This is a genomic window from Leisingera sp. M523 (assembly GCF_025141335.1).
Taxonomy (GTDB): domain Bacteria; phylum Pseudomonadota; class Alphaproteobacteria; order Rhodobacterales; family Rhodobacteraceae; genus Leisingera.
In genome coordinates, this window is the sequence record NZ_CP081036.1 from 3562501 (window position 1) to 4012515 (window position 450015).

The 450015-nt window shown below is 60.2% G+C and carries 430 protein-coding genes, 7 tRNA genes, 14 pseudogenes and 2 riboswitches (2 of these 453 cut by a window edge); of the genes and pseudogenes, 247 read left to right on the top strand and 204 right to left on the bottom strand.

Annotation, left to right across the window (positions count from 1 at the left end; genetic code table 11):
• Window positions 1-597, bottom strand: the 5' portion of a protein-coding gene (gene msrQ / locus K3557_RS17695; protein ID WP_259995343.1) for a protein-methionine-sulfoxide reductase heme-binding subunit MsrQ. Its footprint begins 27 nt before the window's first position; only the first 597 of its 624 coding nucleotides appear in the window; its start codon is at window positions 595-597; the stop codon falls past the left edge of the window.
• Between the two features lie 13 nt (window positions 598-610).
• Window positions 611-1516 (bottom strand): protein-methionine-sulfoxide reductase catalytic subunit MsrP, encoded by a 906-nt coding sequence (gene msrP, locus K3557_RS17700; RefSeq protein WP_259995345.1) that lies wholly within the window; start codon window positions 1514-1516, stop codon window positions 611-613.
• A gap of 276 nt (window positions 1517-1792) precedes the next feature.
• Between msrP and K3557_RS17705 the strand changes: the two genes are divergently transcribed.
• Both K3557_RS17705 and K3557_RS17710 read left to right on the top strand, forming a co-directional pair.
• Window positions 1793-2230: a DUF302 domain-containing protein gene (locus K3557_RS17705; RefSeq protein WP_259995348.1), complete on the top strand. Its 438-nt coding sequence runs from the start codon at window positions 1793-1795 to the stop codon at window positions 2228-2230.
• A gap of 99 nt (window positions 2231-2329) precedes the next feature.
• Window positions 2330-2896, top strand: a complete 567-nt coding sequence (locus tag K3557_RS17710) for a hypothetical protein (RefSeq protein ID WP_259999672.1) — start codon at window positions 2330-2332, stop codon at window positions 2894-2896.
• 16 nt (window positions 2897-2912) lie between these two features.
• Here the strand turns inward: K3557_RS17710 and K3557_RS17715 are convergent, their stop codons facing one another.
• Window positions 2913-3188, bottom strand: coding sequence for a helix-turn-helix transcriptional regulator (locus K3557_RS17715; RefSeq protein WP_259995350.1), 276 nt, complete (start codon window positions 3186-3188; stop codon window positions 2913-2915).
• A gap of 366 nt (window positions 3189-3554) precedes the next feature.
• On the opposite strand from K3557_RS17715, the gene K3557_RS17720 reads away from it, so the two are divergent.
• Window positions 3555-3707 (top strand): hypothetical protein, encoded by a 153-nt coding sequence (locus tag K3557_RS17720; RefSeq protein ID WP_259989041.1) that lies wholly within the window; start codon window positions 3555-3557, stop codon window positions 3705-3707.
• A 60-nt stretch (window positions 3708-3767) separates the two neighbouring features.
• Here K3557_RS17720 and clpB read toward each other — a convergent pair whose 3' ends face one another.
• A complete protein-coding gene (gene clpB, locus K3557_RS17725) occupies window positions 3768-6386 on the bottom strand; it encodes an ATP-dependent chaperone ClpB (protein WP_259995352.1) in 2619 nt (872 codons plus the stop codon).
• A gap of 337 nt (window positions 6387-6723) precedes the next feature.
• Here clpB and pyrF point away from each other — a divergent pair, with 337 nt between their 5' ends.
• Window positions 6724-7440 carry an orotidine-5'-phosphate decarboxylase gene (gene pyrF, locus K3557_RS17730; protein ID WP_259995354.1) on the top strand — a complete coding sequence of 239 codons (717 nt, stop codon included), beginning with the start codon at window positions 6724-6726 and terminating at the stop codon, window positions 7438-7440.
• A 496-nt stretch (window positions 7441-7936) separates the two neighbouring features.
• Here the strand turns inward: pyrF and K3557_RS17735 are convergent, their stop codons facing one another.
• Window positions 7937-8152, bottom strand: coding sequence for an NUDIX domain-containing protein (locus K3557_RS17735; RefSeq protein ID WP_311198478.1), 216 nt, complete (start codon window positions 8150-8152; stop codon window positions 7937-7939).
• Window positions 8153-8246: 94 nt separating this feature from the next.
• On the opposite strand from K3557_RS17735, the gene K3557_RS17740 reads away from it, so the two are divergent.
• A complete protein-coding gene (locus K3557_RS17740) occupies window positions 8247-9500 on the top strand; it encodes a DNA polymerase IV (RefSeq protein WP_259999674.1) in 1254 nt (417 codons plus the stop codon).
• Window positions 9501-9519: 19 nt separating this feature from the next.
• Here K3557_RS17740 and K3557_RS17745 read toward each other — a convergent pair whose 3' ends face one another.
• Window positions 9520-10380: an N-formylglutamate amidohydrolase gene (locus tag K3557_RS17745; protein ID WP_259995356.1), complete on the bottom strand. Its 861-nt coding sequence runs from the start codon at window positions 10378-10380 to the stop codon at window positions 9520-9522.
• Between the two features lie 162 nt (window positions 10381-10542).
• On the opposite strand from K3557_RS17745, the gene K3557_RS17750 reads away from it, so the two are divergent.
• From K3557_RS17750 to K3557_RS17765, 4 genes are all read left to right on the top strand, one after another.
• Window positions 10543-10617: transfer RNA gene (locus tag K3557_RS17750), tRNA-Val, on the top strand.
• Window positions 10618-10695: 78 nt separating this feature from the next.
• A complete protein-coding gene (gene ykgO, locus K3557_RS17755) occupies window positions 10696-10821 on the top strand; it encodes a type B 50S ribosomal protein L36 (protein WP_005648635.1) in 126 nt (41 codons plus the stop codon).
• Between the two features lie 396 nt (window positions 10822-11217).
• A complete protein-coding gene (locus K3557_RS17760; protein ID WP_259989031.1) occupies window positions 11218-12234 on the top strand; it encodes a Fe(3+) ABC transporter substrate-binding protein in 1017 nt (338 codons plus the stop codon).
• 219 nt (window positions 12235-12453) lie between these two features.
• Window positions 12454-13314, top strand: a complete 861-nt coding sequence (locus K3557_RS17765) for a GTP-binding protein (protein WP_259995358.1) — start codon at window positions 12454-12456, stop codon at window positions 13312-13314.
• Between the two features lie 61 nt (window positions 13315-13375).
• Here the strand turns inward: K3557_RS17765 and K3557_RS17770 are convergent, their stop codons facing one another.
• From K3557_RS17770 to K3557_RS17795, 6 genes are all read right to left on the bottom strand, one after another.
• Window positions 13376-15055 carry an iron ABC transporter permease gene (locus K3557_RS17770; protein ID WP_259995360.1) on the bottom strand — a complete coding sequence of 560 codons (1680 nt, stop codon included), beginning with the start codon at window positions 15053-15055 and terminating at the stop codon, window positions 13376-13378.
• Between the two features lie 162 nt (window positions 15056-15217).
• Entirely contained in the window at window positions 15218-16435 is a 1218-nt protein-coding gene (locus K3557_RS17775) for a phenylacetate--CoA ligase family protein (protein WP_259995361.1), read from the bottom strand.
• A 17-nt stretch (window positions 16436-16452) separates the two neighbouring features.
• Window positions 16453-17301, bottom strand: coding sequence for an ABC transporter ATP-binding protein (locus K3557_RS17780; RefSeq protein ID WP_259989023.1), 849 nt, complete (start codon window positions 17299-17301; stop codon window positions 16453-16455).
• Window positions 17302-17418: 117 nt separating this feature from the next.
• Window positions 17419-18702, bottom strand: coding sequence for an ABC transporter substrate-binding protein (locus K3557_RS17785; protein ID WP_259989021.1), 1284 nt, complete (start codon window positions 18700-18702; stop codon window positions 17419-17421).
• Window positions 18703-18795: 93 nt separating this feature from the next.
• The gene (locus K3557_RS17790; RefSeq protein ID WP_129369246.1) at window positions 18796-19872 is read right to left on the bottom strand and encodes a branched-chain amino acid ABC transporter permease; all 1077 of its coding nucleotides are present in this window, start codon (window positions 19870-19872) and stop codon (window positions 18796-18798) included.
• A 74-nt stretch (window positions 19873-19946) separates the two neighbouring features.
• A complete protein-coding gene (locus K3557_RS17795; RefSeq protein WP_129369245.1) occupies window positions 19947-20210 on the bottom strand; it encodes a hypothetical protein in 264 nt (87 codons plus the stop codon).
• A gap of 102 nt (window positions 20211-20312) precedes the next feature.
• Between K3557_RS17795 and K3557_RS17800 the strand changes: the two genes are divergently transcribed.
• Window positions 20313-20657, top strand: coding sequence for an SHOCT domain-containing protein (locus tag K3557_RS17800; RefSeq protein ID WP_259995363.1), 345 nt, complete (start codon window positions 20313-20315; stop codon window positions 20655-20657).
• Between the two features lie 27 nt (window positions 20658-20684).
• Here K3557_RS17800 and K3557_RS17805 read toward each other — a convergent pair whose 3' ends face one another.
• Together K3557_RS17805 and K3557_RS17810 are read right to left on the bottom strand one after the other, a co-directional pair.
• Window positions 20685-21671, bottom strand: a complete 987-nt coding sequence (locus K3557_RS17805; protein ID WP_027257202.1) for a branched-chain amino acid ABC transporter permease — start codon at window positions 21669-21671, stop codon at window positions 20685-20687.
• Window positions 21672-21773: 102 nt separating this feature from the next.
• Window positions 21774-22592 (bottom strand): ABC transporter ATP-binding protein, encoded by an 819-nt coding sequence (locus tag K3557_RS17810; RefSeq protein WP_259995365.1) that lies wholly within the window; start codon window positions 22590-22592, stop codon window positions 21774-21776.
• A gap of 88 nt (window positions 22593-22680) precedes the next feature.
• On the opposite strand from K3557_RS17810, the gene K3557_RS17815 reads away from it, so the two are divergent.
• Window positions 22681-22866: a hypothetical protein gene (locus K3557_RS17815; RefSeq protein WP_027257200.1), complete on the top strand. Its 186-nt coding sequence runs from the start codon at window positions 22681-22683 to the stop codon at window positions 22864-22866.
• Window positions 22867-22919: 53 nt separating this feature from the next.
• On the opposite strand, the gene K3557_RS17820 is transcribed toward K3557_RS17815, so the two are convergent.
• Entirely contained in the window at window positions 22920-24884 is a 1965-nt protein-coding gene (locus K3557_RS17820) for an AMP-binding protein (RefSeq protein ID WP_259999676.1), read from the bottom strand.
• A gap of 447 nt (window positions 24885-25331) precedes the next feature.
• Between K3557_RS17820 and K3557_RS17825 the strand changes: the two genes are divergently transcribed.
• From K3557_RS17825 to K3557_RS17835, 3 genes are all read left to right on the top strand, one after another.
• Entirely contained in the window at window positions 25332-27233 is a 1902-nt protein-coding gene (locus K3557_RS17825; protein WP_259995367.1) for a PAS-domain containing protein, read from the top strand.
• Window positions 27230-27934: a response regulator transcription factor gene (locus K3557_RS17830; RefSeq protein ID WP_259989011.1), complete on the top strand. Its 705-nt coding sequence runs from the start codon at window positions 27230-27232 to the stop codon at window positions 27932-27934. The genes K3557_RS17825 and K3557_RS17830 overlap by 4 nt, the downstream gene beginning before the upstream one ends.
• Window positions 27935-28153: 219 nt before the next feature.
• Window positions 28154-28381, top strand: a complete 228-nt coding sequence (locus K3557_RS17835; protein ID WP_259995369.1) for a WGR domain-containing protein — start codon at window positions 28154-28156, stop codon at window positions 28379-28381.
• Between the two features lie 86 nt (window positions 28382-28467).
• On the opposite strand, the gene K3557_RS17840 is transcribed toward K3557_RS17835, so the two are convergent.
• Entirely contained in the window at window positions 28468-29667 is a 1200-nt protein-coding gene (locus K3557_RS17840; RefSeq protein WP_259995370.1) for a hydantoinase/carbamoylase family amidase, read from the bottom strand.
• Window positions 29668-29811: 144 nt separating this feature from the next.
• Between K3557_RS17840 and K3557_RS17845 the strand changes: the two genes are divergently transcribed.
• From K3557_RS17845 to K3557_RS17860, 4 genes are all read left to right on the top strand, one after another.
• On the top strand, window positions 29812-30462 hold the full coding sequence (locus K3557_RS17845; RefSeq protein WP_259995372.1) for a histidine phosphatase family protein: 651 nt from the start codon (window positions 29812-29814) through the stop codon (window positions 30460-30462).
• 23 nt (window positions 30463-30485) lie between these two features.
• Entirely contained in the window at window positions 30486-31100 is a 615-nt protein-coding gene (locus K3557_RS17850) for a glutathione S-transferase family protein (RefSeq protein WP_259995374.1), read from the top strand.
• 11 nt (window positions 31101-31111) lie between these two features.
• Window positions 31112-32164, top strand: coding sequence for a saccharopine dehydrogenase (locus K3557_RS17855; RefSeq protein ID WP_259995376.1), 1053 nt, complete (start codon window positions 31112-31114; stop codon window positions 32162-32164).
• Between the two features lie 145 nt (window positions 32165-32309).
• Window positions 32310-33452 carry a saccharopine dehydrogenase family protein gene (locus tag K3557_RS17860; RefSeq protein ID WP_259995378.1) on the top strand — a complete coding sequence of 381 codons (1143 nt, stop codon included), beginning with the start codon at window positions 32310-32312 and terminating at the stop codon, window positions 33450-33452.
• Between the two features lie 67 nt (window positions 33453-33519).
• Here the strand turns inward: K3557_RS17860 and K3557_RS17865 are convergent, their stop codons facing one another.
• Window positions 33520-33843, bottom strand: a complete 324-nt coding sequence (locus tag K3557_RS17865) for a DUF3775 domain-containing protein (RefSeq protein ID WP_027257190.1) — start codon at window positions 33841-33843, stop codon at window positions 33520-33522.
• Window positions 33844-34543: 700 nt separating this feature from the next.
• On the opposite strand from K3557_RS17865, the gene K3557_RS17875 reads away from it, so the two are divergent.
• The 3 genes from K3557_RS17875 to rpsO all read left to right on the top strand — a co-directional run bounded on the left by K3557_RS17875 (window position 34544) and on the right by rpsO (window position 36578).
• A complete protein-coding gene (locus tag K3557_RS17875; protein ID WP_259995380.1) occupies window positions 34544-35056 on the top strand; it encodes a DUF1643 domain-containing protein in 513 nt (170 codons plus the stop codon).
• Window positions 35057-35163: 107 nt separating this feature from the next.
• Window positions 35164-36147, top strand: coding sequence for a calcium-binding protein (locus K3557_RS17880; protein WP_259995381.1), 984 nt, complete (start codon window positions 35164-35166; stop codon window positions 36145-36147).
• A 161-nt stretch (window positions 36148-36308) separates the two neighbouring features.
• Window positions 36309-36578 carry a 30S ribosomal protein S15 gene (rpsO, locus tag K3557_RS17885; RefSeq protein WP_129369234.1) on the top strand — a complete coding sequence of 90 codons (270 nt, stop codon included), beginning with the start codon at window positions 36309-36311 and terminating at the stop codon, window positions 36576-36578.
• 173 nt (window positions 36579-36751) lie between these two features.
• Here rpsO and K3557_RS17890 read toward each other — a convergent pair whose 3' ends face one another.
• Both K3557_RS17890 and deoC read right to left on the bottom strand, forming a co-directional pair.
• Window positions 36752-39088, bottom strand: coding sequence for an aldehyde dehydrogenase family protein (locus K3557_RS17890; RefSeq protein WP_259995382.1), 2337 nt, complete (start codon window positions 39086-39088; stop codon window positions 36752-36754).
• A gap of 11 nt (window positions 39089-39099) precedes the next feature.
• Entirely contained in the window at window positions 39100-40089 is a 990-nt protein-coding gene (gene deoC / locus K3557_RS17895; RefSeq protein WP_259988992.1) for a deoxyribose-phosphate aldolase, read from the bottom strand.
• 246 nt (window positions 40090-40335) lie between these two features.
• On the opposite strand from deoC, the gene mutL reads away from it, so the two are divergent.
• Genes mutL through K3557_RS17910 form a run of 3 tightly spaced genes read left to right on the top strand, consistent with a single transcriptional unit; the run spans window position 40336 to window position 44992 of the window.
• Complete coding sequence (mutL, locus tag K3557_RS17900) at window positions 40336-42267, top strand: DNA mismatch repair endonuclease MutL (protein WP_259995385.1); 1932 nt, start codon at window positions 40336-40338, stop codon at window positions 42265-42267.
• 31 nt (window positions 42268-42298) lie between these two features.
• Window positions 42299-43681 (top strand): DNA recombination protein RmuC, encoded by a 1383-nt coding sequence (gene rmuC / locus K3557_RS17905; protein WP_259995387.1) that lies wholly within the window; start codon window positions 42299-42301, stop codon window positions 43679-43681.
• The gene (locus tag K3557_RS17910; RefSeq protein WP_259995389.1) at window positions 43682-44992 is read left to right on the top strand and encodes an adenylate/guanylate cyclase domain-containing protein; all 1311 of its coding nucleotides are present in this window, start codon (window positions 43682-43684) and stop codon (window positions 44990-44992) included.
• A gap of 9 nt (window positions 44993-45001) precedes the next feature.
• On the opposite strand, the pseudogene K3557_RS17915 reads toward K3557_RS17910, so the two are convergent.
• Together K3557_RS17915 and truB are read right to left on the bottom strand one after the other, a co-directional pair.
• Window positions 45002-45775, bottom strand: a pseudogene (locus K3557_RS17915) (IS5 family transposase).
• Between the two features lie 92 nt (window positions 45776-45867).
• Window positions 45868-46779 (bottom strand): tRNA pseudouridine(55) synthase TruB, encoded by a 912-nt coding sequence (gene truB, locus K3557_RS17920; RefSeq protein WP_134830941.1) that lies wholly within the window; start codon window positions 46777-46779, stop codon window positions 45868-45870.
• 164 nt (window positions 46780-46943) lie between these two features.
• On the opposite strand from truB, the gene K3557_RS17925 reads away from it, so the two are divergent.
• Window positions 46944-47597: an RluA family pseudouridine synthase gene (locus K3557_RS17925; RefSeq protein WP_259995391.1), complete on the top strand. Its 654-nt coding sequence runs from the start codon at window positions 46944-46946 to the stop codon at window positions 47595-47597.
• Between the two features lie 8 nt (window positions 47598-47605).
• On the opposite strand, the gene K3557_RS17930 is transcribed toward K3557_RS17925, so the two are convergent.
• Window positions 47606-48136, bottom strand: coding sequence for a helix-turn-helix domain-containing protein (locus tag K3557_RS17930; protein WP_259995393.1), 531 nt, complete (start codon window positions 48134-48136; stop codon window positions 47606-47608).
• Between the two features lie 131 nt (window positions 48137-48267).
• Here K3557_RS17930 and K3557_RS17935 point away from each other — a divergent pair, with 131 nt between their 5' ends.
• Both K3557_RS17935 and K3557_RS17940 read left to right on the top strand, forming a co-directional pair.
• Complete coding sequence (locus K3557_RS17935) at window positions 48268-48981, top strand: AzlC family ABC transporter permease (RefSeq protein ID WP_259995395.1); 714 nt, start codon at window positions 48268-48270, stop codon at window positions 48979-48981.
• The gene (locus K3557_RS17940) at window positions 48974-49267 is read left to right on the top strand and encodes an AzlD family protein (protein WP_259995397.1); all 294 of its coding nucleotides are present in this window, start codon (window positions 48974-48976) and stop codon (window positions 49265-49267) included. The genes K3557_RS17935 and K3557_RS17940 overlap by 8 nt, the downstream gene beginning before the upstream one ends.
• A 178-nt stretch (window positions 49268-49445) precedes the next feature.
• Here K3557_RS17940 and K3557_RS17945 read toward each other — a convergent pair whose 3' ends face one another.
• On the bottom strand, window positions 49446-50885 hold the full coding sequence (locus K3557_RS17945; protein ID WP_259995399.1) for an aldehyde dehydrogenase family protein: 1440 nt from the start codon (window positions 50883-50885) through the stop codon (window positions 49446-49448).
• Between the two features lie 277 nt (window positions 50886-51162).
• On the opposite strand from K3557_RS17945, the gene K3557_RS17950 reads away from it, so the two are divergent.
• A complete protein-coding gene (locus K3557_RS17950; RefSeq protein WP_134830944.1) occupies window positions 51163-51816 on the top strand; it encodes a peroxiredoxin in 654 nt (217 codons plus the stop codon).
• Window positions 51817-51880: 64 nt separating this feature from the next.
• Here K3557_RS17950 and K3557_RS17955 read toward each other — a convergent pair whose 3' ends face one another.
• The 10 genes from K3557_RS17955 to K3557_RS18000 form a co-directional block, all read right to left on the bottom strand.
• Window positions 51881-53047 carry a rhamnan synthesis F family protein gene (locus tag K3557_RS17955; protein WP_259995400.1) on the bottom strand — a complete coding sequence of 389 codons (1167 nt, stop codon included), beginning with the start codon at window positions 53045-53047 and terminating at the stop codon, window positions 51881-51883.
• Window positions 53048-53089: 42 nt separating this feature from the next.
• Entirely contained in the window at window positions 53090-53950 is an 861-nt protein-coding gene (locus K3557_RS17960; protein ID WP_259995401.1) for a glycosyltransferase family 2 protein, read from the bottom strand.
• A gap of 100 nt (window positions 53951-54050) precedes the next feature.
• Complete coding sequence (gene pnp / locus K3557_RS17965) at window positions 54051-56195, bottom strand: polyribonucleotide nucleotidyltransferase (protein WP_259995402.1); 2145 nt, start codon at window positions 56193-56195, stop codon at window positions 54051-54053.
• 245 nt (window positions 56196-56440) lie between these two features.
• Entirely contained in the window at window positions 56441-57760 is a 1320-nt protein-coding gene (locus K3557_RS17970; protein WP_259988965.1) for a pitrilysin family protein, read from the bottom strand.
• Entirely contained in the window at window positions 57757-59100 is a 1344-nt protein-coding gene (locus K3557_RS17975; RefSeq protein WP_259988963.1) for a pitrilysin family protein, read from the bottom strand. The genes K3557_RS17970 and K3557_RS17975 overlap by 4 nt, the downstream gene beginning before the upstream one ends.
• A gap of 165 nt (window positions 59101-59265) precedes the next feature.
• Window positions 59266-59787 (bottom strand): DUF3035 domain-containing protein, encoded by a 522-nt coding sequence (locus tag K3557_RS17980; RefSeq protein WP_129369217.1) that lies wholly within the window; start codon window positions 59785-59787, stop codon window positions 59266-59268.
• 55 nt (window positions 59788-59842) lie between these two features.
• Window positions 59843-60325 carry a signal peptidase II gene (lspA, locus tag K3557_RS17985; RefSeq protein WP_259995406.1) on the bottom strand — a complete coding sequence of 161 codons (483 nt, stop codon included), beginning with the start codon at window positions 60323-60325 and terminating at the stop codon, window positions 59843-59845.
• Between the two features lie 18 nt (window positions 60326-60343).
• Window positions 60344-61933, bottom strand: coding sequence for a bifunctional phosphoribosylaminoimidazolecarboxamide formyltransferase/IMP cyclohydrolase (gene purH / locus K3557_RS17990; protein ID WP_259995408.1), 1590 nt, complete (start codon window positions 61931-61933; stop codon window positions 60344-60346).
• Between the two features lie 24 nt (window positions 61934-61957).
• On the bottom strand, window positions 61958-63700 hold the full coding sequence (locus K3557_RS17995) for a heparinase II/III family protein (RefSeq protein ID WP_259995415.1): 1743 nt from the start codon (window positions 63698-63700) through the stop codon (window positions 61958-61960).
• A 100-nt stretch (window positions 63701-63800) separates the two neighbouring features.
• Complete coding sequence (locus K3557_RS18000; protein WP_259995416.1) at window positions 63801-65063, bottom strand: RsmB/NOP family class I SAM-dependent RNA methyltransferase; 1263 nt, start codon at window positions 65061-65063, stop codon at window positions 63801-63803.
• A 77-nt stretch (window positions 65064-65140) separates the two neighbouring features.
• Here K3557_RS18000 and K3557_RS18005 point away from each other — a divergent pair, with 77 nt between their 5' ends.
• Complete coding sequence (locus K3557_RS18005) at window positions 65141-65332, top strand: DUF1674 domain-containing protein (protein WP_259995417.1); 192 nt, start codon at window positions 65141-65143, stop codon at window positions 65330-65332.
• A gap of 169 nt (window positions 65333-65501) precedes the next feature.
• Here K3557_RS18005 and dapB read toward each other — a convergent pair whose 3' ends face one another.
• Window positions 65502-66311 (bottom strand): 4-hydroxy-tetrahydrodipicolinate reductase, encoded by an 810-nt coding sequence (dapB, locus tag K3557_RS18010; RefSeq protein ID WP_259995421.1) that lies wholly within the window; start codon window positions 66309-66311, stop codon window positions 65502-65504.
• 95 nt (window positions 66312-66406) lie between these two features.
• Here dapB and rbfA point away from each other — a divergent pair, with 95 nt between their 5' ends.
• Window positions 66407-66802, top strand: a complete 396-nt coding sequence (gene rbfA / locus K3557_RS18015) for a 30S ribosome-binding factor RbfA (RefSeq protein WP_259988948.1) — start codon at window positions 66407-66409, stop codon at window positions 66800-66802.
• Entirely contained in the window at window positions 66799-67548 is a 750-nt protein-coding gene (locus tag K3557_RS18020) for a phosphodiester glycosidase family protein (protein WP_259995429.1), read from the top strand. Before rbfA ends, K3557_RS18020 begins: the two co-directional genes overlap by 4 nt.
• A 5-nt stretch (window positions 67549-67553) precedes the next feature.
• On the opposite strand, the pseudogene K3557_RS18025 reads toward K3557_RS18020, so the two are convergent.
• The 5 genes and pseudogenes from K3557_RS18025 to mutM all read right to left on the bottom strand — a co-directional run.
• Window positions 67554-67967: pseudogene (locus K3557_RS18025) on the bottom strand (EamA family transporter); the annotation flags it as partial.
• A gap of 259 nt (window positions 67968-68226) precedes the next feature.
• Complete coding sequence (dnaA, locus tag K3557_RS18030; RefSeq protein ID WP_259995439.1) at window positions 68227-69639, bottom strand: chromosomal replication initiator protein DnaA; 1413 nt, start codon at window positions 69637-69639, stop codon at window positions 68227-68229.
• A 553-nt stretch (window positions 69640-70192) separates the two neighbouring features.
• A complete protein-coding gene (rpsT, locus tag K3557_RS18035; RefSeq protein WP_134830955.1) occupies window positions 70193-70456 on the bottom strand; it encodes a 30S ribosomal protein S20 in 264 nt (87 codons plus the stop codon).
• Between the two features lie 216 nt (window positions 70457-70672).
• Entirely contained in the window at window positions 70673-71449 is a 777-nt protein-coding gene (locus tag K3557_RS18040; protein WP_129372784.1) for an enoyl-CoA hydratase, read from the bottom strand.
• A gap of 63 nt (window positions 71450-71512) precedes the next feature.
• Window positions 71513-72364 carry a bifunctional DNA-formamidopyrimidine glycosylase/DNA-(apurinic or apyrimidinic site) lyase gene (mutM, locus tag K3557_RS18045; protein ID WP_259995448.1) on the bottom strand — a complete coding sequence of 284 codons (852 nt, stop codon included), beginning with the start codon at window positions 72362-72364 and terminating at the stop codon, window positions 71513-71515.
• An 86-nt stretch (window positions 72365-72450) separates the two neighbouring features.
• Between mutM and ubiE the strand changes: the two genes are divergently transcribed.
• The gene (gene ubiE, locus K3557_RS18050; RefSeq protein ID WP_129372782.1) at window positions 72451-73203 is read left to right on the top strand and encodes a bifunctional demethylmenaquinone methyltransferase/2-methoxy-6-polyprenyl-1,4-benzoquinol methylase UbiE; all 753 of its coding nucleotides are present in this window, start codon (window positions 72451-72453) and stop codon (window positions 73201-73203) included.
• 3 nt (window positions 73204-73206) lie between these two features.
• Entirely contained in the window at window positions 73207-74736 is a 1530-nt protein-coding gene (ubiB, locus tag K3557_RS18055) for a 2-polyprenylphenol 6-hydroxylase (RefSeq protein ID WP_259988935.1), read from the top strand.
• A gap of 101 nt (window positions 74737-74837) precedes the next feature.
• Here ubiB and K3557_RS18060 read toward each other — a convergent pair whose 3' ends face one another.
• Window positions 74838-76013, bottom strand: a complete 1176-nt coding sequence (locus tag K3557_RS18060) for an acetyl-CoA C-acyltransferase family protein (protein ID WP_259995449.1) — start codon at window positions 76011-76013, stop codon at window positions 74838-74840.
• Between the two features lie 173 nt (window positions 76014-76186).
• On the opposite strand from K3557_RS18060, the gene K3557_RS18065 reads away from it, so the two are divergent.
• Window positions 76187-76753, top strand: coding sequence for a helix-turn-helix domain-containing protein (locus K3557_RS18065; RefSeq protein WP_027257153.1), 567 nt, complete (start codon window positions 76187-76189; stop codon window positions 76751-76753).
• Between the two features lie 325 nt (window positions 76754-77078).
• Entirely contained in the window at window positions 77079-77285 is a 207-nt protein-coding gene (locus K3557_RS18070) for a cold-shock protein (RefSeq protein ID WP_024092327.1), read from the top strand.
• A gap of 86 nt (window positions 77286-77371) precedes the next feature.
• Here the strand turns inward: K3557_RS18070 and K3557_RS18075 are convergent, their stop codons facing one another.
• Window positions 77372-77773 (bottom strand): VOC family protein, encoded by a 402-nt coding sequence (locus tag K3557_RS18075; RefSeq protein WP_259995450.1) that lies wholly within the window; start codon window positions 77771-77773, stop codon window positions 77372-77374.
• 162 nt (window positions 77774-77935) lie between these two features.
• Between K3557_RS18075 and K3557_RS18080 the strand changes: the two genes are divergently transcribed.
• From K3557_RS18080 to K3557_RS18090, 3 genes and pseudogenes are all read left to right on the top strand, one after another.
• Entirely contained in the window at window positions 77936-79123 is a 1188-nt protein-coding gene (locus tag K3557_RS18080; protein WP_259988928.1) for a glycine C-acetyltransferase, read from the top strand.
• Between the two features lie 14 nt (window positions 79124-79137).
• Window positions 79138-80166 carry an L-threonine 3-dehydrogenase gene (tdh, locus tag K3557_RS18085; protein WP_259999678.1) on the top strand — a complete coding sequence of 343 codons (1029 nt, stop codon included), beginning with the start codon at window positions 79138-79140 and terminating at the stop codon, window positions 80164-80166.
• Between the two features lie 49 nt (window positions 80167-80215).
• Window positions 80216-80836, top strand: a pseudogene (locus K3557_RS18090) (transposase); the annotation flags it as partial.
• A gap of 46 nt (window positions 80837-80882) precedes the next feature.
• Here K3557_RS18090 and K3557_RS18095 read toward each other — a convergent pair.
• From K3557_RS18095 to K3557_RS18105, 3 genes are all read right to left on the bottom strand, one after another.
• Window positions 80883-81611: a metallophosphoesterase family protein gene (locus tag K3557_RS18095; protein ID WP_259995451.1), complete on the bottom strand. Its 729-nt coding sequence runs from the start codon at window positions 81609-81611 to the stop codon at window positions 80883-80885.
• Window positions 81612-81704: 93 nt separating this feature from the next.
• On the bottom strand, window positions 81705-83300 hold the full coding sequence (gene serA / locus K3557_RS18100) for a phosphoglycerate dehydrogenase (RefSeq protein WP_259995452.1): 1596 nt from the start codon (window positions 83298-83300) through the stop codon (window positions 81705-81707).
• 98 nt (window positions 83301-83398) lie between these two features.
• Complete coding sequence (locus K3557_RS18105) at window positions 83399-84553, bottom strand: phosphoserine transaminase (RefSeq protein ID WP_259995453.1); 1155 nt, start codon at window positions 84551-84553, stop codon at window positions 83399-83401.
• Between the two features lie 279 nt (window positions 84554-84832).
• Between K3557_RS18105 and serB the strand changes: the two genes are divergently transcribed.
• From serB to K3557_RS18130, 5 genes are all read left to right on the top strand, one after another.
• On the top strand, window positions 84833-85708 hold the full coding sequence (serB, locus tag K3557_RS18110) for a phosphoserine phosphatase SerB (protein WP_259999680.1): 876 nt from the start codon (window positions 84833-84835) through the stop codon (window positions 85706-85708).
• Window positions 85709-85716: 8 nt separating this feature from the next.
• Entirely contained in the window at window positions 85717-86475 is a 759-nt protein-coding gene (locus K3557_RS18115) for a TSUP family transporter (protein WP_259995456.1), read from the top strand.
• A gap of 136 nt (window positions 86476-86611) precedes the next feature.
• On the top strand, window positions 86612-86932 hold the full coding sequence (locus K3557_RS18120; RefSeq protein ID WP_259995458.1) for a helix-turn-helix transcriptional regulator: 321 nt from the start codon (window positions 86612-86614) through the stop codon (window positions 86930-86932).
• A 13-nt stretch (window positions 86933-86945) separates the two neighbouring features.
• Window positions 86946-87383 (top strand): SRPBCC domain-containing protein, encoded by a 438-nt coding sequence (locus K3557_RS18125; protein ID WP_259995459.1) that lies wholly within the window; start codon window positions 86946-86948, stop codon window positions 87381-87383.
• A 32-nt stretch (window positions 87384-87415) separates the two neighbouring features.
• Window positions 87416-87736 carry a YciI family protein gene (locus tag K3557_RS18130; RefSeq protein ID WP_259995461.1) on the top strand — a complete coding sequence of 107 codons (321 nt, stop codon included), beginning with the start codon at window positions 87416-87418 and terminating at the stop codon, window positions 87734-87736.
• A gap of 36 nt (window positions 87737-87772) precedes the next feature.
• Here the strand turns inward: K3557_RS18130 and K3557_RS18135 are convergent, their stop codons facing one another.
• A complete protein-coding gene (locus K3557_RS18135) occupies window positions 87773-88771 on the bottom strand; it encodes an asparaginase (RefSeq protein ID WP_259995462.1) in 999 nt (332 codons plus the stop codon).
• 193 nt (window positions 88772-88964) lie between these two features.
• Here K3557_RS18135 and K3557_RS18140 point away from each other — a divergent pair, with 193 nt between their 5' ends.
• The 3 genes from K3557_RS18140 to rlmN all read left to right on the top strand — a co-directional run bounded on the left by K3557_RS18140 (window position 88965) and on the right by rlmN (window position 91290).
• Window positions 88965-89495, top strand: coding sequence for an invasion associated locus B family protein (locus tag K3557_RS18140; RefSeq protein WP_259988911.1), 531 nt, complete (start codon window positions 88965-88967; stop codon window positions 89493-89495).
• Between the two features lie 222 nt (window positions 89496-89717).
• Complete coding sequence (locus K3557_RS18145; protein WP_259995464.1) at window positions 89718-89993, top strand: lysozyme inhibitor LprI family protein; 276 nt, start codon at window positions 89718-89720, stop codon at window positions 89991-89993.
• 109 nt (window positions 89994-90102) lie between these two features.
• On the top strand, window positions 90103-91290 hold the full coding sequence (gene rlmN / locus K3557_RS18150; RefSeq protein ID WP_259995471.1) for a 23S rRNA (adenine(2503)-C(2))-methyltransferase RlmN: 1188 nt from the start codon (window positions 90103-90105) through the stop codon (window positions 91288-91290).
• Between the two features lie 42 nt (window positions 91291-91332).
• Here rlmN and K3557_RS18155 read toward each other — a convergent pair whose 3' ends face one another.
• Window positions 91333-92574 carry a reprolysin-like metallopeptidase gene (locus K3557_RS18155; protein WP_259995472.1) on the bottom strand — a complete coding sequence of 414 codons (1242 nt, stop codon included), beginning with the start codon at window positions 92572-92574 and terminating at the stop codon, window positions 91333-91335.
• A gap of 340 nt (window positions 92575-92914) precedes the next feature.
• Between K3557_RS18155 and K3557_RS18160 the strand changes: the two genes are divergently transcribed.
• A complete protein-coding gene (locus K3557_RS18160) occupies window positions 92915-93115 on the top strand; it encodes a hypothetical protein (RefSeq protein ID WP_409201190.1) in 201 nt (66 codons plus the stop codon).
• Between the two features lie 31 nt (window positions 93116-93146).
• Here the strand turns inward: K3557_RS18160 and K3557_RS18165 are convergent, their stop codons facing one another.
• Complete coding sequence (locus K3557_RS18165; RefSeq protein WP_259995473.1) at window positions 93147-93995, bottom strand: TIGR00730 family Rossman fold protein; 849 nt, start codon at window positions 93993-93995, stop codon at window positions 93147-93149.
• 147 nt (window positions 93996-94142) lie between these two features.
• On the opposite strand from K3557_RS18165, the gene K3557_RS18170 reads away from it, so the two are divergent.
• The 4 genes from K3557_RS18170 (at window position 94143) to K3557_RS18185 (ending at window position 98249) form a co-directional block, all read left to right on the top strand.
• Window positions 94143-95063, top strand: coding sequence for a threonine/serine dehydratase (locus K3557_RS18170; RefSeq protein WP_259995474.1), 921 nt, complete (start codon window positions 94143-94145; stop codon window positions 95061-95063).
• 38 nt (window positions 95064-95101) lie between these two features.
• Window positions 95102-95701: a GntR family transcriptional regulator gene (locus K3557_RS18175; RefSeq protein WP_259995475.1), complete on the top strand. Its 600-nt coding sequence runs from the start codon at window positions 95102-95104 to the stop codon at window positions 95699-95701.
• A 110-nt stretch (window positions 95702-95811) separates the two neighbouring features.
• The gene (gene dapD, locus K3557_RS18180) at window positions 95812-96639 is read left to right on the top strand and encodes a 2,3,4,5-tetrahydropyridine-2,6-dicarboxylate N-succinyltransferase (protein WP_259995476.1); all 828 of its coding nucleotides are present in this window, start codon (window positions 95812-95814) and stop codon (window positions 96637-96639) included.
• Window positions 96640-96881: 242 nt separating this feature from the next.
• On the top strand, window positions 96882-98249 hold the full coding sequence (locus tag K3557_RS18185; RefSeq protein WP_259995477.1) for a formimidoylglutamate deiminase: 1368 nt from the start codon (window positions 96882-96884) through the stop codon (window positions 98247-98249).
• Here the strand turns inward: K3557_RS18185 and K3557_RS18190 are convergent.
• Entirely contained in the window at window positions 98246-98779 is a 534-nt protein-coding gene (locus K3557_RS18190; RefSeq protein ID WP_259995479.1) for a HutD family protein, read from the bottom strand. The two genes, K3557_RS18185 and K3557_RS18190, sit on opposite strands and share 4 nt — an antisense overlap.
• A gap of 141 nt (window positions 98780-98920) precedes the next feature.
• Between K3557_RS18190 and K3557_RS18195 the strand changes: the two genes are divergently transcribed.
• On the top strand, window positions 98921-99268 hold the full coding sequence (locus K3557_RS18195) for a hypothetical protein (protein WP_259995482.1): 348 nt from the start codon (window positions 98921-98923) through the stop codon (window positions 99266-99268).
• Window positions 99269-99277: 9 nt separating this feature from the next.
• Here the strand turns inward: K3557_RS18195 and K3557_RS18200 are convergent, their stop codons facing one another.
• The 3 genes from K3557_RS18200 to K3557_RS18210 form a co-directional block, all read right to left on the bottom strand.
• A complete protein-coding gene (locus tag K3557_RS18200) occupies window positions 99278-100333 on the bottom strand; it encodes a transporter substrate-binding domain-containing protein (protein ID WP_259995484.1) in 1056 nt (351 codons plus the stop codon).
• Between the two features lie 108 nt (window positions 100334-100441).
• Window positions 100442-101518, bottom strand: a complete 1077-nt coding sequence (locus K3557_RS18205; protein ID WP_259995486.1) for a Hint domain-containing protein — start codon at window positions 101516-101518, stop codon at window positions 100442-100444.
• 5 nt (window positions 101519-101523) lie between these two features.
• On the bottom strand, window positions 101524-103095 hold the full coding sequence (locus K3557_RS18210) for a Hint domain-containing protein (RefSeq protein ID WP_259995488.1): 1572 nt from the start codon (window positions 103093-103095) through the stop codon (window positions 101524-101526).
• Between the two features lie 316 nt (window positions 103096-103411).
• On the opposite strand from K3557_RS18210, the gene dapE reads away from it, so the two are divergent.
• The 4 genes from dapE to rnr are packed head-to-tail and all read left to right on the top strand — an operon-like array spanning window position 103412 to window position 107878.
• Window positions 103412-104557, top strand: coding sequence for a succinyl-diaminopimelate desuccinylase (gene dapE, locus K3557_RS18215; protein ID WP_259995496.1), 1146 nt, complete (start codon window positions 103412-103414; stop codon window positions 104555-104557).
• Window positions 104554-104979, top strand: coding sequence for a GNAT family N-acetyltransferase (locus K3557_RS18220; RefSeq protein WP_259995498.1), 426 nt, complete (start codon window positions 104554-104556; stop codon window positions 104977-104979). The genes dapE and K3557_RS18220 overlap by 4 nt, the downstream gene beginning before the upstream one ends.
• Window positions 104976-105548, top strand: a complete 573-nt coding sequence (locus K3557_RS18225; protein ID WP_259995510.1) for a TIGR04282 family arsenosugar biosynthesis glycosyltransferase — start codon at window positions 104976-104978, stop codon at window positions 105546-105548. Before K3557_RS18220 ends, K3557_RS18225 begins: the two co-directional genes overlap by 4 nt.
• Before the next feature lie 50 nt (window positions 105549-105598).
• On the top strand, window positions 105599-107878 hold the full coding sequence (gene rnr, locus K3557_RS18230; protein WP_259995517.1) for a ribonuclease R: 2280 nt from the start codon (window positions 105599-105601) through the stop codon (window positions 107876-107878).
• A gap of 36 nt (window positions 107879-107914) precedes the next feature.
• Here rnr and K3557_RS18235 read toward each other — a convergent pair whose 3' ends face one another.
• Together K3557_RS18235 and K3557_RS18240 are read right to left on the bottom strand one after the other, a co-directional pair.
• Window positions 107915-108337: a DUF1801 domain-containing protein gene (locus tag K3557_RS18235; protein WP_259995518.1), complete on the bottom strand. Its 423-nt coding sequence runs from the start codon at window positions 108335-108337 to the stop codon at window positions 107915-107917.
• Entirely contained in the window at window positions 108334-109032 is a 699-nt protein-coding gene (locus K3557_RS18240) for a glutathione S-transferase family protein (RefSeq protein ID WP_259995519.1), read from the bottom strand. The genes K3557_RS18235 and K3557_RS18240 overlap by 4 nt, the downstream gene beginning before the upstream one ends.
• 84 nt (window positions 109033-109116) lie before the next feature.
• On the opposite strand from K3557_RS18240, the gene K3557_RS18245 reads away from it, so the two are divergent.
• Window positions 109117-109833: a YafY family protein gene (locus K3557_RS18245; protein ID WP_259995521.1), complete on the top strand. Its 717-nt coding sequence runs from the start codon at window positions 109117-109119 to the stop codon at window positions 109831-109833.
• Window positions 109834-109894: 61 nt separating this feature from the next.
• Complete coding sequence (locus tag K3557_RS18250; RefSeq protein ID WP_409201191.1) at window positions 109895-111220, top strand: lytic murein transglycosylase; 1326 nt, start codon at window positions 109895-109897, stop codon at window positions 111218-111220.
• A gap of 125 nt (window positions 111221-111345) precedes the next feature.
• On the opposite strand, the pseudogene K3557_RS18255 reads toward K3557_RS18250, so the two are convergent.
• From K3557_RS18255 to K3557_RS18280, 6 genes and pseudogenes are all read right to left on the bottom strand, one after another.
• Window positions 111346-112191, bottom strand: a pseudogene (locus K3557_RS18255) (ABC transporter permease); the annotation flags it as partial.
• Between the two features lie 14 nt (window positions 112192-112205).
• Window positions 112206-113477, bottom strand: coding sequence for an ABC transporter permease (locus K3557_RS18260; protein WP_259995524.1), 1272 nt, complete (start codon window positions 113475-113477; stop codon window positions 112206-112208).
• 83 nt (window positions 113478-113560) lie between these two features.
• A complete protein-coding gene (locus K3557_RS18265; RefSeq protein ID WP_259988865.1) occupies window positions 113561-114661 on the bottom strand; it encodes an extracellular solute-binding protein in 1101 nt (366 codons plus the stop codon).
• 79 nt (window positions 114662-114740) lie between these two features.
• The gene (locus K3557_RS18270) at window positions 114741-115841 is read right to left on the bottom strand and encodes an ABC transporter ATP-binding protein (protein WP_259995526.1); all 1101 of its coding nucleotides are present in this window, start codon (window positions 115839-115841) and stop codon (window positions 114741-114743) included.
• Window positions 115842-116208: 367 nt separating this feature from the next.
• Complete coding sequence (locus K3557_RS18275) at window positions 116209-117603, bottom strand: aspartate aminotransferase family protein (RefSeq protein ID WP_259995528.1); 1395 nt, start codon at window positions 117601-117603, stop codon at window positions 116209-116211.
• Between the two features lie 66 nt (window positions 117604-117669).
• The gene (locus tag K3557_RS18280; protein ID WP_259995530.1) at window positions 117670-118356 is read right to left on the bottom strand and encodes a GntR family transcriptional regulator; all 687 of its coding nucleotides are present in this window, start codon (window positions 118354-118356) and stop codon (window positions 117670-117672) included.
• A gap of 142 nt (window positions 118357-118498) precedes the next feature.
• Here K3557_RS18280 and K3557_RS18285 point away from each other — a divergent pair, with 142 nt between their 5' ends.
• The 5 genes from K3557_RS18285 to K3557_RS18305 all read left to right on the top strand — a co-directional run bounded on the left by K3557_RS18285 (window position 118499) and on the right by K3557_RS18305 (window position 123844).
• Window positions 118499-119587 (top strand): polyamine ABC transporter substrate-binding protein, encoded by a 1089-nt coding sequence (locus K3557_RS18285; RefSeq protein ID WP_259988858.1) that lies wholly within the window; start codon window positions 118499-118501, stop codon window positions 119585-119587.
• Between the two features lie 117 nt (window positions 119588-119704).
• Window positions 119705-120832, top strand: coding sequence for an ABC transporter ATP-binding protein (locus tag K3557_RS18290; RefSeq protein WP_259988856.1), 1128 nt, complete (start codon window positions 119705-119707; stop codon window positions 120830-120832).
• The gene (locus tag K3557_RS18295; protein WP_259995531.1) at window positions 120832-121713 is read left to right on the top strand and encodes an ABC transporter permease subunit; all 882 of its coding nucleotides are present in this window, start codon (window positions 120832-120834) and stop codon (window positions 121711-121713) included. Before K3557_RS18290 ends, K3557_RS18295 begins: the two co-directional genes overlap by 1 nt.
• Complete coding sequence (locus tag K3557_RS18300; protein ID WP_134830980.1) at window positions 121710-122525, top strand: ABC transporter permease; 816 nt, start codon at window positions 121710-121712, stop codon at window positions 122523-122525. Before K3557_RS18295 ends, K3557_RS18300 begins: the two co-directional genes overlap by 4 nt.
• Window positions 122525-123844 carry an FAD-binding oxidoreductase gene (locus K3557_RS18305; protein WP_259988851.1) on the top strand — a complete coding sequence of 440 codons (1320 nt, stop codon included), beginning with the start codon at window positions 122525-122527 and terminating at the stop codon, window positions 123842-123844. The genes K3557_RS18300 and K3557_RS18305 overlap by 1 nt, the downstream gene beginning before the upstream one ends.
• Here the strand turns inward: K3557_RS18305 and K3557_RS18310 are convergent.
• The 3 genes from K3557_RS18310 to K3557_RS18320 form a co-directional block, all read right to left on the bottom strand.
• The gene (locus tag K3557_RS18310) at window positions 123817-124548 is read right to left on the bottom strand and encodes a phosphotransferase (protein ID WP_409201222.1); all 732 of its coding nucleotides are present in this window, start codon (window positions 124546-124548) and stop codon (window positions 123817-123819) included. The genes K3557_RS18305 and K3557_RS18310 overlap by 28 nt on opposite strands.
• A gap of 193 nt (window positions 124549-124741) precedes the next feature.
• Window positions 124742-125419 (bottom strand): flagellar hook capping FlgD N-terminal domain-containing protein, encoded by a 678-nt coding sequence (locus tag K3557_RS18315; RefSeq protein ID WP_259995534.1) that lies wholly within the window; start codon window positions 125417-125419, stop codon window positions 124742-124744.
• Window positions 125420-125423: 4 nt separating this feature from the next.
• Window positions 125424-127481, bottom strand: coding sequence for a flagellar hook-length control protein FliK (locus K3557_RS18320; protein WP_259995536.1), 2058 nt, complete (start codon window positions 127479-127481; stop codon window positions 125424-125426).
• A 128-nt stretch (window positions 127482-127609) separates the two neighbouring features.
• Between K3557_RS18320 and K3557_RS18325 the strand changes: the two genes are divergently transcribed.
• The 5 genes from K3557_RS18325 (at window position 127610) to flbT (ending at window position 130140) form a co-directional block, all read left to right on the top strand.
• Window positions 127610-127903, top strand: coding sequence for a rod-binding protein (locus K3557_RS18325; RefSeq protein ID WP_259988844.1), 294 nt, complete (start codon window positions 127610-127612; stop codon window positions 127901-127903).
• Window positions 127896-128255: a flagellar protein FlgN gene (locus K3557_RS18330; protein WP_259995538.1), complete on the top strand. Its 360-nt coding sequence runs from the start codon at window positions 127896-127898 to the stop codon at window positions 128253-128255. The genes K3557_RS18325 and K3557_RS18330 overlap by 8 nt, the downstream gene beginning before the upstream one ends.
• A 203-nt stretch (window positions 128256-128458) precedes the next feature.
• Complete coding sequence (locus K3557_RS18335; protein ID WP_259995548.1) at window positions 128459-129283, top strand: flagellin; 825 nt, start codon at window positions 128459-128461, stop codon at window positions 129281-129283.
• 78 nt (window positions 129284-129361) lie between these two features.
• Complete coding sequence (gene flaF / locus K3557_RS18340; RefSeq protein WP_259995561.1) at window positions 129362-129733, top strand: flagellar biosynthesis regulator FlaF; 372 nt, start codon at window positions 129362-129364, stop codon at window positions 129731-129733.
• Window positions 129734-129735: 2 nt separating this feature from the next.
• Window positions 129736-130140: a flagellar biosynthesis repressor FlbT gene (gene flbT, locus K3557_RS18345; protein WP_259995565.1), complete on the top strand. Its 405-nt coding sequence runs from the start codon at window positions 129736-129738 to the stop codon at window positions 130138-130140.
• A 720-nt stretch (window positions 130141-130860) separates the two neighbouring features.
• Here flbT and K3557_RS18350 read toward each other — a convergent pair.
• Together K3557_RS18350 and K3557_RS18355 are read right to left on the bottom strand one after the other, a co-directional pair.
• A pseudogene (locus K3557_RS18350) lies at window positions 130861-131463 on the bottom strand (TRAP transporter large permease subunit); the annotation flags it as partial.
• Between the two features lie 262 nt (window positions 131464-131725).
• A complete protein-coding gene (locus K3557_RS18355; protein ID WP_259995566.1) occupies window positions 131726-133054 on the bottom strand; it encodes a FliI/YscN family ATPase in 1329 nt (442 codons plus the stop codon).
• Window positions 133055-133142: 88 nt separating this feature from the next.
• On the opposite strand from K3557_RS18355, the gene K3557_RS18360 reads away from it, so the two are divergent.
• The 9 genes from K3557_RS18360 to K3557_RS18400 are packed head-to-tail and all read left to right on the top strand — an operon-like array spanning window position 133143 to window position 137713.
• Window positions 133143-133532 carry a FlgB family protein gene (locus K3557_RS18360; protein ID WP_259992714.1) on the top strand — a complete coding sequence of 130 codons (390 nt, stop codon included), beginning with the start codon at window positions 133143-133145 and terminating at the stop codon, window positions 133530-133532.
• A gap of 13 nt (window positions 133533-133545) precedes the next feature.
• Window positions 133546-133938, top strand: coding sequence for a flagellar basal body rod protein FlgC (gene flgC, locus K3557_RS18365; protein ID WP_024092263.1), 393 nt, complete (start codon window positions 133546-133548; stop codon window positions 133936-133938).
• A 22-nt stretch (window positions 133939-133960) separates the two neighbouring features.
• Window positions 133961-134257 carry a flagellar hook-basal body complex protein FliE gene (gene fliE / locus K3557_RS18370; RefSeq protein ID WP_259995575.1) on the top strand — a complete coding sequence of 99 codons (297 nt, stop codon included), beginning with the start codon at window positions 133961-133963 and terminating at the stop codon, window positions 134255-134257.
• A gap of 3 nt (window positions 134258-134260) precedes the next feature.
• Window positions 134261-134533, top strand: coding sequence for a flagellar biosynthetic protein FliQ (locus tag K3557_RS18375; RefSeq protein WP_027257092.1), 273 nt, complete (start codon window positions 134261-134263; stop codon window positions 134531-134533).
• Window positions 134533-135249: a flagellar hook-basal body complex protein gene (locus K3557_RS18380; RefSeq protein WP_259988829.1), complete on the top strand. Its 717-nt coding sequence runs from the start codon at window positions 134533-134535 to the stop codon at window positions 135247-135249. Before K3557_RS18375 ends, K3557_RS18380 begins: the two co-directional genes overlap by 1 nt.
• Window positions 135250-135259: 10 nt before the next feature.
• Window positions 135260-136045, top strand: a complete 786-nt coding sequence (flgG, locus tag K3557_RS18385; protein WP_259988827.1) for a flagellar basal-body rod protein FlgG — start codon at window positions 135260-135262, stop codon at window positions 136043-136045.
• Window positions 136045-136467: a flagellar basal body P-ring formation chaperone FlgA gene (gene flgA / locus K3557_RS18390; protein WP_129372534.1), complete on the top strand. Its 423-nt coding sequence runs from the start codon at window positions 136045-136047 to the stop codon at window positions 136465-136467. Before flgG ends, flgA begins: the two co-directional genes overlap by 1 nt.
• Entirely contained in the window at window positions 136467-137207 is a 741-nt protein-coding gene (gene flgH, locus K3557_RS18395) for a flagellar basal body L-ring protein FlgH (protein WP_259995585.1), read from the top strand. Before flgA ends, flgH begins: the two co-directional genes overlap by 1 nt.
• 8 nt (window positions 137208-137215) lie before the next feature.
• Window positions 137216-137713 (top strand): flagellar basal body-associated FliL family protein, encoded by a 498-nt coding sequence (locus K3557_RS18400; RefSeq protein WP_259995589.1) that lies wholly within the window; start codon window positions 137216-137218, stop codon window positions 137711-137713.
• Window positions 137714-137795: 82 nt separating this feature from the next.
• Here the strand turns inward: K3557_RS18400 and K3557_RS18405 are convergent, their stop codons facing one another.
• The 9 genes from K3557_RS18405 to fliL form a co-directional block, all read right to left on the bottom strand.
• On the bottom strand, window positions 137796-138194 hold the full coding sequence (locus K3557_RS18405; RefSeq protein ID WP_259995591.1) for a hypothetical protein: 399 nt from the start codon (window positions 138192-138194) through the stop codon (window positions 137796-137798).
• On the bottom strand, window positions 138191-139279 hold the full coding sequence (gene flhB, locus K3557_RS18410; protein WP_259995593.1) for a flagellar type III secretion system protein FlhB: 1089 nt from the start codon (window positions 139277-139279) through the stop codon (window positions 138191-138193). Before flhB ends, K3557_RS18405 begins: the two co-directional genes overlap by 4 nt.
• Window positions 139276-140055 carry a flagellar biosynthetic protein FliR gene (locus K3557_RS18415; protein ID WP_259995602.1) on the bottom strand — a complete coding sequence of 260 codons (780 nt, stop codon included), beginning with the start codon at window positions 140053-140055 and terminating at the stop codon, window positions 139276-139278. Before K3557_RS18415 ends, flhB begins: the two co-directional genes overlap by 4 nt.
• Complete coding sequence (gene flhA, locus K3557_RS18420) at window positions 140052-142085, bottom strand: flagellar biosynthesis protein FlhA (RefSeq protein WP_409201223.1); 2034 nt, start codon at window positions 142083-142085, stop codon at window positions 140052-140054. The genes K3557_RS18415 and flhA overlap by 4 nt, the downstream gene beginning before the upstream one ends.
• A 513-nt stretch (window positions 142086-142598) precedes the next feature.
• The gene (locus K3557_RS18425) at window positions 142599-145034 is read right to left on the bottom strand and encodes a hypothetical protein (protein ID WP_259995604.1); all 2436 of its coding nucleotides are present in this window, start codon (window positions 145032-145034) and stop codon (window positions 142599-142601) included.
• Entirely contained in the window at window positions 145031-145900 is an 870-nt protein-coding gene (motA, locus tag K3557_RS18430; RefSeq protein ID WP_027257081.1) for a flagellar motor stator protein MotA, read from the bottom strand. Before motA ends, K3557_RS18425 begins: the two co-directional genes overlap by 4 nt.
• Window positions 145901-145978: 78 nt before the next feature.
• A complete protein-coding gene (locus tag K3557_RS18435) occupies window positions 145979-146593 on the bottom strand; it encodes a MotE family protein (RefSeq protein WP_129372541.1) in 615 nt (204 codons plus the stop codon).
• The gene (locus K3557_RS18440; protein WP_259995613.1) at window positions 146593-147039 is read right to left on the bottom strand and encodes a hypothetical protein; all 447 of its coding nucleotides are present in this window, start codon (window positions 147037-147039) and stop codon (window positions 146593-146595) included. Before K3557_RS18440 ends, K3557_RS18435 begins: the two co-directional genes overlap by 1 nt.
• Before the next feature lie 9 nt (window positions 147040-147048).
• On the bottom strand, window positions 147049-147573 hold the full coding sequence (fliL, locus tag K3557_RS18445) for a flagellar basal body-associated protein FliL (protein WP_259995615.1): 525 nt from the start codon (window positions 147571-147573) through the stop codon (window positions 147049-147051).
• Between the two features lie 119 nt (window positions 147574-147692).
• Between fliL and fliF the strand changes: the two genes are divergently transcribed.
• From fliF to fliP, 4 genes are read left to right on the top strand one after another with little or no spacing between them, the layout of a single operon-like run.
• Window positions 147693-149366: a flagellar basal-body MS-ring/collar protein FliF gene (gene fliF, locus K3557_RS18450; RefSeq protein ID WP_259995617.1), complete on the top strand. Its 1674-nt coding sequence runs from the start codon at window positions 147693-147695 to the stop codon at window positions 149364-149366.
• Entirely contained in the window at window positions 149366-149965 is a 600-nt protein-coding gene (locus K3557_RS18455; RefSeq protein WP_259995619.1) for an ABC transporter ATP-binding protein, read from the top strand. The genes fliF and K3557_RS18455 overlap by 1 nt, the downstream gene beginning before the upstream one ends.
• Window positions 149958-150254: a FliM/FliN family flagellar motor C-terminal domain-containing protein gene (locus tag K3557_RS18460; protein ID WP_027257075.1), complete on the top strand. Its 297-nt coding sequence runs from the start codon at window positions 149958-149960 to the stop codon at window positions 150252-150254. The genes K3557_RS18455 and K3557_RS18460 overlap by 8 nt, the downstream gene beginning before the upstream one ends.
• Window positions 150251-150994 (top strand): flagellar type III secretion system pore protein FliP, encoded by a 744-nt coding sequence (gene fliP, locus K3557_RS18465; RefSeq protein ID WP_409201192.1) that lies wholly within the window; start codon window positions 150251-150253, stop codon window positions 150992-150994. The genes K3557_RS18460 and fliP overlap by 4 nt, the downstream gene beginning before the upstream one ends.
• Before the next feature lie 103 nt (window positions 150995-151097).
• On the opposite strand, the pseudogene K3557_RS18470 reads toward fliP, so the two are convergent.
• Together K3557_RS18470 and K3557_RS18475 are read right to left on the bottom strand one after the other, a co-directional pair.
• A pseudogene (locus tag K3557_RS18470) lies at window positions 151098-151964 on the bottom strand (IS3 family transposase); the annotation flags it as partial.
• Between the two features lie 216 nt (window positions 151965-152180).
• Window positions 152181-153014 carry a LysR family transcriptional regulator gene (locus tag K3557_RS18475; RefSeq protein ID WP_259995621.1) on the bottom strand — a complete coding sequence of 278 codons (834 nt, stop codon included), beginning with the start codon at window positions 153012-153014 and terminating at the stop codon, window positions 152181-152183.
• Between the two features lie 70 nt (window positions 153015-153084).
• Between K3557_RS18475 and K3557_RS18480 the strand changes: the two genes are divergently transcribed.
• Both K3557_RS18480 and K3557_RS18485 read left to right on the top strand, forming a co-directional pair.
• Window positions 153085-154014: an MBL fold metallo-hydrolase gene (locus K3557_RS18480; protein WP_259995622.1), complete on the top strand. Its 930-nt coding sequence runs from the start codon at window positions 153085-153087 to the stop codon at window positions 154012-154014.
• Between the two features lie 368 nt (window positions 154015-154382).
• The gene (locus K3557_RS18485; protein WP_259995624.1) at window positions 154383-155318 is read left to right on the top strand and encodes a DMT family transporter; all 936 of its coding nucleotides are present in this window, start codon (window positions 154383-154385) and stop codon (window positions 155316-155318) included.
• Window positions 155319-155324: 6 nt separating this feature from the next.
• On the opposite strand, the gene K3557_RS18490 is transcribed toward K3557_RS18485, so the two are convergent.
• A complete protein-coding gene (locus tag K3557_RS18490; RefSeq protein ID WP_129372550.1) occupies window positions 155325-155579 on the bottom strand; it encodes a DUF6552 family protein in 255 nt (84 codons plus the stop codon).
• Window positions 155569-156267, bottom strand: a complete 699-nt coding sequence (locus K3557_RS18495) for an SDR family oxidoreductase (RefSeq protein ID WP_259995626.1) — start codon at window positions 156265-156267, stop codon at window positions 155569-155571. The genes K3557_RS18490 and K3557_RS18495 overlap by 11 nt, the downstream gene beginning before the upstream one ends.
• Window positions 156268-156399: 132 nt before the next feature.
• Between K3557_RS18495 and K3557_RS18500 the strand changes: the two genes are divergently transcribed.
• Window positions 156400-157206: a LysR substrate-binding domain-containing protein gene (locus K3557_RS18500; protein ID WP_259995628.1), complete on the top strand. Its 807-nt coding sequence runs from the start codon at window positions 156400-156402 to the stop codon at window positions 157204-157206.
• A gap of 3 nt (window positions 157207-157209) precedes the next feature.
• Here the strand turns inward: K3557_RS18500 and K3557_RS18505 are convergent, their stop codons facing one another.
• The 4 genes from K3557_RS18505 to K3557_RS18520 all read right to left on the bottom strand — a co-directional run bounded on the left by K3557_RS18505 (window position 157210) and on the right by K3557_RS18520 (window position 160018).
• Complete coding sequence (locus K3557_RS18505; protein ID WP_259988787.1) at window positions 157210-157581, bottom strand: hypothetical protein; 372 nt, start codon at window positions 157579-157581, stop codon at window positions 157210-157212.
• Window positions 157582-157724: 143 nt separating this feature from the next.
• Window positions 157725-158684, bottom strand: coding sequence for an AraC family transcriptional regulator (locus K3557_RS18510; protein ID WP_259988786.1), 960 nt, complete (start codon window positions 158682-158684; stop codon window positions 157725-157727).
• Between the two features lie 136 nt (window positions 158685-158820).
• On the bottom strand, window positions 158821-159045 hold the full coding sequence (locus K3557_RS18515) for a hypothetical protein (RefSeq protein WP_259995630.1): 225 nt from the start codon (window positions 159043-159045) through the stop codon (window positions 158821-158823).
• A gap of 106 nt (window positions 159046-159151) precedes the next feature.
• Window positions 159152-160018, bottom strand: coding sequence for a branched-chain amino acid aminotransferase (locus tag K3557_RS18520; RefSeq protein WP_259995632.1), 867 nt, complete (start codon window positions 160016-160018; stop codon window positions 159152-159154).
• Window positions 160019-160180: 162 nt separating this feature from the next.
• On the opposite strand from K3557_RS18520, the gene K3557_RS18525 reads away from it, so the two are divergent.
• From K3557_RS18525 to dxs, 6 genes are all read left to right on the top strand, one after another.
• A complete protein-coding gene (locus tag K3557_RS18525; RefSeq protein ID WP_129372557.1) occupies window positions 160181-160684 on the top strand; it encodes a MarR family winged helix-turn-helix transcriptional regulator in 504 nt (167 codons plus the stop codon).
• Between the two features lie 5 nt (window positions 160685-160689).
• Window positions 160690-161391, top strand: a complete 702-nt coding sequence (locus tag K3557_RS18530; RefSeq protein ID WP_259988780.1) for a response regulator — start codon at window positions 160690-160692, stop codon at window positions 161389-161391.
• 80 nt (window positions 161392-161471) lie between these two features.
• The gene (locus K3557_RS18535) at window positions 161472-162398 is read left to right on the top strand and encodes a histone deacetylase family protein (RefSeq protein ID WP_259995634.1); all 927 of its coding nucleotides are present in this window, start codon (window positions 161472-161474) and stop codon (window positions 162396-162398) included.
• The gene (locus tag K3557_RS18540; RefSeq protein WP_259995636.1) at window positions 162395-162637 is read left to right on the top strand and encodes an exodeoxyribonuclease VII small subunit; all 243 of its coding nucleotides are present in this window, start codon (window positions 162395-162397) and stop codon (window positions 162635-162637) included. The genes K3557_RS18535 and K3557_RS18540 overlap by 4 nt, the downstream gene beginning before the upstream one ends.
• Window positions 162638-162640: 3 nt before the next feature.
• Complete coding sequence (locus K3557_RS18545) at window positions 162641-163525, top strand: polyprenyl synthetase family protein (RefSeq protein WP_259995638.1); 885 nt, start codon at window positions 162641-162643, stop codon at window positions 163523-163525.
• A 52-nt stretch (window positions 163526-163577) separates the two neighbouring features.
• The gene (dxs, locus tag K3557_RS18550; protein ID WP_259995648.1) at window positions 163578-165506 is read left to right on the top strand and encodes a 1-deoxy-D-xylulose-5-phosphate synthase; all 1929 of its coding nucleotides are present in this window, start codon (window positions 163578-163580) and stop codon (window positions 165504-165506) included.
• 18 nt (window positions 165507-165524) lie between these two features.
• Here the strand turns inward: dxs and K3557_RS18555 are convergent, their stop codons facing one another.
• A complete protein-coding gene (locus tag K3557_RS18555; RefSeq protein WP_259995650.1) occupies window positions 165525-165749 on the bottom strand; it encodes a hypothetical protein in 225 nt (74 codons plus the stop codon).
• A 114-nt stretch (window positions 165750-165863) separates the two neighbouring features.
• Complete coding sequence (locus tag K3557_RS18560) at window positions 165864-166733, bottom strand: SDR family oxidoreductase (protein WP_259995652.1); 870 nt, start codon at window positions 166731-166733, stop codon at window positions 165864-165866.
• Between the two features lie 74 nt (window positions 166734-166807).
• On the opposite strand from K3557_RS18560, the gene K3557_RS18565 reads away from it, so the two are divergent.
• Complete coding sequence (locus K3557_RS18565) at window positions 166808-167443, top strand: class I SAM-dependent methyltransferase (protein ID WP_259995654.1); 636 nt, start codon at window positions 166808-166810, stop codon at window positions 167441-167443.
• Between the two features lie 189 nt (window positions 167444-167632).
• On the opposite strand, the gene K3557_RS18570 is transcribed toward K3557_RS18565, so the two are convergent.
• The 4 genes from K3557_RS18570 to K3557_RS18585 form a co-directional block, all read right to left on the bottom strand.
• Window positions 167633-168418, bottom strand: a complete 786-nt coding sequence (locus K3557_RS18570) for a carnitinyl-CoA dehydratase (protein WP_259995662.1) — start codon at window positions 168416-168418, stop codon at window positions 167633-167635.
• 49 nt (window positions 168419-168467) lie between these two features.
• Window positions 168468-170498, bottom strand: coding sequence for an acetate--CoA ligase family protein (locus tag K3557_RS18575; protein ID WP_259995664.1), 2031 nt, complete (start codon window positions 170496-170498; stop codon window positions 168468-168470).
• 225 nt (window positions 170499-170723) lie between these two features.
• Window positions 170724-171023, bottom strand: coding sequence for a SelT/SelW/SelH family protein (locus tag K3557_RS18580; protein ID WP_259995666.1), 300 nt, complete (start codon window positions 171021-171023; stop codon window positions 170724-170726).
• Between the two features lie 3 nt (window positions 171024-171026).
• Window positions 171027-172190 (bottom strand): acyl-CoA dehydrogenase family protein, encoded by a 1164-nt coding sequence (locus K3557_RS18585; RefSeq protein ID WP_259995675.1) that lies wholly within the window; start codon window positions 172188-172190, stop codon window positions 171027-171029.
• Between the two features lie 79 nt (window positions 172191-172269).
• Here K3557_RS18585 and K3557_RS18590 point away from each other — a divergent pair, with 79 nt between their 5' ends.
• Window positions 172270-173208 carry a GlxA family transcriptional regulator gene (locus K3557_RS18590; protein WP_259995677.1) on the top strand — a complete coding sequence of 313 codons (939 nt, stop codon included), beginning with the start codon at window positions 172270-172272 and terminating at the stop codon, window positions 173206-173208.
• On the opposite strand, the gene K3557_RS18595 is transcribed toward K3557_RS18590, so the two are convergent.
• Together K3557_RS18595 and K3557_RS18600 are read right to left on the bottom strand one after the other, a co-directional pair.
• Window positions 173205-174395 carry a hypothetical protein gene (locus tag K3557_RS18595; RefSeq protein WP_259999687.1) on the bottom strand — a complete coding sequence of 397 codons (1191 nt, stop codon included), beginning with the start codon at window positions 174393-174395 and terminating at the stop codon, window positions 173205-173207. The genes K3557_RS18590 and K3557_RS18595 overlap by 4 nt on opposite strands.
• A gap of 82 nt (window positions 174396-174477) precedes the next feature.
• Window positions 174478-174900 (bottom strand): VOC family protein, encoded by a 423-nt coding sequence (locus tag K3557_RS18600; RefSeq protein WP_259995679.1) that lies wholly within the window; start codon window positions 174898-174900, stop codon window positions 174478-174480.
• A gap of 141 nt (window positions 174901-175041) precedes the next feature.
• Between K3557_RS18600 and ade the strand changes: the two genes are divergently transcribed.
• From ade to msrA (K3557_RS18640), 8 genes are all read left to right on the top strand, one after another.
• The gene (gene ade / locus K3557_RS18605) at window positions 175042-176844 is read left to right on the top strand and encodes an adenine deaminase (RefSeq protein ID WP_259995689.1); all 1803 of its coding nucleotides are present in this window, start codon (window positions 175042-175044) and stop codon (window positions 176842-176844) included.
• A complete protein-coding gene (locus K3557_RS18610) occupies window positions 176841-178307 on the top strand; it encodes an AMP nucleosidase (RefSeq protein WP_259988756.1) in 1467 nt (488 codons plus the stop codon). The genes ade and K3557_RS18610 overlap by 4 nt, the downstream gene beginning before the upstream one ends.
• A gap of 139 nt (window positions 178308-178446) precedes the next feature.
• Window positions 178447-178734, top strand: a complete 288-nt coding sequence (locus K3557_RS18615) for an HU family DNA-binding protein (protein WP_027256921.1) — start codon at window positions 178447-178449, stop codon at window positions 178732-178734.
• Between the two features lie 168 nt (window positions 178735-178902).
• Complete coding sequence (locus K3557_RS18620; protein ID WP_259995691.1) at window positions 178903-179526, top strand: LysE family translocator; 624 nt, start codon at window positions 178903-178905, stop codon at window positions 179524-179526.
• Between the two features lie 71 nt (window positions 179527-179597).
• The gene (locus K3557_RS18625) at window positions 179598-180503 is read left to right on the top strand and encodes a DMT family transporter (protein WP_259995693.1); all 906 of its coding nucleotides are present in this window, start codon (window positions 179598-179600) and stop codon (window positions 180501-180503) included.
• Window positions 180504-180614: 111 nt separating this feature from the next.
• A complete protein-coding gene (locus tag K3557_RS18630; RefSeq protein WP_259995695.1) occupies window positions 180615-181178 on the top strand; it encodes a DUF4202 domain-containing protein in 564 nt (187 codons plus the stop codon).
• A gap of 106 nt (window positions 181179-181284) precedes the next feature.
• Complete coding sequence (gene msrB / locus K3557_RS18635; protein ID WP_259988748.1) at window positions 181285-181734, top strand: peptide-methionine (R)-S-oxide reductase MsrB; 450 nt, start codon at window positions 181285-181287, stop codon at window positions 181732-181734.
• On the top strand, window positions 181731-182246 hold the full coding sequence (gene msrA, locus K3557_RS18640) for a peptide-methionine (S)-S-oxide reductase MsrA (RefSeq protein ID WP_259995705.1): 516 nt from the start codon (window positions 181731-181733) through the stop codon (window positions 182244-182246). The genes msrB and msrA (K3557_RS18640) overlap by 4 nt, the downstream gene beginning before the upstream one ends.
• 147 nt (window positions 182247-182393) lie before the next feature.
• Here msrA (K3557_RS18640) and K3557_RS18645 read toward each other — a convergent pair whose 3' ends face one another.
• From K3557_RS18645 to K3557_RS18675, 7 genes are all read right to left on the bottom strand, one after another.
• The gene (locus K3557_RS18645; protein WP_259995707.1) at window positions 182394-184400 is read right to left on the bottom strand and encodes a hydantoinase/oxoprolinase family protein; all 2007 of its coding nucleotides are present in this window, start codon (window positions 184398-184400) and stop codon (window positions 182394-182396) included.
• A gap of 72 nt (window positions 184401-184472) precedes the next feature.
• Window positions 184473-185510: a tRNA epoxyqueuosine(34) reductase QueG gene (queG, locus tag K3557_RS18650; protein ID WP_259995709.1), complete on the bottom strand. Its 1038-nt coding sequence runs from the start codon at window positions 185508-185510 to the stop codon at window positions 184473-184475.
• Window positions 185511-185588: 78 nt separating this feature from the next.
• Window positions 185589-186254, bottom strand: a complete 666-nt coding sequence (locus K3557_RS18655; protein WP_129372581.1) for a glutathione S-transferase family protein — start codon at window positions 186252-186254, stop codon at window positions 185589-185591.
• Between the two features lie 66 nt (window positions 186255-186320).
• Window positions 186321-187058, bottom strand: a complete 738-nt coding sequence (gene mtgA, locus K3557_RS18660) for a monofunctional biosynthetic peptidoglycan transglycosylase (protein WP_259995711.1) — start codon at window positions 187056-187058, stop codon at window positions 186321-186323.
• Window positions 187059-187157: 99 nt separating this feature from the next.
• A complete protein-coding gene (gltB, locus tag K3557_RS18665) occupies window positions 187158-191690 on the bottom strand; it encodes a glutamate synthase large subunit (RefSeq protein WP_259995713.1) in 4533 nt (1510 codons plus the stop codon).
• Window positions 191687-192121 carry a GFA family protein gene (locus tag K3557_RS18670; protein WP_259988735.1) on the bottom strand — a complete coding sequence of 145 codons (435 nt, stop codon included), beginning with the start codon at window positions 192119-192121 and terminating at the stop codon, window positions 191687-191689. Before K3557_RS18670 ends, gltB begins: the two co-directional genes overlap by 4 nt.
• Before the next feature lie 108 nt (window positions 192122-192229).
• On the bottom strand, window positions 192230-193669 hold the full coding sequence (locus K3557_RS18675; protein WP_259995715.1) for an NAD(P)-dependent oxidoreductase: 1440 nt from the start codon (window positions 193667-193669) through the stop codon (window positions 192230-192232).
• A 241-nt stretch (window positions 193670-193910) separates the two neighbouring features.
• On the opposite strand from K3557_RS18675, the gene K3557_RS18680 reads away from it, so the two are divergent.
• Complete coding sequence (locus K3557_RS18680) at window positions 193911-194717, top strand: undecaprenyl-diphosphate phosphatase (RefSeq protein WP_259995717.1); 807 nt, start codon at window positions 193911-193913, stop codon at window positions 194715-194717.
• A 61-nt stretch (window positions 194718-194778) separates the two neighbouring features.
• On the opposite strand, the gene K3557_RS18685 is transcribed toward K3557_RS18680, so the two are convergent.
• On the bottom strand, window positions 194779-195768 hold the full coding sequence (locus tag K3557_RS18685) for a complex I NDUFA9 subunit family protein (RefSeq protein ID WP_259995719.1): 990 nt from the start codon (window positions 195766-195768) through the stop codon (window positions 194779-194781).
• Window positions 195769-195996: 228 nt separating this feature from the next.
• Here K3557_RS18685 and K3557_RS18690 point away from each other — a divergent pair, with 228 nt between their 5' ends.
• Both K3557_RS18690 and K3557_RS18695 read left to right on the top strand, forming a co-directional pair.
• Window positions 195997-196407 carry a globin domain-containing protein gene (locus K3557_RS18690; RefSeq protein ID WP_259999689.1) on the top strand — a complete coding sequence of 137 codons (411 nt, stop codon included), beginning with the start codon at window positions 195997-195999 and terminating at the stop codon, window positions 196405-196407.
• Window positions 196408-196530: 123 nt separating this feature from the next.
• Window positions 196531-196617, top strand: a tRNA-Leu gene (locus K3557_RS18695).
• 95 nt (window positions 196618-196712) lie between these two features.
• On the opposite strand, the gene K3557_RS18700 is transcribed toward K3557_RS18695, so the two are convergent.
• Both K3557_RS18700 and K3557_RS18705 read right to left on the bottom strand, forming a co-directional pair.
• A complete protein-coding gene (locus tag K3557_RS18700) occupies window positions 196713-198200 on the bottom strand; it encodes an NAD(P)/FAD-dependent oxidoreductase (RefSeq protein WP_259995721.1) in 1488 nt (495 codons plus the stop codon).
• Window positions 198201-198211: 11 nt separating this feature from the next.
• Window positions 198212-198655: a cupin domain-containing protein gene (locus K3557_RS18705; RefSeq protein WP_259995723.1), complete on the bottom strand. Its 444-nt coding sequence runs from the start codon at window positions 198653-198655 to the stop codon at window positions 198212-198214.
• 125 nt (window positions 198656-198780) lie between these two features.
• On the opposite strand from K3557_RS18705, the gene K3557_RS18710 reads away from it, so the two are divergent.
• The 3 genes from K3557_RS18710 (at window position 198781) to K3557_RS18720 (ending at window position 200480) form a co-directional block, all read left to right on the top strand.
• Window positions 198781-199833 (top strand): AraC family transcriptional regulator, encoded by a 1053-nt coding sequence (locus tag K3557_RS18710; protein WP_259995725.1) that lies wholly within the window; start codon window positions 198781-198783, stop codon window positions 199831-199833.
• Between the two features lie 38 nt (window positions 199834-199871).
• A tRNA-Thr gene (locus tag K3557_RS18715) sits at window positions 199872-199947 on the top strand.
• Window positions 199948-200393: 446 nt separating this feature from the next.
• Window positions 200394-200480, top strand: a tRNA-Leu gene (locus K3557_RS18720).
• Between the two features lie 140 nt (window positions 200481-200620).
• On the opposite strand, the gene K3557_RS18725 is transcribed toward K3557_RS18720, so the two are convergent.
• From K3557_RS18725 to K3557_RS18735, 3 genes are read right to left on the bottom strand one after another with little or no spacing between them, the layout of a single operon-like run.
• Window positions 200621-202096, bottom strand: a complete 1476-nt coding sequence (locus K3557_RS18725; protein WP_259995727.1) for a heme biosynthesis protein HemY — start codon at window positions 202094-202096, stop codon at window positions 200621-200623.
• A 10-nt stretch (window positions 202097-202106) separates the two neighbouring features.
• A complete protein-coding gene (locus K3557_RS18730; RefSeq protein ID WP_259995729.1) occupies window positions 202107-203432 on the bottom strand; it encodes a hypothetical protein in 1326 nt (441 codons plus the stop codon).
• Window positions 203433-203483: 51 nt separating this feature from the next.
• Window positions 203484-204194 carry a uroporphyrinogen-III synthase gene (locus tag K3557_RS18735; protein WP_311198506.1) on the bottom strand — a complete coding sequence of 237 codons (711 nt, stop codon included), beginning with the start codon at window positions 204192-204194 and terminating at the stop codon, window positions 203484-203486.
• An 88-nt stretch (window positions 204195-204282) separates the two neighbouring features.
• Here K3557_RS18735 and tsaD point away from each other — a divergent pair, with 88 nt between their 5' ends.
• The 6 genes from tsaD (at window position 204283) to K3557_RS18765 (ending at window position 208426) form a co-directional block, all read left to right on the top strand.
• Window positions 204283-205380, top strand: coding sequence for a tRNA (adenosine(37)-N6)-threonylcarbamoyltransferase complex transferase subunit TsaD (tsaD, locus tag K3557_RS18740; protein WP_259995732.1), 1098 nt, complete (start codon window positions 204283-204285; stop codon window positions 205378-205380).
• Window positions 205377-206339 carry an NAD(P)H-dependent glycerol-3-phosphate dehydrogenase gene (locus tag K3557_RS18745; protein WP_259995742.1) on the top strand — a complete coding sequence of 321 codons (963 nt, stop codon included), beginning with the start codon at window positions 205377-205379 and terminating at the stop codon, window positions 206337-206339. Before tsaD ends, K3557_RS18745 begins: the two co-directional genes overlap by 4 nt.
• Window position 206340: 1 nt before the next feature.
• Window positions 206341-206613, top strand: a complete 273-nt coding sequence (locus tag K3557_RS18750; protein ID WP_065268630.1) for a YciI family protein — start codon at window positions 206341-206343, stop codon at window positions 206611-206613.
• Window positions 206613-207035, top strand: a complete 423-nt coding sequence (locus K3557_RS18755) for an EVE domain-containing protein (protein ID WP_259995744.1) — start codon at window positions 206613-206615, stop codon at window positions 207033-207035. Before K3557_RS18750 ends, K3557_RS18755 begins: the two co-directional genes overlap by 1 nt.
• A 46-nt stretch (window positions 207036-207081) precedes the next feature.
• On the top strand, window positions 207082-207477 hold the full coding sequence (locus K3557_RS18760) for a DUF1761 domain-containing protein (RefSeq protein ID WP_259995746.1): 396 nt from the start codon (window positions 207082-207084) through the stop codon (window positions 207475-207477).
• Between the two features lie 301 nt (window positions 207478-207778).
• Window positions 207779-208426, top strand: a complete 648-nt coding sequence (locus K3557_RS18765; RefSeq protein WP_259995748.1) for a DUF899 family protein — start codon at window positions 207779-207781, stop codon at window positions 208424-208426.
• Between the two features lie 71 nt (window positions 208427-208497).
• On the opposite strand, the gene ahcY is transcribed toward K3557_RS18765, so the two are convergent.
• Complete coding sequence (ahcY, locus tag K3557_RS18770; RefSeq protein WP_259995754.1) at window positions 208498-209886, bottom strand: adenosylhomocysteinase; 1389 nt, start codon at window positions 209884-209886, stop codon at window positions 208498-208500.
• A gap of 151 nt (window positions 209887-210037) precedes the next feature.
• Entirely contained in the window at window positions 210038-210352 is a 315-nt protein-coding gene (locus K3557_RS18775) for a hypothetical protein (RefSeq protein WP_259988702.1), read from the bottom strand.
• A gap of 235 nt (window positions 210353-210587) precedes the next feature.
• On the opposite strand from K3557_RS18775, the gene K3557_RS18780 reads away from it, so the two are divergent.
• Window positions 210588-211184, top strand: a complete 597-nt coding sequence (locus K3557_RS18780) for an HD family hydrolase (protein WP_259995756.1) — start codon at window positions 210588-210590, stop codon at window positions 211182-211184.
• A 3-nt stretch (window positions 211185-211187) separates the two neighbouring features.
• Here the strand turns inward: K3557_RS18780 and K3557_RS18785 are convergent, their stop codons facing one another.
• Both K3557_RS18785 and K3557_RS18790 read right to left on the bottom strand, forming a co-directional pair.
• On the bottom strand, window positions 211188-211742 hold the full coding sequence (locus K3557_RS18785; RefSeq protein WP_129372688.1) for an ActR/PrrA/RegA family redox response regulator transcription factor: 555 nt from the start codon (window positions 211740-211742) through the stop codon (window positions 211188-211190).
• Between the two features lie 80 nt (window positions 211743-211822).
• Entirely contained in the window at window positions 211823-212443 is a 621-nt protein-coding gene (locus tag K3557_RS18790; protein ID WP_259995758.1) for an SCO family protein, read from the bottom strand.
• A gap of 116 nt (window positions 212444-212559) precedes the next feature.
• Here K3557_RS18790 and regB point away from each other — a divergent pair, with 116 nt between their 5' ends.
• The 10 genes from regB (at window position 212560) to K3557_RS18840 (ending at window position 225334) form a co-directional block, all read left to right on the top strand.
• Window positions 212560-213954, top strand: a complete 1395-nt coding sequence (gene regB / locus K3557_RS18795; protein WP_259988696.1) for a sensor histidine kinase RegB — start codon at window positions 212560-212562, stop codon at window positions 213952-213954.
• Between the two features lie 89 nt (window positions 213955-214043).
• Window positions 214044-215591 carry a PAS-domain containing protein gene (locus K3557_RS18800; protein WP_259988693.1) on the top strand — a complete coding sequence of 516 codons (1548 nt, stop codon included), beginning with the start codon at window positions 214044-214046 and terminating at the stop codon, window positions 215589-215591.
• Window positions 215592-215640: 49 nt separating this feature from the next.
• Window positions 215641-216117, top strand: a complete 477-nt coding sequence (gene tsaE, locus K3557_RS18805) for a tRNA (adenosine(37)-N6)-threonylcarbamoyltransferase complex ATPase subunit type 1 TsaE (RefSeq protein WP_259988691.1) — start codon at window positions 215641-215643, stop codon at window positions 216115-216117.
• Complete coding sequence (locus K3557_RS18810; RefSeq protein WP_259995762.1) at window positions 216114-217112, top strand: aminoglycoside phosphotransferase family protein; 999 nt, start codon at window positions 216114-216116, stop codon at window positions 217110-217112. The genes tsaE and K3557_RS18810 overlap by 4 nt, the downstream gene beginning before the upstream one ends.
• Window positions 217112-217804, top strand: a complete 693-nt coding sequence (locus tag K3557_RS18815) for a nucleotidyltransferase family protein (protein WP_259995764.1) — start codon at window positions 217112-217114, stop codon at window positions 217802-217804. Before K3557_RS18810 ends, K3557_RS18815 begins: the two co-directional genes overlap by 1 nt.
• On the top strand, window positions 217794-220727 hold the full coding sequence (gene addB, locus K3557_RS18820) for a double-strand break repair protein AddB (protein ID WP_259995766.1): 2934 nt from the start codon (window positions 217794-217796) through the stop codon (window positions 220725-220727). Before K3557_RS18815 ends, addB begins: the two co-directional genes overlap by 11 nt.
• Window positions 220724-224077, top strand: a complete 3354-nt coding sequence (gene addA / locus K3557_RS18825; protein WP_259995774.1) for a double-strand break repair helicase AddA — start codon at window positions 220724-220726, stop codon at window positions 224075-224077. Before addB ends, addA begins: the two co-directional genes overlap by 4 nt.
• Window positions 224078-224139: 62 nt before the next feature.
• Entirely contained in the window at window positions 224140-224460 is a 321-nt protein-coding gene (gene trxA, locus K3557_RS18830; RefSeq protein ID WP_027256960.1) for a thioredoxin, read from the top strand.
• 158 nt (window positions 224461-224618) lie between these two features.
• Window positions 224619-224966 (top strand): Lin0512 family protein, encoded by a 348-nt coding sequence (locus K3557_RS18835; protein ID WP_259995776.1) that lies wholly within the window; start codon window positions 224619-224621, stop codon window positions 224964-224966.
• Window positions 224963-225334 carry a Lin0512 family protein gene (locus tag K3557_RS18840; protein WP_259995778.1) on the top strand — a complete coding sequence of 124 codons (372 nt, stop codon included), beginning with the start codon at window positions 224963-224965 and terminating at the stop codon, window positions 225332-225334. The genes K3557_RS18835 and K3557_RS18840 overlap by 4 nt, the downstream gene beginning before the upstream one ends.
• A 52-nt stretch (window positions 225335-225386) precedes the next feature.
• Here the strand turns inward: K3557_RS18840 and K3557_RS18845 are convergent, their stop codons facing one another.
• Window positions 225387-225578, bottom strand: a complete 192-nt coding sequence (locus K3557_RS18845; protein ID WP_259988677.1) for a DUF1127 domain-containing protein — start codon at window positions 225576-225578, stop codon at window positions 225387-225389.
• Window positions 225579-225798: 220 nt separating this feature from the next.
• On the opposite strand from K3557_RS18845, the gene hslV reads away from it, so the two are divergent.
• The 4 genes from hslV to K3557_RS18865 all read left to right on the top strand — a co-directional run bounded on the left by hslV (window position 225799) and on the right by K3557_RS18865 (window position 229951).
• Window positions 225799-226362: an ATP-dependent protease subunit HslV gene (gene hslV / locus K3557_RS18850; protein WP_259995784.1), complete on the top strand. Its 564-nt coding sequence runs from the start codon at window positions 225799-225801 to the stop codon at window positions 226360-226362.
• A 1-nt stretch (window position 226363) separates the two neighbouring features.
• The gene (locus K3557_RS18855; RefSeq protein WP_259995785.1) at window positions 226364-227434 is read left to right on the top strand and encodes a hypothetical protein; all 1071 of its coding nucleotides are present in this window, start codon (window positions 226364-226366) and stop codon (window positions 227432-227434) included.
• A gap of 13 nt (window positions 227435-227447) precedes the next feature.
• Entirely contained in the window at window positions 227448-228758 is a 1311-nt protein-coding gene (hslU, locus tag K3557_RS18860) for an ATP-dependent protease ATPase subunit HslU (RefSeq protein WP_259988657.1), read from the top strand.
• Window positions 228759-228835: 77 nt separating this feature from the next.
• Window positions 228836-229951: an alpha/beta hydrolase gene (locus K3557_RS18865; RefSeq protein ID WP_259999691.1), complete on the top strand. Its 1116-nt coding sequence runs from the start codon at window positions 228836-228838 to the stop codon at window positions 229949-229951.
• 6 nt (window positions 229952-229957) lie between these two features.
• Here K3557_RS18865 and K3557_RS18870 read toward each other — a convergent pair whose 3' ends face one another.
• The 3 genes from K3557_RS18870 to K3557_RS18880 are packed head-to-tail and all read right to left on the bottom strand — an operon-like array spanning window position 229958 to window position 232251.
• Window positions 229958-230545 (bottom strand): Smr/MutS family protein, encoded by a 588-nt coding sequence (locus K3557_RS18870; RefSeq protein ID WP_129372673.1) that lies wholly within the window; start codon window positions 230543-230545, stop codon window positions 229958-229960.
• Window positions 230546-231598, bottom strand: a complete 1053-nt coding sequence (locus K3557_RS18875; RefSeq protein WP_259995787.1) for a murein transglycosylase A — start codon at window positions 231596-231598, stop codon at window positions 230546-230548.
• Window positions 231595-232251 (bottom strand): Tim44/TimA family putative adaptor protein, encoded by a 657-nt coding sequence (locus K3557_RS18880; protein ID WP_259995798.1) that lies wholly within the window; start codon window positions 232249-232251, stop codon window positions 231595-231597. Before K3557_RS18880 ends, K3557_RS18875 begins: the two co-directional genes overlap by 4 nt.
• Before the next feature lie 114 nt (window positions 232252-232365).
• On the opposite strand from K3557_RS18880, the gene K3557_RS18885 reads away from it, so the two are divergent.
• Entirely contained in the window at window positions 232366-232866 is a 501-nt protein-coding gene (locus tag K3557_RS18885) for an FxsA family protein (RefSeq protein ID WP_259995799.1), read from the top strand.
• Between the two features lie 56 nt (window positions 232867-232922).
• Window positions 232923-233411, top strand: coding sequence for a protein-export chaperone SecB (gene secB, locus K3557_RS18890; RefSeq protein WP_259995804.1), 489 nt, complete (start codon window positions 232923-232925; stop codon window positions 233409-233411).
• Between the two features lie 73 nt (window positions 233412-233484).
• On the opposite strand, the gene dnaQ is transcribed toward secB, so the two are convergent.
• From dnaQ to K3557_RS18910, 4 genes are read right to left on the bottom strand one after another with little or no spacing between them, the layout of a single operon-like run.
• A complete protein-coding gene (gene dnaQ, locus K3557_RS18895; RefSeq protein WP_259995813.1) occupies window positions 233485-234210 on the bottom strand; it encodes a DNA polymerase III subunit epsilon in 726 nt (241 codons plus the stop codon).
• On the bottom strand, window positions 234203-234796 hold the full coding sequence (coaE, locus tag K3557_RS18900) for a dephospho-CoA kinase (protein WP_259995820.1): 594 nt from the start codon (window positions 234794-234796) through the stop codon (window positions 234203-234205). Before coaE ends, dnaQ begins: the two co-directional genes overlap by 8 nt.
• Complete coding sequence (locus tag K3557_RS18905) at window positions 234793-235626, bottom strand: shikimate dehydrogenase (RefSeq protein ID WP_259988643.1); 834 nt, start codon at window positions 235624-235626, stop codon at window positions 234793-234795. Before K3557_RS18905 ends, coaE begins: the two co-directional genes overlap by 4 nt.
• Window positions 235623-236222 carry a nucleoside triphosphate pyrophosphatase gene (locus K3557_RS18910; RefSeq protein ID WP_259995821.1) on the bottom strand — a complete coding sequence of 200 codons (600 nt, stop codon included), beginning with the start codon at window positions 236220-236222 and terminating at the stop codon, window positions 235623-235625. The genes K3557_RS18905 and K3557_RS18910 overlap by 4 nt, the downstream gene beginning before the upstream one ends.
• A gap of 409 nt (window positions 236223-236631) precedes the next feature.
• Here K3557_RS18910 and K3557_RS18915 point away from each other — a divergent pair, with 409 nt between their 5' ends.
• The 7 genes from K3557_RS18915 to K3557_RS18945 all read left to right on the top strand — a co-directional run bounded on the left by K3557_RS18915 (window position 236632) and on the right by K3557_RS18945 (window position 244075).
• Complete coding sequence (locus tag K3557_RS18915) at window positions 236632-237087, top strand: CopD family protein (protein WP_259988639.1); 456 nt, start codon at window positions 236632-236634, stop codon at window positions 237085-237087.
• A 174-nt stretch (window positions 237088-237261) separates the two neighbouring features.
• Window positions 237262-238533 carry a transcription termination factor Rho gene (gene rho / locus K3557_RS18920; protein WP_259988637.1) on the top strand — a complete coding sequence of 424 codons (1272 nt, stop codon included), beginning with the start codon at window positions 237262-237264 and terminating at the stop codon, window positions 238531-238533.
• Between the two features lie 31 nt (window positions 238534-238564).
• A complete protein-coding gene (mnmE, locus tag K3557_RS18925) occupies window positions 238565-239851 on the top strand; it encodes a tRNA uridine-5-carboxymethylaminomethyl(34) synthesis GTPase MnmE (protein ID WP_259995822.1) in 1287 nt (428 codons plus the stop codon).
• A gap of 13 nt (window positions 239852-239864) precedes the next feature.
• Complete coding sequence (mnmG, locus tag K3557_RS18930) at window positions 239865-241739, top strand: tRNA uridine-5-carboxymethylaminomethyl(34) synthesis enzyme MnmG (RefSeq protein ID WP_259995827.1); 1875 nt, start codon at window positions 239865-239867, stop codon at window positions 241737-241739.
• Entirely contained in the window at window positions 241736-242353 is a 618-nt protein-coding gene (gene rsmG / locus K3557_RS18935; protein WP_259995836.1) for a 16S rRNA (guanine(527)-N(7))-methyltransferase RsmG, read from the top strand. Before mnmG ends, rsmG begins: the two co-directional genes overlap by 4 nt.
• Window positions 242346-243155, top strand: a complete 810-nt coding sequence (locus K3557_RS18940) for a ParA family protein (protein WP_259995838.1) — start codon at window positions 242346-242348, stop codon at window positions 243153-243155. The genes rsmG and K3557_RS18940 overlap by 8 nt, the downstream gene beginning before the upstream one ends.
• Before the next feature lie 26 nt (window positions 243156-243181).
• Window positions 243182-244075 (top strand): ParB/RepB/Spo0J family partition protein, encoded by an 894-nt coding sequence (locus K3557_RS18945; RefSeq protein WP_259995840.1) that lies wholly within the window; start codon window positions 243182-243184, stop codon window positions 244073-244075.
• On the opposite strand, the gene K3557_RS18950 is transcribed toward K3557_RS18945, so the two are convergent.
• The 4 genes from K3557_RS18950 to rph are packed head-to-tail and all read right to left on the bottom strand — an operon-like array spanning window position 244065 to window position 246894.
• Window positions 244065-244418, bottom strand: a complete 354-nt coding sequence (locus K3557_RS18950; RefSeq protein WP_259995841.1) for a YbaN family protein — start codon at window positions 244416-244418, stop codon at window positions 244065-244067. The genes K3557_RS18945 and K3557_RS18950 overlap by 11 nt on opposite strands.
• Window positions 244419-244422: 4 nt before the next feature.
• A complete protein-coding gene (gene hemW / locus K3557_RS18955) occupies window positions 244423-245577 on the bottom strand; it encodes a radical SAM family heme chaperone HemW (protein WP_259995845.1) in 1155 nt (384 codons plus the stop codon).
• Window positions 245570-246184 (bottom strand): RdgB/HAM1 family non-canonical purine NTP pyrophosphatase, encoded by a 615-nt coding sequence (rdgB, locus tag K3557_RS18960; RefSeq protein WP_259995856.1) that lies wholly within the window; start codon window positions 246182-246184, stop codon window positions 245570-245572. Before rdgB ends, hemW begins: the two co-directional genes overlap by 8 nt.
• Window positions 246181-246894, bottom strand: a complete 714-nt coding sequence (gene rph, locus K3557_RS18965) for a ribonuclease PH (RefSeq protein ID WP_259988621.1) — start codon at window positions 246892-246894, stop codon at window positions 246181-246183. Before rph ends, rdgB begins: the two co-directional genes overlap by 4 nt.
• 143 nt (window positions 246895-247037) lie before the next feature.
• Between rph and hrcA the strand changes: the two genes are divergently transcribed.
• Together hrcA and K3557_RS18975 are read left to right on the top strand one after the other, a co-directional pair.
• Window positions 247038-248102, top strand: coding sequence for a heat-inducible transcriptional repressor HrcA (hrcA, locus tag K3557_RS18970; RefSeq protein ID WP_259988619.1), 1065 nt, complete (start codon window positions 247038-247040; stop codon window positions 248100-248102).
• A gap of 9 nt (window positions 248103-248111) precedes the next feature.
• Window positions 248112-248675, top strand: a complete 564-nt coding sequence (locus K3557_RS18975; RefSeq protein WP_259988617.1) for a nucleotide exchange factor GrpE — start codon at window positions 248112-248114, stop codon at window positions 248673-248675.
• Between the two features lie 89 nt (window positions 248676-248764).
• Here the strand turns inward: K3557_RS18975 and mutS are convergent, their stop codons facing one another.
• Together mutS and K3557_RS18985 are read right to left on the bottom strand one after the other, a co-directional pair.
• The gene (mutS, locus tag K3557_RS18980) at window positions 248765-251395 is read right to left on the bottom strand and encodes a DNA mismatch repair protein MutS (RefSeq protein ID WP_259995858.1); all 2631 of its coding nucleotides are present in this window, start codon (window positions 251393-251395) and stop codon (window positions 248765-248767) included.
• A gap of 101 nt (window positions 251396-251496) precedes the next feature.
• The gene (locus tag K3557_RS18985) at window positions 251497-252330 is read right to left on the bottom strand and encodes a flagellin (protein ID WP_259995867.1); all 834 of its coding nucleotides are present in this window, start codon (window positions 252328-252330) and stop codon (window positions 251497-251499) included.
• Window positions 252331-252630: 300 nt separating this feature from the next.
• Between K3557_RS18985 and K3557_RS18990 the strand changes: the two genes are divergently transcribed.
• Both K3557_RS18990 and K3557_RS18995 read left to right on the top strand, forming a co-directional pair.
• A complete protein-coding gene (locus tag K3557_RS18990; RefSeq protein ID WP_259995869.1) occupies window positions 252631-254886 on the top strand; it encodes an NADP-dependent malic enzyme in 2256 nt (751 codons plus the stop codon).
• A gap of 6 nt (window positions 254887-254892) precedes the next feature.
• Window positions 254893-255765, top strand: coding sequence for a ribokinase (locus K3557_RS18995; protein WP_259995871.1), 873 nt, complete (start codon window positions 254893-254895; stop codon window positions 255763-255765).
• Window positions 255766-255842: 77 nt separating this feature from the next.
• On the opposite strand, the gene msrA (K3557_RS19000) is transcribed toward K3557_RS18995, so the two are convergent.
• On the bottom strand, window positions 255843-256472 hold the full coding sequence (gene msrA, locus K3557_RS19000) for a peptide-methionine (S)-S-oxide reductase MsrA (RefSeq protein ID WP_409201224.1): 630 nt from the start codon (window positions 256470-256472) through the stop codon (window positions 255843-255845).
• Window positions 256473-256657: 185 nt separating this feature from the next.
• Here msrA (K3557_RS19000) and K3557_RS19005 point away from each other — a divergent pair, with 185 nt between their 5' ends.
• A complete protein-coding gene (locus K3557_RS19005; protein WP_259995878.1) occupies window positions 256658-257566 on the top strand; it encodes a D-amino acid aminotransferase in 909 nt (302 codons plus the stop codon).
• On the top strand, window positions 257566-258279 hold the full coding sequence (locus K3557_RS19010; protein ID WP_259999693.1) for an HAD family hydrolase: 714 nt from the start codon (window positions 257566-257568) through the stop codon (window positions 258277-258279). Before K3557_RS19005 ends, K3557_RS19010 begins: the two co-directional genes overlap by 1 nt.
• Window positions 258280-258352: 73 nt before the next feature.
• Here K3557_RS19010 and K3557_RS19015 read toward each other — a convergent pair whose 3' ends face one another.
• From K3557_RS19015 to K3557_RS19025, 3 genes are all read right to left on the bottom strand, one after another.
• A complete protein-coding gene (locus K3557_RS19015; RefSeq protein ID WP_259995882.1) occupies window positions 258353-258637 on the bottom strand; it encodes an SCP2 sterol-binding domain-containing protein in 285 nt (94 codons plus the stop codon).
• A gap of 79 nt (window positions 258638-258716) precedes the next feature.
• Window positions 258717-259181 (bottom strand): DUF1810 domain-containing protein, encoded by a 465-nt coding sequence (locus K3557_RS19020; protein ID WP_259995885.1) that lies wholly within the window; start codon window positions 259179-259181, stop codon window positions 258717-258719.
• Window positions 259178-260404: an argininosuccinate synthase gene (locus tag K3557_RS19025; protein WP_259988600.1), complete on the bottom strand. Its 1227-nt coding sequence runs from the start codon at window positions 260402-260404 to the stop codon at window positions 259178-259180. The genes K3557_RS19020 and K3557_RS19025 overlap by 4 nt, the downstream gene beginning before the upstream one ends.
• 137 nt (window positions 260405-260541) lie before the next feature.
• On the opposite strand from K3557_RS19025, the gene K3557_RS19030 reads away from it, so the two are divergent.
• Both K3557_RS19030 and ilvA read left to right on the top strand, forming a co-directional pair.
• Window positions 260542-261315, top strand: a complete 774-nt coding sequence (locus K3557_RS19030) for a hypothetical protein (RefSeq protein ID WP_259995887.1) — start codon at window positions 260542-260544, stop codon at window positions 261313-261315.
• 72 nt (window positions 261316-261387) lie between these two features.
• Window positions 261388-262614, top strand: coding sequence for a threonine ammonia-lyase IlvA (gene ilvA, locus K3557_RS19035; protein WP_259988596.1), 1227 nt, complete (start codon window positions 261388-261390; stop codon window positions 262612-262614).
• A gap of 14 nt (window positions 262615-262628) precedes the next feature.
• Here ilvA and K3557_RS19040 read toward each other — a convergent pair whose 3' ends face one another.
• Window positions 262629-262952, bottom strand: a complete 324-nt coding sequence (locus tag K3557_RS19040; protein ID WP_259995888.1) for an Hpt domain-containing protein — start codon at window positions 262950-262952, stop codon at window positions 262629-262631.
• Between the two features lie 187 nt (window positions 262953-263139).
• Between K3557_RS19040 and K3557_RS19045 the strand changes: the two genes are divergently transcribed.
• Window positions 263140-264393: a PP2C family protein-serine/threonine phosphatase gene (locus K3557_RS19045; RefSeq protein ID WP_259988592.1), complete on the top strand. Its 1254-nt coding sequence runs from the start codon at window positions 263140-263142 to the stop codon at window positions 264391-264393.
• A 78-nt stretch (window positions 264394-264471) separates the two neighbouring features.
• On the opposite strand, the gene K3557_RS19050 is transcribed toward K3557_RS19045, so the two are convergent.
• Complete coding sequence (locus tag K3557_RS19050; protein ID WP_134831078.1) at window positions 264472-264915, bottom strand: NUDIX hydrolase; 444 nt, start codon at window positions 264913-264915, stop codon at window positions 264472-264474.
• Between the two features lie 77 nt (window positions 264916-264992).
• On the opposite strand from K3557_RS19050, the gene K3557_RS19055 reads away from it, so the two are divergent.
• From K3557_RS19055 to K3557_RS19090, 8 genes are all read left to right on the top strand, one after another.
• Window positions 264993-265979, top strand: coding sequence for an Hsp33 family molecular chaperone HslO (locus tag K3557_RS19055; RefSeq protein WP_259995892.1), 987 nt, complete (start codon window positions 264993-264995; stop codon window positions 265977-265979).
• Entirely contained in the window at window positions 265972-266580 is a 609-nt protein-coding gene (locus tag K3557_RS19060) for a CoA pyrophosphatase (RefSeq protein WP_259995902.1), read from the top strand. Before K3557_RS19055 ends, K3557_RS19060 begins: the two co-directional genes overlap by 8 nt.
• Complete coding sequence (locus K3557_RS19065) at window positions 266580-267731, top strand: CCA tRNA nucleotidyltransferase (protein WP_259995903.1); 1152 nt, start codon at window positions 266580-266582, stop codon at window positions 267729-267731. The genes K3557_RS19060 and K3557_RS19065 overlap by 1 nt, the downstream gene beginning before the upstream one ends.
• A gap of 217 nt (window positions 267732-267948) precedes the next feature.
• Window positions 267949-269787 carry an ABC transporter ATP-binding protein gene (locus tag K3557_RS19070; protein WP_259995906.1) on the top strand — a complete coding sequence of 613 codons (1839 nt, stop codon included), beginning with the start codon at window positions 267949-267951 and terminating at the stop codon, window positions 269785-269787.
• Window positions 269784-271628, top strand: coding sequence for an ABC transporter ATP-binding protein (locus K3557_RS19075; protein WP_259995908.1), 1845 nt, complete (start codon window positions 269784-269786; stop codon window positions 271626-271628). Before K3557_RS19070 ends, K3557_RS19075 begins: the two co-directional genes overlap by 4 nt.
• 54 nt (window positions 271629-271682) lie before the next feature.
• Window positions 271683-272930 carry a class I SAM-dependent RNA methyltransferase gene (locus tag K3557_RS19080; RefSeq protein ID WP_259995911.1) on the top strand — a complete coding sequence of 416 codons (1248 nt, stop codon included), beginning with the start codon at window positions 271683-271685 and terminating at the stop codon, window positions 272928-272930.
• Between the two features lies 1 nt (window position 272931).
• Window positions 272932-273741, top strand: coding sequence for an ion transporter (locus tag K3557_RS19085; RefSeq protein WP_259995914.1), 810 nt, complete (start codon window positions 272932-272934; stop codon window positions 273739-273741).
• 67 nt (window positions 273742-273808) lie between these two features.
• Window positions 273809-274336, top strand: a complete 528-nt coding sequence (locus K3557_RS19090) for a murein L,D-transpeptidase family protein (protein ID WP_259988575.1) — start codon at window positions 273809-273811, stop codon at window positions 274334-274336.
• A 65-nt stretch (window positions 274337-274401) separates the two neighbouring features.
• Here the strand turns inward: K3557_RS19090 and K3557_RS19095 are convergent, their stop codons facing one another.
• The gene (locus K3557_RS19095; RefSeq protein ID WP_259988573.1) at window positions 274402-274884 is read right to left on the bottom strand and encodes a CAP domain-containing protein; all 483 of its coding nucleotides are present in this window, start codon (window positions 274882-274884) and stop codon (window positions 274402-274404) included.
• A gap of 170 nt (window positions 274885-275054) precedes the next feature.
• Between K3557_RS19095 and K3557_RS19100 the strand changes: the two genes are divergently transcribed.
• A complete protein-coding gene (locus K3557_RS19100) occupies window positions 275055-275672 on the top strand; it encodes a L,D-transpeptidase (RefSeq protein ID WP_259995915.1) in 618 nt (205 codons plus the stop codon).
• A 138-nt stretch (window positions 275673-275810) separates the two neighbouring features.
• A complete protein-coding gene (locus K3557_RS19105) occupies window positions 275811-275993 on the top strand; it encodes a hypothetical protein (protein ID WP_024092111.1) in 183 nt (60 codons plus the stop codon).
• A 79-nt stretch (window positions 275994-276072) separates the two neighbouring features.
• Here K3557_RS19105 and K3557_RS19110 read toward each other — a convergent pair whose 3' ends face one another.
• The 3 genes from K3557_RS19110 to K3557_RS19120 form a co-directional block, all read right to left on the bottom strand.
• Window positions 276073-279081, bottom strand: a complete 3009-nt coding sequence (locus tag K3557_RS19110; protein ID WP_259995917.1) for an aminotransferase class III-fold pyridoxal phosphate-dependent enzyme — start codon at window positions 279079-279081, stop codon at window positions 276073-276075.
• A gap of 72 nt (window positions 279082-279153) precedes the next feature.
• Window positions 279154-280215 carry a ferrochelatase gene (gene hemH, locus K3557_RS19115; protein WP_259995919.1) on the bottom strand — a complete coding sequence of 354 codons (1062 nt, stop codon included), beginning with the start codon at window positions 280213-280215 and terminating at the stop codon, window positions 279154-279156.
• A 105-nt stretch (window positions 280216-280320) separates the two neighbouring features.
• On the bottom strand, window positions 280321-281142 hold the full coding sequence (locus K3557_RS19120) for a methyltransferase domain-containing protein (RefSeq protein WP_259995922.1): 822 nt from the start codon (window positions 281140-281142) through the stop codon (window positions 280321-280323).
• A 13-nt stretch (window positions 281143-281155) separates the two neighbouring features.
• On the opposite strand from K3557_RS19120, the gene K3557_RS19125 reads away from it, so the two are divergent.
• The 4 genes from K3557_RS19125 (at window position 281156) to K3557_RS19140 (ending at window position 283510) form a co-directional block, all read left to right on the top strand.
• Window positions 281156-281884 (top strand): ComF family protein, encoded by a 729-nt coding sequence (locus K3557_RS19125; RefSeq protein ID WP_259995923.1) that lies wholly within the window; start codon window positions 281156-281158, stop codon window positions 281882-281884.
• Between the two features lie 82 nt (window positions 281885-281966).
• The gene (gene grxC / locus K3557_RS19130; protein WP_129372625.1) at window positions 281967-282224 is read left to right on the top strand and encodes a glutaredoxin 3; all 258 of its coding nucleotides are present in this window, start codon (window positions 281967-281969) and stop codon (window positions 282222-282224) included.
• A 15-nt stretch (window positions 282225-282239) separates the two neighbouring features.
• The gene (locus K3557_RS19135; RefSeq protein WP_259995924.1) at window positions 282240-283070 is read left to right on the top strand and encodes a carbon-nitrogen hydrolase family protein; all 831 of its coding nucleotides are present in this window, start codon (window positions 282240-282242) and stop codon (window positions 283068-283070) included.
• A complete protein-coding gene (locus K3557_RS19140) occupies window positions 283070-283510 on the top strand; it encodes a MarR family winged helix-turn-helix transcriptional regulator (RefSeq protein WP_129372623.1) in 441 nt (146 codons plus the stop codon). Before K3557_RS19135 ends, K3557_RS19140 begins: the two co-directional genes overlap by 1 nt.
• Window positions 283511-283811: 301 nt before the next feature.
• On the opposite strand, the gene ubiG is transcribed toward K3557_RS19140, so the two are convergent.
• Window positions 283812-284558, bottom strand: coding sequence for a bifunctional 2-polyprenyl-6-hydroxyphenol methylase/3-demethylubiquinol 3-O-methyltransferase UbiG (ubiG, locus tag K3557_RS19145; protein ID WP_259995925.1), 747 nt, complete (start codon window positions 284556-284558; stop codon window positions 283812-283814).
• Between the two features lie 50 nt (window positions 284559-284608).
• Here ubiG and pip point away from each other — a divergent pair, with 50 nt between their 5' ends.
• Together pip and K3557_RS19155 are read left to right on the top strand one after the other, a co-directional pair.
• A complete protein-coding gene (gene pip, locus K3557_RS19150) occupies window positions 284609-285589 on the top strand; it encodes a prolyl aminopeptidase (RefSeq protein WP_259995931.1) in 981 nt (326 codons plus the stop codon).
• Window positions 285586-286431, top strand: coding sequence for an ABC transporter substrate-binding protein (locus K3557_RS19155; protein ID WP_259995932.1), 846 nt, complete (start codon window positions 285586-285588; stop codon window positions 286429-286431). The genes pip and K3557_RS19155 overlap by 4 nt, the downstream gene beginning before the upstream one ends.
• 24 nt (window positions 286432-286455) lie before the next feature.
• On the opposite strand, the gene K3557_RS19160 is transcribed toward K3557_RS19155, so the two are convergent.
• Complete coding sequence (locus K3557_RS19160; protein ID WP_259995933.1) at window positions 286456-287394, bottom strand: c-type cytochrome; 939 nt, start codon at window positions 287392-287394, stop codon at window positions 286456-286458.
• Window positions 287395-287564: 170 nt separating this feature from the next.
• Here K3557_RS19160 and K3557_RS19165 point away from each other — a divergent pair, with 170 nt between their 5' ends.
• The 6 genes from K3557_RS19165 (at window position 287565) to infB (ending at window position 294293) form a co-directional block, all read left to right on the top strand.
• The gene (locus K3557_RS19165) at window positions 287565-288002 is read left to right on the top strand and encodes an RNA polymerase sigma factor (protein ID WP_259988550.1); all 438 of its coding nucleotides are present in this window, start codon (window positions 287565-287567) and stop codon (window positions 288000-288002) included.
• Window positions 287999-288748, top strand: a complete 750-nt coding sequence (locus tag K3557_RS19170; protein WP_259995935.1) for an anti-sigma factor — start codon at window positions 287999-288001, stop codon at window positions 288746-288748. Before K3557_RS19165 ends, K3557_RS19170 begins: the two co-directional genes overlap by 4 nt.
• Before the next feature lie 190 nt (window positions 288749-288938).
• Window positions 288939-289529, top strand: a complete 591-nt coding sequence (rimP, locus tag K3557_RS19175) for a ribosome maturation factor RimP (protein ID WP_134831092.1) — start codon at window positions 288939-288941, stop codon at window positions 289527-289529.
• Entirely contained in the window at window positions 289529-291145 is a 1617-nt protein-coding gene (nusA, locus tag K3557_RS19180) for a transcription termination factor NusA (RefSeq protein WP_259995937.1), read from the top strand. Before rimP ends, nusA begins: the two co-directional genes overlap by 1 nt.
• Window positions 291146-291171: 26 nt before the next feature.
• Window positions 291172-291792 carry an RNA-binding protein gene (locus K3557_RS19185; RefSeq protein WP_259988542.1) on the top strand — a complete coding sequence of 207 codons (621 nt, stop codon included), beginning with the start codon at window positions 291172-291174 and terminating at the stop codon, window positions 291790-291792.
• A gap of 8 nt (window positions 291793-291800) precedes the next feature.
• Window positions 291801-294293 carry a translation initiation factor IF-2 gene (infB, locus tag K3557_RS19190; RefSeq protein WP_259988540.1) on the top strand — a complete coding sequence of 831 codons (2493 nt, stop codon included), beginning with the start codon at window positions 291801-291803 and terminating at the stop codon, window positions 294291-294293.
• Between the two features lie 641 nt (window positions 294294-294934).
• On the opposite strand, the gene mutT is transcribed toward infB, so the two are convergent.
• Genes mutT through K3557_RS19205 form a run of 3 tightly spaced genes read right to left on the bottom strand, consistent with a single transcriptional unit; the run spans window position 294935 to window position 297410 of the window.
• Window positions 294935-295333, bottom strand: a complete 399-nt coding sequence (gene mutT / locus K3557_RS19195; protein WP_259995943.1) for an 8-oxo-dGTP diphosphatase MutT — start codon at window positions 295331-295333, stop codon at window positions 294935-294937.
• Window positions 295330-296556: a bifunctional glutamate N-acetyltransferase/amino-acid acetyltransferase ArgJ gene (argJ, locus tag K3557_RS19200; protein WP_259995945.1), complete on the bottom strand. Its 1227-nt coding sequence runs from the start codon at window positions 296554-296556 to the stop codon at window positions 295330-295332. Before argJ ends, mutT begins: the two co-directional genes overlap by 4 nt.
• Window positions 296557-296558: 2 nt before the next feature.
• Window positions 296559-297410, bottom strand: coding sequence for a peptidylprolyl isomerase (locus tag K3557_RS19205; RefSeq protein WP_259995947.1), 852 nt, complete (start codon window positions 297408-297410; stop codon window positions 296559-296561).
• Between the two features lie 177 nt (window positions 297411-297587).
• Between K3557_RS19205 and secA the strand changes: the two genes are divergently transcribed.
• From secA to K3557_RS19220, 3 genes are all read left to right on the top strand, one after another.
• On the top strand, window positions 297588-300290 hold the full coding sequence (secA, locus tag K3557_RS19210) for a preprotein translocase subunit SecA (RefSeq protein WP_259995957.1): 2703 nt from the start codon (window positions 297588-297590) through the stop codon (window positions 300288-300290).
• 313 nt (window positions 300291-300603) lie between these two features.
• Window positions 300604-301506: a hypothetical protein gene (locus K3557_RS19215; protein WP_259995959.1), complete on the top strand. Its 903-nt coding sequence runs from the start codon at window positions 300604-300606 to the stop codon at window positions 301504-301506.
• Window positions 301507-301530: 24 nt separating this feature from the next.
• The gene (locus K3557_RS19220; RefSeq protein ID WP_259995961.1) at window positions 301531-303084 is read left to right on the top strand and encodes a phosphate ABC transporter substrate-binding/OmpA family protein; all 1554 of its coding nucleotides are present in this window, start codon (window positions 301531-301533) and stop codon (window positions 303082-303084) included.
• Window positions 303085-303185: 101 nt separating this feature from the next.
• Here the strand turns inward: K3557_RS19220 and radC are convergent, their stop codons facing one another.
• From radC to dnaK, 3 genes are all read right to left on the bottom strand, one after another.
• Window positions 303186-303950, bottom strand: a complete 765-nt coding sequence (radC, locus tag K3557_RS19225) for a RadC family protein (RefSeq protein WP_259995963.1) — start codon at window positions 303948-303950, stop codon at window positions 303186-303188.
• A gap of 251 nt (window positions 303951-304201) precedes the next feature.
• On the bottom strand, window positions 304202-305362 hold the full coding sequence (gene dnaJ / locus K3557_RS19230; protein WP_027257040.1) for a molecular chaperone DnaJ: 1161 nt from the start codon (window positions 305360-305362) through the stop codon (window positions 304202-304204).
• A 78-nt stretch (window positions 305363-305440) separates the two neighbouring features.
• Window positions 305441-307363 (bottom strand): molecular chaperone DnaK, encoded by a 1923-nt coding sequence (gene dnaK / locus K3557_RS19235; RefSeq protein ID WP_259995967.1) that lies wholly within the window; start codon window positions 307361-307363, stop codon window positions 305441-305443.
• A 214-nt stretch (window positions 307364-307577) separates the two neighbouring features.
• Here dnaK and K3557_RS19240 point away from each other — a divergent pair, with 214 nt between their 5' ends.
• The gene (locus K3557_RS19240) at window positions 307578-308180 is read left to right on the top strand and encodes an alpha-ketoglutarate-dependent dioxygenase AlkB (RefSeq protein WP_259988520.1); all 603 of its coding nucleotides are present in this window, start codon (window positions 307578-307580) and stop codon (window positions 308178-308180) included.
• A 75-nt stretch (window positions 308181-308255) separates the two neighbouring features.
• Here K3557_RS19240 and K3557_RS19245 read toward each other — a convergent pair whose 3' ends face one another.
• Window positions 308256-309077 carry an ABC transporter permease gene (locus K3557_RS19245; protein WP_259988518.1) on the bottom strand — a complete coding sequence of 274 codons (822 nt, stop codon included), beginning with the start codon at window positions 309075-309077 and terminating at the stop codon, window positions 308256-308258.
• 112 nt (window positions 309078-309189) lie between these two features.
• Between K3557_RS19245 and cysQ the strand changes: the two genes are divergently transcribed.
• The 8 genes from cysQ to K3557_RS19285 all read left to right on the top strand — a co-directional run bounded on the left by cysQ (window position 309190) and on the right by K3557_RS19285 (window position 318254).
• A complete protein-coding gene (cysQ, locus tag K3557_RS19250; RefSeq protein WP_259995970.1) occupies window positions 309190-309987 on the top strand; it encodes a 3'(2'),5'-bisphosphate nucleotidase CysQ in 798 nt (265 codons plus the stop codon).
• On the top strand, window positions 309987-310787 hold the full coding sequence (locus K3557_RS19255; RefSeq protein ID WP_259988514.1) for a 3-deoxy-manno-octulosonate cytidylyltransferase: 801 nt from the start codon (window positions 309987-309989) through the stop codon (window positions 310785-310787). Before cysQ ends, K3557_RS19255 begins: the two co-directional genes overlap by 1 nt.
• 177 nt (window positions 310788-310964) lie before the next feature.
• Entirely contained in the window at window positions 310965-311858 is an 894-nt protein-coding gene (gene galU, locus K3557_RS19260; protein ID WP_259988512.1) for a UTP--glucose-1-phosphate uridylyltransferase GalU, read from the top strand.
• Between the two features lie 44 nt (window positions 311859-311902).
• Window positions 311903-312886 (top strand): UDP-glucose 4-epimerase GalE, encoded by a 984-nt coding sequence (gene galE / locus K3557_RS19265; protein WP_259995972.1) that lies wholly within the window; start codon window positions 311903-311905, stop codon window positions 312884-312886.
• 7 nt (window positions 312887-312893) lie between these two features.
• On the top strand, window positions 312894-313934 hold the full coding sequence (locus K3557_RS19270; protein ID WP_259995974.1) for a glycosyltransferase family 2 protein: 1041 nt from the start codon (window positions 312894-312896) through the stop codon (window positions 313932-313934).
• A 193-nt stretch (window positions 313935-314127) separates the two neighbouring features.
• Complete coding sequence (locus tag K3557_RS19275) at window positions 314128-315114, top strand: glycosyltransferase family 2 protein (protein WP_259999695.1); 987 nt, start codon at window positions 314128-314130, stop codon at window positions 315112-315114.
• The gene (locus K3557_RS19280) at window positions 315111-316811 is read left to right on the top strand and encodes a beta-1,6-N-acetylglucosaminyltransferase (RefSeq protein ID WP_259995976.1); all 1701 of its coding nucleotides are present in this window, start codon (window positions 315111-315113) and stop codon (window positions 316809-316811) included. The genes K3557_RS19275 and K3557_RS19280 overlap by 4 nt, the downstream gene beginning before the upstream one ends.
• Before the next feature lie 6 nt (window positions 316812-316817).
• Window positions 316818-318254, top strand: coding sequence for a sulfotransferase domain-containing protein (locus K3557_RS19285; protein ID WP_259995979.1), 1437 nt, complete (start codon window positions 316818-316820; stop codon window positions 318252-318254).
• 230 nt (window positions 318255-318484) lie between these two features.
• On the opposite strand, the gene K3557_RS19290 is transcribed toward K3557_RS19285, so the two are convergent.
• From K3557_RS19290 to K3557_RS19330, 9 genes are all read right to left on the bottom strand, one after another.
• On the bottom strand, window positions 318485-318949 hold the full coding sequence (locus K3557_RS19290) for a PTS sugar transporter subunit IIA (protein WP_129372596.1): 465 nt from the start codon (window positions 318947-318949) through the stop codon (window positions 318485-318487).
• A 56-nt stretch (window positions 318950-319005) separates the two neighbouring features.
• Window positions 319006-319566 (bottom strand): ribosome hibernation-promoting factor, HPF/YfiA family, encoded by a 561-nt coding sequence (gene hpf, locus K3557_RS19295; protein ID WP_129372595.1) that lies wholly within the window; start codon window positions 319564-319566, stop codon window positions 319006-319008.
• A 270-nt stretch (window positions 319567-319836) separates the two neighbouring features.
• Window positions 319837-320595 carry an LPS export ABC transporter ATP-binding protein gene (gene lptB, locus K3557_RS19300; RefSeq protein WP_129372594.1) on the bottom strand — a complete coding sequence of 253 codons (759 nt, stop codon included), beginning with the start codon at window positions 320593-320595 and terminating at the stop codon, window positions 319837-319839.
• On the bottom strand, window positions 320595-321107 hold the full coding sequence (lptA, locus tag K3557_RS19305; RefSeq protein WP_259988500.1) for a lipopolysaccharide transport periplasmic protein LptA: 513 nt from the start codon (window positions 321105-321107) through the stop codon (window positions 320595-320597). Before lptA ends, lptB begins: the two co-directional genes overlap by 1 nt.
• 3 nt (window positions 321108-321110) lie before the next feature.
• A complete protein-coding gene (lptC, locus tag K3557_RS19310; protein WP_259995981.1) occupies window positions 321111-321710 on the bottom strand; it encodes an LPS export ABC transporter periplasmic protein LptC in 600 nt (199 codons plus the stop codon).
• Between the two features lie 23 nt (window positions 321711-321733).
• On the bottom strand, window positions 321734-322702 hold the full coding sequence (locus K3557_RS19315) for an SIS domain-containing protein (protein ID WP_259995983.1): 969 nt from the start codon (window positions 322700-322702) through the stop codon (window positions 321734-321736).
• Complete coding sequence (locus K3557_RS19320; RefSeq protein ID WP_259988492.1) at window positions 322699-323313, bottom strand: ribonuclease D; 615 nt, start codon at window positions 323311-323313, stop codon at window positions 322699-322701. Before K3557_RS19320 ends, K3557_RS19315 begins: the two co-directional genes overlap by 4 nt.
• 848 nt (window positions 323314-324161) lie before the next feature.
• Window positions 324162-324569 carry a hypothetical protein gene (locus K3557_RS19325; protein ID WP_259995985.1) on the bottom strand — a complete coding sequence of 136 codons (408 nt, stop codon included), beginning with the start codon at window positions 324567-324569 and terminating at the stop codon, window positions 324162-324164.
• Between the two features lie 162 nt (window positions 324570-324731).
• Window positions 324732-324818: transfer RNA gene (locus tag K3557_RS19330), tRNA-Leu, on the bottom strand.
• A gap of 217 nt (window positions 324819-325035) precedes the next feature.
• On the opposite strand from K3557_RS19330, the gene hemN reads away from it, so the two are divergent.
• The gene (gene hemN / locus K3557_RS19335; protein WP_259995987.1) at window positions 325036-326391 is read left to right on the top strand and encodes an oxygen-independent coproporphyrinogen III oxidase; all 1356 of its coding nucleotides are present in this window, start codon (window positions 325036-325038) and stop codon (window positions 326389-326391) included.
• Between the two features lie 325 nt (window positions 326392-326716).
• Here the strand turns inward: hemN and K3557_RS19340 are convergent, their stop codons facing one another.
• Both K3557_RS19340 and nirK read right to left on the bottom strand, forming a co-directional pair.
• A complete protein-coding gene (locus K3557_RS19340) occupies window positions 326717-327508 on the bottom strand; it encodes a formylglycine-generating enzyme family protein (RefSeq protein ID WP_259995989.1) in 792 nt (263 codons plus the stop codon).
• A 77-nt stretch (window positions 327509-327585) separates the two neighbouring features.
• Window positions 327586-328710: a copper-containing nitrite reductase gene (gene nirK / locus K3557_RS19345; protein WP_259995991.1), complete on the bottom strand. Its 1125-nt coding sequence runs from the start codon at window positions 328708-328710 to the stop codon at window positions 327586-327588.
• A gap of 305 nt (window positions 328711-329015) precedes the next feature.
• Here nirK and K3557_RS19350 point away from each other — a divergent pair, with 305 nt between their 5' ends.
• The 10 genes and pseudogenes from K3557_RS19350 (at window position 329016) to K3557_RS19395 (ending at window position 338895) form a co-directional block, all read left to right on the top strand.
• On the top strand, window positions 329016-329852 hold the full coding sequence (locus K3557_RS19350) for a flagellar motor protein MotB (RefSeq protein WP_259995993.1): 837 nt from the start codon (window positions 329016-329018) through the stop codon (window positions 329850-329852).
• 124 nt (window positions 329853-329976) lie between these two features.
• On the top strand, window positions 329977-331284 hold the full coding sequence (locus K3557_RS19355; RefSeq protein WP_259988482.1) for a flagellar hook protein FlgE: 1308 nt from the start codon (window positions 329977-329979) through the stop codon (window positions 331282-331284).
• Between the two features lie 46 nt (window positions 331285-331330).
• Window positions 331331-332779 carry a flagellar hook-associated protein FlgK gene (gene flgK, locus K3557_RS19360; RefSeq protein ID WP_259988480.1) on the top strand — a complete coding sequence of 483 codons (1449 nt, stop codon included), beginning with the start codon at window positions 331331-331333 and terminating at the stop codon, window positions 332777-332779.
• A 3-nt stretch (window positions 332780-332782) separates the two neighbouring features.
• Entirely contained in the window at window positions 332783-333787 is a 1005-nt protein-coding gene (locus K3557_RS19365) for a flagellin (RefSeq protein ID WP_259995999.1), read from the top strand.
• Window positions 333787-334893, top strand: coding sequence for a flagellar basal body P-ring protein FlgI (locus K3557_RS19370; protein ID WP_259988476.1), 1107 nt, complete (start codon window positions 333787-333789; stop codon window positions 334891-334893). Before K3557_RS19365 ends, K3557_RS19370 begins: the two co-directional genes overlap by 1 nt.
• Before the next feature lie 337 nt (window positions 334894-335230).
• Window positions 335231-335426 (top strand): annotated as a pseudogene (locus K3557_RS19375) (transposase); the annotation flags it as partial.
• Entirely contained in the window at window positions 335412-335549 is a 138-nt protein-coding gene (locus tag K3557_RS19380; RefSeq protein WP_259999722.1) for a hypothetical protein, read from the top strand. The pseudogene K3557_RS19375 and the gene K3557_RS19380, both read left to right, overlap by 15 nt.
• A 177-nt stretch (window positions 335550-335726) precedes the next feature.
• Window positions 335727-336674 (top strand): annotated as a pseudogene (locus tag K3557_RS19385) (tyrosine-type recombinase/integrase).
• A gap of 13 nt (window positions 336675-336687) precedes the next feature.
• Window positions 336688-337966 (top strand): annotated as a pseudogene (locus K3557_RS19390) (IS91 family transposase).
• 518 nt (window positions 337967-338484) lie between these two features.
• Complete coding sequence (locus K3557_RS19395) at window positions 338485-338895, top strand: AMP-binding protein (RefSeq protein ID WP_311198479.1); 411 nt, start codon at window positions 338485-338487, stop codon at window positions 338893-338895.
• 41 nt (window positions 338896-338936) lie between these two features.
• Here K3557_RS19395 and K3557_RS19400 read toward each other — a convergent pair whose 3' ends face one another.
• Window positions 338937-339575, bottom strand: coding sequence for a cation transporter (locus tag K3557_RS19400; protein ID WP_259996011.1), 639 nt, complete (start codon window positions 339573-339575; stop codon window positions 338937-338939).
• Between the two features lie 73 nt (window positions 339576-339648).
• Between K3557_RS19400 and K3557_RS19405 the strand changes: the two genes are divergently transcribed.
• Window positions 339649-340065, top strand: a complete 417-nt coding sequence (locus tag K3557_RS19405; protein WP_259996013.1) for a helix-turn-helix domain-containing protein — start codon at window positions 339649-339651, stop codon at window positions 340063-340065.
• Between the two features lie 51 nt (window positions 340066-340116).
• On the opposite strand, the gene aroC is transcribed toward K3557_RS19405, so the two are convergent.
• Window positions 340117-341217, bottom strand: a complete 1101-nt coding sequence (aroC, locus tag K3557_RS19410) for a chorismate synthase (RefSeq protein WP_259996016.1) — start codon at window positions 341215-341217, stop codon at window positions 340117-340119.
• 221 nt (window positions 341218-341438) lie between these two features.
• Window positions 341439-341530: riboswitch (TPP riboswitch) on the top strand.
• Window positions 341531-341562: 32 nt separating this feature from the next.
• Here aroC and thiB point away from each other — a divergent pair.
• The 3 genes from thiB to K3557_RS19425 are packed head-to-tail and all read left to right on the top strand — an operon-like array spanning window position 341563 to window position 344763.
• Window positions 341563-342552, top strand: a complete 990-nt coding sequence (gene thiB, locus K3557_RS19415) for a thiamine ABC transporter substrate binding subunit (RefSeq protein WP_259996026.1) — start codon at window positions 341563-341565, stop codon at window positions 342550-342552.
• A complete protein-coding gene (locus tag K3557_RS19420; RefSeq protein ID WP_259996027.1) occupies window positions 342528-344084 on the top strand; it encodes a thiamine/thiamine pyrophosphate ABC transporter permease ThiP in 1557 nt (518 codons plus the stop codon). Before thiB ends, K3557_RS19420 begins: the two co-directional genes overlap by 25 nt.
• Window positions 344071-344763 carry an ATP-binding cassette domain-containing protein gene (locus K3557_RS19425; protein WP_259996031.1) on the top strand — a complete coding sequence of 231 codons (693 nt, stop codon included), beginning with the start codon at window positions 344071-344073 and terminating at the stop codon, window positions 344761-344763. Before K3557_RS19420 ends, K3557_RS19425 begins: the two co-directional genes overlap by 14 nt.
• 57 nt (window positions 344764-344820) lie before the next feature.
• Here K3557_RS19425 and K3557_RS19430 read toward each other — a convergent pair whose 3' ends face one another.
• Window positions 344821-345261, bottom strand: a complete 441-nt coding sequence (locus K3557_RS19430) for a 6,7-dimethyl-8-ribityllumazine synthase (RefSeq protein ID WP_259992700.1) — start codon at window positions 345259-345261, stop codon at window positions 344821-344823.
• 74 nt (window positions 345262-345335) lie between these two features.
• Window positions 345336-345485, bottom strand: a riboswitch (FMN riboswitch).
• A 48-nt stretch (window positions 345486-345533) separates the two neighbouring features.
• Window positions 345534-345830, bottom strand: a complete 297-nt coding sequence (locus K3557_RS19435) for an antibiotic biosynthesis monooxygenase (RefSeq protein WP_259996033.1) — start codon at window positions 345828-345830, stop codon at window positions 345534-345536.
• A 114-nt stretch (window positions 345831-345944) separates the two neighbouring features.
• Here K3557_RS19435 and K3557_RS19440 point away from each other — a divergent pair, with 114 nt between their 5' ends.
• From K3557_RS19440 to K3557_RS19455, 4 genes are all read left to right on the top strand, one after another.
• Window positions 345945-346547 (top strand): glutathione S-transferase, encoded by a 603-nt coding sequence (locus K3557_RS19440; RefSeq protein ID WP_259988458.1) that lies wholly within the window; start codon window positions 345945-345947, stop codon window positions 346545-346547.
• A gap of 211 nt (window positions 346548-346758) precedes the next feature.
• Window positions 346759-347319, top strand: a complete 561-nt coding sequence (gene petA / locus K3557_RS19445; protein WP_129372721.1) for a ubiquinol-cytochrome c reductase iron-sulfur subunit — start codon at window positions 346759-346761, stop codon at window positions 347317-347319.
• Between the two features lie 12 nt (window positions 347320-347331).
• Complete coding sequence (gene petB / locus K3557_RS19450) at window positions 347332-348666, top strand: cytochrome b (RefSeq protein ID WP_259988454.1); 1335 nt, start codon at window positions 347332-347334, stop codon at window positions 348664-348666.
• 19 nt (window positions 348667-348685) lie between these two features.
• Window positions 348686-349474 carry a cytochrome c1 gene (locus tag K3557_RS19455; RefSeq protein WP_259996035.1) on the top strand — a complete coding sequence of 263 codons (789 nt, stop codon included), beginning with the start codon at window positions 348686-348688 and terminating at the stop codon, window positions 349472-349474.
• A 151-nt stretch (window positions 349475-349625) separates the two neighbouring features.
• Here the strand turns inward: K3557_RS19455 and K3557_RS19460 are convergent, their stop codons facing one another.
• On the bottom strand, window positions 349626-350063 hold the full coding sequence (locus K3557_RS19460) for a glyoxalase superfamily protein (protein ID WP_259996037.1): 438 nt from the start codon (window positions 350061-350063) through the stop codon (window positions 349626-349628).
• A 263-nt stretch (window positions 350064-350326) separates the two neighbouring features.
• Between K3557_RS19460 and K3557_RS19465 the strand changes: the two genes are divergently transcribed.
• Window positions 350327-350740, top strand: a complete 414-nt coding sequence (locus tag K3557_RS19465; RefSeq protein ID WP_259996041.1) for a nuclear transport factor 2 family protein — start codon at window positions 350327-350329, stop codon at window positions 350738-350740.
• Window positions 350741-350757: 17 nt separating this feature from the next.
• On the opposite strand, the gene mtaB is transcribed toward K3557_RS19465, so the two are convergent.
• Window positions 350758-352020 carry a tRNA (N(6)-L-threonylcarbamoyladenosine(37)-C(2))-methylthiotransferase MtaB gene (gene mtaB, locus K3557_RS19470; protein WP_259996053.1) on the bottom strand — a complete coding sequence of 421 codons (1263 nt, stop codon included), beginning with the start codon at window positions 352018-352020 and terminating at the stop codon, window positions 350758-350760.
• Window positions 352017-352859 (bottom strand): diaminopimelate epimerase, encoded by an 843-nt coding sequence (gene dapF, locus K3557_RS19475; protein ID WP_259996057.1) that lies wholly within the window; start codon window positions 352857-352859, stop codon window positions 352017-352019. Before dapF ends, mtaB begins: the two co-directional genes overlap by 4 nt.
• 187 nt (window positions 352860-353046) lie before the next feature.
• Here dapF and K3557_RS19480 point away from each other — a divergent pair.
• Both K3557_RS19480 and K3557_RS19485 read left to right on the top strand, forming a co-directional pair.
• Window positions 353047-353122: transfer RNA gene (locus K3557_RS19480), tRNA-Lys, on the top strand.
• 341 nt (window positions 353123-353463) lie between these two features.
• Window positions 353464-353832, top strand: coding sequence for a DUF3768 domain-containing protein (locus tag K3557_RS19485; RefSeq protein ID WP_259996058.1), 369 nt, complete (start codon window positions 353464-353466; stop codon window positions 353830-353832).
• A gap of 42 nt (window positions 353833-353874) precedes the next feature.
• On the opposite strand, the gene K3557_RS19490 is transcribed toward K3557_RS19485, so the two are convergent.
• Entirely contained in the window at window positions 353875-354276 is a 402-nt protein-coding gene (locus K3557_RS19490) for a hypothetical protein (RefSeq protein ID WP_259996060.1), read from the bottom strand.
• 576 nt (window positions 354277-354852) lie between these two features.
• Between K3557_RS19490 and K3557_RS19495 the strand changes: the two genes are divergently transcribed.
• Together K3557_RS19495 and K3557_RS19500 are read left to right on the top strand one after the other, a co-directional pair.
• Window positions 354853-355056, top strand: coding sequence for a hypothetical protein (locus K3557_RS19495; protein WP_259996062.1), 204 nt, complete (start codon window positions 354853-354855; stop codon window positions 355054-355056).
• A 6-nt stretch (window positions 355057-355062) separates the two neighbouring features.
• The gene (locus tag K3557_RS19500; RefSeq protein WP_259996064.1) at window positions 355063-357519 is read left to right on the top strand and encodes a DNA cytosine methyltransferase; all 2457 of its coding nucleotides are present in this window, start codon (window positions 355063-355065) and stop codon (window positions 357517-357519) included.
• On the opposite strand, the gene K3557_RS19505 is transcribed toward K3557_RS19500, so the two are convergent.
• The 7 genes and pseudogenes from K3557_RS19505 to K3557_RS19535 all read right to left on the bottom strand — a co-directional run.
• Window positions 357470-358765, bottom strand: a complete 1296-nt coding sequence (locus K3557_RS19505) for an McrC family protein (RefSeq protein ID WP_259996066.1) — start codon at window positions 358763-358765, stop codon at window positions 357470-357472. The genes K3557_RS19500 and K3557_RS19505 overlap by 50 nt on opposite strands.
• Window positions 358766-358770: 5 nt before the next feature.
• Complete coding sequence (locus tag K3557_RS19510) at window positions 358771-360237, bottom strand: McrB family protein (protein WP_259996080.1); 1467 nt, start codon at window positions 360235-360237, stop codon at window positions 358771-358773.
• On the bottom strand, window positions 360234-360500 hold the full coding sequence (locus K3557_RS19515; RefSeq protein WP_259996082.1) for a helix-turn-helix domain-containing protein: 267 nt from the start codon (window positions 360498-360500) through the stop codon (window positions 360234-360236). Before K3557_RS19515 ends, K3557_RS19510 begins: the two co-directional genes overlap by 4 nt.
• A gap of 300 nt (window positions 360501-360800) precedes the next feature.
• A complete protein-coding gene (locus K3557_RS19520; RefSeq protein ID WP_259996084.1) occupies window positions 360801-361043 on the bottom strand; it encodes a helix-turn-helix transcriptional regulator in 243 nt (80 codons plus the stop codon).
• Window positions 361044-362035: 992 nt separating this feature from the next.
• Complete coding sequence (locus tag K3557_RS19525; protein ID WP_259996086.1) at window positions 362036-363070, bottom strand: ACP S-malonyltransferase; 1035 nt, start codon at window positions 363068-363070, stop codon at window positions 362036-362038.
• A complete protein-coding gene (locus tag K3557_RS19530; protein ID WP_259996089.1) occupies window positions 363067-365256 on the bottom strand; it encodes an alpha-ketoacid dehydrogenase subunit alpha/beta in 2190 nt (729 codons plus the stop codon). Before K3557_RS19530 ends, K3557_RS19525 begins: the two co-directional genes overlap by 4 nt.
• Before the next feature lie 338 nt (window positions 365257-365594).
• Window positions 365595-366123: pseudogene (locus K3557_RS19535) on the bottom strand (transposase); the annotation flags it as partial.
• A 235-nt stretch (window positions 366124-366358) separates the two neighbouring features.
• On the opposite strand from K3557_RS19535, the gene K3557_RS19540 reads away from it, so the two are divergent.
• From K3557_RS19540 to K3557_RS19560, 5 genes are all read left to right on the top strand, one after another.
• Complete coding sequence (locus tag K3557_RS19540; RefSeq protein ID WP_259996091.1) at window positions 366359-367057, top strand: fumarylacetoacetate hydrolase family protein; 699 nt, start codon at window positions 366359-366361, stop codon at window positions 367055-367057.
• A gap of 326 nt (window positions 367058-367383) precedes the next feature.
• A complete protein-coding gene (locus K3557_RS19545; protein ID WP_259988440.1) occupies window positions 367384-368427 on the top strand; it encodes a TRAP transporter substrate-binding protein in 1044 nt (347 codons plus the stop codon).
• A gap of 81 nt (window positions 368428-368508) precedes the next feature.
• On the top strand, window positions 368509-369090 hold the full coding sequence (locus K3557_RS19550) for a TRAP transporter small permease (RefSeq protein ID WP_259988438.1): 582 nt from the start codon (window positions 368509-368511) through the stop codon (window positions 369088-369090).
• Window positions 369087-370592 carry a TRAP transporter large permease gene (locus K3557_RS19555; RefSeq protein ID WP_259996092.1) on the top strand — a complete coding sequence of 502 codons (1506 nt, stop codon included), beginning with the start codon at window positions 369087-369089 and terminating at the stop codon, window positions 370590-370592. The genes K3557_RS19550 and K3557_RS19555 overlap by 4 nt, the downstream gene beginning before the upstream one ends.
• Window positions 370593-370605: 13 nt before the next feature.
• Window positions 370606-371049, top strand: a complete 444-nt coding sequence (locus tag K3557_RS19560; protein WP_259996094.1) for a thioesterase family protein — start codon at window positions 370606-370608, stop codon at window positions 371047-371049.
• Window positions 371050-371053: 4 nt separating this feature from the next.
• On the opposite strand, the gene K3557_RS19565 is transcribed toward K3557_RS19560, so the two are convergent.
• The 3 genes from K3557_RS19565 to K3557_RS19575 form a co-directional block, all read right to left on the bottom strand.
• Complete coding sequence (locus K3557_RS19565; RefSeq protein ID WP_259996096.1) at window positions 371054-372259, bottom strand: winged helix-turn-helix domain-containing protein; 1206 nt, start codon at window positions 372257-372259, stop codon at window positions 371054-371056.
• Window positions 372259-373284, bottom strand: a complete 1026-nt coding sequence (locus tag K3557_RS19570) for a LacI family DNA-binding transcriptional regulator (RefSeq protein WP_311198480.1) — start codon at window positions 373282-373284, stop codon at window positions 372259-372261. The genes K3557_RS19565 and K3557_RS19570 overlap by 1 nt, the downstream gene beginning before the upstream one ends.
• A gap of 365 nt (window positions 373285-373649) precedes the next feature.
• Window positions 373650-374051, bottom strand: coding sequence for a protein NO VEIN domain-containing protein (locus K3557_RS19575; protein WP_259996098.1), 402 nt, complete (start codon window positions 374049-374051; stop codon window positions 373650-373652).
• 135 nt (window positions 374052-374186) lie between these two features.
• Here K3557_RS19575 and K3557_RS19580 point away from each other — a divergent pair.
• Window positions 374187-374263: transfer RNA gene (locus tag K3557_RS19580), tRNA-Arg, on the top strand.
• Window positions 374264-374541: 278 nt separating this feature from the next.
• Here the strand turns inward: K3557_RS19580 and K3557_RS19585 are convergent.
• The 5 genes and pseudogenes from K3557_RS19585 to K3557_RS19605 all read right to left on the bottom strand — a co-directional run bounded on the left by K3557_RS19585 (window position 374542) and on the right by K3557_RS19605 (window position 380901).
• A pseudogene (locus K3557_RS19585) lies at window positions 374542-375558 on the bottom strand (IS5 family transposase).
• Window positions 375559-375820: 262 nt separating this feature from the next.
• A complete protein-coding gene (locus K3557_RS19590) occupies window positions 375821-377938 on the bottom strand; it encodes a N,N-dimethylformamidase beta subunit family domain-containing protein (RefSeq protein WP_259996100.1) in 2118 nt (705 codons plus the stop codon).
• A gap of 3 nt (window positions 377939-377941) precedes the next feature.
• Window positions 377942-379342 (bottom strand): TRAP transporter large permease, encoded by a 1401-nt coding sequence (locus K3557_RS19595; RefSeq protein WP_259993013.1) that lies wholly within the window; start codon window positions 379340-379342, stop codon window positions 377942-377944.
• Entirely contained in the window at window positions 379339-379821 is a 483-nt protein-coding gene (locus K3557_RS19600; RefSeq protein ID WP_259996103.1) for a TRAP transporter small permease, read from the bottom strand. The genes K3557_RS19595 and K3557_RS19600 overlap by 4 nt, the downstream gene beginning before the upstream one ends.
• A gap of 81 nt (window positions 379822-379902) precedes the next feature.
• Complete coding sequence (locus tag K3557_RS19605; RefSeq protein WP_259993010.1) at window positions 379903-380901, bottom strand: TRAP transporter substrate-binding protein; 999 nt, start codon at window positions 380899-380901, stop codon at window positions 379903-379905.
• 108 nt (window positions 380902-381009) lie between these two features.
• On the opposite strand from K3557_RS19605, the gene K3557_RS19610 reads away from it, so the two are divergent.
• On the top strand, window positions 381010-381933 hold the full coding sequence (locus K3557_RS19610) for a LysR family transcriptional regulator (protein ID WP_259993009.1): 924 nt from the start codon (window positions 381010-381012) through the stop codon (window positions 381931-381933).
• Between the two features lie 47 nt (window positions 381934-381980).
• Here the strand turns inward: K3557_RS19610 and K3557_RS19615 are convergent, their stop codons facing one another.
• Complete coding sequence (locus K3557_RS19615; protein ID WP_259996106.1) at window positions 381981-382301, bottom strand: monooxygenase; 321 nt, start codon at window positions 382299-382301, stop codon at window positions 381981-381983.
• Between the two features lie 143 nt (window positions 382302-382444).
• Here K3557_RS19615 and K3557_RS19620 point away from each other — a divergent pair, with 143 nt between their 5' ends.
• Window positions 382445-383350, top strand: coding sequence for a LysR family transcriptional regulator (locus K3557_RS19620; RefSeq protein ID WP_259996108.1), 906 nt, complete (start codon window positions 382445-382447; stop codon window positions 383348-383350).
• 286 nt (window positions 383351-383636) lie between these two features.
• Here the strand turns inward: K3557_RS19620 and K3557_RS19630 are convergent.
• Window positions 383637-383942: pseudogene (locus K3557_RS19630) on the bottom strand (transposase); the annotation flags it as partial.
• Window positions 383943-384077: 135 nt separating this feature from the next.
• Here K3557_RS19630 and K3557_RS19635 point away from each other — a divergent pair.
• A pseudogene (locus K3557_RS19635) lies at window positions 384078-385361 on the top strand (transposase).
• Between the two features lie 224 nt (window positions 385362-385585).
• Here the strand turns inward: K3557_RS19635 and K3557_RS20660 are convergent.
• Window positions 385586-386066: pseudogene (locus K3557_RS20660) on the bottom strand (hypothetical protein); the annotation flags it as partial.
• A 104-nt stretch (window positions 386067-386170) separates the two neighbouring features.
• On the opposite strand from K3557_RS20660, the gene K3557_RS19645 reads away from it, so the two are divergent.
• Window positions 386171-386368 (top strand): transposase domain-containing protein, encoded by a 198-nt coding sequence (locus K3557_RS19645; RefSeq protein ID WP_259996110.1) that lies wholly within the window; start codon window positions 386171-386173, stop codon window positions 386366-386368.
• A gap of 16 nt (window positions 386369-386384) precedes the next feature.
• On the opposite strand, the gene K3557_RS19650 is transcribed toward K3557_RS19645, so the two are convergent.
• From K3557_RS19650 to K3557_RS19660, 3 genes are all read right to left on the bottom strand, one after another.
• Window positions 386385-387944 (bottom strand): DUF427 domain-containing protein, encoded by a 1560-nt coding sequence (locus tag K3557_RS19650; protein ID WP_259996113.1) that lies wholly within the window; start codon window positions 387942-387944, stop codon window positions 386385-386387.
• Between the two features lie 142 nt (window positions 387945-388086).
• Complete coding sequence (locus tag K3557_RS19655) at window positions 388087-388788, bottom strand: hypothetical protein (RefSeq protein ID WP_259988426.1); 702 nt, start codon at window positions 388786-388788, stop codon at window positions 388087-388089.
• The gene (locus K3557_RS19660) at window positions 388760-389053 is read right to left on the bottom strand and encodes a hypothetical protein (protein WP_134831124.1); all 294 of its coding nucleotides are present in this window, start codon (window positions 389051-389053) and stop codon (window positions 388760-388762) included. Before K3557_RS19660 ends, K3557_RS19655 begins: the two co-directional genes overlap by 29 nt.
• Before the next feature lie 169 nt (window positions 389054-389222).
• Here K3557_RS19660 and K3557_RS19665 point away from each other — a divergent pair, with 169 nt between their 5' ends.
• From K3557_RS19665 to K3557_RS19680, 4 genes are all read left to right on the top strand, one after another.
• The gene (locus tag K3557_RS19665; protein ID WP_129372478.1) at window positions 389223-389738 is read left to right on the top strand and encodes a hypothetical protein; all 516 of its coding nucleotides are present in this window, start codon (window positions 389223-389225) and stop codon (window positions 389736-389738) included.
• Between the two features lie 97 nt (window positions 389739-389835).
• A complete protein-coding gene (locus tag K3557_RS19670; protein WP_259999699.1) occupies window positions 389836-390453 on the top strand; it encodes a ribonuclease HII in 618 nt (205 codons plus the stop codon).
• Window positions 390454-390560: 107 nt separating this feature from the next.
• Window positions 390561-391664 (top strand): site-specific DNA-methyltransferase, encoded by a 1104-nt coding sequence (locus K3557_RS19675; RefSeq protein WP_024092002.1) that lies wholly within the window; start codon window positions 390561-390563, stop codon window positions 391662-391664.
• A 192-nt stretch (window positions 391665-391856) separates the two neighbouring features.
• Entirely contained in the window at window positions 391857-393245 is a 1389-nt protein-coding gene (locus K3557_RS19680; RefSeq protein WP_259996116.1) for an adenylate/guanylate cyclase domain-containing protein, read from the top strand.
• A 2-nt stretch (window positions 393246-393247) separates the two neighbouring features.
• On the opposite strand, the gene K3557_RS19685 is transcribed toward K3557_RS19680, so the two are convergent.
• Together K3557_RS19685 and mutY are read right to left on the bottom strand one after the other, a co-directional pair.
• Entirely contained in the window at window positions 393248-394381 is a 1134-nt protein-coding gene (locus K3557_RS19685; RefSeq protein WP_259996118.1) for an alkane 1-monooxygenase, read from the bottom strand.
• An 85-nt stretch (window positions 394382-394466) separates the two neighbouring features.
• Window positions 394467-395531 carry an A/G-specific adenine glycosylase gene (mutY, locus tag K3557_RS19690; RefSeq protein WP_259996127.1) on the bottom strand — a complete coding sequence of 355 codons (1065 nt, stop codon included), beginning with the start codon at window positions 395529-395531 and terminating at the stop codon, window positions 394467-394469.
• A gap of 84 nt (window positions 395532-395615) precedes the next feature.
• On the opposite strand from mutY, the gene K3557_RS19695 reads away from it, so the two are divergent.
• Both K3557_RS19695 and K3557_RS19700 read left to right on the top strand, forming a co-directional pair.
• Window positions 395616-396143, top strand: coding sequence for a DUF721 domain-containing protein (locus K3557_RS19695; RefSeq protein ID WP_134831128.1), 528 nt, complete (start codon window positions 395616-395618; stop codon window positions 396141-396143).
• Window positions 396140-396811 (top strand): DsbA family protein, encoded by a 672-nt coding sequence (locus K3557_RS19700; RefSeq protein WP_259996130.1) that lies wholly within the window; start codon window positions 396140-396142, stop codon window positions 396809-396811. The genes K3557_RS19695 and K3557_RS19700 overlap by 4 nt, the downstream gene beginning before the upstream one ends.
• 102 nt (window positions 396812-396913) lie before the next feature.
• On the opposite strand, the gene lpxK is transcribed toward K3557_RS19700, so the two are convergent.
• The 5 genes from lpxK to K3557_RS19725 form a co-directional block, all read right to left on the bottom strand.
• Window positions 396914-397915 carry a tetraacyldisaccharide 4'-kinase gene (gene lpxK / locus K3557_RS19705; RefSeq protein ID WP_259996141.1) on the bottom strand — a complete coding sequence of 334 codons (1002 nt, stop codon included), beginning with the start codon at window positions 397913-397915 and terminating at the stop codon, window positions 396914-396916.
• Entirely contained in the window at window positions 397902-399023 is a 1122-nt protein-coding gene (locus K3557_RS19710) for a 3-deoxy-D-manno-octulosonic acid transferase (protein ID WP_259996143.1), read from the bottom strand. The genes lpxK and K3557_RS19710 overlap by 14 nt, the downstream gene beginning before the upstream one ends.
• Window positions 399024-399205: 182 nt before the next feature.
• On the bottom strand, window positions 399206-400009 hold the full coding sequence (locus tag K3557_RS19715) for a 3'(2'),5'-bisphosphate nucleotidase CysQ (RefSeq protein WP_259996145.1): 804 nt from the start codon (window positions 400007-400009) through the stop codon (window positions 399206-399208).
• On the bottom strand, window positions 399996-401342 hold the full coding sequence (locus K3557_RS19720) for a TldD/PmbA family protein (RefSeq protein WP_259996147.1): 1347 nt from the start codon (window positions 401340-401342) through the stop codon (window positions 399996-399998). Before K3557_RS19720 ends, K3557_RS19715 begins: the two co-directional genes overlap by 14 nt.
• Window positions 401343-401464: 122 nt before the next feature.
• Window positions 401465-402988, bottom strand: a complete 1524-nt coding sequence (locus K3557_RS19725) for a DUF2125 domain-containing protein (protein WP_259996148.1) — start codon at window positions 402986-402988, stop codon at window positions 401465-401467.
• A 135-nt stretch (window positions 402989-403123) separates the two neighbouring features.
• Between K3557_RS19725 and K3557_RS19730 the strand changes: the two genes are divergently transcribed.
• Genes K3557_RS19730 through K3557_RS19740 form a run of 3 tightly spaced genes read left to right on the top strand, consistent with a single transcriptional unit; the run spans window position 403124 to window position 405164 of the window.
• Window positions 403124-403873, top strand: a complete 750-nt coding sequence (locus K3557_RS19730) for an SDR family oxidoreductase (RefSeq protein WP_259996149.1) — start codon at window positions 403124-403126, stop codon at window positions 403871-403873.
• Window positions 403870-404481, top strand: coding sequence for an enoyl-CoA hydratase/isomerase family protein (locus K3557_RS19735; protein WP_259996150.1), 612 nt, complete (start codon window positions 403870-403872; stop codon window positions 404479-404481). The genes K3557_RS19730 and K3557_RS19735 overlap by 4 nt, the downstream gene beginning before the upstream one ends.
• On the top strand, window positions 404478-405164 hold the full coding sequence (locus K3557_RS19740; RefSeq protein WP_259996152.1) for a VOC family protein: 687 nt from the start codon (window positions 404478-404480) through the stop codon (window positions 405162-405164). The genes K3557_RS19735 and K3557_RS19740 overlap by 4 nt, the downstream gene beginning before the upstream one ends.
• A gap of 43 nt (window positions 405165-405207) precedes the next feature.
• On the opposite strand, the gene K3557_RS19745 is transcribed toward K3557_RS19740, so the two are convergent.
• The 3 genes from K3557_RS19745 to K3557_RS19755 all read right to left on the bottom strand — a co-directional run bounded on the left by K3557_RS19745 (window position 405208) and on the right by K3557_RS19755 (window position 408403).
• A complete protein-coding gene (locus tag K3557_RS19745; RefSeq protein ID WP_259988395.1) occupies window positions 405208-406758 on the bottom strand; it encodes a TRAP transporter large permease subunit in 1551 nt (516 codons plus the stop codon).
• Window positions 406755-407252, bottom strand: coding sequence for a TRAP transporter small permease subunit (locus tag K3557_RS19750; protein WP_259996172.1), 498 nt, complete (start codon window positions 407250-407252; stop codon window positions 406755-406757). Before K3557_RS19750 ends, K3557_RS19745 begins: the two co-directional genes overlap by 4 nt.
• 65 nt (window positions 407253-407317) lie before the next feature.
• Complete coding sequence (locus K3557_RS19755) at window positions 407318-408403, bottom strand: TRAP transporter substrate-binding protein (protein ID WP_259996174.1); 1086 nt, start codon at window positions 408401-408403, stop codon at window positions 407318-407320.
• 204 nt (window positions 408404-408607) lie between these two features.
• Here K3557_RS19755 and K3557_RS19760 point away from each other — a divergent pair, with 204 nt between their 5' ends.
• Both K3557_RS19760 and K3557_RS19765 read left to right on the top strand, forming a co-directional pair.
• Window positions 408608-409309: a GntR family transcriptional regulator gene (locus K3557_RS19760; RefSeq protein ID WP_259996176.1), complete on the top strand. Its 702-nt coding sequence runs from the start codon at window positions 408608-408610 to the stop codon at window positions 409307-409309.
• A 135-nt stretch (window positions 409310-409444) separates the two neighbouring features.
• A complete protein-coding gene (locus tag K3557_RS19765; RefSeq protein WP_259996177.1) occupies window positions 409445-410644 on the top strand; it encodes a TIGR03862 family flavoprotein in 1200 nt (399 codons plus the stop codon).
• Here K3557_RS19765 and K3557_RS19770 read toward each other — a convergent pair.
• The 5 genes from K3557_RS19770 to K3557_RS19790 form a co-directional block, all read right to left on the bottom strand.
• Window positions 410617-411207 carry a glutathione S-transferase family protein gene (locus K3557_RS19770; RefSeq protein WP_259996187.1) on the bottom strand — a complete coding sequence of 197 codons (591 nt, stop codon included), beginning with the start codon at window positions 411205-411207 and terminating at the stop codon, window positions 410617-410619. The two genes, K3557_RS19765 and K3557_RS19770, sit on opposite strands and share 28 nt — an antisense overlap.
• Before the next feature lie 75 nt (window positions 411208-411282).
• Window positions 411283-412311, bottom strand: coding sequence for a DNA polymerase III subunit delta (gene holA / locus K3557_RS19775; protein WP_259996189.1), 1029 nt, complete (start codon window positions 412309-412311; stop codon window positions 411283-411285).
• Window positions 412308-412823 carry an LPS assembly lipoprotein LptE gene (gene lptE, locus K3557_RS19780; RefSeq protein ID WP_259996203.1) on the bottom strand — a complete coding sequence of 172 codons (516 nt, stop codon included), beginning with the start codon at window positions 412821-412823 and terminating at the stop codon, window positions 412308-412310. Before lptE ends, holA begins: the two co-directional genes overlap by 4 nt.
• Window positions 412810-415374 (bottom strand): leucine--tRNA ligase, encoded by a 2565-nt coding sequence (leuS, locus tag K3557_RS19785; RefSeq protein WP_259996216.1) that lies wholly within the window; start codon window positions 415372-415374, stop codon window positions 412810-412812. The genes lptE and leuS overlap by 14 nt, the downstream gene beginning before the upstream one ends.
• Before the next feature lie 88 nt (window positions 415375-415462).
• Window positions 415463-415951, bottom strand: coding sequence for a DUF3576 domain-containing protein (locus tag K3557_RS19790; protein WP_259988378.1), 489 nt, complete (start codon window positions 415949-415951; stop codon window positions 415463-415465).
• A gap of 331 nt (window positions 415952-416282) precedes the next feature.
• Here K3557_RS19790 and K3557_RS19795 point away from each other — a divergent pair, with 331 nt between their 5' ends.
• Window positions 416283-417278 carry a porin gene (locus tag K3557_RS19795; RefSeq protein WP_259996218.1) on the top strand — a complete coding sequence of 332 codons (996 nt, stop codon included), beginning with the start codon at window positions 416283-416285 and terminating at the stop codon, window positions 417276-417278.
• A gap of 122 nt (window positions 417279-417400) precedes the next feature.
• Window positions 417401-418051, top strand: coding sequence for a YggS family pyridoxal phosphate-dependent enzyme (locus K3557_RS19800; protein ID WP_259996230.1), 651 nt, complete (start codon window positions 417401-417403; stop codon window positions 418049-418051).
• A gap of 57 nt (window positions 418052-418108) precedes the next feature.
• On the opposite strand, the gene K3557_RS19805 is transcribed toward K3557_RS19800, so the two are convergent.
• Window positions 418109-418603 (bottom strand): L,D-transpeptidase, encoded by a 495-nt coding sequence (locus tag K3557_RS19805; protein ID WP_259999700.1) that lies wholly within the window; start codon window positions 418601-418603, stop codon window positions 418109-418111.
• Window positions 418604-418617: 14 nt separating this feature from the next.
• A complete protein-coding gene (gene ribA / locus K3557_RS19810; RefSeq protein WP_259996233.1) occupies window positions 418618-419706 on the bottom strand; it encodes a GTP cyclohydrolase II in 1089 nt (362 codons plus the stop codon).
• A gap of 173 nt (window positions 419707-419879) precedes the next feature.
• Between ribA and K3557_RS19815 the strand changes: the two genes are divergently transcribed.
• Window positions 419880-420566 (top strand): response regulator transcription factor, encoded by a 687-nt coding sequence (locus K3557_RS19815; RefSeq protein WP_129372450.1) that lies wholly within the window; start codon window positions 419880-419882, stop codon window positions 420564-420566.
• Window positions 420567-420800: 234 nt separating this feature from the next.
• A complete protein-coding gene (locus tag K3557_RS19820) occupies window positions 420801-421589 on the top strand; it encodes an exodeoxyribonuclease III (protein ID WP_259996235.1) in 789 nt (262 codons plus the stop codon).
• A gap of 179 nt (window positions 421590-421768) precedes the next feature.
• On the opposite strand, the gene K3557_RS19825 is transcribed toward K3557_RS19820, so the two are convergent.
• Window positions 421769-422290: a DUF6653 family protein gene (locus K3557_RS19825; RefSeq protein WP_259996237.1), complete on the bottom strand. Its 522-nt coding sequence runs from the start codon at window positions 422288-422290 to the stop codon at window positions 421769-421771.
• Between the two features lie 74 nt (window positions 422291-422364).
• On the opposite strand from K3557_RS19825, the gene K3557_RS19830 reads away from it, so the two are divergent.
• From K3557_RS19830 to K3557_RS19840, 3 genes are read left to right on the top strand one after another with little or no spacing between them, the layout of a single operon-like run.
• Entirely contained in the window at window positions 422365-423291 is a 927-nt protein-coding gene (locus K3557_RS19830; RefSeq protein ID WP_259988367.1) for a tetratricopeptide repeat protein, read from the top strand.
• A gap of 27 nt (window positions 423292-423318) precedes the next feature.
• Window positions 423319-423963, top strand: a complete 645-nt coding sequence (locus tag K3557_RS19835) for an LON peptidase substrate-binding domain-containing protein (RefSeq protein ID WP_259996239.1) — start codon at window positions 423319-423321, stop codon at window positions 423961-423963.
• Window positions 423960-424148, top strand: coding sequence for a Trm112 family protein (locus tag K3557_RS19840; protein ID WP_259988363.1), 189 nt, complete (start codon window positions 423960-423962; stop codon window positions 424146-424148). The genes K3557_RS19835 and K3557_RS19840 overlap by 4 nt, the downstream gene beginning before the upstream one ends.
• Before the next feature lie 26 nt (window positions 424149-424174).
• On the opposite strand, the gene K3557_RS19845 is transcribed toward K3557_RS19840, so the two are convergent.
• Window positions 424175-425401: an FAD-dependent monooxygenase gene (locus K3557_RS19845; protein WP_259996241.1), complete on the bottom strand. Its 1227-nt coding sequence runs from the start codon at window positions 425399-425401 to the stop codon at window positions 424175-424177.
• Between the two features lie 111 nt (window positions 425402-425512).
• On the opposite strand from K3557_RS19845, the gene K3557_RS19850 reads away from it, so the two are divergent.
• The 4 genes from K3557_RS19850 to K3557_RS19865 all read left to right on the top strand — a co-directional run bounded on the left by K3557_RS19850 (window position 425513) and on the right by K3557_RS19865 (window position 431933).
• Window positions 425513-426844, top strand: coding sequence for an amidase (locus K3557_RS19850; RefSeq protein WP_259996251.1), 1332 nt, complete (start codon window positions 425513-425515; stop codon window positions 426842-426844).
• Between the two features lie 109 nt (window positions 426845-426953).
• A complete protein-coding gene (locus K3557_RS19855; RefSeq protein WP_259999702.1) occupies window positions 426954-428132 on the top strand; it encodes an aminotransferase class I/II-fold pyridoxal phosphate-dependent enzyme in 1179 nt (392 codons plus the stop codon).
• 116 nt (window positions 428133-428248) lie between these two features.
• Window positions 428249-431269, top strand: a complete 3021-nt coding sequence (locus K3557_RS19860; RefSeq protein WP_259996258.1) for a DNA translocase FtsK — start codon at window positions 428249-428251, stop codon at window positions 431267-431269.
• A 79-nt stretch (window positions 431270-431348) separates the two neighbouring features.
• Window positions 431349-431933, top strand: coding sequence for an outer membrane lipoprotein carrier protein LolA (locus K3557_RS19865; RefSeq protein ID WP_259996260.1), 585 nt, complete (start codon window positions 431349-431351; stop codon window positions 431931-431933).
• A 175-nt stretch (window positions 431934-432108) separates the two neighbouring features.
• Here K3557_RS19865 and K3557_RS19870 read toward each other — a convergent pair whose 3' ends face one another.
• Both K3557_RS19870 and K3557_RS20500 read right to left on the bottom strand, forming a co-directional pair.
• On the bottom strand, window positions 432109-432696 hold the full coding sequence (locus K3557_RS19870) for a lytic transglycosylase (RefSeq protein ID WP_259996262.1): 588 nt from the start codon (window positions 432694-432696) through the stop codon (window positions 432109-432111).
• 183 nt (window positions 432697-432879) lie between these two features.
• Window positions 432880-433071: a hypothetical protein gene (locus tag K3557_RS20500; protein WP_311198481.1), complete on the bottom strand. Its 192-nt coding sequence runs from the start codon at window positions 433069-433071 to the stop codon at window positions 432880-432882.
• A 333-nt stretch (window positions 433072-433404) separates the two neighbouring features.
• Here K3557_RS20500 and hspQ point away from each other — a divergent pair, with 333 nt between their 5' ends.
• Complete coding sequence (gene hspQ, locus K3557_RS19880) at window positions 433405-433731, top strand: heat shock protein HspQ (RefSeq protein ID WP_035920248.1); 327 nt, start codon at window positions 433405-433407, stop codon at window positions 433729-433731.
• 36 nt (window positions 433732-433767) lie between these two features.
• Here the strand turns inward: hspQ and K3557_RS19885 are convergent, their stop codons facing one another.
• The 3 genes from K3557_RS19885 to K3557_RS19895 form a co-directional block, all read right to left on the bottom strand.
• On the bottom strand, window positions 433768-435342 hold the full coding sequence (locus K3557_RS19885) for a gamma-glutamyltransferase family protein (protein ID WP_259996264.1): 1575 nt from the start codon (window positions 435340-435342) through the stop codon (window positions 433768-433770).
• 303 nt (window positions 435343-435645) lie between these two features.
• A complete protein-coding gene (locus tag K3557_RS19890; protein ID WP_259999704.1) occupies window positions 435646-436095 on the bottom strand; it encodes an ATP-binding protein in 450 nt (149 codons plus the stop codon).
• A gap of 35 nt (window positions 436096-436130) precedes the next feature.
• Window positions 436131-436475, bottom strand: a complete 345-nt coding sequence (locus tag K3557_RS19895) for an STAS domain-containing protein (RefSeq protein WP_129372437.1) — start codon at window positions 436473-436475, stop codon at window positions 436131-436133.
• Window positions 436476-436570: 95 nt separating this feature from the next.
• Here K3557_RS19895 and K3557_RS19900 point away from each other — a divergent pair, with 95 nt between their 5' ends.
• The 11 genes from K3557_RS19900 to K3557_RS19950 all read left to right on the top strand — a co-directional run bounded on the left by K3557_RS19900 (window position 436571) and on the right by K3557_RS19950 (window position 449710).
• Window positions 436571-437743 carry an acetyl-CoA C-acyltransferase gene (locus K3557_RS19900; RefSeq protein ID WP_259996266.1) on the top strand — a complete coding sequence of 391 codons (1173 nt, stop codon included), beginning with the start codon at window positions 436571-436573 and terminating at the stop codon, window positions 437741-437743.
• Between the two features lie 93 nt (window positions 437744-437836).
• Window positions 437837-438292, top strand: coding sequence for a GAF domain-containing protein (locus K3557_RS19905; protein ID WP_259996268.1), 456 nt, complete (start codon window positions 437837-437839; stop codon window positions 438290-438292).
• Window positions 438293-438493: 201 nt separating this feature from the next.
• A complete protein-coding gene (locus K3557_RS19910; protein ID WP_259996270.1) occupies window positions 438494-439063 on the top strand; it encodes a helix-turn-helix domain-containing protein in 570 nt (189 codons plus the stop codon).
• Between the two features lie 9 nt (window positions 439064-439072).
• Complete coding sequence (locus tag K3557_RS19915) at window positions 439073-439444, top strand: GFA family protein (protein ID WP_259996272.1); 372 nt, start codon at window positions 439073-439075, stop codon at window positions 439442-439444.
• A gap of 15 nt (window positions 439445-439459) precedes the next feature.
• Window positions 439460-441907 (top strand): FAD-dependent oxidoreductase, encoded by a 2448-nt coding sequence (locus tag K3557_RS19920; RefSeq protein ID WP_259996282.1) that lies wholly within the window; start codon window positions 439460-439462, stop codon window positions 441905-441907.
• A gap of 124 nt (window positions 441908-442031) precedes the next feature.
• On the top strand, window positions 442032-442928 hold the full coding sequence (locus K3557_RS19925; RefSeq protein ID WP_259996284.1) for a homocysteine S-methyltransferase family protein: 897 nt from the start codon (window positions 442032-442034) through the stop codon (window positions 442926-442928).
• Window positions 442929-442951: 23 nt separating this feature from the next.
• The gene (locus tag K3557_RS19930; RefSeq protein WP_259996286.1) at window positions 442952-443965 is read left to right on the top strand and encodes a GlxA family transcriptional regulator; all 1014 of its coding nucleotides are present in this window, start codon (window positions 442952-442954) and stop codon (window positions 443963-443965) included.
• 84 nt (window positions 443966-444049) lie between these two features.
• Entirely contained in the window at window positions 444050-446500 is a 2451-nt protein-coding gene (locus K3557_RS19935) for an FAD-dependent oxidoreductase (protein ID WP_259996288.1), read from the top strand.
• A gap of 295 nt (window positions 446501-446795) precedes the next feature.
• On the top strand, window positions 446796-447917 hold the full coding sequence (gene dnaN, locus K3557_RS19940; RefSeq protein ID WP_259996292.1) for a DNA polymerase III subunit beta: 1122 nt from the start codon (window positions 446796-446798) through the stop codon (window positions 447915-447917).
• Window positions 447918-447995: 78 nt separating this feature from the next.
• Window positions 447996-449093 carry a DNA replication/repair protein RecF gene (gene recF, locus K3557_RS19945; RefSeq protein ID WP_259996294.1) on the top strand — a complete coding sequence of 366 codons (1098 nt, stop codon included), beginning with the start codon at window positions 447996-447998 and terminating at the stop codon, window positions 449091-449093.
• Window positions 449090-449710 (top strand): LysE family translocator, encoded by a 621-nt coding sequence (locus K3557_RS19950; protein ID WP_259988327.1) that lies wholly within the window; start codon window positions 449090-449092, stop codon window positions 449708-449710. The genes recF and K3557_RS19950 overlap by 4 nt, the downstream gene beginning before the upstream one ends.
• Here the strand turns inward: K3557_RS19950 and K3557_RS19955 are convergent.
• Window positions 449707-450015, bottom strand: the 3' portion of a protein-coding gene (locus tag K3557_RS19955) for a TetR/AcrR family transcriptional regulator (protein WP_259996296.1). Its footprint extends 285 nt past the window's final position; 309 of the gene's 594 nt are visible here — the last part of the coding sequence; the start codon falls outside the window, past its right edge; its stop codon occupies window positions 449707-449709. The genes K3557_RS19950 and K3557_RS19955 overlap by 4 nt on opposite strands.

Below are 450015 nucleotides of genomic sequence, written 5' to 3' on the forward strand. Positions count from 1 at the left end.
AGACTGCCGCTTCCGGAATTGAGCAGCAGGCAATCGAAGGGCCAGCAGGACAACCACTGCTCCAAGATAGAACAGCGGTTCAACTTGGAAGCCTTTCACCAGCATTACATAGTGCAGCGCCCCTAGAAGACCTGCCGCATAGGTCAACCTGTGCAACCGCGGCCAGGCACGCCCCAGCCGCCGGACAGAGAAATTGTTGGAGGTCAAAGCCAGCGGAAGCATCAGGACAAAGCCCGCCATACCAATGGTGATGTAAGGACGCTTGGCAATATCAGCGAGGATCTGGCCAAGGATCTGCACGTCCAGCACCAGCCAAACCAGCAGATGACAAGACACATAGAAGAAGCACAGCAGGCCGATCGACCGGCGGAACTTCATCAGGTTCAATCCCAGCAGCCGGCGCATCGGGGAAATGGAAAGTGTCAGAACCATCAGCTGCAGCGCCAGTTCGCCATATTCATGCTCCAGCGCCTTGATCGGCTCTACCCCCAGGCCGCCAGTGAGGCCGAGGTAAAAGAGCCAGAACGCAGGCAGTGCCCCGAGCAGGTAAACTGCCCAGACTGGAAAGCGGCGGAAAAACTGGTTTACCGTGTCCATCAGGCGGCTCCGGTCAGAAGTGCTGGGCAAGGTCCATCCCGTCATACAGGGTGGCCACTTCGTTCCCGTAGCCATTGAACATCAGCGTCGGCTGGCGCTTGGCGAACAGCCCGCCGCCGATACGGCGCTCGCTGGCCTGGCTCCAGCGCGGATGCGAGACATCGGGATTCACATTACTATAGAAGCCGTATTCCCGGCCATTGGCCATATTCCAGCTGGTCGGCGGCTCCTGATCCGTCAGGGTGATGCGGACGACGGACTTGATTGACTTGAAACCGTACTTCCACGGAACCACCAGCCGCAGCGGTGCGCCGTTCTGGTTGGGCAGCGGCTTGCCGAAGATACCTGTTGCCATCATCGTCAGCGGGTTCATCGCCTCATCCAGGCGCAGCCCTTCACGATAAGGCCAGTCCAGCACCTTATAGGCGGTGCCCGGCATTTCAGACGGCCGGTACAGTGTCTCAAATGCAACGTATTTGGCGCCGTCCTGCACGCCTGCAAGGTTCAGCAAATCGGCAAGTTCGAATCCTTGCCAGGGCACCACCATGGACCAGGCCTCGACACAGCGGAAACGGTAGATACGCTCTTCCAGTGTCACTTCGCCCAGGATCTGCTCAAAGGAATAATCACCCGGCTTGTCCACCAAACCGTCAATCTTGACGCTCCAGGGCGTGGTTGTCATCCGGTCCGCGTATTTGGACGGGTCGCCTTTGCCGGTGCCGAATTCATAGAAGTTGCAGTAGTTGGTCACCTCTTCCCAAGTATTGGGTTCCAACGCCTCCTCCGCACGCACGCCGGTGCCTAGCGCCGCGGCCAGCCCGCTGCCTGCCAGCCCCGCCATGATCCGGCGGCGGTTCCAGAACGCAGCCTCCGGGGTTGCATCTGCAAGGGTCAAATCATTGGTCCAGCGGCGCGCCATCTGCGTCTCCTGAGTTTACTGCTCCCTTTCAGGTAACGGTCCCGTGCGCAAAACCCAAAACATATCCTGTAACGACTGCGCGAGAGAACTGTAACGTTGCACAGCCTTCTTCATTCCGCGTTAACAAAAGAGGCTTTCAGCGGCGCGGCGCCTGAACCGGCTATACGGAAACTTTCCGGTGGCGGTTGCCCCCATCTCATGCAAAAAATGTAATATGTTAGCGCACGGCCCTGCTGGGCAGCACGCGCGGATCAGCAAACACCAGGGAGATGCCCGATGAAGATGTATGCAGTTGCAGCAGCCCTTGCCCTCAGCACCGGCACGGCTGCGGCGCAGGACATGGTGAGCTACACCACCCCCCTGTCCTTTGATGACGTAACCTTCGGGCTTGAAAGCGCCATCACCAACCGTGGCCTGCGGATCGACCACATCAGCCATGTGGGCGACATGCTGGAACGCACCCGCGCCGATGTCGGCTCGGATATTGTGCTGTTTGAACATGCGCAGGTCTTTTCTTTCTGCTCCGCCAAACTGTCGCGCCAGGTGATGGAGGCCAACCCGATGAACATCACCTTCTGCCCTTATGACATATTCGTGGCCCAGCCTCCTGGCGCAGAAGACGTCACCATCGGCTTTCGCGCCTTCCCCGAGGGCGAGATGCAGGTGATCCACGATCTGCTGGACGGCATCGTGCAGGAGGCGATCGAGGAGTAAGCTCCGGAGTATCTCCTGGCTGCAAAATTCCCCGCTGCACTGCCTGCGCGTTTTCACTATGCTGGCCGGAAACTGAAATTCCGGCACGGGCAGACCATGATGAAATCCCTTTTTGCTTACCTGATGATGCTGGCAGCCGCCACGCTGGCTGGCTGCGCCACCGGCCCCGCGGCGACCAAGAACGATGTCCAAGAACTCTCGCTGGCGCTGCAAGCCCTGGATCCGAAAGTGGACCCGGTTGAGGCCCGCCGTGCGGCCGAGATCGCCTACAGCTACTCCGCCAGGCTGGCCGAGCAGTATAATGTCACCACCTCGCCGATCCTGCACAACACGATGGTGAACACCGGGGTCAAGGACCGCGGCCTTTGCGTGCATTATGCCGAGGACATGCAGGCGCGGCTTAGCCAGGAGAACTTCCAAACGCTCACGATGCTGCGCGCCATTGCCGAACCTAAAAACGATTTCCGCATCGACCACAGCACTGCGGTGATCGCCGCCAAAGGCGACGGAATAAATGAGGGCATCGTGCTTGACCCCTGGCGCTATGGCGGCAAGCTGTTCTGGTCCGCCACTGCCGAAGACGGACGCTACAATTGGGAACCCCGCCTGCAAGTCCTGCGCCGCAAATATGAACGGCGGGTGGCCAAGGACGCGGTAGCACAGTGAGGCTGCATCCCCAGGACTACGGGTCAGCTGCGGCAATAGCCGCCCGGAACTGACCCGGGGTCATCCCGAACTGCTTTTTAAATGCGCTGATAAAATGGGACGTGCTGTCATAGCCGACGGCCAGCCCGATGCCGGTGACCGCCTCTCTGGTGTTTTCCAGCAACCCCTTGGCCTGATCCAGCTTACGTTGCTTGCGCCATTGCGCTGGCGACGCACCAAAAATACGCCGGAACTCCCGGTTGAATGTCGGAACAGAGCGGCCGGACAATGCTGCAAGGTCGCCAGTTTGCAAATCGTGATCCTGAAACGCCCTGGCCACATACGCGGCTGTCCGCGGCTTTGACGGCGCCCTGTCGGTCACACTCTATTATGATGACGAAACCCGCGGCCTGCTGATTGTTGAGGAATGGCTCTCAAAACAGCACCACGCCGCCTACATCCAGGCCATTTCCGAAAACGGTGTCCTCGCCAGCATGGCCGCATTCATGACCGCGCCGCCAGAGGTTCGTTACTACAAAAGGCTGGTGATCTGATGGCAAGCTGTTCCAAAGGCATTTTGCGCCGCACGGCCCTTAGCTGCACAGCCGCTGCCGCCGCGGCGGCTTGGTTTTCGCCGGCGATTGCAGCGACGGCACCCACGGAGATCCGTTTCCATACCGTGAGGCTCCGCAAATCCGGCACGCGTGACTACCTTTTGGGCATGCGCCGCAACCGGTCTTCAATCAGCCAACTGGTACTGGAAGGCGAGGACTATTGCCTGATCCTGGCGGGGGAGCGCACCCGGACGGGCGCACGCCGACAGGAGCTGTAAGGCGCTCCCATTCATGACAAAGGCCCGCCATCGCTGGCGGGCCCTCTTTATTACTTCCCCTTAATGCACAACCGCATCGTCGGGCCTGGGCCGCTCTGACGTCCCCAGCCGGCCGCCGATGATCAACCCTTCGCTGCCAACCGAGACCGGGACGGTGTCGCCGTCTTTGATCTCGCCACCCAGCAGGGCCTCGGCGAGCGAGTTTTGCAGGGCGCGCTGGATCACCCGCTTCAGGGGGCGGGCGCCGAACACCGGGTCATAGCCTTCATCCGCCAGCCAGGTCTTGGCCGCCTCGTCCAGCTCCAGCGCGATCTTGCGCGCCGCCAGCCGCTTCAGCAGCCGCGCCAGCTGGATTTCGACAATGCCGTCCATATCCGCCCGCGCCAAACGGTCAAAGATGATGGTCTCATCCAGACGGTTCAGGAACTCGGGCCGGAAATGCGCCTTGACCGCATCCATCACGTCGCGCCGCGCATCCGAGGCATCCGCGCCCTCGGGCAGCTGGCTAAGCGCCTGCGCGCCCAGGTTCGAGGTCAGGATGATCAGCGTCTGCTTGAAGTCCACGGTGCGGCCCTGACCATCGGTCAGCATGCCGTCGTCCAGCACCTGCAGCAGCACGTTGAACACATCCGGATGCGCCTTTTCGACCTCGTCAAACAGCACCACCTGATAGGGGCGGCGGCGCACGGCCTCTGTCAGCATTCCGCCTTCGTCATAGCCGACATAGCCCGGAGGCGCACCGATCAGCCGGGCGACCGAGTGTTTCTCCATGAACTCGGACATGTCGACGCGGACCATCGCGTGCTCGTCGTCGAACAGGAAACCGGCAACCGCCTTGGTCAGTTCGGTCTTGCCAACACCGGTCGGCCCGAGGAACAGGAACGACCCCAGCGGCCGGTTCTCGTCATTCAGGCCTGCACGTGCCCGGCGTACAGCATTGGCCACTGCAGTCACCGCAGTGTTTTGGCCGATCACCCGGCGGTGCAGATCATCTTCCATGCGCAGCAGCTTCTCGCGCTCGCCCTCCAGCATTTTGGAGGTCGGAATACCGGTCCAACGCTCCACAACAGCCGCGATCTGCTCCGGCCGCACGGCCTCTTCGACCATCAGGCCCTTTTCTTCGCGGCTCTCGGCATCGGACAGCTGCTTTTCCAGCCCTGGAATAACGCCATAAGACAGCTCTCCTGCCTTGGCGAGGTTGCCCTCCCGCTTGGCTATGTCCAGGTCGGCGCGGGCACGGTCCAGCTGCTCTTTCAGATCGCGGGCCCCTGCCAGCTTGTCCCGTTCCGACTGCCACTGAGCGGTCATCTCGGCAGACTGCTCCTGCAGGTCCGACAGTTCCTTCTGCAACGTCGTTAGCCGGTCCTTTGAGGCCGCGTCGTCCTCAAGCTTCAGCGCCTCTTCCTCAATCTGCATCTGCAGGATCTGCCGGTCCAGCGCATCCAATTCCTCGGGCTTGGAATCCACCTGCATGCGCAGGCGGCTGGCGGCCTCGTCCATCAAGTCGATGGCCTTATCCGGCAGGAAGCGGTCGGTGATATAGCGGTTCGACAGTGTCGCCGCTGCGACCAGCGCCGCATCGGCAATCCGCACACCGTGGTGCAGTTCATACTTCTCCTTGATACCGCGCAGGATAGAAACAGTGTCTTCCACCGTCGGCTCGGTTACCATCACCGGCTGGAACCGGCGGGCCAGGGCCGCGTCCTTCTCCACATATTTGCGGTATTCATCCAGAGTGGTCGCGCCGACACAATGCAGCTCGCCGCGCGCCAGCGCCGGCTTGATCAGGTTGGCGGCATCCATCGCGCCGTCGGATTTGCCGGCGCCGACCAGCGTGTGCATCTCGTCGATGAACAGAATGACTTCACCGGCGGCTTCGGTCACTTCGGTCAGCACCGCCTTCAGGCGCTCCTCAAACTCGCCGCGGTACTTCGCACCGGCAATCAGCGCGCCCATATCCAGCGACAGCAGCTTCTTGTCACGCAAGGACTCCGGCACATCGCCATTGATGATACGCAGCGCCATGCCCTCGGCAATCGCGGTCTTACCGACGCCCGGCTCACCGATCAGCACCGGATTGTTCTTGGTCCGGCGCGACAGCACCTGCATCGAACGGCGGATTTCCTCATCCCGCCCGATGATCGGGTCGATCTTTCCCTCCCGCGCCGCCTCGGTCAGGTCACGGGCGTATTTCTTCAGCGCATCATAGCCTTCCTCAGCGGTGGCTGAGTCAGCGGTGCGTCCCTTGCGGATGTCATTGATCGCCTCATTCAGCTTCTGTGCAGAGACAGCACCGGCTTCCAGGGCGTCCTTCGCCTTGGACTTCACCATGCACAGCGCCATCAGCAGGCGTTCAACCGGTACAAAGCTGTCGCCTGCCTTCTCGGCAATCCTGGCAGCCTCGTCCAGCACCTTGGCAGTCTGGCCGTCCAAATAGATCTGCGCCGCGTCTCCGCTCACCTTCGCCTGCTTGGCAACAGCAGCCTCGACAGCCTCAACCACGCGCGCCGGTGCGCCGCCCGCGCGGGAGATCAGGTTGCTCGCCAGCCCCTGATCATCATCCATCAATGCTTTCAGAAGGTGCTCTGGCACCAGCCGCTGATGCCCTTCGCGCATCGCAATCGTCTGCGCCGCCTGCACGAATCCGCGTGCACGCTCAGTGAACTTGTTCAAGTCCATCTTGCTCTCCTTTTTCAAGCGCCCGATGTTTGGCAGCGCCCGCCCTGCGGCACGCCCCTGTCCGGGCCTCAAGGTTCAATGTGGGAAGCAAACCAGCCGCTTCAAGATCAGTAAACACCGAAAAGATGAGCAAATCCCTGACCTGCGTCAACTTCCCCGGCGCCACAGGAGTGACCGCGCCGCGCGCCAGTGCGGCGCCGGGCCCAAAACTGTATTCTGCCCCCGCACCGGGGCAGCTTCAGTTGCGGGAGCCCAGTCTGCACCTTGCCCAACCGAAGCCCCTTGCGTATGAAACGCCAGTTTCCAGCCAAACCCGCCTGCCAAATGAGGACCCACCATGACCCAAGCCCCGCGCGTCGACGACCGTCTGATTGTTGCCATGGATGTCCCCAACGCGCTGAATGGCCTGAAGCTGGCCGAACAGCTGGGAGATGCGGTCTCCTTCTACAAGATCGGCCTAGGCATGCTGACCGGAGGCGGGCTGGCGCTGGCAAATGAGCTGAAGCAGGAGCACGGCAAGCGTATCTTCCTCGACATGAAGCTGTTCGACATCGGCGCCACCGTGGAAAATGCGGTGCGCGGCCTAGCCCAGTTCGATCTCGATTTCCTCACCGTTCATGGCGACCCTTACGTTGTGCAGGCGGCCAAGGAAGGCGCTGCCGGCAAGGACCTCAAGATCCTTGCCGTCACCATCCTCACCTCATTGGACCGCCAGGACTTGGACGGCGCTCTGATCAAAGAGGGTGCGGTGCAGGATCTGGTACTGGAACGCGCAGGCAACGCCTTTGCCGCCGGCGCCGACGGGGTGATCGCCAGCCCGCAGGAAGCGGCCTTGATCCGCGCCCTGCCCGAAGCCGAAGGCAAGCTGATCGTCACCCCCGGCGTCCGCCCCGCCGGTGCCGACCTCGGCGACCAAAAACGGGTCGCGACACCTGCGAGCGCTATAGCTGACGGTGCTGACCATATCGTTGTTGGCCGTCCGATCTGGCAGGCAAACAGCCCCCGCGCCGCGGCTGAAGCCATCCTGGCTGAGCTGGCCGGTGTGCAGGATTAATACCGAACATCCACAGGCTGCCTGCGCTGCAAACGCTTCCCGTGCCTTCATGCCTAAAAATTAGGCGGGAATAAATCTTTTGCGCTATGCACAATCCGCCAGTGGGAGCCATGGTTCAAAAGTATAGTGACGCAGCGTCAAGCATTTCTTTTCGCTGAGAAATCCGCCGGGAGCGGCAAAATCTGCGCCAAATTGCCCTGTGCCTTCAAAAGCACACCACGCAGCTCCGCAAACTCTGCCCGCTGCCGCGGACTTTGCGAATTACCGCCGACTGAGCGAGTCTAGGACTTGAGACACTCCCCAGACGGGCTTTTCTTCCTGAGACCCGTCACCTCCCCCCGCTAATTAGCGGGGGATCTTTCTTTCAGCCCCATGCAAACCGCCCGCTCCGCAAGGCAGTGCCTTAGTCGTCCGGCAAGATGCGGCACCGCCAAAGAGTGCGCGCTTTAGGTATCCCGCGGCATCATCGCCCATCCCTGCCCCTCCTCTCCGAATTTCACCTGTCCGGCCGCTGCATTAGGCCAACTTCTTCCCGGGCCTCCCGCAGCGCGCAGGCTTCGGGACTTTTGCCGCCTTCGCGCCCGTCGCCCGGCAGGTCCCAAAACCCGGGGTATGGGGTATCCGGCTTGCCGTCCCGCTGGATCCCCAGCACATCCTGCCCCAGAAAAAGAGCCGGCTTTGCACCTGAAAAATCTTCGTCTGCTCGTGCCATGATCTGTCACTTGGACACGGGCCGCGTTAAAGACAAGGCCTCCGCCGCAAGCTATACTAGCCCGTCCCTGAATCCAGCAGAATCCTTGCCCGCCATGCATGCCCTGTGCCGAGACTGCCTGAGCCAGATTGCCCCTACCCGGCGCTGTCCGCATTGCGGCAGCCCGCGGATCAAGACGCATGCAGAGCTGTTTTCCCTCACCATCGCCCATATGGACTGCGATGCCTTTTATGCCAGCGTCGAAAAGCGCGACAATCCAGAACTGGCCGCCAAGCCGGTGATCATCGGCGGCGGCAAACGCGGTGTGGTTTCCACCGCCTGTTACGTCGCCCGCATCCGCGGCGTGCGCTCGGCCATGCCAACGTTCCAGGCCTTGAAACTCTGCCCCGATGCAGTCTTCATCAAACCGCGGATGAGCGTCTACGTCGAGGTCAGCCGCGAAATCCGCAAGTTGATGAACGAGCTCACCCCGGAGGTGGAGCCGCTGTCGCTGGATGAAGCCTTCATGGACCTCAGCGGCACCGAAAAACTGCATGGTGCGCCGCCCGCCGTGATGCTGGCCCGGCTGGTCAAACGGATGAAGGACGAATTGGGGGTCACCGGTTCCATCGGCCTGTCGCATAATAAGTTCCTGGCCAAAGTTGCATCCGACCTCGACAAACCGCGCGGGTTCTCGGTGATTGGCAAGGCAGAAACCGCTGATTTCCTGCGCGAAAAACCGGTGCGGCTGATTTGGGGCATTGGCCCCGCTGCCCAGGCAAGTCTGGAAAAGGCAGGCATCCGCACTTTCTCGGACCTTTTGCGTTGGGACCGCGAGGCCCTGCACAGCCGCTTCGGCTCGATGGGGGACCGGCTCTGGCACCTGGCCCGCGGCCAGGACCGGCGCCGGGTTTCGGCCAATGCCCCCGTCAAATCGATTTCCAAGGAAACCACGTTTTTTGAAGACACCGCCAGCATAGACATTCTGGATGGTCATCTGTGGCGGCTTGCAGAACAGGTTTCCGACCGTGCCAAGGCGCGGGAGCTTGCAGGCCGGGTTGTCACCCTCAAACTGAAACGCGCCAATCATTCCGCATTGACCCGGCGGGTGACACTGCACAGTCCCACCCAGATCGCCGACCGCATTTACCGCACCGCACGCAATCTTTTGGACCAGGCGGGCAACCAAGGGCCCTACCGGCTGCTGGGCTGCGGCATCTCTGATCTCGTGCCCGAATCGCAAGCCGACGAAACCGGCGACCTGCTGGATCCGCAGGCCGGCAAGCGGGCCGAGGCAGAACGCGCCACCGACGCCATCCGCAAGCGATTTGGAGAAAACGCGATTCTGAAAGGCCGCGCGCTGCGCTGAGCCGCGCAAGCGTTTTTTCTTACTCCGCCGCCAGCGGCAGTTCCTCACGCCCAATCGCCGCAATCTCGGCAATCACTTGGCGCAACAGCTGCTGCAGCGGTTCAAAGTTCCCGTTGGGACGGATTTTAGCTTCATCCATATACAGTGCCCGGTCTATTTCAATCTGAACCGCGTGCTGCCGCCGCGATGGGCGACCATAGGTCTGGGCGATATAGGCCCCGGCAAACGGCGTATTGCGGGCGACGTTCAGCCCGACCGCAGCAAAGGCAGCCTCGATCCGGTCCACAACGCTGCTATCGGCTGCGGCGCCGAAGCGGTCGCCCAGTACCACCTCTGGCTTGCCGCCCTTGCACGGAACCATGGTGTCGATCGCCTCATGCGGCATCGAATGGCAATCGACCAGGATCGCTTGGCCGAAATGCTGATGCGCCTGCTCCAGAAGCCCCTTCAGCGCCTGGTGGTAGGGATGCCAGCAGCATCTGATCCGCTGCTCAGCTTCCGCCGCCGGCAGTTTGCCGCGGTAAATGGCACGGCCATTGGCCACCACCCGGGGAATCACTCCAAGGCCCGAAGCCACCCGCGGGTTCTGCCCGCGCCGCTGCACCCCTTCGATCACCGCCGGATCCAGCTCATCCGGAGACCGGTTCAGATCCAGGTAGGCACGCGGCTTGACTGCCATCAGCAGCGGCGATCCAAACTCTGGCGCGGTCTGGAACAGCCGGTCGACAAAGGCGTCCTCCGAGCTGCGGATCTCCCTCCGTCCCAGAATCGACTGGGCCAGAAAGGATTCGGAATAGTCCGTGCCGCTGTGCGGAGAGGCAAAAACCACGGCGGACGCCAGTTTCTGCGGTGAAATCACGGAAAACGCTGTATCAGGCATCCTTGCTCCGGTGCTTCTTGTGCAAGAAACAGCATATCGCGGAAATTTCTGCGGTCAAAAGCTCTTGCACCCCTGAGCGACTCTATTTATAGACCCCCTCACCGGCGCGGCACCCCGCGCCCCTTTCACTTCTAAGGGGCAGGACGGCGCGCAGGCCAGAGTGGGCGATTAGCTCAGCGGTAGAGCACTTCGTTGACATCGAAGGGGTCACAAGTTCGATCCTTGTATCGCCCACCATTCATTCACGGCTTCGGCTCCGGCCAGGCCACCCGCTAACCCAGGCGCTGGTTCGCGCCGCAGACAAGGAGAGAGACCATGAAGGTCAAGAACTCGCTCCGTTCGCTGAAGAACCGGCACCGCGATTGCCGGGTTGTGCGCCGCAAGGGCCGCGTTTACGTGATCAACAAGACCCAGCGCAAGTTCAAAGCGCGCCAGGGCTAAGATCCGATACAGCGACACGCAGAAAACCGCATCACCTGATGCGGTTTTTTTGCGTTTGGCAGCTGCGGTTTCCGGAAAAGACACAGGCAAACGCTCCCGCGCCCGCAGATCCCCCGGCCAAAACCGGGCGAGTCTTCGCGGCCTTGGGCGTGGCACCGCGTAGGGCGCGGTGCCACGCCCAACCGGAGCGGGCTTTGCCAAAAGTCCGGCGACAGGCGGGAGCGCGCCCCGACATCTGCCCCTCCTCTTTAGCTCCTGCCCGCCTGTTCTCAGTTGCCGCCAGCCCAGGCCGGGAACTCACCAAGTGTTTCAGTCGGAAATCCGTTGCATCTTCTGCCAATTGCTTTAATTGACTATTTCAGTCGGAATAAAAGCCACAGAAGAACGGGACATACAATGCTGAAAGCCACCACCGTACTGGCCGGCGCCCTGACCGCTGCCATTGCCACCTCAGCTGCCGCCGAAGGCGAGCTGAACATCTATTCGTCGCGCCACTATGACACCGACGAACAGCTCTATTCGGAATTCGAAGCGGCCACCGGCATCACCATCAACCGCATCGAAGGCAACGCGGATGAGCTGATCGCCCGGATGAACGCCGAAGGTGAGAATTCCCCTGCCGACATCCTGATCACCGTCGACACCTCGCGTCTGACGCGCGCCAAGGACGCCGGTGTGCTGCAAAGCATCGACAGCGATGTACTGGAAGCCCGCGTGCCCGCCTATCTGCAGGATGAGGACAATCAGTGGTTCGGCTTCAGCCAACGCTCACGGATCATCTTCTATGACAAGGATGAAGTGGCCAACCCGCCGCTCACCTATCTGGATCTGGCAGACCCCGCATACAAAGGCCAGGTCTGCATCCGCTCTTCCAAGAACACTTACAACCAGACCCTTTTGGCCTCGATCGTGACTCACCACGGCACCGAAAAAGCCCGGGAATGGGCTGAGGGCGTCGTCGCCAACATGGCCCGCGACCCGCAGGGCGGCGACACTGACCAGATGCGCGGCATCATCTCAGGCGAATGCGATATCGCGGTGGCCAACACCTACTACTTCGCACGTTCGATCCGCAAAAACGTCAAGGGCATCTCGGACGGCCGCGATCAGATCGGCTGGCTGTTTCCCTCGCAGAATACAGAAGGCGCGCATATGAACCTCTCGGGCGGCGGTGTGGCAGCCCATGCGCCGAACAAGGAAAACGCCATCCAGTTCCTGGAATATCTCGCCGGTGATTCCGCCCAAGCGTATTTCTCGGCCGGGAATGACGAATACCCGGCGGTGCCCGGTGTCGGCCTGGCCCCCTCGATCGCAGCGCTTGGCCACTTCAAGCCGGATGACGTGAGCCTTTCGGACGTTGCCAAGAATCTTCCCGAAGCACAGAAGATCTTCAACAACGCAGGCTGGAAGTAAGTCCAGCCGTCAGCCAACACGAAAAAAGCGCGGCTTGGGCCGCGCTTTTTTACAGCTGCTGGTTCCACAGAAACACAGGCACGTCCCCTGACGAAAGATTGAAGCTGACAGAGCTTTTGCTAGACCCGTTCGGGCCACCGGCATATAGATTCCCGCATCTTGAATTTCGGGGGGAATCATGCAGTCGAGAGCTTTCCGCGCTCTGGAGGAACAGAGCGTATGAACCGGTTGCCGGTAACGATAATCAGCGGCTATCTGGGCGCTGGCAAGACCACGTTAATCAACCGTCTTTTAGCCGAAGATCACGGACTGAAACTGACCGTGATCGTGAATGATTTTGGTGCAATCAACATTGATGACGCCCTGATCCAGGACACTGCTGGCGGCACGATTGCTCTCACCAATGGCTGTGCCTGCTGCACCATGGGCGATGACCTGTCTCTCGCGTTGCGCGACATCCTGAACCGGCCAGGCCGTCCGGATCATCTGGTCATCGAGGCCAGCGGCATTTCCGACCCGGTCGCCATCGCCAATTCGGTTCTGAATGAACGAGGGCTGAGTTATGGCGGCATCGTCACTCTGGTGGATGCAGAAAATGCCGGAACCCTGCTGAACGACCCGCTGGTTGCACCGCAGGCGGAGCAGCAAATCCGCGCCGCTGATCTGGTGATCGTCTCCAAATGCGATGGCATGAACCAGACGGTCTCCGCCTTGCTGGCGAAGGCCGGCGCCCGCACTCCTACCGTGCTGAATGGGTCGCCCGTGGCCGAGCTGCTGTTCGACGTGGTGCCGCTGCCCAAGGGCACCGCTGTTGCCGCACATCCCGCCTATACCACCTGGCAGCACCGCAGCAACGATGTGCTGGACCGCCGCGCACTGGGAAACAAGCTGGCGGACCGGCCTGCGGGGCTTTACCGGATGAAAGGCTTTGTGCTGACTTCCGGAGGCGCATATGAGCTGCATGTAGTAGGCCGCCATGTTGAAGCCAAGCGCTGTCAGGCTGAGGAAACCGTGCTGGTGGGCTTGGGTCCGGCAAACCGGATTTCCCGCGATGAGATTGAGGCCTGGTGGGCAGCCTAAGCTGCACCCGGGCTAAGAAAATTCAAATTTTCTTGGCAAGAATTTTCCAAAATTCTTGTGCCTAGCGCCGCCGGCCCACCTGACGGCAGATCAGTATCACCGGCAGCAACCCCACCGCCATGATCACCAGCGAAGGCACCGCGGCGCCCTCCAGCCGCTCATCCGCCGCCAGCCGGTGCGCCTGCACCGCCAGCGTGTCGAAATTGAACGGCCGCATAATCAACGTCGCGGGCAACTCCTTCATCACATCGACAAACACAATCAGCAGCGCAGTCAGCAGGCTGGGCGTCAGGATCGGCAGATGCACCCGGCGCAGCATCCCAAGCGGCCCCTGCCCCAAGGAGCGCGCCGCCGCATCCATGTTGGAATGCATAGTGGCCTGACCGCCCTCATAAGCACCAAGCGCGGCGGCCATGAACCGCACGCCGTAAGCCGCGACCAGCAGCCAGATCGATCCTGTCACCAACAGCCCGGTGCGGATGCCGAAACTCTCCCGCATCCAGGCATCCAGCGCGTTGTCAAAGGCGGCAAATGGCACGATCAGCCCCACCGCGATCACCCCGCCCGGCACCGCATAGCCCAGCCGCGCAAAATAGGCCGCAGTTGAGGACACCTGCCCGGGCCGCAGCCGCTGGTAAAAGCCAAGGCACACTGCGGCTGCCACGGTCAGAACTGCAGCAATTGCCGCCAATGTGATCGAGTTGGCAGTAAAATCGATGTAGCGCCGGCTGAACAGGTTCTGCTCAGACTCAAAACTCATCAGGAACAGCACCGCCACAGGCAGCAAAAATCCCAGCACCACCGGCACCGCGCAGAAGAAGGCCGCGACCGCTGCCTGGAGCCCCTTCAGCTCGGCCGGCGGCATCTGGTTATGATGCTTGCCTGCGTGATGGTACTTCGCCCGCCCCCGTGTCGCCCGCTCCGCTACGGCGAGCGTCAGGGCAAAGCCCAACAGGCACAGAGCCAGCTGCGCCGCCCCGCCCCGGTCGCCCAGCGAAAACCAGCTGGTGTAAATCCCGGTGGCAAATGTCTGCACGCCGAAATAGGAGACCGTGCCGAAATCCGCGATGGTCTCCATCACTGCCAGCAGCACGCCCGAGGCGATCGCCGGCCGCGCCATCGGCAGGCTCACCATCCAGAATGCCTGCCAGGCGTTCTTGCCCAACGCCCGTGCCGCCAGAAAAGCGCCCGCGCTCTGCTGCAGAAACGCCGCCCGCGCCAGCAGGTAAACATAAGGGTAAAGCACCAGAACCAGCATCGCCGCTGCCCCGCCTGTGGAGCGGATCTCAGGGAACCAGTAGTCCCGCGGCCCCCAGCCGGTCACATCCCGCAGCGTGGCCTGCACGAAACCGGGGTGGTCCAGAATATGGGTATAGGCATAGGCCAGAACATAGGCCGGAAACGCCAGCGGCAGGACCAGTGCGATTTCCAGAAACCGTGCGCCGGGAAAGCGCGTCATGGTCACCAGCCAGGCAGCACCGGTGCCGATTGCAAATGTGCCAAGCGCGACCAGCGCGACCAGTGCCAGAGTCGTCAGCGAATATCCTGGCAGCACCGTGGCCGCCAGATGGCTGATCGTCTCCGTCCCGCCGAATGCCGCTGCCAGCGCCACCGCCAGCATCGGCAGCACGCAAGACAGGGCCACCGCCCAGGCCAGAACTGCAAAAACACCACCGCGGCTCCTTCCACCGCTGCGGCGCCCGTTGGGGGCATACTTTATGGGGTCATTCGCGGCAGTCATTTTACGGCAGTCACAGGTCCGGCTGATGTTTCGCGTTGCCCTATTACGACTATTCCAGTCAGAAATTCCAGCCAGAAAGCACTGCTTGCGCTCTGCCTGCCTGCTGAACAGAAAACGGGCGCCTGTTGCCGGCGCCCGTACCTCTTGGATCCAGCGAAGAAATCAGTCGTAGTTCCGCTGATCCTCGATCACCAGTCCGTCCTTGGGCAATGCGTCCGGTGCCACAACCTCAACCTTGCCCTTGAGCTTCAGCACCTCGATCACCGAGCGGGCATAGGCTGCCTCGTCGCCGCCCTGCGCCTCAATCTGCACGGTCATTGCATCCATCTCGCCATCGCGGCTGGCAACCACACGCGCCTTGACGATCTCGTCATGTTTGTCGACCAGCGCCGCCACCTGCTCGGGCCGCACAAACATGCCTTTGATCTTGGTCGTCTGATCCGCCCGGCCCATCCAGCCCTTGATCCGCAAATTGGTGCGGCCGCAGGGCGAAACGCCCGGCATCACTGCCGACAGATCGCCGGTGGCAAAACGGATCAGCGGATAATCCGGGTTCAGCGTTGTCACCACAACCTCACCCACCTCACCTGGTGCCACTGGATTGCCGGTGCCGGGGGTGACAATCTCGACGATCACATGCTCGTCGACGATCATCCCTTCCATAGCCGGGCTTTCATAGGCGATATTGCCCAGATCAGCGGTGGCGTAGCACTGCAGGCAGGAGATCCCGCGGTCGGCATACTCCTGACGCAGGGAAGGAAACAGCGCGCCGCCGCCCACCGCCGCCTTGGTAAAGGCCAGTTCCACACCCATGGCGCCGGCCTTGTCCAGGATCACCTTCAGGTAATCCGGCGTGCCGGCATAGGAGGTGGCACCGACATCACGCGCGGCCGTCACCTGCAGCTCTGTCTGGCCGGTGCCGGCAGGCAACACCGCCGCGCCCACCGCCCGCGCACCGTTTTCAAAGATCATGCCCGCAGGTGTCAGATGGTAGCCGAAACAGTTCTGCACCACATCGCCCCGGCCGATCCCGGCAGCGTTCAGAAACCGCCCCATCCGCCACCAGTCGCCATCCACCCCGCCCGGCTCATAGATCGGGCCGGGACTTTGGAAAACATGGGCAAAGCCGGTCGCAGGCTTCACGGTGAAACCGCCAAAGGGCGGGTTCCCGGCCTGCGCCCGGCTCAACTCCGACTTGCGCAGCACCGGCAGCGCCGCCAAGGCCTCCGCCGAGACCACCGCCGCCGGATCCACACCGTCCAGCAATTCCGCATATCCGGAGGCAGACTGTGCACGGGCGATCTGCTCCGGCAAGGCCTTGGCAAGATCTGCGGCGCGTTCATCGGCGCTGCGGGTCTCAAGCGTGTCAAAATAGGTCATCACGTCATCTCCCCGCATCAGCTCAGCCACCTCTTGCGGCGCCGGTAAGACCGCACGTCGCGAAAGCTCTTGCGCCCTTCATCCGACATCCCGAGGTAGAATTCCTTTACATCCGGGTTCTCCCGCAGCTCAGCCGCAGGTCCGTCCATCACCACACGGCCCGACTCCAGGATGTAACCGTAATGTGCATAGCGCAGGGCCACGTTGGTGTTCTGCTCGGCCAAAAGGAAGGTCACCCCTTCCTTCTCGTTGATCGACTTCACGATCTCGAAAATCTGCTCCACCAGCTGCGGCGCCAGCCCCATCGAGGGCTCGTCCAGCAGGATCGTCTCTGGCCGGGACATAAGCGCACGGCCCATCGCCACCATCTGCTGCTCGCCGCCCGAGGTATAGCCGGCCTGGCTTTTGCGGCGCTCCTTCAGACGCGGGAAATAGTGATAGACCATCTCCAGATCGTCCTGAATCTTTGCACTGCTGTCCGAACGGGTATACGCACCGGTCAGCAGGTTTTCCTCCACCGTCAAATGCTCAAAACAATGGCGGCCTTCCATCACCTGAATGACGCCCTTCTTCACCAGCTCGGCCGGGTCCTGCTCATGGACATGCGCGCCGCGGTACTTGATCGAGCCTTTGGTGACCTCGCCGCGTTCCGAATGCAGCAGGTTCGAGATCGCCTTCAGCGTGGTGGTCTTGCCAGCCCCGTTGCCGCCCAGCAGCGCGGTTATGCCGCCCTTGGGGACATTCAGGCTGACGCCCTTCAGAACGAGGATCACGTGATTGTAGATCACCTCGATATTGTTGACCTCCAGCAGGGTCTCGGCCTGCACATCAGAGGTGTCGGCGGCGGTATTCGCTGCATCCAGCATCAAAGCGTGTCCTCATGACTGTCCCGGACCTGAACCGGAACCCTGTTGAGTGGCGCGGCAGCTCTCTGCCGCGCCGGTTGTTTCCGGCCCCGCCAAGGCAGGGGCCGGCCAAAGCCCTTACTTGCAGCGGGACTCAATGTTGTTTTCAGCCGCATAGGCGCCCGAATCTTCTTCGATCAGCTTACCGATCACTTCGGTATCGGACGGTTTGAAGTCCGAAATCAGCGACCAGGTTTTGCTCTCTGCATCCCACTGGGTCACACCCACCAGGCCAGGGCCGCCGTGGTTGTCGCAGGAAACATTGAAGCTCGGGCCAAAGTTCGGCATCCCCAGTGCAGCCATTTTGGCTTCGTCGATAACCAGCGCTTCCATGCCGTCCCGCATCATCGCAGCGTCGATATCCCCGGTGCCGTGGATCTCCTGCGCGGTTTTAGCGGCCTCGGCAGCCAGCATCGCCGCGTACATGCCGCGGTTATACAGAACGTTGCCTACCTGATCGCCGGCACCTGCGGCCTTGCCCGCGTCCACGACATACTTCTGGATGTCGTCAAATACCGGGAAGTCGCGGCCGACGTTGTGGAAGGTCACCGCCTTGTAGCCGTCCGCCTTGTCACCTGCCGGCATCACGTCATGCTCTGCACCAGACCACCAAACGCCGATGAAATTCTCCATCGGGAAACGGATGTTGGCAGCTTCCTGAATTGCCACCTGGTTCATCACGCCCCAGCCCCACATCACGACATTGTCGGGACGCTCGCGGCGGATCTGCAGCCACTGCGACTTCTGCTCCTGGCCCGGGTGGTCCACCGGCAGGGCGATCAGCTCGAAACCGTGTTTCTTGGACAGCTCCTCCAGGGTGCGGATCGGCTCCTTGCCATAGGCGGAGTTGTGATAGATCAGCGCGATCTTCTTGCCGTTGATGTCGCCGCCGTTGGCTTCGAGCAGGTAGTTCACAACGCCCGAGGCACCGTTCCAGTAGTTGGCCGGATAGTTGAACACATGGCTGAACACTTCGCCGTTCGCCGCCGAGGTGCGGCCATAGCCCATGGTGTGCAGCGGGATGTTATCTGCGGTCACCTTGGGGATCAGCTGATAGGTGATGCCGGTGGACAACGGCTGATAGATCAGCGCGCCCTGACCCTTGGTCGACTCGTAGCATTCCACACCTTTCTCGGTGTTATAGCCGGTCTCGCATTCGATCACCTTGGCCGGAACACCGCCGATGCCGCCATCGCGCTCGTTCAGCAGGGTGAAATAGTCGTTATAGCCGTCCGAGAACGGAATGCCGCCGGCCGCATAAGGCCCGGTGCGGTAGCTGAGGTCCGGGAACACCAGGTCCGCCATTGCCGGCCCGGCTGCCATCGCGGCGCCCAGCGCCAGTGTGGTCAGTGTCTTTTTCATCGGCTTAAATCCTCCCTATGGTCTTATCCGATTGTTTCTTAAAACGGGGGTGGTCTTGCTTTTCTCCCCGCCGGTTTCCAGGCCGTGCCCGCATCAGTGCGGGAAGGGCCAAAGTCTCAGTTTTTCCTTGGCGACGCGCCACAGCTGCGCCATGCCGTGCGGCTCGGCGATCAGGAACACCACAATCAGCGCCCCCACGATCACCAGCTGGAAATGCGCCACGATATCAGTCGGCCAGCCCAGAAGATCGACGCCCACCACCTTCAGCACCACCGGCAAGAGCACCAGAAAGGCCGCGCCGGCAAAGGAGCCGAAGATCGACCCCAGCCCGCCCAGGATCACCATGAACAGCACCAGGAACGACTTGTTGATGCCAAAGGCCTCGCCGACCTCGACCGCACCCAGGTAGACCGCAAAGAACAGCGCGCCGGAAATCCCGATGAAAAAGCCGGACACGGCAAAAGCTGTCAGTTTGGCCTTGAGCGGGTTCACCCCGATGATTTCAGCCGCGATATCCATGTCGCGGATCGCCATCCAGCTGCGGCCCACGGTACCGCGGGTCAGGTTGCGGGCCACCAGCGCGCAGAACGTCAGGAAAATCAGGCAGAACAGATAGGTGGCCCAGGCCGGCGCATTGGGGCCGGTGATCAGGATGCCAAAGGTATCGCGCTCCGGTGCGTTGATCTGGCCCGAAGCCGAATAGTTGTAGAACCACGGCACCCGGTTGAACAGCCACACCAGGAAGAACTGCGCCGCCAGCGTCGCCACCGCCAGATAGAAGCCCTTGATGCGCAGCGAGGGCAGGCCGAAGGCCATGCAGACCACCGCGGTGATGCCGCCCGCCAGGATCACATGGATGAACATGCTGACCTCGGGAAAGGCCGTCATCAGTTTGTAGCAGGCATAGGCCCCCACCGCCATGAACCCGCCGGTGCCCAGGGACACCTGCCCGCAGTATCCGACAAGAATGTTCAGCCCGATCGCCGCAATTGAATAGATCAGGAACGGCAGCAGGATCGCATTGGCCCAGTAATCGTTGACCAGGAACGGGATGATGCCAAAGGCCACCGCCAGTACCACATAATAGCGGACGCGGTCGAACTTGATCGGGAAGGTCTGGCTGTCATCGGCATAGGAGGTTTTGAAGTCTCCGGCTTCACGGTAGAACATGTCTCAGATGCTCCCTTTCTGTTGCAAACAGGGCCCGGTCCGGGTGTTTGTCTTGAATGTTTCAGCGGCGGCAATCATTCGATCTGCCCCCATTGCGCCTGTGCCGCGTCGCGCTGCGCGCGGGTTATCCGGTTTGACGGTTTGGCATAGCCGCTGCGCTCGCTGCCGCGCACCAGACGCAGATATGCAATGATGCCGGTAATCAGTCCTGAGGCTGCCAGCAGCGACGCGGTGACAATCTGGGTTTCCGTGAACCCTTCCGCGGTCAGCGCCAGATAGCCGAACGCCCAAAAGCCCGCCCAGGCAATCACGTTGATGACGGCAATCGCCTTGGTCATGCCGCACCGCCGGCGTTAACCAATTTGTCAGAAATCCGTGCATGGCCACATTTTGCCCATTTCTTTCTGCCACCCTGTTCTTGGGTAAAGTGAGTGGGATCAATGACCGCGATTTTTGAGGAAATCCGGCGGCTGGAGGCCGCGCGGAAGAAGGGTGACATTTCAGCAGCCGAATTTGCAGAGGCCAAGGGCCACCTGCTGGCAACGGTGGAAGACGCAACAGTGCTGCCGCCGTTCGAATTCGAGCCGCCGCGCCGGGAGGCACGCAGGGAAACCTCCGGGACCGCACCCGGCCCTTGGGGGCTGATGCTGATGGGGCTTCTCGGGGCCGGGCTGCTAACGCTCCTGGCCGGGCAGCTGATCGGCGATCTGACCATTGCCTTCACGCTGGTCGCCACGGTATTCGCCGCCATTGTCATCGCCGCATTCCGCAAGCTGGAAAGCTGAACAGGCCGGGAGCAGGTCATATGAGCGTCAGACCCGTTCAATGATCTTCTCCCCGAACAGACCCTGCGGACGGAACACCAGGAACAGCAGTGCCAGCACATAAGCAAACCAGTTTTCGGTGGCGCCGCCAACCATCGGACCGATGGCAAACTCGAACAGTTTCTCGCCCACACCGATGATCAGCCCGCCGACAATGGCGCCGGGGATCGAGGTGAAGCCGCCCAGCATCAGCACCGGCAGCGCCTTCAGCGCGATCAGCGACAGCGAGAACTGCACACCGGACTTGGTGCCCCAGACGATGCCCGCAACCAGCGCCACGAACCCTGCAACAGACCAGACCAGCACCCAGATGAAGTTCAGCGAGATGCCGACCGACAGCGCCGCCTGATGGTCATCCGCCACCGCGCGCATCGCCCGGCCCTGCTTGGTGTATTGGGCAAAGCAGACCAGCCCGGCCACCAGCAGCGCCGCAATCACCGTCGCCACAATGTCCAGATTGTCGATAAAGAAGCCGTAGCCGAAGATGTTAAAGGTGGTCTCGTCGATCCACAGGTTGATGCCCTGCGGCAGGCCCACATCCAGCGTCTTGATCTCGGACCCCCACATCAGGTCGGCAACGCCTTCCAGGAAATAGGCAAGACCAATAGTGGCCATGAACAGGATGATCGGCTCCTGCCCTACCAGATGCTTCATCACCAGCACCTGCACCAGCCAGGCCAGCAGCACCATCACCCCGACAGTCAGGGCAATTGCCAGCACGCCTGGAACGTTCCAGCCGAAATGGGTGATATGGCCGCCAAAGACCGCATTTATGATATGCGCAAAAGGAACCTGCCCCTGCATGATCCCCACCAGCGTCATTGCGGCAAACAGCGCCATCACGCCTTGGGCATAGTTGAAAATGCCGGAAGCCTTGTAGATCAGCACAAAACCCAGCGCGACCAGCGCATACAGAACGCCTGCCATCAGGCCGTTCAGCGTCACTTCCATCGCAAAGACGAGTTGTTCGGGCATTAGAGGCTCTCCACGGAATTCTGCACTGCGGCGGTGCTCAGGGGCTGCACAGGGGATGTACGGGTGTCACCCCGCCGGGGCTGGGTGTTGCTGCATTGCAACTCAGTCATGGCTGACCCCCAGATATGCGTCGATCACATCCTGGTTGTTGCGCACCTCATCCGGGGTGCCGTCACCGATTTTCTTGCCGTAATCCATCACCACGACGCGGTCGGACAGATCCATCACCACCCCCATATCGTGCTCGATCAGGGCGATGGTAGTACCGAATTCATCGTTCACATCCAGGATAAAGCGGGACATGTCCTCCTTCTCCTCGACGTTCATGCCGGCCATCGGTTCGTCCAGCAGCAATAGCTTTGGTTCGGCAGCCAGGGCACGTGCCAATTCAACCCGTTTCTTCAGGCCATAAGGCAGCCGTGACACCGGGGTCTTGCGGATGTGCTGGATCTCCAGAAAGTCGATGATCCGCTCCACAACCTCGCGGTTCTCTGTCTCTTCCTTTTCCGCCTTGCCCTTCCACAGAGCCTGCGAAAACAGGCCTGTTTTCATATAGTTGAGCCGTCCGGTCATGACGTTATCCAAGACACTCATGCCTTCGAACAGCGCGATGTTCTGGAATGTGCGTGCGATGCCCTGGCGGGCCACCTCATAGGGGCGCATCTGCGGGCGCTTCTTGCCGTGAAACAGCACTTCGCCTTCCTGCGGCACATAGAAGCCTGAGATCACGTTCAGCATCGAGGATTTGCCAGCCCCGTTGGGACCGATGATCGCGCGGATCTCGCCCTCGCGGATGTCAAAGGAGATATCCTTGATCGCCACCACACCGCCGAACCGCAGGGTGATGTTCTTCATCTCCATCACCACACCGCCGATGGTGCGGCCGTCTTCGGTGACAAAGCTTAAGGAATTGTCAAGCATAACAACGGCCTCCATTATTCTGCCACATAGAAATTTTAAGGTTTCCATGCGATACTTGAAAAAAACGAGCAGCAAGGAGACCAAAACAATGTTTGGCGAACTTGAACATTCCTGCCTTCTGAAGATGGCCGTCGAATGCAAGCAGATGGGCCTCAGCCAATCCGAAAGCCTGACCTCGATCATCGAGCAGACACACGGGTTCAGCTCTCCCTTCAAGATCCAGCAGGTGGTCAACACGGCCTTCAATCCCGGCCTCAATCCCGACTTGATCTGAGATCCGCCCGGCCTGCCCGGCACGGGGCAGATTTTTTTCCGGAAATACGTGCATCATTCCGCGGCCACCTTGTGAACCGCAGCCGGTTTCACGTCCGCATCGACAATAGTCAGCGTCGCGCTGATGGACCCTTTGCGGCCGTCTTCATAGGTCACTTCCGTTACGGTCGAGACCTGCTCCGAACCGTCGTACAGCGCGGTAATGATATCGTCGAACTTCTCCTCAACGATGCGGCGGCGCACTTTGCGGGTGCGGGTCATTTCGCCGTCATCGGCGTCCAGTTCCTTGTGCAGAACCACAAATCGGTGAACCTGGCAGCCTGACAGCATCGGGTCTTCCGCTACCGATTGGTTCACCGCCGACACATGCCCGCGGAGTGACTCCAGAACCTGCGGATGCCCGGCCAGTTCCTGATAGGATGCATAGGCGATATTGTTGCGCTCTGCCCAGTTTCCTACAGCCGTCAGGTCAATATTGATGAAGGCCACACAGCGGTCCTTGCCATTGCCAAACAACACTGCTTCCAGAATGTCCGGGTAGAATTTCAGCTTGTTTTCTACATATTTGGGCGCAAACATTGCACCATCAGCCATCTTGCCCACGTCCTTGGCACGGTCGATGATCCGCAAGTGGCCGGAGCCTTCCTCAAAGAAACCGGCATCGCCAGTGGCCACCCAGCCCTCTGCGTCCTTGGTCGAGGCCGTGGACTCCGGATTGTTGAAATACTCCACAAACGTGCCCGGCGAGCGGTAGTAGATTTCACCGTTGTCGCCGATCTTGATCTCCACCTCCGGTGCAGGAACACCCACGGTATCGGCGCGAACCTCGCCATCCGGCTGCACGGTGATGAACACCGTGGCTTCGGTCTGGCCGTAAAGCTGTTTCAGATTGATACCCAGAGAGCGGTAGAAATCAAAGATCTCCGGCCCGATTGCCTCCCCCGCGGTATACCCCACACGGATGCGGCCATAGCCAAGCGTGTCCTTGAGCGGGCCGTAAACCAGCACATTGCCCAATGCGTATTTCAGCCGGTCCATCAGACCCACCGGCTTGCCGTCCAGAATGTCGCCTCCGACTTTCTTGGCATGGGCCAGAAAATGGTGGAACATCTTGCGCTTCAGGGCGCCCGCGTCCTCCATCCGGATCATCACATTGGTCAGCTGGCCCTCAAACACCCGCGGCGGTGCAAAAAAGTAAGTCGGGCCGATCTCTCGCAGGTCGGTCATCATTGTGTCGGCGCTTTCCGGGCAGTTCACGCAGAAACCGCACCAGTAGGCCTGACCGATTGAGAAAATGAAATCGCCCACCCATGCCATCGGCAGGTAGGACAGGATGTTCTCACCCAAAGTCAAATGGTCGAACTCAGCCGAGTTCTTGGCGCTCTGGATCACATTCCGGTTCGACAGCACCACGCCCTTGGGCTTGCCGGTGGTGCCGGAGGTATAAAGCATTACGCAGGTGCTATCGTAGGTCAGCTTGGCCTGGCGCGCCTGCAGCTCACCGGTCAGTTCGTCGCGCGCCGCGCGGCCCTGATCCTGGATATGGCTGAACTGGTGCAGCTGGGTATGCTCGTATTTCCGCATCCCGCGCGGGTCGAGATAGATCATATGCTCAAACTGATGCAGCTGATCCTGGATCTCGATCACCTTGTCGGCCTGCTCCTGATCGCCCACGATTACAAAGCGTGCGCCGCAATGGCCCAGCACATAGGCCATCTCTTCGGCCACCGCGTCCTGATAGAGCGGTACCGGCACGGCACCCACCGCCTGTGCAGCAACCATCGACCAGTAGAGATAAGGACGGTTGCGGCCGATGATAGCGACAAAATCGCCCTCATTCACGCCAAGGTTGATGAGGCCCAGCGCCAACGCCTCGATTTCCTTTGCCGCCTCGGCCCAGGTCCAGCATTGCCAAATGCCGAATTCCTTTTCCCGGTAGGCCGGTGCATTAGCGAATTGCACCGCATTGCGTTGAAGCAGCGCCGGCAGGGATAACATCCCTTCGGCGCCCATCTGCATCTGAGCCAACTTTCTTTCCTCCCTTTCCGGCGTTGCTGCCGGACCTGACCGCTGCCCGCGGTTCTGGCCCCGAGTAGGGACGTGCAAAGAATAGCCCGTCAACTTTTTCCTGATGGTTTCCCAAATCTTACGAATTGTAACAATGCTGTTCCCCTTGTTTTACGGGCTGTTACGCAAGCTGCCGAGCCACCGGGCACACAAAATCCTGCAGCCTTTGCAACGACACCTGGGCAAAGCGCGCGGGATGCGCACGAACTGGCCGGAATTCGAATCAAACGCAGCGGACAGTCGTTTCAAGTTTCGCATCACTTGCACCATCTTCCGCTCACCGCGTCCGGCAACCCTAAGGAGATCGCCGGTCTGACGCCACGGCATGGCCTTCTCCCGCGGCTGAATGGCAATTTGCCCCGCACCCGCCGCGGTGCTAGCCATGAAGCGGGGAGAACCATGAACCGAATAAGCAAGCCGCACGCCGCCATGACCACCGCCGGGCTGAACCTGATCGCCCAGGCACTGTCGATCTATGACAACGATCTGCGCCTGGCGGTCTGCAACAGGCGTTTCCAAGAGATGTTCTCACTGCCTGATCATCTGGTGCAGCCGGGGGCGTCCTTTGCCGACACTATCCGCTTTCTTGCGGAGGCCGGTGAATACGCGCCGGAAACAAATACCAAGGACATCGTGCAAAGCCGGGTTGCTCAGGCACTGGATTTTGTGCCGCATTACCTGGAGCGTGAACGGCCCAACGGGCAGATGATTTCGATCGAAGGCTCGCCATTGCCGCAGGGTGGCTGGGTCACTGTCTATACCGACATCACCCGCGCCAAGCAGGCCGAGCAACTGTTGCGCGCACGGTCTGCGGAACTGTCAGAAAAGCTGATCACCCATACCGAGGAATTATCCGCCGCCAACCGCCAGCTGGAAGCCACAAATACAGCCCTGGAAGAGACCAAGCGCCAGCTGACCGAGATCGAAGGCCGTACCCGGCTGACGACCGAGATGATGCCCGCCCATATCGCCCACGTCGATGCGGACGGCTATTACACCTATACCAACCGCCGCCTCAGCTCGGTGTTTCCCAGCCGCCCCTCCGATATCCTCGGCATGCATATTGCGGACGCGTTGGGAGAGACTGCCTTTGACCGGATTGAGCCGCATTTGCTGGCCGCCTACAAGGGCAGCAGCCCGGTATTCGAGTTCACCGAAAGCCACGGCAGCCGCCGCATCCGGGTGGCCTTTACCCCGGACCAGCACGGCGGCGTCTATATCCTGTCAATGGATGTGACTGAGGAAACCCAGGCCCGGGTTGCCCTGCAGCAGGCCCGCCGCCGCGAGATGGCGGCGCAGATGACCAGCGGCCTGGCACATGATTTCTCAAATCTCTTGACCATAATACTCGGCATGCAAAGCAAGTTGGAGAAAATGGGGCTGAGCAGCGAGGCAACCGAACTTGTCCAAGGCACGCTTTCTGCCGCCAAGCGCGGCGGCCGGCTGCTAAACCGGATAGCTGAAATGACAGGCCAGCGCACCTTGCGCCCGCAGGCGGCCGACATGCATGCGCTGCTGGGTGAATTGAAGATCCTCGCCTCTCCCTCTCTGCCGCAAGGAATTGGGCTAAGCATCCTTGATAACATGCCGGACGAGGTGCTGCTTCTGGACAGCGGCAAGCTGCAGGATGCGCTTTTGAACCTGATCCTGAACGCCCGCGACGCTTGCGGAACTTCGGGCCAGATTACTGTCAGCGCCCATGCGGTCGGGCAGACCTGGGTGGAAATCACGGTGACCGACAGCGGCCCCGGTTTCTCCCCCGAAGCGCTGGACAAGGCGTTGAACCCTTTCTTCACCACCAAAGGCAGCGAAGGCTCCGGTCTTGGCCTGCCAATGGTTTACGACATGGCCAAGCTGGCCGGCGGCGACATGCGGATCAGCAACACCCAAACCGGCGCTTCGGTGACCCTGCGGCTGCCCTACCGGCTGGCACCTGATGCCAAGGGCGGCATGGCCCTGCTGGTCGAGGACAGCCAAGAACTGCGCGCTGCTTTTCGCGATATGCTGATTGATCTTGGCTACTCGGTGATCGAAGCGGCCAGCGTGGATGAAGCCAGTGCGCTCACCGCCGACTTGCCAGACATCGCGCTGGTGCTCTCCGACATCAAACTGGAGGGGACTGCCACCGGCATCGACTTGGCCACCCGGCTTGACGGCTCAAACCTGCCTTGCATCCTGATGACGTCCCTTCCCGTCAGCGACCCGTTGTTCCGCAAGGCCTTGAAATGCGGGCCGGTTTTGCGCAAACCATTCACCACGCATCAACTGTCCGCGCTGATCAAACCGGAGCCCGCCGCATGACATCGCCCTTGGTCACCATCCTGGATGACGAGCCGGAAATCCGCCGGATCCTGACCAGCACACTGGAGGACGCAGGCTTCCGTACCCAAAGCTTCGCGCGCGCGCGCGAATTCGAGGCGGCTCTGAACCGGATGGCACCCGATGTCTGCCTGGTTGATCTGTCGCTGCCCGATACTGACGGGCTGGCGTTGGTGCACCGGCTTGCACTGGAACAAGGCGCGGCGGTCATCATCATCTCCGGCCGTGCCCAGGTGCAGGACCGGGTGACGGGGCTGGAGCTGGGAGCTGATGATTACATCACCAAACCGTTTGATCCGGCCGAAGTTGTCGCCCGGGTCCGCGCCCGCCTGCGCAGCGCCCCCCGCACAGCGGCCCCTGCCAGCGATACCGCCCGGTTCTCCGGCTGGACCGCGCATTTCGACCGCTATTTGCTGGAAGATGAAACAGGCAGCGAAACCCCGTTTTCCCATGCCGAGGGCGAAGTTCTGCGGTTGTTCCTCGACAGCCCCAAGCGGCTGATCTCCCGCGCCCAGATGCAAGAGGCACTTGGCGGTGCGGCTGGAGAGAGCTTTGACCGGGCAATGGATGTGCGCGTCTCCCGCCTGCGCACTAAGTTGCGCGAAGACCCCAAGAATCCACGTCTGATCAAGACGATCTATGGCGCGGGCTACATCTTCTTGGGCGATGTGGACTGGGGCTGACCCTGTTCCGGGACAAAACCAACTTTCCCGCAGGACGCTCTTTCTTCCAGATAAGAAGAGCGAAAGAAAACGCAGCTGCAGTATTTTGCCGGCCTTGTCCATTCTGGCCAAGCTGGTGTTCGCCGCGGCGGCGCTGTCTTCCGCGCTCTGGGGCCTCACTTTTGTCAGCGCAGCATAGAGATTCTTGCCGCGGCGAATCGCTTGGCATAGAATCAATCCATGGCCACCTGTCTGCTCTACCGCCAAGCCCCTTCGCGCCCGTCCCGGTTCTACCGGATTGAGCTGGCGATGAACCTGTTTTCCGAGGTCTCCGTGCTGCGCGAATGGGGCATAGCCGGCGGCAACGGGCAAAGCGTCATCAACATCTACGGCAATCTGCGCGAGGCTTCCCTGGCTGCCGATAATCACCGCAACCGGATGCTCAAACGCGGCTACGGACGGGGCTGACTGCGCCGCGCCAGCGGCGCCCGGCCCAACTGTGAGAGGGCATCCTGCAGGATGTCCGGGAACAGGCGGGAGAACCCGCCTGCAATTCACCCCGCCAGCGCCCGGGCCGCGCGGTCCAGCACCTGCAGTCCCAGCACCAGATCTGCTTCCGCTGTATCTTCGTCAAAGGCATGGCTTATACCGCCGATCGAGGGCACAAACAGCATTGCCGCAGGCATCACCGTCGCAAGATTGGCCGCATCATGCAAAGCACCCGACGGCATCTTTTGCCACTTTCGTGGTGCCAACGCCTCTGCAGCGGCCCCCAACTCCGCCTGAAACCGCGCATCCATCGCCGCCGGTTCTATGCCCATCACCGGGCCAAGCTCCGATGCCGCACCGTAATCGGCCGCAATCTCCCGCGCTGTCTCCTTGATGAGCGTTTCCATCCGCACCAGCCGGTCTGCATCAGCATCGCGCCATTGCACTGAAAACCCGACGCGTCCGGGCACAACAGAAGACGCATTGGGGTGCAACGCCACATGACCGATAGTCCAGACTGTGGCAGGCGTCACCACATCAGCAAACCGGCTGTTCAGCGCAGCGTTGAAGGCAGACAGCGCCTGAAACGCATCCCGTCGCAGGTGCATCGGCGTGGTGCCTGCGTGGTTCTGCCGGCCCAAAAACGTGATCCTCATGTCCCGGATGCCGACGATATCAGTCACCACCCCAAGCTTAAGCCCGGTTTCTTCCAGATAGGGGCCTTGCTCGATATGCATTTCCAGAAAACCGCAGAACCGTTCAAGCGGCAGGAAATCCCCCGAAAGCCCCGCCATCTGCGCCCGCATCCCGGCCAGGGTATTGCCGGCGTTGTCAGTGAACCCATCCGCCTCATCCAGCGCCAGCTTGCCGGTCCAAACATCCGATCCGGTCAGCACCCCGAACCGCCCCTCCTCATCCTGAAAGCTGACGCAGGAAATGAGCGGCCCGCCGGCTTCCCGGGCTGCGCGGGCAATCTCCAGCCCGGCCACTACACCCAGCGCGCCGTCCAGCCAGCCGCCCTCGGGCTGGCTGTCGCTGTGCGACCCAACCAGCAGGCTACACTCCCCGGCCAGCCCGAACAGATTGCCAAGCGGGTCGAAATGCGGCTCTAACCCGCACTCTGCCATCCGTTCGGCCAGCCATTTCCGCGCCGCGATATCTGCTTCTGAAAACGCCTGCCGCACCACTCCCTTGCCTGCACCCGAGGCACCAAAGCTGCGCAGTTTATGAAGGTCATCCAGAAAACGCTGAGGGTTAAGGGGCATCGCATATCTCCCAATTGACAGATGCACATTGCTCCAGTTTTGCCCCTGCCCTCAATCAAATTGATCAAACCTGCACCCGGCCTGGTCTTCCCTCTGCCCTGAACCTCCCCTAAGACTTCCCCGGTAACAACGGAGCCGCCGCCCATGTCCCACATAACGCTGATCCGCCACGGCCAAGCCAACACCGGCGCCCGGGACGAGGCAAGTTATGACCGTCTCAGCGATCTGGGTCATCAGCAGGCGGCCTGGCTGGGGGACCATCTGCGCTGCACCGGCAGCCACCACCCGCGCGTCTACTGCGGGACCCTTAGGCGGCATATCGAAACCGCGGCCTCTATGGGATTTGCCGATCCGGCACAGGACGCGCGGCTGAACGAGATGGAGTATTTCACCCTCGCCGAGGCGATGCGCGATCAGCACGGCCTGCCAATCCCGGAAGAGCGCGAGGGCTTTGTCGATCATTTACCCAAGGTTTTCGCCGCTTGGGCCAAAGACGAAATCGCCGATCCCTACGAAAGCTGGGCCAGTTTCGAAACCCGCACCCAGGCCTGTCTGGAGGAAATCGCCGCAGGCGACGGCCCCGCAATGGTTGTCACCTCCGGCGGGCTGATCTCGATGGCCCTGCGGCAAGCGATGGGGCTGGACTCCGCCGCCATGGCCCGGGTCACGCTGGCGATCATGAACACCTCGATGCATCGTCTGTTCCCCATCGGCGGCCACCTGAGCCCGGTTTTGTTCAATGCAGTGCCGCATCTGGAAGCGCCGGACCGGCATTTTGCCCAGACACATCTTTGAACGACCGAGAGGGAGGAAAAGACATGCAGCTTTATTACGCCCCCAACACGATCTCCGTGGCTGTGGCCATCGCACTGGAAGAAGCCGGGATCGAATATGAAGCGGTGAAGATCGACTTTGCCGCCAAGGAACAATCCGGCCCGGCCTATGCCCAGATCAACCCCAAGGGCCGGGTGCCCGCGCTGGCGGTTGAGGGCGGCATCCTGACCGAGACCGGCGCGCTGCTGGAATACATCGCTGATATGGCGCCCGAGGCCGGCTTGCGCCCGCAGGACCCGGTATTGCAGGCGCGGATGCGCGAGGTGATGTTCTACCTCGCTTCAACCATGCACGTGAACCATGCCCATATGCGGCGCGGCGCCCGCTGGGCCAGCAAGACCTCCAGCTACAAGGATATGCAGGCCAAGGTGCCGCAGACGATGACGGCCTCCTGCGAGTACATCAGCCAGGCCGGCCTGCGCGGACCCTTTGTGCTGGGCGATACGGTCAGCCTCGCCGATTGCTACCTCTATGTGATCTGCACCTGGCTGGCGGGTGACGGGGTGAAGGTGGACGGCTTCCCCAAAATCCAGACTTTCATGACGGCAATGGAGCAGCGCGAGTCGATCCGCGCAGTCTATGCCAAGGGAATGCTTTGAAGGACATGACGATGACGCATCTGTGGGTACGGGCCGAACAGCGCCCGAATGAGGAGCGGGTCGGCCTGACCCCCGAAGGCGCCAAGGCGCTGCTGTCAGGCGGCATCAGGGTCACGGTTGAGGAAAGCTCGGTCAGGGCGCTGCCGCTGCAGGGTTACATTGATGCAGGCTGCGGCATTGCACCGGAAAACTCCTGGCCCCAGGCCCCCGCGGACGCGATTATCTTTGGCCTCAAGGAACTGCCCGAGGACGGCACCCCGCTGCCCCACCGTCACATCATGTTCGGCCATGCCTTCAAGGGCCAGCATTCCGGCAAGGCACTGCTGGAGCGTTTCAAGGCCGGCGGCGGCACCCTTTATGATCTGGAATATCTGGTGGATGAAAGCGCCCGCCGGGTTGCTGCCTTTGGGTATTGGGCGGGCTATGCCGGCGCCGCGGTAACACTGAAATCCTGGACCGCCCAGCAGCGCGGCGGAATCTGCGGTCCGGTTGGCGTCTATGGCGGCAAGGATGCGCTGCTGACGGATCTGGGTGCGGAACTTGATGCCCTGAACAAAGACCGCCCCTCTGCTATCGTGATCGGCGCGCTTGGCCGGGTCGGCACGGGTGCGGCTGATCTCTGCGAAGCGATGGGGGTCAAAGTCACCAAATGGGACATGGACGAAACCGCAAGCGGCGGCCCTTTCCCGGAGATCCTGGACCATGACCTGTTTCTCAACTGTATCTTCGCCCGGCCCGGCACACCGGTCTTTGTCCCGCGCGAGGCGCTGACTGCGGACCGCAAGCTGACCGCCATCGGCGATGTCGCTTGCGACCCTGACAGTGACTACAATCCGGTGCCGGTCTATGACCGCGCGACATCATGGGAGCAACCTGCTCTGCGCGTCGCCGAACACCCGGTGCTGGATGTGATGGCAATCGACAACCTGCCCTCCATGCTGCCGGTGGAAAGCTCCGAAGACTATGCCGCTCAGCTGCTGCCTTCGCTGCTGAGCCTCACCGATCTGGACAGCGGCGTCTGGGGCCGGGCCAAGGCCACCTTCCTGGAGCATCTGCCCAAATGACGGGTTTGTCCGTTCACGGAGAGGGCAGCGCCCGTCCGCGGGCGGAAGCAAAGCGCCCGCCCATGGGGGCGGACGGGCGCTGCCCGGCTTTCGGCCGGGCAAGAGGTTTCTTCTGCCCCCGCAATAATCGCAAGGGAGAACTCTCATGACAATTCACTGGTGCGGCACCGGCCTCTCCGCTATCCCCGGCCTCCGCCGCCTGCTCGAAGCGGGCCATGACGTGGCGGTCTGGAACCGGACCACCGACAAGGCGCGTGAGGCCGTCGGCGATCTGACCACTAACATCCATGCCTTCAGCATCGCCAACCTGGGCCGGATGCTCAGCCCAAAGGACGTTATCGTCTCCATGCTGCCCGGCGACTGGCACGTGCCGCTGGCCGAGCTGGCGATAGAGCACTGCGCGCATTTCGTCTCCTCCTCCTACATCGCGCCGGAAATGCGCGCGCTGGACCAAAAAGCCAAGGATGCAGACGTCTGCCTGATCAACGAGGTGGGCCTGGATCCCGGCATCGACCACCTGATGGCGCATGCGCTGGTGGCGGACTACAAGGCGTCGGATGCCTTTGACGCGGAAAACGAAATCAGCTTCATCTCCTATTGCGGCGGCATCCCCAAGACCCCGAACCCGTTCCGCTACAAGTTCAGCTGGTCGCCGCTGGGCGTGCTGAAGGCGCTGCGTTCGCCCTCAAAATCGATCCGCGGCTTCAAGGAGCTGGACGTCGCCCGCCCCTGGGATGCGATCTCCTCCTACGAGGCTCCCCTGCCCGCACCCGAAAGCTTTGAGGTCTACCCGAACCGCGACTCGATCCCGTTCATGGCGCAGTATGAGTTCGGCGAGGACTGGAAAGTGAAGGAATTCGTCCGCGGCACCCTGCGCCTCAACGGCTGGGCCGATGCCTGGGCGGATGTCTTCAAGGAGGTCGAAACCCTCAGCGGTCCCGAAGGCGACACCCGGCTTAAGGAAATGTCGGACCAGTTCTGGACCGAGAACGCCTATGACGAGGGCGAGCCGGACCGGGTGGTGCTCTGTGTTGGCCTGAAGGCGGAAAAAGACGGCACCGAAGCCTGGCATAAGACCTATGTGATGGACGCCTGGGGCGACGACCGCGGCACCGCAATGGCACGCCTGGTCTCCTATCCGGTGTCCTTCGCAATCGAGGCGGCCATGAACGGCAAGATCGCCGCCGGTGTACATGCCGCGCCCAGCGACCTGGGCCTGGTCGAAAAGTGGATGGGCGGGATCGGCAAGCTGGCCCAGCACCTTGAGGTCGTCGACAGCAAGGCCTGAGGACTGCTGGAAACAACAGGGGGCGCCGGATTGCGGCGCCCTTTTGCATTCCAAACCGATGCGGCCCCTAGCGGCCGATCACATCGTCCTCAACATCGTTCACATCAATGCCCAGCGCTTCCATGCCAGCCTCCAGATTGTCAGCCAGATGCGGCGTTCCAAGCAAGTAATCGACGGTCGGCGTGGTCGCTTCCTGCCGGGCGGTATAGATCGCTTCACCCAGTTCTTCCGGCTCAAAACTGCCGCGGCCGACCCACATGATACCAACCAATTCCGACTGCTGATCTTCCCCCATCCGGTCGATGAAGGCGCGCAATTCCCCTTCAGCCCGGCCCAGTTCACGGGCCATCATCGCCACTTGTGCCACCTTACGGGCTGAAATCTCCAGCATTGCTCCAATCCTTCTGTTCGCTGCCTCAGCATAGCAAACAGCAGGCCAAACGCCTAAGTCTTTGATCTGTGGCAAATGAAGCGCTGCTTAGCTGTTTGATCCCAAAGGTTGATAGTGCGATCCATTCATTGGAATGGAAGGACGCCTTATGGGACAGATATGCCACCTCTGCGTCGGTCCTGTCACCCGGCAGCGCATTGCGCAGCTATGTCCCGAGAAGTGCAAGCTTCAATCACGGAACTGAACCAGGAACCTGGCATCACCCGAAGCCGGTTGCGAAGCGGCGGGCTGCTGAGGATCAGAAGACCCGTTCCAATGTGTCCCGCTCAATCGTCCCTGGTGAAGAAGATGAAGCCATGATCGTTGCTTTCAGGTGGCCTGCTCTCCGACCACTGGACGACGGCCTTTGCACCCGCCCTCTCAAGGCACTCAGTGGACGCGCGCCGTACAGATACATCTGCAAGATCCGGACTTCAGAGCCAGACAGTTTCCTTGTGGATCCGATCCACCGGAAGCCGGGACTGAACACTTTGGTGAGCAGCATCAATTCCATGCAAAACCGGTCCGAAAGAAATACAAACGCCAACGGCTGCAATGTGTCGTGGTGCCCGGCAATGCACATAAAGGGCGCTTCTTGGGGTGACCTTAAAACTTGGACAGTTAGCTTGGACAGTCTAAATAGCCCTGCTACAGACGGCTGATGATCACCCGCAGCCACACCAAGGGCGATGCGCCCTCAACCGCCGTCTATTCCGATTGCGAAACCTATCGCTACAGCCTGACCCGGGTCTGGGATCCTGCCGGGCCGCGGGTGATGTTTGTGATGCTGAACCCGTCAACCGCAACCGAAGTACAGAATGATCCGACCATTGAACGCTGCGAGCGCCGCGCACGGGCATTGGGGTTCGGCGGTTTCCGGGCCACCAACATCTTTGCCTGCCGGGTCACCGATCCGCGCGGGATGCGGCAGCTGGCAGAGCCGGAAGGCCCGGGCAACATGGCGGCCATTTTAAACGGTGTTGATTGGGCTGACATGGTAATCTGCGCCTGGGGCACCCATGGTGAGCACCGCGGGCAAGGGGCCCGGATTGCCGCGGCGCTGCGCGCAACCGGAAAGCCGCTGCACCACCTTGGTCTCAGCAAGGCCGGCCACCCAAAGCATCCGCTTTACATCGCCTACTCCCAGCAACCGGCGCTTTGGCAGCAGCGTTAGCGGGTTCTTCAACGCCTGTTAACTCATGTTCCCCATTTGTTTTGCCTTTTCAATCCAGGCGTGTGACCATTCAGGTGGGTGTATGTTTTGTTGAGGTTGAGCGGGCAATGTTGTGGCTGGCAAGTGTTCTGGGCCTTGTTGCGGTAGGCAGCGCAGTCCTGGTTGATACAGACTCCCCGGATGAGGCGAATCCGGCCTCCGGCCCCGATCCGGAAGCAGACACTGGCGGGGATGGGCTGGATGGCGGGTTCATCGAGCCGGGCGGCAGCACCGTAACCGGCACCGATGAAAATGACGTCATCGCGGGAACCGGGGCGGCTGACAGCCTTAGCGGCGGTGATGGCGATGATCAGCTTGGCGGATACAGCGGCCATGACTGGATCGACGGGGGGGCGGGCAGCGATGTTCTGCATGGCGGTAGCGGAGATGACAGCCTGTCCGGCGGCACAGGCCAGGACCTGCTGCACGGCGAAGACGGTGATGACGTGCTGCAAGGCGCCGCTGGAGAGGACAGTCTCTTGGGGCATTTCGGGGATGACACGCTTCAGGGCGGCGGCGGTGCGGACCTGCTGCATGGCGGCCAAGGGCAGGACTGGCTGGAAGGCGGTGAAGGCCGGGACACACTGCATGGCAACGACGGCGATGACAGCCTAGTGGGCGGCAGCGGCGCCGACGCGTTGTTTGGCGGATATGGAAATGATGTGGTGTCCGGCGCCGGGGACGGCACGGATCAGGATTATCTTAATGGCGGTGCCGGTGAGGATACACTGATTGCCGGGGCAGGGGATGTGCTGACCGGCGGTGCCGGCGAGGATCAGTTCATGGCTGGCAACTGGACCGGGACCGAAGAGGCGGTGCAGCTGATGGATTTCGATACAGATGAAGATAAGCTGGTTCTGGTTTGGGATTTTGAGGACGGCGAAGAACCTTCTATAGAGTTGCAACAAAACCCCGAGGCAGGTGACGAGCAGGTTATCCTTGTCGACGGCGAGCCTGCCTTGCGGGTCACCGGAGCCAGCGGGCTGACGGCGGCGGATCTGGTGCTGATCGACACAGCTTCGGCCGCAGCGACCGGACTGCTGCCGCAGTAGGCCCGCGCAGATCCACCCTCTGGCAGTTAATCTTTGCCTTTAACATGAAAACATCATATACGCCCGCATCTGCTGCGATTCTGCGGCAGATATCTCCATGGGCCTGTGCTGGACGACATCCCGGCCTGAGCCATCCACTCTAACCCTTTAAGGAGACCCCGATGTCGATCACTGCAGAAGAAAAAACCCGCCTGATGAAAGAATTCGCAACCAAGGACGGCGACACCGGTTCGCCGGAAGTCCAAGTTGCAATCCTGACCTCGCGCATCAACACCCTGACTGAGCACTTCAAAACCCACAAGAAGGACAACCACGGCCGCCGTGGCCTTCTGAAGATGGTTGCTCAGCGCCGCAAGCTGCTGGACTACACCAAAGGCAAGGACGTGTCCCGTTACCAGGACCTGATCAAGCGCCTGGGTATCCGCCGCTAATCCGCGCTTATCCCGGATTTTTTACACCCGTTCCGAAAGGAGCGGGTGTTTTCTTTTGCTTGCAAGGTCCGTCTTGGGCCCGGGACGCCGGCAGGGCCGGATAGAAAACGCCGCCCCGGATGGAGCGGCGCTGTATATCTTGACCAGAAGCGGGAAAGCCCTGGGGACCTGTTTCACTCGCCGTAGGGCACCCAGATATTTTTGATCTCGGTGGCTTCTTGCAGAAAACGCTTGCTGTGATCCTGCGTCCAGTCCATCGCGGTGGCGTTGTTGACCCAGGTCCGTTTCAGATTGCCCGCCGATGCGACTTCGATCGCTGCCGACAGATCGGTGGAGGAAAAGCTCCAAACGGCATCCACGTTCAAATGCGACGCCAGCGGCTTGGCCATCTCGGCGTGGCTGCCGGTCAGGATGTTGACCACGCCTGCGGGCACGTCTGATGTTTCCAAAACCTGGTAAAAATCAGTTGCCGCCAGCGGGTAGGGTTCGGAGGACGCCAGCACCACCCGATTGCCCATGGCGATGGCAGGCGCCATTGCCGAGACCAGTCCCAGCAGCGGTGCCTCATCGGCGCAGAGCACGCCAATCACACCGGCGGGTTCCTTCATTGCAAGCGCCACGCCGCGGATCGGTACGCCATGGACCTGACCGTCATATTTGTCGGCCCATGCAGCCGCAGTGAACAGGCGCTGGATCGAGGCCTCGACCTCAGCGGCGCCGGTCTTCTTGCCGGTCATTGCGTCAATGCGGGCGGCAAACTCCGCAGCTCGGGCCGAGAGGTTCTCGCCGATATAGTATAGGATCTGTGCCCGAAGATGGCCGGTGGCCTTGGACCATTTTCCGGCACCGGCGGCGGCTTCAACCGCGTTGCGGACATCCTTGCGACTGCCGAGGCCGACGTGGCCCAGCAGCGCGCCGGATTTGCCATAGACCGCCTGGGAATAACCGCTGTCCGGGCGGGTCTGCTTGCCGCCGACATACATCTTGGCGGTACGGTCCAGCGGGTCTGCCGGGGCGCCAACGCCCTCGAACAGCTCCACCCTGGCCAGCGGTTTGGCTGCGGTCTTGGGGCGGGTATAGGCGGTCAGGCCCTCCCAGCCGCCTTCGCGTCCAAAGCCGCTTTCACGCACACCGCCAAAACCCGCAGCGGCGTCGAACATATTGGTGCCGTTGATCCAGACAACGCCGGCCGCCAGTTTCGGCGCCATATCCAGGGCCAGGTTCACGTTCTCGGTCCAAAGCGTCGCAGCAAGGCCGTAGCGGGTGTTGTTGGCTAGCTCCGCCGCCTCTTCGGGAGTGCGGAAGGTGCAGGAGACCAGCACCGGACCAAAGATCTCCTCCTGCATCAGCGGATCGGCAGGCGACAGGCCTTCAATCAGCGTTGGCGGGTAGAAACAGCCGCCTTCTGGCATTTTCACCTGGGCCTGGTGCATGGTGCCGGCGGTATTGGCTGCGACCATGCTGCTGATGGTATCCAGCTGCACCGGGTCGACGACGGCGCCGACGTCGATGCATTTATCCAGCGGGTTGCCGATACGCAGCCCGTCCATCCGGGCGCGCAGCTTGGTGTGGAAGCGTTCAGCGATGCCTTCCTGCACCAGCAGACGCGAGCCGGCACAGCAAACCTGGCCCTGGTTGAACCAGATCGCATCGACCAGCCCTTCGATAGCTGAATCAATATCGGCGTCGTCAAACACGATATAGGGGGACTTGCCGCCCAGCTCCAGCGTCAGCGCTTTGCCGCTGCCTGCGGTGGCCTCGCGGATCCGGCGGCCAACGGAGGTGGAACCGGTGAAGGCGACCTTATCCACATCTGCCGCAGTGATCATTTCGCCCACGGCACCGTCGCCGGTGACGATGTTGACAACGCCCTTGGGCAGGCCCGCCTGATGGCAGATGTCGGCAAACAGCAGCGCGGTGAGAGAGGTGTACTCAGCAGGTTTCAGCACCACCGTGTTGCCCATGGCGATTGCAGGCGCGATCTTCCAGGCCAGCATCAGCAGGGGGAAATTCCACGGGATGATCTGGCCGCAGACGCCCAGGGCCTCGGCATCCGGCAGTTCGCTTTCCATTAGCTGGGCCATGCCTGCGTGATAGTAGAAATGCCGCTGGGCCAGCGGGATATCGATGTCGCGGGATTCGCGGATCGGCTTGCCGTTATCGAGCGTTTCCAGCACTGCAAACAGGCGGGAATGTTTTTGCAGCAGCCGGGCAATGGCATAGAGATACTTGGCGCGGCCCGGCCCGCCAAGACCGGCCCAACTGCCCTGCACCTTGCGGGCTGCTTCAACGGCGCTGTCGACGTCTGCTTGCGTGGCTTGGGTCAGGGTCGCCAAAACTTCACCGGTGGCTGGGTTTTTACTGTCAAATCCTTCACCAGGGGCGGTGAACTCACCGTTGATGAAATGGCCGAACCGGCTGCCCTGATCGACCAGCCAGGCCAGTGCCTCGGCAGCGCTTTCGGGGGCGGGGCCGTATTCCATGGTGTCGAAAATCTCTTTGATGGTCATGTGTTCAGCCCTCAGCCCATGGAATGGCGGTAGCCGGCGGAGTATGCCCCGGTGACATGGTGTTCCAGCTGACGCTCGATATCGCCCAGCAGTGACGAGGCGCCAAAGCGGAACAGATCAGGCTGCAGCCAGCGGTCGCCCAGTTCGTCCTTCATCAGCGCCAGATAGACGAGTGCATCCTTGGCCTTGGAAATGCCGCCCGCTGGCTTATAGCCGACGCGGTGGCCGGTACGGTCGTAATAGTCGCGGATTGCGCGGATCATCACCAGGCTGACAGGCAGAGTAGCGTTGACGCTTTCCTTGCCGGTGGAGGTCTTGATGAAATCGGCCCCTGCCATCATGCAGATCAGCGAGGCACGGGCGACGTTTCGCAAGCTGCCCAATTCGCCGGTCGCCAGGATCGCCTTCACATGGGCGTCGCCGCACGCTTGGCGGAAGGCCTTCATCTCGTCATAAAGCGCCTGCCAATTGCCGGTCAGAACATGGCGGCGGGAAATCACGATGTCGATTTCCCCGGCGCCTGCCTTGACGCTTTCCTCAATCTCCGCCAGCCGCAGGTGGAAGGGCGACAGGCCGGCCGGAAAGCCAGTGGAGACCGCGGCAACCGGAATGCCAGTGCCCTGCAATGCGGCAACAGCCGTGGGGATCATGTCGTGATAGACGCAGACCGCCCCGGTGGTGAGGCCTTCCATGCCCAATGTGCGCAGAACACCGGCGCTGACCGGCTGCCGTGCCTTGGCGCACAAGCGGCGGACACGGCCCTCGGTGTCGTCACCAGAGAGTGTGGTGAGGTCAATGAGGCTGATGGCTTTCAAAAGCCAGGCAGCCTGATGATCTTTCTTTACACTGCGGCGGCCCGGCAGGGTGGCGCAGCGGCGTTCGATGGCCGACGTATTGGCCTGCACGGCGGCGACCCAGTCCAGGTCCAGCGCCATGCCCGGATTGCGCGGCTCGGCTAGCTGCGGCAGCTGCGCGCTTCGTTCAGCGATTTGGCTTTCCATTCGGGGAGTCCTCAGCAGAGTTCCGTGCGAAATTCGCACGGGTGCGGCATATTGGCAAGCAAGGCCAAGGATTGCAGGCGGATTTTTTGACTGATTGGACAAAATATTGGTGCGCGGGCTGCAATGACGCTCAGAAAACCGGGAGGATACACGTGGTTTGGTGCGAAAATCTTCTTTTACGCGTCTCCTGCCAAAGCCGCGCGCATTCCAGTGGCAGAATCAGCTCCGCATGCTAAATTTAGCGGTATGAGCAGTGCAGAACCCCATATCAGCGAAAAAACGCGACCAATCATCCGCCAGCTGGATGACAGCGCCATCAACCGGATTGCCGCTGGCGAGGTGGTGGAACGCCCCGCTTCAGCGGTCAAAGAACTCGTGGAGAATGCCATTGATGCCGGCGCCGCCCGCATCACCGTAGAAATCGCCGATGGTGGCAAGACTCTGATCCGGGTGAGTGATGACGGCTGCGGCATGACGCCGGAGGACTTGCCGTTGGCATTGTCCCGCCACGCGACGTCCAAGATCGACGGCTCGGACTTGCTGAACATACACACCTTCGGGTTCCGCGGCGAGGCGCTGCCTTCTTTGGGGGCTGTTGGGCGGCTGACAATCACCAGCCGCGCTGCAGGGCATGAGGCGGCGCAGATCCGGGTCTCCGGCGGCAGGCTGGAGCCGGTGAAACCCGCCGCTTTACGGGCAGGCACCATTGTCGAGTTGCGCGATCTGTTTTTTGCCACACCGGCGCGGCTGAAATTCATGCGCACCGACCGGGCCGAGAGCCAGGCGATTTCAGACACGGTGAAACGGCTGGCAATGGCAGAGCCTTCGGTAGGATTCACGCTGCGCGATGTATCGGGCGGCGGTGAGGGGCGGGTGACCTTCCGCGCCGATCCTTTGCCGGGCGATTTGTTTGATGCGCTGCACGGGCGGCTGGCTTCGGTTCTGGGGCGTGATTTTGCCGAGAACGCGTTGAAGATTGATGCCGCCCGCGAGGGGATCCGCCTCTTTGGCTATGCGGCGCTGCCGACCTATTCGCGCGGTGCTGCGGTGGCGCAGTTCCTGTTCGTGAACACGCGCCCGGTGAAGGACAAGATGCTGACCGGGGCGCTTCGGGCCGCCTATTTTGATTTCCTCAGCCGCGACCGGCATCCGGCCGCAGCGCTGTTCATCGATTGCGACCCGCAGCTGGTGGATGTGAATGTGCATCCTGCCAAATCCGAGGTGCGGTTCCGCGACCCCGGACTGGCACGCGGGCTGATCGTGTCTGCCCTGCGCCATGCGCTGGCAGAGGCCGGACACCGCGCATCAACCACAGTGGCAGGCGCCACGCTGGGGGCAATGAAACCGGAACAACCTACAGCTACCGGTGCGCCGCGGATCTATCAGATGGACCGGCCGTCCATGGGCGCACGCAGCCGCGCCTACGCGGCGCAAGCCCCCGGGTTGCCGCAAATGTCTTCCTTCGATGCGCCGCCATCGCCAGGTTTTGCCGAATTGCAGGGGTCCTACAGCGGGCGGGTCACAGAGGTGCCAGTGGCTCCAATGGCCCCGGGTCAGGCCTCGGATGCGTCCGGGGCCACCGCCCCCGGGGCCGAACAGCTGCCGTTGGGGGCGGCGCGCGGCCAGGTGCATGAGAACTACATCATCGCCCAGACTGCCGACGGCATGGTGATCGTCGACCAGCACGCAGCACATGAGCGGCTGGTCTATGAAAAGCTGAAACATCAGATGGCTGAAAATGGCGTTGCGGCCCAGGCGCTCTTGATACCGGAGATTGTCGAGCTGAGCGACAATGACTGTGCCTGCTTGCTGGGCATGGCTGATGAGCTTGCGAAATTCGGCCTTGGCATTGAGGCCTTTGGCGGCACTGCCATTGCTGTGCGGGAAACCCCCGCGATCCTGGGCGAAGTCAACGCTGAAGCGATGATCAAGGATATTCTGGACGAACTGTCCGACCAGGGCGGAACCCAGCTGGTTCAAGCCAAGATCGAGGCGATCCTGAGCCGGGTGGCCTGCCATGGCTCAATCCGCTCAGGAAGGCGGATGCGGGGCGAGGAAATGAATGCTCTGCTGCGCGAGATGGAGGCCACGCCCCATTCCGGCCAGTGCAACCACGGCCGTCCCACTTATGTGGAACTGAAACTGGCAGATATCGAGCGCCTGTTCGGGCGCACCTGAACAAGAACCCCCGAAAAAGGGAGGACGAGCAGTGACACTGGAACAAGCCCAATGGGCCATTTACGCGTTGGCCGGTCTGGCCGCTGTTATTGCCTTGGCTGGGCTGCGGCTGCGAGGCGCGGCCCGGCAGTTGGAACAGGCCAATGCAGGTCTGAGCCAGGAGGCGGCCGGGCTTCGGGCGGAGGTCAAGCGGCTGCCGGAGCTGAACGATGAGCTGGCAACCCTGCGCCGCACCAGCGATAATGAACGTGCCGCCCGGTATCAGGCTGAGGCACAAGTACAAGCGCTGAAGGCAGAACATGCGGCGCGGCTGGAAGAGCTCAAGCAGATGAATGCGCAGATGGAGCACAAATTTGCGGCGCTGGCCTCGGGCGTGCTGAAGCAGAACTCGGAAAGCTTCCTGAGCCTGGTCAGCGAACGGTTTCAGGCGCATAGCAAAACCGCTGATGCGGATCTGGCCAAGCGCCACGCAGCGATTGAAGGCTTGGTAAAGCCGCTGGATCAGAAGCTGGGTCAGTTTGGTGAGCGGATCAAGGAAATCGAGAAGGCCCGCAACGAGGCCTATGGCGCGATCCAGACGCAGGTGAAACATTTGGCCGATGGCCAAGCCGCACTAGGCGGCGAGACCCGCAAACTGGTGCAGGCGTTGCGCGCGCCCAAGACCCGCGGCCGCTGGGGCGAGATGCAGCTGCGCCAGGTTTTTGAGATGGCCGGGATGGCCGAGCATGTTGACTATGAGCTGGAGAAAAGCGTCGGCACCGATGACGGTCTGCGCCGCCCCGATGCAATAGTGCGCATCCCCGGCGGCAAGAGCATCGTAGTGGACGCCAAGACCCCGCTGGAGGGTTATCTGGATGCGCTGGAGGCTGAGACGCCCGATCAGCAGCAGCAGGCATTGCTGCGCCATTCGGGCCATGTGAAAACCCATGTGCGTCAGCTTGCGTCGAAATCCTATCAAAGCGCGCTGGGAGAGACACCGGACTTTGTGGTGATGTTCATCCCCGGTGAAACGTTTGTGTCCGCGGCGGTGGAGACGGATCCAGGGTTGATTGAATATGCCTTTGAAAACAAGGTTCTGATCGCCACGCCGACCACCCTGATGGCGCTGGTCAAGTCCATAGCCTATGGCTGGCAGCAGGAGAAGATGGCGGAAAACGCAATCGAAGTGCAAAAGACTGCCAAGGAACTCTATGACCGGCTGGCGACGTTTTCCAAGAACCTCGCCTCCGTCGGCAAGTCACTGTCGTCATCGGTGAACAACTACAACAAGGCCGTTGGCTCGCTGGAAGCCCGCGTGCTGCCCTCGGCCCGCCGGTTCGAGGCGATGGGCGTGGTGGCTAACGGCGCGGAACTGGAAGATCCTGGCCAGGTGGAAGTCGAGCCGCGCCAGGTGGCACTGCTGGCGGAGGAATAGATGCGGTTGCCGCTGGTTTCAGGCGCGGGCAACATCAACCCCGGCGGGGCGGTGCTGCTGCGTGCGGCGGAATTAGAAGCCGAGCGCATTGTGGCACTGTTGCGGATTGCCGTGTCTGCCGGGCTGCTGGCGGCCTTGGTTCTTGCGGTTGATGCAGTGCAGACGGTGGGCCAGGACTACCTTTGGCACCAAGTCGGCCTGGCGGCGGCAACCCTACTTGCCTATCTTACGGTTGGTGTCCTGAGTTTTGCGGCTATCCGCAAGGGCGTGTTCCGGCACTGGATGATCTGGGCAGCAGTGACCGCGGACGGTGTCTTTCTTTTCCTGAATTCCTGGTTGTCTTTGGTGAATTCCGGGCTGTCCGGCGAAGTTGTCTTTGCCATGCCTTCGGCCTGGATGGCACCGCTGATCCTGGCTTTTGGCGTGTTGCGTTTCAACCCGCTGCTGCTGGGATACCAAGTGCTGCTGGTTGCGGCCGGACTTTTGTGGCTGGTTCTGTGGGAACCGGCGATCGTCTCTGACGCTGCCATGCAGCGGGTGCATCTGGCCATGGCCACACCCCCCAATCTGATGCGGGTGCTGATGGTGGCGCTGGCTGGTTTGGTGCTGATGGTTGCAGCGCTTCGGATGCGGGGACTGGTGCACCGCTCCATAGAAGAAACGCGGCAGAAGGCCAATCTGACCCGCTATCTGCCGGCCCAGATGGCGGGCCGTCTTGCCGGCGGCGGGCTGGAGGCGTTGCAGGAAGGCCGCCAGCAGAAAATGGCGATTCTATTCATTGATATCCGCGGCTTCACCAGCTGGTGCGAGGGCCGCGAGCCGCAAGACGTCAGCAGACTGATCACCGAGTTCCGCACCCGTGTCGAATTGGTGGCGGGCCGGACTGGCGGTCTGATCGACAAATACATCGGCGACGCAGCGATGATCCTGTTTGAGGGTGAGCGGGCTGCAGCGCGGGCGCTGGATTGCGCCGAAGGGCTGCTTGTGGAGATGGAGGCTTGGCGCCAGGAACGGGAGGCTTCTGGAGAGACCGGTCTGGCCGCAGGGATCGGTGTGCATTGGGGTGAGGTGTTTTCGGGTGTCACCGGCACACCGGCACGGCTGGAGTATTCCGTGTTCGGAGACACGGTAAACACAGCGGCGCGGCTTGAGCAGCTGACCAAGACAAATGGCATGGCGTTGATCGCGTCTGCAACCTTGCTGCAGGAAGCCGGCACAGAACCCGCGCGTGGCGGCTGGACCGCGCTGCCGGCGGAGCAATTGCGCGGGCGCCGCAGCGGGCTCGCGCTGTTCGCAAAGGCGCAAGCCTAGGGTCAGGCCTCATAGCCAATAGATGACGGTTGCGGCGAGAGCGATAGCGGAGAGGAAGACCTTCGGGCATCTGCCGTATCGCGTTGCCACACGCCTCCAATCTTTGAGCCTGCCAAACATGATCTCGATCACTGCCCGGCAGTGCATTGCGCAGCAATGTCACGAGAGGGGCGGTGGCGCCGTTTGTAGCGGCGTTTGTCGTATCTGACCTGTGTCTTGCGCTGCTCCCGGCCCGGGATGCAGGCGCGTATCCCTTTGTCTTTCAATGCTTCCCGGAACCAATCGGCGTCATAGCCGCGATCTCCAAGCATCCAGTCGGCATCCGGCAAACAGCTGAGCCGCGCCCGTGCCCCGATGCAGTCGTTGACCTGTCCAGCGGTGACGAGCAGGCTCGGCGGGCGGCCCTGGCTGTCGCAGATGGCATGCAGCTTGGTATTCATGCCATCTTTGGTCCGGCCCCTCTCGGGGCATCACGGTCTTCTCTTCGCCATGTCCGCCTGCCTAACCGGCCATCATCTGCGCAAAGATACCCTTGTCACTCCAGCGTTTCCAACGGTTGTAAAGCGTTCCCCGGGCTTACGCCGCCCCACCGGGGCGACGGTCCTGCCTCACTGTGCGGGCCGTATTCCTCTGGTGCATCCATCCACCCTAAGCCATTGCGGTTTATGAAGATAACTCCACTCAAGACACGCCGGTCATCAACACATGGCTTTCTATGGGACTTCGGGAAATAAGGCTCCAGCCGAGCATCTGCGCATCGGTCAGCCAAAAGAGATCAGACAGGTTCACCGCTCGATTTTTCGACCGGTGAATCATGACGATCAATCGAAATCAATGGGTCCTGACCCTAGCGGTCTGGACCGGTTGCAGGCAGGTCATTCCGGCTGCACAAACACCCGGCTCGGGTGCAATTCACCAGCCTTGTAGATCCCCACAGCCACCGCCTGCCCGTCCAGCGAAGCCCAGGCTTCATCACCGTACTCCACATCCGCGGCCATCACCATGCCCGGGTTGCCATTGCGCAAGCGCACTGCACCCTGCGGGGTGCATTTCAGCTCGGGCAGGTCGGCAAGCCCTTCTTCCAGAGGCCGCAAATATTGGTCCAGATCAGTGGATTTCGCCAACTCATCCACCAGTTCCAACGAGACGCCGTCTTCGGCATCAAACGGGCCGGACCAGGTCCGCCGAAGCTGTTTCACATGGCCATGGCAGCCCAGCGCCGCACCCAGATCGCGGGCGATTGAACGCACATATCCGCCTTTGCCGCAGGTCATCTCCAGCACCACGTGGTCTTCGTCGGGACGGTCCAGCAGGATCAGCTCTTCGACCCACAGCGGGCGGGCAGAAAGCTCTACTTCTTCCCCGTCACGCGCCAGTTTATAGGCACGCTGGCCGTCAATCTTCACCGCAGAGAACTTGGGCGGCACCTGCATGATCTCGCCCAGGAACGGCAGCAGCGCATCCTTGATTTGTTCGTCGGTGGGGCGCTCGGCGCTTTCGGCAATCACCTCGCCCTCGGCATCGTCGGTATTGGTTGCAGAACCCAGCCGCACAGTGAAGGTATAGGCCTTCAACGCGTCGGTTATATAGGGCACAGTCTTGGTTGCCTCGCCCAGCGCCACGGCCAGAACACCGGTTGCCTCGGGGTCCAGGGTGCCCGCATGGCCTGCCTTCTTGGCATCCAGCGCCCAGCGCACCTTGTTCACAACTGCCGTGCTGGTCAGTCCCGCGGGCTTGTCCACCACCAGCCAGCCGGAAATATCGCGCCCTTTGCGTTTGCGTGCCATGCCTAGTCCCCATGTGTATGTGAGGCGCGCCAGTTACCGGATCGCCGGGACAGTGTCAATTTAGCAAATGCCCGGTCCCGAAGGAAAGCCTGGAAAGAAGCACGATAGGGACCGGTACAGGCCAGTGCTTGCCCCTGCCAGCCAGTGGCGCTAGGCAGGCGGTCATGGCCGTTTCAAGCGAATACACCCCGCCGCAGGACCCCCTGGAGATCCTGCACCACGACGCCGAGCTACTGGCAGTAAACAAGCCTGCCGGGCTGTTGTCGGTACCTGGCCGCGGCGCGCATCTGGCCGATTGCCTGATCACCCGCATTCAGGCCGTATTCCCCGAGGCGTTGCTCGTTCATCGGCTGGACCGGGATACGTCAGGTGTGATGGTGTTCGGTCTCACCCCGCATGCGCAGCGGCATCTGTCGATGCAGTTTGAAAAGCGCACGGCGAAAAAGGCCTATGTGGCGCGGGTGGCTGGCAGGCTGGAGCCGCGCAGCGGCACGGTGGATCTGCCGCTGATTGTTGATTGGCCGAACCGGCCCAAGCAGATGGTCTGCAATGAGAGCGGCAAGCCTGCCGTCACCGGCTGGCGGGTAATGAAATACGAGGACGGTGCGACGCGGGTGCGGCTGACACCGAAGACCGGGCGCACGCATCAGCTGCGGGTGCATATGCTGTCGCTGGGCCACCCGATCCTGGGCGACCCGCTTTATGCCAGCGGTGCAGCAATGGAGTATCCCAGGCTCATGCTGCATTCCCAGGAGCTGCGGATCAAACACCCGGACAGCGGCGAGTCGCTGAAATTCCGGGTGACGCCGGAGTTCTGAGGCCCCGGTCAGGGCGCCTCCATCACCATCAGGAACAATGTGCCGGACCGCGTCGCCTCATAGCTATGCGGGTGATCGCCGGGAAAGCTGTAGTAATCGCCCGGGCACAGCAGCTCCTCCTGCCCTTCCAGCCCTGCCCGCATCTGCCCGGAACAGACCAGCATATGCTCTACTGTGCCGCGCGGGTGCGGCGCGGCGCGGCGGATCTCTCCCGGCTGCATCACCACGCGGTAGACATCCCGGCGCACATTCGGCGGGCTGCGGGACAATAAAACGGCAGCGAAGTCTGACTGCTCCGACTCCAGCACTTCACCTTCGCTTGCGCGGATCAGCTTGGTCGCGGGTGCCTCCGTTTCAAACAGCAAACTCAGCGGTACGTCCAGCGCTGCGGCCAGTGCCCAAAGCGTCTCGACACTGGGATTCCCGTTCCCGGCTTCAAGCTGCGAAAGGGTTGATTTTGCAATTCCAGCCTGTGCGGCCAGCCCCGACAGCGACATTCCCGCGCGGCTGCGTTCACGCTGGATGGCGGCTGCAATCATTTGATGGGGCGCTGACATGTTCGGTATTTCACCCTTTTGTTCGACTTGACGAACGACCGTGTCGTTCGGTATACAAAACTTGCGTTCGGTTTAAGCGAAAACATGCCCCGTTTCCAGAGGAACTGCCCTCAATGGCAATCCAGAACATCTCCGCCCGGTCCCCCGCCTTCAGCCAACTGTCTTCCGGACTGCGGGATATCCTGCCCTTGGCTGCCGGCGTTGCTGTCTATGGGCTGGCATTCGGCCTTCTCGCAGCACAGGCAAGCATGGACGGGCTGCAGACCGGAGTAATGGGCACCATCGTCTTTGCCGGATCCTCACAGATCATCGCGGTGGAGCGGCTGGTTGCCGGCACCGGCGCGGGTGCCGCCATTCTGGCCGGGCTGGCACTGAACCTGCGGCTGCTTCTGATCACCGCTTCGCTGCGGGATGAGTATTCCGGACGGCCCTGGTGGCAAGTGCTGCTAGGGGTGCATCTGGCCACCGACGAGAATTGGGCCCTGATGCACGCGATGCGCGCCCGCGGCCATCAAGCCGGTTACTGGTACTTGATTGGCGGCGGCATCGGGCTGATTGCAGTCTGGGTGCTGTCCACAGTGGCAGGCGCGGGTTTTGCCAGCACTGTGCCTGAACCCAAGGCCCTGGGCATGGATTTTGCCTTCACCGCAGCTTTCATCGCCATTCTCCGGTCGCTGTGGAGCGGCTCAACCATGGTGTTGCCCTGGGCCTGTTCTGCGGCCATCGTTTTGCTGACCGGCCTGTTAACGCCGCTGGACCCTACCTGGACACTGATCCTGGGCGGTCTGGGCGGAGCGGTCCTTGCCGGAGTGCTGAATGATGACTGAAACATGGATCCTGATTTTCGGGCTGGCAGCGGCTACTTTTGCGGTACGGCTGTCCGGTTATCTCCTAGGCCAACGGCTGCCGGATCACGGCCCTTGGGCGCGCGGTCTGCAGGCGCTGCCGGGCTGCCTGATCCTGTCGCTGGTCACCTACCTCTTGATGCAGAGCGGCCCGCAGGAATGGGCAGCCGGAACGGTGGCCCTGGCAGTGGCTCTTGCCACCCGCAGCCTGCCCCTGACCATGGCTGCCGGAATAGCTGCAATCTGCCTGCTTAGAGCCTATTTCTGACCAACCCCGCGCAGGCCCCCTGCCCGTGCGCAGCACGGGCCACGCCCAAGGCTGAGGGCCGCCCGGCGCAGCCGGGGGGATTGAAGACGCGGGAGCACTGCCGATGCCCCAAAAGCAACGCCGCAAAAAAGAAAGCCGCCCGGGCAGGCGGCTTTCCATGACTTCGAAGGTTGCAGACTTATTCAGCCGCCCAGCCGCCGACGGCCTTCACTTCCAGGAAGTCCTCGATGCCCCACTTGCCGCCCTCGCGGCCCTTACCGGACTGCTTCATGCCGCCAAAGGGCGAACCGGCCGAGCGCGACTTGCCGTTCATCTCGACCATGCCAGAGCGCAGCGCGCGAGCCATGCGGTTGGCGCGGGCCCCGTCCTGGGTCTGCACATAGTTGGTGAGGCCATAAGGCGTGTCGTTGGCGATCTCGATCGCTTCTTCCTCATTTTCAAACGGCAGGATTGCCAGCACCGGGCCAAAGATCTCTTCGCGCGCAATAGTCATCTGGTTGTTCACATCGGCAAAAACGGTGGGCTTTACATAGTAGCCCTTGTTCAAACCGTCCGGGCGCCCAGTGCCGCCGGCAATCAGCTTGGCGCCTTCATCGATGCCCTGCTGGATCAGATCCTGGATCTTGGTCCACTGCATCTCGTTCACCACAGGGCCGATGTGACGGCCTTCCTGGCTGGCCGGGCCGACCTCGATCTTGGCTGCCACTTCTGCGGCTTCGGCAACCACGCGGTCGTAGATGCTGTTCTGCACCAGCATCCGGCTGGGCGCATTGCAGCTTTGACCGGTGTTTTGCATCATGTGCAGCACACCGCGCTTCACGGCCTTCTCATCTGCATCCTCAAAGATCACATTGGCGCCTTTGCCGCCCAGCTCCAGATCCACCTTCTTCAGGGTTGGCGCGGCAGCCTGGGTGATTGCAATTCCCGCTCGGGTGGAGCCAGTGAAGGAGATCATGTCCACATCCGGATGGGTGGTCAGCTGCGAGCCAACGCCCATGCCGTCGCCGTTCACCAGGTTAAACACACCCGCAGGGAAGCCGGCCTCGTCCATCAATTCGGCAAAGATCATCGCATTCAGCGGGCTTTGTTCCGAGGGCTTCAGCACCATGGTGCAGCCGGCAACCGCTGCTGCACCGACCTTGAGCGTCACCTGGTTCATCGGCCAGTTCCACGGCGTGATCAGCGCGCAGACGCCCACCGCCTCGTGGATGATGCGGTCGTTGGGGCTGCGGTCGTTCAGCGGCGCGTCAAAGTCGAATTCTTTGGCCGCAGCGATGAAGTTGCGCAGGTGCCAGCTGCCGGCACCGACTTGCGAGCTGCGCGACATGTCGATCGGCGCGCCCATTTCCAAAGACATCGCCTGGGCCAGGTCCTCGGCGCGGGCTTCATAGACATCGACCAGCTTTTCCACCAGCGCAATGCGCTCTGCCACCGGGGTCGCCATCCAGCCCGGCAGCGCTGCCTTGGCTGCGGCAACCGCGGCGTTGGTGTCAGCCTCGGACCCCAGCGAGATCACCGCGCAGGGTTCCTCGGTCGAGGGGTCAATCACTTCGAAGTCATTAGCGGCAGAGGGGACGACCCACTGGCCGTTGATGTAAAATTCGCGTTTCTCGATCATCTGGGAACTCCCAATTCAGACGTATTTCTGGTATCGGCTTGCCGGTTTTGCGGTCACTCTGTCACTGCACCTCACAGGGAGCAAGGGTCTTTGCCGCATAATTTGATCAAATTATTGCAGGCCCTGTCAATGGCCGCTTGGACCGGTTGCATTCTTTCGCCATGACTGCTTGCAGCAATTTATCGTGGTTTCCCGGCACGGGGGCTGTATCGTTGCGCTAGACTACTTAGGTTGCAGTCAAGACGACTCAAAACACATCTGACAAGGAGATACCGCCATGGGTTTGCGCATTAACGACACGGTCCCGGATTTTACTGCGGAAACGGATCAGGGCACCATCACCTTCCATGATTGGATCGGCGACAGCTGGGCGATTCTGTTCTCGCACCCCAAGGATTTCACCCCGGTCTGCACCACCGAGTTTTCCGCCGTGGCGCAGCTGAGCGAGGAATGGAGCAAGCGCAACACCAAAGTCCTTGGCGTTTCGGTTGACGGGGTGGAGGATCATAAGAAATGGAAAAAGGACATCGAGGAATACGGCAAGGCTGCGCCGGGCTTCCCGATCATCGCTGATGACGGTCTGGCAGTTTCCAAAGCCTTCGACATGCTGCCCGCCGAGGCGTATCTGCCCGATGGCCGCACGCCTGCAGACAGCGCCACTGTGCGGTCGGTTTTCATCATCGGCCCGGACAAGCAGCTGAAACTGTCGATGACCTATCCGATGACCGTGGGCCGCAACTTTGCCGAGATCCTGCGGGCGCTGGACGGTTTGCAGATGTCGCTGGGCAAGGGCGTTGCCACCCCTGCGAACTGGATGCCCGGCGAGGATGTGATCATTCCGCCGACGGTGTCGAACGAAGACGCCAAGGCGAAGTTCGGCGAGTTCGAGACCATCTTCCCCTACCTGCGCAAGACCAAAGCACCTGAGTAACCGGCGCTTTCCATCGCAGTGATTACAAGCCGCTTTCGGGCGGCTTGTTTTTTGTCTTTACTTACTAATGCCCGTCCGGTGCCGGTGGAAAATCCGGTGCCCGGCTTTGACGCAATTGCCGCGCCTCTGCCGCTATGGCTTGGCCGGCCTCGCCCTTCAGTTCGGCAGCAAATCGCAGGGTTATGTCCGACCCGTCCCGGGTCAACCAGCACGGCGACTTCTTGAGGAAGGTGAACCCTGCCTCGGCATGCAGATAAGCTGGCATTGTGTAACTGACGCCCTGGGTTGCGACCGCTGTCAGGATGAAAGCCAGGTAATCCTCTGCCTGGGCGCCGTCTGACAGCAACCTTGCCTTCAGCGCCGCCAGGCTGGGGCGGCCAAAGATGACGGTTTCCTTGGCGATACGCCGGATCTCCTCCTGTGGCAGCTGCGCCAGCCGCTGATCCAAATCTGCAGTCTTCAGCACGGCGCCATGCGAAAAACCATGTGCCAGAACCCATTGGGTAAGGCCGGTTTCACCGCGGCGGACGATGAATTTCTTGTTGTTGGTCAGCGGGAAGCGCTTCCAGAACCTGAGGAAGCCCGGATCCTCCATCAACCGCCCTGACAGCATCAGCGCATAAGAGCAGTACTGGAAATTGCGGCTGGCGGTGGAATACCCCCAATTGATGCTGCGGAAATTTTCTGCATCCACCCGCGGGTGACCGTAGTTGCAGGCGGCAGCCGCAAAATCCGCATCCAGCGCCTGTGCTTCCGTCAGCCAGTCGCCTGCCCCTGGCAGCGGAAACCAGGAGGAATCATTCAGCAGCACCAGCCGGTCAATCTGTTCCAGCCGCGCGCGCGCCGCCAGCAGCCCGTCGCGGTAACCGCCAAAGTCATATCCGAAATTCGGGCGTTCCATGCACAGCCAGCAGACGTCGCTCAGCCGTTGCCGGTCTTCCTCGCTAAGCGGGATGTTGGAGACCACAACCGGGGCATAGCCGCTGGCGATCAGATAGCGCAGCGCGATGAAATGCGAGGCTTGCAGTCCCTGGCTGGGGAAAATCAAGTAGACCGCAGGCTGCGGCCCGGCCGGAATGGCGCCTTCGGTGCAGCGGATGTTGCGGGCCAGGAACGCGTCGTAATACCAGCGCCCCAGCAGCAGCGATCCGAGGCGGCTGGGCAGCTGAGTGATCTGCTGAAACGGGCGTTTCAGCTCGCGGGTGATTTTCCAAAACGGGGACCGTCTCATGCGGGACACCTGTAACTTTAAACTGCTGGAAGGCCAGCCCGGTCAGTCTTGCTGCCATGGCGGAGGGAGGTCTGCGGATTGCTGGACAGAACTGCAAAGAACCGCACGGAAGTAATACCAGTTCTTCGACCGTTTGCGCGCTGAAACCAGGTTCAGCGGTGAGACCAATTGCAGCGACGCCTCCCCCAAGGCCCGCAGAAACCCAAATGGCAAGCCGTGCTTGCGGGCACCATAGACGCGCGACTGGCCCATGTACCAGGCTTTCAATGCCGCGGTTTTGGCGGAGCGCTCGGTGGAATGGCCCAGCAGATGCCGGACTTGCGCTGCGTAAACATAACGCAGCGGCCCGCACTCCGCCTTCAGCCGCAGGCTGAGGTCGTCGTCTTCGTGGAACAGGAATATTTTGGGGTCAAAGCCACCGACCTGGTCAAAGGCGGATTTACGCACCAGCAGGGCACCGCCCGAAAGCACCGGCACCTCGCCGTCCTGCTTCGCGGCATCACGACCCAGCCACAGCGATTTCGCAATCAGCTTGCTGCGGCGTTTGAAGAACAGCGATCCGTCACCTTTGACAATGCGGGTATTGAAAGCGGATGCTTCGGGGTGTGCATCGGCGGCTTCTAACAGACGCTCCAGCGTGTCCTCGAACAGTTCGGCATCGGGGTTCACAAAAAACAGAAACTCAGTTCCTGCCTGTGCAGCCCCCTGATTGCAGGCCGGGCCAAAGCCGGTGTTTTCCGGATTTTCAATGAACCGGGCACCATGCGATGCGGCCAGCGCACGGGTGTCTTCCGCATCCCGGGAGGCGTTATCGACCAGAATGCAAGGCACCGAAGCTGGAATGGAGCGCAACAGGTTCTCAGCTACGGCTGAAGAGTTGTAGGTGACCGTAATGATGGTCACACGGGGCGGCAAAGACTGTTCCATAAGCGTCCCGGCGGAAATGGAAAACCCGGGGCACGGATCGCGCGCCCCGGGTTGTTTATGTGCAGTCAGACTGGGATCAGTCCTGCTCTGCTTTTTCTTTCGCTTCCGGCGCGATTTCTTCGCCGGTTTCCTGATCGACGATTTTCATCGACAGGCGGACCTTGCCGCGATCATCAAAGCCCAGCAGCTTGACCTTCACTTCCTGGCCTTCCTTCAGAACGTCCGAAGGATGGTTCAGGCGGCGGTTTTCGATCTGGGAAACATGCACCAGGCCGTCGCGCTTGCCGAAGAAGTTCACGAAGGCGCCAAAGTCGACGATCTTCACAACCTTACCGGTGTAGACTTGGCCTTCTTCCGGCTCTGCCACGATCGAATAGATCATGTCATAGGCCTTTTTGATGGCTTCGCCGTTCGGGCTGGCGATCTTGATGATGCCATCGTCGTTGATGTCGACTTTGGCGCCGGACACTTCAACGATCTCGCGGATCACCTTGCCGCCGGAACCGATCACTTCACGGATCTTGTCGGTGGGGATCTGCATGGTCTCGATGCGCGGAGCGTGGACCGAGAAGTCGGAGGCTTCGGTCAGGGCTTTTGCCATCTCACCCAGAATGTGGATACGGCCGTCTTTGGCCTGGGCCAGGGCTTTCTCCATGATCTCGGGCGTGATGCCTGCGACCTTGATGTCCATCTGCAGCGAGGTGATGCCGTTTTCGGTGCCTGCCACTTTGAAGTCCATGTCGCCCAGGTGGTCTTCGTCACCCAGAATGTCGGACAGGATCGCGTAAGAACCGTCGTCTTCCAGGATCAGGCCCATCGCAACACCGGCAACCGGTGCCTTCAGCGGCACACCTGCGTCCATCATCGACAGCGAGCCGCCGCAGACAGAAGCCATCGAGGACGAACCGTTCGATTCGGTGATCTCGGAGACCAGGCGGATGGTGTAAGGGAAGTCAGTTGCCGCGGGCAGAACCGCCTGCAGCGCACGCCAAGCCAACTTGCCGTGGCCGATTTCGCGACGGCCGGGGCCGCCAACACGGCCAACTTCACCCACCGAGTAGGGAGGGAAGTTGTAATGCAGCAGGAAGTTGGACTTGAAGTTGCCGTGCAGCGCGTCGATGAACTGCTCGTCGTCGCCGGTGCCCAGCGTGGTCACAACCAGACCCTGGGTTTCACCACGGGTGAACAGCGCCGAACCATGGGTCCGCGGCAGCAGGCCGGTTTCGGACTCAATCGCGCGGATCTCGTCGGTTTTACGGCCATCGATACGCTTGCCGGTTTTGACAACATCGCCGCGCAGAATGCCGGCTTCCAGCTTTTTCAGCGCGGAACCCAGGTTTGCATCGCCCAGCTGCTCTTCGGACAGAGCACCCTTGATGGTTTCACGGGCGGCAGCAACAGCGGCGGTGCGCTCCTGCTTGTCGCTGATCGCAAAGGCGGCGCGCATCTCGGTTTCGCCAGCCGCTTTGACAGCTTCGTACAGCTCGGAGTAATCCGGTGCCTGGAAGTCGAACGGCTCTTTCGCGGCTTCTTCGGCCAGCGAGATGATCAGGTCGATAACCGGCTGGATCTGCTCGTGGGCAAATTTCACCGCACCCAGCATTTCTGCTTCGGACAGCTCGTAAGCTTCCGATTCCACCATCATGACGGCGTCTTTGGTGCCGGCAACAACCAGGTCCAGACGCTGCTCGGGGTTCAGGCGCAGGTCCTGCATGTCGTCAACGGTCGGGTTCAGGATGTATTCGCCATCCTCGAAACCAACGCGGGCACAGGCAATCGGGCCCATGAACGGCGCGCCCGAAAGGGTCAGCGCAGCGGAGGCGGCGATCATTGCAACCATGTCCGGGTCGTTGACCAGGTCGTGCGACAGCACGGTGCACATCACCAGCACTTCGTTCTTGAAGCCGGGGACAAACAGCGGGCGGATCGGACGGTCGATCAGACGCGCGGTCAGGGTTTCTTTTTCGGTCGGGCGCGCTTCGCGCTTGAAGAAGCCGCCGGGCACTTTGCCCGCAGCATAGTATTTTTCCTGGTAATGCACGGTCAGCGGGAAGAAGTCCTGGCCGGGCTTCTGCTGACGGGCAAAGGTCACGTTGGCCATGACCGAGGTTTCGCCCAGCGTGGCAATCACAGAGCCATCAGCCTGGCGGGCAACCTTGCCGGTTTCCAGTGTAAGCGTCTCTTCGCCCCACTGCATCGATTTTTTCGAAACGTTAAACATCTAGCGTATCCTAATTGGGAGCACTCCCGGCCCTCCGGGTCTCCCGTTTGCGTGGCGGCCCCATTGCCGCCGGCCCCCTCTATCTTGCTTTCGCGTGCCGGGGCCTGGCACATCGTCTCAGACAAGCCCGCGCATACATGAGTTTGGGGTAAATTGAAAGGGAAAGCGGCAAGCGTCAGCCACCCTGGGCAGCAGTGTGCTGTGCGGGTTCCTTGGCGGGGCGTCGCGGCCCCGCCTGAAAGCTGTCAGTTGGTGGTTTCCAGCCCCTCGGGGCGTCCGGCAATGGCGAAATGCAAACCGTCTGGATCCATGAAATCCGCGGCAAAGCGGTTCACATCCTCCAGCGTGACCGCGTTGATACGGTCGTTGCGGGTTTCCACATAGCTGATCGGCAAATGGTCCATCTGCATACCCGCGAGGATTGAGGCAATACGGCCATTGCCGTCAAAGCGCAGCGGATAAGCGCCAGTCAGATAGGTCTGCGCATCCTTCAGCTCTTTCTCCGTCACGCCTTGTTCGGCCATGCGGCGCCATTCATTGCGGATCACCTCGACCGCTTCGGCCATCTTGCCGTTAGCCGAGGCCACCGATCCCATATAGACCGCCGCCAGATCACGCGGCACCAGATAGGAGTAAACCCCATAGGTCAGCCCGCGCTTTTCCCGCACCTCGGTCATCAGCCGGGTTTCAAAGGAGCCGCCGCCCAGGATCTGGTTCATCACATAGGCAGTGAAGAAATCCGGATCCTCGCGCTTGATCCCCTTTTGGCCGAACAGCGCCACAGATTGCGGGGTGTCGAAATCCACAACAGTGACACCGCCCGCGATAGTAACCTCAGCCGGGCCCGGAATCGGGTCGCCCTCTGCCGGCAAGGCGCTCAGCAGCTCATCCAGGAGCACACCAAGCTCCTCGGCGGTGATATCGCCCACCGCACTGACGTACAGTCTGTCACGGGCAAAAACCGCCTCATAGGCATCAAAAATATCCTGCCGGCCAAGCGCGGAAACGGTCTCCTGCGTTCCCTTGCCGTCACTGGCATAAGGGTGGTCGCCAAAAGCCATCCGGGAGAAGGCCTCGCCTGCGATTGTGTTCGGGTTCTTGGCATCAGACCGCAAACCCGCCAGCACCTGGGCCCGGACCCGGTCCAGTGCATCCTGGTCAATCCGCGGCTCAAACAGGGTCTGGCGCAAAAGGGCCACTGCATCCTTGCGGTTTTCGGTCAGGAAGCGGGCGGAAATGGACACTGAATCCTTGTCAGCATCATAGGAAAACTCAGCCGCCAAAGATTCCAGTGCGCGGGCATAATCCTGCGCCCGCAGATCACCGGAGCCTTCCTCCAGCAGTCCAGTCATCAGGTGCACCGCCCCGCGTTTGCCGGGGGCATCCAATGAGGTGCCGCCGCGAAAGCGCAGCTCAAGAGCGGAGAAGGGAATCGCGTGGTCCTCGACCAGCCAGGCGGTGATACCGCCGGGTGAGGTGACTTCTTCGATCTTGATCCCGGCCATGGCAGGCAGTGCCAAGCAGCAGGCCAGCAAAGACGCAGCGATAAATTTCAGCAAGGTCATTGTGTCACCTCCTGGCCGCGCGTCATCCAACCGGTGACTGACGTTTCAGGCCGCAGAACCTCATTGGCGGCGGCGATGATCTCATCCGCCGTGACCGATTGCAGGATCTTCGGCCAATCCTGCACATCCTGCACTGTCAGCCCGATGCTGAGCGCCTGGCCATAGCGGTTGGCAATTCCGTTCACGTTGTCGCGGTCATAGATTTCAGCGGCGCGCAGCTGCAGCTTGATGCGCTCCAGCTGGGCTTCGTCCACTCCTGCTTCCAGAAAGCGGGCGATAGTGGCATCCAGCGCCTGCTCGGCCTGATCCATGCTGACACCCTCAGCCGGAACCACAAGAAAGGTGAAGGACGTATCATCCAGCGAGCTGCCCGAATAAAAGGCACCGGAATAGACGGCGACCTGCTGGTCGAACTGCAGCGCATTGGCCAGGTAAGAAGTGCTGCCGCCGCCCAAGAGTTCGGCCAGCAGGTAAAGTGCTGCAGCTTTTTGCTGGGCGCCGCTGTCGCGTTCAGGCGCCAGATAGGAGCGTTGCACATAGGGCTGGGCAACCCGCGGATCCTGAAAGGTGATGCGACGGGCTGCCGTCTGCGGCGGCTCCTGGCTGCGGAAGCGTTCCGGCAAGTCAGGGTTGGCTGGGATCGCGCCATAATACTGCTCAGCCAGCGCCTTAACATCTTGCGGCTTCACATCGCCGGAGACCACCAAGATGGCGTTATTGGGCGCATAATAGGTGCGGTAAAAGGACAGCGCGTCCTCCATATCCAGGCTTTCCATCTCGTGGCGCCAGCCGATCACCGGCTGGCCGTAACGGTGATTCAGATATTGCACCGCCTGCAGCTGTTCGCGAAACAGGGCCACCGGGTCATTGTCGGTGCGCTGGTTGCGCTCTTCCAGGATGACCTCACGCTCGGTGGCGATATCTTCTTCGCCGAGCCGCAGATTGGTCATCCGGTCGCTTTCCATCTGCATCATCAGCTCCAGCCTGTCGGCGGCGACGCGCTGGAAATAGGCGGTGTAATCATAGCTGGTAAAGGCGTTGTCCTGGCCGCCATTGGCGCGCACGGTGGCCGACAGCTCACCCGGGGCAAGCTTGTCGGTGCCCTTGAACAGCAAATGCTCCAGGAAGTGGGCAACCCCGGACTGGCCCGGCGGCTCATCCGCGGAGCCGGCCCGGTACCAGACCATCTGCTGCACCACCGGCGCGCGATGGTCCTCAAGCACCACCACTTCCATGCCGTTGTCCAGGGTGAACGCGGTCACCGCCTCATCTTCTGCCCATAGCGGGCCAGTCAGGGCAGCAGTCAGCGCTGCGGCGGCCAATGTGATCCTTTGGATCATCTGGCATCCTCCAATTTCTGCACATTTGCCCTTGCCTGGCACAGTGCGGTTACTGCTCGTTTGTTTAATGCAGCCACAATTCGCCACCCATTGCCAGCAGAAAGACTGCTGTCAACCTACGCTGCTGCTGGCGTCTTACAAGACTGGCTGGCAGAAAAGTGAGGATCAGAAACCGTCAACCGGCGGTGCGGATGGGGTAGCAGCCCCGGCACGGCGGAATTGTTCGTTGGCGGCATGCGGGTCCAGCGTCTGCTTTTTGTAAAGCTGCTCGTAGCGATCCACCGGCAACAGTTTGATCCGGCCCACACGGCGGTTGCGGTGGCGGAATTTGGCGTCCTCTTCGGCGACCGTTTCGCGCACGCCCGGTTCCACACCATAGCGGCTGGATGCTGTCACAAGGGCCGCATCGCTGGATGGAATGCCGCTGCCAGGAACCAATGCGCCAGGTTTGCCGCCCAGGGCAGCAACTGCTTCTGCCTGCGGATTGGGATCCGTCAGATTGGCGCCGCCCGGCGTCGGGGCCGGCAGGCTGCTGTAGCTTTCCGGCGTGCTTAGCGGCTTGGAGGGCAGAACCAGGAATTCATCCGGACCGGTGCCGGGCTTCTGGATGAGGCGCAGCCCCTTTTGCCCGCAGCCGGCCACTGCCAGCGCGCCTGCCAGAACAATCACTCCGAACGGGATCCGCATTACCCCAAACTCCTGCCTGTTTCTTAGCGCTTCTAGCGCAATTGCCCAGCGAGGTCTACGCAGGCTTTTTGCGCCGCCCGTCAAAGTAGATCAGCCCTGCTGCGCCTGCAAAGATGAAGATATCGGCGACATTGAACACAAACGGATTCTGGATGCCGCAGCACGATGTGTTCAGGAAATCCAGCACGTATCCGTACAGCAGCCGGTCTGCGACATTGCCCAGCGCGCCGCCGATCACCAGTCCGGCCGAGAGCTGCATGCCCTGCGACGCCTTCTGCGCGCGGGCGATCCAGATCACAAGGGCCAGGCAGATCGCCAGTGACATCCCGATCAGAATCCAGCGCGACGCCTCATCTCCGCCGCCGAACAGGCCGAAGTTGATGCCGGTATTCTCTCCGTAGCGGAAGTTAATAAACGGCGGCAGCACGTCGATCCGGTGGCGCTGGTCCAGCCCCATCCAGTGGATTACCAGGTATTTACTTGCCTGATCCGCCAGAAACGAAAGGCCGGCGCCCCAGATCATCCAACGTGCTGCCATTGTCTTAGCTCTGCCTGCTTAGTGGCGGAAGTGGCGCATGCCGGTGAAGACCATGGCCAGGCCCGCCTCGTTGGCCGCCTTGATCACCTCGTCGTCACGCATCGAGCCGCCCGGCTGAATGACGCAGGCCCCGCCTGCAGCTGCCGCTTCCAGCAACCCGTCCGCAAAGGGGAAAAACGCATCCGACGCGACTGCGCAGCCCTTGGCGAGGCTTTCTTCCAGACCCAGTTCGGCGGCCATGCGGCCGGCCTTGGCCGCAGCCACATTGGCGCTGTCCAAGCGGCTCATCTGGCCGGCGCCGACGCCAACGGTGGCGCTGTCCTTCACATAGACGATGGCGTTGGATTTGACGTGTTTGGCGACTTTCCAGGCAAACAGCATGTCCTGCATCTGGGCATCAGACGGAGCTTTTTCGGTCACCACCTTCAAGTCCTCCATGCCGACGTAGCCCACATCCTTGTCCTGTACCAGCATACCGCCGGCCACCTGTTTGTAGGCGGTGATGGCTTTGCGCGGCTCGGGCAGGCCATCCGTCAACAGCAGGCGCAGGTTCTTTTTGGCAGCGAAGACCGCCTTAGCCTCCTCAGAAGCACCGGGCGCAATCACCACTTCGGTGAAAATCTCGGTGATCTTGGCGGCGGTTTCGGCGTCCAGCGGCTGGTTCAGCGCGACGATGCCGCCAAATGCGGAGGTGCGGTCGCAGTCGAACGCCTTTTGATAGGCCTCGGCCAGGGTCGCGCCCTTGGCCACGCCGCAGGGGTTGGCGTGTTTGATGATCGCGACGGCAGCGCTGTCGGCGGGGTCGAACTCCGCCACCAGCTCATAGGCTGCGTCAGTATCGTTGATGTTGTTGTAGCTCAGTTCCTTGCCCTGGAGCTGAGCTGCGGTGGCCACGCCGGGACGGTTGGAACCATCGGTATAGAAGGCCGCTTCCTGGTGGCTGTTTTCACCGTAACGCAAGGTCTGCTTCAGCTCGCCGGCAAAGGCGCGGCGGCGCGGGGTCTTTTCTTCGATTGCCGTGGCCATCCAATTCGACACAGCTGCATCATAGGCTGCGGTGCGGGCATAGGCAGTCTGCGACAGGCGCTGGCGGAAGGCGTAGGAGGTCTGGCCATCGTTGGCGTCCAGCTCTGCCAGCAGCGCCTCATAGTCCTGAACGTCGGTCACAACGTTCACGAACAGGTGGTTCTTGGAGGCCGCACGGATCATTGCCGGGCCGCCGATGTCGATGTTCTCAATCATCTCGTCATAACCGGCACCGCGCGCCAGCGCCGCTTCGAACGGGTAGAGGTTCACCACCAGCAGGTCGATGGCGCCTATGCCATGTTCGTTCATTGCGGCAACATGGGTATCATTGTCGCGCAGCGCCAGCAGGCCGCCATGCACCATCGGATGCAGGGTCTTCACCCGTCCGTCCATCATCTCCGGAAAACCGGTCACTTCCGAGACATCCTTGACCGCCAGGCCGGCTTCACGCAGCGCCTTGGCAGAGCCGCCGGTCGACAGCAGCTCAACACCGCGCGCAGACAGCGCCTTGCCCAGCTCGATCAGGCCGGTCTTGTCGGATACGGAAAGCAGCGCACGGCGTACGGGGTGAAGGTCGGTCATGGCAGGGCGGTCCTTTTCAAAGGCTCAGTCAAACGTCTCGGGTTCGTCCCGGTTCAGGTCTCGCACGGCAATGGCAGTCTCCTGCGCTTTGCTGAGCGTCCACCGGATGCGCGTCGCATAACCCATCGCGCGTCCGGATAAAACGATCTGCTTTGCCGCACGCGGCTTCAAGCGGGTCTTTTCCAGGAAAACGCTCGGCTCCAGCCGCAGCCGGCAGGTTCCGTCATGGCGGAACACCCAGATTTCCCCGCTCTTGAGCGCCATGGATACCGCGGCGCCGCCCAAGTCAAGGGCCGCGTCCACCTCAGGGTGCAGATGCAGGCGGAGGTCAAAGCCGATGCCGCCCTCAGCACTGGAATCCCGCACCTTGGTGAACTGACGCTTGGCAGCATCGTCCAGCGCCACCAGCATGTCTTCGCCGCTCAGGGCCCGCCCGTCAAACGACAAATCCAGGGTGCGCGCATGGGTCAGCCCGAAATGAGAAGTATAACCATTGTGCCCGCCCTGAAAACGGCAGCCATCAGCCAGGTCGCTGACCTCCAGTGGCACCTCATCAGGGGCTTCGATCAATTCTTCATGGCCAGTGGTCTTATGCGGCGCGGCCAGCCGGGCGCTGGAGTGCCCCTCGATACACAGCGTAGAATGCGAAGGCGTGGCACGCCCGGCCCGGCGCCATTCGACGCCAAAAGTTTCGCCCGATCCGCAATTCACAATCAGAGGCCGCCGCCCTGACGTCAGCTCAAACGCCAGGGTCGAGGCGTGGCCATAGTTCGACGCCTTGCCCTTGGGCGGCGCCGAGGCATCGACAAGTACCGAGGTCCGCCGCGCAGACAGCCGGGCAAATCCCATTGCCAGCCCGTCCGCATGGCGCTCAGCCACATGGCTGGCCGCGAGGGCATGGTCCAGCCGCCCCTCCAATCCGCGGCCGCCGCCATGGAACCGTGCCAGCCCGCCATCGCTGTGGCGCAGGGTGCGCAAAGTGGGGGCGATCCGCTCGATCGCATTGATATGCGCAGGCGGCACTGCGCGACCGGCTTCATGCAGGGCCGCCGCAGCCCAGGTCAGCAGGGTGAAAACCTCCAGCAGTTCCTCAGGGTTGCGGGTTGGCAGCCCGCCCTGGTCATCAATCTGCGCCTCGCATTCTGCGGCCAGCGCGCGGACCGCCGGGTCCGCCAGCTCTTCGCGCCCCTGCAGGGCAAGACCGGCGTAGATCAAGCCGCATAATGCCTCGAACCGGGGCAGGCCCGGCGCCGCACCCTGCCAGCGCTGTGCCAGGAACCAGGTCTGCTGTGCCAGCGAATGATAAAAGGCTTCGGTCTCGTCTTTTTCCTTGCCGCTGAGCAGGAACAGCGCGTGGTTGATCCAGCGGATCACCCGCCGCCCGGTCAGATCGGGCAGCCACGCCAGCCCGCCGCTGCGTCCGTGCTGTTGGATCCAGCCCCAGACCCATTTCTGCGCTTTGGCGCGGGCCTTGAAATCCCCGACCGCTGCCAGGTCATCGAGCCAGGAAAAACCTTGCCGCTCCGCATCGAAAGCCGCATCCGGCGCGGCGACCTCCCACAATCCGGTGTCAGGCGATTCGACCAGGTACCCGGCAAACAGCAGGTTGCCAGCCACCAGCTGACGGCCACGGGCAAAGCTGCCGATGGTGCGCGGCTCGGGCTGCGAGACAAAGCCGGTAGCAGCCGGCTGGCTGCGCGCCCGCCAAGCGTAATAGCTGTTCAGCAGCCGGGTGCCGCGGCCGGCCATTCTGTCAAAAGTAGACATGCTCTTTTTGCCTCACGCCGGATTTTGCCAGGGCGTTTTGGCGCGAGCATAACGCGAGGGGCGGATCAAGTCACCGGCGAATACCGGGGACGCCCCGGGGTCACGCGGATTTGCGCAAAAGGGCCATGTAGAACCCATCCATACCGCCGCGTTCCGGCCAGTAGTCGGGGCGCAAGCGCAAGCCGCCCTCTTCGCTGATCCAGTCCGGAACCACGCCGGGCACCTGCAATCCTTGGCGGTCGACTGACATCTCCGGGAACATGTCCAGCGCTTCCTCCACCTGGCATTCGCCCTCATCCGGCAACAGGGAGCAAGTGCAGAACATCAGCCGCCCGCCAGGTTTCACCAGGGTCCAGGCGTGGGCCAGCATCTGCGCCTGCAGTTCGATCAGGGCGCCAAAGTCACTGCCATCTTTGGCCTGCGGCAAGTCCGGGTGGCGGCGGATTGTGCCGGTGGCCGAACAGGGGGCATCCAGCAGCACGGCATCGAACTGGCCCTGCTGTTCCAGTGCATCGCCCACAACCAGCTCCGCTTGCAGTCCAGTGCGGGTCAGGTTTTCCTGGAGCCTGGACATCCGGTTTTGGGAGACATCCACTGCGGTCACCTTGGCACCCGCGGCCGCCATCTGCATGGTTTTACCGCCCGGCGCTGCACAAAGTTCCAGCACATTCTCACCTGGGCGAACATTCAGAATGCGGGCGGGCAACGCGGCGGCAGCATCCTGGATCCACCAGTCGCCGGTCTCATATCCCGAAAGCGCCGATACCTGCCCGGCATTTGCGATCCGCACAGAACCGGTGGGCAAGATTTCCCCGTTCAAAGCGCTCAAGTCCGAATTGGGTTTAGCCGTCACATCCAGCGCGGCACCGGCGTAATGCGCGGCCTCCATGCCCAGCATCGCCTCCGCTCCCCAGGCCTGCACCAATGGTTTGCGCAACCAGTTCGGCAGGCGCGGCACACGCAGCTTGGCCCATTCCGCCGGACCGTCCTCTGCCACCTTGCGCAAGACCGCATTGACCAGCCCCTTGAGCTGCCCGTGGCGGCGGTGCTTGGAGACGATGGCCACCATAGCATTCACGACACCGTGCGCCGCGCCGCCTGAACACAATTCCACCGTTCCCAGCCGCAACACATTCAGCACAGTTATTGGCGGTGTTTTCTTCAGATGTTTCTTCAGCACCCGGTCAGCGCGTTCCAGGTTGCGCAGGGTTTCCCCAGCCAGCCGCTGCGCCCGTGCCCGGCCTTCCGGCGCCAGCTTCTCCAGGGCACCTGCGGCATAGCATTCCGCCAGCAGCCGCCCCTCTCCCATAACCTGATCCAACAGGTGTACCGCGGTGCGGCGGGCGTGATTGGCGTCTGACATCTGGCAACTCCTCAGGGCGCGGCTTGTTTGCGCGGGACAGGGGCGTATATCATGGGCCAAGCATAAAGGAACCCGCGATGAGCGACGATACTGCACTTGGTACAAATGGCCTGCCTCCCGCCGCCCTGCGCGCATTGGCCGAAGCCGAAGAGCGCCGCAAGGCCGCTGCGCTGCAGGAGCCGCGCCCCAAGGAGCTGGGCGGACGTGATGGACCCGATCCAGCCCGCTATGGCGATTGGGAGAAAAAAGGCATCGCCGTCGATTTTTGAGCCGCGGCCGGGGGCTTTGCCCCCTCGCAGGCGCTGCCTGCTCACCCCCAGAGTATTTTCCCAAAGGTGAATGACCTTCATCTTTTCAAAAATACTCACATCCCGCTGCCGGCAGGCGGCTTTGCCGCCGAGAGGCGAGGAGCGGCCCCTCGGGGCCGCATTTCAAACCTCAGAGCCCCAGCACATCCACCATGTCATACTGTCCCGCCGCCTTGTCCTGGCCCCAAAGCGCAGCCTTCAGCGCACCGCGGGCAAAAATGGCGCGGTCGGTGGCCATATGACGCAGCACGATACGTTCGCCAGCGGCGGCAAACAGCACGTCATGCTCGCCCACGATGTCACCGCCGCGGATGGCGGTGAATCCAATGTCGCCGCGCTTGCGGGCGCCGGTGATGCCATCACGTCCGGAATCGCGCACATCTGACAGATGAACGCCGCGGCCTTCGGCTGCGGCTTCGCCCAGCATCAATGCAGTGCCAGACGGAGCATCGACCTTGTGGTGGTGATGCGCCTCGATCACTTCGATGTCGAAATCCTCGTCCAGCGCCGCGGCGACCTTTTTGGTCAGCTGTGCCAGCAGATTCACACCAAGGCTCATGTTGCCGGCGCGCACGATCACTGCGTGCCGGGAGGCCGGCTCCAATTGGGCGATCTGCGCATTCGTCATGCCGGTGGTGCCGATCACATGCACCGCGCGCGCTTGGGCTGCCAGCTTGGAAAAGTTCAACGTCGCTTCCGGCGATGTGAAATCAATCACCGCCTGCGCGTTGGAAAAAGCCTCCAGCGCATCCGACGTGACGGTAACGCCAACGGGCGCCCCGCCCATTGCTTCGCCCGCATCGCAGCCAACCCAGGCATGCCCTTCACGCTCCACCGCGCCGATCAGCCTGGCCTTATCGCTTTCCAGCACCGTCTTGATCAGCATCTGCCCCATACGGCCTGATGCGCCGGTAATCACGATCCCTGGTTTGCGGGTCATTGGCCCATTCCTTTTTCAATCTGGTTCAAGCTGGATTTTTCCTACATTGCCGGGCAGCGCTTGGCAAAGCCCGCAAACCGGCATAGATCGGAAATATGGCAAAGAACAAATTCCAAGATGGCCCCGGCCCTTCCCAGCGCCAGCTTCGCGTCGGCGAACTGATTCGCCGCTCTCTCTCTGAGGTGCTGGCACGCGGGGATGTGCATGACCCGGACCTGAACCGCATGTCGATCACCGTAGGCGAGGTGCGCACCTCGCCGGATCTGAAAATCGCCACTGCCTTTGTGCTGCCTTTGGGCGGCAAGGGACAGGAGGACGTGCTGAAGCTCCTCGCCCGGAACAAGGGTGAGCTGCGCCGCGCGGTCGGCAAGAAGCTGGGGCTGAAGTTCGCCCCGGATCTGCGCTTCCGGCTGGATGAAACCTTTGATCAGATGGACGATACCCGCCGGATGCTGTCCCAGGACGCGGTGCGCCGCGACACGGAAGAGTGATCCGCAAGGCCGCTTTGCTGCTGGCCGCGCTCTGGGCCGCCCCGGCCGCAGGCGCGGTGGAATGCAGCGATGCGGCCTATGAAGGCAACCGGTATTCGATCTGCGAGGTGGATGCATCACGGGAGCAGCTGCGGCTGTTCCTGCGCGATGGCGACGGGCAAGTCTACGGGCACTTTTCCACGCTGGACACGGCGCTGGCGGAAGAGGGCAAAGCGCTGGTATTTGCCACCAATGCCGGGATGTATCACCGCGACCGCTCGCCCGTGGGTCTTTATGTCGAAGACGGCGCCGAGGAAATGCGGCTGGTAACCAATGCAGGCCCTGGCAACTTCGGCCTGCTTCCCAATGGCGTCTTCTGCATCCGCGAGGGCCGGGCTGATGTTTTCGAAACCTTTGCTTTCGGCAAAGCCGCCCCCGCCTGCGCCTATGCCACCCAATCCGGGCCGATGCTGGTGATCGATGGAGAGCTGCATCCGCGCTTCCTGCCGGATTCGGACAGTTATTATGTGAGGAACGGGGTCGGCACCTCAGCCGATGGCCGCCGCGCCGTCTTTGCCATCTCGCGCAATGCGGTGACGTTTCACCAGTTCGGAAGCCTGTTCCGGGATTACCTGAAGCTGCCAAACGCGCTGTATTTCGACGGCAATATCTCGCGCCTGCACGCGCCTGAGCTGGGCCGCAGCGATGCGGGCTTCATGATGGGGCCTGTTGTGGGCGTGGTCGAGGACGCAGCTGCCGGCGAATAGCCCTCTTAACCCGGGCGTTTTCGCATCTGCCGCACCATCGGAATCGAGTAGATAACCAAAGCCGCCCAGATCATCGGGAAGGCGATCATCCTGGCACGTCCGAATTCCTCGCCAAACAGCAGAACCGCGGCCAGCATGATCATAGTCGGTGCGATGTATTGCAGGATTCCTCTGGTCGACAGCCGCACCAGCTTGGCCCCGTTGGCATAGATGATCAACGGCACCGCGGTGACAACACCGCACCCCAGAAGCAGCGAGGTGTCGCTGAAAGAGGCGCCAAAGCTGCTGCTGCCGGTCGCGGCGAGATAGGCAAAATAGCCCAGCGCCGGGAACAGCAGGATCAGTACCTCCAGCAGAAAACCCTGATTGGGGCCGATCGGCAGCGATTTTTTGAAAAACGCATAAAAAACCCACATCAGGTAGGCCGCAATGGCAAAAGCCAGCCCGCGGGGCGTGTCTGTGATTTCGAAGGCCGGCTGTGTCATGCGGAAGTTCCTGTCCAGGACACTGTTATGGCTGGTTTTGACCGGGTTGAAACTTTGTTTCCGTGATAACGGGTATTCGCTGCCTTTATGGGTCTGCCGGCATGCCGTTCCGGACTCATTGCGCAACAAAACGGCCCCGGAAACCGGGGCCGCAGTGCAAATTGGGGTGAGCAGTTCAGGCTAAAACCGCCCGTCAGGCTTCAAGCGACCGGCGCAGCATCTCCACATCTTCGGCGATCTGGCCGTCAGTGGTTTTCAGCTCCTCGATGCGCTTCACACCGTGCATGACAGTGGTGTGGTCGCGTCCGCCAAAGCGACGGCCGATTTCCGGCAAGCTGCGGCTGGTCAGCTGCTTGCACAGGTACATCGCCACCTGACGCGGGCGGGCGTAAGAACGCAGGCGCTTGGGGCCGATGATGTCGGACATGCGGATATTATAGTACTCGGACACCTTGCGCTGGATCTCTTCGACAGTGATCTTTCGCTCGGAGGCCCGCAGCACGTCGGCCAGGCAGTCCTGGGTCAGATCCATGTCGATCTCGCGGCCTACCAGCGAGGCAAAGGCGAACAGGCGGGTGAGAGCGCCTTCGAGCACGCGCACATTGGTCGAGATGCGGTGTGCCAGGAATTCCAGCACGCCAGCGGCGATGCACAGGTCCGGATAGGTTTTGCGCTGGTGCTCCACCTTGGTCTGCAAGATGCCCAGGCGCAGCTCATAGTCGGTCGGGTGCAAATCCACCACCAGGCCGCACTGCAGGCGGGATTTCACCCGGTCTTCCAGATCCTTGATCTCGCCCGGGGCGCGGTCGGCTGAGATGATGATCTGCTTATTCTGATCCACCAGCGCGTTAAAGGTGTGGAAAAATTCCTCTTGGGTGGAATCCTTGCCGGCGATGAACTGCACGTCATCCACCATCAGCACGTCAACCGAGCGGAACAAGTGTTTAAAGTCCATCATCTTGCGCTCGCGCAGCGCTTGCACAAAGCGGTACATGAACTGTTCCGCCGACAGATACAGCACGTTCAGGGACGGGTTCTTTTCCTTCAGCTCCCAGGCGATGGCGTGCATCAAGTGGGTCTTACCCAGACCGACGCCGCCATAAAGCACCAGCGGGTTGAAGGTGACCGGGCCGCCTTCGCCAACGCGGCGCGCGGCAGCATGAGCCAGTTCGTTCGGCTTGCCCACAACAAAGCTGTCGAAGGTAAAGCGCGGGTCCAGCGGAGCCGCCTGCAGCGCTTCAAGCGTGTCCTTGCCACCCGCCGATGCCGGAACAGCAGCGGGTGCTGTCATCACCGCCACGTCGCCCTGTGCGCCGCCATAGGCATCAGCCGCTCCGGCGGTGTCTGCAGGGCGTGCCGGGCTGTTGGCAGCAACCCGGAAGGCCAGGCGCTGGACCGGCTCACCGGACATGGCCAGCTCATGCAGAATCAGATCCGCAAAGTTCTGGCTGACGTAGTTCCCCATGAAATTCGTCGGCACCTTGAAGACGGCAACGCCGCCGTCCACGGTGTCAAACTCCAATGGCTCAATCCAAGTTGTGAAATTGTTCTGGCCGACCGTCTTCAACAGCCGGTTTCTGAGCTGTCCCCATTTTTCTTCTGTCATGCTGCGCCTCACGCGTCCCCAAAAAAGCAGCGGCCCCTTGGCCGGGCCAGTTCTATTCTATCTTCACCCCCAACCACCCGGGGGGCATTCACGCACAGGGGTTATGTGTGCGGACCAGCAGTGGCCGCATTACCCGAAGGCTGAAAGCTCGCACAAAACAGCAAAAACAGCCGCAAGAAGCGGCGGATTTGCCGTGACGAACAGTATCGCACACAATTGAGACAAGGCTGCTGTCCTATACCAACACAGCAGTGGATCCCGGCCAGAACAACGCACATATGTGCCGTCTGTACCGGATAACCTGGCAACCTTGATGCCCGTCAAGATTGCCGCAAGCAGCCTGTCCCCCCAGCGAGTGAATCGCTGTCCTATTGGTAGCAATTCGAGGGGGGCGGCAGCAACGAAACTATGATGTTGACTCTGCCTTTGGCGACAAAGAATCTCTCGCGCCTGCAGAACACCGCCGAGGGTTTTCCCAAAAAACAAGGCGCTGCAATCTGCAGCGCCCTGACAACTTTTCAACTCTGCTTGAGCTTGCCCAGCAGCGCGAATCTCAGGCCAGTGCCTTCACGCGTGCGGACAGGCGCGAGATTTTGCGGGAAGCGGTGTTTTTGTGGTACACACCCTTGGTGACACCGCGCATCAGCTCGGGCTGAGCAGCGCGCAGAGCTGTGGTTGCAGCTTCTTTGTCGCCGGAAGCGATAGCTTCTTCAACTTTACGCAGGTAGGTGCGGATGCGCGAACGACGGGCTTTGTTGACGGCAAAGCGCTTTTCGTTCTGACGTGCGCGCTTCTTGGCCTGGGGCGAATTTGCCATGGTATCTGACCTTATCTCGGGTTCTGTTTCTATCGGACGCAATGCCAGCCGGACCCGGGTCACAAAACCGGTGTGATTCTAGCCAGAGCGGGCTGCACGCGCATGTATGGGGCGGCGTTTATCCAATCCAGTGCAGAATTGCAAGGGCGCTGGAACGGAAAGCAAAACGGCGGGCTCATCCGCCCGCCGCTCCGTTACTTCAATCGCAAGCCGGGTTCATTTGTCCCGGAACTGCGCTTCGCGCTTTTCCAGAAAGGCAGCCATGCCCTCTTTCTGGTCTTCGGTGGCAAACATCGAGTGGAATACCCGGCGCTCGAACAGCAGCCCCTCGTTCAGCGGCAGCTCGTAAGAGCGGTTCACCGTCTCCTTGACCGCCATCGCGGTCAGCAGCGATTTTTCGGCGATCTTCTGTGCCGCTGCGGTGGCTTCCTCGATCAGCTTCTTGGCCGGCACCACGCGCGACACCAGGCCGGCACGTTCGGCTTCCTCGGCATTCATGAAGCGCCCGGTGAGGTTCATATCCATCGATTTGGACTTGCCCACAAACCGGGTCAGACGCTGCGTGCCGCCAATGCCTGCAACGACGCCCAGATTGATCTCAGGCTGGCCGAATTTGGCAGTCTCAGCAGCGATAATGAAATCGCACAGCATCGCCAGCTCGCAGCCGCCGCCCAGCGCATAGCCGGCCACCGCCGCGATCACCGGCTTGCGAATGGCAGAGATCCGGTCATTGGCATCGGCAAACAGGTTCGTGGAGAACACTTCGGTAAAGCTCATCTCCGACATCTCTTTGATGTCGGCACCGGCGGCAAAGGCCTTTTCCGAGCCGGTCAAAACGATGCAGCGCACCTTGTCGCTGGCATCGGCCTCTTCCAAAGCCGCGCACAGCTCGCCGATGAGTTCCTTGTTGAGCGCGTTCATCGCCTCTGGGCGGTTCAGTTTTATGAGGCAAACGTGGTCCTGCACATCGACGTTGATCGTCTCGTAGGCCATGATTTCTCTTTCGGTTGTTCCGTTCAGTCCTGAGTCCTTACCAAAAGGGGCACTCTGATCAAGCTATCTTTGGCACTTTACACAGTAGAAGGTAGAGCGTCCGGACTGAGTGATTCTCCCAATTGCCCCGGTGCAACCCGCGCGACGGCAAGGTTCGCCCTCGCGCCCGTAAGCATCGAAAGAATGTTGAAAATATCCAAGTTCACCAGAGGCTTGCCGAAAATCCTTGAGCGACGATCCGCCTGCACGGATGGCATCCTGCAACACGTCCCGGATGATCGGAACCAGCGCCGCAACCCGATGCGCGGCAATCTGCCCAGCCTTGCGGCGTGGCGAAATTCCCGCACGGAACAAAGCTTCGCAGACGTAAATGTTACCAAGGCCAGCAATGATTCCCTGATCCAGTAATGCAGATTTCACCGGCGTGTTGCGACCCTGGAAGGCGGCAACCAGATGATCCTCGTGAAAATCATTGCCCAGCGGCTCCGGCCCCAGCACCGCCAGCAATTTGTGGGACCCGGCAGTCGCCGTCTCCAGCAGATCCATTGCACCAAAGCGGCGCGGATCGTTGAATGTGATACGGGCGCCGTTGTCCATATCCAGAACCACATGATCGTGCTTTACTGCCTGAGGATGCTCATGCGTGAACTGCCCCAGCGGATCACCCGACACCGTCATCCGGCCCGACATGCCAAGGTGAATGAGCAATGTCTCATCCGTGTCGAGGTCGGCAAGAATGTACTTTGACCGCCGCCGCAGCCCATTGACCCGCGCACCGGTCAGCCGCTCGGCCATCCGCTCCGGAAACGGCCAGCGCAGGTCCGGCCGGTTCACAGCCGCATTTGTGATCACCGCCCCCTCCATTGCAGGCGCCAATCCGCGTTTCACTGTCTCGACCTCGGGCAATTCTGGCATTACACCCCTCCTGAACCAACGGGCCGCATTGTGCCTGCCCTCCAGCGCCTTATAACAAGGGCGGAATTCAGCAAACGGCAAGCCTCATGAGCGATAGCAGCGACAACACCACCCATTTCGGGTTCGAAACCGTCCGCGAGGAGGAAAAGGCCGGCCGCGTGCAGGGGGTCTTCAACTCGGTCGCCTCGAAATACGACATCATGAACGACGTGATGAGTGTGGGTATCCACCGGGTCTGGAAAGACGCGATGATGGACTGGCTGGCGCCGCGACCCGGTCAGCGGCTCTTGGATGTGGCGGGCGGCACCGGTGACATTTCCTTCCGCTTCCTGAAACGCGCAGGGTCCGGCCACTCCACCGTGTTTGATCTCACCCGCCCGATGCTGGAAGAAGGCCGCAAACGCGCCGAGGCCGAGCAGATGGCGCACAGCCTCGACTGGGTAACCGGCGATGCGATGAAGCTGCCGTTCAAGGACAACACTTTTGACGTCTACACCATCTCTTTCGGCATCCGGAACGTAACCCGCCCGCAGGAGGCCTTGAACGAGGCTTACCGGGTGCTGCGCCCCGGCGGGCGGCTGATGGTGCTGGAGTTCTCGCAGCTGCCGAATGACGGGCTGCAAAAGCTTTATGACCTCTACTCCTTCAATGTGATCCCGCGGATGGGGCAAATGATTGCCGGCGATTACGACAGCTACCAGTATCTGGTGGAATCGATCCGCAACTTCCCCGATCAGGAAACTTTCCTCGGAATGCTGCGCAAGGCAGGGTTCGAGAACGCCAAGTACCGCAACCTGTCGCTGGGCATCGCCGCCTTGCATTCCGGCTGGAAGATCTGACCTATGCGCGGCCCCCACAACATTCTGCGCTTGATCCGCACAGGCGCCACTTTCGAGCGCACCGGCGCCATGCATTCGGTTCTGGAGGCGTTCGAGGCCCCAAAGCCCCTGCGTATCCTCGCCCGCACCCTGGGCTGGCCGTTTAAATGGCTGGGCTACAAGGGCGATCCCGCAATGCCGCCCGAAACCCGCGCGCTGAACGCCCTGGGGCCTGCCTATATCAAATTCGGGCAGGTTCTTTCGACCCGGCCCGATGTGGTGGGCAAGGATCTCGCCCGCCAATTGCGGGTGCTGCAGGACAAGCTGCCGCCGTTCTCCCGCGCCGAGGCACTGGCCGAAGTGGAAAAAGAACTGGGCCGCCCGGTCTCAGAGGTTTTCTCGGAGTTCAGCGACCCCATCGCCGCAGCCTCTATTGCGCAGGTGCACCGGGCTACGCTGGCGGACTCCGGCGATGAAGTGGCCGTCAAGATTCTGCGGCCCGGTATTGAGCGCGCTTTCAACAAGGATGTGGACGCCTTTTACTTCGCTGCCCGCATAGCCGATCTTTTTGCGCCCGGTGCCCGCCGCCTGAAGCCGATGGACGTGATCGAGCATTTCGACGGTGTGGTGCAAGGGGAATTGGACCTGCGCCTGGAAAGCGCCGCCGCCTCGGAATTTGCCGCCAATACCGTGAATGACGAAGGCTTCCAGCTGCCTGAGATCCGCTGGGGCTATTCCGCCCGCCGGGTAATGACGATGGGCTGGGCGGACGGCGTTGCGCTGGGTGACAATGACGCGCTGGATGCAGCGGGCCATGACCGCCGGGTGCTGGCCGACCGGGTGCTGTCGCTGTTCCTGCGCCACGCGCTGCGCGATGGTTTTTTCCACGCCGACATGCATCAGGGCAACATGAAGGTCGCGGCAAACGGTGACATTATCGCCTATGACTTTGGCATCATGGGCCATATTGATGAATACACCCGCCGGGTCTACGCCGAGATCCTCTATGGCTTCATCAAACGCGACTACAAACGCGTCGCCGAGGTGCATTTCGAGGCCGGTTATGTCTCCGCCTCCCACGATGTGGATGAATTCGCCCGCGCCTTGCGCGCGGTGGGAGAGCCGATCTTCGGCATGGACGCCTCGCAGATCTCCATGGGGCGGCTGCTGAACTATCTGTTTGAAGTCACCGAGCGTTTCGGCATGGAAACCCGCACCGAGCTGATCCTGCTGCAACGTACCATGGTCGTGGTCGAAGGCGTCGCCCGCTCGCTGGATCCGCATATCAACATCTGGGAAGCCGCCCAGCCGGTGGTCGAGGATTACATCAAGAAATCAATCGGCCCGCGCGCCGTGGTTTCCGACCTGTTGGACACCGCCAAGGTGATGGCCCGGTTTGGCCCCCGGCTGCCCGCGCTGGTGGAACAGGCGCTGATCGCGCAAGCAGCGCAGAACGGGACACAAAAACGCAAGCTGAACAGCTGGGTAACCCCGGCTGTTCTAGGCGCAGCCGGCGGAGCAAGCCTCTGTGCCGTTGTTGCCCTGCTGCTGTGAGCGCGCAAAGGCCCCAATGGCCACGGTCTTCTTTCTGGTCTGAAATACCCCAGGGGTGAGCGCCGCAAGGCGCGAGGGGGCAGCGCCCCCTTCGCTTTCTCTTACAGCCGCTCGATTGCCAAAGCGATGCCCTGACCACCGCCGATGCACATTGTGATCAGACCTTTCGATCCGCCGGTCCGCTCCAATTCATAAAGCGTTTTCAAGGTGATGATAGCACCGGTTGCACCCACCGGATGGCCCAGGGCAATCGCTCCGCCGTTTGGGTTCACCCGGGCAGGGTCCAGCCCCAGCTCCTTATTCACCGCCAGCGCCTGAGAGGCAAAAGCCTCGTTCGATTCAATGACGTCGAAATCGCCCGCCGACAGGCCGGTCTTTTCGAACAGGTTACGCACCGCAGGAACCGGGCCGATCCCCATCACCTCGGGACGCACACCGGCATGGGCATAGCCCAGGATCCGCGCCTTGGGTTTCAGACCCGCCTTTTCTGCGGCGGCGGCTGTGGCCAGCACCACCGCCGCCGCACCATCGTTGATCCCGCTGGCATTGCCGGCGGTAACCCGGCCATCTTTCTGGAACACCGCCTTCAGCCCGCCCAGCACCTCCAGGGTGGTGGCTTTGGGGTGCTCGTCCACCTCAAACGGTACCATGTCGCGCTTGACCTTCACCTCAACCGGCGCGATCTGCGATTTGAAATGCCCGGCCTCGATTGCTGCCGCCGCGCGGCTCTGGCTGGTGACGGCAAATTCATCCATCTGGACGCGCGTAATTCCGTGCTCATCGGCGACGTTCTCGGCTGTAACCCCCATATGGCCCGTGCCGAACGGGCAGTTCAATGCCCCCAGCATCATGTCCAGCGACTTTACATCGCCCATCTTTGCCCCCCAGCGGCTTTGCTGGAGGATATAGGGGCTGCGCGACATGTTTTCGGCACCGCCGGCCAGTGCGAACTCCGCATCGCCTAAGGTAAGTGACTGAAAGGCTGATACAATTGCCTGCACGCCGGAACCGCAAAGCCGGTTCACGTTCATCGCGGGCACCGCATCAGGCACCCCCGCCTGCATCGCTGCAACCCGGCTCAGGTACATGTCGCGCGGCTCGGTGTTGATGATGTGGCCGAACACGGCGTGGCCGATTTGCCCGCCCTCAACGCCAGAGCGCTCCAGTGCTGCTTTTGATACGGTTGTGGCCAGATCAATCGGTGCAGTACCTGCCAACGCACCGCCAAATGTGCCGATGGCAGTGCGGGCGCCGTCCAAAATCACGATATCAGTCATTGTCTTTCTCCTCACTCCTGCGTTGCCGCCATTATGCGCCCGCAGCATGACCCTGTCTGCCGGGACGTGCCGTCATGGAAACGCCGCGTAACTCCCCGTACACCGCCACTGCGCAACATTCCGAAAGACCGCAGGATTTGACAAATCCTGCCTGACAGCGCAGAGAATCCGTCATGACGGAAAACACAGACGATATCCTGACCCTGCTGCCCGCCCGCCTGAAAGAGGCCCGCCGCACCCAAGGGCTAAGCCTGGAGGCGGTGGCGAATCTCTCCGGTGTCAGCCGTTCTATGGTAAGCCAGATTGAGCGCGGTGAAAGCTCCCCCACCATCGCAACACTGTGGAACCTGACCCGTGCGCTGCAGGTGGATTTTGCCGGGCTGCTGGAAACAGGGGACATGAAGGACCGGATTGAGGTTCTGCGCGCAACAGATGTGCCCAAGATCGAGAACATGGGCCAAGGATGCCGGATCCGCATTCTGTCGCCGCCAGAGGACGCCGGCGGGCACGAGGTCTATGATATCCGGTTCGACAAGGGCGGTGCACTGATCAGCCAGCCCCACACCCGCGGCACAGTGGAACAACTGACCGTTCTAGAGGGCGAAATTGCTCTTTCTTCGGGCAACGCCAATAACTTGCTGCAAACAGGCGACACTGCCCGCTATGCCGCTGACGTTGCGCATTCGGTTACCGCCCCCGAGGGGCCGGCGCGGGTGTTTCTTATTGTGAAAACCGCTTGAGGTATGCCCTCAAGCCCGGCTGCACCCCTTGTTTCAATATCAATCCAGGCATTGGCAGACCTTTCAGACAGGCGGGAGATTTCGGGTTTGAGCCGGATCTTTTTCGCTGAACCAGCGTAAACGCACCGGCAAGAAAGCCCCTCTCTCCACCTTTCCGGAACAAAGCCCTTGAAAGACTCACGGCATCGGACCATATGTGGATCGCTAACGTTATTCTTGTCGATCCACTGTCTCCCGCTTTGCGGCGTTTTCAGTCTCTCGATCCAGACCGACTACGCCAGGCTGCCGCACTTCCGCGGGCAGCAAATACTAGGAGACTACGGATATGGCCACCGGCACCGTAAAATGGTTCAACACCACTAAAGGCTTCGGCTTCATCGCACCCGACGGCGGCAGCAAAGATGTGTTCGTGCACATCTCCGCTGTTGAGCGTTCCGGCCTGACCGGCCTGGCGGACAACCAGAAAGTTACTTTCGACATCGAGCCCGGCCGTGACGGCCGCGAGTCGGCTGTGAACCTGGCGCTGGCATAAGCTTTTCAGCTTAGCAGTTCTGAAACGCGGTCCCTGCAAAGGGGCCGCGTTTTTTTGTGCCTGCCTTTAAGGACACAAAGGGACAGTCAGCCTTTGTTCTTCTCATCCCAAGGCGCAGGCTCCCACAGCTCCACCTTGTTGCCTTCTGGATCCATGATCCAGGCAAAGCGGCCGTTCTCATGGGCGTCAGGCCCTTTCAGGATGGGAATGCCTGCGGCCGTCAGCTGCGCAACCATGCCGTCCATGTCATCAACCCGGTAATTGATCATAAAGCCCGAGGTACTGGGATCGAACCAAGTCCCGTTCTGATCAGCAGCGGCCCATACGGTGAGGCCGCCGTCGCCGGCCTTGTCCTCCGGCCACTTAAGGACGGCGCCGCCGAAATCCGCCAGCTCCAGCCCCAAACAGTCGCGGTACCATTCTGCCAGCTCCTTGGCGCCGCCGCGCGCCTTGATGAATACTCCGCCGATACCCGTGATGCGTGCCATGACTATTTCCTCCCTGTTTTGGGATGAGATAGTCCGGCCGGGTGGAATTTCAGCCTTAAAATCCGGTTTCACGGAATTTTTTCCGCCATACTGAAATCCCGTATTTCGGAAACATGTCCGCTATGATAGACACGCGACTCGAAACACCCAGGGAGCCAGCTCATGTCCAACGCATTTCTGACCGACATCTCCAACACGCTTGCCCAGATCGAGGCTGAGGGGCTGTACAAGCGTGAGCGAATGATCACCTCCCCCCAAGGGGGCGGGATCACGGTTGGCGGCCGCGAGGTGATCAACCTCTGCGCCAACAACTATCTGGGTCTGGCCAACCACCCTGCCCTCATCAATGCAGCCAAGGACGCGATGGAGCCCAAAGGATTCGGCATGGCCTCAGTCCGCTTCATATGCGGTACCCAGGACATTCACCGGGAGCTGGAGCAGCGGCTGGCCAAATTCCTCGGCAAGGATGACGCAATCCTGTTTGCCGCCTGTTTCGATGCCAATGGCGGGCTGTTCGAGCCGCTGCTGGGGCCGGAGGATGCGATCATCTCGGACTCGCTGAACCATGCGTCGATCATCGACGGGGTGCGCCTGTGCAAGGCCAAACGCTATCGCTATTTGAACAGCGACATGAATGATCTGGAGGCCTGGCTGAAACAGGCGCGCGAGGACGGGGCGCGGCATATCATGATCGCGACTGACGGGGTGTTTTCGATGGACGGCTACCTGGCCAAGCTGCCGGAGATCCGGGCGCTGGCGGATAAATACGATGCGGTGGTGATGGTGGATGACTGCCACGCAACCGGCTTCATGGGGGCGACAGGTGCGGGCACGCCGGAGCATTTCGGAGTGGACGTGGATATCGTCACCGGGACATTGGGCAAAGCACTTGGGGGGGCCATCGGCGGTTATATCGCCGGGCCGCAGCCAGTGATCGACCTGCTGCGGCAGCGGGCGCGGCCCTATTTGTTCTCCAATTCGCTGCCGCCATCGATTGTTGCTGCCGGGCTGGAGGCGATCCGGCTGGTGGAAGAAGGGGACGGCTTGCGGGCGCAGCTGTTTGAGAATGCTAAGTACTGGCGCGCCGGGCTGGAAGGCTTGGGCTTTGACCTGCTGCCGGGTGAGCACCCGATCATTCCGGTGATGCTGGGCGAGGCGCAGCTGGCACAGGACATGGCGGCAAAGCTGTTTGACGAGGGCGTTTATGTCTCCGGCTTCTTCTTCCCGGTGGTGCCGCGCGGCCAGGCGCGGATCCGCACCCAGATGAATGCGGCGCTGACGCGGGACGAGCTGGACCGGGCATTGACCGCCTTTGGCAAGGTGGGCAAGGCGCTGGGGATCGTGTCATGAGCCGCCCAAATACAATGAAGGCGCTGGAGAAGAGCCAGCCGCAAGAGGGCCTGTGGATGGTGCAGGCGCCGGTGCCGGAAATCGGCCCGGACGAAGTGCTGATCAAAATCAAGAAGACCGGCATCTGCGGCACCGACATCCACATCTGGAACTGGGATGAATGGGCTTCGCACACCGTGCCGGTACCAATGATTACCGGGCATGAATTTGCGGGTGAAATCGTCGAGATCGGGCGCAATGTCACCGATTTGGCGGTCGGGCAGCGCTGCTCTGGCGAGGGGCATCTGATCAAGACGGACTCGCGCCAGAGCCGCGCCGGCAAGTTCCACCTGGACCCCGGAACCCGCGGCATCGGGGTGAATGAGCAAGGCGCCTTTGCCCAATATCTGAAACTCCCCGCCTTTAACGTGGTGCCGCTGCCGGAGGAAATCCCGGATGAGATCGGTGCCATTTTGGACCCCTTGGGCAATGCTGTGCATACGGCGCTCAGCTTTGATCTGCTGGGCGAAGACGTGCTGATTACCGGCGCAGGCCCCATTGGCATCATGGCGGCGGCGGTGGCGAAACATGCCGGCGCGCGCCATGTGGTGATCACCGATATCAACCCGGACCGCCTGTCGCTAGCGGAACATGTGGTACCAGCGGTGCGCGCGGTGAACGTGGCGCAGGAAGACTTGCATGACGTGGTGCGCGAGTTGGGCCTGAAACAGGGGTTTGATGTCGGGCTGGAAATGTCCGGTTCGCAAGCGGCATTGGATCAGATGGTCGAAGCGCTGGTGATGGGCGGCAAGATTGCCCTGTTGGGCATTCCGCCGGGAAAATCGCCGGTCGACTGGTCGCGCATCGTGTTCAAGGCAATCACCATCAAGGGCGTCTACGGGCGCGAAATGTTCGAAACCTGGTACAAGATGATCGCCATGCTGCAGAACGGGCTGGATGTGAGACGGGTCATCACCCATCGCTTTGCAGTGGACGATTTCACCAAAGGCTTTGCAGCAATGAAGTCCGGCTCTAGCGGCAAAGTGGTACTGGACTGGACCTGATTGTGATCTAGGCTGTGTTGACAAAAGGGATTCACATTGGGTGCCGGGGATGATTCACGCCGGGATCTACGAGGAAGACCAGCTTGGCACGAGATTTTTGCCGGACGAGGAATGGGCGTTTTTTGACCGATTTATCCCGACAACACGCACCCCGAACCGGCGCAAACCCACCAATCACCGCCTTGTTCTCAATGGAGTTTTCTGGATCGCCCGCACCGGCGCGCCATGGCGTGACCTGCCTGAAGAGTACGGCAAGTGGCCGAGTATCTACCGGCAGTTCCGGCGCGGGACGCTGGCAGGGTTGCGGGAGGGCATCATGGACGCCCTGAACCAAAGCGGGACGGTGCCGGATGCCCTTCAAATGATCCCTCCCGGCGTCACCGAAGCAGGCCTGCCAATGAGGACCGAGATCACACCGGGCCAGACATCCGATTGCCTGGGGTTCGACATGGCCATGGCCGACAATCTGCCTGAACCGAGCGTCCTGTTGGTTGACCGAGGCTATGACGCTAACAATATTCGGAAAAGGATGGAGGCGCGGGACGTGCTCGACCAGATTCCCATGCGCAAATCACGCAAGATGCGGGTCGGTGTGGAGCATTCGCTGTATTCCTTGCGCAATCTCGTCGAGCGGTGCTTCAACAAGCCCAGGATTGCGCGCCCCTTCGCGCCGCTGGCGCTCACCCCCAGGATGTTTTGGCCAGAAGAAGGGAAAATTACGGGGTCAGCGGCTGGCGGCCGTTTTCCGTGAGCAGCCAGCAGTTGCGGCCTTCGAAGACGGCGGCACTGACCGGGCGGCCGTAGCCGGCGCCGGTGTCGAGGTTGATGCGGTTGCCGTAATGGCTGGGCCGGTCCACTGGCGTGTGGCCATGCACAATCAGTTTCGGGTGCGGGCCGGTGTGGTCGTGAAATGGCTGCCGGATCCAGACCAGATCGTTCTCCTGCTGCTGGGGCAGCGGTACGCCGGGGCGAATTCCGGCGTGCACAAAGGCAAGGTCCGGCGTCTCATAAAGGGGCATGAGGCGACGCAGGAATTCAGTGTGCCGGGCCGGGATCACCTCCTTGGCCCGGGCCTGCAGGGCGTCGAGCCGGGTGCGGTCTTCGAATGTCAGCCCGTAGCTGGCCAGGGTCTCAACTCCGCCGATCCGCTCATGCAGCCAGTGGTAGCCGACCAGTAAATGCGGGTCATGGCGGGGCGTGTCCTCCATGAACCAGGCAAACATCCGGTCATGGTTGCCTAACAGCGTTATCCAGTCGCGCCCCTCCTCCTGACCTGTGATCAGCCGGTCCAGCACCCCGCGGCTGTCCGGGCCGCGGTCTGTGTAATCGCCCAGAAAGACAATCCGTGCGTCCGGGCCGCCGTCGGCCTCGATCCGGGTCAAAGCCTCCTCCAGCATGGCAAGCTGGCCGTGAATGTCGCCGATCGCATAGAGGGGCGCAGTCATTGCAAGATCCTTTGTCTGGAGAGGGCCGGATATGAAAACGCCGCCCTTATAACCGGGCGGCGTTCCTGATTGAACCAGTTACGCAATCAACTTTCAGACGACGTCGAATGCCAACGGTTTGATCTGGTTGAACAACCCGGTTTCGGCCAGCTTGGCGCGGACCTCTGCTGGCACCTCGTCATCCACATACAGCAGTGCGATGGCTTCGCCGCCGGCTTCGGAGCGGCCCAGGGTGAAATTGGCAATGTTCACATCGCTTTCGCCCAAGGTATGGCCCAGGGTGCCGATGATGCCAGGCACGTCCTCGTTAGTGGTGTACAGCATATGCGCACCGACCTCGGCCTCGATATTGATGCCCTTGATCTGGATGAACCGCGGCTTGCCGTCGGAGAACACGGTGCCAGCCACCGAGCGTTCGCGCTTGGAGGTCACTGCGGTCACCTTGACATAGCCGTCGAAGGTGCCGGATTTGTCCTGGTTTGTGGTCGAAATCTGGATGCCGCGCTCCTTGGCGACCACCGGGGCGGAGACCATGTTCACCTCGGGGTTGGCGCGCTTCATGATACCGGCAATCACCGCACAGTTCAGCGCGTCCAGGTTCATCTCCGAGGCGGCACCATCATAAAGGATGTTGATCGCCTTGATCGGTTCATCCGTCATCTGCCCCACGAAGCTGCCCAAGTGGTCGGCCAATTTGATCCAGGGGCCCATGACCTTGGCTTCTTCCGCCGTCACCGAGGGCATGTTGAGCGCGTTTTCAACCGCGCCGGTCAGCAGGTAGTTGGACATCTGCTCAGCCACCTGCAGTGCGACGTTCTCCTGCGCCTCGGTGGTGGCGGCACCCAAATGCGGGGTGCAGACCACATTGGGCAGGCCGAAGAGGGCGTTTTCCTTGGCCGGCTCGACCGAGAACACGTCAAAGGCCGCACCTGCCACATGGCCGGAGGTCAGCAATTCCGCCAGCGCGCCCTCATCCACCAGGCCGCCGCGGGCGCAGTTGATGATGCGCACGCCCTTCTTGGTCTTCTCCAGGTTTTCCTTGGACAGGATGTTGCGGGTCTGGTCGGTCAGCGGCACATGCAAGGTGATGAAGTCGGCACGGGCCAGTAGCTCGTCCAGCTCAACCTTTTCGACGCCCATCTTGTCGGCCTTCTCAGTGCTCAGGTACGGGTCATAGGCCACCACCTTCATCTTGAGGCCGCGGGCGCGGTCGCAGACGATGCCGCCGATGTTGCCGGCGCCGATCACACCCAGGGTCTTGGCCGTCAGTTCGGTGCCCATGAACTTGGACTTCTCCCATTTGCCCGCATGGGTGGACGCCGAGGCTTCGGGCAGCTGACGGGCGGTTGCAAACATCATGGCGATGGCGTGTTCGGCGGTGGTGATCATGTTGCCGAAGGGGGTGTTCATCACAATGACGCCGCGCTTGGAGGCGGCTTCTTTGTCGATGTTGTCGGTGCCGATGCCAGCGCGGCCGATCACCTTGAGGTTTGCGGCACTCTCCAGGATCTTTTCGCTCACTTTGGTCGCCGAGCGGATCGCCAACCCGTCGTACTGGCCGATGATTTCCGCCAGTTTTTCCTTGTCCTTGCCCACATCAGGCAGGAAATCGACGTCGATGCCCCGGTCGCGGAAGATCTGGACGGCAGCTTCGGACAGCTTGTCGGAGATGAGAACTTTGGGAGCCATGTTGGTGGTCCTTTTCATACGGGGGCCTGTGCGGCCTGATATTGTGAAGGGTTCCCTGGAAGGGAGTTCCGGGGCGGTGCCCCGGAGCAGAGCCGAATTCAGGCGGCTTCAGTCTGGAGGGCGATCTCAGCCTCGAAGGCCCATTTGATCCAAGGCATCAGGGCGGCCACATCAGTGGTTTCAACCGTGCCACCGCACCAGATCCGCAGGCCCGCAGGCGCGTCGCGGTAGGCGCCGATGTCATAGGCTACGCCTTCATTTTCCAGCCGTTTGGCCACGGCCTTGGCAAACGCTGCGCCGTCCTGAATGCGCTCATCCGTAAATTTTAGGCAGACAGAAGTGTTGGAACGGTACTCCGGCTGTTCAGCCAGGAACGCGATCCAGGGATTGTCCTGCACAAAGCTTTGCACTGCGGCGAGGTTGGCGTAGGCGCGTTCGCGCAGGCCTTCCATGCCGCCAACCGAGCGCGCCCAGTCCAGCGCCAGCAGGTAATCCTCAACCGCCAGCATCGAGGGCGTGTTGATAGTCGCACCCTGGAAAATGCCGTCGATCAGCTTGCCGCCCTTGGTCAGGCGGAAAATTTTCGGCAGCGGCCAGGCGGGGGTGTAGCTTTCCAGCCGTTCGACCGCACGGGGGGAAAGGATGATCATGCCGTGCGCCGCTTCGCCGCCCAGCACCTTCTGCCAGGAGAAGGTGGTCACATCCAGTTTGTCCCAGGGCAGGCGCTGCGCAAAGGCGGCAGAAGTGGCATCGCAGATGGTCAGCCCTTCGCGGTCCGCCGGGATCCAGTTGCCGTTGGGAACCCGCACGCCGGAAGTCGTGCCGTTCCAGGTGAAGACGACGTCATTGGCGAAATCGACAGAGGCGAGGTCCACGATCTGGCCGTAGTCGGCGGTCTTGACGGTGGCGTCCAGTTTCAACTGCTTAACCGCGTCGGTCACCCAGCCAGAGCCGAAGCTTTCCCAGGCCAGCATCTCGACACCGCGGGCCCCCAGCAGGTTCCACATCGCCATTTCCACCGCGCCGGTATCCGACGCAGGGACAATGCCGATCTTGTAATCAGCAGGGATGTTCAGAATTTCGCGGGTGCCTTCGATCGCCGCCTTCAGACGCTCCTTGCCAACCGCAGCGCGGTGCGAACGGCCCAGCGGCGCGCCGGCAAGTTTGGCGACGTCAAAAACAGGAGGTTTGGCGCAAGGGCCAGAAGAAAAACGCGGATTTACCGGCCGCGATGCCGGTTGTGCAATAGCCATGAATGCTACCCTTCCAGATAAGCGCCCCTCGTTGGGGAGGGGTGTCCCGCCACCAGAGCTAGGCCGCTGCAGCGCGGCATGCAACAGGAAAGTCGGAAAAATACGGCCATACACACTCTTTTTGCGACACGTTTTTCCACCATCGGAAACAGGCGTCCTGAATTCGCTGCTGGCGGCCTGCCTTATAACGCCCCCTGTTTTCCACAGCATCGAGCAGGCTGGCCGATCCAGCGGCGGACCGTTATGACAAGGCGAACCCCGATGAAACGGAGCCTGCCGATGTTTGCTGCCACCCTGCTTTGCAACCCTGCCAGCCCGGTTCTGGAGCCTCCGCTGATCGAATCGCTGCGCAATGCCTGGGGCGGTGGCGAGGCTGTCTGGCTGGCGCCAGGTGCCGCAGCTGAGTTTTCGCTGGAGCAAATGCCGGACAACCGGTGGAACGTCTGGGAGGATCTGCAGAAGCTGGGCGTGGATCTGGTCATTCAGCCCAACGCCGGGCGCAAGAAGAAGATGCTGCTGGCCGATATGGACTCCACCATGATCCAGCAGGAGTGCATTGACGAGCTGGCAGAAGAAGCGGGCGTTGGCGCACGGGTCAAGGACATTACCGCACGGGCAATGAACGGCGAGCTGGATTTTGAAGGCGCGCTGACCGAGCGGGTGGGACTGCTGAAAGGGCTGCCGGAAACGGTGATCGGCAAGGTGCTGGCCGAGCGCATCACTTACATGCCCGGCGGCAGGCATCTGCTGGCCACGATGAAGGCAGAGGGCGCTTATGCGGCGCTGGTGTCGGGCGGGTTCACGGCGTTCACCGCACAGGTGGCGGCAGAGCTGGGGTTTGACGAAAACCGCGCCAACACCCTGACCGTGGAAGACGGCAAGCTGACCGGAGAAGCAGGCAGGCCGATCCTGGGCCGGGAAGCCAAGGTGGAGGCGCTGGAGCAGATCACCGCCCGGCTGGGGATCGGTGCGGCGGATGTCATTGCGGTAGGTGACGGCGCCAATGATCTGGGGATGCTGAAACGCGCGGGCGCCGGGGTGGCGCTGCATGCCAAACCTTCGGTTGCGGCAGAATGCGACATCCGCATCAACCACGGCGACCTGACTGCGCTGCTGTACATCCAGGGCTACGGTCACGGCGATTTCAAAGGCTGATCAATCACATGCTGGAAGTGGGGATCGAGACCCTGATGCTGCTGCTGGCAGCCGGGTTTGTTGCGGGCTTCATCGACGCGCTTGCCGGCGGCGGCGGCCTGGTCACCTTGCCTGTTCTGCTGCTGGCTGGGGCCAGCCCTGTCACAGCCTTGGCGACGAACAAGATCCAGGGGCTGTTCGGAGCCGCCACCGCGGCGGCCACCTATGCCCGGGCCGGCCATGTTGATCTGAATTCGCAGCGTAAACCTGCGCTGATCGCCTTTACCGCATCGGTTGCAGGCGCCTTTCTGGTGACCTTCTTGCCCACCGAGTGGATCCGCCTGTTCCTGCCAGTACTGCTGATTGCCATCGCCATATTCTTTGCGGTCAAGAAAGGGCTGGATGATCTGGACCGGCAGAGCCGCCTATCGCCTGCCCTGTTTGCCGCAACAATGGTTCCCTTGTGCGGTGCTTATGACGGGCTGCTGGGGCCGGGGGCAGGCAGTTTCTACATGCTCGCCTTTGTCTCCCTTGCCGGTTATGGCATCCTCAAAGCCACGGCCCATACCAAACTGCTGAACTTTGCCTCCAATGCGGGCGGGCTTGTTGCCTTTTCCTTTTTTGCCACCCCTTGGTGGATCACCGGCCTGCTGATGGGATTGGCCCAGATTGCCGGCGCGCGTGCAGGAGCCGGGCTTGCAAACAAGCAGGGTGCGAAGCTGATCAAGCCGCTGCTGGTGCTGACTTCAATAACGCTGGCGGCAAAACTTCTTTGGGACATGCGGTGATCTGCTGACCCGCACCTGCCGGTGCCGGACTTTGGACCGCGCGGTTTTGTCTTGCTGAATACGGGTCAATTGCACCCAAATGTCTACTGCCATTTTTTAACATGACACTTAATTAACAAAAGTGATAATAATAGATATGATACCGATTCTGAAATCATTTGCCGCGCTGTCGGATGAAACCCGTATGTCGATCGTCGACCAGCTGATTGCAAAAGGCGAGCTGCCTGCAGGCGATCTGGCACCGGGTGCGGGCATTTCGGCGCCTGCGATCTCGCGCCATCTGAAGGTGCTGCGCGAGGCCGGGCTGGTCACCCAGCGCGCCGATGGCACCAGGCGGCTGTATTCGGCCCGGCCCGAAGGCCTGCGGATGATTGCCGAGTGGACCCAGTCCCGGCGCGCCTTCTGGGAGGGCGGCCTGGACCGGCTGGAGGCAGCTTTAATGGCAGATGACACCTGATGGAGGAAACCGCATGAGTGATCTGCAGCTGCAAAGGGTTTTTCCCGTCAGTCCGGAACAGCTGTTCGCCTGGGTGACCACCCCGGACAAGCTGCTGAAGTGGTGGGGCCCGGAGGGGGTGCATATCCCGGAACATAATCTGGACCTGAGCCGTACCGGCCCTTGGTATTCTGTCATGCAAAACAGTGACGGCCAGCGGTTTCACGTCTCGGGCCAAGTGACCCATGTGGATGGGCCGAAATCCGTCGGCTTCACCTGGGCCTGGCATGACGAGGACGGCAGCCGCGGCGCTGAAAGCCATGTGACCTTCACCATCGCTGCCACCGAAGACGGCGCCATGCTGCTGATTGACCACCGTGATCTGGACGGCACCGAGATCGCATCGCGCCACGAACAGGGCTGGACTTCGACCCTGCGCAAGCTGGAGGCGCAACTGGCCGAACAAATCTGAATCACGTCCACCGCAACCAAGGGAGAAGACCAATGCCACAGTTCATTTTTGCCTATCACGGCGGCAAGAAGCCCGAGAGCGAAGCAGAAGGCGCCAAGGAAATGGAGGCCTGGAAGAATTGGATGGGGTCGATGGGCGACGCACTGAAGATCCCCGGAGCGCCGGTTGGCATGTCCAAAACCGTCAGCGCCGGCGGCGTGGCGGACAATGGCGGCGCCAATCCACTTTCGGGCTACACGGTGGTAGAAGCCGCCGACCAGGATGCTGCCTGCGAAATGGCCAAGGGCTGCCCGATGGTGGTGAGCGGCAACGGTTCAGTCGAAGTGGCCGAGATCATCGACATGGAAATGTAGGCTGCATGCCCCGGGGCCGGCCCGGGGCAGCTATTTTCAAAACAGCAGCTCGGCTGCCGGGCGGATGGATCCGCACTCCAGCCCGCGGCGGCTGTAAAGTGTCTTGTTCATGTATTTGCGGGTTTCCGGGTGCTCGGCCTCCAGCACACCAAGGCTGACCATCAGCGCGGCAATCACGCATTCGCTGGCGCGGGTGGCGCCGTCGGTGATCTTCACGGCTACGCCCATCTTCTGTTCAGGCAGGATCGCGATGAACACCGCCTCGGCGCCGGTCTTAATCGCTACTTTGCCGCCCATCGCACGCATCAGGTTGGTGCAGCAGCGGCTTTCGCCTGCGACCAATTCGGGATGCGCCGTCATTGCCGCCACCAGCTGCTGCGCCGCTTGCGATGCGCGGTCAGAGCGGTCTGCAGCACTGGCAAACCAAGCCATGGACCGTGCGAGGCCAGATACGGTGGTGGCAAAATTCGGCGCTGAGCAGCCGTCGATGCCATAGCCGGGACTATCCTGCCCGGTGGTTTCCTCAAACGCCGCCAGACAGGCCTGCTGCACCGGGTGATCAACTTCGATGTACTCGGCCCCTGCCCCCAGATATTGGGTCAGGGTCAGAAAGCCCGCGTGTTTACCAGAGCAGTTGTTGTGAACCTGGCAGGGGCTGTTGTCGGACTTGATCAGCTCATTGCGGGCCGGGATGTCGTCTGGCAATTGCGTGCCGCAGCGGAAGTCGTCATCGCCAAGGCCCAGCTGATCCAGCCAGGTATTCACCCGCTCGGTGTGGATATGCGCACCGTTGTGGGACGCACAGGCAAGCGCCAGCTGTTCGGACGTCAAGCCATAGCGCGCGGCAGCGCCGGAGGTGATCAACGGCAGCGCCTGGATCATCTTGGCAGAGCTGCGCGGGTAGATCACCGCATCCGGATCCCCCCAGCTGCGCACCACCTTGCCCGTGTCATCACAAATGACGGCATGACCCAGATGCAGGCTCTCCAGCAGCGGGCCGCGCCAGACTTCGGCCATGGGCACAGGTTTCGGCATGATATCTCCCCTTGTGTTTCCGTGCGGTTTTCTGGGCGAAAACCTGCCAAAACGCACTTTCGCCCGTGGTGCTAGTTACGTTAGTGTGCTTGTGTAGCGCAAGCGAGGGGATCGGGACCAGACGGCGGTTGAAACGCTGCGGACCCTTTGTTTGGTATTTGAGGTTTAGAGAACAGTCTTGGAGTCGGGACAAATGGCATTGAAACTTGCCCGCGTGGCTGCGGGCCTGTGTCTGGCAGCATTGGCAACCACCGCATCTGCGCAAGCAACGTCGAACAACCGCGTTGCAGCCAAAGTGGACTGGAGCGTCTTTGAAGGCGACAATCCCAACGAGTGCTGGGGGGTTTCCGCACCAAAGGAAACCGTGAACACCCGCGACGGCCGCGTCGTGGCGGTGCGCCGCAGCGAGATCCAGCTGTTTGTCACCTTCCGCAGCAGCGATGCCCCCAAAGGCGAAGTCAGCTTTACCGGCGGCTACCCCTTTGCGCCGGGTTCCACCGTGAACATGGCCATCGGCGAGTCCGAGTTTGAACTGTTCACCGAGGGCGAATGGGCCTGGCCGGCGACACCTGCGGATGATGCCAAGATCGTTACCGCTATGAAACGCGGCGCAAATGCGGTGCTGACCGCGCGGTCCGCCCGGGGCACCCAAACCAAGGACAGCTTCTCGCTGCTGGGCTTTACGGCCGCCTTGGATGACGCGGAAAAACGCTGCAGCAAGTAATTTCGGCTGCCTAGCGGAAACACACCAAACCCCGGCCTGTGCCGGGGTTTTCTTGTTTGAGGCCCGCAAGCGGCGTAGCATGGGAAGCAGGAGGTGCTTGCCATGCCGAACTCAGCCAGTCTCCCGTGCGCTTGCCTCGCAGTTGCGCTGCTTTTCCCGCCCGCGTTTGCCAATCCGGCGCTGGAATGCGGCGCAGGAAGCCGTGAGGAAATCGGATCCTGTGTGGCGGACGATGAAGAAGGAGTGGAAGCCGCATTGCTCAACGCGCTGGAAGCCGCAATGGTCGCCGCCGCAGAGCGTGACAACTCCAATGGCGGGACTGCGGTTGAAGCTGCACTGATGCAGAGCCAAACAGCCTGGGAAGGATTCCGGAGCGCGCATTGCGCTTTTGCCGGCGAAGCCCATGCGGTGCGTGAAGACGCCGGAATTGCAACGCGGGCGTGCTGGACGACCCTGGGACGTGCCCGGGTCGAGGAACTGGTGCGGTTTGCCAAATAGGCACTGGTCAAATCCGCGGTCTGAAACTTGTGTTCAAGGATTCCTTTTGATCTTCCGCGGGAATCCTATATAGAGCCGCATCCGCCCACCAGCACCGAGGCTAAAGCCAATGACCGCCAGCGCGCCGATCACCCAGGACGTATTGACCCTGCCCCGCAAGGATCCCGAGGGCGGCAAGGTCAATCTTGTCGGCCTCACCCGTGAACGCATGCGCGAGGTGCTGATCGAACATGGCACCCCGGAAAAACAGGCCAAGATGCGGGTCGGGCAGATTTGGCAGTGGATCTACCAGTGGGGCAAGCGCGATTTCGCGGATATGACCAACCTGGCCAAAGCTTATCGGGCGGAACTGGCGGATACCTTCGAAGTCCGCATCCCGGAAGTGGTGAGCAAACAGGTCTCCACCGACGGCACCCGCAAGTATCTGGTGCGCATCAATGGCGGCCACGAGGTCGAAGTGGTCTATATCCCCGAAGACGGCCGCGGCACGCTGTGCATCTCATCTCAGGTGGGCTGCACCCTGACCTGCTCTTTCTGCCACACCGGCACCCAGAAGCTGGTGCGCAACCTGACCCCGGCCGAGATTGTCGGCCAGGTGATGATGGCGCGCGACGATCTGGAGGAATGGCCGGTGCCGGGCGCGCCCAAGGACGAAACCCGCCTGCTGTCGAACATCGTGCTTATGGGCATGGGCGAGCCGCTGTATAATTTCGACAACGTCCGCGACGCGATGAAGATTGCGATGGACCCCGAGGGCATCTCGCTCAGCCGTCGCCGGATTACCCTGTCGACCTCAGGCGTGGTGCCGGAGATTGCCCGCACCGCCGAGGAAATCGGCTGCCTGCTGGCAATTTCCTTCCACGCCACCACCAACGAGATCCGCGACAAGCTGGTGCCGATCAACAAGCGCTGGAACATCGACACGCTGCTGCAGGCGCTGGCGGATTACCCCAAAGTGTCGAATTCCGAGCGGATCACGTTTGAATATGTGATGCTGGACGGGGTGAACGACACCGACGCGGACGCGCACCGTTTGATTGAGCACATCAAGCGCTACAAAATCCCGGCCAAGATAAACCTGATCCCGTTCAATGAATGGCCGGGCAGCCCGTACAAGCGGTCTTCGAACAACCGAATTCACGCCTTTGCCAATATCGTCTATCAGGCCGGCTATGCCTCGCCGATCCGCAAGACCCGCGGCGATGACATCATGGCTGCCTGCGGCCAGCTGAAATCGGCGACCGAACGCGCCCGCAAAAGCCGTAAGCAGATTGAGGCCGAAACCGGGTTGAAGTAACCCGGCTCCGGCCCCGGCGCGGCAGGGTCCCCGGCTGCCGTATCAGGTAAACAGGAAGTGGTCCTCGGTGAGTGTGCCGGTGTAGCCGGTCAACTCGATCTCGTGACTGCCGAAAAATCCGATCAGGGTGTTGCCATTTACCTGTGTGATGGTCAGATCGCCGAATTCTTCCACTGAAGTGTCAGAGAATTCGATCCGGTCATCGCCTCTGCCGAAATCCGTAATGACTTCGTCTTCCCAATAATCGGCAGACACGAACACAAAAACATCCGCGTGTTTGCCTCCTGTCAAGACGTCAGACCCTTCACCGCCGACTAGGCGGTCTTTACCGTTGCCGCCGATCAGCCTGTCACCCCCCTGACCGCCAAACAGCGTGTCCCTGCCGCCATTACCTTTCAGAAAGTCGTCTTCACCGTAGGCGCCTGAATAGTCGGTCTCATCCAATCCGCCGATCAGAACGTCCGACCCCTTACCGCCCGCCAGCCTGTCTTCGCCATAGCCACCGGTCAGAGTGTCAGCGCCGCCGCCGCCGAACAGGCGGTCATCCGCTTCGCGCCCAATGACGGTATCTTCGCCTCCCCTGGCATAAATCTTGGTATCCTGCCCGGTCGCCAATACAGTTTCTGCACGGCTGCTGGCCTTGATCACCACGTCGCCCGCCGTATTGGCGTAAGCTCTCCATCCTGCGGTGCTGCCAGTATCGCCATAAAGATGGGTCAGGGCTTGCACATCAAACGTGCCCAGTTCCGTGACGTTGTACCCGGCATAGTTATAGGTCATCACGGTGTGTTCCTGGTCGTCCAGGTGGTCCGCCAGCGTAGTGTCACCGTCATGCGGATGTTCAAGGCCCAGCGCATGGCCGATCTCGTGCAGCACCGTTTCATAGCCATAGGAGCCCGGCGCCATATTGCTGCTTTTAATCGCCAGTTCGCCCTCATTGGTGGAATATGAGGTGGACCAGGCAAGATCCGCCCAGCCTGCAGCAGAGCCGCCGTTGTAGCCAAAGGCGTTGATCATCGCCGGGCCGTCCGTTTCGACAAACAGCACGCCGGCCGCCTCTTCAAACTCCGCAAGAGCCAGGCGGAAATAGTCGCGCTGCGTGCTGTTGAAGGACCAATAGCTGCTGGCGCCATAAGGGTCGTCAGCCGCATCCCCCAAGTCGCCGCTATCGACAAAGCTGTATGTCACCACAGTTTGAGTGCCGGGATCAGCCAAGCTGTTCCAGCGGAGGCTGCTGTTCGATGTATAGGCTAATAGCGCCGTGTAATCTGAAACTTCGGGCATCAACGGTCTCCACTATCCTGTCAACGGTAAGTTTTTGTTTGTAAATGTGGCCAAGTTTGGCCCGTTTCCGGCCTCAAGCCGAGCGAAGAAATGACAATTTTCTGCAATTGGCAAATTCCTGCGCGAAAACCGTCTGATGAAGTCCGGTTTCCCGCCGGTTCTACCGCCCGCATTGCCGCGGCATCACCACGCCTGAGAACTGTTGCGCAAGGGCCGCACTCAGGGACACAGGCCAGCCTGCCGTACTCTTTTCACAATACAGCTAAAATTCCGCCCTTTGCCGGGAACAATTTCCAAAACGCAGACAATTCATTTTCAGAAGGACTCACAGATGGCTCCAATGGAACGCAAGACTGCCCCGATTGACCCCAGCGTACTGGACCTGATCCGCAGCGAACGGGAAAAGGCCCTTAGTCCGCGGGAATGGCAGTTCCGCCTGCGCGGTTACGGCTATTCAGTAAAAACCGTGGAAGGTGCCCAGATCCTCACCCGGCTGACCACCGGCGACGAAATTGGCAGGCTGCCGCCGGAATTCGCCTGATCCCGGCAGCAGCTGTATTTGTTAACGGCGCTTAGCGCTCGCGTCCGGGCAGGCTGTCGCGCGGCGGCGCAGGCTCCCAGTTGTCGATGATTTCCACCGCCTCCTGTGCGGTGTCGACCACGCGGAACAGGTCAAGATCCTGATCCGAAATGGTGCCGGCGTCACCCAGCGCCTCCCAATTGATGATCTTGTCCCAGAACGCCTTGCCGAACAGCAGGAACGGCACCCGCTCCATCCGGCCGGTCTGGATCAGCGTCAGGCTCTCGAACAGCTCGTCCAGGGTGCCAAAACCGCCGGGGAATACGGTGATCGCCCGCGCCCGCATCAGGAAATGCATCTTGCGGATCGCGAAGTAGTGGAAATTGAAGCTGAGGTCCGGCGTCACGTACCCGTTGGGCGCTTGCTCATGCGGCAGCACGATCGACAGGCCAATGGACTGGCCGCCCGCGTCCAGCGCGCCGCGGTTGCCCGCCTCCATCACACCGGGGCCGCCGCCGGTTACGATCACGTTCTGACGGCCGCCGCTCTCCTTCGATTTTATGGTCATCAGCCGGGCAAACTCGCGCGCCTCATCATAGAAATGCGACAGATCCGCCAGCGTCTGTGTCCGCGCCTGATCTTTATGCTTGGGATCCGGGATCCGGGCGCCGCCGAACATCACGATGGTGCTTTCGATGCCATGCTCATTCAGCATCAGCTCCGGCTTCAGCAGCTCCAGCTGCAGCCGCACCGGGCGCAGTTCCTCGCGGCACAGAAACTCTTCATCGGCAAAGGCAAGCCGGTAGGCAGGCGCCTGGGTCTGCGGCGTGGCGGGCACATGTTCGGCCCGGTCCCGGTCGGAATGGGCATCGCGGAAACGGCTGTGGCGGTCTTCGGTCATAGAAAATCCCAGATTAATCAACAGGACTCCCTTTGTAGCCGCCCTTGGCCGTTAGCGCCAATCAAGAATGCAGGAAATGCCACTGCCCGCTTGCGCCCGGCGGTAGCGCGGCTAAGGTTCCGGCGCAGCAGGCAGGGAGATCGGCGCATGAACTGGCAGAATGAAATCAGGAATGCAGCAGAACGCGTTGGCCCACATGTGCAGCAGACCCCGGTGATGCAAACGCAGGGCTTCGGCCTGGATTTCCCGGTGGAGCTGAAGCTGGAGCACATGCAGCACACCGGCAGCTTTAAGGCCCGCGGTGCCTTTAACACATTGCTGAGCCAGCCAGTGCCGCCGGCGGGACTGGTGGCAGCTTCTGGCGGCAACCACGGCGCCGCCGCAGCCTATGCCGCGCACCAGCTGGGCCACAAGGCCCGGATTTATGTGCCCGAGATGGCAGGCCCGGCCAAGATTTCTCTAATCGAACGCACCGGGGCTGATCTGCAGGTGGTGCCCGGCGCCTATGCCAACGCGCTGGAGCGGGCCCAGGCCTATGAGGCGGAGACCGGCGCCATGCAAGTCCACGCCTACGACGCCCCCGCCACTGTTGCGGGTCAGGGCACCTGCTTTGCCGAATGGCAGGCCCAAGGCCTTGAGGCGGATACCCTTCTGATCGCGGTGGGCGGCGGCGGGCTGATTGCCGGCGCGCTGGTCTGGTTCCAGGGGGCAAAGAAGATCGTGGCGGTGGAGCCCGAAACTTCTTGCGCGCTGAATGCGGCATTGCTGGCCCGCCAACCGGTGGATGTGGACGTCTCCGGCGTCGCGGCCAACGCTCTTGGCGCCAAACGCATAGGCGCTATCTGTTTCGAACTCGCTTCGGCACCGGGCCTGACTTCGGTGACCGTACCGGACAGCGCCATCACCAGGGCCCAGACCGCGCTGTGGCGCGAACGGCGGATCCTGGTCGAACCCGCAGGCGCCACCGCCCTGGCTGCACTGTTGTGCGGAGCCTACCGCCCTGCGCCCGGCGAGCGTGTGGCGGTGCTGATCTGCGGCGGCAACATAGCCCCGGACCCGCTGGGATAATCCTTGCGGCCCTCCATCAGCCCCGGTATCGCCAAGATATGTCGGCAACCATCGCAGATACCATCTACCGCAGCCTGAGCGAGCGCATCATTACCGGCAGCCTGCCTGCTGGCGAAAAGCTGCGCCAGGATCATATCGCGCGCGCGTTCGAGGCGAGCCATGTGCCCGTGCGGGAGGCACTCCTGCGGCTTGAGGCACATGGGCTGGCGGTGTCCGAACCCCGCCGCGGCACCCGGGTCAGCGCCCTGGACCCTTCCGAAATCCGTGAGGTGATCGAGATGCGGGTGGCGCTGGAGGTGCTGGCCCTGACCCACGCCTTCGCCCGCCTGACACCAAAGGATATCAAAGCCGCCGAGGCCGCCCGTCTCGCCTGTGATGCGGCACAGGACATGGCCGGTTGGGAACGGCTTAACCGGGCCTTTCACAAGACGATCCTTGCTCCTTGCGCGATGCCCCGGCTCTTGGCCTCGATTGACGATCTGCATATCGCCGCTGCCCGGCATCTGTTTGCCAACTGGCAGCATCAATGGACCCGCCGGACAGACAGTGATCATGCCGCGATCGTGCAGGCGATGGAGCGCCGCGATCCCGCTGCGGCTTGCGAAATCCTGCGTCGGCACCTGCGCCGGGTGCGCTGACTGCCGGCAAAACGCCGTCGGGGGCGGCAATTTGGACGCAATCCGGACATGACCTGCGGGCAGATTGCCGTTATGTAACCCCGAATCTAACGAATGCCGGAGGAACCCCCATGTCCAACGCCCAGCTGGAAGCAGCGATCGAAGCCGCCTGGGAGGCGCGCGACACCATCACCCCCGCCACCACCGGCGAGACCCGTGAAGCCATTGAAGACACCCTGAATGCGCTGGACTCCGGTTCCCTGCGTGTGGCCGAAAAGCTGGACAGCGGTGACTGGCACGTGAACCAATGGGCGAAGAAGGCGGTGCTTTTGGGCTTCCGGATCAAGGACATGGAAATCCACGAAGGCGGCCCGCAGGCCGGCGGCTGGTGGGACAAGGTCGACAGCAAATTTGCCGGCTGGGGTGAAGAGCAGTGGAAATCTGCTGGCTTCCGCGCGGTGCCCAATTGCGTGGTCCGCAAATCCGCCTACATCGCGCCGGGCGCGGTGCTGATGCCGTCTTTCGTGAACCTCGGCGCCTATGTCGGCGAAGGCACCATGGTCGACACCTGGGCCACCGTAGGCTCCTGCGCCCAGATCGGCAAGAACGTGCACCTGTCGGGCGGCGTCGGCATCGGCGGTGTGCTGGAACCGATGCAGGCGGGGCCCACCATCATCGAGGACAACTGTTTCATCGGCGCCCGTTCCGAGGTGGTCGAAGGCTGCATCGTGCGCGAAGGCTCGGTTCTGGGCATGGGCGTGTTCATCGGCAAATCGACCAAGATCGTCGACCGCGAAACCGGTGAAGTGACCTTTGGCGAAGTGCCGCCTTACTCGGTTGTGGTCGCAGGCTCGATGCCGTCGAAAAACAACATCAGCCTCTATTGCGCGGTCATCGTGAAGCGGGTGGACGAAAAGACCCGCTCCAAAACCGGCATCAACGAGCTGCTGCGCGACTGATCCGCGCTGCATTGCAGAAACAATAGAGCGCGCCCCATCCGGGCGCGTTTTTTATTGGGGCTTTGCCCCAAACCCCAGGATATTTCGAGCAAGAGGAAGAAACAGGGGTCCGCTATTCCTCTTGCCGGAAATATCCCGGGGTGAGGCCGCGAGGCCAAGGGGCAGCGCCCCTCCAGCGCAATACTCTTGCAGCACAAAAAACATGCCGCTAATAGTATTACATCTACACATAAGAGAGTTAGATGCAGACCATATTCGCCCAGCACGCCCGCCTGCCCCAAGGATGGGCAGAGAACCTCCGGCTGACGAAAGAGAGCGGCCGGATTTGCTCATTGGAATCCGGTGCCCAGCCGCAGCCGGGCGACGCGCGGGCAGATGTGCTTCTGCCGTCGCTGGGCAATCTGCATTCCCACAGCTTTCAGCGCGCGATGGCGGGAATGACCGAATACCGCGCTGCGGGCAAGGACAGCTTCTGGACCTGGCGCGAGTTGATGTACCGGTTCGTGGACCGCATCACCCCGGAGCAATACGAGGCTATCGCTGCGCTGGTTTTCATGGAGATGCTGGAAGCCGGCTATGCCTCCGCGGGCGAGTTCCACTATGTCCATCACCAGCCGGGCGGTGCGCATTTTGCATCACTGACCGAGCTTAGCGAGCGGGTGTTTGCCGCCGCCAGCCAGACCGGTATCGGTCTCACCCATCTGCCTGTGCTCTATACCTACGGCGGGGCGGGAAAACAGGCTCTGAATGGGGGCCAGCAGCGGTTTGGCAATTCGGTTGCGGAATTCTCTGAATTGGTCGCCCGGGCCCGCAAAATTGCTGCGCGGGATCTGCCGCAGGACGCCTGCGTCGGCATCGCACCGCACTCGCTGCGCGCCACCTGCCCCGAGGACCTGGCAGCAGTGCTGCAGATCCAGGACGGGCTGCCGGTGCATATCCATATCTCCGAGCAGCCAAAAGAAGTCGCCGACATCAGTGATTGGCTGGCTGCACGTCCTGTCGAATGGCTGCTGGACAACGCATCCGTCGATGGCAAATGGTGCTTGATCCATGCCACCCACATGACAAGCGCTGAGACCGCCGGCATGGCGCGTTCGGGAGCGGTCGCAGGGCTGTGCCCGATCACAGAGGCAAACCTGGGCGACGGCCCGTTCAACGGGGGAGAGTATCTGGCGAATGATGGCGCGTTCGGGGTTGGTTCAGACTCTAACGTGCGGATTTCGCTGCCCGAGGAGCTGCGCACGCTAGAGTATTCCCAACGTTTGCGCGACCTGGCCCGCAATGTGCTGGTACCGGGAGCAGGCTCGGTAGGGGAAACGCTGTATTTGGGCGCAGCTAAAGGCGGCGCGCAAGCTTTGGGCCGGGATGCCGGCCGGATCGAGGAAGGCGCACTGGCGGATCTAGTGGCCATCGACAGCAGCGTCCCGGCGCTCTGCGCGCTGAAGCCGGAGCAGATGCTGGACGGGCTGTGTTTTGCGGCAGGCGACGACACTGTGACGGATGTCTGGAGCGCCGGCCGCCATGTTGTGCAACAGGGCCGCCATATCGCCCGCGACAGTGTGGTTGCGGGATACCGGACCGCGATCAGGGATCTGTTGAACAGTCTCTAAACAGGCAAAAACCGCAGCTGGATAACCACGCCGCCATCGGAGATCCTTCCGCTGACGGTGCTTTCCAGGACGATCCCTTCGCCTGGGGCAAGGTGCCCCTGGCCTGCAAGATTCAGGCTGCCGGATACAACAAAGAACACTTGGCTGCCTGCAGCATCGGGCAGCGCGCCGTCTCGCAAAATTGCCGCGTCTGCCGTGACCCGCACCGGATCGTAGATCACGTTGAAAGCCTTGCAGGGCCCTTCGCGCAGACGGCTGTCAAATTCCATGCCGCCATCGAAACGCAGCGGTTTCAGCGGCCACGCTTGCAGCTGTGTTTCGCTATTTGACAGTGTGTGGCCCGCGCCCTCCACGATGCAATGGATGCGGGCAAGGCCTGGAAAGGCGGAAAACGGGCCGCTGCGCGAAATATCCGCCAGGCTGAGACGCCAGACCATCTGGCCGTCTTCCTGATGCAAGGCCAATTCGCGGGTCACACCGCCGCCGTTTTTCCAAGGCACCGGCTGGGCAGTCAAAGCGGAGATGCGCATCAGCGGGTCCTTTGGGAAACTGATTAAGCGTGGACATAAATCCTGATCACGCCTGCTTGCAAGCCTTTCGCCAGCCCGGACAGTTTCCCCGCTGCCGCTATTTGATTGACCACCCCCCCGCCCCGGCGCTATGGCGGCGGCATGGAAAAGAAGAAACCCTCCCGCCAGCAAGTCTATACCCTGCTTGTCCAGATCGGACGCAAGGACGGCGACGGCCTGCCTGATGGCGCCACTGGCGCGGCGCTGATGATCTATGCCTCCGGCGTGGACGAGGCCGAGGCGGTGCGCGAAACCGTGGCGATTCTGAAACAGGCCGACACCGCGCCGCTGGATGTGACCGGATACGGCACCCTGGAAGAACGTGAGGCCGAAGGCCATGAGATCGGTGATGAAGAAAGCGCGCTGATGCAGCGGGCACTAGAGGAAAACGCCGTGATCGTTGCCCAGATGACCCCGTTCTTTGACGGCGAGGAGCCGGTTTTCCACTAACTCCACAGGTCAGTTCTGGCTGCCGAACCATTTACGGTAAAGCGCGTCATAACTGCCGTCTTCCTGCATCGCCAGCAACACCCGGTTGGCATCTTCCACCAGCGGTGAGCCGGCCGGGAACACCAGCCCGTAATTCTCGCGCAGGAAGGGCTGGCCAATGGTTTGGCCGTATTGATGCCCTCCTTGCTGTACATAGAAATTCAGCACCGGCGCATCAAAAACCAATGACTTCACCTCACCGGCTTCAAAGGCGGCCAGCATCTCTTCCAGACCGCTAAAGGCGGAATAGTCGATCTCGCGCCGGTCAAGGAACCCGGCTGCCGTCGACCCGCCAATGGTTGCAACCGATCTTCCATAAAGATCGTTGACCGAGTTCACCGAGCCGCTGATCGCCTCCACCGTCATCACAGCAGTGATCTTGGCGACAAAGACCGAGACGACGAACAGCGACGACACAACCAGCACCACGCCGAACATCCGCCCTACCGGCGTGCGCGGCACCCGTTCCTCAAATCCGCCGTTCACCACCAGATTCAGCGCCCACCAGAAGGACGGAAACCAAGCCTCTTTCAATGGGCGGTCAAAATAGGGCTGGGCGCGGCGCTCGAAAACCCACATCAGCATGCCGCCGCCGAACAGCAGCATGAAGGCAATGCCGATGGCGGCAGCCAGATCCCAGGACAATAATGCCCGCATCAGCGACGGCTGGCGGATTTCATCGGCCTGCACCAAGATCTGCAGTCCGCTTTCAAAAATCGGATGGCTGAAATCCATCGCAATTTCGCGCGATGCGGTGATGGAGATATTGGCTGCGGCCAGATCCGCCTCGCCGCTGCGCACCCCCTCCAGCATCTCCGCAAAGCTGTTCGTGCGGTTAACCTGGTAGTCCCAGTCCAGCCGCGCCGCCAGAATTTTCAGAAGTTCCAGGGAAAAGCCCGTGTCGCGCCCCTCCTCCAGCATGGAAAAGGGCGGCCGGGTAACCGTGTTTACCGTCAGCACCTGCGCAGACAGCAATTGCCCCCAAAGCAGGAACAGGGCGGCGGTGGTCAGGCGAAGATACAGCACGGAAACGCTCGGGTCAGGCCTCTGGGATGGTTTTAACGTCCTTAGGCGGTTCCCCTTTTTCACGCAAGCACCTTGGCAGCAGAGACCTGATTCGAAGCCGCGGATGTGTCAGGCGGTCCGCCGTTCGGCCAGCACTGCGGCGTCAAAGGCCCGCAGCACCGGGAATTTCGGCTGCCGGTGCTCGGGCAGGGCTGCGGCGCCCAGCGGTGCCAAAAGGCTGGCAGCCAGCCGCTGGAGATCGCGGCGCAGACGGCCTAGAAACAGGCTTTCGGTCATGGCGCCGGCCGCCAGCAGCGGCTCATGATCCGGCAGCACCGCCTGGCAGTAAGTGATCAGCGGGCTGCTGCCTGGCGCGCCCGGCAACGCGGTGCCGGTCCCCAGCAGATTGCCCGCCGGCACCAGAACCGCGGGCTGGCCGAACAAATACTCCACCTCGGATCCTGACAGCACCAGCCGCTGAAACGGTGCCACGTGAATATCCCGCTGCAGCCCGAAATAGGGCGCCCTGAGCCGCACCGGCGCAAAGGAGCCTAGCGCCGGCACCTGCCGTTCGATCACATGCAAGACCGGCACCGCCTCACCGTTGCTGGTCAGAACCAGATCACCCCGCTGCAAACCATTCAGCGCACTGTAGCCTTCAGGTGTGGCAATCGGGGTGGACGGCAGCAGCGCAGGGGCCGGACCGGCCGGCTCCATGCAGCTGGAGAACGCCACGTATTCTACTGCCGGCGCCACATAGCCCAACGGTCCGGTCAGCGCCTGCAGATCCCGCAGCCGCCAGGGTTTGGGTCCGGCCAGGGCAGCAATCTGCATCTGGCTGCCGTCCGGCTGTTCCAGCGTCAGCCGCCCTGTGCGGGCAGGTGCATCCCAGGCATAAAGCAGCCGCAGCCGGCCGGTGCGGCCCAGGCTGGTTGGATTAAGCGTCTGGTGCAGCACGGAACCGCTTTGCTCCAGCACAAAGCTTAAGCCGCCGCCCGGCACCGCTTGCAATGCCAGCCGCAACGGCCAATCGCCGCATTGAGAATAAAGCAGAAGCGGCTCTGGCCGTGCGCTTTCCGGCAGCTGGAATTCCAGCATGATTGTGCCGCGCACCAACAGGCCGTCGCTGTCAGATACCCCCGCTGTCAGCAGCACCTGCGGATCGCTCCAGCTGTGGCCGCTGCCAAAGACCGCAAACCAGCCCACCGGCGTCAGGCCGCCTGGATCGCGGCCAGCAGCCGCCCTTCATAGGCTTTAAGCGCTGGCCGCGCTGCGGCGCTGTAACCAGCGCCCGTTTCCGGATCAAGCTCCGGGAACAGCGCGCAGATCTCCTCTGCCACCGGCCGGTCGAACAGGTTGACAATCTGCGGGCCGGGCAAAAAGCTCTCAGTAGCAAGACCTTCGGAGTAAATCACTTGATGACGGTCGAACATCAGATGCACATAGGTGACTTCGCCGCCCGGACAACGTGCCACACTGCGCCCATTGACCAGATCCTTGGCGGCCACCAGCACCTCTTCCTCGCCAAAGAACAATTCAGCATGGGCGCCGCGCACCAGCACCCGGTGCTGCGGAGAAACCATCAGTTCGCCATGACGGCCAAACGTATCCGCGGCAATTCGGATCGGCGCAAAATCATCTTCTGCCGCCACCGATCGCCCGCCGGTCCAGCACAGCACCTGCGCACCATCGTCGCGGGTCTCCACCAGATCACCGGGCATCAGATCCTCCACCGGCACCTCGCCATAGGGGGTCCGGATCCGGGTGCCGGCCACGAAACAGGGGATCGAGCTGGCATTGACAAAGCCGGTATCGGAATTGACGCCATTGGTCACGCCATAGGTAAAGTTGAAGTCCTCAACATCGCCATCACCGATCAGGGTCAGCGTGCCATCCGCGTTCAGCTGCACCTCTTGACCGGTATTAAGCGTTACCACCGACCCGGCTGTCACCGCGGTGCCGTTGATATGGGTGATGGTCAGGCTGCCGCCGGAATTGTTCACGTCATTGGCCAGCACGTCGATTGTCTTGCTGCTGTCCGGTGCAACAAAAACCTTGTCGGTCATTGCCACCAGATCGGTCTGCACCGAATCTGCGGCGATCAGCAGGTTACTGTCGTAGCGGCTGTCGCTCACATCGGCGATGCCGATGCGGATGTCGTTCACCTCACCGGGGTTGACACGCATCGTCAGCGTCATGGTCAGGGTAAGCCCGTCCATCTCGGTGTTGAAATCGTCGCCGGCGTTATCGAGATACAGATTCTCGTTGATAGAGGAACTGATGTTGCTGGGATTGGCCTGGCCGTTGCCGATTTCCATCAACACCTGTTCGCCATTGACCCAGACCGCCACCACGTCCTGATAGACCGAGTTTTGGAATTCCGGAAATTCTTCGGAGGAAAAGACGAATTGCATCGTCATCACATCCGAATCGGGAATGAAGCTCACATCCAGATAGGAAGCATCATAAGTATTGGTGCCCGCTGCGGCATTGAAATCCGCATTATTGCTTTCGCCAGGTGTGTTGGTCGAGGTTTGGGTGGACCGGTTAGGGTCGCCGCCGGAGCGGGTGAAATGGCTGGCCCGCCCGGTCGACAGAATGACACCTGAATCGCCGGGTGTTGCGCCCGGCGCCAGGGCATCGCCATTTGAATAGATCGCCGAGGACTGGCTCCACCCCGAATAGGAAGCGCCGACAACAGTGGCTCCATCGCCAAAGATTGTTTGCGCCATCTGCGTTGCAGAGGCGTTCGTCTGATAATTGAGTTCAGCGCCTGTTGCCATGATTTGCCCACCTCTTGCCAGTCAGAGGCCGGACAAACGAGAGACGCAGGCCTGCACCTGCTGTCAATTACAGGCGCGCCGCGGCTGCGCACAGCTTGCTCCTGCTTGGCCTTTGCGGCCCTTGTTGCTCGTTTGGTTGCCCTGCCTCGGGTCATTATTAACAAAGTCTTAACATAAAATTTTACGTGAGTCAGATTGACCTGGGCGCATCTGCAAAACCGCAGCTTTTGCGCCACATTCCCTGCTGCAGCGACGAATTGCACCGCGCCCCGATCCGCGCTAGGCCTGTGCGCACTCGTAATTCAGGAGCCCGCCGATGCCGCAAACCGATCCCGCCCGCCTGACTGCCGACCTGATCCGCTGTCCGTCGATGACGCCCGAGGAAGGCGGCGCGCTGGTGCTGCTGGAGAAACTGCTGAGCGGCGCAGGTTTTGAGTGCACCCGCACTGATCGCGGCGAGGTCAGCAATCTGTTTGCCCGCTGGGGCGCCAAAGGACACGTCAAGACCTTCGGCTTCAACGGCCACACTGATGTGGTGCCGCTGGGGGATGAGGCCGCCTGGACCATGCCGCCCTTCGGCGCCGAGGAGAAAGACGGGCTCATGTACGGCCGCGGCGCCACTGACATGAAATCGGGGGTTGCCGCCTTTGCCGCTGCCGCGATTGATTTTGTGCGGGATTCACCGCCGGACGGCGCCATCATCCTGACCATCACCGGCGACGAGGAAGGCGATGCAGTGGACGGCACCACCGCGTTGCTGGACTACATGGGCCGCGAGGATGAGCAGATGTCTGTTTGCCTGGTGGGCGAACCGACATGCCCCAACGAGATGGGCGAGATGATCAAGATCGGCCGCCGCGGCTCATTGACCGCCTGGTTCACCATCACCGGCGTGCAGGGGCATTCGGCCTATCCGCACCGCGCCAACAACCCGCTGAACGCGATGGCGCGGCTGATGGACCGCCTGGCCAGCCATGAGCTGGACCAGGGCACCGATCATTTTGATGCCTCGACGCTGGCGGTCGTTACCATCGACACCGGCAACCCGGCCACCAATGTGATCCCGGCACAGGCGGCCTCAACCGTCAACATCCGCTTCAACGATTCTCATAGCGGCGCCAGCCTGAGCGCGTGGCTGCAAGGCGAGGCCGGTAAAGTAGCCGCCGATTTCGGTGTTGAAATCGGGATTAAGGTGAAAGTCTCCGGCGAAAGCTTCATCACCCCGCCGGGTGCGCTGTCAGATCTGGTTTCAGCGGCGGTTGAGGCGGAAACGGGTCGCAAACCTGACCTCTCGACCACTGGCGGCACGTCGGACGCGCGGTTTGTGAAAAACCACTGCCCAGTGGTAGAATTCGGCCTGGTCGGCAAAACCATGCATCAAGTGGATGAACGGGTGGAGGTCGCCCAGATCCACCAGCTGAAATCCATCTACACCCGCATTCTGCAGGATTTCTTTGCATGAGCCTGAGCATGGCTGTCACCGACGACCTTGAGACCTGCATTGCTCTGCGCCACCAGGTGTTTGTGGTAGAGCAAGGCGTGCCGGTGGAAGAGGAACAGGACACGCTGGATGCCTCTGCCACCCACCTGCTGGCCGTTCAGGACGGTGATCCGGTGGGAACCGCGCGGATTGTCTTCAAAGGCGACACCGCCAAGATCGGCCGGGTCTGCGTGCTGCAATCCGCACGCGGCACCGGGCTGGGCGCCAAGCTGATTGAAGCGGCGGTGGAAACCGCGCGGACCAAACCGGGCATATCCAAAGCCAAGCTGGGCGCGCAGCTCCATGCCATCGGGTTCTATGAAAAGCTCGGGTTCACCGCCTTTGGCCCGGTCTATGACGATGCCGGTATCGATCACCGGGACATGCTGCGCGATTTCACGTGAAACGCACCCTGATCATCATGGTCAAGGAGCCGCGCCCGGGCCGGGTCAAGACCCGTCTGGGCCGGGGTATCGGCGTGATTCCGGCAACCTGGTGGTTCCGCCACCAATCCGCCCGGCTGATACGGCGATTGCGCGATCCGCGCTGGCAGATTGTGCTGGCGGCAGCTCCCGACATCGCGGTGAATTCAAAGGTCTGGCCCGCTGATCTGCCCCGCCTGCCGCAAGGCAGCGGCGACCTGGGTCAGCGGATGAAGCGGATGCTGCAATCTGTGCCTGGTCCTGTCTGCCTGATCGGTGCTGACATCCCCGGCATCACCCGCGTTCATATCGCCCGCGCCTTCGAAGCGCTTGGCAATCACGACGCCGTCTTCGGCCCTGCGGAGGATGGCGGTTACTGGCTGGTGGGCGCCAAACACCCGGCCCGCCTGCCCCACGGTCTGTTTCAAAACACCCGCTGGTCAACGGAACATGCTCTGGCTGATACGCTGCAGACCCTGCCCGGATACCGTATCGCCCTGACTGATACTCTGCGCGACGTCGACACCGCTGCCGATCTGCCTCGCCGCTAAGCTGCGCTTTTCACCATGACGCCGCCCCCGCGCCATGCTACGCGGGAAGTATGAGCCGTATTCCCTCCAAGGCCGAAATCCTCGACTGGATCTCCGCCAACCCGACCCATACCTCCAAGCGCGACATCGCCAAGGCCTTTGGCATCAAGGGCGCCGACCGCATCGACCTCAAGCGAATCCTCAAGGAGCTGGAGGGTGAGGGCCATTTGCAAAAGCGCAAGAAGACCTACCGCGACCCGGACCAGCTGCCGCCGGTGACCGTGCTGCAGGTAAAGGCGCCGGATGCGGATGGCGACCTGTATGGCCGGCCGCTGGAATGGCATGGCGAAGGGGTGGAGCCGGTTATTCTGGTCCTCCCCCGCGCCTCAGATCCGGCCCTGGGCGAAGGCGACAAGATCCTGGCCAAGCTGCAGCTGGTGCCGGATCAGGACCACAACTATGAGGCCCGGCTGATCCGCCGCATCGGCAGCAACCCGAAACGGGTGCTGGGTATCTTCCGCGCCGGTTCCGAAGGCGGGCGGATTGTGCCGATCGACAAGGCCGCCTCCAGCGAATGGACTGTGGCCCCGGACGCCGTCAACGGCGCCAAGGACGGCGAGCTGATTGAGGCCGAACAGGCAGGACCCAAGGGCCGCATGGGCCTGCCGCGCGCGCGGATCGTGGAACGGCTGGGCGACCCGGCAGCGCCCAAGGCGGTGTCGCTGATTGCCATTCATCAGCATGGTATCCCCGATCACTTCCCCGACCCGGTCATGGCCGAGGCCGATGCCGCCAAACCGATGGGCCTCAAGGGCCGCGAAGACCTGCGCGAGCTGCCGCTGGTCACCATCGACCCGGCGGATGCGCGCGATCATGACGACGCCTGCTTTGCCCAGGCCGATGACGACCCCCAAAACCCCGGCGGCCATGTGATCTGGGTGGCGATTGCCGATGTGGCCGCCTATGTGCGCCCCGGCTCTGCCCTGGACCGCGAGGCCCGCAAACGCGGCAACTCCAGCTATTTCCCGGACCGGGTTGTGCCCATGCTGCCGGACCGGCTGTCGGGCGATCTGTGTTCCTTGCATGAAGGGGTGCCGCGCGCCTGTATCGCGGTGCGGATGCAGGTGGACGCCGATGGCAACAAAATCGGACATCGGTTTGTACGCGGGCTGATGCGCTCTGCCGCCTCGCTGCATTACGCCGAGGTGCAGGACGCCATTGATGGCACTCCGAATGAAAAAACCACGCCTTTTGTGGAAGATGTGATCAAGCCGCTTTTTGCCGCATATCAGGCTCTAAAAAGAGCGCGTGCGGTGCGGGAACCCCTGGACCTGGACTTGCCGGAGCGAAAAATCATCCTGGATGACGCTGGTCAGGTCACCTCGGTTGCCTTCCGCGACCGGCTGGATGCGCACAAGCTGATCGAGGAGTTCATGATCCTCGCAAATGTCGCCGCGGCAGAGACGCTGATCAAGAAACGCTCGCCGCTGCTGTTCCGGGTGCATGAAGAACCGGCGCAGGAAAAGCTGGAAGCATTGCGCGAAACCGCCCGCGCGGCGGGGTTGAATCTGGCCAAGGGCCAGGTGCTGCAAACCCGGCATCTGAATGCGCTGCTGAACCACGCGGCGGGAACCGATGAGGCGGAGCTGATCAACATCTCCACCCTGCGGTCGATGCAGCAGGCCTATTACAACCCGGAGAACTTCGGCCATTTCGGCCTGGCACTCAAGAACTACGCGCATTTCACCTCGCCGATCCGCCGCTATGCGGACCTGATCGTGCACCGCTCGCTGGTCTCCTCGCATGGCTGGGGCGACGATGGGCTGGACGAAGCCCAGATCGAACGGCTGGAGGACACCGCCACCCATATCTCTGACACCGAACGGCGGTCGATGATTGCTGAACGGGACACCACCGACCGTTATCTGGCGTCCTACCTCAGCGAACGGGTGGGCAATGAATTCGAAGGGCGGATCAGCGGTATTGCCCGGTTCGGGGCCTTTGTGAAACTGGATGAGACCGGCGCCGACGGGCTGGTGCCGGTGCGCTCGATCGGGCGGGAGTTTTTCCATTTCGACGCCCAGGCCGGCACGCTGATGGGGGCCGATACGGGCATGACCCTGGCCATCGGCCAACGGGTCACCGTGCGGCTGGTGCAGGCGGCACCCGTGACCGGCGGGCTGGAGCTGGAGTTGCTGGCAATTGAAAACCTGGAACTGCCCAAGGGCGGCGGATCCCGCAAAGGCGGACGGCGCAGCCCGGCAGGCCGGACTGTCAAGCGCAAGGCAGCAAAGTCCAAGCACAAAGGCGCCAAAGTAAAACGCAAAGTTGAGCGCAAACGGCGGAAATAGGCAGCTGTCCCCGCGGGGACAGCCTGGTTTTTTTGATCAGGCTGAGATCTCTAACGGCGGCCGGATACGGTAGGTCAGCGCGCGCTTGATCAGCCAGCCATGGCGAAGGGGTTCGACTTCGGCGGGATCGTTGAACAGAACTGCACGGGTGCCCTCGAACCGGTCCCACGCCGGGAAAGCGCTGGCAAACTCCGGGATCAGCCGGCTTTGGCAATGCACAAACAGCGCAAAGCGCGCGCCCTTGTGCACCCCCAGCCTGAGGGTGGTGCCGGTTTTGCGCTCGGCGGTGAGATAGGCGGGCTGGCCCCAGCGCAGGGCTTCCTCGATCCGCCCGGCCTCTGGCGTTTGCGCGGCGGTGTCGAAGATCAATCTGCGCAGCGCCAGCAGGCCGGCGCGGGCCTGCGGGTCCAGCACATCAAAGGCGGCCTCAATTCCGGGATTGGCAAAGGGCGGGGTCATGGCAACGGCACCGTTTCAAACACACGATCAACATAGGGCTGCAGGACCTTATCGTCGAGGATACGGCTGACCAGCGCGGTGCGGACAGGTGTTGTCCCCATCGCCTGCAGCATGGAAGCGACGCTGAAGTCGGCACTGGAGATCTGGGCGCCAAACAGGAAATCCTGCCCTTTCAGCAAATCGGCGAGGGCCCGCAGATCCTGGTCCAGACGCTGACTGCGTTCGGTCTCGCTGAACCGGGCAGTGCCCTGGAACATCAGCCCGTTATGGACCGACTTGCGGATTGAGCTGGTCACCGGGCGGCGGATCAGGGCCGGGATCTCGTGAAAGTAGCTGTCGCGGATCGTCGGCCAGACCGTATCATTGTCCCAGCGGTCGCGCACCACGTGGAAATAAAGCGTATCCTCGGACATGCGGATCAGCACTTGCGCCTGGGCCCGGTCCCGCGTTCCGAGCGCAGCATCAAAATCCGTGCCCTGCTGTTCCAGCCAAGCGCGGATTGCATTGCTGTCCGGTACCAGCCCGCCTGGCGTGCGCAGCACCGGCAGCTTGCGGTGCGGCATCTTCCGGGGGTCGTTCAGGTCTTCACGGGTCCAGGTTTGGCCAGCATAGGCCAGCAGCAAGGCTGCCTTGACGCAAAACGGGCTGAGGCTGAAAACGGTGCCATTTCGGGGATAGGTAAGAAGGGTCAGCATTCCGGGCTCCTGTCATCTCGGGTTGCTGACAACCTAAATCAGCATGGTGACAAAAACTGTCATCAGTCGTAGAGAGAATGGGCCATGTCCCGAACCCACCGCCTCTTCCAGCTGATGCAGGCCCTGCGCCTTGGACCTGGACCGCATACTGCGGCACGGCTGGGCGAGGAACTTGGGGTATCTGCCCGCAGCATTCACCGTGACATCGCCACCCTGCGTGAGATGGGTGCCGTGATCGACGGCGAGGCGGGTTATGGGTTTACCCTGATCGAGGACAACGCGCTGCCGCCGATGGGGTTTCGCGACACCGAGCTGGAGGCGCTGGTCCTCGGCCTGCGCGAAGTTGAACAGATCGGCGATCCCGAGCTGGCCACCGCGGCCTCGGAAGCGCTGCGCAAGCTGCAGGCGCGGCTGCCGCCGCGACAGGCGCACCGGCTGCGCCACGCGGTGCTGGCGCCCTACCGTTTCGACCGGCCCATTCCGCCCGCGATTTCGGCGCAGGAGTTACGTCAGGCCACCTGGGACGAGGTGGAGGTGCGCTTTGGCTATACAGACGGGCATGGCGCAGTGACCGAGCGGCAGGTGAAGCCGCTGAGTGTGGTCTATTTCGACCGCTCAACAGTGCTGATTGCCTGGTGCTGCCTGCGCGAGGCGATACGCGTGTTCCGTCTGGACCGGATGCAGACCTTGGAAGTCACAGGGCAAAGCTTCCGCCCGCACCGGGTGCCGATGCTGCGGGACGCGCTAGAGCAGTTCCGCCAGGAGCACCGGCAGGCGGCCCGCCGCACATGCATTGACTGACCTCTTTACCCGGACGGCACCGCCGCTAGACTGGAGGGGAGCAGTGATAATGAGGTGCAACATGCGCAAATGGGTTGCAGCGTCCCTGGTAGCAGGCGGCGCCATGGCGGCAGAGGCCGCACCGGACAGTTCCCTGAGGCCCGCCCAGCGGCCAGGGCTTCTTGAACAAGAGGTACAGGGCAAAGCCATTCAATTGGCTGCAGCCACAGCCCTGCGACCTGCGGCAAGGCCAGCGGCCGCCATCCAAGAGCCTGTGCTTGCCGCTGCTGACTTGAATTTCCAAGGCTGGATCAAAGCGTTCCGCAGCCGTGCCAAGGCGCAGGGCGTCAGCGCACCGGTGCTGGACAGTGCCTTTGCCGGGGTCAGTTATGACGCTGAGGTGATCCGCCGCGACCGCAACCAGTCGGAATTCACCAAGACGATCTGGGACTATCTGGACAGCGCCGCCTCGGAGCTGCGGGTGAAGAACGGCAAGGCGGCACTGCAGGCACAGCGCGCCCGGCTGGATCAAATCGAAGCAACCTATGGCGTCGAAAAAGAGATCGTGGTGGCGGTCTGGGGATTGGAAAGCAGCTATGGCACGTTCCGCGGCAAGATGGATGTGATCCGTTCCTTGGCAACGCTGGCCTTTGACGGGCGGCGCGGGGCGTTTTTCGAGGGTCAGCTGGTGGCCGCGCTGAAGATCTTGCAGGCCGGAGATGTCGCAGCCCGCAAAATGACCGGCAGCTGGGCCGGTGCCATGGGGCACACCCAGTTCATCCCGACATCGTACCTGGATTATGCAGTGGATTTCACCGGCGACGGCAAGCGCGACATCTGGTCGGACAATCCGGCTGATGCGCTGGCCTCAACCGCGGCTTACCTCAAGAAATTCGGCTGGGTGAAAGGCCAGCCCTGGGGTGTGGAAGTGGCGTTGCCTAAGGAGTTTGACTACACTCTGGCAAACCGGGAGATCGAGAAGCTGCCCGCCGACTGGGCAGCACTTGGCGTCAAAGGATTGGATGGGCACCCGGTCGCTGATCACGGGCCCGCCGCGATCCTGTTGCCTGCGGGCAGTACCGGTGCAGCCTTCATGATCTTTGGAAACTTTGCGGTACTGGAGCGCTACAACACTGCCGACGCCTATGTGATCGGTGTCGGTCATCTGGCCGACCGGATCAAGGGCGGCGCGCCGATCCAGGGCAGCTGGCCGCGCAACGACCGGGCGCTGACCCTGTCCGAACGGGAAGAGATGCAGCAGCGGCTGACCCGGGCGGGTTTTGACACCGAGGGCATTGATGGCAAGATCGGGCCAAAAACTATTGGCGCGGTGCGTGCCTATCAGGTCGCCAAAGGCCTGACGCCGGACGGATATGCCTCACCAAGGCTGCTGGAAGACCTGCGGTAGCAGGAGGGGGCCAGCCCCCTCTTGGCCTTACGGCCAATTCACTCCCGGGATATTTTTCGCCAGATGAACAAGGGAAAGGCCCCGCTTGGCGGGGCCTTTGCTGGTTTGAAGGTCAGGCAATCAGATCAGCCCGGGGACATGCCGCGCAGGCGCTCGGAACGGCGGCGCAGCATCTCTACCGCAGCCAGCAGCATGATGGAGATCGCAACCAGCAGGGTTGCCACAGCCAGAATGGTTGGCGAAATCTGTTCGCGCAAGCCGATGAACATCTGCCAAGGCAATGTCTTCTGCCCGGCTGAACCAACAAAGAGCACCACGACAACTTCGTCAAAAGAGGTGATGAAGGCAAACAGGCCGCCCGAAATAACCCCGGGCAGGATCAGCGGCATTTGCACCCGGAAGAAGGTGGTGACCGGATCCGCACCCATATTGGCCGCGGCGCGGGTCAGGGAACGGTCAAAGCCGACCAGGGTTGCGGTCACCGTGATGATCACAAACGGAATGCCCAGCGCCGCGTGCGCCAGCACCACACCAATGTAGGTCCCCTGCAGGCCAATACGGCTGTAGAAGAAATACATGCCTGCCGCGGAGATGATCAGCGGCACGATCATCGGCGAGATCAGGATCGCCATGATTGCCCGGCGGAAGGGCACATGCGGCTGGCTGAGACCGATGGCGGCGAGCGTGCCGAAAGTGACCGAGACAATGGTCGCCATCGGCGCGATCTTCAGCGAGTTCCACATCGCGGACTGCCAGGAGTCATTGCTGAAGAAGTCGCGGTAGTGTTTCAGCGAATATCCTTCGGGATCCAGCCGCAGCATTTCCGGCGTGAACGTGAAGAAGTCCTGCGCGTTGAAGCTGAGCGGGATGATCACCACGATCGGCGCGATCAGGAAGAAGAACACCAATCCGCAGATGACCCGGAAGGAATAGTACCAGGCACGCTGGCCGGTGGTTGCATAAGGAGGAAGTGCGCTCATGTCCGTTATCCCAGCTTCACGTTATCGATGCCGACGATCTTGTCGTAGACCCAGTAGAGGGCCAGAACGACCGCCAGAAGGATTGCGCCCAGTGCCGCGCCCAAACCCCAGTTGCCCGACGTCGAGATGTGGTAGGCGATCAGGTTCGAAATAAAGGTGCCTTTGGTGCCGCCGACCAGAGCCGGAGTGATGTAGTAGCCAACAGCCAGGATGAAGACGAGGATCGACCCGGCGCCGATGCCCGGCACGGTCTGCGGGAAGTAGACGCGCCAGAATGCGGTCCAGTCGGTTGCCCCGAGGGATTTGGCGGCACGCAAGTAAGACGGGTTGATTGTTTGCATCACCGAATACATCGGCAGGATCATAAACGGCAGGAGGATATGGGTCATCGCAATGATGGTGCCCAGCTCGTTGTTGATAAGAACCAATCGGTTGGCATCATCCACCAGTCCGATCCAGACCAGCGTGTCGTTGATCACCCCCTGCTGCTGCAGCAGGATTTTCCAGGCGGAGGTCCGCACCAGAAGCGATGTCCAGAACGGCAGCAACACCAGGATCATCAGCAGGTTTGCCTGGCGTGTGGGCAGGTTCGCCAGGATCCAGGCAACCGGGTACCCCAGCATGATGCAGCTGAAGGTGATGATCAGGGACATCCGCATGGTGCGGATCAGCATGGTGTTGTAGATCCGTTCGTTCTCCGGGCGGATCTCAGCGCCTTCAGCCCCCAGACGCATATCGACTGCGTTCAGAAAATAGCCTGAAGTGAAAGTGCCGGAATAGGTCTTAATCGTCCGCCAAAGCTCAAGATCGCCCCAGCCGTCGTTCAGTTCTATAAGTTTTTCGCGGAAGGGGCCGTCGTTTGCGATATCCCAATTCTTGACCTTGCGGCCGGACTTGCGGAACACAGACGAGAGGCCCGGGTTTTCATAGTTCAGACGCTTGGCAACTTTGGTGTGGGTCTTCACGTTTGCCGCCTCTTTAAGGTCGGCGGCCAGAGCGGCAAAAGCAGCCTCCTCCGGCAGTTGACCCGATGCAGGGTCCCAGTCTGCCAGAACTTCAACCGTGCGGGGCAGTGTATCCTCGACAATCCGGTTCTCTACCGACCGGAACAGCATGTCCGCAACCGGCAGGATGAATGTTATAAGGATGAACAGCAAGAGCGGCGCGATCAGCAGCAGTGCGCGCAGCTTCTGCATGCGCAGTGCGCGCGCCAGGCTGCGCTTCAGCGGCCTGCCGTCGGCCGCCAGCACCGGGCCGGATTGGGTAATATCACTCATTGGGTTCCCCGTCGGGTCTTTATTTTTTTGGGCAGGGGGCCTGTTTCGTTCAGGCCCCCTGCAGTATCTCGGAAACGGTCAGATTACTTGGCCAGCCACGCCTGGAACTTGCCGTTCAGGTCATCGCGGTTATCTGCCCACCATTCGTAGTCATAGACATGCACGTTGCCTGCATTGGCCGGATCAGTCGGCATATGCGGGGCCATGTCGATACCCAGTTCGGCATGCTTGCCAACCAGCGGCGCCGAGGAGGCACGGGCCGGACCGTAGGAGATGTAAGCGGCCTGATCAGCCAGACGCTGTGTGTCGGTGGCGAACTTCAGGAAGTCCATCACGCGCGCCTTGCGGTCTGCAGGCAGTCCAGCCGGAACAACCCAGCCGTCCAGGTCAAAGGACTGCATGTCCCAAAGCATGCCAATCGGCTGGTTCTGTTCTGCGATTGCCGAGAACAGGCGGCCGTTAAAGGTCGAGCCCATGACAACTTCGCCGTCGGCCAGCAGCTGCGGGGTTTCCGCACCGGCAGTCCACCAGACGACTTGGTCCTTGATGGTGTCGAGCTTGGCCAGCGCACGCTCCACACCTTCGTCGGTGCCCAGAACGTCGTAGATCTCATCCTTGGCGACGCCGTCGCAGTAAAGCGACCATTCCATGTTGTCGATCGGGCGCTTCTGCAGCGAGCGCTTGCCCGGGTATTTTTCGGTATCAAAGATCGCGCAGACGGTTTCCGGCTTGTCGATCAGGTCGGTGCGGTAGCCGAATGTGGTCGAATAAACGATCTGCGGCACAAAGCAGTCACTGACAATCAGGTCGCCGAAATCTTCGGAGGCCAAGGAGCCGTCGGGCGCCGCTGCCAGATCTTCGTCATGGTTGATTTCTTCGGCCAGGCCTTCGTCGCACAGACGCATGGAGTCGGAGGCCACAGCGTCCACCAGGTCCCAGGTCACATTGCCGGCTTCGTTCATGGCGCGGATCTTCGCCACGGCCTCAGCCGAGCTTTCGTCCCAGATCACCTTAACGCCGGGGTTAGCGGCCAGATAGGGTTCCACATAGGCTTTCTGCTGGCTGGCCTGGTAGGCGCCGCCCCAGGATACCAGTGTCAGCTCATTGGCCATTTCTTCGGCAAAGGCCGAAGGGGCGCAAAGGGCGGTGGTCACCGCCAGTGCAGACATTTTGCTGAGTTTCATAGAGAGTCTCTCCTTGTTGAAATTCACAGATGTGAGAATCCCCCCGGTCATTCGTCTGCCGGGGGTTTGCGCGTGCGGATCAGGCGTCCAGCGCGCGGCAGTCTTCCGGCAGCCAGCCGATTTCGATCTGCTGACCGGGCTGAAGACGGACTTGGTCCGGGGCGTTCCGGGTCTTGATGATAAACTCATCATTGCCGGCCACCCGCAGACGGGTGCGGAAGATGTCGCCCATATAAATGAACTCCAGCACTTCCGCCTTAAGCGTATGAACACCTTCCTGCAGGCGTTCCTTGTTGTATTCCACCCGTTCGGGGCGGATCGACACGCGGGTGCGCTCGCCCGGGCGGGACACGTTGACCGGTTTGCAGTCAATCAGTTCGCCATCGTCCAGCTGCACCAGGGCAATACCGTTGTTGATTTCCTTGACGGTGCCTTCCAGCGTGTTGTTTTCACCAATGAACTGGGCAACAAAGCTGTTATCCGGGCTTTCATACAGCTGGTCCGGCGGCGCGATCTGCTGGATCCGGCCATCGTCGAACACGGCGACACGGTCGGACATTGTCAGCGCTTCGGTCTGGTCGTGGGTCACGTAGACCACGGTGATCCCCAGGCTGTGCGCCAGATGGGTGATTTCGAACTGCATTTTTTCGCGCAGCTGCTTATCAAGCGCGCCAAGCGGCTCGTCCATCAGAACCAGTTCCGGTTCAAACACCAGCGCGCGGGACAAGGCGACCCGCTGCTGCTGACCGCCCGAAAGCTGCGACGGGCGGCGGCCGCCAAAAGCGCCCATTTCCACCATGTCCAGCGCACGCTTCACCTTGGCTTCGCGCTCGGACTTGCCCATCTTGCGGACTTCCAGCGGAAACGAAAGATTCTCTGCAATCGTCATGTGCGGGAACAGCGCATAGTTCTGGAACACCATGCCGATGCCCCGCTTATGCGGCGGGATGTTGTTGATTGACGTTCCGCCCAGGCGAATGTCGCCATGGGTAGCGGTTTCAAATCCTGCCAGCATCATCAGGCAGGTTGTCTTGCCCGAACCGGACGGGCCAAGCATTGTCAGAAACTCGCCCTTGGGCATGGTGAGGTTGAGGTCTTTGACAACGAGATTTTCGCCATCATAGCTCTTTTGGACACGTTCGAATTCAACGAACGCATCGACGTTTGACGCATCAGCCAAAGCAGGCTCCCCGTAGTTTTGTCATTCTGGCAGATTTGCTCTGCACTTATTCGAAGTTAATCACACCGAAGCTATCAAGCGCTAGGTATGAAAAAAATATTCTTTCCATGGCGAGTGTACGAAATTCGTACTTCGGCCGCTCCCCAAGCGGAAATGAACATCCTTAGGGAACCCTAGTCCTGTTCCGGCATGCGACATCGGACTTTTTGCGACGCAGCTCGGACATTTTGCGCCACACCCTGCAAAACACCAGCCTGAAAACGACCTTTTCCTTTCCTCTACCGAAGAAAACGGCCCGGCAACACTGCTGCCGGGCCGGGATGAGTCGCGGATGGAAACGGCACCATTGCGGTACCCGGGAGGGGAATCAGGCGCTGTGCAGCAAGTCCTGCGTCTTCAGTTCCGCATAGCATTCATCCAAGGATTTGGAGGCGCGTTCGATCAGAACGTCGATTTCCGCGGGCGTGATCACAAGCGGCGGCGAAATGATCATCCGGTCCCCGACATGACGCATCACCAGGTTGTTGGCAAAGCAGCGCTCGCGGCAGATATAACCGACAGTGCCCGCCTCCGCGGCAAAACCCGCGCGGGTCGCTTTGTCCGGGGTCAGCGCGATGGAACCCATCATGCCGGCGATCCTGGCCTCTCCTACCAGCGGATGATCCGCCAGCGCTTCCCACTTTTGTTTGAGATACGGCGCGGCCACATCGCGCACATGGCCAAGGATGTTCTCCTCCTCCATGATGCGCAGGTTTTCCAGCGCGACAGCCGCCGCCACCGGATGGCCGGAATAGGTGTAGCCGTGGTTGAACTCATCCCCCGCAATCACCGAGGCAACTTCGTCGCTGACAATCGAGCCGCCGATCGGCGCATAGCCGGAGCTGAGCCCCTTGGCGATTGTCATGATGTCAGGGCGGATGTTCAGGGTCTCGCTGCCGAACCAATTGCCGGTGCGCCCGAAACCGCAGATGACCTCATCTGCAATCAACAGGATCTCGTATTTGTCGCAGATGCGCTGGATTTCCGGCCAGTAGCTGTCCGGCGGCACGATCACCCCGCCTGCCCCCTGCACCGGCTCCGCAATAAAGGCGGCAATGCGGTCTTCACCCAATTCCAGGATCGCCTCTTCCAGTTCGCGCGCACGCTGCAGGCCGAATTCTTCCTCCGGCATGTCGCCGCCCTCAGCCCACCAATGCGGCTGGTTGATATGGTGGATATCCGGGATCGGCATACCGCCCTGGGCATGCATACCGCTCATCCCGCCCAAGGAACCGCTGCCGACCGAGGAGCCGTGGTATCCATTCTTGCGGCTGATGATGACCGATTTCGCAGGCTTGCCCTTCAGCGCCCAATAATGACGCACCATGCGGATGTTGGTGTCATTGGCCTCGGAGCCGGAACCGGCAAAGAACACATTGTTCAGATCACCCGGCGCCAGTTCGGCAATCTTGGCGGCCAGCGCGATGGCCGGAACATGAGTGGTTTGAAAGAAGGTGTTGTAATACGGCAGTTCACGCATCTGACGGGCGGCGACCTCGGCCAGCTCGTCCCGGCCATAGCCGATGTTGACGCACCACAGGCCCGCCATCGCATCCAGGATCCGGTTCCCCTCGCTGTCGGTCAGATGCACGCCATCGGCGCGGGTGATAATGCGGGCGCCCTTCTGCGACAGTTCGCCATTGGCGGTGAACGGGTGCATGTGATGGGCGGCGTCCAGCGCCTGCAGCTCGGCCGTCGGCATATGATTGGTGATAACGGTCATGGGACTCGCTCCTGAGAATGACTGATTGGCACCAGAATATGATCAAATTCTCAGGTGTCAATCGAATCAGTTTGCAGCCTGCAGCCCCTGAACCACATGCTCCATACCCTCGTAGACGTCCCGCTCCATCGCCAATGCGGCCATTTCCGGGTCCTGCCGCCGCAGCGCCTCCAGTATGTCCTTGTGACGGTCCGGGAAGCTTTGCGTGCCGAGCCGCCCGCTGACCACCCGCAGCGAGGGGCCGAAGCGCAGCCACAGCCGGTCGGCGATATCACTGAGAATAGGTGCATCCGCATGGGAATAAAGCGCCGTATGAAAGCTGTAGTTTTGCACCAGGTATCCCGCCACATCGCCTGTCGATATGGCCTTGTCCAACGCAGTATCGATGGCCACCAGCTGCGCGATACTCGCTGCGGCAATGCGCATTGTTGCCCGGCGTGCAAGTTCGCATTCTATTGTTTTTCTGGCAAAAATAAGCTCCTCAAGGTCACCGGGCCCCAACAAGGGCACCGATACGCGGCGGTTGCCCTGGAACACCAGCGCCCCGTCCGATATCAGCCGCCGGATTGCTTCTCGGACAGGTGTCATGCCGGCTCCCAGCGTCTCCACCAGCCCCTGGATTGTCACCGCTTGGCCGGGCACCAGTTCGCCAAATAGAATCTGCGACCTGAGTGTCTGATAGACGATCTCATGCGCGGGCGGTTTTGCAGGGCTTTCCTGTGCCGCAACGGGTGGTGAAGTGGTCTCGGTCACCTGGGGTTTTCCTCCTCGGTTTTGGCCAGCTTGCACCATCCGGAGCCAAGTGAAAACATAAAGAGTATTGCCGAACGCGACAAAACTTGATCAAATCCTTTCACAGCCGGACCCGGAAGCCGGCATGCACAGGGAGAAATTCATGACACTGAAAACGATGACCATGACCGCCGTCGTTGCCCTTGGCACGGCCGCCGCTGCTACTGCGGAAGAGGTACGCGTCTACAATTGGTCGGACTATATTGACGAAAGCCTGCTGAAAAAATTCGAAGCCGATACCGGCATTGACCTGATCTATGATGTCTTTGACAGCAATGAGGTTCTGGAAACCAAGATGCTGGCCGGCGGATCGGGCTATGACGTTGTTGTGCCGACCGGATCGTTCATGGCGCGCCAGATCCAGGCCGGCGCCTTTCAAAAGCTGGACCCGTCGAAACTGGCCAATGCCGGCAACATGTGGGACGCGATCGAAGAACGCACCGCCCTCTATGATCCCGGCAATGAGTATTCCATCAACTATATGTGGGGCACCACCGGCATCGGCGTGAACATCGCCAAGGTCAAGGAAGCCCTGGGCGAAGATGCCCCGATCGACTCGCTGGAGCTGGTGTTCAACCCGGCCAACATGGAAAAGCTGGCCGGTTGCGGCGTGCATTTCCTGGACGCCCCGGATGAGATGATCCCGGCGGCGCTGAAATACATTGGTGAAGACCCCAACAGCATGGACGCCGATGTGGTCGCCAAGGCGGAACCGGTGCTGCAGGCGATCCGCCCTTATATTACCAAGTTCCACAGTTCTGAATACATCAATGCACTGGCCAACGGCGATATCTGCGTGGCCTTCGGCTGGTCCGGCGACATTCTGCAGGCGCGCGACCGCGCAGCCGAGGCGGAAAATGGTGTCGAGATCGCGTTCAACGCCCCCAAGGAAGGCGCGCTGATGTGGTTCGACCAGATGGCAATTCCGGTCGACGCCCCGAACCCCGAAGGTGCCCATAAGTTCCTGAATTTCATCATGGACGCGCATAACATGGCGGCGGCGTCCAACTATGTCTATTACGCCAACGGCAACAAGGCGAGCCAGGAGTTCCTGGAACAGGATGTGATCGGCGATCCGGCGATCTATCCTGGCCCCGAGACCGTCAAAAACCTGTACATCAAGGAAGGCTACCCGCCGAAAGTGCAGCGCAAGGCCACCCGCATGTGGACCAAGGTCAAATCCGGCACCTGATCAGCCGTACCTGACCCGCGGGGCGCATCCGCCGCCCCGCATTTCCTGACGCGCCTGGGTTGCCCCACGCGCGGCCATCCGAGACATTCGCGCGACACTTCGCAGAAGAGGCCCGGCTTGACTGCTTCCGTATTTGAACCCTGGAATGATCCTGAGGCAAAGCCCTTGATCCACTTTCAGAACGTCACCAAACGCTATGGCGAGTTCACCGCCATCGACGATTTGACCATCGGCATCTACGAAAAAGAGTTCTATGCGCTGCTGGGCCCTTCGGGTTGCGGCAAGACCACGCTGATGCGGATGCTGGCCGGGTTTGAAACCCCGTCTGAGGGCACCATCCGGCTGGCCGGGCAGGATATTGCGCCGGTGCCGCCGAACAAACGCGCCGTGAACATGATGTTCCAGTCCTACGCGCTGTTCCCGCATTTGTCGGTCTGGGAAAACATCGCCTTTGGCCTGAAGCGCGAAAAGATGCCCAAGCACGACATTAACGACCGGGTCGACGAGATGCTGCGGCTGACCCGGCTGGAGCAATTTGCCCGCCGCAAACCGCATCAGATCTCCGGCGGTCAGCGGCAGCGGGTCGCCCTGGCGCGGTCGCTGGCGAAACATCCGAAACTTCTTCTGCTGGATGAGCCGCTGGGCGCGCTCGACAAGAAGCTGCGCCAGGAAACCCAGTTTGAACTGATGGATATTCAGGAGAAGACCGGCACCACATTTGTGATCGTGACCCACGACCAGGAAGAGGCAATGACTGTGGCTTCCCGCGTGGCAGTGATGGATCACGGCAAAATCATCCAAGTGGCCACGCCGGACCGGATCTATGAAAGCCCGAACTCGGTCTATGTGGCTGATTTCATTGGCGATGTGAACTTGATTGCAGGCACTGCAAAACCCAATGGCAGCGACACCTATGCAATGTCCTGGCACGAGGGCCACGCGCCGCTGACCGTGCAGTCCCCGAATCCGCTTTCCGACGGGCAAAATTGTCAGCTGGCAATTCGGCCGGAAAAGGTATCGATCAGCGCCGAAAAACCAGAAAAGGCGGACAATACTGTTCAAGGCCGGATCCTGGATATCGCTTATCTGGGCAATATCTCCACCTACCACGTAGAACTGCCAACCGGCGCGGTGATCAAGGCGCAGACCGCAAACACCCGCCGCATCGCCCGCCGCGCCTTTACTTGGGAAGACACTGTCTGGCTGTCATGGACCGCCACGGCAGGCGTTCTTTTGGCAGACTGATGCGCCGCTTTGTCCTGATTGCCATCCCCTATGCCTGGCTGTTGGCGCTGTTCCTGGTGCCCTTTGCCATCGTCCTGAAAATCTCGCTGTCGGATTACGCGATTTCGATCCCGCCCTATGTGCCGCAATTTGATCCGGAAACCGGTATCAAAGCACTGATCGACGCGCTGGACTTTGAAAACTTCATCTGGCTGACCGAAGATGACCTGTACTGGAAGGCTTACCTCAGCTCCCTGAAGATCGCGGTAATCTCAACTTTCTTCACCCTGCTGGCAGGTTATCCGATCGCCTACGCCATGGCACGCGCGCCAGCAGAGTGGCGGCCCACCTTGATGATGCTGGTGATCCTGCCGTTCTGGACGTCGTTCCTGATCCGCGTTTATGCGTGGATGGGGATCCTGTCGAACGAAGGCTTCCTCAACCAATTTCTGCTGTGGACCGGGATAATTGCCGAGCCGCTTACCATCCTCAACACAAATACCGCGGTCTACATCGGCATCGTCTACACCTATCTGCCGTTCATGATCCTGCCGGTCTATTCGGCACTGGAACGGCTGGACGGATCGTTGATAGAAGCCGCCGAGGATCTGGGCTGTTCGCGTCTGTCTGCGTTCTGGCTGGTGACAATTCCCTTGTCGAAAACCGGCATCATTGCCGGCAGTTTCCTGGTCTTCATCCCGGTGCTGGGTGAATTTGTCATTCCCTCACTGCTGGGCGGATCAGACACGCTGATGATCGGCAAGGTGCTGTGGGAGGAGTTTTTCTCCAATCGCGACTGGCCGGTGGCATCCGCGGTGGCGGTGGTTCTGCTGCTCCTTCTCGTCATCCCGATTGTGCTGTTCCAGCGCAACCAGCAGAAACAGCAGGAGGCAGAGCAATGAACCGTATGAGCTGGTTTAATGCCGTATCGCTGACCCTTGGCTTTGCATTCCTTTACATCCCAATGGTGATCCTGATCATCTTCAGTTTCAACGAAAGCAAGCTGGTAACAGTCTGGGCCGGGTTTTCGACCAAGTGGTACGGCGAGCTGATGCAGAACGAGGCGTTCCTGAATGCCGCCTGGGTGACCATCAAGGTCGCCGTGTTCTCCTCTACTATCGCCACCGTGCTGGGCACTATCGCCGCCTATGTGATGGTGCGCGGCGGGCGGTTCATGGGGCGGACGCTGTTTTCCGGCATGATCTATGCACCGCTGGTGATGCCCGAAGTAATCACCGGCCTGTCGCTGCTCCTTTTGTTTATCGGCATCGGACTGGACCGCGGGGTGCTGACCATCGTCCTGGCGCATACCACGTTCTCCATGTGCTATGTCTCGGTTGTGGTGTCCTCGCGGCTGGTGACCTTCGACCAGTCGCTGGAAGAAGCCGCGCTGGATCTGGGCTGCTCCCCGGCAGAGGCGTTCCGGCTGGTGACCCTGCCGATCATCGCACCCGCGGTGATATCCGGCTGGCTCTTGGCCTTTACCCTGTCGCTGGATGATCTGGTGATCGCCTCCTTCACCTCCGGCCCCTCGGCCACCACCTTGCCGATCAAGATTTTCTCCGCCGTGCGTCTAGGCGTCAGCCCCGAGATCAACGCGCTGTCGACGATCATGATCAGCATTGTGACCGTTGGAGTCATCACTGCCTCGCTGGTGACCAAACATCAGATGACCCGCCAGAAGCGGGAGGAACAGGCCGCGGAGCGTATCTGATGCGCCGGGTATTTTCCGAATACGCCTACGGTCCCGGCCCCCGCACGAACTGCTGGTGGGATGAAACCAATGCAGCACCGGACTGGCCGGTGCTGCAGGGCGAAGTCTCCGCCGATGTGGCCGTCATCGGCGGCGGGTTCACCGGCATGTCAGCCGCTCTGCATCTGGCAGAAAGCGGCGCGTCCGTTGCGGTACTGGAGGCCGAGACACCGGGTTGGGGCGCATCAGGGCGCAATGGCGGTTTCTGCTGTTTGGGCGGATCAAAGCTTTCAGGCAACACGATGCGGCGGGTTTTTGGCATATCTGCGGCTGATACGTATCACGCCAGCGAGGAAGCCGCGGTGCATCTGGTTCGCGATCTGCTGCAGACCCATGGCATCGATGCCGACACTCATTCACGTGGCGAAACCCAGCTGGCGCACAACGAAAAGGCAGTGCGCCGCCTGCAAGCAGAAGCGGATGCACTGCGTCAGGCGGGAGAGGAACCGGAATTTCTGACCCGCGGCCAGCTCGCGGACAAAGGGCTGAATGGCAGCTTCCATGCGGCGCTGACAACACCGGTGGGGTTTGCGCTCAATCCGCGCAAATACCTGTTCGGCCTATCCAAGGCCGCGCAGGATGCCGGTGCCCAATTGTACCAGCGCAGCGAAGCGCAGTCGGTACAACAGGCAGGCAGAGGCTATATAATAGAGACTAAACAAGGGGGCCTGAGGGCATCGAAGGTCATCATCGCAACCAATGGGTATTCTTCGGAGGACCTGCCCGGCTGGCTCGCCGGGCGTTACATGCCTGCACAATCCACCGTCATGGTGACCCGGCCGCTGACCCGGGCGGAACTGGACGCGCAGGGCTGGTTCTCGCATCAAATGGCCTACGACACCCGCAATCTGCTGCATTACTTCCGGCTGATGCCGGACAACCGGTTCCTGTTTGGAATGCGCGGCGGGCTGCTGGCTTCTGCCCGGGCTGAAGCAGGGATACGCCGTAACCTGCGGCAGGATTTTGAGGCGATGTTCCCGGCATGGCGTGAAGTGGAATCCACGCATTGCTGGTCAGGCATGGTTTGCCTGTCGCGCAACTTAGTTCCCTTCATTGGCCCTGTGCCGGAGCGCCCCGGCATGTTTGCCGGGCTGTGCTATCATGGCAATGGCGTGGCGATGGGCAGCTATGCCGGACGGCTGCTGAGTGATCTGGTTCAGGGGAACACGCCCAAACTGCCCTACTCACCCATAGTGCAGAAAATGGCACGCTTTCCGTTTGGCCGCGCCCGCCGGATGCTGATGCCTCCGGCCTATGCGGTTCTGGGCCTGATGGACTGAAGCGCCGCGCGCTCCAGTCCCGAGGCCTGCAAGTCCTGCGCGCCCCCGCGTTCGGCCCGCCACTGGCAATAGGCTGCCATGCGCCAGTGGAACCAAGGCTTCAGCGCCAAGGCCCGCCCGGCAATCCGCGGATCAGGATAGGCGCGCAAAAAGGCGTCTTCTTCATCCTTGGACAGCGGCGCCCCCCGGTACATCAGCTGCATCGCAGGCGACAGGAACAACGCCAGGTCCTCTGCCGGGTCGCCGATTTGCGGGCATTGCCAGTCAATCAGCGTCAGCGTGCCATCATGTGCCAGCAGGTTGCCAGGCACCGGGTCGCCATGAATCAGCACCAGCTGGGACAACGGCGGAACCCGGCCCAACGGGCGAAGCGCCGCCAGCTGATCGCGATTGCGGCAGCTGCTCAGAATTTCAACGGTTTGCTGTTCCAGCGCCGCGCTGCCATTCACGCCGCAAGGCAAGCCCGGCGGCGGCGCCAGGTCGTGCAAACGCCCCAATAGCTGTGCCACATGGCCAGTGTCCTGCTGCCAGGGACTGCCGTTGACATGCGCATAGCCCAGCCACTTCCTGCTTTCAAATTCACCGGTCTGGACCAGCGGCGGCACCATGCCGGTGCCTGACAGTGCCGTCAGCACAGCAACCTCGCGGGCCGGATCATTGGCAAACAGCGGGTTGGCGCCTTCGGCTGCATAAAGCTTGATCACCAGCGCACCGGCCCGCCAGACATGATTGGACCGCCCTCCTGCCAGCCGTCTAGGAGCGGGCACATGAAGACCCAATGCAGACAAATGCGCAAAAAAGCGGGGTTCGAACTGGTCAGGAAGCGGTTGCAGGGCGGTCTCCGATGTTATGCCGCCCTGTTCTTAGACAGTTTTCCCGTCGTCGCATACAGTTGGATCAAGCCTCAGGATCACGCAGCGCGTTCACCGACGAGGCCAGGACCACGGACCCCCCTTCGGTGATCAACCCCACTTCGCCGCCCTGCATCCGGGTTTCGTTCACCTTGAAATAAATCTCGGCATATTCCTGCAGCAGCAACTCGTCGCCTTTGCTGCTTTCGATCACGAAGGCGTATTCCCCCGCCTCTAGCGGGTTGCCGTCATCATCCAGACCGTTCCACTGGAAAGGCTCAGCCGAGACCGGCAGGGCGACGCGCTGCACTTCGGTGCCGTTTTTGTCCTGTACGACCAGTGTCACCGAATCCGCGGCAGCCGCCGGGTTAGGCGCAATAGTGATTTCATTGCTGCCATCAAAGTAGCCCGGAGCCACGGCCCGTGCTTCCATCCCGACCCAGCCTGAAAGTGCCGCCATATTCGCCAGGCCAAGCTGTGATTGCAGCCCTTCCAGCAGGTTGTTGCTCTTGGTCTGTTGCTCGACCATCGAGAACTGCGCCAGCTGCGCGGCATATTCAGTCGAATCCATCGGTTCCAAAGGATCCTGGTTTTTCGCCTGCGCGGTCAGCATTTTCACAAAAGTATCAAAATCCGAGGTCAGACCGGAAGCCTGCTGCGACGACGGCTTCGACGAATTGGATTGCCCTGCGTTGAATCCCGTAGAAGTAACTGGTGTTGTCATGTGTTCAAACCCTCATGTCCACACCGGCTGTTCCGAGCCGGAGGTTTTGTGTTGCTGCTTCGCCGGCGTCCTTCGCATCGGCGCCGCGTGTCTCTGCTGTGCCGCCGGACAGGCCGGAACCGCCGTCCGCTTCATCGCCGGGGTGACCGGTGCCGGCCTGTCCGCCGCTGAATTCAAATGAGATATCTTCATATCCCATGCGGCGGAATTCCTCGGCCAGTTCATGGATGTGCCGGCGCATCAAATCACCGGTTTCCGGACGTTCCGTCTGAATGATCATGGTGATTCCTGTTTCGCTGGCCATCACGCGCATTTTCACATGGCCCAACTCCTGAGGGTTCAAACTCACCTCAACCTTTTGCTCGCCTTTGGCAGCAAATGCCTCAGCCATCTGGGCCGCAATCATGCGCGGCGTTTCAGGCCGGTGCGCCCCATGTGAGCCAATTGAGGCTTCCGTCAGCAGCTGCGTCAATCCGGGCGCTTCGCTGGATAATCCCAGTGTTCCGGCCAGTGATCCGGCCAGCGCCTCATCAGTTCTGGACAACAGCTCTGCCGATGTTTTTCCAGCAGTCATCCCGCCAGCAAGCAAAGGCTGCAGCTGAGAAGCTGCCGACTGAATGATTTGCGGCGCTGCAGGCACTGTAGCCGTCCGGACATCACTGCCTTTAAACGGATCGGCTAACGGATTCTCAATTCCGGCTGGTTCCGCTTTAATCTGCGCTCCATTTCCGTTCGAAACAGGTGTGGAAGCTAGATCACGCCTTTGACCCGGCCCCTTCAAAGCAACCTGGTTGACCGCAATGCCCGGATTTTCTCCTTGCGCAGCCGGATTGCCTGCCTTCGCTATGCTGTCAGACTTTTCACCCATCGACTGAGGCACCGTATGGGTACTTGAACTTGAACCAGTCTCGAGGGATTTCGACTGTGCCGCACTGATTGCATTTCCGTTTTTGCTTTGCCCCGTGCCATCGGTAACTTGTGCCCTTTCCGCCGGAGCCTTTACATTGGCTGGGACAGCTGTTTGAGCAGCAGTCTCAGGCGAAACGCGGGCAGTGTTTTCCGGGCGATTTCCAGTTTCCCTGACATCAACCCTGCGGACACCGGGTTCAGTACTATCCCCCTGTATCTTTGTGGCTGAGTTCTCTGGCGCAGCTGCGGGCGTTTTTGTTGCTGCCTGTGTTGCTGAACGCACTGAAGGCTGCGTTTTCTCTGTGTTTCCAACTTCCCCTGCCTTCACAGCAGGTTGCACATTGCCCTCAACGGACGGACCGTGATGAATCACTGCCCCTGCTTTGACGCCGGCACCCTGATCAGTGGGACTTGCGCTGGAGGCTGCTTTGGTCATGGCGCCTGGCTGATCATCTTCACCGACAGGTGCACCTTCTCCGGGCTTAATTCCGGCCCCCGGGTCCTTCACAATCGGCAGTCCGCTTTGCTTCTCAGCGGCCCGTGTCTCAACTCTTTCTCCAGTTGCTGTAATGACGCCGTGCGGGGACTTAACCTTAGTCTCTGCGGCAGCGGCCTCTTCAGCGGAGGAAGTTCCACTACTTTGCAACCCTGAAGCCATTTCCGCATCGGAAAGTACTGGTTCAACCCCAAAGGGGTTCCTTGCCGATGTTTGCCGCTCCACCTCAAAAAGTGTGCTTCGGCTTGCCTGAACCGGTACGTCCTCGGGTACGTCCTGCCCTGTCGCAATGCGAGTTCCTTGGCTTGCCTGAACCGGTACGCCCTCAGGTACGTCCTGCCCTGTCGCAACGCGCGTGCCTTGGCTTGCCTGAACCGGTCCGCCCTCGGGTACGTCCTGCCCTGTCGCAATGCGTGTGCCTTGGCCTTCCTTGCTGCCCTTGTCCGTACTCTCCTGCATCCTGTGTTCAGATTCGGCCTCGACCGATTCGCCCGTAGCTGATTGTTGTTCGGCCGCCGCCTCGCCAGGGCCGGACTGAGCAGACAAAACATCTGAAAAGTCTCTGGAAGTGTTTGATTTTTTTGAACCATCCGGAGAACCGGACGGTGACTTACCAGCAGAGCCGGCTTCCAAGCCAAGGATCGAATTCATATTCATGATCGTTTTCCAGACATTCTATCTCGACCCGGACAGACATACCCCAAAGCGGTTACGGCAATTTTAACCGGTTCCTGCGCAGTCTTAGAAAAATCGATGAAATTCGACTTTCAACCGGAGAACCGGACATGTCAGATCTATTGCCAAACCTGCTTCAGGCCGCACCTTCAACTACCCCGGTGCGTCCTGCAATTAGCGACCCCCTGCGGGAGGCCGCAATTGAACTCGAAGCCTCCTTCCTTGCAGAAATGCTGAAATCCGCAGGGCTCGGTGAAGCCAGCGAAGGCTTCGGCGGCGGCGCTGGAGAAGAGCAGTTCTCCAGCTTTCTAATTCGCGAACAGGCCACGCAGATCGCCCGCTCTGGCGGGATCGGTTTGGCTGAATCACTTTATCACGCACTAAAGGAGACCCAAGATGAGTGACCCGAAACCTCAACAGCTCATTGATGAACTTGATCAGATCCTGGACCGCGAGCGCAAGGCGCTGATGGCCGGCGACCTTGGCAAACTGGAAGATCTTGTGACCAAGAAAGAGAAAGTCATCGGCAAGCTGAATTCCGTGTCAGAGCTTGAACGCGACTCTCTGGCGCAAGTCCAAACCAAAGTCTCGCGAAACCAGCAGCTTCTGGACAGCGCCATGGACGGTATCCGTGCCGTCGCCGCCCGAATGGCCGAGACTCGCCGCATCCGCAAGGGATTGGATGTCTATGACCAGGCCGGCAAGCGGGCCCGTCATAGCACCCGAGGCGGCGGCAAGCTTGAAAAACGGGCCTGAGTGCAATTTTGGGAAAATTCTAGAAATACCAAATCCCGGCATTAGCACTCCCTTAGCAACTCCTGCGCCAATGTCGCCTTGCACCTTATGAAGGGTGGCGCGGAAGCCGGACGGCGGAACGCACAGTCAGAAAGACGTCACACAGCGCCCCTCGGGGCAAATAATATTGGGGCTAAAGTGCCCCGCAATTAAAGGAAAAAGCTATGACCAGCATTCTGACCAACAACGGCGCAATGGTTGCTCTGCAGACTCTGCGTTCGGTAAACAACGATCTGAGCGACACGCAGAACCAGATTTCGACCGGTAAAGAGGTCGGCATGGCAAAGGATAATTCCGCTGTCTGGGCTATCTCAAAATCCATGGAATCAGACATCGAAGCCTATGAAGCCGTAGGTGATGCGCTGAACTTTGGCGAAGCCACCGTTGCCGTTGCCTCGTCCGGCGCAGAGCAAATCGTCGAAGCTCTGAAGGAGATGAAAACCCTTATTGTTTCTGCAAATTCGGAAAACGTTGATCATACCAAAATTCAAAATGACATCGTCAAAAAGCAGGAACAGATCACTGCAATCATTGAATCTGCAGAATTCAACGGTGCCAACCTTCTGAAAGACACCGTTGATGGAACAGCAACGTCATTGACAGTTTTGGGGTCTGTTGACGGAGCGACCACAATCAGCGTGGACGCTGTCGACATGGTGACCGACCTTGATTGGACCGCCACCGTTCTCACGCCAATCACTGATTCAGCCACTGCAAACACTGCTCTTGGTGAAATCGACGGTCTCATCGCGGACGCAATTGATGATGCTGCGGCTCTTGGTGCGGATTCAAAGCGTATCACGGACCAAAATGACTTCGTTTCGAAGCTGACCGACTCTCTGAAAACTGGTGTCAGTGCGATGACCGACACCAACATGGAAGAGGCATCGGCACGGCTGAAGGCCCTGCAAACTCAGCAGCAGCTGGCGGTCCAGTCGCTGACCATCGCGAACCAGGCGCCGTCCACATTGCAGCAGCTGTTCCGTTAACAGCCCTAACCGGGGCGCTGACGGCGCCCCGGTCTTCCCCTCTCAGAGAACCTGAAGAATAATACGTTAGGAAAACACGTGAATGCCCTTCTGAAGGCGAAGAGTGCCTATTCGGCGGCAAAGGCCCCGACCCGGACAGCAAAGAATTTCGAATACGAAGTGATCGCCCGCGTCACCCGCCGACTGATCACAGCGGCGCAAAAAGGCCGTAATGAGTTTGCTGAACTTGCAGCAGCATTGAATGACAACCGCAAGCTTTGGTCAATTTTTACCGCTGATCTCGCGTCAACGGGCAACCCCCTGCCGGATGAACTCAAACTCAGCCTGTTTGAGCTGGCGGAATTCACGAGGCAACACACCAGAAAAGTGCTTCAACGCAAGGCCGATGTCCGGCCGCTGGTAGAAATTAATACGGCCATCATGCGTGGCCTCCGTGGCGGAGCATCCTGAATATGAGCGGACTTGTCCTGAAACTTGCCCCCAAGGAGCGTGTCCTTGTGAATGGCGCGGTGATTGAAAACGGCGACCGCCGCAGCCGCCTGTCCATTGTCACCCCTGATGCCAACATCCTGCGCCTGCGCGATGCGATCCATCCGGAAGAAGCCAATACGCCGGTGCGCCGGGTATGCTATGCGGCGCAATTGATCCTGTCCGGTGATGCCGACCCCGAGGAAGAGCGTCTGCCAATGCTGCGCCGGATCGAAGAGCTGAGCCAAGTCTTCACAGATCCGGACAGCCGCGCATCCATTGCCGAGGCAACAGACGCAGTGATCGGCAACAACCACTACCGCTGCCTGAAGGCGCTGCGCACCCTGCTGCCGCGCGAAGACCGGCTGTTTGCTGTCAGACCATCCTGATAGCTTCCAGCTCCTCCAGCCTGCTACAAGAATTGCGGGCTGGAACTCCCATTCGGCTGAACCTGGAAAGCAGCTTCCAGCAATGTGCAGGATTGGTGCACAGTCTTAACATTGGCCGTCGGAAATAGCGTGCATCTGATACTTGCAGGCGACGCAGAGAATGTTGACGAGCAGGCAGTGCAGTCCCTGCACACGAGGACTGGCGCGCTGGCCGCCGCCAACAATTCAGATCACGAAGGTTCAAGACGTGGACCCTGATCAGAGTTAAATATCCCGGGCGGGCAGCGCCGGGCCAGCGCTTTCTTCAAGGCCTTGATGCAGAACCCGGTGTTCCTCGTGCCGGATAGCCCCCAGATCAGCACTTTCCGGCTGTGCCAGCCCATGGCTGCGGCCGAAAAAAGGCCCCCGGCGCATGGGAATGCAGGTTGCATCAGTGCACCAGGCCTGATTGGGGCGGGTGATCGCCAAGTCTTTGAGCAAACATGGGTGAATCTTGTGTTCCGGGTGTTTTTAGCCGGTCTTTGGCGCCTTGCAGATCGGCACAAGACGCATGATCCGCATCAGCCACCGCACGCGGTGCCGCCCGCAACTGTGCCCCTGCCCACACATGCCGCCAACATGGTGCAGCCCAATTCGACGCCCAGTCGTGCATAGAATAGGCACCTGCCGATAATGCGGCAGGTTATCCGCGAATTTGCTGACAATGAAGCTGGCCTCTACCGCCTCGGTCGGCAGGTAGAGCACAATTCCCAGGAAGGCGACCAGCAGCGCGATTGTCACGGCGTCGGCGATGAAAAACGGGGTCACGCCTTTAATAACATTCTGTACGCTCAGAACATCGCGCACGCCGGTCACCACAAAACAATTCAGCCCGATCGGCGGGGTGATCAGGCAGAATTCGGCCATCGTTACCACCAGGATGCCGAACCAGATCGCGCACATGGTGCCGCTCATGCCAAAGGCGCTGTCTGCGGCCGCCACGCTCTCGCCACCGTTCAACGCCATCCCGGCAGGGTAGACCACCGGCAGCGTCAGCAGCAGCATCCCGATTGCATCCATGAACACGCCCAGAACCGCATAGGCCAGCAGGATGCAGATCAGGATCACTATCGGCGGCATTTCCAGCGCGGTGATCCAGTCGGAGAACGCCCCTGGCAGATCAGCAAAGCCAAGGAAGCGCACATAGATCAGCACGCCCCAGATGATGATGATCATCATCACCGTCAGTTTCGCCGTTTCCAGCAACGCCGAGTTCAGCTCGACCCACTTCATGCCCTTCAGGACGGACATGCAGAACACCGCAAAGGCTCCCAGCGCGCCGCCCAACGCTACGCCTGCAAAGGATTGGACGCCTGTTTTTATACCAAGGCACGCTACTTACGGTCGCTTCAGGTTCCAAAGTCTCAGAAACAATCAACGCCTTCAGATCATCAGGCCAACGCAGATGTCCGCGCGGACCCGTTACAACACAGAAGCATGTAAATACCTCAGTAAGGGCATATTTGGAGCATCCCTGTGAGAAAATCCATCGCCGCAGTTACTCGCCGGTCAAATGATCAGACGGCAGGTGAAGCCAACGCGCCGCTCACCGTCCCGCCTTGGCCCGGCGCAGCAACAGAAGCAGCCGATTGAAACTGCTGGTGATTCCTTCCGGATCTTCGCGGCCGAAAAAACCGTCCAGTTCCGGCCACAGTTTCACTGCCTTGTCCAGCACCGCATCATTCCCCTCAGCATAGAGACCGGCCCTGATCATCACTTCCGACTGTTCATAAGCGCCCAAGAATTTGCGCACATCCTGGATTGCCGTGTTTTCGTCGGCAGTGGCCGCAGCAGGCAGACTGCGGGAGACTGAGCGTGAGACGTCAATCGCCGGGAACCTGCCGCGTTCGGCGATTTCCCGGTTCAATACAATATGACCGTCCAGAACACCGCGAAGAATATCTGCAATCGGCTCATCCATGTCGGAACCGGCCACCAGGACGCTGAATATGGCGGTGATATCACCCTGCCCGTCTGCGCCAGGTCCAGCCCGCTCGCACAGGCCGGTGATCAGCGGAGTTACAGATGGTGGGTATCCGCGCAAGGCAGGTGCTTCGCCCGAAGCGGCTGAAATCTCCCGGTGCGCCTCGGCGAAACGGGTAACCGAGTCGGCAAGGAACAGGACATTCTTACCCTGATCGCGAAAATGCTCGGCAACTGTCATGGCGGCCCAAGCGCAGCGGCGCCGGACCAGCGCGGACTGATCGGACGTGGCAGCCACCACAACCGCCCGGCGCATGCCATCGGGTCCCAGGACCTGTTCGACAAAGTGATTCACTTCCCGGCCGCGTTCCCCGATCAACGCCATGACCACCACATCCGCTTCCATGCATTTGGCCAGTTTTGCCAACAGCGACGATTTTCCGACGCCGGAGCCCGCAAAAAGACCCACCCTTTGGCCGCGCACAATTGGGAGAATCGTGTTCAATACCGCCTGCCCGGTCGCCAAACGCTCTCCCATCGGCCGCCTGCCGGCGGCTTTGGGCGGGGACGCCATCAGATCCCGCGGCGCGGATCCCGGCAACAAGGGGCGGCCATCCAGCGGCTCCCCAAAGGGATCAATCACCCTGCCAATCCAGTGATCGCTGGGCAAAAACTCAGGCGAGGGGTGCAGCACCACCGGATCACCGACAGCGGCGCCATCAGGCGCCCTATCAGGCAACATACTGATATTATTTCCACTAATTTTCAGAACTTCGCCATGCAACTCGTCCTGCGGGCCGCGCCGCAACACCAGCCGGTCACCGATCCGCGCGGCAGCAGCCAAACCGCTGACTTCGATTTCCCCGCCAGAGATCGCGGTAACCCTGCCCATCTGTGTTGCCAGGCGTTTTCCGGCTATTTGACGGGTCAGTGCTTGCAGCTCTGCTTTCATTGCAGCGGCCTCCATTGATGTCCTGAAAACAATTTCTAAAGGAATCGGGGTTAAGCCTTGATTGAAATCGATCAAGGGAGAAGCCCTGGTGTTCACAGAACTGAACGTATTCAAAATTTCTCACGCCATGGCAGTTCATGCCGGGACGCGCCAGGCATTGGTATCCCAGAATATCGCCAACGCCGATACGCCTGGTTACCACGCCAAGGACATCAAGCCATTCAAGGAAGTCTTTGCAGCCGGGGCCCGCCCGAGCAGCATGATCGCAACCCGCGGCAGCCATCTGAACGGCACCGCCGGCAACGGCATGGACTGGGCCGTTACTTCAAGCGAGGACGGCAGCGATCCCAATGACAACTCAGTGTCTGTCGAAACCGAACTTCTGAAAGGCGTTGAAGTTTCCCGGCAGCACAAGCGGGCCTTGGCCATCTACAAATCCTCGATGAATATCCTGCGCGCAAGCCTTGGCAAAACCTAAGGGAGGATGAGAGATGAGTGAATTTTCCAGAGCCCTTTCCGTCACTGCCAGCGGCCTCAAGGCGCAAGCCTCGCGTCTGCGCCACGTGTCGGAAAACATCTCCAACGCTGACACCCCGGGCTACCGGCGCAAAACGGTGCCGTTTGAAGCGGTGCGCGAACTGCAAACCGATGTGGAGCATGTGCGCACCGGCCGGGTCACGCTGGACCGCAGCGATCTGGAAGAAGTCTACGACCCTTCGCATCCAATGGCTGATGAAAGCGGGCATTACGACGGCTCTAATGTCGATCTGATGATCGAGATCGCCGACGCCCGTGAAGCCCAGCGCAGCTATGAAGCCAACCTGAAGATGTTCGAGCAGACACGCACGATGTCCGCATCACTCATGGACCTATTGAGACGTTAATCAACACATTTGGAGATCCAGAATGGATATTCGCAGTCTTTCCGCCGCAACCGGCTATGCCGCTGCCCGCCCCGCCACCAAGGCCGATCCCGAATATGCGGGCACTGGCGCAGGCCCCCGCCTGAAAGAGAGCTTTGAGAACTTCGCGGCGACTTTGCAGCAAAGTGAACAGGTCTCAATGCAGGCGATGACCTCAGGCGCAGACCCCCACGCTCTGGTGCAGGCCCTGGCGCAGACCGAACTGGCAGTCGAAACTGCGGTTACCGTGCGCAACAAGGTCGTCGAAGCTTACCAGGAAATCCTGAGGATGCCGGTCTAAGCCATGATGAGCGAAAGCCTCTTCTATGACACGCTGCGCCAAGCGCTGTGGGCCGCCGTCACCATGTCGACGCCGATCCTGGTTGTTGCACTGGTTGTCGGTCTGGCCATCGGCCTGTTTCAGGCTCTGACGTCGGTGCAGGAAATGACCCTGACCTTCGTGCCCAAACTGACAGCGATCCTGGTCGTGTTCTGGATGACAATGGGCTTCATGACACAAACGCTGGTGGCCTTCTTCCACGGCCACGTTGTCCCGATGATTGCCGGAGGTTCGTAATGGAAAATGCAGGCTACGCAACCCTTTCACGCCAAACGGGCCTGATGCGGGAAATGCGCGTCATTGCCAACAATATCGCGAACTCGGCCACCACTGGCTACCGCCAGGAGGGCCTGATCTTCTCAGAATTTGTGCAGTCCTCGCCCGGTCAGCAGTCGCTGTCAATGTCGCGCGCGAATATCTTCAATACCTCGATGGAGCAGGGTCAGCTGACCAAAACCGGCGGCTCCTTTGACTTTGCAATCGAGGGCGACGCCTTCTTTATGGTGGAAACGCCGCAAGGCGAAAGGCTGACCCGTTCGGGTGCCTTCTCCCCCAATGCCGATGGCGATCTGGTGACCATGGATGGATACCGGGTGCTGGATGCAGGCCGCGCGCCGGTCTTTGTTCCGCCGGATGCCGGCAAGATCGAAGTCGGGGCGGATGGTTCGCTCAGTGCAAACGGGCGGCTGCTGGGGCAGCTTGGCCTGTTCAAGCCGATGGAGCAGCACACGCTGGTGCGCGAGGACGGAGTGATGTTCCGCGTCGACGGCGAGATTGAGGACAGTTTTGAGGCGAAGGTGCTGCAAGGCTTTCTCGAAGGTTCCAACGTGAATGCGATTTCCGAAGTGACCCGGATGATCGAAGTCCAGCGCGCCTATGAAATGGGCCAAAGCTTTCTGCAGGCGGAAGACGAACGCATCCGCAATGCCATCAAAAACCTGATCAAGACCTAGGAGAATCCAGATGCGTGCCTTGAAAATCGCAGCGACCGGCATGAGCGCTCAGCAATTGCGGGTGGAGACTATCTCCAACAACCTCGCCAATATGAACACCACAGCCTACAACGCCCGGCGCGCCGAGTTTGCCGATCTGCACTATCAGCAGATCTCGCGGGCCGGTAGTGTCAACGCATCGGATGGCACGGTGCTGCCGACCGGTGTGCAGGTTGGCCTGGGTGTGCGCCCCGCCGCCGTCTCGGTGCATTTGTCGCAAGGCGCGCTGCAGCAGACCAACAATGATCTGGATCTCGCCATCGACGGCAAGGGCTACCTTGAGGTCACACTGCCCTCCGGCCAGTCCGCCTATACCCGCGACGGCGCTTTGAAACGCTCAGCCGAGGGGCTGATCGTGACGTCGGACGGTTTTGCAGTTTCTCCCGAAGTCACCATTCCTGATGATGCTGTCAGTATCTCGATAAACGCTGAGGGCGAAGTCTACGGGTACTTTGATGAAACCTCTGCAGGCCAGCTGTTGGGCCAGTTTACTCTGGCGGGTTTCACCAACCCCAAAGGGCTTGAGGCGATCGGCAGCAACCTGTTCACCGAAACAGAAGCCTCTGGTGCTGCCACTGTGTCTACGGCCGGCGAAGACGGGCTTGGCACCCTGCGCCAGGGATATCTGGAGGCCAGTTCCGTGGATGCGGTGCGCGAAGTCACCGAGCTGATCGAAGCCCAGCGGGGCTATGAAATGAATGCCAAGGTCATCTCGGCTGTCGACCAGATGATGGGTGCAACAACACAGGTGCGCTGATGAAACTTGCTCTTGCCTGTCTGACCGCCGCGGCGCTTTGCGCGCCGCCCGCCTGGGCGGAATATCTGATCCCGCTGCGCACGATACGCGCAAAGGCGATCGTCAATGCCGAGGACCTGGCCCTGAAAAAAGGCGAGATCCTTGGTGCACTGTCGGACCCGGCTGCGGTTGTCGGTCAGGAGGCGCGCGTCGCCTTGTACGCAGGTCGGCCGTTGCGGGCTGGCGACATCGGCCCGCCGGCCATCATCGAACGCAATGACCTGGTCACTTTGACCTTCCGCCAGGGTGTCCTGACCATAGCGGCCGAAGGCCGCGCCTTGGGACGCGGCGCTGCTGGTGAGGCCGTCCGGGTCATGAATCTTAATTCCCGCACCACCGTAACCGGGCGGATCGCGGCAGACGGTTCCGTTGAGGTAAACTGATGAAAAAGAAACTTTCTCCCGTCAAACCGCTGCTGTTCGGGCTCGCCCTGCTGGGTGCCTGCGGCCGGATGGATCATATGGGTAAACCGCCCTCTTTCACCCCGTCCAATGAAAGCTCTGAACATGTTGCGATGCTGTACCAGGGATTGCCTGCACAGACACAGAACCGGCGCACCGTTGATGGTGCATCCCTGTGGAGCGGTTCCCAGCAATCGCTGCTAGGCGACCGCCGCGCGATCAAGCGCGGCGATATTCTGACAGTGGTGATCGAGATCGATGAAGAGGCCGAAATTTCCAACGACACCCAGCGCTCACGCTCGGGGGCTGAAAGCCTGAACATGCCGCATCTCCTTGGCCTGCCGCAGCGTCTTGACAGGAAGCTGCCGGAAGGTGCCACCTCCGCCGACGCCGTGGAACTGGGCAGTTCCAGTTCTTCCGGCGGCAAAGGATCCGTCAAGCGCAGCGAAAAGCTGGAATTGCGAGTTGCGGCGACTGTTGTCGACGTTCTGCCCAACGGCGTGCTGGCGATCAGCGGCACCCAGGAACTGCGGGTGAATTTCGAGCTGCGCGAACTTTTGGTGACCGGCTATGTCCGGCCGCAAGACATCAGCCGCCAGAACGAGATCACCTATGACAAGATCGCTTCGGCCCGTGTGTCCTATGGCGGCCGTGGCCAAATCACTGACGTTCAGCAGCCGCGCTACGGCCAGCAGCTGCTCGACGCCATTCTGCCGTTCTGAGGATTGCCATGCTGTCTAAACTCCTTCCAGTCATCCTGCTGATCATCGGGACCGGAGGCGGCATTGGCGCCGGCATCATGCTGGCGCCTCCGCCTGAAGAAAATCAAGCCGCTGCCGGCGGCGAGGTCGCCCCAGCCCCGAAAGAGGCCGCAGAGGAAACCGAAGAAGAAAGCGAAGAAAACCAGCGCGAATACATCAAAGTCGGCGACCAGTTTGTAGTGCCGATTGTGGAGCGCGACCAGATGACATCCCTGGTGGTGATCTCGCTCAGCCTTGAGGTAAAGAAAGGTATTGCCGAAAAGGTGCATTCCTACGCGCCCAAATTGCGGGATGTTTTCCTGCAAGTTCTCTTCGACCACGCCAATATGGGCGGTTTCCGCGGAGCGTTTACCCGCTCAGATGTCTTGGAGCCCCTGCGCACAGCGCTGCGCGAGGCGGCACAGAAACATATCGGCAAAGGCGTCTATGACGTTTTGATCATGGAAATATCGCGGCAGGACGTCTGATCGGCGAGCAGCAGATCTAATATAGAAAAGGCCGGTCCCGCAAAGGACCGGCCTTTTTGCTCAGGCAATACTCAAGGTATTTTCAGCTGTCCAACAGCCGGTCCATGAAGGTTTTTGCCTGTTCCGCCTTGTGCCGCTTGCGTTCGGAGGCCGCCATGGTTTCCACCGCGTGTTTGCGTCCAAAGGCTTTGCGCAGCTGATCCATCATCCGCAGCTTTTGTGCCGTGGCCTGCGCCAGTTCCAGGTTCAATTGGCGCCGGGTGCGGGTATGCCAGCCTTGCCACAACAGATCTGCCCCCAAAGCCTTCATTGTGTGATCGCTGTCTGCCTGTTCCCGGACTGTCTGCACCTGGCTGTTCAGTTTGGCCAACTGGCCGCGAAGCTGCGCTTCCCGGGCCAGAGCCGGCTGTATTTTCGCATGTTCCTGCATATACTGCGCCGCAGTCACTGCCGCCATCTGATCCAGCATCTTCTGCTTCATGTGATCTTTCCTTTAGCACGCTTGCGCATCTCTTCGGCAAACCGGATGGCCGCCGCCACCGGTGCGTAATGCTCTTCCAGAATTTCGCCGCCGATCTCAATCGTGGCATGCAATGCCCGCGCCGTCGGCGGATCACTGTGAATCGGAACGCCGTTTTCATTGGCAACACGCCGGATCGCCGCGGCCACTTCATCAACCCCCTTGGCAACGCAGACCGGCGCGGAACCCTTTTCGCGGCTCCATTGCAGCGCCACCGCATAGTGAGTCGGGTTGACAACCACCACGTCGGCTTTGGGCACATCGGCCATCATTTGCCCCATCGCAATCTGCTGGCCGCGCTGACGGCGCTGGCCTTTCATATGGGGATCGCCTTCGGATTCCTTCATTTCGTCCTGGATCTCCTTCCGGGACATCATGTTCTTGCGATGGTGTTCCGCATGTTGAAAGGCCGCATCCACAATACCGATCGATAACGCGATGAGCAGCGCCAAAAACAAAAACTCCATCGCCAGCTGCGCCAGCATCAAGACAACTGACTGCGGGCCAGTGCCTGACGAAGCGATCATGTCCGGAAGCCGGTAAGACAGGTAGACGCCCAGACAGATCGAATAGAGCACCAGCTTCACAAAACTTTTGAAAAACTCGAACAGCCCGGATCTGCCAAATTTATTCTTGGCTCCCGAGATGAGAGAAATACGAGACAGCTTCGGCTCCAGCTTACTGGGCGCAAAAACCAGCGCACGCTGTCCGACAATCGACAGCAGAACCAATGCAAAGGGAACCAGAAACCATGGCAGAGCAGGGCGCACGGTACTTCCGATGAAGCCCCCCACAGGTGCCGCAGCCGGCCCTTCAAAGAACAGCGGGGCCAGCTTGTCCGGCTGGTCCAGGAAGGCCATCAGAGCGGTGCCTATCCCCTCAACGCTGCTGCTGCCGGCAGTGTAGACTGCGATGATCAGACCCAGATAGGCTGCGGCGACGGACAGATCCGTAGATTTGGCAACTTCGCCTTTCTCCCGGGCCTTGCGGAGTTTCTGTTCCGTCGGCTCGAATGATTTGTCTGAATCGTCGTCCTGACCGCTCATGGCATGCCGCCTCCAGGATTCGACATAAAGGTCATCAGAGCCCTGGACCAAACATCCAGGATCATCGGACTGCCGACCATCAGGATAAACAGACCGCCGAAGGTAATCGCCGGCGCGCCGACCATGGCCACCATCAGCTGCGGCATAGCCCGGTTAATCACGCCCAGCGCCAAGTTGTAGATCACCGCTGTAATGACAAAAGGCGCCGCCAGTGTGAACGCCAGCGAAAAGCTTTGCGAAACCCGGTACACACCCCATTCCGCCAACCCGGAAGCCGCAGGAAACTGACCAGCAGGAAACAGCTGGTAAGAGCCAATAAGCAATTCCGCCGCCCGGATATGCAGACCCATCATGACAGCAAGGGTCACACCGGAAATCATCAGAACGGCACCCAGAGCCGGCATCGGCTCTGCTCCGATGCCGCCCAGAACCTGTGACAACGACGTGCTTTGCGCCGCCATTGTGCCGGCCGTCTGCAACGCCAATACAAAGATCCGGACACCAATGCCCAGAGCCAGGCCGATGATCGCTTCGGCAACAGCAATCCGGGCAAATTCTATGGCACCATCCGGCTCAGGGAGGGCCGGAAGTGCAGGCGCAACCACAAAAGTAAAGGCCGCAGCAACTGCAAGTTTGACCCGGGTGGGAACATACAGCTCACCCACCGCAGGCAGGACCGATACCATGGCCGACACCCGCAGAAATACGAGTGCAGCATGCCAGAACCCTGCCCCCAGCAGCGCTATAAGCTCTGGCGGCAGAAAGCTCAGGTTCATGCTTGCACCATTCCAACCAGGGCAGGCCGCGCCTCAAGGCCGATTTCTTCGAACGATAGAACCGGGTTGCTGATACCCCGCGACTTCAAAATGGTCTTCAGGTAACGGCGGCGGCGGGTCGAGGTCACAACAGCCGCAAACACACCTTGGTCGGTGATTGCCGACAGCTTCTCGGTCAGCCCGTCCGCAAGCATATTGAACAAGTCGGGCGGCAAGGCAATGTCCAACCCGGCACCCTGCGCATCCACTTGATAGGTAGAAAATTTGTCTTCCCATTCCGGCGCCAGCTGGATCAACGGAATGGTCCCGTCCTCGCGTTTCATCTCGGCCACCAGCTGGAAGCCCAGCCGCTGGCGCACATGTTCACAGATCAGCTCGGGCTGGGTTGTGTGCTGCCGGGCTTCGGCAATCGATTCCAAGATCAGCGGCATATTGCGGATGGAAACCCGCTCCTCCAGCAGCAGACGCAACACCGAGTGAAGCGTATCCATCGGAACCTTGTCCGGCACCAGCGCATCCAGCAGCTTGCGGTTCGCTTCGGACCGGAAGTTATCGGAAAGCTGTGTCATCTCATCCAACAGGCGGCGCAACGATTTGAGAGTCAGCAAGCGGGAGAAATTCTGTTTGATGATCTCCAGCAGATGGGTCGCCAGGATTTCCGGCGGTGTGACTACGGTAGCCCCGGCCAGGGCGGCCTGTTCCTGCGACTTGGCAGAAATCCAGCGGGCCGGCGCGCCGTAGACCGGCTCAGTCACATCAGTGCCGGGTGGCAGCGCGTCATGATTGTCCGGCATCAAGGCCAGAACCATGTCGGGATGCAAAGTGCCGCGCACCTGCTCAACCCCCTGCACTTTGACCACATAGGTGCCTCTTTCCAGCTCATGCTGATCAGTCAGCCGGATTTCCGGCAGGATCAGACCAAAGGTGGTGGCAATATGGGACCGCATGTTGGCTATGCGGGCATCAAGCCCGGTGCCGGCATCAAGAACCATGCTGACCAGATCGGGGGAAAACTCCAGATGCAGATCATCCAGATCCAGAATATCACCAAGCGGCCGGGTTGCCGTAGGGTCTGCAGCTTCTTCGATTTTTTCCTCGATCTCCGCCTCTGCTTCGTCCTGCTTCTTCTTTGCCATTCGGAAAGCTGCGTAGCCCAGCACACTGCCACCGGTCACGAAGGGCAGAAATGGCAGACCGGGAACCAATGCAAACAGGATCATCAGCACAGAAACAGTTGTCAGCGCGGCGGGATGGCGGCCGAATTGCTCGAACAGGGCGGTATCTGTGGCGCCGGTGGTGCCGCCGCGGGCCAGCAGCAGAGCTGCCGCAATGGAAATGATCACAGATGGGATCTGCGACACCAGACCATCGCCCACGGTCAGGATAGCATAGGTTTCAAACGCGCTGCCAACAGGCATGCCATGGACCAGAACGCCCATGATCAGCCCCATGACCAAGTTCAGCAAGGTGATCAAAAGCCCGGCAATGGCGTCGCCTTTGACAAATTTCGACGCACCGTCGAGTGAGCCAAAGAATGTGGTTTCCTGCTGATCCCGCTCACGGCGCTCCTTGGCGGTCTGGTGGTCGATGGCGCCCGCTGACATGTCGGCGTCGATCGCCAGCTGTTTGCCTGGCATACCATCCAGTGCAAAACGGGCACCCACTTCGGCCATCCTGGCAGCGCCCTTGGTGATCACCATGAAATTGACGATCAACAGCACCCCGAACACCACAAGACCCAGGAATACGCTGCCCCCCATCACAAACTGGGCAAAACCTTCGATCACATTGCCGGCCGCGTCGGTGCCGGAATGCCCCTGGCCGATGATCAGTTTGGTGGAGGATATGTTCAGTGACAGCCGAAGCATCAGCGAGGCCAGAAGGATCGTCGGGAATGAGGAAAAATCCAGCGGCCGTTCTATAAACAGAGTGATGGTGAAGATCAGAATGGCGAGCCCAAAGGAGGCCGCCAGGCCAACATCCAGCACCCAGGCCGGCATCGGCAGGATCATCATCACAATGATCGCCATCAACGCCAGCGCCAGCAGGACGGTCGGACTGAATAGTTGTTCAGTGGTAAGCTTAGGCACAGGTCAGGCCCCGCAAATTGCTAGATTCAAGCTGATGGAATGCCTGGATTGGTGCCCAAGGATCCAATCTGAAGCGCATGTCCGTTTTCCGGGGCTTTGTCAGCACCTGCGGTTGCCGCGCAAACAGCCGTCTGCCACCCAACCGGTGCCGACGATCAGACTTTGCGATACCGGTTGCCGGCAATCGGTGCCTGTCAGTCTTAATCAAGTGAGATTTCAGAACGGAACTCATTACTGAGCGCGTCCAGAATTCTGCGCCTATTGCGCGCAGAAACAGCCCTTTCAGGCAAAGTACTAAATAGTTTTCCGGCATTCTGCCCGTCCAAATCAGGATTCACCCGATCATCACGTTACCGGCAGCCCGTTGACAAAGTGTTATCAGCACAAACAAAGGCCGCCCTTGATCCGGGCGGCCTTTGTTTGGGTGAACATTCTGTCAGATCACTGAAAATTCTAAGGACTCTCCAAGTCTGTGCCAACTTTGTTCAACAGATCAGCAATGCCGCCACGTGTGCCCGCACTGCTTTCAACCAAGGCCCGTGCGTGAGCCAGCGGAGACAAGCCCTCTGGATCTTGCGCAGTTTCGCCAATTTGCGTGGTGACAGAGGCAACGGCACCGAATTGCGCGTCATCTCCAGTCTCCATCGCTTCGATGGCGCTCAGGTTTTCGGAATGCCAAAACCCGCGGGCGGCTGCGTTGGCCTCATCTTCAGCAAGAAGATACTCTCCGGCCCGGTCATATTCGCCATTGCGCCACAAGGCTGCCGCACGCATTTTGTTGGCTTCGGAACTTTCCAGCCCCATCAGCTCGACAAGGGCCTGATGCGGCTTGTCCAACTCCAACGCGGCCTCGGCCATCATCAGGCGGCGGGCTTCGTTTTCCGGCTCCAGCGCAAGCTTGGTAAGCAGGCCCTGTGCTTGTTCGGCAAATCCAAGGTCCAGCAGCCTGCGGGCGACGGCCGGAGCTACCGATGCAGCTTCAGTCGCGCTGGCCTGGCCGGAGAAAACCAGTGAGTACTGCAAAAAAGTCACGTCATCTGCACGTTCTGCCAACAGCAGCATCAACGGCTCCAGCGCCGCTGACCGGGCATTCGGGCCGTCCTGCTCAGACAGGTTGTTCAGTTCTTGAAATGCATCCTGAAACTGCCCCATCAAGGCAAGAGAAGCGACCTGCGCCTGACGCAACTCGGCTCCGAGCTCTGTTTCGCGGTTTTCAAGTTCATAAGAGGCAATCAAATCCGGCACGTCAGGAGACAGCGCCTTGCGCTCCTTGACGCTGAGAGCAACCAGATCGATCAGTGCTGCCGGTGCATTTCCGTTCCGTTCTGCAACCTCGCTGGTCAGTTCTTCCGCCACCTTTTCGGTATCGCCTGCCAATTCGGCAATCGCCGCCTCAGCAAGATTGATTTCCGGAACGTCCTCAACCCCGGTCCGGTCAACCGCTCTCAGCACTGCCTCGGCGATATGGTTATCTCCGGCTTCGGCAAACATCTTGCTGATCCGAGGTCCCAGGTGCACCCGCAGATGAGTCGGCATTTTGGAAAACGCTTGCTGAATGGCGTCGGTGTTGGCGCTCTTCTTGACCAGACCATCCGCCAAAGCGCCCCACAGGGCACTGTCGCCTTCGCAGCCTTGCTGACCTGAGAACGGGTGATTAACCGGCAAAACAGCTCCATCCATCAGCATCGCCATTGCATCAAGAAAGGCTATATCCGGCGCATCTTGATTTTCTGGAGGGAGAATAGTCAGAATGGAGCGAGCTTCGGCGCCAAAGCCGAAATAGAGATACATCCGTGCGAGCGCAAATACACTCGCTGGATTCACATCATCAAATTCCCGGACCAATGCGCTGCGCACCGGTGCCAGCTGATCCGCAAACGGGCTTTCATTGCCCCAGGAATGGATGGCAACATCACGGTTTTGCAAACAATGCTCTGCTTCTCCGCTGCCACCAGTCAGGGCAGCCTTCAGCCCGGTTTCACGATCGATAGCAGAGGTCACGGAAATGTGATCCAAAGGGTTCAACGGCCTGTCTGTACGTCCCAGAGGATCCAATACAGCGGCGCTATCGGCACCAGGAAGCCCATTTGCTGCAACACTCAGAAGTCCTTGATTTGCAGCCCGTCCGATCTGTTGCAGCAACCGTTGCTCGGAATCTTGGACCGCTGCCGCGCGCTCAGTTTCTTCCAGGTTGAGCAGCACTCTGGTCTCAGGGAGCCCGGAAGCCGCATTGGCTTCGGCGGTTTCTGTCTGAACCGGAAAGCTGTTGCCATCCAACGGCAAAACTACTTCTACAGCTTCTTCTTGCTGTTTGGTTGCACTCAGGTCCGGAGCTTCTTCAGCGTCCTGCGGCCGGACTGTTTGCGCCGGATCCGCTCGCCCCGCAACAGCCGCTGCCAATTCCAGGGCCATCCGCGCGTCAGCTGCGGCCGATTGAGAGAAACTGAACCTGTAACCGCTCTGTGTGGCCTGCGGAGTGAGTGGCAGAATACTGCTGGTAGCAGAATACTGCCGCTGTGTTTCCGGTTTACCGCCATCACGTATATCAAGCACCAAGTAGCCATTCTTCTGAACATAAGACGTGACCGTGCAGTCACAGCCTAGCTGCAATCGAAGCGGCTGACCTGGCCCGTTCTGCACAAGTGATTGCAGGCGGGTGCGAGGGATCAGGTTGAAGACACGTGAAGTATCGAAAACTGCCTGTGGCGCGTCAATGTTCACTGTCGCCGTCGTGCCGCTTTGAGCCAGCGACCAATCCGCGCCATCCGGCAGGCGCATCACCAGGCGGGTAAAGCCGTTGTGCTCTCCTGACCGGGTCACAATTGTCTGCGCCTGGACAGCTCCTGCCGTCAGAAGCGCGGCTGCAGTGGCAAGTGCTCGCCAAATCATGCTGCGTCCTGTTTCACCGATTTGAGGGCTTCTTCAAGTTCAGCAAAGCCGGGACGGAAATGCGAAGGTGTGTTCTGGCGCCCGACTTCGATGCAGATTGCCGCTGCATGGTTGTGCAGATTGGCCACCAGAACCTCACGGATAAGCTGATAAAAATGCGCGTCTTCCTCGGTTACCGCTTTTACCTTGGTCGCAAAGGGACCCACGAGGCCATAAGCCAGGAACACGCCAAGAAAGGTACCAACCAGAGCGCCGCCGATCAGTTTACCCAGAACTTCCGGAGGCTGATCGATAGAGCCCATAGTTTTGATGATACCAAGCACCGCCGCAACAATTCCCAGCGCCGGCAGCCCGTCTGCCAGGGTTTGCAAAGCGTGGCTGGAGTGCATTGCATGGTGCAGGTTGGCCTCCATGCGCTTTTCCAGCACTTCTTCCACCTGATGCGGATCGTCATAGTTCATCGAGGCCGACCGCATGGTGTCGCAAATCAGGTTCACCGTTTCCTTGTCTGCCAGAATCTTGGGGTATTTATTGAAGACAGAGGAGTTTTCGGGGTCTTCAATGTGTTGCTCCACTTCAACCGGATTCGCCCGCGCGATCCGGATCAGGGCAAACAGAAGGCACAGCAGGTCGCGGTAGTCGTCCGGCTTCCACTTAGGGCCCTTAAAGACCTTGCCGACGTCCTTCAACGTATGCTTGATGCCGCCCATGTCGTTGCCGATCAGAAAAGCACCGGCTCCGGCACCACCGATCATCATCAACTCAAAGGGCATGGCCTTAATAATGATCGCCATCTTGCCGCCGGCCAGGAGATAGCCGCCGAACACCATGACAAAGATCACCACTATGCCTACAATCCCGATCATGGGTTCACTCCGAATTCCATTGGTTTTTATTAGCTTAGGCGAGTCTTCCTAAGGAAAGACTAAGCGGCGGCGACCGAATTATTCCTTCGGCACTGCTCCGTTGCGGCCAGCCAGAACAACGCTGATAGTATAGGCGGCTTCCGGGCTCAGCCCTGCCATGATTCCCGCGGCAGCCTCGGGCTGCATCCGGGCGAGGAAACCAGCCGCAAAGGCAGGATCCATTTCCTCGAACAAAGCCGCAGCTTCCTTGGGTTTCATCTGTTCATAGACCGACGTCAGGCGCGTCACATCCGCTTCGGTCGCACCATCCGCCAACGCGAGGGTTGCCCGTAAATTCTCTTCGGCCTGTTCCAGCGAAGCCAGTTTCTTGTCGATTGCCTGATCGGCAATTTCCAGGGCTTTCATCCGGTCCTGAATTTCCGCTTCGCGGGCGGCCAGAGCCTGTTCCCGCTCCTTGAAGGCTGCCAGCATTGTTTGCAGCTCTGCAGAAGTGGGCATCGATTCGCGCTGCGGCTCCCCCTTGTGAGGCTGCGCGTCGCCGCCGGGTTCCTGCAGGCTGGCCACTTCACGGGCAATTGCAGGCCCCGCCTCAAGAGCCAGCCGGACCGCGGCGGATCCCATCAGCAGCACCGCCAGCATCATCAAGGTGCCGCTGCGCCGGAACCGCCTGGTTTTCTTTGCTGCCTTTGCCATCACGCCACCCGGTTCTGGCTGCGGTTATGCCGGACAAACATCAAGCCGGAAGGCTTTGCCTCGTCCTGTTCTTCACCAGACGGCTGCGAATCGGCCTCGTATGCGGCAGCCATCGCGTCGTCCTCGGCCGGAGGTTTGCCTGCCGGAGCCGCAGATCCGGCCTCGGGGATGTCATGCATGGATGCCATCATCAGTTCCAGCCGCTGAGCCACTGTTTCGGCCCGGCCCGTCAGTTGCTGCAGCGCCTTGCTGGAGCCGTCGGACACCTGTTGCGCCGATTGCAGCGACTTGTTCAGATCATCGACCTGGGCAGACAGGACGGCAACTGCACCGCCCACGCCCTTTTCCAAATCATTGAACCGCTTCAGCCTGCGCGACAGCACCAGACAATAGAATCCGGCACCCAGCGCACCGGCCGCAAGCAGGATATCAGCAATAATTTCCATCCTGTCCTCCTAATTCAGTACGAAATCCATAATCAGCAGATCACGCACCCGGCCCTGGCCGGTTGCAATATTGATCCGCCGCAGCATCTGCGCCCTCAGTTTCGGCAGCGCCATCGGATCAGTCAGATCCTCTAGCTCCAGTGCTCTCAGGTAGCTGTTCAGGACATCGATAACCCGCGGGAGGATTTTCTCGACCTCGGCCTGATGAGCCAGATCGACCTCAAGTTGCGCGCGGAACCGCAAATGCTTGATACCGCTGGCTTTACGCAGGGTAATCACAATCGGGTCCATTTCGATAAAAGCAAGATTGGCGATATCCTCCGCCGTCTCACCACTGTCCACGCCTTCTGGCGCCTCTCCGGCCGCATGCGCCGGTTCTGGCGCTGCTTTCTGACCAAAGGGAAGAAGGCCTGACTGTACGGCAAAGAATCCGCCGCCGCCGCCAGCCAATGCCAGCACCACCCCGATAATCAGGGGCAGTTTGCTTTTCTTGGCCGGGGCTTCTGCTTCCGTATCTACTGCAGCATCTGTCATGGCTATCCCTAAAACGTCGTGCAGCATCTTCATAACCTGCGAGGAACTAACCGAATGTTAAGGCCGATCCGTCAAAAGGGTTGCACGCCGGAGAGAACGCCGGTGCGACGGAGGTTAATGTGCAGCAGATCAAGAATGTCTGGGCTGAAATGGACATGCGAAAGCGTCTGATAGCCGTGGGTGCCACGGTAATCATGATTCTCAGCGTGATCGCGATGTCCCATGTGGCAAGCAAGCCAACAATGACACTGCTCTATGCCGGGCTGGAAAGCGGCTCGGCAGGAGATGTGGTGCGGGCGCTTGAACAGCGCGGTGCCCAATATGAAGTGCGTGGCAGCTCAATCTACGTGCCGTCAACGCAGCGTGACGAATTCCGGATGACACTGGCCAGCGAAGGCCTGCCCGCCAATGGCGGCAAAGGGTACGAGCTGCTCGATTCGCTCAGTGGCTTTGGCACCACCTCGCAGATGTTTGACGCCGCTTATTGGCGCGCAAAGGAAGGCGAGCTGGCCCGCACTATTGTTGGCAGCCCGCATGTAAGCCAGGCACGGGTGCATATCGCAAATGCCGGCTCGAACCCCTTTCAACGCACCGTAGAACCCACCGCGTCGGTTTCAGTCGTGCCGATGGGATCCCCAGTAACACCTGCACAAGCTAACGCGATCCGCTTCCTCATTTCGTCTGCGGTGAGCGGCCTTGCCGTTGAAAACGTTGCAGTGATTGATGCCAACGGCGCGTTGATCGGGTCTTCGGATGCCACTGCAGCCGCCGGTGCCGGAACCGATGACCGGTCCCAGACGCTGCGCGAACGCGTCATGCGATTGGTTGAGGCACGCGTCGGCCAGGGAAATGCGGTGGTCGAAGTGAGTGTCGCGACTGTTACCGACACCGAATCAATCCGGGAAAAGCGGGTAGACCCGAAAAGCCGTGTCGCCGTCAGCACTGACGTCGAGGAACGCGCCGACTCCTCTACCAACCAATCCGGAGAGGTCACGGTTGCCTCCAACATTCCCGACGGTGACGCGGCCTCTGGCCAGGGGTCAAAAGCCAATACCAGCGCCACCCGGGAGCGAATCAACTATGAAATTTCGGAAACCGAGAAAGAGATCCTCCGTGGTCCTGGGGCCATCAAACGCCTGACTGTTGCAGTGCTGGTCAATGGCTCTGCAGTGACAAACGACGCAGGTGAAACTGTCTTCCAGCCCCGGCCGGAAGACGAATTGGCCGCCTTGCGGGAGTTGATTTCCGCCGCTGTCGGTTTTGACGCAGACCGCGGGGATGTGATTACGCTCAAGTCCATGGAATTGCCGACAGTGGAACCGCAGGGTTCCGTGGCCACCGCAGGGTTCATGGACAACCTATACTTTGATGCAATGTCGCTGATCCAGCTTGCGGCTCTGGCCCTGGTCAGCCTGATCCTTGGACTGTTCGTTGTACGCCCGATCCTGTCGAATCAGGCAGCTCCGGTGGCGGCGCTGTCTGGTCCGGATGGTGGCGGGCTGCCCGGGCTGCCAGGTGTTGGCGGCGACGGGTTCATGACTGCCTCGGATCTTGGTTCGGGACTCGCACTTGAGGGTGAAATTGAAAACAACGAAACCGGACAGTTCGAACCATTGGGCGACCTGCCGGCGATGGGTACTGGCGGTGACATGATGGGAGCGGCCGGCTTCCCGGCACTGGGCGGCAGCATGGATGACCCGGTCGACCGTCTGCGCAACTTGATTGGCGAGCGGCAGGAAGAAACCGTCCAGATCCTGCGCGGCTGGCTGGAAGAAAACAAGGAGCAAGCCTAATGACGATTGCACATTTGCTCGAAGACTTCGCAATGAACACCTCGGCAGAGCCTGCGCTGCCCGCAGTTTCCGAGGAACTCATAGAAGAGCAGCGGCTGGCTTCCTTTGAGAACGGCTACAGCGCCGGGTGGGATGATGCCGTAACGGCCAAAGACCAGGAAAGCAGCCGGATTTCGGCCGAGCTGGCCAATTCTCTGGAAGACCTCAGCTTCACTTATCACGAAGCCCAAAGTCAGCTGCTCGATTCGCTGGACCCGATGTTCAAAGTGCTGACCAGTGCAGTGCTGCCAGATGCCATGGCTGCCTCTTTCGGGCATCATATCGTCGATCAGCTTGCTGATATGGCAAAAGGCCAGACCGACCAGCCGATGCAAATCGTGGTCGCTCCCGGGGAGGCGGCACCAGTGCGCAGCCTGTTGCCGGACAATTTCTCCGTTCCGGTCACAGTGCAGGAAGACAGTGTGCTGTCTCCTGGCCAAGCCTATCTGCGCATTGGCAGCACCGAATGCGAAATCAATTGCGACGCCCTTCTAGAATCGATCCAGGACTCGATAGAGGCCTTCACTTATCACGCGAAAGAGGACAGCCAGTATGGATGATGCTGCCGACCTGAATATGAAATCCGCTGATGCAAACAATCCCTTTGTTTCGGTTCCCGTCGAAGTGGTTGTCTCGGTCGGCAAAGCCCGGCCGCTGATCCGTGACCTGGTCAGCCTTGGCGAAAATGCGATTCTCACTTTGGATAAACGGGTTGAAGACCCCGTGGATCTTTACGTCGGCGACCGGCTGGTCGCCCGTGGCCAGCTCGAAGAGCTGGAGGGAGATCAGGCTGGCCAGCTGGCCGTGCGCCTGACAGAAATTGCTGATCTTCAAAGCGGTTTGGGATGACACACAAGACTTTTGTGCGGGCGGTCCTGGCAGCAGCAATCCTGCTGGCCATGCCGCACACCGCCCTGGCTCAAGAACTGAGCCTTTCGCTGGCAGACGGCGAATCAATCTCGGCCCGCTCGATCCAGCTGATCCTGCTGATTACTGTGCTCAGCCTGGCTCCGGGCCTGCTGATCATGATCACCTGTTTTCCATTCCTAGTGACAGTCCTATCGATTCTGCGCCAAGGCATCGGGCTGCAGCAAGCACCGCCCAACATGCTGATCATCAGTCTGGCGCTGTTTCTGACCTATTTTGTGATGGAACCCGTCTTTACCGAGGCCTGGACCACTGGCATCAATCCGCTGCTGGAAGAAAGGCTGGAACCGGGCGTGGCCATCACCCGCAGCTTGGAGCCCTTCCGTGCCTTCATGGCGAACCGGCTGGATCCGGACACATTTTATGCAATTGCGGATCTCAGACCGGAAACCCAGGGCATGGATCCCGTGCCCGAAGCTCCGTTATCGGCGCTGGTCCCTAGCTTCCTGCTGTCGGAAATTTCGCGCGCTTTTCAAATCGGGTTTCTCGTCTTCCTGCCTTTCCTGGTCATTGATCTTGTTGTTGCTGCAGTCCTGATGTCCATGGGGATGATGATGGTGCCGCCTGCTATCGTGTCCCTGCCCTTCAAACTGGCATTTTTTGTAGTTGCAGATGGCTGGAGCCTGATCGCCACCGCTTTGGTACGCAGCTACTACCCCTGAACCCTGCCAATGGTCTGGATAAGGTATGGGTTGTGAACTACCCACGGCAATCAAACGCGATCAACGCAAACTGAAACGTCAGCCCGGTCGTGACAGGAAAATGGTAGCCGCGCGCCTGGGCGTTATTGTCGAGCTCCCGCGCAACCCGCAGACCGGATAGCGATGTGTCGACCAGGCAGTTCAGGCACTCCCGGCCGAAGTTATCGATGGCGCACAGAACCCGGAAACGGCGCCCGTCTGGCAGACTGTCAGACACGAAGCCCAACGACCATCTTTGGTTCGGGCCTTGCGGGATTGCCCCCTTTTGGCAGCATGCTGTGCATGCGCCTGCCGGGCAGTGATAAGCGCACGGGTGCCAATCGCCCGTTTCCGGCCGCCACGCTTGCGCACAGCCAGGCCATCTTCACGTTAGATCCGATAGAGTTTCTTCCAGTTCACCTACCAGCCCTCTCGCCCAAGCAACAGGTGCTGCCGCCGGTAACCGAACCGCCGCCGTTCACCGGACAGTTCCTTCAGCCTCTCTCGCAACTCCGTGTCCGAAGGCCTGGTCGGCCGACGCCTGTAGACGCGCGGATCAATCCCGGCCAGGGCACAGGCCCGCCGCTGGTTGCAGTTCTTCTCTGTCATGGCCCAATCCGCCGCTCTTCGCCTTGCACCGGGCTTCAGAAGATTTTTCCCAGCATCTCCTTGAGCGTGGCCACATCCAGCATGTGCTCAGCCAGAAACTTCTTGAGCTTTGCGTTCTCAGCCTCCAGAGCCGTCAGCCGTTTGACCACTGACACCTCCATGCCGCCATCCTTCGAGCGCAACTTGTAGATCGTGCCATCGCCCCTCTCGGGACATTGCTGCGCACTGCCCTGCCGGGCAGTGGATGCCGTACTTGCGGCACAATTCCCTGGCCCCGATGCCGACTTGGGGTTCCTTCAGGATGCCAATGATCTTGCTCTTCGCTGAATCGGCTTTTCCGCATTTTCTGTCTCCTCGTGTGGAGAACAGGCTAACGTCAAAACGCGGACATTTCTGGGGAGCAGGTCAGTCAACATGACCTAATCCAAACAATTTGCTTTGACGATTTCGAATGTCCAGCAATTCCTTCGAAATCGTCCTGCACCATTTGGGAGGCGTGGAACGGTTCAAAAATACCTGAATGACAGGGCTTGCGCCAGCTTGAGGGGCGCTCAAAAACTCAGATTTCGTGCGTCGGTATAGATAATTCCTGAATGAGAATATCTTTGAAGAGCTGAACCCTTTTGGGCTGGTGTTGCTTGTGATGATAAACAAGAAACAGCGGCAGCGGAACATGCGGCCCGTCTGGTCCGTCCCCTTCTTCCATTTGTTCTGCAGCCAATGCCGCTTCGCACATCGATCGGGGAAGGTAGGCTCGAGCTTGGCCGCTTGCAACAAATGCGAGAGAAAGCTGCAAGGAGCGCGTGGAAAGTCCGTTCAGCTTGTCTTTAGCTCCAAAACGTTTTTCTAAGGGCCGCAACACCGGAAGGCTGTCGTCCCCGAGACGCCCTGGCGGGCCGACAAAGATGACTTCCGTGTCGTTCAAATGCCGCGCTATTAGGCTGTCGCCTCCAGGCGCCCCGCCCCGCAACGCCAAATCGACCCCGTCTTCTATGAAGGACGCCGGCCGGTCATCCACGTAGACTTTGATTGAGATGTCTGGATAGGTGGAGCGGAACCTGCCGGTGATCCCAGCAAACTGTGCCATCGGAAAAGCTGCCGGGATTGACACACGTACCTGCCCGGTGGCCTCTTGTGCCGCGCCAACGGCTTGGTGTGCCAGCATAAGTTCGTGCAAAGCTATCTGGCTATGCGCCAAAAATATCTTACCTTCTGCGGTCACGGCGACTGTTCGTGTCGAGCGGTCGAACAGGCGCACACCGAGCTGAGCTTCAAGTGATTTGATTCTTGTAGTCACCGTCGCGGCAGGCAGCCCGAGGCGGCGTCCTGCATCCGCGAAACTGAGGCAGTCAGCTACTTCTACAAAAGTTTCCAGGGTTCGCAGATCTGACACTATTCAGATTATCCGTTTAATGAATTCAGTATTTCGTTGGTTATGTGTGGTGAGAAACTGGAATAGGTCAATGGAGAAACACAAGGAGATGACAATGCACAGAAGAGATCTGCTCAAACTTGGCACCGTCGCCGCAGCAAGTGCCGCTCTCACGCCACTTTCCTCCGCAGCTGGCATTTCTGCATCTGATGTAACCGTCCGCTGGCTTGGAGGCGCGATGCTGGAACTCCGCATCGGCGATATATGTGTTCTCACTGACCCATGCCTGGGTGAGGGGACCGAGGCATTTGAGATGGGGGACCCGAATGAAATGTTCGATCTGTCCACAGGTCCGAACATCAAGATGCACAAACGGCTTACACCATTTCCAGGCATGGCGGTGCGGGAGTACGATGTTGTGCTGCTCAGCCATGCGCACGAGGACCATTTCGACCAGAAAGCACAGGCATGGCTTGGCGCCAACGGCCCCGTTCTCTGTTCCGCTCAAGATGTGAACGCCCTCACCAAGAAGGGCTTTGCAGCTCAGGCACTGAACCACGGAGAAAACCGCGCCTTCAGACGGGGCGATACAGAGGTTTCGATTACATCAATTCCTGCAGTCCACTCGCTTAACACAGGCATTTCCGGCATTCTCGGGCTTGGCAATGGTTACTGGCTGCAAGCGACAATTCGCGGCAAGACGAGCCATATCTACTGGGCCGGAGACACTTTCATGGCAGAGCCGGTGCAGTCAGCAGTTCAACAGTTTCCGGCGCCTGATCTGCTGATACCTCATATTGGGGCAGTTGGTACAAATGGGACATTAGGCCAGTTGTCGATGACTGGTCATCAGGCTGTAGAATTCGCGGAATTCCTCAAGGCGGGCCTGATTTTGCCTGCTCACCACTCGACATACGCGCTCTATCAGGAACCCGTGTCTAAGATGATAGAAGCGCACGCGATCTCAGGCATTCCATCGGTGCTGAACGTTTTGCGCGAAGGATCAGCGCTAACTCTTTAAGGCTGCCGCCTGAATTGAGTACTGCGCGGAACGAGAGCTCCGGCCCCGGTGCGGCCTTTTAGCAGATCGGACACCTTTTCAACGCTGAATACGACCGGCGGCTTCATGGGCGGGGGAAATTGCATGCACCGCTTCACACTTGGCCGCTACGCGGGCCAACCACCCGCCCATTTCCTCACTACGGCGGTCTGCCTCACGTTCTCGTGCCTTATGGGAAGGCAATTGGAGCGGTACAGGCAGTGACCTGACGGATCAGGTGGTTGGCATCGTGTATCGGCGGCTCCCGTCTAAACCGGCGCCATTTGCGCCTTCTCCTCACCTGAAATCAAACCATTGATCTTTGCGGCGCATGGGCGCAGGTTCACGCCATGGCAAAATCCTTAACATCGCATCGGCCTATGCTGGCGATCCTCCTGAAGGTGACAGCAATTGCCCTGTTCACCGCTCTGTCCGGGATCATCAAGGCGACATCAGAGCATGTGCCAGCAGGGGAAGCGGTGTTTTTCCGGTCGTTTTTTGCAATTCCAGTGATTGTGGTCTGGCTGTCCATGCGCGGAGAATTGCGGTACGGGCTGATCACCCAAAAGCCGATGTTTCACGTGTGGCGCGGCCTTGTTGGAACGTCGGCAATGGGGATGACCTTCATGGGGCTGGCACTGCTGCCGCTGCCCGAGGTCACCGCCATCGGCTATGCCACGCCGATCTTCACCCTGATTCTGGCGGCGCTGTTATTGGGAGAGACGATCCGGTTGGTGCGGATTTCCGCAGTGGCGATCGGTTTGCTGGGCGTGATGATCATGATCTGGCCGCGGCTTGGCGGGGACATGAGCGACGGCGCCATGCTGGGCGTGCTGCTGGTGGTCGGGGCGACGGTGGCCCGCGGCTTTGTGCAGATCCACATCCGCCGCATGGTGCAATCGGAACACACCGCGGCGATCGTTTTCTATTTCTCGCTGACCGCCTCTGCTCTGGCGCTGCTCACCGCGCCGTTCGGCTGGGTCATGCCGGATGCGCAAACCGCCGCACTGCTGGTCGGCGCCGGGATAGTTGGCGGGGTGGCGCAAATCCTGGTCACCTCATCTTACCGCTTTGCGCCTGCGTCGATGCTGGCGCCCTATGACTATGCCTCAATGATTTTTGCAATCGTCATTGGCTATGTCTGGTTCGAAGAATGGCCGACGCTGGTGATGCTTGCCGGTGCAGCGCTGGTCATTGCCGGCAATGTTCTGGTGATCTGGCGCGAGCACCGGCTTGGCCTGCAGCGCGGCAAGGCTAAGCCGATGATTGATCCCAAGGGGGGATAATTGGCTCTAACTTGACCAAATACCTGCAATCATCGCGCCAAGCGCTACAGCATGGATCAGCATAATTGCCCTGTCATTCCACAAAACGCCAACCAGGAACCATCCTGTTAGCCCGGCCAGGAACAGATAGATGTTCCAGGGATGAAGCCCCCAAGCGGTGGCAGAATAGCCAAGGATCTGTACGATGGACGCGGCCCATTTCAATAAAAAGGCCGGATTGACCTCGGTATTTCCGGGCAGGACCTGAGCGTCAGACTGCACGGGTCAATCCCCCGTCGACGCGGATGTTCTGGCCAGTTGTATAAGCGGCATCTTCCGAAGCCAGATAGGCAATCAGCGCAGAAATCTCACGCGAGGTGCCGTAACGGCCCATCGGAATGCGGGCCTTGCGGTCCTCGGTTTCGGGCAGGCTGTTGATGAAACCCGGCAGCACATTGTTCATCCGCACGCCTTGGGCGGCGAATTTGTCGGCAAACAGTTTGGTAAAGCTCGCCAGACCGGCCCGGAAGACGCCGGAGGTCGGGAACAGCGGATCGGGTTCAAACACCGCAAAAGTCGATATGTTGATGATCGATCCCTTGCCCTGTGCCACCATGATGGGTGCCACCAGACGCGCCGGGCGGATCACGTTCATCAGGTAGAATTCCATCCCCAGATGCCAGTCGTCATCGCTGATTTTCATGATGTCGCCCTTAGGGCCGTGGCCCGCTGAATTTACCAGCACATCGATGCGGCCCCAGCGATCCATCGCTTTGTCCACCAGCGCCTGAAGGTCGCTTTGCTCCAGATTTGAGCCTGTATGCCCAATCCCGCCCAGCTCCTGCGCCAAGGCCTCGCCCTTGCCGGATGAAGAGAGGATCGCGACCTGATATCCCTGCTCGTGAAGATGGCGGGCAGCGTCTGCGCCCATGCCGCTGCCTGCAGCGGTGAAAAGTGCAACTTTGGTCATTTTAGAACTCCTTTGCTTGGCCCCAAGGATGTCGGTTCAATCGCCGCTTGACCAATCATGTCTCATCGCGCCAGACTGTAGGAAAACTACTGGCTGACTCGGATGCGCCTGCCTAACCTCAATGCCCTGCGGATGTTTGACGCCGCCGCCCGACACCTGAATTTCGGCCGGGCGGCTGAAGAATTGCACTTGACCCAGGGCGCTGTGGCCCAGCAGGTGCGCAGGCTGGAGGCGGACCTGGGCCACAAGCTGTTCCGCCGCCACGCGCGCGGGCTGAACCTGACCGATACCGGGCGCAGCTATCACGCGCCGGTCAGGCAGGCTCTGGAACTGATTCACGATGCCACCGACAAGCTGGCACCGGCGGTGCAGCGTGTGACGCTTTCGGTGCCGCCGTCCTTTGCGTCGAAATGGCTGGTGCCGCGGCTGCCGGAGTTCGAGGCCGCGCATCCGGACATCGACCTGCGGGTGGTGGCGGAGGAAAGCCTGACCGATTTCAATCGCGACGGCATCGACATCGCCATCCGCCAGGGCGGTAAACCGCAAGAAAGCGGGCTGAATTCCGCCCTGCTATCGCTGGTGGATCTGGTGGCGGTGGCCAATGAAGATATGGCTCTAACTAACGAAAAACAGCCCGAACTGGCGGGTCTTACGACACAAACCCTGATCCAGGACGGGCACCGGCACTGGGACCTGCTGCTGCGGCAAGAAGGTCTGGCGGCAACGGGGCGGATTCTGCAGTTCAATCAAACCGCGCTGGCGATGGATGCCGCGATGAATGGCCAGGGCATTGCGCTGGTGCCACGGATTTTCCTGGGCACCCAGCCGCTCCGGATCCTGTGGCAAGCCCCACGCCAGGGGGACCAAGGGTTCTATGTGCTTTGGCCCAGCCAGAAAGGCCGGGCCAAAGCAGTTGTCGACTGGCTCCTGCGCCAGTAGATCTCAGGCCGAGGCCGTCTCAGCCCCTTCCGGCGCGCTGAGCGAGATCACTGCCAGAACCGCAGCCCCGTTCAACAGATAGAAGGCTGCGTCCAGCCCGGCAAAACCAAAGAGAAACGGTGCCGCCAGAAAGGTGAGACCGACAATCAGGTCAACCGTCAGATGCAACTTGTAGGGCAGCACCCGAATCAAACCCAGGTGGTGGTCGGTCAGCACCGTCAGGACAAAGGCAGCGATGCCAGTTGCCACCGACAGCCACAACGCCAGCGGGTTGCTTTCGCCGAGGCCCAGCAGGAACGGCAGCCCCATCAGGGCAATGGCCACAGGGTAGTCGAGATAGGCATGGATGGTACGGGTCACGAAACGCAAAGGCATGGGTCAGATCCTTGTTACTGAGAAAATCCTAGCCGCGTCGTTGGCGGCTCTGACCCCAGAATGCCTTACCCGGATCGAACCGTGAATTTCAGATAATCTCGCATATCTTGCAGATCGTTCAGAGATCCGGCCTTGGCTGTCATTCAAGCGGCTGCATGCTGCTGCCGGTAGGCCGCCGGCGAAATCCCCACCTGCTTGCGGAACACACGGGAAAACGCTGCCTCGGAGGCATAGCCGGCAACCTCAGCAGCATCCGCAACACTCAACCCTTGTTCCGTCAGCCCCTGGCAGGCGATCTGCATCCGCCAACCGGTCAGATACTGCATCGGTGTCACCTCCATCTTGGCGGTGAACTCCTGGGCAAAGGCGGTGCGCGACATGCCGGCCTCACGGGCCAGGCCTTCGACGCTCCACTCCTGTGCCGGGGATTGGTGAAACGCGGTCAGCGCCCGCGAAATCCGCGGATCGGCAAAGCCCGCCAGCGCCGAACCGCTGGGGCTTTGATGCTCCAGATAGGCGCGGATCGCCTGGGCAAACAGCACCTCTGACAGTTTCAGCGCAATCAGGTCGCCGCCTATGCGGGCGCCATGCACCTCGGATCCGATCATCCGTAGGGTCGCCTCAATCCAGGCGCCGGCTTCCTCGCCGTAGTTCTCGATCACAATAAAGGGCGGCAGGCGGTCGATCAGCATATGCCCGGTGCCGCGCCGCGCCGGCACACCCGCGAACGAAAAATGGCCGCAGATCAGCTGGGTATCGCGCCCTTCATCAGCACCGCCGTAAACCAGCACCCCGCCACCGTCATAACCGGCGTCCTCCAGCACCCGGTCAAGCGGCAGGGCGTCCAACGGCTGCACTTCGTTGCACAAAAGCATATGGGCCGCACCATGCGGGATCAGCACCAAATCGCCCTGTTTCAACCGCAGAGTTTCGCCGGTGGCGGGCACATGCAGCTTCAACTCTCCGCGTTGCACAAAATGGAACCGCGCCACGTTTTCGAACGGCGGCACTTGGATCCCGAAAGGCGGTGTAAAAGAGGTACGGAAATAGAGCGTGCCTTTGAGGGAAAGCCGGGTGAGGATATCGCTGAGCAGGTCCAACATGCCGCCTATGATAAGCACACGGCATCCAGCGTCCACGGTTCAGGACGAACTGCAAGGAAAATTGAACGGATCGCCAAGCCACAACACACGCAGGACCAGCAGGTCCGCCGCCTGCCCAGTGGCCACGGATCAGATGCTAGGTTTCAACAATACCGATTTGATAGTTTAAAAATTCCCGTTCCGGGATTTCCCGCAAGGCGTGGTATTCAGCATTTTGAAACACCTTGTCCACGGCATCCCTGTTAGGGTAGCGGACAATTGTCACCTTATCCGGATCCGTTATGCCACCGTGAAGGCAGTATTGTAACTGTTCATGATCAATCGCGGATTTCCGGCCGGTCTGACTGCCGCGGGTGCGCATCAATGGGGGCCGCCTCTTCCAGCTGCTATTTTCAGGTCGGCTCAGCGGCGGTAAAACAAAACCCCCGCTCGCAGGCGGGGGTTTTCAGTCCGGAAGTGAGGTACGTTTACGCGCGGACCAGTTTCTCGTAATCCTCGGCAATCTCGCGGGTGAGGGCGCCGACCTCGAATTTATACGGGCCGATCTCGCCGACCGGAGTCACCTCGGCGGCGGTGCCGGTCAGCCAGCACTGTTCGAATCCTTCCATCTCTTCCGGCATGATCCGGCGTTCATGCACGGTGATGCCCTTATCTTTGAGCATGCCGATCACGGTCTGGCGGGTAATGCCGTTAAGGAAGCAATCTGCCAGCGGCGTGTGCACTTCGCCGTCTTTCACGAAAAAGATGTTGGCGCCGGTTGCCTCGGCCACATAACCGCGCCAGTCCATGAACAGCGCGTCCGAGCAGCCCTGCGCGGTCGCTTTGTGTTTGGAAATGGTGCAGATCATGTAAAGGCCTGCTGCCTTGGCATGGACCGGGATGGTTTCGGGCGACGGGCGTTTCCATTCGGCAATCGCCAGCTTGGCGCCCTGCATCTTGGCATCGCCATAGTAGGCGCCCCAGCCCCAGACCGCGATCGCCATCCGCACCGGGTTGGCAGCCGAGGCCACACCCATATCATCGCCGGAACCGCGCCAGACCAGCGCCCGCACATAGGCGTCCTGCAGGCCGGAAGCCTTGAGCGCCTCATCCTTGGCCGCCTCGATCTGATCGACGGTATAGGGCATCGGCATATCCAGCGCCTCGGCGGAAGCTATCAGGCGCTCGGAATGTTCACGGCTTTTGAAGATCTTGCCGTTGTAGGCGCGCTCCCCTTCAAACACCGAGGAGGCATAATGCATCGCATGGGTCAGGATATGCACCTTTGCATCCCGCCAGTCGACCAGCCCCCCATCCATCCAGATCACACCGTCGCGGTCGTCATAACCTGCCATGCCGCACTCTCCTAAAATTCTGCGGGATTTCCATTTATTGCGCACATTATGTCCGAACGGAACATAATCTTGCGTCAAAGCTGAGATTCGATACATCTTCACCCTTGGAATGTCAACAACACTGACATAAACTGCATTGCAATACAGACGAGGGGGCACCGAATGCCTGAAGGCCGGACAGGGCAGGGATACGGCGGCGAAAGCCTGCTGTTTCTGACGGATGAGCAGCTGCGCCAGGGGATCGAGGCAATGTTTTTTGCCTACCGCGGCTTTACCGCCGATCCGGACCGGATTCTGGCGGAATTGTCCTATGGCCGGGCGCATCACCGGGCGGTCCACTTTATCAACCGCTCACCGGGAACGACGGTGAACAACCTTCTCAGCATTCTGGGCGTGACCAAACAGTCGCTGAACCGGGTGCTGCGCACATTGATCGGCGACGGTTTGGTGATCAGCAAGGTGGGTGAGCTGGATAAGCGCGAGCGGCATCTGTATCTGACCGAACAGGGCGCGGCGCTGGAGGCCACGCTATCAGACGCGCAGCGCGCCCGGATGCGCGCCGCCTACAAAGATGCCGGCCCCGAGGCGGTGCAAGGCTTCAAAAAGGTGCTTGAGGCAATGATGGATGCGGATATGCGCCGTGCCTATGCCAAGTTGCGGGATTAAGGCGTATGAGCATGCATGACGCCCATCTGCTGATCATTGACGACGACGAACGCATCCGCGGGCTGTTGAAGAAATTCCTGATGCGCTCCGGCTTTCTGGTCACCGCAGCGCGCGATGCGGCCCATGCCCGCCGGGTGCTGGCGGGCTTGGATTTCGACCTGATCGTCATGGATGTGATGATGCCCGGCGAGGACGGTATCTCGCTGACAACTTCCTTGCGCGAAACCATGTCCACACCGATCCTGCTGCTGACCGCCAAGGGCGAAACTGAGGACAGGATTGCGGGGCTGGAAGCTGGCGCGGATGACTACCTGCCGAAACCCTTTGAACCCAAAGAGCTGCTGCTGCGTGTCAACGCAATCCTGCGGCGGATGCCGGACACGGTTGCACAGGAAAGTGCGCCCAAAGTGCTGCATCTGGGTGCCATCCGCTATGACATCGAACGCGGTGAAATGTGGCAGGGGGATGAGCTGATCCGCCTCACCGGCACCGAAAGCCAGTTGATGAAGATCTTCTCGGCCCAGCCCGGCGAGCCGGTCTCCCGCACCAAGCTGGTCGAGGATCTGGGCCGCGACCGCGGCCAGGCGCAGGAACGCGCGGTAGACGTGCAGATCACCCGCCTGCGCCGCAAGATCGAGCCGAACCCGAAACAGCCGCAATACCTGCAGACGGTGCGCGGTGCTGGCTATATGCTGGCACCGGACTGAGCTGAGAGACCAGAAGCCGCTGCGCAGCGTTTTCAGGCCTCCGGCGGGGATATTTTTAGCCAGATGAACAGGGGATCTTTATGGCAACCGCGCTGATTACCCACGCAGACTGCTTGTCTCATGTGACGCCGGACGGTCACCCGGAACAAGTTGCCCGTCTTGAGCATATCCTGCACGCGCTGGAACCCTTGGACCTGAAACGCGTAACCGCGCCGATGGCTGCCGAGGACGACATCCTGCGCATTCACCCAGCCGGCCACCTGTCAGACTTGCGCAAGGCCTCTCCGGCAGAGGGCTGGGCGCAGATCGACGGGGATACCTTCCTGTCCCCTGGCTCGCTGGATGCTGCCTTCCGGGCTGCAGGCGCGGTGGTGCGCGGTGTCGATATGGTGCTGGGCGGTGAGGTGCAGAATGCTTTTGCTGCGGTGCGCCCGCCGGGGCATCATGCCGAAACAGATACCGCGATGGGTTTCTGCCTGTTCGGCAACGCAGCACTGGCTGCAAAGCACGCGCTGGATCATCACGGGCTGAAACGCGTCGCGGTGGTGGATTTCGATGTGCATCACGGCAATGGCACCCAGGATCTGCTGTGGGACGAGGTGCGCGCGCTGGTGATCACCAGCCAGCAGATGCCGCTCTGGCCCGGCTCGGGCCGCCCTGAGGAGGACGGCGCGCATGGCAATATCCTCAACATGCCGCTGGCACCGGGTTCGGGCCGGGCTGAAATGCAGGCGGCCTATGAAGGCCAAGCCTTCCCGCGCCTGCGTGCCTTCAAGCCAGAGTTGATTATCATTTCTGCCGGCTTTGACGCCCATCAGGACGATCCGCTTGCCAGCCTCAACTGGGCAACAGAAGATTTCGCCTGGATCACTGCCGAACTGTGCAAACTGGCAAGTGAGCTGTGCCAGGGCCGTATCGTCTCGACTTTGGAAGGCGGATATGATCTGAACGCGCTGGCCGCCGCAACGCGCGCGCATGTGGAAGAATTGATAAAGGCACCGGCATGACTGAGACCCCCGTAGACCAGATGAGCTTTGAACAGGCAATGCGTGAGCTGGAAGGCGTGGTGGACCAGCTGGAGCGCGGCGACGTGGCGCTGGATGCCTCGATCGCGCTTTACGAGCGCGGTGCCGCGCTGAAGAAACGCTGTGAGGATGAGCTGAAACGCGCCGAGGAAAAGGTCGCCGCCATCACTCTGGACTCCAACGACACCCCCAAGGGCACCCAGCCGCTGGATGCCGGCTAAGCCATGACCGTCGCAGCAGACGCCCGAACGCGCCCCTTTGCAGATGCATTGAAGAACGCACAGGCCAGCATCACCGCACATATGGAAATGCGGCTGGCAGGCAGCGACGAGCTGCACACCGCGATGCGCTACGCCATCACCGGCGGCAAGATGCTGCGCGGCTTTCTGGTGCTGGAAAGCAGCCGTCTGCACGGCGTCCCGGCTGAAGCTGCCCTTGAGGCAGCGCTCGCTATTGAATGCATCCACGCTTATTCGCTGGTACATGACGACCTGCCATGCATGGACGATGACGATCTGCGCCGCGGCCAGCCTACTGTGCACAAGAAATGGGATGAGGCGATGGCAGTTCTTGCCGGCGACAGCCTGCAGGCCTTTGCCTTTGAGCTGCTGGCAGACACCAAGGCTGGCCCCCACGCCCTGACCCTGATCCGCGGCCTGGCGCAGTCCTCCGGCAAAGACGGCATGGTGTCGGGCCAGATGCTGGACATTGCGGCAGAGACCGCCGACGCGCCACTGACGCTAGAGCAGATCACCAGGCTGCAGGGCCGCAAAACCGGCTGCCTGATCGAATGGTCCGCCACTGCCGGCGCGGTGCTGGCGGGCAAAGACCCTGCGCCGTTGCGGCAATTCGCACGCGCCCTTGGCCTTGCCTTCCAGATCGCCGACGACATCCTGGATGTGGAAGGCGATGCCGCCAAGGTCGGCAAAGCCGTTCGCAAGGATGCCGATGCCGGCAAGGCAACCTTTGTCTCTCTGCTTGGTCTGGCAGAGGCAAAAGCCCGCGCACAGTCTTTGTGCGACGAGGCCTGCACCGCGCTGTCGCCTTATGGCGAGGATGCAGCAACCTTGAAGGAAGCCGCGCGTTTCGTTATTGCGCGCGACAGCTAACCCCGCGCGCCACGCCCCGGCACCCCTGCCCGGCGCAGCCCAAGGAGACACCATGTCCGACCGGCCCAAGACCCCGCTTCTGGACCAGATTACCCGCCCCGCGGATCTGAAGGGGCTGACGGATGCGCAACTGGTGCAAGTGGCGCAGGAACTGCGGCAGGAAACCATTGCTGCCGTCTCCGTCACCGGCGGCCATCTGGGCGCAGGCCTGGGTGTGGTGGAGCTGACCACCGCCCTGCACGCAGTCTTTGACACTCCGCGCGACAAGGTGATCTGGGACGTCTCCCACCAGTGCTACCCGCATAAGATCCTGACCGGGCGCCGCGACCGCATCCGCACCCTGCGGATGAAGGACGGGCTCAGCGGTTTCACCAAACGTTCCGAGTCGCCCTATGACCCGTTTGGTGCCGCCCACAGCTCCACCTCGATCAGCGCCGCGCTTGGTTTTGCCGTGGCGCGCGATCTGGGCGGTGTAATCCCCGAGGGCAACGGCGACGCCATCGCGGTGATCGGCGACGGCTCGATGTCGGCCGGCATGGCGTTTGAGGCGATGAACAACGCAGGCCATTTGGGCAAGCGGCTGATCGTCATCCTGAACGACAACGAAATGTCGATCGCCCCGCCGGTCGGCGCGCTGTCCTCCTACCTGTCGCGGCTTTATGCCGGCGAGCCTTTCCAGGAGCTGAAAGCGGCGGCCAAGGGGGCCGTCTCGCTGCTGCCCGAACCCTTCCGCGAAGGTGCCAAACGGGCCAAAGACATGCTCAAGGGCATGGCCGTCGGCGGCACTCTGTTCGAAGCCTTGGGGTTTTCCTACCTCGGTCCCATCGACGGGCATGACATGGACCAGCTGCTGCCGGTACTGCGCACGGTCAAGGCCCGCGCCACCGGCCCGACCCTGATCCATGTACTGACCAAAAAGGGCAAGGGTTACGCCCCGGCCGAGGCTGCCCGCGACAAGGGCCACGCTACCGCCAAATTCGACATGGTGACGGGGGAGCAGAAAAAGGCGCCCTCCAACGCACCCTCCTATACCTCTGTGTTTGGCAATGAACTGGTGAAGCTCGCAGCCGCGGACGACAAGATCTGCGCCGTGACCGCGGCGATGCCCGACGGCACCGGTCTGAATCTGATGGCAGAACGCTACCCCTCGCGCACTTTTGACGTGGGCATCGCCGAACAGCACGGCGTGACCTTTGCGGCCGCCCTTGCGGCCGGCGGCATGAAGCCGTTTTGCGCGATGTACTCCACTTTCCTGCAGCGCGGTTATGACCAGGTGGTGCATGACGTGGCGATCCAGCGCTTGGCCGTCCGCTTTGCAATTGACCGCGCGGGCCTGGTGGGCGCCGATGGTGCCACCCACGCAGGCAGTTTTGACATCGGCTTCATGGCCAACCTGCCCGGCATGGTGGTGATGGCCGCCGCAGACGAGGCCGAGCTGGCCCACATGATCGCCACCGCAGCCGCCCATGACGACGGCCCCATCGCCTTCCGCTACCCGCGCGGCGAGGGGGAGGGCGTCGAGATGCCGGAAACCCCGGAGGTTCTGGAAATCGGCAAGGGCCGGATGATACAGGACGGCAAACGCGTGGCGCTGCTGTCCTTCGGCACCCGTTTGGGTGAGGTCAAAAAGGCCGCCGAAGCATTGGCCGCCAAGGGCATCACCCCGACAATTGCTGACGCCCGCTTTGCCAAGCCGCTCGACCGCAATCTGATCCTGCAGCTGGCCGCGGACCACGAGGCGCTGATCACCATCGAGGAAGGCGCGGTGGGCGGTTTCGGCTCCCACGTGGCGCAGCTGCTGGCGGAGGAAGGCGTCTTTGACAGCGGCCTCAAGTACCGCTCGATGGTGCTGCCCGACACCTTCATCGACCAGGCCAGCCCGGCAGATATGTATGAAACCGCCGCGATGAACGCACCGCAGATCGAAGCCAAGGTGCTGGAGGTTCTGGGCGTGGCGACGATTGGTGAAAAGCGGGCTTAAGCCTAGTCTCTCAGCCTGTCAGTTTCTGGAAAGTCCAGTCAGCCGGCTAAGCAACCGATAGCCCGGCGCTGACCAATGCCTGTTCAAAGCAAAGACAAGCTGCGCAATGGTTTCGTCTCCCATCCACGCGGGCTGTATCTCATCCTGACGGGCAACAAATAGATTCAGCAATGCCGCGCGGTCGGAAACCACGGTAAAAATTGACGGTGAAAACGCGATATCGAGCCGTCTGGTGAAACCCAAATCAGACCAGATTGTTTCCAAGCTGTTTGGATAAACCGCTCTCAATCGCCGGCGCAACCGCCCCAGCCTGCGAAACTGCAGGAATACAAACAGAAGGTGCCAGCTTCCCAAACCCTAAACCCCCGGCGGCTCCGCAGGCGGCACAAAGCTCTCCATGTCCTCGGCTTCCAGCACTGCGCGCAACCCCTCGCGGTAGGTCGGATAGAGCAGCTCCACACCCAGCTCTTCCTTGATACGGCGGTTGCGGACGCGTTTGTTCTCGCCATAAAAGCTGCGCGCCATAGGGGTCATGCCAGCCTCGTCAAACGGCACTTCGGCCGGCACCGGCAGGCCAAGCAGCTCGGCGGCGTGGCCCAAAACATCCTGCGGCGGCGCGGGGTCGTCATCGCAGACGTTGTAAATAGCGCCGGGGCTGGGCCGCGCGATGGAGGCCGCCAGAACCTGTGCGATGTCATCGACATGAATGCGGGAAAACACCTGCCCCGGCTTCACGATCCGCCGCGCCTTGCCCGCCATCAGCTTGGCAAAGGGACCGCGGCCGGGGCCATAGATACCGGCCAGCCGGAAGATATGCAGCGGCAGACCGGGGATGGCCTGCCATTGCGCCTCGGCCCGGGCGCGCCAGTCGCCGCGCTCGCTTGACGGCGTCACCGGCGTGGCCTCATCCACCCAGGCGCCGTCGTGGTGGCCATAAACTGCCGTAGTCGACAGATACCCCGCCCATTCCAGACCGGGGGCAGCAGTGATTTGACCAGCCATCGCGGCCAGCACCGGGTCACCCGCCATGTTCGGCCCTATCGAGCTCAGCACATGGGTGACCCCGTCCAGCGGCACGTCCTGCCCGGGCCAGGTGATCATCTCCACGCCTTTGGCCTCCACAGCCTCGCGCGAAGTGCCGATAACCCGCCATCCCTGCGCCAGAAGGCGCGGCGCAAGCGCCCGGGCGGTATAGCCAAATCCAAGACAAAGCAGCGTTTTCCTCATGGCTCCTAGATGCGTTGACCGCGCCTGCTGTGCAAGGGTTGATTCGAATCCCGATCAGCCTTTTCATGACGCGCATGGATAAACAGAAACCGGGACTTTCAAACGCCTACGCCCTGCAGACACCTGCCGATTCCAAACGGCTTTACAGGGACTGGGCCAGCACATACGACCAGGATTTCGCCGCCGGGCAGGGCTACCTCCTGCCCGGGTTGACCGCCAAGGTATTTGCCGCCGCCGGCGGAGCCGGCCCGGTGCTGGACGTCGGTGCCGGCACCGGTCTGTGCGGCCAAGCGTTGCGGGCGATTGGAATAGAACCTATCGACGCCACCGATCTAAGCGCCGCGATGCTGGCCGAAGCCTTGCGCAAGGATGCCTACCGCGACGTGATCGAAGCTGATCTGCTGGAAGGCATCCCGGTGCCGCGCGGGTCCTACCGCGGCGTGGTCTCTTCCGGCACCTTCACCCATGGTCACCTCGGCCCGGAAGTCCTGCCCGCCCTGTTGCGGGTGGCCGCACCCGATGCCTGGTTTGCTTTGTCGGTGAATGCCCGGTTCTACGATAAGGCGGGGTTTTCCGAAGCCTTCGGCCGGCTGCTGCGCGGGCACTGGATCAAGAATCTCACTCTGCCGGAACTACGCATCTACGGACCTGGCGCGACCGGGGCGCACAAGAACGACACCGCCCTGATCGCGCGATTTCAAAAAGTATAGCGCCCCTTTGCCATTATCATTTTGGACAGGCAGGGATCCAAACGCCGCGCAAAGCGCGGCGCCGGGCCCAACTGTGCAGGGACATCTTCAGATGTTCCTGAAACAGGCGGGAGCTCCCGCGTCTTTGGACGGCATCTGCGATGCCACCCGCGCCTTTGGGCCCGGCAGCGCACCTGGCGGCGCGCCGCCTCAGCGCCCCTTCCAGACCGGATCGCGCTTTTCGGCAAAGGCGCGGGCGCCTTCCAGGTTGTCCTCGGAACCATAGAGAACATCCACCGACTTCAGTTGCCGCTGCGTAACCCGGTTCATCGCGTCCTGGAATTTGGAATCTTCAGCGTCGCGCACGATCTCCTTGATTGCCGCATAGACCAGCGGCGGGCCGGAGGCGAGCAGCCGCGCCAGCTCCCAGGCCCGGTCCATCAGCTGGTCCGCCGCCACGATCTCGTTCACCAGGCCCCAGCGGTTGGCCTCTTCTGCGTCAAACCAACGGCCCGTAAGCAGCAGCTCCATTGCGATGTGATAGGGAATGCGTTTGGGCAGTTTCACACTGGCCGCATCCGCGACGGTGCCGGAGCGGATTTCCGGCAACGCAAAGGTGGCGTGATCGGCAGCGATGATCACATCCGCTGACAGCGCCAGCTCCAGCCCGCCGCCACAGGCGATGCCATTCACGGCGGCAATCACCGGCTTGTTCATGTCGCGCAGCTCCTGCAGGCCGCCAAAGCCGCCGACGCCATAATCGCCATCCACCGCATCGCCGTCAGCCGCCGCTTTCAGGTCCCAACCCGGGCAAAAGAACTTTTCTCCACCGCCGGTCAGGATCGCCACCCGCAGGTCAGGGTCGTCGCGGAAATCCCGGAAAACCTCGCCCATCACCCGGCTGGTCTGAAGGTCGATGGCATTTGCCTTTGGCCGGTCCAGTGTCACTTCCAGTATGGCACCATCACGGCGGGTTTTCACGGGGCTGTCGGTCATATCAATTCCTCTTGGCACGGTAGTACCGCTCATGTTTCAGGCCGAAGCCTCAGTATTTCCGCCGCATCAGCGCATCTGCTGCAACGGCGTCAGCTGGCGTGCAGAGAAGCGGGTTGATCTCGATCTCTTCCAATCCCAGCGCGTTTTCCATCACATAGGCCTCGACTGCGCGGATGGCGCGCAGAATCGCCTCCCTGTCTGCTGCCGGGGCACCGCGGTAGCCGTCCAGCAGTTTGGCAATGCGCAAAGAGTTGAGCGCAGCTTTGATCTCTGCATCCGAGGCTGGCAGCAGAAAGGAAGCACTGTCTTTCATCAACTCGGTCAGGGTGCCGCCCGCGGCCACAGTCATGACAAACCCATGCGCTGGATCCTTGACCACCCCGATCAGAAGCTCAACCACCGCACCGGTAACCATTTCTTCCACCAGAAAGCACGAGGCCGGCATGTTGAAAGCGGCATCACTCACGTCCTGCCCCGAGTTCAGATTCAGCACCACTGCCCCTGCCTCGGTCTTGTGGGCAATGCCTTCGCCCTTCAGCACCACCGGGAAGCCGACATCCACCGCAACGGCGCGGGCATTGGTGGCCGAAGCCGCCCGTTTGGATCGCGGGATGCGCAGGCCATAGTCTGCCAGCTGCCGCTTTGCCTCGGCTTCAGGGACCAGATCAGGTTCCACCGCAGGGGTTGGCAGTAACAGCGGTGAAGGTGCTGCCTGCAATGGCAGGCTCGCAGCCTCGCAGGCAGCAATTGCCTCGCTAAGCCCAGCGAAAGGCACCACTCCAGCATCCATCAGACGGGTTGCAACATCCTCCGGCAGCAACTCGGGAAGCGTCGCCACCAGACCAACGTTTGCTCCTGTCCGCTCACGCGAACCAATCGCTGCTTGGATTGCGCATTCCCAATCCGAGGCATCGCAGCGGTCATTGCGCGGGAAGTCGACGATCAGCATAGTCATCGCCAGCTGTGGATCCATCATTGCCGAGAATGCCTGTGTCATCGCCTCGGCATCCCGCCAGATATAAGTGTGGTAGTCGAGCGGGTTTGCCAGCGCCACCATCGGGCCCAGCGCTTCCCGCAAATCCGCCTTTTGGCGATCATTCAGGGGCGGGAACACGACATTGCGCGCATGGCAGGTGTCCGCGGCCAGGCTAGCCTCCCCTCCGGAGCAGCTGATCGTTGCAATGCGGTTCGAAGGCAGCCGCCCCGTCACATGCAGCAATTTCAGTGTCTCCAGGAAGGACGGCAAGTCATAAAGACGCGGAATGCCAAGGCGTGAGAGCAAAGCCCCCGCACCCGCGTCACCGCCCGCAAGCGAGGCGGTATGAGAAACAGTCGCGGCCTGGGCCTCGGCGGATCTGCCGACCTTAAGGGCAACGATCGGCTTTCCCAATTCGCGTGCTTTGGCCGCCAATGCCTCAAACGCACGCAAATCACCAAAACCTTCGATATGCAGGCCAAGTGCTGTGACGCGGTCGTCTTCCAGCAGCGCTTCGCCGATGGCAGCGATGCCCGACTGTGCCTGGTTGCCGGCCGTCACTACATAGGCCACCGGCAGGCCGCGTTTTTGCATGGTCAGGTTGATGGCGATGTTGGAGCTTTGGGTGACCAGCGCCACGCCCCGTTCTGCCCGCGCCCCGCCATGCTGGTCCGGCCACAGCAGCGCCCCGTCCAGATAATTGATGAAACCATAGCAGTTGGGGCCAAGGAAAGGCATATCTCCAGCCGCTTCCAGCAACTGCGCCTGCAGATCAGCGCCTTCGGCATCCTCTGCCGCTGCCTCCAGGAAGCCGGAAGCAAAACACACCGCCCCGCCGGCACCGCGCATCGACAGCGCGCTCACTACCTCGATGGTGGCAAAGCGGTTCACTCCGACAAAGGCTGCATCGGGTGCTGCCGGCAGGCTGTCCACGTCCTTAAATGCTGGCAGGCCCGCGACCTCGTCTGCCTTGGGATGAACGGGCCAGATGGTGCCCTCAAACCCCATCTTTTGACACTGCTCAATCACCAGGCGGCACCATGCGCCGCCGCCGATCACAGTAATGGTTTTAGGTCGGAAGAGGCGGGAAAGGTCGCGTGTCATTTTCTAGCGGTTCCGCTGGTAGAGAGTTCGGGAGCCTCCGGCGGGGATATTTCCCGCATGAGGAAGTAAGCTTTGGTTAACCAGAATCACACTCAATAGTTGTGCGGTACAGGCGGGGACGCCGATGGCCGTGCAAGGGGAAGAGAGCCTCTCTCTTTACCGGGGCGGCTCTTGCGGGCCGCCCTTTTCCTCTTGCCGTAAATATCCCCGCCGGAGGCATCCGGCTTACCCGTCCGCGCTTCGGTCGAGATGGCCCAGATCCCTGCCGGGGTCAATCCGGTCACGCACGCGGGTCTTCAGCTCTCTCACATCAGGAAAGCCGCCGTCCCGTTTGCGTTCCCAGATCAGCTCCTTATCAACATGGATCTCAAAGATCCCGCCCATTTCTCCGGGAACCAGTGTCACCCCGCCCAAGGTGCCTTGGAAGGTCTGCAGCAGCTCCTGCGCCATCCAGCCTGCCCGCAGCAGCCAGTTGCAGCCGGTGCAGTAGGTAATGGTCACAACAGGTTTCCCGGCTTGGGTCATGGATTAGCCTCCGACGGCGCGCAGCATCTCGCGGCTGATAATGTGCCGTTGGATTTCACTGGTGCCTTCCCAGATACGCTCGACCCGCGCGTCGCGCCAGATGCGTTCCAGCGGCAGCTCGTCCATCAGCCCCATGCCGCCGTGGATCTGGATCGCTTCATCCGCCACCATGGCCAGCATCTCGGTCGCCTTCAGCTTGGCCATCGACATGTCGCTCTCGGTGACGGTTCCCTGGTCGAATTTCCAGCCGGCTTCCCAGGTCAGCAGGTTCGCCGCTTTCAGCTCCAGCGCCATGTCGGCCAGCTTGAAGGAAATGCCCTGGAACTTGCCGATCTGCTGACCGAACTGCTTGCGCTCGGCGGCGTATTCGATCGAGTGCTGCAGCGCTCGCTCAGCCCGGCCCAGGCAGGTGGCCGCGACCTGCAGGCGGGTGGCGCCCAGCCAGGTGTTGGCCACCTCAAAGCCCTTGTCGATCTCCCCCAGAATGGCAGAGGACGGCAGGCGGCAATCGTCGAACTCCAGCACTGCGTTGGTGTAGCCGCGGTGGCTGACGTTGCCGTAGCCGTCGCGCACCTCAAAACCGGGCGTGCCCTTGTCAACAAAGAAGGCGGTGATTTTCTTCTTCGGCCCGCGCGGTGTTTCCTCAACCCCGGTGGCCATGAAGCAGATCGCGAAATCCGCAATATCGGCGTGGCTGATGAAATGCTTGGTGCCGTTCAGGATCCAGTCGTCACCGTCCTTTCGCGCGGTGGCTTTCATACCGCGCAGGTCGGACCCCGCGTCCGGCTCGGTCATCGCCAGGCAGTCCCATTTCTCTCCCTTCATGCAAGGGTAGAGATACTTCTCTTTCTGCTCATCCGTGCCCGCCAGCAGGATGTTTGACGGGCGCGCAACACCGGTCCAATGCAGCGCATAATTGGCGCGGCCCAGTTCCTTTTCATACATCAGCCACGACAGCGTATCGAGGCCGGCACCACCTGCTTCCTCAGGCATGTTGGCGGCATAAAGCCCCGCTTCCATCGCCTTTTTCTGCACATCACGGATCACATCCATGTCCAGATGACCGGTGCGCTCGATCTCTGCCTCATGCGGATACAGCTCCTTTTCCACAAAGGCGCGGGTGGTCTCGACGATCATCGACTGTTCTTCAGTCATCCCGAATTGCATGGCGGTCTCCCTTCGCAAATCTGTTGCCAGCCAGACTAGGCGGCTTGCCCTCGCCCATCGTGCAGAGTTAGAAGAAATCATGCGAAGTTGGGCAAAAGATAACGCTGCGGTGCAGCAATTGGATGTACTGCTGTTCGACGCCTTTTCGGCCCATTGCCTGGCCAATACGGTTGAGCCGCTGCGCGCGGCCAATACCTTTGCCGGGCGCCGGGCCTACGCCTGGCGGTTCCTCACGCTGGACGGCAGGCCTGCGGTGTCGTCCTCGGGCATGGAGGTGCGGGCGCATGGGAAATTGGGTGATTGCAGCGGCGATCTGCTGATTGCCATGCCATCTTATGACTTTCTGCGCCATGCCACTGTGGCTGCCGCCCGGGCGCTGAAATCTGCGGCACACCGCTATAAGGTAGTTGCAGGGTTTGACACCGGCGCCTGGCTGCTGGCGGAGGCGGGTCTTTTAGACCGGCGGCGGGCAACGATCCATTGGGAGGAACTCAGCCGTTTCACGGAAACCTTCCCCGAAGTGCAGGCCGAGCGCGCCCGGCAAGTCATGGATGGCAACCGTATCACCTGCACCGGCGCCCTGGCAGCCTTTGACACCATGATGGAGCTGATCGGAGAGCATCACGGGGCAGCGCTGCGGCTGGAAGTGGCCATGCTGTTCATGAGCCCCGAAGCCACGGAAACCCAGGACCCGATCCTCGCCCGCAGCAAATCCGTCGCCCGCGCAGTTGCCATGATGCAAGCAAACCTGGAGGCGCCGCTTCCAATTGCAGCGGTCGCCCGCCAGGCTGGCCGCAGCCAAAAAGACCTTGAGGCAAGGATGAAGGCGGAACTTGGTGCAACTCCCCAAGCCGTTTACCGGCGGCTCCGGCTGATACAAGCCAGAAAGCTTGTATTGGAGACTGACTTGAGTGTCTCCGAGATTGCCCTGCGCAGTGGGTATAATGATCCCAGCGCCCTGACCCGGTCCTTCAAAGCCGAGTTCGGCGCCACGCCCCGCAGCCTTCGCAACAGCTAGATCTGCTGGGCTGCCATCCATTGGTTCAGACGCCACAACCCCCAGGCCAGCGGAATCGCCGCCAGCCCGCCGATCACATAGGCCAGCGGCTCATCCGCGAAGGACTCGAACATCTGGGTATAGGCGTGGATCGCAGCAAAGGTCAGCGCCGCATTGAACAGTCCGCGCTGATGCCGCTGCGCCGCCCAGAAGATCACCACCGCCAGCACCGCTGCCCAAAGCACGGAATAGACGTTTTCGGAGATGAACAGCGTGCTGTCGCGGAAAGCATCGCGAGCCGCGGAATAGGCTTCCCAGTCCTCGTAACCGTCGCTGTAACGGCCCGGCCCCCAGACAGTTTCGCCCACCACGTCGCCCCAAAGCGAGCCGACCAGTGCGCAGAGATTGGCCACCACAAACCCCAGGATTGCCAGAATGCGCAGGTGCCGGGCGTCGCGCTCGGCCAGCCGGGACGCGCCCCAGACACAAAGCACGATCAGCAGCACCATCTGCAGGATCGTCAGCGTCGATTCCGGCGAATAGAACACATAGGCCGCGTGGAAATAGCCGGTGCCGGTCTCCAGCATCTGGGCAAAAGGCGCAATCGCCAGCGCAGTGACAAAGCGCACATCCACTTGCCAGCCAGCCAGGGCCAGCGCGGCGGCATAATAGAGCAACGCCAGGTTCCGCAGCGGCGAGCCGATCTCGTATTGCTGCAGCAGCAGCTCAATACCCGCCAGATGCATTGCCAACCCCATCAGCAGGATCGCCCCCAGCACAAACCCCGTCGACCAGGCCCCGCGCCGCCAGCGCCAGACACAAATCGCTGCCACCAGCGCGCCGGCAGGCAGCATCAGCCAACCGGCGATATCCTCGTATTTGTCCACCAGCTCAATCCCGGCGCCGCCCATCAGCATGCCTGCCCCGATCAGGGTGGCGGAATTGCCAAACATCCGCAGCATCTCGCGACCGCGCGCCAGCACCGCCAGCCCGCCGCCCAGCATCAGGATGCCGGTCACTGCCACCGCCAACGGATCGGCCAGCCAGAAGATAAAGCCGGCGGTGGCCGCGATGATGCCGAAACACAGGATCGCATTCACCGCCAGTGACACCATCACTTCGCGTGAACGCGCCTCGATGGTGCAGGCCTGATCCGGGGTTAGCACTCCCTCCTCGACCAGCGCGGTTGTGTCGGCAATGGCGTGCATCAGCGGTCCCTCATGGTATCCAAAGGATACCGCCAGCATGGACCGGCGTTCTTTCAGTGGAAAGGGGAGGAATTCCCGCCGCTTATCCTTTCGGCCGGCTTGGAACCCAGGCGTAGCCGTTTTCACACAGGATATATGCCTCCCGCAGGCCATGCGGCTTGTCCGCGGGCGCCTGCAGAATGGTGAATCCCACCGCCTCTGCCCGGTCGACAGCCTCATCCGGGTCGGTATCATACAGGCGGATCTCAATCCCCGCCCCGCGCGGCGGGTTTTCCGGCAGCAGCCCAAGCAGCGGATTTTCCGCATAGGTGCCGTCGCTGTGCAGCTGAAAGACCTGACCGCCATAGGTGACGATAGCAAAATCCTTGCTTACCTGATGGCCTCTCATATCAAAAACAGTCTCTAAAAAGACTACTTCCGCCGGAACATCCCGCACCAGCAGATTGATCCCGATCCCACGCAGGGAGCGGCCGAAACTGTCCGCATCTATTGCTTCATAATCCATGAACCCAGTCTTCCCCGCAAACCGCCCGGCGGCAACGCCAAATACGTCAGCCCTCGGCGCCTTTCCACCGCCCGTATGAAGCTTTGATGGCAAAGCCAGCAATCCGCTTGCCTTCCCGCGCGCAATCGGAACAATTGGAATATGTCAGAAAACATTTTTCCAAGCTGGCCCGACTCCGCCCCTCAATTGATCGACGTCGCAGCCGGCCGCGTGCCGGCGGATACAGTGATCCGGCAGGGTATCTGGGTCAATGTCCACACCCGCGAGCAGCTGCCGGGCCATGATATTGCGATCAAGGCCGGCCGCATTGCCTATGTCGGACCGGATGCCTCTTATTGCACCGGACCGGAGACGCAGATCATAGAGGCGCGTGGCCGCTACATGATCCCCGGCCTGTGCGATGCCCATATGCACATCGAGAGCGGTATGCTGACCCCGGCGGAATTCGCCCGCGCGGTGATCCCGCACGGCACCACCTCGATGTTCACCGACCCGCATGAGATCGCCAATGTTCTAGGTCTGGACGGGGTGCGCTATATGCATGACGAGGCGCTGATGCAGCCCGTCAACATCTTCACCCAGATGCCCAGCTGCGCGCCCTCGGCACCGGGGCTGGAGACAACCGGTTATGAAATCTCGGCCGAAGATGTGGCAGAGGCGATGAACTGGCCGGGCATCATCGGCCTGGGGGAGATGATGAATTTTCCCGGCGTGGCCAATGCCGACCCCAAGATGCTGGCTGAAATCGCAGCCACCCAGCGCGCGGGCAAGACAGTGGGCGGCCATTATGCCTCTCCCGATCTTGGTCCTGATTTCGCCGCCTATGTAGCCGGCGGTCCGGCGGATGACCACGAGGGCACCTGCGAGGCCGACGCCATTGCACGTGTCCGCCAGGGGATGCGGTCGATGATGCGGCTGGGCTCGGCCTGGTATGACGTAGAAAGCCAGATCACTGCGGTGACGGAAAAGGGGCTGGACCCGCGCAATTTCATCCTTTGCACCGACGACTGCCACTCCGGCACCCTGGTCAATGACGGCCATATGAACCGGGTGGTGCGCCACGCGATTGCCTGCGGCTGCGATCCGGTGATTGCGCTGCAGATGGCCACCATCAATACCGCCACCCATTTCGGACTGGAACGTGAGATCGGCTCGATCACCCCTGGCCGCCGGGCTGACGTGATCCTGACCTCCGACTTGCGAGAATTGCCTATCGAACTGGTTGTTGCGCGCGGGCAGATCGTCGCGGAATCAGGCTCTATCAAGGTCAAATGCCCGCACTACACCTGGCCCGCCAGCGCCCGCGGCACAGTGCATCTGGGTCACGAACTTACGGCGAAAGACTTTGAGCTTGCCGCACCCGAGGGCGCCAATGCGGTCACCGCCAATGTGATCGGCGTGGTCGAAAACCAGGCCCCGACCAAGGCGCTGCAGGCAGAACTGCCGGTTGTGGACGGGCTGGTCGAGGGCGCGGGCGATGTCTGCCAGATCGCGCTGGTCGAACGCCACCGCGCCACCGGCGGCGTCACCAACGCCTTTGTCTCGGGCTTCGGCTACACCGGTAAGATGGCGATGGCCTCAACCGTGGCGCATGACAGCCACCACATGATCGTGGTCGGCACCGACCGCCACGAGATGGCGCTGGCGGCCAACCGCCTGGCCCAAGTGGGCGGCGGCATCACCCTTTACAAGGACGGCAGGGAACTGGCTCTGGTCGAGCTGCCGATTGCCGGCCTGATGTCCGACAGCCCCGCAACCGAGGTGGCTGCCAAGGCGCAAGTCATGATGGAAGCGATGGAGACCTGCGGCTGCAGCCTGAACAATGCCTATATGCAGCACTCGTTGCTGGCGCTGGTCGTGATCCCGGAGCTGAGAATTTCCGACCTTGGTCTAGTCGATGTGCGCACTTTCCAGAAAATCCCGGTAATCGAGCCTGCTCAATGATAACAACAAAACACCCCGGCCATCCGCCGACCGAAACGTTCAACGACGCAACCGAAGCGGTGGACCGGCTTGAGTTGCTTTACCGGCAGGCCACCGGCTTCATCTGCGAGGAATTCAGCCGGGCGATGGCTGACGGGGCGCCGGACAACCAGCGCATCCGCGCCTATTACCCGGAGATCCGGTTCTCCACCACGAGTTTTGCCCAGGTAGACAGCCGCCTCAGCTTTGGTCATGTCTCTGCGCCCGGCACCTATGCCACCACGGTGACGCGGCCGGACCTGTTCCGCAATTACCTGATCCAGCAGATCACCCTGCTCATTCGCAACCACGGCCAGCCAGTGACCATCGATGTCTCTGACACTCCGATCCCAGTGCACTTTGCAGTCGCTTCACGCCCCGATTTGACGGTGCCGCAGGACGGTGCAGCCGGGTTCACCCTGCGCGACGTATTTGACGTGCCGGATCTGTCGACCACCAATGACGATATCGTCAACGGCACCTATCAGCCGCCTAATGGCACCGGACCGCTGGCACTGTTCACCGCACAGCGCATCGACTACTCGCTGGCCCGGCTCAGCCATTACACCGCCACCAGCGCCGAGCATTTCCAGAACCACGTGCTGTTCACCAATTACCAATTCTATGTCGCCGAATTTGAAGCCTACGCCCGCGCTCAGCTGGCGGATCCGGACTCCGGATATACCAGCTTTGTCAGCACCGGCGACCACGAGATCACTGACCCCGCTGCCGTAATACCGGTGATAGGCAAGCTGCCGCAGATGCCCACCTACCACCTGAAGCGCGCAGACGGAGGCGGCATCACCCTGGTCAACATCGGTGTCGGGCCCTCAAACGCGAAGACTGCCACCGACCACATTGCGGTGCTGCGCCCGCATGCCTGGCTGATGGTCGGCCATTGCGCAGGCCTTCGGAACACTCAGGCATTGGGAGACTTTGTGCTGGCGCATGGATACTTGCGCGAAGACCACGTGCTGGATGACGATCTGCCGGTTTGGACACCGATCCCGGCGCTGGCGGAAATCCAGGTCGCACTCGAAGAGGCCGTGGCCGAGATCACTGAATACGAGGGTTTTGACCTCAAACGGATCATGCGCACCGGCACCGTCGCCACCATCGACAACCGCAACTGGGAATTGCGCGACCAGTCCGGTCCGGTACAGCGCTTGTCCCAGTCCCGCGCCGTCGCGCTGGACATGGAAAGCGCCACCATCGCCGCCAATGGCTACCGCTTCCGGGTGCCTTATGGCACGCTTCTGTGCGTCTCCGACAAACCGCTGCATGGGGAGCTGAAGCTGCCGGGCATGGCCTCGGACTTTTACCGGACACAGGTTGCACGGCATCTGCAAATCGGCATAAGAGCAATGGAACGGCTGCGCGGAATGCCTCTGGAGCGGCTGCACAGCCGGAAGTTGCGCTCGTTCGATGAAACGGCCTTCCTTTAAGGCTGAATTTTGCAGTTTTCCTAGAAAAAATGCCTATTTTTGCCTGCCCGGCGCGCACAAGAAGTTGTGTTATCATACAACATAACGATAATATCCGGCGATGAGGCCCTAGAGTTCGGGCAGTTTAAGGAGACGAAGAATGTCCAAACCGATGACCAAAACCCAGCTTGTTGCCGCTCTGGCTGACGAAATGGGCAGCGACAAAAAAGTCGCAGGTTCCGCTCTGGAAGCGGTCTGCTCGCTGATCACCCGCGAAGTGTCGGGCGGCGGTGCCGTGACCCTGCCGGGCGTCGGCAAGATCTATTGCCGCGAGCGCCCCGAGCGCGAAGTGCGCAACCCGGCCACCGGCGAGAAGTTCACAAAAGAAGCTGACAAGGTTGTGAAAATGACCATCGCAAAGGCGTTGAAAGACAGCGTGAACGGCTGATACCGGCGACAAACCGGACGGTTTCAGGGCTGCCCGCACGGGCGGCCCTTTTCTTTTGCCCGGATGTTTTCCGGTTGCGGAAAAGCTTCGCCCGCGGCCGCAGCGTTGTTGCTTGCCTATTGCCCCCGTCAAGCGCACCCTTCCGTCACACCGGAGGAGGACTGCTGCATGACTGACGTGAACCTTATCCTGATCCTAGGGGCCGCGCTCTTGGCCGGTGCCAGCCCCGGTCCCGCGACGCTGACCATCGCCGGCACCGCCATGCAGCGCGGCCGCTCCGCCGGGCTGGCCGTCGCCGCCGGCGTCAGCAGCGGCTCGCTGATCTGGTCCGTTTCCGCAGCCTTTGGCCTCGGCGCAGTGATGCTGGCCAATGCCTGGATTTTTGAGGGCGTTCGCTATTTCGGTGCAGGCTACCTGATGTATCTCGCGTTGCGCTCGGCCCGTTCTGCGCTGCGCCCCGGAAACCCGGAACTCAAGGTTTCTGCAGCCGGGTCCTTGCGCGCGGCTTATGCAAAGGGGCTGGCCCTGCATCTGACCAATCCCAAGGCGGTGCTGTTCTTTGGGTCGCTTTACGCCATCGGCATCCCGCCCGGTACTGAACCATCAGCGCTGCTGACGGTAATCGCCGCCATCGCCGTGCAAAGTACGCTGATCTTCCACGGCTATGCCATTCTGTTCTCCAGCACCACTGCCAGCCGGGTCTACATCCGCCTGCGCCGCGGGTTTGAAGCCCTTTTTGCCGCCGCCTTTGGCGCTGCCAGCTGGCAGATCCTAATGGCCAAGCTCAGCTGATTCCGGTTCAACCCAGCTTGATCTCCTCTATCAATTCCCCGAAGGTCCGCTCCGGGAGAAAGGTACTCAAAATGGATGCGCGCGCTATAGCCATGGGGCTGGCCTTTGCCTTGATGTGGTCCTCTGCTTTCACCTCCGCCCGGATCATCGTCCAAGACGCCTCGCCGCTGTTTTCCCTCGCCGTGCGGTTCTTGATTTCCGGCCTGATCGGTGTCGCCATCGCCCGCGCCATGGGCCAGACATGGCGGCTGACGCCGGGCCAATGGCGCGCCACGGTGATCTTCGGCATCTGCCAGAACGCGCTGTACCTCGGTTTGAATTTCGTTGCCATGCAATGGATCGAGGCCTCGCTCGCCGCGATCATCGCCTCCACCATGCCGCTGCTGGTTGCGCTGGCGGGCTGGGCGCTGTTCGGCGAACGGCTGCGCCCCCTGGGCTATGCCGGGCTGGCGGCAGGCGTCCTCGGCGTGGCACTGATCATGGGCACGCGGCTTGGCGCCGGGGTAGACCTGTTCGGAGTGTTCCTCTGCGTGATCGGCGTGCTGGCGCTTACCACTGCAACGCTGGCTTTGCGCGGCGCCACCTCAGGCGGCAATTTCATGATGGTGGTGGGGCTGCAGATGCTGATCGGCTCCGTCATCCTGTTTATAGCAGCCCCTCTGACCGAGGAGATCTTCGTCCGCCCCACCCTGCGGCTGGCGCTGGCCTTTACCTATACCACGGTAGTGCCGGGGCTGATGGCCACCCTCATCTGGGTTATGCTGCTGAACCGCATCGGCGCGGTGCGGGCTGCTACCTTCCACTTCCTCAACCCGGTGTTCGGTGTGGCCGTCGCCAGCGTGCTGCTGGGTGAAAAACTGGGCCCGCTCGATTTGCTGGGGGTGGCCATTGTCACCGGCGGCATACTCGCGGTTCAGCTTGCCCGCCGCCCCGCCTTGCCGCCAGCGGCGCTCTCCCGCGCGGCAAAGCCGGGCTGACGCCCGTCGCTGCCCCTTGGGCCCGGCACGCCTGACGGCGTGCCGGGCCGTTGCAACCCGCCGCGCTTCCGCATTATTCTGGCCCTCAATGACTAAACAGGAGGACGCAGCATGAGCGCGCAATTGACCCAGGTTCTGGACGCCATCGACGCCGCCAATGCCCAGGATCCCAGCCTGGAGGACGGCCAGCCTGCCGCGCTGCTTTATGGCCAGCGTATGAGCGAACAGCAGATGCGCCTGTTCCCCGATGCCTCCGACGCGCTGCAAATTGCCGCCCGCGGCCAGCATGTGGAGCGCTGGAAGCTGCAGCGCAGCAGCTATCCTGAAGGCCGCGCCGGCTATCTCGCCTGGCGCAAAGCCGAAGCCGAACACCACGCCCAGGTGGTCTCTGCCCTGATGCAGGAGGCAGGTTATGGCGCAGACGATGCAAACGCCGCCGCAAGGATGCTGCGCAAGGAAGGCATCAAGCGCGACGATCAGGTGCAGGCTCTGGAGGACATCATCTGCTTTGTCTTCCTGAAGTGGTATTTTGCCCCCTTTGCCGCTAAACACCCGGCGGACAAGGTCCAGCGCATTGTCGAAAAAACCGCCCGCAAGATGTCGCCTGATGCCCGCGCCCGGGTGCTGACAGAGTTCGACCTGCCCGGAGATCTGGCCGGCGCCTTCACCGCCTGACCAAACCCGCCGCCGCACACGGCTTTGCGAGCCGCTTGTAACAGGGCATTGCATTTGCGCCCTCACACCCCATGTTCTGCGACAAGTAAACAGGCGGGAGGACACCATGACCAAATACACCAAAAATCCGGACGCCATTGCCGCCCTCTCCGAGGAAGAGTTCTATGTGACCCAGAACGCGGGAACAGAACGCCCCGGCACAGGCAAGCTGCTGAGTAACAAGGAGCCTGGCATCTACGTCGACATTGTCTCGGGCGAGCCGCTGTTTGCGTCCTCCGACAAATATGAATCGGGCTGCGGCTGGCCCAGCTTCACCAAACCCATTGAGACCGCACATGTGCAGGAACTGGAGGACCGCACCCTCGGAATGATCCGCACCGAAGTCCGCTCCACTCATGGCGACAGCCACCTTGGCCATGTCTTCCCAGATGGTCCAATGGACCGGGGCGGCCTGCGCTATTGCATCAACTCCGCCTCCCTGCGCTTTGTCCATCTGGACGATATGGAGGCCGAGGGCTATGGCGCCTACATCAACCAAGTGGAGGTCGTGAATTGAGCACCACCGAACGCGCCGTCCTAGCAGGCGGCTGTTTCTGGGGCATGCAGGAACTGATCCGCAAGCGCCCCGGCGTCATCAGCACCCGCGTCGGCTACACCGGCGGTGATGTGCCCAATGCTACCTATCGCAATCACGGCACCCACGCCGAAGGGATCGAGATCACCTTCGACCCCGCCGTCACCTCCTTCCGGGAGATGCTGGAGCTTTTCTTCCAGATCCACGACCCGACCACGCTGAACCGCCAGGGCAACGATTTGGGGATGAGCTACCGCTCGGCCATCTACTACGTGGACGAGACGCAAAAAGCCGTGGCCGAGGACACCATCGCCGATGTAAACGCCTCCGGCCTCTGGCCCGGCAAGGTGGTGACAGAGGTCGAGCCCGCGGGCGCTTTCTGGGAAGCCGAGCCCGAGCACCAGGACTACCTGCAGCGCCTGCCCAACGGCTACACCTGTCATTTCGCGCGTCCCGATTGGGTGCTCCCGAAACGGAACGCCGCCGCAGAATAGGCTCTAACAAGCCAGTATTCAGCCCCGCCCAGTACGGCGGGGCTTTTCAAATCGAGGCCATTCCAGGCCCCGGCGCTTCTTCTGGCCTAAAATATCCCCGGCGGCGGCAGCGGGTTTTCATGGAAAACCCGCATTTCTAAAGCTGGCCTAACCAGCCGCCACCCGCGGCCGCCCGCTGGCTTCCACCGTCAGCGTACCCTCAACAAAGACCTCCCGCGATTCCACCTGTGCTGTGCGGATATCCCGCTCCACATGCACGTGAATATCCTCGGCACCGGCCTCTTCCGCCGCACCGCGGGCCTCTTGCGTCAGGGCCGTCTCCAGCGCCTCCAGCGCTTCTCTGGACTCCGGATAATCCGCCGGCCCGCTCTCCAAATGAACCCGGTACTTGCCCTCAGCGGGCGAGGTTACGGTGCCGCTGCGCCGCATAGTGACGCGGCCCACCACGGCACCAATGGCATTGGCGACCCCGGCATGTTCCGGCAGGATCATATTGCAATGCAGCCGCTCCGCCACCGCCGGGTAATAGCTTGGGGCAGAGGCGCCAAGCCCGACAACATCCACATTCAGCACAGCATCAAGCGCCAACAGGCCACGGTGCCGGGCCAGCCCCTTTTGCAGCAGCACATGCCGGGCCAGCTCTTTCTCCGGCAGGCCAAAGCTTTCCGCTTCTTCGGCAAAAGCAGACTCTAACAAGGTCAAAGCGGTTTGCTCGGTCAGCTGAGCAATGATCATCTGTGCCAACGCCCCAGCATCCTGTGCCACCATATCACCGCTGCCAACCCGGCGGCGGGCAAACAGTGTCAGCGCTTTCTCCGCCGCCTCGCGGTCCCAGGCGTCCACCCGGCCCAGAACGTGGCTCGCATCCGAGGGAGACACGCCAGAGACCTGCACCAGCCCGCGGTCCACCAGCCGGTTCAAGGAGCCGTGCTCCATCCGGGTACGCAGGATCTGCCCCAGAGGATGCACCTGCATCCCGATGCGTCCCAGCAGCCCGGCTTCGCGCTCGCTCAGACCCGCAACCGGCACGCCCGGCACCGCCCGCACAAACCGGCCGTCATACTCGCCCACTGTGCTGTTGCGCAGCTGTTCATCCAGCGCGGCGTGCACAACCTCAGGCGCATCCGTGGCAATCAACGACACCGGCACCACCCGGCGCGGCCCCAAGGTCAGCCCGCCCGCCAGGCCGCTGGTGTTCAAATGCACCTGGCTGTCGCCGCCCAGGCCGGTGGTGCGCATCGCCACCGCCTCGACCATGGTGCGGAATTCGCCAACCCGGGCCCCCGCCGGATCAATCGCCGGCTTGCCATCCTTGATCAGAGCCACATCCGTTGTGGTGCCGCCAATGTCGCTCACCAGCGCATGATCCGCGCCGGTCATCCAGCGCGCGCCGACGATTGAGGCCGCCGGGCCGGACAGGATGGTCTCAATCGGCCGCTCCCGCGCCTGCCCGCCGCTCATCAGCGCGCCGTCGCCGCGCACGACCATCATCGGCGCCTTGATACCCAGATCGCGCAACGTGTCCTGCGCCCGCCCGATCAGCCGGTCGATCATCCCGATAAGCCGCGCGTTCAGCACTGCGGTCACTGCCCGCTTAGGCCCGTTCAACTTGGCCGACAGCTGGTGCGAACAGGTGGCAGGCGCCCCGGTCATCTCGTGAATGATCCGCGCCGCCTCAATCTCATGCGCTGGATTGCGAGTGGCAAAAACCCCGGCAACCGCAAAGCCGGTTACCCCCTGACCCTCGGTGCGCAGGAACATCTCCAATGCCTCCACGTCCAAGGGCGACGCCTCGCTGCCCGCATGGGTATGCCCGCCGGCAAGCACAAGCACCGGATCCCCTTTCAAGGCATCCTTCAATCCGGGCCGGTCCAGATCGCTCTCGGCAAAACCAATATAGATCAGCGCCACACGGCCGCCCTGGCCCTCGACCAGCGCATTGGTGGCCAAGGTGGTGGACAGCGCCGCCAGCGACACCTCCTCCGGCTGAACTCCCGACTGTTCCAGCACCGCCCGGATCGCACCGCCAACGCCAATCGCCAGATCCTGCCGCGTGGTCAGCGACTTGGCCGAGGCGATTACCTCTTTCTCGTCGCGGATCAGCACCGCATCGGTATAGGTTCCGCCCGTATCCACACCCAAGAGCAGCGTCATGCCCGGTCCTCTCCGCTTCTGTTCGCCGGACAGGGTCTAACGCCTATTTGCGCCGCGTCCATCCTGTTTGCGTCACGAAAGCTGCTGAACTGCCCATCGCGCAGCGTCCGCAACTGCCGGATCAGGGTCCTCTGTCAGCCCGCGCGCCACGTCCCGAAGGTCCGGCTGGCCGGAATTGCCGATAGCATAGAGCACATTGCGCACAAACCGGTCCCGCCCAATCCGCTTAATCGGTGAGCCGGAAAACACTGCCCGGAAAGCCGCGTCGTCCAGAACCGCCAGCTCCGCCAGTTTTGGCGCCTTCAGTTCATCGCGCGCAGCATAGCGCATGTCACTCGCCGCCACCGCAAACTTGTTCCAGGGGCAGGCCGCCAGACAGTCATCGCAGCCATATATCCGGTTGCCCAGTTTTCCGCGCAGCTCTTCATCCACCGGCCCCTTGTGCTCAATGGTGAGGTAGGAAATGCAGCGCCGCGCATCAACCTGATAGGGCGCCGGAAAAGCATCCGTCGGACAGCTGTCCAAACAGGCCCGGCAGGACCCGCAGCGGTCCCGCTCAGAGTCATCGGCAGGCAGCTCAATTGTGGTGAAAACAGAGCCTAGAAAAGCCCAATTCCCCCAATCGCGGCTCACCAGATTGCTGTGCTTTCCCTGCCAGCCCAGTCCAGCCGCCATCCCCAGCGCCTTCTCAGGCACTGGCGCGGTATCAACAAAAACCTTGACCTCGCAGTCCTCCCCTGCCTCCGCAATCAGCCAGCGCGCCAGCCGCTTCAGCCGTTTCTTGACCAGGTCGTGATAATCCTTGTTGCGGGCATAGACAGACACCGCACCGCGGTCGGCCTGGCCCACCACTGCCATCGGGTCCTCGTCCGGCGTATAACTCTCCGCCAGCATGATCACCGACCGCGCATCCGGCCACAGCAGCGCCGGGTCGCCCCGCCAATGACTGCGCTCCGCCATCCAGCCCATCTGCCCGTGATACCCGGCGTCCAGAAAAGTCTGCAGGCGCCCGGGCACCTGCGGCACGTCCCACGGACGGCAGATCCGGCAGGAGACAAACCCCTCGGCCAGTGCCTGTGCCACCAGCCGTTCTTTCAGCGCTGCACTCATCTTCTTTCTGGTCCCAAATACCCCGGGGTGAATTGGGCCAAAGGCCCAAGAGGGGCAGCGCCCCTTGCCCCGTTGATGTCAGAAATCCAGATCAGTGTAATGCGGCGGAGGCCGGAACCCCGGCACCTGATCCGCCAGGATCGACCGGAAAGCAGGCCGCGACTTGATCTTGGCGTACCAGTCCTTGACCACCGCCGAGCGGTTCCAGTCCACATCCGAGATATAATCCAGCGACGACAGATGCGCAGCCGCCGCAAAATCCGCCAGCGTCATCATATCGCCCGCCAGCCAGCGCCGGTGGTCCAGCAGCCAGGCCATGTAATCCAGATGGTATTTGATCGCCTTGGCGCCGGCTTTCACATTGCGGCTGTCAGGATAGCCCTCACCGGTGATTTTCTTGTTCACCCGCTCATACAGCAGCTTCGACGTCACCTCGCTGTGGAACTTGTCATCGAACCAGCTGACCAGCCGGCGCATCTCATAGCGGCCTTCGGCATCTCGGGGCATTAGGCATGGCTCAGGCCGGGTTTCTTCCAGGTATTCGCAGATCGCCGCGCTTTCGGCCATCATCTTGCCATCCAGGCGGATCACCGGGATCTTTGCCGCCGGGTTCCGGCGCAGGAAATCAGCATCCTGCTCCCAATAGCGCTCCTCGACCAATTCCACCTCAATTTTCTTTTCCGCCAATGACAACCGCACCTTGCGGCAAAACGGGGACAGGGGAACATGATAAAGGCGCGCCATGGCTACAGAGGGTCTCCAAAAAACTTACAGCGGATGGCCCAGCAATGCCCCGCCAGCAGGAAAGATTCAATCCTCGAAACAGGCCGCCCGCCCGTCTGCGCGAATGGTGGCCGCCCCATCGGCGATCTGTGCGGCGCGGCGCTGCACAAAACCGCTGGGCCGGCGGGCAGAGCGGTCCTTGGGATTGGGCAGCACAGCGGCAATCAGCGCTGCCTGACGTGCACTCAGCTGATCCGGGCCAACACCGAAGTATTTGCGCGCCGCAGCTTCGGCGCCAAACACGCCCTCGTCCATTTCCGAGACGTTCAGGTAAACCTCAAGAATCCGCCGTTTGCTCCAGACAATCTCCACCGCCGGAGTCAGCAGCGTCTCCAGCACCTTGCGCGGCCAGCTGCGGCCTTGCCACAGGAACACGTTTTTGACCACCTGCTGGGAAATGGTAGAACCGCCGCGGGCACCGCCTGCCTCAATCGCCGCCTGGATGGCGCGGGCATCAAACCCCCAGTGACGGCAGAACTGCGCATCCTCGGCGGCCACCACCGAGCGCGCCAGAACCGGAGCGATCTCCTCCAGCGGCACCCAAATCCGGTCCACCTCACCCAAGCGGCGCTGTTCTGCCCAGATGGTGTGGGTGATCGGCGGGTTCACCACCGAAAACAACAGGATGAGGAAGGCGAATCCCGCCGCCGCAGCCAGCACCGCCCGCAACAGCCAGCGCCGCAGCCAGCGAAGGGGCTCGACCTTCAGCTTTACCGCCTTCTTACTGCTCTTGGCTTTCTTCTTTTTCGCAACTGCCTTTGCCATGCCCCTCTATAGGCCAGCATGCCCCCGGTGACCAACCGCCAAAAAGAAAACCCCGCAAGCATTTGCCTGCGGGGTCCAGTTACCAGCCTCTAACTTGGCTTATTCCGCCGGAACTGCCGCCTGTTCCTGCATCACCGGATGCGCCAGCTTGCCAAGCATCTCTTTCGGGCAGACCTGCAGAAAGTTTGCCTTTTCGATGTCCCAGTGCTGCAGGATCTCTGCGGCCTTGCGGCTGCCGGTTTCCTCCAGATGGCGGGCGATCAGGGTTTTCAGCTCACCCTCCCAATGCGCCACGGTGACCGGGCAGGTGACCAGCGATTCCATGTTCATCATGGTTTCAGCCTTGCCGTCGGGATCATAAAGGTAGGCCATGCCGCCGGTCATGCCCGCACCAAAGTTGGCGCCGATTGTGCCCAAGATCACGGCCACACCGCCGGTCATGTATTCACAGCCGCAGGCACCGCAGCCCTCGATCACAACCGAGGCGCCCGAGTTCCGCACCCCGAACCGCTCGCCTGCGCGGCCGGCTGCAAACAGGTAGCCGTCAGTGGCGCCGTACAGAACGGTATTGCCGATGATGGTGTTTTCAGACGCATTCAGCGGGCTGACCTGCGGCGGGCGCACCACGATAGTGCCGCCCGACAGGCCCTTGCCGACATAGTCATTGGCATCACCCGACACTTCCAGCTTCAGCCCCGGTGCAGCAAAGGCACCCAGCGACTGCCCGGCCGACCCCTGCAGCTTCACCGTCAGATGATCCGGCTGGAACGAGTTCCGCATGCCGAAATTGCGCACGATATGGCTGGAAGTGCGGGTGCCCACGGTGCGGTGAGTGTTCTGCACCGCATAAGACAGCTGCATCTTCTCGCCATCCTGCAGGAAGCGGGCCGCGTCGCGCACAATCTCCGCATCCAGCGTATCCGGCACTGCATTGCGGTCCTTGTCGCGGTTGTAAACGATGTTGGCCGAGCCATCGACAGTGATCAGCAACGGGTTCAGATCCAGATCGTCCAGATGGGCGGAACCGCGCGACACCTGCGCCAGAAGATCCGCCCGGCCGATCACCTCATCCAGGCTACGCGCGCCGATGGAGGCAAGGATTTCCCGCACTTCCTGCGCATAGAAGGTGATCAGGTTCACCACCTTGTCGGCATTGCCGGTGAACTTGCCGCGCAGCGCTTCGTCCTGGGTGCAGACCCCCACAGGGCAGGTGTTGGACTGGCACTGGCGCACCATGATGCAGCCCATCGCGATCAGCGCTGCGGTGCCGATGCCGTATTCCTCGGCCCCCAGCATCGCCGCCATCACGATATCCCGGCCGGTGCGCAATCCGCCGTCGGTGCGCAGGGTCACCCGCTCGCGCAGGTTATTCATCGCCAGCACCTGATGCGCTTCGGTCAGGCCCATCTCCCACGGCAGGCCCGCATATTTGATCGAAGTCGCAGGCGACGCCCCGGTGCCGCCGTTGTGGCCCGAGATCAGAATCACATCCGCCTTTGCCTTGGCCACGCCGGCGGCAATTGTGCCAACGCCAGAGGACGCCACCAGCTTCACCGTCACCTTGCAGCGCGGGTTGATTTGCTTCAGGTCGTAGATCAGCTGTGCCAGATCCTCGATCGAGTAGATATCGTGGTGCGGCGGCGGCGAGATCAGAGTCACCCCCTTGGTCGAGTGGCGCAGGCGGGCGATAAGGTCAGTGACCTTCATCCCCGGCAGCTGGCCGCCCTCGCCGGGCTTGGCACCCTGGGCGACTTTGATTTCCAGCTCTTCACACTGGTTCAAGTATTCCGCGGTCACGCCAAAGCGCCCCGAGGCCACCTGCTTGATCTTGGCAGACGGGTTGTCGCCGTTCGGCTCCGGCACGAAATGCGCCGGATCTTCGCCGCCTTCGCCCGAATCCGACTTGGCGCCAATCCGGTTCATCGCCACGTTCAGCGTCTTATGCGCTTCGGGCGACAGCGCCCCCAGCGACATGCCAGGTGTCACGAACCGCTTGCGGATCGAGGTGATCGATTCCACCTCCTCAATCGGTACGGCATTGCCCAGCGGTTTGATGTGCAACAAGTCGCGCAAGTGGATCGGCGGGTTCGACTGCATCTTGGCCGAATACTGTTTCCACAGCTCAAATGAGGCTCTGTTGCAGGCCATTTGCATCATATGCATCGAGGTCGCTTCCCAGGCGTGGGTCTCACCCGACTTGCGCGCCTTGTAGAAACCACCGATCGGCAGCACGCCTTCGGCTGCGGTCCAGGCCTTGGCGTGGATCTCCTCCGCCTTGGTCTGAATGCCCGTCACACCGATGCCGGAAATGCGCGAAGTCATGCCCGGGAAATACTCGGCGCACATGGCACGCGACAGGCCCACGGCTTCAAAGTTCAGACCGCCGCGATAAGATGACACCACCGAAATCCCCATCTTGGCCATGATCTTCAACAGACCCTGGTCAATGGCTTCACGGTAACGCGCAACGTTTTCGGTCAGCGAGCCGTCCAGCAGACCGCGGTCAATCCGGTCAGCCAGCGAATCCTCGGCCAGATAGGCGTTTACCACGGTTGCACCGCAGCCGATCAGCACCGCAAAATAATGCGGGTCAATGCACTCAGCAGACCGCACATTCAGCGAACAAAAGGTCCGAAGCCCCTTGCGGGTCAGATGCGAATGCACGGCAGAGGTCGCCAGGATCATCGGCATCGCCACCTTGCCCGCGCCTGAAAACTGGTCGGTCAGCACGATATGGCCGGCGCCCGAGCGCACGGCTTCTTCGGCCTCGGCCCGGATCCGCTCCAGTGCTGCGCTCAGCGACCCGCGGCCCGGCGCAAAGGAACAGTCGATCTCGGCCAGCGGCGCGTTCAGCTGGTCCACCAGCTTGTCCCACTGGGCGTTGCCGACAAACGGGCTCTCCAGCACAATGATCTCGGTCTGGCTGCTGTCTTCGTCCAGCACGTTCTTGAGGTTGCCGAACCGCGTCTTCAGCGACATCACCCGGAATTCGCGCAAGCTGTCGATCGGCGGGTTGGTCACCTGGGAAAAGTTCTGGCGGAAGAAGTGGCTCAGCGGGCGGTACATTTTCGACAGCACCGCAGACGGCGTATCATCGCCCATCGAGGCCAGCGATTCCTTGCCGTCCTCGGCCATCGGGGCCAGGATCTGCTCCAGCTCCTCGATGGTATAGCCGGCGGCAACCTGACGGCGGCGCAGCTCTTCGCCGGTGAACAGCGGCTGCTCAGTGGCGCTGGCCAGGGTAGTGTCCAGATCGTTGATCCGCTTGACCCAATCGCCGAACGGCAGCGCACGGGATAGTTTGTCCTTGATCTGCTGGTCGTTGAACAGCTTGCCCTTCTGCATGTCGACAGCCAGCATCTGGCCCGGACCCAGCGCGCCCTTCTCGACCACGTTTGCCTCGTCGATCGGAACCATGCCTGCTTCGGAGCCGGCAATCACCAACCCGTCGCCGGTCACCACATAGCGCATCGGGCGCAGACCGTTGCGGTCCAGGCCGGCACAAACCCAGCGGCCATCGGTCATCGCCAGTGCTGCGGGGCCGTCCCAGGGTTCCATCACCGAGTTGCAGTAGGAATACATGTCGCGCCAGGCCTGCGGCAGTTCCACCGCCTGCTTGGACCAGCTTTCCGGCACCAGCATGGTTTTTGCCATCGGCGCCGACCGGCCCGCACGCACCAGAACTTCGAACACACCATCCAGAGCCGCCGAGTCCGACGCGCCGCCCGGCACGATCGGCTTGATGTCTTCGGCATGATCGCCAAAGGTCGCCGAAGCCATGCGGATTTCATGGCTCTTCATCCAGTTCAGGTTGCCCTTCAGCGTGTTGATTTCGCCGTTATGGGCCAGCATCCGGAATGGCTGCGCCAGCCACCACTGCGGGAAGGTGTTGGTGGAATAGCGCTGGTGATAGATCGCAAAGGCGCTCTCGAACCGCGCATCCATCAGGTCGGGGTAGAATACCGCCACCTGTTCAGCCAGCATCATGCCCTTGTAGATGATCGACCGGCAGGACAGCGATGCAATATACAGGCCCGAAATCGCTGCGGCATTGGCCGCCTTCTCAACCCGGCGGCGGATCACATACAGCTCGCGCTCAAAGGTTTCCTCGTCCACGCCCTTGGCGTTGGAGATCAGGATCTGCTCGATCTCGGGGCGGGTCGCGTTGGCCTTTTCACCCAGGCAGGTCACGTCCACCGGCACATGACGCCAGCCATATATGGAATAACCCATGCGCAGAACTTCGGTTTCCATGATGGTCCGGCAGCGTTCCTGGGCGCCGAAATCGGTGCGCGGCAGAAACACCTGACCCACCGCCATCAGCTCATCCTGGCGCGGCTCGTGGCCGGTGCGGCGGATCTGGTCGTAAAAGAACGGAACCGGGATCTGCACATGGATACCGGCGCCATCGCCGGTCTTGCCATCGGCATCCACCGCGCCGCGGTGCCAGATCGCCTTCAGCGCATCGATGCCGGCCTCAACCACCCTGCGGCTTTTCTTGCCGTCAACGGAGACCACCAGTCCCACACCGCAAGAGGAATGCTCTTCTTCCTCGGAATACAGGCCGTTTTCAGCCATCCACTTGCGCTTGGTTTCTTCGGCGCGCACCCAATCGGCATCAAATTTGGTCATTGGCTGGTTCCTTCTACGGAGGGGGCAAACATCTCGATCACGTCAGCGCCGGTCAGCTTCCGGCTGCTGCTGTCGAAGGCGTAACCCGCTGGCTTCTTGTCGATGTAAAGTTCCAGGCGCAATTCATTGCCGCCTGCGTTTTCAAACAGGCCAGCCGACATCTGCGTCTGGCCCTTATGTTCTCCTGTGGTCATCCGGTACCACAGCGCCGATCCGCATTTGCCGCAGAACGCCCGCTCAGCCCAGCCCGAGGACTCATAGGTCTGCACCGGACCCAGCGCGGCGTAACCGCTGGCCGCCTGAAAGCTCAGGAACGGGCCGCTGGCCCAGCGCTGGCACATCTCGCAGTGGCAGGCGGAAATGGAGGCGCGCGCGGGCGTGGCGGTGACAGTCACCGCACCGCACATGCATTGTCCCTGCAATTCGCTCATGTCCATCTTCCTTCTGCTGGCTGGGTCAGCAATGCTGACCTTGCTGCGGCTCGTCGCTGCTCCGCCGGTGCACAAGGGGTGCACAGACGATGTACAGGGGGTGCCGGGTTATTCCGCCGCCACCGCGGCCTTGCTGTTGAAGTTCTCCAGGATCGCTTCCGCGCAATCGCGGCCGTCCTTGATCGCCCAGACCACCAGCGACGCGCCACGCACGATGTCACCCACTGCATAGACGCCACCCAGCTCGGTAGCGCCGGTCTTGAACGCCGCCTTGACGGTGCCCCAGCGGGTCACCGGCAGCTCCGGCTGGTTCCACAGCACGGGCAGCTCTTCCGGCTCAAAGCCCAAGGCCTTGATCACCAGATCGGCCTCTTCCACGTAATCCGCGCCTTCGATCACTTCCGGCGCCTGGCGGCCCGAGGCATCCGGCTGGCCCAGGCGCATCTTCTGCACCATCACGCCGGCCACCTTGCCGCCCTCATCGGTAAAGCCCTTGGGCGCCGACAGCCACTCAAAGATCACCCCTTCTTCCTCGGCGTTCTGGGTCTCGCGCTGCGAGCCAGGCATGTTAGCACGGTCACGGCGGTAGAGGCATTTGACCGATGTCGCACCCTGGCGGATCGACGTCCGCACGCAGTCCATCGCGGTGTCGCCGCCGCCGATCACCACAACCTTCTTGCCCGCTGCATTCAGGTCGCCGTTGTCGAACTCAGCAACTTCGTCGCCAAAGCTCTTCTTGTTCGAGGCGCACAGGAAGTCGATTGCCTTGACGATGCCTTCGGATCCGCTGCCCGGCATCGCCAGGTCACGCGATTTATAAACGCCGGTGGCGATGATCACCGCATTATGTTTGGCGCGGATCTCTTCAAACGAGATGTCTTCGCCCACGTTGCAGTTCAGCACGAAGGTCACACCGCCATCGGCCAGCAATTTATTGCGGCGCTCCACCACGTCTTTTTCAAGCTTAAAGCTGGGGATACCGTACATCAGCAACCCGCCGGCGCGGTCATAGCGGTCATAAACAGTGACCTGCACACCGGCCTTGCGCAGCATGTCCGCCGCCGCCAAACCGCCGGGGCCGCCACCGATGATGCCCACACTTTCGCTGCGTTCAGCCAGCGGTGCTGCGGGCTTCACCCAGCCGTTCTCCCAGGCGGTGTCGGTGATGTATTTCTCGACCGACCCGATGGTCACGGTGCCATGGCCCGACTGCTCGATCACACAGTTGCCTTCGCACAGGCGGTCCTGCGGGCAAATGCGGCCGCAGATTTCCGGGAAGGTGTTGGTGGCCTGCGAGGTCTCGTAGGCTTCTTCCAGACGGCCGGTTGCGGTCAGGTGCAGCCAGTCGGGGATGTTGTTGTGCAGCGGGCAGTGGCTCTGGCAATAGGGCACACCGCATTGGCTGCAGCGGCTGGCCTGCTCTTCCGCCTTTACTGCGGCATACTCCGCGTAAATCTCATTGAAGTCTTCCTTGCGCACACTTGCGTCACGCTTTTGAGGCATGTCGCGTTCGATCTGCACGAATTTCAGCATCGGTTGCTTGGCCACGGGCTGGACTCCATCGTTTGTCTGGCTGCGCTGGCACCTTTTAGGGTACGGGTACGCTTTATGTCAATATTGCTGACCTATTTAGACAGCTCTTGAATTCTGATACCGTGTTTCACGGAAATGTACAGGATTATTAGGCCCGAACCGGACCTGAATATCCGCTTTCCAATCCAGAGCCGGGATTTATACAGAGTCGCGACAGTTTACGGCCCATCCGCGGCCAACGAAGGATGATTTCAGCATGCCGCTTTTTCAGCTGATCCTGATTGCGTTGATCCAAGGCATCACCGAATTCCTGCCAGTTTCCTCCTCCGGCCACCTGATTCTACTTCCCGGATTGACCGGTCTGGAGGATCAAGGCCAGGTGATCGACGTCGCTGTGCATATAGGCACGCTGACGGCAGTGATGATCTACTTCTGGAGCGACGTGCGTGAGGGGCTTGCCGGCCTGCCTCGTGCCCTGACCGGCCGTACGGATACGCCGGGATCCAAACTCGCCTTGGGTCTGATCATCGCCACCATTCCCACAGTCCTGTTCGGGGCTGTGCTGCATTTCACCGGCCTCAGCGATGCGCTGCGATCAATGACAGTGATTGGCTGGACCATGCTGGGCTTCGGGTTGGTGCTGTACTGGGCCGACCAGAAAGGCGCCGAAGTGAAACAGGCTGGCGACTGGGGCGTCCGCGATGCGCTGGTCATGGGGCTGTGGCAGATGCTGGCGCTGATCCCAGGCACCTCGCGCTCGGGCATCGCCATCACTGGTGCGCGGCAGCTGGGCTATACCCGCGAGGACGGCGCCCGCATTGCCATGCTGATGTCGATCCCGACCATCATCGCCTCAGGTGTGCTGCTGGGAACCGAGGTGGCACTGGAGGCCAACACCGCACTGATACGCGATGCGGGCATTGCCGCAGTGCTGGCGATGGTGGCCGCGCTGGCCGCACTTAGTCTGATGATGCGGCTGCTGCGCTCGGTCAGCTTTACGCCTTATGTGATCTACCGGGTGATTCTGGGTGTTGTCCTGCTGGCCATCGCCTACGGCAGTTGACCCTGAAATCAAAAGCGCGGGGAGATCCCCGCGCTTACTAATCCTTAAACCGGTAACAATATCAGGCGCCGTTGCGCAGATTCCGGGCCGAGTTCGTCATTTCGTCATACTGGCCGGAGGGGCGGAATTTCCACAGGTAATCCGGCAACACCGAACCCACAGTCACCGGGCTGATACCCAAATCACCGAAACCCTTGGCGCCCTCGGACACCACATTGTCCGCCTTCAAGCTCCGCAGCTGGTCGCGTGTCAGCACTTTGTTCTCAATCAACTGAAAACTGGCCGCCTGCAGCATGTCGAACCCAAAGGCCAACAGCCAAGCGGCAGGGCGCGGCAGCGACAGGATCATGCGGCGCCGGTGAATCACCTCAAGCATCTGCACCATAAGCGCCCGGAAGCTTTTCACTTCAGGACCGCCAAGTTCGTAAATGCCGGGCTCGGCCTGGCCCAATGCCCCCTTGACCGCGGCCCTGGCCACATCATCGGCAAATACCGGCTGGAATTCGATGCTGCCCGCAGCGATCGGAAGAACCGGCGACAACCGGGTCATGCCGGCAAAACGGTTAAAGAAGCCGTCCTCGGTCCCGAAGATTACCGACGGGCGCAAAATCACCGCACCGGGAAAGCTTTGCAGCACCGCGGCTTCTCCAGCGGCTTTGGTTTTGGCATATTCGCTGGGACCGTCCGCATCGGCGCCAATCGCCGAGATATGCACCAGGCTGGCCACCCCCTGCTGCGACGCGATGCGCGCAATACGGCCTGCGCCTTCCGCATGGATGGCACCAAACGAGTTTTTACCAAGTTCGTTCAAGACACCTACGCAATTCACAACTGCATCTGCGCCCTGCATCACCGCAGCAACAGACATATCATCGCGGATATTGCAGAACACCGGTTCAACCTGGCCCGGAACGCCGTAGGGCTTCACATGCATGGCTTCGTTGGGACGGCGCACGGCCACCCGCACCCGCCAGCCTTCCTTGGCCATGCGCCGCGCAATGTAGCGGCCCACGAAACCGGATCCGCCATAGATCGTGACCAGTTTGGACATCATTTGGCTCCTGAACTTAGCTGCCCCTAAGCTCTAGCGCCGCAAGGGGCGCCAAACAAGGCGCAAAACCGGGGCTGCGGCTGCAATGACGGCAGAAACTGCAAGAGCCGTTAACAGCTTGCGGTCAATTGGGCGGATTGGTTAACCCCGCTTTCAACCCTCCAACACTAGAATGGGGTGATGCAGCGGTAACATCAGTATCTGCACGTGTTCAGGAGGTCAGTCTTGATGGTTAGTGAGCAGGACAAAAAGTTGATCCGGCAAAGCTTTGAAAGCGAGCGGATGAACATCGAAGCCTTTGTGCCGGCATTCTACGGAAATTTCTTTGCTGTCTGCCCCGATATCCGGAGCCTGTTTCATGACGATCTGACCCAGCAAGAGGGAAAACTGCTGGCCTCGCTGACCCATATCGCCGAAGCGCTGGATGACTCCGGCCGGTTGGATTCGATCTTGCAACAGCAAGGTGAAAAGCATCGCAAACTTGAGGTGTCAGATGCCCATTTCCATGGCTTCATAAGCAGTTTCACCAGTGCCCTTGCCGACACGCTGGGCCCGGACTGGAACAGCGAAACACAGCAGGCCTGGGTAAGATTCCTGACTCATGTGGCATTTAAGATGGACTTTCTCACACGTCGATAGGGCGGTCTGGCTCACTCGTCGATAGGGCGGTCTGGATCGGCATTCCAGCTTAGGTTGGATGTTCGGCGGTTTTCTGTTTGACGCCCCCAACGAAGCACCTTATACGCCGGTCTCACGACACCTGCCCAGGTGGCGGAATTGGTAGACGCGCTAGCTTCAGGTGCTAGTGTTCGTAAGGACGTGGAGGTTCGAGTCCTCTCCTGGGCACCATTCCCCGAAGAAAAATTCTGCATTTCGCAGCTTCAGACAGGCATATGCTGAAGCGTGAATGCGCCCGCCGTTTCCGGCAGGCACAAGGGCAGATTTCAGGCCGCCGTGTATTGCGGGGCCGTCGCCAGAAACCGGCCATAAGCGCCGGCATCCGGCGGTGCAAATTGCTCAACCAACGGGTTGGAACGCTTCCACTGCGCCGCCCCCATATCCATTAGCAGCTCGTCAAAATGCTTGAAATGGAACGGTGCCGAGCACAGTCCGCCATAGATCTGCGCGGCAGGCCGTTCCTTGCGGCGCCAATCAAGCATCATTTGGATGTTGTCCTCCATCTCTGCCCGCGAGGGCTGCTTCTCCAGCTTGCCGTCGGCAAAGCGGACCAGCCAATTCGCCACCAACTCCGCCGATAGGATCGTGCAAAAGCTGGAGTTGAAACCGACAAAACCCATCTCCGGCAAGTCCGGGTTCACCGACAGACGGTAGGTCCGGTACTGGCCATCAGCCTCGATCAGCTTGTCCAGATGCCGCTGGGCCAGATAGGGGATGCCCAACTTCCAGCCCACTGCCGAGATCACCAGGTCAGCGCCGATTCTGTCGCCGTTTTCAAGTACCGCCTCATCGCCCTCATACCGCGAAATCGTTGTGCGCCGCGGAATGATCGAGCCGCTTTTGAATCCTTCGAACAGACCCGGCGTCACAATCGGAACCGAACAGGATACATCCTGTTCGATCGGCATATCGGGCACCATATCCCACTTCTTCAACCCCAGCTGCAGCTTCAAAAGCGTCTCTAACCCGCGGAAATTGACCCAGATCAACGGTTTTGCCAGGCTATAGATTGCCTTGTGCAGCCAGCTGCGGCCCCAACCGTTGAACTGTGCCTCTTGGGCCCGCATATAAAGCAGCTTCTTGAAATTGATGCCGCCGACGAAATACGGAATCCGCCAGACATTCTGCCGGTAGACCAGATGCACCTGCCGCGCACCATTCTGCACAGCATTCACCGCCACATCGGTGGCGGACTTTGAGCCGCCCAGCACCACCACCCGCTTACCGCGTGCATGGCCTGGGTCGAGGTACTCTGAGGAATGCATAACTTCCCCGCCTTGCGCCGTAAAATCTTCCTGTCCGGGATGGCTGAGGATGTTCTTCTCTGAAAACTGGCCTGTGCAGACGACAGCAAAATCCACGTCCTGCACGCGGGTTTCGCCGTCCGTCTCGACCACCAGCCGCCAGCCCGGCTGCCCGTCCGGGCGCCGGTCCATCTCCTGTACAGCGGCGTTCAACTGAAAATGCCGGTGCAGGTCGTGCTTGTGAGCGTAAGAATGCAGATAGGCATGCACCTGCGGTCCCTTGGGCCATTCAGGGTACTCCTGCGGCATAGGGTGGTCGGTATAGCAATAAAGTTCCTTGGGCGATTGCGTCTGCACCCCAGGATAGGAGCGCGATGGCTCCCATACTCCCCCCAGGTCATGGCTGCGTTCAAACCCCAGAACCTGATGCCCCTTTTCCGCAAAGGCCTTGGCTGCCGCCAGACCGCTTATTCCGCCGCCGATCACGGCAACCGTTTTGCGCTTTACCATGTTCCGCTCCCTCATTCCGCCGGGGGCGGCAGGAAGTCGACCTCATGCAGCGCCGAGATCCGCACCAGTTCTTCCGGGTCGGTCACGCCGTCCAGCGCACAAAACAAATCGAACAGCCTGCGCGACGGAGCCACGCCAAAGACACAAGAGGCCGCAGCGCCCGAACGGTTAAAGATGCCATGCGCCACACCCATTGGCATCCGCACAGTGTCGCCCGGCCCGGCCCGGAAAACATCACCGCCGAATTCCACCTCCAGCGCGCCCTCTAACAGGGTGATCCACTCATCCTGCACGGGATGAATATGCGGCGGCACAAATGTGCCATCCGGGATCAGTGCGTGCCAGATAAACGCGTTTTCGCTATGCAGCTTGGGCGTATAGGTGTGGCCAACTACGTTCCAGGACAGGCCTTCCAGCCCCTCGGCTGCCTTGGTAATTCCCCGATCCAATGCCATGCTTTCCTCCCATTTTTTTCCTCCCAGCAGCCTAGGGGCGGCTCCACAAATGGATTATCCAAAATGCGCAAAATAGCGCAGACTGCCATGATTGCCTGACCCGGCAACCGTGTTAGGCTGCGTCAATGACCACACAACAGGCATCAACCAGGCGCGAGCCCTTGCGCGCGTGGCGGCAATTCCACAGCCGCGACATTGATGAGGCCCGCTCGCTTGTCGCGCAAAAATTCTGCGATCACCGGCTGGAACCAGCGGGGCAGGCCCGCGGTTTTGGTACCCGCCACAACCACGTCTGCGGACAGCACCTCTCTCTAAATTACCTCAGCTATGGATCCACCGTGCAGATCGACCCTGGTGAGCTGCAGGATTTCTATCTGGTGCAGGTACCGGTCAGCGGCCATGCGCATGTGGCCAACGGAGCAGAAACCGAAGAGTCGGACTGCCGCGTTGCCACCGTGCTGAACCCGACACGGGCCACCCGGATGACCTGGCATGCCGATTGCCGGATGCTGCTTATGCAGATCGACCGGAAAGCTTTGCATGAAATCGCGGAACGCGCTGCCGGGCTTACACTGGCCGAAGCCGTGATTTTCAACACTGCCGTTCCCGTATCAAAAGGGCCTTTGCACTGTTGGGCACGTCAATTTGCCGCCTGTGTCCACGCCACCGACGCGCAGGCAGGGTTCGGCACCTGGAGCCGCCTGCAGCAAAGCTTGATCGAAGAGCAGCTGATCCTGGGCTTCCTGACCTATCAGCAAAGCAACATCTGCCATCTTCTTTCACCGCGGACAGCAGCCGGCAGCAGCCATCAGATCCGCCGTGCACGGGACTTCATTCACACGCATGCAGGAGATCCTGTAACCGTTTTAGAAATAGCCGCCGCGGCAGGATGCAGTATCCGCAGCCTGCAAACCGGCTTCCGTCAGACCTTTGGTTTGACGCCGGTGGCGTATCTGCGCGATTTGCGGCTGGATCTGGCTCGCTATCTGCTGTTGTCCCGGCCTCCTGAAACGTCGGTCAGCAGCATTGCATATGACTGCGGCTTTTCTCACTTAGGCCGGTTTTCCCAGCTCTACCGCGACCGGTTTGGCGAGCTGCCCAGCACTACCTGTGCTGCACGGGGAAAACCAGAAAAACCCGCAGGATCCCCACTTGCGCGGTATTCGAGCAGCGTTTAAACGGGCAGCACCGTTTTCCGCTACAGGCAGAAAACAACGCCGGTGTAGCTCAGCTGGTAGAGCACGTCATTCGTAATGATGGGGTCGTAGGTTCGAGTCCTATCACCGGCACCACCCCCTCCATATTCCATACCCCCGTTGACCTAGGGCAACGATGCCTGCCCCGGAACATGGGAACTCCTTCGCAACGTACATGGGCAACACTTCTCCAGCCCCTTGGTATAGGAATTAGCAATCCATGTTCGCGACGTGGGAAGGATACACGTGCCGCATTGTAATCTAACCAATACAGACGTCACACACCTACCTTGGCCGACTGATGACAAGCCCCTTCAACAACCAGGGCCAGGCCTCATACTGTGTATGTTTCTTGTCATCATGATGGCCTTGCTCACAAGCCGATCCGCCTTAGGCACTGGTCCGAAATTCCACGGCCAACTCGTCTTAACTTGTGCAATATACGGTCGTGATTATTGAAGTCCGGGTTTTGCCAGGCAGGCCGGTCCATTTTCGTTTGACGCTGCCTGCGACTCCGCTTATACGCCGGTCCCACGACACCTGCCCAGGTGGCGGAATTGGTAGACGCGCTAGCTTCAGGTGCTAGTGTTCGTAAGGACGTGGAGGTTCGAGTCCTCTCCTGGGCACCATTCCCCGAAAAATGCACTTCGCCTCCAGCCCGGCACTCGCCCTATCCTCGGATTTGCTTGTTTCTGCAGGCTGATGGCCGCCCATCTCTGAGAGCTAAAGGAACGGCAGGAAACCCCGCCATTCCTTGCTATATGCTGTCTCAATTGGGCTCTTTGATCTGCTCCTGAGCCTCTGACACTGGTTCCTGAACGGATTCCAGAACCTCAGCCTCTTCCACCGTCTCCGAGACCTTTTCTTCCGGAGCACCAATAATCAGCGGCAGCATATGTGCTGCTGCAAGACTGGCAACTTCCGGCGTTTCCGGCCGCTTCCAGGACAGGGTGTCAAAGCTGGCACAATGCTCGCAAACCGGCGCCCATTCCGCGTGAATATGGTTGCAGCTATCACAGACCCATTGCGGTCCGCGCGGAGAGGTCAGTGCCTTGGCCAGCCAACCCTGCACAACCTTGTCACCGGCCCCTTCGCCGCGCTCGATCGCAGCCATCAGCGTCAACCCGCGGGCGTCGGGTGCACGCTCGGCCAGATCATTCAGCCAGCGGCGGGCTTCGGGGAAGTCTTCGGCGACAATGTTCAACTCGGCCATCATCAGCCGGGTCTCGTCATCCTGCGGTTTGAGCCGGGCCAGCTGGTCAAAGCGTTTGACGCGCTCTGCAGCGCTTTCCTCCGGTTCGATCTCTGCAAAAGCATGGGCCAGATCGGGGTGCGGCTGGCTTTCCCAGGTCTTTTTCAGCAGCCGGGCCGCCGGGCGTTTCTTGCCCTTGGCGATATAGGCGCGGGCGGCCATTGCCGCGGCCGGCACCAGATCCGGCGACAAGCGGTTGGCCTCGATTGCCTGCTCCTGCTGCTCGACCGTCGCGCCTTCGTCCAGAATCCCCTTGGAGGCCGACAGCGCCAGCACCGCGTCGCGGCGCTTGAACACGTCGCGCGGCAGGGTGCCGGTCTTGAGCTTGGTGGACAGTGTCTTGCGGGCACCGGCCCAATCCTCGGCCTGGGCTTGCAGACGCAAAAGCGTATCCTGCACTTCCTCATGTTTCGGACGCAGCGCCAGTGCTTTCTCGGCCAGCTGGAGAGCTGTTTCCGTGTCGCCTTCGGACAGCTTCTGTTTCATGATCCCGCGCACACCGACAAAGCGGGTCGGCTGGTTCGACAGCAGCCGCTTATAGGCTTCGGCAGCTTTGCGAGTGTCGCCGCTCATCTCTGCGGCCTGTGCCACCAGCAGATCGGTCAGATCCGGCTTTTGCAGGTATTTCTCGGCCCGCGCCGCCTTGGCCAGCGCCAGACGCCCCTCGCCGGAGGCCAGCGCCATCAGACCATCGGCCAGCGCCTGATAGCCTTTGCGCTCGCGCCCCTTGTCCCAATACCGTGACAAGGCGGTTTCATCACCATTCAAAAAATGCAGCGTGGCAACCAGAAGCGACAGCAGCTTGAGGAACAGCCAGACTCCAAAGACCAGTACGCCCAGCGCAATCACCGATTGCAGCGCACCCAGAGTGTATTCAGTGCCGGCTACGGTGATCTGCACCCCGCCGGCAGTTTCCATCAGCAGACCCGCGCCAAATGCCAGAAGCGCGATAATCGCGACGAAAACGAGGATCTTCAACAACGACCAGAGCATGGCGGCTTCCTTATTTGGCTTGCAGGCTTTGGGCCAGATCAGTGGCGGCAGTCACGGCTGCCACCCGCGCATTTGCAGCGGCTTCCCAGCTGGACAGGGCAGCGCGGGCAGAGGCGGACAGGGCAGAAAGTTCTGCCAATGCTTCCTGCAGCTTACCCCCGGCCACAGCCGCTTCGGCGCGGGACAGGACCGCATCCGTATCGTCCCCGTCCCTCGGAGTGACAGAGCGGGCACCCAGATGGCGGTTCACGTAATCCAGCAGGCCGCTGCCGTCCTTTGTCTCCTCGCGGGCAGAGGCCAGCGCCTCGCGGGCAGCCGGTGCGAACCCGTCCCGCAAGGCAGACAACGAGGCTACTCCGCTCTCCGCAGGGCCGGACAAGGCTGCCGGAACATCAACGCCGAGGGCCGCAAGCTCCTGCACACTGGCCGCATAGCTGTTACCGGTGTCCAAGGCAGAACGCAGCTGCGCCAGCTGCGTCTGGGCGCTGGCAATCCGCGCGGCCTCAGCACTTGCCGCGTCCATAGCCTGGGCGTCTGCCAGCATCTGTTCGACTTCGGAACGCTGCGCAGCCAAGCTGTCTTGCAGCTTGCCCAGCTCAGCTTCAAACGCGGCGACAGCTTCGGGCGAGGCGCCTTCCAGCGGCCGGGTTTCCAGCGCCGCAACACGGGCGGTCAAAGCCTCCAGATCCGCACGCAGCACCGCATCCGGGGCCTGCGCGGTTTTCAGCGGTTCGATGTCGGCGGCAAGAGTTTGGATCTGCGCAGTAAGGGGCGTTATGTCCGGGGGCTGGCTGGCCTCTACCTGCTCCTTCAATGCGGCCAAAGACGCCTGCAGGTCCGACTGGCCGGTTTCCAGAGCCGTCAGGTCTGTGCCCTGATTTTGCAGCGAAGCCGGCAGAACGCTGTCAAGCCAGCCGCCTTGGCCGGCGACAAACCCAATGACCGCAGCCACGGCGCCGCCCAGCACGGCTGAGCCGAATCCACCGCGCTTTTCTACCACCCGTTCGATTTCGCGGGGCGGCTCTGCGCGAGCAACTGGCTCCACTGTTTCAAAGACAGCATTTTCTTCCGGAGCCGCCTCCCAGTCAGAAGCCGCAATTTCGGTCTCGGTCTCGGTCTCGGTCTCGGTCTCGGTCTCGGTCTCGGTCTCGGTCTCGGTCTCGGTCTCGGTCTCGGTCTCGGAAACTGCGAACTCTGTGTCCTTAGAATCGTCAACCGTTTCGGCGGCGCTTTCGTCAATCACATCCTGTTGAAGCGCTTCAGCGGTGCCTTCAACCGGTTGGGATTCACCGGGGCCAGGCTCAATCACGTCTTCCGGATTTTTCTTGTCAGCCACGCCGGCCTCCCCCTCGATTCCAAATATACATTCGTGCGAACACGCCGGACACTACTCTGCGCGCCCCTTGCCCTCAAGCCGGGACAGCTGGGCTGCGGCATCAAAGACAGCCTCTGCCATGGCTTCGGCATCAGGTTCCTTACTTACGCGCAACACCTTGCAATTCAAGCTTTTCAATGGTTCTGCAACAGCCTGGCTCAGCGCAATCAGGTGCAAATGCGCAGCATCCCCGCATTGACTGGCAAAATGACTCGCCGTTCTGGGAGAGAAAAGCGGCACGATCACATCTTTCTGTGCAGAAAGCACCGCTTGCGCCTCCTCTGACAACGCTAGAAGAACCTGATCATACACGGTTTGCGCACGGCAGGGGATACCGCCATCAGTAAGCCGTTGCGCAATCCCGCCCCGCGCATGGGCGCCCCGGAGATGCAACAGCGGTGCTTCCGGCGGCTGTTGCAGCATTCTTTCGACCAATTCATCCGCGCATTGCCCCAGGCTCACCGCCTGCCAGCCGGCCTCTGCCGCAGCCTTGGCCGTGCGCTCACCGACACAAAAAGCCGGCAGGCGCGCGGCAGTTTCACGTGAAGCGGCTTCCACCCCGTTGGCCGATGTGAAGATCACGCCTTTCACGCCATCCAGGCTGACCTGTGCCTGTATCGGCCGGATCTGCATCAGCGGCGCATAGACCACCTGCAACCCGGCACGGGCCCCTTGGGGCAGCCCGGCCACAAACCGCTCTGCCGCTGCCAGCGGGCGTGTCATCAGCAAAGGCACCATCGCGGGCTCCCGGGATTGTTTGCAATCCGCTTAGGTGGTAGCCCCGGCGGCAAAGCGATGCAACGGTAAGGCCATGACAAAGACCCTGACAATTCTGGGGCTGGAGAGCAGCTGTGACGATACCGCCGCCGCGGTGGTGCGGCAATCGGAGGGCGCCCAGCCCGAGGTTCTGTCTTCGGTCGTGTTCGGCCAGGCCGAGCTGCACAGTGCCTTTGGCGGCGTGGTGCCGGAGATTGCTGCCCGTGCCCACGCCGAGAAGCTGGACATTTGCGTGCTGGATGCGCTGGCTGATGCCGGGTTGAGCCTGAAAGACATGGATGCGGTCGCTGTGACAGCCGGCCCCGGGCTGATTGGCGGAGTGATGTCAGGCGTCATGTGCGCCAAGGGGATTGCTGCCGCCACCGGCCTGCCGCTGGTGGGCGTGAACCATCTGGCAGGCCATGCATTGACGCCGCGGCTGACAGACGGGATTGCCTACCCTTACCTGATGCTGCTGGTCTCTGGCGGGCACTGCCAATACTTGCTGGTGCGCGGGCCTGAGGATTTCACCCGCCTCGGCGGCACCATAGACGACGCCCCGGGCGAAGCATTTGACAAAACCGCCCGCCTGCTGGGCCTGCCGCAACCGGGCGGGCCGTCCGTGCAGGCAGAGGCTGAAAACGGCGATCCCAAGCGCTACCGCTTTCCCCGCCCCTTGCTGGACCGGCCGGATTGCAACCTGTCCTTTTCAGGCCTGAAAACTGCATTGATGCGGATGCGTGACCAAATCGCGGCGGAAAAGGGCGGCCTTACCCGACAGAACCGGGCCGATCTGTGCGCCGGTTTCCAAGCCGCTGTGGTGGATACGTTGGCCGAAAAAACCCGCCGCGCTATCCGCCTGTATCTGGAGGAACAGCCCGAACAGCCAACCGTGGCCGTTGCCGGCGGCGTTGCAGCAAACACCGCCATTCGCGCCGCGTTAGAGACTGTTTGCGCCGAGACAGGTGCCACCTTTACCGCACCGCCGCTGCGGCTGTGCACTGATAACGCCGCGATGATCGCCTATGCCGGGCTGGAACGGTTCAAGGCGGGCGCCCGTGACGGGCTGGACCTGACCACCCGCCCCCGCTGGCCGCTGGACCAAAGCAGCCCGGCACTGATCGGATCGGGCCGAAAGGGAGCCAAGGCATGAGTGTTTCAGTTCTGGGATCCGGTGCCTTTGGCACAGCTTTGGCAATCTCGTTGGCTGGCAAGGGCCCGGTGACCCTGTGGGCGCGCAACGCGATGAAAGCCCAGGCGATGCAGGACAGCCGCCGCAACGGGACCCGGCTGCCAGGTGTTGAGCTGCCCAAGAACCTTGCGGTCACTTCCAATATCGGGAAAGCCTGCGAGTCCGGTGTTCTGCTGCTGGCGGTACCGATGCAAACGCTGCGTGGCGCCTTGGAACAGCACAAGGATCACTTGACTGGAAAGACGCTTGTCGCCTGTTGCAAAGGGATCGAGCTGGACACTGGCCTAGGCCCGGTGGCGGTCATCCAGGAAGTTCTCCCGAATGCCAGCGCAGCGCTGCTGACGGGGCCGAGCTTTGCCGCCGATATTGCGCGCGGGCTGCCAACCGCACTGACCCTTGCCTGCAACGAGGCAGAGCAGGGCAAGGCACTGCAGACGCAATTGACCACGGCCAACCTGCGCCTCTACCGCACCACGGACACCATTGGAGCCGAAATCGGCGGCGCATTGAAAAACGTGATGGCAATTGCCTGCGGAGCGGTCATTGGGGCCGGGCTGGGTGACAGTGCCCGCGCCGCACTGATGACGCGCGGGTATGCTGAAATGCAACGCTTGGCACTGGCCTGTGGTGCGAAATCTGAGACGCTGGCCGGGCTTTCGGGCTTTGGTGATCTGACATTGACCTGCAGTTCCGACCTGTCCCGAAACTACCGCCTGGGACTTTCCATTGGCCGGGAGGAGGATTTTGACTCCACCATCACGGTCGAAGGGGCAGCCACCGCGCGGGCAGTCGCGGAACAAGCGCAGAGGATGAATTTGGACATGCCGGTCACTCTTACGGTAACCAATTTGCTAGATCAGCGCTTGACGATCAGCGAAGCAGCGGCACATTTGCTTAAAAGACCACTAAAAGAGGAATAAAATGCTGATCGCATTGATTGCCCGTGACAAGCCCGGCCATTTGCAGACCCGGCTGGACAACCGCGACGCCCATCTGGCCTATATCAACGACACCGGTGCCGTTGCGCAGGCAGGTCCGCTGCTGGATCAGGATGGCAATATGGCCGGATCTCTGGTTATTCTGGATGTCGAAGACATGGCAGCAGGTGAAGCCTGGGCAGAGAACGACCCCTACAACAAGGCCGGCCTGTTTGAAGCTGTCGAATTGATCACCTGGAAAAAGGTCATCGGCTGATGCGCTACTGGCTGTTCAAATCCGAACCCTCTACCTGGGGCTGGGACGACCAGGTCTCTAAAGGTGATGCGGGTGAAGAATGGGACGGCGTGCGCAACTACCAGGCGCGCAATTTCATGCGTGAAATGAAGATCGGCGACCGCGGGTTTTTCTATCATTCGCAGAAAGAAAAATCCGTGGTCGGTATTGTTGAGGTCTGCGCCAAGGCCCATCCTGACAGCACCACCGAAGACGACCGCTGGGAGTGTGTTGACATCAAAGCTGTGCGGCCTTTTGCTAAGCCGGTTTCATTGGACCAGATCAAGTCCGACCCGCAGCTGGAAGAGATGATATTGGTCAGGAACTCCCGCCTGTCTGTGCAGCCGGTGAGCGACGCGGAATGGGCCACCATCTGCGCGCTGGGGGAGACAGATCCCAGCTGATCTGCCAATCTGTTCCTAAATGGCTGAAACCATTGAGGAGAACAGCATGGAATTCTTAAGTGTGATCGTGGCGGCTGCGGCGGCATTTGCGCTGGGAGCAGGATATTACGGCGCCCTCGCCAAACCGTGGGTCGAGGCCGCTGGTGTTGAATGTGATGAAGACGGAAAACCGAAGGGCGGTCAGAGCCCGATGATTTTTGCGATGGCTTTTGTGCTGCAGCTGATCGTTGCTGGCATGATGCGCCATGTGTTCACCCTGTCCGGCATCGAGACCCTGGGCACGGGTCTGATTGGCGGTGCAGGTGTCGGATTGTTCTTCATCAGCCCCTGGATTGCCCTGAACAACATGTATGGGATGCGGCCGGTTAAGCTGACGCTGATTGATGGCGGCTATGCGACGCTGGCCTGCGCAATTGCTGGCCTGGTGCTGAGCCTGTTCTGAATTGAAAAAGGGAAGGACCTGAGGACAATCAGGACCTTCCCTTCCACCCCGCGTGCTCCACTATCCACCACACGCGTTTGAAAATCTGGTACCTGGCCGTCCTGGCCGGTGTCTTATGTGTAGCTCTTTGAAACACGATTCCGCAAATCAATAACCCTGACAATGCGAGCTAAATCAGCGACGCTGGAAGCTAGCCACATAATCTGCGTCACACCGCAGAACATGAGAAGCTTCTTGACAGATCGCCATATTAATTAACATAATTGTTAATTATAGAGTCACCAGTCAGGAAAGGCACGCAATGCCCGTAAGCATCCCTAACGAGAGCGCCGCCTACCGCACAGCCCGCAATGAACTGTTGCAAGCTGAGATCGGTTTGCGCGCGCAAACTGAAAAAGTTGCCGCCTTGCGACGGGCTTTGCCAGCCGGCGGGCGGGTTGCAGAGACTTATGAATTCCGCAGCACAAGCGGCGCTTCGGCATCCTTGCTGGACCTGTTCGGCAAGCACAGTGCCCTTGCGGTTTATTCTCTGATGTACGGGCCGGACAGCGAGGCAGCCTGCCCGATGTGTGCAGCGATTCTGGATGGCTGGCGCGGGCAAGTGTCCCATGTGCACGCGCGCATGGGGTTCGCGGTTGTCGCGCAATCATCGCCGGAACGGCTTGCAGCACTGCAGACCGCAAAGGGCTGGCAGGATCTGCCGCTCTATTCTGCTGCGGGCACTAGCTATCAGCAGGACTATTTGGGTGAAAGCAGCGAGGGCGCGCAGCTGCCGATGCTGCATGTCTTTACCCGATCAGACGACGGCATCCGGCATTTCTGGGGATCGGAGATGCTCTTTGAGCCCAGCCCCTGGCAGCCGCGCCATGTCGATGCGTTGTGGCCGATGTGGAACCTGTTCGACCTCACCCCTGAGGGGCGCGGCGACCATATGCCCAGCCAGCGCTGATCTGCGGCCCGGCAATAAAAAACGCCGCAGGATTGCTCCAGCGGCGCTGATTTTTTGAAAAGAGGAACCGCTTAGTAGCGATAATGCTCGGGCTTGAACGGGCCTTCCGGCTTGACGCCGATATAAGCGGCCTGTTCGGCGCTCAACTGAGTCAGCTTAACGCCGATGCGGCCCAAGTGCAGGCGGGCGACTTTCTCGTCCAGATGCTTGGGCAGGATATAGACGTCGTTTTCATAATGGTCGCCGCGGGTCCACAGCTCCATCTGGGCCAGCACCTGGTTGGTAAAGGAGGCCGACATCACGAAACTCGGATGGCCAGTGGCATTACCGAGGTTCAGCAGGCGGCCTTCGGACAGCAGGATCATGCGGTTGCCCGAAGGCATCTCGATCATGTCCACCTGTTCTTTGATGTTGGTCCACTTGTGGTTTTTCAGAGCGGCAACCTGGATCTCGTTGTCGAAATGGCCGATGTTGCCGACAATCGCCATGTCCTTCATCTCGCGCATGTGCTCGATGCGGATCACGTCCTTATTGCCGGTGGTGGTGATGAAGATATCGGCGGAACCGACTTCCTCTTCCAGCAGCACCACTTCAAAACCGTCCATCGCAGCCTGCAGGGCGCAGATCGGGTCGGCCTCGGTGACTTTCACCCGGGCGCCTGCACCGCGCAGGGAGGCGGCAGAGCCCTTACCCACGTCACCGTAACCGCAGACCACAGCGACCTTGCCGGCCATCATGGTGTCGGTGGCACGGCGGATGCCGTCGACCAGCGATTCCTTACAGCCGTATTTGTTGTCGAACTTCGACTTGGTGACCGAGTCATTCACGTTGATCGCCGGGAACGGCAGCTGGCCGTTCTTCTGCAGATCATAGAGGCGGTGCACGCCGGTAGTGGTTTCCTCGGACACGCCCAGGATCGCATCGCGGGTTTTGGTGAACCAGCCCGGGGATGCTTCCATGCGCTTCTGGATCTGCACCTTGATGACCGCTTCTTCTTCGGACTGCGGCACGGGAATGATATCCTCGCCCGCTTCGGCACGCGCGCCCAGCAGAACATAAAGGGTGGCATCGCCGCCATCGTCGAGGATCAGGTTGGGGCCTTCCTCGAACATGAAGGATTTATCCAAATAATCCCAATGCTCTTCCAGCGACTGGCCCTTGATCGCAAAGACCGGAATGCCTGCTTCGGCAATCGCCGCGGCAGCGTGGTCCTGGGTCGAGAAGATGTTGCACGACGCCCAGCGCACATCGGCGCCCAACGCCACCAGCGTCTCAATAAGCACAGCCGTCTGGATGGTCATATGCAATGAGCCGACAATGCGCGCGCCCTTCAGCGGTTTGCTTTCGCCGTATTCCGCGCGCAGGGACATCAGTCCCGGCATTTCGGTTTCGGCGATGTTCAGCTCTTTGCGGCCGAACCCGGCCAGCGCGATGTCCTTGACGATATAATCCCCGGCCATTGCCAGCTCCAATCCAGTTGCAAGTACAGTTGCAGGAGGGCCTAGCACTGCAATTGTTGATATTCAACGAAGATACCCGCAGCCGGAGCTTATGGCTCTGGCTTTTTATGGTGGAGCAGGCTGTTGGGGGGAGCCTGTCAGGCGGCCAATGTCAGCTTGGCGTGCCTGGGTCGGACGTATTTTCCGAAATGTGGAAGAATGAGGAACCGGTCGCAACAACGCAGCTGACCCCATTCGCATGTGTGACCAGAACCGTAAAAGTTCCGGTTTCATCCGACGACCAGACCTCGATCACAGTGGCCTCAGGGCGGCTTTTCTGCAATCCGCCGGCGGTCAGCCGTTCGGAGTATCCGCTTTCCAGCTTTTGGGTCATGACCTCGCGGTCGCCGCAGCTGGCTGCCAAGGCTGGCGGCGCCGTCGCTGCCATGCCGAATAACAGAGAAATACCAAGAAGACGCTTAAACATGACAAACTCCTTTCCATTGCGTGTCACGTCACGAAAAGGGGTTGCCGCAGAGAGGGGGCGGTGCCCCTTGTATACCTATAATATTGGGCCGCGCAGTGCCCGTTTCAAACTCACAAGGCATAAACACTCCGTTTTTTGCCTGTGTTCAGGCATCCGGCAGCCAAACCCGGCAAGCATTGCCCGGTTGCCGCGCAACGGTTAGTCAATGGGGTAAGTGCAGCGACAGGAAACCCTCATGCCCGCAAAACCCGCCCGCGCATGGCAGCGCATGCTGTCCGGCCGCCGCCTGGATCTGCTGGACCCGACACCGGTGGATATCGAGATAGAGGATATCGCCCACGGACTGGCATTTGTTGCCCGCTGGAACGGCCAGACCAGGGGGGATTTTGCTTATTCCGTGGCTGAGCATTCACTGCTGGTTGAGGACCTTTTCACCAGGATGAACCCAATGGCACCGGTCAAATGGCGGCTGGCAGCACTGCTGCATGATGCGCCGGAATATGTGATCGGGGACATGATCTCGCCAGTCAAAGCTGCGGTGGGGCCGGGATATGGCGAATTGGACTTGCGGCTGACGGCGGCCATTCACCTGCGGTTTGGTCTGCCCGCTGCCTTGCCCAAGACCATCAAGGCGCAAATCAAGCGGGCCGACAAGATCAGCGCCTGGATGGAAGCGGTGCAGATCGCCGGCTTTTCGGAAAAGGAAGCCAGCCGGTTCTTCGGCCGCCCGAAACCGGAGGTTACCGCGGGGTTGAATATCGTGCTGCGTCCGCCGCTGGAAACCCGTATGGCGTTTCTGGGCCGCCATACAGCGCTGATGGCGCAGCTCTGATCCTCAGCGCGGGCTGCGCTTGGCCAGTATCCGCTGCAGGGTGCGGCGGTGCATGTTGAGCCGCCGTGCGGTTTCCGAGACATTGCGGTCGCACAGCTCATAGATCCGCTGGATATGCTCCCAGCGCACCCGGTCGGCGCTCATCGGGTTTTCCGGCGGCGGCGGCAGCACATCCTCGTTGGCCAGCAAAGCGTTCATGATGTCGGTGGCATCGGCCGGCTTGGACAGGTAATCCGTCGCACCGATCTTGACCGCTGCAACAGCCGTGGCGATGGCACCATAGCCGGTCAGCACCACAACCCGGCTATCCGGACGTTTTTCCCGCAGCACTTCGACCACATCCAGACCGTTGCCGTCTTCCAGCCGCAGATCCACCACCGCAAAGGCCGGCGGGCGGGCCGTTGCAATGGCACTGCCTGCGGCAACCGACCCCGCAGTCTCCACTGAGAAACCGCGCTTTTCCATTGCCTTGGCCAGACGCCGCAGAAACGGCTCGTCATCATCAACCAGCAGCAGTGTCTTGTCTGGTCCAATATCCTGCAGAGCAGTTTCGGCCATGCCCGGTCCTCCGCGAAGTTTTTGTCTGTTCACGCAAGAATATGTCCGGGCAGGGGGAAAGGTCAAACAGCTATCCTGCCTCAGATTTTTTCGATGAAGCAGGCGGTCTTGTCGGCCATCTGCTCCGCCGTTTCATCGCGGCGGAAGAATTCCACAAAGCCATCCTCGGGCAGTACCAGATAGGAAAAGGTCGAATGGTCGACGAGGTAGTAATCCTCATCCCCTTCGTTCTTCTTAAAGTAGGTCTTATACGCCTTGCTGGCGGCCTTCACCTGGTCCAGAGACCCGGTCAGCCCAATCATCTTTTCATGCAGGTTTTCGGCGAAATCGCCAACAGCTTCAGGGGTATCGCGGCCCGGGTCGATGGAAATGAACACCGGCGTCACGCTGATGCCGCGCTCTGCCAGCACATCGACCGCATCCGCGTTGCGGGCCGAATCCATCGGGCAGACGTCAGGACAGAAAGTGTAGCCGAAGTAGACAATCGACGGCTCGGTGATCACATCCTTGTCGGTGACAGTCTCGCCCTTGGCATTGACCAGCTCGAACGCCCCGCCGATGGTATCGGTGCCGCCAGCGATCTGGCTGCTGCGGCACTGTGCGAATTTGTCGCCTCCAGCCCCTCCGCGGGTCATAAACCAGGCACCACCCACAAGGGCAGCAACAAAAGCAACAGCAAAGAGAGCATAGACGCGGGTCATGAGATCACACTTTTCGTAAGGGAAGGGTTGTTGATCGTTTGCAGCGCCAGACCTATCAAGAAACACAGCCGATGCAACTGGCGCACGGCGTCACATCTGCGGGAGCAACGAACCTTATGAGCGATCGCATCTTCAGGCTGACAAGCGGCCAGGAACACAGCCATTGGATCCGCCTGCGGACCCTGATCCTGCTGCGCTGGGTGGCCATTGCCGGACAGATCACCGCCATTGCCGTGGCGCAGCACCGCTTTAACCTGCAGTTGGAGCTGGGCCTGTGCTATCTGGCCATTGGCATTTCAGCCGCCGGCAACCTGATCGCCATCTTCGCGTTCCCGGAAAACAAACGCCTGACCGAGTTTGAGAATTTCCTGATGGTGCTGTTCGATCTGCTGCAGCTGGCCTTCCTGGTGTATCTGACCGGCGGGTTGAACAACCCCTTTGCTTTACTCGTGCTGGGGCCGGTGACGATTTCCGCCGCCGTCATGGGGCTGCGCTCCACGCTGATCATCGGTGCCACCGCTGTCATTCTTGTCACCCTGATGGCAGAATTCCACCTGCCCCTGCGCACCGAACAAGGTTTCATCCTGCGCATTCCCGATGTGTTCATCTTCGGCAATTGGATCGCCATTGTCATCGCCATTCTGTTCATCGGCGCCTATTCCTTCCGGGTCAGCAACGAAATGCGCTCTATGTCGGATGCGCTCAGCGCTACCCAGCTGGCGCTGTCGCGCGAGCAAAAGCTGACCGACCTGGGCGGCGTGGTGGCGGCAGCGGCGCATGAGCTGGGCACACCGCTGGCCACCATAAAACTCGCCAGTGCCGAGCTGATCGAAGAGCTGGACGACCGCCCTGACCTGCGTGAAGATGCCGCGCTGATCCGTGAACAGGCCGACCGCTGCCGCGACATCCTGCGCGGCATGGGCCGGGTCGGCAATGACGATCTGCATTTGCGTCAGGCGCCGTTTTCAACCCTGGTGACCGAAGCGGCAGAGCCGCACATGAACCGCGGCAAATCCGTTATCTACCATGAGGAACCGCTGGAGGGAGGTGACTTTCAGCAGCCAACAGTTATGCGTAAACCCGAGATCATCCACGGGTTGCGCAACCTGGTGCAGAATGCAGTGGATTTCTCCCACTCCACCGTCTGGATCGATGCTGCCTGGAACAACGACCGGATCATTTTGCGGATCTGCGACGATGGCCAGGGATTTCCGCCGCATCTGCTGGGCCGCATTGGCGATCCGTTTGTGCGTCGCCGCCGGGGCGAAAACGAGCTGAAGCAGCGGCCCGAGTACGAGGGCATGGGCCTGGGTCTCTTCATTGCCAAAACGCTGCTGCAGCGCACCGGTGCACAGCTGAGATTCGCCAACGGCGCAGACCCTTTCCAAACCCTCAGCCCCTACCGCGAACGGCGCGGCGCCATTGTCGAGGTTGCCTGGCCACGCAAAAAAATCGACGCCATGGCAGACGGCGGCCCTGTCATTGGGAAAAATATACCTTTAGAAATTTAACTATTCACTTTTGGGCAACCAATTAAACTTGATTTAACCATTATTAGGGAACCATGCGGGTAAACGAGAGCTGAACTGGGCAGGACGACATGCAGGACTTCGCTTCGATCGAATGGTTTGTACTGGCAGCGCTTTGTGCTGCAACAGCGGCGGCGGCGGTCTGGTGGCTGTCACCCAATCCGCGCCGTAATGGCATGGAACATGATCTGCTGGCCGGCGACGGCCGCACAGATGCGGTGTTCCTGTTTGACGAAAACAGCCTGATCGGCTGGTCTTCGGGCGCGCGGAAATTCATTGGCGACCAGGCGGAGAACTTTGACTGGGGCATGCTGCGCGACCAGCTGGCCCGCAGCTACCCGGGCCTGCCGCAGTCACCGGGCTTTCTCAAGGATGTCGGCCCGCTCGTTCTTTCCGGCACCGCTTCTGCCGAAAGCCGCGAGGCGCATTGCGAATGGATCGACGGGGTCACCCGCGTGCAGCTGCGCCGCAGCACCTTGGAGGAACAGAACAAATCCCTTGATCAGGAACTGACCACACTGCGCGCTGCCGTGCATCAGGCGCCCTACCCGGTCTGGCTGCAGTCGGAGGAGGGCAACGTTACTTGGTCCAACCTCGCCTATGACGACCTCAGCCAGAAGATACGCGGCCGCAATGCCGACTTTGCCGAGCCCCTGTTCACCGACCTGCACGACCCGATGAACAGCGGCAAGCCGGAGCGGATCTACATCCCGCTGCCGGAAAGCAACAAGAAACTGTGGTATAACGTTTCCACCACAGAAACCGAAGCCGGCTGGCTGTGTCACGCGGTGGATGTGAATGCGGTGGTCGACGCCGAGGTTGCCCAGCGCAATTTCGTGCAGACCCTGGCCAAGACGTTTGCCCAGCTGTCGATCGGTCTTGCGATTTTTGACCGCAACCGCCAGCTGGTGCTGTTCAATCCGGTGCTGATCGACCTCACTGCCCTGCCCGCCAATTTCCTCAGCTCGCGGCCCAATCTTCTGACCTTCTTCGACCGTCTGCGCGACCAGCGGATGATGCCGGAACCCAAAAGCTACTCCAGCTGGCGCCACCAGATGGCCGACCTTTTGGAGGCCGCCGCTGAAGGCCGCTATCAGGAAACCTGGTCGCTGCCATCGGGATCCGTCTACAAGGTTTCGGGCCGGCCGCACCCGGACGGCGCCATTGCCTTCCTGTTCGAAGACATCACCGCCGAGGTCACACTCACCCGCCAGTTCCGCTCAGAGCTAGAGATGGGCCAGTCAATCATGGACCAGATGGACGAGGCGATTACGGTCTTTGCCAGCGATGGCAGCATGACCTTCTCTAACAGTGCCTATGGCAGCCTCTGGTCAATGGACCCGGAAGCCAGCTTTGCCAAAGTCTCGATCATGGATGCCAGCCGGATCTGGCAGGACACCTGCGCGCCGACCCCTGTCTGGGGTGAGATCCGCGATTTTGTCGCTGGCGGAGACGGGCGCGAAGCCTGGTGGTCGCATGTCCAATTGCGCGACGGCACGCGCATGATCTGCAAGGTCTCCGCAATTCAGAACGGTGCGACGATGGTCAGCTTCCGGGCACCGGAAACCGTGGCCTTGCCGGCAGGCCAGCAGCGCTTCCCCGCTATCAGCAAGGGCTAGGCCCGGAAACCGGCTTGCAGCAGACCGGCGGCGGCGCCATTCTAGCGCCATGACCACGGATACCGCGTCCTGCACGCTGAACTCACCGGACGAAACGGCCCGATTGGCCGCACAGATCGCCGGGGCCCTGCGCCCCGGCGATTGCCTGTTGCTGGAAGGGGTGATCGGCGCCGGTAAAACCCATTTCGCCCGCCATTTGATCCAATCGCTTATGGATGTGCCGGAGGACGTCCCTTCGCCCACTTTTACACTGGTGCAAACCTATGACGTGCCCGCCGGTGAGCTGTGGCACACCGACCTTTACCGGCTGTCGTCTCTGGATGAGCTGGAAGAACTGGGTCTGATCGAAGCGTTTGACAGCGCCATCTGCCTGGTCGAATGGCCCGACCGGCTGGCCGAACTGACCCCCGCTCACGCCATCCGCCTGAAACTGGCGCTGGATCCGGAACATGAAGACCGCCGCCATCTGACGCTTAGCTGGAGCGACATGAAATGGCGGCCCCTGATGGAGCGCATCTGCGCATGACTGACCGCAACACCCTGTGCGAAACATTTCTCTCGGCCACGCCTTATGGCAACTGGCAACGCGGCCCGCTGGCCGGCGATGCCTCCAACCGGCGCTATGAACGGCTGACGGCTGACAATGGCAAAACCGTTGTGCTGATGGACGCGCCGCCGGAAAAGGGCGAAGATGTCCGCCCTTTCATTCGCATTGCCGAATACCTGCGTGCCCAGGGTCTCAGCGCCCCGGAGATCCTGGTTCAGGACGTTGAAAATGGCTTTTTGCTGCTAGAAGACCTGGGTGATGATCTTTTTGCCCGTGCCATCCTGCGGAAACCGGCGCTGGAAAAGGAACTCTATGAAGCAGCCACCGATGCGCTGGTTTCCTTGCACCAAGCAACGACGCCGGATCTGGAACCATATGGCCCGCGAATGATGGCAGAAATGGCCGGTCTGGCGCTGGTGAAATACCGCGACGGCATCCTCGGCGGTCATGATCCTGACTTGCAATCCAGGTTCGAGGATCACTTCGAAGACATCCTGCGTGAAACTGTCAAAGGTGATCTAGTTCTGGTTCAGCGTGACTACCACGCCGAAAACCTGCTGTGGCTGCCGGACCGCGGCGGGGTGGCGCGCGTCGGTTTGCTGGACTTTCAGGACGCCCGCGCCGGCCACTGCGCATATGATCTGGTGTCGCTGCTGCAGGATGCCCGCCGCGACGTGCCGGCCACCGTCGAAATGCGGATGATTGACCGGTATTTGTCTGCCACCGGAGTGGATGAGTCTGGTTTCCGAACCGCCTATACCGTTCTGGGCGTGCAGCGGAATCTTCGTATCCTTGGCGTCTTTGCCAGGCTCAGCCTGGAATACAGCAAACCCCATTACGTGGACCTGATCCCGCGGGTGTGGGACCATTTCATTCGCGGGCTGGAGCATCCTGCACTGGCTCCGGTTGCGGATCTGCTGCGTGAAAGCCTGCCACCCCCAACCCCGGACAATCTGGATAGGCTGAAGCCCTGATGCAGCGCTATCCTGATGCCGTCATGCTGTTTGCCGCTGGATTTGGAACCCGGATGCGGGAGCTGACCCGCGACAAGCCGAAACCGATGATCGAAGTCTCAGGACGGCCGTTGATCGCCCATGCGCTGGAGCTCACCCAAGCCGTCCGGCCAGCCCGGATAGTGGCAAACCTGCATTACAAGCCAGAGCCGCTAAAGGCCCTTTTAGAGCCTCAAAATGTACGCATCAGTCTCGAATCCCCCGAGATTCTCGACACCGGCGGCGGTCTGCGCCAGGCTTTGCCGCTGTTGGGAGACGGGCCGGTTTTCACCATGAACACCGACGCCATATGGAAGGGTCCGAACCCATTGGAATTGGCCCTGCAGGCTTGGGACCCCGACCGCATGGACGCACTGCTGGTCTGTGTGCCGCTGGAACGTGCAGCGGGCCGCACCGGTGGCGGGGATTTCGCGGCTGATGCCGAAGGCCGCATCAGTCGCGGCGGACAGTTAGTCTATGGCGGGGTTCAGATCCTGAAAACACAGGATCTGTACCAGATTGAGGAGCAGGTGTTCTCACTGAATGTCCTGTGGAACCGGATGGCCGAAGCAAACCGGCTGTTTGCTCTGGAATATCCTGGCCGCTGGTGCGATGTGGGCCATCCAGAGGGGATCACACTGGCCGAGGATCTGATAGCCGCAGATGATGTTTGAACCTTCCGCAAAACCGCGCGTCTTTGCCCTGCCCTGCGGTGCCGACTTCCCGCATGCACTGGCCGATGGGCTGCGCATCCGCAGCCAGGACCAGCCGCCCGAGGCGTTGGCAAGGGTTGAACTGATCATCAACACCTCCCGTATGGCGCGGCGTGTCCGTAGTTTGTTTGACAATGGCCCCGCCCTGCTGCTGCCGCGCATGCTGCTGCTGACTGATCTGGCACAGCGTGCCACGCTGGACGGGCTGCCGCCTGCTTTGCCGCCGCTGCGGCGGCGGCTGGAACTGTCTCAATTGATCGCAAAATTATTGGATGCGCAGCCCGACCTGGCCTCCAGGGCGTCGCTTTATGACTTGTCCGACAGTCTTGCCGCGCTGATCGACGAGATGCAGGGTGAAGGCGTCAGTACCGATGCGATCCGCGATCTGGATGTCGCGGACATGTCCGGCCACTGGGCGCGGGCGCAGGCCTTTATCGGGATCGCCGATGAGTTCACTGGCCTGCATGAAGGTGCGATGGATGCCCAGGCGCGGCAGCGGCAGGCGGTGCTGAACCTGATCGGGCAATGGCAGGAGAATCCGCCGCCGCATCCAGTGATCCTGGCCGGCTCCACCGGTTCGCGCGGGACGACACTGATGCTGATGCAGGCCATCGCCCGGCTGCCGCAGGGCGCGGTGGTGCTTCCCGGCTTCGACTTTGACCAGCCGGAACATGTTTGGGACAGGCTGGATGATCCGATGATCTCGGAGGATCATCCACAGTACCGTTTCCACAAGCTATTGAAAGACCTGGATCTTTCACCACGTGACGTGCAGCGCTGGACTGATGCACCGCCAGTCTCTTCTGAACGCAATCAGCTGGTCTCTCTTGCCTTGCGTCCAGCCCCGGTGACCGATGCCTGGATGAGCGAAGGCCCAAATCTGTCTGGTCTGAAACCGGCCACAGATAACGTTACCCTGATCGAGGCCCCCAACCCCCGCGCCGAAGCGCTCGCCATTGCTCTTCGACTGCGCCAAGCAGCGGAAGACGGGCAAACAGCCGCGCTCATTACGCCGGATCGGATGCTGACCCGCCAGGTCTCGGCAGCGCTGGACCGCTGGGATATCCTTCCTGACGATTCTGCCGGCCAGCCCCTGCAGCTGTCGCCTCCAGGCCGTTTCCTGCGCCATGTGGCAGGTCTGTTCTGCAAACCGCTGGCATGCGACAGTCTGCTGACACTGCTGAAACACCCGCTGACCCACGATGGCGCGGACCGTGGCAATCACCTGCGCCAAACCCGCGAGCTGGAGCTGTCGCTGCGCCGAAACGGTCCGCCCTTCCCCGATGCCGCAGCATTTGCCGGATTTGAAAAGGGACGCAATCTGACCCCAGGCTGGACGTCCTGGCTCAGCGCCTGTTTCGCAGATCAGGAGATCGCAGGCACCCTTCCCTTGACCGATTGGGTCCGGCGTCTGCGTGAGCGCGCTGAATACATCGCTGCCGGCAGCCAATCAGACGGCAGCAGTACACTGTGGGACAAGAAGGCTGGTCAGGCCGCGCGCTCTTGCATTGAAAACCTGGAAGCCGAAGCCCCCTATGGCGGCGACATGTCCGCCCGCGATTTTGCCGATCTGCTGGGTGCGTTGCTGAGCCAGGGCGAGGTGCGCGACCGCGATGCGCCCTATGGTTCAATCATGATCTGGGGCACCTTGGAGGCGCGGGTGCAAGGTGCCGATCTGGTGATCCTCGGCGGCCTCAACGAAGGCAGCTGGCCAGAGGCCGCCAGCCCCGATCCCTGGCTGAACCGCCAGCTGCGCAACCAGGCCGGCCTCTTGCTGCCCGAACGCCGGATCGGCCTGTCAGCGCATGACTTTCAACAGGCCATCGCTGCACCCGAAGTCTGGCTGACGCGCGCCGAACGCTCGGAAGAAGCAGACACCGTGCCCTCGCGCTGGCTGAACCGGCTGACCAACCTCTTGTCCGGACTGCCGGATCAGGGCGGCCGGGATGCGCTGGAAGCTATGCGGACGAAAGGCCGCCAGTGGCTCGGCCGGGCAGAGGTACTGGAACAGCCAACACCGATCCCGCAAGTGCCGCGCCCCTCGCCGCGGCCACCGGTTGCCGCCCGCCCGCGCCGGCTCACCATCACGGAAATCCCCCGCTTGATCCGCGACCCTTATGCGATTTACGCCAAGCACGTACTGCGGCTGAAACCTCTGAACCCGCTGGTGCAAGAGCCGGACGCCTTGCTGCGCGGCATTGTGGTACATGAGGTGTTTGAGCAGTTCATCAAAGAAGCCCAAACGGATCCTTCCCTGCTGACTGCCGGTCACCTGATCGGCAAAACCCGCCAGCTGCTGGAAAGCCACGTCCCCTGGCCGGTTGCACGCATTCTGTGGCACAGCCGCATCCGCAAGATCGCCGGAGACTTTGTGCTGGCTGAGCGGGAACGCCAGGCACGTGCCAAACCGGTCGCCTTTGAGGCCAAAGGCAGCACCCGGCTGGACCCTCTGGATTTTACCATCGCCTGCCGGGCCGACCGGATCGACATGGACGACCGCGGGTTCCTGCATCTCTATGACTATAAAACCGGCGCGCCACCCTCGGAATCGCAGCAGAAGAAGTTCGAAAAGCAACTGCTGATCGAAGCCGCCATGGCCGAGCAAGGCGCCTTTGACGGCCTTGGCCCCGCGGAAGTGGCCCGCGCCCTGTTCATCGGGCTTGGATCCAGCATGAAAGAAGTGCGTGCGCCGCTGGAAGAAGAACCGCCCGCCAAGGTGTGGGACGAGCTGCACACTCTGATCGGGGCTTATTTCGAGCCTGAACAAGGCTATTCGAGCCGCCGCATGGTATATCGCGACGACATCGCCGGCGACTATGACCACCTTGCGCGTTACGGCGAATGGGATCGCAGCGCCACGCCGCAGCCGGAGAACTTGTCATGACCATCCGCGACGCCGCCTCCGAGGCGCAGTTCCGCGCCGCACGCCCCGATGCCTCTACCTGGCTGGCGGCCAATGCTGGATCCGGCAAGACCAAAGTTCTGACCGACCGGGTGGCGCGGCTCTTGCTGAAGGGCGTGCAGCCGCAGCACATCCTGTGTCTGACCTACACCAAGGCCGCCGCCAGCGAGATGCAGAACCGGCTGTTCAAACGGCTGGGCGAATGGGCGATGCTGAGGGATCCGGCGCTGGTCTCTGCCTTGACCGAACTGGGCGAGGTCAACACCGGCGCCGGCGACCTGGCACAGGCCCGCACCCTGTTTGCCCGCGCGATTGAGACGCCAGGCGGGTTGAAAATCCAGACCATCCATTCCTTCTGCGCCTCGCTTCTGCGCCGCTTCCCGCTGGAGGCCGGCGTCAGCCCGCAGTTTTCAGAGATGGACGACCGATCAGGCCAGCTGTTGCGTGCGGAAATCATGGAGGATTTCGCCCAAGGGTCCGAGGCCCATCTGGTCGACTCCCTGGCGCGCCATGTCAGCGACAGCGATTTTGAGACCCTGACATCCTCCATCTGCCAGCGCCGCGCCGATTTCGGCCAGCCGTTGGGTTGGGAAGGGCTGCTGGAGCTGTTTGAGCTGCCTGAGGGTTTTGACGAAGCCGCACTGGAAGCCTTGGTGTATTTAGGCGGCGAGGAAGAACTGCTGCAGCGCACTCGCCAGATGCTGGGGCAGGGCGGTGCGACCGATCAAAAGGCAGCTGCAAAGCTGACTGGCATAGCCAAGCCGGCACTTGCCGACTTGAGTACGCTGGAAAGCATCTTCCTCACCGGCGCCAGCGCCAAAGAGCCGTTCACTGCCAAAATCGACAAATTCCCAACCAAAAAGCTACGCGAATCGCATCTCTCGCTTATGGACCAGCTGGAACCGCTGATGCTGCGCATCGAGGATGCCCGCACCAAACGCCTGGCCCTGGCTGCCGCTCGCAAAAGCCATGATCTGCATCGCTTTGCCGCCGCCTTCCTGCCGGAGTATGAGCACCGCAAACAGCTGCGCGGCTGGCTCGACTTTGACGACCTGATCCTGAAGGCCCGGCAATTGCTGAACGATCCAGGCGTTGCCGCCTGGGTGCTGTACCGGCTGGATGGCGGCATCGACCACATTCTGGTGGACGAGGCACAGGATACCAGCCCGGTGCAATGGGACGTGATTGAGAAACTGGCGCAGGAATTCACATCCGGCGTTGGTGCGCGATCGGATGTCGAACGCACGATCTTTGTGGTCGGTGACAAGAAACAGTCGATCTATTCTTTCCAAGGTGCCGATCCGGATGCCTTTGACCGGATGCAGCAAGAGTTCGGGCACCGGCTGGCGGAAACCGGAGCCGGGCTGCAGGATGCCTCGCTCGATTTCTCTTTCCGCTCTTCTGCTGCGATCCTGAAACTGGTGGATCTCGTCTTCCGGGACAGCCCGCGCGCGGGTTTTCGCAAGGAAGCGCTGCACCGGGCCTTCAAATCCGACCTGCCGGGCCGGGTGGACCTTTGGCCGGTGGTCGGAAAGGTCGAGGACGACGAGGATCCTGACTGGACCAGCCCCGTTGACCGTCCCAGCAGCCGCCATCACACAGTGATCCTGGCCGAACGCATCGCCCAGTCGATCAAACAGATGATCGGCACCGGTGTCACAATCCCTGAGGACGGTGCTGAACGCGGCACCTTCCAGCGCAGGCCGGTTCAGGCAGGTGATTTCCTGATTCTGGTGCAGCGCCGGTCTGATCTGTTCTCTGAGATCATCCGTGCCTGCAAAAAGGCCGAGCTGCCCATTGCCGGCGCTGACCGGTTGAAAGTAGGTGCGGAACTGGCGGTGAAGGACATCGCAGCACTGCTGCGGTTCCTGGCCCTGCCGGAGGATTCCTTATCACTGGCGGAAGCACTGAAGTCGCCGCTGTTCGGTTGGAATGAGCAAGCACTGTTCGACCTCGCCCACCGGCGTGAGGCGCTGTACCTGTGGCCGGCGCTCCGCGAGCGGGCAGGGGCGTTCCCCGAAACCATGGCGGTGCTGGACGACCTGCGCGCCAATGCTGATTTCCTGCGCCCCTATGACCTGATCGAACGCATCCTGACACGCCACAGCGGCCGCCAGAAACTGCTGGGCCGGCTGGGGCCGGAAGCCGAGGACGGCATCAACGCGCTGTTGTCGCAGGCACTGGCATATGAACGCACCGATGTGCCCAGTCTTACCGGGTTCCTGGTTTGGATGCAGACCGACGACCTGGAAATCAAACGCCAGATGGGTGCCGCCGGCAATATGATACGGGTGATGTCGGTGCATGGCTCCAAAGGCCTGGAAGCGCCTATTGTAATCCTGCCGGATACTGCCAAACGCCAAGCGCCGCGCGATGCGGAAATCATGCTGGCAAATGGCACCCCGGTGTGGAAGCTGTCCAAAGACCAGATGCCGGCCACCATGCTGGCCGCCCGTGAAACCGCCCAGGAAAAACTTCAAAATGAACGGTTGCGCCTGTTGTATGTGGCTCTAACCCGGGCAGAAAAGTGGCTTATTGTCGCCGCAGCCGGCGACGTCGGTGAGCAGAACGACAGCTGGTACCGTATGTCGGAACGTGCATTGCGGGACGGCGGAGCGGTGAAACTTGAAACCGAAGGCGGTACCGGGTTACGTCTGCAACACGGTGATTGGGAAGGGCTGCCGCTGATTGAAACGGCTGCCCAGGACGTTGAGAAACACATCTTGCCTGACGTCTTTAACCGGCTAGCGAAACCTTATGCGGCACCGGATCCGGCGCTCAGCCCTTCGGATTTGGGCGGGGCCAAGGCATTGCCGGGTGATCAGGGCTTGGACGAGGAGGCCGCCAAATCCCGCGGCAGCAGGCTGCACCTGCTGCTGGAGCATCTGCCCGGCCGACCCGAGGAAGATTGGCCCAAGCTAGCAAAAAACCTTCTGCAAGATGCGGAAGACAGCGCCAATCTTCTGGCCGAAGCCTCAGCCGTTCTCAAAAACGCTGATTTGTTTCATATTTTCAAGCCGGACACTCTGGCCGAGGTGCCTATTACCGCAGATTTGCATGGTTCGCGCCTGCATGGGGTGATCGACAGGCTGATCGTAACCCCGGAAAAAGTCCTGGCAGTGGATTTCAAATCCAACGCAACTGTACCTGAAACGCCTGAAAGATGCCCCGAAGGCCTGCTGCGGCAGATGGGCGCCTATGCCCATGCGCTTGCACAGATTTATCCGGATCGCGCCATTGAAACCGCGTTGCTTTGGACCTGCAATGCAACCCTGATGCAGCTGCCGCACGAGCTTGTGACAGGCGCGCTTCTGCGGCGGATGGAACCTTGACGATCGGTTAAGCCGTACCTAGGTTCCAACTCCAGTTGCCACACACTCATGGAGACATGCATATGTCCACCGTAGCCGTCACCGACGCCACTTTTGACGCCGAAGTCAAGAACTCCGACATCCCCGTTGTGGTGGATTTCTGGGCTGAGTGGTGCGGTCCCTGTAAGCAGATCGGCCCCGCTTTGGAAGAGCTGGCCGCAGAATTCGGCGGCAAGGTGAAAATTGCCAAGGTCGATGTCGACAACAACCCGAACTCCGCCGCCGCCATGGGCGTGCGCGGAATTCCGGCGTTGTTTATCTTCAAGGACGGGCAAGTGGTTTCGAACCGCGCCGGCGCCGCGCCCAAAGCTGCGCTGCAAAGCTGGATCGAAGACTCGATCTGAGCCTGATCCCATTTTTTGGATTTCAGAGGGATGTCCCCGCGGGGACATCCCTTTTCTTTTGCCCGCATGCGCTGGCGTATCTGCGGACGGCAAACTGGCTCTTTCCATTGCCTCCATTGCCTGCAACGGTCCGGCCCGGAACAGGTACAGGAGGCACTATGGCCAAGACTCGGGTATTGGTGGAATTCGGCATGGGCACATCGCTCAGGCGCGAAGATTACACCGAAGCTGCCCGCCGCGCGATCAAGGACGCGCTGTGGCACAACTCCGTCAGCATGGCGGAACTGTTTGATTTTTCAAAAGAAGACATGATCATCGACGCAGAGATCGGTGTTCAGAAACCCGAAGCCGTGGACAAGGATGCGCTGCTGAAGATTTTCCCCTACGGCCAGCCCAGCATCCAGGTTGTGGAGGGTGGCCTCAATATCGAAAAGCCCCACGGCGGCTGCACGGTGATCGCCAATGCGGCCGTGGTTGTGTCCTTTGACATGGAGGCAGCGGAATGACCGAAAAACGCATCATCCTGGAAATGGGCACCGGCAATGACCTGTATGGCCAGGATTACACCAAGGCGGCCCGCCGTGCGGTGCAGGACGCGTTGCATCATTCCTCGATCACGCTGTTTGCCAAGCTCGGGATTGATCACAGCGAAATGCGGGTGGACGTGACAATCGGTGTGCAGCAGCCGGAGGCAGTGGATTGCGATCTGGTGGCCCAGGATTTGCCGCGGGGCCGCGCCAGTGTGCGCGCCGTGATGGGCGGGCTGGATGTAGAGGACGCAGAAGCCGGAACGCGTCATGTGGTCGCCACGGCTGCGATCGAGGCCTGGCTGCCGGATCAGGCTGGCAAGTATAAAACCAGCGTCCAAAAATGAACAAAGCCGCCCGGTTGCGGGCGGCTCATTCAAAACTGTTGATCATCTGATATCAGATATTGGCGATATCAGCGCGGTTCATGCCGATGTCTTCCAGCTGAGCGTCCGACAACCGGGCCAAAGCCTTGCGGGTTTCACGGGTCTCGTTCCATTCCACGAGAGCAGTTTTCACGTTGATCAGTGTGTCGACCACACGGAGAACGGTGACTGCTCCGAGCGGCGCATAGATGTTTGCGGTAGTCATAGCGCTAGTCCTTCTGAGAAACAGCCGACCCTGTGCCGGTTGTGAGCCCCATGTAGGATACCCACCTGAGTCTCACAATTGCCGGTTCATCAGCCCCGAATTGCATTTTCTGCATAGCAGTGAACAGCCATGCAGCTGCTGCCCGGCAGTGGACTTTGCGCGTTCTCTTGTGCCGGCGGTGGGATGGTTCCATATAGAGGGCAATAAAGCGGAGGCACAAATGGCAGACGATCAATTCCCCGGCTGGCACGGCACCACCATCATCGGCGTGAAGAAGGATGGCCAGGTTGTCATCGCCGGCGACGGCCAGGTGTCGCTGGGCCAGACGGTGATCAAGGGCACAGCCCGCAAGGTGCGCCGCCTGTCGCCGGGCGGGTTTGACGTGGTGGCGGGATTTGCCGGATCAACAGCCGATGCATTCACCCTGCTGGAACGGCTGGAAGCCAAGCTTGAGGCAACCCCAGGCCAGCTGGCGCGGGCAAGCGTGGAACTGGCCAAGGACTGGCGCACCGATAAATACCTGCAGAAACTGGAGGCCATGCTGATCGTCACCGATGGTGCCGACATGTTCGTGATCACCGGTGCCGGCGACGTGCTGGAGCCTGAGCACAACGTGGCTGCCATCGGCTCCGGCGGAAACTTTGCCCTGGCGGCCGCCCGCGGCATGATGGACAGCGGCAAATCCGCCGAACAAGTGGCCCGCAATGCCATGGCCATCGCTGCCGAAATCTGTGTCTACACCAATGGCAACCTCACAGTTGAGAGCATAGGCCAGGAAGGCTGACATGACCCAGATTGATCAAATTGATCTGCGGGCTGCTGTAGGGTCCGGCTTGCTGTCCGAGGCCCAAGCTGCCTCGCTTCTGGCATTGGCGCACAGCCGCAGAGGCGCACGGGAAAACCTGGCGCCTGGCGATGAACCCTTTGAACTGTTCAAAGGATTCAATGAAATCTTCATTGTGATCGGGCTGTTAATCCTGGCCGCTGGCTGGATGGCCTTCACAGCGGTTGATCTGGCCGGGTCAATCGGCGGCTACCAGGACAAGGCCGTCTATTCAGCCATCGCCGGTGCAGCCGTGCTGTGGATGCTGTCTGAATACTTCATCCGCCGCCGCCGCATGGTGGCACCCGCGATCGCACTCTCGCTTCTGTGGGCCGGCAACGCCGGTACCGGTTTTTCTGCTGGCTATTCCCAGCCCTTCATGATCGCGCAAAACGATTTTTCGAGCCTGCCGCTGCCATTTGCGCTGGCCACCGTTGCCATTGCTGTTTTCTGGCTGCGCTTTCGCGTTCCCTTTGCCATGGCACTGATCGCCTTGGGTGTCTTTGTTCTCGCCCTGTTGTCAGGATCGATACAGGCAGGCACTCCTGCCGGCATAAGCGACCTTTTCCTGCTGTCGGCCAGCGGGCCGTTTGCCTGGATCACGCTCGCCGTCGGATTTGCTGTATTTGCAGCAGCCATGGCCTTTGATCTCAGCGATCCGCACCGGGTAACCAGGCGCTCGGCCCAAGGTTTCTGGCTGCACGTCGTTGCGGCGCCGGCCCTGGTGAATACTATTGCGCTCAGCTTGCTGGAGGCCGGCACCTCAGGGTCCAACATGCTGCTGCTCGGTGTGCTGCTGCTGTTTGCCATGATCGCAATCATCATTGACCGGCGTTCGTTCCTGATTGCCGCAATCGGCTATAGCGTTACCCTTGCAGGAACTGTTTTCAACGGTGAAGGCACCGCAATTACGATCCTGGCGCTCGGCGTGTTCCTGGTCGCTTTGGGGGCTTTCTGGAGCCATATCCGTGCTGCGCTGCTCTCCCTCTTGTCTGGCGTGCTGCCGCTTGACCGGCTGCCGCCATCCCACTGAAACGGAAGTACCAATGACTGATTTGACCCCACGCGAAATCGTTTCTGAGCTGGACCGTTTCATCATCGGCCAAAAAGAAGCCAAACGTGCCGTTGCCGTGGCCTTGCGCAGCCGCTGGCGGCGTAAACAGCTGGCTGATGACCTGCGGGATGAGGTGTACCCGAAGAACATCCTGATGATCGGCCCAACCGGTGTTGGCAAAACCGAAATTTCCCGCCGTCTCGCCAAACTGGCACGCGCGCCCTTCATCAAGATTGAGGCGACCAAGTTCACTGAGGTCGGATATGTGGGCCGCGATGTGGAGCAAATCATCCGGGATCTGGCAGATAGCGCCATCGCCCAAACCCGCGAATTCATGCGCGAGGATGTGAAAGCCAACGCGCAGAAAGCTGCCGAGAACCGGGTTCTGGAAGCCATTGCCGGCTCAGACGCGCGCGAAGCCACCCGCGAAATGTTCCGCAAGAAGCTGAAATCGGGTGAACTCGACGACACCGTGATCGAACTGGATGTTGCAGACACATCCAACCCGATGGGCAATATGTTCGAAATCCCCGGCCAGCCCGGCGGCAACATGGGTGCGCTGAACCTGGGCGATCTGTTCGGCAAGGCGATGGGCAGCCGCACCACCCGCAAGAAGCTGACCGTTTCCGAAAGCTATGAGGTGCTGATCAGCGAAGAGGCAGACAAGCTGCTGGATGATGAAACAGTGACCCGCATCGCGCTGGAGTCGGTGGAGCAGAACGGCATCGTTTTTCTGGACGAAATCGACAAAGTCTGCGCGCGCCAGGAAACCCGCGGCGGCGACGTCAGCCGGGAAGGCGTGCAGCGCGATCTGCTGCCGCTGATCGAAGGCACCACTGTCAGCACCAAACACGGGCCGGTCAAGACCGACCACATCCTGTTCATTGCCTCCGGCGCATTCCATATTGCCAAACCCTCGGACCTGCTGCCGGAGCTGCAGGGACGTCTGCCGATCCGGGTAAGCCTGCGGGCGCTGACCGAAGCGGATTTCGTGCGTATCCTGACCGAGACCGACAACGCTTTGACCCTGCAGTACACTGCTTTGATGGGCACGGAAGAGGTTGAAGTGACCTTTACCGAAGACGGTATCGCCGCATTGGCCAAGATTGCCGCCGAGGTAAACCAGGCCGTGGAAAACATCGGCGCACGGCGGCTTTACACAGTAATGGAGCGGGTTTTTGAGGAGTTGTCATTTACAGCGCCGGACCGGTCGGGCGAAGCGGTCACTGTGGACGCAAGTTTTGTGAAGAAAAACCTCGGCGAGCTTGGCCGTTCCGCGGATGTCAGCCGTTACGTGCTCTAAAACACCTTACCTATCGCAGCCACTGGACTTTGGCGGCAGGTGCAGTAGCCTGCCGCCTATTGATTGAGGTGAACAATATGCACGGGCTGCGCCTGATTTCCGGTGTGATCATGGTCCTTCTGGCGGCCTGTACTGACAGATCTTTTACGCCAACAGTTCCAGAAGCGCTGGAACTGGGCACTCCCAAGACCATTTTCGCAGCCACAAACCGCGAACCGCTGCCGGATGGCACCTTTGGGTCAGAGCGCACCGATGGGGTCAGCCTGCTTGAACTCACAGTTTCAATCCCGCCGGATCATAAGCCCGGCTCGCTGAAGTTCGGTTACGCAAAGCCGGACCCCTCCACTGAATTCACCATGGCTGGACGAAAGACATTCGCGACAGAGGCGGCCTTTTCCGCCCGGCTGCAGCAAGAGCTGGCAAAGTTTCCCAAAAAGGAGCGCGAAGTCACGGTTTTTGTTCACGGCTTCAACTCCACCCAGGCCGAGACCGCTTTCCGGGCTGCCCAGCTTACTCATGACATTAATGTTCCCGGGGCAACGGTCATTTATTCCTGGCCAAGCAAGGGCCGCCCGCTGGGATATGCCTACGATGGCGACAGCGTGCTGTTTGCCCGCGACGGGCTGGAGGCGCTCTTGCGCAAGTTGCGCGCGTCCGCGGTCGAACGGATTGTGGTTGTCGCCCATTCCATGGGCGGGCTGCTCACGATGGAAACCCTGCGCCAGATTGAGATCAAAACACCTGGCTGGACAGCGCAGAACCTGGGCGGTGTCATCCTGATGTCACCTGATTTGGATGTCGACGTGTTCAAATCCCAGATGCAGAGATTCAAGCAGGTGCCGCAGCCGTTCCTGATTTTCGTTTCACGAAAAGATAACGTCCTGACCCTGTCCCAGCGCCTGCGCGGTCTGAATGGCCGTGAAAGACTGGGAAATCTGGACAGTATTGACGCGGTCAGCGGTCTGCCGGTGGAAGTGATCGACACCACAGCCTTTGCAGATGAAGCGGAATCGCAGCATTTTGTGGCAGCCTCGTCGCCGGCGCTGATTGCCCTGTTGAACGGTGCGCGGGAAACCGCAGACACCTTCACGCACAGCCAGGACCTGTTGCAAAAGATTCTGCCGGGTCAGATTGTTATTCAGGACAGCACCATCAAGGTTGCACTGGAAAGCACGCCCGCGGACAACAGATAAGCGCCGTCAACGGCTGCGTCTGAGATAAACGTAATAGGCGCCTTCACCGCCATGGCTGATATGGGCAGGGGTGACCTGCATCACCGCTTGCGCCAGCGGCGGCAGTGACAGCCATTGCGGCACCTTGTGGCGCAGCACCCCGCGCGGGACCGGCATCGGGCCTGGCTCATCACGGTCCTTGCCCTTGCCGGTGATCACCAGCACCAGCCGTTTTCCGGAGGCCTGGGCAGACAGGATAAACCGGGTGAGGGCAGGGTGCGCCGAATCGATCCTCATGCCGTGCAGGTCCAGCTTGCCTTCCGGCCTAAGTTTGCCGCGCTTCATGCGGCGGAAGGATTTCTCATCCATCTGCACCGGATTGCCGGCCAGGCTGCGGGCAATCGAAGGCTTCAGATCGTGTTTCAGCGGTTTGGGCTTGGCGCGGCTTCCAATCTCAAACGGATCCAATCTCGGCTCAGGGTGTTTGACCGGTTTGGGTTTCGGCATCGGCGGAGCAGGGGGCGTGGAATGCGCGCCCGGATGTATACGTTCTGCGTGTTTCACGACCTTGTGCCAGAGGTCGATCTCATCTCCTGTCAGTTTCCGCCGTGTCATTCAAAGGTCTTCCGGCAGCATCGCATAGGCCCGCTGGATCGGCAGCAGAACCACCATCCGCCCAGGGTCTTTCATGGTTCCAGCAATCTCGCCGGCGGCATCACCCGTACCGACAAAAATGTCAGCCCGCTGCGCGCCCTTTATTGCGGATCCGGTATCCTGCGCCACCATCAGACGGCGCAGCGGCATATACCCGTCCTTCTCCACCCAGACCGGCGCACCCAGCGGAGTGTATGCAGGATCGGCGGCAATGGTGCGCATAGGCGTGACCGAGCGGTTCATCGCGCCAAGCGGCCCTTTGGAAGCGGCCACTTTGCGCACTTCGCGAAAGAACACATAAGACGGATTGTGGAACAGCAGCTCCTTGCCGTCCGACGGATTGCGCCGGACCCAGGATTTGATCACTTGGGCGCTGACCTGATGGGCGTTGTAGACACCGCGGCGCACCAATTCCTTGCCGATGGATTTATAAGTGTGGCCATTGGCACCGCCATATCCCACCCTGATCATAGCGCCATCCGGCAAGCGGATCCGGCCAGAACCCTGGATCTGCAGAAAAAACAGCTCCACCGGGTCATCCACCCAGGCAATCTCCAACCCGCGGGCTTCCATAACACCACTGGTCAGAATATCCCGCCGGGGCAGCCACAATCCGGTGCCGCGGGCCTCGGGCGGCATCTTGTAGACGGGATAGCGAAACCGGCCTGTCGGGTAGCGGGACCCGTTCAGCTCCGGCTCGAAATAGCCGGTGAACAGAGCCTGATTGCCATCCTCAATCAGAACCGGGCGGAAGAACAGTTCGAAAAACGCCCTTGCCCCTGCGGGGGTCTGCGATTGCGCTGCCTTGCACAAGGCAGACCAGTCGGGATCCTTCAAGTCCTTGCAGGTTCCCAGAAAAACCTGAAGTGCCTGAGCATGATCGTCTTTTGCCCAGCCATCCAGCTGGGCAAAGTCCAGAATGCTGGACACGGCTTCTGAATGCGCCCCGGAGGCGGTCATCGCGGCACCTGCGATTGCAGCTGCCCCAAGTACCCCCCGAAGCGCCGCAATCATGCGTCCGTCGCTACCAGCTGCCAGTTGGGGTCATCGACGCCCATGTTGCGGGCAAAGACCCAGGTGTCCTTCTGACGCTTCACCGCCTTGGGGTCGCCTTCGACAATGTCGCCGCCGCGGTCGCGGACAACGGAGGTCATCTCACCAACAAAACGCATGGTGATCTCAGCGCGGCCCGTTTGTGTGTCAAGCGTGGCATCCGCCAGGGTGGTTTCACGCACGCCGATAAACTCAGCCTCGATCTTGAACCCCTGATCCTCACGCTGCGCAACGGCATCTACAAAGCTTTCGAACACATCCTCGGCCAGGAACGGCTGGATGTCGTCCAGATTGCCATGCTCAAAGCCCATCAGGATCATTTCGTATGCACCGCGTGCACCCTGAACGAATTCCTGGACCTGGAAGGATGGCTCAACCCGCTTCATCGCAGCCAGGGCCTGGGCTTGCGGGCTGTCTTCGGCCACATAATCGGTGATGTCGCGGTCCGGGCCGCCTTCGATCACTTCCAGATCGGGGCGGCGGCCCCGCGCTTCGGATTGCGGCAGCGGTGGCTTTTCGAAACCTTCGCGTGTCCCAAGTACGCTTTTCAAGCGCAAGATCAGAAACACGGCGATACCGGCCAGAACCAAAAGCTGAATCACAGGCGACTCCATGGATACCTCATGCTAGGCGTTCGTGCTTTGTTTGAAACCAAAGCGGTCAGACCTTATGTAGGTGACGTGCGGGGGCAAGTCTACCGCCCGGGCGTATGATCGTAAGGAAACTCCATGTATCTCTTCCTGGCCTTTCTGATGGTTCCCATCATTGAAATTGCTTTGTTTATTCAAGTTGGCAGCGCAATCGGGCTGTGGCCGACGCTGGCCATCGTGGTTCTGACTGCAGTGCTGGGGACTTGGCTGGTGAAAACCCAGGGCCGCATGGCAATGGGGCAACTGCGCACGTCGTTCCAGCAAATGTCTGATCCGGCCGAACCTTTGGCCCATGGGGCTATGATCCTGTTCGCCGGCGCGCTGCTGCTGACCCCTGGATTCTTTACCGACGCCTTTGGCTTTGCCCTGCTGATACCGCCGGTGCGGCTGGCAGTTTACCGCTACATTCGGGCCCGCGTAACAGTGGCGCAGTTCCAGATGGGCCCCGGCGGCATGCAGGGCCGCAACTACCCTGGAACCGCCGGCAAGCCGGATGATATCATTGACGGAGATTTCGAAGATGTGACCCAAGGTGAACGTCCAAACACTCCGTCAGGCTGGGTTGACGGCCCCCGTTGAGCTACCCGGACCAAGCTGCTAAGCACGGTCAAAAGCATATTTTCAGGAGTATCCCGATGGCCGAAAACGGCGAAGCCCAGCAGCAGCCGCAAGTCCAGATGAACGTTCTGGGACAGTTCATCCGCGACATGTCGTTTGAAAACGTGATGGCGCAAAAAGGCACCGGCGGCGAGGTGCAGCCCGACGTCAGCGTTCAGGTGAACTTGGACGCCAAAAAACGCTCGGCCGAGAACCAGTATGAAGTTGTCACCAAACTGACTGTTGAATCCAAGAACAAGGAAGGCGGCAACGTCCTGTTTGTTCTGGAGCTGGAATATGTCGGCGTGTTCAACATCGCCGGCGTGCCGGAAGACCAGTTGCACCCGTTCCTGCTGATCGAATGCCCGCGCATGACCTTCCCGTTCCTGCGCCGCATCGTGTCGGATGTGACCCGCGATGGCGGCTTCCCGCCGTTGAACCTGGACAACATTGATTTTGTGGCGATCTATCGCAACGAACTGGCCCGCCGTCAGACCGAAGCGGCAGCAGCAGCCCCTACCCAATAACGTTTCAGATATTCGGAATAGAAAACGCCGCTGGGTTTCAGCGGCGTTTTTCTTTTGCAGATCTGACCTAGGGTCAGGAGACGTTCCACAAAGCCTCTTCGCCCAGCTTGGCCACGAACTCTTCATGCGCTGCCAGCTCCTCTGCGGTGATCCGCTGGGGCAAAGCCGAGGGGCGAGGGGCAGGGCGCCAGTCATCTTCCACCTTTGCAGTGCCGGAAGCCGACTGTGCGGACAGGCCAAAGTCCGGCTGGCGGCCGCCGATAAGCTCCAGATAGACATCGGCCAGAATTTCAGAGTCGAGCAAAGCCCCGTGCAAGGTGCGGTTGGTGTTGTCGATGTTGAAGCGCCGGCACAGCGCGTCCAGCGTCGCCGGCGAGCCGGGAAACCGCTTACGCGCTATCGCCAGCGTATCAAGCGCCTGATCCATCGGCAGTTTTGGCAGGCCCATCCAGCCCAACTCGGCGTTCAGAAACTTCATGTCAAAGCTGGCGTTGTGAATGACCAGTTTTGAGTCCTGCACGAAATCCAGGAAACTCTGCCCAACCTTGGCAAAAACCGGCTTGTCCCGCAGCGTCACGGCGCCGGGTTGAGGCTTTTGCGGCGGCTCCAGCAGGTCAGGACCGATGCCGTGGACCGAAAACGCCTCGGCCGGCATCATCCGTTCCGGATTGATATATTCGTGGTACGTCTTGCCAGTGGGCATGTGGTTAAACAGCTCTACCGCACCGATTTCAACAATCCGGTCACCGGAAAACGGATCAAACCCGGTGGTTTCGGTATCAAGAACGATTTCACGCATTGGCCTGTTTGCTCCTGATGTCTGCAAGGATTGCTGTCACCTGCGCCTTGGCGTGCTCCAAGGTGTCTGTTTCGATCACGTAATCGGCGCGGGCGCGTTTTTCCTCAATCGGCATCTGCTTCTGCAGGATATGCTCGAATTGCTCAACCGTCATTGTTCCGCGGGCAAGAACCCGTTCCTTTTGTGTCTCTGCATCCACGAACACGCAAGCGACCGCATCCATTTCTGCATCACCACCCGTTTCAAACAGCAGCGGAATGTCAAAGACTAGGATATCGCTTTGCGCTTCTTTGCGGAACTCTGCCCGGTCCTGTGCGACAAGCGGATGCACGATGGCTTCGATATGCTTCAGTGCATCAGGGTTTTCCCCGATGATACGTTTCAACACAGCACGGTTTACCGCGTCATCCTCGATCGCATCAGGAAAAGCTGTTTTCATTGCCTGAACCGCTGCGCCTCCCGCGCTGTAAAGCCGATGCACGGCTGCATCTGCATCCCAAACCGCACAATCCCTGGCGGCGAACAGCTTGGCAGTGGTACTTTTGCCCATTCCGATAGAGCCGGTAAGACCGAGGCTGAAGCTCATCGTAAAGCTGCCGCCCGCGTTGCGGCATCCACATCCGGGCGGTGTCCGAACCAGCGTTCGAACCCTGGCACCGCCTGATGCAACAGCATGCCCAGCCCATCAACCACAGTGCAGCCAGCCTCCTCAGCCGTCTGCAGCAAGTCGGTTTTCAACGGTGCATAGATCAGATCAGTCACAACCGCATTCGACTGCAAACCATCCATTGGAACACGCAGACGCGGTTTGCCGATCATTCCCAAAGAGGTGGTGTTCACAATCAGCGCACCCTCCTCGATGACATTGCCGGCCTGTACCCATTCTACCACCCGGATACGGTTGCCGAAGTCCGAACGCAACTGGTCAGCCCGGCCGCGGGTGCGGTTGGTCAGCAGGATCTCCGGCACTCCGGCTTCCAGCAGTGAGGCAACAACCGCGCGGCAGGCGCCGCCAGCACCCAACAGAACTGCTGGGCCGGATTGCGGATCCCAATCCGGTGCTCCCTGATGCAGATTGGTGATGAAGCCGTAGCCGTCGGTGTTGTCAGCCAGGATTGTTCCATCCCTGCGAAAGATCAGCGTGTTTGCGGCGCCGATCAGTTTAGCCCGGTCTGTGACCTGGTCCGCAATCTCCATCACCGTTTCTTTGTGCGGAATGGTGACGTTTGCACCAACAAACCCCATTTTAGGCATCATCCGGACGGTCTCGGCCAGATCATCAGGTTCCACATGCATCGGCACATAGTGGCCGGAAATGCCATAGGTGTTCAGCCAGTGACGGTGCAGCTGCGGTGATTTGGAGTGTCCAACTGGACAGCCGATCACGCCGGCGAGCGGGACTTTTGCTGTTGTCATTGCTCGATTACCCCTTGCAAACCCAAGTAACTGATAAGCTCCATCAGCGGCAAGCCCAAGACATTAAAGTAGCTGCCATCAATGCTGGCAAACAGCCGCACACCTTCTTCCTCCAGCTTGTATGCACCCACCGCATGGCGGATGCTTTGCCAGTTCCGGGCGGCATAATCCTCAAGGTATGTATCAGTGCATTTCCGCATGACCAGACGGACTTGTCCGACATGGCGCCAGATGGGCTCACCGTCGCGGTAAATCACGGCAGCAGACAACAGTGTGTGCCGTTTGCCCCGCATCTCCTTTAACTGAGCCACCGCTTCGTCGGCACTGACAGGTTTTGAAAGAAGCCTTCCCTCGAATTCAAGTACCTGATCACATCCCAACACAAGCTTTCCAGGACGCTTCCCGCTGATCTTGCGTGCCTTGGCTTCCGCCAGTGCATCGGCGACATCGCGCGGCAGAGCCTCTTCAGCCAAGAGCGCGGACTTGATCGCCTGCTCGTCCAGACGCGGTACATCAGTTTCAAATTCTATCCCGGCCTGACGCAGCAGTTGCGCCCGGATTTCGGAACCTGAAGCCAGCACTATGTGGGCAGTCATGTGGAAAACCCCGTGGGAAAGAAGCAGACGGTTTCAGAACGTTTTGTATGGTTTTCCGCGGTTAAGTAAAGACTCCCGGGCTTGACGCAAATTCCGGGATTCAATTCGCTGAGTCGTCCTTTGTGGGGCAGGATAACTTTATTTTCGTGGATATGCCGGCTCTCCCCGGATCATCCCGGCGTTATCCCCAAGCATCGAGGAGTGAACACAGCATGAATGCACCTTATTTCTAAGGCGTTTAAAAAACTTCATGCCTCCTGTCCCGTCCCATCTGGAATCTTATCCCTGCTGGGGATAAGCGGAGGAGGATTCACTTATCCACCGGAATCCATGCACACTACAAAAACATCATCCTTCTAATATATCTTTAATTATTAGGGTGATCAGATCTGACCGGGGAGAACTGCCCATGGACCTGAGCGACCTGATGTTCACGCTCTACCCGTATGCCAAATCACTGCACATCATGGCGGTGCTCAGCTGGATGGCAGGGCTATTCTATCTCCCCCGTTTGTTCGTGTATCACGTGGAGCAGGCAGAGAAGGTCCAGGACACAGTGCCGATCTTTCTGCAAATGGAAGATAAGCTCCTCCGGATCATCATGCGCCCCGCAATGTATGTGTCTTGGGCCGCAGGGCTGTTTATCGTACTGACTCCAGGGATCGTTGACTGGACCTATGTTTGGCCGTGGAGCAAGGGCGTATCCGTGATCGCCATGACCTGGTTCCACCATTGGCTGCTGTTCCGCTATCGCGACTTTTCTGCAGGAAAGAACGGACTATCGGGCCGGCAGTTCCGGATGATGAACGAAGTGCCAACCGTCCTGATGGTGGTGATTGTTGTCTCGGTGATCTTCAAATTCTAGCGCAGAGGCACGGAAAGGGGCCTGGCAACCCCGGAACGCCTGCAGCCGGCGTTTGACTCATCTGAAACGAGTCCCTATGTATGGCACTCAGCGGGCCCGTCCGGGCCACCGTGTTTTCCAATCCTGTCGTGTGACCAACCCCTGGATAAACGGGGGAGTAGAGGCCGTATCTATATGACCGTGCAATCCCTGAATCTCGCTGACCTCAAGGCGAAAAGCCCAAAAGCTCTGTTGGCTATGGCCGAGGAACTGGAGATCGAAAACGCCTCGACTATGCGTAAGGGCGAGATGATGTTCCAGATCCTGCGTGAACGCGCGGATGAGGGCTGGGATATCAGCGGTGACGGCGTGCTCGAAGTGTTGCAGGACGGTTTTGGTTTCCTGCGTTCGCCTGAGGCTAACTATTTGCCGGGGCCAGACGACATTTATGTGTCACCCGACATGATCCGCCAATACTCTCTTCGTACCGGCGACACTGTTGACGGCCAAATCAAGGCGCCGCTCGAGACAGAGCGCTACTTTGCGCTGACCAATGTTACCTCGATCAACTTTGAGGAGCCTGAGAAGGCACGCCACAAAATTGCTTTTGACAACCTCACGCCGCTGTATCCGGATGAACGGCTGAAGATGGAAGTCGAGGATCCCACCATCAAGGATCGCTCGGCGCGGGTGATCGATCTGGTGGCACCGATCGGCAAAGGCCAGCGGTCGCTGATCGTGGCGCCGCCGCGGACCGGTAAAACGGTGATCCTGCAAAACATCGCGCATTCGATCGAGAAGAACCATCCTGAGTGTTACCTGATCGTACTGCTCATCGACGAGCGCCCGGAAGAGGTGACGGACATGCAGCGGTCGGTGAAAGGCGAAGTTGTGTCTTCCACCTTTGATGAACCTGCCACACGCCATGTAGCGGTGTCCGAAATGGTCATCGAAAAAGCCAAACGTCTTGTAGAGCATAAACGAGATGTTGTTATCCTTCTGGATTCAATAACAAGACTTGGTAGAGCCTTTAACACTGTTGTGCCTTCGTCAGGCAAGGTTTTGACCGGCGGTGTTGATGCAAACGCCCTACAGCGGCCCAAGCGGTTCTTTGGCGCTGCCCGGAACATCGAAGAAGGTGGTTCGCTGACCATCATCGCCACCGCGCTGATCGATACCGGCTCGCGTATGGACGAAGTGATCTTCGAAGAATTCAAAGGCACCGGCAACTCGGAAATCGTGCTGGACCGGAAGATTGCGGATAAGCGGGTGTTCCCTGCCATCGACATCCTCAAGTCCGGTACCCGGAAAGAGGAGCTGTTGGTCGACAAAATCGATTTGGCCAAGACCTTTGTGCTGCGCCGTATTCTGAATCCGATGGGAACCACAGATGCGATTGAGTTCCTGCTGTCCAAGCTGAAGCAGACAAAGTCGAACACCGAGTTCTTCGACTCGATGAACACCTGATCGGGGCGGGCGAGTAAAAAAGGGCCATCCCATGGACACGATCTTTGCGCTGGCCTCCGCACAGGGGAAGGCCGGAGTTGCGGTGATCCGCATCTCAGGTCCATTGGCGCATGAAGCCGGCGCGCAGCTTTGCGGAGGCGTTTTGCCGGTGCGGGGCAAAAGCCTGCGTATCTTACAAGACGATTCAGGTGAGCGCCTGGATGAAGCTTTGGTGCTGAGCTTTACGGCACCCAAGAGCTTCACTGGAGAAGATACCGTTGAATTTCAAGTACATGGAAGTACGGCTGTTGTAACAGCGGTGCTGGAAAATCTAGGCCGTCTTACGGGTTTGCGGATGGCTGATCCGGGCGAATTCACTCGTCGCGCTTTAGAAAACGGTAACCTGGACTTGGCTCAGGTCGAGGGGCTCGCGGATTTGATTGACGCGGAAACGGAGGCGCAGCGCAAGCAGGCACAGGTTGTTCTTGCCGGCGGGCTTGGGAAGCTGGCTGAGACCTGGCGAGCCAGCCTGATTCGCGCGGCTTCCTTGATCGAAGTAACAATTGATTTCGCTGACGAAGAAGTGCCGGTTGATGTAACCCCGGAAGTCTCCGCGCTGCTGTCTGAAGTTCAAGCCGGCCTCGAAAGAGAGACAGACGGGGTGAAAATTGCGGAGCGAATCCGCAGCGGGTTCGAAGTGGCGATCATTGGTGCACCCAATGTCGGAAAATCCACATTGCTGAATGCGCTGGCCGGTCGCGAGGCTGCGATCACGTCTGAGTTTGCCGGGACCACCCGCGATATTATCGAAGTGCGTATGGATCTGGCCGGCTTGCCAGTCACTTTACTGGACACTGCAGGTTTGCGGGATACCGACGATCACGTCGAGGGTATTGGCATCGCTCTAGCGCGGAAGCGCGCCGAAGATGCGGACATGCGTGTGTTTTTGGCGGAAGATGGTGATATTCTGGACGTCGAGATGGAGAATGGTGATATCCGTCTTCGCCCTAAGGCCGACCTCCGCGAAAACGCGGCAGATGCGATCTCAGGCAGGTCGGGTCAGGGAATCGACAAGCTTGTCGAACACATTTCATCGGTTCTTCAAAAGCGCTCGACTCAAGCCGGAATTGCGACTCGGGCTCGCCACCGGGATGCTATGCTGTCTGCGTTGGTTAGTTTGGCCGAAGCACAGGTTATCCTGTCGCGTGGTTCGGAATTCTATGATATTGCCGCCGAAGAAATGCGCTCGGCGATCCGAGCGCTGGAGACGCTAGTGGGCCGGATCGGTGTGGAAAATCTCCTTGATGAGATTTTCTCGAGCTTCTGTCTGGGAAAGTGAAGGAGTGTTTCACGTGAAACATTCGAAGTACGATGTGATTGTCGTAGGTGGTGGCCACGCCGGCACGGAAGCCGCTCACGCTGCCGCACGAATGGGTGCGAAGACGGTTCTGATTACACTGAGCCGCAGTGGGATCGGTGTGATGTCCTGCAATCCCGCTATTGGCGGATTGGGTAAGGGGCATCTTGTCCGGGAAATTGATGCCTTTGACGGCGTAATGGGCCGTGTTGCTGATTTGGCCGGGATACAATTCCGTCTCCTGAATCGTCGGAAAGGACCAGCGGTTCAGGGGCCAAGAGCGCAATCCGATCGAACGATTTACCGTCAAGAAATCCTGAGGCTAACCGAAGCGCAACCGAACCTGGATATTCTCGAAGGTGAAGTAACTGATTTCCTCATGTCGGGAACAGCAGTTACTGGGGCTGTGCTGTCTGATGGAAGTGAAATTCCAGCAAAGGCAGTTATTCTCACCTCTGGAACATTCCTACGTGGCGTTATTCACATCGGAGACATCTCCAGACCTGGAGGCCGGATTGGTGACAAACCTTCCGTTCGGCTAGCTGAACGCCTGGACAGTTTTGAATTGCCGCTAGGCCGGCTGAAGACGGGAACGCCACCCCGGCTGGACGGGCGTACAATCGACTGGGATGGCCTGGAGGCTCAGCCAGGGGACGATGACCCGGTCTTCTTCTCATTTATGACAAGCGCAATAAGCGCCAAGCAAGTTTCCTGCGGTATTACTCACACCAATACTCAGACGCATGACATCATCCGGAAAAACCTGGAGCGGTCAGCGATGTACGGCGGGCACATTGAAGGTGTTGGCCCACGATACTGTCCGTCGATAGAAGATAAGATTGTACGTTTCTCTGACAAGGAATCGCATCAGATCTTTCTGGAACCAGAGGGTGTTTCGGATCACAAGGTCTACCCAAATGGCATCTCTACAAGCTTGCCGCAAGACGTTCAGGAGGCGTATGTCCGGTCTATCAAGGGGCTTGAGAGAGCAACTATCCTTCAGCCCGGGTATGCAATTGAGTATGATTATGTAGACCCACGCGTATTGAAGCTGGACCTGTCCCTGAAGGACATTCCAGGCTTGTACTTGGCCGGGCAGATAAATGGGACAACCGGGTATGAGGAAGCTGCAGCACAGGGATTGGTTGCCGGCTTGAACGCTGCTCGTATGGCACAGGAAGAAGAGCCGGTTACGTTTGGCCGGTCAACCAGCTACATCGGCGTAATGATCGATGATCTCACTACAAACGGTGTCGCTGAGCCCTACCGAATGTTCACTTCCCGGGCTGAGTTTCGTCTGTCCTTACGGGCAGATAACGCTGACCAAAGGCTAACACCCATGGCTATAGAACTGGGTTGTGTTGGCGATGGCCGGCGGATAGCGTTTCAGGAGAAGAATGAGGGTCTAATCTCAGGGCGGAACATCCTGGAGTCCCATGCATTTACACCCAAGGAAGTTACCTCGGCCGGAATACGGGTTAACCAAGATGGAAACCGTCGCAGCGGAATGGATGTTCTTGCGTTTCCTGAAGTCTCCTTCGAGGACGTCATTCCGCTGATGCCGGACTTAGCACGGGTGAAAAAGGAAAATCGCCGGCAGTTGGAGCGTGATGCTCTCTACGCTAACTATATTGCACGCCAAGAACGGGAAGTTTCTGCGATGAAGAAGGATGAGGGATATCGTTTCCCCGCCGAATTTTCATTTGAAGGAATTGACGGTCTTTCCAAGGAATTGCAAATTAAGTTGTCCCAGTCCAGACCAGAAACACTGGCGCAAGCCGCCCGCGTTGACGGAATAACACCGGCTGCGCTTGCGCTTCTGCTCGCGCGTTTGCGCCGTGGCCTACTGAGAAAGGGGAAATCCGCGTGAAAAATGGGATACTTCCTCAAGGACTTGATGTTTCACGTGAAACATTGCAGAGGCTTGAAACCTTTGAGCAGGTCATACAAAAGTGGAACCCGAAAATAAATCTCGTTTCGAAATCGAGCTTGGAACATCTTTGGATGCGCCATATCGCTGATTCCATTCAAGTATTCCGCTGTGCAGATCCTGTTGGACATTGGGTCGATATAGGTAGTGGTGGCGGTTTCCCGGGGCTGATTGTTGCTATATTGGCTGCAGATGAAGCACCAGACATGAAGGTAACATTGATCGAAAGTGATCAGAGGAAATCTGCGTTCCTTAGAACAGCTGCACGAGAATGTGCTGTCAAGACGACTGTTTTGACCGAGAGAATTGAAAAGACTGAACCTCAAGAAGCAGATATCCTGTCTGCGCGTGCCTTGGCGGACTTGTCAACATTGCTTGAATTTTCAGAGCGCCATCTGTCATCCGAAGGGGTGGCGTTGTTCCCTAAGGGGGAGAGCTGGAAAAAAGAAGTGGATAACGCCAGGCAGCAATGGCAGTTCGTAGAAGAACAGGTTAAAAGCCTGACAGAACAAGAAGCAGTAATCTTAAAAATAAGGGAAGTGGCACGTGTCTGATTATTCCCGCCCTGAGGGGCCTCGTATTATCGCGGTCGCAAATCAGAAAGGCGGGGTTGGGAAGACAACGACAGCCATAAATCTGGCGGCTGCTTTGGTAGAAACCGGGCTTCGTGTGCTGGTTGTCGACCTGGATCCGCAAGGGAATGCTTCAACTGGCCTTGGGATTGAACCGTCGGATCGGGATCTGACTACATATGATCTTTTGGTTGAAGACTCATCTCTGAATGACGTCATTCAAACGACGGAGATTGAGGATCTGTGTATCATCCCAGCGACTGTTGATCTCAGCTCGGCTGATATCGAACTGTTTACCAATGAAAAACGCAGTTTCCTTCTGCATGATGCTCTGCGCCAAACCGCGATGGACGAATATGACTGGGACTACGTTCTGATTGATTGCCCGCCTTCTCTGAACCTATTGACGGTCAACGCAATGGTCGCAGCACATTCGGTTCTGGTTCCGTTGCAAAGTGAGTTCTTTGCCTTGGAAGGGGTGACCCAGCTCATGCTGACAATTAGAGAAGTTCGGCAGTCAGCGAATCCAAACCTTCGAATCGAAGGAATTGTCCTGACAATGTTTGATCGTCGCAATAACTTGTCGCAGCAAGTGGAACAGGACGCCCGGGATAATCTGGGTGATTTGGTGTTTCAAACAAAAATCCCCCGCAATGTCCGGGTGAGCGAGGCACCTTCTTATGCGCAACCGGTTCTAAACTATGACACAAACTCTCTTGGCGCACAGGCATACCGGGCGTTGGCAGAGGAAATCCTCACTAAACATCACAAGATAGCGGCGTAAATGCAGAATACCTACCGGAGGCAATCATGGCAGACAAAAAAACAAAACCACGCGGACTGGGCCGGGGATTGTCAGCGTTGATGGCAGATGTGAACCCTGCACCGGTGAGCACGCAGGCAGAGGCACCACGGAATGCAGAAATTCTGGTGCCAATTGAAAATGTCGTTGCCAATCCAAATCAGCCGCGCCGGCAGTTTTTGCAAGAAGATTTGGATGATCTGACAGCCTCGATTAAGGAAAAGGGCGTTCTGCAGCCGCTGATCGTTCGGCCGCGGCCGGGCGGAAAATTCGAGATTGTGGCGGGGGAACGCCGCTGGCGCGCCTCACAGGCCGCGCAGTTGCATGAAGTCCCGGTACTGATCCGGGACTACTCGGATCTTGAAATGATGGAAGTGGCCATCATCGAAAACATCCAGCGCTCGGATCTTAATGCGCTGGAAGAGGCGCAAAGCTACAAGCAACTGATGGAAAAGTTCGGCCATACGCAAGAACGGATGGCCGAAGCACTTGGTAAAAGCCGGAGCCATATTGCTAATCTAGTGCGCTTGCTGCACCTGCCGGATGATGTTCAAAACCTGGTGCAGGAGCGTAAGCTGTCGGCTGGCCATGCCCGGGCACTGATCACTTCGGACAATGCTTCAGATCTTGCCATGAAGATCGTCAAGGGGGGGCTGTCTGTCCGCGCGACCGAAGCATTGGTTAAGAAAGATGCCGCTGGAGTTCAGACGTCTGCCGAAAAGAGACCGAGAAAGCCGCAGGAAAAGGATGCGGATACCCGTGCTCTTGAAGGAGATCTGTCGGCAGTTCTGAAAATGAAAGTGGCTATTGATCATAAGCCTGGCGGTGAAGCCGGCGCCGTAACGATCAGCTACGAAAGCCTGGATCAACTGGATGAGCTGTGCAATCTGCTCAGCCGCTAGGCCGGGTCCAGATGAAAAGAAGAACAGAAGAGAGAACAACCGCCTGGATCCCTACTATGTAGCCAGGGGCACCAAGAAGCAGAGATAGTCCGAAGACGGCGGCAATCGAAACGGTTGCCGCCTTTTTTGCGCCTGGCCGGATGGCGCCGTGGTCGCGCCAATCCAGGATCATAGGACCAAAAATGTTGTGATCAACGATCCAACTGTGCAGGCGTTCAGATGAGTTGGCAAAAAAGAACGCGGCAAGGAGAAGGAAGGGGACAGTTGGAAGCAAGGGCAGAACAATACCGATGACGGCCAAGCCGACACAGAACAGTCCTAGGCCGGCATAGATAAAACGCATTGTTTCAATCCATCAACAGTTCGCGGAGCACTGCATTCAATAGTGCGCGTCCTTGATCAGTCGCGCGGAGCCTCTTCCCTGAGATAGTGATCATGCCCATCTGTACAAGATCCTCAAGTCGACTCTCGGGGAGATTAACGCCTGAAAGTTGAGTGTGCCGTGCTAAATCCAGACCTTCGGAAAGGCGCATCCCCATCATCATGTATTCAGCCACAGCATCTTCCTGCGAAAGAGAATCGCGCAGGGATTCCCCATTTCCCTTACTGACCGCTTCCAGCCAGGCACCTGGGGCCAGATGGGTTTCCGTGGCATACCGGGTACCATCAATACTCAAACGGCCATGGGCGCCGGGGCCGATCCCGGCGTAGTCACCGTATCGCCAGTAGATTAGGTTATGACGGGATTCCGAACCCGGCTTGGCGTGGTTGGAGATTTCATAACCGGCCATGCCAAAAGACGCGCAGATGTCCTGGGTCGCCTGATACATATCCGCAGAGGTATCGTCGGCCGGCAGGCCGCGCAGTTTACCCCGGGCGTAGCGATCACCAAAAGCGGTGCCATCCTCAATTGTCAGCTGGTAGAGCGACAGGTGGTCAATAGCCATGGAAAGTGCTTCGCGAAGTTCCGCTTCCCAGGTTTTTAGTGTTTGGCCCTGACGGGCATAAATCAAATCAAAGCTGACCCGGTCAAAGCATTTGCGGGCGATATCAAAGGCTGCTTTGGCTTCGGAGACACTGTGAATACGTCCCAGCCGGCGCAGGTCCTCGTCATTCAGGGCTTGAATACCCATAGAGATCCTGTTGACTCCGGCGTCGCGGTAGCCGGCAAAGCGACCTGCCTCAACCGAGCCGGGATTTGCTTCAAGAGAGATCTCTATGTCATTGGCAAAGGGCCAGATTTCACGTGCCCGATCGATAACAGCGGCGACAGTTTCCGGCTGCATCAGAGAGGGAGTGCCGCCGCCGAAGAATATTGAGTTGAGGACACGGCCTGAGAGCTGTTCCGAGAGTCTGTCGAGTTCGCTCAGGTAGGCTCTAACCCACAGCTTTTGGTCTATTTTTGCGGAGACATGACTGTTGAAGTCGCAATAGGGGCATTTGGCCTGACAAAAGGGCCAGTGCACATAGAGGCCAAAGCCCCCATTGCGCCAGTCATCCACCGAAACAGCCCCGGATGAACTGGGCAACTGCCTTGCCGCGATGGCTTATCTTGTTCTTTTCCGCTGGATCCATTTCGGCGCAGGTGATGTTGTAACCGTCCGGCTGGAACATCGGATCGTAACCAAACCCATGCGCGCCGCGGATCGGCCAGACCAGCTGGCCCGGCATCACGCCTTCGAACACCTCGTCGTGGCCGTCGGGCCAGGCGATGACAAGGGTGCAGCGGAACTGGGCTGTGCGGGGGGCCTCGGGGCCGGCCGCGTTCAGCTCGTCATTGGCGCGGGTCATCGCCATTTGGAAGTCACGGCCATTAGGGGTTTCTGCCCAATCGGCGGTGTAGACGCCCGGGGCACCATTCAGAGCGTCGATAGTGATCCCGGAATCGTCGGACAAGGCTGGCAGGCCGGTTGCCATGGCCGCTGCATGGGCCTTGATGCGGGCATTGCCGACAAAGGTGTCTTCGGTTTCCTCCGGCTCCGGCAGGTTCATTTCGCCGGCGCCGGCAACGCTGACGCCAAAGGGGGAGAGTATCTCGGTGATCTCGTTCAGCTTGCCCTTGTTGTGGGTGGCGACAAGCAGCTTGCCGCCTTCCAGTTTGCGGATCATTTGCAGGCGGCCTTTTGCATCTCAGCCAACTCTGTGGTGCCTTTGGCGGCCAGATCCATCAGCTGGTTCATCTGATCGCGGGAGAACAGGGAGCCTTCGGCGGACATCTGCACTTCGATCAGTTTGCCGGAGCCGGTCATGATAAAGTTGCCGTCAACGCCGGCCTCGGAATCCTCCGGGTAGTCCAGATCCAGCACCGGCTGGCCTGCATAGATGCCGCAGGAAACAGCAGAAACCGGATCCATCAGCGGGTCGATGTGGACGTCGCCGGCTTTCATCAGCTTGTTAACCGCCAGGCGCAGGGCGACCCAGCCGCCGGTGATCGAGGCGCAACGGGTGCCGCCATCGGCCTGCAGAACGTCACAGTCGACGGTGATCTGACGCTCGCCCAAAGCCACGCGGTCGACGCCGGCCCGCAGTGCGCGGCCGATCAGACGTTGGATTTCAACCGTGCGGCCGCCTTGCTTGCCCGATGCAGCCTCGCGGCGCATACGGGTATTGGTGGCGCGGGGAAGCATGCCGTATTCAGCGGTGACCCAGCCAAGGCCGGTTCCCTTGATAAAGGGCGGCACCCGGTCTTCGATGGTGGCGGTGCACAGGACGTGGGTATCGCCAATCTTGATCAGGCAGGAGCCCTCGGCGTGTTTGGTGAAGCCGGTCTCAATCGACACGGCGCGCATTTCATTCAGTTCTCGTCCTGAGGGTCGCATGGCACATCCTTTATTTGCTGGCTTGGGGATATCCCCCGGACGCCAAGCTATGCAAGCCCGATTGACCTTTTCCCATGCTGCTCTTTAATGACAACCTAGCTTCGGGTTCTTATGTTGAATCCGCAAGAAACGCTGGAAAATCGATGAGCGACGCGAACAATATCCTGCAAGACCTGAATGACCGCTCGCGGGAAGTTTTCCGGACGGTGGTCGAAAGCTATTTGGAGAGCGGCGATCCGGTTGGCAGCCGCACGCTGACACGTTCACTGAGCGAAAAGGTAAGCGCAGCCACGGTTCGCAACGTAATGCAGGACCTGGAATTCCTTGGCCTTCTGGACAGCCCGCATGTAAGCGCTGGCAGGGTACCCACCCAGATGGGCTTGCGGATGTTTGTCGATGGGTTGCTGGAGGTTGGCGACCTGAACGCAAACGACCGGAAGAAGATCGACGCGACGCTGGGCAAAAATGCCGGCGATGTGGGAGGCATGCTGGACCGGGTCGGAGCGGCGCTGTCCGGTGTGACGCAAGGTGCTTCATTGGTGCTGACACCCAAACATGAGGCGGAGATCCGGCATATCGAGTTTGTCTCTTTGGCGCACGACCGGGCGCTGGTGGTGCTGGTGTTCTCAGATGGCCATGTTGAAAACCGCCTGTTTAAGCCGCCGCCGGGACAGACACCCAGTTCGATGCGCGAGGCTGCGAATTTCCTTAATGCGCTGATTGAAGGGCGCACGCTGAGCGAGGTGCAGCGGGAGATCCAAAAAGAGATCTCGGCACGGCGGCAGGAAATCGATAGCTTGGCACATGCGATGATCGAAAGCGGGTTGGCCGTCTGGGAGGATGACGACAGTGATCAGGCCCGGCTGATTGTACGCGGGCGGGCGAATCTTCTGGCCGAAACTGGTGCGGCGGAGGAGCTGGAGCGGATACGGACCTTGTTTGACGATTTAGAGCGCAAGCGTGATATCGCCGAATTTCTGGAACTGACCGAAGACGGCGATGGAGTGCGCATTTTTATCGGTTCGGAGAACAAACTTTTCTCACTTTCGGGTTCCTCTTTGGTGGTGTCTCCCTATATGAACGCGGATCGAAAGATCATCGGTGCGGTGGGGGTGATTGGCCCGACGCGCCTGAATTACGGACGGATTGTGCCGATTGTAGACTATACGGCACAACTGGTCGGCAAACTGTTGTCGGACCGGAGTTAGAGGTGAAACATGGCAGAGCTCAAGGACGAAGACTTTCTGGATGATATCGCTGCCGCCGAGGCAGAAGAGCTGGCGGGGCAGACCGAGGAATTTGATGATGCCTCGTTGGAAATCGATGCACTCCGGGCGGAACGGGATGAGCTGAAGGACCGGTTCATGCGGGCGCTGGCGGATGCTGAGAACGCCCGCAAGCGCGGTGACAAAGCACGCCGGGAAGCGGAGAATTACGGTGGCTCGAAACTGGCCCGTGACATGCTGCCGGTTTACGACAACATGAAGCGCGCGATCGAAGCGGCGACCGATGAGCAGCGCGAAGTTGCGGCGGCGCTGATCGAAGGTGTGGAACTGACCATGCGCTCGCTGCTGGGTGTGTTTGAAAAGCACGGCATCCGGGTTGTGTCGCCAGAGGTTGGCGACAAGTTTGATCCGCAGGTGCATGAGGCGATGTTCGAAGCACCGGTGCCGGGCACCAAGGCTGGTGACATCATCCAGGTGTCCGCCGAAGGATTCATGCTGCACGACCGCCTGCTGCGGGCCGCGCAGGTTGGTGTGTCTTCCACGCCGGCCAGCTGATGTGAACAGACCCTGACGGGCCTGTGCCTTCGGCGAGAGTATTTTCGGAAAGATGAAAGGGCGGGTCCGTTTGGATCCGCCTTTCTTTTTTAGATTGCAGCTTCTTTTAGTTTGTAGATCATTTCCAGTGCTTCTCGCGGGGAGAGATCGTCCGGCTGTATACCGGCGAGGAGTTCTTCGGCCGGAGAGGGCCCCGCCGGCGCCGTGGGTTGTGGTGGCGGGGCTGCTGCGAAGAGGGGAAGGTCGTCGATTTGCACCTTCGTTCCGCCTTCGCGGCTGCTTTGCTCTAGCATGCCGAGTACATCTCGCGCACGTGCAACTACTGATGCCGGGAGGCCGGCCAGCTGCGCCACCTGTACACCATAGGACCGGTCAGCAGCGCCTTTGTGCACTTCATGCAGGAAGATCACTTCGCCTTCCCATTCTTTGACCGCTACTGTGGCGTTGTCGACGCCTTCCAATTTGGCGGCAAGCTGGGTCAGCTCGTGGTAATGGGTCGCAAAAAGCGCGCGCGAGCGGTTAACCTCATGCAGGTGTTCCAGCGTGGCCCAGGCGATGGAGAGGCCATCATAGGTGGCTGTGCCACGGCCGATCTCATCCAGAATCACCAGAGCGCGGTCGTCGGCCTGATTTAGAATGGCTGCAGTTTCCACCATTTCCACCATGAAGGTGGAGCGGCCGCGCGCCAGGTCGTCCGAAGCACCGACCCGGCTGAAAAGCTGGCTAACGACGCCGATATGGGCACCTTCCGCGGGAACGTAACTGCCCATTTGGGCAAGCAAAGCGATCAGAGCGTTCTGGCGCAGGAAGGTCGACTTACCGGCCATGTTCGGACCGGTAAGCAGCCAAACCGCTGCACCTTCCTGGGCTGACAGATCGCAGTCATTGGCCACAAAAGTTTCGCCGCCCTGCTGGCGCAGCGCTTGTTCCACCACCGGATGGCGGCCGCCCTCCACGTGGAATGCACGGCTTCCATCAACCTTCGGACGGGTCCAGTTTTCGCCGCGTGCCAAATCGGCCAACCCGGCCAGAAGATCCAGCTCGGCCAGCCCGCGGGCGGCGGTGTTAAGACGGGCGGCAGTTTCCAGAATTGCCCCGGAAAGCCCTGCATAGAGCCTTTTTTCAATCTCCAGCGCCAGGTTTCCGGCATTCAGGATGCGGGTTTCGATCTCGCTCAGCTCCACCGTGGTGAAACGGACCTGATTTGCTGTTGTCTGGCGGTGAATGTAGGTCTCATTGAGAGGTGGCGACATCATCTTGTCCGCGTGGGTTGCGGTGGTTTCGATGAAATAGCCCAGCACGTTGTTATGCTTGATCTTCAGTGAGGTTACGCCGGTGTGTTGGGCGTATTGCTGCTGCATCGAAGCAATCACCGAGCGGCCTTCGTCGCGCAGAGTGCGGGCTTCGTCCAGTTCCGGATCGTAACCGGTTGCGATGTAACCGCCGTCCCGTGCCATAAGCGGCGGTTCGGCTACCAGGGCCGCATCGAGTAGAGACAGCAAATCGTCGAAACCTTGCAGATCCGACATGGCCCCGGCCATCAGCGCAGGCAGTTCCAGGCCGGCGCAGAACCCGGCAATTGCTTCGGCCTGCGAAAGCCCGTTGCGGATAGCAGCCAGATCGCGCGGGCCGCCGCGCTCCAGCGCCAGACGGGAGAGTGCCCGGTCCAGGTCCGGTGTTTTGCGCAAAGCCGCGCGCAGGTCTTCGGCGGTCTGAGATTGTTCAACAGTGAAATCCAATGCAGCTAGGCGCTGGTGGATCACATCGAGATTACGGGAGGGGCTGGACAGCCGTTGTTCCAGCAAGCGGGCGCCGCCGGGAGTGACCGTCCGGTCAACAACTGCCAGCAGCGAGCCGGCGCGACCGCCGGACAGCGAACGTGTCAACTCCAGATTGCGGCGGGTGGCGGCGTCGATCTGGACCACCCGGTCCTGCGCCTCCTGCTGTGGCGGCTGCAGAAGTGGCAGCTTGCCCTTTTGGGTGATCTCCAAATAGTCGATCAGCGCGCCCATGGCTGAGACCTCGGCCCGGGTGAAAGTGCCGAACCCATCCAATGCGCTGACGTTGAACAAAGAGCAGATGCGCCTTTCCGCAGCGGTGCTGTCAAAGCTCGCCTTGCCCAGCGGAGTGAGCGGGATCTTGTATTCTTCAGCCAGAGGGAGGGCAGCGTCATAGGCCGGACCATCAGCAACGATCAGCTCTGATGGCGCCAGGCGGGCGAGCTCGGGCGACAAGCGGACCCGCGCGACCGGCATCACGTGGAACGCTCCGGTGGAGATGTCCGCCCAAGCCAGCGCCGCCTCGTCCCGCAGTTCAGAGTAAGAAACCAGAAAATTGTGGCGGCGCGCTTCTAGCAAAGACTCTTCGGTGAGGGTGCCCGGGGTCACAAGCCGCACCACATCCCGTTTCACCACCGATTTGGATCCGCGTTTTTTAGCCTCGGCCGGGCTTTCCAGCTGCTCGCCTACGGCCACGCGAAAGCCCTTGCGGATCAGCGTCAGCAGATAGCCTTCGGCGGCATGCACGGGCACGCCGCACATCGGAATGTCTTCGCCGTTGTGCTTGCCGCGTTTGGTCAGCGCGATGTCCAAGGCTTCTGCGGCGTTGACTGCGTCCTCAAAGAACATCTCGTAAAAGTCGCCCATCCGATAAAAAAGCAACGCATCCGCGTGCGCCGCCTTGATCTCGAGATACTGCGCCATCATGGGCGTTACGGTCATGAAAATTCCCCCGGGTCGTCGTTGTAAAACGTGTACATTGGGGGCGGTCCGAGGAAAACCCGGATGTGACTGCCGCCAGGAACACTGGCGGCAGTCTGCTGTCAGTAAAGGTTGCGCAGTGTGTCGGGCATTGTGTTGACGATTGAGAGCGACAGGGTGCTCAGCTGTTGCTGCGCCTGCAGCGCCAGAAGTTTTGTCGCCGCTTCCTCCATGCTGGTGTCGATCATCGAACTGACTCCCTGGGTGATCGAATCCGACAGCTTGCCGACATACTGGTTCTGTTCGGCAATGCCGCCGGCGCTGGCGCCAAGAGCAGCGGAACTGTCGATTGCGTAAGCCAGGAACCCCTCGATTTCTCCCAGGGCGGTCAGCGCGCTGGCGCTGTCGGTGATGGCTGTCCGGTTGCCAATGTCAAACTGCGGGCTGCCTTCGAAGTCCGCGCCATCAACGCTGAGCGTGGTCACGCCTCCGGTCGCGGATAGTGCTGACGGGACAGTCAGCGCTGTGCCGCCATTGCCGTCCACATCAGTTTTCAGCAGGTTCACACCATTGAAACTGGAGGATGAGATTATGGAATTGATCTGCTCGGTCTTTTGCGACAGGGCGGCTTCGAATTTGCTGAAATCCCCCATCCCGCTTGCCGCCATAACTGCCAGTGACCGCATTTCTGTTAAAGTGTCAGTGATCTGTTCCGCTCCGGCAGAAGCAACCGCCACGGTGGCTTCACCCAGCGACAACGTGTCTGAGACAGAACGCAACCCCGAAATATCTGAATCCATCAGTTCGGAGATCGCCCAAAGCGCGGCGTTATCCTGCGCCGTGTTGACTTCTTTGCCGGTGGATATGCTGTCTTGCACGGTGTTGAGCTGGCTATTGACGCCACCCAATGTCTGCAAGGCAACCATCGCGCCGGAATTGTTTTGGAAACTTATCATTCCTCATTATTCCTTTGATCCTAGGCCCGTGTTCCGGGCGGACAGATGTCATTCTGACACGTGCTTCTCAGGCTCATGAGTTCGAGCGCGCAGCGCCACCTGGCTTGCAGGTGCGTGTTAATACCTATTAATAAATTACAGCAGCCGGGCGTCTACTTTAAGGTGAAAACTTGGCGTTATCCATCGTCCTTTGGTCGCATTTATCTCAATTCTGGCTATACAGATTCTTGAAAGCCCGGATTGAGGGGCGCGGTTGGCTGGGCTAAGACGGACCGCGACGAGGAGAGGACACGAGATAAAATGCCCAAAACAAAGATCACCGATGAGGAAGCCCTGGCGTTTCACCTGGAGCCGTCTCCGGGCAAATGGGAGATCAATGCCACTGTCCCGATGACAACGCAGCGGGATCTGTCTTTGGCCTACTCTCCGGGGGTTGCGGTGCCTTGCGAAGCAATCGCGGCAAATCCTGAGACCGCCTATGATTACACCAACAAGGGCAACTTGGTTGCGGTGATATCAAACGGCACGGCGGTGCTGGGTCTGGGCAATCTGGGGGCTTTGGGCTCTAAGCCGGTGATGGAGGGCAAATCTGTCCTGTTCAAACGCTTCGCTGACGTGAACTCGATCGACATCGAACTGGATACCGAGGATCCGGACAAGTTCATCGAAGCGGTTAAGCTGATGGGGCCGACCTTTGGCGGCATCAACCTGGAAGACATCAAGGCGCCAGAGTGTTTCATCATTGAGCAGAAGCTCAAGGAAGAGATGGACATTCCCGTCTTCCACGATGATCAGCACGGCACTGCGGTGATCTGTGCGGCCGGCCTGATCAACGCGCTGCATCTGTCGGGCAAGAAGATTGAGGATGTGAAGATCGTCCTGAATGGGGCAGGGGCAGCCGGCATTGCCTGCATCGAGCTGTTGAAAGCCATGGGCGCGCGGCACGAAAACTGCATTGTCTGCGACACCAAAGGCGTGATCTATCAGGGCCGTACCGAGGGCATGAACCAGTGGAAATCCGCCCATGCGATCAGCACGGATCTGCGCACTCTGGAAGAAGCGATGCGCGGTGCCGACGTCTTTCTGGGCGTATCGGTCAAGGGCGCGGTAACCCAGGAGATGGTCGCCGCGATGGCCGACAATCCGGTGATTTTTGCGATGGCAAACCCGGATCCGGAAATCACTCCCGAAGAAGCGCATGAGGTGCGTGTCGATGCAATCGTCGCCACCGGCCGGTCCGATTACCCGAACCAGGTCAACAACGTGCTGGGATTCCCCTACCTGTTCCGCGGCGCGCTGGACATCCACGCCCGCGCCATCAACGACGAGATGAAGATCGCCTGTGCCCATGCTCTGGCAGCACTCGCGCGTGAGGATGTGCCGGATGAAGTGGCGCTGGCCTATGGCAAGTCGCTGTCCTTTGGCCGCGACTATATCATTCCGACGCCCTTTGATCCCCGGCTTATCCATCGGATCCCGCTGGCGGTGGCAAGGGCAGGCATGGACACCGGTGCCGCCCGCCGTCCGATCGTGGACATGGACGCCTATGAGGTGGGATTGAAATCCCGCATGGATCCGACCGCCTCTATCCTGCGCGGCTTGAATGCCCGTGCCCGGTCCGCCCAGTCCCGGATGATCTTTGCCGAAGGTGATGACCCGCGCGCGCTGCGCGCTGCAGTGATGTACCAGCGTTCGGGTTTTGGGAAATCACTGGTTGTAGGCCGTCAGGAGGATGTGCGCACAAAACTGGAAAAAGCCGGCCTTGGCGATGCCGTGCGGGAGCTGGAAATTGTCAACGCTGCCAACACGCCGAATTTCGATTTGTACAAGGACTTCCTGTACAGCCGTTTGCAGCGTAAAGGCTTTGATCACAAAGATATTCACCGGCTGGTAGGACGTGACCGGCACGTGTTCGCCAGCCTGATGCTGGCGCATGGGCATGGCGATGGTCTGGTTACCGGTGCAACCCGGAAATCGGCCCATGTTCTGGAGCGGATCAACCATGTGTTTGATGCCGATGCCGATCATGGTGCCGCTGGTGTAACTGCACTGTTGCATAAAGGCCGGATCGTGCTGATCGGGGACACGCTGGTGCATGAATGGCCGGATGAGAACCACCTGGCAAACATCGCTGAACGTGCCGTGGGCGTTGCCCGCCATATGGGGCTTGAACCGCGGGTGGCCTTTGTCAGCTTCTCCACCTTCGGTTACCCAGTGTCGGAGCGCGCGGAAAAAATGCATGTCGCCCCCGCCGTTCTGGATAAACGCGGTGTTGATTTCGAATACGAAGGCGAAATGACCGTTGATGTGGCACTGAACGAGCGGGCGCAGCGGTACTACCCGTTCCAGCGTCTGACCGGCCCGGCCAACATTCTGATCGTGCCAGCCCGCCACTCGGCCTCGATCTCGGTCAAGCTGATGCAGGAGATGGGCGGCGCCACTGTAATCGGCCCGATCCTGTCTGGCATCGACAAGCCGATCCAGATCTGCTCGACCACCTCCACCACCAATGACATTTTGAATATGGCGGTACTGGCAGCCTGCAACATCGGGTGATCTGAGATGGCAATCTGGAACCTGGGATCAATCAATGCGGACATGGTCTATGCCTTGCCGCATCTGCCGGCGGCGGGGGAAACCCTTGCCGCTAGGCGCCTTGACCGCTTTTTGGGCGGGAAAGGCGCCAACATGTCCGTTGCCGCCGTCCGCGCTGGCAGCGAGGTTAATCACATTGGCGCTGTTGGACCTGACGGGTCTTGGGCAATTGAGCGGTTGAAGGAATATGGCGCCGGAATTCGCGACATTGCCCAGGTGGACATCCCAACCGGCCACGCCATCATTGCGGTGGAGCCGGAGGGTGAAAACCAGATCATCCTGTTTCCAGGCGCCAACCGTGCGCTGACCCAAGACCAGCTTGATCAAGCGCTTTCACGGGCAAATGCAGGCGACATTCTGGTGATGCAGAATGAAACCAATATGCAGGCGGAAGCTGCCCATGCGGGCCGGGATCACGGGATGCGGGTCTGCTACGCCGCCGCCCCCTTTGACGCCGACGCCGTCCAAGCGGTTCTTCCGTTTCTCGACCTCTTGATCCTGAACGAGGTTGAAGCCGGACAGCTTAAGGAGGCCTCTGGCAAGTTGCCGGATGAGCTTGGCATCAAAGACGTGATTATCACTCTTGGTGCTAAAGGAGCCCGGCATATCGACGGCGAAACCGGCGCGGTTCTGAATGTTCCCGCTCTTCCGGTAACGCCCGTGGATACCACGGGGGCAGGGGACACTTTCACCGGATATGTCCTCGCAGGTCTGGATCAGGGTTTGCCGCTGGCACAAGCTATGCCACTGGCCGCACAGGCTGCGGCACTGATGGTCACGCGGCATGGCACGGCAGATGTGATTCCTGAGCTGAAAGAAGTGCAGGAAGCCGGTTTTTAATCTGCGGCAGCCTGCTTCTTTCTGGTCAAAATACTCCGGGGGAATTGGCCGTCAGGCCAAGGGGGCAGCGCCCCGTTTCAATGCCCGTCTGCAAAAGGCGCGGCATCGCCCCACAGTTGCGCCACCCGCTCATCGCGCCCGCAGGCCTGGCGGTATCGCTTATAGGCCTCCGCCTGCCGTTTGGGGCCAAAGCGGGTGAACACCAGGTTTTTTCCCTTGTAGTAGTCCTGATGATAGTCTTCGGCTTCATAGAAGGTCTTTGCTGAAAGGACAGGCGTCACGATTGTTTTCCCCAAGGCATCCTGAGCTTCGGATACAACCCTCCTGGCTAGGGCCTTCTCGCCCTTGTTAGAGACAAAAATTGCGGTGCGGTAGCTCTCTCCGCGGTCGCAGAACTGGCCGCCTGCGTCGGTCGGATCAATTGAACGGATAAACAATTCCAGCAAATCCCCGCGCGAGACTTTTGCCGGATCAAAAGTAATTTGCACCGCTTCGTAATGGCCGCTGCCGCCGCGGCTGACGTCTTTGTAAGTCGGGTTTTTGGTCTTGCCACCGGTATAGCCCGACACGGCTTCGATCACCCCGGGCACGCCTTCAAAATCGCTCTCCACACACCAGAAGCACCCCCCGGCCACGGTCAAAACTTCATTTGCTTGCGCCTGCACCGGATTGGCATAAGCAACCGTACCGATGGCAATAAGGCCCATCAAAGTCAAAAGTCTCAGTCTTTCCAGTGTACGCATCTTGGGCCTCCATTCTGCTTTGCTGCCACCCTGCCGGCTGTTGCTGCGTCTCTCAACCCGGCAGCGGCGGATTTCACGGACTGGTGACAGCAAGTTACTGCTTGGAAATTGGATCCAATATTACTAACGTGCCGGCAAAGGAGGATCCCATGACTGAAAAGATGAGCACTCACCAGGCTGAGGAAGATCAGCGCAACGAAGAAATCCTGATCTATCTGAATGGAAAAACTGTCCCCAAGGCTGAGGCCAAGGTGAGTGTTTATGACAGCGGTTTCATGCTGGGCGACGGCGTGTGGGAAGGGTTGCGGTTGTACAATGGAACCTGGGCCTTCTTTGACGAACATTTGGACCGGCTGTTTGAGGCTGCCAAGGCGATTGACCTGGACATCGGGTTGAACCGGGAGGGCGTAAAAAACGCTGTGTTAGAGACACAGAAAGCCAATGGAATGACCACTGATGCCCATGCCCGGCTGATGGTCACGCGCGGGGTAAAGACACGTCCTTTCCAGCACCCTTCGCTGTCGCAGCAAGGTCCGACGATTACCATTATCATGGAGCATTCCCGCCCCAATCTGCCGCGGCCGATAAAATTGGCCACAGTGCCGCATATCCGCGGGCTGCCGATGACGCAGGACCCCAAACTGAATTCCCACTCCAAGTTGAACTGTATCATCGCCTGTATCGCAGCCGAAAAGGCCGGCGCAGATGAGGCGCTGATGCTGGACGTGAATGGCTTTGTGAACACCACAAACGCCTGCAACTTCTTTATCGTGCGCAAGGGGGAGGTTTGGACTTCGACCGGGGATTATTGCATGAACGGCATTACCCGGCGGAAAGTGATCGACTTGTGCCGCGCCAACAGTATTCCAGTTCACGAGCGGAACTATTCGCTGGTGGATGCATACGGTGCCGACGAAGCCTTTCTGACTGGCACTTTCGGGGCGCAGACACCGGTGGGCAGCATTGACGGGCGGCAGATCGGCAGCGGCCAGATGGGACCCATGACCGAAAATCTTCGTGCCCTCTATAAGGATCTGATCGAAAAGGAGTGCGCATGATGCGGATTGCCATGTGGTCCGGGCCGCGGAACCTGTCGACGGCGTTGATGTACGCCTTTGGCAACCGGGGTGACTGCGCAGTGGTGGATGAACCGTTTTACGCCGCCTACCTGGCGATGACCGGCCTGAGCCACCCGATGCGAGCGGAAATTCTGGACAGCCAGCCGCGGGATCCGGACGAGGTAGCAAAGGCGCTTCTGGGAGATGTTCCAGGCGCCAAGCCGTACTACTATCAAAAACATATGACTCAGCATATGATCCCCGGCGTTCCGCGGCAGTGGATGCAAGAGGTCACTAATGTCTTTCTGATCCGTCATCCTGCCCGTGTGATCGCCTCATATGCGGTGAAACGGGAAAATCCTACACTGGAAGACATTGGATTCCGCCAGCAGGCGGAGCTGCTCGAACTGGTGCGCAGCTGGGGACATGCACCGGTTGTCGTGGACAGCCATGACATTCTGAATGATCCGGCAGGCAAACTGGAACAGTTGTGCGAGACGGTTGGCATGCCGTATTCCCCGAAGATGCTGACCTGGCCAAGGGGCGGACATAAGGACGACGGCGTGTGGGCGGCGCATTGGTACGGTGCGGTCTGGAATTCAACCGGATTTGCTGGCCCGGAAGGCCCGCTGCCGGAGGTGCCGGAACACCTGCAGCCCGTGCTGCAGGCGGCGCTGCCTTTATATGAGCAAATGAAGGCAGCGAAAATCTGAGGGGAGAAGGGGGCGTTGCCCCCTCGCGCCTGCGGCGTTCACCTCCAGGATGTTTTCAGCCAGAAGAAGAGGCTCAGCCGATCAGCTTGCCCAGTTTCATGGCAACACCCATGTCGCCGGAGATCTTGATTTTGCCCATCATTACGGCCGTCATCGGGTTGAGCTTGCCGGCGAGCAGCTTTTTCAGGTTCTCTCTGGAAAGCTGCAGCGTGCAGTCGGTGTCACAGTCATCGGTGCAGGCAGCGCCATTTGCGAGCACGATAACGCCGTCCTTCCCGCAGTCGAATTTCAACGTGCCGTCAAAGTTCTTTCCAGCCAGACCTGTGCGGATGTCCTCGGCGATGTCCTGAAGTGACATATGTTCCTCCCTTGCTTGCGGTGAGGGTTAGGCACGCAAGGGATGCCGGGCAATAGTGACCAAAGGGGAGGGCGCCGGGTTACGTTTCGGCAAGGGCTGCCTTGGTCAGCGGACAGGGCTGGCCGCCATAGAAGGTTTCAAGCACCTGCCGGAATTCCGCCGGCGCACCGGGCACAGCTGCAAACAACGTCATCGAGGAGCGTAGTTTCTTAGCGTCGGTACTGCCCAGGATTTGCGCGGGATCGGTACCCTTATGCTGCAGTACCAGTTGGCTGGCGTCCACCAGGCGGCTGCGCAGTTTTTCGTGGTTCAGATAGGCGATGGCCTCGGCTTGGTCCTCGATCCCGTAAAGCTGTGCCATGTGGGATTGGCCTAGTTCGGCCAATTGGGGAAAGACGAACCACATCCAGTGGCTCGTCTTTTTTCCTGCAGAGAGTTCAGTCAGGACAGCCGCCCAAACGGTGTCCTGAGCTTCAACGAACATTTCCAGTTCTTCCGCGAAATCGTCCTCGAAACCGCCGTCTATGCCATCGTAGTCACTCACTTTTTGAGCCGGCGCTCGCGTGCGGCCAGCAGTTTGAGGCGCAGGGCATTCAGCTGAATGAAACCTGCAGCATCGGTCTGGTCATAGGCGCCGGCGTCTTCCTCAAAAGTCACATGCGCTTCGGAGTAGAGCGAGTGATCCGACCAGCGGCCCACGCAGGCTGCGGAGCCTTTGTAAAGCTTCAGGCGCACGGTTCCGGTGACATGTTCCTGGCTCTTGTCGATAGCAGCCTGTAGCATTTCGCGCTCGGGCGAATACCAGAAACCATTGTAGATCAGCTCTGCGTATTTCGGCATCAATTCATCTTTGAGATGCATTGCCCCGCGGTCCATGGTGATCGATTCAATGCCGCGGTGGGCTTCCAGCAGCAGGGTGCCGCCCGGGGTTTCATAAATGCCGCGGGATTTCATGCCGACAAAACGGCCTTCGACCAGATCAAGACGGCCGCAGCCATGCTTGCCGCCCAATTCGTTCAGTTTGGTCAGCAGGTCTGCCGGGCTCAGCGTTTCACCATTAATGCTGACAGCATCGCCCTTTTCAAAACCGACCTCGATGAACTCAGGCTCGTTCGGTGCGTCCTCGGGGTGAACGGTGCGCTGGTAGACATAATCAGGCGCCATGACCGCCGGGTCTTCCAGAACTTTGCCCTCGGAGGACGTGTGCAGCAGGTTTGCGTCAACTGAGAAGGGAGCTTCGCCGCGTTTGTCCTTGGCCACCGGGATCTGGTTTGCTTCGGCAAATTCCAGCAGACGGGTACGCGAGGTCAGATCCCATTCACGCCAGGGCGCGATCACCTTGATGTCCGGGTTCAATGCATAGGCTGCCAGCTCAAAGCGGACCTGATCGTTGCCCTTGCCGGTGGCGCCATGGGCGACCGCGTCGGCGCCGGTGGACTCGGCGATTTCCACAAGACGTTTGGAGATCAGCGGGCGGGCAATCGAGGTGCCCAGCAGATACAGGCCTTCGTAAACCGCATTGGCGCGGAACATCGGGAAGACGAAGTCGCGGACAAATTCCTCACGTACATCCTCGATGAAGATGTTTTCCGGCTTGATGCCCAGCATTTCCGCTTTTTTGCGGGCGGGCTCCAGTTCCTCACCCTGGCCGAGATCGGCGGTGAAGGTGACAACTTCGCAGCCGTATTCGGTCTGCAGCCATTTCAGGATGATCGAGGTGTCGAGGCCGCCGGAATAGGCGAGCACAACTTTCTTAGGCGCGGACATGGAATTCCCTCTCAGGTCAGAACGCCTGCGGCGTAGCGGGTTTTGCCCGGAAGGGCAAGGTTAACCGGGGTTTTCTAATCTGCCAGGCACGCATAACGTGCGCGGAGAAGCAGAACAATCTATTGGAGAATGCCCGCATGAAAGGCTGGTCGATTTTCGCTCACTCGGTGAGCATGGTTCTTAGGAACTTCGAATGGGCGGTTAGAATTGCCCTTGTGCCCGTCTTGATCGGAATTGCTCTTATTTTTGTTGTACTCAGTGCAGGAGGGCAGCCGATCGCAATGTTTTGGGATGAGCAAGCTTTGTCAGATGCATTGCAATCCGGCAAGCTCGGCCTGTCATTTGTCACCGCCACACTGATATTTATTGCGGTTCAGTTTTGGGTCTTTGTAGCATGGCACCGACTCATTCTGTTGGAAGAGTATCCAACAAGCTGGCTCCCTGCTTTCAAGGGAGATCGGATATTATCCTATTTTGGGCACATGCTGCTCATAGGATTTCTTGTGTTTGTGCTTTTTATCCCGTTGATATTCCTTGTGAATGGACTTATCGCGGCGATGGGATCGGGAGCGCTGGTTCCTATGCTTCTAGTGATTGCTGGGTACTCTGTTTTTGTTTTGATCGCGATGTATCGTATGCTTCCTGTATTGCCGGCAGTAGCCATTGGTCGACCGCTTTTGCTGCGCGAGTCATGGCAAGCGACTTCCGGTGCCTCTGGCACGGTCTTTCTCGTGCTTGTTCTGTTGGGCGTGCTGCAGCTTTTGATGCAGTTCGTTTCCGGCTTGTCTTTTGCAGTTTTTGCCCCTCTTGGTTTCGTCTTTTCTGCGTTTGCCATGCTGGCCATGTCTTTGGTGAGTGCCAGCGTTCTTACTACTTTTTATGGACACTATGTCGAAGGCCGCCCGATCTAACTTCCGGTATTCTTATGTATGCTTTGCACCCGCCCCTTGCCTTGGGGGCGGGCTTGCGCCACTGAATGTTCCATGAGCGATTTCAAGTCCCAGGCCCGTGCCGCAGAACAGGCGATGCGCGATGTGTTTCCCGCAACTCCGTTGCAGCGCAATGTGCATCTGTCCGAGCGTTTCGGCGCGGATATTTATCTCAAGCGCGAGGATCTGAGCCCGGTCCGCTCCTACAAGATCCGCGGGGCGCTGAACGCGATGCGCAAGCAGCCGGATCAGGAGCTGTATGTTTGTGCCTCGGCCGGCAACCATGCTCAGGGCGTTGCTTTCATGTGCCGTCATCTAGGCAAGCGCGGCGTAATCTTCATGCCGGTCACAACGCCGCAGCAGAAAATCCAGAAAACCCGGATGTTCGGCGGCGACAATATCGAAATCCATCTGGTTGGCGACTATTTCGACATTTGCCTGGCTGCTGCGCAGGAGTGGTGTGCCAAGGAGGGCGGGCATTTCCTGTCGCCCTTTGATGATGCCGATGTGATTGAAGGCCAGGCCTCCATCGCCGTGGAGATCGAGGCGCAGTTGGGTAAAACACCGGATCACGTGCTGCTGCCGGTTGGCGGCGGCGGCATGTCGGCCGGTGTTTCCTCCTGGTTTGGTGACGGGGTGCATAGCCTGTTTGTTGAGCCTGAAGGCGGTGCTTGTTTGCGGGCAGCGCTTGCTGCAGGCAAGCCGGTTGCGTTGGATCATGTCGACACTTTTGTCGATGGCGCTGCGGTGGGGCGGATCGGCGCGCTGCCCTTTGATATTCTAAAAGACGTGCCGCTGCCGGATGTCCTGGCCATCTCCGAGGACCGGATCTGCGCCACCATTATCGAGATGCTGAACGTGGAAGGCATCGTGCTGGAGCCGGCCGGCGCGCTGTCGGTCGAGGCGCTGCAGGATGTGCGCTCCTGGATCCGCGGCAAGACGGTGGTTTGCGTCACATCCGGCGGCAACTTTGATTTTGAACGTCTGCCAGAGGTCAAAGAACGGGCGCAGCGCTATTCCGGAGTTAAGAAGTACTTCATCTTGCGCCTGCCGCAGCGGCCTGGAGCGCTGAAGGAGTTTCTTGGCATCTTAGGCCCGGAGGACGACATCGCCCGCTTTGAATACATGAAGAAGTCCGCCCGCAATTTCGGCTCGGTGCTGATCGGGATCGAAACCAAGCGGCCGGAGAATTTCGAGCAACTGTTTGCACGGCTTGATGCGGCCGGGATGACCTTTACGGACATCACTCAGGACGAGACTTTGGTGCAGTTTGTGATCTGACACCGGAAGCGGAGTCAGAATTTTTCGGACATCCCGGTCAGGAAAGCAGATCTGGACGCTTGGAAATTGGTGATGATGGCAGCGACATCGACATTTTCTGATTCACCTTGTGCCGACTTCCGCTCGCCGTCCAGGCACAGCCCCGAAAATTCATCAAACCCGAGGTTGAGCGCGCTGCCTTTCAGGAAATGCAGGTCCTGCTCCAGCTGACTGCAATCACCGCCTTGCAGCCTGCCGATAACTTCCTCGACTTCTTCGAGAAAAATTTCAACAACTTCCTCGAAATCCTCGGCGCCAACTTCTTCGCGCAGCTCGGTCACTCGCGGCCAGTCAATCATGTCATATGTCCCTAAGATCAGTCGCCATGCGCAATTTCTTAAGTTGATTGCAGTAAAAATATAGTGAAATAAAGAGGGAAGCTCAAATTTTAGGTTTCACCGCCTGTTAAATTTCTGGACCGATAGTATCACAAGATCGTCTGATTTTGCCATTTGTGAGGTGCCTTCGGTGCTGCCAGAAAGTTCGATGGACAACGAGGACCACACAGTGGCCGGATCAATACGCCGTGTGCTGGTTGTTGACGACAGCCGCCTGCAAAGACGCATTCTAGTTGCTTCTCTCAAAAAATGGGGATTTGAGGTCGTCGAGGCTGAGAGCGGCGAGGCCGCGATGGAAATTTGCCAGACAGAAACTCCTGACCTGATCCTCAGCGACTGGATGATGCCGGGCATGAATGGGCTGGAGTTTTGCCGCGCGTTCCGTACCCGCTCCAGCGAGGAATATGCTTATTTCATCCTGCTGACCTCAAAGAGCGAAAAGAACGAGGTTGCAGAAGGGCTTGATGCAGGCGCCGACGATTTCCTGACCAAGCCGGTCAGCTCGGATGAACTGCGGGCGCGGATTTCTGCGGGTGAGCGGATCCTGAGAATGCAGCGGGAACTGTCCGAGAAGAACCGTATCGTGTCCGAAACTCTGGGGGAGTTGCAGCGGGTTTATGATGCGATCGACAAGGACCTGATCCAAGCCCGCAAGATTCAAGAATCTCTGGTGCCGGAACTTTCCAAGGATTTCGGATCCTCCACCGTCAGTCTGCTGCTGAAACCCTGCGGCCATATCGGCGGCGATCTGGTGGGAATGTTCTCTCCTGGCGTGAACCGAATCGGCTTTTACTCTATTGACGTGTCCGGTCACGGCATCACTTCGGCGATGATGACAGCGCGTCTCGGCGGTTATCTGTCCTCGAATTACTTCGATCAGAATGTCGGGATGGAGAAACGCTTCAACCGGTTTTACGCTCTGCGCCAGCCGGAGGAAGTCGCCAGCCTGCTGAATGCACGGCTGATCGCTGATACCGGGATCGAAGAGTACTTCACCATGGCCTATTGCATCGCCGATTTGCGCAGCGGTGTTGTTAAGATGGTGCAAGCAGGCCACCCGCATCCGCTGTTGCTGCGCAAGAACGGTGAACTGGAGTTCATTGGCAAGGGTGGTGTGCCGGTGGGGCTGGTTCCCGATATCGGCTACAGCCAGGAAGAATTTGTCATGGAACGTGGCGACCGCCTGCTGCTGTTCTCTGACGGCTTTACAGAGGCGCGGCTGGAAGATGGCTCCATGCTGGAGCCGGAAGGTCTGCTGGAGCTGGTTGAAAAATGCGGGTCAGAGCAAAGCAGTAAGGAATTTTTGGATGATCTTTACTGGCATCTGACGCAAGTTATGAGCAAGGAACACGGGCTTGAGGATGACGTCTCGGCCACATTGTTCGAGTATCAGGGTCCGTAAACCATTCAGATTGGTTGTCTGATGTTGTCCTGGCTTCGGCTGGGATGTTGTATTTTCGGTGGTTGGCGTCTCAGACCCTTACAACCGGGCTGCCAGCTGGGCTGCAAAATGCCGGTCGCCAGCATTGCCCAGCCGGAGGGCGGCTTCCTGTGGAGTGACCCACAGCGCTTCATGCCCTTCTTCTGCAGGCGGGCCGATCCGGCGCAACGGGCGGGCGATATAGATATGGCAAATTTTTTCGGCCCAAAGATCATACTCCGGCATATAGGCAAAGCGCCGGAACACACCCATCTTGTGCGGCGCGGCAATTTTCCAGCCGGTTTCCTCATAGACCTCTCTGTGCAGTGCGGGAATGGGTGACTCGCCTGGATCGATACCGCCTCCTGGCAGCTGCAGGTCTGGATGAGGAGCATACTGGCAGGTAATCAGCAGCTTGCCGCCCCGCGGCAGCAGAGCATAGGCGCCCGGGCGCATCCGGTAACGCTGGCCGTTTTCCGGTGTCTTGCCAAATCGCCTGATCACGGGCCGGCCCCTTCACTCCAGTATCAATTCTCCTATATAGCCCCGGTATGCCAATCCCCGGCGCGTAAGGAAACCCCATGACACTTGGTTCGAAAATCGCGTGGGACGACACCGTCCTGCCCTTCCAGCTTGATGCATCGGACATGCGCGGCCGCGTTGCGCGGCTGGACGGCGTGCTGGATGGCATCCTGAAACAGCATGATTACCCGCCGGTGGTTGAGGCGCTGGTCGCTGAAATGGCGCTGTTGACGGCACTGATCGGGCAGACGATTTCCCTGCGCTGGAAGCTGTCGTTGCAGGTGCAGTCAAAGGGCGCTGTGCGGATGATCGCGACCGACTATTACGCACCGCAAAAAGAAGGCGAAATCGGCCGGATCCGTGCCTATGCAAGCTTCGACCGGGACCGGATTACCGATAGCAACCCCTTTGATCAGGTTGGCGAAGGGTACTTTGCTATCATGATCGACCAAGGCCAAGGCACCAAGCCGTACCAGGGCATCACACCGTTGTCCGGCGGGTCGCTGCGCGCCTGTGCCGAGGCTTATTTTGCGCAATCCGAACAGCTGCCGACCATGTTCAAAATGAGCTTTGGAAAATCATCCGAGCCTGGAGTTGACGAGCATTGGCGCGCGGGGGGCATCATGCTGCAGAGCATGCCCAAAGCGTCACCCTTTGCTGCTCAAAGCGAAGGGTCAGGTGAAGTTTTACAGGCCAGCGATCTGGTGTCCGGTGATCAGGAGGAAAACTGGAATCGGGCCACTATGCTGTTGAATACCGTGGAGGCATTGGAGCTGATCGGACCGTCTGTGTCCCCGGCTGATCTGTTGATCCGATTGTTTCACGAGGAACAACCGCGGGTCTTTGATGTCCAGGCCGTCCGTTTCGGCTGCACCTGCTCCGAAGACCGAGTACGCCAAAGCCTGTCGATCTATTCGGCCAAGGACATTGGCACCATGACAAACGAAGATGGCCGGGTTACGGCGGATTGCCAGTTCTGCAGCGCGCATTACGATTTGGACCCGGCAAGCGTGGGGTTTGAAGCGGAAAACCCGTCCGGTGAGTGAGGCCGCGCAGAACCTCGCCAACAGAATTTCCGCCGTGCTCAAACACCAGGGCGGCGGCTCTTCCGACTTTGATCTCAACCCCGGTACCGAGCTGCCAGAAGGGCGCAAGCTGCGGCCGGCCGGGGTGCTGGTGCCCATTTCTGTCGCCGGAAATACGCCGCGGCTTATTTTGACCAAACGCTCATCGGCACTGAAGCATCATCCGGGCCAGATCGCTTTTCCCGGTGGCAAGGTGGATGCCGGCGACACGGACGCCTGCGCCGCGGCACTGCGCGAAGCCTGGGAGGAAATCGGGCTGCCGCAGGAGCTGCCGAAGATTATCGGTTGCCTGCCGGAGCATGAGACGGTGACCGGATTTTCGGTGACGCCGGTTGTGGCACTGATCCAGGAGGATTTTACCGTGCGTCCGGAAGCGGGGGAGGTGGCCGAGGTATTTTCCGTCCCGCTGGCCCATGTGCTGGATCCAAAAAAATACATCATTGAATCCCGCCGCTGGCGTGGCACCCGCCGCCGCTACTATACCGTTCCATACGGCTCCTATTACATATGGGGGGCCACAGCGCGGATGCTGCGCGGTTTTGCGGCACGGATGGAGATGTAATGCGGATTGACCAATCCTGGTTGAAGGATCCTGCGACTCAGGCTGTTTGCAAGGCGGTCAATGCAGACGGCGCGCAGGTTCTGTTTGTCGGCGGCTGCGTTCGCAATGCGCTGCTGGGGGAGGCGGTCTCCGACATGGATATCGCCACCGATGCACTGCCGGACCAGGTGGTGGCGCTGGCGGGCCGAGCTGGGATCAAGGTGGTTCCAACCGGTATTAATCATGGTACTGTGACGCTGATCAAGAACGGTATCCCGCATGAAATAACCACATTCCGCAGGGATGTTGCGACTGATGGCCGCCGGGCAATTGTCGCATTTTCAACAGATATCACTGAGGATGCCCGCCGCCGCGATTTCACTATGAACGCGATTTATGCGCGTCCGGATGGCGAGATTGTCGACCCTTTGGACGGCATGGCAGATTTGCAGAAACGCCGTATCCGGTTCATCGGCACAGCAGAGAATCGCATACGGGAAGACTACTTGCGGTCCTTGCGCTATTTTCGCTTTCACGCTTGGTACGGCGATCACGCGCTGGGCTTTGACCCGGATGCGCTGGCAGCGATTGCAGCTTGTCTGGAGGGGCTGGCTACGCTCTCCAAGGAACGTGTCGGGGCTGAGATGCTGAAACTGCTGGCGGCACCTGATCCTGCGCCCTCGGCCGCGGCTATGCGGCAGGCTGGTGTTCTGGCACAGATTTTGCCTGGCGCCGATGACCGCGCTCTGGCGCCGCTGATTCACCTTGAGGCCGGGCGAGCTGCATCCAGCATCCGGCGGCTTGCCGCGCTCGGAGGGGAGGGCCTTCAGGAGGCCTTGCGGCTCAGCAAGGCGCAGACATCTCATCTGCAGGCGATCCGCGAAGCTGCGGCCGGCACGGCCGGGGCAGGGGAGTTGGGCTACCGATTGGGTGCGGAACAGGCGCTGGATGCGCTGCTGTTGCGGTCTGCATTGCTGGAACAGCCGGTTTTGCCCGATTTGGAAAGCGATATCGCGCTGGGCGCAAAAGCTGTTTTTCCGGTGAAAGCCCGGGATCTGCTGCCGGACTGCAAAGGCCCGGAACTGGGAGCGAAGCTGCGGAAGCTGGAGGCGGATTGGATTGCTTCGGGCTTCTTGCTCAGCCGGGAACAGCTGCTGGACTCCTTCCACTGACATAGGGTGTCAGCAGCGTCAGAACCTTTAGGGGTGACAAGAAAAAATATCTTGCGTACGCATAGGGCAGCCACCACATGACGGAGGAATGCTGATGTATTCTGGGATCTGGTTTCCTTAACGCCTGAGACCTTGCCCCGTTTGACATGGGAGCCATAGGCGGCCCGCTGTCTTCATCTGTATTCCAAATCAATGCTCGAACACTTGGAGCACCCGCATGTTTCGCTTCTTTGAAAACCTCATTGACCCATATTGCGCCCACCCTGAGACCAACACGCCGCCAACGCGGCTGTGGCCGTTCCTGCGCGACTATTCAACGCCGTTCAAAACAGTCTTTATCCTGACCGCGCTGATGTCGGTCATTGTTGCCGCGATCGAGGTCGGGCTGATCTACTACATGGGCAGGATTGTCGACCTGATGTCCGGCAGGCCTGAGCAGGTCTGGGAGGCGCATGGAACCGAGCTGATCCTGGTTGCATTGTTCATTCTGTTGCTGCGGCCATTGATCCAGCTTCTGGATGTGGTGTTGCTGAACAATGCGATCCTGCCGAACTTTGGCACGTTGATCCGCTGGCGGGCGCATAAACATGTGCTGCGCCAATCGGTGGGCTGGTTCGAGAACGACTTTGCAGGCCGGATTGCCAACCGGATCATGCAAACCCCGCCGGCCGCGGGGGAGGTGATATTTCAAGTCTTTGACGCAATCACCTTTTCGCTGGCCTATCTGGCAGGCGCTGCGGTGCTGCTGTGGGTAGCAGACGTTAGGCTGATGCTGCCGTTGGGGATCTGGTTTGCGCTTTACGCTTTGTTGGTGATGTGGACGGTCAAGCGGGTCGGCCCGGCCAGCCAGGCGTCATCTGATGCGCGCTCTACCGTGACGGGGCGGGTAGTTGACAGTTACTCCAACATTCACTCGGTCAAGATGTTCGCCCATCACGACAACGAACTGACCTATGCCCGTGAGGCGATCGAGAACACCCGCAAAACCTTCCAGGCAGAGATGCGTATCTTCACCGTTATGGATGCCGCACTGGTTACGCTGAACGGGCTGCTGATTGTTGGCGTGGTCGGTTGGGCGATTATGCTGTGGTCGCAAGGGACTGCCTCGGTGGGCCTGGTGGCGGCGGCCACGGCGCTGACCCTGCGGCTCAACGCGATGACCGGTTGGATCATGTGGGCACTGACCTCGTTCTTCCGTCAGCTGGGTGTTGTGGCTGAGGGGATGGAGACCATAGCCCACCCCATTGATCTGGTGGATGCGGCCAATGCGGATCCGTTGCAGCTGACCAAGGGTGAGATCGAACTGCGAAGCCTCTCGCACCATTACGGGCGCGAGGCCGGCGGGCTCGACAAGATCAGCCTGACAATCCAGCCGGGCGAGAAGATCGGCCTGATTGGTCGCTCTGGTGCCGGCAAGTCGACACTGGTGAAGCTGCTTTTGCGGTTTTATGACGCCGAAAGCGGCCAGATCCTGATCGACGGTCAGGACATCCGCGCGGTGACGCAGGCCTCGTTGCGCAGCCGTATCGGTATGGTCCAGCAGGACAGCGCGCTGATGCACCGTTCGGTGCGGGACAATCTGCTTTATGGCCGTCCGGACGCCACCGAAGAACAGATGATAGCCGCCGCCAAACAGGCGCAGGCGCATGAGTTCATCCTGGATTTGGAAGACCCTCAGGGCCGCAAGGGGTATAACGCCCATGTGGGTGAGCGCGGGGTGAAATTGTCGGGCGGCCAGCGCCAGCGCGTGACACTGGCCCGGGTGATCCTGAAGGACGCGCCGATCTTGATTCTGGACGAGGCCACCTCGGCGCTGGATTCCGAAGTCGAGGCGGAGATTCAGGAAACGCTTTACGGCATGATGCAAGGCAAGACGGTGATCGCCATCGCACATAGGCTGTCCACCATCGCGCAGATGGACCGTATCCTTGTGATGGATCAGGGCCGTATTGTTGAAGAAGGCTCGCATGAGACGCTTTTGCAGGCACAGGGACTTTATGCACAGCTCTGGGCGCGCCAGTCCGGAGGCTTCTTGAATATCGAGGCAGCAGAATGAAGATTGGCAATCTGATCGACGCCTTTCGCCCGGCGGATGGCCCGCCGCCGCAGCGGCTGGGGGCTTTTCTGCACTGGTGCTTGACCGGGGCCTGGCCAATGCTGCTGCTGGCGGCGGCATTCTCGGCGCTGGCCGGCGCGATGGAGGCGGGCACGGCCTATATCCTGGGAATTGTGATCGACACCGCAATAACCAGCGGACCTGAGCAGTTCTTCTCGACCGGCAATGTGGCGGTGATCGCACTGGCATTGGGGTTTTTCCTGTTTGTGCGGCCGGTGCTGTTCGGATTGTCTGCAGCCTCTAATGCAATAATTGTCCAGCCCAACGTGAACCCGCTGGTGCTGTCGCGGCTGAACCGCTGGACGCTGGGCCAATCGGTGCGGTTCTTCGACGATGATTTTGCCGGCCGGATCGCTCAGAAACAGATGCAAACGGCGACGGCTGTCACCTCGGTCACCACCGAGATGATAAGTGTTGTTGCGTTTGCTCTGGCGTCTCTTGCGGGGTCATTGGCCTTGTTAGGCTCTATTGATTGGCGCATTACTGGCGTGTTTCTGGTCTGGCTGGTTGGCTACTTCGGGCTGATCCATTGGTTCCTGCCGCGTATCCGCAAGCGCTCTGGCACGCGGGCAGGGGCGCGGGCGATGGTAACCGGGCAGGTTGTGGATTCCATTACCAACATCAAGACGGTCAAATTGTTTGCACATGCTGATCACGAAGAACGCACTGCCCAGGATGCTATGGTCAGCTACCGTGAAAAGTCGCTGCAATTCGGTTATCTCTCGGCCAGCTTCCGGTTCTGCTTGATGTGCCTGGCCGGCATCCTGCCGGTGCTGCTGATCGGCGCGACGCTGTTTTTATGGCAGGCGGGCAGCGCAACCGAAGGCGATATCGTGGCCGCTGGCGCAGTCTCGATCCGGATTGCGCAGATGACAGGCTGGGTCAGCTTCACGCTGATGGCGATCTATTCCAACATTGGTGAGATCGAAAACGGAATGAAGACCCTCTCGGCACGCGAAAGAGTTGAGGATACATCCGGTGCTGAACCGCTGGTTGTCAGCAAAGGCGGCATCGAGTTTGATCAGGTGGAATTCGCCTATGGCCGCGACGTGGGCGGGGTGCAGGGCATCAGCCTGAACATCAAACCAGGTGAGAAGCTGGGGATTGTCGGTGCTTCCGGGGCAGGCAAGTCAACGCTCGTTTCACTTCTTCTCCGGCTCTATGATGGAGAAAACGGGCGTATTCTGATCGACGGACAGGATATTTCCGGTGTAACCCAGAATTCGCTGCGCAGCCAGATCGGCATGGTTACCCAGGAAACCGCCATGTTCAACCGCTCGGCCAGGGACAATATCTTGTATGGACGGCCGGATGCGCCGGAGGAAGAATTGATCGCCGCTGCGAAGAAAGCTGAGGCGCATGAATTCATCACCGAGCTGGAAGATGGGCAGGGCAACAATGGCTATGACGCTTTTCTGGGTGAGCGCGGTGTGAAGCTTTCAGGCGGTCAGCGGCAGCGGATTGCTCTGGCCCGGGCTATCCTGAAGGACGCGCCCATTTTGGTTTTGGACGAGGCAACCTCGGCGCTGGATTCCGAGGTTGAGGCCGCCATTCAGGCCGCCTTGCACCGGGTAATGGAGGGCAAGACGGTATTGGCGATCGCCCACCGGTTGTCGACACTTAGCGAGATGGACCGGATTATCGTGATGGATAAAGGACGGATCGCTGAAAGCGGCAGCCATGAAGAGCTGCTGGCCAAGGCGGGGCTCTATGCTGCTTTCTGGGCGCGCCAGTCCGGTGGCTTTATCTGCACGGCTGAGAACAAGGCGGCGGCTGAATAAAAAATCCGGCGCATTTTGCTTTTGCTGACCGGCTTGCCGCTGTAATGAGCGGCCATGACTGACGCAGCCAGAACTACAGCAACGATCAGCCGGCTAGGCCATCAAGGCGATGGCGTGGCCGATGGACCCTTGTTTGCCCCGCGCACACTGCCGGGAGAAACCGTTTCAGGTTTCGCAGAGAACAGCCGCCTGACCAGTATCCGGATCGAGACCCCGTCCGAGCACCGGGTGCAGCCACCCTGCCGCCACTACAAATCCTGCGGCGGTTGCCAGCTGCAGCACGCAAGTGACGGATTTGTGGCTGAGTGGAAAACAGACGTTGTGCGTACCGCGTTGATGGCACAAGGGCTGGAGGCTGAGTTTCGCCCGATCCACACTTCGCCGCCCGGCTCCCGCCGCCGCGCGACGCTGGCAGTACGGCGTACCAAAAAGGGTGCGATGGCCGGATTTCATGGTCAGGCGTCGGATGTGATCACTGAAATTCCCGACTGCCAGCTGGTGGAACCTGCGTTAAAGGCCGCGATTCCCGTTGCAGAGGCGCTGGCGATGGCCGGGGCAAGCCGGAAGACACCGTTGGCGGTGACGGTTACCACCTCAGATGCTGGGTTGGACATACTGGTCAGGAACGGCAAGCCGCTGGACGGGCCATTGCGGATCAAACTGGCGCAGCTGGCAGACCAGAACCGGATTGCCCGGTTGACGTGGGAGGATGAACCGGTTGCGATGGAACAGCCGCCGGTGCAACCCTTTGGCGCAGCGCGCGTTTGCCCGCCGCCGGGGGCTTTCCTGCAAGCCACCCGGGATGGTGAGGCGGCGTTGCTGGCGGCGGTTCAGGAAATAACAAGCGGAGCCAAGCGGATCGCCGATTTGTTTGCAGGCTGCGGTACCTTCACCCTGCCTTTGGCCCAGACCGCCGAAGTGCATGCGGTGGAGGGTGAACATTCAATGCTGGAAGCGTTGGATGCAGGCTGGCGCAGGGCGGCAGGGCTGAAGAAAGTCACCACCGAGGTCCGCGACCTGTTCCGCAATCCGTTGCTGCCCGAGGATTTGAACCCGTTTGGTGCAGCTTTTGAAGCTGCTGTGATTGATCCGCCGCGCGCAGGCGCTGAGACGCAGACTGCCCAGCTGGCCAAAGCCCGAACACCTGTGGTTGCCTATGTCTCCTGCAATCCGGTGAGCTTTGCCCGCGATGCCAAAGTGCTGGTTACAGCGGGTTACAGCCTTGACTGGGTGCAGGTTGTTGATCAGTTCCGCTGGTCCGCCCATACCGAGCTGGTTGCGCGATTTACTGTGAAAGACTGAGATGACTGATACCCAAGCGTCCACCCCGATCCGCCGCCTGGCAGCTATTCTGGACAGTGACCGGTTCGGCCGGTTTATTACCGCTGTCATTCTGGTCAATGCAGTCACCCTGGGGCTGGAGACCGCCCCATCTGTCATGGCTAAGATTGGCGGTCTGATTCACCTGATCGACAATATTTGCTTGTCCATTTTTGTGGTGGAGATACTGGCCAAACTCTTTGTGCGCAGGTTGCGGTTTTTCCTGAGCGGCTGGAATGTGTTCGATTTCGTGATCGTCGGCATTGCGTTGGCGCCAGGGACACAGGGGCTGTCAGTGCTGCGGGCGTTGCGTATTTTGCGGGTGCTGCGGGTTATTTCAGTTGCACCGCGGCTGCGCCGGGTGGTCGAGGGGTTCATCACCGCGCTGCCGGGGATGGGATCGGTTTTCCTGCTGATGGCGATTATTTTCTACATCGGGTCCGTGATCGCGACCAAGCTGTTCGGCCAGGACTTCCCGGAATGGTTCGGCGATCTGGGCCGCAGCGCCTATTCGCTGTTCCAGATCATGACGCTGGAAAGCTGGTCGATGGGTATTGTTCGGCCGGTGATGGAAGTGCATCCGCACGCCTGGGCGTTCTTTGTGCCGTTCATCATGGTGACGACCTTTGCCGTGGTGAACCTTCTTGTCGGTCTGATCGTCAATTCCATGCAGGATGCCCATGGCGAAGAAGAGGTGGAACGCACCGATGCCTATAGGGACGAAGTGCTGAGCCGCCTGGAAGCAATTGAACAGAGACTAAGCAGTCAATCGGCCCCGGACAGGAAATTGTGAATTTCCTTAACAGGCAATTCGCGGTAAAGGCTGAATAGAGGCAAAAAAAGAAATACAGGCATTGAGAATGGACAGACGGGCATTTGGTTTCGGTGCGGCCGCGAGCCTTGCGCTGGCTGGTTGCAGCACCTCCGGCAGCGCAGTGAGCCGGTTTCACTCATATGACGGACCGCAAGTGACTTCGATCGTGATCAACAAGGGTGCGCGTAAGCTTTACCTGATGCACAACGAAGATATCCTGCGCGAGTATGAAGTCGACCTGGGGTTCGCACCCTTGGGGCACAAGGCGTTTGAGGGTGACGGAAAGACACCTGAGGGCACATATGTGATTGACCGGCGAAATCCCAACAGCCGCTATCATCTGTCGGTCGGAATCTCTTATCCAAACGGGCAGGACCGGGCAAATGCGCATGCTCAAGGCAAGCGTCCGGGTGGTGAGATTTTTATCCACGGAGAGCCGAACAACGGCAAGGAGCGCAAACGCGCAGCCCGGGTTAACGACTGGACCGCCGGTTGTATCGCGGTGTCAAATGAAGAAATCGAAGAAATCTATGCCATGGTGCAGGACGGCACGGCCATCGCTTTGCGGCCCTGAATACCTGCCAGGGCCGCCGATTCTGCAGATGCGGCGGCGCCGTGCATCAGCAGACGCGTGGCGGCTCAGCTGCCCATAACCATCGTCCACCAGATTTTGCCGTTCGGCTCCTGGAACCAGGAGAACCCCATATTCACGGCTTTTGGATCGAGAATCACCGCGCGTGTGGCCGGGCGTTCCAGCCACGCAGACAGGGTTTGCTGCTCGTTCTCGTAGGTTTCGGAGATATTCTCCCCCAGAAGCGAGCCGGTGTAACCTGCACGCGACACCCGGTCCAGCGGCGAGGAGCCGTCGGATCCGAAATGCCAGGGCCGGTTTTGCACTGACATATCCCGGGAATGGGTCGCCGCGGCCGCAGTCAGCTCGGCATTCAGCTGGACAGCTTGCGCACCAGCCGCCTGACGCAGCGCATTGACTGAATCAAGCATCCGGATCTGCACTTTGTCTGCATTTCTAATACGGTAGGTGCTGCCGGATTCTGTTGCGGGCGTACATGCTGCCGCAACAGTTACAAAGGCAGCAGCCATCAGCAGAAAAACACGTTTCATATTGCTCTCTCGCTCCGTCGGTTGCTGATGCACTTATCCTTCCTGTTGCAGAGGTGCAAATGGACCGGCAGAAATATGCAGACTTGCCGGTCGGATTGATTTGCGACTGCGGCTTTCCGGTCATAAAATGGCGCAGCCATTGATCCTGATTGCGCAAGTTGGAAAGAGTGATGCCCCAAAACCCCTTTGATACCTTCAGCAGGCGGCATTTTCTTGCCGGCAGCGCTGCTTTGATCTCGTCGCCATCCTTTGCGCAAGAGTCCGGCGACGAGGCGCAGCAGGCCTTTGATCCGTTGCGCCCGCCGCCAGAGCCGGAACCGGCTGTCCAGCGCAACATCTCTGCATTCCGGGCCAAATCCTGGAGACCATATTTTGATAATCTGCGGAACGGGGCGATTCTGGTCGATATCGACAGCCGGGCTCTGCACTATTGGTCCCAGGATGAAAGCGTTTACAAACTTTTCCCGTCTTCTGTGCCGCTGTCCGACGATTTGACCCGCCGCGGCCGGACCAAGATTGTTCGCAAAGTTGACGGCCCAGGCTGGGCTCCAACACCGAATATGCGCAAGCGCAACCCGGAATGGCCTGCGTTCATTCCGCCGGGGCCGGATAACCCGCTTGGCACCCATGCGCTGTATCTTAGCTGGAAGTATTACCGCATCCATGGAACCCACGATACGCGGAAAATCGGCCGCAAATCGTCCAACGGCTGCATCGGGCTTTACAATGAACATATCGCCGATTTGTTCAGCCTGACCAAAGTCGGCACCCAGGTGTTGCTTATTTGACGACACGTGGCGGGGCGCTAAGCTGTTAACTATAACAAGCAATTGCAATCCCGCGGTTTTGCTGGTTAGAAAAAAATACGAGATAAGTCTTGGGTGCGTGGTTCAGTTGTATGATCCGTGCGAATTCTGGAGGTTAACATGAAAAAACTCGTTATCGCTGCTGCGCTGACTGCTGCTGCTTCGACTGCCACTGCTGGCAACCTGTCCGAGCCGGTTGTAGAACCGCCGGTCATCGTGGAAGAAGCTCAGGGTTCTTCCAGCGGCATTCTGCTGCCGCTGCTGCTGCTGGTTCTGGTCGGCGCAGCTGTTGCATCGAACTAAGTTCGGTACACGGTTACGGAAAGGGCGGTGGTTTTCCACCGCCTTTTTTGTTGCCTGATCTGCGGGTCAGGAGGGGCTGTCAGGCCGCCTCCACTTCGCGCAGGATACTATCCAAGACATAGAGGATCATGTCTGCGTCTTCTGCATCTATTGTCAGCGGCGGGCGGATCTTCAGAATGTTGTCCTTGGGGCCTTCGCTGCCGATCAGGATCCGGTGATCACGCATCCTGTTTTTGACGTAGGAGCAAATTCCGGTGGCCTCAGAGCCATCCGGATTGATCAGTTCCAACCCCAGGAACAGCCCCATTCCACGCACATCGCCAACGCAGGCGTATTTCTGCTCCAATCCCTGCAGCCCTTTGATCAGCCGGGCGCCTATCACCCGGGCGTTGTCCTGCAGGCCCTCATCGTCAACGATATCCAGCACCTCCTTGCCGGTCCGGCAAGACAGGGTAGACCCGCCAAAGGTCGAGAAAAACTCGATCCCGTTGTCAAAGCTTTTGGCAATCGCCTTGGTCGTGACAAGCACCCCCAGCGGGTGGCCGTTGCCAACCGGCTTGCCCATCACCACGATGTCGGGAACTGCGCCCTGGTGTTCGAAGCCGAAGTAGTATTCGCCTAGACGGCCCAGGCCGGTTTGCACTTCGTCGGCGATACAGACACCTCCTGCCGCGCGGATCTTTTCGTAAACTGCAGGCAGGTATCCCTTCGGCGGGATAATCTGACCGCCGACTGAGGGGAATGTTTCAGCGATGAAGCCAGCGATGCCGTGGCCCTTGCCTTGCAGGTTCTTGATTGCCGGATCGACCAGATCTGCGAACTTTTGCGCGCGCTTTGGATCACCGCGGCGGAATGAACCGCGGTAGTCGTCTGCAACTTCCACCAACTCCACCCAGTCTGCCTGGCCTGCTCCGCCGGGCTTGTTGAACTTGTAAGCGGAGATATCGATCGCGCCTGTGGTATTGCCATGATAGCCGTGATCGGGCGTCACCATGCCTTTGGCGCCGGTATGAGCGCGGGCGAGGCGCAGGGCCAGCTCATTGGCCTCGGTGCCCGAGTTTACGAAAAAGCAGACCTCAAAAGGATCTGGCAGCTTGGACAGCACCTTGTCTGCAAAGGCGGTTTGTGCCGGATGCAGGTAGCGGGTGTTCGAATTCATCCGCTTCAGCTGATCCGCTGCCACCGCCTGGATGCGCGGATGGGCGTGGCCCACATGCGGCACGTTGTTATAAGCGTCCAGATAGGGCCGCCCCCATTCGTCAAACAAGTGGTGCTTCCAGCCGCGCACCAGCATCACCGGGTCATTGTAGGTGAGACTGAGGTTACCGCCAAAATGGGTGCGGCGACCGGCCAGAACCGCACCTTTGTCGGTTGGGTGATAGCGGACCTTTTCATCCGGCAGGTTGAGCAGGGCCGCGGGGTTGGGGCAGATTGCGCGCCACAGGTACATCTCATCCGGGTCGCCTGCGCCGGGCCAGCCGGCCTCGATCCCTTCGGTGGTCAGGGCCAGCTGGAAATGCACATGCGGTGCCCAGCCGCCGTTCTGGCTGGGGTCACCCAGGCGGCAGAATTCCTCACCCTTTTCCACCATATCACCCGGTTTCAGACGGCTCAGGAATTCCGGATCCAAATGGCCGTAGAGGGTAAAGAACGGATCGCCCATAGGTGTTTCATGGCGCAGGATGATCACCCCTCCGTAGTCCAGATGCCCGTTCCGGTACTCTGCCGCGAAGACTTCACCACGCATGGGGGCAAATACCGGCGTGCCAGCGCCGGCAAAGGCATCCACCGCCAAATGCACAGTGCGGCGGTCGCTGGCTTTCCAAGGGCCTTTGCGGAAAGCGGGCTCTGTATAGATCAGCCGCGGTTCGTGGTAGTAGCCGAGCCAGATGCGGCCCTGGTCCTCGTATTTCTCGCCCACGCGGGCGGCTTCTTCCAGCGGCATGTGAAATGGGTTCTGCGGCCAGGTGGAGTGTTCCACCGACAGTGATCCCATCGGCGCATCTGCCAGGTCCTGACCCATCAGCGGGGCGAATTTGCCGCGATTCTGTTCTAGCCAATCCATCACCCGGTCTGCACCATCAACAACAGGCAACCCGCAGGCCGCGCGCAGCCGGGCAGTCAGCAGCCCGCCGTGCAGTGTGTTTCCCTCCAGGAATCGCCAGGCCGGAGCCTGCGAGATCGTCACATAGGGATCATCCGGATTGTCCGCTGCCATCATGGTGGAATTGACAACACTTACCGCCAGCCGGGCACGCAGCAGCGGCCAGACCATGTCTACCTCGGCAGGCGTCAAAGGATAAGCCTCGTGATACCCCGTAACCAGTGCTGCCATTGCTGCCTCCGGCGCCGGGTGGTCCAGCATGATGTAAGCCGCAGCAATTGCCAGGTCGCAGATCCGCGGTGCAGCGCACATGTCGCCTAGGTCGATGAGGCCTGACACCCTGCGGGTTTCACCCAGTTCTCCCGCCACCATGATGTTGTAGTCATTGGCGTCATTGTGGACGGCCTGCTTGGGAAGTTTCGCTAAAACAGGCTCTAACTTCGCGAAATCTGCAGAAATTCCTTCAAGGATCGCACGGCGTGCTGGATCGGTGATGCACAACAGCTGATCCTTGATCCAGCCCGCGCGCATCAGGTCCCATTTGAAATCACGCTCCAGCCCATCGTGCCGGAAATCGGCCAGCGCCTTGGCCGAGCCGCCGAGAACCTGACCAATCTCATGGATCAGCGCATCGCTTTTGGGTTCTGCCTTGGCATAGCACCGCCCGGCAAGTTGGTTCAGCAGCCAGACCAGCCGGTCTTGCCCTTTTTCATCCGGGAGTGTCAGCAGCGATCGGCCATCCGCAGCGGCGGTCACCCGCGGGCAGGGCAGATCCGGCTGGCGCGCGGCGATATGCTCAAACGCCTTTACCTGCATGTCGACCAGCCAGGTTTCGCAGCCGGGGCGCATCGCCTTGAGAATATAGCCCTGGTCATCGGCACCTTTGGCCAGAAAGTTCAGGTCATATTCTCCATCCAGGCGGCTCAATTCCGCCTCGATGCCCCAATGCTGTTTCAGGGCTGCTGCCCAATGCGCAAGCGTCATCCAAAACTCTCCCCGGTTTGCCGGTCTGCACGGCGATCCAATTTTGGATCCTATTTGAACCGGGAGAGCGCTTTAGTCCAGCCAGCCTTGCAGATTCTGCTCAATCACACCGGCCAGTGCCGCAACGTGATCGTCATCATCGTTGAGGCAAGGGATATAAAGGAAGTCCTCGCCGCCCGCGTGCTCAAAACTCTCACGGATCTCTTCGTTGATCTCTTCCAGCGTCTCGATGCAGTCGGCCGAGAAGGCCGGCGCGATCACCGCGATGTTCTTTTTGCCTTCTTTGGCAAGCGTCGCGACGTGATTCACCGTGTAAGGTTTCAGCCATTCCTCGGGTCCAAACACAGATTGGAAAGTGGTTGTGATCCGGGTGTCGTCCCAGCCCAGCCGCTCCTTCAGCAGGCGTGTCGTTTTCTGGCACTGGCAGTGGTACGGGTCGCCCTGCATCAGGTAGCGCTTCGGCATGCCATGATAGGAGACCACCAGGATATCCGGGCGCTTTTCAGCTTTGGCATAGGCCTCTTCCACCGATCGCGCCAAAGCGTCGATATAGGCGGGCTGGTCGAAATAGGGTTCGATCGTGCGAGCGGCGGGCTGCCAGGGTTCGTCCATCAGGGCGCGGAAGAACTGGTCGTTGGCGGTGCCTGAGGTGGCGCCGGCGTATTGCGGATACAGTGGCACAAACAGGATTTTCTGGCAGCCGGCCGCAACCATTTCCCGCACCTTGGATTTGGTCGAGGGATTGCCATAGCGCATGCAGAAATCGACCATCACCTGATCGCCATAGCGTGCCTTCATCGCCGCCGCCATCTTGGTTGTCTGGTCCTTGGTGATGGTCATCAAAGGGCTTTCACCCTTGTCGTGGTTCCAGATCGATTTGTAAGCGGCGCCCGAAGAGAACGGGCGTTTGGTCAGGATGATCAACTGCAAAAGCGGCTGCCACTTCCACGATGGGTAGTCGATCACCCGCTTGTCAGACAGGAATTCGTTCAAGTAACGGCGCATCGGCCAGTACGAATAATCATCCGGCGTGCCGAGGTTGGCCAGCAGGATGCCGACTTTCTCTGCCGGGATCTTTGGGTGATCGGCAGGGGCGTGGGCAGGGCATTTGGCGGTCCGGGCGGCGTCCAGCATGGGCAGGTCCTGTGGGGCTTGGAATTCAGTTGTTGGCGGGACGTTACTGTCTTTGCGCGCAGAAGGCCAATTGGATCACATTGGCGCAGCCATAACGGAAATTTATCAGGGCTTGAGCTTGGATTCCGGCACCTTCAACGCATCGGCCAGGCGCATCCGGGCAGAGCCGGGGCGCAAGGGTTTCTGCTGGCTGTCCGACGGCGACCAGCCGGTAAGGCAGACCAGCTCAAATGTCGCTGGCAGCCGGCCGTCAGCCGTTGCGAAATGCTCGCGGTAGATGTGATCGGCCAGCTGGAACAGGGTTCGCGGAGCCGGGTGCTTCAGGCGCTGGGCGAGGGCGTTGGTCTCTCCCATGCCGCGCAGATCGTGGATCAGGTGGGTCAGATCACGGTATTCAGCAGTCAGCGGTACCAGGTCCGCTACCGGCAGGGCAAAACCCGCCCGCTGCAGCAAACCGCCCAGGTCGCGGATTTCCCCCATGGGCGCGACGCGGGGCGACAGCCCGCCCAACACCATGGTTTCGGCTTCAGCCATGGCGGCGCGCAGTTCCTGCAGGGTTTGGCCGCCCAGCAGGATGACCAGCAGCAGCCCGTCTTCCTTCAGGGCACGGCGGCATTGGATCAGCTGGCCAACCGGGTCATTGGCCCAATGCAGGCACATGGCGTGGATCACCACATCATGCGCACTTTCTGCCAAAGCCAGGAGATCGTCATCCGGCACCACTGCTGCACCCGGCAGAAACCCCTCCCAGACTTCCGGGAAAGGGCAGACAACGGCAGGCGCTGTAAAGGTTCTGTTAACCAGATTCAGGCGATCCTCGGCCTCATCCCGCGCCATTTGGTGCAGGAACAACGCATCCGCGCGCCGGCGTGCGCGGCGGGCTGCCAGGGTGCGGCGGTCAAAAAGCTGTGCGGGTGCTTGTGTCATGAGGGCTGTTTAGATGCTGCTGACCAGGATTCAAACTGCTGTTTCGCTGATCTATCCGCCGCAATGCATGGGCTGCGGGGGGCTGGTTGGCAGCGACTTTGGCCTGTGCGGTTCTTGCTGGGCCGAGATGCATTTCATCAGCGGCACGGTCTGCGAGGGCTGCGGCGCTCCGCTGCCGGGCGAGGCGGACGGCTTTCGGCTGGAATGCGACAGCTGTCTGCGCCATCCGCGTCCTTGGAGCCAAGGGCGATCTGCGCTGCTCTATGAGGGGCGGGGCCGCAAGCTGGTTCTGGCTTTGAAACACGGGGACCGGACGGAAATTGCACATATGGCCTCTGGATGGCTGGAGCGGGCCGTGCAGCCGATGCTGGCAGAGACTCCCCTGATATGCCCGGTGCCGCTGCATTGGACCCGGCTGCTGAAGCGCAAGTATAATCAATCCGCCTTGCTTGCTGAAGCAGTGGCGGCCCGGATTGGCCTGGAGCATTGCCCGGATCTGCTGCGCAGATTCCGGCGGACCCCCGCGCTGGAAGGAAAGACACGGGGCCAGCGTTTTCAGCATTTGGGTGCAGCAATTGCAACCCACCCGGGCCGGGAGGGGCGGATCAAAGGGCGCACGGTTCTGATCGTGGATGACGTGATGACCTCCGGTGCCACTCTTAGTGCCTGCACTGATGCCTGCCTGCAGGCCGGTGCGGCGGAGGTGCGGGTGGCGGTGCTGGCCCGGGTCACGCAAGCGTGAGGCTGCCCGCGGGCCTCTGGCAATTGTTGCATTGAACCCCCAATTCATCCACAACCTTCGAAACCAGACTATGGGGTCCTGAATGAAAACCGTTGAAATCTACACCTCGCCTCTGTGCGGATACTGCCACGCCGCCAAGCGTCTGCTGAATCAGAAGGGTGTTACCTTTTCGGAAATCAACGTGCTGGCGCAGCCGGATCGCAAGGCAGAGATGATCCAGCGCGCCAATGGCGGCCGCACGGTGCCGCAGATCTTTATCGGTGAAACCCATGTCGGCGGCTGTGACGATCTTTTTGCGCTGGAACAGGCGGGCAAACTGGACCCGCTGCTGGCGGCCTGAATCCGGAGAGATAAAATGCGCACAGCTCTGCTTCAGATGACATCCACCGACATCCCGGCTGAAAACCTGGAGACCGTGAAGGCGATGATGGCGGAGGCTGTGCGCGGCGGGGCGGGCTTTGTACTGACGCCCGAAGTTACCAATTGCCTCTCCGGCAGCCGGACCCATCAGAACCGTGTCTTGTGTCACGAAGAGGATGATCCGACGCTGGCCGCCCTGCGTGACAAGGCGGCAAAACACGGCATTTGGCTGCTGCTGGGGTCGCTGGGCCTCAAGACCCACGACAATGACGGGCGCTTTGCCAACCGGCAGTTCCTGATCAGCCCGCAGGGTGAAATCAAGGCGCGCTACGACAAGATCCACATGTTCGATGTCGAGGTCACACCCGAGGAAACCTACCGCGAGTCCGATGGCTACCGCCCGGGCACCCAGGCGGTTGTGGCAGAGACGCCTTTTGCCAGTATCGGCATGACCATCTGTTATGATGTGCGTTTTCCGCAACTGCACCGGGCACTGGCCAAAGGCGGGGCGCAGATCATCACTGCGCCGGCGGCGTTTTCTTATGTCACCGGCGCCGCACATTGGCATTCGCTGCTGCGCGCCCGTGCAATTGAAACCGGCTGCTTTGTGCTGGCGCCTGCGCAGACTGGCAAACACCCGGCCTCCCGCGGGCCCAGCCGCAAAACTTTTGGCCATTCTCTGGCCGTAGCCCCCTGGGGCGAGGTGCTGGCCGATGCCGGTCAGGAACCGGGCGTGACTTTCGTTGATCTCGACCTCGAAACAGTGGCAGAAGCGCGAAAACGCGTGCCTTCCCTGACCCACGACCGGGAGTTTGACGGACCCTGATGGATGAGACACATTCCCTGGCGGTATCGCTGTTCAGCGAGATTCTGATGGCTGACCAGCTGGCCCGGTCACGTCTCAGCAAAGTGCTGCCCAAAGGGATGGAGCTGTCGCATTTCTCGGTGCTGAACCACTTGGCCCGGGCCGGGCTGGAACGCTCGCCCGCGCAGCTGGCCAAGGCGTTTCACGTAACCCGCGGGGCTATGACCAACACCCTGGGCAAGCTGGAAGTTGCCGGATACATCCATGTCCGCCCGGATTGGGACGATGCGCGGCGCAAGATGGTGGCGATCAGCCCGGCCGGCAAACAGGCCCGGGATGCGGCACTGGCCGGAATCATTCCGGTGATTTCAGAAGTTGTGGGTGAATTGGGCAGCGATCGGGTCCGGGCGACCTTGCCTATTCTGCGCGAGCTGCGCGGCAAACTGGAAGAGAGCGGCTGAGCGGCTGGACCCAAACAGTCACCTGCCCGGGTTAAAAAGGGACGCCTGCAAGCAGGCGCCCCTCTTCCCCATCAGTCCCCATCATGCCGTGAACGGCGATCGTTTAACCATTGGGCAGACCCCCCAGTCACAATGGCAAGCAGTTACTTGGTACTTAGCTTGCGCCCAATCGCGGCTTGAAAAAATACTCCAACCCCGCTTGTTAAAGATAGCAAGCGGGACGCGGTGGCCAAAGAGTGCATAAGGGTTACTACCTATCCTTTAGGATAGGCGGCAGAAAAAACTGGTCGGCGAGGCACTCTTAGCCAGGTTTTATGCTGGCGGTCACATAGTTTACCGACAGATCCCGTTCGGATACGGACCAGTTCCAGGTGATCGGGTTGAATACGAACCCCTTACGGTCAACAGGCTTCAGACCGGCATTGCGCAGCAGTTCGTAGAGTTCATCCGGGGTGATGAACTTGGACCACTCATGAGTGCCGCGCGGCAGCCAGCGCATGATCACCTCTGCTCCGACAATCGCCATTGCAAAGCTTTTTGGGTTGCGGTTGATGGTGGAGCATATTTCCAGCCCGCCGGGCTTCAGCAGTGTACGGGTAGCGGTGAGGTAGCTCAGCGGATCGGCCACATGCTCGACCACTTCCATGTTCAGCACAACGTCGAATTGTTCACCGGCAGCAGCCAGTGCCTCGGCGGTGGTGTGGCGGTAGTCGATCTCCAAGTCCGATTGTTCGGCATGAATGCGGGCAACCGGCAGGTTGCCTTCGGCCGCATCGGCGCCCACAACTGTTGCACCCAACCGCGCCATCGGCTCGCTCAGCAGTCCGCCGCCGCAGCCGATATCCAGCAGCCGCAGCCCTTTGAAAGGGCACTGTGACGTCAGGTCGCGGCCAAATTCCCCGGCGATCTGACGGGTAATATAGTCCAGCCGGCACGGGTTCAGCATGTGTAAAGGCTTGAACTTGCCGTTCGGATCCCACCACTCCGCCGCCATTGCTTCGAATTTGGCAATTTCCGCAGGGTCGACCGTGGATTGAGGCGCTTGCATTCCTGTCTCCGTGTGCTCTTTTGTAGTCTGACGTTTCACTAAGGTCAGTAATGGATAGATACCCGGACCAAAAGCGCGCTGTGCATTATCTTTATCCGCCGGTCGAGCCCTTTGACCAGCGCATGATCGACGCAGGCCAGGGCCACAATATATATGCTGAACAAAGCGGCAATCCCAATGGCATTCCCGTGATTGTGTGCCATGGCGGCCCCGGTGGCGGCAGCAGTCCGGCGATGCGGCGGTATTTCGATCCGCATGTGTATCGAATCATCCTGTTCGATCAGCGCGGCTGCGGCCGCTCGCGCCCCTATGCGTCCTGCGAAGACAACACCACCTGGCATCTGGTTGCCGATATGGAGCTGATTCGCCGCCAGCTGGGCATCGATAGCTGGATCCTGTTCGGCGGCAGCTGGGGAGCGACACTGGCGTTGATTTACGCCCAGACCCACCCCAGCCGGGTCCAGCAGATTATCCTGCGCGGCGTGTTCCTGATGACCAAGGCTGAGCTGGATTGGTTCTATGGCGGCGGTGCCGGCAAGTTCTGGCCCGAAACCTGGGTCAAATTTGTCTCGCTGATCCCCGATGCGGAGCGCAGCGACATGATCGCCGCCTATCACAAGCGGCTGTTTTCCGGCGATCTGGATGAAGAAGTACGCTATGGCCGGGCCTGGTCCGCCTGGGAAAACGCGTTGGCGTCGGTGCATTCCAACGGCCAGAGCGGCGAAAGCCCCGGCGATTATGCACGTGCCTTTGCCCGGTTGGAGAACCACTATTTCATCAATTGCGGTTTCCTCGATTACGACGGCCAGATCCTCGCCAATATGGACCGGATCTCTCATATCCCCGGCGTTATTGTGCAGGGGCGTTACGATATGATTTGCCCGCCGTCTTCGGCTTGGCGCTTGAATGAGCTGTGGCCAAATGCGGAGTTGAAGATGGTGCGCAATGCCGGCCATGCTTTGTCGGAGCCGGGAATCAGCGCTGAGCTGGTGCGGACGATGGACCGGATTGCAGGAGAGCTTGTGCCATGACGCGCATTGACCGCCGCGCGCTGTTCACCTCGGGTGCTGCTGCAGCCCTGCTGGCGGCGGCTGGCGGAGCCGTAAATGCATCGCCCAAGGCCGGTGGCGCGCTGCGTCTTGCAGTTCCCCGCGACGGTGGGCTTTTGGAACAGGCCGCACGTTACGCGGTCTATGACACGCTGACAGAAATTGCCCCTGATGGTTTGCTGCGCGGAGAATTGGCTACAGGCTGGCATTCGACGCCGGACGCCAAAACCTGGACCTTTGATTTGCGTGCAGGCGTGGATTTTCATGACGGCTCACTGCTGACAGCAGAGGATGCAGCCGCGTCGCTTTCGGCACAGGGCATTACCGGAGCTGAAGTACGCGCGGTCACTGCGCTGGGCAACCTGCAATTGCTGGTGGAATTGGCACAACCCAATCCGCATTTGCCCTACCTTTTGGCTGGTGCCGATCTGATGATTGCACCCGCTGGTGAACTGCCAGCACCGCTGTCCGCTGCGATTGGCACGGGGTGCTACAAGGTGGAACGAGCCCGGGAAGGCCGCCATTTCCGCGCGTCCCGAGTTGCAAATCACTACAAATCCGGCATCGCGGGCTGGGCTGAGACAGTAGAGATCATTGTGATCCCTGATGCCGCAGTCCGTGCCGAAGCTTTGCGGGACGGGTATGTTGATGTCGCGGCATTGCCGGAACCGCGCGGCCTGCTGAAGCGCGGGGAATTCCTGTATCATCCGTCTTCCAGCAATATGGCTTTGGCCGCCCGCCACAATGTCGGCATTCCACGGAAAGTGGGGCAGCGCTCACCGCTTGACGATGGCCGCATCGCCGAGCGCTGGTGGATGGCCTGAGCGGCCATCCCCGGTTTTGACGTTTCAGCTTTTCTCACGGATGTAGGCAATAACGTTCTGGACATCATCATCTTTCTTCAAGCCTTTGAACCCCATGCGGTTGCCGGGCACCACTTTCTTGGGATCTGAAAGAAAGGCCGCGAGCTGGTCTTCGCTCCAGGTCAGGTTGGCGTCCTGAAAGGCGCTTGAGTATTTAAAGCCATCGGCCGCGGCGGAACCAGCACCGATGATACTGTGCAGGCTGGGGCCGGTGCCGTTTTTGCCTTCTTCAAAGCTGTGGCAGGCCTGGCACTTGCGGAAGACTTTCTTGCCTTTGGCCGGATCGCCTGACAGCGCCACCTCTGTCTCCTGGGCTGCAGGGGACGCCTGGGCGGTGTCGCTACCAGCTTCAAACACAAACCGGGCGGTAACCGGGACGGTGCGGGTAATGCCGGAGAGTTTCGCAAGCTCTTGCAGGATATCAACGCCTTTGGTCAGGCCCGCGTCCTCGACACCCAGAAACAGCAGATCATTGGTGGTGACCATGACTTTCCGGTCAGACAGGCGGGCCACAAACATTTCCGTTTCCACAGGAATATCGCGCCCCAGCAGGCTCAGCTTGCCTTCCACATCCGAAACCATTGTACCACCCGCTGGCAGCGCCTCCAGCGCAGCGATGTCGACCTTGGCCGTCAGCGCCGCCTGAGCCTCGCCATTGAACACAAGATCAATCATCCGTTCATTGCGGATATCAATGAAGGTCTCCACCGATGGCAGCGAAATTGCCACAGTGACAGTGCCGTCCTTGCTTACGCTGCCGGTCAGCTCTTCAAAGCTGTGCACCTCGCCCACCGTGTCTTTTTTAACTGAGCCAAAGGCGAGCTTGGAGCTTGCGCCGTCCAGCACCCAGTCTGCCGACAGCGCGGCTTGACCCGCAAAAATCAGCGCTGCAACAGAAACGCCACGAAACAGTGAGTTGAGCATCCTATGTCCTTCCTATTATCAATGTTCTTGCGGCACGGCGTCTTGACCGGCCTTGAGATTAAAACACGGCAGGAGCGCGGATTATTCGCTGGTTTGGCAAAAAGACGGCTGAGGAAGAGGTCAGGGAGGGGATAAGTCCCCTCTATCCCCGGTTGTGGCGCTTTTGCTTGATGCAGACCGGGCGGCGTGACCGGGCGGACGATCTGGCGCAAATGACTTGCCTGCGGGCGTTGGAAAAACACGCAGGATATCAGCCCGGCACGCATCTGGACCGCTGGCTGTTCCGGATCGCGCACCGGCTGTGGCTGAATGAGTTGCGGGCAACGGCCGTGCGCACAGGCGGCGGGCTGGTGGCGCTGGAAGAAACCGAGATTCCGGATCAGCGGGTAAACACGGAAACGAATATTTTCGCCCGTCAGGTGTTTTCAAAGGTAGGGGAGCTGCCTGAAAGCCAAAGGGTCACGGTTCTGCTCGTCTATGTCGAAGGCTTTGCCTACAAGGAGGCAGCGGAAATCCTGAATATCCCCATCGGCACGGTGATGAGTAGACTGGCGGCCGCCCGCAAGAAGATTGCGGGAGAGTTGGCGGAAACGGAGACGGGAACATGAATGAAGCGCAAGCGGCATTCACCGATGAAGAGCTGACAGCCTACCTGGATGGCGAGGCAGACGCGGAACTGCGCAGCCGGGTCGAGCTTGTTCTGACCACGGATGCGGCTTTGGCGCAGCGTCTGCAGACGTTGGATCTGCCGGTGGCTGCGTTGCGGGATGCCTTTTCTGCCGCGGCGCTGGGTGCCCCGCAGATGCCGGAAGGGCTGATTCCCGCATCCCGCCCCGCCCGTGCGCCGCTGCGGCTGGTTGCCGGAATGGCGGTGGCTTTTGGCCTAGGTGTTCTTTCCACTTATATGCTGCAGCCCGGACCCCAGCCGCAAACGGCGCCGGGGTGGAAGGCGGTCGTGGCATCTTATCAGTCGCTCTATATCACCGACACAGTGGCGAATGGCAGTCAGCCGGCCGAAGTGACAGCCGAAGTTCTGGATGGATTCAGCAGCCGCCAGGGCGTGGACTTGTCTCCTGCTCAAACTGTCGAAGGGCTGGAATTCAAACGCGCCCAGTTGCTTGGCTTCAAAGGCAAGCCCCTATTGCAAATGGCTTATCTTGGTCCGGACGGCGTGCCGGTGGCCTTCTGTATCATTCGGTCCTCTGGCGCCGATAAGGCGATGCAAAGCGAGGTTTTGGCTGGCATGGCCGCTGCCTCATGGGTCAGTGATGGCATCGCTTATCTGGTGATTGGCGGTCAGGATCAGAGCTTTGTGGATGGGGTTGCCGCGGATCTTCAAGGCAAGCTGGGGTAGCGGTCCGGCGGTCAGAAACTCTGCGCGCTGCACGACCCTCTTGCAGTTTCGCCAGAACCGTCCTATATGCCTTTGACAACAGCGGCGCGTTGAACCTCTGGTTTAAGGCTCCACCGGGAATTTCAACGGGCCGCGCGCCCGTTTTTTTGTGCCCGCAGGCCATCGCCTGCAAGCCCCAAGTGGAGGTCTGATGACCAACGACCTGATTGCCAAAGCTGCCATCGACCGGCGTCTGGCCGAGATCATCATCCCGGTGATTGAGGATCTGGGTTATGAGCTGGTGCGGATCCGGCTGATGTCTGGTAAGGCGACCACATTGCAAATCATGGCTGACAAGCCGGATGGCGGCATCGAGGTGGATGATTGCGCCGTGATCTCGAATGCGGTCAGCGCGGCACTGGACGTTGAGGATCCGATCCTCGACGCCTATGCGCTGGAAGTGTCGAGCCCCGGCATCGACCGGCCGCTGACCCGGCTGAAAGATTTTGATATGTTCGAGGGCTATGAAGCCAAGCTCGAAACCGACGAGCTGGTCGGCGGCCGCCGCCGCTTTAAGGGCGAGCTGGCGGGCACCGAGGAAGACGAAGTCCTGATCAACATCGAAGATCAGGGCGAAACCATGACCATTGGTTTGAAATTTGACTGGCTGAGCGATGCCAAGCTGGTTCTGACCGATGATCTGATCAAGGAAATGCTGCGCCAGCGCAAAGAGGCCGGCACGCTCAACGAAGACGCATTCGACGAAATCGAGACCGAAGAGTCCGAAGAGGAGAACAAGTAATGGCTATCACCTCTGCAAACCAGCTGGAGCTGTTGCAAACCGCCGAGGCCGTGGCGCGCGAAAAGATGATCGACCCCGGTCTGGTCATCGAGGCGATGGAAGAGAGCCTCGCCCGTGCGGCCAAAAGCCGCTACGGCGCCGAAATGGACATTCGCGTATCGATTGACCGCAAGACCGGCCGGGCGAAATTCACCCGCGTGCGCACTGTCGTGGCGGATGAAGAGCTGGAAAACTATCAGGCTGAACTGACCGTCGACCAGGCCCGCCAGTACATGGCGAATCCTGAAGTGGGCCAGACCTATGTCGAGGAAGTGCCGCCGGTTGAAATGGGCCGGATCGCCGCCCAGTCGGCCAAGCAGGTGATTCTGCAGAAGGTCCGCGAAGCAGAGCGTGACCGCCAGTTCGAAGAATTCAAAGACCGCGCCGGCACCATCATCAACGGTCTGGTCAAGCGCGAGGAATACGGCAACGTCATCGTCGATGTGGGCGCTGGCGAAGCAATCCTGCGCCGCAATGAAAAAATCGGCCGCGAAAGCTATCGCCCGAACGACCGTGTGCGCTGCTACATCAAGGACGTGCGCCGCGAGCCGCGCGGCCCGCAGATTTTCCTGTCGCGCACCGCGCCGGAATTCATGGCCGAGCTGTTCAAGATGGAAGTGCCGGAAATCTATGACGGCATCATCGATATCAAGGCGGTTGCCCGTGATCCCGGTTCGCGCGCCAAGATTGCTGTTATCTCTTATGACGGCTCGATCGACCCGGTCGGTGCCTGTGTTGGTATGCGCGGCTCCCGCGTGCAGGCCGTGGTGAACGAGCTGCAGGGCGAGAAAATCGACATCATCCCGTGGAACGAGGATCAGCCGACCTTCCTGGTGAATGCACTGCAGCCGGCTGAAGTGACCAAGGTTGTGCTGGACGAAGAAGCCGGCAAGATCGAAGTTGTCGTGCCTGAAGAACAGCTGAGCCTGGCCATTGGCCGCCGCGGCCAGAACGTCCGCCTGGCATCGCAGCTGACCAACCTCGACATCGATATCATGACCGAGGAAGAAGAATCGGCCCGCCGCCAGAAGGAATTCGAGGCGCGCACCAAGCTGTTCATGGAAACCTTGGATCTGGATGAGTTCTTTGCCCAGTTGCTGGTTTCCGAAGGCTTTACCAATCTTGAAGAAGTCGCCTATGTCGAGCTTGATGAGCTGCTGGTCATCGACGGTGTTGACGAAAGCACCGCCGGTGAATTGCAGGCCCGTGCCCGCGACTACCTGGAGGCCAAGGCCAAGGCGGCCTTGGATGCGGCTCGCGAATTGGGCGCCGAAGACAGCCTGATTCAGTTCGAGGGCCTGACCCCGCAGATGGTAGAGGCACTGGCCAAGGACGACGTAAAGTCGCTGGAAGATTTCGCCACTTGTGCAGACTGGGAACTGGCCGGCGGCTGGACCAACGATGGCGGCGAACGGGTCAAGGATGATGGTATCCTGGAACCTTTCGGTATGACGCTCGAACAGGCGCAGGACATGGTGATGACTGCCCGCATCATGCTGGGCTGGGTTGATCCGGCTGAACTAGAAGAAGACGCGGCAGAAGACGAAGACACTGGCGAAGAGGAAGGCGAAGCCTGAATTCAGGCTTTGCAGAGGAGAACTGCATGACACGCGGCGGCGCCACAAAAGACCGGACCGACGACAGCGAGCGTAAATGCATCGCAACCGGCGAGATCCAGCCCAAACAGGGCCTCATCCGTTTTGTGATGGGTCCTGACGGGCAAGTTGTGCCTGATGTGATGGGCAAACTGCCCGGCCGTGGTGTCTATGTGGCCTCCAGCCGGGCCGCATTGGAAACCGCGGTCAAGAAGAAGCTGTTTGCCCGCGGCTTCAAGGCCCAGGTCCAGGTGCCGGACGAATTGGTTCAGGAAGTTGAGCGGCAGGTTGTCCGCCGGCTTATTGAACTGATCAGCCTGGCGCGTAAATCGGGTGATGCGGTGTCCGGTTTTGAGCGGGTGAAAGACTGGCTTTACAAAGAGGATGCCCGGGTGCTGATCCAGGCGTCCGACGGGTCTGGCCGCGGAAAGTCGAAGCTGAGCACCCCCTACAAGGGCAAATTCATCGGCTGCCTCACGGCGGACGAGCTGGGAATGGCATTTGGGCGCCAAACTGCAATACATGCCGCCCTCGCCTCTGGCGGACTCAGCAAACGTGTTGTAGATGAGGCGCAACGACTGCAAGGTTTGCGCGAAATGGTGGGCGGCGACGGCCGCACGGAAGGATAAGAAGCTTTATGAGCGATAGTGACGGCAAAAAGACACTGGGTCTGCGTGGGGGTTCCCGTCCGGGGAACGTGAAACAGAGTTTCAGCCATGGACGGACCAAGAATGTCGTAGTGGAAACCAAGCGCAAGCGCGTTGTGGTTCCCAAGCCGGGTGCGGCCAAGGGCGGCGGCGGCGCTGCGCCTTCCACATCCGGATCGCGCCGGCCTGCCGGCATCAGTGACGCTGAGATGGAGCGCCGCCTGAAGGCGCTGCAGGCTGCCAAAGCGCGCGAGGTCGAAGAAGCGGCCGCCCGGGCCGCGGACGAAAAAGCGCGCGAAGAAGATCGCAACCGCCGTCGCGCCGAAGCGGAAGCCAAGGAGCGCGAGCAGCGGGAAGCCGAAGAACGCGCCAAGGCCAAGCAAGAAGAAGAAGAGCGCAAGAAGCGTGAAGCTGAAGTGGCAAAAGAACGCGCAGCTGCTGCAGCCGCTGCTCCTGCTCCTGCTGCGGATACGCCCAGAGCGGCCCGCCCGGCGCCGAACAAACCCGCACCTGCTGCCGCCCCGCGTAAAGCAGACCGTGAACGCGAACAGCGTCAGAACCGCGGCAAGGGCCAGGATGATGGCCGCCGCTCGGGCAAGCTGACATTGGGCCAGGCCACTGGCGGCGGCGGCAATCGCCACCGGTCGATGGCGTCGATGAAGCGTAAGCAAGAGCGTGCCCGGCAAAAAGCCATGGGCGGCCAGGTCGAGCGTGAAAAGGTCATCCGCGACGTTCAGCTGCCTGAAGCGATTGTGGTTTCAGAACTGGCCAACCGGATGGCGGAGCGTGTTGGCGAAGTTGTCAAATCGCTGATGAACATGGGCATGATGGTCACGCAGAACCAGACCATCGACGGCGATACCGCTGAACTGATCATCGAAGAATTCGGCCATAAAGTGGTCCGGGTGTCCGCTTCTGACGTCGAAGACGTGATCAAAGAGATCGAGGACAAGGACGACGATCTGAAACCGCGTCCGCCGGTCATCACAATCATGGGCCACGTTGACCACGGCAAAACTTCGCTGCTTGATGCCATCCGGGATGCCCGTGTTGTGGCTGGCGAAGCCGGCGGCATTACCCAGCACATCGGCGCGTATCAGGTGAAAACCGAAAGCGGCACCGTGCTGAGCTTCCTGGATACGCCTGGCCATGCGGCCTTTACCTCGATGCGTTCGCGCGGCGCTCAGGTGACGGATATCGTGGTTCTGGTTGTTGCCGCGGATGACGCGGTGATGCCGCAGACCATCGAAGCCATCAACCACGCCAAGGCGGCGCAGGTTCCGATGATCGTGGCGATCAACAAGATCGACAAACCGGCTGCTGACCCGACAAAGGTCCGTACCGACTTGCTGCAGCACGAAGTGGTTGTGGAAGCGATGTCCGGCGACGTGCAGGACGTTGAAGTTTCCGCGGTAACCGGCCAGGGCTTGGACGAGCTGCTGGAAGCCATTGCACTGCAATCGGAAATTCTGGAACTGAAGGCCAACCCCGACCGCGCCGCCCAGGGCGCCGTGATCGAGGCACAGCTGGATGTGGGCCGCGGCCCCGTGGCGACCGTTCTGGTTCAGACCGGGACCTTGCGCCAGGGCGACATCTTTGTTGTGGGTGAGCAATACGGCAAGGTCCGTGCGTTGATCAACGACAAGGGCGAGCGCGTTCAGGAAGCCGGTCCTTCGGTTCCTGTCGAGGTTCTTGGCCTCAACGGCACCCCGGAAGCAGGCGACGTGCTGAACGTGACAGACACCGAAGCACAGGCGCGCGAGATCGCAGAATACCGTGAGCAGGCCGCCAAGGATAAGCGCGCCGCTGCCGGTGCTGCGACCACGCTGGAACAGCTGATGCAGAAGGCCAAGGACGACGAAAATGTCTCCGAGCTGCCGATCCTGGTCAAAGCTGACGTGCAAGGCTCTGCCGAAGCCATCGTTCAGGCGATGGAAAAGATCGGCAACGACGAGGTGCGCGTGCGCGTGCTGCACTCGGGCGTCGGTGCGATCACCGAAACTGATGTCGGCCTCGCCGAAGCCTCCGGCGCGCCGATCATGGGCTTCAACGTCCGTGCCAATGCTTCCGCCCGCAACACCGCCAATCAGAAGAGCGTCGAGATCCGGTATTATTCAGTGATCTACGACTTGGTGGATGACGTGAAAGCGGCGGCCTCAGGCCTGCTGTCTGCCGAGATCCGCGAAAACTTCATCGGCTATGCGCAGATCAAGGAAGTCTTCAAGGTTACCGGTGTTGGCAAGGTTGCCGGCTGTCTGGTCACCGAGGGCATTGCCCGCCGTTCGGCAGGTGTCCGCCTGCTGCGTGACAACGTGGTAATCCACGAAGGCACGCTGAAGACACTGAAGCGTTTCAAAGACGAAGTGTCCGAAGTTCAGTCCGGTCAGGAATGCGGTATGGCGTTTGAAAACTACGATGATGTCCGTCCGAACGACGTGATTGAAATCTTCGAACGCGAAGAAGTCACCCGGACCCTTGACTGATCGTTGCTAAATCTAAATTGAAAAGCAGGCCCTGGCATCATTGCCGGGGCCTGTTTCTTTGGGCGGTTCCATTGTCACGTGCCGCAAGGGCCAAAGCGCAATTGAAGGCGACCCTGTCGTTGATGCTGAATGCGCCGCCCACGCAGGTTCATTCTGAATGTGCTGAGGGCGCAAAGACAGTTGACGAATTGGCGGAACGACAGAGTGGAAATGGGACAGACCAGCCCGCAAAGCAAAATTTTGTCAATTTGCCTTGGCCTTACGGGTCCAAAAATGGGGCAGCATTGTCAGCAACTCCATTTCTTGCCTGACATGCGTAATGAGTGATGGTTCAGGCAACTGGCGGCACCGGGCGGCCTTCATAGGTTCTTTTACCAACCCGCACCGCGATTTTCCCGTCAGGCAGTGTCCTTATGAAAATGCCCTGAACCAGCGAGAAACTGCCAACTGCGATTGTCCTTAGCATGGTCTTCTCCTGCCCAATTGGAACTTCGGGTAGTCAAATTCTTCGTACCTGATGCTTATGGATAATGATTAACAAAGGGTTCACAGGCACCGGTCCGGGGAGCTAAAGCCCCGGTAAAACGGTAAAATTCACCATTGGGAAAGCATGAAACCGCTGCGTTGCGGCTCCATGTTCTTTACAGCCAGTCCCGCAGAATCGGGATTAGCGGGATATCGGCGGGCGGCATTGGATAGTCCCGCAAATCCTGCGGCCGCACCCATTTCAGGGTTTGGCCTTCATTAGCCTGCGGGATGCCCTCCCACTTACGGCAGGCAAAAAGCGGCATCAGCAGGTGGAAATCCTCGTAGGAGTGGCTTGCGAAGGTAAGCGGTGCCAGGCAGGACGCCCAGGTGTCAATGCCTAACTCCTCCTGTAACTCACGGATCAATGCTGCCTCGGGTGTTTCGCCTGGTTCGATCTTGCCGCCTGGAAACTCCCACAGGCCGGCCATGGATTTACCTTCGGGGCGCTGTGCCAGCAGCACGCGCCCATCCACGTCGATGAGCGCAACTGCGGAAACAAGGATCACCTTCATGACCGGTAATCCGCGTTGATCGAGATATACTGATGGGTCAGATCACAGGTCCAAACCGTGGCTTTGCCCGCGCCCAGTCCCAAGCCTACTTTGATGGTGATCTCTTGTTTCTTCATCTCTGCAGCGCCCAGATCTTCTTTGTAGTCCGGTGCGACCCAGCCCTTTTCGGCCACTAGCACGTTGCCAAATGAGATCGACAGCAAGTCCCGGTCGGCAGCCGCGCCGGATTTGCCGATCGCCATTACCACGCGGCCCCAATTCGGGTCCTCGCCCGCAATTGCGGTTTTCACCAGCGGCGAGTTGGCGATAGCTAGACCATGCACCTTTGCATCCGCATCCGAAGCCGCGCCCGTCACCTGGATTTCCACAAATTTGGTCGCGCCCTCGCCATCGCGCACCACCTGGTGTGACAGGTCAAGCATTACCCGCTCCAGGCCTGCCGCAAACTCCGCGTTTCCAGTCGCGTCGACGCCCGAAGCGCCGGTGGCGCACAGCATCAGGCTGTCGGAAGTCGAGGTATCGCTGTCCACGGTGATGCAGTTGAAAGTCCGGTCGCAAATCCCGGCCAGCTGTTCCTGCAGGTCAGCTTGCCCGACCTTCGCATCGGTGAAAATGTAGACCAGCATGGTTGCCATATCCGGCGCAATCATGCCTGAACCCTTGGCGATGCCGGCGATCTTGACTGTCTTGCCTCCGATCCCCACCGTGGCGCTGGCGCCTTTGGCAAAGGTGTCGGTGGTCATGATCGCCTGGGCGGCACCTTCCAGTGTGCTTTCATCCAATGCATCGTTCAGTTCGCTGACCTTCGCGACAATCCGGTCATGCGGCAGCGGCTCGCCAATGACGCCGGTGGAGGCAGTAAAAACACGCGTGGAAGGCAGGCCGGTTGCTTCCGCAACTGCAGTGGTGATCTCCGCAACCGAGCTTTGCCCGAAATGACCGGTGAAGGCATTGGAATTGCCGGAGTTCACCAGTATTGCCGCACCGGCATCAGCATTGCCGCCCAGCTTGGCTTGGCAGTCCAGAACCGGGGCAGAACGGGTCTTGGAGCGGGTGAAAACCCCTGCAACCGCAGTGCCCGGATCCATCACTGCCAGCATCACATCGGTCCGGCCCTGATACTTGACCCCGGCCGCGGCTGATGCAAAACGCACGCCCTTGATCACCGGAAGATCGGGGAAGCTGGCAGGTGCCAGCGGCGAGACAGGCATGGGGGCGGCCATGATTAGTTCCTTACCAGGCTAAGGTCTTTGAGAATTGCCGGATTCAGATCCTCAATCTCGGACCGTTCGATTTCGGCGGACGCGGTCAGTTCATTCACGCTCTCTTCCACTGCCTTTTGGCGCAATTCCTCGGCCAGCTGTGCCCGCACTTCTTCAAACTCGGGGGCTTCGGTCTTGCGGCGCTCGCGCAGCAGGATCACATGCCAGCCGAACTGGGTTTTCACGGGTTCTGAAACTTCGCCCGAATGAAGCTTCAGAACAGCATCTTCGAACTCCGGCACCATACGGCCTGTGGTGAACCAGCCCAGATCGCCGCCGCTGGGACCGGAGGGGCCGGTGGACTTTTCCTTGGCAAGCGTGGCGAAATCGGCGCCGGCGTCCAGCTCCTTTTTGACGTCCTGTGCGTCCTCTTCACTTTCGACGAGGATATGGGCGGCATGAAACTCGTCTCCGCCGTCACCGGAAGAATACTTTCCGTCATAGGCGGCGCGCAGCGCATCCTCGCCGCTGGCCTTTTCCATGATCATATCGATCACGTTTGCGGCCAGCATGGCGCGCTCTTCGTTTTCAACGGACAGCTGCACGTAGCGAGGCACTTCGCCGTGCAACTGCTGTTTCAGTGCAGTTTGCTGAACCAGCTGATCCAGGATGGCATTGTAGAGCACGTCATCAGGCAGCTGTTTGTACTGGTCGGGCAGGTTTTCGCGGGCCATGACCATATGGCCGATGGTGATTTCTTCACCATTGACCGAGGCAACAACCGTGTTGGCATGAGGCGCAGCAGCTGCGGTCAGCGGCAGCGCAGTACAGGCTGCCACCGCCACGCCACGCAGAAAAGTGAGACCTTTACGCATTGAAACCTTCCTATTCCTAGGCCGCATAGGGGCCTGCCGTTGACACTCTATACCCTGCCGCTTACATCGCCTTGAGGCCATTGGCAGGACCGTCTTTCCACCATTGTTTATGGGTTGCGGACACGGCGGGCAAGCCTGCCCGATGCAAAGGCCGGACATAGGATCGCTGGAGAAGACATGCTGGGTTTCGGAACACTCGCCAAAAAGGTTTTCGGCACGCCGAATGACCGTAAAATCAAGGCGACACGGCCGCTGATTGCACAGATCAACGCGCTGGAGGATATGTTCGCGAAGCTTAGCGATGACGGGCTGAAGGACAAGACTGAGGAGCTGCGCAAGCGCGCATTGGGCGGTGAAAGCCTGGATGCACTGCTGCCCGAAGCCTTTGCCAATGTGCGTGAAGCGGCCAAACGGGCGCTGGGTCTGCGGGCTTTTGATACCCAGCTGATGGGCGGTATTTTCCTGCATCAGGGTAACATTTCCGAGATGAAGACCGGCGAGGGCAAAACTCTGGTGGCGACCTTTCCGGCTTATCTGAATGCGCTGACCGGCAAGGGCGTGCATGTGGTAACGGTGAACGAATACCTGGCCACGCGGGATAGTGAATGGATGGGCAAGGTGTTTGCCCAGCTGGGCATGACCACCGGCGTGATCTGGTCGGGGCAAGCCGACGCCGAGAAGATGGCCGCCTATAACAGCGACGTCACCTATACCACCAACAACGAACTGGGTTTCGACTATCTGCGCGACAACATGAAACCGTCGTTGGACCAAGTGTTCCAGAAGCAGCACAACTTTGCCATCGTCGATGAGGTTGACTCGATCCTGATCGACGAGGCCCGTACCCCGCTGATCATCTCCGGCCCGGCCGAGGACAGGTCCGAACTCTATTCGACTATCGACAAAGTGATCCCGCTATTGTCGGAAGAACACTATGAGATCGACGAGAAAACCCGTGGTGTGACTTTTACTGAGGACGGCAATGAATACCTGGAGCAGACGCTGCGTGAGCACGGTCTGCTGGAAGAGGATGCCTCGCTCTACGATCCGGAAAGCACCACTGTTGTCCACCACGTGAACCAGGCCCTGCGTGCGCACAAGCTGTTCCAGCGGGACAAGGATTATATCGTCCGCAATGGCGAAGTTGTTCTGATCGATGAATTCACTGGCCGTATGATGCCGGGCCGCCGCCTGTCCGAAGGATTGCACCAGGCCATTGAGGCCAAGGAAGAGGTCAATATCGAGCCGGAGAATACCACCCTGGCCTCGGTGACCTTCCAAAATTACTTCCGGCTTTATGACAAGCTCTCGGGCATGACCGGCACCGCGATGACCGAGGCTGATGAGTTCGCCGAGATCTACAGCCTGGGTGTGGTTGAAGTGCCGACCAACCGCCCGATTGCGCGGGTGGATGAGGACGATCAGGTTTACCGCACTGCCCGTGAAAAATATGAGGCGATGATCAAGGAAGCCAAGGTCGCGCACGCAAAGGGCCAGCCGGTTCTGCTGGGAACGACCTCGATCGAGAAATCCGAACTGCTGAGCCAGATGCTGCAGCAGGACAGCATCCCGCACAACGTTCTGAACGCCCGCCACCATGAGCAGGAAGCGCAGATCGTTGCTGATGCCGGCCGTTATGGCGCGGTGACCATTGCCACCAACATGGCCGGCCGCGGCACCGATATTCAGCTCGGCGGCAACGTCGAGATGAAAGTGCTGGAAGTGCTGGAGCAAAATCCGGAGGCTGATCCCGCAGAATTGCGTGCCGCCGAAGAAGCCAAACACGCCGAGGAAAAGCAGAAGGTGCTGGACGCAGGCGGGTTGTTTGTGATGGCTTCCGAACGCCACGAAAGCCGCCGCATCGACAACCAGCTGCGCGGCCGTTCTGGCCGTCAGGGCGATCCGGGCCGGACCCGGTTCTATCTCAGCCTTGAAGACGACCTGATGCGCATTTTCGGCTCGGAGCGGCTGGACAAACTGCTGTCATCGCTGGGCATGAAGGAAGGCGAAGCGATCATTCACCCTTGGGTGAATAAATCGCTGGAACGCGCGCAGGCCAAGGTCGAAGGCCGCAACTTCGACATGCGCAAAAACGTTCTGAAGTTCGACGATGTGATGAACGATCAGCGCAAGGTGATCTTCAATCAGCGCCGCGAAATTATGGCCGCCGAGGATCTGTCCGAGATTGTCGATGATATGCGCCACGAGGTGATCGACGATCTGCTCGACACCCACATGCCGCCCAAGACCTACGCCGATCAGTGGGACACAGCAGGCCTGCAGGAGCAGGTCCGCGAGATGCTGAGCATTGATGCGCCGGTGGTGGAGTGGGCCGCCGAGGAAGGCGTCGATGACGAGCAGATCCGGGAACGTCTGGTCCAGGCTTCTGATGAGATGATGGCGGAAAAAGCCGCGGCCTTTGGCCCGGAAAACATGCGCAACATCGAAAAGCAGGTTCTGCTGCAGACCATAGACAAGAATTGGCGCGAGCATCTGCTGACGCTGGAGCATCTGCGCTCGGTGGTGGGTTTCCGCGGCTATGCGCAGCGTGATCCGCTCAATGAATACAAGAACGAAAGCTTTCAGTTGTTTGAAAGCATGCTCGATTCCTTGCGTGAAGAAGTGTCCCAGCAGCTTGGCCGCGTGCGCCCAATGACTGAGGATGAGCAGCAGCAGATGCTGAAGGAAATGGCTGCCCGTCAGGCTGCAATGCAGCAAATGGCAGTCCCGCAGCCGACTGCAGCCGAAGCTCCGGCAGAAGCCCCGGCACCGGGTTTCGTGGAGGAGGATCCGGCGACCTGGGGCAACCCCTCACGCAATGACAAATGCCCTTGCGGGTCGGGTAAGAAGTTCAAGCACTGCCATGGCAGCCTTACCTGATATCCGGAGGAAGCACGCAGGATCCAGTTTTCTAACCTTGCGTCCGGCGGTGGGTGGATGATCTCCCGCCCGTCGCCGGTCTTTTGGCAAAGACTGCTTCCGTTGGGCGTGGCGCTGCGCAGTGCGCAGCGCGCTAGGCCGCCAAGGGCCTTTGGAGCTGCCAGGGCACGGGGCGTATAATCGGATTTGTTTCCGGACACGCAACAAAGATGGCGTGATTGCCGTATTTGCCGGAATCTCTCCTGCTGGGGGCCACAAACTGGCCGGCATTTGCAGACATGCTTCCTTAACCAAACTGGTTCTGGAGGATCCAATGCTAAGCAAACAGGTGATGCTGACAAGCGCGATGACGCTGGCTTGTGCCTTGGGCATCGGATTCTACATGCAGGCGTCTGGCCCGGGCTTGGTGATCGGCATGGCCGGCCGGACTGCGGCGGCTGATCCCGAATTGCCAGGCGAACCCGAAGCTGCTCAGCTGCAGATCGAAAAGATCACCCTGACGTCAGCGCCGCCTGCTGCAATTGCGTTGAAAGCGGGCAGCGAGCCAGCAGAACCCGATTACAGAGCGTCCTGCCAGATGACGGTCAAGGCTGAAGCTGCCCCGATGGCGATGGTCAATCTCTTTGTTGAGGCATCCTGCAAGCCAAACGAGCGCTTAACTGTGCATCACAGCGGCATGACCTTTACGGCTGCGCTGGACCACTCAGGCCGGTTCAGCACACTGGTGCCGGCTTTGACCCGAACAGCGGTCTTCATTGCAGAGACTTCAGGCGGCAGCGGAGCTGTCGCCGTCGCGGAGGTAGACGGCCTTGAAACTGTTGAGCGGATTGTTCTACAATGGACCGGTAACAGCGGCTTCGAAATCCATGCCCGCGAGTTCGGCGCCGCTTATGGCAGCGCTGGCCATGTCTGGCACGGCGCGGCCGGGGCTGGGCAGGTCGTGCGATTGGGTGACGACAGCCAATTGGCACCGCGTATTGCCGAGGTTTACAGCCTGCCAAGTGACACAAGCGAGTCTGGTACCGTGTCCCTGACTGCTGAGGCCGAAGTGACGGATGTCAATTGCGGCAGGGATGTTTCCGCCCAGGCGCTGCAATTGCGCAGTGGACAGCTCACAAGCCGGGATTTGGTGATGGCAATGCCGGATTGCGATGCAACAGGCAGCTTTCTGGTGTTGAATAATCTGGTAGAAGACTTGAAAATCGCATCCAACTGATTTGCGGTAACTTCAGGTATCCATATGACCTTCTTTCGTGCGGCCATTTGCGCCGCACTTTTTCTGGCAGTCTTTGCGCGCGGTCTTGCTGCTCAGGATGTCACCCTGTCTTCCCCGGATGGCGCAGTTGAAATCACTGGCACGCTGCTGGGATTCGACGGCGAGTTTTATCGGGTACAGACGCAATTCGGCGAACTCACCGTCGATGGTTCAGGCGTTGCGTGCGATGGGCCAGGCTGCCCCAGTCTGTCCGGATTTGTTTCGGAGATCACTTTGGCTGGTTCTTCAGCCATGTCAGAAGTTCTGATGCCTGCGCTGATTGAAGGCTTTGCTCTGCGTAATGGCTATCAGACTCACTTGGAGGCATTGCCCGACGGGAATTTCAGCCATGTCCTGCTGCGCGGGCAAAAGCCGGCCGCACGCTTCACTTTCCTGGCAAGCAATACGGATGGCGGGTTTGCGGCTCTTATTGCGGATGAAGCGGATGTGACGATGGCACTGCGGGAGATCCGTCCGCTTGAACAAAAGGCCGCCCGTGCCGCAGGACTGGGTGATCTGACCGGACCGGGCCGTAGCCGTGTTCTCGCGTTGGACGCCTTTGTGCCGGTGGTGGCGCCCAGCAACCCGGTGCGCGAGATTTCCTTGCCGCAGCTTGCTGGGATGTTTTCCGGTCAGATCACTAACTGGCAAACGATTGGCGGTCCTGATGCCCCGATTTCGCTGCATATGCCGGTTTCCGGTTCCGGCCTCGCCCAGGCGGTGGAGGATCGGCTGATGGTGCCTTTTGGGGCTGGGTTCACAACGCGAATCCGCCGCCATGACCGCAGCAGTACACTTGCCCGCCGGGTTCTCGTCGATCCCTTTGCCATAGGTATCGCCAGCTTTGCCGAGAAAGGCGCGGCGCGGGTGCTGACATTGACGGGCCCTTGCGGGTTCTCTCTGCAGGCCAGCCGCCGGGCAGTAAAGACTGAAGACTACCCGCTGACGGTTCCCATGTTCCTTTACCTGCCGGCCCGCCGCCTGCCCAAGATTGCGCGGGATTTCCTGGCTTATGTGCGGGGGCCTGCGGCGCAGGCAGTTATTCGCCGGGCAGGATTTGTCGATCAGGCGCCGGAACGGATCCCGGTCAGCCGCCAGGGCCGCCGCTTGGCAAATGCGATTCTGGCTTCAAAGGAAAAATCCGGACTGGAGGAACTTCAGCGGCTGGTGACCCTGTTGGGCGACATGCGGCGGTTGACCATCTCGTTCCGGTTCGAACCTGGGTCGGCGCGCCCTGATGCGCAGTCCCGCAGCAACGTCGAGCAGCTGGCCCGCGCGCTGGAGGCAGGAGAGTTCGACGGAAAAGAAATTGTTTTTGCTGGGTTTTCCGATGGGGTCGGGCCATCTGAAGGCAATCGGCGGATTGCTTTGAAGCGGGCAGGTGCGGTTCGGGATGCGGTGATCAAAGCAGCAGAGACGGCAGATGCAACCCGGGTGCAGATCAGCACACATGGCTTCGGCGAGGCCTTGCCGATGGCCTGTGACGACAGCGAATGGGGGCGGCAGATCAACCGCCGGGTTGAGGTCTGGGTGCGCTAAGTGCCGGGGCGGCGGGCGGGCTCCCGCGCATTTGACACGGCCTCAGAGATGCCCTGTAAATCCTTGGGCCGGGCACCGCGCTGGCGCGCGCTGCGGCAGCGCTAGAGAAGCCCGCGGGCGCGGAAGCTGAGTTCGGTGGATTTTCCGATAATCAAGTGGTCGTGCAGGGTGATGCCAAGGGCGGTCAGGGCGGCCTGAACCTGATCTGTCATGCTGAGGTCGCTGTCCGAAGGCGTGGGATCGCCGGACGGATGATTATGGACTAAAATCAAAGCACTAGCGTTGACCTCAAGAGCCCGCTTGGCGACTTCCCGGGGGTAAACCGGGACATGGTCGACGGTGCCTCGCGCCTGTTCTTCGTCGGCGATCAGCACGTTCTTGCGATCCAGGAACAGGATACGGAATTGTTCGGTTTCGCGGTGCGCCATAGTGGTATGGCAGTAGTCCAGTAACGCGTCCCAACTGGAAATCACCTGCCGCTGCATCACGCGGGCGCGGGCCATGCGGTGGGCTGCGGCCTCCAGTACCTTAAGGTCTGTGATCACCGCATCGCCGATGCCCCTGACCTGGGCCAGCCGTTCCGGAGAGGCCGTTACAACGCGGTTGAAATCCCCAAATGTGTCAAGCAGTTGCCGGGCCAAAGGTTTGACGTCGCGGCGCGGAATGGAGCGGAACAGGACCAGCTCCAGAAGCTCGTAGTCCGGCATTGCGGCAGCACCGCCCTGCAGGAAACGCTCGCGTAGGCGGGAGCGGTGGTCCTTGATGTAGGAGGGCAGGCGGCCTTGGGGCAGGGGGGCCGCAGGGGTTTCGTCGCTGCCGGGGAACAGCGGCAGGGAGACGTCCTGGAATGAGGGGTCCTGTGCCATGGCGCCATGGTGCCGCCATCATGGTTGAGGAAGTGTTAAGGGGCGCCGCAGAGGAGCGGCAACTGGGGGGTGACCGGCGTGCACCCCCTGTACACCGCCGCGGTGCAGCATGGGGAGAGGACTGCAGAGCGAGGATAAAAGAAAGCGCCCCCGGGCAGGGGCGCTTTCTTCTGTGACGTTTGCGGGGATGCGCCGGGGCTCCGCCCGTTCGCAAGCGAAACGCTCCCCCGGAGCGTTTCCAGGGAGCTTGCTCACCCCTTCATGCCATCCCAAAAGCTCTTCACCGAAGAAAAGAAGCTGCGGGATTCGGGGTTGGTGTTGTCCTCGGACATTTCCTCGAACTCGCGCAGAAGCTCTTTCTGGCGGGCAGTGAGGTTGACCGGGGTTTCCACCGCCAGTTCGATGAACATGTCGCCGGTGGCACCGCCGCGCAGGGCTGGCATACCCTTGCTGCGCAGACGCATCTGGCGGCCGGACTGGCTGCCTTCGGGGATCTGGACCCGGCCGCGGCCGCCGTCGATGGTCGGCACCTCGATGGAGCCGCCAAGGGCTGCCTTGGCCATGCTGACTGGCACCCGGCAGTAAAGATTGTTGCCGTCGCGTTCGAACAGGGCGTGCGGAGCAACCTCGACAAAGATGTAGAGATCACCGGGAGGGCCGCCGCGCAGGCCTGCTTCGCCTTCGCCTGCCAGGCGGATGCGGGTGCCTGTTTCAACGCCTGCCGGGATGTTCACCGACAGCGAACGGTCCTTTTCCACCCTGCCGTGGCCATGGCAGGATTTGCACGGGTTCTTGATGATTTGACCTAGGCCCGAACAGGTCGGACAGGTGCGTTCAACGGTGAAGAAACCCTGCTGCGCGCGGACTTTACCCATGCCGGAGCAGGTCGGGCAGGTGGTGGGTTCCACGCCGCCCTCAGCCCCGGTGCCTTCGCAAGAGGTACAGGAGACCGAGGTCGGAACCTTGATGGTCTTGTGCAGACCGCCAAAAGCGTCCTCGAGCGAGACCCGCAGATTGTACCGCAGATCGGCACCGCGGGAAGCCCGCTGCCGTCCGCCGCCGCCGCCGCGCTGGCCGCCCATGAAATCGCCGAACAGATCGTCAAAGACGTCGGAGAAGGCGGAGGAGAAATCACCGCCGCCAAAGCCCTGGCCCTGGCCGCCACGCTGGCCGCCGCCCATGCCGTTTTCGAACGCGGCATGGCCAAAGCGGTCATAGGCGGCTTTTTTTTCGGCGTCCTTCAGGACGTCATAAGCCTCGTTGGCTTCCTTGAACTGCGATTCGGCGTCCGGATTGTCGGAATTCCGGTCGGGGTGCAGTTCTTTGGCCTTCTTGCGAAAGCCCTTTTTGATTTCGTCTGCGGTGGCGCCCTTGGCCACGCCCAGAACGTCGTAATAGTCGCGTTTTGACATCGGATAACCCCATCTGCCTCAACGAAAATGGGCCGGTCCGGGGTCCGGACCGGCCCGCTATGGCCTGCGTATCAGGCGTTAGCGCTTGTCGTTGTCCAGGTCTTCGAATTCCGCGTCAACGATGTCGTCATCCGCAGGGCTTGCGGCCTCATCCGCGGCGGCCGGCTCTTCTTCGCTGTCCGCTTCGGCCTGAGCCTTGTAGATTGCTTCACCCAGCTTCATGGCGGACTCGGTGACGTTCTGGATGCCCGCTTTGATTTTCTCGGCAGTCGATTTCTCGTTCTCCAGATCATCCTTCAGCGCGGCGATGGCCAGTTCGATCACCTCGACGGTCGACGGATCGACCTTATCAGTGTGCTCTTCCACGGCTTTTTCGGTCGAGTGGATCAGGCTTTCGGCCTGGTTCCGGGCTTCGATCAGCTCGCGGCGTTCCTTATCGGCTTCGGCGTTCTCCTCAGCGTCCTTAACCATCTTTTCGATGTCGTCATCCGAGAGGCCGCCCGATGCCTGGATGGTGATCTGCTGTTCCTTGCCGGTCGCCTTGTCCTTGGCGCCGACCGACACGATGCCGTTGGCGTCGATGTCAAAGGTCACTTCGATCTGCGGCAGGCCGCGGGGCGCCGGCGGGATTTCCTCAAGGTTGAACTGGCCGAGCATCTTGTTGTCGGCGGCCATTTCACGCTCACCCTGGAAGCAGCGGATGGTCACGGCGTTCTGGTTGTCTTCCGCGGTCGAGAACACCTGGGACTTCTTGGTCGGGATGGTGGTGTTACGGTCGATCAGACGGGTGAAGACACCGCCCAGGGTTTCAATACCCAGGGACAGGGGGGTCACGTCGAGCAGCACCACGTCTTTGACGTCGCCCTGCAGAACGCCGGCCTGGATGGCCGCACCCATAGCAACCACTTCGTCCGGGTTCACGCCCTTGTGCGGTTCCTTGCCGAAGAACTTGGTGACTTCTTCAATGACGCGCGGCATGCGGGTCATACCGCCGACCAGAACAACCTCGTCAATGTCGCCAGCCGACAGGCCTGCGTCTTTGAGGGCTGCCTTGCAAGGATCCATCGAGCGTTTGATCAGGTCGCTGACCAGGCTTTCCAGCTTGGCGCGGGTCAGTTTCATCACCATGTGCAGCGGCTGGCCCGAAGACGGGTCCATCGAGATGAACGGCTGGTTGATCTCGGTCTGCGAGGTGGAGGACAGCTCGATCTTGGCTTTCTCTGCGGCCTCTTTCAGGCGCTGCAGGGCCATCTTGTCCTTGGACAGATCGACACCGTTTTCCTTTTTGAACTGGTCCGCCAGATAATTGACGATACGCATGTCAAAGTCTTCGCCGCCCAGGAATGTGTCGCCGTTGGTCGACTTCACTTCGAACAGGCCGTCGTCGATTTCCAGGATGGTCACATCAAAGGTGCCGCCGCCGAGGTCATAAACCGCGATGGTTTGGGTTTCTTCCTTGTCGAGGCCATAAGCCAGCGCAGCCGCGGTCGGCTCGTTGATGATGCGCAGCACTTCGAGGCCCGCAATCTTACCGGCGTCTTTGGTGGCCTGGCGCTGTGCGTCGTTGAAGTAGGCCGGAACGGTGATCACCGCCTGGGTGACTTCCTCGCCCAGGTAGGATTCCGCGGTCTCTTTCATCTTACCCAGGGTGAAGGCAGAGATTTGCGACGGGGAGTATTTCTCACCCTTGGCTTCGACCCATGCGTCACCGTTGCCGCCGTTGACGATGGAAAACGGCACCATCTTTTTGTCTTTGGCGACTGCGGCGTCGTCGAACCGGCGGCCGATCAGGCGCTTAACGCCAAACACGGTGTTGTCGGGGTTGGTGACGGCCTGGCGTTTAGCCGGCTGGCCGACCAGGCGCTCATTGTCGGTAAAGGCAACAATCGACGGGGTTGTGCGTGCACCCTCGGCGTTTTCAATCACGCGGGGCTGAGAGCCATCCATGATGGCCACGCAGGAGTTGGTGGTGCCTAGGTCAATGCCGATAACTTTGCTCATTTGCGATCCCTTTTTACTACTCAAGGCGATTACCCGAGGCCTGAACCCGTTGCGGCATCCTGGCCCCGATGGAAGTTGCGGTTTGGTCTGCACCTTGCCGCGTCCCGGCGTATATAGGGAGCAGAAAACGCCCCTGCAAGCGCTCAGACACGCGTTGATGCGTGAATCAATGCGCTTTTTTGCAAGGGTCATGGTTAAGGATGGATGAACGGCAATGACCTTGCTGCGTGTGCGCGGATTTGATGTCTACAAGGGGTTTCTTGAACCGGCCCGGCAAGCAGCGTTGATAGACGCGTTGCGGCCGGTGCTGAAAGCGGCGCCGCTGTTCTCACCCAAGGTGCCGGGGGGCGGGCAGATGTCGGTACGGATGACATCGGCGGGGCAATTCGGCTGGTATTCTGACGCCTCCGGCTACCGCTATGCAGAGCAGCACCCCTCAGGGCGGAACTGGCCGGATATCCCGGAGGCAGTATTGGAGATCTGGCGGCAATTGACCGGGCTGGAGCGGGCACCGGAATGCTGCTTGCTGAATTACTACGGAGAGGGAGCGCGAATGGGGCTGCATCAGGACAAGGATGAGGCGGATTTCTCTTATCCCGTGGTATCCATCAGCCTGGGCGATGACGCGCTGTTCCGGATCGGCAACCGCAGCCGTGGCGGCAAGACGGAATCAGTCTGGCTCAACTCAGGCGATGCGGTGGTGATGGGCGGTGATGCGCGGCTGACATATCACGGGGTGGACCGGATCCGGTTCAAGTCCTCGCGGCTGCTGCCCAAGGGCGGCCGGATCAATCTGACGCTCAGAATGGTTGCGTGACGCCGGCAGGGCGCAAAAGTTTTAAGAAAAACTTTTGCCAAGACTTTTTGAAAAGTCTTGGTCCGGGTTCTGCGGCTAGCGCCGCGCGCTCCAACTGATGGAAACCTGACGGCGGGTGTAGAACTCGCCCATCAGGCCAATCACGATCAGCACCAGCGCGACCCATGCAGCATACTGCCAGGAACTGAAATGCGGGTTGTAGTTGATAAAGACAAAGCCGCGGGCCTGGTCGATGCAGTGGAACAGAGGGTTCCAGTCGAACATGGCAAGCATGAAACTGGGCAGCGTGTTGGCCAGGAACATCTTGCCCGACGCGATCATATTAGCGCGCTGGTAGATCATCGTCAGAATACTCACCAGCCCAGGTGCCCAGGGTTTCAGCACCAAAAACACCAGCCCGACAGATGCGCCGGTGGTCCAGGCCAGCAAAATCATGCCAAAGGCGGGTATCGGCTCTTCGATATGCACCGGCGTGAATGCGACGTGATAGACAAACAGGATGATGAACAGTGACAGCACTTGGATGTACAGCGCGCCGATTGCGGCAGACAGAATGGCCACCATCGTGTTCATCGGCGCATGCTGCATCATCGGGCTGCTGGGTCCCTCAGCACCGGCAACGGCACCGACGGTTTTGGTGTGGACCATGAACAGAAACACACCGGACATAACATAGAGCAGGAAATCGCCGCGAATGGCTGATCCGCGCAGTCCGAGCAACGCGAACATGGCAAAAAACGCCCCGACGAAGAGGACGGCTTGCAAGATGTTCAGCGCCAGGGCTGCAAAGGCATTGTTGTGTTTGGAACGGACGCTGCGCACGACCGAATGGAATACCACCTCGCCAAGCGTGAGGAACCCGGACAACGAGGATTGCTGCGTGCGCTGCTGAAACATGTGTCCTGTATTCTCTGCTCGATTTTGATGCGGCTGCTTGCCGTTCCTCTATCTGCGCATCATAAGGGGCAAGAGGCAAATTTTCAATTAAACCCGTGTTAGGGAGATCTGCGTGACGTATGAAGACCTAGTGCCCGTGATCCGCCGACTGGCAATTGAAGCCGGTGCAAAGATCATGGAGATCTATAATTCTGACGATTTCGACGTGAAGGTGAAATCCGACGATAGCCCGGTAACAGCTGCGGATGAGGCTGCTGATGCGCTGATCTCGGCCGGGCTGCGGGCGGCCTTCCCGGATATGATGCTGGTCACCGAAGAGCAGTCTGACTCGCACAAAGAGCGCGGCGATACCTTTCTGATTGTCGACCCGCTGGACGGCACTAAGGAATTTATTCATCGCCGCGGCGATTTTACTGTGAACATTGCACTGGTGGAAAAAGGCGTGCCGACCCGCGGCGTGGTCTATGCACCGGCCAAAGAACGGATGTTCTTTACCCTGGCGGATGGCAGCGCGGTTGAAGAAACCGGCGCGTTCGATCCGGAAACTATCGGTGCAACAACGCCGATCCGGGTCGCCGGCAGCGATAACGCTGCGCTGATGGTGGTGGCGTCGAAATCGCACCGCGACCAGGCAACCGACGATTATATCGGCAAGTACAATGTGAAGGACAGCAAGAGCGCCGGCTCTTCGCTGAAGTTCTGCCTGGTGGCCACTGGTGAGGCGGATCTGTATCCGCGTGTCGGCCGCACTATGGAGTGGGACACAGCTGCCGGTCACGCGGTGCTTGCCGGCGCTGGCGGCAAAGTGGTGCGTTTTGACGATCACTCCCCGCTTGTTTACGGCAAGGAAGGTTATGCGAACCCGTTCTTCATTGCCTATGCGCCGGCTGTGGAGCTGAAGAAAGCCTGATGTCTGTCCTGATCGTCATCCCCGCCCGCTACGCCTCGACCCGCTATCCCGGCAAGCCGCTGGTGCCGCTGACCGGTGCCACCGGTGAGGCCCGCACGCTGGTGGAACGCTCCTGGCGGGCGGCCTGTTCGGTGCAAGGCGTGGACCGGGTGGTGGTGGCGACTGATGATGATCGCATCAGGCAGGCAGCCGAAGCCTTTGGCGCCGAAGTGGTGATGACTTCGGAGACCTGCGGCAATGGCACTGAACGCTGCGCCGAGGCGCATGCAGCGCTGGGCGGCGGTTATGAGATTGTGGTGAACCTGCAGGGCGACGCTCCGCTGACGCCGCACTGGTTTGTCGAAGATCTGGTGGCGGGGCTGCGTGCAGCGCCCGGCATGGGGCTGGCGACACCGGTGCTGCGCTGCAATGGCGAGACGCTGAACAGTCTTCTGGCCGATCGCAAGGCCGGCCGGGTTGGCGGCACCACCGCAGTATTTGCCGAAGACCGCAGTGCGCTCTATTTCACTAAGGAAGTGGTCCCGTACTGCGCGCAGACCTTTGGTGATGGCGAAAATACGCCGGTCTTTCACCATGTCGGCGTCTATGCCTACCGCCCGGACGCCTTGGCGGCGTATTCTGGCTGGACGGCGGGGCCGCTGGAGAAACTGGAAGGGCTGGAACAGCTGCGCTTCCTGGAGAACGGCCGCAAAGTTCTGTGTGTCGAAGTCGAAGCCCGAGGGCGCGAGTTTTGGGAGCTGAATAACCCGGAAGATGTGCCGCGGCTGGAGACGATGATGAAGAAGATGGGTCACGAGTAGGCGAAGAATGGTAAAAAGTACTGACACAGGCAGAAGCACACTGATGGGATGCAGCCCGGGACCGCTGGCAGCTGCATCGCGAATTGTTGGGGACAGCCAGGTCTAGCGGAGCTTTACCTCTCCTCGCTTGCGGGGAGGGCGGTATCCGGCCTGGAATTTTAGTATTGAGAGAGCGCCATGCGTAAAAAGGTAACTAAAGCTATTTTTCCCGTTGCGGGCATGGGAACGCGGTTCCTTCCCGCAACCAAATCCGTTCCGAAAGAAATCATGACATTGGTCGACCGGCCACTGGTGCAATACGCCATCGACGAGGCGCGCGCTGCCGGGATCAAGGAATTCATCTTTGTCACGTCGCGCGGCAAAGGTGCGCTCGAAGATTATTTTGACCATTCACCGGTTCTGGAGCAGGAACTGCGTAAAAAGGGTAAGCAGGATCTGCTGGATTTGCTGCAAGACACCAATATGGAATCCGGTGCCATCGCCTATATCCGCCAGCACAAGGCGCTGGGCCTGGGCCATGCGGTCTGGTGTGCCCGTCGGCTGATCGCCAATGAACCCTTTGCGGTGATCCTGCCGGATGATGTGATCGCGGCAGAAAAACCCTGCCTGCAGCAGATGGTCGAAGCCTACGAGGAAACCGGCGGCAACATGGTGGCTGCGATGGAGGTTCCGCCTGAAAAGACGTCCTCTTACGGTGTGCTTGATGTGAAAGACGACATGGGCCAGGTGGTTGCGGCTAATGGGATGGTAGAAAAGCCAAGTGCAGGCGAGGCGCCTTCGAACCTGGCTGTGATCGGCCGCTATATCCTGTCGCCTTCTGTATTGAAGAACCTCAACAAGATGAAGTCGGGTGCGGGCGGCGAGATCCAGCTGACCGACGCAATTGCCGAGGACATTGCGCAGGACGTGCCGGTTTACGGCTACCGGTTCCGCGGCCAGCGGTTTGATTGCGGTTCCAAGGCCGGCTTTTTGCAGGCCACTGTCGCTTTTGCGCTGGCACGTGAAGAGTTGCGGGATGATCTGATGAACTACATCTCCGAAATCGCGCAGGTTGGCAAAGCCGCGCAATAACCACTCTGGCCGCCCCCGGGGCGGCCCTGCATGGGGCAGAGACAGTGACACATATCCTGGTGACCGGCGGTGCCGGCTATATTGGTTCGCATGCCTGCAAGGCGCTGAAAGCGGCGGGCTACACCCCTGTAACCTACGACAACCTGGTGACCGGCTGGCAGAACGCGGTGAAGTTCGGCCCGTTTGAGCGGGGCGACTTGAATGACCGGGCGCGGCTGGATGAGGTCTTTGCCAAGTACAATCCTGCTGCTGTGATGCATTTTGCGGCGCTCAGCCAGGTTGGCGAAGCGATGAGCGAACCGGGCCGCTACTGGGCCAATAACACAGGCGGGTCGCTGAACCTGATCGAGGCCGCAGTGGCGGCAGGTTGTATGGATTTCGTGTTCTCCTCGACCTGCGCCACATATGGCGAGCACGACAATGTTGTGCTGGACGAGAACACGCCGCAGCTGCCGCTGAATGCCTATGGCGCCTCCAAGCGCGCGGTGGAGGATATCCTCAAAGATTTTGGGGCTGCAAACGGGTTGCGTTCGGTTATTTTCCGCTATTTTAACGTGGCGGGTGCTGATCCAGAGGCAGAGGTGGGCGAGTTCCACCGTCCCGAAACCCATCTGGTGCCGCTGGTGCTGGATGCTGTTGCAGGCAAGCGCGATGCGCTGACCATCTTTGGCACCGATTACGATACCCCGGATGGCACCTGCATCCGCGACTATGTGCATGTCTGCGATCTGGTGGACGCGCATGTGCTGGGGCTGAAGTGGCTGGAAGCAGGTAAGGGAAGCCAGGTGTTCAACCTTGGCACCGGTTCTGGCTTTTCTGTGCGCGAAGTCATGGACAAGGCCGAGGCGGTGACCGGTCAAAAGGTACCGTGCAACACAGGTGAGCGTCGGGCGGGAGACTGCACCAAGCTGGTGTCGGGCTCGACCCGGGCGGTCACCGATCTGGGTTGGGAGCCGCGCCGCTCAACCCTGGAGGTGATGATCGCCGATGCCTGGGAATGGCATAAGACAGGTCACTACGAGGCCTGAGCATAACATGACGCGCTCCGCTGCCGCTGACATGCCGCCCCTGGGCCTCTCCGTGGCCTACCGGATGCGGTGGAAGCGGCGCCGGATGCTTTGGCGGGCATTGCGTGCCCGGCGCCAGATGCGCAAAATGGCTGACCGTACAGACCAGATCCCCGCAAACGGGGTTCTGGTCTTTATCGTTTTACGTAACGAGATCAGCCGCCTGCCTTTTTTCCTGCAGTTTTACCGGCGGCTGGGTGCTGCGCATTTCCTGGTTGTCGACAATGCCAGCGATGACGGCAGCGCCGAACTTCTGGCGGCGCAACCGGATGTCTCTGTGTGGCAGACTGCTGCCAGCTACCGGGAAGCGCGCTTTGGCCTGGACTGGCTGGGCTGGCTGCTAATCCGCTACGGCCATGGCCGTTGGTGCCTGACAGTCGATGCGGATGAGCTGCTGGTCTATTCCGGCATGGAAAGTCACGGGCTGGACGATCTGACGCAAAACCTGGAACAGCAAGGGCGCCAGGGTTTTGGCGCACTGATGCTTGATCTCTACCCCAAGGGACCGCTGGGCGGGCAAAGCTATGTGCCCGGCCAGAACCCTTGTGACGTGTTGCAATGGTTTGATGCGGGGCCGTACCGGGCCGTTCGGCAGCAGCTGATGGGCAACCTTTGGGTTCAGGGCGGCGCCCGCGAGAGAGTGTTTTTTCAAGAGCAGCCGGAACGGTCCCCGACGCTGAACAAGCTGCCTCTGATCCGCTGGAACCGCCGCTATGCCTATATGAACTCAACCCATTCGCTGCTGCCGCCGCTGATGAACGCGCTTTATGACGGGCCAGGAGGGGCGGAACCCTCAGGAATACTGCTGCACACCAAGTTCCTGCCCGAGATTGTTTCCAAGTCAGCAACAGAAAAGCAGCGTCAGCAGCACTTTCACACTCCGCTGCAGTTTGACGGCTACTACGATGGGATCTCGGGAACTCCGGATTTGTGGCATTCTGGATCGGTTCGGTATCAAGATCCGGAACAGCTGGCAGCGCTTGGGTTGATGACACCGATCAACTGGTGAATTACCGAACGGCCACTGAACTGTTGCAGCCAGGCCGTGCGGATGCGTAACTGTTTCTAAATTCGTTGTTAATACAATGTTCCCGTGACATATTGCGCGGAAACTTGAGGCAGGTCCTGTTAGGCCTGAACGGGTGAGTGCGCTCCCTGGATATTGGTTTGGAGTGAACGTGGGGCTTTGGGATTCTTACCGGATGCGGTTGCGGCGCAAGCGGCGTCTGGTCCGTGCGGTGCGCAAATCCAGTGAGCTGACCGTTGTGCAGGACAACACCAAAGCTATCCGGCCAGGGGATATCCTGCTGGTCTGTACCATGCGCAACGAGCAGATCCGGCTGCCCTATTTCTTGCAGTATTACCGCGGCATGGGGATCAACCATTTCCTGTTTGTCGACAATGGTTCCACTGACGGCAGTGCCGACTATCTGCGCGGCACGGACGATGTATCGCTGTGGCACACCACGGCGAGCTACAAGCGTTCCGGTTTCGGCATCGACTGGATGAACGGCCTGAAACGCAAATATGCACATGGGCATTGGGTTCTGGTGGTCGATCCGGATGAGTTTTTTATCTACCCGTTTTGCGACACCCGGCCGATCCGCGCTTTGACTGACTGGCTGGACAATTCGGCGATCCGCAGTTTTTCGGCTATGCTGATTGATGTCTATCCCAAGGGCAGGATTGGCGAGGTACCGTATCAGACGGGGCAGAATCCTTTGGAGATTGCCCATTGGTTTGACAGCGGCAACTATACAATCAGCCGCAACCCGGAATACGGCAATTTGTGGATTCAGGGCGGGCCGCGGTCGCGGGTGTTTTTTGCAGACCAGCCCCAACGGGCGCCGGCGCTGAACAAGATACCGCTCGTCAAATGGCACCGCCGCTATGCCTATGCCAGCTCTACCCACGCGCTGCTGCCGCGCGGATTGAACCAGGTCTATGAGGCTGATGGCGGTGAGAAGGCAAGCGGGGCGCTGCTGCATACCAAGTTCCTCGATACCTTTACCGTAAAGGCGCAGGAGGAGCTGGTCCGCGGGCAGCATTATGCCAGCTCCACAGAGTATAAGGCTTATGCAGGCAAACTGGCGGAGCAGCCGGAGCTGTGGTGCAAATGGAGTGAAAAATACATCAACTGGCGCCAGCTTGAAATTTTGGGGATGATGTCCAAAGGAAACTGGGCATGAGCGCGGTTGGGGTCGTCATGCTTGTGCATACCGCGCTGGATCGGGCAGCGCAGGTGGTGCGGCACTGGACCGCCAGCGGTTGCCCGGTGGTGCTGCATGTGGACCGCAACGTCGGGCATCAGGCGTTCACCCGTTTCAAAGACGTGCTGGCGGATGATCCGCTGGTCCGGTTTTCCGCCCGCCACCGGTGCGAATGGGGCACTTGGGGGATTGTTGCGGCGTCGCAATCGGCGTCCGAGGTGATGCTGGCGGAGTTTCCGTTAGTGCGCCATGTCTATTTGGCCTCCGGGTCGTGCCTGCCGCTCCGGCCGGTGCAGGAGCTGATCGATTACCTGGCAGCCCGCCCGCGCACCGATTTCATCGAAAGCGCCACCACTGCGGATGTGCCGTGGATTGTCGGCGGGCTCAGCCACGAGCGGTTCACTTTGCGGTTCCCGTTTTCCTGGAAGAAACATCGCTATCTGTTCGACCGCTACGTGGATTTGCAGCGCAAGTTGCGCATCAGGCGCCGGGTTCCCCCCGGACTGGTGCCACACATGGGGAGCCAGTGGTGGTGCCTGACCCGGCAAACCCTGTCGGCGATCCTGGAGGATCCTGAACGTCCGGTTTATGATACCTATTTCCGCAAGGTCTGGATTCCGGATGAGAGCTATTTCCAGACTTTGGTGCGGCAGTATTCCAGCAATATCGAAAGCCGCTCGCTGACGCTGTCGAAATTCGATTTCCAGGGTAAGCCGCATATCTTCTACGATGATCATTTGCAGCTTCTGCGCCGGTCAGACTGCTTTGTTGCCCGCAAGATCTGGCCACATGCAGAGCGTCTGTATCAGGCGTTCCTGACCGATTCTGCCGGCGCGATGAAGCGGACCGAGCCGAACCCGGGTAAAATCGACCGGATTTTTGCCAAGGCGGTAGAGCGGCGCACCCGCGGCAGACCCGGTTTATACATGCAAAGCCGGTTTCCCGGCCAAGGCTCGGAGAATGGCATCACTTCCAGCCCCTATTCAGTGTTTCAGGGCTTTACCGAACTGTTCGACGATTTTGAAACCTGGCTGGCTCGAACCACCGGGGCGCGTGTTCATGGGCACATATTTGCACCGGATGGGGCGGCGTTCTCCGAAGGGCAGAGACTGGTCAATGGCTGCCTCAACGGCCATGCCAGGATCCGTGACTACAATCCCGAAAGCTTTCTCACCAGCCTGATTTGGAACACCCGCGGCGAACGGCAGTGCTTTCAGTTCGGGCCAGGGGACAACCAGGCAGTGAACTGGCTGCTGGCACGGGATGCAAATGTGCAGATTTCCGTCATCAGCGGTGCCTGGGCAGTGCCGCTGTTCAAATCCAACCGCAACTTCACGGAACTCCGGCAGGAAGCGGCAAAGCTGCAGCAGACCGAGGCTGAGCAATTGCAGATCCTGCGCTCGCAATGGACCAAGGCAAGGGTGCGGATCTGGAGTATGGCAGAGTTCGTAGAGGCGCCAATGGAGCCATTGCAGACGATCATTGACGAAATTGGTCCTCTTGCGGCGCGCCATCTGAGCGAGGCTCCCAAAATGACGGACCTTGAGGGCTTTGGACAGTTTTTGCAGAACCTGAAGAACCAGGGCATGCATCCCTATTTGATGGGGGATTTCCCGGTTGAGCAAAGCCCTGTCAGCCTTTCCAAGCCGCAACGCAAACCCTACCTGGTACGATAAATTCTGATGTCTGATTCCTCATTCGACTATTTTGTTGTCTTTGCTGAAATGCGGACGGGCTCCAATTTTCTGGAGACCAATTTGAATGCTTTTGACGGGCTTGCCTGCCACGGCGAAGCCTTCAATCCGCATTTCATCGGCTATCCGAACAAGAGCGATATTCTGGGGGTGACTCAGGCTATGCGGGAAGCGGATCCAGCCCGGCTGATCCAGCAGATCAAGGCAGATCCAAAGGCGCTGGGCGGCTGCCGCTACTTCCATGACCATGATCCGCGGGTGCTGGACCTGATGCTGGAGGATCCGCGCTGTGCCAAGATCATCCTGACCCGCAACCCGCTGGACAGTTATGTGTCCTGGAAGATTGCCAAGGCCACCGGGCAGTGGAAGCTGACCGATGTAAAGCGCCGCAAGGAAGCCAAAGCGCGGTTTGATGCAGCGGAATTTTCCGCCCATGTAGGGGCGTTGCAAGATTTCCAGGTCACGTTGCTGAACCGGCTGCAGTCGCTGGGCCAGACGGCGTTCTACGTAGCCTATGAGGATCTGCAAAGCGTTGAGGTGATGAACGGGCTGGCACGCTGGCTGGGCGTTTCGCAACAGCTTGAGGCGCTGGATGAGAGCCTCAAGCGGCAGAACCCGGCGCCGGTTCTGGCTAAGGTGGCAAACCCTGACGCAATGCAAGAGGCACTGTCAGGCATGGACCGCTTCAACTTGACCCGCACTCCGAATTTCGAGCCGCGCCGCGGCCCGGCGGTGCCTGGGTATGTGGCAGGGGTGGTGACGCCGCTGTTATACTTGCCGCTTAAGGGCGGGCCGGAGAGGGAAGTCGTGCAATGGATGGCTGGGCTGGATCACGTGGCGCCAGACGGGTTGATCCAGGGCATGAACCAGAAACAGCTGCGCCAGTGGAAACGCGGCAATAAGGGGTTCCGCAGCTTTACTGTTCTGCGCCACCCTGCGGCGCGGGCCCATGCGGTGTTCTGCCACCGGATCCTGAATGCCGGCGAGGGCAGCTTCCGGGCCATTCGCAATACCCTGCGGCGGCAGTTCGGGCTGGTTTTGCCAGAGGAAGGGCCGGACGACGGGTATACCCGTGCGCAGCACCGGGACGCTTTTGCCGGTTTTCTGAATTTTGTCCGGGCCAATTTGTCAGGGCAGACGTCGATCCGGGCGGATGCGGAATGGGTCAGCCAAAGCCAGGTACTGGCCGGGTTTGCTGAACTTGGGCCTCCGGATTTGCTGATCCGCGAGGCGGAGATGAGTGAGGATCTGCCTGCACTGGCTCGCAGGCAGGGTCGGATGGAGCCGGGAACGGTGCCGGCCGCTGCGCCGCAGGTGCCCTTTGCATTGGATGATATTTACGACGCGGATCTGGAGGCGCTGATTGCCTCTGTTTACCAGCGCGACTATCTGGCGTTTGGCTTTGGTCCCTGGCGTGCAGACTGATCCGGCGGCATGAATGCGGGCGCAGTGTTAACGAGCCCGCCGGAGATTTGGCTGAGGTAAACCTCCGGGGCGGTCTTGGGCCTGGCCCAACGGGAAGGGTTCCGCGGGATGGCGGCTGATGACGGACGAGAGAGCTTGCGGGAAAGAAGCGGCAGAATAGCAATTCCTGGCCGCAGGCAAACGCGCAGAAAAACCGGGGAAATCAGGTGCGGGCAGACGCAGCCCGGAGATCACGCCGCTTGGACTGACTGATCTTCTGTCAGGATGGTATAAAGCGTTGCCGGGTCGTGGTTGGCGCGCAGTTTGGTGCAGAAGCTTTGCTCGCGCAGGGTGCGTGACACCAGCGCCAGCGCTTTCAAATGCTCGACGCCGGCATCTTCCGGAGCAAACAGGGCAAAGGCAATATCCACTGGCTGGCGGTCCACCGCACCGAAGTCCAGCGGCTTCTCCAGGATCAGGAAGATGCCGCGGACCTCGCTGACCGTGTCCAGCCTGGCATGCGGCAGGGCGACGCCATGGCCAACCCCAGTGGGGCCCAGGCTTTCGCGGTCCAGCAAAGCCTCGACCGTCGCCTGGGCGTCCAGCCCGTATGCAAATTGAGCAATGTCTGCAATTTCCTGAAACAAGCGCTTCTTGCTTGAGGCCGCACCGATCACCCGGACGGCCTCTGGCTTGAGGATGCTGGAAATCTGCATGTGTCTGCTCCGTTCCGGCGCCCCGTTGTGGAGGGGCGCCGATGCCTTAGATGTGATTACGGATCGATCCAGCCTATATTGCCGTCTTCGCGGCGGTAGACCACATTCAACCCGTCTTTGCCTTCTTTGCGGAAGACCAGAACCGGTGCGCCTGCAATTTCCATCTGCATCACCGCTTCCCCGACAGACAGGGACGGTATGCGAGTCTCCATTTCGGCGACGATGATCGGCTGCAGCGAGTCCGGCTCGGTTGTTTCCGCTTCCTCAGAGGCGAGGATATACGAATTGGCGCCCAAATGTTCAACCGGTTCGCTGCGATCCTTGTGGTGGTCTTTTAAGCGGCGCTTGTAACGGCGCAGCTGTTTTTCCATCTTTTCGCAGCAAGAGTCGAATGCGGCGTAGATTTCGGTTTCGTGCGCCTTGGCCTGAGCGCTCAGCCCGGTCGACAGATGGACGGTGGCTTCACACACATATTCATGCGCCGAACGGGAAAAGACCACTGTCGCGTCGGTCGGCCGTTCTGCATATTTCTGAACGGCCGAACCCAGCTCGTTCTGCACATGGGTTTGCAGAGCTTCGCCGATGTCGATCTGTTTACCGCTTATTTTGTAACGCATGTGATCTCCTTTACGAATTATTGCGGCCCAAACCCGTCGCCAAGGCAATCCTTGGCGCTGTCACGTCAGGTCTGGAACCGGGGGGCAGGCCAGGCATCCGGTTGCATCCGTCCGGGCCTTGTCGCCAAGGCTGCTAAGCGGATTGCATCGGTCTGCGCGTATGCCATGGGTCAATTCGACGGCAAGACAGCGGGAGAGTCAATGGATAACCCGGAAAAAGAAACACAGGTTTCGGGCATATTTTCGGTTGTCCGGCTTTGACTGCGGAAGTCAGGAAATGCGGAAGTTGTCGCCGAGGTAAACCCGGCGGACGTTTTCGTTTTCAACCACTTCCTCGGGGCTGCCGGACATCAGCACCTGGCCGTCATGCAGGATATAGGCCCGGTCCACGATCTCCAGGGTCTCGCGCACGTTGTGGTCTGTGATCAGCACGCCGATACCGCGTTTCTTGAGGTCGGAAACCAAATGGCGGATATCGCCGACTGAAATCGGGTCGACGCCGGCAAAGGGTTCGTCGAGCAACAGGTATTTCGGGTCCGCTGCCAGGCAGCGGGCAATCTCAACCCGGCGCCGTTCACCGCCTGACAGCGCCAACGCGGGTGCGCGGCGCAGGTGCTCGATCGAGAAATCGGACAGCAGTTCTTCCAGCCGCTCGCGGCGTTTGTGTTCGTGTTTTTGCGAGATGTCGAGCACGGCAGAGATGTTGTCCTCCACCGACAGGCCGCGGAAGATCGACATTTCCTGTGGCAGATAGCCGATGCCAAGGCGAGCGCGCCGGTACATCGGCAGGCCGGTCACGTTCTGGCCGTCGATGCTGACGGTGCCCGCTTCGGGGAAAACCAGACCTGCAATGGCGTAGAAGCTGGTGGTCTTGCCAGACCCGTTGGGACCCAGCAATGCCACCACCTCGCCGCGGTTCAGCGACATTGACACGTCGCGGATCACCACCCGTTTGCGGTAGGATTTGCGCAGTTTTTCAATACGCAGCCCGGAGGAGCCTTCGGTGACGGTCAGACCAGGTTTCGCCATCAGTTGCTGCCGCCGTTCGGGTTCAGGATAGTCTTCACCCGGCCGGCCATTTTGGCAGTGCCGGAAGTCAGGTTCACCTCAAGCCGGTTGGAAGCCAAGGTACCGCTTTTCTGGTTCAGGAGCACATTGCCGGTCATCACGATAGTGCCTTGGTCAATGGTGTATTCGGCGCGCTGTGCCTCGGCGGCGTCCGGGCCGCTGACCAGAACCACATTGCCGGTGGCTTCCAGCCGTTCTATGCCCGCTTTGGCGTCTGCTTCGTCGGCGGTTTTGTAAATCACAAGAACCTTGTCTGCAGACAGCCGCATGATGCCCTGAATAATGAGCACATTGCCGGTAAACTCTGCCGAGCCATTTGCCTGGTTGACCGCCAGATTGTCGGCGGTGACTTCAACCGGCTGGCTGGGGTCGGCCTTGACGGCGCCAAAAGCGACGGATGCCGTCTGCGCCGCCGCGAGGCTGGGAAATACCGCGAGCGGCAGGCAAAAAATCAATGCGCGCAAATAGGACACAGGTTATCTTTCCGGTTTCTGGGGTTCATATAGCAGCTTCACCCCGTTTTTGAACAGCATATGGACAGGTCCGCCCTCGGTTTTCACTCCGATACGCATATTACCGGCAGTCAGCTCGCCGATCGGGCCAGTCGCACGGACTGCGCCGGGACTGTCGGCTTCAAGCCCGCTCAGCGCTGTGTTCAGCTCTTCGGTCTCGACAATAAGCCCGTCTGCGGAGGTGATAATCACATTACCGGTAAAGCGCGCCATGTCCCGGCCAGGGTGGATCGCACCGCTTTCCGATTTAAGCGTGATCCTGCCGCCCTCAGCCAGATCGAATTCAGCGGAAAGATCGCTGGCAACTGCGGGTGTGCCGTCGCCGCCGGGACGGGCGAGCGCAGCAGTGACCATAATTTCATCGCCCTGTGCGGTGGTGCCGGAAAAGAAAGGTGCAGTGACTTGCTGGCCTTTCATCCGGTCTTCGATTTCCTTTTGGGCAAAGGGGATCACCGCGTCGGTGTTCACCCCGCGGGAGATCAGGAACATGGTGGACATCAGAACCAGTGCGGCCAGCGGCAGCAGTACCTTAAGATAGGCAACGGCTCTGGAGTAGCTGTCCATGCTTTTCCTCCTCCGGGCTTGCGTCAGCCCAGGCCTGCGCGCAGGCAATCGTGGATGTGCAACAAGCCTTCGGCCTTGCCGCCATTGTCCGGATCAACCACGAACAGGCAAGTGATTTTGCGCTGGTTCATCACGGCGACAGCCTCCTGGGCCATTGCGCCGGGGGTGATAGAGGCGGGGCTTGCGGTCATGACTTCGGCGGAAGACTTGTCCAGCAGGCCGTCCATGTGGCGGCGCAAATCGCCGTCTGTTATGATGCCGGCCAAGGATCCGTCTGCGGCAACCACACCCGCCACACCAAATCCCTTCTGGCTGATTTCGATCAGCGCATCGGACATCGGCGTGTTCTCAGCGACAAGCGGCAGGGCATCGCCAGCGTGCATCAGGTCGCGCACCTTGCTGAGCTGCGCCCCCAGTTTGCCGCCAGGGTGGAAGTCGCGGAAGTTCTCCGGGCGGAAATCCCGGTACTTCATCAGTGCTATCGCCAGCGCATCGCCCATTGCCAGTGTCAGCGTGGTGGAAATGGAAGGCACCATGCCAAATCCGCAGGCCTCGCCCAGCGAGGGGATTTGCAGGTGCACATCCGCTTGCTTCATCAGGGCGCTGTCCATCTTGCTCGACAGTCCTATGAGGGGAATGCCGAAACGGCGGGTGAAAACCAGCAGATTGGCCAGTTCTGGCGCCTCGCCTGAGTTGGAGATCGCCAGCACCACATCGCCTTCAGAGAGCATTCCCAGATCCCCATGGCTGGCCTCTGCGGGGTGCACGAAATAGGCCGGCGTGCCGGTCGAGGCCAGGGTGGCGGCGATCTTGTGGCCGATATGGCCGGATTTACCGATGCCGCTGACAATGATGCGGCCCTTGGCCTGCAGGATCAGCTGCACCGCTTCGGCAAAGCGTCCGTCCAGGCTTTCGGCCAGGGTGTCCAGCGCCCTGGCTTCATCGGTGATCACCTGCCGTGCGGTGACGAGGAGTTTTTCTGTATCAGTCATGAGTGCGCAAAGATGTCGATTTCGGGCCAGCCGGCCAGGTCCAGCTTGGCACGCATGGGGAGGAAGTCAAAGCAGGCTTGCGCCATTCCGGTGCGGCCTTCGCGGGCCAGGCGCTTGTCCAGGGCCTTGCGCAGCTTGTGCAGGTGGAGCACGTCGGAGGCGGCATACTCAAGCTGTGCATCGGTCAGTTCCTCTGCGCCCCAGTCGCTCATCTGCTGCTGTTTGGATATGTCGATGGCCAAGAGTTCCTGGGTCAGGTTCTTCAACCCGTGCCGGTCGGTGTACGTGCGGACCAGGCGGCTGGCGATCTTGGTGCAATAGACAGGGGCCGCGAGGGCGCCGAATGCGTGGTGCATGGCGGCAATATCGAAGCGGCCGAAATGGAACAGTTTCAACACATTTGCATCTTCCAGCATCCGGCACAGGTTGGGCGCTTCGGTCTGGCCCTTTTCGACCTGCACGATATGGGCATTGCCGTCGCCGCCGGACATCTGAATCACGCAAAGCCGGTCACGATGCGGGTTCAACCCCATTGTCTCGCAATCAATTGCGACGACGGAACCGAGATCCAGCCCGTCGGGCAGGTCGTTCTTGTAAAGGTGGTTGGCCACTGGTGTTCCCCTGTGTTCAAATTACCCCGAAGGGTGCCGTACTGGGGAAATAGGTGGTTTGCCGTGCAAACTCAACGGTCGCTGTCATTCGGGAGCGGAGGCAGACTGGACCGCAAATGCAAAGGCAAGGCAGCCAGCTTCCGCAGATGGCGCGCAAGGGTCAGAAAAGGACGCCTCCATTGTGTAGGCCGCTGTACTGCACATCCATTGACAGAATGGTATTGCTGCCACCGGTCTGGATGACCACGGCGTTGCCGGTTTGGGTTGCCGCCACACGGACTTTGTAGATCGAATTCAACGAAGGGGCCGGAAAATCCCGTTTCACGACCGGCTGGCCGATCCTGGTGTAAAGTTTTTCACGTCTTTCCGTGAGGTCGGCGGCTGGTCTTCGGTCTTCAAACCAAACGCGGAAGCCATGTTCGAGGTCGCCGTTTTCTCCCAGTTTCCGATCATCGCCGGATCGACGCCGTACTTCTTGGCCAGTTCAGCTGTCGTCAGTTCTTCATGGATGGCTTAACGTGTAACTTCGGCCTTGAACTCCGCCGAATAGCGTTTCCGCTTCGTCATCTGTGCTCGTGCCTTCGTCAGCTGCCAAAGCTTAGCCGCTGGTCCGAAATCCTGCGACCATCACACATGGCACTGTTGCCTGTCACTGTGTCGTCACGGTCGCCTGTAGTTACAATCTCCAGGACAGTGCCGCGGGCGATCGATATGCTCTGCTTTAGTCCGCCATTGATAAGGGTGGCATTAGTCGCGTAGCCCGCCGAGCCGTTGTAGTTTACCTGACGGCCCAGGCTCAGGGCGTGACCCGGCTTGTTGTCGTAGGTTCGCTGAGTATAGGAGTTAGATCAAGTCTGGCCGCCGTGCCAGTTGTTGTCGATGTTGATTGCTGCGGAACTAATGACGTTTCCGGACATGTTGAAACTGGTGAAGGCTCCGCTGCCCTCGTCGTCAAAATTAATTTGCGCCGAACCTGTTGTTTCCTGAAATTTGATGTCAGCAACGGTTTCCCAGGCTTCCATGGCGTTGCGGGCGAGTTTTTTGCCCGCAGTGGTAAGGCCGGTGATATTGACCGTGATCACATTGCTTTGGGAAGTATCAAAACTGCGGCGGCCAAGGCCATTGTCTTGCCAGAATCCATCGGTGAGATAGGCCGCCATTTCGCCGAGGCCGCCAAATTGAGGTGTCGCCATAATGCGCTCCGTAAAAGTGTGTGAACAGCCTAGGCGTGTATCGATTTGAACGACTTCGCGCAAGGTGCGCAAACTGCAATTCGCAGGGGAACCCGTAATCAAAGTGCTTGGATTAATTGTGTCCGAGAGTGTTGCTCTGAAAGCTATGATCAGACCCGGCGGTTGGTGCGGCGGCCTGACATCGTAAAACTCCAGGAGTTTTAGATATTTTACGATTTTGGGGAATGGTGCCCAGGAGAGGACTCGAACCTCCACGTCCTTACGAACACTAGCACCTGAAGCTAGCGCGTCTACCAATTCCGCCACCTGGGCAGGTGTCGTGAGACTGGCGTATAAGGCGGTTTGTTGGGGCCGTCAAACAGAAAATGCACGTGGATGCCGGATTTCAGAAAGAATCAGGGTTATAAATTTTTTACGTTTTAAATCAGCGTGTTGAAGAAGCGACTCTGACGCCGCAACAGACGTCAAAACAACGTCTGATTTGATCCTGCGCAAAGTAGAGGAGCTGGAAAAGGGGCATAGCAAAGTCATGAAACAGATTGACCGCCTCCAAGCCCTTGGGCTGTTCGACAGCCGGGTGCCCCGCTACACATCCTACCCAACCGCGCCGGTGTTTACTGCAGCCGTCGGCGCCGCGGATCAGGCCCGCGAATTGCAGGCGCTGGATCCAGAAGTGCCGGTTTCCGTTTATCTGCATATACCGTTTTGCGAGCGTCTGTGCTGGTTCTGCGCCTGCCGCACACAAGGCACTCAGACGCTGAGTCCGGTGGAAAGCTACATTGGCGCGCTGGAGCAAGAGCTGAAACAGGTGGCGCCTTTGCTGCCAAATGGGTTGCGGATGGGGTGGATGCATTGGGGCGGCGGCACGCCGACCATTCTGCCGCCCGTTTTGATCCACCGGCTGGCGCAAGCGGTGAAGGCTGTGTTTCCTCAAACCGAAGACTGGGAGTTCTCAGTGGAGATCGACCCCACAATGGTCGACCGCGACAAGATAGCAGCGCTGGCGGCAGAGGGCATGAACCGCGCCAGCATCGGCATTCAGGATTTTGATCCGCTGGTGCAGCAGGCAATTGGTCGCGAACAGCCGTTTGACGTGACCAAGGCCTGTGTCGAGGATCTGCGCGCGGCGGGGATCACTTCGTTGAACGCTGATCTGGTCTACGGCCTGCCGCATCAGACCCAGGCACGGATGGCGGATACGGTGGAAAAAGTGCTGAGCCTGAATCCCGACCGGCTGGCGTTATTTGGGTATGCGCATGTGCCTTGGGTTGCAAAGCGGCAGAAGCTGATCAAGGAGGAGACGCTGCCGGACGATCTGGCGCGGTACCATCTGGCCGGCCTGGCAGCTGAAAAATTCGCCGCGGCGGGCTTTGCCGCCATTGGCATCGACCATTTCGCCAAGCCCGGCGACGGGCTGGAGGCAGCAGCCCGCACCGGACATCTGCGCCGCAATTTTCAGGGCTACACCGATGACACCTGCCCGACGCTGATCGGATTCGGCGCATCGTCGATTTCCCGTTTTGCCGGCGGCTATATTCAGAACGCAGCTGCCACGCCTGCGTATGTGCAAAGGGTCGAGGCAGGGTATTTGACTGGCGCCCGTGGCCATGTGATGAGCGATGAAGACTTGCTGCGCGGTCGTGCTATCGAGATGCTGATGTGCGAGTTCCGGCTGAACCGGGCAGAGCTGAAGCAGCGTTTCGGAAGCCTTGCAGCGATGCTGGATGCGGATCTGGCACAGATCGCGGCGCGGTTCGGCGATCTGGTGCAATTGGATGATGCGGCACTGACGATCCTGCCCCAAGGCCGGCCGCTGACCCGGATCATCGCAAGCTGCTTTGATGCGCATGTGCCTGAAGGGGTGCGCTACAGCCGGGCCTCTTGATCCAAAGGCCGGGCGCTCCCGCCTGTTCCGGTGCCTCTTTCCAGAGGCCCCTCACAGTTGGGCATGGCGCTGTGCTGTGGCACAGCGCGGCCTTTCCTATCAATGCAATTCGATTGCCGACACCGGGGCTATGCGCCGTGCCCAGGCGCGGATTCAATTTAAGCGGGAATTGAACATCAAAACAGGAAAACCCGTTTAAGGCAGATTGGTCCTTGAACGGTTTCGCAACAGAAGGCGCAGCGCAGCTGCCGGGCCCAAGGCTGCCAAGGGGCTCCGGTGCAGCCGGGGCACCTGCGGGCGCGGGAGGACCCCTTCTGCTCAGCAGTCAGCCGCCCTTGACCAGCCGGAAGCCCAGGTAATCCGGCGGTAATCCGACCGCGCAGCCGCCAACACTGGCGTCGCGTATGAAGTCGATCACAACGGCCCGGTGGCGGCCGCCGGTAATGCGTGCGCTGCAATATGGATCGCCATATGCGAGGCTGCCATCTTTGCGCAACTCGCCGTTCTGCATGCAGCCGGCAGTCCATTCCCAGATGTTGCCGCCTAGACCGCTGAGGCCGTGGCTGTTGGTTCCGGGTTCGCTTTTGGGATCCTGTGCAGGCCCTGGCAGGCCGCGCAGTGTCACCCCGCGGGCGTATTGGCGCAGCCAGCGCTGGGCCGGGTCGGTGCTATCCGTCTCAACCGAAGCGTCGCCAAAGATTTCAGCTGCAGCCAGCTGCCATTCCGCCTCATCCGGCAGCCGCCACGGCTGGCCGGTCTTCTTTGAATACCATTGCGCGTAGGCGGTGGCGTCATGCCAGCTGACGTGTGTTTGCGGCCGGCTGCCATCTGCCGGGTTTGCATCTGCCCGCTTGCAGCCGCCGTCCGCCACGCAAGCGGCATATTCGGCATGAGAGACCTGATGTTTCATGATCTCGAATGCTGCCACTTGCCGCATCTGTTCCGGCGGCACCACGCTTTTGCCACCTTGGTGGAAATTGCCGATCGGACGGTAACGGATTGTCGCTGCGGCAATGACGGCGGTTTCGGCCTGCGTCGCCGGTTCCGGGGCGTAAAGCCAAAGACCGGGAATGCCGATCGCGGCGGCCAGGGCAGCAGTGATGAGTTCGAATTTCATGGGTATGCTCCCAAGAAAACAAAAAATGGGCGGCCGCGTAATGCAGCCGCCCTCGAGAGGTCACACCAGTCCCAAGCTTAGGAGCCGGAGTATTCGGTCGGGGCGACCACCTGTTCCATCAGGTCGTTATTCCATTCGCCTTCGACCACCACGTGCGCGGTTGCGCCAAGGTTCACCGCCTCGATCAAGTTGTGGTTCACATAGGCGTAGACGCCCGGTTGCAGGAATTCATAGAGCGCAGCCCCGGCGGAGCCGCCGCGGATGAACCAGGTTTCCAGGTCGCGGTCCGGCACGTTGTTGAACTTGCCGGCCTCCCAGACCAGGTCGCCGTGGCCGCCGATCAGGTGCGGGCGGCTGTCGCGGTTGGCTTGGCTGTGGATGAACAGCACTTTCTCGCCCTGTTTGGCCTTCAGCGCGGTTTCACCGGTCAGTGCACCAACTGCGCCGTTGAACACCACGTGGCTGGGGATAAGCCCGTTCATGACTTCCAGGGTATCAGGGTAGCTTTCGCCTACATCCTCGTACCGCAGGTAGTCGCCGTTTTCGTCCTTTGGAATGTAAAACTCGTTTTCCCCAATATAGTAGACGCGGTCGTATCTGACTGGATCGCCATTATGGTCTGAAAGCCCGTTTCGCGGCAGAACCATGATTGAGCCGGCCATGCCTGCAACGACGTGCCATGGGATCATCGGACCGCCCGGCGCACAGTGATAGACAAAGGTGCCGGGGCGGGTGGCCTTAAACCGCAGCACGGTCTTCTCTCCTGGGTTGATCAGGGTCAGCGCGCCGCCGCCCAGGGCGCCGGTAGCCGCATGGAAGTCGATATTATGCTGCAGCATGTTTTCCGGCGGGTTGATCAGGGTCAGCTCAACATAATCGCCCTCGTGCACCACCATCATCGGCCCTGGAATGGAGCCGTTGAAAGTCATGCCTTGCAGATAGGCCCCTTGATCAATCTCAATCTCCTTCTCGACGATCTTCATCTCGAATTCGATAATGCGCGGCGCACCTGGTGCCACCTGCTCGTGCTCATGCACGAAGGGCGGGGCAACCAGTTCGCGCTTGATACGCTGCAGGCTGGACAGGTCCGCCGGTGCAGCGGCCTCGTGGACAGTGGTGCCTTCAGCCTTGGCGGCTTTGGCAAGTACGGGCAGCGCTGCTACACCGGCTGCTCCCATCAATGCGGCTCTGCGGGTCAGCATAGTGTTCTCCTTTTTGTGTCCCATGTGCCGTGTTGAGGAGACTCTAGCGCTGGGCGCGTTTGGACTGGTTGCTCTTGATCAACCTTTGATAAGATTGTTCGATGCCAAGATAAGTGGATTTTAAGATGCAGCAATTCCTGCCGGGGCTTTGCCATAGTGTTGCAGGCAACTTCCGCAAATGAACCGCCTGGCCTTGGCGGAAATTGCCGTGCGGAGGCACAGAACTGCCGGCAAGTTTAATTGTTAAGCCCGGTTTAACGCGCCGCCTGTTATCCCGGGGATGGGTGAAAATAGTGGTGGTGGATATGAGCGCACAAAGCAATGTGGCGCCCATTATCATCAAGAAGAAAAAATCAGGTGGTGGCGATGGCCATCACGGTGGCGCGTGGAAAGTGGCTTATGCCGACTTCGTGACCGCGATGATGGCCTTCTTTATGCTGATGTGGCTGCTGAACGCGACGACGGAAAAACAACGTAAGGGTCTGGCGGATTACTTCTCGCCGTCAATTCCGCTAAGCCGGGTCTCCGGCGGCGGCAATGGTGCGTTTCAGGGTGACAGTATGTTCACCGAAGAAATTCAGCCGCAATCAGGCACCGGGGCAACGGACATTAACCCGATGGATGCCCAGCAGGCGCAAGGGGATACCGGAGTCGAGACCGACGAGAAGCGCGAGGAAGAAGACTCCAAGTTCCGCGCTATCGAAGAACAATTGTCTGGACGTGGCGGCGAGAGCATGGTGACGGTTGCGATGGCCCGCCACATTGTGACCCGGGTCACTGACGAAGGGCTGATTATCGAGCTTTTTGCAACAGAAGACATACCGTTGTTCAAAGAGGATGCGGCTGAGCCAACACCGTTGTTCCGGGATCTGGTCAGGATGATTGCCCGGGTGTCGGAAAAGGTTACCAGCAATGTAGCCATCGGTGGCCACATCAGGTCCCATCCGGTTGTGCTGGCAAAGAATCCGGTTTGGGAGCTGTCCCATGACAGAGCCGACAAAACACGGACGCTGCTCGAATCAGGCGGACTGGCAACAGGCCGGATTCACCGGGTGACCGGCCATGCCGACCGCAAGCTGGCGGTCGGAAACCCGATGGCAGCCCGCAATGACCGGATCGAAATTATCCTTCTACGCGATTAAGTCACTGAAAACATTGCGGCAGGCGGCTAGCAGATAAGTCATATTTTATCTGTTAGCCGCCCGTTAATCGCTCCTGCGCTAGCTGTTGCATCCAGAATGATTAGATGCAGCAGAAAGGCGCGCTATGACCATTTCTTCGTCGCTGAACGCGGGTGTTTCAGGATTGAGCGCCAACGCCAGCCGGTTGGCTTCCATTTCCGATAACATCGCCAATTCCTCGACCCGCGGGTACAAACGGGTTGAAACAGATTTCCATTCCATGGTTTTGTCGAATTCAGGAGGCACCTATTCGGCTGGTGGTGTCCGCACCACCAATGTGCGCCTGATCGATGAGCGCGGCCCGCTGGTATCGACCAACAATGCCACTGATCTTGCAGTGCGCGGTCGTGGAATGCTGCCTGTGGCTTCAATTACCGAAGTGGAGGCGGGCGGAAGCCCGTCTATGATGCTAACGACCACAGGCTCTTTCCGCACAGATTCGAACGGGTATCTTTCAACCGAATCCGGTTTGGTGCTGATGGGTTGGCCCGCGCTTGCAGATGGCAGCGTTCCGGATGCAGCACGTGATACAGACGATGCCCTTGAACCGATCCATGTTGACCTGAACCGCCTGTCGGCAGAACCCACTACGGAGATCAGTCTGACAGCCAACCTGCCTGCTGATGAAACCGACGTCGGGGCATCAGGCGACCCGTTTGAGCAGGTAGTCCTGTATTACGACAATATGGGCAACGCTGAAGAGCTGACAATTACCTACACACCGAATGTTGCGACTCTGCCGGCAACGTCTGGCACCAATGAATGGACGATGGAAATCGTGGATTCCGCAACAGGGGCGGCTAATATCGGGGAATACACGCTTACCTTCGATGACAGCAGCACCACGGGCGGTTCTCTGGCGAGCGTGGCAACTGTTACAGGCGGTGCATACGATGGCGCCGCGGGATCGGTGACTGTTAACCTTGCAGGCGGACCGGTTGAGATTAACATTGGCGCCATCGGCGGCAACACCGGTATGAGCCAGCTCGGTGATGAATTCGTTCCAGGCACAACTGAAAAAGACGGTAACCCCGTTGGTTCCTTTGTCTCGGTTGAGATCAACGAGAGCGGTGAAGTCATAGCAGAGTATGACTCCGGCGATACCAAAGTCATATACAAAGTGCCGCTGGCAGATGTTTCCAACGTCAACGGCATGCGGGCTCTGGATTCGCAAACTTACATGCCGACTGACGAATCCGGGGATTTCTACCTCTGGGATGCCGGCGACGGGCCGACGGGTGAAATTCTCGGTTATGCCCAGGAAGAATCCGCTGTGGATGTGGCGACCGAACTGACGGATATGATCCAGACCCAGCGCGCCTATTCGTCAAATGCCAAGGTCATTCAGACAGTTGACGAAATGCTGCAGGAAACCACCAACATCAAGCGCTAATGCGCTTGATGCCCCCTGACATTGGCTTCACGAAAGCAGGCTGAACATGTCTATTTATTCCGCCCTGAACAGCGCGATGAGCGGGCTGACCGCGGCCAGCCGGTCCTCTCAAGTGGTTTCGGAAAACCTGGCCAACGCTCTGACACCTGGTTACTCGCGCCGGGTGTTGGACCTGAACAGCCCTGGAGCGGGTGTTCCCGGTGTCCGGGTCGGGCATGTTCAGCGCATCAACGACCCGGTTCTGATCACTAACCGCAGAGTTGCCGAGGCAGACTACGGCGCGTCCAGGATCCAATCTGATTTCTACGGCCGGATGTCCGACCTGGTTGGCACAGTTGACGACGAGATGTCACTGGCTTCGCACCTATCGGATTTCGAGTCTTCATTGATTGAGGCGGTCTCTCGCCCGGATTCACAGCCCAGGCTGAATGATTTGGCCGTGAAGGCAAATTCGCTGGCCGACACGATTTCCCGCACGGCTGAAGGGTTGCGGGATCTTAGGATCAATGCGGACAATGCGATCGGCTCTCAGGTTGAAACCGTGAACCAGGCGCTGAAGGAAATCGAAAAACTGAATGCCCGCATTATGGTCGTCGAAGCCGGTGGCATGGATGCAGTGGCGATGCATGACCAGCGGGATCAACTGGTTGATCAGGTTAACGAAATCATTCCAGTCAATGTTGTCCGGCGCGGTAATGGCCAATTGACGCTCTACTCAACCGGCGGGGTAATGCTGTTGGATGGAAAAGCGTCCGAGCTGAGCTTTACTCCGTCGCGGGATATCCTTCCGCACATGACACTGGGCAATGCATTGATTTCCGGCCTTGAGGTCAACGGCAAGGTGATTGACACCAGCCCGGACGGGCCACTTCGGGGTGGCATGCTTACAGCCCAGTTCGAAATCCGGGATGTAACAGCTGTGGAAGCGCAAGAGGATCTTGACACAATGGCCGCCGATCTGATCGAGCGGTTTCAGGATCCTGCACTGGATGCCACCATTGGCGTCGCCGACGCCGGCATCTTCACGGATGATGGCGGTTTCTATGACCCGGCAAACTTCGTCGGTATCTCTAACCGCATTGAATTGAATGATCTGGTGGCCTTGGACGGCACCGGAGAAACATGGCGGTTCCGCGACGGCCTTTATGCAGCGGGTCAAGGCGATCCAGGTGATTCCAGCTTGCTGCAGGCTTACTCCGACACGTTGAACACCACCCGGACGGTATCTTCTGTCGGGCTGGGCACAGCGAACATGACAGCCTCGACGCTGAGTGCAAACCTGTTGTCGCGGTTCGCCCAGGACAATGAAACAGCGTCACGCGCATCAACCTTTGCGGCGGCCAGTTTCAACGAATTGAGTCAAGCGGAACTGGGGCTCGGCGTTGATACGGATGCTGAATTGCAGAACCTGTTGCTGGTGGAAAAGTACTACCAGGCCAATGCCCGGGTGATCAGCGTTGTCGACGAACTTATGGATACACTATTGAGGATCTGACGCATGATTTTGAATTCCTACGGTGATATGGCGCAGCACCTCTTTCTCCGCAGCCGCAACGCGGAATTGCAGCAGAATATAACCACGCTCTCCGAAGAGTTTGCTACCGGAAAATCGTCCAACCTGACCGAGCGGCTGGGCGGCGACTATACCTATCTGGCGGATCTCGAAAGCACCTTGAACCGGCTCGACAGCTATACTGTCACCAATAGAGAAGTGCAGCTGTTTGCCACCACAACACAAAGCAGCCTCGACAAGTTCCAGAGCCAGGTGCAAGCGATGCGGAATGACATCCTGACGCTGTCGTCCGCTATTGACGTGGACAATGCTGAGCAATTCGGAAGTCAAGCCAAGCAAAGAATATCTAGTGCAATTAATCTTTTGAATGCCTCCGTTGGCGGGCGGGCAGTCTTTGCGGGCACTGCAACGGATACTACGCCGCTCAATGACACCGGCACCCTTATGAGTTCCATCCTCACTGAGGTCTCCGGACTGACGACAAGCAATGACATCATTCAAGCCGTGAAGGACTGGTTTGATGATCCAGCTGGCTTCGACACTGTTATGTACAGCGGTTCCACAACATCGCTGCAGCCTGTCACCGTGGGCGAGGGTGAACAGGTTACACTGGGCATCCGCGCTGATGACGACAACCTAAAACACGCGTTGCAAAGTTACGTCATTACAGCTTTGGCAGATGAACCCAGTCTTGGTTTGACGGACGATGTAAAAGTCGACATTGTCCGCCAAGCCAGCAGCGAACTTACGGATAGCGTAGACAAACTGATCCAGTTGCAAGCGGATGTCGGCTTTATCGAAGGCCAGCTTGAAGCGGTGAACACCCGCAACGAGGCTTCGAAAACCAGCCTGAGCATTGTCAAAAACAACCTGGTGTCAGCTGATCCCTATGAAACCTATACACGGCTGGAAGAAGCACAAACACAGCTTGAAGGTCTTTATACAATCACTTCGCGCAGTTCGCAGCTCTCATTGTTGAACTATCTCTGATGCTGGTATTTCTTCGCCTCTTTTTCACTTGCCTGTTCCTGCTGCCCGCAGTGGCGCAGGCAAATACCATCCGTCTCAAGGACCTGGTCGAATTTGATGGCGTCCGGGGCAACGATCTGGTCGGTTACGGCCTGGTCGTCGGCTTGGACGGCACCGGTGACGGGCTGCGGAATTCGCCGTTTACCGAAGAAATCATGTCCAACATACTGGAGCGGCTTGGTGTCAATGTGACCGGTGAGCAGTTCCGGCCAAAAAACGTTGCTGCGGTCTTTGTAACCGCCACACTGCCGCCTTTTGCCCGGGTTGGAAGCACCATTGATGTAACAGTGTCAGCTATCGGTGATTCCAAGAGCCTCTTGGGCGGCACCCTGATCATGACACCGCTCAATGCAGCGGACGGGCAGATTTATGCCGTCTCCCAAGGTACAATCCTGGCGGGTGGAGCGGTTGCCGAAGGCAACGCGGCCACGGTAACCCAAGGGGTGCCAACGGCCGGTGTGATCCCTTCGGGCGCCCGGGTCGAACGTGAGATCGGCTTTGATCTGTCCTCTCTTAGCTCCATGCGTCTGGCCCTGCGGGAGCCGGATTTCACCACTGCCGGCCGGATTGAACGGGCGATCAACGATGAGTTTGGCCGCAACGTTGCCCTGATGCGGGATTCCGGAACTGTCGAGATCGATATCAAGCGAACAAATACTCGCTCGACGGCTCACGCCGTAGGCCGGATCGAGAACATCCTGGTTGAACCTCAGCGCAAGGCGCGGGTTGTGGTGGATCAGCGTTCCGGTACGATCGTGATGGGCAGCGATGTGCGGATTTCCCGTGTTGCTGTGGCTCAAGGAAACCTCACTTTGCGGATCGAAGAGACGCCGCTGGTGGTGCAACCCAATCCCTTCGCAAATGGCGAAACGGTTGTTGTTCCGCGCACAGGTGCAGCTATTGAGGAAGAAGAGGGCGTCCAACTTGCCGAAGTGCCGGAGACGACTTCGCTGTCCGAAGTCGTGGCAGGTTTGAATGCCTTGGGCGTGTCGCCGCGGGACATGATCGATATCCTCAAAAGCCTGAAAGCGGCCGGCGCATTACATGCAGAATTTGTCGTCCGTTAGGGTAGTTAAAGCAGACTAGTGAAGAGCCCTGGCTTTGCTTGCAACAGCCAGGGCCTTTTTTGTTTATCGCGACATGGCGGCGGAACGTAGAATGTTTAACAAGCCCGCATACTCATGCACGGTTTCGCTTGGGCGGGGATGTTCTCGCATCCGCTCGAATTTCGCGGCCCGCGCAACTTGAAAGTTGCAAGAACTATATACTGGGTTCTGGCCTTGTCTTCTTGGCGCCGCAGAAGGCGAGGTTAGTTGTGATGATAACAAGGTGCTGCTCCTGACCTGCTCCCCAGAAATGTCCGCGTTTTTACGCTAGCCTGTTCTCCACCCGAGGAGACAGACAATGCGGAAAAGCCGATTCAGCGAAGAGCAGATCATTGGCATCCCGAAGGAACCCCAAGTCGGCATTGGGGCCAAGGACTTGTGCCGCGAGCACGGCATCCACTGCCCGGCAGGGCATTGCGCAGCAATGTCCCGAGAGGGGCGATGGCACGTGCTACAAACGGCGCTCGAAGGATGGCGGCATGGAAGTGTCTGACACGGCCCTAAACTATTGGGTGCAGAAGGGCTTTGGCGAAAAAGGATATCTGTCGCCTGGTCACGAGGCTCATTCTCTGCCGGTGGAGGTCGATGGCATCCCGGTCCCGCCTGCCCGCGGCTGAGCGGAGCAGTCATTCGTGCATCGCGCAGCATCGGTCACATTGGGCTCGAGGACTAAGCCGCTCTCGCGGCAATGGCGCTTGTTTCTGCTGTAGCGCGCGCACCTGAATGTGTTCGGATTTTGCGATGTGACTGACCTGCCTGACGATTGAGGTTTCTCAATCGGACAGGAGGGTCCCATGACACAGGAGAAGATGAGCCCGCTGCGTGCGCGGATGATCGAAGATATGCGCATTCGCGGGATGGCGGAGACATCGCAGAAGGCGCATATCCGGGCGCTGAAGGATTTCACTGCGTTTCTGGGGCGGTCGCCAAATACGGCGACACCGGATGAGTTGCGCGCCTATCAACTTCACATGACCGACACGGAGGTCACGCCTTCGGTCTACAACGCCCGGATTACGGCGCTGCGCGTTTCTGGGGCTTTCGCCGCCCCACCGGGGCGACGGTCCCCTCCAACTCTTCGGCATGACCTGTGACCGGGAGGAAAGTGCAGGCGGAGTAGAAAATGATCCGGGGGATCATTTTCCCGCCAAACGAAGTACATGCAGTTCCGCACCGAGCCACGGAAGCTGCCGATTGTGCTGAGCTTCGAGGAGGTCTCTGCGGTATTAGCCTCGGCACCGGGGCCGGGTCTTAAATACCGCGCTGCGCTTGGGATCGGCTATGGTGCAGGTTTGCGCGCCTCCGAGGTAAGCAATCTCAAGGTGCGAGACATCGACAGCGACCGGATGCTGATCCATGTTGAGCGCGGCAAGGGCGGCAAAGATCGCGACGTGATGCTGTCGCCGTCGTTGCTGGAGCTGCTGCGGGACTACTGGCGCGAGGCACGTCCTCAGGGATGGTTATTCCCCGGCCAGAGCCGGGTTGAGCCCATGTCGCCCCGATCCTTGAATCGGGCCTTCAACTCGGCCAAGCGCATGGCTGGGATCAAGAAGCCTGCCACGCTGCACTCGCTCAGGCATAGCTTTGCCACGCATCTGCTGGAGGCCGATACGGACGTGCGGGTGATCCAGGTGCTCCTCGGCCACGCCAAGCTGACCACGACGGCGCGATACACCCACGTGGCGACCAAGACGTTGCGCAATGTCGCCAGCCCGTATGAACATATGCGAGATGTGACCTGACGGAGCGATTGGCGTGCCACGGCACGCGCTGGAGATTGCGGACATCTTCAGGTCTCATGGCCCCGCTTTCAGGCGGGCCAATGAGGGGCATGTCAGCCTGAGCCAGCTCAAGGTGATGTCCACTGCCCGGCAGGGTCTTGCAAAGCAAGATCCCGAGAGGGGGCGATCGAGGCCTGCCGAACGGAGGCGCTCGGCGGACATGTGGCGGCCTGTACCAAGTGTGGACACCAGCATATCGCGTACAACAGCTGCAAGAACCGGCATTGTCCCAAATGCCAGGGACCGGCCGCGCGCGACTGGATGGCGGCGCGGGCAGATGACCTGCTGCCTGTGGAGTATTTCCATGTGGTGTTCACGCTCCCGGCCGAGATCGCCCGCATCGCCTACTGGAACAAGCGGGCGGTTTATGGACTGCTGTTCCGCGCTTCTGCGGAAACAGTGATGACTATCGCCGCCGATCCCAAGCGCCTCGGTGCTCGTGTCGGAATGACCAGCGTGCTTCATACCTGGGGATCAGCGATGACGCACCATCCCCACATCCACATGATCGTCCCAGGTGGCGGGCTCTCGCTGGACGGCACCCGTTGGATTGGCTGCAAACCAGGGTTCCTCCTGCATGTGCGGGTGTTGTCGCGTCTGTTTCGGCGGCTGTTCCTTGAGGGCCTGAGCAACTTACACCGCGCCGGGCGGCTCTCCTTCTTCGGCGACCTCGCCGGATTGACCGACGCCAGCGCTTTCGCAGCCTGGCTGGCACCGCTGCGCAAGGCCGAATGGGTGGTCTATGCCAAACCGCCCTTCGGCGGACCAGAGGCGGTGCTGGCCTATCTCAGCCGATACACCCACCGGGTGGCGATCTCGAACAGCCGCCTGATCAGCGCCGATGCCGACACCGTGGCTTTCCGCTGGAAAGATTACCGCATCAAGCGCGGCGACAGGATGAAGGTTATGCGCCTGTCCACGGGCGAGTTCATCCGCCGGTTCCTGATCCATGTGCTCCCCCCTCTCGGCAGATTTGGCGCCGCCAAATCGCCTGCCGGGCAATGGATGGCTTCCACCGCATCCGGCACTACGGCTTGTTGGCAAGTGCCGCCCGCAAGACCAGCATCGCGAAGATCCGCACGTTGCTGGGCGCGGAAACGACCAGGCAGGAACACGCACCCTCGGTCGAGATCGTCCCGCTCACCCTGCGAGAGCCATGCCCCGATTGCGGCGGGCCGATGCGCATCGTGGAGACTTTCCGGCGCGGCGAGGTTCCGCAATCTCGCGCTCCACCGAGGAAACAGGCCGCATGACCGAGTGCCCGATCATCCCATCCACCGCTCACCGGTTGCTTCAGCAACACCGGCCGAGCCCGCCCGTCAGGAGCGGTCCGGAAAGTTGCAAGGACGGCGCAAAACGGCTTCGATCTGGATCAAATCCAGGTCAAACCCTCTGGCCGAAACTGGAATCGGTGGCCCTCATCCTCCGAGCGGGCGCATCCCTACCAGTCACAAGCTCAGCGGACAGCACTCTTTCCCCATAGGCCGCAACCAGACCCCGCGGCTTCCTCCCTGAGAGGTTTGTCAACGCGGGCCACACTCACGCCCAGCTGAAGCCGCTCGCAATGGCCCGCGTCGAAAAACCTTCATCCTTCGATATCTTCGCCGCAGTTTCGAGGAAGGGCCGCTTTTCATAGTGGGTCAGAAAAACTTGTCGTTCGGGTCAGGCTGAATGACGTGATTTTCTTGTTTCCTGAGGTTTTGATGCCAAAAGAGCCAAAGTTTCGTGGCGTTCCACAATTCAAGCGATCGAGCTGTATCCCGGCACAGTGATGGCCGGCGGAATCTTCTTGCCGTTGAACACCGCCTATACCGGGCCTGAAGTGGCCTATTTCGTGGGCGAAGCGTCTCTGCGCGTGGTGGTTTGCGATCCGGCGCGAATGGGGAAGATCAGCGCTATTGCAGATGAGGCGCGGGTGTTGACTCTGGATGCCGGAGGGCAGGGATCTTTGCGCAACCTGGCGGATGTTCAGCCCGGTTTTGACCCTGTTGCCCGCAAATCCGGCGATCTGGCCGCGTTTCTTTACACCTCCGGCACTACCGGGCGCTCCAAAGGCGCGATGCTGATCAACGGCAACCTGGCGTCCACTTCCCTCACGCTGCTGGAGGCCCTGCCGCGCAACATCATGGGCAAGGTGCAGAAAAAAGCCCTGCGCGAGGCATGCGCAGGGCTGTTTGTCTGAACAACGCAGGGCGCCGCTCGTGCCGCAAGCGGCACAGGTGTTCAGTTCTGATACGCCGCAGTGCGCGCCTCTTCCTCGCGCCATTCCCGCATCGCCTGCACCAGGATCTGGTAGGCGGAGCTTAGGAACAGCCCGCCCATGATGCCGGCCACAATCAGGTCCGGCCAGCCGGTGGCGGTTCCCCAGACACCCAGCGCCGCGATCATCACCGCCACATTGCCGATCGCATCATTGCGCGAGCACAGCCAGACAGAGCGCACATTGGCGTCGCCATCCTTGTAGCGCGCCAGCAGCATGACCGAGATCAGATTGGCGGCCAGCGCCATGAAGCCGATCACACCCATGATCTGTGCCTGCGGCACTCCGACATAAAACACCTGATAAACGGTGGAGCCAAACACCCAGGCACCCATCAGTAGAAGGCTGATGCCTTTGCCAAGCGCCGCCAGCGCCCGGGTGCGCAGGGTGGCGCCGATCACCGCCAGCGAAATACCATAGGTCAGCGCGTCACCCAGAAAGTCCAGCGCGTCCGCCTTCAACGCTTGGCTGCCCGACAGCTGGCCCGCGCTCATTTCCACCGCAAACATGCCGGCGTTTATGACGATTACCAGCCAAAGCCTGCGTTTATAGTCTGCCGAGACCCCGTCAAAACGGGCGTTGTGATTGCAGCAGCCTGCCATTTCTCTTGTCCTCATTCCTGATTCGAGATCAATGTAGAGCCTCTAGTCACTAGAGCTTCAAGAGGTTCCGCAGATGTTTTCCATCGGTCAGCTGTCCAAGACCACCGGCGTAAAGGTTCCCACCATCCGCTATTACGAGGAGATCGGCCTTCTGCCGCAGCCCGGCCGCAATGCCGGTAACCAGCGCCGCTACGGGCAGGAGGGGATGGACGCGCTTGGCTTCATCAAACATGCCCGCGACCTCGGGTTCTCGCTAGAGGACATCAAGGCGCTGATAGGGCTGGACGGGCACCTGGGCGATGATTGCGCCGAGGCCGACCGCATTGCCCGCAGCCAACTGGCCAATGTCCGCAACCGCATCCGCAAGCTGGAGCAGCTCGCGGCGGAGCTGGAGCGGATCAGCCATCTGTGCGACGGCGGAAATGGCGGCTGCTGCAAGGTGCTGACCGCGCTGGGCGACCACAGCCAATGCGCGGGCGATCACACCTGAGGGTAGTTTCCTAGCTATGTTGCCGGGAAACCCCTTATTAGAGCCTGATCCTTAGCCGATTGAGCCCTGGTTCTCACCAATCTGGCCGCGGTGCAGCAGCAGGTGATCCAAGATCACACAGGCCATCATCGCCTCGGCCACCGGGACCGCGCGAATGCCGACGCAGGGGTCGTGGCGGCCCTTGGTGATCACCTCGGTGGCGGAACCGTCCTTGCGGATCGATTTGCGCGGGGTGAGGATCGACGAGGTCGGCTTGACCGCAAAGCGCACCACCACATCCTGGCCGGTGGAAATCCCACCGAGGATGCCGCCGGCGTGGTTCGAGGAATACTCCACCCCGTTTTCGCCCATGAAGATCTCATCGGCGTTTTCCGAGCCCTTCAGCCGGGCGGCGTTCATGCCTTCGCCGATCTCCACGCCCTTAACAGCGTTGATCGACATCATTGCTGCCGCCAGATCGGTGTCCAGCTTGCCATAAACCGGCGCGCCGATGCCTGCGGGGACATTGCGCGCGACAACTTCGACAACGGCGCCCACCGAGTCATGCGCCTTGCGCAGACCTTGCAGGTAATCTTCCCACTCCTGCACCGCGCCGGCATCGGGGATCCAGAAATCATTCTGGTCGATCGCATCCCAGTCGAACCGGCTGCGGTCAATCTCCAGCTCACCCATTTGGGTCATATAGCCCTTGATCTCCAGCCCCGGCACCAGCGCCTTGATTGCTTCACGTGCAACACCGCCCGCAGCAACACGCGCTGCGGTTTCGCGCGCCGAGGAACGGCCGCCGCCGCGGTAGTCGCGGTTGCCGTATTTCTGGAAATAGGTGATGTCGGCATGGCCCGGACGGAAGGTCTGGGAAATCTCGCCGTAGTCCTTGGACCGCTGGTCGGTGTTTTCGATCATCAGCTGAACGGGCGTGCCGGTGGTCATGCCGTCGAACACGCCGGACAGGATCTTTACGGCGTCAGGCTCATTGCGCTGGGTGGTGTTCTTGTTCTGGCCGGGGCGGCGCTTGTCGAGCCACTGCTGCAGCATCTCCGGCTCCAGCGGCACGTTCGGCGGACAGCCGTCCACGGTGGCGCCAAGCGCGGGTCCGTGGCTCTCGCCCCAGGTGGTGACGCGGAAGAGGTGTCCAAAGCTGTTCATCGACATGAGGCGCGGTCTCCTTTGCCGGACGTGCTTAGCGGGCAGGGGGCTGTGCCTCAAGCGGATTCCTCTGCGGCATAGAACCGAGGGGGCGCTGCCCCCGCCGCCTGCGGCGGCTCCCCCGGGATATTTTCAGCAAGAGGAAGAGATGGAAGTGGTTCTGTTTGGCCAAGACGCAGGTCCTGGCGGGCTTTGGCTTGTCTTTGCTGCGGTCCGGGCATAATGTCCGCACCACCTCGGGGTGCGCGGCAGCGCTGAGATGACACCCGTTGAACCTGAACCGGATCACACCGGCGGAGGGAAGGTACTGGACAGCCTCCACCCTTGCCCAACGCCGCAAAGGAGGATGGCTTGAAACATCTTGCATTTGCAGCGGGATTGCTTGGCGCCTCGGCAGCTTTTGCCGAAACGCCCGAACTCACCGTTTATACCTATGACAGCTTTGTTTCCGATTGGGGCCCGGGCCCGGCGGTGGAAAAGGCGTTTGAGGAGGTTTGCGGCTGCGACCTGAAACTGGTTGGCGCAGGCGATGGCGCGGCACTGCTGGCGCGGATCAAGCTGGAGGGCGCACGCTCGGATGCCGATGTGGTTCTTGGCCTCGACACCAACCTGACCGCGGCGGCCAAGGAAACCGGCCTGTTTGCAGAGCATTCGGTCAGCGCCGACTATGCGCTGCCGGTTGCATGGAACGACGCGACCTTTGTGCCTTATGACTGGGGCTATTTTGCCTTTGTTCACAACGCCGATGCAGCGGCGCCGGCGGATTTCCCGTCGAATTTCAAGGCGCTGGCAACCAGCGACATGAAGATCGTGATCCAGGACCCGCGCTCCTCGACCCCCGGTCTGGGCCTGCTCCTGTGGGTGAAAGCCGCCTATGGCGATGAGGCGCCGGAAATCTGGAATGGCCTGTCTGACAACGTGGTCACCGTGACCAAGGGCTGGTCCGAGGCCTATGGCATGTTCCTGGAGGGCGAGGCCGACATGGTGCTTTCCTACACCACCTCACCCGCCTACCACCTGATTGCTGAGGAAGACGGCTCCAAGGCGGCTGCCGCCTTTGACGAGGGGCATTACATGCAGGTGGAAGTTGCTGGCAAACTGGCAAACACCGATCAGCCTGATCTGGCCGACCAGTTTCTGGAATTCATGGTATCCGACGACTTTCAGTCGATCATTCCGACCACCAACTGGATGTACCCCGCAGTGACACCGGCTGCGGGTCTGCCGGAGGGTTTCGAGACGCTGATCGCGCCAGGCAAATCCTTGCTGCTGAGCGAAACTGAAGCGGCAGAGGTGCGGGATGCAGCGCTTGGCGAATGGCTGGACGCGCTCAGCCTGTAAGCTCCGTTCCCGGAATCAGCGCGGCACTGCTTGTCGTCGCGCTGATCTTGGGAACCTTGGGTGCTGTGGCACTCAGGGCCGAGGCCGGAACCGGATTTGGTGCCAGCGACTGGGCGGCGTTGCGGTTCACGCTGACACAGGCCAGCCTGTCGGCGCTGCTGAGCGTTGGTCTGGCGATGCCCGTCGCCCGCGCACTGGCGCGGCGGCGGTTCCCAGGGCGGGCATTGCTGATTGCCCTGCTTGGCGCCCCCTTCATTCTGCCGGTGATCGTTGCCATTCTGGGCCTTCTGGCGGTGTTTGGCCGGGCTGGCTGGCAAAGCAGCTTGTTCGGCCTGTTCGGGCTGGAGCCGGTGCAAATTTACGGCCTGCACGGCGTGGTCCTGGCACATGTCTTCTTCAACCTGCCGCTGGCGACCCGGCTGATCCTGCAGGGCTGGCAGGAAATCCCGGCTGAACGCTTCCGCTTGGCCGCGCAGTTGGATGCCGGTCCGCTGGCGATGTGGCGGCTGCTTGAGGGGCCGATGCTCCGGCGGGTGGCACCGGGTGCTTTGGCTGTCGTCTTTGCCATCTGCCTTTCCAGTTTTGCGGTTGCGCTGACTCTGGGCGGCGGCCCCAGGGCGACCACGATCGAGCTGGCCATCTATCAGGCGTTCCGCTTTGATTTCGATCTGGGCCGGGCTGCGCTCCTGTCAGGGCTGCAGCTGCTGCTGACTGGCACCGCTGCACTGGCAGCGCTGCGGGTGTCGGCGGGTGAGGGCTTTGGCGCCGGTCTTGACCGCGCGGTGCGGCGCTGGGACGGGCAGGGGGCGCTGGCGCGCGGCTTGGATGTTTTCTGGATTTTCCTGTCTGCGGCGTTCCTGCTGCTGCCTTTGGCCGCAATCGTGCTGGCGGGATTGCCGGGGCTGGCAGATTTAAAAAGTAGTGTCTGGCAGGCCGCGGGGAACTCCATACTGGTGGCTGCAATCAGCACTGTGATCCTTCTTGCGCTGGCCTTGCCGATGGCAGCTGCGGTTGCAGCTGGCCGGAACAGCCTGACCGAACTGTCGGGCATTCTTGGGCTTGCGGCCTCTCCATTGGTGATTGGCACCGGGCTGTTCATTCTGATCTACCCCGTCGCAGACCCATTTGCCCTGGCGCTGCCGGTGACGGCGCTGGTCAATGCGGTGATGGCGCTGCCATTTGCCATGCGTATCCTGGTGCCGCGGGCGCGGGAAGTGCTGGGTCGCTATGGCCGGTTGTCGCTGTCGCTGGATATGCAGGGCTGGGCCTTTGTGCGCCGGGTCTTTCTGCCCCGGATGCGGGCGCAGACAGGGTTTGCCGCGGGCTTGACTGCGGCACTGTCGATGGGGGATCTGGGCGTGGTAACGCTGTTTGCCGATCCGGATTTCGCAACGCTGCCCTTGCAGATTTACCGGCTGATGGGGGCATACCGGATGGAGGCTGCAGCGGGTGCTGCACTGCTCCTGCTGATGCTGTCGATGGGTGCGTTTTGGATTTTGGACCGCGGAGGGCGCTGGCATGCTGAGGCTTGAGAATTGCCGGATCTTGAACGGCGGCTATGTGGTGGAGGCGGATCTTGAGATTGCGCCGGGTGCGTGCGTTGCGGTGATTGGTCCATCGGGTGCCGGTAAGTCCACGCTGGTGGAGGCAGTGGCCGGTTTCCTGCCCGTTACCCGTGGGCGCGTCTTTTGGAACGGCTCAGACCTGACCGGCAGGCCGCCGGGCAAGCGGCCGGTCGCCATGCTGTTTCAGGACGGCAACCTGTTTCCGCATCTGACCGTGGCGCAGAACGTTGGCTTGGGGCTGCATGCGAACCTGCGGCTCAATCAGATGGAGTGGCAAAAGATTGACGCAGCGCTGATCCGGGTTGGCCTTGGCGGCATGGGGGGGCGGAAACCTGCGGCTCTGTCCGGCGGGCAGCAAAGCCGGGTGGCCCTGGCGCGGGTACTGGTACAGGGCCGCGACATCCTGCTGCTGGATGAACCTTTTGCGGCACTTGGCCCGGCGCTGAAGGCTGAGATGCTGGATCTGGTTGCGGAACTGGCGCGCGAAAGCGGCGCCACGGTGCTGATGGTCAGCCATGATCCGAACGACGCGCGCCGGATTGCGGGCCAAGTGGTGCTTGTGGCGGATGGCAAGGCGCATCCGCCGCAAGCGACGGCGGACTTGCTGGACAATCCGCCGCCTGCTTTGAAGGCTTATCTGGGGTAAATAATGCCTGAGATACAAGAGGACCTGCACCTGCGCTGGCAAATGCAGGGTCTAGGTTCAGGCGTTTGCCAAGGCCTGCGCGCGTGACTTGGTGATCATCAAGGCGGCTTGCGCTGCTTCGCGGCCTTTTTCTTCGAAATGGTCGCGGTAGATTGTATTGTGGTGTTCGGTCTCCTGATACTGGTGCGGTGTCAAGGATACCGAAAGCACGGGCACGCCTGTCTCAAGGCTCACACGCATCAGCCCGTCCACAACAGCCTGGGCAACGAAATCGTGCCGGTAAATGCCGCCGTCGACGACAAATGCGGCACAGGCAATAGCTGCGTATTTGCCGCTTTTTGCCAGCTCCTGCGCCATCAGCGGCATTTCAAAAGCACCGGGAACATCAAAGACGTCGACTTGAGAGCTGGAGACGAGATCCAGAAACCCATCAAGCGCACGATCGACGATATCGGCATGCCATTGCGCCTTGATAAAGGCATAGCGGGTGTGTGTCATTGTTATCTCCTTGCGTTTTGACACGTCACCCAAGGCGATAACGAACAACAGGCACCGCCCTAAGCGGCCCTGGCGAACGCTCTCTTTCATCCGGACTGTAACCGTCGGCTCTGGAATCGCACCAGATCTGCTGGACACTTCCGGTTCCGGAAGCCGCTCGCGGGCTTACGGGGCAATGCCCGCTTACCGCCGGTGGGGAATTCCGCCCCGCCCTGAGAACAGGTCGAACGTGCCAATCCGTGCGGCATTCTGCAAGCGTTAAACGCGCGGCATCAAACCTCGACTAGATCGAAGTGTTTGATGCTGCGCGACTCGACCAGTTCGGCCTCAGCCGGGTCGATGTGCGGACTGGTGTAGTCCTCGCCCGCGAAGGCCTTGAGCGACGCCAGATCCTTCCACACCATCACAAAGCTGAACTCCCGCGGGCTTTCGGCGCGCGGCGCGCCTGGCAGGACAGTAACGATGCCATCGGTGCCTTTCATTAGCGGAATGGCGGTCTCATGGAAGAACTTGCTGAAATCCGCCTCCTTGCCCGGCCGGATGACAACCTGGAATATCCGCATGATCATTTGAGGGTCCTCCTGACATTGGCTGAGCCAGACCAGTATAGCACAGTGTGCTGATTGCCCCTTTCCCTTGGCAGGGCATGCAGTAGGCTGCTGCAAAACAGCGGAGGATATTCCATGAAGCTTACATATTCACCGGCGTCGCCCTTTGCCCGCAAGGTTTTGGTGCTGCTGCATGAGACCGGGCAGATTGAGGATGTTGAAGTCCTGAATGTGACCACAACGCCTCTCAGCCCCAGTGCAGAGGTGAAAGCCAGCAACCCGCTGGCCAAAATCCCGGCGCTTGAGCGCAATGACGGGCCGGCGCTCTATGACAGCCGGGTGATCTGCGCCTATCTGGACGACCGGGCCGGCGGCAGGCTGTATGGCGGCGGCTGGGACAGTAAGGTTCTGGAAGCCACCGCCGACGGCATTATGGATGCGGCGATCTTGATGGCTTATGAAAAACGTCTGCGCCCCGAGGAAAAACAATGGGATGGCTGGCTGGATGCGCAGCGCAGCAAGGTGCTGGGCGGCTGTGCCGCGCTGAATGCGCGCTGGATGAGTCATCTGCAGGGGCCGCTTGATATTGGCCAGATCGCGGTGGCCTGTGCGCTGGGATATGTGGACTTGCGCCACCCGGATGCGGGCTGGCGCCAGGGCAACGAGGCACTGGCGGAGTGGTTTGCGGGCTTCGAATCGCGCCCCTCGATGCAGGCCACAAAACCGCCGGCGGGCTAAGCGCGCCTCTTGATCATGACAGGTGCCGCACCGATATGGGTGCGGCACGGTCACACAGCAGTGACAGAATTGCCGTCTGCGGCTTTCTGCGCGCCTATGACCGCTGGACGAATGCCCTTCTCCCCGCTAGACACGCGCCAGAGTCACTGCGAGCAATCGCGGTGCATGCGCATGTTTGCCCTAAACGGGCGCTGGAATTGGAGAAAACCTCGTGTCCCACGCAGAAGACCACGAAGGAACCCGGAGAGATTTCCTCTACTACGCCACTGCCGGCGCCGGGGCAGTGACCGCGGGTGCCGCTGTATGGCCCCTGGTCAACCAGATGAACCCCTCCGCCGACGTGAAAGCGCTGTCCTCGATTCTGGTCGATGTCAGCGGTGTAGAAGTAGGCACGCAGATCTCGGTCATGTTCCTTGGCAAGCCGGTGTTCATCCGCCGCCGCACCCAGGAAGAGATTGATGAAGCCCGCGCCGTGGAGCTGTCCGAACTGATCGACCCGCGGTCGGAAAACCCGAACAAGCCGGGTACTGACGCGGCTGACGCGAACCGCACCATGGACGAGGCCGGCGAATGGCTGGTGATGATGGGTGTTTGCACCCACCTGGGCTGTGTGCCGCTGGGCGACGGTTCCGGCGATTTCCACGGCTGGTTCTGCCCCTGCCACGGTTCGCACTACGACACCGCAGGCCGTATCCGCAAAGGCCCGGCGCCTGAGAACCTGCATGTGCCGGTGGCTGAGTTCACCGACGCCAACACCATCAAGCTGGGATAAGGAAACGCGCTCATGTCCGGTATTCCGCACGACCATTACGAGCCGAAGACAGGTGCAGAAAAGTGGCTGCACAGCCGCCTGCCCATCGTCGGTCTCGTCTACGACACAATCATGATCCCCACCCCCAAGAACCTGAACTGGTGGTGGATCTGGGGCATCGTCCTGGCGTTCTGCCTGGTGCTGCAAATCGTCACCGGCATTGTCCTGGTGATGCATTACACGCCGCATGCCGATCTGGCCTTTGCCTCGATCGAGCACATCATGCGTGACGTGAACGGCGGCCATATGCTGCGTTACCTGCATATGAACGGCGCTTCGCTGTTCTTTGTTGCTGTCTACATCCATATCTTCCGCGGCCTGTTCTACGGCTCCTACAAGGCGCCCCGCGAGATCATCTGGATTGTCGGCATGCTGATCTACCTGATGATGATGGGCACCGCCTTCATGGGTTATGTTCTGCCTTGGGGGCAGATGTCCTTCTGGGGTGCAACCGTGATCACCGGCCTGTTCGGCGCGATCCCGTTCATCGGCGAGCCGATCCAGACCTGGCTCTTGGGCGGACCGGCGGTGGACAACGCGACGCTGAACCGCTTCTTCTCGCTGCACTACCTGCTGCCGTTTGTGATTGCAGCCTTGGTGATCATCCACATCTGGGCCTTCCACACCACCGGCAACAACAACCCTACCGGTGTTGATGTCCGTAAGGGCTCCAAGGCTGAAGCCGAAAAAGACACCCTGCCGTTCTGGCCGTACTTCGTGATCAAGGACTTCCTGGGCCTGGCCGTTGTGCTGGTGATCTTCTGGGCAATCGTCGGCTTCATGCCGAACTACCTGGGCCACCCGGACAACTACATCGAAGCCAACCCGCTGGTGACCCCGGCGCACATCGTTCCGGAATGGTACTTCCTGCCGTTCTACGCGATCCTGCGGGCATTTACCTCGGAAGTGTGGGTGGTTCAGTTTGCCTCCTTCGTGACCGGCGGCATCGTTGACGCCAAGTTCTTTGGTGTTCTGGCGATGTTCGGTGCGATTGCCGTGATGGCGCTGGTGCCCTGGCTGGATACCTCGCGCGTCCGTTCGGGCCGTTACCGTCCGATGTTCAAATGGTGGTTTGCGCTGCTGGTGGTCGATTTCTTTGCCCTGATGTGGCTGGGTGCGATGCCGGCGGAAGAGCCCTATGCATCGTTCTCGCTGATCGCATCGGCCTATTGGTTCGGCTACTTCCTGGTGATCCTGCCGCTGCTTGGTGTGATCGAGAAGCCGACGGCTCAGCCTGCCACAATCGAAGAGGATTTCGACGCCCACTACGGCAAGAAGTCTTCTGCTGAAGCCACTCCTGCCGAGTAAGAAGAAGGAACACCTCGCAATGTTCAAGAAACTGGCAACCGGTGCCGCCTTCGCTCTGGCCATGATCCCTGCTGCGTCTTACGCAGCAGGCGGCGGCGAGCAGCACATCACCGACTACGCCTTCTCGTTTGAAGGCCCGTTCGGAACTTATGACCGCAACCAGCTGCAGCGCGGGTTGCAGATCTACACCGAGGTTTGCGCAGCCTGCCACGGGCTGAAGCTGGTGCCGTTGCGCACCCTGGGCGACGAGGGCGGCCCGCAGCTGCCGGAAGATCAGGTGCGTGCCTACGCGGCCGATAACTTCAGCGTCTATGATGCGGCACTGGATGAGGACCGCCCGGCCAAGCCGGTCGACCACTTCCCGGAAAACAACAACGCCGGCGCCCCGGACCTCAGCATGATGGCCAAGGCGCGTGCGGGTTTCCACGGCCCTTACGGTTCGGGTCTGAACCAGCTGTTCAAGGGCATGGGCGGCGCTGAATACATCGCCTCGCTGCTGGCCGGTTACACCGGCGAGACCAAAGAAGAAGCTGGCACCACCTTCTATGAAAACACTGCCTTCCCGGGCGGTTGGATTTCGATGGCGCCGCCGCTGTCGGATGAGCAGGTGGAGTTTGCTGACGGCCATGCCAATGACGTGGAAGCTATGTCGCAGGACGTCGCGGCCTTCCTGATGTGGACTGCTGAACCCAAGATGATGGCGCGCAAGCAGGCCGGTTTTGTCGGCGTGCTGTTCCTGACCGTTCTGTCGGTTCTGCTGTATCTGACCAACAAGAAGCTGTGGGCGCCGCACAAGGGCAAAGACTGATCCTTGTCCGACTGACGGGTTGAAACATCAAACCCCCGCAAGTGCTGCTTGCGGGGGTTTTTCGTTGTGACGGGCTCTGGGGCGCTGCCCCTCTGCCCTGCGGGCATTCACCCCGGGGTATTCTGGACCAGAAAGAAGCCGGGCGGACTGGTCACAACAGCGGGCTGACCACCAGATGGGGGAGCCCGTTGGAGGTTTTTTGCGGAGACCGGTCGTCCGCGCCGATCACCGCGGACACCCGTTGGCGCCAGGACGAAAAGCTGTCGAACTGGACCACGTCAACCGGGTTGTCAAACTGCAGGGTAATCCGGCGGTGGCCGTTGATGCCGCAGGCCGAGAGGCCGTGGACATAGCCGGTGTAGGACTGGCCCAGGTACTGGCCTTCAACACGCATCCCGACCTGCAGATCCGGGAGATTTGTGGCGCGGGCGCTAAGGGTGTTCCAGTCGCGGAAGCCATAGTATTGCGCGATCCGTTCGAGCGCGGTGCTGTGGCTTATGGGCTGGCCCTGGGCCTGTGAATGCTTACGCAGCAGGCGCGCTTCAGTCTTGAGCTGCGGAATGGGGGGGAGAGCAGGCGGTGGCTGCATGGGGTTACCTTTCGCGTGAAGGGTGCAGTTGCCGATGCAGACAGGGGCTCGCGTTGCTATCCGGGCGTGCACCCAGGCGTCAGGAAGGATCCTTGTCCGGATTTCACCAAAGCCAAAGGCTGCGAGCGGCAGGTATCCGGGACCTGTTGATGTCATAGCGCAGTCCGGGCTGTGCTGCAACTGCGTGCAGACACGCTTGACGAAGGAGTAAGCTGGAGCGCACCCTTTAGAGGGTGTATCAATACGAGTTGGGAGGCGTTGCAATGACGGGGCTATCAAATGCGGAGATCCTGCGGGAAGCAATGACCAGGTGGGATGGCTGCAAAGCGGGCGATCTGGCCATGTGGGATGACTATACCACCGAGGACATGTGCATGCGTTCGATGGGGGAGGGTGCGCATGGGCTGGATTTCAGTGCGGCACGGAACGGGCGCGCGCAGCTGCAGAGATATCTGAGTGAGCTGACCAGTGCCTTTGAAATGGAACACTGGACGCTGGAAGAGACGGTCTCGGAGGGCGACCGGGTGATTGGGTTGGGCACCACGGCTTGGACCTGCAAGGCCACAGGAAAGCGGGTGGAGACGCCTGTGGCCATTGTCTGCCGGTTCCGGGACGGGCGCATCTGTGAACTGCACGAGTTCTACGATTCCGCTTCGGTGGCAGCGGCTACCTGCTGACGTTTTGCGAAGTTCGATCAGGCGGTGAGCTGGCTGCCGCTGGCGCCTGTTATGGCGGCGGTGACGATCCGGCCCTCTGGCTGCGGGGCGGCAAAGGCCACCTCGGTGAATTGCTCGGTGCGTCCCATATGCGGGTTTTCCATCAGGATGCGGTGGGTCTGGCCGATCTGATCAGCCAGGTGGCGGGCAACCTGGGCGTCGCCAGCCGCGCGCAGACGGGCGGCGCGTTCCTTGGTGACGTTGCCATTCACCTGGCTGGGGATCTTTGCGGCCGGGGTGCCGTCCCGCTTGGAATAGGGGAAAACGTGCAGCCAGGTCAGGTCGCAGTCGGTGACCAGCTTCAGCGAGTTCTCAAAATGTGCGTCGGTCTCGGTCGGGAAGCCGGCGATGATGTCGGCGCCAAACGTCATCTCCGGGCGCAGGCGGCGGGCTTCCTCGCAAAACGCGATGGCGTCGTCGCGCAGGTGGCGACGGGCCATGCGCTTCAGGATCAGATCGTCGCCATGCTGCAATGACAGATGCAGATGCGGCATCAGCCGCGGTTCGGTGGCGATTGCTTGCATCAGGTTATCATCCGCTTCAATCGAATCGATCGAGGAGATGCGCAGGCGCGGCAAGTCCGGCACCAGTTTCAGGATGCGCATCACCAGATCGCCCAAACGCGGCTGCGCAGGCAGATCAGCGCCCCAGGAGGTGAGGTCCACCCCGGTCAGAACCACTTCGTTATAGCCCTTGTCCACCAGCCGCTTGATCTGGTCGATGACCACGCCTGCGGGGACGGAGCGGGAGTTGCCGCGGCCATAGGGGATGATGCAGAAGGTGCAGCGGTGGTCGCAGCCGTTCTGGACCTGCACATAGGCGCGGGAGCGGGTGCCGAAGCCGTCGATCAGATGGCCTGCGGTTTCAGTCACCGACATGATGTCGTCGACCTGCACCTTTTCCGTGGTGCCGATGAAGTCCGGGCCCTTGGCGATCTGCTGCCATGTCTCAGCCTGCATCTTCTCGGTGTTGCCGATGACGCGGGTGACTTCTTCCATCGCGGCAAAGGTTTCCGGCTCGGTCTGGGCGGCGCAGCCGGTCACGATGATGGGCGCCTCCGGGTGCTCCCGGCGCAGCTTGCGGATTTCCTGGCGTGCCTTGCGCACCGCCTCTGCAGTCACCGCGCAAGTATTGACGACCACAGCATTTTCAAGGCCCGCCTGCTGGCTCAATTCCTTCATCGCCTCGGTCTCATAGGCGTTGAGGCGGCAGCCAAGGGTGGTGAACTTGGGTACGCTCATTTCAGTGTCTCCAGAAACTCGCGTGTGAAGCTGCCGTCGAACACATGCATGGTCGGGCCAGTCATCCAGACGCCGTCCTCGGCCCAGTCGATCCACAGAGTGCCGCCATCGAGATCAACCTGCACCTTGCGCCCTGTCAGCCCGCGGCGGGCCGCAGCAACGGCTGTGGCGCAGGAAGAGGAGCCAGAGGCCAGTGTCACCCCCACACCGCGCTCCCACACGCGCATGCGGATGCGGTCGGGGCCAGTCACCTGGGCGACTTGCACATTGGTGCGCTGGGGGTACAGCGGGTGATGTTCGTAGCGGGGGCCGAATTCTTCCAGCGGAATGATCCCGGCATCCTCGACAAAGAATGTGCAATGCGGGTTGCCCATACCGGTTGCGGTTGGGCCGCCTTCGATAGGCAGTTCCAGCGTGTCCGCGTCTTCGGCCAGCGGTATGTCCTGCCAATCAAGCTGCGGATGTCCCATATTGACCGAAGTATGGCCATCGCCGGCATCGCGTGCATAAAGGTCGCCGCGGTCCGTAGTCAGATGCAGCCCGGGCTTGCCGCTTTCCAGAATCAGGTGGCGCGCCACGCAGCGGGTGGCATTGCCGCAGGCGCCTGAGGTGGAGCCATCGGCATTATAAAAGGTGAGATGCGCGTCTCCGGGGCCATTCGAGATGACCGTCAGCTGATCAAATCCCACGCCGAACTGGCGGTGGGCGATTCCTTTGGCCATAGCCGGAGTGATGGCAATGTCCTGTGCACGCGCGTCGACAACAACGAAGTCATTGCCCAGCCCGTGCATCTTCATGAAGGGGAGTGCGGTATCTGCTTGGGTGTTCATTCCGGGCATATAGACCTGCGCTGCAGATGAATCCAGTCTTCGGTGAGAAAAGTTGAAAAAAGGGGTTGACCCCCCGCCGCACTGGCCCTAGATACGCCGCCTATCGGGACAGCATGACACAGGCTGCCAGGCAGTTCCGAAGCGAAATAAGTGCTTGATCCTCTTGGAGAAAACGCTTAGACAGCAACGAAGAAGTGGGCCGTTAGCTCAGTTGGTAGAGCAACTGACTTTTAATCAGTAGGTCGTTGGTTCGAACCCAACACGGCTCACCACTTTCTTCAAAGGGTTACAGGCTGCAGGCGGAAAATATTCGCGCTTACAGCAACCACCTAGCAACCACGCGGCATAGATTGACGTAGAATGGTGTAGAAAGCCTTTACGCCAGTGCGCTGAACTTTGCATGGTCGGTTGATGTGTAAAATGTTGTTTTTGTGGTGTTTTTGACATTTCAAAGAGCTTTTGGTACACTGACAGCGTACAGCATGACAGGTAACTGTCAGGCACAGCTTTCCAAAAACTATGATGTTCTGAAGCTCTGTGCTCAGAAAAGCTGAGCTTTGTCTACCTGTACGCAATCACAACATACCTAATTCAATCAAAACAGGAGCTTTCCATGATGGACAGCACTCTTTCGACGCATGCTAAGTTGACTGCCAATATGTCTTCCGCCGAGAAGGTTCGAACACTGAATGATCACTTTCGCAAGGCGGGAAAAGGGGGTGTCGTTATGATTTCGATGGGCATTCACCTTCTGGGCAGGGCGACGGTCGATACGATCATGAAGCAGCTTGGCGGGGAGGCAGGAGATGCAAGCATTGAATCTGATGAAGATCACGACATTGGGTTGCTTAAGGTTAACAGCAGAATCATCCACTGGGAAATCGACTGCTACAACAAGGATTTTGACGACATGTCCCCTGATCCAGCTGACCCTGAGAAAACAACAAGGGTCATGACTGTTCTGCTTTCGACGGAGCTGTAACACAATGGAAGGCTGGCTTCCCCTCGAGGGAAGCTGGCGATCTCATCCGTCCCAATTGTCTACTTGTTCCTCCTTTTCCCTTGCTTCGTTCTCGGGTTGGCTTTGGCTCAAGTATTTTCCACCGGTTTGATAGATGTATCCAATTAGGTACTTTGACGGTACATCACTTGCTTCTGCGTGTTGTAGCTGGCGTGACAGCCGGGACACTTCTCCAGATTTTGTCCATTGCTCTGCGGGGTCGAGTCCGTGCAGACACAAGAAGAAAATATTATTTGCGCCTTGCTGGCCTGGATTCTTTTGAACACGCCTTCCATTCGCTCGCAAAACTTCTTCCAGAAACTCTCTGAGTTCCTCTTCGACACCCTTCTTCTTGCAGATTCTTGCGAGCTGGTAGGCAAACTGCTTGAGTACATTTTTTGGTTTGTATCGAGAGTAGCGGCCCAACTTGTTCAGCTGAATTTCAAAGAGTTCTATGACCTCTCTAATCTCCTAGTGAACTTCCTTTACTGCAGCTCCTAACCAACTAAGGAGACTAAATATGACCCAAGTTTTGGGACTGGGAGAGGTTTGCCTCGTCAAACCCAAGGGAGCACTTGCTCCGGCATTCTTGTCAGAAAAACAGGCCGCGTCTTACCTGAACATGTCTGTGCAGTGGCTCAGAAAGTGCCGCGCCAATGGATCGGGTCCAGGGTGGATGAAGTTTGGGCACCGCCGGTGCCTCGAAGCGTAGTTCTCGACTTCCAAAGATTTAAGAAACGAATTTGCAGCGTACGTTACGAAAGGCGTTCGTCACTGTGAGATGCGCAACATCTTGCAGCCCAGGATAAGAGCGACAATGTATGGCCGGGACAGGGCTTACTGAGCTTACAGTGTATCAAAACAGGCTCGGGCAGCTCTTAGTAGTGCCACTGAGGGGATTAGTGCCCTGCCTCTTGCACCAACACTAAAGTTACGTCACATAAGTTACATAACTTAGCCGAAGGGTACACTATGGCTGTGAACCATAAGTCAGGGCGGGTCGTGATCGATGTCGAGCCCGAACTCAAGATGGCTCTTTACGCGACACTCGCCTCAGAAGGTATGTCGATGAAACATTGGTTTTCTCAGGTTGCGACAGAGTTTTTGGCCGAGCAGCGCGAGCCGCGACTAGCGCTTGAAGATGATACCGAGACCACATTAATAGGCCGGGCCACTGTGCCCAGTACAAGAACACAAGGTAGCTGAATAGTCGTGGACAAGAACGAGCAGTTGATTCAAGAGGTCCGCGCCAAGATCGAAAAGCTCGGTTTGGGTGATGCTGAAGCGGCCAAGGCGATTGGGGTTACACCGGCAACCCTAAACCGTCATTTGAGCTTCGAGTATGTGCGTAGTGACTCTGTTGCAAAGTACCGCAGATGGCTTGTTGGCGATGAACTAAGAAGCGAGTCCCTCCTTACATATGATGATGGTAGGGAAGAAATCGTCGACGATGTGTCGGTCGACGAAGTTCCAACTGAGCTTCTGACGGGGCCGTCAACAAAACCAGCCCAACCGCTTCGTGTGATAGACCTTTTCGCCGGCTGTGGCGGCCTTTCGTTGGGGTTTGAACTTGCTGATAGCGGTGAGTTGTACAAAACCGTTATGGCGATCGACATCGAAGAAGCGATGGTGCGTGTCTTTAATGACAACCACCCTCGCTCTGAGTTCGGCTCCAAAATAGGGCGTCAGGCAGACCTATCCGAGTTTCTGAACGAAGCCGAAGTATTGGCCTATTACCTTGATCACCTCGCTTCTGTGGAAAACGACACGCAGCTAGCGGAGGAACTGGACCGACTAGAGCCATTAGGTCTTGGATCGTTCATCCAAAATATCCAAGAGCTGGATCGTGAGTTCATCGAAAGACTTACAAAGATCAGGGACTCTGCCCCTTACCAAGATCAGTATGCACTAGTAGAGAAAACGTCCCTCTCACAGACTTCTGTGCTTGGGTTCCACAATGCTTTGAAACTACCTCAACCGGGTCGAGGCAAGCCATCGTTCAAGGTTCCATTGTGGGGAGAAACTCGTCGAGAATGCTCGGTTTCATACCGCAGCACATTGTCGGTTACGAATACCCAGAAAAGGGAGTGTGTTGCTCGTGCAGAAACGCTTTGGCGTCAAGAAATTGACACTCTTCGCGGGCGTGTGACAGGAAGCGGTTCAGGACAGTTGGCCTCGGCAGCGCGCAAGATTCAAAATGCACTGACACTAATAGAGAGTGAAGCCTATGCCTCTGTAAAAGAGGCTTGGTGCGAATGGTGGGGGTCGCGTGAGGCAATCCGGCGAACCCTCTTTGAGGACGAGCACTTCCTAGGGCAACTTCAACGGATCTACCGAAGCGGTAGACAAGTCCATGTTCTTCTTGGTGGGCCGCCCTGCCAAGGTTTCAGTCGCATTGGGCGTGGCAAAATTAGAAGTCTCCGCGAGCAGAGCGTACATGTGCAATCTGACACAAAGGCGGGAGATAAACGCAACGAATTGATGCATCAGTATGTGCTGTTTGTAGCCGCGCTTGAACCTGCAGCTTTCCTGTTTGAAAATGTTCGCCACTTCCAAGCCAAGGTGAAGACACCGGAAGGCACATACAACGCAACAGATGTTTTAGCAGAGGCAATCTCAAACATTTCGCACGAAGGGCTCATGTATGAGGTCAATTCAGAAGTGCTGGTTGCTTCCAACCATCTCGTCCCGCAAAAGCGAGAGAGATTCTTTATGCTGGGCGTTAGGTGCGATGTTGCTGAAAAGAGTGAGCATGCATCGCCGTCCTCGTGGAGTTTGAACCTGCCCACGAGAGAAGCAGTTCCTCTCAAGTTCGCATTAGCCGGGCTGCCCGAACCAGTATCCGGCACACTGCGGGAAGAAAAATCAAGGGGCACAGATACACTGCTCAATGTTCAGGATGTCCATATCAATCACGATGGTGCTCCCGGCGAATATTTGGAGTGGATCCGGCGTTTGCCTAGCAAAGAAGGTCGCTCCAAAAACAACAGTCTTGTTGATGCACACTGTGCACGAGCTTCTCGGAGAGACGACAGTGAGTTCTTCGAGATGATGGGGCCTGGAAAACGATGGATGGACTATCGGTGTGACGGCAACCCACTGGTTGAAGATCTCGCAAGTTTGGTTGAATGGCTGCTATCGAACCACAACGGGCCAGAACTAGCTGGCCTGACCCGCAATCGAATAGGTCAGTTGAAAGACGCACTGAACGGGTCTCTGTCCCTTCGTCTCTTACTTGATAGAATTCGCCTAGGAGCAGGCGAAGAGAAGCACCACCTCTGCGCACCCAACTACTTGAAGAAACGTGAGGGAAATCACGGCGACTGGCTCGCGCGAATGGACCCGGAAGTGCCATCAAAGACGATGACATCGCACATGGGCAAAGACACCTACGCATACATCCATCCTTCTTCTCCAAGAACAATTTCGGTTCGAGAAGCCGCGCGGATTCAGACTTTTCCAGATTGGTACCGATTTGGCTCCGTTGGTCTTGTTGATGGGTTCCGGGTAATTGGAAATGCGGTGCCACCCTTACTTAGCACACAGCTAGCTCTTCGCGTTGGTATAGTGCTCGAAATGGGCGGAGCTTTTGAACTAAGTTCCACATCAATTGAACGAGTTACTGAACCTCCTGCGGCGAAGGCAGAAGCATGTTCTGCACCTGCGTAGCGAAGTGCCTTGCGCTTGACCCTTCATTTGCTCGATTGAGAGCGACTAACTCGCGCAATTCAACAGAAGCAGCGATGATCCGTTCTTGACCAAAAGGTGAAACGGAAAACTCGCATGTCCAGCCGGGAGCCATCCATTCCATTCGTGGGAAAAAAAGTAGACCGACCTGGGACTGGAAGAGACGCATATAGGTCATGATCTGATAAAAGTCGTCAGGAGCAATTCCGAACCTTGGAGAGTTGGCGATCAGCCGTTTCCATTTCGCATCTCCTGGAGCCAAGATCTTTCCGTATTCACAAAATAGTAGGTCTGGTCTCACTCTAAGTGCCACTGAACTCCCGTGGCCCGAGCTTGTTGAGAGAAGAGCGTGCTCACCAGGAGATCGAAGGCAAGATACAGGACCTGGAAGAAAATCTGACAAGGCTCTTCTAATTGCCTTCTCGAAAAGGTTGTTCATTGAAAACAACAGAGTGGCCTGATCCGTTGAACCCAAGCCTGTCGGATCAGGAGTCGAGCCGACTGCGAGCAGGTTAGCAAACTCGACGAGGCGACCCCATTCCGCATCTTTTCGATCCACACGGACACGACTTACAAGATCCAAGGTGAGTGGAAGTTCTCTGACACCGGCCAAAAGGTCGAGACATCGATCGAGGACCCGACGGGTACTGAAGGAGCGTGCACGGTTCCGAAGCGTAGTGGCCAGAGCTTTGAGAAGGCGTGCCAGTTCATTGTCAGTTTCAAATGGGAAATGTCTGATTGGTAGGATGTGTGCATTCGCCGGAAGCTGTCGAGAGTATTGCGCAAAGTCAATTCTTCCGCGTAGAACCGACGTCCGCTCATCGACTTCATGATATCTTCTAGGTACTGCAACTTCCAAGCGCCTGAGTAACTCCTTTGCGGCGCGCTGTTCTACGATTTCCAAGACATCTTTATGTCGACTTGAGCTTCCACCATCCAGCCAACTGGGGCTAATCTCTGTTCCGGCCCAGTTAAGTAATTCAAAGAGTAGCTTGCGGCCTTCACCAACTGAGTCGACGCCAAATGGCTTTGGAAGAACCTCTACCTTGAGTTCACCAACATCCACGGCGCCAACCAAATCATTTGCATAGATCGAACCATTTCGTAACTTAAACGCTTGCTTCCCGCCGACATATGTATCGAGCAACCTAGAAACAGGTCCCGACAAGTGAGATCCAAAAGTGATGTCGAGACGATCTCCTTCGAACACTGTGATCTTGGTAGTCATGTTTATTAAGCCATTGCAGCGATGGTCTCGGCGAATGCATCGCCGTCAAAGTGTTCTGGCGACTCCGGATTCCACCAACTTGCAGGCTCTCCCAACATCAATCCATCCGTGTCGAACACGTCGCCGAAAACTTCCTGCTCTCTAGAGCTCAAGCTTTCCAAAATGAATAGAGGTCTCTCAGAAGAGCCAAACCGTCGGTTTCGGGTGCCGAGTGCAATCTCTACCTTTCTGAAGTCTTCGTGAAAGTACTCTTGAAGCAACGGGACTACGCGAGTTCTAAACACGTATGCTAGAGCCTGTCTCTTACCTGTGATGTCATCAGCCCACCCGAACCTCGATCGCGTATCCTCCAGTGCTTTCTCCATGAGGGTCGCATGGCCCAAACGGTAGTCCCGCCCACGCAAGACCTCGATCCTCCGGTTCATTCCTTGGAGTGCCTCAAACACACACATACCACCGTATTCTGCAGGACAAAACGTAGGGTCCGGTGCTACTTCTGCGAAAGTAAAGCGGCGGCGCATTGCGAAATCCATCGAGGTGATTGATCGGTCTGCAGTGTTCATTGTGCCGATGATGGAGAGCGTTGATGGCACACCGAACCTCTCTTCTCCAGAATAGGGCAAATGAACACGCCGCTCTTCGCTGGCGCCAAGACGTTTGTCAGGCTCCAGCAGAGTTATTAACTCTCCAAAAACACGAGATAGATCTGCGCGATTTATTTCATCAATAACAAGGCACGCACTTTGGGGCTTGGGCGCGGTTAGCTCTTGCTCTCTTACGAATGCTGCAACTGCACCAAAATGCGCGCTGTTGGCGAGATCACTTGAAGATATTCCAAGTAACTCTCCCACTCTCCTTCGCAATTCAGAACCGACAACAGTGTCAGTGTCATCTAATCCATAATTCGAAGGTAAAACTTCTGCCTTGCCAGGTATAGAGAATACCTTGGGCTCAAGTCCTAGGTCTGCAGCCCTTTCGATCACACGCCGAGTGACAAACTTCTCTTGCTCTTCTCCAACTTGATCAGAACGATTGGGACGGACAGTAAGCAACCAGCCCTGATCGTTGGCGCCAATCACAACGTATTTCTTTGAACCGCCAACTGCAGCAATCTCAGTACCCACGGATGGACCAAACGTAATTCTGTGGCCCATCGCGGTGTCACAAATGTCGCGAAAAGGTCCCTTTCGCACCTCAAAGGAAACCTTATCTTCACTGGCTGACTTTATGGGGCGAAATCCCTCTACAAAGTCTTCGTATGAATAGCTTGGGTGGAAAGTTACCCATTTGATTCTGCCTTCCAATACAAGCTTCTGGTGCAAATCAAGTAGTCCTGCGTCGGACAAAAGGCCTGTCTGCCACTTAAGGTATTCATCTGGAAGAATTGTCCCAACTGCCTCTCGGGCCGCCAACCATGTTTTGCCTGTACCAGGCGGGCCATAAAGGATCCGCATTGTTGGAAGTTTAGTCATTTTGAGGAAAATTCCTTGCGTTCGGAGAAGAACAGTTCCGGTCGAATGCCCAATGCAAACCCAAGTCGAGCGAGCGTTCGAATAGTCACGTTAATCTGACCCGACTCAATTTTTTGTAGGTGCCTGGTCGCTAGACCTGCGCTGTGTGCAAGGTCATCTTGAGTAAGCTCTCGGCTCTCCCGAAGTGCACGAAGATTTGCGCCAATCTGCTTTTGCAGGGCGACTACGGCATTGTCCAGGTCCGCTTGAATAGCTTCGGTCATAGAAGGGACCGAAACATGTACACGCCATCTGTGCCACGCCATAGATGGCGTATTTTTGATATCCTCGCGGCGACAATCTCTACTTCAAGCTCAGGGTTGGGCACTTTCTTTGAATGGCTCGTTACCAAGCAGTTCCTGGCGCACCACCGAGCAAGCGATCTTCTAAGGTAGTCGGTCGTCGACATCGTTGGCTCGACCCTGACGGAGGCACAAGATTCCTCGTTTAGCAAGATCTGGCGGGTCACGTGCTCAGTGCGTTTCCATTCTTCAACCCGTTTGGCCACACGGTCCGTGACTTCTCTAGGATTCAGTCATTTTGGTCAGTATCTCGCAAAACGGGTCAACGCCTGTCGTCGCGTCGGCCCACCAGACAAATTCAACCACGTCCATTCGCCTCTCACCGGATTCGGACTTGGCGACAAATGATTGAACCGTGCCCAGACGCTCAGCCAGCGCAGCTTGGGTTAGGCTGCCATCCCAAAGGAAAAGAGGTTTACCCTCGTCGCATGATGCGTTGTCGATTTGTCTCTTGGTCAGTTTCATTAGAGCTAGTTCCTCAAAATCGGCCACAGCAACCACCTAGCAACCACTGGGCGTAGTACATTGTGAAAAACAGCATGAAGAGAGTGCGGGTTAATCTCAATAAAAAATAAGGTTTTTCAATTGGTTGTGTAGTTTTGAGGTGTGTTGTGGAAAGCTGTAGAAATGCCACTTGAGCTAACTTTTAATCAGTAGGTCGTTGGTTCGAACCCAACACGGCTCACCACTTCTTTCACCAAAAAGACAAGCACCTGCCACCTTGGTAAGCGAAAGCTACGAGAGTGGCGCGGTTTTTGGTGCAAAAACAGTGCAAATCTCCCCGAAAACTCCCTAAACCGGACGACAACCAACATTGCCAACAGAGTGGTGAGTCTGGCGTCTGTTCAAAGGGTCCAAAGTGCTAAAAGTATTCGCAGGCAAGCTCAGATTCGCCGCAAGGGTTACGAGCAGTAGCCGGCTTACTTTAACCGCAAAAACAATGCTGAAACTTGAGTCAGGCAGATCGAAGCGGAAATCAACGCTGGGAAGATACCGGCAGGATCCGAGGCCGTTTTTCGAACGCGACTGTGAACCGCTATTGGTCGCGCTCCATCAAGTCCTCAAAGTTACTGTTCGGGAGTATGGGTGGCTGGAACAAAATCCCCTGAAGCGGATCGAGAAACTGAAGGTGCCGCAAGGCAGGGTAAGATATCTGAATACAGCAGAGCGGGGGCATTTTTCGCGGCATGTGCCGGAAGTGAAAACCCGTTTTTAGAGACAATTGTTCTGATCGCTATAACGACAGGTTTGCGCCGGCAGGAAATCCTTGGGCCGGATTGGAGCAGGGTGAAGACGGTGATGATCCACACTCATTGATTGCTGCGCAATCAACTGCCGGGCAGCGGATGCCCTTGGCCGTCATGTTAAAGCGGGTTAGGCGATCTTTGCAGACGATACGCCCAAGGCTGTTTTGCCTGCATCTTTGATACAGGCAAAAGACGCGGGATACTTCTGGATCAGCCGCTTACCGATGACCGCTGTGCGTCATCCCCCATGGAGATCAACAGCGGATCCTCCGCCTGCCGCGCTTTAAAACCCGCCTTTCCAATCACCCCTTTCCAACTGATTTGTGCCAGGGATTGGGCCACGGCGCCGCCCAGTGTGGTGCCGGGGCCGGTCACGATGAACAGGTCCGGCGCAAACTCATAAGCTGCATTCTGCACCGCGCGGGTGAAATCATAGGCCTCCACCACCTGACGCCCAAGCGTGTAATCCCACAGCGCCTGTTTATCCGTGGCACCCGGCCACCAGATCTGCCCGCGGCCATCGATCAGCGGCACATCCGGCTGAGAGAACATCTCGGCACTCAGCCGCTTGCGCCCCTCGGCTGCCACCGGTGCTTGCAGCGCTGTATGGAACGCGGCATGGTTGGCCAGCCGCATGGGGAAGCGGTCGTCCAGCACTGGCACCGCCGCCTCAAACGCTGTCAACCCGGCCTCATTCCCGGCCAGCACCAGCATTCCGCCCAAGTCAATCGACAGCCCCAGATCATGCTCCTCGCGCGCATTGATCTCTGCCGCCAAGCCCAGCAGCTCGGTCTTGCGGCGCGGGTTATCCTGCCAATCCGGACCTGCAAAGGGATAGACCAGCTGGCCGCCGATCAGTTGCTGCTGCATCAGCGTGCCCATGGTGTTCACCACCTTGAACCCATCTGCCGCACTCAGCGCTCCGGCTGCCGCCAGCGCGGTGTACCAGCCCATGGAATTGCCGGTAACCGCGACAATTTCAATGTCATCCGCCAGCGACTGCGCATCCGCCAGCGTTGAGGCATAGATCAATGGCGATGCAATATCCCCGCGGGAGTACTTTGACACCGAAAACCGGGTTGCCCCGTCCAACGCCGTGATTTCCTCCTGCCCGGCGTCCTTTCGCTGCGCATCAAATCCGGCGAACAGCGCCGCCTTGTCCGCATGGTGACGGTGCAGGTACCCCAGTTCCGCCTTGTTGTAAGTGCCCCGTCCCGGGCAGATCAGAACAGCCGTGCGGGTCATGACTTGCCTCCTGCCAGCTTCAAAGCAGCTGCAACAATACTCTCCTTCGACGGCAGCGTGGCACCATAGGCCGGTCCTGTGGCAATGAAACAATCACTGGCCGCCACCCGCGCCGTTGGGGCATCGCCTTGTTCCGCAAACAGTGCCATCAACGCCTCTGACAGACTGCCGGTGATGCGGCATTCATCGACGACCAGCACATGCCTGCAATCTTTTACCGCCTCCAACAGCGCCGCCTCCGGCAACGGTGCCAGCCAGCGCAGATCCACAATCCGCGCGTCCACTCCCTGGGCCGCCAGTTCCGCCTGCGCCTGGGCCGAGAGATACCTTCCATTGCCATAGGTCACGATGGCCAGATCGGTGCCTTCCCCATGCACACCCGCTTCGCCCAAAGCGATCCGCCGGTCCGGCGAGGGGTAGGTCCGCATCCAGCCGCCATCCTTCGTCTCATGCAGGTCCCGCATCGGATACAGCGCAATCGGTTCCACAAAGACCACCACCCGCTGCTCCTCGCGCGCCAGCCGCACCGCCTCGCGCATCATCATTGCAGCCTCAGCCCCATCTGAGGGACAGGCAATCACAATTCCAGGAATGTCCCGCAGCACCGCCAGAGAGTTGTCATTGTGGAAGTGCCCGCCAAAACCCTTCTGATAGCCAAGGCCCGCAATCCGCAGCACCATCGGGTTGGTGAATTGCCCGTCCGAGAAGAAAGGCAAAGTCGCCGCTTCGCCGCGCAGCTGGTCCTCGGCATTGTGCAGATAAGCAAGGAACTGGATTTCCGGGATGGGCACAAACCCATTGTGCCCCATACCAATCGCCAGCCCCAGGATCGACTGCTCATCCAGCAGCGTGTCGATGACCCGGTCCGGTCCGAACCGCTGCTGCAATTTCTGAGACACGCCGTAGACACCGCCCTTGCGGCCTACATCCTCGCCCATCATGACGATCTCGCCATGCTCCAGCATCAAATCGGTCAGCGCCCAGTTGATCAGCCGCGACATCGGCTGCGGCTCCTCCATCGCCCGCATGTCGCTGCCGAACGCCGCTGCCCGCTCCTCTAAATGCGGGCCATTGGTGGGCCTACAGGTCCGCGTTGGCGGAATCAGGCTGGCAACCACATCTTCTGCCGTCTTCAGATGCGGCCGTGTCACCGCCTCTGCCCGGATTCGCTCCACCCGCGCGCAAGTGTCCGTGTAAACCTTCAGCGCTTCCTTGGGGTGCAGCGCCCCGGCTTCATTCAGCAGCCGCACCGAATGAAGCAGCGGATCATTGGCTTCATCCGCCTCAACCTCGGCTTTGCTGAGGTAAGTGGTCGGAACATCCGCCCCGGCATGGCCGTACAGCCGCACGGTGCGCAGATGCAGGAAGGCCGGCTTCTTGCGGGTCCGCACATACTCTGCTGCCTCTTGCGCCACTGCAAAGGCGTTATAGATATCCAGCCCGTCTGCCTTGAAATACTTGATGCCCGGCCGCTGCGCCATCGAGGCCTCGATCCAGCCCTTCGGCGTCTTCACGGAAATGCCGATACCGTTGTCCTCGCAGACAAACAGCAAAGGCAGCGGCGTCGATTGCACCGAACTCCAGCCCGCGGTGTTGATTGCCCCTTGCGCGGTCGAATGGTTGGCCGAAGCATCCCCGAAAGAGCACATGACAATGGCGTCTTCCGGCAGCACCTGATGTTCTGGCGGGTGCCGCTTGGCTGCACCAACGGAGTAAGCCGCTCCCACTGCCTTGGGCAGATGCGAGGCAATGGTAGACGTTTGCGGCGGGATCATCAGTGTCTTGGAGCCCAGAACCTTGTGCCGGCCGCCTGAGGTTGGGTCTTCGCTGGAACAGGCAAAGGACAAAAGCATGTCCCAGGCAATCCGTTGCCCCGGAACCTGATCCGCCCGGGCAATCTGAAACGCTGCATCACGGTAATGCAAGAAGGCCATGTCGGTCGGGCGCAGCGCCCGCGCCACCGCTGCCATCCCCTCATGCCCCGAGGATCCGATGGTGTAAAACCCCTCTCCCGCTTTTTGCATCGCCCGGCTGGTCAAGTCCAGCGCCCGGCTCAACACCTGTGCACGGAAGGTGCCAACTGCCTCTGATACGGCAAGCGGTCCTGCGGGTGCCGCACCTGCAGGGAAGTCTGCGGCCTTTACCCGGTCCAGGAAATTCTTATGCACGATCTGGGCGCGGTCCATGCGGCCTCCTTGGAATAAGCTCTGGGTGCATTTATCCGCGAACGCGCCGCCAAAACCAATGAGATTGCCTACTGCTGTCATTCCAAGTTGGAATGCCTTGCCTGCGTAATCCGGTGTGATCCGGCCACCCATGTCCAATGACATCCGGCGACCTCTCAGGCGTGTTGCTGCGAGGCGATCAGCAGCCCGCTACCTTGCGGTTCTTTTGGGACCAGAGGGAGCGCGATGAATAGACTGCCCCCTCTCGGCAGCAGGCGCGTATGCGCCTGCCGGGCAGTGGATGCCAAGATACGAGACGTACTGCGGCTTTCAGCCAGATTGGGCATACCTCCACCGGGAACTGCGGCGTAGCCGTATCGTCATACTGACGTGTTAACTTGATCATGTCCGCAACCAGACGGTCTTCGTCAGCCTGACCAACCGGCTCTTGTCCCTGTGTGGATCGGTGCTGGCCCAGGACGCGGCAAATGCGACGCTCGGAAACCTTCATTTGGCTGCGCAAGATCAATGCAAGCACGGCGGCGTGAGGGGCTTAGGGGCTCCGCCCGTTCAGGGCTGAAACGGTCTGATGACCGTTTCCGGGACGCTCTTCGCTCCCTTTGCGGCCTCGGACAGAGTCAATTTGTCCAACGTCAGGCCCGATACCGCCCTGCGAAAGCGCTCGTCCTCCTTCTGAAGCCGCTTCAGTTCCTTAAGCTTCTCTGCGCCCATTCCACCGTACTTCTTCCAGCGGTAATAAGTTTGTTCAGGCAGGCCGATCTGTCTGATTGCATCAATCCGGGGCATGCCTTGCCCCATCAGGACTTCAACCTGCCGCAACTTCACGTCAATCTCTTCGGGCTTCGGGCTTCGGTCTCTTTTGGCCATCCTTGGTTCTCCGCTTTCCCAAATAAAGGCGCGGACCACTTTATTGGGGGAGGCTCTGCATTAAACCCGCGATGCGCAAGCAGTATTCATCGGAGGAGAAGATCAGGATTGTGCTGGACGGCCGTGTGCAGGGTAATCAAACCATTCAAGCCGAAAGCGGGGTTTACAGGCTGTTGGATTGCGGCTCTGACTTGGCGAGGCAGCCTGAATCTGCCGAGGTATGAAGGATTCTTTGATGGGTGAGATTCTGTTCACATTGCAGGAAGCACCGGTGATTCCGGTTGCCGGAGAACCGTCTGGATACCCGGTCGGGCGGATTTTCTGTGTTGGGCGCAATTACGCGGCTCATGCTGCCGAAATGGGCAATGAAGTGGACCGCGAGGCGCCATTCTATTTCACCAAGACGGCGGTCAATGCGGTGCTGACGGGCGCGGCTGTGCCCTATCCGCCTGGGACTGAAAACTTCCACTATGAGATGGAGCTGTCTGTGGCGATTGGCGCGCCGGTGTTCCGAGCATCCGCCGAAGAGGCGAAGGCTGCTGTCTTTGGCTATGGATGTGCGCTGGATATGACCCGGCGCGATCTGCAGATCCGTGAGCGGCAGAAACAACGCCCCTGGGATCTGGGCAAGGATCTGGAGAACGGGACGGTGTTGGCACCGCTGACCCGGGCAGCAGATTGGGGCAACCCGTCTGGCCGGCGCATTTGGCTGGAGGTGAACGGGGAGATCCGGCAGGATGCCACGCTGGAGGAAATGATCTGGTCCGTTGAGGAGATTATCTGCCATCTGTCCGGCTATTATCACTTGCGGCCCGGAGATGTGATTCTGACTGGAACGCCGGCCGGTGTTGGAGCCGTACAGGCAGGCGACCGGATGTGCGGCGGGGTTGATGGGCTGCCACAGGTCGACTTGACGCTGGCTGCTGCGGAATGACGCAAGGCGGCGCAAGGCCATGATTTTTGTTGCCATGCGGCCATCTTAATATGTATCAATTTGAATGTGAGCACGGGGAGCTTTGTAACATATCAGCTGTGAAACTTGTCTGAGATCAGGAAGCGCAGGCAGATTTCATGAGTGGAAAATGCATGATCCGCTGTTGATAGTTACAAATGCACCTAATAGCAGGGGGGCAACTGGTTCGTAAAACGAACCCTGCGCGGGGCCTTGGTGGCGGAAACGGAAAGAATTCTGCCATCTGCCGCAGTAATGTTGCGAGAGCGGCGGACCCTGCAAATGATTTGGTCTAAGGGAGGACAGACATGACTACTCGGAGAAAGCTATTGGGGGCAGCGGGGGCAGCGGCCTTGGCAATGTTCGGCGCAATGCCGGCATTTGCCCAGGAGGTGACCCTGAAACTGCACCAGTTCCTGCCGGCACAGGCAAACGTGCCGAAACTGATCCTGGATGTTTGGGCGGACAACGTCGAGGAATCCTCGGGCGGGCGCATCAAGGTTGATCGCTTCCCGTCGATGCAGCTGGGGGGTAAGCCGCCTGAGCTGATGGACCAGGCCATTGATGGCGTGGCGGATATTGTCTGGACTGTGGTAGGCTATACCCCGGGCCGCTACCCGTCGACCGAAGTGTTCGAGCTGCCGTTCATGATGACCAATGCGCGCGCCGTGTCGCACGCCTATTGGGAAATGTTCGACAAGCACATGAAGGACACTGAGTTCAAGGATGTGCACATCCTAGGCACCTGGGTGCACGGGCCCGGCTTGATCCACACCGCCGACCCGGTGGAAACGCCTGAAGATCTGGAAGGCATGAAGATCCGCGGCGGTGGCCGGTCAGTCAACGCATTGCTGACTGAGCTGGGTGCAACCCCGGTGGGGATGCCAGTTCCGGCGATTCCGGAAGGTCTGTCCAAGGGCGTGATCGACGGCACCACCATTCCGTGGGAAGTGACGGCGGCGCTGAAGGTCCCGGAGCTGGTGGAGAACCACACTGAGTTCACTGGCAAGGCACTGTATACGCTGACCTTTGTTCTGGCGATGAACAAAGATAAGTATGAGAGCCTGCCGGATGACCTGAAAAAGGCCATCGACGATAACTCTGGCCTGGAATTCTCGGTCTTTGCCGGCGGCACCCAGGCGGATTCGGATGGTCCCTCGCGCGAGATGGCGCTGGATCTGGGCAATACTGTGATCACTCTGGACGAGGAACAAACTGCCGTCTGGCGTGAACGCTCGCAGCCGATCTACGATAAGTGGATCGCCGACATGGCCGAAAAAGGCCTCGACGGTACCGCGCTGATCGAAGAAGCCAGCGGGCTGATCGAGAAATACACGCCGCAGTATCAGTAAGGCGTTTTGATTGATAAAAGTGAAGGGCCGCACGGCATTGGCACTGCGGCCCTTTGCATACCGGAATAAGGCAACTGAACGATGCACAAGCTCATGATGCGGCTGGCCAAATCCATGGCCTACCTGGGCGGTGCGGTCCTCACTCTTCTGATCATTCTGACATGTGTTTCGATCGCTGGGCGTTTGCTCAACGGCGTCTTCCATGGCGATTTGATGGAGCGGATTGCGCCGGGGTTCTCAAAGTGGATGACCGGCTGGGTCGGGCCGGTCAACGGCGATTTTGAACTGGTCGAGGCCGGTGTGGCCTTTGCCATCTTCGCCTTTATGCCGCTGTGCCAGATCACCGCGGGACATGCCTCGGTTGATGTGGTGGCCAATACGTTTCCACGCGGAGTGAACCGGTTTTTGCGGATGGTGACCGAAATTGTCTTTGCCGCGGTGCTGATTCTTATCGCCTGGCGGCTGGGGGCTGGGCTTACGAGCAAATTCTCCAATGGCGAGACCTCCTTCCTGCTCGAGTTTCCGGTCTGGTGGGCCTACGGCATCAGCATGGTGGCGGCTGTCGTCGCCGCGATTGTGGGCCTCTACATGGGTGCAATCCGCACCATCGAATTTTTTACCGGCCGGATCCTGATTTGGGACGGCGTGGAGGGCGAACAGTGACGGCTCTTGAAATTGGCATCGCCTCCTTCCCGGTTCTGATGCTGCTGATCTTTCTGCGGGTTCCGATCGGGCTCTCGATGTTTCTGGTCGGCCTTGGCGGGCTGATCTGGGTCACGGACGGCACGCAAGTGGCGTTCGGGCGGCTGAAAAGCGAGACCTATTCGACCTTTTCCTCTTATTCGCTGACCATTGTGCCGATGTTCCTGCTGATGGGGCATTTCGCGACGCTCGGCGGCATGTCCACCGCGTTGTTCAAGGCAGCTGAAGGGTTCCTGGGCCACCGCAAAGGCGGGGTTGCGATGGCGGCCATCGGCGCCTGCGCAGGCTTTGGTGCGATCTGCGGCTCGTCCTTGGCCACCGCAGCCACCATGGGCCGTGTGGCACTGCCGGAGCTGAAGCAATACGGCTATGCCGGCGGATTTTCGACCGCGACGCTGGCGGCGGGCGGCACGCTGGGCATCCTGATCCCGCCTTCTGTTGTGCTGGTCATCTATGCGATCCTGACCGAGCAGAACATCGCCAAGCTGTTCCTATCCGCCTTCATTCCGGGCCTGCTGGCGGCTTTGGGTTATGTAATTGCAATCTCGGTCTATGTGCGGCTGTTCCCGGAAAGTGCCGGCACCCGCCCGCCAGTGCCGATGCGCGAGCGTTTTGCCGCGCTGATACATGTCTGGCCGGTGCTTCTGGTGTTCGGCCTGGTGGTGGGCGGTATCTACCTGGGCTGGTTCACTCCGACCGAGGGCGCAGCCGTGGGCGCATTTGGCACCGGCTTTATCGCCTGGACCAATGGCGGGCTGAACCGCGAAACGCTGGCTGACAGTTTCCTGGTGACCGCACGGTCCACCGCGATGATCTTCTTCATCGTGCTGGGTGCTGGTTTTTACAATGGTTTCCTGGCACTCACAAAAGTACCGCAGGAACTGGCGGATTATGTTGTGAGCCAGGGTCTTAGCCCTTGGATGGTGCTGGCACTGATCCTGGGATTCTACTTGGTCTTCGGCTGCCTGATGGATTCGCTGTCGATGATCCTGCTGACAATCCCGATCTTCTTTCCGGTAATCTCGGCGATGGATTTCGGTCTGCTGTCATTGCCTGCGATGCAGGCGGATGCAGCGATGGAGGTGCTGAGGGCTGGAGTGCCTGAGGGGATGGGGGCCGAGATGCTCGCCTCGATCAAGGACGCCATTGCGGCCGGAGCGGAGCTGACCCGCGAGCAGATGAAAGAGCTGGGCATCCGGGTGACCGAAGGCCGGGTGAACCGGATCGAGGCGGAATATGTCGCCATCTGGTTCGGGATCCTGGTACTGATCGTGGTCGAGGTTGGCCTGATCACCCCGCCAGTGGGCATGAACCTGTTCATTATCAGCGCAATGGACCGTAAGACCAAGATGATCGACACTTACAAGGCGGTGATGTTCTTTGTCGCGTCCGACCTGATCCGGGTGGTCATCCTGGTTGCCTTCCCGATCATCACGCTGCTGCCGCTGATGCTGACGCAATAACGGGGCTAGTGTGATGGCGCAGAACAGTACAGGGCAGCAGCCGGGTTTCGAGCATGAAATCCGCGTGGGCTGGGGCGATTGCGACCCGGCCCGGATTGCCTATACCGGGCGGCTGCCAGTTTTCGCGCTGGAGGCGATTGACGCCTGGTGGGAGCATCACCTGGGCGGCGATGGCTGGTATCAGATGGAGCTGGACCGCGGCACAGGTACGCCGTTCGTGCATATGAGCATCGATTTCCGGTCGCCGGTCACCCCTCGGCACCGGTTGAAATGCGAGGTCTGGCCTTCGGCACTGGGTGGTAAGTCGGTGACTTTCCGGGTGAAAGCGCGGCAGGATGGGGTGCTGTGCTTTGAAGGCAAGTTCGTTTGCGTTTTCATTGCTCCGGAGAGCTTTACTGCAATACCCGCGCCAGAGGATTACCGCCAAGTAATCGAGGCCCAGCTACGGCCCGAGTAATTCCTCAGCGCAACCAGCCGTCAGCGAAACTCACTCTGCTGAGGCCGGCAAAGCGCACAACCCGGTCCAATTCTGCCTCCAGCCGCTTGGTGCGGGGCAGGGACCATTTCACATCCCGTTCAGGCCATACGGCGGTGACGCGCAGGACGCCCGCGTCCCGGTCCGCCTTCATATCGATGCGGCCGACCAGGCGTGTGCCCTCCAGCAGCGGAAAGACGTAATAGCCGTACTGGCGCTTGGGTGCGGGGGTGAAGACCTCAATCCGGTAATGGAAACCGAACAGCCGTTCCGCCCGCTTGCGGTCGCGCAGGGCTGGGTCAAAGGGGCTGAGCACCCGCATCCGGCCTGGTGCCGGACCCAATTCCGCAGTGGTCTCCACGGTGCCCGGACGGGCGAACACTTTGCGCAGCTTGCCGTCAGCCTGCTGGATCTCGATCTCTTCCAGCTCTCCTTGGCGCAGCTGTTCGGCGCACCATAGCTTGGCTTCCGCCGGAGAAGCCGTGTCCCAGAACGCTGCGAGCTCGCCGGAAGCGGCAAAGCCCAGCCGGTCCATCGCAGCGGAGCAAAGCCAGCTGACTGTGGCCTCCTCATCGCAGGGCTGGGCGCCTGGGCAGAGATGCTCCTCAATCACTCTCTCGGTCAGGTCATAGCGTTTCTGAAAACCTTCGCGCCCCACCACAGTCAGCGCGCCGGAACGCCAGAGATATTCCAACGCGGTTTTGGACGGATGCCAGTCCCACCAGCCGCCGGAACCCTTCTTTTCATCCTTGCCAAGGTCAGAAGAACTGACTGGGCCGTGATCCCGCACATGGTTCAGGACGGTTTCGAACTGCGCCTCAAACCCGTCGCGCCGCCAGTTGCGCCAGCGATTGCGCAGCAACTCGGTGTCACGCTGAAACCTCAGATGCCAATGGGGGTAGAACCCCATCGGGATCATCGCGGCGTCATGGGTCCAATGTTCAAACAGCCCGCGGTCCCGCTCGTAGAGCTGCTTCAGATGTTTGGCCCGATAACCCGGGCGGCGGGAATAGAGGATCACGTCATGGGCGCGCGCCACCGTGTTGATGCTGTCGAGCTGCACAAACCCCAAACGCTGGATCAGCGCCAGCAAGTCCGCACCCTTGGCAGGGCCAGCAGGCTGCTCCAGCAGGGCATGGCGGTCCAGGAACAGCCGCCGCGCGCTTTGATTGTCCAGCCGTTGCAGCGCCATCAGCGCCGTTTCAGCGTGTCGCCATAGGAAATGGTAGGGGTCAGCGTGACATGCTTTTCGATCTCTGTGTCCGGATCGTCCAGCTGTGCCGCAATGATCTCAGCCGCTTTGCGTCCGATGTCCAGGCGGCAGGCGTCCATAGTGGCCAGCTTGCGGGGCAGCCCCTGCAGCAGCTCCACCCCGTTGAAACCAGCCAGGCCAATCTGGCCCGGCACATCAATGCCCTGATCGAGCAAATACAGCAACCCGCCCGCGCCGATCATGTCATTGGAGAAATAGAGAAAATCCAATTCCGGTGAGCGTTCCAGCATGGCTTCAGTCATCTCGCGCCCCTTGGCCAGCGCCGAACCGCCTGAGTAAAACTCGCGGTCTTCGATCTCCACGCCTTCCTTGGCCAGCGCCTCGGTGAAACCTTCGAACCGCTTTCGCGCCCGGTGATCAAGCGGCATCTTGGTGCCCATGAAGCCAATATGCCGGTATCCGGCCTTAAGGATCGCCTTGGCCATTTCGCGGCCCGCGCGACGGTGGGAAATGCCGACCATCGCATCCACCGGCTTGCCGTCGGTATCCATGATCTCCACCACCGGGATACCGGCGCTGTTCAGCATGGCGCGGGCGGCCTCGGTATGTTCCAAACCTGCAATTATCACACCGGAGGGGCGCCAAGAGAGCATTTCATAAAGCACCTTTTCTTCTTTCTCGGGCTGATAGTCGGTGACGCCGACCACCGGCTGCAGCTCGGTATTCTCCAGCACCTTGTTGACGCCGGTCAGCACCTCGGGGAACACCATGTTCGACAACGAGGGGATGATCACCGCCACCAGGTTCACCCGGTTCGAAGCCAGCGCGCCGGCGATCTTGTTGGGCACGTAGCCCAGTTCTTTGGCGGCACTCAGCACCTTGGTGCGGGTCTTTTCCGACACATCGCCGCGATTGCGCAGTACGCGGCTTACGGTCATTTCGGATACACCGGTTGCTTCGGATACATCGCGGAGGGTGAGAGGGCGCTTGCTGTCCGTGGTCACGTTCCTGAGCCTCTTTTTATTGCTGTGTGCAACGTTAGCGCAGACATCGGTTGCTGCACAATGGAAACTGCGCGCGGCAAACAGGCAATCGGCCCCGCCCATCCCATTGTAAGCAAGCGTTGCAACTGACCCCGGCAGAGGCTTCTAGCTGACGCACCCTATGGTCTCTATATTGGCGCGCAGCACCAATACGAAACAGCCTCGGCCAAAGCGATCCATCGGCTCAAGCGCACTGCACGAGCGTTCTTGGCCCATTGCGGTCTGACGTCGCGCTCACCGCACAAACGCGGCGCAGGTATGCAGGGCGGGAAACCGCCTCTGATGTTGCAGCACGGCAACCGCAAAAAACCGGCAAGAGCAGAATTTCAACACTTCGCTCGATCTCTGTCACCGCCCAATTCGGGTTCATCGCTCATAGGGTTCAGCAAAATGTCGACCCGTGTTGCGCTCAAAGTCGCAGGGTTGGCGGCATAGATCACGACATAACGCTGACCGGATCGAGGCCTGGCTGCCTCCCGCGCGGCGCGAACCTCGGACTTTCCCATCTCGAACTGGCACCGATTGCCTTGGCTGGATTTGACCTCGATTAGCCAAGTCCGCCGATCATGCTTCAGCTCGAAATCGTAACCTAGGTCTTCGGACCAAGCCTTGCCGTTTTGCAGCGCGCCGAAGCGCCGAATTGCTTCCCGTTTCAGGTCGATGGGCCAGATATTCTTGCCTGGAGGAGATGTTTCAATGGTGAACCCCCAAACCTCATGTTTCGGCATGTTAGCATCCTGCTGTGGATTGGAGGCTTACATATCACAGGGTAGTTGAGCGCGTTCAGATGCCATCGAGGGGGGGCAGATGCATCGCTTACCATTGTGATCGCAGGAGAGATTTGTTATCGCGTAAACAAGCGCGGCCCCGTGGCTCAACTGGATAGAGCAGCCCCCTCCTAAGGGGCAGGTTGCAGGTTCGAATCCTGCCGGGGTCGCCAAGAAAATCAATGTCTTACGATGGATGAAAGGGCTCTCAGCTCTTATTCCGGAACGAAACCGTGCGATTTCGCCTTGCCAGGCCGCCTGATCAATAGAGAATTAGGGAGCCTGCCAGGCGCACTTGAGTTTTGCTGAAGAACTCATGCCTCTTTGTTTTGGTGGCATAGAAATGCGGTCGCACAACAGCCGCCCTTGCCCGCCGCAAAGGGGGGGGCTCAATGAGGGCGCTGTTGCACAAATCCGGGCCTGACCGCAGGGCCCCTTTCCCCGGACGGATTTACTCTACGGGCACTGTGACAGGTATACCGAGAGCGGTGTAGCCGTTTAGAACGGCGATGCGAACTTGCAGCTCGGCAACCTGGCGTTCGAAGTCTTTTGCCATCAGGGATTGGCCGAGCAGCTTGATGCAGTTCATCTTTGACTCGACCCGGCTCCGGCGGTGATGTCCGCTCCACCGCCGCCAGATGGCGCGGCCGAGATACTTTGATGCGCGCAGGGCTTCGTTTCGTGCCACCGCGCCCGGGCTCGTTGGCTTCCAGGGTGTGGCATTCTTGCGGGGCGGGATAACAGCGGCGGCACCACGGGCGGCGATCGCCTCGTGGCATTTGCGGGTGTCGCAGGCACCGTCGGCAGTCACCGAACCGATCTGCTCGTCAGCCGGGGTCTGGTCCAGGAGATCGGGTAAAATGGGCGCATCACCGATGTTGCTGCCGGTGACCTCGATGGCCCGGACTTCCAGCGTTTCCTCATCGGTTCCGATATGCATCTTGCGCCAGAGGCGCCGCTTGGGGCCTCCGTGCTTGCGCGTTTGTCGGGAAAACAGTCCCCCGGACTGTTTTCTGATCCTCCGCACTCCACTCACCTTCGCCTTCGGCCTTGATGCCGGTGCTGTCCGCTGCCCGGCAGTGCATCACGCAGTGATGTCACGAGAGGGGATCAGAAGGTTCAGCGGGCCCGCGCCACCGCGGAACGGGATACTCACGTTCCGCTTCCGCTGCCGACGGCACAGGGTGCTGAAGTCCGGCACGGCCCAGTCCAGACCGACCAGCCGCAGAAGGCTTTGCACGAAGCCCGTCGTCTGCCTCAGTGGCAACCCGAACAGTACTTTCAGGGTTAGACAGGTTTGGATCGCGGCGTTGCTGAATTGGCACCGGCGACCGCGCTTGCCAGTCGGCGGCGGCGTCCAGATCATCCTCGGATCAAACCAGATGGTCAGAGATCCGCGTTGCTTCAGTGCTTCATTGTAAGACGACCAGTTCGTGGTCTTGTATCTCGTAGCGGCCCAACTGCTCATGCATCCCAGCTGCCACGCTGGATTCACGCAGTGAATCCCTCACCCGATTTGTGCAACAAGGCCCACTCATACTGGTTTGCGCCCGCGTCCGCTGCCTTGTGTGCGAAGTGCTTTCCTCCAAACCGATCTTTCATAACCACGTCAGTGAGTGGATTTCTAATCCGTCCGTTCGCCGCGGTTGATTTCAACTACTAAGTTGCGGGTCTTGCGCGGGCGCCCGGAACAAAGCCTGTTGGCGCGCGCCAGCCTCAAAATGCAACTCCTACTGGGGGCATCCTTTTGCTAAGGCATGACACAGGATGTTTTCAAGGAGGCGGGAAACATCATTGTTGAAGCCATTCCACGGTAAGCTGCCACAGAAGGTGATCGAACCGGTCGAAAAGACCGAGCCGCCGCCGGGCAGCTCCAAGTAAACCATGTCTGCGCGCAGCATGTCAGCTTCCGGGCCGCCGCTCAGGTTCGTAAGGTGCGTGAGCTGCTCCTCGGGCACAAGCATGAACTCACCCTCGCGGGAGAATGACTGCGCGAGGATCACTGTATCAGGGGGGGTGCCCAGGCGTGTGTCGCAGTGGTCCAGTTCGAACCCAGCGGCGCCATTGCCGCTGAAGCCGAAGTCTCCGAGGACATCACTCTCGATTCCGTCAAAAATCCAGTCATATGCCGGATCGGTACAGGTGCGCTGATAGGGGGCGCCATGGAATTCCCCCTGCGCGGCAAAACCAATGCCGACCAGCTCTTGCGGCGGGCGGTCGTTGCGGCGCCACAAGCCGCCGTAACCGCCATCAAAGGCGTTGTAATACTCGCCCGGTTCTGCAGCCCAGGCCCGGATTCCATCTTCGGCCCGGCGGATTTCCAATAGGCCGGGGTTTTCCTGATGCACAGCTATACGCCAATAGAATCCGTTGCCGCCCAGGTAGTTGAGCGAACCTCCCGCATCGCGGTAATCGCGCAGAGCATTCAAGGTTTCCGTTGTGTGATACTCGGGGTGGCTGCCGGTGGTGACGGCTGCATAGCTGGCAATCGCGGCAACGCCGTCGTTGTGCAGCTCAGCATCTGTCACAATGTCATAGTCAATCCCCTTGGCATGCAGCCAGCTGAGCAGATGGCTATCGGCCTGCAGGTGCCGCAGCCCAGAGCAGGAGGTGCTCCCGAAGGTCAGAAAGCCTGGCCGCAGGTTGAACAAGGGCCGCAGATGCGAGGCGTGACAGATGCCGGACCCATCAGAATGGTAATTGTAGGTGGACAGCCCGTACTGCGGGTATTCGGCCGGATTGTGCGGGTAGGCATTCCACTCTGTATTTCGTTTCTGCCACTCCGGTTCATAGTCCGGCCGCGCATGGTTGCCATAAATCGTGTAGGTGAAGGTTGACACCAGCACGCAGAGTTTAGCGCGCGGCTGGCCAAGCGGCGGGCAAATGAAAAAGGGCATGGCGTCTTCCAGCCCGTCTGCCTCGATCCGCATCACATAAGCACCGGATGGCATGTCTGCCGGCACATTGAAGCTGAAATCGGTTTCCCATTCAAAGTCATAGATATCGTCTTCGTGAAAATGGATGGCGCCATAGTGATCCGGGCGGTGCCGCCAGTTCATCTCAGAGCCGTCCCAGCGGGAGCCTGTCATGGCTCTCGCTGGAAAATTGATCAGATCCAGGTCCGGCCCCGTTGTCGCGTGCCCCTGCGTTGAAGATATCCCTTGCGAGAAGTCCCAGGCAGCCAGTGGTGCACCGTTGGCCAGAATTGATGGATCTTCGATCTTGCCGTTGAAATGATCTGAAGCCTGTCCATTGCGAAGGCGGGCTGCAATTGAAGGCCGCCCCGCCAGCATCGTTGGCGGGACAGCATGGCCATTCGACATGATCTCATTTTCAAAACTGCGTCCAAGCGGCGTCTGGGTAATGCTGATGTCTCCAGCTGCACTGATCCGGCCAGTGATCCGGTACCAATGCCGAAGGGTCAGCGGCTGGCCGGTTGCCACTGCGCCATCCGGTGCCAAGAAACTAGCGCTGCCGTCATTTGCCAACGCGAGTTCATAGCCGCCGCAGGCCAGCGCCACCTGCTGCTTACCTGTCTGCTTAGTCGCAAGTACAATAGCGCTGAAGGTAAGATCCGTTGTAGCCGGTGCAGATACCGCCTCTTTCGCCAGCCCGTACGAGCCACTGCGGAAGTTCTGCTTGCGGGACAGGAATTGGATCGGGTCGAAATAGGCTGAGGCATCCTCCTCTACGATCCCCTGTCCTGCTGGGTTGGGGTCGGCGCTTATGGACCGGAAAAGACGGGCCGTGACTTTGCCTTTGGCTTCGGAAGATATTTTGAATGCGATACTCTCGCCAGGGCGCGCGGACAGCCGGTCGCTGTAGCCAATAAGGGGAATGGTTTTCATGGGTTACCTCAAGCGTTCGCCATAGACGAGATCAGGAAGGAAAGTGACCCAGCTGGAGAAGAAGACCAGCAGCAGGATCATTGCGATATAGGGGATCAGCAGCGGCAGCACCCCAACAGAGATTTCCTCAATGGAGATCCTGCTGATACGGGCCGCGACAAAGAGGTTGACCCCGATGGGCGGCGTCAGAAAGCCGATTTCGCAGGTCATCACCGTGAAGATGCCAAAGACCACAGGGTCGATGCCCAGGCTGGTTACCAGCGGGAAAAACACGGCGGTAAAAATGATGATCTGCGGAATGCTCTCCAGCCACATGCCGACGAGGATGTAGAACACGCCGATCAGCAGCATCACCAGCCAGGGATAGGCTGCCAGATTCTGGAACAGGTCCAGGACCGACGACGGGATGTCAAAGATCGTGACCAGCTGGCCAAAGGCCTTGGTCGAGCCGAGAATGAACAAGACTGTGCCGATAACGATGGCGGTGAATTTGAAGGCCTGAAACAGTTTGCTCCAGGTCAGCCCCTTGTAGATGAACAGCCCGACAAAGAAACCATAGGCCACGGCAACACCGGCTGCCTCGGACGGGGTAAAGATGCCGGCATAAATACCGCCCAGGATAATCACAGGCGCCATCACGGCCCATTTGCCTTCCCAAAGAGCTTCGAGCAGCGGTCCCCAGCGGAATCTTTCACCGGTGCCGCCATACCCGTTGCGCAGTGAGATCACGAACACCACGACCATCAGCATTAGCCCCAGCACGACGCCCGGAATGATGCCTGCGAGAAACAGGCGAGGGATCGACACATCGGTGACTAAGGCAAAAATGATCAGCAGGTTGGACGGAGGAATCATGCTGCCAAGTGCCCCAGCAGCGGCGGCGATGGCACCTGCGAAACGGGAGCGGTAACCCTCTTCCTGCATGGCTGGAATGGTGATCGAACCGATCGCCGCGGTGGTTGCCGGTCCAGATCCAGACAAGGCGGCAAAGAACATGCAGGCAACAACCGTGACCAGTCCCATGCCACCTTTGTAGGCCCCAACAAGGCGCTGGGCGATGGCGACCAGCTTATCGGACATGCCGCCTTGCTCCATCAGCTGGCCCGCAAGGATGAACAGCGGGATAGTGACCAGCGGGAAAGGCTCAAACGCCGTCCAGGCCGCTTGCGCCATCAGTGTCAGCGGGATGTCGGCAATCAGCAGTCCTGCCACTGTGGCAATACCTGCAGCAAAGGGAATGGGAACCCCGATGGCCATGGTAACTACAAAAACTATGGCCATCATGACCGGGCCGTTCGCACCTGCAACCATGGCCAGGACCAGTGCCAAGATCAGAACCACCAGCACCGAAACAGCAGTCAATGATGTGCGGGGAACAGCTTTTTCCATGGATGCTTCGTTCATAGCGGCAGTCCTTTCCAATTGTCGGCACGCCAGCGCCAGTAGACCTGCAGCATGCGGAACAGCATCAGGCAGAAGGCGATGGGAATGAACATTTGCACCCAGCGCTGTTCGATCCCCAGGCCGGGGGTCTGATAGGTCACTTGGAACAGAAGCTGTGTATAGGTGACGGTCTGCACGATCATGAAGATCAAAAACCCCAGCCACAGCGCGTCGGCCAGAACCACGGAACAGACTTGCAGGCTGCGCGGCAGGCGGCTGACCAGCAGGGTGATGCGGATGTGCGCCCGGTCCCGGACTGCCATCGCCGCCCCGAGATAGACCGCAAAGATCATGCCATAGACGGCGGTTTCTTCGGCCCAGGCAGCCGCGGAATGAAAGAAAAATCGCAGCACCACCTGCATGAGAACCGAGCCGACCACCATGCACAGAAAGAATGTGCAAAGGATCTCCTCAAAATACCGGTCGAGACGTGACAGCATCGTTACCTCCGTTGACATCAGAAGTTAAAAAGGCGGGCACATGAAGGGTGGCGCACGTACCCGCAGTCAGGGAGAAGCCTGTCAGTCGGCTGCTGCGCGGATAGCCGCCAGAAGTGCTTTGAAATCATCACCTTTTTCGGCGGCATAACGATCCTGCACCCGCTGGCCCGCGGCAAGGAAGCCGGAGCGCTCAAACTCGGCGGTTTGCATGCCGCCCTCACCAGTCAGGAAGGCACGGATGCCTGCAACCCGGCTGCCCATTTCCTCTTTCTGATACAGCCCGGCATCCCGCGCCGCACGCATCACGGCATCGCGCTGCGCGTCGTCCAGCTTGTTCATGATCCGGTCGCTAGCAAACAGCGGCGAGAAGTACGAAAAATGCTCAAGCACCGTGAAATGCGGCATAATTTCGTAGAACTTCTGGGACTTGATGAATGAGGTGCCATTGTCCGCCCCTTCTACCGTGCCGGTCTGCAACGCGGTTGGCGTATCGGCCCAGGGCAGCGGAATTGGGGCGGCACCGAATTCCGCAAATGTGTCGATCATCACCTGGTTTTTTGGCACACGCACCTTCAGTCCGGCCATGTCCTCCATTTTGGTGATCGGATTGCGGGCGTTGTAAAAATCCCTGTCGCCAACAAAGCCGAATGTCAGCAAATGCACATTGGTTGCGGTATGCAGCTGATTGGATAATCCAGTGCCGACTTCCCCTTCCAGCACCTTGTAAGCATGGATTTTGTCCTCGAAGACATAGGGAAGCACAAAGGCGTCCATTAGAGGGAAATGCGGTGAGATGTTGTTGCCGGTGATAATGTGCATGTCGACGGTGCCCAGCTGCATCGCCTTAAATGCTTCATCCTCGCCCATCAGCTGGCCGCAGCACCGGACGCGCACATCTACCGTGCCGCCGGAATACTCCTCGGCCAGCTCCTCGAATTTGTCGGCCAATACGCTGTAGGAGCTGCCTTCGGCAGCAGCATAGCCAAGGTTGATGGTTACATTACCGGCCCAGACGCTTTGCGCCGATGCTGCTACGATGGCTGCCGAAGCCAGGATTGGCAGTAGCTTTCCCTCAAACATGTGGTTTCCTCCCAGAAGTGTTGTGTCTTTGGATCTGCAGAAAGCTTGGCACAGGAATACATGCAGGTATAATATCAATTAAGTCATAATTGATAACTGGACGGCATCATGCATATTGGCCTGCGGCACATCCGCTATTTCATTGCCGTCGCTGAAGAACAGCATTTTCGCCGGGCTGCAGCCCGGCTGAACATCGCACAACCGGCGCTGAGCCGGGCAATTCAGCATCTTGAACGCGAATTAAAGGTAAGTCTGTTTGAGCGCAGCAACCGGGTCACTGTGCTGACTGAAGCGGGCCGGGTGTTCCTAGAGGGCTGCCGAGGTGTCCTGACGGCGACGGAACGCGCTGTTGAAAATGCGCGGCAAGCAGACCAGGGAAAGATCGGGTCACTGCGCATTGGGTATACGGATTTTGCAATAGGCGGATGCCTCCCCGATTTACTCAAGACATTTCAGCAGGAATTTTCGGGCATCACACTTAAACCGCTTCATGGGGTAACCACGGAACAGCTGCACCGTTTGGAAGAAGGGACGCTGGATGTCGGCTTCGTCACTGGCCCAGTGAATTTGCCCGATATCGCCTCAGTCAGCGTCCAGCAGGAACACCTGCTCTGTATCGTCTACGAAGGGCACCCCTTGGCTCACCGTGGCAGCATCCGGCTGGAAGAATTGGCAAAGGAGCAGTTTGTGCATGGTCCAGCTAAGGATTGGGAGTATTTCTACTACCATTTTCTGCCGCTTTGCCGCCGGGCAGGCTTCATGCCTGATATCGTCCAGGAAGCCTATAATTCTGCCGCCATCCTAGGGCTTGTTGCCAGCCGTATGGGGATCACGGTTCTCGCCGAAAGCACCTGCCGTACCCCACCGCCAGGATTGGTCTCCATTCCCTTTGAGGATATTACGGAAAGACTTGAAACTATTGCGATTTGGAAGAAATCCAGCTGCAACGGCGCCATGAACCGGTTTGTTGAATTCCTTTGCCTTCAGCAAGGTTCTGCCGCCGGAGTTCAAGCGTCCAGCGGTAATGCGTGACCCCGCAACCGAAATGCGCGGGGCCAGTTGTCTTCGAGGGGAGCAGGTCAATCCGGATCATTTACCGGAGCATTGTTGATAGTGCTCAGCTCTTCCATGATATCGAATACATAGTCTGTTACATCGGTCACCCCAAAGGCCTCAAGCCGCTTCAAGTGCATCGCCTTATAGGTTTCCAAGGCTTCAAGATCCTGGAAGAGATAGGTTGAGCCAAATCGGTCGGTCTCGCCTTCGCGCGTCCAGATCTTCCAGATCACCCCTGGCTCTTCTGCAATACTCAGCGCGAGCTGACGCATGCCTTCGGCAGCTTCCTCGTTCAACGGTCCAGAGACCCGCATATGAAGATCCCAGATTTTCTTTGTGCTCATGAGCTTATCCTTTCTACCGTTCAGGCCTAGCTTTAACAGCTCTTGCCGGAGGCTCTGCGCTAGGTCATTGCCAAGTAACTTAGGGAAAGGTATTCGTTTGAAAAATACTGACTATCCGATCACCTTGTTAGAAAAATAGAACGATGAGCCGTGGCAGACTCAATGACCTGGCGATCTTTGTCGAGGTTGCGCGCGCAAATGGATTTCGTGCGGCGGCAAAGAACCTGAAGCTGGGGGCCGGTTCTGTCAGCGAGGCGGTTCAACGTTTCGAAGACCGGCTCGGTGTACGTCTTTTCGAGCGGACTACGCGCGAAATCTCCTTAACGCGTGCGGGTGAAGCTCTTTATCGCCGTAGCCTGCCCGCAATTGACGAGTTGGATACCGCGCTTGAGGAAATCAACGAATTCAGGGAAGGGCTGACCGGTACGCTCCGTCTCAGCGCGCCAGTTGGCACTGGTCAGTTGTTTCTAGACACAGCGATTTCTGATTTTGCGGCTTTGTACCCGACACTGGCCATAGAGGTGATCTATGACGAAAGAAAAGTCGATCTGTTGACCAGCGGCATTGATGCGGCCATACGTGTCGAAACATTGTTGGACCCCGATACCTACGCTATTTCAATTGGTCCGCCCCATGAGATGAAAGTGGTCGCTCAGCCGTCCTACCTAGTGGAGGCCGAGCCCTTACACTTCCCTCGTGATATCGTGCGCCACGAGGGAATATGTTTTGCTTTCGGGGATTCAGAAAAATTGGCTCCGTGGGTGTTCAGGACCCGCGATGGCCCGATCACGGTTATGCCAAAGCCGCGAGTAATCTCCAACAACGTGAACTCCATCTTGAGATACGCAGAAGCAGGCCTTGGTCTAGCCTATCTGTTTTCGGCTTCCGCAGAACCTGCAATTCGAAGTGGCAGGCTGATAGAGGTTCTTCCAAAGAGCCTTGAAAGGCTTCCCTGCTTTTCACTCAACTACTTATCTAAACGGAATGTACCGGCGCGCCTTCAGGCATTTATAAATTTCGTTAAGGCCCGAAAAATGGGCCGTTCCTGATTGAGGTTGGCGTCTCTTCCGAGATCCGCAGCGAAGCCATCCGACCGCAAACGGCCTCCAGCTCTGCCATCACCTCGAACATCTCCATTAGTTCCGCCGGTCCGGGCCAACGAATAAAGGCACCACGGCGCGGGATCAGTTCGGCCAAGTCAGACAGGGCAAGCTGTTGAAAGGCGTCGCGAAGTGGTGTGCGCGACCTATAAGTCTTGGCAATCGACTGTCGCCTAAGATGGGCGTTGTTGCAAAACTCCCTCTTGAGGCCTGACTACCCCTTTCCCCTCTGAACTTAGGCGACGCGGACGATCTCGGCGGTGCCGAGTGCATTGAAGCGATTGATGAGGGCGATGCGGATGTGGATTTCGGCGGTTTGGCTACCAGGGTCTCTTGCGGCGATGCGTTCGCCGAATGCCTTCAAGCAGCGCATCTTTGCCTCGACCCGGCTCCGGGCGTGGTATCCTGTCCAGCGCTTCCACAAGGCCCGGCCGTAGTGCCGGGTGGCGCGCAAGGTTTCGTTTCTGACCTGCGCCGCCGGGCAGTTTTCTTTCCACGGCTGGCCATTCTTGCGGATAGGGATAATCGGGGCGGCGTCACGCCAAGCTCAGCACCACCGCCTGCTACGCGCATGTGGCCACCAAGACGATCCGCTCAACCGTCAGCCCGTACGAACGTCTGAAGGAGCTGCAGGACCACACTCTCCGGCGCGGACTGGAGTGACCGGACGCCGGGGGTGCCCGGGCGGCCGGGACTGGAGCTTGCTGACATCTTCCGAAGACACGGACCCGCGTGGCGGCAGGGTCTTGCAAAGCAAGATCCCGAGAGGGGGCGATCAAGGCCTGCCGGACCGAGGTGCTCGGCGGGCATGTCACTGCGTGCGGAAAATGCGGCCACCGGCACATCGCCTGCAATTCCTGCAAGGTACCGTTGACCGGCAGGCGATTTGGCCGCGCCAAATCTGCCGGGAGGGGGCACTGCCCGAAGTGCCGGGGACCAGCCGCACGTGACTGGATGGCCGCGCGGGCCGAGGACTTGCTGCCGATCGAGTACTTCCACGTGGTCTTCACCCTGTCGGCCGAGATCGCGCAAATCGCTTACTGGAACAAGAAGGCAGTCTACAGCCTGCTGTTCCGCGCCTCGGCTGAGACCGTGACGACCATCGCCGCGGATCCCCGGCATCTCGGCGCCCGGGTCGGCATGACCAGCGTGCTCCACACCTGGGGCTCGGCGTCGTGCTGAAAGTACGCCTCTGGCGTGGCCCCACCATACGCATGTCCACATGATCGTGCCCCCCTCTCGGCAGATTGCTGCGCAATCGCCTGCCGCCCCGGGTTCTTCCTGCCGGTGCGCGTCCTCTCCCGGTTGTTCCGGCGACTCATCCTCGAAGGGCTGGCGGCCCTGAACAAGGTGGGCGCGCTTCAGTTCTTCGGCGACCTCAAAAACCTGGCTCAGGCCGGCGCTTTTGCCAACTACCTCGCCCCGCTGCGCAAGACCGAGTGGGTCATCTACGCCAAACCGCCCTTTGGCGGCCCCGAGGCCGTGCTCGCCTATCTCAGCCGATACACCCACCGCGTGGCGATCTCGAACCATCGCCTGATCAGCGCCGATGCTGCGGCCGTGGCGTTCCGCTGGAAGGACTACCGCATCAAGCACGGCGACCGGCAAAAGGTGATGCGCCTCGAGACCGGCGAGTTCATCCGCCGGTTCCTTATCCACGTCCTGCCCCCTTACGGCAGATTTGGCTCTGCCAAATCGCCTGCCGGGCAATGGATGGATTCCACCGCATCCGGCACTAAGGGTTGCTGGCCAGCGCGGCTCGCAAGGCCACCATCGCCCGCATCCGCGGATTGCTCGGCGAGGCGCCGCAGGACCCGGACCCGCAGGAGAGTGCCGAGGTCATCCCTCTCACTCTGCGCGAACCGTGCCCCTGTTGTGGCGGCGCGATGCGCATCATCGAGATCTTCCGCCGCGGCAGAAGCCGCCATCTCGAGCACCCCCCCGGGAGCAGGCCGCATGACGCAACGCCCGTCTCAAACGCGCGAAACTCACCAGCTGCCGCCCGCAGGCTGGACCGCTCCTGGCCTGCCCGTTACCGCGCTTTGCTCAGGAAAATGCAATCAACTGTTCCGCCGGCATCCGAAACCCACGCCCCCAGTCGTCCGAGCGACCTCCAGCGATCGACACGTCCTGCCCGGTCGCTGGCCAGACCCCATGCATGTGAACATGCACTGCCGGGCAGTGGATGGGGTATCGCTTGAACCGCTGCCGCTTTGGCTTGTCACCCGCGGCATCCGGCAAGCGCGAGATGCCATGCCGCTGAAGGCACCGATGCAGCGCCGGCCGCGTCAGATGCGGGATCGACGGCTGGAGAGCATAAAGGCAATCATCCAACGGCAGTAGCGTATGCCGCCGGAATGCGGCGATCATTGCCTCCTCCGCTTCGGAGGGAACGGTTGAACGCGGCTCCTTCGGCCCGGTCCTAAAATCCTCCACCGTCGCATGCTTGCGCCAATTCGCAACGGTCTTGGGATTGATGTCCAGCTCCTTGCTCAGTGCCGCGATCGAAGCTTGTCCCTTTCGGGATCATGCCTCGCATAACCCTGCCGGGCAGCGGATCGCTGTATTGCTGCTCTGACGGCGTGCGTGCCCTCTCGGCAGATTTGCCATGCAAACCGCCTGCCAGGTGACAGTGCGTGGCGCTCCCGTGACGAACTTGTCCCATAGTGCTTCTTTCCATTCCAAAGAACAGATCCCACCATCAAACCATGGGATCAAACACCTAGGAAAGGCTTCCCCGGGAAGCGCGATGATGAAGCGCTCAGCCACTTGACCCTTGCTCTGGATGAAAGTTCACTGGCAGGTCAATTGCTCACCAGCTTGATCGCGAACTGCAAAATGTGCGACGCCGATCCGGTCAACTGCCCTTCCGGCACGCTGCGCGCGTTGCTCGACGGTCATCCCAGAAGCCGTATCGACGGCCTCGTGCCTTGGAAATTCTGGCCCGCGTCAAGCCGCGCCGCGTAGGGGAGCACCGAGGCGCTTACGGTTCAATCTTGGCCGGGACAGCAAAGCAGGTGACTGGCTGGGACACGTTATGAAGGGTGACCGCACCCAGCGAAACGCCTTGTGATGGATCGCTCAGAATGTCCTGGCTGACAATGACCGGATGGTTGACCGTCTTGCCGTAGTCGCCCAGCCGGGCGGCGATATTGGCGGCCTGGCCGATCACCGTAAAGTCCAGCCTCTCACGCGAGCCGACGTTGCCGTAGGTCACGCGCCCGTAGGCGATGCCGATGGCGGCTTCGCAGCGGTGGCCGTCTTCTTCCTGGGCGATTTCCTCCAACCGGGCCACGATGGTGCGGGCGCTGTTCAGGGCCTGCCTGCGGGCCCTTTCAGGATCGCTGCCGGCCGGGAACACCGCCAGCACAGCATCGCCGATGAATTTCAGCACTTCGCCGCCGTGCTCATGCACGATGGTCGAGGCAGTCTCGAAGAACTGGTTCAGAAGCGCGATATAGTCCTGGCGGCCCAGTTGCTCTTCCAGCCGGGTGGAGCCGCGCAGGTCGCAGAACATGATGGCGGCGTCGATTTCATCTCCGTCGCCGCGGCGGATCTCGCCGCCCAGTACCCGGGCGCCGGTGCGCTTGCCAACATAGGTTTCCAGCAGCGATTGCGCGTTTTCGCGCTGCATGAAGATTTCATAGTAGCGGGCAATCACATCGGAGCATTCGAAGATCAGCCCCAGGTTAGCCGTGGAAAAGCCGTTCGGGTGATCACTGGTGAGGGTCAGCACATTGATGCGCCCGTCGGAAAAGCGCAACGGCATGGCGACATAGTCGGTGGCCCCCTCCTTGCGCAGGTCTTCAAGGATCGGAAACGCATCTGCGGACCGGCAACAGCCGAGCCGGTGGCGCACACCGCCCATGCCGTTGGAGACGTGGCGCAGCGGGCTGTTCTGATAGGCTGGGTGGTCGTGGATTTCGTAAGACGGCGCGTAGGTGGTGACCTCGCCGGTTTTCTTTTGCCAGATGTAGTTCTTGCCCGCGATCAGCGGGTGCAGCGACCATGCCATGACGGACATGCGGGACAAATAGATGCCTTGCTCGACGAATTTTTCAGCCAGAGCGGCCGTCAGGTCTTCGGGGGTCGGAACCAGGGCGGCGTCCCGCAGCAGCCAGTCGATCACCGGGCCGGAGATATTGCCGTAGTCCGGCATTTCTACGCTGTTGCTGCCCAGATCGAATTCGGCCTCGGCGCCAGGCATAAAGCCAATATGGCCGGATATGGCTGCTGCCTCCGGCATTGCCTCGTCGTAAGACCAGACAGCGTTCTGTATGCCGCCGCCAGTTAACAGCATGTCGCGGTAACTGGCCGTGCCTTTGAAGGGGCAGAAGGTTTGCAAGGGGGTGTTGGACGATAGCTGTGCTGTCACGTCTTCCGAGGGAAAATAGATCGCTGGGGGAAGCCGGGTTTCATACATCACCTTGGCGCGGGAGCTTTGCGCCAGAACGGTGCCATTGCGCCGGGCCGTGACCAAACCTTGAAGCGGCTCGATAACAATGCCGTAGCCCCGATGCGGTGCGTGTACCTGTGCATCCATCCCTGAGGTCCTTGTCCGTTGCGCCGGAAATGTGCTGAAAACCAGGACCGGCCGGCGTGGGCCGGTTCTGGACTATGTGGGGTCTGGGGGCGGAAAATCCAGAGTTGAACACATGATGTTGAGCAAAGCGGAGCCAGACGGTTCAGACCATACGGATCACGTCTCTGCTGATGGCCAGCACATAACCGCGCTTGGCGATGTTTTTGACAAGCAGCTCACTCACCATCTGGTTGCCCAGCGTGTCCCGCAGGCGTTTTATCCGGGTGGCGCCAGCGGCTTCCTCGCAGTCGGCGGAGATGCGGCCGGAAATCACTGCTTCGATTTCGGCGCCTGACAGCACGTCATCGTCGAGCCGGGCCTCCGCCAGAACCGCCAGAGTTTCCATCGCGGCGGGCGTCAGTTTGAACCCCATGTTGTTCAGGTAGACAGTGTTTTCATCGCGGCTGATCAGAAGTTCGTTCACCTGGATGCCGGAGCGTTCGATCTGCGCCATGCGGCGGTTGAGCATCACCAGCATGCCAAGCACCGTCAATGCAGCCACCATCATTGCAGTGGCAAACAGCAGCAAGACAAAAATCACCATCCGGTAACTGGTCAGCGTGTCGGCAAAGGCAGTGCCGGACTGGGCCAGGATTTCCAGCAGCTTGATCTCGGCCTGGGTTGTCAGATCGTTTTCGACAAACAGCTGCTCAACCCGCGCGTTAAAGGCATTGGCATCGGGCAGGGTCAGCAAGAGAACCGTGCCGGCAATCACCAAAAGGGCAACAATCGCTGCAATGCCGAGCGCGATCACCCTGCTGCCAGCCGCGCGGGCCTCAGAAACGGAGATAGTAGGATCCGGCATTGGCCTTCCTTTGCTGCAGGCCTTCGGGGCCGAAGACGGACAGGACATTCAAAAGCTTCCAGCCGCCGGGTGCAATACGGGCCTGGACCTCGCGCCGGGCGGCCTTTTTCTTGCAGGCGCCGGAGAGCTGGATCACGCCGTAGTGCAGGCGCAGCGGATTGTCTTGCTTGGCCTTGTAGTCGGCATAGCAATCTGCCGCCTGGGCTGGCAGCGATAGCGCCAGAAGGGCAGCCGCAAGTGCGGGGATCAGGAGGTTCTGTTTCATATGGGCATCCTGCGGCGGCGGGCCTTGAAATTCAATAACCGCAGGGGGTTGAGACTGCTGATATCCGATAACAAGCGGCCGATATTGCCTGTCTGAAGGGGGTGGGGCCAGGTTGGAGACATCCAAGCGCACAGGCTGCGCATCCGACAATCAAAAGAAAGGTCCCGAAATGGCCCAGACATATGGTTCCAAGCCGCACCGCAAATTCATTGCCATGATCGTGGCAGCCTCTATTGCCATTACCGGTTTCTCGGCAGCGCCTGCCCGTGCAGACGAGGATGTCGCCAAATTCATTGCCGGCATGGCCCTGCTTGGGATTCTTGGTGCGGCCATTAATGATGCCAGGAAAGACGACGATCACGCAGTAACCCGGACTTACAACCCGCCGCGCGGCCATGGGCATGGCGGCCACAGGCATAACTCGCACAACCGCCATGGCGGGCATGTGAAACCGCTGCCGCCGCGGGTGCACCGTTATGACTTGCCGGCACAGTGTGTCCGCTATTTTCCGCGCTACAGCCGCAACTATCCGCTGGCCGGCAAAGGCTGTCTCGACCGCAATTACGGGTACACGCAGAAATTGCCGCGGGCTTGCAAGGTGACCTTCTGGAACGGCAAACGCAACCGCACCGGCTACAAACCCCGCTGTCTGAAGCAGCATGGCTTCCGGATGGTCAACCGCTAACGATATTCCGCTTTCGGGCAGCAGCAACTTGGGGGGCTTCGGCCCCCTCTTTTTTGTGCGGGTTGAAATTCCGGCTCGAATTGGCTTTCTCACTGGCATGACAAAACCTGACTACAGCCTGGAAGATGCCGCCCTTGCCAAAGGGTACCTGAGAATAGCCGGAGTGGACGAGGTGGGCCGCGGCCCGCTGGCCGGGCCGGTCACTGCCGCAGCGGTGGTGCTGGACATCTCTGCTATTCCTGAGGGGCTCAACGATTCCAAGAAACTGAGCTTGAAAAAACGCGAAGCGCTGGAAGGAAAAATTCTGGCCGCTGGTCAGGTGTCCGTTGCCCACGCCTCAGTCGAAGAGATTGATTCCCTGAATATTTTACGTGCCTCGCATCTGGCGATGGAGCGCGCAGTAGCAGCCTTGGATCCGGCACCGGACTATCTGCTGATAGATGGCAACCTGATACCCAAAGGATTGGCTTTGACGTCGGAAGCTGTGGTCAAAGGAGATGCCAAATCAGTCTCCATCGCGGCGGCGTCGATTATTGCCAAACTGGTGCGTGACAGGGTCATGGTGGATTTGGCGCAACAGTTTCCTGGATATGGCTGGGAGAAAAACGCAGGCTACCCCTCGAAACAGCACCGCGAGGCGCTAGTTGAATTAGGTGTGACCCCACATCATCGGCGGTCATTCAAACCCGTACACAACATCTTGTATCAAGAGTGAACCGTAGGGTGTTGTTCTAATAAACAAATTGACCTCGAATCCGCGATGACTCATCCTGTGGACAACCTAATGAGCGCAAAAATGCGCCGCGGGTATGAGGCAGAGCAATGAACAAAACTATGACAAAGGGCGCGGCAGCGCTCCCTTTAAACACGATTATGGGCGGCGATTGCATCGAGGCGATGAACAGTCTTCCGGCCAATTCGGTCGATCTGATCTTTGCGGATCCGCCGTATAACCTGCAGCTGAAAGGCCAGCTGCACCGTCCCGACAATTCCAAAGTCGATGCCGTGGATGATCACTGGGACCAGTTTTCCAGTTTTGCGGTCTATGACCAGTTCACCCGCGAGTGGCTCAAGGCGGCGCGCCGGGTGCTGAAGCCGAACGGGTCTATCTGGGTGATCGGTTCCTATCACAATATTTTCCGTGTCGGATCGGCGCTGCAGGACGCAGGCTATTGGGTGCTGAACGATGTGGTCTGGCGCAAGTCGAACCCGATGCCGAACTTCCGCGGCAAGCGGTTCACCAACGCGCATGAGACGATGATCTGGGCGTCCAAGTCGGAAGGCGCGAAATACACCTTCAACTACGAAGCGCTGAAGGCGCTGAACGAGGGCATTCAGATGCGCAGCGACTGGGTGCTGCCGATTTGCACCGGACATGAGCGGCTGAAAGATGAAAACGGCGACAAGGCGCATCCGACGCAAAAGCCGGAATCGCTGTTGCACCGGATCCTGGTCGGCTCGACAAACCCGGGCGATGTGGTGCTGGATCCGTTCTTTGGCACTGGCACTACCGGCGCTGTGGCCAAGATGCTCGGACGCGAGTTCATCGGCATCGAACGCGAGGAAGCCTATCGCAAGGTGGCGGAGAAACGCATCAAGGCTGTGCGCAAGTTCGACCGCGAGGCCCTGGAAGTGTCCGCCAGCAAACGCGCAGCACCGCGGGTGCCCTTTGGCCAGCTGGTGGAGCGCGGCATGCTGCGCCCGGGCGAGGAGCTGTATTCGATGAACCGCCGCCACAAGGCCAAGGTGCGCGCCGATGGCACTTTGATTGGCGACAACATCAAAGGTTCGATTCATCAGGTGGGCGCTCATCTGGAAAACGCGCCGTCCTGCAACGGCTGGACCTACTGGTGTTTCAAGCGCGAGGGCAAGACAGTGCCGATCGACGTGCTGCGCCAGCAGATCCGGGCTGAGATGCAGAACTGAGGCCCGGGGCTTTTGTGAACGTGAAAACCTATTGCAGGCGCCTGTGCATAATGCGCAGGCGCACACCTTGCCCCGCCTGCATCAGGCGGGGTTTTTTAGTTTCTGCGCTGTGATGCGCTATTCCCTGATCAGAACAGCGCAACTATCTGCAATACTGACGCTGCGGCAGCCAGCGGGAAGAGGGGAAAGCCCATGACCGATACCGCACTTATCTCCGGAACCGGAGCTGTCCAGGAACCTGGAACCGGCGGCCAGAAAATTTCAACTGCGGAAAACAGATTTGCCGAAGCGGCCCTGGATGCGCATAAACAGCGGGGGCTGCAGCTGGCAGTACGGGCCCGCTGGATCGCACTGCCCATTATCGCAGTCTTCATCGTCTTCCTGAACCCGGCCTGGGAGATTCTCTATTATCATGGGATCCTTGCGCTTTTGTGCCTCAACGGCTGGTTCATCAGCCGGGTGGGAAAAGTGGGAAGGTCACGGCTGGAGCTGTTTCTGATCTTCCTTGATCTTCTCATCATGACCATCGGTCTGGTCATGCCCAACCCGTTTGACGCCCGCGAAATACCGGTGGCTATGCAGTACCGGTTTGATAACTTTCAGTATTTCTTTGTCATCTTGGCCGCAGGCACCATGGCTTATTCCTGGCGCACAGTGATTGCGATCGGCACATGGACGGCGACGATGTGGCTCAGCGCGCTGGCGCTGGCCTGGTGGTTTGCCACCCCGGTTCCCGGCCTTTCGGAAGCTGTGGCCGCGGCGCTTGGCTTTGCCCCGGAACTGGCGGAGTTTTTTGACCCAAACAGTTTTGTGATCCAGCTGCGGGTGCAGGAGGCCGTGGTCTTTGTGCTGGTGGCGGTGACGCTGGGCTTTTCGGTGCGCCGGTTCAACGCGCTGCTGAGGAGCAACGCCAGCCTGGAGCGGGAGCGGGCCAATCTGTCGCGCTATTTCTCGCCCAATGTGGTGGATCAGCTGTCGCAGAACGACGAGCCGCTGAAACAGGTGCGAAGCGAAAATGTGGCAGTGCTGTTCATCGATATTGTAGGTTTTACCAGACTGTCTTCGGGGATGGACCCGCGAATGGTGATTGACCTCTTGCGGGAATTCCACGGCCGGATGGAGCGCGAGGTGTTCCGCCATCACGGCACGCTGGACAAATACTTAGGCGACGGGCTGATGGCGACTTTTGGAACGCCGGTAGCAGGCCGGCAGGATGCCACCAATGCACTGGCCTGTGCCCATTCCATGCGCGAGTCGCTGATCGCATGGAACAGGGAACGCGCCCGTCAGGGTAAGGCGGAAATCCGCGCCGGGATCGGAATTCACTATGGCGAAGCGTTGCTGGGCGACATCGGCTCCAACCGGCTGGAGTTTGCGGTGCTGGGGATGACAGTGAACATTGCCGCCCGGCTGGAGAACCTGACCCGCAAGCTGCAGGCCGGGATTGTGATCAGCGAAACGCTGGCCGCGCAGGTGAGGGCGGAGCAGGCCGGCCTGGACCTGCTGGACGGCAACACCCGGCATCCGGATCAAGAGGTGCGCGGGCTGGATCAGCCGATGACGGTTCTAGCCTGGGCGTAAGGCTATCGGGGCACCGGATTCTGCGCTTTGTTGTAGGCGTGCCAATCGGTGATCTCGGGGTAATACGTCTGACGCCAGCGCCGCACCCGCGGGTTCATTACCCGGCGCCACAAGGGCGGGATCATCGCAGCGACGGTCATCACCGGGTAGCCATAAGGCAGCTGCGGCGCGTCGGCTTCAGTATAGTTCTGCAACAGCGGAAAGCGGCGGTTTGGTTTGTAGTGATGATCCGAATGGCGTTGCAGGTTGATCAGCAGCCAGTTCGACGCCTTATGCGCCGCATTCCACGAGTGGCGTGGCTGCACGGGTTCGTATTTGCCATCGCCCAAGTGTTTGCGGGTCAGCCCATAATGCTCGACATAGTTGACCACCTCCAGCTGCCAGATGGCGACCCCGGCCTGCACCAGAAACAAGAGCACCCCGGTCAGCCCGCCCAGCAGCATCGCCAGCAGCAGCATCGCGGCCTGCAGCGCCCAATAGCGGAAGAACGGGTTCGAACGGTCGGTCCAGTGGCGGTTCTTCTTCGCCAGCTTCTCCCGTTCAGCGCGGAATGCGGAATGCCAGCATTGCCGCAACACACGCGGGTAGAACCGGTGGAACCCCTCGTTATAGCGGGCTGTCACCGGGTCGCGCGGAGTGCCGACATAGCGGTGATGCACCAGCAGGTGCTCGGACCGGAAATGCGAGTACATCACCATAGCCAGCAGGATATCCCCCAGCCAGCGCTCAACCCGGCTGGACTGGTGCATCAGCTCGTGACTGTAGGTGATACCCACGGCGCCGGTCACGACGCCGACCCCAAAGAAAACAGCGAATTTGCCAAATGCACTCAGATGATCGGCACCGCTGACGTACCAGATCAATCCGAACAGCGTGACGAATTGCAGGGGCACCCAAGCAGCGGTCAGCGCCTTGTACCAAGTGAGGTCTCTGTCCGGCGTTTCCGGGTCGGCGTTCTCCAGGTTCAGCCCGAATGCCCCGTCCAGCATCGCAAACAGATGCCAGGTTACCAGCGGCGGCAGGATCAGTGTCCAACCGCCGCAAAGAGCGGTGACCCAAACCAGCGGCAACAGCAAAAAGGACATCCAGAACGGCAGGGCGCTTTGCCAGCGGGCAAGGGTTTCGGGGGCGATCATGCCTGTGTCTCCCAAATCAATCAGCGCGCGTTTGCGCTGACACTATGCCCTAACATCTGAAAACCCAAGAGCGGCGCCGGGTTCTTTAGAGGCCTTGATAAAGATCGAAAGCCTTGCGCATTACTGTGGGCAGGCTGGCGGCGCGGAAGTCGTGGTGTGGTATCAGTTCCTGCGCTGCATTCTGGTTATAACCTGCTGGCAATTCGGCCGTCATCACCCGAAGGATCAGATGGAAATGAGTGAAAGTGTGGCGCACTTCCCCATCCTGCTCTTGCCAATCCGCTTCAAAAGGCGGGTTCGGACCCGGGGCGTCACTCCACTCCGAACCGGGCCAGCCCAGCATGCCGCCCAGCAGCCCCTTGTCTGGCCGCCGTTCCAGCAGCCATGTGCCGTCGGCGGATTTCGCCAGGTAAACGATGCCGCTCCGGGTGGGTTTTGGTTTTTTCGGCACCTTTTTCGGCAGCTCAACCGCAGTGCCTGCAGCCCGCGCAGCACAGGGATTGCGCCAGGGACAGATGCCGCAGGCCGGGTTACGGGGCGTGCAGATGGTGGCGCCAAGGTCCATCACCGCCTGGGCGTAGTCACCGGGCCGCTGAGACGGGGTCAATTCCGCAGCACGTTCTTTTAAAACAGGTTTCACACCGGGAAGCGGGTCGTGAATGTCGTGCAGCCTGGCCATCACCCGCTCCACATTACCATCCAGAACGGTCTCTGGGCGGTTAAACGCAATCGAGGCGATGGCGGCGGCGGTGTAGGGGCCGATACCAGGCAGCTTTAGCAGGTCATCGTAATTGTCCGGGAACTCTCCACCGGAACCGCCTGCGACCGAACGGGCGCACTTCAGAAGGTTGCGGGCGCGGGCATAGTAGCCAAGGCCGGCCCATTCGGCCATGACCTCGGCGTCCGCCGCCGCGGCAAGATCGGATACGGTGGGCCAACGGCTGGTGAAGCGAAGGAAATAGTCCCGCACCGCGGCCACCGTGGTCTGCTGCAGCATCACTTCGCTGAGCCAAACCTTGTATGGATCGGGGCGTTTGCCTGCCGCACGCTCTGCGGGCCCCACCCGCCAGGGCATCCCGCGGGCATGGACGTCATACCACGCAAGCAGGTCTCCGCTCATCGCGGCGGAATTACTGATCAAGTCACGCATTCGTTATTCCTTGGCTCGCGGTTTGGCTGGCGCCTGCATTCCGGCTCTTTACAATAGGGCAGGCAGTCACGCAAAAGCTAGATCATGGCATTCAGGCGCAGTACCACACGCGGGTTCGCACGAACCTCCAAGCTCCTAAACGAGCAGATCCGCAAGGCGGGGGAAAGCCGTGGTTTTGCGGTGTCGCGGCTGCTGACCCACTGGGAAGAGATCGCCGGTCCGGATATCGCTGCCATGGCGCGTCCGGTGAACGTGGGCTACGGGCGCGGTTCCTTTGGGGCAACGCTGACGGTGCTGACGACCGGAGCCAACGCGCCAATGCTCGAAATGCAAAAAGAACGCCTGCGTGAGCGGGTGAACGCGGTTTATGGCTTCAATGCCATCTCCAAGGTACGGATCACGCAAACGGCACCGACGGGATTTTCCGACGGCCGCGTGGAATTCAAATATGCCCCCAAAGTGCAAGCGCCCCGGCAGCCCGACCCGCAGGATACTGCGGCTGCCAGCCAGGCGGCTGCCGGTGTGGAAAACGATGATCTGCGCGCCGCCCTGGAACGCCTGGGGCAGAACGTGCTGACAAAACAGAAAACGCAAGGAAAGGGGTTCAAATGACCCGTCTGATGTCTGGTGTCTTTGCCGCGGTTGCGGTTGTTGCGGGCGGTTATGCCCTGTCGGGATTCAACACCCAGAACAATCTACCGCAGAACCCGCTGGTTGGCGCCGCTGTTGCGCAGGAGGCCGAGGTGGACATCTCAACAATCGCCGAGATGACGTTGGGGGCCGAGGACGCGCCGGTCACGCTGATCGAATACGCCTCTTACACTTGCCCGCATTGCGCCAGCTTTCACAATGAAACCTTCAAGAAGCTGAAGGCCGACTACATCGATACCGGTAAGGTCAAGTTCATCTACCGCGAGGTCTATTTCGACCGCTACGGGCTGTGGGCCTCGATGATTGCACGCTGCAGCGGGCCGGATAAGTTCTTTGGTATTTCCGATCTGATCTATAAGGGCCAGTCCGAATGGACGCGGGCCGGCGGCGCAACCGAGATTGTCGATGAGCTGCGCAAGATCGGCCGCCTGGCGGGGATCGAGAATGAGCAGCTGGAAGCCTGCCTGCAGGATGGCGAGAAAGCGCAAACCCTGGTGGCCTGGTATCAGGAAAACGCCACTGAGCACGGCATCGAGGCAACGCCGTCATTCATCCTGAATGGTGAAAAGATTTCCAATCAGTCTTATACAGAGTTCAAGACGCTGTTGGACGCAGAGCTGGAAGGCTAAGCTCTTCCAGAAAAAAATTTAAGCCCGGGCCGTGTGCCTGGGCTTTTCAGGGCAGAGCAAACCGGGCAGGCGCGCCCCGGCGGCTTTGGATTGCGCTGGGGGTCAGGGTGCAGGCGCGGCTTTCTTCAACAGTTCCTTTAACCCATCATCTCCTGCAACCTGCAGCCGCACAGGCAAGGTAATGACCTTGGAGCGGAAGCTGTCCGGCAGGCGGACGGCGTCTTTTTCTGTCGTGACAAGCTGGGCGTTCAGCAGTTTGGCTTCGTTCTCCAGCCGGTTCATCAGCGCCGGTGAAAGCGGCTGGTGATCGTCAAGCGCTTCGGCGCGGACGATATCGGCGCCAAGGCTGCGCAGGGTGTTGAAAAATTTCTGCGGGTGGCCGATGCCGGCAAAAGCCAGAACGCGTGTGCCGTTCCAGGGCATCCCGGTTTGCAATGGCTCCAGCGCACCAGTGAAATACGGCAAGCCCTGCAGATGGCTTCCCCAGGCTGTGGCAAATTTCTTCTGGGCCTCCCCAGGCCCAAGCGAGAGCACCGCGTCAGCCCGTTTCAGGCCAATGGCAACCGGCTCCCGTAATGGGCCGGCCGGCAGGCAGCGGCCATTGCCGAAGCCCTGCTGCGCGTCCACCACGATCAGTGACAGGTCCTTGGCCACCGCGGGGTTCTGAAATCCGTCATCCAGCACAATGACGGTTGCCCCAGCGTCTGCTGCGGCGCCTACGCCGACGGCGCGGTCCTTGGCAACCCAAACTTCGGCAAAGGCGGCCAGAAGAAGCGGTTCATCCCCCGTCTGCGCGGCTTTGTGGCGGCCAGGCAAGACTTGCACCGGTCCCTCCATGGTGCCGCCATAGCCGCGGGTCACAACATGCGGTTCATGCCCCTGATTGCGCAGCGTTTCCAGCAACCAGATCACAGTGGGCGTCTTGCCGGTGCCGCCAGCATTCAGATTGCCAACGCAGATCACCGGGACACCGGCACGCACCGGGTTGCCTTTGGCGACCCGGGAAGCGGTGGCGCGCGCATAGACCCAGCCAAGCGGCGCCAGCAATGCTGCCCGGAAGTTAAAATCTCCCGGTGGTTTGTGCCAGAATTCAGGTGCCCGCATCGGTATCCTCGCGCTGGTCCAGCAGGGTCTGGACCTTTTCCAGTAACATGTCGGCTGTGGCGGCGCTTTCGGTGACGCTCTGCCAGCCGGCCAGCGCCATTTCGGCGGCCTTGTCCGGAGCAGATAGCGCAATGACAGCATCGGTCAGTTCCGATTGGGTCAGCACCGGCTGGGCAGCGCCCGCCGCGGCCAGTCTTTCATAAAGGTCCCGATGCGCGTGAATACCCGGTCCGTGCAGCAGTGCCGAGCCTAAGGCTGCGGCGTCCAAAGGCGACTGGCCCTGCGCCATAGGATCCAGGCTGCTGGCGATCAGCGCGGCTGGAGACAGGCGGTACCACAATCCCAAATCCTCGCTGCCCGCCAACAGCACCTGCGTCAGGTCCTCGGGTTCACCGCCGTCTTCCCAATCGGCAAAATACAGCCCGCTGTTCTGCAGCTGGCGGCGGGCTGCTGCAAGATCCGCGCCGTCTTCCAGCGCGACCACCAGCAGCAGCCGGTGCAGCAGCCGCAATGCGCCGCGATGCGCGTCCAGGATACGGGGCAGTTCGCTGAGCTTGGTATGGGCGGCGAGCCAGACCGGTCGGCTGCCAAGGGTCTGTTGCATGGCAGAAAGCTCTTCGTCATTGCAACCGGGCGGAATTGCAGACACCCGCAGCTTGCCGGCCAGTTGCACCCGTTCTGCTGGCAGTCCGATCCGGGCCAGCCGGGCCTGCACGGATTTGGACGGGGTCAGGATGCAGGTCAGCCCGTCCAGCAGCCGCCGCCGCTGGTCCGGCAGCCAGCGGCTGGTGCGGTTGGGCATTTCATCCTCCAGAAGATCCGCCAGCAGTAACCCGGTACTGCGCTCGCGCATTTGCCGAAGCAGCACCCGCCGTGCTGGCGGGCCGGTCCAGATGCAAGCGTCGGGCCGCCAATGGTTCAAAAACCCGCGGGCCTCGGCCAAGGTGTCTTCAGGCAGCGGGCCAATCGGAATATCGCAGCCAACTGTACCGGTCAGCCGCAGTCCGGGTTCCCAGCTTGCCAGCACCGACAAGTCCGGGCGCAGGGATTTGAGGCGGCGGCCGATATCGCAAAGCGCTTGATAGCGTTCAGGGGTGGTTGCGTGCACCCACAACAGCTCTCCTTTGGGGCGGGGCTGCAGAACGGAAGTGCGGTTGGGTGCTGCGGTTCGCCGTTGCATCTGGCTCGATCTGAAATTTCCGGCCCAAGGTACCTGCAACATGCGGGCTTGTCTGTGAAAAATTTGGGTATGACGATAGCGCTGCTGCTGCCGCTTAAAGCCAGTCCGGTCTAATGTCCAGCGATGCCAGGCGCATTCGGGTCCAGCGCCGTCAGCAGCGAATTCTGAAGGGCCGGATTTCCGGCAACCACCCCGTTCAGGCGCGGATGCGGATTGTTGAAGCACAATGGGCGGCCGGTTTGATCGGTAAGGATCCCACCTGCCTCGCGTATCAGCAGATCGCCCGCCGCTATGTCCCATTCCCAACTGGGGCGCAGCGTCAGCATGGCGCCGAAACGGCCGTCTGCGACCTTGGCCAGCCGGTAGGCAAGCGAGGGCCGGTAGCTGCGGATGAACTCAGGCGGGGTGCCGCCCAGCCAGTGATGGGCCTGCAGGTTGGGTTTGGCGGCCAGCACTTCAGAACTGGAAAGTTCTGTGGCGGGGGACACATGGATCGGGCTGCCATTGCAATCCGCCCCCTGGCCCTTGGCGGCAGTGTACATCAGCTCCCGCTGCGGCAGGTAGATCACGGCGGCGGTCACCTCACCTTGTTCAGCGACGGCAAAGGAATGCGCCCAGGTGCGGGACCCTTCGGCAAAGCTGCGGGTGCCGTCGATGGGGTCGATGATGAAGACCTTTTCGCGCAACAGCCGCGCGTCATTGTCTTCGGTTTCTTCCGACAGCCAGCCATAGCCGGGCCGCGCCTGCTGCAGCATGTCTTCGAGCATAGCATTGACTGCCAGGTCGGCTTCGGTCACGGGACCAGCTCCGCCTGGCTTGTCCCAGCGTTTGGCTTCGGGACCGGAAAAACGGCACGCAATATCGCCGGCCTGTTCCGCCGCTTTCACAAGCAGGGAAAGGTCAGTTGCCGGCAAGGGTCATTCCTTCGATCAGCAGTGACGGGACCACGGTCGACAGGTGCCGGCGCGCGTCATTGGCGGGAACGATCCGCCGCAGCATATCAAGCAGATTGCCCGCGATGGTGCATTCGTTGACCGGATACGCGATCTCGCCGTTTTCCACCCAGTATCCCGAGGCTCCGCGGGAATAGTCGCCGTTGTTGGGGTTGATAGTGGAGCCGATCATCGACGTCACCAAGAGACCGGTGCCCATCTGCGAAATCAGATCATCGCGGCTGGCTTGTCCTTCAGTCAGCGCAAGATTCCAGCTCGCGGGAGAGGGCACGCCGCCGATGCCGCGGGCGGCGTTGCCAGTGCTTTCAAGGCCCAGTTTTCGGGCCGAGGCGAGGTCCAGCGTCCAGCCGGTCAGCACGCCGTTGGCAACGACAGTGCGCTTGCGGGTCGGCAGACCCTCGCCATCAAACGGGCGGGAGCCGGAAATGCGCGGGCGGTGCGGGTCCTCAATAATGGACAGGGTTTCGGGCAAAACCTGCTCAGCTAATGACCCCTTCAGCCAAGAGGAGCCGCGGGCAATCGCCGCCCCATTGACAGCAGACAGCAAGTGGCCGATCAGAGAGGAAGAGATGCGCTCGTCAAACAGCACCGGAAAGCTGCCGGTCTTGGGCTTTCGGGCGCCCAGCCGGGCTACCGCGCGTTCACCGGCAGTGCGGCCAATGTCCTGAGCGCTGCGCAGGTCGGCCTGAAAAGTGCGGGAATCCCCGTCGTAGTCACGCTCCATACCTGTTCCGCTGCCTGCAATCCCGGTGCAGGATAGGGAACGCCCGGTACGCTGGTAGCCGCCGGAAAACCCATTGGTTGCGGCCATATGCACAACGTGGCGGCCATAACCTGCAGCTGCGGACTGCACCTGAGTAATGCCGTCGATTTCCTGGCAGGCGGCCTCTGCCGCCAATGCGTCAGACTGCAGGGCAGCAGGCTCCGGCTCGCCGCGCGGGTCTTCCAGCTCCAGCTCTGCCAGGTTCCAGTTTTTGGCCAGCTGCGACGGATCAGCTAGGCCTGCATAAGGGTCCTCAGGTGCTTCCTTGGCCATGGCAACCGCACGTTCGGCCATTGCTGCGATGGTCTCCGGGCGCATATCCGATGATGAAACCAGCGCCTGCCGTTTGCCGACGAATACCCGCAAGCCCAGGTCAGTGCCCTCAGAGCGTTCCGCATGCTCCAGCTTGCCTTCCCGCACTTCTATGCTGAGGGAGCTGCCTTCCGCGGCCATGGCATCGGCGGCATCCGCGCCGGACTTGCGGGCGGCATCAATCAGGGCGTGGCAAAGCGCTTCGGGGGACTGGGTCATGGGCACCTTCTGTTCTGCTCCCTTCCAGAGCTATCCAGTGAGGCGGCTTGCCGCAAGGGCGGGCAGCAAAAAAGGGGCTGCACATAGTAGCCCCTTTGTAAAACCTGTCAGGGAATTGACGGTTATTTGATGCGCTGGCCATTGGCGTGGATCTGGCCGTCCTCGGAGATCGCAATCTTCGAGGTCAGTGTGTCTTCGCCCTCGCCCGGCACGGCCAGCATGCCCATCATCATCCGCGCGCCCATGGCGTCGCTGTCGGACATCAGGCCCATCCCGATCAGCTTGTCGATCAGGGTGTTGGCACCGGTCAGTTTGAGGTCAGCCTCACCCGAGGGGGCAGGCATGCCGTCAAAGCTGACCAGATCTTCATTGTTGAAGGTAAAGTCGCCAGTGCCGGTCAGCTCGGCGCCTGCTGCGGTGACCTGCAGCTGTTTCACGGTCAGCGCGTTCAGTTCGCCCGGCTGTTCTTCGCCGGATTCCACCGATTCCATGGCTTCCGGGTCAAACAGGTCGAACAGCACCTTGCCCTTGCCGGCAAGGTCCAGCACCACGGTGGCAGGATCATGCGGCAGCTGGCCGGTCGGGTCGACCATGCCCCACAGCATATCCGGAACCGCAAAGTCGCGCAGGGTAATGCCCAGGGCAAAGTCCTGCTCTTCGTCGGATTTGGCGAGCGGCATCATCAGTTTGAAACCGGTCTCCGCCATGCTGAGCGCCAGCGGGAAGGGGATCTCGGAACCGGAGATATTCACATTGGTGCCGGTCTGGGACACATCATAGGTCAGATGCTGCTTGTCCATCGCCACCGCGATCGAGCCGCCCTGGGAGTTGCTTTCCATGGCGAAGTTTTCGCTGCCGTCCACACCGGAGACGGAACCATTGCCGCTGTCAAAAGTGAAGATGCCGTCAAAGGCAAATCCGGCTGCCAGCAGCGCTGTCATATCGGGGCTTTCCAGATCAGCGGGAACGGTGCTGGTGCCGATAAAGTTCAGGCCCTGCAGGGCGCCTTTGAAAGAGCCTGTGCTGTTGCTTTCGGGATCGTTAAAGCCCATGTCATAGCTCAGGCTGGAAGCAGTCAGCGTCTGGTCATAGTTGCGCGCGCCAGCGATTTTCATATCGGTCTTGGTAGCAACGTCGTTCATGACGATCTGAATTTTCGCCACGTCCGCCGGCACGGCCTCGCCGTCTGCAGTCAGACTATCCAGCGTCATGGTGACATTGGACGAGCTGTAATCATAGCTCATGCTTTCGGCGTCGCCCGATACTTTCATCGGGGTGCCGTCATGGGCATAGATCAGTTTGCCCGAAAAGCTCTCACCTTCAGCGGTGAAATCAAAACCCATCGGGAATTCCGCAGGCAGCAGCACGTTGACGGTGCCATCGCCGTTTTCCACAAACTGGATTTCCGGCATGCTCACCGTGCCGGAGCCGTCCTCATCCGGGATCGGCATGACCATCGAGACATCGGAGACAGTCAGGGTGCTGCCCGAAACAGCTTCAGTGCCGGAAACCGTGTAACCGGTGCTGGTCAGATACGCTTTCCAGTCAGCCCAGACGTCCTGGGCACTCAGATCGGCCAGGGCACTCTGGGCGGAAACAACAAAAATTACCGCTGCAACGCCGCTGCGTGCAAAATTAACGGACATAAGAGAACCTTTCTCAGTGAGATAATTGAAATCATCGTCGGCCCGGCGGGCGGTGCCGTCAAGGGGGCCTTGGGCTGGACCGTTCCCCCTAACCGCTTTACCACATGGGTCAGCAGCCACTTGGAGGGACGGCCGATGAATTTCAATGGAAAAACAGTTGCAATTACAGGCGCCAGCCGCGGGATCGGCGCGGATACGGCCCGGGTTTTTGCTGCTGCAGGGGCCAATTTGGCCTTGCTGGCAAGGAGCGGAGAGGCGCTGCGGGAGCTGGCGGAGGAGATCGGCGGAAATGTGCTGACCTTTACTTGCGATGTATCAGACTACGCATCGGTGGAGGGCGCGCTGGCCAAGGCCCATCAGCACTTCGGCAGCCTGGACATTCTTATCAACAACGCCGGTGTGATTGAGCCTATTGCCCGGTTGGCGGATGCGCAGCCCGGCGAGTGGAGCAAGCTGATTGATATCAACCTGACCGGAGTGTTCAACGGGATACGTGCCGCCCTGCCGCTGATGAAGCCCGCGGGCGCCGGCACTATTATCACCGTCAGTTCGGGCGCGGCGCATCATGCGCTGGAGGGGTGGAGCGCGTATTGTTCGTCTAAAGCGGGCGCGGCGATGCTGACCAGCGCACTGGATTTGGAAGAACGTGCCAATGGTATCCGCGCCATGGGGCTGTCGCCGGGCACGGTCGCAACCCGGATGCAGCGTGAAATCAAGACCAGCGGCATTAACCCGGTGAGCGAGCTGGAGTGGGAAGACCATATCCCTGCCGAATGGCCCGCGCGGACGCTCATGTGGATGTGCACGAATGAGGCGGACGATTGCATCGGCCAGGAAGTTTCCTTGCGCGAGGACAGCATCCGTCAGCGGGTTGGCCTGGTATGATTGATCTGGAGATTGCGCAGAACGGTCTGTGGACCCTCACCATCAACCGCCCGGACAAAGCCAATTCGCTGACCGAAGCGATGCTGACCGAGTTGGCTGAAATCGCCGAACGCGCGCAGGAGGCCCGCGGGTTGATCCTGACCGGAACCAGCAAGGTGTTCAGCGCGGGTGCTGACCTGGACGAGGCGCGGACAGGCCTGGCGACCTCGCCGGTGTGGGAGCGGTTGTCCAATGCTGTGGCTTCAATTCCCTGCCTGAAAGTGGCGGCGCTGAATGGCACCCTGGCTGGCGGTGCCAATGGCATGGTACTGGCCTGCGACATCCGGATTGCGGTGCCTTCAGCCAAGTTTTTTTATCCGGTGATGAAGCTTGGGTATTTGCCGCAGCCTTCGGACGCTGGGCGGATGGCGGCGCTGATCGGACCTGCGCGCACCAAGATGATCCTGGCAGCCGGGCAGAAAATCACCGCGCAGGAGGCTTGCAACTATGGCCTGGTCGACCGGATCGTGGAACCGGATGCGCTGATTGATACTGCACAGGACCTGCTGGCGCATTCTCTTGATGCTCAGCCAGAGATCGCAGCCGGGATCCTGAGGATGTGCCGGTGAAACGGCTGTCCGGCCTGCGGCTGCAGGTAAGGAGTCCTGAACGTCTCGCCGGGTTCTATGCGGATGTGTTCGGCATGGATGTGCGGACCGAAGGCGAGGCCTGGCGCGCGGGTTATGCAGGACAGGATGCAGACCTGATCCTGCTGCCCGGGGGTGCCCAGGGTTCGCACAGGCGGGACGAGCGGTATTGGAAGATCGGGATCTGTCTGCCCGATCTGGACATAGCCTGCGAATGCCTGCGTCAGAAAGGAGTGGAGGTCTCTGCCCCGCATCAGTTCCGCGATATCGGGTATATGGCGCATCTGCATGATCCCGAAGGTTTTGCGGTCGAGCTGCTGCAGCATGATTTTCTCGGCAACCGCCCTGACGGGGCAGGTGATGCAGCGCTGCCGTTGGGCGGCGGAGCGCATATCGGGCAGATCACCTTGCGGACCGGGGATATCGCCGCCGAAGTTTCGACGCATGCGGATATGAAGCTGTTGTCGGTGCAAGATGTTGCGGAATTCGGGTTCGACCTGCATTTTCTTGCCTTCACAGACGAAACACCGCCGGACCCGGATTTGCAGGCCGTGGCAAACCGCGAATGGTTGTGGCGGCGCCCATACACCACTTTGGAATTTCAGCATATTGCCGGTGCGCAGATGCGGGAGAGCCCGGCGTTTCTGGGGCTGGAAACGACCTAGCCCTGCGCTGTGTTCCAGGCGCCCGCCACCAAGGCGCCCGGCGTCAGAAAATTGCAGATGGCAGCCAGGTTGCGAGGCCGGGTATCAGCCAGACCAGCAGCACCCCAAGCGCCTGCAGGCCAATGAACGGCACGACGCCTTGGTAGATTTGACGGGTGGTGACCTCCTTTGGCGCGGCGCCGCGCAGGTAGAACAGCGAAAAGCCGAACGGTGGCGTCAAAAAGCTGGTCTGCAGGTTGATCGCGATCAAAATGCCCAGCCAGACCGGATCGTGCCCCATGATGATCAGGGCGGGCGTCACCAGCGGCAGCACGATGACAGAGATCTCGACGAAATCGAGGAAGAAGCCGAGCACGAAGATGAACAGCATGCAGAACAGCAGCGCACCGGACGGACCGCCGGGCATGTTGCCAAGGATATGCGCCACCCGCTCCTCGCCGCCCAGGCCGATGAACACCAGCGAGAACATGCCTGCGGCCAGGATGGTGGCAAAGATCATTGCGGTCATGGTTGTGGTCGAAGTTACCGCATCGTGCAGGATGCGTTTCTTCAAACCGCTGCGCAGGGCGGCCAAAACGGCAATGGCTGCGACCGCGGCCAGAAGCGCGTAGAACAGCCCCGCTGCGAGGTCGGCCCCGCTGAGGTCGCTGCGTTGCAGACGGACCGGATGAATCCCTGACAGTATCCCCAGCAGGATCAGCGCGGCGGCACCGGACAGGATCAGCCGGGAGGGGCCGCCTGCACGCGCTCCCGCCATCAGCAAGGCACCGATGCCGCCCACCGATGCGGCCTCGGTCGGCGTGGCAACACCGCCCAGGATGGCACCGAGCACGGCGAAAATCAGCAGGATCGGCGGCACTACGGCACGCATGATCTGGCGTCCGCCAGGGCGGGCCAGCTCCGCTGGGGCGGAGGGCATGTCCTGAGGCCGCAGCATGCCTCTGACCAGGATATAAAGAAGATACAGCACCACCAGCACCAGCCCGGGCACCAGCGCGGCCGCAAAAAACTGGCCCACGGACAGCGCCTCGACAGAGAATTTTCCCTGCTCGTACTGGGCCTGCTGATAGGCGTTTGACATCACGTCGGCGAGAATGATCAGCAGCGTCGATGGCGGAATGATCTGGCCCAGCGTGCCCGCTGTGCAGACAATACCTGACGCGACCCGGGCATCGTACCCGGCGCGCAGCATGGCTGGCAGGGCAATCATGCCCATGGCCACAACCGTGGCGCCCACAATGCCTGTTGAGGCCGCCAGCAGCGCCCCCACCAGCACAACCGAGATGCCCAGCCCGCCCTTCAACTGGCCGAACAGCCGTCCCATGGTGTCCAGCAGGTCTTCGGCAATGCGGCTTTTCTCCAGGATCGCCCCCATCAGAACGAACAGCGGAATGGCGATCAGCACCTGGTTGCTCAGCAGGCCGAAAACCCGTTGGCCAAGCGCGCCCAGCAGCGAGATGTCCATCACCCCCAGTATCCACCCGAGACAGGCAAAGATGATCGCAACGCCGGCGATAGAAAAGGCCACCGGAAACCCAATGAGGATCGCCGCCATCAGGGCTGCGAACATGATCAGGTCAAGGTATGCGGTCATTGGGCGTCACTTTCGGAAAACAGGCGGATCAGCAGGGCAGCAGATTGCAGCATAACCAGCACACAAAAGGCTGGGATCAGTGACTTCAGCAGGAACACGGCTTCGATGCCGCCAACCGCGATCGGGCCTTCGAATATTGCCCAGGAATTGCGTACCGACGGCCAGGACCAGTACAAAAGCGCGGCCATTGATGGCAGCAGCAGGAACAGGTGGCCGAAGATGTCGATGCGGCGCTGCGACCGGGGGCTGAGGCCGGCGTAAAACACATCAACCCGCACATGCTTGTCGACAAGCAGCGTGTAGCCCGCGGCGAGCATGAACAGGGTTGCGTGCATATAGAGGACGCTTTCCTGTGCGGCGATGGAGTTCACTCCGAACACATAGCGGCCGACCACAATCGCAAACTGTGTCAGCACCATGATCAGCGCCAGCCAGCGCACCACATGCGCCAGCCCCCGGTTGATCCCGTCCAGCGCATTTGCAACCCGCCGCATTCCGCTCTCTCCCCATCAAAAAGCCGGCGCCCGCCGTTCCGGGCGCCGGCTGCCGTTGCTGCCCGTCAGTAACCCATTACCGAGGCACGGGCGTTCATCTGGCCGTTATCGGCATAGGTCATATAGCCGCCGATGCTGTCGCGGTAGCCAAGGAAGCTTTCGGTAATGCGGCGCACCAGCTCATCGTCGTCCTCCTGCAAGTCGGTGATCACCTCCTTGGCAGCAGCGCCCATTGCGGCGATCACATCCTCGGGGAACATCTTCACCTGCACGCCATCCTCTTCGACCATCTTCTTCAGCGCCAGGGCGTGTTTGGTGGTGTATTCCGTCCAAACCGGATTGTAGAGGCTTTCGCAGGCCAGCGAAACAACCTGCTGCAGGTCTTCCGGCAGGTTCCCGAAAGCCGCGGCATTGACTCCGCATTCCTCGGCAGAGGAAGGCTCGCCCACACCCGGCCAATAGTAGTTCTTGGCCACTTGGTAGTAGCCGAGCGCGCTGTCGGTCCAGGGTCCGATGAATTCACCGGCATCCAGCGCGCCGGTCTGCAGTCCCTGGAACATCGCCGGACCGCTGGTGGCCTCAGCCGCCATGCCAAGTTTCGATGCCATTTCCGAGGCCAGCCCGGTGGTGCGGAACTTGAGTCCCTTCAGGTCCTCGGCAGAGTTGATCTCGGTCTTGAACCAGCCGCCCCACTGCGGGCCGGAGTTGCCGCACAGGAACGGCTTGATGCCAAAGCGGCCGTACATCTCGTCATACAGCGCCTGGCCGCCGCCGTGGTACATCCAGCCGAACTGCTCATCCGCGCGCAGGCCAAACGGCTGCGAGCCGAACAGCAGGATACCTTTGGATTTCGATCCCCAATAGGCCGGCACGGCGTGATACAGCTCGGCGGTGCCTTCAGAAACCGCGTCAAACACGCCGCGGCCCGGTACCAGCTCACCCGCGGCAAACAGCTTCACCTCGATCCGGCCGCCTGAAAGGGTGGTGATCCGGTCAGCCAGCATCTGTGCCGCCACACCGGGTCCAGGCAGGTTCTTCGGCCAGGCGGTTACCATCTTCCATTGCATTTTGCCCTGGGCAATGGCGGGGCTGGCCAGCGCCGTTGCCGCCGCACCCAAAGCGCCGGTTCTCAAAAACGCGCGTCTTTCCATGTGTCCATTCCTCCGTCTGTCGGTGCATCTGCGATGGGCGGATGCCGGCAGCGCAGACTTTATTGTGTTTTGTAGGCGCTTTACATTAATATGTAGCTACATATTAATGTCAATCACAGTTGCGCGGTTCAAGTTCGCCTTTCTGCGCAGAATGCAATATGGAGCGGCGGCAAACATTTTCCCGTTTGACCTGGGGGATGAATATTGACGGACAAGCCACGGCATTCCTGGGTAACCATCCGGGACAGCATCCGGGAGATGATCCTGAACTCCACCTACGGGCCAGGGGATAAGCTGCCGCGGGACGAGGAGTTCGCCGTACGGTTCGGCTGTGCCCGCTCCACCGTTCACCGGGCCATGCGGGATCTGGCTCAAAGCGGGCTGGTGGAACGGCGCCGCAAGGGCGGCACAATGGTACAGCGCGATCCTGTGACCCGGGCAACCCTGAATATCCCGATCACCAGGCTTGAGGTCGAGCAGAAAGGCTGCGTGCACCGCTACCAGCTGGTGCGGCAGTCGGTGCAGCCTTCCAGCCCGGCCATAATGGCAAACTTCGGCCTGCATGAAGCCCGGCCGATGCTGCGGGTTGAAGCTTTGCATCTTGCCGACAGCCGCCCCTATATCTTTGAGGACCGCTGGATCTGCCTGGAGACCGTGCCGGAAATAAATACTGTGGACCTGACACGCGAAAGCGCAAACGAATGGCTTGTTCGCAACCGCCCCTACAGCAGGTGCGATTTGCGTCTTTATGCCCGCCCCGGAACCAAGAGCGACAGTGAAATTCTCCAGAGTGCGATCGGGGACGCGCTGTTTGTCATGGAACGCACAACTTGGATCGGCGACGCCCCGATTACCAGTCTGCGCGCCGTTGCCCATCCGGGTTATCAGCTGTTCACCCAGGGCTGATGCAATGTTGAGCGCTCGGAAATGGCCGGCCGCAAAGCGGGCAGATTGGAACGGAAACACATAGGCCTTGGCTCGATGCAGCGAAAACAAGCGCTGGCGCCGGGCGCTGGAAACGGGCGTTGGCAAGGGGATGGCATGATGGAAACTTGGGATGCAGTGGTGATCGGTGCCGGGCCTGCAGGGCTGATGGCCGCCGAGGAGCTGGGCCGCGCCGGGTATCGCGTTCTGGTGGCAGAGGCCAAGCCATCAGTGGCGCGCAAGCTCCTGATGGCGGGCAAGTCCGGATTGAATCTGACCAAGGACGAACCGTTTGACCAGTTGATCACCCGCTATGGAGAGGCCGCAGACTGGCTGGCGCCAATGATCCGCGTCTTTGATGCACAGGTGGTTCAGGATTGGGCACAGGGACTGGGGAGCGAGCTGTTCACCGGCTCGACAGGCCGGGTGTTCCCGACGGTCATGAAAGCCTCTCCGCTGCTGCGCGCCTGGCTGGCACGCCTTGATGGTTTCGGCGCACAGATCCGCACGCGCTGGCGCTGGGGTGGCTGGGAGGGCACCGGGCTTGTATTTGAAACGCCGGATGGGCCGAAGCGGATTGAAGCCAGGGCGGTGGTTTTGGCTCTGGGCGGCGCCAGCTGGGCGCGGCTTGGGTCGGACGGGGGCTGGGTCCCTCTGCTGGATGGAAAAGCTGTGGAGATTGCACCATTCAAACCTGCCAATGCAGGGCTTCTGGTGGATTGGTCCGATCACATGGCGCCGCAGTTCGGGCAACCGCTTAAGGGTATTGCATTGCACGCCGGCCCTTTGTCCTCACGCGGGGAAGCCGTGATATCTGAGCGCGGGCTGGAAGGCGGCGGCGTCTATTCCGTCTGCGCCGCGGTACGGGAGGGGGAGACATTGCAGATGGATCTGCTTCCTGACCTGGAAACGGCGGAAATAGCACGCCGCCTGTCCCGCCCGCGCGGCAAGGCGAGCGTTTCAAACCATCTGCGAAAGGTGCTGAAGCTGGGCGTTGCACGGGCAGCAGTATTGCAGGAATTCGGACGGCCTTTGCCACAGGATACCCAGGCCCTGGCCAGGTTGATCAAGACGCTGCCAGTCAAACATGCAGGCCTGCGGCCGATGGATGAGGCGATTTCCACCGCTGGCGGTGTGCGGCGGGACGCGATGGATGACGGCCTGATGCTGAAACAAATCCCCGGCACGTTCTGCGCCGGGGAAATGCTGGATTGGGAGGCGCCGACGGGCGGTTATCTGCTGACAGCGTGCCTGGCCACCGGGCGCTGGGCGGGCCGGGCAGCGGCAGGTTACTTGGCGAGTGCGGCCACCCGCTGATATGCGTCGCGCTGCCGCATTCGTTTTCCATAATCCAGCAGCTTTTCGCCTTCGATCGGGAATTTGGCGCTATGGGCCCAATTCAGGCAATGGGTGCAGATGATGTCGGCGATTGTGAACTCTGCGCCCATCAGGAATTCCGCGCCCATCCTGCCTTCAAGCCGCGCCAGATTATGGGCAAATTCCCACTTCAGGCTGCCTTTCACTTCCGGCACCCGCTGCTCTTCCGGCAAGATGAAGCTGTGGCGGGCCGCTGCCCACAGCACAGCATCCACTTCGTCCAGAAGGAGATGCGTCATCGCATCCTGCTTGGCACGGGCTATCGTGCCAGAGGGTGCGGTCAGGGCGCCGTGCTTGTCAGCGAGGTAAGTGAGAATGGCAGTTGAATCGCTGATGGCCTCGCCTTCGGCCTGCAGCACTGGCACCTTGCCCGAGACATTCAGTGCCTGAACTTCCGGGCTGCGGGGACCGTGCTGTTTAAGCTCATAGGGCTGCCCAAGCTCTTCAAGCGCCCAAATCACCCGGAACGTGCGGGTGAGCGGAATGCCGGTGACGGTGTACATCGTCTCTCTCCTGTTGTGTGTCCCTAAGATGGGTGGCACAGCAGGGGGGATCAAGCCAGGAGAGGCATTACCGGATCAGCGGGCGCGGCCCAGCATGGCCAGCCGGATCAGGGCGCGCTCCATCAGCGCCAGCGCCGGCGCGGTCTGGCCGGCGGAACGCAACGCCAGGTCGGTATCGGTAATGATCGTCAGCGCGGTCTCCAGCCGGTTTGCGCCCCAATTCTGTGCCTGGCGCAGCATCCGGTCGCGGCGTTTGCCGTATAGCGGCGAGCGCAGCTGGCCAATCCCCTGGGCAGGGCCGCCGGGAGCCGCTGCAATTGTGTAAAGCGTACGGAAATGCCGGGTTGCCCCGATGCAGAGGGTGACTGCGTTGGTGCCTTGTGCTTGAAGGCGGCGGATCAGCGGGCCGATTTCAGCGCTTCGGGCTTCGGCCACCACATTCAGAACATCGTCCAGCGCGGCCTCGGTCGATTGCGGGGCAACGGCGCCGATGTCCTCCAGTGACAGCGGGCTGCTGTCAGCGTGTTTATAAAGCGCCAGCTTCTCGATCATGCGGGAGAAGTCGCCAGGGCCGATATCATTGGCGATATCCGTCAGCGCTGACATGCTGTCGCCGGGAACGTCCCGGATACCAGCCCCCCCCAGGATCCGCTCGATCTCGGCGCGCGAAGGCGGGTCGTCGTATATTCCCACCGAATAGGCATTTCGGTGGCCTTCAAACGCCTTCCGCAGTTTCGAGGTGGCCTTGAGCTGCCCGGCTGTGACTACAATCTGCGCATCCCCTGGCTGCCAGTCTTCCAGCGCTGTCGCAATGGCAGGGGTGGCGGTGTCATTGGCGCCTTCGACAAAAACCGCCCGGACACCGGGAAAGAACCCCACCGCCTTCACGGCATCCAGCAGCTGTGCTGGATCCTTGCGCAGGTCGCTGCCGGGCAGGCGGGTCAGACGCATTTCTTCTTCGGCACCGGGGCCAAGCAGGGCCGCCAGCACCTGCTGCCGCTTCAGCGACACGCGCATTGCGTCTGCGCCATAGATCAGAATGCCGGTCTTGCCGGGATCAGGCTTGGCGAAATAGCCATCCGCTTCGCGCGGAGAGAGCTTCATTCCACCGGCGCGGACAGATCCGCAGTTGCCAGAATCTGTGCGGTGATCTGATCGGCCAGAATGACCATCAACCGTTCATGCGCGTCACGTTCACCTGCCAGCGTCTCCACGGTGGAGCCGGTTGCGGAGTAGCCGGTGAAATTCCGCACGGTGCCGCTGGAGGCGATCTTGCCATCCGACAAGCGGGTCAGGGAAAAGCCAGCACTGCCGATCACTGAATAGCGGGTGATCTCATTACCTGCAGTGATCGCCTGGCCTTCTTCCTGGGTGCTGAGCGTCAGGTCAAGTTTATAGGCAGCGCTGCCGCCGCGGCCCAAACGCTGCTCCAGGTTCTGAACCAGGAAATAGGCGTCTGTACCGCTGGCATCCTTGATCTCTTCAGGGGATTGAACCTCGATCTGCCCAAACAGCGCGGTTCCGGTGCCGCCAGGGGCGTACACCGGGGTAAAGCCGCAGGCCGCTGCCACCACGGGCAGGGCCAGCAGCAGGGTTCTGCGGTTAAGCAACGACATTCACAATCCGGCCCGGCACCACGATCACCTTCTTCGGAGCGCTGCCATTCAGCGCCTTCTGCACAGCTTCGTGTGCCAGCGCCAGTTTTTCAACCTCTGCCTTGTCCAGATCCTTGGCGACCTCAATCTCGCCGCGGCGCTTGCCGTTGATCTGGATCGGCAGGGTGACGGTGTCCTCGACCAGCATGGCGTCGTCTGCAACCGGCCAGGGCGCGGTGGCGCACAGGCCTTCGCCGCCCTGATGGCTCCAGATGTCTTCGGCCAGATGCGGGGTCATCGGGGACATCAGCTGCGCCAGGGTCATGATCGCCTGCTTCTGCACCGATGCGCCGGCCTTGGATTTGGCAAGCGTGTTGGTGAAGGCGTAAAGTTTAGCAATTGCGGCGTTGAACCCAAAGGAATCAACACCCAGGGTCACGTCGCGGATTGCCTTATGCATCTCACGCAGCAGATCCTCGTCGCCTTCGCCCGCTGCTTCCGGGTCCATTTCTCCGATCCGGTCGCACATATTCCAGACCCGGTTCAGGTGTTTATAGGAAGCCTCGGCCCCGGCGGCGGTCCATTCCACGTCGCGCTCGGGCGGAGAATCGGACAGCACGAACCAACGTGCGGTATCGGCGCCAAAGGACGAGATGATGTGAAGCGGGTCCACCACGTTGTTCTTGGACTTGGACATCTTGGCAGAGGGGATAATCTCTACCTCGGTGCCGTCCTTCAGGAAGCCCTTGCCGTCGCGCAGCTCCACTTCTTCAGGGTAGTGGTAAACCGGGCGGTGATTGCCGCCGGTGGTCTTGTAGATCGCGTGGGTCACCATGCCTTGCGTGAACAGAGCATCAAACGGCTCAATGGATTTTTCAGGCAGGTGGCCGCAAATCTGCATCGCGCGGGCAAAGAAGCGCGAATAGAGCAGGTGCAAAATCGCGTGCTCGATGCCGCCGATGTACTGGTCGACGTTCATCCAGTATTCAGCCTCGGCCAGATCGGTCGGGGTTTCGGCGCGCGGTGCGGTGAAACGGGCGAAGTACCAGGACGAATCGACGAACGTGTCCATGGTGTCGGTTTCGCGCTGGGCCGGCTTTCCGCAAGACGGGCAGGCACAGTTGCGCCAGCTCGGGTGGCGGTCCAGCGGGTTGCCGGGAACCGAGAAGTCGATGGGTTTGCCGTCTTCGTCATAGGGCAGAGCGATCGGCAGGTTTTCTTTCTTCTCCGGCACCACGCCGCAGTCTTCGCAATGGACCACCGGAATCGGGCAACCCCAGTAACGCTGGCGCGACAGACCCCAGTCACGCAGGCGGAATTTGGTGACGCCCTTGCCCCAGCCGGCTTTCTCGGCAAAATCGACGGTGGCGTTGATTGCTTCTTCGCCGGTGGCTTCCGTAAGCCCGGCAAAGTGATCAACCCAGCGGACCTTTTCGGTCTTCGGCGGCACAAAGGCTTCGCCCGCAACCGGAGAATCATTGTCCAGCGCAAAGAAGGTGTCGCTGACCGGCAGGTCATACTTGCGGCAGAAATCCAGGTCGCGCTGATCATGCGCCGGGCAGGCAAAGATCGCGCCGGTGCCGTAGTCCATCAGGATGAAGTTGGCGATCCAGACCGGCAGCTCCCAATCCGGGTTCAGCGGGTGCTTCACGCGGATGCCGGTGTCATAGCCCAGCTTTTCCGCCGTCTCGATGGCTTCCTCGGTGGTACCGCCCTTGCGGCATTCAGCGACAAACGCCGCGACCTCTTCCGATTCGGCTTCCAGCGCCTTGGCAATCGGATGGTCGGGCGAAATGCCGACAAAAGACGCGCCCATCAGCGTGTCGGGACGGGTGGTGTAGACCTCAATCGGTTCGCCGCCGTCGGTGCGGTCGAACGAGAACTGCAACCCGCGCGATTTGCCGATCCAATTTTCCTGCATCAGGCGGACTTTGGCCGGCCAGTTCTCCAAGCCGTCCAGCGCCGACAGCAGCTCTTCGGAGAAATCGGAGATTTTAAAGAACCACTGGGTCAGCTCGCGCCGCTCCACCAGCGCGCCGGAGCGCCAGCCGCGGCCGTTCTCGACTTGCTCGTTGGCCAGCACGGTCATGTCGATGGGATCCCAGTTCACCACGGCGTTCTTGCGGTAGACCAGGCCCTTTTCCAGGAAATCCAGGAACAGCGCTTGCTGCTGGCCGTAATACTCCGGATCACAAGTGGCGAACATGCGGCTCCAGTCCAGCGACAGGCCCAGCGGCTTCATTTGCTCGACCATCGTGCCGATGTTCGAATAGGTCCAGTCCTTGGGATGCCCGCCCGAGGCCATCGCGGCATTTTCGGCCGGCATGCCGAAGGCGTCAAACCCCATCGGATGCAGCACGTTATGGCCGGTGGACAGCTTGTAGCGCGCGATCACATCGCCCATCGTATAGTTGCGCACATGGCCCATGTGCAGTTTGCCCGACGGGTAGGGGAACATTTCCAGCACATAATATTTCGGCTTGCCGCCGGTGCGCTTGGCTTGGAAAATCCCGGCCTTGTCCCAGGCTTCCTGCCATTTAGCTTCGATTTCCGTGGCGGAGTAACGCGACATCAGAGCGGTCCTTTGCATGAAAACGCCGGGCAAGTGGCCCGGCGCTTCTGATAATGGGGTTTGGCTGGTGTTTCCAGAGCGCAGCGGGTCAGAGTTTTTTATCCGCGATCCGCAGCTGCCGTGCGCGGGAAAGAATCGCGTCCTCAACAGCGCGGGACGTGCTGGCGCTGACCGGGCCGCCCTTGGATTGCAGCGCCACGTTCAAGGAACGCGCGTCCAGTGCAGGGTCCTTGATGTGAACGGTGGCCCGGTAGGTGCGGCCGCCGCCAGGCGGGGTGCCATAGCCCGTGATGATAACACCGGTGAAGGGATCAACCGATTGCACGGGCAGGAAGTTCAGCACGTCCAGGCTGGCCGCCCACAGGTAGCGGTTGACCTGCACGTTCTGGTCCGGCTCGCCGCGGAACACATCCCAGATCGAGGACGGATTGCTTTGTGCCCCAATTTCATCAACCGCCAACCGGTCCTTGCCCAGCAGGGTGCCATCCTGGCTGCGGTCCTTGTTGCCGCCGCACGCAGCTAGACTGAGGCATATTGCGCCGGCCAAAGTTGCCTGCAGAGTCTTTGTTCTGGTCATAACCGCTCCCGGAGCCAATTTCTGGCCGAACACCTAGCGCAAGCGGCGCGGGCGGAGCAAGTGCTTTGCCCTATATAGAGGGCCCTCCCATCGTGCGATACGCCTCCGGGGTGATAGGTCGATGGTGCAGAAGCCTGTAAACCTGCGCGCTTGCCGTCCATCCGGTGCTGTAGCGAGGCAGACTGTGGCATAGCTGCACCATCCCGGACCGCATCGTTTCGCCCGACTTTCCCAACACTTGCCAAAACGGGGGCGAAAGAGCGAAACCCCTTGGCATACCCACGCCGGATTCCCCGGTTTGGGCTTAAGATTAGAAAACCGAGGGAAAAACATGAAAAAGGTTCTCTTCGCGACCACCGCGCTGATCGCCACCGCAGGCATGGCCGCGGCCGAAGTCAAAATCTCCGGCTATGGCCGTTTTGGCCTGGACTACAACGAAGCCAACAAAACCGTTGTTGGCCGTTCCGAGACCAACATCACCAGCCGCCTGCGCTTCACCTTCGACGCGTCGACCGAAACCGACGGTGGCGTGACCGTTGGCGCACGTGCCCGTGCCCAGTTCGAAAACCGTGACGGCGCACCCGGCACCGGCGTGTTCAACGGCGCTCAGTTCCACGTTGCCTACGGCGGCCTGCGTGTGAACGTCGGTAACATCTGGGGCGCGATCGACAACATGCCAGGCTTCTACCTGGAAACCCGTTCGGTTGGCATCGGTATCGACGGCGCTGGCTTCAACTCGCTGGTGACCAACGTTGCAGGTAACGGCTTTGACTGGGATACCTATACCTCGGCAGCAGCCGGCCGTAACGGTATCGAAGCTCTGTACTCTGCCGGCGGCTTCTCGGGCCACCTGTCCTATTCGCAGGCAAATGGCGGCACCGTCGCTGGTTCCGCAAACGGCACCGAGCGTACCGCTGTGCACGTTGCCTACACCTTCGGTGACTGGACTGCCGCTCTGGGCTACCAGGACTCCAACGTCGCAACCGAAGACAAACTGGTCTTCACCGTTGCAGGCGATCTGGGTCAGTTCGGTGTTCGTCTTGCATACGGCAACAACATGGACGCAGTGACTGTTGGCGGCGTTGCACAAGACGTCGACAAAATCACCCTGGCTGGTAACGTTGAGCTGGGCGCAGCTTCCACTCTGGTTGCCTTCGTGAGCAGCGAAGACAACCCGGCAGGCACCGGCACCGGCGGCACCGACGGCACCGCCTTCGGCATCAACTACTCCTACGATCTGGGTGGCGGCGTGTCGTTCGAAGCGGGTGCGGTTGAATCGTCCTCCGACAACACCACCGTTCAGGCAGGCCTGTACTTCAGCTTCTAAGCTGAAGCACGCCTAGCGTGAATTCAGGGCGGGTTCCTTCGGGGACCCGCCCTTTTCTTTTGCCTCTTAACATTTGCAGGCAAACAGTGTTTTTTCGGCCAAACAGCTACGAGGCCAAACCCATGCCGCTTGAAGACATCAGATCCCGAATCGCCAAGGCTGAACAGCAGGCAGACCGTATGCCGGGCAGCGTGCAGCTGATTGCGGTTTCCAAAGTGCAGCCGGACGCGCGGGTCGAGGCGGTGCTGCGGGAAGGCCATCGCTGTTTCGGTGAAAACAAGGTGCAGGAAGCGGCTGGAAAATGGCCGGGATTTGCGGAGCAGTTTGACGGTATCGACTTGCATTTGATCGGCCCGCTGCAGACCAACAAAACCCGCCAGGCGATGGAGCTCTTTGACAGCATCCATTCAGTTGACCGGCCCAAACTGGCCAATACGCTGGCCAGGCTGGCGCAGGAGTTGGGCAAATGCCCGGAATTGTTCATTCAAGTGAATACCGGCGAGGAGGAGCAAAAGGCAGGCGTGATGCCGTCCGATGCAGATGCTTTCATCGCAGATTGCCGCCAGCTTGATCTGCCTCTAAAGGGGGTGATGTGCATCCCGCCGGTGGAAGAAGAGGCCAGCCTGCATTTCGCGCTGCTGGCAAAGATTGCTGAGCGCAACGGGCTTAAGGGCCTGTCGATGGGAATGAGCGGCGATTTCGAGAAAGCCATAGCCCTTGGCGCTACCCATGTTCGCGTCGGTTCTGCCATTTTCGGCGCCCGCACCTATTGAGGCACAAAAGTTTTGGGCAAAACTTTTGCCAAGACTTTTTGAAAAGTCTTGGTTGCGTCAGGGGCGTGCCAGAGGCGGGACGATAACCCGGGATCCAGGTTGAACCCGGTCAGCAAGCCAATGGAGATCCGCGCGTGAGAAGGCGATGCAGCCTTCAGTGGGGTATCCAGGCCTCCTCCATTGATGAAGGAAGATCGCAGAACCGCTTCCCGGAGTTGCGGCTGGCCAGTTCCAATCGGTGATCAATACGAGATCATAAAGCGGATCGCTGCGCCGCAGTTGTTCGTGACTGAACGGGTGCGGTGCCCGCACATGGTGGTTGTAATTTGCATCTCCCGAGTCGTCCGACCATAGATCCTGCGGACCAATGGGCTTGGCCCAGGAGGCAGGGCGGCACAGCCTGTCGGGGCGGTAAAACATGCCTGCAATGCGATGCACGCCGACGGGAGTCGCACCATCTCCTTCGCGTTTGTTCTGGGACAGCCCGCCTTTGCCGATTGTGCACGGCAGCACCCGCCCCAGAAAGCGCAGGCCGCGGGGGGTCAGGACCAGATCGGCGGGTGATGTCACAGCATATGCCCGGATTTCTGGGCCTTGGTCGCCAGGTAATGCTGGTTGTGGGCGTTTTCACCCACTTTCAGCGCCACCCGTTCCGCCACATGCACGCCGGTCTTTTCCATCATCGCAATCTTGTTCGGGTTGTTGGTCAGCAGCCGCACTTGGGAGAAGCCCAATTCTTGCAGAATAGAGGCGCCCAGGCGGAAGTCGCGCTCATCATCCTCAAACCCCAGACGGTGATTGGCCTCCACTGTATCAAAGCCCTGGTCTTGCAGCGAATATGCCCGCATTTTATTGGCAAGGCCGATCCCGCGACCCTCCTGATTCAGGTACAGAAGGACACCCGCACCTTCTGCGCCCATCTGTGCCAGTGCGCCCTGCAGCTGCGGGCCGCAATCGCATTTCAGCGAACCCAGCACGTCGCCGGTGAAGCAGGCCGAATGCAGCCGGGCCAGAACCGGCTTGGATCTGTCGGGGCGGCCGACTTCCACAGCATAATGCTCCTCGGCGCCATCCTCCGGGCGGAAGATATGAAGCCTGCCGGCTTCGGCGGCATTCATTGGCAGGCGGGCGGCCGCAACCGGATGCAGGGGGGAGCTTTCACTCAGCAAGGGTTCTGCGGCTGTACGCGAAATGGCGGTAAGGCCGTGGGCCGCGGCAAACCCGGACGGATCGCTGATGGGCGCAAGAGCAGCAGCTGGCAGCAGGCGCGCGGATTTCACCAGTGCAATTGCCAGCCGGTGCAGGTCTGCGCTGCCGCCGCGCTGGCTGGAAAGCGGACCCTTCATCGGTGTGTTCAGATCATCGGCCGGGTCGGCCAGCGACTGGATCCACTTCAGCCCCTCAGTACCGGGAACAATAATGCGGGCGGTGTCCGCGTCATACACCCTGGCCTTCAGCGTTTCCGCCCGCCGGGCCGTCAAGGCCAAAGTCGGAGCGCCCAAGGCACGCATGTCTGCCAGACGTGTTTCTGTCAGCGATTCCACGGCAATTGCCAGCGCGGCCTCCGGGCCATCGCTCAATACCACCGGCAGGCCCATGCGCAGATCGACCCGGGCACGGGCCAGCAGTTCGATTATAGTGGGTATCAGGCTCATACGGGGATTCCGGTGTTATTTTGTAACAAAGGCTCGCTGTCTTTACGCCCAATTGCAACGGATGTGAAACATTTTCCCTGCCATGGACACGTCGGCGTGAGAGTATTGCAGCAAATCTTGCCGAGGGCGCAAGGGATGCGCATGTGTTGTCATGTGAACAGGAGGGCGAGCCGATGGCGCAACTGAAGAAAATTCTGCTGGTTGATGATGATGAAGACCTGCGAGAGGCCTTGAGCGAGCAGCTGGTAATGACCGAGGACTTCGATGTATTCGAGGCGGAGAACGGTCAAGGCGCGATGGAGCGCGCCAAGGAAGCGCTGTATGATCTGATTATTCTGGACGTGGGCCTGCCGGATACGGACGGGCGCGAACTGTGCCGCTTGCTGCGCAAGCAGGGAGTGAAGGCGCCAGTCTTGATGCTGACAGGCCACGACAGCGATGCAGACACTATTCTGGGTTTGGATGCCGGTGCCAATGACTATGTTTCTAAACCCTTCAAGTTCCCGGTGCTGCTGGCCCGGATCCGGGCGCAGCTGCGTCAGCATGAACAATCCGAGGACGCAGTCTTTGCGCTTGGCCCTTACACCTTTAAACCGTCGATGAAGCTTTTGATCGCGGAGGATGAGCGTAAAATCCGGCTGACCGAGAAAGAAACCAACATCCTCAAGTTTCTCTATCGCTCCAGCGATGGTGTGGTGCCGCGGGATGTTCTTCTGCATGAGGTGTGGGGATACAATGCAGGTGTGACCACGCATACGCTGGAAACCCATATCTACCGTCTGCGGCAGAAAATTGAGCCCGATCCGTCGAATGCACGCCTGTTGGTGACGGAATCCGGCGGTTACCGGCTGGTCGCGTGATGTAACCGGCGTTGAGCCAGATCAAAGAAGAACTTGAGGTTCATCTTTAAAACAGACCCTATCCCGCGCATATCCGGGTCACGGTATGCACCTCCCTGTTGGACTTGGCCGGGCGTGATGCCCGGCCTTTTTTTGTCTGGATTGTTTGAACCCGTAGGCCAATTCATCTCTGGTCCTTCCCGGCCCGGACAGGCAGTATCGCGCCGGAACCCGGATTTCACGATGAGGCGCGCGATGCCATTTACTCTTGCCACTTGGAATATCAACTCGGTCCGCCTGCGCGAACCGATTGTGCAGAAGCTGTTGCAGGAGGAGGGGCCGGATGTGCTTTGCCTGCAAGAGTGCAAAAGCCCGGTGGACAAGATCCCGTTGGACGGCTTTGCGGCTCTGGGCTACGGCCACATGGTTGCACGCGGCCAGAAAGGCTACAACGGGGTGGCAATCCTGTCGCGCCTGCCGATTGAGGATGCAGGGGACCAGGATTTCGCCAGCCTTGGCCATGCACGCCATGTGGCCGGACGGCTGGAAAACGGAGTGGTGATCCACAACTTCTATGTACCGGCGGGCGGTGACGTGCCGGACCGGGAAAAGAACGAGAAATTCGGCCAGAAGCTCGATTACCTCACGGAGATGCGCGACTGGTTCCAAGCTGATAAACCGGAAAAATCCATCCTGGTCGGGGATCTTAATATCGCCCCGCGCGAGGATGATGTCTGGGACCACAAGAAGCTGTTGAAGGTTGTCAGCCATACACCCATTGAGGTGGAGCATTTCGCAGACGTGATGGATGCGGGCGGATGGTCCGATGTGACCCGGAACGATATCCCCGACGGCCGCCTTTACAGCTGGTGGAGCTACCGGGCCAAGGACTGGGATGCGGCTGACAAAGGGCGCCGTCTCGACCACATTTGGGCGACGCCGGATATTAAAAACGCGGCCCATTCCAGCCGGATCCTGCGGGGTGCCCGCGGCTGGGAGAAGCCCAGCGATCATGCGCCGGTATTTGCAACCTTTGATCTGTGACAGCAGGTGGAGCGCTCCCGCCTGATCCGCAACATCCGCAGGATGTTTCTCCTCCGTTGGGGATGGCACTGCGCTGCCGCGCAGTGCGGTGCCGCCGCGCGTCAGCGCGGCGCCCGGCCCAACGCCGTAAGGGCTCTGGCGCAGCCAGGGCGCGCTGACGGGGACGGGAGCGCTGCCGCTCAGCGCAGCCAGCGGGCGTATTCGGGGTGTCTGTCCTGCATGTCCTGGTAGAGCCAGACCATCCGGTCCACAAACCACAGCTTACCGCCAACCATCAGCGTCAGGCCGCCAAAGGTGAATCCGGGATCCAAGATCCAAATACCATAGATCCAAGGGATCGCTCCAATGCCCGACGCCCACGCCAGGCCCTTTGCCCAGCCCAGGTGATGGCGCGGTATGGGAACCTGCGCCCGGTTCAGGAGCACCCGCTCGCCAAATGTGCCGCGGGACGCCCAGATGCCGGTGCTGGCAGGCCGGCCAAAGGCGCGCGGGTTCCACCAAGTCCACGCCAGCACCAGCGCAACGGGTAAAATCGCCCCCCAGCCCAGCCATACCCGGGACCAGATGGCGAGTGTCATCAGAGGAAGTACGGCCATTCGGCTCACGACGCTCCATGGGTTGGCGTGCCGCGCCCAAGCGGCGTCATCCATACGCATCATCTTTTCAGATAACGCAAAGAGATCGAACCTGCGGCTGGCCATCGGCAAACTCCTCTCTTGGTTTCCGGCGCTTAGGATTCCATATAGGGGGCAAGTTCCAAGCGGAGAACAATCTGATGACCGAAATTCTTGGCAGCACCGCACCGGCGGGTGATCTGATCAAAGACGTGACCGAAGCCACTTTCATGCAGGACGTTGTCGAAGCGTCGATGCAGGCGCCGGTGATCGTGGACTTCTGGGCGCCTTGGTGCGGTCCGTGCAAAACCTTGGGCCCGATGCTGGAGGCGGCTGTCACCAAGGCCAAGGGTGCCGCCACCATGGCCAAGATCAACGTGGACGAAAACCAGCGCCTGGCGCAGGCACTGGCGCAGCAGGGGCTGCCGCTGCAGTCGATCCCCACTGTGGTCGCCTTTGTGGAGGGACGTCCGGTGGACATGTTCCAGGGCGCACTGCCGGCATCGGAGATCGAAGCCTTTGTGAACAAGGCCATCGAGGCGGGGGGCGGGTCAGCCGACGGCGGTCTGGGCGAGGCGCTGGAAGCCGCCGAGCTGATGCTGACTGAAGGTGCCGTAGCGGATGCAGCGCAGACTTTTGCTGCCATTCTGGGCGAAGATGACAAGAACGCCGCGGCTTATGGCGGATTGGCACGCGCGCATATCGCGCTTGGCGATCTGGATCAGGCGGAGGCCGTTTTGAATGGCGCACCCGCCGAGATTGCGGATGCAGCCGAGATCGAAGCCGCTCATGCGCAGATCGCCCTGGCGCGGCAGGCCGAGAATGCTGGCCCGGTGGGGGAATTGCGGGCTGCGGTGGACGCCAGCCCGGATGACTTGCAGGCGCGTTTCGACCTGGCGCAGGCGCTGCATGCGGCTGGAGATGCAGAAGCCGCAGTAGACGAATTGCTGGAGCTTTTCCGCCGCGACCGCGAGTGGAACGAGGGTGCTGCCAAGGTGCAGCTCTTCACCATCTTTGATGCGCTGAAACCCAACGACCCGGTGGTTCTCAACGGGCGCAGGAAACTTAGCTCAATGATATTTGCCTAAGACCGGGGCAGCACTACACTCTGTCCCATGATCCAGCCTGCTGATCTGCCGGACACGATTGCCGTGTTCCCATTGCCCGGGGCGCTTTTGCTGCCCCGGTCGCGTTTGCCGTTGCACATTTTCGAGCCGCGCTACCTGCAGATGCTCGAAGATACGCTCAAGACGCGGCAGCGTCTGATAGGCATGGTGCAGCCCTGTCCGGGTCCGCACGGAACCGGGGAGGAGCTGCATGCGATTGGATGTGCCGGGCGCGTCACACAGTTTTCCGAGACAGAAGACGGACGGTACCTGGTCACGCTTTCGGGCGTCTCCAGGTTCAGGATTACCCGCGAAGCCAACGGTTTTACCCCCTATCAGCGCTGTGATGTCAGCTGGACAGGATTTGACCGGGACCTTGGCCGTTCCGAGGCGGACGATACCCTTGACCGGTCGTCTTTCCTGGATCTGCTGGACCGGTTCTTTTCTTCCCGGAGCCTGTCAACCGATTGGGAGGCATTGAAAGACGCGGACGACGAGTTGCTGATCAATTCTCTGGCCATGCTCTTGGAATTCGACACCGAAGAGAAACAGGCCTTGCTCGAAGCGCCCTGCCTTGTCACAAGGCGGGAAACGCTTGTCACTTTGATTGAATTCGCCCTGCGCGGCGGCTCTCAGGAGGAAACCCTGCAATGACCGAGACACAGGCACCTGCCTTTGACCGCCGGATGCTGGAAGCGCTGGTCTGCCCGCTGACGCAGGCGGTTCTGGAATATGATGCCGCGGCTCAAGAACTGATTTCGCGTGCTGCCAACCTGGCTTTTCCAATCCGCAATGGCATCCCGGTGATGCTGGCAGATGAGGCGCGCGCGCTGGACTGACGCTGCACAAAGGCAGCGCCCATGCTTTAGATTGGCTGCCCTTTCAGCAACTTGGGCAAGTCGCCGGTCAGGCCCGCAGCCTCGCGCACGAAATTGCGGCGCAGGCCGGGGATCGCTCCTGCCAAGCCCATGCCAATATCCCGTCCCAGACGCAGCAGCGGGTTGTCGTTGGAAAACAGCCGGTTGAACATATCCGTGGCTGCAGCCAGCGAGGCTGTGTCGAACCGGCGCCATTGCTGGTAACGCTCCATCACCAGGGAGGAGCCGATGTCTTCACCGCGCCGTGTGGCCTCGGTGATCACTTCGGCCATTGCTCCGACATCGCGCAGGCCTGCGTTCAGCCCTTGACCGGCAATCGGGTGCATCCCATGCGCCGCATCCCCCACCAGCGCCATGCGGTCGCCGATAAAGCTGTTGGCGATGGTCAGGTTCAGCGGGTAAGTGAAGCGTTTGCCTGCCAGGGAAATCTCTCCGAGGAAATCACCAAAGCGCGGCCGCAGCGCCTGAATGTATTCGGCGTCATTCAACGCATGGATGGCCTTGGCGGTCTCCGTCCGCTCGCTCCACACGATGGAGGAGCGGTTGCCCGGCAGCGGCAGGATCGCCAGCGGCCCGGGCGGCATGAAGAACTGATGCGCGATGCCGTGATGCGGTTTTTCGTGGTCAATGGCGCAGACCAGGGCTGTCTGGCCATAGTCCCAGCCGGTGCGCTTGATGCCCGCCCGTTGCGCGGTGCCGCTGCGGCGCCCGTCCGAGCCGACCAGAACCTGACCGCGCAGCTCGCCGCCATCGTCCAGGGTGACAGTGACACCGCTTTGGTCCGGTGCTTGTGCAACCACGGTGCGCCCGGACACCAGGGTGATGCCCGGCGCGTCCTCCATCGCCTGCAGAAAGGCCCGGCGCAGGAAACGGTCCTCAACCATATAGCCCATCGGGCCTTCTTCCAGCTCGGCATGGTCGAAGTGGATGAAAAACGGTGACGGGCCGTGGCCCGCATGACCGTCTGTTACCTTGATCTCCAGCATTGCTTGCGCATTGTCCCCGACATGCTGCCAGACGCCGGTCTGCTGCAGCAGCCGCTGCGAAGCCAGCGCCAGCGCGTAACCGCGCCCGTCAAAGCTCTCATCAGCAAGCTTGTCCGGGGTCAGTGCGTCGACCACAGTGACGCTATGGCCGGTCTGCGCGAGGGCCAGGGCCAGCGCGGGGCCGTTCAGCCCGCCGCCCACGATCAGGATATCAGAGGCATTTTTCATGCCCCGCAATATGCGCCTGCTGGCGGGATTGTCCATCCGGGAAGCGCGGGATTGTGCCTGTGTCTTACTGCCGCTACCGTTTGCATCAACTGCATTTGGGGAGACGGGCTGATGCAAGATTGGCTGACAATGACCGCCGCCGCTTTGGGACGGGGGATTGAGGCGGGTGAAATCGGTCCGGTGGCGCTGACCCGCTGTTATCTGAACGCCATAGATGCCCATCCGCTGAAGGACCGGATCTATACCCAAGTGACCCATGATCGCGCCCTGGCCGAAGCCGAGGCTGCGCAGGCACGTGCGGATCTGGGCCTGCGCCGGTCGCCGCTGGACGGGGTGCCGGTCAGTTGGAAGGATCTGTTTGACAGCGCAGGCACCGCAACCGAATCCGGTTCGGATCTGCTGAAGGGCCGGGTGCCGGAACAGGATGCAGCGGTCCTGCGCAACGCAACACTCTTGGGGGCGGTCTGCCTGGGCAAAACCCATATGAGCGAACTGGCGTTTTCTGGCCTTGGCTTCAACCCGATCAAGGAAACGCCGCCTTGCGTAAATGATCAGGAGGCCGCGCCAGGCGGATCGTCTTCCGGTGCGGCGGCGTCAGTTGCCTTTGGTCTGGCCGCAGCTGGAATCGGCTCTGATACGGGCGGTTCGGTCCGTATTCCGTCTGCCTGGAATGATCTGGTAGGGCTCAAAACCACCTCAGGCCGGATTACTCTGGAGGGCGTGGTGCCGCTGTGCTTGAAATTCGATACCATCGGTCCGCTGGCTCGCTCGGTGGAGGATGCCGGGCTTCTGTTAGGGCTGCTGGAGGGAACGGCGGGACCGGATCTGCGCAATCCCGGATCGCTGAAAGGGTGCCGGTTTGCCGATTTGCAAAATGTGGCGCAAAACGATTTGGACCCAAAGGTTTCTGCCGCCCATCGTGATACGCTGCAGCGCCTGAAATACGCCGGCGCAAAAATCGTGCCGCTGGAGGTTCCAGAGCTGGAAGAGGCCATGGCGCTGAGCCCGATTCTCTACACCACCGAAGCCTACGGCTTGTGGAAAGACGTGATCGAGGCAACGCCGGATCTGATGTATGCGGAAATACTTGAGCGCTTCCGCACCGGTGCGCAGTTCAGCGGTCCGGACTATGTCGCGGCCTGGGCTAAGCTGGAGCAATGCCGTATGGCTTGGGACCAGACAGTGGCCGGGTTTGATGCGGTGCTCAGCCCCGTTTCGCCAATTTTGCCGCCGAATCTGCAACGGCTGCAAAGCGATCATGACTATTACGTGCAGTCCAACCTGCTGGCACTGCGCAACACGCGGATCGGAAACCTGATGGGGCTGTGTGCGCTTTCGCTGCCCACCGGCACACCCAGCTGCGGCCTTCAGGTGCTCGGCCTGCCGGACTGCGAGGAAGCCTTGCTGCGCATCGGTGCCGCGATTGAAATGGCCTTGGCCTGAAAGCCACATTCGGCCCAGCGGGCACTTCACCGGGTGGACGCACCCGCCCGCCACCTGTAACCTGAGGCGCAAACGGGGCGCCAATGATCCTGTGACCGAGGCATTAGATATGGATTTTCCTGAGCGGTTTTCAAACCTGCCAGCCTATGCGTTTCCGCGCCTGCGGGCGCTTTTGGACCATCACACCCCTGGCGGGGATGTGGTGCATATGACCATTGGCGAGCCGAAACATGCGTTTCCGGCCTGGGTCACCGATGTCATCACTGAAAACGCCGCCGGGTTTAACCAGTATCCTAACAATGATGGCACGCCAGAATTGCGCGGTGCCATCGCGGATTGGATTGCCCGCCGTTACGGCGTAACCGCGGACCCTGAAACGCAAGTCATGGCACTGAACGGCACCCGCGAAGGACTTTACAACGCCACCATGGCGCTGTGTCCTGAGCAGAAGAACGGGCAAAAGCCGGTGGTGCTGATCCCGAACCCCTTCTATCAGGTCTATATGGTGGCTACGATTTCGGTGGCGGCAGAGCCGGTATTTGTACCCGCAACAACGGCCACCAGCCATTTGCCGGACTACGGGAACTTGCCCGAGGACGTGCTGAACCGTACCGTTGCGGCCTATATATGCTCGCCTGCCAATCCCCAGGGTGCTGTCGCGTCGCGCGGCTACTGGACCCGGCTGATCCAGCTGGCCGAGAAATATGATTTCCGCATCTTCGCAGATGAATGCTATTCCGAGATCTACCGCGACGCAGCCCCCGTCGGCGCATTGACCGTTGCCCAAGAGCTGGGCGCCGACCCCGAGCGTGTGGTTTTGTTTAACTCCCTGTCGAAACGCTCAAACCTTCCGGGGCTGCGTTCCGGACTGATTGCTGGCGGTCCCGAGACCATCAAACGGGTCAAACAGCTGCGCGCCTATTCCGGGGCTCCGCTGCCGGCCCCGTTGCAGGCGGCCGCGGCCAGGGTCTGGGCGGATGAGGCGCATGTGGCGGAGAACCGCGCGCTTTATCAGGAAAAATACGCGATTGCCGACGAGGTCTTTGCCGGCCTCAATGGATACATGGCGCCCGAAGCGGGCTTCTTCCTTTGGCTTCCGGTAGAGAATGGCGAGCAGGCCGCACTGAAGCTGTGGCAGGAGACCGGCGTGCGGGTGCTGCCAGGCGCCTATCTGGCACAAGGCGCGCCGGGACAGAACCCGGGCGAGACATATATCCGGGTGGCGCTGGTCGCCCCCGCCGAGGACACCCGCAGGGCGCTGACCACGCTGCGCGGCTGCCTGTACTGAAATTCTGCTGCGCGGCCCCTGGCTTGGGGCCGCGCAGCCAAGACCAATAAACGGACAGGTTCGTGACCTTGCGGGTAACAGCGGGCACGGGCAAAAGAAACGGAACTGAGGTAGGCATGGCATTTCAAACCCGCAGCCGCGATCCGCTGCTCGACAGCAATATGCAGGCGGCTATTGAAAAGCGCGGCAAGGAACTGATTGGGATTGCACTGATCCTCGTGGGGCTGATGGTTGCCGCCATGCTGGGGTCGTATACGCCGGACGATCCGAACTGGACCGTGTCCACGGACGCGCCAGTGCAGAACTGGCTGGGCCGTCCCGGCGCTTCTGTTTCTTTCATCCTGATTACCTTGTTCGGCAAGGCCAGCTGGGCCGTGCCTTTGTTCCTGTCAGCCTGGGGTCTGCGGTTTGTGCTGCACAAGGGCGAGGACCGGGTGGTCTGGCCGCTGCTTTTGTCGGTGCCGTGGCTGTTGGTGGTGGCGCTGCACATGGAAACCCTGAACGCCAGCTCCACCTGGCAGCAGAATTATGACTTCGGCCTTGGCGGCATGGTTGGTTACACCTTCCTGGGCGCATTGCTGGCGCTGCTGCCCGTAGGCCTGCATTTCATGGTGAAAATTATGTCGCTGCTGAGTGCCGCGGGAATGCTGGCGCTTGGCTGCGCGGTGCTTGGCTTCACCTGGCCCGAGGTGAAGAAGGGCCTGCACAAAGTGATGATCGGCCTGATCCTGGGCTATGGCGCTGTAGCCGCATTGCTGGGCCGCGGGGCGTCCAGCGGGCTGCAGGCCGCAATGACCTATCGTAAAGCACGGGCGGAACAAGCGGAAGAATCTGCCTATGACGCTGCTGACGGCGAGCCGGAGATGTTCGAGGATTATGCAGAAGACGCATACATTGCGGACAGCCAGCAGGAAGAGTCGGAACCGACTGCCAAAGGCGGTTTGCTGTCGCGTGTGCCCGGCCTGATCCGCCGTGTTGCACCTGCGCCGGAGGCGGACAGCGCCTATGCGGCTGACATGCAGGATGAGGACGCGGCTGAATTTCCGGCTGATGGCGAAGGCGGTGAAGACCGGATTTCCCAGAAAATCGCCAATGCCGTGCGCATTCGCCGGGCAGCAGATGTGCCGCCGGAGCAGGATCCGGCCCTGCCGCTGACCAAAGGCCGCGGCCAGCGTCCCGCACCGCTGATCTACAACCCTGCCATGGACCAGGACGGCCTGCCGCCTGAGCCGCCTCTGACCGCTGCGCTTGCAACGATGCCGCCGCTGCCGGAAGATCCCTCGCTTTCCTGGCAGGCTTCCGCAGAAGACGCCTTTGGTTCGGAAGCATCGTATGCTGACCTTCGGGACGAAGATGAGATTGCAGACACCGCTTCGGATCACAGTATGATAGCTCCGGACTACGTCCCGTCCGAGGATCTGCCGGATGCTGCGGAACCGCCTGCGCCAGTTTCCTCCGCGCCCGAACCGCGCCCGGTGCCGGGACCGCGTCTGACCGTTGATCTGCCCGTGGCCGAGCCGCGCAAGGCAGTGGTCGAACAGCCGGCACGCAAAACCGTACAGCCCTCGGCGCGTGCCAAGGCCGAAGCGCAGCCCAATCTGGCGTTCGATGCCAGCGGCAGCGATTTTGAATTGCCGCCGCTGAGCCTGCTGACCAACCCGACCGGCATCGAGCGCCACCACCTGAGCGACGAAGCGCTGGAAGAAAATGCGCGGATGCTGGAGGCCGTGCTGGATGACTATGGCGTCAAGGGAGAGATCACCTCGGTCCGTCCCGGTCCCGTTGTCACCATGTATGAGCTGGAACCGGCACCGGGCCTCAAGGCATCCCGGGTGATTGGCCTTTCTGACGACATCGCCCGCTCGATGTCGGCGCTTTCGGCACGGGTTTCAACCGTGCCAGGGCGTACAGTGATCGGTATCGAACTGCCGAATGAGAAACGCGAAAAAGTGGTCCTGCGCGAGATCCTGTCGTCGCGGGATTTCGGCGACGGCAACCACGCGCTGCCACTGGCATTGGGCAAGGATATCGGCGGCGATTCCATGGTCGCGAACCTCGCCAAAATGCCCCACCTGCTGATTGCCGGCACCACCGGTTCCGGTAAGTCGGTGGCGATCAACACCATGATCCTGTCGCTGCTGTATAAGCTGACGCCGGCTGAATGCCGCCTGATCATGATTGATCCCAAGATGCTGGAGCTTTCCGTTTATGACGGCATCCCGCATCTGCTTTCGCCCGTTGTGACCGACCCCAAAAAAGCCGTCGTCGCGCTGAAATGGGTGGTGGGCGAGATGGAGGACCGCTACCGCAAGATGTCCAAGATGGGTGTGCGTAACATCGCCGGCTACAATGGCCGCGTGAAGGAAGCGCTGGCCAAGGGCGAGATGTTCTCGCGAACCGTGCAGACGGGTTTCGACGACGACACCGGCGAGCCGGTGTTCGAGACCGAAGAGTTTCAACCCGTTGTCCTGCCCTATATCGTTGTGATTGTTGACGAGATGGCAGACCTGATGATGGTGGCCGGCAAAGAGATCGAAGCCTGCATCCAGCGTCTGGCGCAGATGGCGCGGGCTTCGGGCATTCATCTTATCATGGCGACACAGCGCCCCTCGGTTGACGTGATCACCGGCACCATCAAGGCAAACTTCCCGACCCGGATTTCCTTCCAGGTCACCTCTAAGATCGACAGCCGCACCATTCTGGGTGAAATGGGCGCTGAACAGCTCTTGGGTATGGGGGATATGCTGTATATGGCCGGCGGCGCCAAGATCACCCGCTGCCACGGGCCGTTCTGTTCGGACGAAGAGGTCGAGGAAGTGGTCAACCACCTCAAGCAATTCGGCCCGCCGGACTATGTTGGCAGCGTTTTGGATGGTCCGGCTGACGACAAGGCTGATAACATTGATGCAGTTCTGGGACTGAACACCGGCGGCAATACTGATACCGAGGACGCTTTGTACGACACTGCAGTTGCCATCGTGGTCAAGGACCGCAAATGCTCCACCTCCTACATCCAGCGAAAATTGGCGATCGGCTATAACAAAGCCGCGCGGCTGGTTGAACAGATGGAGGACGAGGGCGTCGTGTCGGCTGCCAACCACGTGGGCAAGCGGGAAATTCTGGTTCCCGAACAATGAGCTGACGAAAATCTGCCGATGCCGGGTCCGTAGGGATCCGGCATCTTCACTTTTGCAGCAGCGTGCCTATGTTGAGGCCATGAAACGGATTGCACTCGCCTTTGCGCTGACCCTTGCTGCGCCGGCCGCCTGGGCGGCTGAACAGCTTAGCCTCAATGAGATTTCCCGTTATTTGAACGGGATTTCCACCGCAGCCTCCCCCTTCACCCAGATCAATGACGACGGCAGCCTGTCGACGGGCAAGCTTTACATGCACCGCCCGGGCCGGATGCGGTTTGAATATGACGGCAAGGGCGGCGGAACCGTGGTTGCCGGCGGCGGGGCGGTGGTGATCCACGATCCCAAGTCAAACCAGCCGCCTGAGACCTATCCGCTCAAGCGGACTCCGCTGTCGATCATCCTGGACCGCAACGTGAATTTAGAACGTGCAAATATGGTGGTGGGGCACAGTTTTGACGGCACCTCTACTATTGTGCGGGCGCAGGATCCGGAACACCCGGACTATGGCAGTATCGAAATGATGTTCACCGGCGCCCCGGTAGAACTGCGCAAATGGGTCATTCACGACGGTGCAGGCGGCCAGACAACTGTAATTCTGGGTGCAATGGAAACCGGTCAAAAACTGTCCTCCAGCCTGTTCACCACCAGCGGCAGATCCCGCTGAAGCAGCGGCTCCCGCGCCCGCGGCTGCTCCGGCCTTGCCGGAACAGCCTGGCGGCCTTGGGCCCAGCACCGGGCTGGCGCCCGGTGCGGCTCCGCGTGAATTCAGCGGTTAGGGAACAATCGCAATATCAGTCCAACGGCTGAGAGGCTTTCACAAAGAAAGCCCCTTCTGGATCTCAGCGGAATTTGCGGCAGGTCGCGAGCTGGGCTTGATAAGTCTGGGCGCGGGATTCGACCTGTCCGGCAACACGCTGCAGCCACGGTTTGGACCGGTGGCTGCCGCGTGAGTAGCCATAATGCCCCTCGTGGTAGGCGAGGTATTGATTGCGCGCGTCATACAGCTGGATACCGTTCTTTTCGCGGCTCTTGCGCATGTACCAGCCCATGAAATCGGCCGCATCGCTGATCCGGTCGCGCTTGGCCCGCCGCCGGCCGGTATCGCGCCGGTAATCGTCCCAGGTTCCGTCCAGCGCCTGGCTGTAACCGTAAGCACTGGATTGCCTGCCGACAGGGATCACTCCCAGCAGGTACTGGTGCGGCGTGCGGGCATCGCCGCGGAACCGGCTTTCGTGATAGATCGTTGCCATCTGCACATGCACCGGGACACCCCAGCGGCGCTGGGACGCGCGGAAGGCTTTCAGGTATTCGGGCCGCTGCTGAATGATGCTGCACGCATTATCCAGATTGCGCGGCGGCGCTTTGTGCCCGCCTCCGCAAGACGCTACCGCCATGAGGAGAACGAGGGCGCTGATTATTCTGCTCATTGCCTCTGCCCATTTTTGATTTGGGTTATTTTGCGGCAAGTTTAGCGGATTGCGGCAGGTGAGGAAATCACAATTACAGAATCTGGGTCAGCAGCAGTGGCAGCAATGCCGCTGACATCAGGGTTGAGACCACCACAAGCCCGGCCACAGCGCTGGAATCGGCTTCGAATTTCTTTGCCCGGTCTATTCCAGCGCATTGGTCAGGAAGCGCGGTGGTTCCAATTCCTGCCACAGGAACAGCCCGCCCGGAAACGTTGCCCAAACCATCGGTTCCCGGATAGCTTTGTTGCCGGCATTGCCGCCCGCCACCAGATAGATCCCGTAAGTGAAGGACAGGATGGTTGAAACAGCAAGTATGACAACGGCATAGCCCAATCCGGTCTATGCCGGCCAGTACTGCATAGGCCCGCCAAGGCGGCCAGCAAAAAGGCCCCGGGCGCCGCCTTGTCCAGCTCCGTTTTCATCAGTTCGGTGAAGATCAGGCCGGCACCGCCAGGGTCATCGTCAACCGGGTGACAAACTGCGTGCGGCACTCGAACCCGAGTTGCACCCATGTGAGTCCGGCTATGGCCGGAAGGAACACCGGGGCGGTGATTTCGAGTACTGTCAAAGCGAGGTTCACAGTCTGTTTCTCTGAAAATTTGCGTCAAGAGTTGGACAATTGCTTGGCGCGCGCGCTATTTACAATGTACGGGGGCGAACATGACCATGATGAGAACACGCGCAAAATACAACCTCGGGCAGGTCGTCCGCCACCGGAAGCACCCCTTCCGCGGGGTGGTCTTTGATGTTGATCCCGAGTTCTCCAATACCGACGAATGGTATGAGGCGATCCCGGAAGACAGCCGCCCGGTAAAGGACCAGCCGTTCTACCACCTGCTGGCGGAAAACGACCAAAGCTATTATGTCGCCTACGTCTCTGAGCAAAACCTGGTGGCGGACTATTCCGGGGAGCCTATTGGCCACCCGGATGTCCCTGAAATGTTTGGGAATTTCGATGGCGGCGCCTATGCGTTGCACTATCAGCTGAACTGAATTCCGCTGTTTCCGGCCGGCCGGAACTCCCCTTCATCAATATCCCAGCGCGCAGCCGTCTTTGCGCGGATCACTGGCGCCTTCCAGCACGCCCGAGGCATGGATCCGGATCGCCTGCGCGCCGCCCAGCGGCGTGTCCGGCGCCACCACGCGATGCCCCATATCCGCAAGCTTCCGGCGAACCTCAGCCGCATAGCCGCGCTCGATTTTCAGCACTCCGTTATCGGCAAAGCAGCGGGGGGCATCGACAGCTGATTGCAGGTCCATGCCAAAATCAACGAGGTTGGAGACCAGCCGGGCGTGGCCGGTCGGCTGATAACCGCCGCCCATCACGCCAAAGGGCATGATTACTTCTCCGTCTTGCTGCAGCATGGCGGGGATGATCGTATGCATCGGCTGTTTTCCCGGTCCGAATTCATTCGGATGACCCGCTTCCAGGGTAAAGCCGGCGCCGCGGTTCTGCAGCAGAATACCGAATTGTTCAGACGCAATGCCCGAGCCGAAACCGTGGAAGATAGAATAGATCAGTGAGACCGCCATGCGGTCCTTGTCCACCACACTAATATAGACCGTGTCTTTGTGCACCGCCTCGGTTAGCGGCTGCGCTGCCGGCAGGGCGTGCTTGGGGTCGATCAGCGCGGCAAGCCGGGCAGCCGTTTCGGGTTCCAGCATATGCGCCAGCCGGGTGGTGTGATCTGGATCGGCCAGGAACCGGTTGCGCGCATCATAGGCAAGCTTGGCGGCCTCCGCCTCGATATGCGCACGTTCAGCGCCAAACGGATCCATGTTAGAAATTTCAAAATGCTTGAGTATGTTCAGCAGCAAAATCGCAGTTGCACCCTGACCATTGGGCGGATGCTCGGTCAGGCCCAGGCCATTGTACTGGCCGTCCACCGGCAGTGTTGCAAAGCTGCTGGCAGCGGCAAAATCCGCCAGAGTGTGAACGCCTCCAAGCGCCGTCAGCGTGGCCACCATATCTTCGGCCACGTCCCCGGAATAAAAGGCCTCCCGCCCGTTTTTAGCGATGCGGCGCAGCACTTCGGCCTGCCCGGGTGTGCGGAACACATCGCCGCTGATGAACGGCTGGCCGTCTTTCAGGTAATGGTGCCGCGCCGCGCCTTGCAAAGCTGATGTGCTGTTGTTCCAGTCGAACGCCGTGCGCGGCGCCACGGGAACGCCCTCTTCGGCATAGTGGATTGCCGGTTGCAGCAGCGCATCAATCCCAAGCCGTCCTTCGCTTTCGGCCAGACGGCAGAACGCGTCAATCGCGCAAGGGATAGTCACCGCATCGGGGCTGCCCAGCGGAACGGTTTCCAGCCCTTGTGCCCGAAGCGCAGCAGCGCTGGCCCCGGCAGGGGCGCGGCCTGATCCGTTCAGCGCCTGGATGCCCTGTCCCGGGCGGGAATATAGAACAAAGCAATCCCCGCCGATGCCTGTCATTTGCGGCTCGCAAATTCCCAGTAAGACCGCCCCGGCCAGAGCCGCATCCATTGCATTGCCGCCGCGTTTCAAGATGTCGACGGCGACGCTGGCAGCTAGAGGATGCGAGGTCGCGCACAGGCCGTTTTGGGCCAAAACGGCTGATCGCCCCGGAAGATGAAAGTCGCGCATTTCCCTGCTCCTGCCGTCACCTTGCAAAGGCTAGGCGCACACGGCGGGAAGGCAACTTAAATCCTCAGCGGCTCTGAAGGAACGGAACGTCATTCTGGGTCAGGAAAGCGGGCCAATGGAAGTATCCCCGGTGCCGCGCACTGGTGGGGGCTAGAACACGCGGTACCGGGGGAAGCTCATTTCAGCTACAGTATAAAAGTCGCATACCTATCGGGCTGAGGTGGGCCGGGATTGCGGCGCGATTATGACAAAGCGTTAAAATGCAGCAAACCGGCAGCCGTGCCTCTGCAAACCTGGGGCTGTTCAGACTTCGGCCGAGGGGCTGGTCACTTTGATTTCGAAGCAGAGCGATAGATTGTTGTTTCCCTCCGAACGCTCATATTGGACTTGGCTTGCCAATTCGCGGATCAGAAACCATCCGAACCCGCCTTCGGGCATGCTTTCAACCGGAACGCTGATATCAGCAGGTTTGCCCTCCGGCAATTCTCCCTTAGCAAAAGGAACACCGGCGTCCTGGATGCTGATCCACAAACGTTCAGGATAAAGCTCAGCCCGGATCCGCACGTCTCCCGGAGGAGTACTTTCATAGGCGTGCTCGACTACGTTGTTCACAGCCTCGGTCAGAGCGATTTGCACCTCATCCACACGGGCACCCGGGATCCCTAGGGACCGAAGCTGGTCTACAACCGATGAGATGCCTGAACGGGCATTCAGGTTCGTAGCCGTGAACGAGCAGGCAAAAGTTTTTACCATCGATTTCTCGCTTTGCACTGACAGCGCATTGGTCTTCAGGAGTTTGCGCCAGCCGGAGCGATTGCGTCGCCAAGGGAACCATAAAGGTCAAAGATCGTGTCCATGCGGGTCAGCCGGAACACTTTTTCGACCATGGGGGTCAGCCCGGCGAGATCCAGTTTCCGGGTGCCGCCAAGCTGTTTCATCGCGGCGACGATCGCGCCAAGCCCGCTGGAATCAATAAACTGCACTTCGGAAAGGTCCAGGATGACACGGTCCGCACCGGATTCTGTTTCCGTGCGCATGTCCTCCTTGAACTGGATGGCCATGGCGGCATCAATGCGTTCGGCATTGACTTTAACGATCTGTGCATCGTCCGTCATGGTGGTCGTCAGGCTCATTTTGATCCCCCGGGATGTAACGTCATTTGTCAGCACTCTAGACCGCAAAGCTTACTATTCTGTAGGTATTATTTTGACGATTGGAGGAAAATTGCATGAAAGATGTTGTTATCGCCGGAGCGGCCCGGACGCCGATGGGCGGGTTCCAGGGCATGTATGACGGGGTGACGGCTTCGGAACTGGGCGGTGCGGCTATCCGGGCGGCCCTCGAAGGCGCCGGTGCTGCCACTGTCGATGAGGTGCTGATGGGTTGCGTTCTGCCTGCGGGCCAGGGCCAGGCGCCGGCGCGTCAGGCCGGATTCGCCGCGGGCCTGGGCGATGAGGTGCCGGCCACGACCCTTAACAAAATGTGCGGCTCTGGCATGAAGGCGGCGATGATCGCCTTTGACCAGATCGCGCTGGGCCACGCGGATACGATGATTGCCGGCGGCATGGAGAGCATGACCAACGCACCGTATGTGCTGCCCAAAATGCGCGGCGGCGCCCGTATCGGACATGGCCAGGTGATTGACCATATGTTCCTCGACGGATTGGAAGATGCCTATGACAAGGGCCGCCTGATGGGCACCTTTGCCGAGGATTGCGCTGAAAAATTCCAGTTCACCCGCGAAGCTCAGGACGAATACGCACTGAAGTCGCTGGCCAACGCGCTGGAAGCCCAGGAAAGCGGTGCGTTTGACGGGGAAATCGCTTCCGTTACGGTGACGTCCCGCAAGGGAAGCGTGGTAACGGACACGGATGAGCAGCCAAAGTCTGCGCGCCCGGAGAAGATCCCGGCGCTGAAACCTGCTTTCCGCAAGGGCGGCACAGTAACGGCGGCGAATGCCTCGTCCATTTCTGACGGCGCGGCAGCACTGGTTCTCGCCTCAGCCGAGGCTGCCGAGGCACAGGGATTGAAAGTCCGCGCCCGAATCCTGGGCCACACCAGCCATGCGCAGGCACCGGGCTTGTTCACGACCGCGCCGGTTCCCGCTGCGCAAAAGCTGCTGAAAAACATTGGATGGCAGGTTGAAGACGTCGATCTGTGGGAAGTCAACGAAGCCTTTGCAGTGGTGCCGATGGCCTTTATGCATGAAATGGGCATCAGCCGCGATAAGATGAACGTGAACGGCGGCGCTTGCGCGCTGGGCCACCCGATCGGGGCGTCCGGTGCCCGGATCATGGTCACGCTTTTGAACGCGCTGGAAAAACGCGGCCTTAAGCGCGGCGTGGCGGCAATCTGCATCGGCGGCGGCGAAGGCACGGCGATTGCAATTGAGCGGGTGTGACATTCACCTTTGAAAAATACTCACGGGGGTGAATTGACCGTCAGGTCAAGAGGGGGCAGACAGCCCCCTCAATGCGTTGAAGGAGAGGCAGGCATGCAGGCTGATTTCGGAACCCTTGCCAAGACCATCGCGTCGCTGACCGCAGGCGAAACGGATGAGGTTGCGCTGATGGCCACTGTCGCCTGTGAAGTGCATCACGCCGACGACCGGTTCGACTGGACCGGCTTTTACCGCGCCGTTGCACCGGAATTGCTGAAAATCGGCCCATACCAGGGCGGGCACGGCTGTTTGCAAATCCCGTTCTCCCGCGGCGTTTGCGGCGCGGCAGCTCGCACCGGAGAGGTGCAGCTGGTGGCGGATGTGGATGCCTTTCCCGGCCATATCGCCTGCGCTTCTTCCACCCGGTCGGAACTGGTATTGCCGGTTTGGAATGCCGCAGGCGGGCTGATCGGGGTTTTTGATATCGACAGCGACCAGCCGGACGCCTTTACTCAGGAAGATGCTGAGCAGTTGGCAGTAATCCTGCGGCAGGTCTTCAGCCGCAGCTGATTCGCCCTTGCAGGGGCTTTGCCCCTCGGCCTTGCGGCCTCACCCCAGGGTATTTTCACCCAGAAAGAAGCAGCCCGGTGCCTGAAGGCGCTGGGTTTTTTCTTGGTTCGCGGCCCGTTCGTGAAAAAAGGCTTGGAAATTTCACGATCCCAAGGCATCGTGAAAAACAAGAGAATTTTTTCACGAACGGGGAGAGAGCTGGTGAACGATCAAACCCTGGCAGCGGCGACACTGGGGGCGGATATCCGGGCTCTGCGCAAGGCGCGCGGGCTGACGCTGTCGGATATCGCGGCGATGCTGAACCGCTCGGTTGGCTGGCTCAGCCAGGTTGAGCGGGACATGTCCGAACCTTCGATTTCCGACCTGCGCCAGATTGCCGAGGCCCTGGGCGTTCCGATGTCGATGCTGTTTGCCCATACCGGCGCGCCGGCGGATGAGCATGGCTATATTGTTCGCGCAGGCTCGCGCCGCCCGATGGGCTCGGGCGAGGAAGGGCTGATCGAAGAGCTGCTGTCGCCCGACCTGACCGACGATTTCGAGATGGTGCATTCCACCTTCCGCCCGCAATCGCGCATGCAGACGCCGGCCCACCGGCCGACACAAGAGGTTGGCTATGTGATCTCGGGCAGGCTGGATCTGCTGATCGGGGGCCGCAGCTTCACCGTTGGTCCGGGCGACAGTTTCCGGATCAAGCATGAACCTTATCAGTGGTCGAATCCCTATGACGAACCCGCAGTGGCCGTCTGGGTGATTGCACCGCCGGTGTATTAGGAGGCCTCGATGATCAAAGGATCCTGCCTCTGCGGAGATATCCGCTTTGATACTGCAGCGCAGCCCAAAGGCGCGTCCATGTGCCATTGCAGCCAGTGCCGCAAGCAGTCGGGCGGCATCTGGTCTTCGGCCTATGTGCGCGACGAAGACCTCAATATCACCGGTCGGGTCAGCTGGTTTGAAGCCAGCGCAGCGGCCAAGCGCGGCAGTTGCCCGCGCTGCGGCTCCTTCCTGTTCTGGAAGGCGCATGACGAAGATACCACCAGTTTCGCTTTGGGCGCTGTCGACGGGAACACCGGTCTCAGCGTCGAAAAGCACATCTTTGCCGCCTCCAAGGGCGACTACTACGAGATTGCGGACGGCGTGCCGCAGAAGGACTGAGATTAGGGAGCGAACATGTCTGATTTTCCAACCAAGGCCCGCGTGGTCATCATCGGCGGCGGCGTCATTGGCGCCTCGTCGCTTTATCATCTGGCCAAGAAAGGCTGGACCGATTGTGTGCTTTTGGAGAAGAACGAGCTGACCGCCGGTTCGACCTGGCACGCGGCCGGCAATGTGCCGACGTTTTCGACCTCCTGGTCGATCATGAACATGCAGCGCTATTCGACAGAACTGTATGCACGTCTCGGGGCAGAGGTCGACTATCCGATGAACTACCACCAGACCGGCTCAATCCGTCTGGCGCACAACAAAGAGCGGATGCAGGAATTTGAACGCGCCTGTTCGATGGGCCGTTATCAGGGCATTGAGATGGAGATGTGGACCCCGGAACAGGCCAAGGAGAACTACCCGTTCCTGGAAACCCACGACCTGGAAGGCGTCCTGTGGGACCCGTCTGATGGCGACATTGATCCGGCGCAGCTGACCCAGGCACTGGCCAAGGGTGCCCGCGACATGGGGCAAAAGATCATTCGCTTCTGCCCGGCGACCGGTGTCACGCAACAGGAAGACAAGACCTGGATCGTGCACACCGAAAAGGGCGACATCGCATGTGACTATGTGGTGAACGCCGCTGGCTATTACGCACAGCGTATCGGTGAGTGGTTCAAGCCTTACGGCGGCCGTACCGTGCCAATGATGGTGATGTCGCATCAGTATCTGCTGACCGAGCAGATCCCTGAGGTGGAAGCCTGGAGCAAGGAGCATGGCAAGAAGCTGCCGCTGATCCGAGACGTGGACGTGTCCTATTACCTGCGTCAGGAAAAGAACGGCTACAACCTTGGCCCCTATGAGCCGAACTGCAAAGGCCACTGGATGACCGAAGACGATCAGATGCCGGACGATTTCTCGTTCCAGCTGTGGTCGGATGATCTGGACCGGATCGAGGACATCGTGACCGACGCCATGGAACGCGTGCCGCTGATGGCATCCTCCGGCGTCTCCAGCGTGATCAACGGCCCGATCCCCTATGCCCCCGACGGGTTGCCGCTGATCGGCCCGATGCCGGGTGTCGACAACGCGTTCGAGGCTTGCGTCTTTACCTTTGGCATCGCCCAGGGCGGCGGCGCCGGTAAGGTGCTGGCGGAATGGATCGTCGATGGTGGGACTGAGTGGGACATGTGGGCGGTCGATCCGCGCCGCTACACCGACTACACGGATCAGGACTACTGTGATCAGAAAGGCATGGAAGTCTACGGCAATGAATACGCCATGCACTTCCCGCAGCACGAATGGCCGGCCGCGCGCGGTAAGAAGGTCAGCCAAGTACACGGGAAGATCAAGGAACTGGGTGGCCAGATGGGTGCCTACAACGGCTGGGAGCGTGCCAACTGGTTCGCCAAAGATGGTGATGACACCTCTGAAGGTGCCACCCACACCTGGGGCCGCTCCGGCCCGTGGCAGCAGCGCATCAAGGAAGAATGCGAAGCCGTGCGTGACGGCGTCGGTGTTCTGGATCTGCCGGGTTTCTCGCGCTTCAATCTGGATGGCGAAGGCGCCGCGGAATTCCTGCGCGGACTGGTCACCGGCGGCCTGCCGAAAGTGGGCCGGATGAACCTGGTCTATGTCTCGGACGACCGCGGCCGGATCCTGACCGAGATGTCCTGTATTCGTCATGGCGAAGACCACTTTACCATGATCACCGCAGGTTCGGCCCAGTGGCACGACTTTGAGATCCTGCGCAAGGCGCTGCCCGCTGGCCTGACCCTGACCGACCGCACCACCGAATTCGCGACGATGATTGTCACCGGTCCGAAGTCGCGGGAGCTGTTTGCGGGCATCTCTGACGCCGACCTGTCGCTGGGCTGGCTGACCCATCAGGAAGCCACGGTCGCGGGCAAACCTGCCTTCCTGGCGCGGGTGTCTTATGCCGGCGAACTCGGCTGGGAAGTGCACTGCGCCAACGCGCATCAGGCCGGGATCTATGCGGCGCTGATCGAAGGCGGCGCCAAGCCGTTCGGCATGTATGCGCTGAACTCCTTGCGGATCGAGAAGGGTTATCGCACCTGGAAGGGTGACCTCAGCACCGATTACTCGCTGCTCGAAGGCGGGCTGGAGCGTTTTGTCAAACTCGACAAGCCGCAGGATTTCCCGGGCAAGGCCGCAATCCAAAGCGAAAAGCAGCAGGGTGTGAAAAAGTCCTTTGTCACTATGATCGTCGAGGCCGGCGATGCAGATGCGCCTTACATGTCCTGCATCTCCAAGGATGGCGAGATCGTGGGCGAGACCACGAGCGGAGACTGGGGCTACCGTGTGGGCGCCTCCATCGCGCTGGGCATGGTGCGCAGTGAACTGGCCGTGCCGGGCACCGAGCTGGAGGTTGAGATCTACGGGCAGAAATGCCGGGCCGTGGTTCAAAAAGATGAACCGCTGTGGGATCCGGCCAACGAGCGCCTGCGCGCCTGATCAACCCGTATCAGTCCGGGCCGCATAGGTCCGGGCTGATGCCCCTATAAAAGACAGCCTGCGCCGCCGGATCGTTTCCTGTATCCTGGCGGCGCAAGGCAACCCGCACAAAGGACAGTTTGCTATGGCTGAGATCACGCTTCTGGATGGCTCGATCGGGCAGGAGGTTGTCAAACGGTCCGGCGACCGCGCAACCCCTTTATGGTCCACCGCGGTGATGGTTGACCGGCCCGGGGTGGTCGGCGGCATTCATGCCGATTACTTTGCCGCAGGCGCCACGGTTGCCACAACAAACACCTATGCGGTTCTGCGTGACCGGCTGCAGCGTGCAGGTCTGGTAGACCACTTTGAAGAGCTTCTGAACAAAGCCGCCGCTCAAGCCGCTGCAGCGCGGGACACCCATGGATCGGGCCGTGTCGCGGCAGCGCTTGGTCCGTTGATCGCCTCTTACCGCCCGGACATCTGCCCGCCGCCTGATGAGGCGAAACCGGTCTACGCTGAACTGGTCAAACTGCTGGAGCCTTTGGCGGATCTGTTCCTGATCGAAACCGTCGCCTCGCTGGAACATGCCAAAGGTGCGCTGCTGGGCTGTGCGGGTACGGACAAACCGGTCTGGCTGGCGGCCTCTGTTTCCGACGAAGACGGCACCTTGCTGCGCTCGGGGGAGCCGCTTGCTGCGCTGGCCCCGCTGGTTGAGGAATTCCAGCCCGATGCGGTTCTGCTCAACTGTTCCCGGCCCGAGGTCATCGGCAAAGGTTTGGAGACCGTAAAAACATTCGGCAAGCCTTACGGGGCCTATGCCAACGGTTTCACCCGGATATCCGAGGATTTCCTGAAGGACGCCCCTACCGTGGATGCGCTGGAGCAGCGCCAGGATCTGGGGCCAGTGGCCTATGCGGAATTTGCAATGGCGTGGGTTGCGCAAGGCGCCACCATCGTGGGCGGCTGCTGCGAGGTCGGCCCGGACCACATCGCCGAACTGGCCCGCTGCTTGCGCGCGGCCGGGCATCGGATCGTCTGACATCGTCTGACAGGGGGATCAGCATGGCAACGCAGGAAAAACTCAAAACCGCGGATCCGGCCCGGGTCTGGAGTATCGACATCATCGTCAGCGAGGGATTTGTGCTGACCGAGATGTCGGCTGTGGTCGAAGTGCTGCGGATCGCCAACCGGGTGCTGGCGCAGCCGCCGTTCAAATGGACTGTGCGGTCCCTGCAGGGCGGGCGCGTCGGGTGCAAGGCAGGCCTTAGCGTGGACACCGAACCCTTCGCGGTTAAGCCTGCTGCGGATTTTGCCTTCTTCCTTGGCAATTCGGACCCGGACCACCCCGGCCTCAGCCTGGGCCGGGTGATCTCCAGCTACACCTGCCGCGGCAGTAAGGTCTATCTGCTGGCCGAGGCCGCAGCCCGCTACATCCGCGATCAGGGCGGCGCGGCCGGCCGGCTGACGACGCATTGGGAAAACTCCGCCCTGCTGCGCGAACGTATGGGGCTGAACGATTCCAGCCACGCCCTGGCCAGCGAAGACGGGCTGGTGGTGACCTGTGCCGGCATGGGGTCTACCGTTGATATCGTGCTGGCGCTGGTCGGGCGGCTGACCTCGGCTGCGGCGCAGATGACCGTTGCCAACATCATGCTGCACGAACAGGTGCGCGATTTCTCCTCGCTGCAGCCCTTTGCCGGCGCCAAGCCGACGATCACCGGCGACAGCGACTTGGATCATTGCATCCGCATCATGCAGGGCAATATCGAAGAACCGGTGCCGATCAGCGAAATCGTGGATGAGCTGGGCATCTCCACCCGGTCGCTGGAGCGCAAGTTCAAGACCTTCCTGGGCACTACGCCCAACGGGTTTTACCGGGAAATGCGGCTGTCCAAGGCCAATAACCTGTTGCTCAACACCACCATGAGCGTCCGCGAGATCGGCCTTGCCTGCGGTTTCCCGAATGGCTTTTCCTCGCTTTACAAAAGCTTCTTTGGCATCACCCCCTTTACCCTGCGCAAGCGCCGCCGACTGGGGGAAGACGGTTCCGGAGATATCCTCAAAGCCGGAGAATAGCCGGGGAAGCTTGGCGTTTTTGTTGCATTTTGCGCCGCCTATTCATGATAATCAGACGCAAACACTGGACTGTGGAGCGATGATATGAGCGATCTTCCCAACAAGGCCCGCGTGGTCATTATCGGCGGCGGCGTGATCGGCTGCTCGGTGGCCTATCACCTGACCAAACTGGGCTGGAAAGATGTGGTGCTGCTGGAGCGCAAACAGCTGACCTCCGGCACCACCTGGCACGCCGCGGGGCTGATCGCCCAGCTGCGCGCCACTGCCAACATGACCAAGCTCGCCAAATACAGCCAGGAGCTTTATGGCGCGCTGGAGGAAGAAACCGGTGTCGCGACCGGCTTTAAGCGTTGCGGCTCAATCACGGTTGCGCTGACCGAAGAACGCAAGGAAGAGATCTTCCGCCAGGCCGCCATGGCACGGGCATTCGGCGTTGAGGTCGAGGAAATCTCCCCCGAGGAAGTGAAAGCCCGCTACGAGCACCTGAACGTCGGTGACGTGACAGCCGGCGTGTGGCTGCCGAAAGACGGGCAGGGCGACCCGGCAAACATCGCGCTGGCCCTGGCCAAGGGCGCCCGCCAGCGCGGTGCGCTGGTCAAGGAACGGATCAAGGTTACTGGCATCTCCAAAGACGGCCGCCGAGTCACCGGCGTCGATTGGGCCAGCGATGATGGCCAATCCCAAGGCCACATCGAGGCCGACATGGTGGTGAACTGCGCCGGCATGTGGGGCCACGAGGTTGGCCGCATGGCGGGCGTCAACGTGCCGCTGCATGCTTGCGAGCATTTCTACATCGTGACCGAAGGCATCACCGGCCTGACCCAGATGCCGGTGCTGCGCGTTCCGGACGAATGTGCCTACTACAAGGAAGACGCGGGTAAAATCCTGCTCGGCGCGTTTGAGCCGAACGCCAAACCCTGGGCGATGAACGGCATCCCCGACACGTTCGAATTCGACCAGCTGCCTGAGGACTTCGATCACTTCGAACCGATCCTGGAAGCGGCCTGCAACCGGATGCCGATGCTGGCTGAGGCCGGCATCCACACGTTCTTCAACGGTCCCGAGAGCTTCACCCCGGATGACGCCTACCACCTCGGCTTGGCGCCCGAGATGGACAATTTCTGGGTCGCTGCAGGTTTCAACTCAATCGGCATCCAGTCGGCGGGCGGCGCTGGCATGGCGCTGGCGCAGTGGATGGAAGACGGCCAGAAACCGTTCGACCTTGGCGACGTGGACATCTCCCGCATGCAGCCGTTTCAGGGTAACAAGCACTACCTGTTCGAGCGCTCCAAGGAGACGCTGGGCCTGCTCTACGCCGACCACTACCCCTATCGTCAAAAGGCCACCGCCCGCGGCGTGCGCCGCACCCCGTTCCACCACCACCTGCTGGAGCAGGGCGCGGTGATGGGTGAAATCGGCGGCTGGGAGCGCGCCAACTGGTTTGCCAATGAGGGCCAGGAACGCGAATACCAGTACAGCTGGAAGCGCCAGAACTGGTTTGAGAACTCTGCAGCTGAACACAAGGCAGTCCGTGAAAACGTTGGCATGTACGACATGTCCTCCTTTGGCAAGATCCGCGTGGAGGGTCCGGATGCCGAAACCTTCCTGAACTACATCTGCGGCGCCAACCTGTCGGTTCCCGCGGGCAAGATCGTCTACACCCAGTTCCTGAACACCCGCGGCGGGATTGAGGCCGATGTGACCGTCACCCGCCTGTCGGAAACCGCCTATCTGGTGGTGACCCCGGCAGTGACCCGTCTGGCCGATCAGACCTGGATGATGCGCCACGTGGGCGACCACCGGGTGGTGATCACCGATGTGACCGCAGGCGAGGGCGTGTTGGCAGTGATGGGCCCGAACGCCCGCAAGCTGCTGCAAAAGGTTTCGCCGAACGATTTCTCGAACGAGGTGAACCCCTTTGGTACCGCGCAGGAGATCGAGCTGGGCATGGGCCTCGCCCGTGTGCATCGCGTGACCTATGTGGGTGAACTCGGATGGGAAATCTATGTCGGCGCCGACATGGCGGGCCACGCGTTCGAAACGCTGCACGAGGCGGGTCAGGACATGGGGCTCAAGCTCTGCGGTATGCACATGATGGACAGCTGCCGGATCGAGAAGGGCTTCCGCCACTTCGGCCACGACATCACTTGCGAGGACAATGTGATCGACGCAGGCCTCGGTTTTGCGGTGAAGACCGACAAGGACGACTTCATCGGCAAATCCGCGGTGCTCGAACGCAAGGAGACCGGCCCCAGGAGCCGCATGGTTCAGTTCAAGCTGACGGATGCCGAGCCGCTGCTGTTCCACAACGAGCCGATCATCCGTGACGGCAAATATGTGGGCTACCTCAGCTCCGGCAACTACGGCCACACCCTGGGTGCTGCCATCGGCATGGGCTATGTGCCGTGCGAAGGCGAAAAGGCTGCTGATGTGCTGGCCTCCACCTACGAGATCGACGTCTGCGGCGTGAAAGTAAAGGCCGAGGCTTCGCTGAAGCCGATGTATGATCCGAAATCGGAGCGGGTGAAGGCCTAAGCCGCCTCTCCAAAGGTTTAACCTGTTCCGTATTACGCCCCGGTCCAAGCGCCGGGGCGTTTTCCGTAGGTGTCCCCACGGGGACAAGCCTTGGTTTTGCCGCTCTGTCCCCGCGGGGACAATTCCGGGTTCTGCTGCAACGTTTCCTCCGGTTTCGCGGCCCAGCTGCCCACCGCCTCTTGACCCCGCCGGGAATCCCTTGGAGAAATCCACAAAAGCCTTGTACGGCAGGGGTAAACAGGTAGGTTGCTTGTCCCGGCCAGTGACACGGGGCCAGACGGAGAGGATTTGGGACATGAAGATCAGCATCGAACGCGGCACGCTTCTCAAGGCTGTGGCTCAGGCACAGTCGGTGGTCGAGCGCCGCAACACCATTCCGATTCTGGCGAATGTGCTGATCGAAGCCGAAGGCGACAGCGTCCAGTTCCGCGCCACCGACCTGGATATCGAGGTGGTCGACAAGGCCCCCGCCCAGGTGGAACGCGCCGGGGCCACCACCGTGGCCGCCACCACTCTGCACGAGATTGTCCGCAAGCTGCCTGACGGCGCGCTGGTCACACTAAGCGCCGACGCCGCAACCGGGCGCCTGAGCGTTGAGGCCGGCCGCTCCAACTTCTCGCTGGCGACCCTGCCGCGCGAGGATTTCCCGGTGATGGCTTCGTCAGAATACCACTCGAACTACGCAGCCAAGGCCGCAGTGTTGCGCCGCCTGTTCGACAAGTCGAAATTTGCAATCTCGACCGAGGAGACCCGGTACTATCTGAACGGTGTCTATCTGCATGTCTCCAACAGTGCCGAAGGCGGCAAGGTCCTGCGTGCTGTGGCCACCGACGGCCACCGTCTGGCGCGCATCGACGCCGAGCTGCCGCTGGGTGCCGAAGACATGCCGGGTGTGATCGTGCCGCGCAAGACCGTGGGTGAGCTGCGCAAACTGCTGGATGACGATGATATGGACATCGCGGTGTCGGTCTCGGAAACCAAGGTGCGCTTTGCCACCCCGAACATCACTTTGACTTCCAAAGTGATCGACGGCACCTTCCCGGACTACACCCGGGTGATCCCGGCCGGCAACACCCGCCGTCTGGAAGTGGACGCTGCCGAATTCGCACAGGCCGTTGACCGGGTTGCCACTGTTTCCTCCGAACGTTCTCGTGCGGTGAAGCTGCAGCTGGAAGAGGACCGTTTGATCCTGTCGGTCAATGCGCCTGACAGCGGTGCCGCAGAAGAAGAGCTGGCGGTGGCCTATAACGACGAGCGCCTTGAAATCGGGTTTAACGCCAAGTACTTGCTGGAAATTGCCAACCAGGTGGACCGCGAAAACGCTGTGTTCATGTTCAACTCCTCCGGCGATCCGACCCTGATGCGCGAAGGCAGCGATCAAAGCGCTGTTTACGTCGTGATGCCGATGCGTGTCTGAAGCGCCTGACGGCGCTGCCTCCCCTGCCGGGCGGCGGGACGCGAGTATTTTTGGAAAGATGAAACGGGAGCGCGCCGCGTGCTGGCCCTGACTGCCCTGACCTTGTCCCATTTCCGCTCGCATTTGCGGGCGGAATTGCGTTTGGACGGGCGTCCGGTAGCCATCCACGGCAATAACGGTGCGGGCAAGACCAATATTCTGGAAGCCGTGTCGCTGTTTTCGCCCGGCCGGGGCCTGCGCCGGGCCAGTGCGGCAGAGATGGCACGCCAGCCCGAAGCGCTGGGGTGGAAACTGAAGGGTGAGCTGCGGGCACCCTCGCAGGCCTATGAGGTGGAAACCTGGTCCGAAGGCGGCAATGCCCGGCAGGTGAAGATCGACAATAAGCCCGCCAGCCAGATCGCGCTGGGCCAGGTAGCGCGGGTGGTCTGGCTGATCCCGGCGATGGACCGGTTGTGGATTGAAGCGGCAGAAGGCCGCCGGCGCTTTCTCGACCGGATCGCGCTGAGCTTTGAACCCGCCCATGCCGAGGCCTCGCTGGCCTATGAAAAGGCGATGCGCGAACGCAACCGGTTGTTGAAGGAGCAGGTGCGCGATGCCGCATGGTACCGGGTGCTGGAAGAGCGGATGGCCGCCTCCGGGCACCGGATCCATGCGGCACGCGTGCAAGCGGTGGAACTGCTGCAGATTGCCCAGGCCGAAGCCGGAACCGTATTCCCCGCGGCTGAGCTGGAGCTGCTGCAATCCGAAGGCAGCATGCCGTCCACTGAGGCGGATTTCAAAGAGGCGCTGGAGGAAAGCCGGTTCCGGGATCTGGCGGCGGGCCGGACCCTTGTCGGGCCGCACAGAACCGATTTGATCGGCACCTATCAGGCTAAGGGCATCCCGGCCAAGGACTGTTCGACCGGTGAGCAGAAAGCGCTGCTGGTGTCGCTGATCCTGGCCAACGCACGGGCGCTTTCGCAGCGCGAGGGCGCGCCGCCGATCCTGCTTCTGGATGAGGTTGCCGCGCATCTGGACGCTGGCCGCCGTGCGGTCCTTTATGACGAGATCTGCACCCTGGGAACCCAGGCCTGGATGACGGGCACCGGGCCGGAGCTGTTTGGCGAGCTGGCAGGCCGGGCGCAGATACTGGAAGTCTCAGACAGCGGCAGCGGGTCAGAGGTGACGCAGAAATGACTGTCACCGCTTGGGATCTGTCGCTTTATGCAGGGGCGCTTCTGATCTTGTTCCTGACGCCCGGCCCGGTCTGGCTGGCGTTGATGGCGCGCTCGGTGTCCGGCGGGTTTCCGGCGGCCTGGCCGCTGGCGCTGGGGGTTGCCTGCGGCGATATTCTGTGGCCGCTGGTGGCGGTGGGCGGCATGTCCTGGGTGGTCTCCGAATTCACCGGCATCATGACCCTGTTGCGCTGGCTGGCCTGCCTGATGTTCCTCGGCATGGGGGGGCTGCTGATCCGCCACGCGGGCGAAGCGGTTCAGGAAAGCCGCGCCCTCACCCGGCCCGGCGTCTGGGCCGGGTTCATGGCGGGAATTGCCGTGATCCTGGGCAATCCCAAGGCAATCCTGTTCTATATGGGCGTTCTGCCTGGTTTCTTTGATCTGTCAGGCACAACCTGGCAGGACGTTGCCGCCATTGTGGTGCTGTCTTTTGCGGTTCCGCTGGCAGGGAACCTTGCGTTGGCAGGGATGGTGCACCGGGTCCGGCGGGCGGTTGCCTCGCCCCGGATCCTGCGGCGCATCAACCTGGTGTCCGGCGGCCTGCTGATCTGTGTGGGGATTGCGATCCCGTTCCTTTAGGCGGATGGTTGCAACCAGGCCTGCAAGTAAGGTTCCAGCGTCTGGGCCGGGTGCGCTTCAGTCTCATGCTCAATGCAGAACCATAAGCCCAGCACATGGTTCAGAAACGCCTGGATGCCTTCCGCCAGCAATTCCGGCGGCTGGTTCCGGCGAACCCCGCCCGCCGCTTGCATGTCCTGCAGCCAGCCTGTCAGCAAGGCGACCTGCCGGGTGAAGCTTGCAGTGACAACTTCGTCCGGCTCATCCGCAGTGGTGCCTGAATAGCGTAGCAGCAGATCGAAGATCACCCGGTCCTGGGCAACGTA

What these genes read in the sequence shown, in the direction of transcription:
- msrP (WP_259995345.1), bottom strand. Translation starts at nt 1,516, where the DNA reads ATGGCGCGCCGCTGGACCAATGATTTGACCCTTGCAGATGCAACCCCG.
- K3557_RS17705 (WP_259995348.1), top strand. Translation starts at nt 1,793, where the DNA reads ATGAAGATGTATGCAGTTGCAGCAGCCCTTGCCCTCAGCACCGGCACG.
- K3557_RS17710 (WP_259999672.1), top strand. Translation starts at nt 2,330, where the DNA reads ATGAAATCCCTTTTTGCTTACCTGATGATGCTGGCAGCCGCCACGCTG.
- clpB (WP_259995352.1), bottom strand. Translation starts at nt 6,386, where the DNA reads ATGGACTTGAACAAGTTCACTGAGCGTGCACGCGGATTCGTGCAGGCG.
- pyrF (WP_259995354.1), top strand. Translation starts at nt 6,724, where the DNA reads ATGACCCAAGCCCCGCGCGTCGACGACCGTCTGATTGTTGCCATGGAT.
- K3557_RS17735 (WP_311198478.1), bottom strand. Translation starts at nt 8,152, where the DNA reads ATGGCACGAGCAGACGAAGATTTTTCAGGTGCAAAGCCGGCTCTTTTT.
- K3557_RS17740 (WP_259999674.1), top strand. Translation starts at nt 8,247, where the DNA reads ATGCATGCCCTGTGCCGAGACTGCCTGAGCCAGATTGCCCCTACCCGG.
- K3557_RS17745 (WP_259995356.1), bottom strand. Translation starts at nt 10,380, where the DNA reads ATGCCTGATACAGCGTTTTCCGTGATTTCACCGCAGAAACTGGCGTCC.
- ykgO (WP_005648635.1), top strand. Translation starts at nt 10,696, where the DNA reads ATGAAGGTCAAGAACTCGCTCCGTTCGCTGAAGAACCGGCACCGCGAT.
- K3557_RS17760 (WP_259989031.1), top strand. Translation starts at nt 11,218, where the DNA reads ATGCTGAAAGCCACCACCGTACTGGCCGGCGCCCTGACCGCTGCCATT.
- K3557_RS17765 (WP_259995358.1), top strand. Translation starts at nt 12,454, where the DNA reads ATGAACCGGTTGCCGGTAACGATAATCAGCGGCTATCTGGGCGCTGGC.
- K3557_RS17770 (WP_259995360.1), bottom strand. Translation starts at nt 15,055, where the DNA reads ATGACTGCCGCGAATGACCCCATAAAGTATGCCCCCAACGGGCGCCGC.
- K3557_RS17775 (WP_259995361.1), bottom strand. Translation starts at nt 16,435, where the DNA reads ATGACCTATTTTGACACGCTTGAGACCCGCAGCGCCGATGAACGCGCC.
- K3557_RS17780 (WP_259989023.1), bottom strand. Translation starts at nt 17,301, where the DNA reads ATGCTGGATGCAGCGAATACCGCCGCCGACACCTCTGATGTGCAGGCC.
- K3557_RS17785 (WP_259989021.1), bottom strand. Translation starts at nt 18,702, where the DNA reads ATGAAAAAGACACTGACCACACTGGCGCTGGGCGCCGCGATGGCAGCC.
- K3557_RS17790 (WP_129369246.1), bottom strand. Translation starts at nt 19,872, where the DNA reads ATGTTCTACCGTGAAGCCGGAGACTTCAAAACCTCCTATGCCGATGAC.
- K3557_RS17795 (WP_129369245.1), bottom strand. Translation starts at nt 20,210, where the DNA reads ATGACCAAGGCGATTGCCGTCATCAACGTGATTGCCTGGGCGGGCTTT.
- K3557_RS17800 (WP_259995363.1), top strand. Translation starts at nt 20,313, where the DNA reads ATGACCGCGATTTTTGAGGAAATCCGGCGGCTGGAGGCCGCGCGGAAG.
- K3557_RS17805 (WP_027257202.1), bottom strand. Translation starts at nt 21,671, where the DNA reads ATGCCCGAACAACTCGTCTTTGCGATGGAAGTGACGCTGAACGGCCTG.
- K3557_RS17810 (WP_259995365.1), bottom strand. Translation starts at nt 22,592, where the DNA reads ATGCTTGACAATTCCTTAAGCTTTGTCACCGAAGACGGCCGCACCATC.
- K3557_RS17815 (WP_027257200.1), top strand. Translation starts at nt 22,681, where the DNA reads ATGTTTGGCGAACTTGAACATTCCTGCCTTCTGAAGATGGCCGTCGAA.
- K3557_RS17820 (WP_259999676.1), bottom strand. Translation starts at nt 24,884, where the DNA reads ATGCAGATGGGCGCCGAAGGGATGTTATCCCTGCCGGCGCTGCTTCAA.
- K3557_RS17825 (WP_259995367.1), top strand. Translation starts at nt 25,332, where the DNA reads ATGAACCGAATAAGCAAGCCGCACGCCGCCATGACCACCGCCGGGCTG.
- K3557_RS17830 (WP_259989011.1), top strand. Translation starts at nt 27,230, where the DNA reads ATGACATCGCCCTTGGTCACCATCCTGGATGACGAGCCGGAAATCCGC.
- K3557_RS17835 (WP_259995369.1), top strand. Translation starts at nt 28,154, where the DNA reads ATGGCCACCTGTCTGCTCTACCGCCAAGCCCCTTCGCGCCCGTCCCGG.
- K3557_RS17840 (WP_259995370.1), bottom strand. Translation starts at nt 29,667, where the DNA reads ATGCCCCTTAACCCTCAGCGTTTTCTGGATGACCTTCATAAACTGCGC.
- K3557_RS17845 (WP_259995372.1), top strand. Translation starts at nt 29,812, where the DNA reads ATGTCCCACATAACGCTGATCCGCCACGGCCAAGCCAACACCGGCGCC.
- K3557_RS17850 (WP_259995374.1), top strand. Translation starts at nt 30,486, where the DNA reads ATGCAGCTTTATTACGCCCCCAACACGATCTCCGTGGCTGTGGCCATC.
- K3557_RS17855 (WP_259995376.1), top strand. Translation starts at nt 31,112, where the DNA reads ATGACGCATCTGTGGGTACGGGCCGAACAGCGCCCGAATGAGGAGCGG.
- K3557_RS17860 (WP_259995378.1), top strand. Translation starts at nt 32,310, where the DNA reads ATGACAATTCACTGGTGCGGCACCGGCCTCTCCGCTATCCCCGGCCTC.
- K3557_RS17865 (WP_027257190.1), bottom strand. Translation starts at nt 33,843, where the DNA reads ATGCTGGAGATTTCAGCCCGTAAGGTGGCACAAGTGGCGATGATGGCC.
- K3557_RS17875 (WP_259995380.1), top strand. Translation starts at nt 34,544, where the DNA reads ATGATCACCCGCAGCCACACCAAGGGCGATGCGCCCTCAACCGCCGTC.
- K3557_RS17880 (WP_259995381.1), top strand. Translation starts at nt 35,164, where the DNA reads ATGTTGTGGCTGGCAAGTGTTCTGGGCCTTGTTGCGGTAGGCAGCGCA.
- rpsO (WP_129369234.1), top strand. Translation starts at nt 36,309, where the DNA reads ATGTCGATCACTGCAGAAGAAAAAACCCGCCTGATGAAAGAATTCGCA.
- K3557_RS17890 (WP_259995382.1), bottom strand. Translation starts at nt 39,088, where the DNA reads ATGACCATCAAAGAGATTTTCGACACCATGGAATACGGCCCCGCCCCC.
- deoC (WP_259988992.1), bottom strand. Translation starts at nt 40,089, where the DNA reads ATGGAAAGCCAAATCGCTGAACGAAGCGCGCAGCTGCCGCAGCTAGCC.
- mutL (WP_259995385.1), top strand. Translation starts at nt 40,336, where the DNA reads ATGAGCAGTGCAGAACCCCATATCAGCGAAAAAACGCGACCAATCATC.
- K3557_RS17910 (WP_259995389.1), top strand. Translation starts at nt 43,682, where the DNA reads ATGCGGTTGCCGCTGGTTTCAGGCGCGGGCAACATCAACCCCGGCGGG.
- truB (WP_134830941.1), bottom strand. Translation starts at nt 46,779, where the DNA reads ATGGCACGCAAACGCAAAGGGCGCGATATTTCCGGCTGGCTGGTGGTG.
- K3557_RS17925 (WP_259995391.1), top strand. Translation starts at nt 46,944, where the DNA reads ATGGCCGTTTCAAGCGAATACACCCCGCCGCAGGACCCCCTGGAGATC.
- K3557_RS17930 (WP_259995393.1), bottom strand. Translation starts at nt 48,136, where the DNA reads ATGATTGCAGCCGCCATCCAGCGTGAACGCAGCCGCGCGGGAATGTCG.
- K3557_RS17935 (WP_259995395.1), top strand. Translation starts at nt 48,268, where the DNA reads ATGGCAATCCAGAACATCTCCGCCCGGTCCCCCGCCTTCAGCCAACTG.
- K3557_RS17940 (WP_259995397.1), top strand. Translation starts at nt 48,974, where the DNA reads ATGACTGAAACATGGATCCTGATTTTCGGGCTGGCAGCGGCTACTTTT.
- K3557_RS17945 (WP_259995399.1), bottom strand. Translation starts at nt 50,885, where the DNA reads ATGATCGAGAAACGCGAATTTTACATCAACGGCCAGTGGGTCGTCCCC.
- K3557_RS17950 (WP_134830944.1), top strand. Translation starts at nt 51,163, where the DNA reads ATGGGTTTGCGCATTAACGACACGGTCCCGGATTTTACTGCGGAAACG.
- K3557_RS17955 (WP_259995400.1), bottom strand. Translation starts at nt 53,047, where the DNA reads ATGAGACGGTCCCCGTTTTGGAAAATCACCCGCGAGCTGAAACGCCCG.
- pnp (WP_259995402.1), bottom strand. Translation starts at nt 56,195, where the DNA reads ATGTTTAACGTTTCGAAAAAATCGATGCAGTGGGGCGAAGAGACGCTT.
- K3557_RS17970 (WP_259988965.1), bottom strand. Translation starts at nt 57,760, where the DNA reads ATGACCTTGCTGAAATTTATCGCTGCGTCTTTGCTGGCCTGCTGCTTG.
- K3557_RS17975 (WP_259988963.1), bottom strand. Translation starts at nt 59,100, where the DNA reads ATGATCCAAAGGATCACATTGGCCGCCGCAGCGCTGACTGCTGCCCTG.
- K3557_RS17980 (WP_129369217.1), bottom strand. Translation starts at nt 59,787, where the DNA reads ATGCGGATCCCGTTCGGAGTGATTGTTCTGGCAGGCGCGCTGGCAGTG.
- lspA (WP_259995406.1), bottom strand. Translation starts at nt 60,325, where the DNA reads ATGGCAGCACGTTGGATGATCTGGGGCGCCGGCCTTTCGTTTCTGGCG.
- purH (WP_259995408.1), bottom strand. Translation starts at nt 61,933, where the DNA reads ATGACCGACCTTCACCCCGTACGCCGTGCGCTGCTTTCCGTATCCGAC.
- K3557_RS17995 (WP_259995415.1), bottom strand. Translation starts at nt 63,700, where the DNA reads ATGTCTACTTTTGACAGAATGGCCGGCCGCGGCACCCGGCTGCTGAAC.
- K3557_RS18000 (WP_259995416.1), bottom strand. Translation starts at nt 65,063, where the DNA reads ATGTCAGACGCCAATCACGCCCGCCGCACCGCGGTACACCTGTTGGAT.
- K3557_RS18005 (WP_259995417.1), top strand. Translation starts at nt 65,141, where the DNA reads ATGAGCGACGATACTGCACTTGGTACAAATGGCCTGCCTCCCGCCGCC.
- dapB (WP_259995421.1), bottom strand. Translation starts at nt 66,311, where the DNA reads ATGACCCGCAAACCAGGGATCGTGATTACCGGCGCATCAGGCCGTATG.
- rbfA (WP_259988948.1), top strand. Translation starts at nt 66,407, where the DNA reads ATGGCAAAGAACAAATTCCAAGATGGCCCCGGCCCTTCCCAGCGCCAG.
- dnaA (WP_259995439.1), bottom strand. Translation starts at nt 69,639, where the DNA reads ATGACAGAAGAAAAATGGGGACAGCTCAGAAACCGGCTGTTGAAGACG.
- rpsT (WP_134830955.1), bottom strand. Translation starts at nt 70,456, where the DNA reads ATGGCAAATTCGCCCCAGGCCAAGAAGCGCGCACGTCAGAACGAAAAG.
- K3557_RS18040 (WP_129372784.1), bottom strand. Translation starts at nt 71,449, where the DNA reads ATGGCCTACGAGACGATCAACGTCGATGTGCAGGACCACGTTTGCCTC.
- mutM (WP_259995448.1), bottom strand. Translation starts at nt 72,364, where the DNA reads ATGCCAGAATTGCCCGAGGTCGAGACAGTGAAACGCGGATTGGCGCCT.
- ubiE (WP_129372782.1), top strand. Translation starts at nt 72,451, where the DNA reads ATGAGCGATAGCAGCGACAACACCACCCATTTCGGGTTCGAAACCGTC.
- ubiB (WP_259988935.1), top strand. Translation starts at nt 73,207, where the DNA reads ATGCGCGGCCCCCACAACATTCTGCGCTTGATCCGCACAGGCGCCACT.
- K3557_RS18060 (WP_259995449.1), bottom strand. Translation starts at nt 76,013, where the DNA reads ATGACTGATATCGTGATTTTGGACGGCGCCCGCACTGCCATCGGCACA.
- K3557_RS18065 (WP_027257153.1), top strand. Translation starts at nt 76,187, where the DNA reads ATGACGGAAAACACAGACGATATCCTGACCCTGCTGCCCGCCCGCCTG.
- K3557_RS18070 (WP_024092327.1), top strand. Translation starts at nt 77,079, where the DNA reads ATGGCCACCGGCACCGTAAAATGGTTCAACACCACTAAAGGCTTCGGC.
- K3557_RS18075 (WP_259995450.1), bottom strand. Translation starts at nt 77,773, where the DNA reads ATGGCACGCATCACGGGTATCGGCGGAGTATTCATCAAGGCGCGCGGC.
- K3557_RS18080 (WP_259988928.1), top strand. Translation starts at nt 77,936, where the DNA reads ATGTCCAACGCATTTCTGACCGACATCTCCAACACGCTTGCCCAGATC.
- tdh (WP_259999678.1), top strand. Translation starts at nt 79,138, where the DNA reads ATGAAGGCGCTGGAGAAGAGCCAGCCGCAAGAGGGCCTGTGGATGGTG.
- K3557_RS18095 (WP_259995451.1), bottom strand. Translation starts at nt 81,611, where the DNA reads ATGACTGCGCCCCTCTATGCGATCGGCGACATTCACGGCCAGCTTGCC.
- serA (WP_259995452.1), bottom strand. Translation starts at nt 83,300, where the DNA reads ATGGCTCCCAAAGTTCTCATCTCCGACAAGCTGTCCGAAGCTGCCGTC.
- K3557_RS18105 (WP_259995453.1), bottom strand. Translation starts at nt 84,553, where the DNA reads ATGGCTATTGCACAACCGGCATCGCGGCCGGTAAATCCGCGTTTTTCT.
- serB (WP_259999680.1), top strand. Translation starts at nt 84,833, where the DNA reads ATGTTTGCTGCCACCCTGCTTTGCAACCCTGCCAGCCCGGTTCTGGAG.
- K3557_RS18115 (WP_259995456.1), top strand. Translation starts at nt 85,717, where the DNA reads ATGCTGGAAGTGGGGATCGAGACCCTGATGCTGCTGCTGGCAGCCGGG.
- K3557_RS18120 (WP_259995458.1), top strand. Translation starts at nt 86,612, where the DNA reads ATGATACCGATTCTGAAATCATTTGCCGCGCTGTCGGATGAAACCCGT.
- K3557_RS18125 (WP_259995459.1), top strand. Translation starts at nt 86,946, where the DNA reads ATGAGTGATCTGCAGCTGCAAAGGGTTTTTCCCGTCAGTCCGGAACAG.
- K3557_RS18130 (WP_259995461.1), top strand. Translation starts at nt 87,416, where the DNA reads ATGCCACAGTTCATTTTTGCCTATCACGGCGGCAAGAAGCCCGAGAGC.
- K3557_RS18135 (WP_259995462.1), bottom strand. Translation starts at nt 88,771, where the DNA reads ATGCCGAAACCTGTGCCCATGGCCGAAGTCTGGCGCGGCCCGCTGCTG.
- K3557_RS18140 (WP_259988911.1), top strand. Translation starts at nt 88,965, where the DNA reads ATGGCATTGAAACTTGCCCGCGTGGCTGCGGGCCTGTGTCTGGCAGCA.
- rlmN (WP_259995471.1), top strand. Translation starts at nt 90,103, where the DNA reads ATGACCGCCAGCGCGCCGATCACCCAGGACGTATTGACCCTGCCCCGC.
- K3557_RS18155 (WP_259995472.1), bottom strand. Translation starts at nt 92,574, where the DNA reads ATGCCCGAAGTTTCAGATTACACGGCGCTATTAGCCTATACATCGAAC.
- K3557_RS18160 (WP_409201190.1), top strand. Translation starts at nt 92,915, where the DNA reads ATGGAACGCAAGACTGCCCCGATTGACCCCAGCGTACTGGACCTGATC.
- K3557_RS18165 (WP_259995473.1), bottom strand. Translation starts at nt 93,995, where the DNA reads ATGACCGAAGACCGCCACAGCCGTTTCCGCGATGCCCATTCCGACCGG.
- K3557_RS18170 (WP_259995474.1), top strand. Translation starts at nt 94,143, where the DNA reads ATGAACTGGCAGAATGAAATCAGGAATGCAGCAGAACGCGTTGGCCCA.
- K3557_RS18175 (WP_259995475.1), top strand. Translation starts at nt 95,102, where the DNA reads ATGTCGGCAACCATCGCAGATACCATCTACCGCAGCCTGAGCGAGCGC.
- dapD (WP_259995476.1), top strand. Translation starts at nt 95,812, where the DNA reads ATGTCCAACGCCCAGCTGGAAGCAGCGATCGAAGCCGCCTGGGAGGCG.
- K3557_RS18185 (WP_259995477.1), top strand. Translation starts at nt 96,882, where the DNA reads ATGCAGACCATATTCGCCCAGCACGCCCGCCTGCCCCAAGGATGGGCA.
- K3557_RS18190 (WP_259995479.1), bottom strand. Translation starts at nt 98,779, where the DNA reads ATGCGCATCTCCGCTTTGACTGCCCAGCCGGTGCCTTGGAAAAACGGC.
- K3557_RS18195 (WP_259995482.1), top strand. Translation starts at nt 98,921, where the DNA reads ATGGAAAAGAAGAAACCCTCCCGCCAGCAAGTCTATACCCTGCTTGTC.
- K3557_RS18210 (WP_259995488.1), bottom strand. Translation starts at nt 103,095, where the DNA reads ATGGCAACAGGCGCTGAACTCAATTATCAGACGAACGCCTCTGCAACG.
- dapE (WP_259995496.1), top strand. Translation starts at nt 103,412, where the DNA reads ATGCCGCAAACCGATCCCGCCCGCCTGACTGCCGACCTGATCCGCTGT.
- K3557_RS18220 (WP_259995498.1), top strand. Translation starts at nt 104,554, where the DNA reads ATGAGCCTGAGCATGGCTGTCACCGACGACCTTGAGACCTGCATTGCT.
- rnr (WP_259995517.1), top strand. Translation starts at nt 105,599, where the DNA reads ATGAGCCGTATTCCCTCCAAGGCCGAAATCCTCGACTGGATCTCCGCC.
- K3557_RS18235 (WP_259995518.1), bottom strand. Translation starts at nt 108,337, where the DNA reads ATGACCCCGCCCTTTGCCAATCCCGGAATTGAGGCCGCCTTTGATGTG.
- K3557_RS18240 (WP_259995519.1), bottom strand. Translation starts at nt 109,032, where the DNA reads ATGCTGACCCTTCTTACCTATCCCCGAAATGGCACCGTTTTCAGCCTC.
- K3557_RS18245 (WP_259995521.1), top strand. Translation starts at nt 109,117, where the DNA reads ATGTCCCGAACCCACCGCCTCTTCCAGCTGATGCAGGCCCTGCGCCTT.
- K3557_RS18250 (WP_409201191.1), top strand. Translation starts at nt 109,895, where the DNA reads ATGCGCAAATGGGTTGCAGCGTCCCTGGTAGCAGGCGGCGCCATGGCG.
- K3557_RS18260 (WP_259995524.1), bottom strand. Translation starts at nt 113,477, where the DNA reads ATGAGTGATATTACCCAATCCGGCCCGGTGCTGGCGGCCGACGGCAGG.
- K3557_RS18265 (WP_259988865.1), bottom strand. Translation starts at nt 114,661, where the DNA reads ATGAAACTCAGCAAAATGTCTGCACTGGCGGTGACCACCGCCCTTTGC.
- K3557_RS18275 (WP_259995528.1), bottom strand. Translation starts at nt 117,603, where the DNA reads ATGACCGTTATCACCAATCATATGCCGACGGCCGAGCTGCAGGCGCTG.
- K3557_RS18285 (WP_259988858.1), top strand. Translation starts at nt 118,499, where the DNA reads ATGACACTGAAAACGATGACCATGACCGCCGTCGTTGCCCTTGGCACG.
- K3557_RS18295 (WP_259995531.1), top strand. Translation starts at nt 120,832, where the DNA reads ATGCGCCGCTTTGTCCTGATTGCCATCCCCTATGCCTGGCTGTTGGCG.
- K3557_RS18300 (WP_134830980.1), top strand. Translation starts at nt 121,710, where the DNA reads ATGAACCGTATGAGCTGGTTTAATGCCGTATCGCTGACCCTTGGCTTT.
- K3557_RS18305 (WP_259988851.1), top strand. Translation starts at nt 122,525, where the DNA reads ATGCGCCGGGTATTTTCCGAATACGCCTACGGTCCCGGCCCCCGCACG.
- K3557_RS18315 (WP_259995534.1), bottom strand. Translation starts at nt 125,419, where the DNA reads ATGACAACACCAGTTACTTCTACGGGATTCAACGCAGGGCAATCCAAT.
- K3557_RS18320 (WP_259995536.1), bottom strand. Translation starts at nt 127,481, where the DNA reads ATGAATATGAATTCGATCCTTGGCTTGGAAGCCGGCTCTGCTGGTAAG.
- K3557_RS18325 (WP_259988844.1), top strand. Translation starts at nt 127,610, where the DNA reads ATGTCAGATCTATTGCCAAACCTGCTTCAGGCCGCACCTTCAACTACC.
- K3557_RS18330 (WP_259995538.1), top strand. Translation starts at nt 127,896, where the DNA reads ATGAGTGACCCGAAACCTCAACAGCTCATTGATGAACTTGATCAGATC.
- K3557_RS18335 (WP_259995548.1), top strand. Translation starts at nt 128,459, where the DNA reads ATGACCAGCATTCTGACCAACAACGGCGCAATGGTTGCTCTGCAGACT.
- flbT (WP_259995565.1), top strand. Translation starts at nt 129,736, where the DNA reads ATGAGCGGACTTGTCCTGAAACTTGCCCCCAAGGAGCGTGTCCTTGTG.
- K3557_RS18355 (WP_259995566.1), bottom strand. Translation starts at nt 133,054, where the DNA reads ATGAAAGCAGAGCTGCAAGCACTGACCCGTCAAATAGCCGGAAAACGC.
- flgC (WP_024092263.1), top strand. Translation starts at nt 133,546, where the DNA reads ATGAGTGAATTTTCCAGAGCCCTTTCCGTCACTGCCAGCGGCCTCAAG.
- fliE (WP_259995575.1), top strand. Translation starts at nt 133,961, where the DNA reads ATGGATATTCGCAGTCTTTCCGCCGCAACCGGCTATGCCGCTGCCCGC.
- K3557_RS18375 (WP_027257092.1), top strand. Translation starts at nt 134,261, where the DNA reads ATGATGAGCGAAAGCCTCTTCTATGACACGCTGCGCCAAGCGCTGTGG.
- K3557_RS18380 (WP_259988829.1), top strand. Translation starts at nt 134,533, where the DNA reads ATGGAAAATGCAGGCTACGCAACCCTTTCACGCCAAACGGGCCTGATG.
- flgG (WP_259988827.1), top strand. Translation starts at nt 135,260, where the DNA reads ATGCGTGCCTTGAAAATCGCAGCGACCGGCATGAGCGCTCAGCAATTG.
- flgA (WP_129372534.1), top strand. Translation starts at nt 136,045, where the DNA reads ATGAAACTTGCTCTTGCCTGTCTGACCGCCGCGGCGCTTTGCGCGCCG.
- flgH (WP_259995585.1), top strand. Translation starts at nt 136,467, where the DNA reads ATGAAAAAGAAACTTTCTCCCGTCAAACCGCTGCTGTTCGGGCTCGCC.
- K3557_RS18400 (WP_259995589.1), top strand. Translation starts at nt 137,216, where the DNA reads ATGCTGTCTAAACTCCTTCCAGTCATCCTGCTGATCATCGGGACCGGA.
- K3557_RS18405 (WP_259995591.1), bottom strand. Translation starts at nt 138,194, where the DNA reads ATGAAGCAGAAGATGCTGGATCAGATGGCGGCAGTGACTGCGGCGCAG.
- flhB (WP_259995593.1), bottom strand. Translation starts at nt 139,279, where the DNA reads ATGAGCGGTCAGGACGACGATTCAGACAAATCATTCGAGCCGACGGAA.
- K3557_RS18415 (WP_259995602.1), bottom strand. Translation starts at nt 140,055, where the DNA reads ATGAACCTGAGCTTTCTGCCGCCAGAGCTTATAGCGCTGCTGGGGGCA.
- flhA (WP_409201223.1), bottom strand. Translation starts at nt 142,085, where the DNA reads ATGGCGATCATTGTGATGATGATCCTGCCGATGCCGGCCTGGGTGCTG.
- K3557_RS18425 (WP_259995604.1), bottom strand. Translation starts at nt 145,034, where the DNA reads ATGATTTGGCGAGCACTTGCCACTGCAGCCGCGCTTCTGACGGCAGGA.
- motA (WP_027257081.1), bottom strand. Translation starts at nt 145,900, where the DNA reads ATGATCGGGATTGTAGGCATAGTGGTGATCTTTGTCATGGTGTTCGGC.
- K3557_RS18435 (WP_129372541.1), bottom strand. Translation starts at nt 146,593, where the DNA reads ATGGCAAAGGCAGCAAAGAAAACCAGGCGGTTCCGGCGCAGCGGCACC.
- K3557_RS18440 (WP_259995613.1), bottom strand. Translation starts at nt 147,039, where the DNA reads ATGGAAATTATTGCTGATATCCTGCTTGCGGCCGGTGCGCTGGGTGCC.
- fliL (WP_259995615.1), bottom strand. Translation starts at nt 147,573, where the DNA reads ATGACAGATGCTGCAGTAGATACGGAAGCAGAAGCCCCGGCCAAGAAA.
- K3557_RS18455 (WP_259995619.1), top strand. Translation starts at nt 149,366, where the DNA reads ATGACGATTGCACATTTGCTCGAAGACTTCGCAATGAACACCTCGGCA.
- K3557_RS18460 (WP_027257075.1), top strand. Translation starts at nt 149,958, where the DNA reads ATGGATGATGCTGCCGACCTGAATATGAAATCCGCTGATGCAAACAAT.
- fliP (WP_409201192.1), top strand. Translation starts at nt 150,251, where the DNA reads ATGACACACAAGACTTTTGTGCGGGCGGTCCTGGCAGCAGCAATCCTG.
- K3557_RS18480 (WP_259995622.1), top strand. Translation starts at nt 153,085, where the DNA reads ATGGAGAAACACAAGGAGATGACAATGCACAGAAGAGATCTGCTCAAA.
- K3557_RS18485 (WP_259995624.1), top strand. Translation starts at nt 154,383, where the DNA reads ATGGCAAAATCCTTAACATCGCATCGGCCTATGCTGGCGATCCTCCTG.
- K3557_RS18495 (WP_259995626.1), bottom strand. Translation starts at nt 156,267, where the DNA reads ATGACCAAAGTTGCACTTTTCACCGCTGCAGGCAGCGGCATGGGCGCA.
- K3557_RS18500 (WP_259995628.1), top strand. Translation starts at nt 156,400, where the DNA reads ATGTTTGACGCCGCCGCCCGACACCTGAATTTCGGCCGGGCGGCTGAA.
- K3557_RS18505 (WP_259988787.1), bottom strand. Translation starts at nt 157,581, where the DNA reads ATGCCTTTGCGTTTCGTGACCCGTACCATCCATGCCTATCTCGACTAC.
- K3557_RS18510 (WP_259988786.1), bottom strand. Translation starts at nt 158,684, where the DNA reads ATGTTGGACCTGCTCAGCGATATCCTCACCCGGCTTTCCCTCAAAGGC.
- K3557_RS18515 (WP_259995630.1), bottom strand. Translation starts at nt 159,045, where the DNA reads ATGCGCACCCGCGGCAGTCAGACCGGCCGGAAATCCGCGATTGATCAT.
- K3557_RS18520 (WP_259995632.1), bottom strand. Translation starts at nt 160,018, where the DNA reads ATGGCAGGTTATGACGACCGCGACGGTGTGATCTGGATGGATGGGGGG.
- K3557_RS18525 (WP_129372557.1), top strand. Translation starts at nt 160,181, where the DNA reads ATGCCTGAAGGCCGGACAGGGCAGGGATACGGCGGCGAAAGCCTGCTG.
- K3557_RS18530 (WP_259988780.1), top strand. Translation starts at nt 160,690, where the DNA reads ATGAGCATGCATGACGCCCATCTGCTGATCATTGACGACGACGAACGC.
- K3557_RS18535 (WP_259995634.1), top strand. Translation starts at nt 161,472, where the DNA reads ATGGCAACCGCGCTGATTACCCACGCAGACTGCTTGTCTCATGTGACG.
- K3557_RS18540 (WP_259995636.1), top strand. Translation starts at nt 162,395, where the DNA reads ATGACTGAGACCCCCGTAGACCAGATGAGCTTTGAACAGGCAATGCGT.
- K3557_RS18545 (WP_259995638.1), top strand. Translation starts at nt 162,641, where the DNA reads ATGACCGTCGCAGCAGACGCCCGAACGCGCCCCTTTGCAGATGCATTG.
- dxs (WP_259995648.1), top strand. Translation starts at nt 163,578, where the DNA reads ATGTCCGACCGGCCCAAGACCCCGCTTCTGGACCAGATTACCCGCCCC.
- K3557_RS18560 (WP_259995652.1), bottom strand. Translation starts at nt 166,733, where the DNA reads ATGAGGAAAACGCTGCTTTGTCTTGGATTTGGCTATACCGCCCGGGCG.
- K3557_RS18565 (WP_259995654.1), top strand. Translation starts at nt 166,808, where the DNA reads ATGGATAAACAGAAACCGGGACTTTCAAACGCCTACGCCCTGCAGACA.
- K3557_RS18570 (WP_259995662.1), bottom strand. Translation starts at nt 168,418, where the DNA reads ATGACCGACAGCCCCGTGAAAACCCGCCGTGATGGTGCCATACTGGAA.
- K3557_RS18575 (WP_259995664.1), bottom strand. Translation starts at nt 170,498, where the DNA reads ATGACACGCGACCTTTCCCGCCTCTTCCGACCTAAAACCATTACTGTG.
- K3557_RS18580 (WP_259995666.1), bottom strand. Translation starts at nt 171,023, where the DNA reads ATGACCCAAGCCGGGAAACCTGTTGTGACCATTACCTACTGCACCGGC.
- K3557_RS18585 (WP_259995675.1), bottom strand. Translation starts at nt 172,190, where the DNA reads ATGCAATTCGGGATGACTGAAGAACAGTCGATGATCGTCGAGACCACC.
- K3557_RS18590 (WP_259995677.1), top strand. Translation starts at nt 172,270, where the DNA reads ATGCGAAGTTGGGCAAAAGATAACGCTGCGGTGCAGCAATTGGATGTA.
- K3557_RS18595 (WP_259999687.1), bottom strand. Translation starts at nt 174,395, where the DNA reads ATGCACGCCATTGCCGACACAACCGCGCTGGTCGAGGAGGGAGTGCTA.
- K3557_RS18600 (WP_259995679.1), bottom strand. Translation starts at nt 174,900, where the DNA reads ATGGATTATGAAGCAATAGATGCGGACAGTTTCGGCCGCTCCCTGCGT.
- ade (WP_259995689.1), top strand. Translation starts at nt 175,042, where the DNA reads ATGTCAGAAAACATTTTTCCAAGCTGGCCCGACTCCGCCCCTCAATTG.
- K3557_RS18610 (WP_259988756.1), top strand. Translation starts at nt 176,841, where the DNA reads ATGATAACAACAAAACACCCCGGCCATCCGCCGACCGAAACGTTCAAC.
- K3557_RS18615 (WP_027256921.1), top strand. Translation starts at nt 178,447, where the DNA reads ATGTCCAAACCGATGACCAAAACCCAGCTTGTTGCCGCTCTGGCTGAC.
- K3557_RS18620 (WP_259995691.1), top strand. Translation starts at nt 178,903, where the DNA reads ATGACTGACGTGAACCTTATCCTGATCCTAGGGGCCGCGCTCTTGGCC.
- K3557_RS18625 (WP_259995693.1), top strand. Translation starts at nt 179,598, where the DNA reads ATGGATGCGCGCGCTATAGCCATGGGGCTGGCCTTTGCCTTGATGTGG.
- K3557_RS18630 (WP_259995695.1), top strand. Translation starts at nt 180,615, where the DNA reads ATGAGCGCGCAATTGACCCAGGTTCTGGACGCCATCGACGCCGCCAAT.
- msrB (WP_259988748.1), top strand. Translation starts at nt 181,285, where the DNA reads ATGACCAAATACACCAAAAATCCGGACGCCATTGCCGCCCTCTCCGAG.
- K3557_RS18645 (WP_259995707.1), bottom strand. Translation starts at nt 184,400, where the DNA reads ATGACGCTGCTCTTGGGTGTGGATACGGGCGGAACCTATACCGATGCG.
- queG (WP_259995709.1), bottom strand. Translation starts at nt 185,510, where the DNA reads ATGAGTGCAGCGCTGAAAGAACGGCTGGTGGCACAGGCACTGGCCGAG.
- K3557_RS18655 (WP_129372581.1), bottom strand. Translation starts at nt 186,254, where the DNA reads ATGGCGCGCCTTTATCATGTTCCCCTGTCCCCGTTTTGCCGCAAGGTG.
- mtgA (WP_259995711.1), bottom strand. Translation starts at nt 187,058, where the DNA reads ATGGCAAAGGCAGTTGCGAAAAAGAAGAAAGCCAAGAGCAGTAAGAAG.
- gltB (WP_259995713.1), bottom strand. Translation starts at nt 191,690, where the DNA reads ATGACCAAATTTGATGCCGATTGGGTGCGCGCCGAAGAAACCAAGCGC.
- K3557_RS18670 (WP_259988735.1), bottom strand. Translation starts at nt 192,121, where the DNA reads ATGAGCGAATTGCAGGGACAATGCATGTGCGGTGCGGTGACTGTCACC.
- K3557_RS18680 (WP_259995717.1), top strand. Translation starts at nt 193,911, where the DNA reads ATGCCGCTTTTTCAGCTGATCCTGATTGCGTTGATCCAAGGCATCACC.
- K3557_RS18685 (WP_259995719.1), bottom strand. Translation starts at nt 195,768, where the DNA reads ATGTCCAAACTGGTCACGATCTATGGCGGATCCGGTTTCGTGGGCCGC.
- K3557_RS18690 (WP_259999689.1), top strand. Translation starts at nt 195,997, where the DNA reads ATGGTTAGTGAGCAGGACAAAAAGTTGATCCGGCAAAGCTTTGAAAGC.
- K3557_RS18700 (WP_259995721.1), bottom strand. Translation starts at nt 198,200, where the DNA reads ATGGTAAAGCGCAAAACGGTTGCCGTGATCGGCGGCGGAATAAGCGGT.
- K3557_RS18705 (WP_259995723.1), bottom strand. Translation starts at nt 198,655, where the DNA reads ATGGCATTGGATCGGGGAATTACCAAGGCAGCCGAGGGGCTGGAAGGC.
- K3557_RS18710 (WP_259995725.1), top strand. Translation starts at nt 198,781, where the DNA reads ATGACCACACAACAGGCATCAACCAGGCGCGAGCCCTTGCGCGCGTGG.
- K3557_RS18725 (WP_259995727.1), bottom strand. Translation starts at nt 202,096, where the DNA reads ATGCTCTGGTCGTTGTTGAAGATCCTCGTTTTCGTCGCGATTATCGCG.
- K3557_RS18735 (WP_311198506.1), bottom strand. Translation starts at nt 204,194, where the DNA reads ATGACACGCCCGCTGGCAGCGGCAGAGCGGTTTGTGGCCGGGCTGCCC.
- tsaD (WP_259995732.1), top strand. Translation starts at nt 204,283, where the DNA reads ATGACAAAGACCCTGACAATTCTGGGGCTGGAGAGCAGCTGTGACGAT.
- K3557_RS18745 (WP_259995742.1), top strand. Translation starts at nt 205,377, where the DNA reads ATGAGTGTTTCAGTTCTGGGATCCGGTGCCTTTGGCACAGCTTTGGCA.
- K3557_RS18750 (WP_065268630.1), top strand. Translation starts at nt 206,341, where the DNA reads ATGCTGATCGCATTGATTGCCCGTGACAAGCCCGGCCATTTGCAGACC.
- K3557_RS18755 (WP_259995744.1), top strand. Translation starts at nt 206,613, where the DNA reads ATGCGCTACTGGCTGTTCAAATCCGAACCCTCTACCTGGGGCTGGGAC.
- K3557_RS18760 (WP_259995746.1), top strand. Translation starts at nt 207,082, where the DNA reads ATGGAATTCTTAAGTGTGATCGTGGCGGCTGCGGCGGCATTTGCGCTG.
- K3557_RS18765 (WP_259995748.1), top strand. Translation starts at nt 207,779, where the DNA reads ATGCCCGTAAGCATCCCTAACGAGAGCGCCGCCTACCGCACAGCCCGC.
- ahcY (WP_259995754.1), bottom strand. Translation starts at nt 209,886, where the DNA reads ATGGCCGGGGATTATATCGTCAAGGACATCGCGCTGGCCGGGTTCGGC.
- K3557_RS18775 (WP_259988702.1), bottom strand. Translation starts at nt 210,352, where the DNA reads ATGTTTAAGCGTCTTCTTGGTATTTCTCTGTTATTCGGCATGGCAGCG.
- K3557_RS18780 (WP_259995756.1), top strand. Translation starts at nt 210,588, where the DNA reads ATGCCCGCAAAACCCGCCCGCGCATGGCAGCGCATGCTGTCCGGCCGC.
- K3557_RS18785 (WP_129372688.1), bottom strand. Translation starts at nt 211,742, where the DNA reads ATGGCCGAAACTGCTCTGCAGGATATTGGACCAGACAAGACACTGCTG.
- K3557_RS18790 (WP_259995758.1), bottom strand. Translation starts at nt 212,443, where the DNA reads ATGACCCGCGTCTATGCTCTCTTTGCTGTTGCTTTTGTTGCTGCCCTT.
- regB (WP_259988696.1), top strand. Translation starts at nt 212,560, where the DNA reads ATGAGCGATCGCATCTTCAGGCTGACAAGCGGCCAGGAACACAGCCAT.
- K3557_RS18800 (WP_259988693.1), top strand. Translation starts at nt 214,044, where the DNA reads ATGCAGGACTTCGCTTCGATCGAATGGTTTGTACTGGCAGCGCTTTGT.
- tsaE (WP_259988691.1), top strand. Translation starts at nt 215,641, where the DNA reads ATGACCACGGATACCGCGTCCTGCACGCTGAACTCACCGGACGAAACG.
- K3557_RS18810 (WP_259995762.1), top strand. Translation starts at nt 216,114, where the DNA reads ATGACTGACCGCAACACCCTGTGCGAAACATTTCTCTCGGCCACGCCT.
- K3557_RS18815 (WP_259995764.1), top strand. Translation starts at nt 217,112, where the DNA reads ATGCAGCGCTATCCTGATGCCGTCATGCTGTTTGCCGCTGGATTTGGA.
- addB (WP_259995766.1), top strand. Translation starts at nt 217,794, where the DNA reads ATGATGTTTGAACCTTCCGCAAAACCGCGCGTCTTTGCCCTGCCCTGC.
- addA (WP_259995774.1), top strand. Translation starts at nt 220,724, where the DNA reads ATGACCATCCGCGACGCCGCCTCCGAGGCGCAGTTCCGCGCCGCACGC.
- trxA (WP_027256960.1), top strand. Translation starts at nt 224,140, where the DNA reads ATGTCCACCGTAGCCGTCACCGACGCCACTTTTGACGCCGAAGTCAAG.
- K3557_RS18835 (WP_259995776.1), top strand. Translation starts at nt 224,619, where the DNA reads ATGGCCAAGACTCGGGTATTGGTGGAATTCGGCATGGGCACATCGCTC.
- K3557_RS18840 (WP_259995778.1), top strand. Translation starts at nt 224,963, where the DNA reads ATGACCGAAAAACGCATCATCCTGGAAATGGGCACCGGCAATGACCTG.
- K3557_RS18845 (WP_259988677.1), bottom strand. Translation starts at nt 225,578, where the DNA reads ATGACTACCGCAAACATCTATGCGCCGCTCGGAGCAGTCACCGTTCTC.
- hslV (WP_259995784.1), top strand. Translation starts at nt 225,799, where the DNA reads ATGGCAGACGATCAATTCCCCGGCTGGCACGGCACCACCATCATCGGC.
- K3557_RS18855 (WP_259995785.1), top strand. Translation starts at nt 226,364, where the DNA reads ATGACCCAGATTGATCAAATTGATCTGCGGGCTGCTGTAGGGTCCGGC.
- hslU (WP_259988657.1), top strand. Translation starts at nt 227,448, where the DNA reads ATGACTGATTTGACCCCACGCGAAATCGTTTCTGAGCTGGACCGTTTC.
- K3557_RS18865 (WP_259999691.1), top strand. Translation starts at nt 228,836, where the DNA reads ATGCACGGGCTGCGCCTGATTTCCGGTGTGATCATGGTCCTTCTGGCG.
- K3557_RS18870 (WP_129372673.1), bottom strand. Translation starts at nt 230,545, where the DNA reads ATGACACGGCGGAAACTGACAGGAGATGAGATCGACCTCTGGCACAAG.
- K3557_RS18875 (WP_259995787.1), bottom strand. Translation starts at nt 231,598, where the DNA reads ATGATTGCGGCGCTTCGGGGGGTACTTGGGGCAGCTGCAATCGCAGGT.
- K3557_RS18880 (WP_259995798.1), bottom strand. Translation starts at nt 232,251, where the DNA reads ATGGAGTCGCCTGTGATTCAGCTTTTGGTTCTGGCCGGTATCGCCGTG.
- K3557_RS18885 (WP_259995799.1), top strand. Translation starts at nt 232,366, where the DNA reads ATGTATCTCTTCCTGGCCTTTCTGATGGTTCCCATCATTGAAATTGCT.
- secB (WP_259995804.1), top strand. Translation starts at nt 232,923, where the DNA reads ATGGCCGAAAACGGCGAAGCCCAGCAGCAGCCGCAAGTCCAGATGAAC.
- dnaQ (WP_259995813.1), bottom strand. Translation starts at nt 234,210, where the DNA reads ATGCGTGAAATCGTTCTTGATACCGAAACCACCGGGTTTGATCCGTTT.
- coaE (WP_259995820.1), bottom strand. Translation starts at nt 234,796, where the DNA reads ATGAGCTTCAGCCTCGGTCTTACCGGCTCTATCGGAATGGGCAAAAGT.
- K3557_RS18905 (WP_259988643.1), bottom strand. Translation starts at nt 235,626, where the DNA reads ATGACAACAGCAAAAGTCCCGCTCGCCGGCGTGATCGGCTGTCCAGTT.
- K3557_RS18910 (WP_259995821.1), bottom strand. Translation starts at nt 236,222, where the DNA reads ATGACTGCCCACATAGTGCTGGCTTCAGGTTCCGAAATCCGGGCGCAA.
- K3557_RS18915 (WP_259988639.1), top strand. Translation starts at nt 236,632, where the DNA reads ATGGACCTGAGCGACCTGATGTTCACGCTCTACCCGTATGCCAAATCA.
- rho (WP_259988637.1), top strand. Translation starts at nt 237,262, where the DNA reads ATGACCGTGCAATCCCTGAATCTCGCTGACCTCAAGGCGAAAAGCCCA.
- mnmE (WP_259995822.1), top strand. Translation starts at nt 238,565, where the DNA reads ATGGACACGATCTTTGCGCTGGCCTCCGCACAGGGGAAGGCCGGAGTT.
- K3557_RS18945 (WP_259995840.1), top strand. Translation starts at nt 243,182, where the DNA reads ATGGCAGACAAAAAAACAAAACCACGCGGACTGGGCCGGGGATTGTCA.
- K3557_RS18950 (WP_259995841.1), bottom strand. Translation starts at nt 244,418, where the DNA reads ATGCGTTTTATCTATGCCGGCCTAGGACTGTTCTGTGTCGGCTTGGCC.
- rdgB (WP_259995856.1), bottom strand. Translation starts at nt 246,184, where the DNA reads ATGATCCGCAAACTGGAAGGCGGCAAGCTGCTTGTCGCCACCCACAAC.
- rph (WP_259988621.1), bottom strand. Translation starts at nt 246,894, where the DNA reads ATGCGACCCTCAGGACGAGAACTGAATGAAATGCGCGCCGTGTCGATT.
- hrcA (WP_259988619.1), top strand. Translation starts at nt 247,038, where the DNA reads ATGAGCGACGCGAACAATATCCTGCAAGACCTGAATGACCGCTCGCGG.
- K3557_RS18975 (WP_259988617.1), top strand. Translation starts at nt 248,112, where the DNA reads ATGGCAGAGCTCAAGGACGAAGACTTTCTGGATGATATCGCTGCCGCC.
- mutS (WP_259995858.1), bottom strand. Translation starts at nt 251,395, where the DNA reads ATGACCGTAACGCCCATGATGGCGCAGTATCTCGAGATCAAGGCGGCG.
- K3557_RS18985 (WP_259995867.1), bottom strand. Translation starts at nt 252,330, where the DNA reads ATGATAAGTTTCCAAAACAATTCCGGCGCGATGGTTGCCTTGCAGACA.
- K3557_RS18990 (WP_259995869.1), top strand. Translation starts at nt 252,631, where the DNA reads ATGCCCAAAACAAAGATCACCGATGAGGAAGCCCTGGCGTTTCACCTG.
- K3557_RS18995 (WP_259995871.1), top strand. Translation starts at nt 254,893, where the DNA reads ATGGCAATCTGGAACCTGGGATCAATCAATGCGGACATGGTCTATGCC.
- msrA (WP_409201224.1), bottom strand. Translation starts at nt 256,472, where the DNA reads ATGGGCCTTATTGCCATCGGTACGGTTGCTTATGCCAATCCGGTGCAG.
- K3557_RS19005 (WP_259995878.1), top strand. Translation starts at nt 256,658, where the DNA reads ATGACTGAAAAGATGAGCACTCACCAGGCTGAGGAAGATCAGCGCAAC.
- K3557_RS19010 (WP_259999693.1), top strand. Translation starts at nt 257,566, where the DNA reads ATGCGGATTGCCATGTGGTCCGGGCCGCGGAACCTGTCGACGGCGTTG.
- K3557_RS19015 (WP_259995882.1), bottom strand. Translation starts at nt 258,637, where the DNA reads ATGTCACTTCAGGACATCGCCGAGGACATCCGCACAGGTCTGGCTGGA.
- K3557_RS19025 (WP_259988600.1), bottom strand. Translation starts at nt 260,404, where the DNA reads ATGTCCGCGCCTAAGAAAGTTGTGCTCGCCTATTCCGGCGGCCTCGAC.
- K3557_RS19030 (WP_259995887.1), top strand. Translation starts at nt 260,542, where the DNA reads ATGAAAGGCTGGTCGATTTTCGCTCACTCGGTGAGCATGGTTCTTAGG.
- ilvA (WP_259988596.1), top strand. Translation starts at nt 261,388, where the DNA reads ATGAGCGATTTCAAGTCCCAGGCCCGTGCCGCAGAACAGGCGATGCGC.
- K3557_RS19040 (WP_259995888.1), bottom strand. Translation starts at nt 262,952, where the DNA reads ATGATTGACTGGCCGCGAGTGACCGAGCTGCGCGAAGAAGTTGGCGCC.
- K3557_RS19045 (WP_259988592.1), top strand. Translation starts at nt 263,140, where the DNA reads ATGGACAACGAGGACCACACAGTGGCCGGATCAATACGCCGTGTGCTG.
- K3557_RS19055 (WP_259995892.1), top strand. Translation starts at nt 264,993, where the DNA reads ATGACACTTGGTTCGAAAATCGCGTGGGACGACACCGTCCTGCCCTTC.
- K3557_RS19065 (WP_259995903.1), top strand. Translation starts at nt 266,580, where the DNA reads ATGCGGATTGACCAATCCTGGTTGAAGGATCCTGCGACTCAGGCTGTT.
- K3557_RS19070 (WP_259995906.1), top strand. Translation starts at nt 267,949, where the DNA reads ATGTTTCGCTTCTTTGAAAACCTCATTGACCCATATTGCGCCCACCCT.
- K3557_RS19075 (WP_259995908.1), top strand. Translation starts at nt 269,784, where the DNA reads ATGAAGATTGGCAATCTGATCGACGCCTTTCGCCCGGCGGATGGCCCG.
- K3557_RS19080 (WP_259995911.1), top strand. Translation starts at nt 271,683, where the DNA reads ATGACTGACGCAGCCAGAACTACAGCAACGATCAGCCGGCTAGGCCAT.
- K3557_RS19085 (WP_259995914.1), top strand. Translation starts at nt 272,932, where the DNA reads ATGACTGATACCCAAGCGTCCACCCCGATCCGCCGCCTGGCAGCTATT.
- K3557_RS19090 (WP_259988575.1), top strand. Translation starts at nt 273,809, where the DNA reads ATGGACAGACGGGCATTTGGTTTCGGTGCGGCCGCGAGCCTTGCGCTG.
- K3557_RS19095 (WP_259988573.1), bottom strand. Translation starts at nt 274,884, where the DNA reads ATGAAACGTGTTTTTCTGCTGATGGCTGCTGCCTTTGTAACTGTTGCG.
- K3557_RS19100 (WP_259995915.1), top strand. Translation starts at nt 275,055, where the DNA reads ATGCCCCAAAACCCCTTTGATACCTTCAGCAGGCGGCATTTTCTTGCC.
- K3557_RS19105 (WP_024092111.1), top strand. Translation starts at nt 275,811, where the DNA reads ATGAAAAAACTCGTTATCGCTGCTGCGCTGACTGCTGCTGCTTCGACT.
- K3557_RS19110 (WP_259995917.1), bottom strand. Translation starts at nt 279,081, where the DNA reads ATGACGCTTGCGCATTGGGCAGCAGCCCTGAAACAGCATTGGGGCATC.
- hemH (WP_259995919.1), bottom strand. Translation starts at nt 280,215, where the DNA reads ATGCTGGACGCCGCCCGGACCGCCAAATGCCCTGCCCACGCCCCTGCC.
- K3557_RS19120 (WP_259995922.1), bottom strand. Translation starts at nt 281,142, where the DNA reads ATGACACAAGCACCCGCACAGCTTTTTGACCGCCGCACCCTGGCAGCC.
- K3557_RS19125 (WP_259995923.1), top strand. Translation starts at nt 281,156, where the DNA reads ATGCTGCTGACCAGGATTCAAACTGCTGTTTCGCTGATCTATCCGCCG.
- grxC (WP_129372625.1), top strand. Translation starts at nt 281,967, where the DNA reads ATGAAAACCGTTGAAATCTACACCTCGCCTCTGTGCGGATACTGCCAC.
- K3557_RS19135 (WP_259995924.1), top strand. Translation starts at nt 282,240, where the DNA reads ATGCGCACAGCTCTGCTTCAGATGACATCCACCGACATCCCGGCTGAA.
- K3557_RS19140 (WP_129372623.1), top strand. Translation starts at nt 283,070, where the DNA reads ATGGATGAGACACATTCCCTGGCGGTATCGCTGTTCAGCGAGATTCTG.
- ubiG (WP_259995925.1), bottom strand. Translation starts at nt 284,558, where the DNA reads ATGCAAGCGCCTCAATCCACGGTCGACCCTGCGGAAATTGCCAAATTC.
- pip (WP_259995931.1), top strand. Translation starts at nt 284,609, where the DNA reads ATGGATAGATACCCGGACCAAAAGCGCGCTGTGCATTATCTTTATCCG.
- K3557_RS19155 (WP_259995932.1), top strand. Translation starts at nt 285,586, where the DNA reads ATGACGCGCATTGACCGCCGCGCGCTGTTCACCTCGGGTGCTGCTGCA.
- K3557_RS19160 (WP_259995933.1), bottom strand. Translation starts at nt 287,394, where the DNA reads ATGCTCAACTCACTGTTTCGTGGCGTTTCTGTTGCAGCGCTGATTTTT.
- K3557_RS19165 (WP_259988550.1), top strand. Translation starts at nt 287,565, where the DNA reads ATGCAGACCGGGCGGCGTGACCGGGCGGACGATCTGGCGCAAATGACT.
- K3557_RS19170 (WP_259995935.1), top strand. Translation starts at nt 287,999, where the DNA reads ATGAATGAAGCGCAAGCGGCATTCACCGATGAAGAGCTGACAGCCTAC.
- rimP (WP_134831092.1), top strand. Translation starts at nt 288,939, where the DNA reads ATGACCAACGACCTGATTGCCAAAGCTGCCATCGACCGGCGTCTGGCC.
- nusA (WP_259995937.1), top strand. Translation starts at nt 289,529, where the DNA reads ATGGCTATCACCTCTGCAAACCAGCTGGAGCTGTTGCAAACCGCCGAG.
- K3557_RS19185 (WP_259988542.1), top strand. Translation starts at nt 291,172, where the DNA reads ATGACACGCGGCGGCGCCACAAAAGACCGGACCGACGACAGCGAGCGT.
- infB (WP_259988540.1), top strand. Translation starts at nt 291,801, where the DNA reads ATGAGCGATAGTGACGGCAAAAAGACACTGGGTCTGCGTGGGGGTTCC.
- mutT (WP_259995943.1), bottom strand. Translation starts at nt 295,333, where the DNA reads ATGAAGGTGATCCTTGTTTCCGCAGTTGCGCTCATCGACGTGGATGGG.
- argJ (WP_259995945.1), bottom strand. Translation starts at nt 296,556, where the DNA reads ATGGCCGCCCCCATGCCTGTCTCGCCGCTGGCACCTGCCAGCTTCCCC.
- K3557_RS19205 (WP_259995947.1), bottom strand. Translation starts at nt 297,410, where the DNA reads ATGCGTAAAGGTCTCACTTTTCTGCGTGGCGTGGCGGTGGCAGCCTGT.
- secA (WP_259995957.1), top strand. Translation starts at nt 297,588, where the DNA reads ATGCTGGGTTTCGGAACACTCGCCAAAAAGGTTTTCGGCACGCCGAAT.
- K3557_RS19215 (WP_259995959.1), top strand. Translation starts at nt 300,604, where the DNA reads ATGCTAAGCAAACAGGTGATGCTGACAAGCGCGATGACGCTGGCTTGT.
- K3557_RS19220 (WP_259995961.1), top strand. Translation starts at nt 301,531, where the DNA reads ATGACCTTCTTTCGTGCGGCCATTTGCGCCGCACTTTTTCTGGCAGTC.
- radC (WP_259995963.1), bottom strand. Translation starts at nt 303,950, where the DNA reads ATGGCACAGGACCCCTCATTCCAGGACGTCTCCCTGCCGCTGTTCCCC.
- dnaJ (WP_027257040.1), bottom strand. Translation starts at nt 305,362, where the DNA reads ATGTCAAAACGCGACTATTACGACGTTCTGGGCGTGGCCAAGGGCGCC.
- dnaK (WP_259995967.1), bottom strand. Translation starts at nt 307,363, where the DNA reads ATGAGCAAAGTTATCGGCATTGACCTAGGCACCACCAACTCCTGCGTG.
- K3557_RS19240 (WP_259988520.1), top strand. Translation starts at nt 307,578, where the DNA reads ATGACCTTGCTGCGTGTGCGCGGATTTGATGTCTACAAGGGGTTTCTT.
- K3557_RS19245 (WP_259988518.1), bottom strand. Translation starts at nt 309,077, where the DNA reads ATGTTTCAGCAGCGCACGCAGCAATCCTCGTTGTCCGGGTTCCTCACG.
- K3557_RS19255 (WP_259988514.1), top strand. Translation starts at nt 309,987, where the DNA reads ATGTCTGTCCTGATCGTCATCCCCGCCCGCTACGCCTCGACCCGCTAT.
- galU (WP_259988512.1), top strand. Translation starts at nt 310,965, where the DNA reads ATGCGTAAAAAGGTAACTAAAGCTATTTTTCCCGTTGCGGGCATGGGA.
- K3557_RS19270 (WP_259995974.1), top strand. Translation starts at nt 312,894, where the DNA reads ATGACGCGCTCCGCTGCCGCTGACATGCCGCCCCTGGGCCTCTCCGTG.
- K3557_RS19275 (WP_259999695.1), top strand. Translation starts at nt 314,128, where the DNA reads ATGCGGTTGCGGCGCAAGCGGCGTCTGGTCCGTGCGGTGCGCAAATCC.
- K3557_RS19280 (WP_259995976.1), top strand. Translation starts at nt 315,111, where the DNA reads ATGAGCGCGGTTGGGGTCGTCATGCTTGTGCATACCGCGCTGGATCGG.
- K3557_RS19285 (WP_259995979.1), top strand. Translation starts at nt 316,818, where the DNA reads ATGTCTGATTCCTCATTCGACTATTTTGTTGTCTTTGCTGAAATGCGG.
- K3557_RS19290 (WP_129372596.1), bottom strand. Translation starts at nt 318,949, where the DNA reads ATGCAGATTTCCAGCATCCTCAAGCCAGAGGCCGTCCGGGTGATCGGT.
- hpf (WP_129372595.1), bottom strand. Translation starts at nt 319,566, where the DNA reads ATGCGTTACAAAATAAGCGGTAAACAGATCGACATCGGCGAAGCTCTG.
- lptB (WP_129372594.1), bottom strand. Translation starts at nt 320,595, where the DNA reads ATGGCGAAACCTGGTCTGACCGTCACCGAAGGCTCCTCCGGGCTGCGT.
- lptC (WP_259995981.1), bottom strand. Translation starts at nt 321,710, where the DNA reads ATGGACAGCTACTCCAGAGCCGTTGCCTATCTTAAGGTACTGCTGCCG.
- K3557_RS19315 (WP_259995983.1), bottom strand. Translation starts at nt 322,702, where the DNA reads ATGACTGATACAGAAAAACTCCTCGTCACCGCACGGCAGGTGATCACC.
- hemN (WP_259995987.1), top strand. Translation starts at nt 325,036, where the DNA reads ATGAAACAGATTGACCGCCTCCAAGCCCTTGGGCTGTTCGACAGCCGG.
- K3557_RS19340 (WP_259995989.1), bottom strand. Translation starts at nt 327,508, where the DNA reads ATGAAATTCGAACTCATCACTGCTGCCCTGGCCGCCGCGATCGGCATT.
- nirK (WP_259995991.1), bottom strand. Translation starts at nt 328,710, where the DNA reads ATGCTGACCCGCAGAGCCGCATTGATGGGAGCAGCCGGTGTAGCAGCG.
- K3557_RS19350 (WP_259995993.1), top strand. Translation starts at nt 329,016, where the DNA reads ATGAGCGCACAAAGCAATGTGGCGCCCATTATCATCAAGAAGAAAAAA.
- K3557_RS19355 (WP_259988482.1), top strand. Translation starts at nt 329,977, where the DNA reads ATGACCATTTCTTCGTCGCTGAACGCGGGTGTTTCAGGATTGAGCGCC.
- flgK (WP_259988480.1), top strand. Translation starts at nt 331,331, where the DNA reads ATGTCTATTTATTCCGCCCTGAACAGCGCGATGAGCGGGCTGACCGCG.
- K3557_RS19365 (WP_259995999.1), top strand. Translation starts at nt 332,783, where the DNA reads ATGATTTTGAATTCCTACGGTGATATGGCGCAGCACCTCTTTCTCCGC.
- K3557_RS19370 (WP_259988476.1), top strand. Translation starts at nt 333,787, where the DNA reads ATGCTGGTATTTCTTCGCCTCTTTTTCACTTGCCTGTTCCTGCTGCCC.
- K3557_RS19380 (WP_259999722.1), top strand. Translation starts at nt 335,412, where the DNA reads ATGGAAGTGTCTGACACGGCCCTAAACTATTGGGTGCAGAAGGGCTTT.
- K3557_RS19395 (WP_311198479.1), top strand. Translation starts at nt 338,485, where the DNA reads ATGGCCGGCGGAATCTTCTTGCCGTTGAACACCGCCTATACCGGGCCT.
- K3557_RS19400 (WP_259996011.1), bottom strand. Translation starts at nt 339,575, where the DNA reads ATGGCAGGCTGCTGCAATCACAACGCCCGTTTTGACGGGGTCTCGGCA.
- K3557_RS19405 (WP_259996013.1), top strand. Translation starts at nt 339,649, where the DNA reads ATGTTTTCCATCGGTCAGCTGTCCAAGACCACCGGCGTAAAGGTTCCC.
- aroC (WP_259996016.1), bottom strand. Translation starts at nt 341,217, where the DNA reads ATGTCGATGAACAGCTTTGGACACCTCTTCCGCGTCACCACCTGGGGC.
- K3557_RS19420 (WP_259996027.1), top strand. Translation starts at nt 342,528, where the DNA reads ATGGCTGGACGCGCTCAGCCTGTAAGCTCCGTTCCCGGAATCAGCGCG.
- K3557_RS19425 (WP_259996031.1), top strand. Translation starts at nt 344,071, where the DNA reads ATGCTGAGGCTTGAGAATTGCCGGATCTTGAACGGCGGCTATGTGGTG.
- K3557_RS19430 (WP_259992700.1), bottom strand. Translation starts at nt 345,261, where the DNA reads ATGACACACACCCGCTATGCCTTTATCAAGGCGCAATGGCATGCCGAT.
- K3557_RS19435 (WP_259996033.1), bottom strand. Translation starts at nt 345,830, where the DNA reads ATGATCATGCGGATATTCCAGGTTGTCATCCGGCCGGGCAAGGAGGCG.
- K3557_RS19440 (WP_259988458.1), top strand. Translation starts at nt 345,945, where the DNA reads ATGAAGCTTACATATTCACCGGCGTCGCCCTTTGCCCGCAAGGTTTTG.
- petB (WP_259988454.1), top strand. Translation starts at nt 347,332, where the DNA reads ATGTCCGGTATTCCGCACGACCATTACGAGCCGAAGACAGGTGCAGAA.
- K3557_RS19455 (WP_259996035.1), top strand. Translation starts at nt 348,686, where the DNA reads ATGTTCAAGAAACTGGCAACCGGTGCCGCCTTCGCTCTGGCCATGATC.
- K3557_RS19460 (WP_259996037.1), bottom strand. Translation starts at nt 350,063, where the DNA reads ATGCAGCCACCGCCTGCTCTCCCCCCCATTCCGCAGCTCAAGACTGAA.
- K3557_RS19465 (WP_259996041.1), top strand. Translation starts at nt 350,327, where the DNA reads ATGACGGGGCTATCAAATGCGGAGATCCTGCGGGAAGCAATGACCAGG.
- mtaB (WP_259996053.1), bottom strand. Translation starts at nt 352,020, where the DNA reads ATGAGCGTACCCAAGTTCACCACCCTTGGCTGCCGCCTCAACGCCTAT.
- dapF (WP_259996057.1), bottom strand. Translation starts at nt 352,859, where the DNA reads ATGCCCGGAATGAACACCCAAGCAGATACCGCACTCCCCTTCATGAAG.
- K3557_RS19485 (WP_259996058.1), top strand. Translation starts at nt 353,464, where the DNA reads ATGATGGACAGCACTCTTTCGACGCATGCTAAGTTGACTGCCAATATG.
- K3557_RS19505 (WP_259996066.1), bottom strand. Translation starts at nt 358,765, where the DNA reads ATGACTACCAAGATCACAGTGTTCGAAGGAGATCGTCTCGACATCACT.
- K3557_RS19510 (WP_259996080.1), bottom strand. Translation starts at nt 360,237, where the DNA reads ATGACTAAACTTCCAACAATGCGGATCCTTTATGGCCCGCCTGGTACA.
- K3557_RS19515 (WP_259996082.1), bottom strand. Translation starts at nt 360,500, where the DNA reads ATGACCGAAGCTATTCAAGCGGACCTGGACAATGCCGTAGTCGCCCTG.
- K3557_RS19520 (WP_259996084.1), bottom strand. Translation starts at nt 361,043, where the DNA reads ATGAAACTGACCAAGAGACAAATCGACAACGCATCATGCGACGAGGGT.
- K3557_RS19525 (WP_259996086.1), bottom strand. Translation starts at nt 363,070, where the DNA reads ATGACCCGCACGGCTGTTCTGATCTGCCCGGGACGGGGCACTTACAAC.
- K3557_RS19530 (WP_259996089.1), bottom strand. Translation starts at nt 365,256, where the DNA reads ATGGACCGCGCCCAGATCGTGCATAAGAATTTCCTGGACCGGGTAAAG.
- K3557_RS19540 (WP_259996091.1), top strand. Translation starts at nt 366,359, where the DNA reads ATGGGTGAGATTCTGTTCACATTGCAGGAAGCACCGGTGATTCCGGTT.
- K3557_RS19545 (WP_259988440.1), top strand. Translation starts at nt 367,384, where the DNA reads ATGACTACTCGGAGAAAGCTATTGGGGGCAGCGGGGGCAGCGGCCTTG.
- K3557_RS19550 (WP_259988438.1), top strand. Translation starts at nt 368,509, where the DNA reads ATGCACAAGCTCATGATGCGGCTGGCCAAATCCATGGCCTACCTGGGC.
- K3557_RS19560 (WP_259996094.1), top strand. Translation starts at nt 370,606, where the DNA reads ATGGCGCAGAACAGTACAGGGCAGCAGCCGGGTTTCGAGCATGAAATC.
- K3557_RS19565 (WP_259996096.1), bottom strand. Translation starts at nt 372,259, where the DNA reads ATGGCGCTGCAACGGCTGGACAATCAAAGCGCGCGGCGGCTGTTCCTG.
- K3557_RS19575 (WP_259996098.1), bottom strand. Translation starts at nt 374,051, where the DNA reads ATGCCGAAACATGAGGTTTGGGGGTTCACCATTGAAACATCTCCTCCA.
- K3557_RS19590 (WP_259996100.1), bottom strand. Translation starts at nt 377,938, where the DNA reads ATGAAAACCATTCCCCTTATTGGCTACAGCGACCGGCTGTCCGCGCGC.
- K3557_RS19595 (WP_259993013.1), bottom strand. Translation starts at nt 379,342, where the DNA reads ATGAACGAAGCATCCATGGAAAAAGCTGTTCCCCGCACATCATTGACT.
- K3557_RS19600 (WP_259996103.1), bottom strand. Translation starts at nt 379,821, where the DNA reads ATGCTGTCACGTCTCGACCGGTATTTTGAGGAGATCCTTTGCACATTC.
- K3557_RS19605 (WP_259993010.1), bottom strand. Translation starts at nt 380,901, where the DNA reads ATGTTTGAGGGAAAGCTACTGCCAATCCTGGCTTCGGCAGCCATCGTA.
- K3557_RS19610 (WP_259993009.1), top strand. Translation starts at nt 381,010, where the DNA reads ATGCATATTGGCCTGCGGCACATCCGCTATTTCATTGCCGTCGCTGAA.
- K3557_RS19615 (WP_259996106.1), bottom strand. Translation starts at nt 382,301, where the DNA reads ATGAGCACAAAGAAAATCTGGGATCTTCATATGCGGGTCTCTGGACCG.
- K3557_RS19620 (WP_259996108.1), top strand. Translation starts at nt 382,445, where the DNA reads ATGAGCCGTGGCAGACTCAATGACCTGGCGATCTTTGTCGAGGTTGCG.
- K3557_RS19650 (WP_259996113.1), bottom strand. Translation starts at nt 387,944, where the DNA reads ATGGATGCACAGGTACACGCACCGCATCGGGGCTACGGCATTGTTATC.
- K3557_RS19655 (WP_259988426.1), bottom strand. Translation starts at nt 388,788, where the DNA reads ATGCCGGATCCTACTATCTCCGTTTCTGAGGCCCGCGCGGCTGGCAGC.
- K3557_RS19660 (WP_134831124.1), bottom strand. Translation starts at nt 389,053, where the DNA reads ATGAAACAGAACCTCCTGATCCCCGCACTTGCGGCTGCCCTTCTGGCG.
- K3557_RS19665 (WP_129372478.1), top strand. Translation starts at nt 389,223, where the DNA reads ATGGCCCAGACATATGGTTCCAAGCCGCACCGCAAATTCATTGCCATG.
- K3557_RS19670 (WP_259999699.1), top strand. Translation starts at nt 389,836, where the DNA reads ATGACAAAACCTGACTACAGCCTGGAAGATGCCGCCCTTGCCAAAGGG.
- K3557_RS19675 (WP_024092002.1), top strand. Translation starts at nt 390,561, where the DNA reads ATGAACAAAACTATGACAAAGGGCGCGGCAGCGCTCCCTTTAAACACG.
- K3557_RS19680 (WP_259996116.1), top strand. Translation starts at nt 391,857, where the DNA reads ATGACCGATACCGCACTTATCTCCGGAACCGGAGCTGTCCAGGAACCT.
- K3557_RS19685 (WP_259996118.1), bottom strand. Translation starts at nt 394,381, where the DNA reads ATGATCGCCCCCGAAACCCTTGCCCGCTGGCAAAGCGCCCTGCCGTTC.
- mutY (WP_259996127.1), bottom strand. Translation starts at nt 395,531, where the DNA reads ATGCGTGACTTGATCAGTAATTCCGCCGCGATGAGCGGAGACCTGCTT.
- K3557_RS19695 (WP_134831128.1), top strand. Translation starts at nt 395,616, where the DNA reads ATGGCATTCAGGCGCAGTACCACACGCGGGTTCGCACGAACCTCCAAG.
- K3557_RS19700 (WP_259996130.1), top strand. Translation starts at nt 396,140, where the DNA reads ATGACCCGTCTGATGTCTGGTGTCTTTGCCGCGGTTGCGGTTGTTGCG.
- lpxK (WP_259996141.1), bottom strand. Translation starts at nt 397,915, where the DNA reads ATGCGGGCACCTGAATTCTGGCACAAACCACCGGGAGATTTTAACTTC.
- K3557_RS19720 (WP_259996147.1), bottom strand. Translation starts at nt 401,342, where the DNA reads ATGACCCAGTCCCCCGAAGCGCTTTGCCACGCCCTGATTGATGCCGCC.
- K3557_RS19725 (WP_259996148.1), bottom strand. Translation starts at nt 402,988, where the DNA reads ATGTCCGTTAATTTTGCACGCAGCGGCGTTGCAGCGGTAATTTTTGTT.
- K3557_RS19730 (WP_259996149.1), top strand. Translation starts at nt 403,124, where the DNA reads ATGAATTTCAATGGAAAAACAGTTGCAATTACAGGCGCCAGCCGCGGG.
- K3557_RS19735 (WP_259996150.1), top strand. Translation starts at nt 403,870, where the DNA reads ATGATTGATCTGGAGATTGCGCAGAACGGTCTGTGGACCCTCACCATC.
- K3557_RS19745 (WP_259988395.1), bottom strand. Translation starts at nt 406,758, where the DNA reads ATGACCGCATACCTTGACCTGATCATGTTCGCAGCCCTGATGGCGGCG.
- K3557_RS19750 (WP_259996172.1), bottom strand. Translation starts at nt 407,252, where the DNA reads ATGCGGCGGGTTGCAAATGCGCTGGACGGGATCAACCGGGGGCTGGCG.
- K3557_RS19755 (WP_259996174.1), bottom strand. Translation starts at nt 408,403, where the DNA reads ATGGAAAGACGCGCGTTTTTGAGAACCGGCGCTTTGGGTGCGGCGGCA.
- K3557_RS19765 (WP_259996177.1), top strand. Translation starts at nt 409,445, where the DNA reads ATGATGGAAACTTGGGATGCAGTGGTGATCGGTGCCGGGCCTGCAGGG.
- K3557_RS19770 (WP_259996187.1), bottom strand. Translation starts at nt 411,207, where the DNA reads ATGTACACCGTCACCGGCATTCCGCTCACCCGCACGTTCCGGGTGATT.
- holA (WP_259996189.1), bottom strand. Translation starts at nt 412,311, where the DNA reads ATGAAGCTCTCTCCGCGCGAAGCGGATGGCTATTTCGCCAAGCCTGAT.
- lptE (WP_259996203.1), bottom strand. Translation starts at nt 412,823, where the DNA reads ATGTCGTTGCTTAACCGCAGAACCCTGCTGCTGGCCCTGCCCGTGGTG.
- leuS (WP_259996216.1), bottom strand. Translation starts at nt 415,374, where the DNA reads ATGTCGCGTTACTCCGCCACGGAAATCGAAGCTAAATGGCAGGAAGCC.
- K3557_RS19790 (WP_259988378.1), bottom strand. Translation starts at nt 415,951, where the DNA reads ATGACCAGAACAAAGACTCTGCAGGCAACTTTGGCCGGCGCAATATGC.
- K3557_RS19795 (WP_259996218.1), top strand. Translation starts at nt 416,283, where the DNA reads ATGAAAAAGGTTCTCTTCGCGACCACCGCGCTGATCGCCACCGCAGGC.
- K3557_RS19800 (WP_259996230.1), top strand. Translation starts at nt 417,401, where the DNA reads ATGCCGCTTGAAGACATCAGATCCCGAATCGCCAAGGCTGAACAGCAG.
- ribA (WP_259996233.1), bottom strand. Translation starts at nt 419,706, where the DNA reads ATGAGCCTGATACCCACTATAATCGAACTGCTGGCCCGTGCCCGGGTC.
- K3557_RS19815 (WP_129372450.1), top strand. Translation starts at nt 419,880, where the DNA reads ATGGCGCAACTGAAGAAAATTCTGCTGGTTGATGATGATGAAGACCTG.
- K3557_RS19820 (WP_259996235.1), top strand. Translation starts at nt 420,801, where the DNA reads ATGCCATTTACTCTTGCCACTTGGAATATCAACTCGGTCCGCCTGCGC.
- K3557_RS19825 (WP_259996237.1), bottom strand. Translation starts at nt 422,290, where the DNA reads ATGGCCAGCCGCAGGTTCGATCTCTTTGCGTTATCTGAAAAGATGATG.
- K3557_RS19830 (WP_259988367.1), top strand. Translation starts at nt 422,365, where the DNA reads ATGACCGAAATTCTTGGCAGCACCGCACCGGCGGGTGATCTGATCAAA.
- K3557_RS19835 (WP_259996239.1), top strand. Translation starts at nt 423,319, where the DNA reads ATGATCCAGCCTGCTGATCTGCCGGACACGATTGCCGTGTTCCCATTG.
- K3557_RS19840 (WP_259988363.1), top strand. Translation starts at nt 423,960, where the DNA reads ATGACCGAGACACAGGCACCTGCCTTTGACCGCCGGATGCTGGAAGCG.
- K3557_RS19845 (WP_259996241.1), bottom strand. Translation starts at nt 425,401, where the DNA reads ATGAAAAATGCCTCTGATATCCTGATCGTGGGCGGCGGGCTGAACGGC.
- K3557_RS19850 (WP_259996251.1), top strand. Translation starts at nt 425,513, where the DNA reads ATGCAAGATTGGCTGACAATGACCGCCGCCGCTTTGGGACGGGGGATT.
- K3557_RS19855 (WP_259999702.1), top strand. Translation starts at nt 426,954, where the DNA reads ATGGATTTTCCTGAGCGGTTTTCAAACCTGCCAGCCTATGCGTTTCCG.
- K3557_RS19860 (WP_259996258.1), top strand. Translation starts at nt 428,249, where the DNA reads ATGGCATTTCAAACCCGCAGCCGCGATCCGCTGCTCGACAGCAATATG.
- K3557_RS19865 (WP_259996260.1), top strand. Translation starts at nt 431,349, where the DNA reads ATGAAACGGATTGCACTCGCCTTTGCGCTGACCCTTGCTGCGCCGGCC.
- K3557_RS19870 (WP_259996262.1), bottom strand. Translation starts at nt 432,696, where the DNA reads ATGAGCAGAATAATCAGCGCCCTCGTTCTCCTCATGGCGGTAGCGTCT.
- hspQ (WP_035920248.1), top strand. Translation starts at nt 433,405, where the DNA reads ATGATGAGAACACGCGCAAAATACAACCTCGGGCAGGTCGTCCGCCAC.
- K3557_RS19885 (WP_259996264.1), bottom strand. Translation starts at nt 435,342, where the DNA reads ATGCGCGACTTTCATCTTCCGGGGCGATCAGCCGTTTTGGCCCAAAAC.
- K3557_RS19890 (WP_259999704.1), bottom strand. Translation starts at nt 436,095, where the DNA reads ATGGTAAAAACTTTTGCCTGCTCGTTCACGGCTACGAACCTGAATGCC.
- K3557_RS19895 (WP_129372437.1), bottom strand. Translation starts at nt 436,475, where the DNA reads ATGAGCCTGACGACCACCATGACGGACGATGCACAGATCGTTAAAGTC.
- K3557_RS19900 (WP_259996266.1), top strand. Translation starts at nt 436,571, where the DNA reads ATGAAAGATGTTGTTATCGCCGGAGCGGCCCGGACGCCGATGGGCGGG.
- K3557_RS19905 (WP_259996268.1), top strand. Translation starts at nt 437,837, where the DNA reads ATGCAGGCTGATTTCGGAACCCTTGCCAAGACCATCGCGTCGCTGACC.
- K3557_RS19915 (WP_259996272.1), top strand. Translation starts at nt 439,073, where the DNA reads ATGATCAAAGGATCCTGCCTCTGCGGAGATATCCGCTTTGATACTGCA.
- K3557_RS19920 (WP_259996282.1), top strand. Translation starts at nt 439,460, where the DNA reads ATGTCTGATTTTCCAACCAAGGCCCGCGTGGTCATCATCGGCGGCGGC.
- K3557_RS19925 (WP_259996284.1), top strand. Translation starts at nt 442,032, where the DNA reads ATGGCTGAGATCACGCTTCTGGATGGCTCGATCGGGCAGGAGGTTGTC.
- K3557_RS19930 (WP_259996286.1), top strand. Translation starts at nt 442,952, where the DNA reads ATGGCAACGCAGGAAAAACTCAAAACCGCGGATCCGGCCCGGGTCTGG.
- K3557_RS19935 (WP_259996288.1), top strand. Translation starts at nt 444,050, where the DNA reads ATGAGCGATCTTCCCAACAAGGCCCGCGTGGTCATTATCGGCGGCGGC.
- dnaN (WP_259996292.1), top strand. Translation starts at nt 446,796, where the DNA reads ATGAAGATCAGCATCGAACGCGGCACGCTTCTCAAGGCTGTGGCTCAG.
- K3557_RS19950 (WP_259988327.1), top strand. Translation starts at nt 449,090, where the DNA reads ATGACTGTCACCGCTTGGGATCTGTCGCTTTATGCAGGGGCGCTTCTG.